Source organism: Agrobacterium sp. El2ro-1b (assembly GCF_048298475.1).
GTDB lineage: Bacteria > Pseudomonadota > Alphaproteobacteria > Rhizobiales > Rhizobiaceae > Agrobacterium > Agrobacterium fabrum.
Genome location: NZ_CP103458.1, coordinates 115344 through 564370 on the forward strand (window position 1 = coordinate 115344; position 449027 = coordinate 564370).

At 60.0% G+C, this 449027-nt stretch carries 436 protein-coding genes, 6 tRNA genes, 4 pseudogenes and 2 riboswitches (2 of these 448 cut by a window edge); of the genes and pseudogenes, 254 read left to right on the forward strand and 192 right to left on the reverse strand.

Annotated features, from left to right (window positions below; all coding sequences use genetic code 11):
• Both argF and NYR50_RS00545 read left to right on the forward strand, forming a co-directional pair.
• Positions 1-683, forward strand: partial view of an ornithine carbamoyltransferase gene (gene argF / locus NYR50_RS00540; protein WP_418136445.1) — the 3' portion only. Its footprint begins 235 nt before the window's first position; 683 of the gene's 918 nt are visible here — the last part of the coding sequence; its start codon lies off the left edge, out of view; its stop codon occupies positions 681-683.
• A gap of 236 nt (positions 684-919) precedes the next feature.
• Positions 920-1909 (forward strand): Hsp33 family molecular chaperone, encoded by a 990-nt coding sequence (locus tag NYR50_RS00545; protein WP_418136446.1) that lies wholly within the window; start codon positions 920-922, stop codon positions 1907-1909.
• A 72-nt stretch (positions 1910-1981) separates the two neighbouring features.
• On the opposite strand, the gene apaG is transcribed toward NYR50_RS00545, so the two are convergent.
• The gene (gene apaG / locus NYR50_RS00550; protein ID WP_174006999.1) at positions 1982-2374 is read right to left on the reverse strand and encodes a Co2+/Mg2+ efflux protein ApaG; all 393 of its coding nucleotides are present in this window, start codon (positions 2372-2374) and stop codon (positions 1982-1984) included.
• Positions 2375-2608: 234 nt separating this feature from the next.
• A complete protein-coding gene (locus tag NYR50_RS00555) occupies positions 2609-3793 on the reverse strand; it encodes an O-succinylhomoserine sulfhydrylase (protein WP_418136447.1) in 1185 nt (394 codons plus the stop codon).
• A gap of 42 nt (positions 3794-3835) precedes the next feature.
• Positions 3836-3914, reverse strand: a riboswitch (SAM riboswitch).
• A 73-nt stretch (positions 3915-3987) separates the two neighbouring features.
• On the opposite strand from NYR50_RS00555, the gene NYR50_RS00560 reads away from it, so the two are divergent.
• The 3 genes from NYR50_RS00560 (at position 3988) to NYR50_RS00570 (ending at position 6004) form a co-directional block, all read left to right on the forward strand.
• Entirely contained in the window at positions 3988-5100 is a 1113-nt protein-coding gene (locus NYR50_RS00560; protein ID WP_418136448.1) for a 2'-deoxycytidine 5'-triphosphate deaminase, read from the forward strand.
• Between the two features lie 55 nt (positions 5101-5155).
• Positions 5156-5229, forward strand: a tRNA-Gly gene (locus tag NYR50_RS00565).
• Between the two features lie 217 nt (positions 5230-5446).
• Positions 5447-6004, forward strand: a complete 558-nt coding sequence (locus tag NYR50_RS00570) for a fasciclin domain-containing protein (RefSeq protein ID WP_174007062.1) — start codon at positions 5447-5449, stop codon at positions 6002-6004.
• A gap of 88 nt (positions 6005-6092) precedes the next feature.
• Here the strand turns inward: NYR50_RS00570 and NYR50_RS00575 are convergent, their stop codons facing one another.
• Complete coding sequence (locus NYR50_RS00575) at positions 6093-6881, reverse strand: DUF4394 domain-containing protein (RefSeq protein ID WP_418136449.1); 789 nt, start codon at positions 6879-6881, stop codon at positions 6093-6095.
• Positions 6882-7083: 202 nt separating this feature from the next.
• On the opposite strand from NYR50_RS00575, the gene NYR50_RS00580 reads away from it, so the two are divergent.
• The 4 genes from NYR50_RS00580 to NYR50_RS00595 all read left to right on the forward strand — a co-directional run bounded on the left by NYR50_RS00580 (position 7084) and on the right by NYR50_RS00595 (position 9692).
• Complete coding sequence (locus tag NYR50_RS00580) at positions 7084-7629, forward strand: sigma-70 family RNA polymerase sigma factor (RefSeq protein ID WP_418137315.1); 546 nt, start codon at positions 7084-7086, stop codon at positions 7627-7629.
• A complete protein-coding gene (locus NYR50_RS00585; RefSeq protein WP_418136450.1) occupies positions 7626-8330 on the forward strand; it encodes an anti-sigma factor in 705 nt (234 codons plus the stop codon). The genes NYR50_RS00580 and NYR50_RS00585 overlap by 4 nt, the downstream gene beginning before the upstream one ends.
• Positions 8331-8620: 290 nt before the next feature.
• On the forward strand, positions 8621-9346 hold the full coding sequence (aqpZ, locus tag NYR50_RS00590; protein ID WP_418136451.1) for an aquaporin Z: 726 nt from the start codon (positions 8621-8623) through the stop codon (positions 9344-9346).
• A 52-nt stretch (positions 9347-9398) separates the two neighbouring features.
• Positions 9399-9692, forward strand: coding sequence for a hypothetical protein (locus NYR50_RS00595; protein ID WP_035215513.1), 294 nt, complete (start codon positions 9399-9401; stop codon positions 9690-9692).
• 211 nt (positions 9693-9903) lie between these two features.
• On the opposite strand, the gene NYR50_RS00600 is transcribed toward NYR50_RS00595, so the two are convergent.
• Positions 9904-11841: a glycosyltransferase family 2 protein gene (locus NYR50_RS00600; RefSeq protein WP_418136452.1), complete on the reverse strand. Its 1938-nt coding sequence runs from the start codon at positions 11839-11841 to the stop codon at positions 9904-9906.
• A 169-nt stretch (positions 11842-12010) separates the two neighbouring features.
• Between NYR50_RS00600 and NYR50_RS00605 the strand changes: the two genes are divergently transcribed.
• Positions 12011-12772, forward strand: coding sequence for a transporter substrate-binding domain-containing protein (locus NYR50_RS00605; protein ID WP_174007080.1), 762 nt, complete (start codon positions 12011-12013; stop codon positions 12770-12772).
• Positions 12773-12800: 28 nt separating this feature from the next.
• Here NYR50_RS00605 and uppX read toward each other — a convergent pair whose 3' ends face one another.
• Positions 12801-14093 (reverse strand): Wzx-type polysaccharide biosynthesis protein UppX, encoded by a 1293-nt coding sequence (gene uppX / locus NYR50_RS00610; protein ID WP_418136453.1) that lies wholly within the window; start codon positions 14091-14093, stop codon positions 12801-12803.
• 288 nt (positions 14094-14381) lie between these two features.
• Here uppX and uppY point away from each other — a divergent pair, with 288 nt between their 5' ends.
• Entirely contained in the window at positions 14382-15677 is a 1296-nt protein-coding gene (gene uppY, locus NYR50_RS00615) for a Wzy-type polysaccharide biosynthesis protein UppY (RefSeq protein ID WP_418136454.1), read from the forward strand.
• 26 nt (positions 15678-15703) lie between these two features.
• Positions 15704-16456 carry a polysaccharide deacetylase family protein gene (locus NYR50_RS00620; protein ID WP_418136455.1) on the forward strand — a complete coding sequence of 251 codons (753 nt, stop codon included), beginning with the start codon at positions 15704-15706 and terminating at the stop codon, positions 16454-16456.
• Positions 16457-16518: 62 nt separating this feature from the next.
• Here the strand turns inward: NYR50_RS00620 and NYR50_RS00625 are convergent, their stop codons facing one another.
• A complete protein-coding gene (locus NYR50_RS00625; protein WP_006313323.1) occupies positions 16519-17169 on the reverse strand; it encodes a S24 family peptidase in 651 nt (216 codons plus the stop codon).
• 112 nt (positions 17170-17281) lie between these two features.
• Positions 17282-17932: a response regulator gene (locus NYR50_RS00630; protein ID WP_418136456.1), complete on the reverse strand. Its 651-nt coding sequence runs from the start codon at positions 17930-17932 to the stop codon at positions 17282-17284.
• Positions 17933-18171: 239 nt separating this feature from the next.
• Here NYR50_RS00630 and NYR50_RS00635 point away from each other — a divergent pair, with 239 nt between their 5' ends.
• Positions 18172-18525, forward strand: coding sequence for a DUF952 domain-containing protein (locus NYR50_RS00635; protein ID WP_418136457.1), 354 nt, complete (start codon positions 18172-18174; stop codon positions 18523-18525).
• Positions 18525-19616 (forward strand): quinone-dependent dihydroorotate dehydrogenase, encoded by a 1092-nt coding sequence (locus NYR50_RS00640; RefSeq protein ID WP_418136458.1) that lies wholly within the window; start codon positions 18525-18527, stop codon positions 19614-19616. The genes NYR50_RS00635 and NYR50_RS00640 overlap by 1 nt, the downstream gene beginning before the upstream one ends.
• 36 nt (positions 19617-19652) lie before the next feature.
• Here NYR50_RS00640 and NYR50_RS00645 read toward each other — a convergent pair whose 3' ends face one another.
• Together NYR50_RS00645 and NYR50_RS00650 are read right to left on the reverse strand one after the other, a co-directional pair.
• Complete coding sequence (locus NYR50_RS00645) at positions 19653-20150, reverse strand: CAP domain-containing protein (RefSeq protein ID WP_174007101.1); 498 nt, start codon at positions 20148-20150, stop codon at positions 19653-19655.
• A gap of 1 nt (position 20151) precedes the next feature.
• Positions 20152-20418: a DUF6460 domain-containing protein gene (locus tag NYR50_RS00650; protein ID WP_046800527.1), complete on the reverse strand. Its 267-nt coding sequence runs from the start codon at positions 20416-20418 to the stop codon at positions 20152-20154.
• Between the two features lie 169 nt (positions 20419-20587).
• Here NYR50_RS00650 and NYR50_RS00655 point away from each other — a divergent pair, with 169 nt between their 5' ends.
• The 3 genes from NYR50_RS00655 (at position 20588) to NYR50_RS00665 (ending at position 23000) form a co-directional block, all read left to right on the forward strand.
• Positions 20588-21529 carry a methyltransferase domain-containing protein gene (locus NYR50_RS00655; RefSeq protein ID WP_418136459.1) on the forward strand — a complete coding sequence of 314 codons (942 nt, stop codon included), beginning with the start codon at positions 20588-20590 and terminating at the stop codon, positions 21527-21529.
• A 135-nt stretch (positions 21530-21664) separates the two neighbouring features.
• Entirely contained in the window at positions 21665-22276 is a 612-nt protein-coding gene (locus tag NYR50_RS00660; protein ID WP_418137316.1) for a YitT family protein, read from the forward strand.
• 82 nt (positions 22277-22358) lie between these two features.
• Positions 22359-23000: a YitT family protein gene (locus NYR50_RS00665; protein WP_010970934.1), complete on the forward strand. Its 642-nt coding sequence runs from the start codon at positions 22359-22361 to the stop codon at positions 22998-23000.
• A 26-nt stretch (positions 23001-23026) separates the two neighbouring features.
• On the opposite strand, the gene NYR50_RS00670 is transcribed toward NYR50_RS00665, so the two are convergent.
• A complete protein-coding gene (locus NYR50_RS00670; protein ID WP_418136460.1) occupies positions 23027-23488 on the reverse strand; it encodes a carboxymuconolactone decarboxylase family protein in 462 nt (153 codons plus the stop codon).
• 105 nt (positions 23489-23593) lie between these two features.
• Positions 23594-24097 carry an RrF2 family transcriptional regulator gene (locus tag NYR50_RS00675; RefSeq protein WP_418136461.1) on the reverse strand — a complete coding sequence of 168 codons (504 nt, stop codon included), beginning with the start codon at positions 24095-24097 and terminating at the stop codon, positions 23594-23596.
• A 49-nt stretch (positions 24098-24146) separates the two neighbouring features.
• On the opposite strand from NYR50_RS00675, the gene NYR50_RS00680 reads away from it, so the two are divergent.
• Together NYR50_RS00680 and pdeM are read left to right on the forward strand one after the other, a co-directional pair.
• The gene (locus tag NYR50_RS00680) at positions 24147-26738 is read left to right on the forward strand and encodes a ligase-associated DNA damage response DEXH box helicase (protein WP_418136462.1); all 2592 of its coding nucleotides are present in this window, start codon (positions 24147-24149) and stop codon (positions 26736-26738) included.
• Between the two features lie 34 nt (positions 26739-26772).
• Positions 26773-27501: a ligase-associated DNA damage response endonuclease PdeM gene (gene pdeM, locus NYR50_RS00685; protein WP_174019817.1), complete on the forward strand. Its 729-nt coding sequence runs from the start codon at positions 26773-26775 to the stop codon at positions 27499-27501.
• 21 nt (positions 27502-27522) lie between these two features.
• Here pdeM and NYR50_RS00690 read toward each other — a convergent pair whose 3' ends face one another.
• The 4 genes from NYR50_RS00690 to podJ all read right to left on the reverse strand — a co-directional run bounded on the left by NYR50_RS00690 (position 27523) and on the right by podJ (position 33879).
• On the reverse strand, positions 27523-27960 hold the full coding sequence (locus NYR50_RS00690) for a universal stress protein (protein ID WP_006313302.1): 438 nt from the start codon (positions 27958-27960) through the stop codon (positions 27523-27525).
• A 158-nt stretch (positions 27961-28118) separates the two neighbouring features.
• Positions 28119-28946, reverse strand: a complete 828-nt coding sequence (locus NYR50_RS00695; RefSeq protein ID WP_418136463.1) for a TIGR02186 family protein — start codon at positions 28944-28946, stop codon at positions 28119-28121.
• Positions 28943-29869, reverse strand: a complete 927-nt coding sequence (locus tag NYR50_RS00700; protein ID WP_006313297.1) for a sulfite exporter TauE/SafE family protein — start codon at positions 29867-29869, stop codon at positions 28943-28945. Before NYR50_RS00700 ends, NYR50_RS00695 begins: the two co-directional genes overlap by 4 nt.
• A gap of 263 nt (positions 29870-30132) precedes the next feature.
• Positions 30133-33879 carry a cell division protein PodJ gene (gene podJ, locus NYR50_RS00705; protein ID WP_418136464.1) on the reverse strand — a complete coding sequence of 1249 codons (3747 nt, stop codon included), beginning with the start codon at positions 33877-33879 and terminating at the stop codon, positions 30133-30135.
• A gap of 377 nt (positions 33880-34256) precedes the next feature.
• Here podJ and NYR50_RS00710 point away from each other — a divergent pair, with 377 nt between their 5' ends.
• The 6 genes from NYR50_RS00710 (at position 34257) to NYR50_RS00735 (ending at position 41465) form a co-directional block, all read left to right on the forward strand.
• Positions 34257-36053: an acyl-CoA dehydrogenase C-terminal domain-containing protein gene (locus NYR50_RS00710; protein WP_418136465.1), complete on the forward strand. Its 1797-nt coding sequence runs from the start codon at positions 34257-34259 to the stop codon at positions 36051-36053.
• 38 nt (positions 36054-36091) lie between these two features.
• Entirely contained in the window at positions 36092-37300 is a 1209-nt protein-coding gene (locus NYR50_RS00715; RefSeq protein ID WP_418136466.1) for an acetyl-CoA C-acetyltransferase, read from the forward strand.
• Positions 37301-37554: 254 nt separating this feature from the next.
• Positions 37555-39771 (forward strand): 3-hydroxyacyl-CoA dehydrogenase NAD-binding domain-containing protein, encoded by a 2217-nt coding sequence (locus NYR50_RS00720; protein ID WP_418136467.1) that lies wholly within the window; start codon positions 37555-37557, stop codon positions 39769-39771.
• A 156-nt stretch (positions 39772-39927) separates the two neighbouring features.
• Positions 39928-40359, forward strand: coding sequence for a hypothetical protein (locus NYR50_RS00725; protein WP_418136468.1), 432 nt, complete (start codon positions 39928-39930; stop codon positions 40357-40359).
• A 283-nt stretch (positions 40360-40642) separates the two neighbouring features.
• Positions 40643-40718: transfer RNA gene (locus NYR50_RS00730), tRNA-Phe, on the forward strand.
• Between the two features lie 114 nt (positions 40719-40832).
• Complete coding sequence (locus NYR50_RS00735; protein ID WP_418136469.1) at positions 40833-41465, forward strand: alpha-ketoglutarate-dependent dioxygenase AlkB; 633 nt, start codon at positions 40833-40835, stop codon at positions 41463-41465.
• A 9-nt stretch (positions 41466-41474) separates the two neighbouring features.
• Here NYR50_RS00735 and mnhG read toward each other — a convergent pair whose 3' ends face one another.
• The 7 genes from mnhG to NYR50_RS00770 form a co-directional block, all read right to left on the reverse strand.
• Positions 41475-41819: a monovalent cation/H(+) antiporter subunit G gene (gene mnhG, locus NYR50_RS00740; protein WP_006313275.1), complete on the reverse strand. Its 345-nt coding sequence runs from the start codon at positions 41817-41819 to the stop codon at positions 41475-41477.
• Positions 41816-42097 (reverse strand): K+/H+ antiporter subunit F, encoded by a 282-nt coding sequence (locus NYR50_RS00745; protein ID WP_006313274.1) that lies wholly within the window; start codon positions 42095-42097, stop codon positions 41816-41818. Before NYR50_RS00745 ends, mnhG begins: the two co-directional genes overlap by 4 nt.
• On the reverse strand, positions 42094-42582 hold the full coding sequence (locus NYR50_RS00750) for a Na+/H+ antiporter subunit E (RefSeq protein WP_174007247.1): 489 nt from the start codon (positions 42580-42582) through the stop codon (positions 42094-42096). The genes NYR50_RS00745 and NYR50_RS00750 overlap by 4 nt, the downstream gene beginning before the upstream one ends.
• Complete coding sequence (locus NYR50_RS00755; protein ID WP_162687984.1) at positions 42579-44225, reverse strand: monovalent cation/H+ antiporter subunit D; 1647 nt, start codon at positions 44223-44225, stop codon at positions 42579-42581. The genes NYR50_RS00750 and NYR50_RS00755 overlap by 4 nt, the downstream gene beginning before the upstream one ends.
• On the reverse strand, positions 44222-44557 hold the full coding sequence (locus NYR50_RS00760) for a Na+/H+ antiporter subunit C (RefSeq protein ID WP_003493763.1): 336 nt from the start codon (positions 44555-44557) through the stop codon (positions 44222-44224). Before NYR50_RS00760 ends, NYR50_RS00755 begins: the two co-directional genes overlap by 4 nt.
• Complete coding sequence (locus NYR50_RS00765; protein WP_418136470.1) at positions 44557-47475, reverse strand: monovalent cation/H+ antiporter subunit A; 2919 nt, start codon at positions 47473-47475, stop codon at positions 44557-44559. Before NYR50_RS00765 ends, NYR50_RS00760 begins: the two co-directional genes overlap by 1 nt.
• Positions 47476-47580: 105 nt before the next feature.
• Positions 47581-47958 (reverse strand): hypothetical protein, encoded by a 378-nt coding sequence (locus NYR50_RS00770; RefSeq protein WP_418137317.1) that lies wholly within the window; start codon positions 47956-47958, stop codon positions 47581-47583.
• Between the two features lie 567 nt (positions 47959-48525).
• Between NYR50_RS00770 and NYR50_RS00775 the strand changes: the two genes are divergently transcribed.
• The 13 genes from NYR50_RS00775 to NYR50_RS00835 all read left to right on the forward strand — a co-directional run bounded on the left by NYR50_RS00775 (position 48526) and on the right by NYR50_RS00835 (position 61986).
• The gene (locus NYR50_RS00775) at positions 48526-50070 is read left to right on the forward strand and encodes a globin-coupled sensor protein (protein WP_418136471.1); all 1545 of its coding nucleotides are present in this window, start codon (positions 48526-48528) and stop codon (positions 50068-50070) included.
• Positions 50070-50369, forward strand: a complete 300-nt coding sequence (locus tag NYR50_RS00780) for an STAS domain-containing protein (protein WP_111805733.1) — start codon at positions 50070-50072, stop codon at positions 50367-50369. The genes NYR50_RS00775 and NYR50_RS00780 overlap by 1 nt, the downstream gene beginning before the upstream one ends.
• Positions 50366-50731 (forward strand): chemotaxis response regulator CheY1, encoded by a 366-nt coding sequence (gene cheY1, locus NYR50_RS00785; RefSeq protein ID WP_003493773.1) that lies wholly within the window; start codon positions 50366-50368, stop codon positions 50729-50731. Before NYR50_RS00780 ends, cheY1 begins: the two co-directional genes overlap by 4 nt.
• A gap of 16 nt (positions 50732-50747) precedes the next feature.
• Entirely contained in the window at positions 50748-53021 is a 2274-nt protein-coding gene (locus tag NYR50_RS00790) for a chemotaxis protein CheA (RefSeq protein ID WP_418136472.1), read from the forward strand.
• A gap of 13 nt (positions 53022-53034) precedes the next feature.
• Positions 53035-53943 carry a protein-glutamate O-methyltransferase CheR gene (gene cheR / locus NYR50_RS00795; RefSeq protein ID WP_418136473.1) on the forward strand — a complete coding sequence of 303 codons (909 nt, stop codon included), beginning with the start codon at positions 53035-53037 and terminating at the stop codon, positions 53941-53943.
• Positions 53940-54995, forward strand: coding sequence for a protein-glutamate O-methylesterase CheB (gene cheB / locus NYR50_RS00800; protein ID WP_010970952.1), 1056 nt, complete (start codon positions 53940-53942; stop codon positions 54993-54995). The genes cheR and cheB overlap by 4 nt, the downstream gene beginning before the upstream one ends.
• Positions 54995-55384 (forward strand): chemotaxis response regulator CheY2, encoded by a 390-nt coding sequence (cheY2, locus tag NYR50_RS00805; RefSeq protein ID WP_006312924.1) that lies wholly within the window; start codon positions 54995-54997, stop codon positions 55382-55384. The genes cheB and cheY2 overlap by 1 nt, the downstream gene beginning before the upstream one ends.
• Positions 55381-55926, forward strand: a complete 546-nt coding sequence (gene cheD, locus NYR50_RS00810; protein ID WP_006312925.1) for a chemoreceptor glutamine deamidase CheD — start codon at positions 55381-55383, stop codon at positions 55924-55926. The genes cheY2 and cheD overlap by 4 nt, the downstream gene beginning before the upstream one ends.
• A 14-nt stretch (positions 55927-55940) precedes the next feature.
• The gene (gene cheT / locus NYR50_RS00815) at positions 55941-56324 is read left to right on the forward strand and encodes a chemotaxis protein CheT (protein WP_418136474.1); all 384 of its coding nucleotides are present in this window, start codon (positions 55941-55943) and stop codon (positions 56322-56324) included.
• Between the two features lie 126 nt (positions 56325-56450).
• A complete protein-coding gene (gene fliF, locus NYR50_RS00820) occupies positions 56451-58133 on the forward strand; it encodes a flagellar basal-body MS-ring/collar protein FliF (protein ID WP_006312927.1) in 1683 nt (560 codons plus the stop codon).
• A 370-nt stretch (positions 58134-58503) separates the two neighbouring features.
• Positions 58504-59235 carry a transcriptional regulator VisN gene (visN, locus tag NYR50_RS00825; RefSeq protein WP_006312928.1) on the forward strand — a complete coding sequence of 244 codons (732 nt, stop codon included), beginning with the start codon at positions 58504-58506 and terminating at the stop codon, positions 59233-59235.
• A 53-nt stretch (positions 59236-59288) separates the two neighbouring features.
• Positions 59289-59990 carry a transcriptional regulator VisR gene (gene visR / locus NYR50_RS00830; protein ID WP_046033492.1) on the forward strand — a complete coding sequence of 234 codons (702 nt, stop codon included), beginning with the start codon at positions 59289-59291 and terminating at the stop codon, positions 59988-59990.
• Positions 59991-60138: 148 nt separating this feature from the next.
• The gene (locus NYR50_RS00835) at positions 60139-61986 is read left to right on the forward strand and encodes a methyl-accepting chemotaxis protein (RefSeq protein WP_418136475.1); all 1848 of its coding nucleotides are present in this window, start codon (positions 60139-60141) and stop codon (positions 61984-61986) included.
• A 54-nt stretch (positions 61987-62040) separates the two neighbouring features.
• On the opposite strand, the pseudogene NYR50_RS00840 reads toward NYR50_RS00835, so the two are convergent.
• A pseudogene (locus NYR50_RS00840) lies at positions 62041-62424 on the reverse strand (response regulator); the annotation flags it as partial.
• A gap of 74 nt (positions 62425-62498) precedes the next feature.
• A pseudogene (locus tag NYR50_RS00845) lies at positions 62499-65550 on the reverse strand (PAS-domain containing protein); the annotation flags it as partial.
• 593 nt (positions 65551-66143) lie between these two features.
• Between NYR50_RS00845 and mscL the strand changes: the two are divergent.
• The 3 genes from mscL to galE all read left to right on the forward strand — a co-directional run bounded on the left by mscL (position 66144) and on the right by galE (position 69251).
• Positions 66144-66572 carry a large conductance mechanosensitive channel protein MscL gene (gene mscL, locus NYR50_RS00850; protein WP_418136476.1) on the forward strand — a complete coding sequence of 143 codons (429 nt, stop codon included), beginning with the start codon at positions 66144-66146 and terminating at the stop codon, positions 66570-66572.
• A gap of 149 nt (positions 66573-66721) precedes the next feature.
• Positions 66722-67888 carry a pyridoxal phosphate-dependent aminotransferase gene (locus NYR50_RS00855; protein WP_418136477.1) on the forward strand — a complete coding sequence of 389 codons (1167 nt, stop codon included), beginning with the start codon at positions 66722-66724 and terminating at the stop codon, positions 67886-67888.
• Positions 67889-68219: 331 nt separating this feature from the next.
• Positions 68220-69251 (forward strand): UDP-glucose 4-epimerase GalE, encoded by a 1032-nt coding sequence (galE, locus tag NYR50_RS00860; RefSeq protein WP_418136478.1) that lies wholly within the window; start codon positions 68220-68222, stop codon positions 69249-69251.
• Positions 69252-69263: 12 nt separating this feature from the next.
• On the opposite strand, the gene NYR50_RS00865 is transcribed toward galE, so the two are convergent.
• From NYR50_RS00865 to NYR50_RS00910, 10 genes are all read right to left on the reverse strand, one after another.
• The gene (locus tag NYR50_RS00865) at positions 69264-70100 is read right to left on the reverse strand and encodes a DUF6030 family protein (RefSeq protein ID WP_418136479.1); all 837 of its coding nucleotides are present in this window, start codon (positions 70098-70100) and stop codon (positions 69264-69266) included.
• Between the two features lie 150 nt (positions 70101-70250).
• Complete coding sequence (gene yacG, locus NYR50_RS00870) at positions 70251-70478, reverse strand: DNA gyrase inhibitor YacG (protein ID WP_230058463.1); 228 nt, start codon at positions 70476-70478, stop codon at positions 70251-70253.
• 4 nt (positions 70479-70482) lie between these two features.
• Positions 70483-71106 (reverse strand): Maf-like protein, encoded by a 624-nt coding sequence (locus NYR50_RS00875; RefSeq protein ID WP_418136480.1) that lies wholly within the window; start codon positions 71104-71106, stop codon positions 70483-70485.
• A 33-nt stretch (positions 71107-71139) separates the two neighbouring features.
• Positions 71140-71358, reverse strand: a complete 219-nt coding sequence (gene infA, locus NYR50_RS00880) for a translation initiation factor IF-1 (RefSeq protein WP_004432473.1) — start codon at positions 71356-71358, stop codon at positions 71140-71142.
• Between the two features lie 144 nt (positions 71359-71502).
• Positions 71503-71991 (reverse strand): low molecular weight phosphatase family protein, encoded by a 489-nt coding sequence (locus NYR50_RS00885; RefSeq protein ID WP_418136481.1) that lies wholly within the window; start codon positions 71989-71991, stop codon positions 71503-71505.
• A gap of 2 nt (positions 71992-71993) precedes the next feature.
• Positions 71994-72467, reverse strand: a complete 474-nt coding sequence (locus NYR50_RS00890) for a UPF0262 family protein (RefSeq protein WP_149744032.1) — start codon at positions 72465-72467, stop codon at positions 71994-71996.
• Between the two features lie 3 nt (positions 72468-72470).
• Positions 72471-73769 (reverse strand): histidinol dehydrogenase, encoded by a 1299-nt coding sequence (gene hisD / locus NYR50_RS00895; RefSeq protein ID WP_418136482.1) that lies wholly within the window; start codon positions 73767-73769, stop codon positions 72471-72473.
• Positions 73770-73902: 133 nt separating this feature from the next.
• A complete protein-coding gene (locus NYR50_RS00900) occupies positions 73903-74343 on the reverse strand; it encodes a DUF2948 family protein (protein WP_418137318.1) in 441 nt (146 codons plus the stop codon).
• Between the two features lie 113 nt (positions 74344-74456).
• Positions 74457-75749 carry a UDP-N-acetylglucosamine 1-carboxyvinyltransferase gene (gene murA / locus NYR50_RS00905; protein ID WP_006312942.1) on the reverse strand — a complete coding sequence of 431 codons (1293 nt, stop codon included), beginning with the start codon at positions 75747-75749 and terminating at the stop codon, positions 74457-74459.
• Between the two features lie 102 nt (positions 75750-75851).
• Positions 75852-76118, reverse strand: coding sequence for a hypothetical protein (locus NYR50_RS00910; RefSeq protein ID WP_418136483.1), 267 nt, complete (start codon positions 76116-76118; stop codon positions 75852-75854).
• A 155-nt stretch (positions 76119-76273) separates the two neighbouring features.
• Here NYR50_RS00910 and NYR50_RS00915 point away from each other — a divergent pair.
• Positions 76274-76348, forward strand: a tRNA-Thr gene (locus NYR50_RS00915).
• Here the strand turns inward: NYR50_RS00915 and NYR50_RS00920 are convergent.
• The 14 genes from NYR50_RS00920 to flgB form a co-directional block, all read right to left on the reverse strand.
• Positions 76327-76476, reverse strand: coding sequence for a hypothetical protein (locus NYR50_RS00920; RefSeq protein WP_418136484.1), 150 nt, complete (start codon positions 76474-76476; stop codon positions 76327-76329). The two genes, NYR50_RS00915 and NYR50_RS00920, sit on opposite strands and share 22 nt — an antisense overlap.
• 60 nt (positions 76477-76536) lie before the next feature.
• Positions 76537-77478: a flagellin gene (locus NYR50_RS00925; RefSeq protein ID WP_418136485.1), complete on the reverse strand. Its 942-nt coding sequence runs from the start codon at positions 77476-77478 to the stop codon at positions 76537-76539.
• 241 nt (positions 77479-77719) lie between these two features.
• Positions 77720-78682 carry a flagellin gene (locus tag NYR50_RS00930; RefSeq protein ID WP_418136486.1) on the reverse strand — a complete coding sequence of 321 codons (963 nt, stop codon included), beginning with the start codon at positions 78680-78682 and terminating at the stop codon, positions 77720-77722.
• A 406-nt stretch (positions 78683-79088) separates the two neighbouring features.
• Entirely contained in the window at positions 79089-80009 is a 921-nt protein-coding gene (locus NYR50_RS00935; protein ID WP_174007295.1) for a flagellin, read from the reverse strand.
• A gap of 372 nt (positions 80010-80381) precedes the next feature.
• Entirely contained in the window at positions 80382-81119 is a 738-nt protein-coding gene (gene fliP, locus NYR50_RS00940) for a flagellar type III secretion system pore protein FliP (RefSeq protein ID WP_174007300.1), read from the reverse strand.
• Complete coding sequence (locus NYR50_RS00945) at positions 81116-81616, reverse strand: flagellar basal body-associated FliL family protein (RefSeq protein ID WP_418136487.1); 501 nt, start codon at positions 81614-81616, stop codon at positions 81116-81118. Before NYR50_RS00945 ends, fliP begins: the two co-directional genes overlap by 4 nt.
• A gap of 23 nt (positions 81617-81639) precedes the next feature.
• On the reverse strand, positions 81640-82359 hold the full coding sequence (gene flgH / locus NYR50_RS00950) for a flagellar basal body L-ring protein FlgH (RefSeq protein WP_006313011.1): 720 nt from the start codon (positions 82357-82359) through the stop codon (positions 81640-81642).
• The gene (locus NYR50_RS00955; RefSeq protein ID WP_418136488.1) at positions 82356-82892 is read right to left on the reverse strand and encodes a MotE family protein; all 537 of its coding nucleotides are present in this window, start codon (positions 82890-82892) and stop codon (positions 82356-82358) included. Before NYR50_RS00955 ends, flgH begins: the two co-directional genes overlap by 4 nt.
• Positions 82889-84010 carry a flagellar basal body P-ring protein FlgI gene (locus tag NYR50_RS00960; RefSeq protein WP_006313014.1) on the reverse strand — a complete coding sequence of 374 codons (1122 nt, stop codon included), beginning with the start codon at positions 84008-84010 and terminating at the stop codon, positions 82889-82891. The genes NYR50_RS00955 and NYR50_RS00960 overlap by 4 nt, the downstream gene beginning before the upstream one ends.
• A complete protein-coding gene (gene flgA / locus NYR50_RS00965) occupies positions 84007-84495 on the reverse strand; it encodes a flagellar basal body P-ring formation chaperone FlgA (RefSeq protein WP_010970973.1) in 489 nt (162 codons plus the stop codon). Before flgA ends, NYR50_RS00960 begins: the two co-directional genes overlap by 4 nt.
• A gap of 20 nt (positions 84496-84515) precedes the next feature.
• Positions 84516-85304: a flagellar basal-body rod protein FlgG gene (gene flgG / locus NYR50_RS00970; RefSeq protein WP_111805707.1), complete on the reverse strand. Its 789-nt coding sequence runs from the start codon at positions 85302-85304 to the stop codon at positions 84516-84518.
• Positions 85305-85322: 18 nt separating this feature from the next.
• Complete coding sequence (locus NYR50_RS00975) at positions 85323-85661, reverse strand: flagellar hook-basal body complex protein FliE (protein WP_080810601.1); 339 nt, start codon at positions 85659-85661, stop codon at positions 85323-85325.
• Positions 85658-86077, reverse strand: a complete 420-nt coding sequence (gene flgC, locus NYR50_RS00980) for a flagellar basal body rod protein FlgC (protein WP_006313019.1) — start codon at positions 86075-86077, stop codon at positions 85658-85660. The genes NYR50_RS00975 and flgC overlap by 4 nt, the downstream gene beginning before the upstream one ends.
• Before the next feature lie 3 nt (positions 86078-86080).
• Entirely contained in the window at positions 86081-86473 is a 393-nt protein-coding gene (gene flgB, locus NYR50_RS00985) for a flagellar basal body rod protein FlgB (RefSeq protein WP_006313020.1), read from the reverse strand.
• Between the two features lie 304 nt (positions 86474-86777).
• Here flgB and NYR50_RS00990 point away from each other — a divergent pair, with 304 nt between their 5' ends.
• Positions 86778-87428 (forward strand): LysE family translocator, encoded by a 651-nt coding sequence (locus NYR50_RS00990; RefSeq protein ID WP_080810599.1) that lies wholly within the window; start codon positions 86778-86780, stop codon positions 87426-87428.
• A 176-nt stretch (positions 87429-87604) separates the two neighbouring features.
• On the opposite strand, the gene NYR50_RS00995 is transcribed toward NYR50_RS00990, so the two are convergent.
• Genes NYR50_RS00995 through NYR50_RS01010 form a run of 4 tightly spaced genes read right to left on the reverse strand, consistent with a single transcriptional unit; the run spans position 87605 to position 91121 of the window.
• Positions 87605-88168: a hypothetical protein gene (locus NYR50_RS00995; protein WP_418136489.1), complete on the reverse strand. Its 564-nt coding sequence runs from the start codon at positions 88166-88168 to the stop codon at positions 87605-87607.
• A 4-nt stretch (positions 88169-88172) separates the two neighbouring features.
• Complete coding sequence (fliI, locus tag NYR50_RS01000; RefSeq protein WP_418136490.1) at positions 88173-89594, reverse strand: flagellar protein export ATPase FliI; 1422 nt, start codon at positions 89592-89594, stop codon at positions 88173-88175.
• An 11-nt stretch (positions 89595-89605) separates the two neighbouring features.
• Positions 89606-90340 carry a flagellar basal-body rod protein FlgF gene (gene flgF, locus NYR50_RS01005; protein WP_418136491.1) on the reverse strand — a complete coding sequence of 245 codons (735 nt, stop codon included), beginning with the start codon at positions 90338-90340 and terminating at the stop codon, positions 89606-89608.
• A gap of 1 nt (position 90341) precedes the next feature.
• On the reverse strand, positions 90342-91121 hold the full coding sequence (locus tag NYR50_RS01010; RefSeq protein ID WP_035215323.1) for a DUF1217 domain-containing protein: 780 nt from the start codon (positions 91119-91121) through the stop codon (positions 90342-90344).
• A 186-nt stretch (positions 91122-91307) separates the two neighbouring features.
• On the opposite strand from NYR50_RS01010, the gene motA reads away from it, so the two are divergent.
• From motA to NYR50_RS01155, 29 genes are all read left to right on the forward strand, one after another.
• Positions 91308-92180, forward strand: coding sequence for a flagellar motor stator protein MotA (motA, locus tag NYR50_RS01015; RefSeq protein ID WP_006313025.1), 873 nt, complete (start codon positions 91308-91310; stop codon positions 92178-92180).
• Positions 92177-93142 (forward strand): FliM/FliN family flagellar motor switch protein, encoded by a 966-nt coding sequence (locus NYR50_RS01020; RefSeq protein WP_174007325.1) that lies wholly within the window; start codon positions 92177-92179, stop codon positions 93140-93142. The genes motA and NYR50_RS01020 overlap by 4 nt, the downstream gene beginning before the upstream one ends.
• A 63-nt stretch (positions 93143-93205) precedes the next feature.
• Positions 93206-93745, forward strand: coding sequence for a flagellar motor switch protein FliN (gene fliN / locus NYR50_RS01025; protein WP_418136492.1), 540 nt, complete (start codon positions 93206-93208; stop codon positions 93743-93745).
• Between the two features lie 27 nt (positions 93746-93772).
• Positions 93773-94816: a flagellar motor switch protein FliG gene (gene fliG, locus NYR50_RS01030; RefSeq protein ID WP_174007331.1), complete on the forward strand. Its 1044-nt coding sequence runs from the start codon at positions 93773-93775 to the stop codon at positions 94814-94816.
• A 125-nt stretch (positions 94817-94941) separates the two neighbouring features.
• On the forward strand, positions 94942-96024 hold the full coding sequence (flhB, locus tag NYR50_RS01035; protein WP_418136493.1) for a flagellar biosynthesis protein FlhB: 1083 nt from the start codon (positions 94942-94944) through the stop codon (positions 96022-96024).
• Positions 96025-96029: 5 nt separating this feature from the next.
• Positions 96030-96467: a hypothetical protein gene (locus NYR50_RS01040; RefSeq protein WP_174007337.1), complete on the forward strand. Its 438-nt coding sequence runs from the start codon at positions 96030-96032 to the stop codon at positions 96465-96467.
• Between the two features lie 305 nt (positions 96468-96772).
• Positions 96773-98065 (forward strand): flagellin, encoded by a 1293-nt coding sequence (locus NYR50_RS01045; protein ID WP_418136494.1) that lies wholly within the window; start codon positions 96773-96775, stop codon positions 98063-98065.
• Positions 98066-98344: 279 nt separating this feature from the next.
• Positions 98345-99001 carry a hypothetical protein gene (locus NYR50_RS01050; protein ID WP_418136495.1) on the forward strand — a complete coding sequence of 219 codons (657 nt, stop codon included), beginning with the start codon at positions 98345-98347 and terminating at the stop codon, positions 98999-99001.
• The gene (locus NYR50_RS01055) at positions 98998-100299 is read left to right on the forward strand and encodes a MotB family protein (protein ID WP_418136496.1); all 1302 of its coding nucleotides are present in this window, start codon (positions 98998-99000) and stop codon (positions 100297-100299) included. The genes NYR50_RS01050 and NYR50_RS01055 overlap by 4 nt, the downstream gene beginning before the upstream one ends.
• Positions 100296-101576: a chemotaxis protein MotC gene (gene motC, locus NYR50_RS01060; RefSeq protein ID WP_418136497.1), complete on the forward strand. Its 1281-nt coding sequence runs from the start codon at positions 100296-100298 to the stop codon at positions 101574-101576. The genes NYR50_RS01055 and motC overlap by 4 nt, the downstream gene beginning before the upstream one ends.
• A complete protein-coding gene (locus NYR50_RS01065; protein WP_418136498.1) occupies positions 101573-102922 on the forward strand; it encodes a flagellar hook-length control protein FliK in 1350 nt (449 codons plus the stop codon). Before motC ends, NYR50_RS01065 begins: the two co-directional genes overlap by 4 nt.
• Positions 102870-103436 (forward strand): lytic transglycosylase domain-containing protein, encoded by a 567-nt coding sequence (locus NYR50_RS01070; protein WP_418137319.1) that lies wholly within the window; start codon positions 102870-102872, stop codon positions 103434-103436. The genes NYR50_RS01065 and NYR50_RS01070 overlap by 53 nt, the downstream gene beginning before the upstream one ends.
• Before the next feature lie 282 nt (positions 103437-103718).
• A complete protein-coding gene (gene rem / locus NYR50_RS01075; protein ID WP_006313038.1) occupies positions 103719-104390 on the forward strand; it encodes a transcriptional activator Rem in 672 nt (223 codons plus the stop codon).
• 105 nt (positions 104391-104495) lie between these two features.
• A complete protein-coding gene (locus NYR50_RS01080; protein ID WP_080810574.1) occupies positions 104496-105776 on the forward strand; it encodes a flagellar hook protein FlgE in 1281 nt (426 codons plus the stop codon).
• A 22-nt stretch (positions 105777-105798) separates the two neighbouring features.
• On the forward strand, positions 105799-107277 hold the full coding sequence (gene flgK, locus NYR50_RS01085) for a flagellar hook-associated protein FlgK (protein WP_418136499.1): 1479 nt from the start codon (positions 105799-105801) through the stop codon (positions 107275-107277).
• 3 nt (positions 107278-107280) lie between these two features.
• A complete protein-coding gene (locus tag NYR50_RS01090) occupies positions 107281-108384 on the forward strand; it encodes a flagellar hook-associated family protein (RefSeq protein WP_174007361.1) in 1104 nt (367 codons plus the stop codon).
• A gap of 34 nt (positions 108385-108418) precedes the next feature.
• Entirely contained in the window at positions 108419-108763 is a 345-nt protein-coding gene (gene flaF, locus NYR50_RS01095) for a flagellar biosynthesis regulator FlaF (RefSeq protein WP_006313042.1), read from the forward strand.
• Positions 108760-109209 carry a flagellar biosynthesis repressor FlbT gene (gene flbT, locus NYR50_RS01100; RefSeq protein ID WP_121689933.1) on the forward strand — a complete coding sequence of 150 codons (450 nt, stop codon included), beginning with the start codon at positions 108760-108762 and terminating at the stop codon, positions 109207-109209. Before flaF ends, flbT begins: the two co-directional genes overlap by 4 nt.
• Positions 109200-109673, forward strand: coding sequence for a flagellar hook assembly protein FlgD (gene flgD, locus NYR50_RS01105; RefSeq protein WP_080810568.1), 474 nt, complete (start codon positions 109200-109202; stop codon positions 109671-109673). Before flbT ends, flgD begins: the two co-directional genes overlap by 10 nt.
• A gap of 45 nt (positions 109674-109718) precedes the next feature.
• Positions 109719-109985, forward strand: a complete 267-nt coding sequence (locus tag NYR50_RS01110) for a flagellar biosynthetic protein FliQ (RefSeq protein ID WP_006313045.1) — start codon at positions 109719-109721, stop codon at positions 109983-109985.
• 157 nt (positions 109986-110142) lie between these two features.
• Positions 110143-112230, forward strand: a complete 2088-nt coding sequence (gene flhA / locus NYR50_RS01115; RefSeq protein ID WP_080812160.1) for a flagellar biosynthesis protein FlhA — start codon at positions 110143-110145, stop codon at positions 112228-112230.
• Positions 112227-112982 (forward strand): flagellar biosynthetic protein FliR, encoded by a 756-nt coding sequence (gene fliR / locus NYR50_RS01120; RefSeq protein WP_035256244.1) that lies wholly within the window; start codon positions 112227-112229, stop codon positions 112980-112982. The genes flhA and fliR overlap by 4 nt, the downstream gene beginning before the upstream one ends.
• 15 nt (positions 112983-112997) lie before the next feature.
• Complete coding sequence (locus NYR50_RS01125) at positions 112998-113417, forward strand: hypothetical protein (RefSeq protein ID WP_418136500.1); 420 nt, start codon at positions 112998-113000, stop codon at positions 113415-113417.
• A gap of 112 nt (positions 113418-113529) precedes the next feature.
• Positions 113530-114087 carry a rod-binding protein gene (locus NYR50_RS01130; RefSeq protein ID WP_035256247.1) on the forward strand — a complete coding sequence of 186 codons (558 nt, stop codon included), beginning with the start codon at positions 113530-113532 and terminating at the stop codon, positions 114085-114087.
• Positions 114088-114116: 29 nt separating this feature from the next.
• Positions 114117-114485, forward strand: a complete 369-nt coding sequence (locus NYR50_RS01135) for a hypothetical protein (protein WP_010970991.1) — start codon at positions 114117-114119, stop codon at positions 114483-114485.
• A complete protein-coding gene (locus NYR50_RS01140) occupies positions 114485-115018 on the forward strand; it encodes a flagellar basal body-associated FliL family protein (protein WP_418136501.1) in 534 nt (177 codons plus the stop codon). The genes NYR50_RS01135 and NYR50_RS01140 overlap by 1 nt, the downstream gene beginning before the upstream one ends.
• Before the next feature lie 183 nt (positions 115019-115201).
• A complete protein-coding gene (locus NYR50_RS01145) occupies positions 115202-115876 on the forward strand; it encodes a WecB/TagA/CpsF family glycosyltransferase (RefSeq protein WP_418136502.1) in 675 nt (224 codons plus the stop codon).
• Between the two features lie 114 nt (positions 115877-115990).
• The gene (locus tag NYR50_RS01150) at positions 115991-117754 is read left to right on the forward strand and encodes a hypothetical protein (RefSeq protein WP_418136503.1); all 1764 of its coding nucleotides are present in this window, start codon (positions 115991-115993) and stop codon (positions 117752-117754) included.
• 77 nt (positions 117755-117831) lie between these two features.
• Positions 117832-118731, forward strand: coding sequence for a bifunctional methylenetetrahydrofolate dehydrogenase/methenyltetrahydrofolate cyclohydrolase (locus NYR50_RS01155; protein WP_418136504.1), 900 nt, complete (start codon positions 117832-117834; stop codon positions 118729-118731).
• A 17-nt stretch (positions 118732-118748) separates the two neighbouring features.
• Here the strand turns inward: NYR50_RS01155 and NYR50_RS01160 are convergent, their stop codons facing one another.
• Positions 118749-119774: a LacI family DNA-binding transcriptional regulator gene (locus tag NYR50_RS01160; RefSeq protein ID WP_111805952.1), complete on the reverse strand. Its 1026-nt coding sequence runs from the start codon at positions 119772-119774 to the stop codon at positions 118749-118751.
• A 277-nt stretch (positions 119775-120051) separates the two neighbouring features.
• Between NYR50_RS01160 and NYR50_RS01165 the strand changes: the two genes are divergently transcribed.
• The 8 genes from NYR50_RS01165 (at position 120052) to NYR50_RS01200 (ending at position 127826) form a co-directional block, all read left to right on the forward strand.
• Complete coding sequence (locus NYR50_RS01165) at positions 120052-121413, forward strand: ABC transporter substrate-binding protein (protein ID WP_418136505.1); 1362 nt, start codon at positions 120052-120054, stop codon at positions 121411-121413.
• A gap of 155 nt (positions 121414-121568) precedes the next feature.
• Positions 121569-122582 (forward strand): carbohydrate ABC transporter permease, encoded by a 1014-nt coding sequence (locus tag NYR50_RS01170; RefSeq protein ID WP_006313059.1) that lies wholly within the window; start codon positions 121569-121571, stop codon positions 122580-122582.
• 1 nt (position 122583) lies between these two features.
• Positions 122584-123744 (forward strand): carbohydrate ABC transporter permease, encoded by a 1161-nt coding sequence (locus tag NYR50_RS01175; RefSeq protein WP_418136506.1) that lies wholly within the window; start codon positions 122584-122586, stop codon positions 123742-123744.
• A gap of 37 nt (positions 123745-123781) precedes the next feature.
• The gene (locus NYR50_RS01180) at positions 123782-125437 is read left to right on the forward strand and encodes an alpha-glucosidase family protein (RefSeq protein ID WP_418137320.1); all 1656 of its coding nucleotides are present in this window, start codon (positions 123782-123784) and stop codon (positions 125435-125437) included.
• 21 nt (positions 125438-125458) lie between these two features.
• A complete protein-coding gene (locus NYR50_RS01185) occupies positions 125459-126547 on the forward strand; it encodes an ABC transporter ATP-binding protein (RefSeq protein ID WP_418136507.1) in 1089 nt (362 codons plus the stop codon).
• A 235-nt stretch (positions 126548-126782) separates the two neighbouring features.
• Positions 126783-127139: a hypothetical protein gene (locus tag NYR50_RS01190; protein ID WP_035215402.1), complete on the forward strand. Its 357-nt coding sequence runs from the start codon at positions 126783-126785 to the stop codon at positions 127137-127139.
• Positions 127140-127266: 127 nt separating this feature from the next.
• Entirely contained in the window at positions 127267-127530 is a 264-nt protein-coding gene (locus NYR50_RS01195; RefSeq protein WP_174007390.1) for a type II toxin-antitoxin system ParD family antitoxin, read from the forward strand.
• The gene (locus NYR50_RS01200) at positions 127527-127826 is read left to right on the forward strand and encodes a type II toxin-antitoxin system RelE/ParE family toxin (RefSeq protein ID WP_174007391.1); all 300 of its coding nucleotides are present in this window, start codon (positions 127527-127529) and stop codon (positions 127824-127826) included. Before NYR50_RS01195 ends, NYR50_RS01200 begins: the two co-directional genes overlap by 4 nt.
• 84 nt (positions 127827-127910) lie before the next feature.
• Here NYR50_RS01200 and NYR50_RS01205 read toward each other — a convergent pair whose 3' ends face one another.
• The 6 genes from NYR50_RS01205 to NYR50_RS01230 form a co-directional block, all read right to left on the reverse strand.
• Entirely contained in the window at positions 127911-129272 is a 1362-nt protein-coding gene (locus NYR50_RS01205) for a metallophosphoesterase (protein WP_418136508.1), read from the reverse strand.
• A 219-nt stretch (positions 129273-129491) separates the two neighbouring features.
• Complete coding sequence (edd, locus tag NYR50_RS01210; RefSeq protein WP_418136509.1) at positions 129492-131312, reverse strand: phosphogluconate dehydratase; 1821 nt, start codon at positions 131310-131312, stop codon at positions 129492-129494.
• Positions 131313-131436: 124 nt separating this feature from the next.
• Positions 131437-132135 carry a 6-phosphogluconolactonase gene (pgl, locus tag NYR50_RS01215; RefSeq protein ID WP_418136510.1) on the reverse strand — a complete coding sequence of 233 codons (699 nt, stop codon included), beginning with the start codon at positions 132133-132135 and terminating at the stop codon, positions 131437-131439.
• 10 nt (positions 132136-132145) lie between these two features.
• On the reverse strand, positions 132146-133621 hold the full coding sequence (zwf, locus tag NYR50_RS01220; protein WP_035215331.1) for a glucose-6-phosphate dehydrogenase: 1476 nt from the start codon (positions 133619-133621) through the stop codon (positions 132146-132148).
• 136 nt (positions 133622-133757) lie between these two features.
• Positions 133758-135044, reverse strand: coding sequence for an NAD(P)/FAD-dependent oxidoreductase (locus NYR50_RS01225; RefSeq protein ID WP_418136511.1), 1287 nt, complete (start codon positions 135042-135044; stop codon positions 133758-133760).
• Positions 135045-135056: 12 nt separating this feature from the next.
• Positions 135057-136496 (reverse strand): glutamine synthetase family protein, encoded by a 1440-nt coding sequence (locus tag NYR50_RS01230; RefSeq protein WP_174007400.1) that lies wholly within the window; start codon positions 136494-136496, stop codon positions 135057-135059.
• Between the two features lie 123 nt (positions 136497-136619).
• On the opposite strand from NYR50_RS01230, the gene NYR50_RS01235 reads away from it, so the two are divergent.
• The gene (locus NYR50_RS01235; protein ID WP_418136512.1) at positions 136620-137804 is read left to right on the forward strand and encodes an NAD(P)/FAD-dependent oxidoreductase; all 1185 of its coding nucleotides are present in this window, start codon (positions 136620-136622) and stop codon (positions 137802-137804) included.
• Positions 137805-137914: 110 nt separating this feature from the next.
• On the opposite strand, the gene NYR50_RS01240 is transcribed toward NYR50_RS01235, so the two are convergent.
• Entirely contained in the window at positions 137915-138262 is a 348-nt protein-coding gene (locus tag NYR50_RS01240) for a hypothetical protein (RefSeq protein ID WP_418136513.1), read from the reverse strand.
• Between the two features lie 87 nt (positions 138263-138349).
• Between NYR50_RS01240 and NYR50_RS01245 the strand changes: the two genes are divergently transcribed.
• Positions 138350-139222, forward strand: coding sequence for a LysR family transcriptional regulator (locus NYR50_RS01245; protein WP_418136514.1), 873 nt, complete (start codon positions 138350-138352; stop codon positions 139220-139222).
• A gap of 15 nt (positions 139223-139237) precedes the next feature.
• On the opposite strand, the gene NYR50_RS01250 is transcribed toward NYR50_RS01245, so the two are convergent.
• Both NYR50_RS01250 and aceA read right to left on the reverse strand, forming a co-directional pair.
• Complete coding sequence (locus tag NYR50_RS01250) at positions 139238-139495, reverse strand: hypothetical protein (protein ID WP_003493954.1); 258 nt, start codon at positions 139493-139495, stop codon at positions 139238-139240.
• An 84-nt stretch (positions 139496-139579) separates the two neighbouring features.
• Entirely contained in the window at positions 139580-140869 is a 1290-nt protein-coding gene (aceA, locus tag NYR50_RS01255; RefSeq protein ID WP_418136515.1) for an isocitrate lyase, read from the reverse strand.
• A gap of 255 nt (positions 140870-141124) precedes the next feature.
• Between aceA and NYR50_RS01260 the strand changes: the two genes are divergently transcribed.
• The 5 genes from NYR50_RS01260 to NYR50_RS01280 all read left to right on the forward strand — a co-directional run bounded on the left by NYR50_RS01260 (position 141125) and on the right by NYR50_RS01280 (position 146765).
• Complete coding sequence (locus NYR50_RS01260; protein WP_418136516.1) at positions 141125-142540, forward strand: helix-turn-helix domain-containing protein; 1416 nt, start codon at positions 141125-141127, stop codon at positions 142538-142540.
• Positions 142541-142691: 151 nt separating this feature from the next.
• Positions 142692-143789 carry a polyamine ABC transporter substrate-binding protein gene (locus NYR50_RS01265; RefSeq protein WP_418136517.1) on the forward strand — a complete coding sequence of 366 codons (1098 nt, stop codon included), beginning with the start codon at positions 142692-142694 and terminating at the stop codon, positions 143787-143789.
• Between the two features lie 81 nt (positions 143790-143870).
• Positions 143871-145028: an ABC transporter ATP-binding protein gene (locus tag NYR50_RS01270; protein ID WP_418136518.1), complete on the forward strand. Its 1158-nt coding sequence runs from the start codon at positions 143871-143873 to the stop codon at positions 145026-145028.
• Positions 145029-145039: 11 nt separating this feature from the next.
• Complete coding sequence (locus NYR50_RS01275) at positions 145040-145948, forward strand: ABC transporter permease subunit (RefSeq protein ID WP_418136519.1); 909 nt, start codon at positions 145040-145042, stop codon at positions 145946-145948.
• A gap of 4 nt (positions 145949-145952) precedes the next feature.
• Entirely contained in the window at positions 145953-146765 is an 813-nt protein-coding gene (locus tag NYR50_RS01280) for an ABC transporter permease (protein ID WP_010971013.1), read from the forward strand.
• 308 nt (positions 146766-147073) lie between these two features.
• Here NYR50_RS01280 and NYR50_RS01285 read toward each other — a convergent pair whose 3' ends face one another.
• Positions 147074-148738 (reverse strand): ABC transporter permease, encoded by a 1665-nt coding sequence (locus NYR50_RS01285; RefSeq protein WP_418136520.1) that lies wholly within the window; start codon positions 148736-148738, stop codon positions 147074-147076.
• Positions 148739-148817: 79 nt separating this feature from the next.
• Complete coding sequence (pdhS1, locus tag NYR50_RS01290; RefSeq protein WP_418136521.1) at positions 148818-152645, reverse strand: two-component system sensor histidine kinase PdhS1; 3828 nt, start codon at positions 152643-152645, stop codon at positions 148818-148820.
• A 317-nt stretch (positions 152646-152962) separates the two neighbouring features.
• Here pdhS1 and NYR50_RS01295 point away from each other — a divergent pair.
• From NYR50_RS01295 to NYR50_RS01305, 3 genes are all read left to right on the forward strand, one after another.
• Positions 152963-153039 (forward strand) — tRNA-His (locus tag NYR50_RS01295).
• A gap of 278 nt (positions 153040-153317) precedes the next feature.
• Positions 153318-154949, forward strand: a complete 1632-nt coding sequence (locus NYR50_RS01300) for a Ppx/GppA phosphatase family protein (protein WP_418136522.1) — start codon at positions 153318-153320, stop codon at positions 154947-154949.
• Entirely contained in the window at positions 154946-155686 is a 741-nt protein-coding gene (locus NYR50_RS01305; RefSeq protein ID WP_010971017.1) for an RlmE family RNA methyltransferase, read from the forward strand. Before NYR50_RS01300 ends, NYR50_RS01305 begins: the two co-directional genes overlap by 4 nt.
• On the opposite strand, the gene NYR50_RS01310 is transcribed toward NYR50_RS01305, so the two are convergent.
• Positions 155687-157084, reverse strand: a complete 1398-nt coding sequence (locus NYR50_RS01310; RefSeq protein WP_418136523.1) for an MDR family MFS transporter — start codon at positions 157082-157084, stop codon at positions 155687-155689.
• 209 nt (positions 157085-157293) lie between these two features.
• Here NYR50_RS01310 and NYR50_RS01315 point away from each other — a divergent pair, with 209 nt between their 5' ends.
• From NYR50_RS01315 to NYR50_RS01335, 5 genes are all read left to right on the forward strand, one after another.
• Positions 157294-158295 (forward strand): MBL fold metallo-hydrolase, encoded by a 1002-nt coding sequence (locus NYR50_RS01315; RefSeq protein ID WP_418136524.1) that lies wholly within the window; start codon positions 157294-157296, stop codon positions 158293-158295.
• Between the two features lie 180 nt (positions 158296-158475).
• Entirely contained in the window at positions 158476-159981 is a 1506-nt protein-coding gene (gene guaB, locus NYR50_RS01320; RefSeq protein ID WP_174007416.1) for an IMP dehydrogenase, read from the forward strand.
• A gap of 113 nt (positions 159982-160094) precedes the next feature.
• Positions 160095-160496 (forward strand): MAPEG family protein, encoded by a 402-nt coding sequence (locus NYR50_RS01325; protein WP_418137321.1) that lies wholly within the window; start codon positions 160095-160097, stop codon positions 160494-160496.
• 149 nt (positions 160497-160645) lie between these two features.
• Positions 160646-161674 (forward strand): alcohol dehydrogenase AdhP, encoded by a 1029-nt coding sequence (adhP, locus tag NYR50_RS01330; RefSeq protein ID WP_174007418.1) that lies wholly within the window; start codon positions 160646-160648, stop codon positions 161672-161674.
• A 118-nt stretch (positions 161675-161792) separates the two neighbouring features.
• Positions 161793-162668: a dienelactone hydrolase family protein gene (locus NYR50_RS01335; RefSeq protein ID WP_418136525.1), complete on the forward strand. Its 876-nt coding sequence runs from the start codon at positions 161793-161795 to the stop codon at positions 162666-162668.
• 118 nt (positions 162669-162786) lie between these two features.
• Here NYR50_RS01335 and NYR50_RS01340 read toward each other — a convergent pair whose 3' ends face one another.
• Together NYR50_RS01340 and NYR50_RS01345 are read right to left on the reverse strand one after the other, a co-directional pair.
• Positions 162787-164142, reverse strand: a complete 1356-nt coding sequence (locus NYR50_RS01340; protein ID WP_418136526.1) for an ATP-binding protein — start codon at positions 164140-164142, stop codon at positions 162787-162789.
• Positions 164129-164806 (reverse strand): winged helix-turn-helix domain-containing protein, encoded by a 678-nt coding sequence (locus NYR50_RS01345; protein WP_418136527.1) that lies wholly within the window; start codon positions 164804-164806, stop codon positions 164129-164131. Before NYR50_RS01345 ends, NYR50_RS01340 begins: the two co-directional genes overlap by 14 nt.
• Before the next feature lie 199 nt (positions 164807-165005).
• Between NYR50_RS01345 and NYR50_RS01350 the strand changes: the two genes are divergently transcribed.
• Complete coding sequence (locus NYR50_RS01350; protein WP_418136528.1) at positions 165006-165275, forward strand: hypothetical protein; 270 nt, start codon at positions 165006-165008, stop codon at positions 165273-165275.
• A gap of 91 nt (positions 165276-165366) precedes the next feature.
• Here the strand turns inward: NYR50_RS01350 and moaB are convergent, their stop codons facing one another.
• The 4 genes from moaB to NYR50_RS01370 form a co-directional block, all read right to left on the reverse strand.
• Positions 165367-165906 carry a molybdenum cofactor biosynthesis protein B gene (gene moaB, locus NYR50_RS01355; protein ID WP_035256719.1) on the reverse strand — a complete coding sequence of 180 codons (540 nt, stop codon included), beginning with the start codon at positions 165904-165906 and terminating at the stop codon, positions 165367-165369.
• 26 nt (positions 165907-165932) lie between these two features.
• A complete protein-coding gene (locus NYR50_RS01360) occupies positions 165933-166832 on the reverse strand; it encodes a 4-(cytidine 5'-diphospho)-2-C-methyl-D-erythritol kinase (RefSeq protein WP_418136529.1) in 900 nt (299 codons plus the stop codon).
• A 6-nt stretch (positions 166833-166838) separates the two neighbouring features.
• On the reverse strand, positions 166839-168683 hold the full coding sequence (locus NYR50_RS01365) for a tetratricopeptide repeat protein (RefSeq protein ID WP_418136530.1): 1845 nt from the start codon (positions 168681-168683) through the stop codon (positions 166839-166841).
• Positions 168684-168873: 190 nt separating this feature from the next.
• Positions 168874-169890 carry a polyprenyl synthetase family protein gene (locus NYR50_RS01370; RefSeq protein WP_010971026.1) on the reverse strand — a complete coding sequence of 339 codons (1017 nt, stop codon included), beginning with the start codon at positions 169888-169890 and terminating at the stop codon, positions 168874-168876.
• Between the two features lie 111 nt (positions 169891-170001).
• Here NYR50_RS01370 and NYR50_RS01375 point away from each other — a divergent pair, with 111 nt between their 5' ends.
• The 12 genes from NYR50_RS01375 to NYR50_RS01430 all read left to right on the forward strand — a co-directional run bounded on the left by NYR50_RS01375 (position 170002) and on the right by NYR50_RS01430 (position 180873).
• The gene (locus NYR50_RS01375) at positions 170002-170232 is read left to right on the forward strand and encodes a DUF2007 domain-containing protein (RefSeq protein WP_418136531.1); all 231 of its coding nucleotides are present in this window, start codon (positions 170002-170004) and stop codon (positions 170230-170232) included.
• 6 nt (positions 170233-170238) lie between these two features.
• On the forward strand, positions 170239-171039 hold the full coding sequence (locus NYR50_RS01380) for a tRNA1(Val) (adenine(37)-N6)-methyltransferase (protein ID WP_418136532.1): 801 nt from the start codon (positions 170239-170241) through the stop codon (positions 171037-171039).
• 88 nt (positions 171040-171127) lie between these two features.
• Positions 171128-171997: a S49 family peptidase gene (locus NYR50_RS01385; protein WP_174007441.1), complete on the forward strand. Its 870-nt coding sequence runs from the start codon at positions 171128-171130 to the stop codon at positions 171995-171997.
• A 20-nt stretch (positions 171998-172017) separates the two neighbouring features.
• Positions 172018-172212 carry an NfeD family protein gene (locus tag NYR50_RS01390; protein WP_080825993.1) on the forward strand — a complete coding sequence of 65 codons (195 nt, stop codon included), beginning with the start codon at positions 172018-172020 and terminating at the stop codon, positions 172210-172212.
• Between the two features lie 52 nt (positions 172213-172264).
• Positions 172265-172495, forward strand: coding sequence for an AbrB/MazE/SpoVT family DNA-binding domain-containing protein (locus NYR50_RS01395; protein WP_418136533.1), 231 nt, complete (start codon positions 172265-172267; stop codon positions 172493-172495).
• On the forward strand, positions 172492-172908 hold the full coding sequence (locus tag NYR50_RS01400; RefSeq protein ID WP_418136534.1) for a PIN domain-containing protein: 417 nt from the start codon (positions 172492-172494) through the stop codon (positions 172906-172908). The genes NYR50_RS01395 and NYR50_RS01400 overlap by 4 nt, the downstream gene beginning before the upstream one ends.
• A gap of 80 nt (positions 172909-172988) precedes the next feature.
• Positions 172989-173951: a glycine--tRNA ligase subunit alpha gene (locus NYR50_RS01405; RefSeq protein WP_173992601.1), complete on the forward strand. Its 963-nt coding sequence runs from the start codon at positions 172989-172991 to the stop codon at positions 173949-173951.
• 76 nt (positions 173952-174027) lie between these two features.
• The gene (locus NYR50_RS01410) at positions 174028-174579 is read left to right on the forward strand and encodes a LemA family protein (RefSeq protein ID WP_269698614.1); all 552 of its coding nucleotides are present in this window, start codon (positions 174028-174030) and stop codon (positions 174577-174579) included.
• Positions 174580-174653: 74 nt separating this feature from the next.
• Entirely contained in the window at positions 174654-175931 is a 1278-nt protein-coding gene (gene aroA / locus NYR50_RS01415) for a 3-phosphoshikimate 1-carboxyvinyltransferase (protein ID WP_418136535.1), read from the forward strand.
• Positions 175932-175953: 22 nt separating this feature from the next.
• Entirely contained in the window at positions 175954-177891 is a 1938-nt protein-coding gene (locus NYR50_RS01420; RefSeq protein ID WP_418136536.1) for a DUF2207 domain-containing protein, read from the forward strand.
• Between the two features lie 100 nt (positions 177892-177991).
• On the forward strand, positions 177992-180145 hold the full coding sequence (gene glyS / locus NYR50_RS01425; RefSeq protein WP_418136537.1) for a glycine--tRNA ligase subunit beta: 2154 nt from the start codon (positions 177992-177994) through the stop codon (positions 180143-180145).
• Between the two features lie 233 nt (positions 180146-180378).
• Complete coding sequence (locus NYR50_RS01430; RefSeq protein ID WP_418136538.1) at positions 180379-180873, forward strand: DUF523 domain-containing protein; 495 nt, start codon at positions 180379-180381, stop codon at positions 180871-180873.
• A gap of 51 nt (positions 180874-180924) precedes the next feature.
• Here NYR50_RS01430 and NYR50_RS01435 read toward each other — a convergent pair whose 3' ends face one another.
• From NYR50_RS01435 to purD, 3 genes are all read right to left on the reverse strand, one after another.
• Entirely contained in the window at positions 180925-182748 is a 1824-nt protein-coding gene (locus tag NYR50_RS01435) for a methyl-accepting chemotaxis protein (RefSeq protein ID WP_418136539.1), read from the reverse strand.
• Between the two features lie 324 nt (positions 182749-183072).
• Entirely contained in the window at positions 183073-183582 is a 510-nt protein-coding gene (locus NYR50_RS01440) for a plant virulence effector HPE1-like domain-containing protein (protein WP_418136540.1), read from the reverse strand.
• A 155-nt stretch (positions 183583-183737) separates the two neighbouring features.
• Positions 183738-185009 carry a phosphoribosylamine--glycine ligase gene (purD, locus tag NYR50_RS01445; RefSeq protein ID WP_418136541.1) on the reverse strand — a complete coding sequence of 424 codons (1272 nt, stop codon included), beginning with the start codon at positions 185007-185009 and terminating at the stop codon, positions 183738-183740.
• Positions 185010-185210: 201 nt separating this feature from the next.
• Between purD and NYR50_RS01450 the strand changes: the two genes are divergently transcribed.
• From NYR50_RS01450 to ubiA, 4 genes are all read left to right on the forward strand, one after another.
• Positions 185211-187535 (forward strand): Tex family protein, encoded by a 2325-nt coding sequence (locus NYR50_RS01450; protein WP_418136542.1) that lies wholly within the window; start codon positions 185211-185213, stop codon positions 187533-187535.
• Positions 187536-187703: 168 nt separating this feature from the next.
• On the forward strand, positions 187704-188960 hold the full coding sequence (locus tag NYR50_RS01455) for a class I SAM-dependent methyltransferase (protein WP_418136543.1): 1257 nt from the start codon (positions 187704-187706) through the stop codon (positions 188958-188960).
• 251 nt (positions 188961-189211) lie between these two features.
• Positions 189212-190012 carry a MipA/OmpV family protein gene (locus tag NYR50_RS01460; RefSeq protein WP_418136544.1) on the forward strand — a complete coding sequence of 267 codons (801 nt, stop codon included), beginning with the start codon at positions 189212-189214 and terminating at the stop codon, positions 190010-190012.
• A 119-nt stretch (positions 190013-190131) separates the two neighbouring features.
• Complete coding sequence (gene ubiA / locus NYR50_RS01465; protein ID WP_418136545.1) at positions 190132-191085, forward strand: 4-hydroxybenzoate octaprenyltransferase; 954 nt, start codon at positions 190132-190134, stop codon at positions 191083-191085.
• A 76-nt stretch (positions 191086-191161) separates the two neighbouring features.
• Here ubiA and NYR50_RS01470 read toward each other — a convergent pair whose 3' ends face one another.
• Positions 191162-191728, reverse strand: a complete 567-nt coding sequence (locus NYR50_RS01470; RefSeq protein ID WP_174007473.1) for a DUF6101 family protein — start codon at positions 191726-191728, stop codon at positions 191162-191164.
• 368 nt (positions 191729-192096) lie between these two features.
• Here NYR50_RS01470 and NYR50_RS01475 point away from each other — a divergent pair, with 368 nt between their 5' ends.
• Complete coding sequence (locus tag NYR50_RS01475) at positions 192097-194535, forward strand: DUF1217 domain-containing protein (RefSeq protein ID WP_418136546.1); 2439 nt, start codon at positions 192097-192099, stop codon at positions 194533-194535.
• Between the two features lie 41 nt (positions 194536-194576).
• Here the strand turns inward: NYR50_RS01475 and NYR50_RS01480 are convergent, their stop codons facing one another.
• Positions 194577-195527 carry a LysR substrate-binding domain-containing protein gene (locus NYR50_RS01480; protein ID WP_006313123.1) on the reverse strand — a complete coding sequence of 317 codons (951 nt, stop codon included), beginning with the start codon at positions 195525-195527 and terminating at the stop codon, positions 194577-194579.
• Between the two features lie 202 nt (positions 195528-195729).
• On the opposite strand from NYR50_RS01480, the gene NYR50_RS01485 reads away from it, so the two are divergent.
• The gene (locus NYR50_RS01485; RefSeq protein ID WP_258114114.1) at positions 195730-196023 is read left to right on the forward strand and encodes a DUF1127 domain-containing protein; all 294 of its coding nucleotides are present in this window, start codon (positions 195730-195732) and stop codon (positions 196021-196023) included.
• A gap of 163 nt (positions 196024-196186) precedes the next feature.
• Here the strand turns inward: NYR50_RS01485 and NYR50_RS01490 are convergent, their stop codons facing one another.
• The 7 genes from NYR50_RS01490 to NYR50_RS01520 all read right to left on the reverse strand — a co-directional run bounded on the left by NYR50_RS01490 (position 196187) and on the right by NYR50_RS01520 (position 203805).
• Positions 196187-197560 carry a glutamate--cysteine ligase gene (locus NYR50_RS01490; protein ID WP_418136547.1) on the reverse strand — a complete coding sequence of 458 codons (1374 nt, stop codon included), beginning with the start codon at positions 197558-197560 and terminating at the stop codon, positions 196187-196189.
• A gap of 118 nt (positions 197561-197678) precedes the next feature.
• Positions 197679-198416 carry a 16S rRNA (uracil(1498)-N(3))-methyltransferase gene (locus NYR50_RS01495; RefSeq protein ID WP_418136548.1) on the reverse strand — a complete coding sequence of 246 codons (738 nt, stop codon included), beginning with the start codon at positions 198414-198416 and terminating at the stop codon, positions 197679-197681.
• An 18-nt stretch (positions 198417-198434) separates the two neighbouring features.
• Positions 198435-199940, reverse strand: coding sequence for an inorganic phosphate transporter (locus NYR50_RS01500; RefSeq protein WP_418136549.1), 1506 nt, complete (start codon positions 199938-199940; stop codon positions 198435-198437).
• A 162-nt stretch (positions 199941-200102) separates the two neighbouring features.
• Entirely contained in the window at positions 200103-200543 is a 441-nt protein-coding gene (locus NYR50_RS01505) for an NUDIX hydrolase (protein ID WP_418136550.1), read from the reverse strand.
• 295 nt (positions 200544-200838) lie between these two features.
• Positions 200839-201585, reverse strand: a complete 747-nt coding sequence (locus tag NYR50_RS01510) for an HAD-IIB family hydrolase (protein ID WP_418136551.1) — start codon at positions 201583-201585, stop codon at positions 200839-200841.
• The gene (locus NYR50_RS01515; protein ID WP_006313130.1) at positions 201582-202928 is read right to left on the reverse strand and encodes a glycosyltransferase family 4 protein; all 1347 of its coding nucleotides are present in this window, start codon (positions 202926-202928) and stop codon (positions 201582-201584) included. The genes NYR50_RS01510 and NYR50_RS01515 overlap by 4 nt, the downstream gene beginning before the upstream one ends.
• Positions 202929-203031: 103 nt before the next feature.
• Entirely contained in the window at positions 203032-203805 is a 774-nt protein-coding gene (locus tag NYR50_RS01520) for a FadR/GntR family transcriptional regulator (RefSeq protein WP_418136552.1), read from the reverse strand.
• Positions 203806-204098: 293 nt separating this feature from the next.
• Between NYR50_RS01520 and NYR50_RS01525 the strand changes: the two genes are divergently transcribed.
• A complete protein-coding gene (locus NYR50_RS01525; protein WP_418136553.1) occupies positions 204099-205373 on the forward strand; it encodes a DUF3422 family protein in 1275 nt (424 codons plus the stop codon).
• A gap of 10 nt (positions 205374-205383) precedes the next feature.
• On the opposite strand, the gene NYR50_RS01530 is transcribed toward NYR50_RS01525, so the two are convergent.
• A complete protein-coding gene (locus NYR50_RS01530; RefSeq protein WP_418136554.1) occupies positions 205384-206283 on the reverse strand; it encodes a LysR family transcriptional regulator in 900 nt (299 codons plus the stop codon).
• A gap of 111 nt (positions 206284-206394) precedes the next feature.
• Here NYR50_RS01530 and NYR50_RS01535 point away from each other — a divergent pair, with 111 nt between their 5' ends.
• From NYR50_RS01535 to glcF, 3 genes are all read left to right on the forward strand, one after another.
• Entirely contained in the window at positions 206395-207828 is a 1434-nt protein-coding gene (locus NYR50_RS01535; protein ID WP_418136555.1) for an FAD-linked oxidase C-terminal domain-containing protein, read from the forward strand.
• Between the two features lie 235 nt (positions 207829-208063).
• Positions 208064-209266, forward strand: a complete 1203-nt coding sequence (gene glcE, locus NYR50_RS01540; RefSeq protein ID WP_418136556.1) for a glycolate oxidase subunit GlcE — start codon at positions 208064-208066, stop codon at positions 209264-209266.
• A gap of 14 nt (positions 209267-209280) precedes the next feature.
• Complete coding sequence (gene glcF, locus NYR50_RS01545; RefSeq protein ID WP_418136557.1) at positions 209281-210582, forward strand: glycolate oxidase subunit GlcF; 1302 nt, start codon at positions 209281-209283, stop codon at positions 210580-210582.
• Here glcF and NYR50_RS01550 read toward each other — a convergent pair.
• Together NYR50_RS01550 and NYR50_RS01555 are read right to left on the reverse strand one after the other, a co-directional pair.
• Positions 210579-211238, reverse strand: coding sequence for an outer membrane beta-barrel protein (locus NYR50_RS01550; RefSeq protein WP_418136558.1), 660 nt, complete (start codon positions 211236-211238; stop codon positions 210579-210581). The two genes, glcF and NYR50_RS01550, sit on opposite strands and share 4 nt — an antisense overlap.
• Positions 211239-211497: 259 nt before the next feature.
• Positions 211498-212274, reverse strand: a complete 777-nt coding sequence (locus tag NYR50_RS01555) for a L,D-transpeptidase (protein ID WP_418136559.1) — start codon at positions 212272-212274, stop codon at positions 211498-211500.
• A 238-nt stretch (positions 212275-212512) separates the two neighbouring features.
• Between NYR50_RS01555 and NYR50_RS01560 the strand changes: the two genes are divergently transcribed.
• A complete protein-coding gene (locus NYR50_RS01560) occupies positions 212513-213142 on the forward strand; it encodes a DNA-3-methyladenine glycosylase I (RefSeq protein ID WP_174007503.1) in 630 nt (209 codons plus the stop codon).
• The gene (locus NYR50_RS01565) at positions 213139-213582 is read left to right on the forward strand and encodes a hypothetical protein (RefSeq protein WP_174019887.1); all 444 of its coding nucleotides are present in this window, start codon (positions 213139-213141) and stop codon (positions 213580-213582) included. The genes NYR50_RS01560 and NYR50_RS01565 overlap by 4 nt, the downstream gene beginning before the upstream one ends.
• Positions 213583-213607: 25 nt before the next feature.
• On the opposite strand, the gene NYR50_RS01570 is transcribed toward NYR50_RS01565, so the two are convergent.
• Complete coding sequence (locus NYR50_RS01570; protein ID WP_418136560.1) at positions 213608-214651, reverse strand: YeiH family protein; 1044 nt, start codon at positions 214649-214651, stop codon at positions 213608-213610.
• An 81-nt stretch (positions 214652-214732) separates the two neighbouring features.
• On the opposite strand from NYR50_RS01570, the gene NYR50_RS01575 reads away from it, so the two are divergent.
• Positions 214733-215650: a LysR substrate-binding domain-containing protein gene (locus NYR50_RS01575; RefSeq protein ID WP_418136561.1), complete on the forward strand. Its 918-nt coding sequence runs from the start codon at positions 214733-214735 to the stop codon at positions 215648-215650.
• A gap of 25 nt (positions 215651-215675) precedes the next feature.
• Here NYR50_RS01575 and NYR50_RS01580 read toward each other — a convergent pair whose 3' ends face one another.
• Genes NYR50_RS01580 through NYR50_RS01590 form a run of 3 tightly spaced genes read right to left on the reverse strand, consistent with a single transcriptional unit; the run spans position 215676 to position 216933 of the window.
• Positions 215676-216440, reverse strand: a complete 765-nt coding sequence (locus NYR50_RS01580) for a hypothetical protein (RefSeq protein WP_418136562.1) — start codon at positions 216438-216440, stop codon at positions 215676-215678.
• Positions 216441-216446: 6 nt separating this feature from the next.
• Positions 216447-216716, reverse strand: a complete 270-nt coding sequence (locus NYR50_RS01585; protein WP_418137322.1) for a type II toxin-antitoxin system RelE family toxin — start codon at positions 216714-216716, stop codon at positions 216447-216449.
• The gene (locus tag NYR50_RS01590) at positions 216700-216933 is read right to left on the reverse strand and encodes a DUF6290 family protein (RefSeq protein ID WP_418136563.1); all 234 of its coding nucleotides are present in this window, start codon (positions 216931-216933) and stop codon (positions 216700-216702) included. Before NYR50_RS01590 ends, NYR50_RS01585 begins: the two co-directional genes overlap by 17 nt.
• Positions 216934-217168: 235 nt before the next feature.
• On the opposite strand from NYR50_RS01590, the gene hisS reads away from it, so the two are divergent.
• The 4 genes from hisS to hisG are packed head-to-tail and all read left to right on the forward strand — an operon-like array spanning position 217169 to position 220898.
• Positions 217169-218692 (forward strand): histidine--tRNA ligase, encoded by a 1524-nt coding sequence (gene hisS, locus NYR50_RS01595; RefSeq protein WP_418136564.1) that lies wholly within the window; start codon positions 217169-217171, stop codon positions 218690-218692.
• A gap of 4 nt (positions 218693-218696) precedes the next feature.
• Positions 218697-219065: a VOC family protein gene (locus NYR50_RS01600; RefSeq protein ID WP_418136565.1), complete on the forward strand. Its 369-nt coding sequence runs from the start codon at positions 218697-218699 to the stop codon at positions 219063-219065.
• A gap of 16 nt (positions 219066-219081) precedes the next feature.
• Positions 219082-220209, forward strand: a complete 1128-nt coding sequence (locus NYR50_RS01605) for an ATP phosphoribosyltransferase regulatory subunit (RefSeq protein WP_006313159.1) — start codon at positions 219082-219084, stop codon at positions 220207-220209.
• Positions 220206-220898 carry an ATP phosphoribosyltransferase gene (hisG, locus tag NYR50_RS01610; RefSeq protein WP_418136566.1) on the forward strand — a complete coding sequence of 231 codons (693 nt, stop codon included), beginning with the start codon at positions 220206-220208 and terminating at the stop codon, positions 220896-220898. The genes NYR50_RS01605 and hisG overlap by 4 nt, the downstream gene beginning before the upstream one ends.
• Before the next feature lie 57 nt (positions 220899-220955).
• On the opposite strand, the gene NYR50_RS01615 is transcribed toward hisG, so the two are convergent.
• The 4 genes from NYR50_RS01615 to groES form a co-directional block, all read right to left on the reverse strand.
• Complete coding sequence (locus NYR50_RS01615; RefSeq protein ID WP_418136567.1) at positions 220956-221402, reverse strand: DoxX family protein; 447 nt, start codon at positions 221400-221402, stop codon at positions 220956-220958.
• A gap of 154 nt (positions 221403-221556) precedes the next feature.
• Positions 221557-221991, reverse strand: coding sequence for a hypothetical protein (locus NYR50_RS01620; RefSeq protein ID WP_418136568.1), 435 nt, complete (start codon positions 221989-221991; stop codon positions 221557-221559).
• 634 nt (positions 221992-222625) lie between these two features.
• Positions 222626-224260 carry a chaperonin GroEL gene (groL, locus tag NYR50_RS01625; RefSeq protein WP_418136569.1) on the reverse strand — a complete coding sequence of 545 codons (1635 nt, stop codon included), beginning with the start codon at positions 224258-224260 and terminating at the stop codon, positions 222626-222628.
• Positions 224261-224334: 74 nt separating this feature from the next.
• On the reverse strand, positions 224335-224631 hold the full coding sequence (gene groES, locus NYR50_RS01630) for a co-chaperone GroES (protein ID WP_003494080.1): 297 nt from the start codon (positions 224629-224631) through the stop codon (positions 224335-224337).
• Between the two features lie 368 nt (positions 224632-224999).
• Between groES and NYR50_RS01635 the strand changes: the two genes are divergently transcribed.
• The 4 genes from NYR50_RS01635 to NYR50_RS01650 all read left to right on the forward strand — a co-directional run bounded on the left by NYR50_RS01635 (position 225000) and on the right by NYR50_RS01650 (position 230819).
• The gene (locus NYR50_RS01635) at positions 225000-225848 is read left to right on the forward strand and encodes a TIGR01459 family HAD-type hydrolase (RefSeq protein ID WP_418136570.1); all 849 of its coding nucleotides are present in this window, start codon (positions 225000-225002) and stop codon (positions 225846-225848) included.
• A 33-nt stretch (positions 225849-225881) separates the two neighbouring features.
• Entirely contained in the window at positions 225882-226862 is a 981-nt protein-coding gene (locus NYR50_RS01640) for a bifunctional riboflavin kinase/FAD synthetase (protein WP_418136571.1), read from the forward strand.
• Positions 226863-227134: 272 nt separating this feature from the next.
• A complete protein-coding gene (gene ileS, locus NYR50_RS01645; protein ID WP_418136572.1) occupies positions 227135-230038 on the forward strand; it encodes an isoleucine--tRNA ligase in 2904 nt (967 codons plus the stop codon).
• Positions 230039-230180: 142 nt separating this feature from the next.
• Positions 230181-230819, forward strand: coding sequence for a hypothetical protein (locus tag NYR50_RS01650; protein ID WP_174007527.1), 639 nt, complete (start codon positions 230181-230183; stop codon positions 230817-230819).
• A gap of 70 nt (positions 230820-230889) precedes the next feature.
• Here the strand turns inward: NYR50_RS01650 and NYR50_RS01655 are convergent, their stop codons facing one another.
• Positions 230890-231348 carry a nucleoside deaminase gene (locus tag NYR50_RS01655; protein ID WP_006313168.1) on the reverse strand — a complete coding sequence of 153 codons (459 nt, stop codon included), beginning with the start codon at positions 231346-231348 and terminating at the stop codon, positions 230890-230892.
• Between the two features lie 71 nt (positions 231349-231419).
• On the opposite strand from NYR50_RS01655, the gene NYR50_RS01660 reads away from it, so the two are divergent.
• The 3 genes from NYR50_RS01660 (at position 231420) to NYR50_RS01670 (ending at position 234980) form a co-directional block, all read left to right on the forward strand.
• The gene (locus tag NYR50_RS01660; protein ID WP_418136573.1) at positions 231420-233429 is read left to right on the forward strand and encodes a pseudouridine synthase; all 2010 of its coding nucleotides are present in this window, start codon (positions 231420-231422) and stop codon (positions 233427-233429) included.
• Positions 233410-233967, forward strand: a complete 558-nt coding sequence (rsmD, locus tag NYR50_RS01665) for a 16S rRNA (guanine(966)-N(2))-methyltransferase RsmD (RefSeq protein ID WP_010971072.1) — start codon at positions 233410-233412, stop codon at positions 233965-233967. The genes NYR50_RS01660 and rsmD overlap by 20 nt, the downstream gene beginning before the upstream one ends.
• An 86-nt stretch (positions 233968-234053) precedes the next feature.
• Positions 234054-234980, forward strand: coding sequence for a patatin-like phospholipase family protein (locus NYR50_RS01670; RefSeq protein WP_418136574.1), 927 nt, complete (start codon positions 234054-234056; stop codon positions 234978-234980).
• 105 nt (positions 234981-235085) lie between these two features.
• Here the strand turns inward: NYR50_RS01670 and NYR50_RS01675 are convergent, their stop codons facing one another.
• A complete protein-coding gene (locus tag NYR50_RS01675) occupies positions 235086-236918 on the reverse strand; it encodes a monovalent cation:proton antiporter-2 (CPA2) family protein (protein ID WP_418136575.1) in 1833 nt (610 codons plus the stop codon).
• A gap of 116 nt (positions 236919-237034) precedes the next feature.
• On the opposite strand from NYR50_RS01675, the gene NYR50_RS01680 reads away from it, so the two are divergent.
• The 6 genes from NYR50_RS01680 to lpxK all read left to right on the forward strand — a co-directional run bounded on the left by NYR50_RS01680 (position 237035) and on the right by lpxK (position 243101).
• Positions 237035-238381: a TldD/PmbA family protein gene (locus tag NYR50_RS01680; protein WP_418136576.1), complete on the forward strand. Its 1347-nt coding sequence runs from the start codon at positions 237035-237037 to the stop codon at positions 238379-238381.
• 93 nt (positions 238382-238474) lie between these two features.
• Positions 238475-239281 (forward strand): 3'(2'),5'-bisphosphate nucleotidase CysQ, encoded by an 807-nt coding sequence (locus tag NYR50_RS01685; protein WP_174007540.1) that lies wholly within the window; start codon positions 238475-238477, stop codon positions 239279-239281.
• 61 nt (positions 239282-239342) lie between these two features.
• On the forward strand, positions 239343-239582 hold the full coding sequence (locus NYR50_RS01690) for a DUF4170 domain-containing protein (RefSeq protein ID WP_006313175.1): 240 nt from the start codon (positions 239343-239345) through the stop codon (positions 239580-239582).
• Positions 239583-239796: 214 nt separating this feature from the next.
• Positions 239797-241119, forward strand: a complete 1323-nt coding sequence (gene waaA, locus NYR50_RS01695) for a lipid IV(A) 3-deoxy-D-manno-octulosonic acid transferase (RefSeq protein WP_306018327.1) — start codon at positions 239797-239799, stop codon at positions 241117-241119.
• Complete coding sequence (locus tag NYR50_RS01700; protein WP_418136577.1) at positions 241113-241850, forward strand: HAD family hydrolase; 738 nt, start codon at positions 241113-241115, stop codon at positions 241848-241850. Before waaA ends, NYR50_RS01700 begins: the two co-directional genes overlap by 7 nt.
• Before the next feature lie 204 nt (positions 241851-242054).
• Positions 242055-243101 carry a tetraacyldisaccharide 4'-kinase gene (gene lpxK / locus NYR50_RS01705; protein WP_418136578.1) on the forward strand — a complete coding sequence of 349 codons (1047 nt, stop codon included), beginning with the start codon at positions 242055-242057 and terminating at the stop codon, positions 243099-243101.
• 8 nt (positions 243102-243109) lie between these two features.
• Here the strand turns inward: lpxK and NYR50_RS01710 are convergent, their stop codons facing one another.
• Both NYR50_RS01710 and mutL read right to left on the reverse strand, forming a co-directional pair.
• On the reverse strand, positions 243110-243331 hold the full coding sequence (locus NYR50_RS01710) for a DUF2093 domain-containing protein (RefSeq protein ID WP_173986362.1): 222 nt from the start codon (positions 243329-243331) through the stop codon (positions 243110-243112).
• 152 nt (positions 243332-243483) lie between these two features.
• Positions 243484-245274, reverse strand: coding sequence for a DNA mismatch repair endonuclease MutL (mutL, locus tag NYR50_RS01715; protein WP_418137323.1), 1791 nt, complete (start codon positions 245272-245274; stop codon positions 243484-243486).
• 408 nt (positions 245275-245682) lie between these two features.
• Between mutL and NYR50_RS01720 the strand changes: the two genes are divergently transcribed.
• Entirely contained in the window at positions 245683-247302 is a 1620-nt protein-coding gene (locus tag NYR50_RS01720) for a response regulator (protein WP_418137324.1), read from the forward strand.
• Positions 247303-247388: 86 nt separating this feature from the next.
• A complete protein-coding gene (locus NYR50_RS01725) occupies positions 247389-248741 on the forward strand; it encodes a putative bifunctional diguanylate cyclase/phosphodiesterase (RefSeq protein WP_174007551.1) in 1353 nt (450 codons plus the stop codon).
• Between the two features lie 63 nt (positions 248742-248804).
• Here NYR50_RS01725 and NYR50_RS01730 read toward each other — a convergent pair whose 3' ends face one another.
• Genes NYR50_RS01730 through NYR50_RS01745 form a run of 4 tightly spaced genes read right to left on the reverse strand, consistent with a single transcriptional unit; the run spans position 248805 to position 252038 of the window.
• Entirely contained in the window at positions 248805-249692 is an 888-nt protein-coding gene (locus NYR50_RS01730; protein ID WP_418136579.1) for an SMP-30/gluconolactonase/LRE family protein, read from the reverse strand.
• Positions 249693-249696: 4 nt separating this feature from the next.
• The gene (locus NYR50_RS01735) at positions 249697-250326 is read right to left on the reverse strand and encodes a 2-dehydro-3-deoxy-6-phosphogalactonate aldolase (protein ID WP_418136580.1); all 630 of its coding nucleotides are present in this window, start codon (positions 250324-250326) and stop codon (positions 249697-249699) included.
• Positions 250327-250341: 15 nt separating this feature from the next.
• A complete protein-coding gene (locus NYR50_RS01740) occupies positions 250342-251256 on the reverse strand; it encodes a 2-dehydro-3-deoxygalactonokinase (RefSeq protein ID WP_418136581.1) in 915 nt (304 codons plus the stop codon).
• Entirely contained in the window at positions 251256-252038 is a 783-nt protein-coding gene (locus tag NYR50_RS01745) for an SDR family NAD(P)-dependent oxidoreductase (RefSeq protein WP_418136582.1), read from the reverse strand. The genes NYR50_RS01740 and NYR50_RS01745 overlap by 1 nt, the downstream gene beginning before the upstream one ends.
• Positions 252039-252138: 100 nt before the next feature.
• On the opposite strand from NYR50_RS01745, the gene NYR50_RS01750 reads away from it, so the two are divergent.
• The 15 genes from NYR50_RS01750 to NYR50_RS01820 all read left to right on the forward strand — a co-directional run bounded on the left by NYR50_RS01750 (position 252139) and on the right by NYR50_RS01820 (position 266155).
• A complete protein-coding gene (locus NYR50_RS01750) occupies positions 252139-252978 on the forward strand; it encodes an IclR family transcriptional regulator (protein ID WP_418136583.1) in 840 nt (279 codons plus the stop codon).
• 211 nt (positions 252979-253189) lie between these two features.
• The gene (locus NYR50_RS01755) at positions 253190-253930 is read left to right on the forward strand and encodes a helix-turn-helix transcriptional regulator (protein ID WP_174019901.1); all 741 of its coding nucleotides are present in this window, start codon (positions 253190-253192) and stop codon (positions 253928-253930) included.
• Positions 253931-254008: 78 nt separating this feature from the next.
• Positions 254009-255232 carry a CmpA/NrtA family ABC transporter substrate-binding protein gene (locus NYR50_RS01760; protein WP_418136584.1) on the forward strand — a complete coding sequence of 408 codons (1224 nt, stop codon included), beginning with the start codon at positions 254009-254011 and terminating at the stop codon, positions 255230-255232.
• 116 nt (positions 255233-255348) lie between these two features.
• On the forward strand, positions 255349-256494 hold the full coding sequence (locus tag NYR50_RS01765; protein WP_418136585.1) for an Mrp/NBP35 family ATP-binding protein: 1146 nt from the start codon (positions 255349-255351) through the stop codon (positions 256492-256494).
• Between the two features lie 338 nt (positions 256495-256832).
• Positions 256833-257810 (forward strand): magnesium transporter CorA family protein, encoded by a 978-nt coding sequence (locus NYR50_RS01770; RefSeq protein ID WP_418136586.1) that lies wholly within the window; start codon positions 256833-256835, stop codon positions 257808-257810.
• Positions 257811-257825: 15 nt separating this feature from the next.
• Positions 257826-259745 carry a potassium transporter Kup gene (locus NYR50_RS01775; protein WP_006309764.1) on the forward strand — a complete coding sequence of 640 codons (1920 nt, stop codon included), beginning with the start codon at positions 257826-257828 and terminating at the stop codon, positions 259743-259745.
• Between the two features lie 359 nt (positions 259746-260104).
• The gene (locus NYR50_RS01780; RefSeq protein WP_174007569.1) at positions 260105-261268 is read left to right on the forward strand and encodes a cell wall hydrolase; all 1164 of its coding nucleotides are present in this window, start codon (positions 260105-260107) and stop codon (positions 261266-261268) included.
• Positions 261269-261538: 270 nt separating this feature from the next.
• The gene (locus NYR50_RS01785; RefSeq protein WP_006309766.1) at positions 261539-261904 is read left to right on the forward strand and encodes an AtpZ/AtpI family protein; all 366 of its coding nucleotides are present in this window, start codon (positions 261539-261541) and stop codon (positions 261902-261904) included.
• Positions 261905-261964: 60 nt separating this feature from the next.
• Complete coding sequence (locus NYR50_RS01790; RefSeq protein WP_418136587.1) at positions 261965-262714, forward strand: F0F1 ATP synthase subunit A; 750 nt, start codon at positions 261965-261967, stop codon at positions 262712-262714.
• Between the two features lie 73 nt (positions 262715-262787).
• A complete protein-coding gene (locus NYR50_RS01795) occupies positions 262788-263015 on the forward strand; it encodes a F0F1 ATP synthase subunit C (protein WP_003494147.1) in 228 nt (75 codons plus the stop codon).
• Between the two features lie 79 nt (positions 263016-263094).
• Positions 263095-263736: a F0F1 ATP synthase subunit B gene (locus NYR50_RS01800; RefSeq protein ID WP_080810389.1), complete on the forward strand. Its 642-nt coding sequence runs from the start codon at positions 263095-263097 to the stop codon at positions 263734-263736.
• Between the two features lies 1 nt (position 263737).
• Positions 263738-264223, forward strand: coding sequence for a F0F1 ATP synthase subunit B (locus NYR50_RS01805; RefSeq protein ID WP_418136588.1), 486 nt, complete (start codon positions 263738-263740; stop codon positions 264221-264223).
• A gap of 223 nt (positions 264224-264446) precedes the next feature.
• Entirely contained in the window at positions 264447-264902 is a 456-nt protein-coding gene (locus NYR50_RS01810; protein WP_418136589.1) for a hypothetical protein, read from the forward strand.
• Positions 264899-265360, forward strand: a complete 462-nt coding sequence (locus tag NYR50_RS01815; RefSeq protein WP_418136590.1) for a pyridoxamine 5'-phosphate oxidase family protein — start codon at positions 264899-264901, stop codon at positions 265358-265360. The genes NYR50_RS01810 and NYR50_RS01815 overlap by 4 nt, the downstream gene beginning before the upstream one ends.
• A gap of 159 nt (positions 265361-265519) precedes the next feature.
• Entirely contained in the window at positions 265520-266155 is a 636-nt protein-coding gene (locus tag NYR50_RS01820; RefSeq protein WP_418136591.1) for a CatB-related O-acetyltransferase, read from the forward strand.
• Positions 266156-266220: 65 nt separating this feature from the next.
• Here the strand turns inward: NYR50_RS01820 and NYR50_RS01825 are convergent, their stop codons facing one another.
• Positions 266221-266874 carry a ribonuclease HII gene (locus NYR50_RS01825; protein WP_418136592.1) on the reverse strand — a complete coding sequence of 218 codons (654 nt, stop codon included), beginning with the start codon at positions 266872-266874 and terminating at the stop codon, positions 266221-266223.
• Between the two features lie 334 nt (positions 266875-267208).
• Positions 267209-268366 carry a PA0069 family radical SAM protein gene (locus tag NYR50_RS01830; RefSeq protein WP_306018339.1) on the reverse strand — a complete coding sequence of 386 codons (1158 nt, stop codon included), beginning with the start codon at positions 268364-268366 and terminating at the stop codon, positions 267209-267211.
• A gap of 288 nt (positions 268367-268654) precedes the next feature.
• Here NYR50_RS01830 and NYR50_RS01835 point away from each other — a divergent pair, with 288 nt between their 5' ends.
• Positions 268655-269173 (forward strand): glycosyl transferase, encoded by a 519-nt coding sequence (locus NYR50_RS01835; protein ID WP_418136593.1) that lies wholly within the window; start codon positions 268655-268657, stop codon positions 269171-269173.
• Between the two features lie 15 nt (positions 269174-269188).
• On the opposite strand, the gene NYR50_RS01840 is transcribed toward NYR50_RS01835, so the two are convergent.
• The 3 genes from NYR50_RS01840 to NYR50_RS01850 form a co-directional block, all read right to left on the reverse strand.
• Complete coding sequence (locus NYR50_RS01840; RefSeq protein ID WP_418136594.1) at positions 269189-270625, reverse strand: FAD-binding oxidoreductase; 1437 nt, start codon at positions 270623-270625, stop codon at positions 269189-269191.
• Between the two features lie 50 nt (positions 270626-270675).
• Positions 270676-271653, reverse strand: coding sequence for an L-threonylcarbamoyladenylate synthase (locus tag NYR50_RS01845; protein ID WP_418137325.1), 978 nt, complete (start codon positions 271651-271653; stop codon positions 270676-270678).
• Positions 271654-271716: 63 nt separating this feature from the next.
• Positions 271717-272325 (reverse strand): DUF6656 family protein, encoded by a 609-nt coding sequence (locus NYR50_RS01850; protein WP_418136595.1) that lies wholly within the window; start codon positions 272323-272325, stop codon positions 271717-271719.
• 333 nt (positions 272326-272658) lie between these two features.
• Between NYR50_RS01850 and NYR50_RS01855 the strand changes: the two genes are divergently transcribed.
• The 4 genes from NYR50_RS01855 to NYR50_RS01870 all read left to right on the forward strand — a co-directional run bounded on the left by NYR50_RS01855 (position 272659) and on the right by NYR50_RS01870 (position 276363).
• A complete protein-coding gene (locus NYR50_RS01855; protein ID WP_418136596.1) occupies positions 272659-273903 on the forward strand; it encodes an aromatic ring-hydroxylating oxygenase subunit alpha in 1245 nt (414 codons plus the stop codon).
• 7 nt (positions 273904-273910) lie between these two features.
• Positions 273911-274993 (forward strand): 2Fe-2S iron-sulfur cluster-binding protein, encoded by a 1083-nt coding sequence (locus NYR50_RS01860; protein WP_418136597.1) that lies wholly within the window; start codon positions 273911-273913, stop codon positions 274991-274993.
• Positions 274994-275167: 174 nt separating this feature from the next.
• Positions 275168-275629, forward strand: coding sequence for a BA14K family protein (locus tag NYR50_RS01865; protein ID WP_418136598.1), 462 nt, complete (start codon positions 275168-275170; stop codon positions 275627-275629).
• A 218-nt stretch (positions 275630-275847) separates the two neighbouring features.
• Positions 275848-276363, forward strand: coding sequence for a BA14K family protein (locus NYR50_RS01870; RefSeq protein ID WP_418136599.1), 516 nt, complete (start codon positions 275848-275850; stop codon positions 276361-276363).
• Between the two features lie 60 nt (positions 276364-276423).
• Here NYR50_RS01870 and NYR50_RS01875 read toward each other — a convergent pair whose 3' ends face one another.
• Complete coding sequence (locus tag NYR50_RS01875) at positions 276424-277419, reverse strand: transporter (protein WP_080810377.1); 996 nt, start codon at positions 277417-277419, stop codon at positions 276424-276426.
• A gap of 221 nt (positions 277420-277640) precedes the next feature.
• On the opposite strand from NYR50_RS01875, the gene NYR50_RS01880 reads away from it, so the two are divergent.
• From NYR50_RS01880 to NYR50_RS01890, 3 genes are all read left to right on the forward strand, one after another.
• On the forward strand, positions 277641-279425 hold the full coding sequence (locus NYR50_RS01880; RefSeq protein WP_418136600.1) for an acyl-CoA dehydrogenase: 1785 nt from the start codon (positions 277641-277643) through the stop codon (positions 279423-279425).
• Between the two features lie 10 nt (positions 279426-279435).
• Positions 279436-280194: a crotonase/enoyl-CoA hydratase family protein gene (locus NYR50_RS01885; protein WP_418136601.1), complete on the forward strand. Its 759-nt coding sequence runs from the start codon at positions 279436-279438 to the stop codon at positions 280192-280194.
• Between the two features lie 280 nt (positions 280195-280474).
• The gene (locus tag NYR50_RS01890) at positions 280475-280792 is read left to right on the forward strand and encodes a hypothetical protein (RefSeq protein WP_418136602.1); all 318 of its coding nucleotides are present in this window, start codon (positions 280475-280477) and stop codon (positions 280790-280792) included.
• On the opposite strand, the gene NYR50_RS01895 is transcribed toward NYR50_RS01890, so the two are convergent.
• Together NYR50_RS01895 and NYR50_RS01900 are read right to left on the reverse strand one after the other, a co-directional pair.
• A complete protein-coding gene (locus NYR50_RS01895) occupies positions 280793-282043 on the reverse strand; it encodes a class I SAM-dependent RNA methyltransferase (protein ID WP_418136603.1) in 1251 nt (416 codons plus the stop codon). It lies immediately after the preceding gene.
• Positions 282040-282792, reverse strand: coding sequence for a TlyA family RNA methyltransferase (locus NYR50_RS01900; protein ID WP_418136604.1), 753 nt, complete (start codon positions 282790-282792; stop codon positions 282040-282042). Before NYR50_RS01900 ends, NYR50_RS01895 begins: the two co-directional genes overlap by 4 nt.
• A 278-nt stretch (positions 282793-283070) precedes the next feature.
• On the opposite strand from NYR50_RS01900, the gene NYR50_RS01905 reads away from it, so the two are divergent.
• Positions 283071-285092, forward strand: a complete 2022-nt coding sequence (locus NYR50_RS01905) for a methyl-accepting chemotaxis protein (RefSeq protein WP_010971110.1) — start codon at positions 283071-283073, stop codon at positions 285090-285092.
• Positions 285093-285161: 69 nt separating this feature from the next.
• Here NYR50_RS01905 and NYR50_RS01910 read toward each other — a convergent pair whose 3' ends face one another.
• On the reverse strand, positions 285162-286124 hold the full coding sequence (locus NYR50_RS01910; RefSeq protein WP_418136605.1) for a nucleoside recognition domain-containing protein: 963 nt from the start codon (positions 286122-286124) through the stop codon (positions 285162-285164).
• A gap of 119 nt (positions 286125-286243) precedes the next feature.
• Here NYR50_RS01910 and NYR50_RS01915 point away from each other — a divergent pair, with 119 nt between their 5' ends.
• Genes NYR50_RS01915 through NYR50_RS01925 form a run of 3 tightly spaced genes read left to right on the forward strand, consistent with a single transcriptional unit; the run spans position 286244 to position 287531 of the window.
• A complete protein-coding gene (locus tag NYR50_RS01915) occupies positions 286244-286696 on the forward strand; it encodes an Lrp/AsnC family transcriptional regulator (protein ID WP_035214491.1) in 453 nt (150 codons plus the stop codon).
• Positions 286697-286734: 38 nt separating this feature from the next.
• On the forward strand, positions 286735-287118 hold the full coding sequence (locus tag NYR50_RS01920; RefSeq protein WP_418136606.1) for an ACT domain-containing protein: 384 nt from the start codon (positions 286735-286737) through the stop codon (positions 287116-287118).
• A gap of 41 nt (positions 287119-287159) precedes the next feature.
• Entirely contained in the window at positions 287160-287531 is a 372-nt protein-coding gene (locus NYR50_RS01925) for a nuclear transport factor 2 family protein (RefSeq protein WP_418136607.1), read from the forward strand.
• A 35-nt stretch (positions 287532-287566) separates the two neighbouring features.
• On the opposite strand, the gene NYR50_RS01930 is transcribed toward NYR50_RS01925, so the two are convergent.
• Together NYR50_RS01930 and NYR50_RS01935 are read right to left on the reverse strand one after the other, a co-directional pair.
• The gene (locus NYR50_RS01930; protein WP_418136608.1) at positions 287567-287875 is read right to left on the reverse strand and encodes a putative quinol monooxygenase; all 309 of its coding nucleotides are present in this window, start codon (positions 287873-287875) and stop codon (positions 287567-287569) included.
• Between the two features lie 5 nt (positions 287876-287880).
• Complete coding sequence (locus NYR50_RS01935; RefSeq protein WP_418136609.1) at positions 287881-288675, reverse strand: helix-turn-helix domain-containing protein; 795 nt, start codon at positions 288673-288675, stop codon at positions 287881-287883.
• 106 nt (positions 288676-288781) lie between these two features.
• Here NYR50_RS01935 and NYR50_RS01940 point away from each other — a divergent pair, with 106 nt between their 5' ends.
• Positions 288782-289144 (forward strand): nuclear transport factor 2 family protein, encoded by a 363-nt coding sequence (locus NYR50_RS01940; protein WP_418136610.1) that lies wholly within the window; start codon positions 288782-288784, stop codon positions 289142-289144.
• Positions 289145-289200: 56 nt separating this feature from the next.
• On the opposite strand, the gene dxs is transcribed toward NYR50_RS01940, so the two are convergent.
• The 7 genes from dxs to NYR50_RS01975 all read right to left on the reverse strand — a co-directional run bounded on the left by dxs (position 289201) and on the right by NYR50_RS01975 (position 295542).
• Positions 289201-291120 carry a 1-deoxy-D-xylulose-5-phosphate synthase gene (gene dxs, locus NYR50_RS01945; protein WP_418136611.1) on the reverse strand — a complete coding sequence of 640 codons (1920 nt, stop codon included), beginning with the start codon at positions 291118-291120 and terminating at the stop codon, positions 289201-289203.
• 89 nt (positions 291121-291209) lie between these two features.
• Positions 291210-292133, reverse strand: coding sequence for a pirin family protein (locus NYR50_RS01950; protein WP_418136612.1), 924 nt, complete (start codon positions 292131-292133; stop codon positions 291210-291212).
• Between the two features lie 312 nt (positions 292134-292445).
• On the reverse strand, positions 292446-292700 hold the full coding sequence (locus NYR50_RS01955) for an exodeoxyribonuclease VII small subunit (RefSeq protein ID WP_374638540.1): 255 nt from the start codon (positions 292698-292700) through the stop codon (positions 292446-292448).
• Positions 292701-292702: 2 nt separating this feature from the next.
• Positions 292703-293638: a histone deacetylase family protein gene (locus tag NYR50_RS01960; protein ID WP_418136613.1), complete on the reverse strand. Its 936-nt coding sequence runs from the start codon at positions 293636-293638 to the stop codon at positions 292703-292705.
• Between the two features lie 25 nt (positions 293639-293663).
• Positions 293664-294227 (reverse strand): biotin transporter BioY, encoded by a 564-nt coding sequence (locus tag NYR50_RS01965; protein WP_418136614.1) that lies wholly within the window; start codon positions 294225-294227, stop codon positions 293664-293666.
• A gap of 5 nt (positions 294228-294232) precedes the next feature.
• On the reverse strand, positions 294233-294865 hold the full coding sequence (locus NYR50_RS01970) for a CbiQ family ECF transporter T component (RefSeq protein ID WP_418136615.1): 633 nt from the start codon (positions 294863-294865) through the stop codon (positions 294233-294235).
• Positions 294862-295542: an energy-coupling factor ABC transporter ATP-binding protein gene (locus tag NYR50_RS01975; protein WP_418136616.1), complete on the reverse strand. Its 681-nt coding sequence runs from the start codon at positions 295540-295542 to the stop codon at positions 294862-294864. Before NYR50_RS01975 ends, NYR50_RS01970 begins: the two co-directional genes overlap by 4 nt.
• A gap of 112 nt (positions 295543-295654) precedes the next feature.
• Between NYR50_RS01975 and NYR50_RS01980 the strand changes: the two genes are divergently transcribed.
• Positions 295655-296851, forward strand: coding sequence for a winged helix-turn-helix domain-containing protein (locus NYR50_RS01980; protein WP_418136617.1), 1197 nt, complete (start codon positions 295655-295657; stop codon positions 296849-296851).
• Positions 296852-297125: 274 nt separating this feature from the next.
• Here the strand turns inward: NYR50_RS01980 and ribB are convergent, their stop codons facing one another.
• Together ribB and aroC are read right to left on the reverse strand one after the other, a co-directional pair.
• The gene (gene ribB, locus NYR50_RS01985) at positions 297126-298226 is read right to left on the reverse strand and encodes a 3,4-dihydroxy-2-butanone-4-phosphate synthase (protein ID WP_174007683.1); all 1101 of its coding nucleotides are present in this window, start codon (positions 298224-298226) and stop codon (positions 297126-297128) included.
• Positions 298227-298316: 90 nt separating this feature from the next.
• The gene (gene aroC, locus NYR50_RS01990) at positions 298317-299411 is read right to left on the reverse strand and encodes a chorismate synthase (RefSeq protein WP_174007684.1); all 1095 of its coding nucleotides are present in this window, start codon (positions 299409-299411) and stop codon (positions 298317-298319) included.
• Between the two features lie 437 nt (positions 299412-299848).
• Between aroC and NYR50_RS01995 the strand changes: the two genes are divergently transcribed.
• Positions 299849-300109, forward strand: a complete 261-nt coding sequence (locus NYR50_RS01995; RefSeq protein WP_006309807.1) for a DUF1344 domain-containing protein — start codon at positions 299849-299851, stop codon at positions 300107-300109.
• A 258-nt stretch (positions 300110-300367) separates the two neighbouring features.
• Here the strand turns inward: NYR50_RS01995 and NYR50_RS02000 are convergent, their stop codons facing one another.
• The 4 genes from NYR50_RS02000 to NYR50_RS02015 form a co-directional block, all read right to left on the reverse strand.
• Entirely contained in the window at positions 300368-300961 is a 594-nt protein-coding gene (locus tag NYR50_RS02000; RefSeq protein ID WP_418136618.1) for a histidine phosphatase family protein, read from the reverse strand.
• A gap of 22 nt (positions 300962-300983) precedes the next feature.
• Complete coding sequence (gene fabI / locus NYR50_RS02005) at positions 300984-301802, reverse strand: enoyl-ACP reductase FabI (protein ID WP_006309809.1); 819 nt, start codon at positions 301800-301802, stop codon at positions 300984-300986.
• 131 nt (positions 301803-301933) lie between these two features.
• Entirely contained in the window at positions 301934-303049 is a 1116-nt protein-coding gene (locus NYR50_RS02010) for a DnaJ C-terminal domain-containing protein (protein ID WP_418136619.1), read from the reverse strand.
• Between the two features lie 207 nt (positions 303050-303256).
• Positions 303257-303706: an RT0821/Lpp0805 family surface protein gene (locus NYR50_RS02015; RefSeq protein WP_111805604.1), complete on the reverse strand. Its 450-nt coding sequence runs from the start codon at positions 303704-303706 to the stop codon at positions 303257-303259.
• A 56-nt stretch (positions 303707-303762) separates the two neighbouring features.
• Here NYR50_RS02015 and pdxH point away from each other — a divergent pair, with 56 nt between their 5' ends.
• A complete protein-coding gene (pdxH, locus tag NYR50_RS02020) occupies positions 303763-304383 on the forward strand; it encodes a pyridoxamine 5'-phosphate oxidase (protein WP_418136620.1) in 621 nt (206 codons plus the stop codon).
• 30 nt (positions 304384-304413) lie between these two features.
• Here the strand turns inward: pdxH and NYR50_RS02025 are convergent, their stop codons facing one another.
• On the reverse strand, positions 304414-305193 hold the full coding sequence (locus NYR50_RS02025) for a sulfite exporter TauE/SafE family protein (protein ID WP_174007687.1): 780 nt from the start codon (positions 305191-305193) through the stop codon (positions 304414-304416).
• Between the two features lie 152 nt (positions 305194-305345).
• Here NYR50_RS02025 and NYR50_RS02030 point away from each other — a divergent pair, with 152 nt between their 5' ends.
• Positions 305346-305654: a MazG nucleotide pyrophosphohydrolase domain-containing protein gene (locus NYR50_RS02030; RefSeq protein WP_418136621.1), complete on the forward strand. Its 309-nt coding sequence runs from the start codon at positions 305346-305348 to the stop codon at positions 305652-305654.
• On the opposite strand, the gene NYR50_RS02035 is transcribed toward NYR50_RS02030, so the two are convergent.
• The 4 genes from NYR50_RS02035 to NYR50_RS02050 all read right to left on the reverse strand — a co-directional run bounded on the left by NYR50_RS02035 (position 305643) and on the right by NYR50_RS02050 (position 308973).
• Complete coding sequence (locus NYR50_RS02035; protein ID WP_418136622.1) at positions 305643-306317, reverse strand: HAD family hydrolase; 675 nt, start codon at positions 306315-306317, stop codon at positions 305643-305645. The two genes, NYR50_RS02030 and NYR50_RS02035, sit on opposite strands and share 12 nt — an antisense overlap.
• Before the next feature lie 6 nt (positions 306318-306323).
• Positions 306324-306761 carry a bleomycin resistance protein gene (locus NYR50_RS02040; RefSeq protein WP_174009059.1) on the reverse strand — a complete coding sequence of 146 codons (438 nt, stop codon included), beginning with the start codon at positions 306759-306761 and terminating at the stop codon, positions 306324-306326.
• 190 nt (positions 306762-306951) lie between these two features.
• A complete protein-coding gene (gene tldD, locus NYR50_RS02045) occupies positions 306952-308367 on the reverse strand; it encodes a metalloprotease TldD (RefSeq protein ID WP_418136623.1) in 1416 nt (471 codons plus the stop codon).
• Positions 308368-308448: 81 nt separating this feature from the next.
• Positions 308449-308973 carry an invasion associated locus B family protein gene (locus NYR50_RS02050; RefSeq protein ID WP_010971134.1) on the reverse strand — a complete coding sequence of 175 codons (525 nt, stop codon included), beginning with the start codon at positions 308971-308973 and terminating at the stop codon, positions 308449-308451.
• Between the two features lie 432 nt (positions 308974-309405).
• On the opposite strand from NYR50_RS02050, the gene coxB reads away from it, so the two are divergent.
• The 12 genes from coxB (at position 309406) to NYR50_RS02110 (ending at position 319519) form a co-directional block, all read left to right on the forward strand.
• Positions 309406-310269: a cytochrome c oxidase subunit II gene (gene coxB / locus NYR50_RS02055; RefSeq protein WP_418137326.1), complete on the forward strand. Its 864-nt coding sequence runs from the start codon at positions 309406-309408 to the stop codon at positions 310267-310269.
• A gap of 14 nt (positions 310270-310283) precedes the next feature.
• A complete protein-coding gene (gene ctaD / locus NYR50_RS02060) occupies positions 310284-311981 on the forward strand; it encodes a cytochrome c oxidase subunit I (RefSeq protein ID WP_418136624.1) in 1698 nt (565 codons plus the stop codon).
• Between the two features lie 389 nt (positions 311982-312370).
• A complete protein-coding gene (locus NYR50_RS02065) occupies positions 312371-313324 on the forward strand; it encodes a heme o synthase (protein WP_418136625.1) in 954 nt (317 codons plus the stop codon).
• Positions 313324-313455, forward strand: coding sequence for a hypothetical protein (locus NYR50_RS02070; RefSeq protein ID WP_003509137.1), 132 nt, complete (start codon positions 313324-313326; stop codon positions 313453-313455). Before NYR50_RS02065 ends, NYR50_RS02070 begins: the two co-directional genes overlap by 1 nt.
• A 28-nt stretch (positions 313456-313483) precedes the next feature.
• A complete protein-coding gene (locus tag NYR50_RS02075; protein ID WP_006309822.1) occupies positions 313484-314101 on the forward strand; it encodes a cytochrome c oxidase assembly protein in 618 nt (205 codons plus the stop codon).
• Between the two features lie 61 nt (positions 314102-314162).
• A complete protein-coding gene (locus tag NYR50_RS02080; protein ID WP_418136626.1) occupies positions 314163-315038 on the forward strand; it encodes a cytochrome c oxidase subunit 3 in 876 nt (291 codons plus the stop codon).
• 260 nt (positions 315039-315298) lie between these two features.
• Positions 315299-315685, forward strand: coding sequence for a DUF983 domain-containing protein (locus NYR50_RS02085; RefSeq protein WP_080825725.1), 387 nt, complete (start codon positions 315299-315301; stop codon positions 315683-315685).
• A 10-nt stretch (positions 315686-315695) separates the two neighbouring features.
• A complete protein-coding gene (locus tag NYR50_RS02090; RefSeq protein ID WP_418137327.1) occupies positions 315696-316430 on the forward strand; it encodes an SURF1 family protein in 735 nt (244 codons plus the stop codon).
• Positions 316431-316488: 58 nt separating this feature from the next.
• Positions 316489-317535, forward strand: a complete 1047-nt coding sequence (ispH, locus tag NYR50_RS02095; protein ID WP_010971140.1) for a 4-hydroxy-3-methylbut-2-enyl diphosphate reductase — start codon at positions 316489-316491, stop codon at positions 317533-317535.
• A gap of 91 nt (positions 317536-317626) precedes the next feature.
• Positions 317627-318595, forward strand: a complete 969-nt coding sequence (locus NYR50_RS02100; RefSeq protein ID WP_418136627.1) for a homoserine kinase — start codon at positions 317627-317629, stop codon at positions 318593-318595.
• The gene (gene rnhA / locus NYR50_RS02105; RefSeq protein ID WP_003511799.1) at positions 318592-319032 is read left to right on the forward strand and encodes a ribonuclease HI; all 441 of its coding nucleotides are present in this window, start codon (positions 318592-318594) and stop codon (positions 319030-319032) included. The genes NYR50_RS02100 and rnhA overlap by 4 nt, the downstream gene beginning before the upstream one ends.
• Before the next feature lie 178 nt (positions 319033-319210).
• Entirely contained in the window at positions 319211-319519 is a 309-nt protein-coding gene (locus NYR50_RS02110) for a Dabb family protein (RefSeq protein WP_418136628.1), read from the forward strand.
• A gap of 14 nt (positions 319520-319533) precedes the next feature.
• Here NYR50_RS02110 and NYR50_RS02115 read toward each other — a convergent pair whose 3' ends face one another.
• The 3 genes from NYR50_RS02115 to NYR50_RS02125 form a co-directional block, all read right to left on the reverse strand.
• Positions 319534-322074 carry an autotransporter domain-containing protein gene (locus NYR50_RS02115; RefSeq protein ID WP_418136629.1) on the reverse strand — a complete coding sequence of 847 codons (2541 nt, stop codon included), beginning with the start codon at positions 322072-322074 and terminating at the stop codon, positions 319534-319536.
• Positions 322075-322415: 341 nt separating this feature from the next.
• On the reverse strand, positions 322416-322901 hold the full coding sequence (locus NYR50_RS02120) for a peroxiredoxin (protein WP_418136630.1): 486 nt from the start codon (positions 322899-322901) through the stop codon (positions 322416-322418).
• Positions 322902-323002: 101 nt separating this feature from the next.
• Positions 323003-323851 (reverse strand): protein-disulfide reductase DsbD domain-containing protein, encoded by an 849-nt coding sequence (locus tag NYR50_RS02125; protein ID WP_418136631.1) that lies wholly within the window; start codon positions 323849-323851, stop codon positions 323003-323005.
• A 161-nt stretch (positions 323852-324012) separates the two neighbouring features.
• Between NYR50_RS02125 and NYR50_RS02130 the strand changes: the two genes are divergently transcribed.
• The 3 genes from NYR50_RS02130 to NYR50_RS02140 all read left to right on the forward strand — a co-directional run bounded on the left by NYR50_RS02130 (position 324013) and on the right by NYR50_RS02140 (position 326170).
• A complete protein-coding gene (locus tag NYR50_RS02130; protein WP_010971144.1) occupies positions 324013-324618 on the forward strand; it encodes a YqgE/AlgH family protein in 606 nt (201 codons plus the stop codon).
• 106 nt (positions 324619-324724) lie between these two features.
• Positions 324725-324916, forward strand: coding sequence for a CsbD family protein (locus NYR50_RS02135; protein ID WP_077982800.1), 192 nt, complete (start codon positions 324725-324727; stop codon positions 324914-324916).
• Positions 324917-325075: 159 nt separating this feature from the next.
• Positions 325076-326170: a zinc-binding metallopeptidase family protein gene (locus NYR50_RS02140; RefSeq protein WP_230059880.1), complete on the forward strand. Its 1095-nt coding sequence runs from the start codon at positions 325076-325078 to the stop codon at positions 326168-326170.
• 179 nt (positions 326171-326349) lie between these two features.
• On the opposite strand, the gene NYR50_RS02145 is transcribed toward NYR50_RS02140, so the two are convergent.
• From NYR50_RS02145 to thrC, 4 genes are all read right to left on the reverse strand, one after another.
• Positions 326350-329265, reverse strand: coding sequence for an EAL domain-containing protein (locus NYR50_RS02145; protein ID WP_006309835.1), 2916 nt, complete (start codon positions 329263-329265; stop codon positions 326350-326352).
• A complete protein-coding gene (locus NYR50_RS02150; RefSeq protein WP_006309836.1) occupies positions 329262-329861 on the reverse strand; it encodes a GNAT family N-acetyltransferase in 600 nt (199 codons plus the stop codon). Before NYR50_RS02150 ends, NYR50_RS02145 begins: the two co-directional genes overlap by 4 nt.
• 93 nt (positions 329862-329954) lie before the next feature.
• On the reverse strand, positions 329955-331253 hold the full coding sequence (locus NYR50_RS02155; RefSeq protein ID WP_010971146.1) for a M16 family metallopeptidase: 1299 nt from the start codon (positions 331251-331253) through the stop codon (positions 329955-329957).
• Positions 331254-331274: 21 nt separating this feature from the next.
• Entirely contained in the window at positions 331275-332672 is a 1398-nt protein-coding gene (gene thrC, locus NYR50_RS02160; RefSeq protein WP_162687969.1) for a threonine synthase, read from the reverse strand.
• 275 nt (positions 332673-332947) lie between these two features.
• On the opposite strand from thrC, the gene NYR50_RS02165 reads away from it, so the two are divergent.
• The gene (locus NYR50_RS02165; protein WP_167304469.1) at positions 332948-333487 is read left to right on the forward strand and encodes a PilZ domain-containing protein; all 540 of its coding nucleotides are present in this window, start codon (positions 332948-332950) and stop codon (positions 333485-333487) included.
• A gap of 192 nt (positions 333488-333679) precedes the next feature.
• Here the strand turns inward: NYR50_RS02165 and NYR50_RS02170 are convergent, their stop codons facing one another.
• The gene (locus tag NYR50_RS02170) at positions 333680-334369 is read right to left on the reverse strand and encodes an HAD family hydrolase (protein WP_004440401.1); all 690 of its coding nucleotides are present in this window, start codon (positions 334367-334369) and stop codon (positions 333680-333682) included.
• A gap of 214 nt (positions 334370-334583) precedes the next feature.
• Here NYR50_RS02170 and NYR50_RS02175 point away from each other — a divergent pair, with 214 nt between their 5' ends.
• Positions 334584-335264 carry a GntR family transcriptional regulator gene (locus NYR50_RS02175; protein WP_010971151.1) on the forward strand — a complete coding sequence of 227 codons (681 nt, stop codon included), beginning with the start codon at positions 334584-334586 and terminating at the stop codon, positions 335262-335264.
• A 45-nt stretch (positions 335265-335309) separates the two neighbouring features.
• The gene (locus tag NYR50_RS02180; protein ID WP_418137328.1) at positions 335310-335774 is read left to right on the forward strand and encodes a DUF1284 domain-containing protein; all 465 of its coding nucleotides are present in this window, start codon (positions 335310-335312) and stop codon (positions 335772-335774) included.
• 183 nt (positions 335775-335957) lie between these two features.
• On the opposite strand, the gene NYR50_RS02185 is transcribed toward NYR50_RS02180, so the two are convergent.
• The gene (locus NYR50_RS02185) at positions 335958-337058 is read right to left on the reverse strand and encodes a hypothetical protein (protein ID WP_418136632.1); all 1101 of its coding nucleotides are present in this window, start codon (positions 337056-337058) and stop codon (positions 335958-335960) included.
• A 235-nt stretch (positions 337059-337293) separates the two neighbouring features.
• Here NYR50_RS02185 and NYR50_RS02190 point away from each other — a divergent pair, with 235 nt between their 5' ends.
• A complete protein-coding gene (locus NYR50_RS02190; protein WP_080810312.1) occupies positions 337294-338439 on the forward strand; it encodes a site-specific DNA-methyltransferase in 1146 nt (381 codons plus the stop codon).
• Between the two features lie 319 nt (positions 338440-338758).
• Here the strand turns inward: NYR50_RS02190 and NYR50_RS02195 are convergent, their stop codons facing one another.
• Positions 338759-339370, reverse strand: coding sequence for an HAD family hydrolase (locus NYR50_RS02195; protein WP_418136633.1), 612 nt, complete (start codon positions 339368-339370; stop codon positions 338759-338761).
• Positions 339367-340470 carry an A/G-specific adenine glycosylase gene (gene mutY / locus NYR50_RS02200; RefSeq protein WP_418136634.1) on the reverse strand — a complete coding sequence of 368 codons (1104 nt, stop codon included), beginning with the start codon at positions 340468-340470 and terminating at the stop codon, positions 339367-339369. The genes NYR50_RS02195 and mutY overlap by 4 nt, the downstream gene beginning before the upstream one ends.
• A 98-nt stretch (positions 340471-340568) precedes the next feature.
• Here mutY and NYR50_RS02205 point away from each other — a divergent pair, with 98 nt between their 5' ends.
• The 3 genes from NYR50_RS02205 (at position 340569) to NYR50_RS02215 (ending at position 345457) form a co-directional block, all read left to right on the forward strand.
• The gene (locus NYR50_RS02205; RefSeq protein ID WP_418136635.1) at positions 340569-341096 is read left to right on the forward strand and encodes a DUF721 domain-containing protein; all 528 of its coding nucleotides are present in this window, start codon (positions 340569-340571) and stop codon (positions 341094-341096) included.
• A 128-nt stretch (positions 341097-341224) separates the two neighbouring features.
• Entirely contained in the window at positions 341225-341905 is a 681-nt protein-coding gene (locus NYR50_RS02210) for a DsbA family protein (protein WP_080817471.1), read from the forward strand.
• An 84-nt stretch (positions 341906-341989) separates the two neighbouring features.
• Positions 341990-345457: an AAA family ATPase gene (locus tag NYR50_RS02215; protein ID WP_418136636.1), complete on the forward strand. Its 3468-nt coding sequence runs from the start codon at positions 341990-341992 to the stop codon at positions 345455-345457.
• A 346-nt stretch (positions 345458-345803) separates the two neighbouring features.
• Here NYR50_RS02215 and NYR50_RS02220 read toward each other — a convergent pair whose 3' ends face one another.
• Complete coding sequence (locus NYR50_RS02220; RefSeq protein ID WP_418136637.1) at positions 345804-346775, reverse strand: VOC family protein; 972 nt, start codon at positions 346773-346775, stop codon at positions 345804-345806.
• A 226-nt stretch (positions 346776-347001) separates the two neighbouring features.
• Between NYR50_RS02220 and ppdK the strand changes: the two genes are divergently transcribed.
• A complete protein-coding gene (gene ppdK, locus NYR50_RS02225) occupies positions 347002-349728 on the forward strand; it encodes a pyruvate, phosphate dikinase (protein ID WP_418136638.1) in 2727 nt (908 codons plus the stop codon).
• Here ppdK and NYR50_RS02230 read toward each other — a convergent pair.
• From NYR50_RS02230 to NYR50_RS02240, 3 genes are all read right to left on the reverse strand, one after another.
• Complete coding sequence (locus NYR50_RS02230; RefSeq protein ID WP_418136639.1) at positions 349706-349978, reverse strand: hypothetical protein; 273 nt, start codon at positions 349976-349978, stop codon at positions 349706-349708. The genes ppdK and NYR50_RS02230 overlap by 23 nt on opposite strands.
• Before the next feature lie 194 nt (positions 349979-350172).
• On the reverse strand, positions 350173-350571 hold the full coding sequence (locus NYR50_RS02235) for a hypothetical protein (protein WP_418136640.1): 399 nt from the start codon (positions 350569-350571) through the stop codon (positions 350173-350175).
• A 172-nt stretch (positions 350572-350743) separates the two neighbouring features.
• The gene (locus tag NYR50_RS02240; protein ID WP_418136641.1) at positions 350744-352108 is read right to left on the reverse strand and encodes a dicarboxylate/amino acid:cation symporter; all 1365 of its coding nucleotides are present in this window, start codon (positions 352106-352108) and stop codon (positions 350744-350746) included.
• Positions 352109-352814: 706 nt separating this feature from the next.
• Here NYR50_RS02240 and NYR50_RS02245 point away from each other — a divergent pair.
• A complete protein-coding gene (locus NYR50_RS02245) occupies positions 352815-353735 on the forward strand; it encodes a DUF1499 domain-containing protein (RefSeq protein WP_418136642.1) in 921 nt (306 codons plus the stop codon).
• 274 nt (positions 353736-354009) lie between these two features.
• On the opposite strand, the gene NYR50_RS02250 is transcribed toward NYR50_RS02245, so the two are convergent.
• The gene (locus NYR50_RS02250; protein WP_418136643.1) at positions 354010-354918 is read right to left on the reverse strand and encodes an MBL fold metallo-hydrolase; all 909 of its coding nucleotides are present in this window, start codon (positions 354916-354918) and stop codon (positions 354010-354012) included.
• Between the two features lie 203 nt (positions 354919-355121).
• Between NYR50_RS02250 and NYR50_RS02255 the strand changes: the two genes are divergently transcribed.
• Positions 355122-355196: transfer RNA gene (locus NYR50_RS02255), tRNA-Gln, on the forward strand.
• 10 nt (positions 355197-355206) lie between these two features.
• Here NYR50_RS02255 and NYR50_RS02260 read toward each other — a convergent pair.
• The 4 genes and pseudogenes from NYR50_RS02260 to mqo form a co-directional block, all read right to left on the reverse strand.
• Positions 355207-355332: a hypothetical protein gene (locus NYR50_RS02260; protein ID WP_418137331.1), complete on the reverse strand. Its 126-nt coding sequence runs from the start codon at positions 355330-355332 to the stop codon at positions 355207-355209.
• A gap of 11 nt (positions 355333-355343) precedes the next feature.
• Positions 355344-355469: pseudogene (locus NYR50_RS02265) on the reverse strand (type II toxin-antitoxin system RelE/ParE family toxin); the annotation flags it as partial.
• A complete protein-coding gene (locus tag NYR50_RS02270; protein ID WP_418136644.1) occupies positions 355459-355740 on the reverse strand; it encodes a ribbon-helix-helix domain-containing protein in 282 nt (93 codons plus the stop codon). The pseudogene NYR50_RS02265 and the gene NYR50_RS02270, both read right to left, overlap by 11 nt.
• Positions 355741-355931: 191 nt before the next feature.
• Positions 355932-357647: a malate dehydrogenase (quinone) gene (mqo, locus tag NYR50_RS02275; protein ID WP_418136645.1), complete on the reverse strand. Its 1716-nt coding sequence runs from the start codon at positions 357645-357647 to the stop codon at positions 355932-355934.
• Between the two features lie 126 nt (positions 357648-357773).
• On the opposite strand from mqo, the gene NYR50_RS02280 reads away from it, so the two are divergent.
• Entirely contained in the window at positions 357774-357962 is a 189-nt protein-coding gene (locus NYR50_RS02280; protein WP_418136646.1) for a hypothetical protein, read from the forward strand.
• A 72-nt stretch (positions 357963-358034) separates the two neighbouring features.
• Here the strand turns inward: NYR50_RS02280 and NYR50_RS02285 are convergent, their stop codons facing one another.
• Positions 358035-358457 (reverse strand): hypothetical protein, encoded by a 423-nt coding sequence (locus tag NYR50_RS02285; RefSeq protein WP_006310261.1) that lies wholly within the window; start codon positions 358455-358457, stop codon positions 358035-358037.
• A gap of 264 nt (positions 358458-358721) precedes the next feature.
• Between NYR50_RS02285 and NYR50_RS02290 the strand changes: the two genes are divergently transcribed.
• Positions 358722-358798 (forward strand) — tRNA-Pro (locus NYR50_RS02290).
• Positions 358799-359606: 808 nt separating this feature from the next.
• Here the strand turns inward: NYR50_RS02290 and cysN are convergent.
• Genes cysN through NYR50_RS02305 form a run of 3 tightly spaced genes read right to left on the reverse strand, consistent with a single transcriptional unit; the run spans position 359607 to position 362855 of the window.
• The gene (gene cysN / locus NYR50_RS02295; protein ID WP_418136647.1) at positions 359607-361091 is read right to left on the reverse strand and encodes a sulfate adenylyltransferase subunit CysN; all 1485 of its coding nucleotides are present in this window, start codon (positions 361089-361091) and stop codon (positions 359607-359609) included.
• The gene (gene cysD / locus NYR50_RS02300; RefSeq protein WP_418136648.1) at positions 361091-362044 is read right to left on the reverse strand and encodes a sulfate adenylyltransferase subunit CysD; all 954 of its coding nucleotides are present in this window, start codon (positions 362042-362044) and stop codon (positions 361091-361093) included. The genes cysN and cysD overlap by 1 nt, the downstream gene beginning before the upstream one ends.
• 28 nt (positions 362045-362072) lie before the next feature.
• Positions 362073-362855: a phosphoadenylyl-sulfate reductase gene (locus NYR50_RS02305; protein WP_418136649.1), complete on the reverse strand. Its 783-nt coding sequence runs from the start codon at positions 362853-362855 to the stop codon at positions 362073-362075.
• A gap of 204 nt (positions 362856-363059) precedes the next feature.
• On the opposite strand from NYR50_RS02305, the gene NYR50_RS02310 reads away from it, so the two are divergent.
• The 5 genes from NYR50_RS02310 (at position 363060) to NYR50_RS02330 (ending at position 367962) form a co-directional block, all read left to right on the forward strand.
• Entirely contained in the window at positions 363060-363500 is a 441-nt protein-coding gene (locus tag NYR50_RS02310; RefSeq protein ID WP_153513330.1) for an RrF2 family transcriptional regulator, read from the forward strand.
• Between the two features lie 465 nt (positions 363501-363965).
• Positions 363966-364991, forward strand: coding sequence for a sulfate ABC transporter substrate-binding protein (locus NYR50_RS02315; protein ID WP_080810279.1), 1026 nt, complete (start codon positions 363966-363968; stop codon positions 364989-364991).
• Between the two features lie 196 nt (positions 364992-365187).
• Positions 365188-366045, forward strand: coding sequence for a sulfate ABC transporter permease subunit CysT (gene cysT, locus NYR50_RS02320; protein ID WP_010971172.1), 858 nt, complete (start codon positions 365188-365190; stop codon positions 366043-366045).
• Positions 366038-366910 carry a sulfate ABC transporter permease subunit CysW gene (gene cysW / locus NYR50_RS02325; protein ID WP_080810277.1) on the forward strand — a complete coding sequence of 291 codons (873 nt, stop codon included), beginning with the start codon at positions 366038-366040 and terminating at the stop codon, positions 366908-366910. Before cysT ends, cysW begins: the two co-directional genes overlap by 8 nt.
• An 11-nt stretch (positions 366911-366921) precedes the next feature.
• Positions 366922-367962, forward strand: coding sequence for a sulfate/molybdate ABC transporter ATP-binding protein (locus NYR50_RS02330; protein ID WP_006310270.1), 1041 nt, complete (start codon positions 366922-366924; stop codon positions 367960-367962).
• 499 nt (positions 367963-368461) lie between these two features.
• Here the strand turns inward: NYR50_RS02330 and NYR50_RS02335 are convergent, their stop codons facing one another.
• From NYR50_RS02335 to NYR50_RS02345, 3 genes are all read right to left on the reverse strand, one after another.
• A complete protein-coding gene (locus tag NYR50_RS02335; RefSeq protein ID WP_418136650.1) occupies positions 368462-369475 on the reverse strand; it encodes an NAD(P)H-quinone oxidoreductase in 1014 nt (337 codons plus the stop codon).
• An 88-nt stretch (positions 369476-369563) separates the two neighbouring features.
• The gene (locus NYR50_RS02340) at positions 369564-371366 is read right to left on the reverse strand and encodes a GGDEF domain-containing protein (protein ID WP_121690033.1); all 1803 of its coding nucleotides are present in this window, start codon (positions 371364-371366) and stop codon (positions 369564-369566) included.
• Between the two features lie 172 nt (positions 371367-371538).
• Positions 371539-371775, reverse strand: coding sequence for a ribbon-helix-helix domain-containing protein (locus tag NYR50_RS02345; protein ID WP_010971177.1), 237 nt, complete (start codon positions 371773-371775; stop codon positions 371539-371541).
• Positions 371776-372140: 365 nt separating this feature from the next.
• Here NYR50_RS02345 and betI point away from each other — a divergent pair, with 365 nt between their 5' ends.
• From betI to betA, 3 genes are all read left to right on the forward strand, one after another.
• The gene (gene betI / locus NYR50_RS02350; RefSeq protein WP_035216816.1) at positions 372141-372761 is read left to right on the forward strand and encodes a transcriptional regulator BetI; all 621 of its coding nucleotides are present in this window, start codon (positions 372141-372143) and stop codon (positions 372759-372761) included.
• Positions 372762-372772: 11 nt separating this feature from the next.
• Positions 372773-374254: a betaine-aldehyde dehydrogenase gene (gene betB / locus NYR50_RS02355; protein ID WP_418136651.1), complete on the forward strand. Its 1482-nt coding sequence runs from the start codon at positions 372773-372775 to the stop codon at positions 374252-374254.
• A 227-nt stretch (positions 374255-374481) separates the two neighbouring features.
• A complete protein-coding gene (gene betA, locus NYR50_RS02360) occupies positions 374482-376131 on the forward strand; it encodes a choline dehydrogenase (protein WP_418136652.1) in 1650 nt (549 codons plus the stop codon).
• 3 nt (positions 376132-376134) lie between these two features.
• On the opposite strand, the gene NYR50_RS02365 is transcribed toward betA, so the two are convergent.
• Together NYR50_RS02365 and NYR50_RS02370 are read right to left on the reverse strand one after the other, a co-directional pair.
• On the reverse strand, positions 376135-376392 hold the full coding sequence (locus tag NYR50_RS02365; RefSeq protein ID WP_418137329.1) for a type II toxin-antitoxin system RelE/ParE family toxin: 258 nt from the start codon (positions 376390-376392) through the stop codon (positions 376135-376137).
• Between the two features lie 38 nt (positions 376393-376430).
• Complete coding sequence (locus NYR50_RS02370) at positions 376431-376706, reverse strand: YlcI/YnfO family protein (RefSeq protein ID WP_174007772.1); 276 nt, start codon at positions 376704-376706, stop codon at positions 376431-376433.
• A gap of 145 nt (positions 376707-376851) precedes the next feature.
• Between NYR50_RS02370 and NYR50_RS02375 the strand changes: the two genes are divergently transcribed.
• Complete coding sequence (locus tag NYR50_RS02375; protein ID WP_418137330.1) at positions 376852-378195, forward strand: chloride channel protein; 1344 nt, start codon at positions 376852-376854, stop codon at positions 378193-378195.
• 4 nt (positions 378196-378199) lie between these two features.
• Here the strand turns inward: NYR50_RS02375 and NYR50_RS02380 are convergent, their stop codons facing one another.
• A complete protein-coding gene (locus tag NYR50_RS02380) occupies positions 378200-378952 on the reverse strand; it encodes a DUF3750 domain-containing protein (protein WP_418136653.1) in 753 nt (250 codons plus the stop codon).
• Positions 378953-379025: 73 nt separating this feature from the next.
• Here NYR50_RS02380 and NYR50_RS02385 point away from each other — a divergent pair, with 73 nt between their 5' ends.
• Both NYR50_RS02385 and NYR50_RS02390 read left to right on the forward strand, forming a co-directional pair.
• Complete coding sequence (locus NYR50_RS02385) at positions 379026-380024, forward strand: asparaginase (protein ID WP_174007778.1); 999 nt, start codon at positions 379026-379028, stop codon at positions 380022-380024.
• 137 nt (positions 380025-380161) lie between these two features.
• A complete protein-coding gene (locus tag NYR50_RS02390) occupies positions 380162-380782 on the forward strand; it encodes a glutathione S-transferase family protein (RefSeq protein ID WP_418136654.1) in 621 nt (206 codons plus the stop codon).
• Between the two features lie 140 nt (positions 380783-380922).
• On the opposite strand, the gene NYR50_RS02395 is transcribed toward NYR50_RS02390, so the two are convergent.
• Both NYR50_RS02395 and NYR50_RS02400 read right to left on the reverse strand, forming a co-directional pair.
• Positions 380923-381582: a glutathione S-transferase family protein gene (locus NYR50_RS02395; protein ID WP_418136655.1), complete on the reverse strand. Its 660-nt coding sequence runs from the start codon at positions 381580-381582 to the stop codon at positions 380923-380925.
• A gap of 84 nt (positions 381583-381666) precedes the next feature.
• Complete coding sequence (locus tag NYR50_RS02400) at positions 381667-382182, reverse strand: MarR family winged helix-turn-helix transcriptional regulator (protein ID WP_418136656.1); 516 nt, start codon at positions 382180-382182, stop codon at positions 381667-381669.
• A gap of 141 nt (positions 382183-382323) precedes the next feature.
• Here NYR50_RS02400 and NYR50_RS02405 point away from each other — a divergent pair, with 141 nt between their 5' ends.
• Positions 382324-383853: an MDR family MFS transporter gene (locus tag NYR50_RS02405; RefSeq protein ID WP_418136657.1), complete on the forward strand. Its 1530-nt coding sequence runs from the start codon at positions 382324-382326 to the stop codon at positions 383851-383853.
• A 36-nt stretch (positions 383854-383889) separates the two neighbouring features.
• Here the strand turns inward: NYR50_RS02405 and NYR50_RS02410 are convergent, their stop codons facing one another.
• Positions 383890-384189, reverse strand: a complete 300-nt coding sequence (locus NYR50_RS02410) for an addiction module antidote protein (protein ID WP_174007791.1) — start codon at positions 384187-384189, stop codon at positions 383890-383892.
• A complete protein-coding gene (locus NYR50_RS02415) occupies positions 384170-384487 on the reverse strand; it encodes a type II toxin-antitoxin system RelE/ParE family toxin (RefSeq protein WP_418136658.1) in 318 nt (105 codons plus the stop codon). Before NYR50_RS02415 ends, NYR50_RS02410 begins: the two co-directional genes overlap by 20 nt.
• A gap of 235 nt (positions 384488-384722) precedes the next feature.
• On the opposite strand from NYR50_RS02415, the gene NYR50_RS02420 reads away from it, so the two are divergent.
• The 3 genes from NYR50_RS02420 to NYR50_RS02430 all read left to right on the forward strand — a co-directional run bounded on the left by NYR50_RS02420 (position 384723) and on the right by NYR50_RS02430 (position 388487).
• Positions 384723-385739 carry a ligase-associated DNA damage response exonuclease gene (locus tag NYR50_RS02420; RefSeq protein WP_418136659.1) on the forward strand — a complete coding sequence of 339 codons (1017 nt, stop codon included), beginning with the start codon at positions 384723-384725 and terminating at the stop codon, positions 385737-385739.
• Between the two features lies 1 nt (position 385740).
• Positions 385741-387366, forward strand: a complete 1626-nt coding sequence (locus NYR50_RS02425; RefSeq protein WP_418136660.1) for a cisplatin damage response ATP-dependent DNA ligase — start codon at positions 385741-385743, stop codon at positions 387364-387366.
• Between the two features lie 155 nt (positions 387367-387521).
• A complete protein-coding gene (locus tag NYR50_RS02430; protein WP_418136661.1) occupies positions 387522-388487 on the forward strand; it encodes an alpha/beta hydrolase family protein in 966 nt (321 codons plus the stop codon).
• Between the two features lie 21 nt (positions 388488-388508).
• On the opposite strand, the gene NYR50_RS02435 is transcribed toward NYR50_RS02430, so the two are convergent.
• Both NYR50_RS02435 and NYR50_RS02440 read right to left on the reverse strand, forming a co-directional pair.
• A complete protein-coding gene (locus NYR50_RS02435) occupies positions 388509-389309 on the reverse strand; it encodes a glycosyltransferase family 32 protein (RefSeq protein ID WP_418136662.1) in 801 nt (266 codons plus the stop codon).
• Positions 389310-389479: 170 nt separating this feature from the next.
• Positions 389480-392230 (reverse strand): heavy metal translocating P-type ATPase, encoded by a 2751-nt coding sequence (locus tag NYR50_RS02440; protein ID WP_418136663.1) that lies wholly within the window; start codon positions 392228-392230, stop codon positions 389480-389482.
• Between the two features lie 168 nt (positions 392231-392398).
• Here NYR50_RS02440 and NYR50_RS02445 point away from each other — a divergent pair, with 168 nt between their 5' ends.
• Positions 392399-393307: a L,D-transpeptidase gene (locus NYR50_RS02445; protein WP_121690936.1), complete on the forward strand. Its 909-nt coding sequence runs from the start codon at positions 392399-392401 to the stop codon at positions 393305-393307.
• 158 nt (positions 393308-393465) lie between these two features.
• On the forward strand, positions 393466-394191 hold the full coding sequence (locus NYR50_RS02450; RefSeq protein ID WP_230059831.1) for a L,D-transpeptidase: 726 nt from the start codon (positions 393466-393468) through the stop codon (positions 394189-394191).
• A 54-nt stretch (positions 394192-394245) separates the two neighbouring features.
• Here the strand turns inward: NYR50_RS02450 and NYR50_RS02455 are convergent, their stop codons facing one another.
• Positions 394246-394704, reverse strand: a complete 459-nt coding sequence (locus NYR50_RS02455) for a MarR family winged helix-turn-helix transcriptional regulator (RefSeq protein WP_230059829.1) — start codon at positions 394702-394704, stop codon at positions 394246-394248.
• A 192-nt stretch (positions 394705-394896) separates the two neighbouring features.
• Between NYR50_RS02455 and NYR50_RS02460 the strand changes: the two genes are divergently transcribed.
• From NYR50_RS02460 to NYR50_RS02470, 3 genes are all read left to right on the forward strand, one after another.
• The gene (locus NYR50_RS02460; RefSeq protein ID WP_230059827.1) at positions 394897-395319 is read left to right on the forward strand and encodes an organic hydroperoxide resistance protein; all 423 of its coding nucleotides are present in this window, start codon (positions 394897-394899) and stop codon (positions 395317-395319) included.
• A gap of 109 nt (positions 395320-395428) precedes the next feature.
• Positions 395429-395812: an MbcA/ParS/Xre antitoxin family protein gene (locus NYR50_RS02465; RefSeq protein ID WP_010971193.1), complete on the forward strand. Its 384-nt coding sequence runs from the start codon at positions 395429-395431 to the stop codon at positions 395810-395812.
• Positions 395772-396533, forward strand: coding sequence for an RES family NAD+ phosphorylase (locus NYR50_RS02470; protein ID WP_230059825.1), 762 nt, complete (start codon positions 395772-395774; stop codon positions 396531-396533). Before NYR50_RS02465 ends, NYR50_RS02470 begins: the two co-directional genes overlap by 41 nt.
• A 22-nt stretch (positions 396534-396555) precedes the next feature.
• Here the strand turns inward: NYR50_RS02470 and NYR50_RS02475 are convergent, their stop codons facing one another.
• The 3 genes from NYR50_RS02475 to NYR50_RS02485 form a co-directional block, all read right to left on the reverse strand.
• Entirely contained in the window at positions 396556-398070 is a 1515-nt protein-coding gene (locus NYR50_RS02475) for an ABC-F family ATP-binding cassette domain-containing protein (RefSeq protein WP_418136664.1), read from the reverse strand.
• Positions 398071-398495: 425 nt separating this feature from the next.
• Complete coding sequence (locus NYR50_RS02480) at positions 398496-398918, reverse strand: YciI family protein (protein ID WP_418136665.1); 423 nt, start codon at positions 398916-398918, stop codon at positions 398496-398498.
• A gap of 93 nt (positions 398919-399011) precedes the next feature.
• The gene (locus NYR50_RS02485; RefSeq protein WP_418136666.1) at positions 399012-399458 is read right to left on the reverse strand and encodes a MarR family winged helix-turn-helix transcriptional regulator; all 447 of its coding nucleotides are present in this window, start codon (positions 399456-399458) and stop codon (positions 399012-399014) included.
• 150 nt (positions 399459-399608) lie between these two features.
• Between NYR50_RS02485 and NYR50_RS02490 the strand changes: the two genes are divergently transcribed.
• The 3 genes from NYR50_RS02490 (at position 399609) to NYR50_RS02500 (ending at position 401733) form a co-directional block, all read left to right on the forward strand.
• Complete coding sequence (locus tag NYR50_RS02490; protein WP_418136667.1) at positions 399609-400337, forward strand: DUF899 domain-containing protein; 729 nt, start codon at positions 399609-399611, stop codon at positions 400335-400337.
• A gap of 24 nt (positions 400338-400361) precedes the next feature.
• Positions 400362-400856 (forward strand): DUF1579 domain-containing protein, encoded by a 495-nt coding sequence (locus NYR50_RS02495; RefSeq protein ID WP_418136668.1) that lies wholly within the window; start codon positions 400362-400364, stop codon positions 400854-400856.
• Between the two features lie 97 nt (positions 400857-400953).
• Complete coding sequence (locus NYR50_RS02500) at positions 400954-401733, forward strand: VOC family protein (protein WP_418136669.1); 780 nt, start codon at positions 400954-400956, stop codon at positions 401731-401733.
• A 44-nt stretch (positions 401734-401777) separates the two neighbouring features.
• On the opposite strand, the gene NYR50_RS02505 is transcribed toward NYR50_RS02500, so the two are convergent.
• Complete coding sequence (locus NYR50_RS02505) at positions 401778-402674, reverse strand: LysR family transcriptional regulator (RefSeq protein ID WP_418136670.1); 897 nt, start codon at positions 402672-402674, stop codon at positions 401778-401780.
• A 121-nt stretch (positions 402675-402795) separates the two neighbouring features.
• Between NYR50_RS02505 and NYR50_RS02510 the strand changes: the two genes are divergently transcribed.
• Together NYR50_RS02510 and NYR50_RS02515 are read left to right on the forward strand one after the other, a co-directional pair.
• Complete coding sequence (locus NYR50_RS02510) at positions 402796-403518, forward strand: SDR family oxidoreductase (protein WP_418136671.1); 723 nt, start codon at positions 402796-402798, stop codon at positions 403516-403518.
• A 13-nt stretch (positions 403519-403531) separates the two neighbouring features.
• A complete protein-coding gene (locus NYR50_RS02515; RefSeq protein WP_418136672.1) occupies positions 403532-403882 on the forward strand; it encodes an Atu4866 domain-containing protein in 351 nt (116 codons plus the stop codon).
• A 56-nt stretch (positions 403883-403938) separates the two neighbouring features.
• On the opposite strand, the gene NYR50_RS02520 is transcribed toward NYR50_RS02515, so the two are convergent.
• A complete protein-coding gene (locus tag NYR50_RS02520; RefSeq protein ID WP_174007817.1) occupies positions 403939-405501 on the reverse strand; it encodes a helicase HerA-like C-terminal domain-containing protein in 1563 nt (520 codons plus the stop codon).
• 314 nt (positions 405502-405815) lie between these two features.
• On the opposite strand from NYR50_RS02520, the gene NYR50_RS02525 reads away from it, so the two are divergent.
• The gene (locus NYR50_RS02525; protein WP_174007819.1) at positions 405816-406211 is read left to right on the forward strand and encodes a hypothetical protein; all 396 of its coding nucleotides are present in this window, start codon (positions 405816-405818) and stop codon (positions 406209-406211) included.
• A gap of 7 nt (positions 406212-406218) precedes the next feature.
• Here NYR50_RS02525 and NYR50_RS02530 read toward each other — a convergent pair whose 3' ends face one another.
• A complete protein-coding gene (locus NYR50_RS02530) occupies positions 406219-406650 on the reverse strand; it encodes a winged helix-turn-helix transcriptional regulator (protein WP_418136673.1) in 432 nt (143 codons plus the stop codon).
• Positions 406651-406753: 103 nt separating this feature from the next.
• On the opposite strand from NYR50_RS02530, the gene NYR50_RS02535 reads away from it, so the two are divergent.
• From NYR50_RS02535 to NYR50_RS02545, 3 genes are all read left to right on the forward strand, one after another.
• Positions 406754-407512, forward strand: coding sequence for an SDR family oxidoreductase (locus tag NYR50_RS02535; RefSeq protein ID WP_418136674.1), 759 nt, complete (start codon positions 406754-406756; stop codon positions 407510-407512).
• A gap of 70 nt (positions 407513-407582) precedes the next feature.
• Positions 407583-408389, forward strand: coding sequence for an AraC family ligand binding domain-containing protein (locus NYR50_RS02540; protein ID WP_418136675.1), 807 nt, complete (start codon positions 407583-407585; stop codon positions 408387-408389).
• A 159-nt stretch (positions 408390-408548) separates the two neighbouring features.
• Positions 408549-409160, forward strand: coding sequence for a LysE family translocator (locus tag NYR50_RS02545; RefSeq protein ID WP_418136676.1), 612 nt, complete (start codon positions 408549-408551; stop codon positions 409158-409160).
• A 24-nt stretch (positions 409161-409184) separates the two neighbouring features.
• Here NYR50_RS02545 and NYR50_RS02550 read toward each other — a convergent pair whose 3' ends face one another.
• On the reverse strand, positions 409185-410012 hold the full coding sequence (locus tag NYR50_RS02550; RefSeq protein ID WP_418136677.1) for an aldo/keto reductase: 828 nt from the start codon (positions 410010-410012) through the stop codon (positions 409185-409187).
• Between the two features lie 257 nt (positions 410013-410269).
• On the opposite strand from NYR50_RS02550, the gene NYR50_RS02555 reads away from it, so the two are divergent.
• The gene (locus NYR50_RS02555; RefSeq protein WP_418136678.1) at positions 410270-410977 is read left to right on the forward strand and encodes a helix-turn-helix transcriptional regulator; all 708 of its coding nucleotides are present in this window, start codon (positions 410270-410272) and stop codon (positions 410975-410977) included.
• Between the two features lie 48 nt (positions 410978-411025).
• Complete coding sequence (locus NYR50_RS02560; protein ID WP_418136679.1) at positions 411026-411394, forward strand: VOC family protein; 369 nt, start codon at positions 411026-411028, stop codon at positions 411392-411394.
• A gap of 5 nt (positions 411395-411399) precedes the next feature.
• Here the strand turns inward: NYR50_RS02560 and tam are convergent, their stop codons facing one another.
• Entirely contained in the window at positions 411400-412170 is a 771-nt protein-coding gene (tam, locus tag NYR50_RS02565) for a trans-aconitate 2-methyltransferase (protein ID WP_418136680.1), read from the reverse strand.
• Between the two features lie 336 nt (positions 412171-412506).
• On the opposite strand from tam, the gene NYR50_RS02570 reads away from it, so the two are divergent.
• Both NYR50_RS02570 and NYR50_RS02575 read left to right on the forward strand, forming a co-directional pair.
• On the forward strand, positions 412507-413388 hold the full coding sequence (locus NYR50_RS02570) for a branched-chain amino acid aminotransferase (protein ID WP_418136681.1): 882 nt from the start codon (positions 412507-412509) through the stop codon (positions 413386-413388).
• A 169-nt stretch (positions 413389-413557) separates the two neighbouring features.
• Positions 413558-415917, forward strand: a pseudogene (locus NYR50_RS02575) (methyl-accepting chemotaxis protein).
• 226 nt (positions 415918-416143) lie between these two features.
• Here NYR50_RS02575 and NYR50_RS02580 read toward each other — a convergent pair.
• Positions 416144-417031 (reverse strand): LysR family transcriptional regulator, encoded by an 888-nt coding sequence (locus NYR50_RS02580; protein WP_418136682.1) that lies wholly within the window; start codon positions 417029-417031, stop codon positions 416144-416146.
• A gap of 96 nt (positions 417032-417127) precedes the next feature.
• Here NYR50_RS02580 and NYR50_RS02585 point away from each other — a divergent pair, with 96 nt between their 5' ends.
• Entirely contained in the window at positions 417128-417670 is a 543-nt protein-coding gene (locus NYR50_RS02585; protein ID WP_418136683.1) for an N-acetyltransferase family protein, read from the forward strand.
• A gap of 5 nt (positions 417671-417675) precedes the next feature.
• Here the strand turns inward: NYR50_RS02585 and NYR50_RS02590 are convergent, their stop codons facing one another.
• Positions 417676-418020 (reverse strand): hypothetical protein, encoded by a 345-nt coding sequence (locus tag NYR50_RS02590; RefSeq protein ID WP_418136684.1) that lies wholly within the window; start codon positions 418018-418020, stop codon positions 417676-417678.
• 220 nt (positions 418021-418240) lie between these two features.
• Here NYR50_RS02590 and NYR50_RS02595 point away from each other — a divergent pair, with 220 nt between their 5' ends.
• The 7 genes from NYR50_RS02595 (at position 418241) to NYR50_RS02625 (ending at position 423181) form a co-directional block, all read left to right on the forward strand.
• Entirely contained in the window at positions 418241-418843 is a 603-nt protein-coding gene (locus NYR50_RS02595; RefSeq protein WP_010971217.1) for a superoxide dismutase, read from the forward strand.
• A gap of 112 nt (positions 418844-418955) precedes the next feature.
• Positions 418956-419801: a metallophosphoesterase gene (locus NYR50_RS02600; RefSeq protein WP_418136685.1), complete on the forward strand. Its 846-nt coding sequence runs from the start codon at positions 418956-418958 to the stop codon at positions 419799-419801.
• A 259-nt stretch (positions 419802-420060) separates the two neighbouring features.
• The gene (locus NYR50_RS02605; protein ID WP_174007847.1) at positions 420061-420495 is read left to right on the forward strand and encodes a c-type cytochrome; all 435 of its coding nucleotides are present in this window, start codon (positions 420061-420063) and stop codon (positions 420493-420495) included.
• A gap of 87 nt (positions 420496-420582) precedes the next feature.
• Positions 420583-421503, forward strand: a complete 921-nt coding sequence (locus tag NYR50_RS02610) for a c-type cytochrome (RefSeq protein ID WP_418136686.1) — start codon at positions 420583-420585, stop codon at positions 421501-421503.
• A 66-nt stretch (positions 421504-421569) separates the two neighbouring features.
• A riboswitch (cobalamin riboswitch) is annotated at positions 421570-421798 on the forward strand.
• 160 nt (positions 421799-421958) lie between these two features.
• Complete coding sequence (locus NYR50_RS02615; protein WP_010971223.1) at positions 421959-422141, forward strand: CbtB domain-containing protein; 183 nt, start codon at positions 421959-421961, stop codon at positions 422139-422141.
• 10 nt (positions 422142-422151) lie between these two features.
• The gene (locus NYR50_RS02620; RefSeq protein WP_174007851.1) at positions 422152-422862 is read left to right on the forward strand and encodes a CbtA family protein; all 711 of its coding nucleotides are present in this window, start codon (positions 422152-422154) and stop codon (positions 422860-422862) included.
• A gap of 4 nt (positions 422863-422866) precedes the next feature.
• Positions 422867-423181, forward strand: coding sequence for a hypothetical protein (locus NYR50_RS02625; RefSeq protein WP_418136687.1), 315 nt, complete (start codon positions 422867-422869; stop codon positions 423179-423181).
• A gap of 171 nt (positions 423182-423352) precedes the next feature.
• Here the strand turns inward: NYR50_RS02625 and NYR50_RS02630 are convergent, their stop codons facing one another.
• The 5 genes from NYR50_RS02630 to NYR50_RS02650 all read right to left on the reverse strand — a co-directional run bounded on the left by NYR50_RS02630 (position 423353) and on the right by NYR50_RS02650 (position 426476).
• Entirely contained in the window at positions 423353-423919 is a 567-nt protein-coding gene (locus NYR50_RS02630) for a type 1 glutamine amidotransferase family protein (RefSeq protein ID WP_418136688.1), read from the reverse strand.
• A gap of 21 nt (positions 423920-423940) precedes the next feature.
• Positions 423941-424429: a GNAT family N-acetyltransferase gene (locus tag NYR50_RS02635; protein WP_006312187.1), complete on the reverse strand. Its 489-nt coding sequence runs from the start codon at positions 424427-424429 to the stop codon at positions 423941-423943.
• Between the two features lie 194 nt (positions 424430-424623).
• Positions 424624-425571, reverse strand: a complete 948-nt coding sequence (gene pip, locus NYR50_RS02640) for a prolyl aminopeptidase (protein ID WP_418136689.1) — start codon at positions 425569-425571, stop codon at positions 424624-424626.
• Between the two features lie 83 nt (positions 425572-425654).
• The gene (locus NYR50_RS02645) at positions 425655-426068 is read right to left on the reverse strand and encodes a MerR family transcriptional regulator (RefSeq protein ID WP_418136690.1); all 414 of its coding nucleotides are present in this window, start codon (positions 426066-426068) and stop codon (positions 425655-425657) included.
• 60 nt (positions 426069-426128) lie between these two features.
• Positions 426129-426476: a hypothetical protein gene (locus NYR50_RS02650; RefSeq protein WP_174007860.1), complete on the reverse strand. Its 348-nt coding sequence runs from the start codon at positions 426474-426476 to the stop codon at positions 426129-426131.
• Positions 426477-426605: 129 nt separating this feature from the next.
• Here NYR50_RS02650 and dmeR point away from each other — a divergent pair, with 129 nt between their 5' ends.
• Both dmeR and dmeF read left to right on the forward strand, forming a co-directional pair.
• Complete coding sequence (gene dmeR / locus NYR50_RS02655) at positions 426606-426878, forward strand: Ni(II)/Co(II)-sensing transcriptional repressor DmeR (protein ID WP_077982723.1); 273 nt, start codon at positions 426606-426608, stop codon at positions 426876-426878.
• A gap of 78 nt (positions 426879-426956) precedes the next feature.
• On the forward strand, positions 426957-427952 hold the full coding sequence (dmeF, locus tag NYR50_RS02660; protein WP_418136691.1) for a CDF family Co(II)/Ni(II) efflux transporter DmeF: 996 nt from the start codon (positions 426957-426959) through the stop codon (positions 427950-427952).
• 10 nt (positions 427953-427962) lie between these two features.
• On the opposite strand, the gene NYR50_RS02665 is transcribed toward dmeF, so the two are convergent.
• The 5 genes from NYR50_RS02665 to NYR50_RS02685 all read right to left on the reverse strand — a co-directional run bounded on the left by NYR50_RS02665 (position 427963) and on the right by NYR50_RS02685 (position 434384).
• Positions 427963-428250 carry a hypothetical protein gene (locus NYR50_RS02665; protein WP_174007865.1) on the reverse strand — a complete coding sequence of 96 codons (288 nt, stop codon included), beginning with the start codon at positions 428248-428250 and terminating at the stop codon, positions 427963-427965.
• A gap of 278 nt (positions 428251-428528) precedes the next feature.
• On the reverse strand, positions 428529-429629 hold the full coding sequence (locus tag NYR50_RS02670) for a quaternary amine ABC transporter ATP-binding protein (RefSeq protein WP_174007866.1): 1101 nt from the start codon (positions 429627-429629) through the stop codon (positions 428529-428531).
• Positions 429622-430530: an ABC transporter permease gene (locus NYR50_RS02675; protein WP_174007868.1), complete on the reverse strand. Its 909-nt coding sequence runs from the start codon at positions 430528-430530 to the stop codon at positions 429622-429624. Before NYR50_RS02675 ends, NYR50_RS02670 begins: the two co-directional genes overlap by 8 nt.
• A 246-nt stretch (positions 430531-430776) precedes the next feature.
• On the reverse strand, positions 430777-431787 hold the full coding sequence (locus NYR50_RS02680; RefSeq protein WP_418136692.1) for an ABC transporter substrate-binding protein: 1011 nt from the start codon (positions 431785-431787) through the stop codon (positions 430777-430779).
• Positions 431788-432284: 497 nt separating this feature from the next.
• On the reverse strand, positions 432285-434384 hold the full coding sequence (locus NYR50_RS02685; protein WP_418136693.1) for a S9 family peptidase: 2100 nt from the start codon (positions 434382-434384) through the stop codon (positions 432285-432287).
• A 222-nt stretch (positions 434385-434606) separates the two neighbouring features.
• Here NYR50_RS02685 and NYR50_RS02690 point away from each other — a divergent pair, with 222 nt between their 5' ends.
• The 4 genes from NYR50_RS02690 (at position 434607) to NYR50_RS02705 (ending at position 438066) form a co-directional block, all read left to right on the forward strand.
• Positions 434607-435008 (forward strand): DUF930 domain-containing protein, encoded by a 402-nt coding sequence (locus NYR50_RS02690; RefSeq protein WP_003511997.1) that lies wholly within the window; start codon positions 434607-434609, stop codon positions 435006-435008.
• A 104-nt stretch (positions 435009-435112) separates the two neighbouring features.
• Positions 435113-436021, forward strand: coding sequence for a dihydrodipicolinate synthase family protein (locus tag NYR50_RS02695; protein ID WP_418136694.1), 909 nt, complete (start codon positions 435113-435115; stop codon positions 436019-436021).
• 61 nt (positions 436022-436082) lie between these two features.
• The gene (locus NYR50_RS02700) at positions 436083-436808 is read left to right on the forward strand and encodes a polysaccharide deacetylase family protein (protein WP_167305605.1); all 726 of its coding nucleotides are present in this window, start codon (positions 436083-436085) and stop codon (positions 436806-436808) included.
• Positions 436809-436974: 166 nt separating this feature from the next.
• Positions 436975-438066, forward strand: a complete 1092-nt coding sequence (locus tag NYR50_RS02705) for a bifunctional transcriptional activator/DNA repair enzyme AdaA (protein WP_418136695.1) — start codon at positions 436975-436977, stop codon at positions 438064-438066.
• Between the two features lie 297 nt (positions 438067-438363).
• On the opposite strand, the gene NYR50_RS02710 is transcribed toward NYR50_RS02705, so the two are convergent.
• Together NYR50_RS02710 and NYR50_RS02715 are read right to left on the reverse strand one after the other, a co-directional pair.
• Positions 438364-439524: an AI-2E family transporter gene (locus NYR50_RS02710; protein WP_174007882.1), complete on the reverse strand. Its 1161-nt coding sequence runs from the start codon at positions 439522-439524 to the stop codon at positions 438364-438366.
• A gap of 83 nt (positions 439525-439607) precedes the next feature.
• Positions 439608-440468: a VOC family protein gene (locus NYR50_RS02715; protein ID WP_418136696.1), complete on the reverse strand. Its 861-nt coding sequence runs from the start codon at positions 440466-440468 to the stop codon at positions 439608-439610.
• A 277-nt stretch (positions 440469-440745) separates the two neighbouring features.
• On the opposite strand from NYR50_RS02715, the gene NYR50_RS02720 reads away from it, so the two are divergent.
• The 4 genes from NYR50_RS02720 to NYR50_RS02735 all read left to right on the forward strand — a co-directional run bounded on the left by NYR50_RS02720 (position 440746) and on the right by NYR50_RS02735 (position 443191).
• Positions 440746-441156 (forward strand): universal stress protein, encoded by a 411-nt coding sequence (locus tag NYR50_RS02720; RefSeq protein ID WP_418136697.1) that lies wholly within the window; start codon positions 440746-440748, stop codon positions 441154-441156.
• Positions 441157-441277: 121 nt separating this feature from the next.
• Positions 441278-441598 carry a TraR/DksA family transcriptional regulator gene (locus tag NYR50_RS02725; protein ID WP_174007890.1) on the forward strand — a complete coding sequence of 107 codons (321 nt, stop codon included), beginning with the start codon at positions 441278-441280 and terminating at the stop codon, positions 441596-441598.
• Positions 441599-441922: 324 nt separating this feature from the next.
• Entirely contained in the window at positions 441923-442591 is a 669-nt protein-coding gene (trhA, locus tag NYR50_RS02730; protein ID WP_080810090.1) for a PAQR family membrane homeostasis protein TrhA, read from the forward strand.
• A gap of 102 nt (positions 442592-442693) precedes the next feature.
• Positions 442694-443191, forward strand: a complete 498-nt coding sequence (locus tag NYR50_RS02735) for an N-acetyltransferase family protein (RefSeq protein WP_418136698.1) — start codon at positions 442694-442696, stop codon at positions 443189-443191.
• A 16-nt stretch (positions 443192-443207) separates the two neighbouring features.
• Here the strand turns inward: NYR50_RS02735 and NYR50_RS02740 are convergent, their stop codons facing one another.
• Positions 443208-443525, reverse strand: a complete 318-nt coding sequence (locus NYR50_RS02740; RefSeq protein ID WP_418136699.1) for a barstar family protein — start codon at positions 443523-443525, stop codon at positions 443208-443210.
• A 139-nt stretch (positions 443526-443664) separates the two neighbouring features.
• Positions 443665-444072, reverse strand: coding sequence for a peptide-methionine (R)-S-oxide reductase MsrB (gene msrB / locus NYR50_RS02745; RefSeq protein ID WP_174007895.1), 408 nt, complete (start codon positions 444070-444072; stop codon positions 443665-443667).
• Between the two features lie 202 nt (positions 444073-444274).
• Here msrB and NYR50_RS02750 point away from each other — a divergent pair, with 202 nt between their 5' ends.
• The 4 genes in view from NYR50_RS02750 to NYR50_RS02765 are tightly spaced (at most 19 nt apart) and all read left to right on the forward strand, a layout consistent with a single transcriptional unit that may run on beyond the window.
• Positions 444275-446644 (forward strand): putative monovalent cation/H+ antiporter subunit A, encoded by a 2370-nt coding sequence (locus tag NYR50_RS02750; RefSeq protein WP_418136700.1) that lies wholly within the window; start codon positions 444275-444277, stop codon positions 446642-446644.
• On the forward strand, positions 446641-447060 hold the full coding sequence (locus NYR50_RS02755; protein ID WP_080810069.1) for a Na+/H+ antiporter subunit B: 420 nt from the start codon (positions 446641-446643) through the stop codon (positions 447058-447060). Before NYR50_RS02750 ends, NYR50_RS02755 begins: the two co-directional genes overlap by 4 nt.
• The gene (locus NYR50_RS02760; protein WP_006316622.1) at positions 447060-447437 is read left to right on the forward strand and encodes a Na+/H+ antiporter subunit C; all 378 of its coding nucleotides are present in this window, start codon (positions 447060-447062) and stop codon (positions 447435-447437) included. Before NYR50_RS02755 ends, NYR50_RS02760 begins: the two co-directional genes overlap by 1 nt.
• Before the next feature lie 19 nt (positions 447438-447456).
• A protein-coding gene (locus tag NYR50_RS02765; RefSeq protein ID WP_418136701.1) for a Na+/H+ antiporter subunit D crosses the window boundary here: on the forward strand, positions 447457-449027 show its 5' portion. 7 nt of this gene lie beyond the right edge of the window; the window shows 1571 of its 1578 coding nt (coding positions 1-1571); the start codon lies at positions 447457-447459; the stop codon falls past the right edge of the window.

Consider the following 449027-nt stretch of genomic DNA (forward strand, 5'->3'; position numbering starts at 1 on the left):
AAATGCAGCTCGGTCGTGCGGAAACGATCGGCGATACCGCCAAGGTGCTGTCGCGTTATGTGGATGCCATCATGATCCGCACCACGGATCATTCGCGCCTGCTCGAGCTTGCCGAACACGCGACGGTGCCTGTTATCAACGGCCTGACGGATGATACCCATCCCTGCCAGATCATGGCTGACATCATGACGTTCGAGGAACATCGTGGACCGGTCAAAGGCAAGACCATTGCCTGGACGGGTGACGGCAACAACGTGCTGCACTCCTTCGTCGAGGGCTCGGCCCGCTTCGGTTACCGCATGACGATGGCGGTGCCGATGGGATCCGAACCGCATGACAAGTTCATGAACTGGGCCCGCAACAATGGCGGCGAGATCGCGCTGTACCATGATGCGGAAAAGGCGGTCGCGGGCGCGGACTGTGTTGTCACCGATACCTGGGTCTCCATGAACCAGGAGCACAAGGCGCGCGGGCATAACATCTTCCAGCCCTATCAGGTCAATGAGGCTCTGATGGCCAAGGCGGAAAAGGACGCGCTGTTCATGCACTGCCTGCCGGCGCATCGCGGTGAAGAAGTGACGGACGCCGTGATCGACGGCCCGCAATCGGTGGTCTTCGATGAGGCGGAAAACCGTCTCCACGCGCAGAAGTCCGTCATTGCATGGTGCATGGGCGTGATCTGAGGAATTCACCCGTCCTGATAGCCATCGGGCCGGGTGCTTGAACTGACACGCATCGATTACCATCTGTGGGACTTCGAAGAGGCTCGTCGGTTTGCTGGCGGCCATCATCACAATTGCACGTTTTTCTCCGGAGGCGGTTTCGCTTCCCGGGTCTCTGTGCGACAAGCAAAAAACCACATTTGAAAGCCGGACTTTTGGACGGTAGCGGCGCCACGGCTGCGCCAAGGAGCATCAACATGGCAGATGTAACGGTTGAACTGGACGATCTCAATTTTGCTGGCGACGACAAGGTTGTGCCTTTTCAGGTCGAAGGTCTGGACGTGCGCGGCCGCGGCGTGCAGGTCGGGCCGCTGCTGAACGCCATCCTCGAACGGCACGATTATCCCGCCGTGGTTGCTCGCTTGCTGGCGGAAGCGACGGTTCTCACGGCGCTGATCGGCACCTCGCTCAAGTTTTCCGGCAAGCTGACCGTCCAGACCAGGGGCGACGGCCCGGTTGACCTGCTGGTCGCGGATTTCTCCGCGCCGGACAGCATGCGTGCTTACGCCCGTTTTGATGAGGAGCGGCTGGCGGAAGCGGTTGCGGCCGGTGAAACCTCGCCGGAGCAATTGCTGGGCAATGGTATTCTCGCCTTCACCATCGATCAGGGCATGGGTATGCAGCCCTATCAGGGCATCGTGCCGCTCGATGGCTCCTCGCTGGAAGACATTGCCGGGGTCTATTTCCGCCAGTCGGAACAGCTTCCCACCCGCGTGCGCCTTGGCGTCGCCGAGTTCTTCGACCGCGACGGTGAAGGCAAGCCGCGCCACGGCTGGCGTGCAGGTGGCTTGATCGCGCAGTTCCTGCCGCAGGCCCCCGAGCGGCTGCGCATGCGCGATCTGCATGGTGGCGACGGTGACGAGGGTGGCCACGAGGTGCAGGAGGACGATGCCTGGACCGAAGCCGTGACGCTGCTGAACACGATCGATACCGATGAGCTGACCGATCCGCAGGTGCCGGTGGAACGCCTGCTCTACAGGCTTTTCCATGAAAGCGGCGTGCGCATCTATGATCCGCAGGCCATTTTCGACCGTTGCAGCTGCTCGCGAGACAAGATCAAGGGTGTACTGTCAGGCTTCACCGCCGAGGAGATCAAGGCAAGCGAGGAAGACGGCGCCATTGCCGTAACCTGCGAGTTCTGCTCCACCACCTATCGCTACGACGTCAGCGAATTTGAGAATGCCTGAATCTTTTGAGAATGCCTGAATCGAAAGCCGCGCTCTAACAGGCGCGGCTTTTCCTTTGCCGGGTGGATGTCGTCAGTTCAGGACGCGCATCAGGCCGGGTGAATCCAGCGAAAAGGCGGGTATGGTGACATTGAACACCTCGCCATTTTCCGTTTCCATTTCATAATGGCCAAACATCAGGCCTGACGGCGTATCCAGCGGGCAGCCCGAGGAATATTCATAGCTGTCGCCTGGTTTGAGCTGCGGCTGTTCGCCAACGACGCCCGGCCCGTAGACCTCGTCCACCTGTCCGTTCTGATCGGTGATATGCCAATAACGGTTGACGAGTTTCACGGGGATATCTGAATTGTTCGCGATCACGACCTTGTAGCCCCAGACGTAACGATCGTCATCCGGGTCGGATTGTTCCTCGAGATAATACGGATCGACCGTTACCTCGATATCCCTTGTCAGAGCACGATACATACGCGCCACACCTCGATATTATGCCTGCCGCCACATCCTACACTATAGGCTCTGGCTATCGTCAAGAAAATGAATGACTTGACGGGCAGGAGGTATCTCCTGTTGCGCTGTTTTCCAGCGTTAGGGATAACAATAAAGGTAAATATGGGTTGCCCGTTGCGGACTTTTGCGGCCGCTCAGGCAAACCATGGCCCGACACATGGGGCAGGCCATGGCGATTTGCAGATTGAATTTTCAAGCCGAAACGGCCGCAAGACCCTTTGCCAGATCTTCCAGCAGATCGTCGGTATCCTCGATGCCGCAGGAAAGGCGCAGGGTGCCGCCGGAAATGCCGAGTTCGGCACGCGCCTCATCGGAGAGGTTCTTGTGCGTCGTCGTGCCGGGATGGGTGATGAGGCTCTTGGCATCGCCGAGATTGTTGGAAATCTTCACGATCTCAAGCGCGTTCTGCAGCTTGAAGGCTGCTTCCTTGCCGCCCTTCAGTTCGAAGGCCACCAAAGTGGAGCCGCCTGACATCTGCCGTGCGATGATGTCAGCCTGCGGGTGATCGGCGCGTCCGGGATAGATGACCTTGGCGACCTTGCCGCTATCGGCAAGGAAATCGGCGATCTTCGCGGCATTCTCCGTCTGTTGTTTCACACGCAGCGGCAGGGTCTCGATGCCCTTCAGAAGCGTCCAGGCGTTGAACGGCGACATCGCCGGGCCCGTATGGCGGAAATAGTCCTGCAGCTCTTCTTCGATCCACTTCTTGTCGGAGAGGATCACGCCACCCAGGCAGCGGCCCTGGCCGTCAATATGTTTGGTGGCCGAATAAACCACGATATGGGCGCCGAGTTCGAGCGGCTTCTGGAAGAGCGGCGTCGCAAAGACGTTATCGACCACCACCTTGGCACCGATCTGGTTGGCGAGCTTTGCCACACCGGCAATATCCACCACTTCGAGCGTCGGGTTGGTCGGGCTTTCGAGGAAGAACAGCTTGGTATTCGGCTGGATCGCCTTTTCCCAATTGTCGAGATCACGTCCGTCGATCAGCGTGCATTCGATGCCGTATTTCGGTGCGAGCGTTTCCACCACCCAGCGGCAGGAGCCGAAAAGGGCACGGGCGGCAACGATGTGATCGCCGGCGCGCAGCTGGCACATGATGGCGGCGGTGACGGCAGCCATGCCGGAGGCAAGCGCGCGTGCGTCTTCCGCGCCTTCCAGCAGGCACATGCGCTTTTCGAACATGTCATTGGTCGGGCTGGCGTAGCGGGCGTAGATGAAGCCACCCGTTTCGCCCTTGAAGCGCGCTTCGGCGGCTTCGGAGTTCTCGTAGACGAAACCCTGGGTCAGATAGATCGCTTCCGACGTTTCACCATAGGGTGAGCGTAGCGTACCGCCGTGAACGAGCTGGGTTGCCGGGCGCCATTTATTGCTCATGTGATCACCTCAAAACAAAAAAACCGGTCGCAAAAGCAGACCGGTTCCTAGCACCCGGTCTTTTTAGCCACTTGTTTAACGTGGCTGCAAGCCGACCGGCCAAATCACCACGGGATAAGCTTGCCATACTGCCGTTACCGGCTTGCGTCAATGCTTTCCTTTTGGTTTTGTCGCCGTAAAAAGGAATGATGACCATGACGAGAACCACGGGGACGAGAACCACGGGCATTTTGGCGGATGGCGCAATCCGGGCGCTGTTTGCAGGCGGCAAGCTGAAAAGCGAGGCCGATCTCGATGTCGACCAGGTGCAGCCCGCCAGCCTCGATCTGCGGCTCGGCTCGAAAGCTTACCGTGTCCGCGCCAGCTTCATGCCCGGCCCCGGAACCCGCGTCATCGACAAGCTCAACCGCTTCAGCCTGCACGAGGTGGATCTCAGCCAGGGTGCGGTGCTGGAAACCGGTTGTGTCTATATCGTTCCTTTGATGGAAAGCCTTGATCTGCCGACAGAGATGTCTGCCTCGGCGAACCCAAAAAGCTCGACTGGCCGGCTTGATATCTTCACCCGCGTGATGACCGACAATGCGCAGGAATTTGACAAGATTCCGGCTGGCTATGCTGGCCCGCTTTATCTGGAAATCAGCCCGCGCACTTTCCCCATCGTGGTGCGCCGCGGCTCGCGCCTGTCGCAGATCCGCTTCCGCATCGGCCACGCGCTTCTCAATGAAAGTGAAGTGCTGAAGCTGCACGAGACGGAAACGCTGGTAGCGAGCGAAAACCCGAACGTGACGGGCGGCGGCATCGCGCTGTCGATCGACCTCAAGGGTTTCGGCGAAAACGGGCTGATCGGTTATCGCGGCAAACATCACACGGCGGTGGTGGATGTCGACAAGAAGGCCCAGCACGACGTCCTCGATTTCTGGGAACCGCTCTTCGCCCGCGGGCGTGCGGAACTGATCCTCGATCCGGATGAATTCTATATTCTCGTTTCACGCGAAGCCGTGCATGTGCCGCCGCTTTATGCGGCCGAAATGACGCCCTTCGACCCGTTGGTGGGCGAATTCCGCGTGCATTACGCCGGTTTCTTCGATCCCGGCTTCGGCCATGCGCAGGCGGGCGGCACCGGCAGCCGCGCCGTGCTTGAAGTCCGCAGCCACGAGGTGCCCTTCATCCTGGAACACGGCCAGATCGTTGGACGGCTTGTTTACGAGCACATGCTGGAAAAACCGGAAGGCCTCTACGGCACCGGCCTCGGCTCCAATTATCAGGCGCAGGGGCTGAAGCTCTCCAAACATTTCCGCGCTGAATAATGAACCACGGCGGGCGCTTGACACCCGCCGTGAACTGTCCGATGTCTTAGCCTGCGCGGGTGTAGCTCAATGGTAGAGCAGCAGCTTCCCAAGCTGAATACGAGGGTTCGATTCCCTTCACCCGCTCCAGCGACCTTTCCAACAAGATCAATGACGTCCAACAAGCGCTGATTTTGCTGCGTCGTTGGTAGTCTCGAATCTTATTTGCCCTGCACCGCTTTAGCGGTTCACATTTGCTGAAACTCTTTTCGTGACCGTCTCGTATCTTCTTCTGCTCCGATCGTGGAGCGCCAGCCCGAGGAGGCGCGTATCGAGCGTCGGGGCAATCGAGGAAAAGGAATTTACGATGATCAAGTCCGCTATACGCACGCTTGCGCTCGCAACAATCGTGTCCGCCATTTCTGCCAGCGCATTTGCCGCCAATCCAAAAGTGGGCGGTGCTGCCATGTATGAAAACAAGAACATCGTCGAAAATGCGATGAACTCAAAAGACCACACGACACTGGTGGCCGCCGTCAAGGCCGCTGGTCTGGTTGAAACGCTGCAGGGGAAGGGCCCTTTCACTGTCTTTGCTCCCACCAATGAAGCCTTCGCGGCGCTGCCCAAGGGCACTGTCGAAACCCTGCTGAAGCCGGAAAACAAGGCCCAGCTCACCAAGGTTCTCACCTGCCATGTCGTCGCAGCCGATGCCATGTCCAAGACTATCGAAAAGATGATCAAGGACGACAAGGGCACCCATGATGTTAAAACTGTCGGCGGCTGCATTCTCAAGGCCAAAGAAAGCATGGGCAAGATCACGCTGACGGACGAAATGGGCGGCGTGGCGCATGTCACCATCGCCGACGTCAAGCAGTCGAACGGTGTTATTCACGTCATCGACAAGGTTTTGCTGCCGAAAATGTAATCGGCCATAGGATTGGTTCACTAAAAAGGCTGGCCCGTGAACGGGACCAGCCTTATTTTCTGACACCGGGATTTAACCCGAGATCGCGTCACATTTTGGGAAGCACTGTGATATCGCGAAGGCCGTTATCGGCGCCGGTGATCGGACCGACCTCGGTTGCCGCGCCGGTTTCGAGATTGACGGTGTAGAGCGTAGCGCCCGCTGCCAGATAGGCGGTGTTCTTGCCGCCATCCTCGCCGTGGATATCGAATGCATAGCTTGCCGGCTTGTCCTTCAGGCCGAGCTTGCCGATGGCTTTCAACGTGCCGTCATTCGGCTTGGTCTGCTGGACCAGTGCGCCGATGGTGGCATCAATATTGTACATGGCGGTTTTTTCGGGCTTGCCGATTGAGTTGGTATAGGCGGCAGCAACAATGTCAGGCGTTTCTCCCTTATGCATGTCGCCGTCTTCGTAAGCGAGTGCACCATCAACCGTCACGGCGCCGGTATCGGGGTGGACGCGGTGATTGGTCGTGCCGGTCATGAAGCGCAGACGGTCCGCCATCGGGTTGAAATCGACCACGACAGGAGCTTCCGTCAAGGTCAGCATCTTGTCCATTTTGGCCACATCGGTGGCCGCGCCCGTCTCCATGTTGATGGTGACGATGCGATGATCGGGCGTTACACCGATGACTGTCTTGTTACCCGGGCGAAAATCGATGCCGACAAGCTTGTCGACACCGGTCACATCCATGCTCTTGGTAACGGCCGGCTTCTCGGTGTCGAACATCACCAGCGTCTTGTCTCCGGTCAGTCCGAGGACCGGGGCTGAAACGGCGGCGCTTGCGGTCGCCACGAAGGCGGCGGAGGCGATCAGAGTGAGTCGGATAGTCGTCATGTCTTTCTCCCGTGTGTTGATCCGTTTGGAAGTCGTCCAACCCTTGTTTTTTGACGCTTCCATCAATGAAGACACGCGGGGAGGTGGGTTTGGATGCAGGCAGCAAAAAAATATCTGCTGATGCATCCATTTCGTTCCGCTATGGGTATTATATCAAAGCCGACCGTGCCTGCGGTCCAAACGTGAAAGGTTTCGCATGCGTATGGGCTCCGCGCCTGATGATCTCGACAGGGCGCTCGCCGCCTGCGCCAGAGGCGACCGAAACGCATTGCGGGTGATTTTCGAGCGCGAGGCAGGGCGACTGATCGCGGTGGCAGAGCGGATCGTCAAACGCAGGGAGCTGGCAGAAGAGGTTGTGCAGGAGAGTTTCGTGCGCATCTGGACGCATGCGCCCCAATATAGGGCCGACCACGGTTCGGCGCGTGGCTGGATTTACGCCATTGTCAGGAACCGGGCGCTTAATCTTCTGCGGGACGGGAGCCGCGAACTTACCGCGCAGGATGTCGAAACGCTTCGTGACAGCGAACAGGCCGATGAAGTGGTCGCCGCCTGGCAAAAGCTCGACAGGAATTCGCGTCTTTATGAATGTCTGGGCGCGCTCGACGAGACCAAACGGCAGGGTATTCTGATGGCTTATGTCGCCGGATATTCCCATGGCGAAATCGCGGGCCGGTTGCGCGTTCCGCTTGGCACGACGAAATCCTGGATAAGGCGCGGGCTTTCCGCTCTTCGGGAGTGCATGGCATGACATATGATCGAAAAGACATTCCCGCCATCGCCGATGACTATGTATTGGGGCTGCTCGAGGTGTCCGAGGCTGCTGCTGTCGAAACGGCGACGGAGCGGGACGGCGAATTACGGGCGGCAATCGCGGCAAGCCGCGAGCGTTTTCTGCCGCTCGATACCAGCGTTGCGCCGGCAGCCGTCAACAGTGAATTATGGAGCAATATCGAAAGCCGGTTGCCGCCGCAGGCAAAATCCACGGCCAATAAATCGATCCGCACCGCAAACGACAATAGAAAAAACGGATGGCGGTCGATTGCCGTTTCCGCAATTGCCGCAACCCTCGTTCTTGCCGCGGGGCTGACCTTCAGCCTGACACGCACAACGGAGCCGCTGGTGATCGCAGTTCTCGTCAATGAGGCTGGAGAGGTGCAGGCGGTTGTCGAGGATTTCGGAAACGAAAAGGCAACAGTGCGGATGCTGGCTGATTTTGCCGTACCGCAGGATAAGACCATACAGGTGTGGACGTTGCCCTCCAGAGAGGTCGGGCCTGTTTCGCTCGGTCTGATTGAAGGCGTTCGTTCGGCCAGTCTCGAAGGACCGGCGCTGCCAAGGCCGCGAAATGACCAGCTTTATGAGATCACACTCGAGCAGGCAGGTGGATCGCCGACGGGCAGACCGACCGGGCCAATTCTGGCGAAGGGGCTGGCGCGAATGCCCCGCTGAAAACTGGTGTGACGCCGCTATGGAGAATTGAGGCCTGGCTTAATAGCCAATGGCAACACATAAGCCGGAAGTGATGCTCTTCATCGATGTCGCGCAGTCGCATCACATCGGCAGATTCGCTGGAAGGCTGAAGCCATTATTTGTCAGCATATTGAATGGCATAAGAGGAGTGCGCTGCCTGTGGCCAGGTTCGTGATCAAGCCGCTCTCCGAGTGTATATGCAATTTAGCTTGACTACGATTAAATTGCACGTAATAGTTGATGCGGTCGTAACATGAGGGGTAAGTGTTATGAGTCGCAAGTTTCTTTCGGAATTTTTGGGTACTTTTTGGCTCGTCTTCGGAGGTTGCGGCAGTGCGCTTTTTGCCGCCGCTTTCCCTGAACTCGGCATCGGCTTCCTTGGTGTGGCTTTCGCTTTTGGCTTGACGGTTCTGACCATGGCCTATGCGGTTGGCGGCATTTCCGGCGGTCACTTCAATCCGGCGGTTTCCGTCGGCCTCACCGTTGCCGGCAAATTCCCGGTGGCGAACCTCGTGCCTTATATCGTGGCGCAGGTTCTGGGGGCGGTCGTTGCGGCTGCGGCGCTTTATGTCATTCTCACCGGCAAGGCGGGCGCCGAAATCGGTGGCTTTGCCGCCAATGGTTATGGTGAGCATTCGCCGGGCGGATATTCTCTCCTGTCGGCGCTGCTGATCGAGATCATCCTGACAGCGTTTTTCCTGATTGTCATATTGGGGTCGACGCATGGCAGGGTGCCTGTCGGTTTCGCACCTGTCGCCATCGGTCTTGCACTCACCCTTATTCATCTGATTTCCATTCCGGTCACCAACACATCCGTCAATCCGGCCCGCTCCACCGGGCAGGCCCTGTTCGTTGGCGGGTGGGCGCTGCAGCAGCTCTGGTTGTTCTGGCTTGCTCCAATTCTCGGCGGTGCCATTGGCGCCGTGGTCTGGAAAATTTTTGGCGAGGAAGAAAAGGCCGACCATCCCGGCTCGGTTCAGCCCGCGACGACGTGAATAAGAGGCTTTGTTTCCCCGAATAGTCGGGGAAACGACTGAGGAGGATGGCATGGATCTTACTTCGATATTGGCCCAAATCGTCGGCGGTGCGGTGGGCGGCACGGCTGGTGGAAAGATACTGAAGGATTCCGATCTTGGCTCGCTCGGGAATCTGATCGCCGGCGCCATTGGCGGGATCGGCGGCGGAACCGTGCTGGGCTCGCTGCTCGGCACTGCGGGGACTGCGGCCGCCGGCGGCGTGGATATCGGCGCTCTTGCCGGCCAGCTCGTTGGCGGCGGTGTCGGCGGTCTGATCGTCCAGATCATCGTCGGCCTGATCAAGAACAAACTCGTGGCCAAATAGGCGATTGAGCCGCCTTCAGATAAAATGACGGACCTTGCCGGAGGAAGAGCTTCGTTCGGCAAGGAGGGTTGATGTTACACGCATTGATGGCAGTGGCAACGCGAAGTTCGAACGGGCTTCGTGTTCGGTTATCATCGGCTGAAACGGCGGGATGCCTTGTGTGCTGCCCGAAGGATGCGTTATGCCGTTTGGCTGCTGTCGCGAATGCGCTTCAGGTCTTGCCTTTGGCGACCGGTTCGTGCGGCGTCTTGTTCCAGACGAAAGGTCTGGTTTTAAGCTCCACCACAGCCCGCCAGGCCGCGACGGATAGCATCAGCCAATATAAGGGCATCGACAGCCATCGCCTTCCGACCTGCCGCCTTTCATAAGCTATCATTCTGCTGCGGCCCATCAATACGAAGATCGTGTAACTTCCGACGATATTCAGCGCATCGATAAAAAACAGCGCCCCCTGCCATGTGAAGAGCAGATCGATACCGTTTTCCCGGATGGCCATGGCCATGAATACCAGGGAAACGAAGAGCAAGGGATGCGTCAGCGACGATAGAAGCATGCCGCCGATCAGCAGCTGAAAGGCCATATAGGCAAACCATCCCATGGTACGCGCGGTTGCAAAGGGTGTACGGGTCATCACCAGCCAGCTTTGCAGCCAGCCCTTGAACCAGCGCGTTCGCTGGTTCAGCCACACGGCCAGCGATGTCGGTGCATCTTCCAGTGTCTGTCGCCGGATGACGCCGCAGCGATAGCCGAGCCGATGCAACCTAAGGCCAAGATCGGCATCCTCAGTGACATTGTAGGGATCCCAGGCGCCGGCTCGCCGCAACGCGGCAGTCCGGAAATGATTGGAGGTGCCGCCAAGCGGCAGCGGCAGCCCATGGCTGGCGAGGGCCGGCAGCATGCAGCGGAACAGGCCTGCGTATTCCAGTGCGAAACAGGTGCTCAGCCAGGAAGAAGAGGCGTTGCTGATGACGAGCGGCGCTTGCAGGCAGGCCATATTTTCCGGCTGGCTGCGAAAGGCGGCATAGGCTTCGCGCAATTGCTGCGGATGGGGCCGGTCCTCGGCATCATAAACGACAACAAATGTACCGCGCGCACCGGAAAGTGCGTAGGTGAGGGCTTTGGGTTTGGTGCGCGGCTCGGAAGGCGGCACCTGGACGATCTCCATGTGCGGACCGGGATTTATCCGCCTGATCGCTTCGATTGTCGCCCGGTCGTCGGCCTCGCAGACAAGCTTGATATCGAGCCGCGAGCGGGGCCAGTCCAGACGCTCCAAAGCACTGACGAGCTGCTCGATGACAGCCTCTTCGCGGTAAAGCGCCACCAGAATTGTATAAACCGGCAGTTCGTTTTCGTGCCGAAGAGACAAGGCCGTTTCCACGTCGGTTTCCCGGGGTGTATGGATGAGGGCAAAGAGCCGGAACAGCAGGGTGTTGAGGTAGAGCATCGACAGGGTGGCGTGAAGCCAGGCCAGGGCTATTTCAGAATAAGTCAGCAGCGAAAGGACGAGCAGGGTGGCGAGGACGCCGCCATAAAAGCCCTGCTGGCCATGCAGCGTGATTCTGGCGGAATGCTGGGGCGCGGCGTTGAAAAGCCGCTGCCGGGTCTCCGCCAGGCGACGGACCTCGCCGGCTTTCCAGATCGCGTCGCGCATGGCCCACGGGGTGGTCACGGCAAGTTCGTCAAAAAGACGCGGACGCTCATCCAATATGTTTTTCAGGAGATCCATCCGCGCCAGCTCCGGCACGATCAGCAATCCCATTTTGCCGTCCTGTGGGATCAGCCGCAGAAACCTCGGCTCTGTGAGTTGAAGATCGAGATTATCTAAATTAGCTACCCGTTCCGACGCGATTTCCAGGAGAAACGGCAATCGCAGATATTCGGCGAAGGCGCTGAAATACACCTCCGACGTGACGAGGCCGCTTATCAATAATTCCTCGTCAATCGTCGAGCCGTTCTCCAGCGCCCGCTGTTCGAATGCCGCGATATGCGACGTGTCCAATCCCAGTGAACGGAGAAATCGGTCCTGTCCGGTCCGGCCCTGTTCGGGAGAGGCCCGGTTCGGATTTTCATCGATATGGGAAAATGCAATTTTTCCTTCTGCCGGCGTCGTGCAAAACGAATCTCGTGTATATTGCCTGAAACAATCCATGCATCGCCGCCGCCGTCATGGTAACGCCTATTTCCTGTCACGGATAGTATAGATGAGAATAAAGAATGTAACGCGGAATGTAGGTCTCTATTTTACTTTAGCGTTCGCTTTACAATTTGTTGGTTACTTTAGTGAAGCTCAGGCCGAGGGTCTGTCGGATGGAAACCGCATGCCGGTGCTATTCGACGCGCAGGAGCGGTTTCCGGGTGGCGATCTTTCCTCCGTGCCCCGCATCAGGTTTCTGATGTCGGTGGATTTCCCACCATTCAATTTCACCGATCAGGAGGGCAGGCTTGCGGGCTTCCATGTCGATCTGGTGCGGGAAATCTGCGCCCAGCTGAAGGTGGAAAGCAAATGCCAGGTGCAGGCGCTGCCCTTCGACGAGCTGGAAGCGGCGCTCGAAATGGGCGAGGGCGAAGCGGTGATTTCCGGTCTCGCCACCACGGCTGATCTGCGCAAGAGCTTCACCTTCTCGCGGCCCTATCTGCTAATGCCCGCCCGGCTTGCGGTGAACAAGGCGGCAAAATTCACCGGCTCCGGCGCGGATGCGCTTTCGGGAAAGAAGGTGGGTGTGGTTGGCAATTCGCGGCACGAACAGATGCTGAAAGCGTTTTTTCCAAAAGCCAGGGTCGAAGGGTTCGATGGCTATGAGCCCATGTATGAGGCGTTGAAGACAGGCAAGGTGGACGCCATCTTCGCCGACGGTCTGCGCCTGCCTTTCTGGGTTTCTGGAGGTGCTTCCGAAAGCTGCTGCGCGCTCTTCGGCGGTCCTTATATGTCCGACCGGTTTCTCGGCGAAGGCCTGTCCATCATGGCGGTCGATCCGGATAATGTACTGGTGCCGGCTTTCGATCAGGCGCTGGCCGCCCTTTCGCGAAATGGTCGGCTGGAAGAGATTTACCGGCGTTATTTCCCTTACGGGCTTTATTAGAAATCCTGATCGACCGTCGCGACAGTCCTTATTTGGCTGGCACGAAAACCTGTTCATCGCGCCGCAAACGTAGGAGCGCGATCCATACGGCGGCGGCGATGGCGGTTTCCACCAGGAAATAGCTGCCGATCGTTCCCGAAATGCTGAAGGACCAGGTGAAGAAGGCGACGATGACGGACCCGATGAGATTACCGCTGTTCCATATCTTCGCGCGAATATCCTGCCTCCCGGAGGCGCCGAGTGCCTCGAGTGCGGTGGCGGCAACGGCCATCGGCAGAACCACCCAGCAAAGCACGCGGGTGATGATGGGCAGAGAGACATATTCGTCGCCGAACAGCAGCGGCAGGAAAGGGGCGATGATGAAGATCACCAGGGCGCTGCCGGTTGCGATGAAAAGCGCTGCCTTTAGCACATTATAAGCGCGCCCTATGGTCTTGGTGATGCCCTGCAGGGCGGCGGAGGCGGAGCCCGGATAGATCAGCCGGTTGAGCGCCTCGACGGAAAGATAGGAACTGTCGAGAATGCGCCGGGCGATCGAATAGCTGCCCAGCACCTCGGCGCTGGCAATGGCGCCGAGAACGAGAATATCGGCATTACCGCGCACGGCCTTGAACAGGAACTGGGTGGAAAACAGGATGCCGATGCGGATTTCCTCGCGCACGATCCGGAAAACCGGACGGCCGAGCCTGCCGATCGCCTTGACGGAAATCACGGCCGCAACGGTGTGGGCGGCGAGGTTCCACAGCGCCCAGGCCTCAACCGTTTCCACCTTGAAGATAAGGCAGGCGACCACCGCGGCAATGGTGCGGGCGACGGCGAACATCACTTCCAGCTTGTTGGCCGAAGCGAAGTTGGAATGGGCGATGAAACTCTGCGTGGAAAGCGAGATGACCTTCAGGAGAACGAGGTTGGTGAACAGGATCAGGAAGGTGGTGATCAGCGTGTGCAGCAATGTTTCCGAGGTCGGGAAAAACACCGGGATCGTCACCATGCCGATGATTGTCAGCACCACGCCGGTCGCAGCACTCAAGAGATAGCTGTGGCCGAGCATGACGGGGAACATGCTGCGATCCTGCGCGACGCGGCGGATCAGCGATTCCTGCGAGCCGATGCCGCAGATCTGCACGCCGAGATTGGTGACGGCCGTGATCGAGGCGTAAAGCGCGAATTGTTCGACGCCGAGATGGCGGGCAAGCAGCGCGAAGGTCAGGAGCTGGGCGGCGCTGGACATCAGAAGCGCCCCGCCGGACGCCATATAGGTCAATCCCAGTCTGACTAGATGGCCGAATCGCGGCGTGTTGAACGACACCTCATTCTCCATGTTTCCGGCATTGCCGGATAAATCCAACAATGACTGCGCTTGTTTTCTAAAAAATCCGCGAACTGAAAAAGCCGCAACCAGCCAATATTATGAAAGCCCGCAACCCGAATGGATTGCAGTTTATCCTGTCTTATCCTCCTTGAGGTAAGAGAGGGTTAAAGCAATTACATAATAATGACGATAATGACTGTTTATGGTTATTTGGACATGGCCCTCTTTCAGAAGGGTTTCGTTGTTCGTCACAAGGCAGGCCCATGATCCGATCGTCCAGTTCCGGTGCACGCGACCATGCCGCGTTTGGCTGATACACAGCCCATCGCTGCGCAAGACAGCGCCATATCCCTTGCCGGCGGCCGGCGCGACGCGTTTTTTTTCGTCGCCACCATGCTTTATATCTGGATTTCCGTGGCGCCCTTCGAAAATCTCGCGGCGCCGCCTGTGCCGCGCGCCGCCGCAAACCAGCTGACCGGCCTCGTGATTGCGCTGATCCTGGCTGTTTTCGCACTGCGCCATCGGCTAACGGGGCTTTTGCTGAGGCCGCGCCTGCCCATTCTGCTATTGTTTTTCTGGCTGGCGATCTGCTCCGTGATAGGCACCCAACCCGGTACCTCGCTGCAGCGCCTGGTCTTCACCGCACTTTTATGTTTCATCACCAGCGTTCTCGTCGTCATGCCACGGGACCGGCGGCAGTTCGACCGGATGATGGCCATCTTCGCCCTCATTCTCTTGGCGCTCTGTTATCTGGGAGTGATCTTCCTGCGGTCGCGCTCGGTCCATCAGCCCTTTGACCTTGACGAAAAGGCGCTTGCGGGTGACTGGCGCGGCATTTTCAATCACAAGAACGCCGCCGCCCCGGCCATGATCATTCTTTTCATGATTGGGCTTTACCTGCGCAATTCCTGGTCGATGCTGGGCGGCATCGTGATCACCTTGCTGGCCGGGTTCTTTCTCTGGAAGACCAACGGAAAAACAGCGGCCATGCTTTTGCCCGTCACCCTGGCGCTGGTCTGGGTCATGGAAAGGCATGCTCACCGGACCTTGCTGATGATCGGCGGTCTTCTGGCCTTTCTCAACATCGTCGCCGTCGGCTCCACCTATTTCCCGAGTATACAGAATTTTGTCGAAAGTCTGGGGATCGATTCCACATTCACCGGCCGGACGGACATATGGCGCCTGTCCTTCGACACCTTCGCGCAATCGCCGATTTTCGGGCAGGGGTTCCAGGCATTCTGGACGAGCGACCGCCTTCTATCGCAGGCTGATATTGCCGGAACCTGGGCGGTCACGGCCTTTCATGCCCATAATGGTTATGTCGAAAGCCTGCTGAATGGCGGCCTGCCGGCCTTCATTCTCACCGTCATATGGCTGGTCATCATACCCGCAAATGATTTCCACACGGCGGTGGGCAAGGGTACGGACCCGGGACTAACCCGACTTTTTGCACGAATTTGGGTGTATGCGCTGCTTTCTTCGTGTCTTGAGAGTAATTTCTTTACCGGAACCGGGCCTATTTGGTCTTCTCTGCTGATCGCGGTCTATTGTTTGAGGCATCAGGCCCACGACATACTTGAACAGGGGCAGTAATTTGCAGACAGGCCGGGGGGCTTTGTATGACGCAAAAAATCGGGACTTTTGCAGACCGGATCAATAACCGGCTGGTGCGGTATTTTCCGGGGCCGGCGGTGCGGATCGAAACATCCGAACCGATCGTGTCCTTCACATTCGACGATGTGCCGGCAACCGCCTGGACGAATGGCGCGCGCATCCTGCAAAGTGAGGGCGTTTGCGGAACGTTTTACATTGCCGGTGTGTTCATCGACAAATACGATGGCAAGCAGCAGATGATTACAGCGAAAGGCTGCGCTGCGTTGGCCGCCGCCGGCCATGAGCTTGGTTGCCACACTTTTTCTCATCGTAAGCTTTCGGGCTTTTCAAGACAGAGTCTTGAGCTGGATCTCGACCGCAATGACAGCGTGCTTGGATCGTTCGATGAACACGGCAATGGGCGGAATTTCTCCGTTCCTTTCGGTATGGCGTCGCCTCTCATGCAGCCCGTTCTCCGGCGTCGGTTCAGGACCACACGCGGGATTATGCCTGGCATCAACCGAGGCCGCGTCGACCCGCATAATCTTGCCGCAGTCGAGTTGCGTGCGGATCAGAATTACCTCGATGCTGCCGATCACTGGCTTGAGGATGTTTTGCAAAAAGGCGGCTGGCTCATCATCTTCACCCATGATGTTTCACAGACACCAAGCTTTTACGGTTGCCCGGAAGACAGATTTCAGGGCCTCGTCCGCAGGGCGGCGTCCGGCGGTGCGAAGATCATGACGGTCGATGCCGCGGCAAGGACACTCGGCCTGTAAAGAAATATTCTCAGCGCGTACTCGGGGCGATATTGCGGAAACCTCTGTCCGCAATTGCGCCCCTATTGGCTGGCCCAGATGATGCGCGCGATCCACTCCACATCCGCCATGTCGAAGCTGCGATTGGGGTGTTCGGGGTTGAGCGAAAGAAGCTCGATGTTTTTAGGGCTTTGCCGCGCCAGCACCTTGGCCATCACTTCGCCATCGCGGCTTTTCAGCACCACGCGGTCGCCGCGCCGCACCTGCGCGCCCGGCTCCACGATGAGAATGTCGCCATCGCGGTAAAGCGGCATCATGCTCTCGCCCTGCACTTCCAGGGCGTAGACGCCCTGTTTGCGCTCGGGAGACGAGGGAAACTCCACCACATCCCAGCCCTGACCCGCCGGAAAACCGCCATCATCGAAAAAACCGCCGGAACCGGCCTGCGCAAAACCGAGCAGGGGAATGGCGTTGTCGGCACCGGAAGGCTGCATTGTCTGCGCCCTGCCGAAAGCATAACCGAAAAACTGGTCGACACTTGCGCCCGTCGCTTCCAGCACCTTGGAGACGGATTCGGTCGAGGGCCAGCGTTTGCGGCCATCCGGCCCGAAGCGTTTCGATTTATTGAACGATGTGGGATCGAGGCCGGCACGCTTCGCCAATGCCGAAGGCGTCAGCTGATGGCGTTCGGCAAGCGTGTCGATGGCGCTCCAGATCGTCTCGTGTGACAGCATGATAGAAAGCCCGCAAGTGGAGCCGATAGCGGAAAGCTCCTGTCGTTTAATGACCAGAATCTAGACCAAATCCGGTCAGGAGTAAAGAAAGGAAAGGAATAAAATCCTTGTCCTAGGCCACCATCGCCGATGTATTTATCTTGGCGAGCTGGATGACCGCCTGCGTGCGGCTGTCGACCTTGAGCTTCAGCAGAATAGCCGAGACATGCGCCTTGATGGTGGCTTCGGAAACATTGAGCTCATAGGCGATCTGCTTGTTCAGCAGCCCTTCGGCCAGCATGCCCAGAACCCGGCTTTGCTGTGGCGTCAGCGTTCTGAGCCGGCCGATCAGATCGGTCACGTCAGGATCCTGTTCCTTCTCGCCCTGATGGCCCGACGGTATCCAGACATCGCCTTCCAGAACGGCACGGATGCCGTCCCTGATATCGTCAATACCAGAGGATTTGGAAATGAAACCGGAAGCGCCGAGTTCGATCGACCGGCGAACGGTGGTCGCATCATCCGTTGCCGAAACGATGACGATCGGCAGGCTGGAAAATTCCGCTCTCAGCGCCATCAGGCCTGAAAATCCGCTGACCCCCGGCATGGCAAGATCGAGAAGCAAGAGATCGGCGTCGTTGCGCCCTGCGGCTGCACGTCGGGCAGCCTCGAAATCCCCGGCCTCGATGATGGTCTGTTGCCCGTCGAGACCGGCTACGGCCTGCTTCAGAGCACCGCGAAAAAGCGGGTGGTCATCTGCAATGATAATGACAAGTTCCGACATTCTGGCCCCCTCCCAAGGACGTTATGCGGTTCTTTCGCAGGTCTGGTGTACTCTTTTGCCGTGGTCGAAATGCGTCCGGCTCCTCCGCTCAAGGTTGCGCCAATCGCTTGCGTATTACAAGAAAAAGCTTGTGGACAGCCGGCCTTTGAAGGTCTCCGCAATAAAAATGCCGTGGAAACTGTGGACAATCTTCGAGCTTTGCGGCAAATCCCGCTGAGTGGAAAGCCTTGGAGAGCCCTATGCAGGAAACGCCCGCGATCATCTATAAAATCGTGCCGGAGACGTTGTGGAGTGTAGCCAGGGCAAAAGGCATGTTCGAAGGTGCGGCGATCGACCTGACCGACGGCTTCATTCATTTTTCGACGGCAGAGCAGGTGGCAGAGACCGCTGCGCGGCATTTTTCCGGCCAGGTGGATTTGCTTCTGATCGCGGTCGACGGTGCAGCGCTTGGCGACAAGCTGGTTTATGAACCGTCCAGGGGCGGTGATCTTTTCCCGCATCTTTACGCCCCGCTTCCCTTCAGCGCGGTCCTTTGGGAAACGCCGCTCTCGCTTGATCATGATGGCCAGCACCAGTTCCCGGAGATTTTGTGATGAGCGGATTATTTTCCTCTGTCGGCCGCAAGGGCCTGTTTCTCATCGATCCGGAAAAGGCGCACGGGCTCTCCGTTGCGGCGCTGAAGAGCGGCTTCCTGCCCACCTGCATGGTGCCGCATGATCCGCGCCTGCAGCAGACGGTGGCGGGCCTTGTCTTCCCCAATCCGCTCGGCATGGCGGCGGGCTACGACAAGAATGCGGAAGTACCGGGGCCGCTTCTGAGGCTCGGTTTCGGCTTCACCGAAATCGGCACCGTCACGCCGCGGGCGCAATCCGGCAATCCCAAGCCACGCATTTTCCGCCTGGTCGAGGATGAGGGCGTCATCAACCGTCTCGGCTTCAACAATGAAGGCCATGCCGCAGCGCTGGAGCGTCTGAAACAGGCGCGTCTGCGCGGCATCGTCGGTGTTAATATCGGCGCCAACAAGGATAGCGAAGACCGCATCGCCGATTATGTGCAGGGCATCGAGGCGTTTTATGCGGTCGCATCCTATTTCACCGTCAATATTTCTTCGCCCAACACGCCGGGTCTGCGTGACCTGCAGGCGCGTGAAAGCCTTGCCGCTCTTCTTACGGCCGTGCTGGAACGCCGCAAGGCGGAGACTGAGCGCCTCGGCAAACGCATCCCGATCTTTCTCAAGATCGCGCCCGATCTGACTGAGGAAGGACTGGACGATGTTGCCGAAGAGGCGCTCGCCCACGATCTCGACGGCCTGATCGTCTCCAACACCACGCTCTCTCGCGAAGGCCTGCGACCGGGTCCGCACAAGGGCGAGGCAGGTGGGCTGTCGGGCAAGCCGCTCTTTGAGCTTTCCACCACGGTTCTCGCCAAGATGCGCCGTCGCGTCGGCGCCAATCTGCCGCTCATCGGCGTTGGTGGTGTTTCATCTGCGGAAACGGCTTTGGAAAAGGTGCGGGCAGGGGCCGATCTCGTGCAGCTCTATTCCTGCATGGTCTATGAAGGTCCGGGCCTGCCTTCGGCCATCGTCAAGGGCCTGTCGAAGCTGGTCGCCCGCGAGGGCGTGGAGACCATCCGTGACCTGCGCGACAGCGCGGTGGACCGCTGGGCTGACCGTAAGCTCGGCTGAAGAGCGAAGGAGCGGGGTGATCCCCCGCCCCTGAATTCAGGCGCAGAGCACCATCGCCCAATAGGGCCGGTTGCGGCTGGCGGCATCATAGGCAACCGCGACGCCGAGGCCATTATAAGGCCCGAGCATGTTTTCGAGATGGTGCTGTGAGCCGATCCAGGCCTTGACCACGCGTTCCACGCTGTCCTGTCCCGCCGCGACGTTTTCCGCCGCCGGAAGCGGCACCTTGCCGTCTTTCATGCGGATGAGGAAACTGTCGGTCAGGCCGATCAGATGCGCCATCTTCTGCGCCTTGACCATGCGGCCGGCCTGATAGGCGGCTGCACCGCTTGCCGCACCATTGATGGCGAGTGGCGAAAGCCCCTTCGAACGGCGCAGATCGTTGACCATGGGAAGCGCCGCTGCCGTCTCGTCGCGGGTGCCTGACGGCAGACCCTTGTTCGTGGGCATGGAAACGCAGGCGGAAAGGACGGAGCCGGCGGAAATCAGCACGAAGCCGCGCCGGGTGAGCGTCTGAAGTGATGTATCGGTCATGTCAGCGGCGGTAGCTCAAAAGGCGCAGGATGATGAAAACGGGAATGACGATCGTGGCCCCGAGGATCAGATAGTCGCCGATCGCGCCCAGCGCATGGAAACCGCTGCGCCACAGATCGACCACGAAATCGCGTGCGCTGTAGATAATGTTCCATGGCGTCAATCCGAAGATCGCCATCAGAAAGCCGACGAGCAATGAAACCACGAGCAGCTTCACCACGGTGCGGGCCACCGTATCACCCAGCATTTTGTTGACCTCACCGGCCATCAGCAAGTCTCCTGTTTTGTCCTGACATATGGGGCGCACCGCTTCGATGCAAGTTTTCACGCACTATATCGCGCCATATCAGCCAATTCCACGCAGGGGCCATGAAATAGGACTTGAGTTTTTTTATGGCTTGATAAATGACAGCCGGCATCTTCTCAGGAAATAATTGATGGCCCCAAACCAGTTTTCTTCCGGTGACGTCATTGCCGACCGCCGGGCGGACTATGCCCGCATGTTGGCGGAGAGCGGTGATTATCCCGCCGCCGCCGAACTTATGGAACAGGCGCTTGAACTTGCACCACGGTGGACGGCGGGATGGTTTCGTTTCGGGGAGTATCACGAAAAGGCGGGGGAGACTGCAAGGGCGGTGGCGGCTTACGAGAAAGTCGCCGAACTGGATAGGGAAGGGCTGTTTGCAGCCGAACTGAAGCTAGCGGTTCTCGGCGCCGCGGAAACACCCGAACAACCGCCGAGCCGCTACGTGGAAGGGTTGTTCGACGATTACGCCGATCGTTTTGAAACCTCGCTTGTCGAGAAGCTGGATTACAGCGTGCCGCAGAAACTGGCGGAGCTGATCGCCAAGGCGGCGAAAGGCGGCGCCTTCGACACCATTATCGATATCGGTTGCGGCACCGGTCTCCTCGGCATCGAAATCCGCTCTCTGGCAAAACGGCTCGAGGGTTTTGATATCTCCCAGAACATGCTTGCCAAGGCCGATGAAAAGGGTCTTTACGACCATCTCGGCCAGGCGGATCTTTCGCTCGAAGCGGAGGCTTCGGGGCTCTTTACCCCGGTACTCACGCAGCACCGCGCCGATCTCGTCGCCGCTGCCGATGTGATGATGTATCTCGGCAGTCTTGAAACCGTCATGCCGCTCGTTTCCGCCCTGCTCAAACCATCAGGCTTTTTCGCCTTCTCGGTGGAGGATGGGGGCGATGAGCAAGGTTTCGTCCTGCGGGAATCCCTTCGTTACGCGCACTCCAAGAGCTATGTGATCGATCTCCTTGAACGGTCGGGCTTTTCCCCCATGGAAATCCGCAAAACCACCATTCGCAAGGATGCCGGAAAACCCCTTTCCGGCATTCTCTTTCTTGCCCGCGCCAAAGCCTGAACATTCCGTTTCTTGCCTTTTTTACGATAGGTCAGGCTTGCTTACGTATCCATCTTGATCAGGTGTTTTTTGCAGTGCAAAATGTGCCGGAAACCTGAGGGAAAAAGCGTGAGCACAACGAGAAGCGTTTACGGCATGTGGAGTTCCGATCCGGCCAGACATGCGCCGGTGGAAGACGTGCAGGGCATCGTCACCGGTGCCATCGTCTCGGCGCTCGGCTTTTATCTCTTGGCCAAGGTCGGTCTTTTGACCGGCGGCACGGCTGGCGTCGCCTTTCTCCTTCATTATGCCTTCGGCATCAGCTTTGGCCTGATGTTCTTCCTCGTCAACCTGCCCTTCTATTATCTGTCGTTCCGCCGCCTCGGTCTCGCCTTTTCATTCAAGACCTTCATCGCCATCGGCCTAGTTTCGGTGCTGACGGAAGTGGAAGCGCGCTGGATGGTCATCGACAGCATCCACCCGCTCTGGGCGGCGCTGCTCGGTGGTCTGCTTCTGGGTTACGGATTGCTGGCGCTTTATCGCCACCGCGCCAGCCTCGGCGGCATCGGCATTCTGGCCATCTATATTCAGGATCGTTTCGGCATCCGCGCCGGTCTCATCCAGTTGGCCTTTGATGCCTGCGTCATGCTGTGCGCCTTCCTCGTCATCGATCCCGCAACCGTTGCCTATTCGATTGTCGGCGCTTTCGTCCTCAACATATTCCTCGCCATCAACCACCGCTTGGACAGATACATCGTCGTGCGTTAAGCCTGACCGCTTGAAATTTGTCGGGCTTGGGCGCAATAGCTGGACAAGGTCGAGCCAGATCGGGCAAGTCAGGGGAAGATGCATGGACGATACCAGTGCGCGCAGGCGATTGAATCTTTGGACATCAGCGCCCGATCGTCACTCGCTGCTGGAAGATGCACAGGCTATTCTGGCGGGCAGCATGCTGATTTCACTCGGTGTCACGCTGTTTTCCGCCGCAGGCCTTCTCACCGGCGGTGTGGTGGGTCTTGCGTTTCTGGCGCATTACGCCAGTGGGTTCAGCTTCGGTGCGGTGTTTTTTCTTGCCAACCTGCCGTTTTATTATCTGGCCTTCCGCCGTCTCGGCCTCGCCTTCACGGTGAAGACCTTCTGCGCCATCGCCACGACGGCGCTGCTGTCGGAATATATGCCGGGCTTTTTCGCCTTTGAGAGCATCAACCCGATTGCCGCTGCACTCTTCGGCGGACTGACGGTCGCCGCCGGCATGCTGGCGCTGTTTCGCCACCGCACCAGCCTCGGCGGTTTCGGCATATTGGCGCTCTATCTTCAGGATCGTTTCGGCTGGCGCGCCGGCCTCGTCCAGCTCGCTTTTGATGGCATGGTGCTCGGCTGCTCCTTCTTCGTCGCCACACCTTTTGTCATCCTCTGCTCCATTCTCGGCGCGCTGGTCATGAACCTCACGCTTGCCGTCAATCACAGAAACGACCGCTACATCGCCATGTAGCGGTCGGCCGTTGCGGTCAGGGTGGTTCAGGCTGCCTTCGCGGCGGCTTCGACCGGATGCTGTGAGCGGAAGCCGACGGCGATGCGGTTCCAGGTGTTGATCGCGCCGATGGCAACCGTGATCTTCACGATCTCCTCATCGGAAAAATGCGCCCTCAGCGTCTCGAAGGCGTCATCCGGCGCGCCGGTTTCGGCAATCTTCGTCACCGCATCCACCCACCCGAGCAGCGCCCGTTCCTGCTCGGTATAAACAGGGGATTCCCGCCACACGCTCATCAGGTTGATCCATTGCTCTGAAAGCCCGTCATGGCGGCTTTCCTTCACATGCATGTCCACACAGAAAGCGCAGCCGTTGATGATCGATGCGCGCAGCTTGATGAGGTGAACGAAACGGCGCTCAAGGCCGCTGCTCTGGACGTAGTTTTCCAGGGCCATGACGGCCTTGAAGGCTTCGGGGGATGCCTTGGCATAGTTGACACGGGTTTTCATGCGTCTCTCCATTGGTTGGGATAGGTTGAAGTCATGCGTCATCGGTCCGGAAAGCGGTAAGGCTGTCCGGGAACGTGATTGGTGGTTCGGGGTCCTATTTAGAGTTCAGCGCGTCGTCGTCTTGCGCTCGTTCATGTCAAGAAAGGCGCAGCCGCGGGCGGCAATTCCACCATCGTCATTGGCGGCAAGATCACCCAGAATGTCGGCGATTGTGGTTTTGGCAAGTTCGGCGCGGTACACCTTCTCTGCCTTCAGCATCGCGGCATTGATGCCGCAGGGCTTGGTGAAATAACGCCCCGGCAAGGGGTTCGGCCCGCGCTGGCGAATTTCCGCGCAGCGGAAGGCAGGCTGCGGCCCCTCGACCGCCAGCACGATATCAAGCAGGGTGATCTTGTCGGTTGCCCGGGCCAGACGGTAACCGCCCTTCGGCCCCGGCACGGTGGCGGCTATGCCGGCGTTTGACAGCGATTGCAGGTGTTTCAGCAGATAGCTCGTGGAAACGCCGTGGAATTCCGCGAGCGCCGCTGCCGACAGCACGCCGCCTTCGGAAAGTCCCGCCAGCATGCCCACACTGTGAATGGCCTGTTCAACGCCGTCTCCGAGTTTCATCGGTCTTTCCCATGTTCCGTTGCTTCAGTATCGTGGATATTATTTATCCATGATTTTGTTTTCCTGTCAAGCGGAAGCATTGCGCTCTTCTTTTTCGCTGGTTTTTCACTACCTTGAAGCGGTGAACCATATCGAGCCCCCCACGTCCGGCACGCATGTCGGCACCTTGCCCCTTCCATTCCAGAAATGGTTTGCAGAAAAGGGATGGTCTCCGCGCGCCCATCAGCTGGAACTGATGGCGCGGGCGCGGGGCGGGGAAAACATGCTGCTGATCGCGCCAACGGGGGCCGGCAAGACGCTCGGCGGCTTCATGGCGTCGCTCACCGATCTGGCGGAGCGCGGCAAGGTGCCGCCCGGCTCCGGTTTTGTCGGCGTGCACACGCTCTATATCTCGCCTCTGAAGGCGCTTGCGGTAGATATTGAGCGCAATCTCACCAGACCCGTTTCCGAAATGGGCCTGCCGATTGTGATCGAAACCCGCACGGGCGATACGCCGCAGGCCAAACGCCAGCGCCAGAAGGTTAAGCCACCCGATATTCTGCTGACGACACCGGAGCAGGTGTCGCTGCTCTTGGCCAACAAGGAAGCCGAGCGGTTTTTCCGCGATCTGAAATATGTGGTTCTTGACGAACTGCATTCCCTCGTCACCTCCAAGCGTGGTCATCTGCTGTCGCTGGCGCTTGCCCGTGTGCGTCGGCACGCTCCTGACGTGCGCTTCATCGGCCTTTCGGCCACGGTGGCGGAGCCGATGGATTTGCGCCGTTATCTTGCGCCACAGGGGCAAGGCGAGCCACCTGCCGGTCTCATCACGGTCGAAGGCGGTGCAAAGCCTGATATTTCCATTTTGCAGACGGAGGAACGCATCCCGTGGTCCGGCCATTCCGCGCGTTATGCCGGCAAGGACTTATACGAGGCGTTGAAGCAGCATCAGACGACACTGGTCTTCGTCAACACGCGCTCACAGGCCGAACGGGTCTTCCAGGAACTGTGGACCGTCAATGACGACAATCTGCCGATTGCGCTGCATCACGGCTCGCTGGATGCCGGCCAGCGCCGCAGGGTGGAGGCGGCCATGGCGGAGAACAAGTTGCGCGCCGTCGTCGCCACCTCGACGCTTGATCTCGGCATAGACTGGGGCGATGTCGACCTTGTCGTGCATGTCGGTGCGCCTAAAGGGGCGAGCCGCCTTGCCCAGCGCATCGGCCGTTCCAATCACCGCATGGACGAGCCGTCAAAGGCGATCCTCGTTCCCGCCAACCGTTTCGAGGTGATGGAGTGCCGGGCAGCGCTGGATGCCAATTACATCGGCGCGCAGGATACGCCGCCGATTGCCGAAGGCGCGCTCGATGTTCTGGCCCAGCATGTGCTCGGCATGGCCTGCGCCGAACCCTTCGATGCGGATGAACTTTATTGCGAAGTCACCAGCGCCTCGCCCTATGCCGACCTGCCGCGCGCCACCTTCGATCGGGTGGTGGATTTCACCGCGACAGGCGGTTATGCGCTGCGCACCTATGAACGTTATGCCCGCATCCGCCAGATGAAAGATGGCCGCTGGCGCGTTTCCAATCCGGCTGTCGCCCAGCAATATCGCCTGAACCTCGGCACCATCGTTGAGGCCGCGGAATTGAACGTCCGCATGGTCAAGCGCAATGCCAAGGGCACGGTCGGGCGCGGCGGCATGTCGCTCGGCAAGGTGGAAGAACATTTCCTCGAGCAGCTGGTACAGGGCGATACGTTCCTGTTCGCAGGCAAGGTGCTGCGCTTCGAGGGCATCCGCGAGAACGAATGCCTGGTGTCGCAGGCCTTTTCCATGGACCCGAAAATCCCCTCCTATGCTGGCGGCAAGTTTCCGCTTTCCACCTATTTGGCGGATCAGGTGCGCTCCATGCTTGCCGATCCTGCTCGCTGGCAGGCGCTGCCGGATCAGGTCCGCGACTGGCTGGAAATCCAGAAGGAAAAGTCGATCATTCCCAAGCGCGACGAGTTGCTGGTGGAGACCTTCCCGTTCCGCAAGCGCTTCTTCATGGTCATGTATCCCTTCGAGGGACGGCTGGCGCACCAGACGCTCGGCATGCTGCTGACGCGGCGGCTGGAGCGCGCGGGCGCCAAACCCATGGGTTTCGTCGCCACCGATTATTCGCTCGCCATCTGGGCCATGGCGGATATCGGCATGCGGTTGAATTCCAACCGGCTGTCGCTGGCGGACCTACTGGATGAGGACATGCTGGGCGACGATCTGGAGGCGTGGCTGGACGAGTCCTTCATGCTGAAGCGCACGTTTCGCAATTGCGCAGTCATCTCTGGCCTCATCGAGCGCCGTCATCCGGGCAAGGAAAAGACCGGCCGGCAGGTCACGGTCTCCGCCGATCTTATTTATGACGTTCTTCGCAGCCATGAGCCGGATCATATCCTGCTGGAAGCGACGCGGCGGGATGCGGCGGCGGGACTTTTGGACATTGGCCGTCTTGGCGATATGCTGAAGCGAATCAAGGGCCACACCACCCATCGCGCGCTGGAGCATGTCTCGCCGCTCGCCGTTCCGGTGATGCTGGAAATCGGCCGCGAGACGGTGGCAGGTGAGGCGATGGACGATGTGCTGGCCGAAGCTGCCGACGAGCTGATCGCCGAAGCCATGTCCTGAACGATGAAAATGGAATGAAGGAACGACCACAAAAGTGCTGAGCCGGCTGACATTGAGCGACAGGTTTTCAAATGGCTTCGAATGCCTCGGCAGCGAAACCGCCATCCATGGTGTCGCCGCCTGGTGCGATCCTTTGGGCGGGCTCTACCTGCCGGACCTGTCACTGCTCGTCGTCTCCGATCTGCATCTGGAGAAGGGGGCTGCTTTCGCCCGGCGCGGCCGCATGCTGCCGCCCTACGACACCATTGCCACGCTTAAAATCCTGTCCTCGCTCGTCAGCCGCTACGATCCGAAGATCGTCGTCAGCCTCGGCGATAATTTCCACGATCGCGTTGGCTCGCAGCATCTGCCGCTGCCGCTGCGTGAACTCATTCGCGAGATGGCCCGCAGCCGCGAATGGATATGGATCAACGGCAATCACGATCCCGATGGTACGGTCGACTTGCCGGGCTCGTCGGTGGATGAGATGTTTTACGGTAATCTCGTCTTCCGCCACGAGCCGAAAGTGGGAGAGGCAGCCGGCGAAATTGCAGGTCACCTGCATCCTTCCGCCACCGTGCGTCGCCGCGAAAAGACGGTGCGGCGGCCCTGTTTCGCCACCGATGGTTCACGGCTGTTGATGCCGGCATTCGGGGTCATGAGCGGCGGGCTGGATTTGCGCCACAAGGCCATGCGTGGTCTCTTCGATCACACGGCACTCGTCGCGCATCTGATGGGTAGGGACCGCATCTATTCGGTGCGGTTTTCAAATCTGCTCGGCTGAGCGCATCTCGTCCAGCCCCGCCTATTGGCGGTAGACCAGCACCGGTATCTTCGAGTTCTTCAGCACCTTTGCCGTGACGCTGCCAAGCAGCATCTCGATGAAACTCCTGCGCCGATGCGAGGCCATGGCGATGAGGTCGCAGCCGGTCCTGTCGGCGATTTCGATGATCGCCTCATCCGGCCGTCCCGCCCTTGCCAGCAGGGCTTCGCAATCCAGCCCCATGGCGGCGGCATGTGCCTGCGTATCGCGCAGCAGATGCTCCGCCTCTTCGCAGCGGTGGAATTCCTCTTCGGCAATGGCGGCAATGTCTTCGACGTCGCTCGCAATTACATGAAAGGGTTCCGATACCGTCACGACGGTCACCTTTGCGCCTGCCTCTCTGGCGAGAGCGAACCCTTGGTCGATTGCGATCTGCGCCAGCGGCGAGCCATCGGTGGGAATGAGAATGTGCTTGAACATGACATTTCTCCTTTTCATCCCGGTCGCAACCGCGCTCATTGCCATGATCGGCGCGCGTGGTTGTAACGTCTCGAATTTTACCGCAAACCGATGACGGAAGCGAATGCTATCTTTGGCGGAAAGGGCAGCGTGCGCCCGATTTTTGCGAGAGGAACTGATCAGTCCTTGCGGAAGATGATGCTGGCGCCCCAGCCCGTCACGACCGCCAGGAGAACGCAGAGCGCGCCATAGGCAAGCGGCGTCTGATGCGCCGCATCGGTGATCGCCTGTTCCATGCCGGTCTTGACGACACGCAGCTTCAATTCGCGCTGGGCGATGAATTTGCCGCTCTTGAAAAGATAGGCGCGCGCGGTGTGCACACCGTTCGGCACGTTGGCGGGCAGGCGCAGCGTCGCCCAGAACAGGCCGGTGCGTTCCAGCCGCACCCCGGTTGTATCGTTGCGATAGATGCCGCTCGAAAGCTTGAGCCGACGATAGGCCTCCTGGAAATCGAAGACATTGTCGGGCACGCCGGAGAAAACGGCACTTTTGAGTGACAGATGATCGACGCCGAGCCCCATGGCGCGCAGCGTTCCGGGCGAGGCGACGTCGTTGATATTGCGCGTGCTGGCCATGGAATAGGATTCCGGCAGCGGCGTGAAGGTAATGGCGCTGGTATTGATCCAGATGCCAGCCACACGCTGCTTCTTGCGCACGGTCATATAGTCGCTCGGCCCTTCCAGCGTCACGACGATATCATATTGCCCGATGGCCAAAAGCAGCTGGTCGGTATTGTTGAGCGCGCCGAAGAGGGTGAAATCCGCCCCGCGAAAATCGGACGCAATGGGAATTTCGGTCGTTGATGCGCCGATTTCGATATTTTCCTGCAAGGGCCGCTGTTGCGGGCCGGGCGGCAGGGCAAGCGGCGGCGTCTGCGCCGAGGCCGTTTCGCCAAAGGCAAGGAAGGGCAACAAAAGAAGAGTGGCAAGCAGCGGGCGGAAGGTCAATAGCCGAGCCCCCCCACGGCCACTGAAAACAGGTCTTCCGGCCGCACCACCAGCGAGACGGCAAGGCGCAGCGCGACGGCAAGGACGAGAAGGGCGAGCAGCGCGCGGAGCTGTTCGCCGCGCAGTTTCTGGCCCACGCGTACGCCATATTGCGCGCCGATGACGCCAGCCACCATCAGGATGAAGGCCAGCACCACATCGACGGAATAGTTGGTTGCGGCCTGAACGACGGTCGTATAGGCGGTCACGAAGATGATCTGGAACAGCGAGGTGCCGACAACCACGCTGGTGGGGATGCGTAGCAGATAGATCATCGCCGGCACCATGATGAAGCCGCCGCCCACACCCATGATCGAGGTGAGGATGCCGATGCCGAAGCCAAGCGCAACGATGGGAATGATGCTGAGATAGATCTTGGATTTCTTGAACCGCATTTTCAGCGGCAGGCGATGAACCCAGTTGTGATGGCCCGGCCGGCGCAGCGTCACAGTTTCATTGCGGGCGGCGCGGCGAAGCGCCGAAATGCTTTCCTTCAGCATCAGCGTGCCGACGGTGCCGAGCAGGATGACGTAAAGCAGTGAAACGATGAGATCGAGCTGGCCGATGCTGCGCAGGAAGGAGAATATCCACACGCCGACCGTGGCGCCCACCAGACCACCCACAAGAAGCACGGTGCCGAGCTTGATATCAAGCGTTCCACGCCGGAAATGCGTGATCGACCCGGAGACGGAGGAAGCAACCACCTGGTTTGCGCCGGTCGCGACGGCGACCACGGGCGGAATATTGTAGAAGATCAGCAGCGGGGTGATCAGAAAGCCACCGCCCACGCCGAACATGCCGGACAGAAAACCGACGGCCGCGCCCATGCCGAGAATGATGAAAATATTCACCGACAGTTCTGCGATCGGCAGATAGACAGTCACGGCTCGGACCTCGGGCAAATGGTTCCGGGCGACAGGGCCTGTCCGGGTGAGGGGGCCGCGCCGCGATTTACACTTTCTGTCTGAAAAGACCGGGCATGCCCGGCCTTCATCCGTCATGCCCGCGAGGGCCTGACCTGTCAACATTCAACGGTAAATACGTTGATAATTAGGAAAGATAGCGGCCGTGTGTCGGCAACCGGCCACATTCCTGCATCGGCTTGGGCGAAAGCGGCCAGGGGGCCGCCTCACCGGTTTTTCAAGGCTTATTTGTTGCGGGCGAGCAGCGCGGTCACCAGCTCGTTGGTAATGCGCCCGTCCGGCGTCTGGCCCACGGATTTCTGGAAGTCCCTGATGGCCGTGACGGTATTCTTGCCAAGCTTGCCATCCGGCTGGCCGGCATCGAAACCGTTCTTGTTGAGGATCGCCTGGATGTTGCGGATCGCCTTTTCCATGTCCACGGAGGCCGTCTTCACACCCTCCTTGCCGGCCCATTCCTCAGGGGGGTTGACGCTGTTGGCGTCGTCTGAAAGCGGCTTCACCTTCCAGGCGTCCACCTTGGCCTTGGCGCTCTGCAGCTGCTGCGGGCTCATCGCGCCTGCAACCTCGTCGCGCTTCTGGGCGGCATCAGCGTCGCCATCCTTGGCGGCAATGGCGAACCACTTGTAGGATTCCTCGATATCCTGCTTCACGCCGCTGCCGCGGGCATAGAGAATGGCAAGGTTGAACTGGCTGTCACGCACGCCGAGTTCGGACGCCTTGATGAACCATTGTGCGGAGGCGGCGAAATCGGGCTGGCCGGCCGCGTCTGAGGCGAGCAGGACTGCGAGATTGTGCATGGCGCCGGCATTACCCTGTTCGGCAGCCAGCGTGTAGTAGCGCTTGGCCTCGACAAGGTTGCGCTCGACGCCATTCGCCTTCTCGTAAAGATTGGCGAGACGATATTGCGCGGGGGCAAGGCCACGATCGGCCGCCATCTTGTACCACTTTGCAGCTTCCGCACGGTCGGCGGTTACGCCGCGGCCATCGGTGTAGCGTGCCGCAATCTCGAACAGCGCCTGCGTGTCGCCCTTGGCGGCCGCTTCGGCAAGCGATGCAGGCTCTATGCCGGCCGGAACCGCAATGGTGTCCTGCGCAGGAATAGTCGTGGTGGCGACCTCAGTCGGTTTCGGCCCTTCGTTCTGCGCGACGGTGTCGGACTTTGCGGGGTCTACGGCGGGAACATCGGCAACCGGCGGCTCATCCGGCAGCGGCGCGCCGCCGATGGTGCGGTTATCGATGATGTTCTGCGCCGGTGCGGCGTTTTCGATACTGTCGTCCGAGGCAGCCTGTTCCGGATCGATGGCAAGACCGGAGGGAATGGTCACGGCCTTGTCGCCGGTTTCGGGAAGCGCGGAGACCGGGCCCTGGTCCGTCTTCTGCTCTATGACCGGTGCCGGAGCTTCCGCGCCGCCGATCAGCGTCTTGACGAGCGGCATGGCCATCATCGCCAGAAGAATGGCGCCGATGCCGAGCAGCAGCGGCCGACGATAACGCGAAAGTGCCGACGTGTCGGCCTTGCGGCTTTTCTTGCCGGTGTCCAGCTTCTCCGGCGATGTTTCCATGGCGGCGGCCTGGGCGGCGCGGCGGGCGGCGGCGATGAAATCCGTCCGTCCTTCCGCATCCGCGGCCTTGCCGGCGCCTGCGACCTGGCTGGCACGCACACGTTCGAGGATTTTCTTGATATCGGGCGCACCCGAGCCCGGCTCCAGAAGTTCGTTCTCCTGGCCAGCCGGCAGAACGTCGATCGGATCGAGCGACGGGGCGGGCTCAACCTGCGTGCGGGCGGAGGAGGCCGATACGGGTTCTTCCTTGGCCTTTGCGGGCTTCGCCGTGCTTGTCTTGAAACGCTTCGTCAGGCCGGCGAGCAGGCTCTTCCGTTCCGCTTTTGCGGGCTTGGCGGCAGCAGGCGGTACGATCGCGGTCGCGTCGTTTTCGCTGACATCATCGAGGATGGCCTGCTCTTCGGCGATATAGCCTTCTTCCGGGAAAACGGCGGCCGGCATGGCCACGTCTTCACGGCTGGCTGCAACCATGTGCTGCGCGACGTTCCGGGGAGCGTCTTGGCGATAGGCGGGCGCGCTGTCGAGATTGTCCAGACGACCCGCAATCTGCACCAGCGTCTCGTGCAGCGCCTCGAAGGTGCGGTGCGTGCGCTCTTCGGTGTTGCGGCTCAAGGCTTCGAGGCTGCGCAGATCGGTGGCGAGATCGGTCAGCATCGTCATGTCGGCGAGGTTTGCGCCGGCCGAGAGATTGTTGCGGGTATAGGCGTCCAGAACGGCCTCGGCTGCCTGCCGCGCCGCTTCGATGATATATTCGTCGTTCGACGCCATGTAGTCTTCGATCGCCGCCATGCGGACGTCGAGTTCAGGGGATATGCCGGTCGCCTGCACCTGCACCGGCTGGCTGATCAGCGTCGACAGATGGGCGATCTGGTTTTCGAGGCTTGCCAGAGCGCGGCTATCGGCAGGAGCGGCATGGGCGGTCTCGTCCAGGCGGGCGGCGATCGTACCGAGCCGTTCTTCCAGACGGGAAAAAGTGGTTTCGCTGAGACCCGAAGCCGGTTGCGGCTGGCTGTAGCGATAATCGAGATCTTCTATCCGCCGGGCGAGCAGGTCGAGCCGCTCGGCGAGGCCGTCATTGACTGCGCCGTGATCCAGCGCATCGATTTTGCGGGAGATATCGCTGAGGAAAGATGTCAGTTCCGCCTGCTGCGTGGGGCGCTGCGACCGTTCCAGCAGCAAGGAAAGCTGGTCCAGCCGGTCGTGCAACTGGGCGGCGTCGCGCGCGGTGCTCAGCTCATCGATCTTGCCGGAGAGCGCTTCGAGGCGGGCGGTAAGGTCGGGCGCCGGTTCCGGCTTGACGGCGGCGAGGCGGTTGATGTCGCCGAGCTGTTCGGCAAGGCCGTTCAGCCGGGTTTCCAACCGCTGTGCCAGCGCATTGTCCGTGGCCTGCGCATTGGCGCGTGTGCCGGTTGCGGCAATGGCGCGGCTGATTTCGTCCAGCCGCTGGTCGAGACCGGAAAACTGTTCGGTAAAGGCGGCCTCGTTTGGCTGCATGTGCTTGCCGAGCTGCTCCACGGCGCTGGCAATGGTGATGAGCTTTTCCTCGAGCACGCGCACGGCGGGATTGTTGCTCATGCCGCCAAGTTGCGTCTTGATGTCATCGAGACGATAGGCGAGCGAAACGATCTCATCCTGCAGCGAGGCTGCATCGAAACCGCGCAATGTGTCTTCCACATTGTTCCAGCGGCTTTCGATCCGGTGCACGCTGTCTTCGCGCGCAAGCTGGTCGATCGTCAGGCGCAGGTCCTCGAATTCGTTGCGCAGCCCATAGGCGTCAGGAGATGCCAGATTACCGAGCTGGTCGATGCTGCCGGCAAGACGTGCGATGTCGTCGCGCAGATCGCCGATGAATTGCTGGTCTTCCGCCACCGCGCGGATATTGCGGATTTCGGCACGCAGCCCCTGCGCTTCGCGGGCAACGCCCTCGGCAATATCGTGCTTCAGCTCATGGCGAAGGTTGACCAGCGCCTGCGCGATCTCCTGCAGGGCTGCATCATTGCGCTGCTGTTCCTGATAGGGCGGAATGGCGCGGGCACGCGGCGCGGGAGCGGCCGTCTGCTGCGTGTCCCTTGAGCCATATTCCGGCGCGAGCGGCCGGGTAATCGTTCGTTCCGGGCGGGCAACGGGTTCGTGCGGGCGCTGGAAGCTCGCTTCGAGAAGACGCTGGCGCTGGCGAATTTCGTTGACGGGATCGAGCTGCGGCGGCGTGACGGCGGCGCGGGGCTCGCGCGGCGCGGCATAGGCGTCGCTCTTCTGCTCCGGCGGGGTGCTCGCAGCGCGCGGCTCACGCGGAAACTTTTGGCTCATCAGCCCTTCAATACGGGCTTCAAGGCCTTCAATGGTGCGATTGAGCGCATCAAGAGACGATCTGTCGCTTGGCTGTTGGGTTTTCGATCGCAATCCGTTCATCTTTTCGCTCGCTTCGCTTCCGCCCGCCGTGCCCGGTTATCTGTCGCCACATTGCCTGTCTCGACAGGCCGCCGCCGCAACATGTCGCAATTCCAGAGCCGGTATTTGCCCCCTTGGAGGAAAATGCGCCGCTGAACGAAGCAGTTACCTCTTGTCGGAGAATTCACGAAACGTGGTAAAGAAGTGGTTAACTATGGTTGGAATTTTTTAACTTTTACGGCGGAGGGCGCGCTTACGTTGAGCCAGGTATCGGTGGGCCCAAAAAGAGAGGGCGATATTCAGCGGAAATTTGTTTGACGTTTACGCGCACGTCAAATATTGTCATGGCATATCGGCCGGACTGGCTCCGGCGCCCACGATGCGGAGGAACATCGGTAATGCCTGTTTACAAGGCCCCAGTCAAAGACACGCTTTTTATCCTGAACGACGTTCTTGGCCTCGAGCGGTATAACAACCTGCCCGGCTTCGAGGATGCAACCCCCGACATGATCGAAGCGATCACCGGCGAGGCGGCGAAGCTTGCAGAGGAACGACTTTTCCCGCTCAACCTTTCCGGTGACCAGCAGGGTTGCAAGCGCGCCGATGATGGTTCGGTTTCCGTGCCTGATGGTTTCAAGGCTGCTTATGACGCCTATTGCGAAGGCGGCTGGATCGGCCTTGCCGTTCCCCAGGAATTTGGCGGGCAGGGCCTGCCCTATACGCTGCATGCGGCGATCGGCGAATATATGTCGTCCGCCAACCTGTCGCTGATGATGTATCCCGGCCTGACACAGGGCGCGATTGCTGCGGTTCTCGTGCATGGCACGCAGGAACAGAAGGAAACCTATCTGCCGAAGATGGTGGACGGCACATGGTCGGGCACCATGAACCTCACCGAACCCCATTGCGGCACCGATCTCGGCCTGCTGCGCACCAAGGCCGTACCGCAGGGCGACGGCAGCTATAAAATATCCGGCCAAAAGATCTTCATCTCTGCCGGCGAACATTCCATGACTGATAATATCGTCCATCTGGTGATTGCCCGCATCGAAGGCGCGCCGGAAGGCACCAAGGGCATTTCGTTGTTCATCGTGCCGAAGTTCCTGGTGAAGGAAGACGGTACGCTTGGTGAGCGCAACGGTGTTACCTGTGGTGCTATCGAACACAAGATGGGCATCCACGGCAACGCCACCTGCGTTATGAACTATGACGATGCGACGGGCTATCTCCTGGGCGCGGAGAACAAGGGCCTTTCGGCCATGTTCGTGATGATGAACGAGGCCCGCCTCGGCGTTGGCCTGCAAGGCCTTTCGGTCGGTGAGATCGCCTATCAGAACGCCGTCGAATATGCCCGTGAGCGCTTTCAGGGCCGCTCGCTTTCCGGTGCCAAATTCCCCGACAAGAAGGCCGATCCGATCATCGTGCACCCTGACATCCGCCGCACGCTGATGACCATCAAGGCCTATAACGAGGCCGGCCGTGCTTTCCTTCTGTGGACGGCGCTGCAATCCGATATCGCCCACCGTGCCGCTGACGAGAAAGATCGCCAAGTGGCGGATGACCTGCTCGGCCTCGTCACGCCGATCCTGAAAGGCGTGTTGACCGACAAGGGTTTCGACCACGCTGTGATGGCGCAGCAGGTCTTCGGCGGCCATGGCTACATCGAGGAACATGGCATGAGCCAATATGTCCGCGATGCGCGCATCACCATGATCTACGAGGGTGCGAACGGCATTCAGGCGCTCGATCTCGTCGGCCGCAAGCTCGGCATGAATGGCGGCCGCGCCGTCATGGCGCTGTTCAAGGAAATCGGTGATTTCTGTGAGGAAAACCGTGCTGATGAAAAGCTCAGCCTTTACACCAAGGGCCTGAAAAAGGGCTTGAATGACCTTCAGGCCGCAACCATGTGGTTCATGCAGAACGCCATGGCCAAGCCCGACAATGCCGGTGCCGGTTCGACCGACTACATGCATCTCTTCGGTATCGTGGTGCTGGGTTACATGCAGGCGCGCATGGCGAAAGCCGCTAGCGAAGCGCTTGCGGCAGGCAGCACTTCGGACGAGGATTTCCTCAAGACCAAGCTTGTCACGGCGAAGTTTTACATGGAGCGCATCATGCCGGAAACGGCGCTGCGCAAGGCCCGCATCGAAACCGGCGCGGACACCATGATGGAACTGGCTGCAGAAGCGTTCTGAGACATCTGGCGTTTACGAGCGCCACAGGGAGAGAGTTTATGACCGACGTTTATATCTACGACCATGTCCGCACCCCGCGCGGACGCGGCAAGAAGGATGGCAACCTGCATGAGGTGCCTTCCGTTCGCCTGGCCGCCAAAACGCTGGAAGCCATCCGCGACCGCAACGGCCTCGACACCTCTGCTGTCGATGACATCATCATGGGCTGCGTCGATCCTGTCATGGATGCCGGTGCGGTGATCCCGAAGGCTGCCGCTTTCGAGGCCGGTTATTCCAACAGGGCGCCGGGCATGCAGATCTCGCGCTTCTGCGCCTCGGGTCTCGACGCCATCAACTTCGCGGCCGGCAAGGTTAAGGCGGGCTCGGACGATATCGTCATTGCCGGCGGCGTGGAAAGCATGTCGCGTGTCGGCATGGGTATGTCCGGCGGCGCCTGGTACATGGATCCCTCGGTGAACTTCCCCGCCTTCTTCATGCCGCAGGGCGTGTCGGCTGATCTCATCGCCACCAAATACGGCTTCTCCCGTGATGATGTCGACGCCTATGCCGTCGAGAGCCAGAAGCGCGCGGCGCATGCCTGGGAAAAGGGCTATTTCAACAAGTCAGTCATTCCGGTGAAGGACCAGAACGGTCTGACGATCCTCGACCGTGACGAGCATATGCGCCCCGGCACGGACATGCAGGCGCTGGCCTCGCTCAACCCGTCCTTCCAGATGCCGGGTGAAATGGGCGGTTTCGAAGCCGTCGGCATCATGGCGCATCCGGAAGTGGAGCGTATCAACTACGTGCACCATGCGGGCAACTCGTCCGGCATCGTCGATGGCGCTGCCGCCGTGCTGGTCGGCTCGAAGGCGGGCGGCGAGGCGATGGGCGTGAAACCGCGCGCCCGCATCAGGGCGTTCGCCAATATCGGGTCCGATCCGGCGCTGATGCTGACCGGCCCGGTGGATGTGACCGAGAAGCTTCTGAAAAAGACCGGCATGTCACTTGCCGATATCGATCTTTTCGAACTCAACGAGGCCTTCGCCGCCGTGGTCCTGCGTTACATGCAGGCCTTCGACATCAGCCACGACCGGATGAACGTCAATGGCGGCGCCATCGCCATGGGCCATCCGCTGGGCGCAACCGGCGCGATGATCCTCGGCACGGTGCTGGATGAGCTGGAGCGGCGCGACCTCAACACCGCGCTCGTTACGCTCTGCATCGGCGCGGGCATGGGCACGGCGACGGTTATCGAGCGCGTTTGAGGCAGGCCATGAGGCGTGAGGTTTACGAACAACCCAAGAACGAGGTCGAACAGCAGCTGGCTCGGCACAATCTGGAAAAGGATATGGCACAGGATCATAGGGCGTCCATCCGCCCTGTTTCCCCTGTCCGCATCCGACGGCTCCGGGCAGAGCGTCGGGGCTTAATCGTGTTTCTCGTTCTTGTGGTCGGTTGTATCGGCCTCGCGATTGGACTGTCGTAACCGCAGGGAAATTTGAGGGAAGAGGAATCCCAAATGAGCACTTACACCAATTTCACCATCGAGACGGACGCAGACGGCATTGCCCTTGTCACCTGGGACATGCCGGAAAAATCCATGAACGTCTTCACGGCAGAGGTTCTTGAAGAACTGAACGCCATTGTCGATGCCACCGTTGCCGATGGCGCGGTCAAGGGAGTCGTCTTCACTTCGGGCAAAAGCAGCTTTTCCGGCGGAGCCGATCTGTCGATGCTGAAGTCCATGTTCGCGCTTTATAATGACGAAAAGGCGAAAAGCCCCGACGGTGCCGCGGCGAAGCTGTTCGAACTCGTCGGTCGCATGACGGGCCTGTTCCGCAAGATCGAGACCAATGGCAAGCCGTGGGTCTCGGCCATCAACGGCACCTGCATGGGTGGCGCGTTTGAACTTTCGCTCGCCTGCCATGGCCGCGTGGCCTCCAGTGCCAAGAGCCTCAAGATCGCCCTGCCGGAAGTCAAGGTCGGCATCTTCCCCGGCGCCGGCGGCACCCAGCGCGTCTCGCGCCTGACCGATGCACAATCGGCCTTGCAGATGATGACGACCGGCCAGTCGCTGACCGGCGCGCGCGCCAAGGCCATGGGGCTGGTGCATCAGGTGGTGGAGCCGGATCAGCTGGTCGCAACCGCAAAGCAGATGATCAAGGACGGCCTGAAGCCGGTGGCGCCCTGGGATGAAAAGGGCTTCAAGGCGCCCGGCGGCGGCATCTGGACGCCTGCCGCAGCCCAGCTGTGGCCTGCCGCTCCCGCCATCCTGCGCCGCGAAAGCGCCGGCAACTACCCGGCCGCACTCGCCATCCTCAAATGCGTTTATGAAGGCCTGCAATTGCCCTTCGACACGGCGCTGAAGGTGGAGCAGCGTTATTTCACCGAAATCCTTCGCTCGAAGGAAGCCTTTGGCATGATCCGCTCGCTGTTCATTTCCATGCAGGAACTGAACAAGGGTGCGCGTCGCCCCGCTGGCCAGCCGAAGACGGAGTTCAAAAAGGTCGGCGTCGTCGGCGCGGGCTTCATGGGGGCCGCCGTGGCTTATGTCACCGCCGCAGCCGGCATTCCCGTCACGCTGGTTGATCGCGATCAGGAAGCGGCCGACAAGGGCAAGGGCCATTGCGAGGAGAGTGTGAAGGCCGCGATCGGCAAGGGCAGGCTGACGCAGGATGAAGGCAAGGCATTGCTCGACCTCGTTACCCCGACATCCGACTACGCCGCGCTCGCCGATGCCGATCTCGTCATCGAAGCCGTCTTCGAAGACCGCGACGTGAAGAAGGCCGTCATCGAGGCCGTGGAAGCCGTGTTGCCCGAAGGTGCGATCTTCGCCTCCAACACCTCCACTTTGCCGATCACGGGCCTTGCGAAGAACTCGAAGCGCCCGACGGATTTCATCGGCATCCATTTCTTCTCGCCTGTCGAGAAGATGATGCTGACGGAAGTGATCCTCGGCAAGGAAACCGGCGACAAGGCGCTGGCCGTCGCGCTGGATTATGTCGCGAAGATCAGGAAGACGCCGATCGTCGTCAACGATACGCGTGGCTTCTTCGTCAATCGCTGCGTGTTGCGCTATATGGCGGAAAGCTACGACATGCTGATCGAAGGCGTGCCCGCTGCGATGATCGAAAACGCCGCGAAATTCGCCGGCATGCCGGTCGGCCCGCTGGCGCTGAATGACGAGGTAGCGATCGATCTTTCCTACAAGATCCTGAAAGCCACCGTCGCTGATCTCGGCGAAAAGGCCGTCGATCCGCGCCATATGGAACTGGTGAAGAAGCTGGTGGAAGGCGAAGGCCGGTTCGGCCGCAAGAACGCCAAGGGCTTTTACGACTACCCGCCAAAGCCCGCCAAGAAATCCCTCTGGCCCGGCCTGAAGGACCTCTATCCGCAGCAGAAGCCTGAAGACGTGGATATGGAGGTGCTGAAACAGCGCTTCCTCGTCACCGTGGCGCTCGAAGCCGCCCGCACGGTGGAAGAAGGCATCGTCACCGATCCGCGTGAGGCGGATGTCGGCTCCATCCTCGGTTTCGGCTTCGCGCCCTATACCGGCGGTGCGCTGTCCTACATTGACGGCATGGGCGTGAAGAATTTCGTCGCTCTGGCCGAGAAGCTCAGCGAAACCTATGGCCCGCGCTTCCAGCCGACGCCGCTCCTGAAGGACATGGCGGCCAAGGGCGAGACCTTCTACGGTCGCTTCGACCCCTATGCCAGCGCCGCCAAGGCGGCATAAGGCACCAAGACAGATCATAGAACAGGCCCTTCGGGGCCTGTTTTATTATGCGGATGCCATCGCTTTTCGTGCATCCTTTGCCGGGCTGAGGCGTTGAAAAGCGTGACCGGGCAAAACGCCCGCCGCCACACAATCAGCACGCCTCAGGAGACAGCGATGAAAGCACCACTGCGATCCCACGGTTTCGACAAGCCCTCGGACCTCGATGACCATCTGGCCGAACTGGACGAAGAGGCCGAGGCGATAGCTGCGGAAGCAAAGACGGAGAAAACCGCGACCAAGAGGACGCGCGCTTCCCATGCCATCGATCCGTCGCTGCGCGCCGAACTGGAGGAGCTTCGCAAACAGCTCGACAAGATTCGCCGCGACGTCAAACGGCTGGAGGCCGCGCAACATCCCCGCCACAGGCCCGCACAGCCGCACCATGAGCGTGACCGCGAGAATTCCCGCCTGATGACGGTGGTGCGCTCCGTTGCCGTCACCTCGCTCGCCAGCCGCATCTTCGCGTCTTCGCCCGTCATGGCGGCGTTGGTGGCCGTGGTGCCGTTCGCACTAGGCCTTGCCGCGCGGCGCAGCGAAGGGGCATAGCCGCCGCCGGCGACGACAGCCTCCGTTCAATCTGAGCGGCCTTGCGGGATCCCTGCGGTGAACGGATGTGTCAGCTCCGGCGGATGCCCGAGGGTAGATTCCCTTGCAATCCGGCTTTCGCTGGGCGCGCATTTCAGCCATCCACAGGCCCCGTGAAAAAACTGTCAAAAAACTTCGCTATGGCGCTTGCCATGTCCGAACAAGATGTTATAACCCCGCTCACTTTCGGGGCACCAAAACAGCCCTGACCGCCAAAAGCGGAGGTTCTTCAAGGACCTGAAGTGCCCGGATAGCTCAGTTGGTAGAGCAGCGGATTGAAAATCCGCGTGTCGGTGGTTCAAATCCGCCTCCGGGCACCATTTCTTTCAAGTTATCTTCTTGATGAATTCGTAGCTTGGTTTCTGTGCCGCTATTAGCGGTGCGCAAATTCTGATCAGCCGCCGTCTCTTCCATATGCTTTTGACGGTGACGATATGCTAAGCCTGTTTGCCTTACCTGGGGAGAACAAGCCGGAAGTGGATCGCGTCGCTAATCCAACTCGTCTACCGCCCGACATCATGTATTTTGATGGCTTTCTCTCTTCAGAGGAAGAAATCTCCGTTACGAACAGATTGGATGCCGGCGAGTGGAGCACGGAGCTGAAGCGTCGTGTGCAGCATTTCGGTTATCGTTATGACTATAAAGTGCGCGCTGTTACGCCAGATGCCTATCTCGGGCCTTTGCCGCCCTGGCTGGGCGTGTTCGCCGAACGATTAGTGGCGGATGGCTACTGCCGGACAGTGCCGGATCAAGTTATTGCGAACGAGTATCTTCCGGGGCAGGGCATCAGCGCGCATGTGGATTGTGTCCCCTGTTTTGACGATACGATCGTATCGATAAGCCTTTTATCCGCATGCGAGATGGTTTTCCGCGATTTGCGCGGACGGGGGATACGCAGCGTTCTGCTTCATCCTCGTTCAGGCATACTGCTCAGGGGCTCCAGCCGCTACGATTGGACTCATGAAATCCCGGCTCGCAAATCAGATATTGTTAACGGGGTAAAGACCGCCCGAAGCAGAAGGATTTCCCTCACTTTCCGCAAGGTCCTGGCTTTGAAACGGCCCTGATCAGGGCAATCACAAATGCTCCCGATTATCCGAATTCTGCTCCGCCCGGTCCCGATAAAGTGCTGCCCGTCCCAGCAGCATCAGGGAGACCGGCGTCGTCACTGTCATGAAGATGCCGATGAAGATTTCGTGGAAGGCGAAGCGGTCGCCGGAGACGGAGAAATAGATGATCGAGGCCATGACAATGCCGCCGGTGCCCCAGCTGGTGCCAAGTGTGGGCGCATGCAGGCGCTCATAGAAGCTGTTGAGCTTCGCAAAGCCGATGGTGCCGATCAGCGTCAGCGAAGCGCCCAGCAGGACGAAGAAAGCCACAAGAATGGCGGCCCAGAGCGGAAATTCTGCAGCATTGTTCATTCAATCACCTCGCCGCGCATCATGAATTTGGAAAGGGCAACGGTGGAGACGAAGCCGAGGATGGCGATCAGCAGCGATGCCTCGAAATAGATGTCGTTGCCGGTGCGCAGACCGAAGGTCAAGAGAAGTAGCATGGCGTTGACATAAAGCGTGTCCATACCAAGCACGCGGTCCTGAGCACGCGGGCCGATGGCGATGCGATAGACTGATATCGTCATGGCGATGGCCAGCATCAGCTGCGCCAGCGAAAAGGACCAGAAAAGGATAATCGAACTCATTCGAATATCTCCATCAGCAGTTTTTCATATCGGTTCTTGATGAGGCTTATCCACGCTGCCTCATCCACATCATCGAGAACGTGGAGGAGAAGCGTGCCCTGGCTGGAATTATATTCGAGCCAGGCGCTGCCCGGTGTCGAGGTGAGGATCGTTGCCAGAACGGCGAGCGCCATGGGGTCGCGGATCTCGAGCGGCACGGCTAGGAAGCCGGATTTGCGGTCCCTTTCGCGTTGGAACAGGATGATCTTCGCGACCGAGAGATTGGACCTGACGATATCGTAAAGCACGATCAGGATCAGTTGCACGAGCCTGTGCCAGTTGCGGATGCGTGGCTTGGCGGGCCTGAGCGACGCCATCGCCCAGGAGGCGATGAGGGCGACGCCGGTGCCGAGCAGCAGGTGCCCCACCGAAAAGCTGTTGATCGTCAGCCAGAAGAAGATCAGCGAGACGGTCAGCAGCGGGTAGGGGAGGAGACGGCTCATCATGGCTCTGCCTCCGGATTGCTGCCCGCTCGCGGTGCGGAAATGACGCCCTGAATATAGCTCGCCGGCAGGTCGAGAATACGCGCCGTCTCCTGCATATAACGCATCACCGGTCCCGCCTGTATGGTCATGACGAGCGTCAGCCCGAGCAGCAGCATGATGGGCGCAATTTCGATGACGAGAACGCGCGGCACCGTTCCTTCGATCGAGGCCCAGAAAGTGCGGATGCCGGCGCGGGTCATCGAGACCAGCGAGGCGAAACCGGCAAAGACGATCAGGAAAACCAGCCACCAGGAAAGCGTTGAAACGCTGTCATTGGCGCCAAGACCGGAAGGGTTGAGAATGGCGGTCAGCATCGAGAATTTGGCGATGAAGCCGGAAAGCGGCGGCAGGCCGGCCAGAAGAATGCCGCAGGCGGCAAAACAGGCGCCGAGCACCGCGATCGTGGCGGGCATGGTCACGCCGACCTCCTCCTCCTCGTCTTCTTCCTCGCCCTCGCCATAGGCCTCCATGGTGACGGCCAGAACGTTTGCGCCCGCATCTTGGCCGCGCTCGACGAGCTCGATCAGCATGAAGAAGGCGCTGATGGTGAGGGTAGAGCTGACCATGTAATAGAGCGCACCGGCCGCAACCGTCGGATTGCCGGTGCCCATGGCGGCGAGAAGCGTTCCCGACGATACCAGAACCGAAAAACCGGCGAGCCGCCCGAGCGCCTGCGACGCCAGAACCCCGATGGCCCCAAAGATGATGGTGGCGATGCCGCCGACCAGGAGGGCATCATGGCCGAAGCCCGCGGATTCACCGGCCGTCTGCCCGAAGAGCAGGAAAGACAGGCGGGCAATGACATAAATGCCGACCTTGCTCATGATCGCGAACAGGCCGCCCACCGGGGCAGAAGCCGCGCCATAGGCCGAAGGCAGCCAGAAATTCAGCGGCCACATGCCCGCCTTCACCAGAAACGCGATGCCGAGGATTGCCGCACCGGTTTCCAGCAGCATGCGCTGGTCGGGGTTGAGACCCTCGATGCGGTGGGCAAGATCGCCCATGTTCAACGTGCCTGTCACGCCATAGATGAGGCTGACACCGATCAGGAAGAACAGCGCGGCGACCAGATTGATCGCGATGTAATGCAGTCCCGCCTTCACGCGCTGCTGGCCGGAGCCATGCAGCAGCAGTCCATAGGAGGCGGCCAGCATCACTTCGAAGAAAACGAAGAGATTGAAGAGGTCGCCGGTCAGGAAGGCGCCATTGACGCCCATCAGCATCATCTGGAACAGCGAATGGAAATGCGCGCCGGACTTGTGCCATTTCGCCATGGAGTAGATCAGCGAGGGAATGGCGAGCAGCGCGGTTAAAAGCACCATTAGCCCGGACAGGCGGTCTGCTACGAGCACGATGCCGAAAGGAGCCGGCCAGTTGCCGAGCAGATAAACACCGCTCGAGACAACCGCCGCGATCTCGGTATTAACTGTCGAATTCACCTCGCGGAACAGCAGGATCGCGACGATCAGCAATAGCACGGTGGAGGTGAAGCTGATGGCGGCCTTTGCGACGCGCTGGCGTTCGTCGAAGAACAGCAGCAGGGCTGCGGTGATCAGCGGCAGCAGAATGGGGGCAACGACGATGTGGAAGGGGAATGACATCATTTCGATTCCCTCCCGTCGACATGGTCAGTACCGGTGAGCCCGCGGGCGGCCAGCAGCACGACGAGGAAAAGCGCTGTCGTCGCAAAACCGATGACGATTGCCGTGAGAACCAGCGCCTGCGGCACGGGGTCGGCGAGCGTTGAGCTATCGACGCCGTTCACCAGCACCGGCGGCGCATTGGTTTTGATGCCGCCGACGCCGAAGATGAAGAGATTGACGGCATAGGACAGCAAAGAGAGCCCGACGATGACCTGATAGGTGCGCGGGCGCAGGATGAGCCAGACGCCGGAGCCGGTCATGATGCCGATGCCGATGGCGAGAATGAGTTCCATTACACGTCCTCCGCTTTTGCGGCTTCAGGCGTGCGAACGCGGTAGTTACGCAACGATTGGTGTGCCAGTGCTATCAGAATAAGAACGGTGGAGCCAACGACCGTCGCGAAGACGCCGAGATCGAACAGCAGGGCCGAAGCCGTCGGCATTTTGCCGATATAGGGTATCTCGGTATACTGGAAATAGGTGGTCAGGAACGGATAGCCGAAGTACCAGGAACCGATACCCGTCGCCGCTGCCATCAGCAGGCCGAAGCCCATCCAGCGCAACGGCAGGATACGGATACGATCTTCTGCCCAGCGCGCTCCGCCGGCGAGATATTGCAGCAGGAAGGCAATCGCCATGGTGATGCCGGCCGCAAAGCCGCCGCCAGGCATGTCATGGCCGCGTATGAACAGGAAGATCGAGAAGGTGACGATGACGGGGAACATCCACTGCATCACGATGGATGGCACGTAGAGATAGTCGCGCACCGTATCGCCCTTGCTGCGGTCGGGCCGTTCGGCATCGAAGGCGTTCTGCATCTGCTGCTGTTCCGGCACCCCGATGCTTTCGTGGGCTGGGCGGAAACGGCGGAGAAGAGCGAAGACTGTGAGCGCGACGATAGCCAGCACCGCGATTTCACCGAATGTGTCGAAGCCGCGGAAATCGACCAGGATGACATTGACGACATTGGTGCCGCCACCTTCGGTATAGGCACGCTCCAGGAAATAGGTGGCAATCGCATTCGGCACCGGCAGCGTCATCACGGCATAGGCGATGACGGACATGCCGATACCGCTGGCGGCGGCCAGCAGGAAGTCCCGGGCGCGGCGAAGCTGCGCCGGCAGCTCGTCGCTGCTATCGACCTTTTCGAAGCGTTTCGGCAGCCAGCGGAGACCAAGCAGGATGAGAACCGTGGTGACGATTTCCACCAGAAGCTGGGTGATGGCAAGATCCGGCGCGGACAGCCAGACGAAGGTGAGGCAAGTGACAAGCCCGGACACGCCGAGCATGATGAGGGCGGCAAGCCGGTGATATTTCGCCTGCCAGGCGGCCCCCATGGCCGCAATCATGCCGATCAGCCACAGGATGGCGAAGATCGGATCGAAGGTCGTCACGCGCGGTAGCGATAGCGAAAATTCTGACAGGAAAAGCGGCGAGAAACCGGCGAGAAGCGCCACGAGGATGAGAAGCCTCAGCTGCGGCTGCAGACGCCGCGTGCCGAGCCTGCTCTCCAGCCACCGCGCCCATTTCCAGGACACGGTGACGAGAATGCGCTCGAAGATGCGCTGGCCCCGCAAATGCCGGAAGATAGGCGGGCCGTCATCGCAACGCGAGAAATAGCCGCCAAGCAGGACGTAGATCGTCACGCCGCCGATCAGCGCCGCGATACTCATGATCAGCGGCAGGTTGAAACCGTGCCAGATCGACAGGCTGTAGACGGGGGTCTGCGCACCGAGAACAGACAGTACGGCGGAATGCAGGAACGGACCGATCGACAGGCTCGGAACGATGCCAACGATCAGGCAGGCGAAAACCAGAAATTCGATCGGGAAGCGCATCCACCGCGGCGGCTCATGCGGATTGGGGTTCGGCAGATCGACTGGCTTGGGCCCGAAGAACACCGTGTGGATGAAGCGCAGCGAATAGGCGACGGCAAAGGCCCCCGACAGCGTCGCGACATAGGGCAAAGCCCTGTCCAGGAGCGAATCCGCGTGGGTCTCGACCGCTTCGGCAAAGAACATTTCCTTGGAGAGGAAGCCGTTGAACAGTGGTACGCCGGCCATGGCCGCACTCGCCGCCATGGCAAGCGTCGCGGTCGCGGGCATATAGGTATAAAGCCCGCTCAAACGCCGCATGTCGCGCGTGCCGGTTTCATGGTCGATGATGCCGGCCGCCATGAACAGCGATGCCTTGAAGGTGGCGTGGTTGACCATATGGAAGATGGCCGCGACCGCTGCCAGCGGGCTGCCGAGGCTGAGCAGCGTGGTGATGAGGCCAAGATGGCTGATTGTCGAATAGGCCAGAAGCCCCTTCAGATCCTGCTGGAACATGGCGAAATAGGCGCCGAGCAGCAGGGTGATGACACCGGCCACTCCCACCAGCCAGAACCATTCCGGCGTGCCTGCCAGCACCGGCCAGAACCGTGCGAGCAGGAAAACCCCGGCTTTCACCATGGTTGCGGAATGCAGATAGGCGGAAACAGGCGTCGGTGCCGCCATGGCATTGGGCAGCCAGAAATGGAACGGGAACTGCGCGCTCTTCGTCAGCGCGCCGCCGAGAATGAGGATAAGCGCGGGCAGATAGAGGGAATGGGCGCGGATGGCGGCGCCGGCCTCGATGATCTTGTCGAGATCGTAGCTTCCCGCCATGTGGCCGAGGATGAGAAGTCCGGCCAAAAGGCTGAAACCGCCGATGCCGGTCACGGTCAGCGCCATGCGGGCGCCGTCGCGCGCACCGGCATTCTGGTGCCAGTAGCCGATCAGCAGGAAGGAGAAGATGCTGGTCATCTCCCAGAAGATCGACAGCAGAATGACGTTGCCGGACAGGACAACGCCGAGCATCGAGCCCATGAAGGCGAGAAAGAAGGCAAAAAACCGCGGGATCGGATCCTTGGAGGACATGTAGTAGCGGGCATAAAGCACGACAAGCAGGCCTATGCCGGTAATGAGGATCGCGAAAATCCAGGCAAATCCGTCCAGCCGCAGGGTAAAATTGAGCCCGAGTTGCGGCAGCCATTCCACATCATATTTCAGCACGCCGCCGCCGCTGATGGTGGAATATAAAAACATGTTGCTGACAAGGCCGAAGAGGGCGACGGCGCCTGCGACGGAGGCGGGACCGGCGGCCGCACCATCGCGCGGCATGAAGGCCGTGAGGAAAGCGCCGACAAACGGCAATGCGACAATAAATGGGAGAAGGGTTGCAAGTGTCATATGCGGCGGCGGTTTTCTTTCTGGAATGGGAGCCTGCGGCGGGTTTCCGACGACTCCGATCCCTCAAGGTTCACAATGAACCTAATGATGACGACCGCCGGACGACTAATACATAATATGCGGAGGCGCGCGGGGAACCACGCTGGCAAAGTCTCGGAAAGCTTGTGGCACGATGGCAACAGCAACGAGGGAGGTCTTGGTATTTTCGGTAATGATGAGCGCGGGTGAGGGGAACTCCTCGTGTCGGAACCCTCGGCCGGCGTCGCCGCTCCGGCAATCATAATCATTGCCGCTATCGCAATCCTTATCGCGAAGAGAAAGCGAACGGCTGAGATCGACGGTCTGCAACCGCTCGAGGCGGCTGGCCTTGGAGAGCGCCTTGACGCCGGAGGGCGCTTGAAAGCCGATCATGACAAGCAGGCTCGCGACCACCAGACCGATGAGCACTTGCGGATGGCGCCTTGAACTGCGGCCTTTCTCCATCCGTGGCAAGTTGGCATCTCCTTGGTCGAAAAGGTCTCTTTAAAGCATCACCGCTGAGCGAATATCCCGTTGATTTGTTTTAGGGGAAGCCGCACGCGCTTGTCCAGCGTACAGGCCGGAAAAACCGGACGGAGCGTCCGATTCCTTTTCGTTTTTGCCCGTTTGCGGCAAAGTAAGGGCGACAATGGCTAAAAGCTTTTACAAATTTTACCGTTTGACGCCGGTACTTATGTTTCTTAACTTTCAAGCAAGGAATTAACCATAAAGATTGGTGGTATTTCCACGGCGGAATGGGGTTCCTCCCCTTCCAGGCATGACGCCGCACTGCCGTACCGGGCCCGATCCGGTATTTTCGTTTCTTGGTTCAAGAAGGTCAGGCAGGCGTCGATGCCGCATCGTCCGCGATGGGTATGTTCGTTCAAAAATCCCTAGAGGGTGCTGGCGTTTTGAACCTTGGCCAATTGGGCCGGGTTTTACCGGCCGTCATGTTGTTGGGGACGTCGGTTGGGGCACGATTTGCCATCAGATCAAGCGCGTAGATCGGCAGGCGGAAGCCTGGCGGGACGGTTGCGCTTTGTCGGCCTCGATGAGACGCAATCCGATTTCCTGCGCAATTATCGCGGCATGCTGGAGCCTTACGTCAAAGCCGGCCTGCGCGACGTGATGACCCGTTTCCAGTCCATGCCGGACTGTTCGCCGTCCTTCGAAAGCGAAAACCAGCTCGATCGCCTGCATGATCTGCAATCCTCGCACTGGAGCGTGCTGACGGACGCGCGTTTCGATGCGCTTTATGCCGAGCGGGTGAAGGTTCTTTCCGATAATGCCGGTCGCATGGGTCTGGATCCGCGCTGGCAGATCGCCAGCCACGCCGTCGTTCTGGAGCATCTGCTCGGCGGGCTTGTGGCTGAACACACGCCCCGCTCCATCCTGCCCGGCAACCGTAAAAAGAGCCGCGAACTGGCGGACGCGGTGAAGAACGTCGTCCGGCTGGTGATGGTCGATACCGAGATTGCCGTGTCGCTGCGCTTCAACGAACTGCGCCTGCGCCATGGCCGCGAACTCCAGGAACAGCGCGACAATGACCGCTCGGAAGCGGCGAATTTGCTGGGCACGGCCCTGACGTCCTTTGCGGCGGGCAATTTGCAGGCCCGCATCGGGGACGATGTGCCCGACGCTTACAGGGACGTCGCAGCCACCTTCAACACGGCGCTCGAGACGATCGGCGCGTCGCTGATAGCCGCCCAGAACGGTGTAGGTGAGGCCGAGGTGCTGAGCGCACGCTTTGCCGATATCGGCCGCTCGATTGCGGAGCGTTCACGCCAGCAGGCCGAAGCGCTTGCCGAGACGTCCCGTGCACTCCAGGCGATGATTGCACATGTGGGTGAAAACGGCGCCCGTATATCGGCGACGGAAAAGGCGGTTTCCAGCGCCCGCGACGCGGCCGTCGAAAGCGGCAGGGCGATCGGCGAGGCGATCGACGCCATGTCGGACATTGAACAATCCGCCGAACAGATCGGCCGGATCATCGGCACCATCGACGAGATCGCCTTTCAGACCAACCTTCTCGCTCTCAATGCCGGCATCGAGGCGGCGCGTGCCGGCGACAGCGGACGCGGTTTCGCCGTCGTTGCGCAGGAAGTCCGGGCATTGGCCCAGCGCTCCGCCGATGCCGCAAGAGAGATCAAGAGCCTCGTCGGCTCCACCAAGACGCAGGTCGAGGGCGGCGTGCGCATGGTGAACCGCACGCAGGAGGCCATTGGCGGGGTCGTCCGGCAGGTATCCGGCATCAACGATATGATCGCCGAGGTTTCGCGGCACACCGCCGACCACGCCGGAGAATTGCAATCGGTCGCCGGCGATATCGATGAACAGCAACGGCAGGCCGGGCGGAATGCCGCCGACATGGGCGCCAGCGCCTCCGAGGCCGATGCGCTGCACACCGTCATTCTGGAACTCGGCCGCACCGTGCGCGCGTTCCGTATTGCCCGCCAGGAACATTTCGCTGCCGCCGCCGGTGCGGAAAGGCAGCACTCGTCATTTATGGCCCGTGGGGATAACCACACGGATAACAGCCAGAATTACCAACAATTCAGACGTCAGGGAGTCATGTAATGGCAGCCAGAAAAGCAGCTGAGGCGACGCTGAAACTGTCACCGGTGCTGGATCTCAACGAAGCATCGGCTCTGCACGGCAAGCTGATGACGCTGAGAGGAGCATCTTTGTCGGTGGATGCATCCGAGGTGGAGCGCATTGGCGCGCTTTGCGCCCAGGTCCTCATGGCCGGCGCGAAATCCTGGGAAGAGGATGGCAAGCCCTTCGGTTTCGCAAGGGTTTCCGATGCATTCGACAAGACCATGAAACTGATAGGCGTCGATATCGACCATTTGCTCCCTAAGGAGATGCAAAAGTGAAGAAAAAAGTTCTTACCGTGGATGATTCCAGAACGATCAGGAACATGCTCCTGGTCACGCTCAACAATGCCGGTTTCGAAACCATTCAGGCCGAAGACGGCATCGAGGGTCTCGAAGTGCTGGAACAGAGCAACCCGGATGTCATCGTGACTGACATCAACATGCCGCGTCTCGACGGTTTCGGCTTCATCGAGGGCGTGCGGCGCAACGAAAAATACCGCGCCATACCGATCCTCGTTCTGACGACCGAAAGCGATGCGGAAAAGAAGAACCGCGCCCGCCAGGCCGGTGCGACCGGCTGGATCGTCAAGCCGTTCGACCCTGCAAAACTCATCGATGCCATTGAGCGCGTAACCGCCTGATACGGGACATTTCACGATGGATATGAACGAAATCAAGGAAATCTTTTTCCAGGAGTGCGAGGAACAGCTCGCTGAACTGGAATCGGGGCTTCTTAAATTGAATGACGGCGACCGTGATCCGGAAACCGTCAACGCCGTTTTCCGTGCCGTTCATTCCATCAAGGGCGGGGCCGGTGCCTTCGGTCTGGATGATCTCGTGGCCTTCGCCCACGTTTTTGAAACGACCCTCGACTGCGTTCGCTCCAACAAGCTGGAACCGACGCAGGATGTTCTGAAAGTCATGCTGCGCTCCGCCGATGTGCTGGCGGATCTGACCAACGCCGCAAGAGACGGTGGCAGCGTCGATGAAAGCCGCACTCGTGGCCTCGTCAAGGAACTGGAAGCGCTGGCCAATGGCGAAGCCGTTCCGGCATCCGCGCCGGTTCCTGTCGCTGTAAAGGCGCCGGAACCCGTCAAGGCGCCCGCAGCACCAAAGCCGACGGATGAAAGCGGCTTCGAACCGATCCCGTTCTCTTTCTCCGATTTTGCCGACGAGACGACGCCGCTGATGGAGGCGCCGACCTTCCAGATCACGTTCAAGCCGCACGCCTCGCTCTATTCCAAGGGCAATGAGGCGGCACTCCTGCTGCGTGATCTCTCGCGGATCGGTGACATGAGTGTCAATTGCGACATGTCCGAACTGCCGGCGCTCGACAAGCTCGATCCCGAAGCCTCCTATCTTTCCTGGACGGTTTCCATCACCACCGAAAAGGGTGAGGAAGGAATCCGCAGCGTCTTCGAATTCGCCGAATGGGATTGCGATCTCGAAATCACCGCAGTTGTTTCGGACGCGTCCGCGGACGAGGAAGAACTGCCGATGATCCCGGTTCCGTTCGATCTGTCTGCTCTCGATGGTGATGCGCAGGACGAACCCGCCGTCGCGACCCCCGCGGTGGAAGAGACTTACGTTGCCGCAACCGTCGAAGCTGCCGTCGCGACGACGCAGATCGCCCAGAGCGTCAATGCCGCCATCGAAAAGCGCGAAGCGGCGGCAGCGCCGGCCGCAGCGCAGGCGAATGCCAATGCCGCCGCCAATGCGAGCGCCGGCCAGACCATCCGCGTTGATCTCGATCGCGTCGACCGCCTGATCAACCTTGTTGGCGAGCTCGTCATCAATCAGGCGATGCTGTCGCAGAGCGTCATCGAAAACGATGCGAGCGGTACGTCCGCCGTTAATATGGGCCTCGACGAGCTGCAGCAGCTGACGCGCGAAATCCAGGACAGCGTCATGGCGATCCGCGCGCAGCCGGTGAAGCCGGTCTTCCAGCGTATGTCGCGTATCGTCCGCGAAGTCGCCGACATGATCGGCAAGCAGATCCGCCTCGTGACCGAAGGTGAGAACACCGAAGTCGACAAGACGGTCATCGACAAGCTGGCCGAACCCCTGACCCACATGATCCGCAATGCCGTCGACCACGGCATCGAGACGCCGGAAAAGCGCGAAGCCGCGGGCAAGAACCCCGAAGGCACCATCAAGCTTTCCGCCAAGCACCGCTCGGGCCGTATCCTGATCGAGCTTCAGGACGATGGCGCCGGCATCAACCGCGAGCGCGTTCGCCAGAAGGCCATCGACAATGATCTCATTGCCGCAGATGCGAACCTGACCGACGAGGAGATCGACAATCTGATCTTTGCGCCGGGCTTCTCGACGGCAGACAAGATTTCCGACATTTCCGGCCGCGGTGTTGGCATGGATGTGGTCAAGCGTTCCATTCAGGCGCTTGGCGGCCGCATCAGCATCTCGTCGCGTCCCGGTCTCGGTTCGACCTTCACCATGAGCCTGCCGCTGACGCTTGCCGTTCTCGACGGCATGGTGGTGACCGTTGCTGGCCAGACGCTCGTCGTTCCTTTGACGGCAATCGTCGAAACCCTGCAGCCCGAGGCGAAGAACATCCACTCCTTCGGTTCCAATCAGCGGCTGATCTCCATCCGCAACTCCTTCTGCCCGCTGGTGGATGTCGGTCGTGTCCTGAACTTCCGTCCGACCCAGGCCGATCCTGTCGAAGGTGTGGCGCTTCTGGTGGAATCGGAAGGCGGCGGCCAGCGTGCTCTGATGGTTGATGCGATCCAGGGCCAGCGCCAGGTCGTCATCAAATCTTTGGAAGCCAACTATACCCATGTTCCGGGCATCGCCGCCGCCACCATTCTCGGTGACGGACGCGTTGCGCTCATTCTGGATGTCGATGCCATCGTCAGCGCCTCGCGCGGACAGCCACTGAAACAGGAAATGTCACTCGCGGCGACGGGTTGAAGGCGGATATCCAATGGCAGCACTTAATCTCAGCGATCAGCGACAGTCTCCCGATGACGTTCTTGCCAGCGGCGAATATCCGCTGACAAGGCGCGATTTGTCGGAGATCGCTGCGATGATCTATGCCGATGCGGGCATCTATCTCAACGACACCAAGGCGTCGCTGGTCTATTCCCGCCTCTCGAAACATATCCGCAATCTCGGTCTTTCCGGCTTTCGCGAATATTGCGCACTGGTGTCTTCGTCCGAGGGCGCACAGCCGCGCCGGGAAATGCTGTCGCACCTGACGACGAATTTCACCCGCTTCTTCCGCGAGAACCATCATTTCGAACATCTGCGTGACGAGGTCCTGCCGAGCCTCATCGCTCGTGCCAAGAGCGGCGGACGTGTCCGCATCTGGTCGGCGGCCTGCTCCGACGGGCAGGAACCCTATTCGATAGCGCTCACCGTGCTCGCCATGTTCCCGAATGCGGCCGAATACGATTTCAAGATTCTGGCGACTGACATTGATCCGAAGATTCTGGCGCAGGCCCGTGCCGGCGTTTATGATGACAACGCGCTTGAAACCGTGTCTCCTGCCATGCGCAAGCAATGGTTCACCGAGGTCGATGCCGGCGGTCGCCGCAAGTTCCGCATCGACGACAAGGTCAAGCGCCTCATCACCTTCAACGAGCTGAACCTGATGACGCAATGGCCCTTCAAGGGCAATTTTGACGTCATCTTCTGCCGAAACGTCGTCATTTATTTCGACGAGCCGACGCAGGTGCGCATCTGGTCGCGTTTCGCAGGCCTGCTGCCGGAAGGCGGCCACCTCTATATCGGCCATTCCGAACGTGTGTCCGGTGACGCCAAGAACGTGTTCGACAATACCGGCATCACCACCTATCGCTTCATCGGTCACGCATCCGGGAGGAAGGCATGAGCGCACTCGCACGGGTCCTCGTTGTTGACGACTCCCCCACCATGCGTGGGCTGATTTCGGCCGTCCTCAAGGCCGATCCGGAAGTCGAGGTGGTTGGCCAGGCCGGCAACGCCATGGAAGCACGCGCCGCCATCAAGCAGCTCAATCCCGATGTCGTGACGCTTGACATCGAGATGCCCGAGATGAATGGCCTCGAATTTCTCGAGAAGATCATGCGCCTGCGCCCCATGCCGGTCATCATGGTCTCGTCACTGACCCATCGCGGCGCGGATGCGTCGCTTGCCGCGCTTGAAATCGGTGCTTTCGACTGTGTCGGCAAGCCGGCTCCCGGTGACGCGCGCCCCTTCGGCGATCTGGCCGACAAGGTGAAGGCCGCCGCCCGCTCGCAACACGCCGCCTACCGCGCCACCCGGCCGGAAACCGCTGCCGCGCCGCAGCCGGTTCCGATGAGCGAATATCGGGCGGGTCGTAAGGTCGTGGCCATAGGCTCCTCCACCGGCGGCGTCGAAGCGCTGATCGCGGTGCTGCAGAAATTCCCGGCCAATTGCCCGCCGACAGTCATTACCCAGCACATGCCGCCGACCTTCACAAAGAGTTTCGCGGAGAGGCTGAACCGCATCTGCGCCCCCGTGGTGGAAGAGGCGACGGACGGCGCGCGCCTGCAGACCGGCAAGATTTACCTCGCGCCGGGCGGTGAGCGTCACTTACAGATCGCCAACCGGTCCGCACCCTGCTGCCGGCTTCTGGACCGCGACCCCGTCAACGGCCATCGCCCCTCCGTCGACGTGCTGTTCGATTCGGTGGCCGAGCTTGCCGGACGCAATGCCGTCGGTGTCATCCTGACCGGCATGGGCCGCGACGGCGCGGCCGGGCTTCTGAAAATGCGCCACGCCGGTGCGCGCACCGTCGGCCAGAACGAAAAAACATGTGTCGTCTATGGCATGCCCCGCGTGGCCTATGAGCTTGGCGCGGTGGAACAGCAATTGCCGTTGGCCTCCATCGGCGAAGAAATCCTGAAACTAACCACTGCCCGCAAAGAAGGTGCTGACTAATGTCTCTCGCAGAAAAGATCAAAGTTCTGATCGTTGACGATCAGGTGACCAGCCGGCTGCTCCTCAGCGATGCGCTGACACAGCTGGGCTTCAAGCAGATCACCTCCGCTGGCGACGGCGAGCAGGGATTGAAGATCATGGAGCAGCAGCCCCATCATCTCGTCATCTCCGACTTCAACATGCCGAAGATGGACGGCCTCGGTTTCCTGCACGCGGTGCGGGCCAACCCGACCACCAAGAAGGCCGCCTTCATCATTCTCACCGCGCAGGGTGACCGCGCGCTGGTGCAGAAGGCAGCCCAGCTCGGCGCTAACAACGTGCTGGCCAAGCCCTTCACCATCGACAAGATGCGCGCGGCCATCGAAGCGGTTTTCGGATCGCTGAAATGATGGAAGCTGCGGCCAAGCGCGTACATATCATTCAGGGCGAGTATAAGGTTGTCAGCGATCCCGATGTGGTGATGACGACGATACTCGGTTCGTGCGTGGCCGCCTGTCTGAGAGACCCCGTTGCCGGCCTCGGAGGAATGAACCACTTCCTGCTGCCGGGAACGGGCAATGTGACCGGCGGAGATGCGACGCGTTATGGCGTGCATCTCATGGAGTTGCTGATCAACGGCCTCTTGAAGCAGGGCGCCCGCCGCGACCGGCTGGAGGCCAAGGTTTTCGGCGGCGCCAAGACGATCGCCAGCTTCTCGAATGTCGGCGAGCAGAACGCCATCTTTGCCATGCAGTTCCTGAAGGACGAAGGCATTCCGGTCATCAGCTCCTCCACGGGCGGGGATCATGGCCGCAAGATCGAGTTCTGGCCGGTCTCCGGGCGTGCGCGTCAGCATCCGCTCAGCGGTGCGGAAACCCAGAAGACGGTTGCCATGGAAACGCGTCCGGTGCCGGCACCCAAACCCGTCGCCAACGACATCGAATTTTTCTAGTCACGGAGTTTCCAATGCAGCTTGCAGAGCACACCGCCACCACTCCGTTCGAAGAAGCCCTGCCGGATGTTCTGATGCGGGTGGTATCGGAACTGCACGACGTGGCCTATCTCATCGAGCGCATCGAGCCGCAATTGCTTGATGTGACCAGCGGTCAATTGTCCGCCGAAGGCGTCAAGCTGTTGCAGGGCATCGACCTTGCCGTCCAGAAAACCCGCGGCCTTGCCGAATTCATCGATACCATCACCGGCTCCATCCCCGCAGACTGGTTCGTGGATGTCTCCACCGCACTCAGCCTCGTCAAGCTTGCCGAAATGCAAAAGGCGCTCGGCGCGGCCTTCCGCCACGGCCATTCCCAGCCGCTCCACAAGGCTTCCGGCGACTTCGACCTCTTCTAGAACATATTCCGGCCGTTCCTTCCTTCGCTGAATGCGGAGAAAGGCAACGCTCGCGCAAGCTTCGCACCCTATTGTCACGACGGGGCCAAAAGGTCTCGGACTCTATGAATGACGGTGCGGAACAGAATGAATCTGTTAAATCAAATCCCTCAGGTCTTGAAGAATGTCGCGGCGCTGGGCCAGACGCGGCTGCTGATGCTGGGCGGCGTGGGCGTATTGTCCATGGCTATCATCCTGGCTGCAGCGCTTTATGTGAACCGTCCTGCTTACGAGACCCTCTATGTGGGTCTTGAAAAAAGTGACCTCAACAAGATCAGCATTGCACTCGCCGAATCGGGTCTGGACTTTCAGGTCGGGACCGATGGCTCCAGCCTTCAGGTTCCGGTCGGGCTCACCAGCAAGGCACGGCTACTTCTGGCTGAACGCGGCCTGCCCGACAGTGCCAATGCCGGTTATGAGCTTTTTGACAATGTCGGCTCCCTCGGCCTGACGTCTTTCATGCAGGAAGTGACGCGCGTTCGTGCCCTTGAGGGCGAGATCGGCCGCTCCATCCAGCAGATCGATGGCGTTTCCGCTGCCCGCGTTCATATCGTCCTGCCTGACGTCGGCAATTTCCGCCGTGGCGAACAGAAACCCACGGCATCGGTGATGATCCGCGCGAGCGCATCCGCTGGCCGCAAGGCCTCCGCCTCCATTCGCCACCTCGTTGCCTCGGCCGTTCCCGGCCTCGAAGTCGATGACGTGACGCTGCTCGATTCGACCGGCCAGCTTCTCGCCTCCGGTGACGACGTCACCAACGCTGCCATGAACCGCTCGCTAACGCTGGCCCAGAATGTTCAGCAGGAAATTACGACCAATATCGACAAGGCGCTGGCGCCTTTCCTCGGCATAGACAATTTCCGCTCCAGTGTGACGGCGCAGATCAATACCGACAGCCGCCAGGTCCAGGAGACGGTTTACGACCCGGAATCGCGTGTTGAGCGCTCCGTTCGCACGGTGAAGGAAGACCAGAAATCCCAGGAAACGCAGCCGGATACGGCCGCGACCGTGGAGCAGAACGTGCCGCAGGCTGCGCCCCAGGGCGGCGGCGGCGGCCCGCAGTCTTCCGATCAGTCGGCCAAGAAGGAAGAGCAGACCAACTACGAGATCAATTCCAAGACGGTTGCCACGGTCAAGAACGGCTATACCCTCGAAAAGATTTCGGTTGCCGTGGTCGTTAACAAGGGCCGCATTGCCAAGATGGTCGGCGAACCGGCCGATCAGGCCAAGATCGACGCCTACCTTGCGGAAATGCAGAAGATCGTCACCTCGGCCGCAGGCATTTCTTCCGATCGTGGCGACATTGTCACCCTGACGGCGATGGATTTCCTCGAAACGCAGCTGCTTGACGAGGCTGCCAGCGGCCCGGGTGTCATGGAAGTGCTGAGCCGCAATTCCGCCGGCATCATCAACTCGCTCGCCTTTGTCGCCGTCGCCTTCCTCGTCGTCTGGCTCGGTGTACGCCCTCTGGTCCGCACGGTCACTGCCAACGGTTCGGCTGCGGCTCAGCTGAGCCAGGAGTCCGCCGGTCTCGAATTGCCGGACTTCTCTCCCGGCATGGAGGCGGGCGCAGGTGGTCTCATGGAAGGTTTCGGCGCGGATTTCGGCTTCGACAGCACCGACGATCTTCTGGCTGGCGGCGATGGCGAAGGCACATTCAACCGCCGGGTTCGCGAAGGGCCCGAACGCAGGCTCTCCCGCATGGTGGAAATCAGCGAGGAGAGAGCCGCCAAGATCCTGCGCAAATGGGCGGTGGAAAAAGCAGCATAATGACAAAAGGGCCGGTTTTACCCGGCCTTTTTTCTGTTTCCGGGGTTTTCGCTATGCTTGGCGGGCACATCGTGGCACTCTCGTTTCGGGACAGTGTTTACAAAAAATTCAGCAACGATACAGTTTGCTGGGAATTGGCTGAGAATGCCGTTTATGGATTGAACAGCTTTTCAGTATGTTTTTTTAGCAATAGACGAACTGGGAAATACGTGGAAAGGCTGTTGCCAGGTAATGGCAAACTCCGGTCGGTTCCATAAAATGAAGTGATTCGGTCTCCGGGGGCGCGCCATTCCTTTTTGGTAAGCTTCTTGAATGGAATGATTCCATCCCGAGGTATAATCTCCCGCTGGGAGCAAGAGGGCGTAGGCGATTGAAAGTCGATGTTGATATCCGTAGGCTGTCTGCCAAGCCTCTGGAGGGCATGGGTAAGCCCTTGCCGCGCGATCAGCTTGCTAAAAACGTCGCAGCCACGGCTGCTGCCGGTAACGTTGCAGGCGCACTGGATCTGCTCGTAACCTACGCTGGCGCCTCGCATTATCTGCTGGCGCGAGATGATCTTCTCGAAGAAACCGGGCTGAAATTCATCGTCACATCCGACTGGCCTTTCGATCTGGTCCGCAGGCTCGGCATTGAACTCACCAACAGCCAGAACCGGTCGAGCGAAATGGAGAAGTGCCTTTCGCTTCTGCAGCCGCGATTGCTTCTCCTTCCAGACGATGTTTCCGTGCCCTATGGCATAGACAGGCAATATTCGGCACTCTCCTTCTGCGTGGGCCGCATCCGCCTTTCGCTTCTGCTGCTGTTTCCGGAAGAAGCGGTTCCGTCACCGGAGCGTCTGCGGGAAATCGCCCTGCTGACGGGGTATTGCGTCAGCTTCGGCATCGCCAGCGAAGCAAAGACCGTGCGCGATATCGATCTCACCGAGCGCGAGCTCGAGTGCCTGTTCTGGATCGCGGAAGGCAAGACAAGCGATGAAATTGCGATGATCCTTGGCATTTCACGCAATACGATCAATAATTACATCACAAGCGTGATGCGTAAAACCGCGACAAAAACCCGCTCGGAGGCAATTGCCTACGCCGTGCGCAACAACCTCGTATAATGGTCGGACGGATGGTACAGACGAAAGACAATGAGGGTACAGGTCGAATGGGCATGTTTTACCGCAGCCCTGTCGTGACGAGCCGGTCGGATCTGTTTCCGAAGCTTGTCGCCATGCAGAAGCTGGTCGGCGCGCGCAACTTCGTGGTCACGAAGGCTGCGGCTTCCGGCTTCCCCAACAAGAAGAAGATGACCTGCGAGCTGGAAAACTGGGGCATGAATGCCGCAGAACAGAGCGCGCAGTTCATCCGCGCTGTCGGCGACATTCTGCTCGACCATATCGAGACGTCGCTTTTGCCGGTCATCTGGCGCAACAAGAATGCTGGCGGTTTTGCTGATCTTCCCGATGTACCGGCGCTTCTGCGCCGTATCGAGAACGATACATTGCCCTATGCGGGGCTGGCTCTGCCGGTGCGGCTCGGCACCATCGGCAACGGCTACATCGTGTTCTGCGGCACCAATCTCATTCTCGACAATGAGGTCGTGATCGAGCAGCATATCAAGTGCTGCGAAATCATGGTGGACATGCTGGCGCTCGACGAGCGCAAGGTCGCCCCCTCGGAAGCCCTGAGCGAGAGGGAAATTGCCTGCCTGCAACTGGCGGGGGATGGTCGTATCAGCGAAGAGATTGCGGTCAAGCTCGGCCTTTCCGTGCACACCGTCAATGCCTATCTCGGTTCGGCAACGATCAAGCTCGATTCCGTCAACCGTATCCAGGCGATCGCCAAAGCCATCAGGCTCGGTTACATCCATTGATGGTGGACGGGGTTCTCCCGTCCCCTTAAGCCGGTCAAACGCCCGGCTGGGCTTTTGCACTCCGCTAAAAGGCGCCATCGGCACTTCGCGTTTTTTTAACAGTTGCCAATTAGAACTTTTTATAAGTTTGGCTTTGGGGAACTGTTTCATGCACAACCGGCTCTTTAAGTCCGTTGCTGGCAAGGTCGTCGCGCTGACGATCGGCCTGATCACGCTCAGCGTGGCGGCAGTTGGTTTTTCGACCTACATTCGCTTGAAGGACAACATCATCACCACCGCGCTGCGTGATACGCACGGCGCGATGCGGGGCATGGCCATCCTTTACGAGATGAAGGTTGGCGGCGTTGCCCTCGAAATGGTGGATGGCGAGCTGAAAAGTGTGGGCCGCGCCAGCATCGGCACGATGCGCGACAACGATCTCGTAGACCGCACGGCTGCGGGCAACGGCGGTATCGCGACGGTTTTCGAAGCCAAGGCCGGCGAATTCATTCGACTGACCACCAATCTGAAGAATGAAAAGGGTGAGAGAGCGGCAGGCACCAAGCTTGCCACCGATCATCCGGCTTTCGAAAAAGTCTCCAAGGGCGAGGCCTATTTCGGCACTGCCACGCTGTTCGGCACCAGCTACATGACCGGTTATATGCCGGTCACGAACAAGACCGGCGCAACCGTCGGCATCCTGTTCGTGGGCGTGCCCATGGATTTCTACAATGCGCAGATATACAGCCTGCGTGATATGATGCTGGTTTGCGGCGCGCTTGCCATGCTTGGCGTTGGATTACTCGCCTATTTCGTCATCAAGCGCACGCTTCAACCGCTTAGCAAGCTGACAGATGCCGTGAAATCGCTTTCAGACGGCAATCTCGAAACGCCGATCCCCTACGCCACCAACACCAATGAATTCGGCAATATCGCCCGCGCTCTGGTGATTTTCCGCGAGAATGCGATTGAGAAGCTGGCGATCGAGGGCAAAAGTGCGCAGGAACGCTCCGCGGCCGAGTCCGAGCGTCACCGCAACGATGCCGAGAAGCAGGAACTGGACGGCCAGATCGAGTTTGCAGTGGGCGAGATCGCCTCCGGCCTCGGCAGGCTTTCGCGTGGCGATCTCAGCCGCACGATCGAGACGCCCTTCGCAGGCCGCCTCGACCGGCTGCGCACGGATTTCAACGAATCCCTGCTCAACCTTCGCGATGCGCTGGGGCAGATCCGCGAGCGCACGCTCATCATTCAGAATAGCGGCTTCGAAATCGAACAGTCGTCGGTCGATCTGTCAAAGCGCACGGAAAATCAGGCCGCCTCGCTGGAGGAGACCGCCGCTGCCGTGGAGGAAATCACCGCTACCGTGAGATCGTCGGCCGAGCGGGCGCGGGAAGCCAATGAGGCCGTGCGCGTCACCAAGCAGAGCGCCGACAGTTCCGGTTCGGTTGTCAGCAACGCCGTCGACGCCATGAGCCGTATCGAAGGCGCCTCGCGCAAGATCGAGCAGATCATCGAGGTAATCGACGATATCGCCTTCCAGACCAATCTTCTGGCGCTTAATGCCGGCATCGAGGCGGCGCGCGCGGGTGAAGCAGGCAAGGGATTTGCCGTCGTGGCGCAGGAAGTGCGCGAGCTTGCCCAGCGCTCCGCCGATGCGGCCCGTGAAATCAAGCAGCTCATCAACCAGTCGACCCACGAGGTCAGCTCCGGTTCGAAGCTGGTGCAGGAGGCGGGCACCGTTCTCTCCGCCATCAGCCGGCAGATCGTGACCGTCAGCCAGCATGTCGAAACCATCGCGACGGCGACGCAGGACCAGTCCTCCGCGCTTCACAACGTCAACGGCTCCGTCAACCAGATGGACCAGATGACACAGCAAAATGCAGCGCTTGCCGAACAGTCGAGCGCGGCCAGCCGGGTACTTTCCGGCGAGGTGGAAGCGCTGCTCGATCTGGTACAGCGGTTCCAGATGGAGCAGGGGTCTGCTGCCGGCTCGGCACGATTGAACCAGGCGGCCTGATATCTCCATTTTTGAAAGTCAATGCAGCTCCCGGATCGCAAGGTCCGGGAGTTTTTATTCGGCCGCTGCCCGCGCCGTGCCGGATATCTGGTTAATATAGGCACGCAGCGCCGCCGGCTTGACCGGTTTGTGCTGCACGGAAATCCCGTATTTTTCGGCATCGCTGCGCACTTCCGGGCTGCGATCCGCCGTTACCAGCAGGGCAGGGATTGTCTTGCCGTAAAATGTCCTGATGAGGCGGATGGCGCTGATGCCATCGCCATCATCAAGATGATAGTCGGCGATGATGACATCCGGGGCCGCGGCCAGAGTGAGGAAGGGTTCTTCCAGCGCCGCCACGGAACCTGCGGGCAAGACATCGCAACCCCATCCCGTCAAAAGCAGCGTCATGCCCTCGAGGATTTTCGGCTCGTTGTCGATGCACAGCACCCGAATGCCATGAAGACGGTCGCTTGCTGCGGGACTGGTTGTCCCGCCCTCCGTCTTGGCAGGAGCAAGACGGTCCGCTTCACGCGGCAGATGGATGCGGAAGGTCGTGCCTTTGCCGGGGGTGGAAATAAGCTGCACCGGATGGTGCAGCATGCGTGATAGCCGGTCGACTATGGAAAGGCCGAGCCCGAGGCCAGACGCCGTTTTTGCCCCTTCGTCCAGCCGGGCGAATTCCTTGAAGACCGTGCGGAATTTGGAGGCGGGTATGCCGATGCCCGAATCCGTCACCTGAATGACGACTTCGCCGCCCCGACGGCGCGCGCCGACGACCACCTTGCCCTCAAGCGTATATTTGATGGCATTGGAGACGAGGTTCTGTATCAGCCGCCGCAGCAGATTGGGGTCGGAGCGCACCGTGAGCGACGTTGGCATGACGACGAGATCGAGGTTCTTCTCCTGCGCCATCGGCGCGAAATCGGTCTCGATGCGTTTCAATAGCTCGTTGAGTGGCACGGATGTCATGCGCGCCTTCATCGAGCCCGTATCGAGGCGGGAAATATCGAGAACCGCACCGAGAATGGTTTCCACCGATTCCAGCGCCGAATCGATATTGTGAACGAGATCGCTTTCGCCAGAAGCGCCAAGCCGCTCGACCAGCGAGGACGAATAGAGGCGGGCGGCATTCAGCGGCTGGAGAATATCGTGACCTGCGGCAGCGAAAAACCGCGTCTTGCCGATATTGGCCTCATCGGCCGACGCTCTCGCCTCCGCCAGCGCGCGGTTGACGCGGGTCAGCTCGACGGTGCGTTCCTCCACGCGCTGCTCCAGCGTTTCATTCGCCTGTTTCAGCGCCTGGTCGCTCGCCACACGCTGGGTGATATCGGTGAAGGTGGCGACGATGCCCTTGTCCGGCATGGTGTTGGAGCGGACCTCGATGATGCGCTCGCCGCCCGCCAGCACCAGCGAGAAGGGCAGGTCCATGGTCAGGAAGCTGGTGATCAGCTCATCCGTATCGCCGGGCGGCATGTCGCCACGCTCCTGCAGCATGGTCACGATTTCGGTCAGCGGCACGCCCACCTGGCCGAATTGTTCCGGCAGGTCCAGCAGGGTGCGGAACCGCCGGTTCCAGATGGTCAGTTGCTGCGAACTGTCGAAAACGGCAATGCCCTGATCCATCTGCGCCAGCGCCGTCTGCAGCATGTCCTGATTATACTGCAGCGCCTCGCTCGCCTGATCGAGCAGCCAGGCCGTATCCGCGCTGGTATCTTCTGCCTTCTGGAGAATGATCGACAGCACGAGGCGGGCGGAGGAGGAGCCGATGGCGCTGCCCAGCAATTGTTCGGAGAAATGGATCAGCGCCATATCCGCCGGCTGGTCGTCATTGAGTTTCCTGCCCGCCGTTTTCTCATAGGTCGCAAGCGAGCGCAGCATGCGCTCTTCTCCAAGATAACGGGCAATCGCGCTTTTGAGGTCGCCGACACTGACACGGGTTTTCCAGCCGCGCGTGGCGAATTGCGATTTCGAATGGCGCTTGACGAAGATACCGGACTGGATGCGCTCCACCGGCCGCGGATTGCGCGAGAGCGAACCCAGCACAAAGGCGAGGCTGTTGACGAGCAGGCTGAGGATGACCGCATTCACGAAAGGATCGGCCTCGGGACCGTTAAACACGGTGCTGCCGGAAAACAGGAAGCCGAGAATATTGGCCGCGACTTCGGAATTGTCCGGCCCGCCGAAGCTCGGCAGGAACAGCAGATAGGCCCAGACGAAGAAGCCCGAACTGAGACCCGCGATTGCGCCACGGGCATTGGCACGGCGCCAGAACAGCCCGCCGAACAGGGCAGGGGCCATCTGGGCGATGGCTGCGAAAGCCAGAAGGCCGATGGAGGCAAGGCCCGTGGCGCTGTCGGCTGCGCGATAATAACCGTAGCCCAGCAGCATTACCGCAAAGATCGCCGTCCTGCGGATGTTGAGCAGCGTCTTGGCGAAGTCGTCCCGGTGCGGCGAGCGGTTGAGTAGCTTCTGCCGCAGGAAGATCGGCATGACGATATCGTTGGAAATCATGATCGACAGCGCCACCGAAGCGACGATCACCATTGCAGTCGCCGCCGAAAAGCCGCCGATGAAGGTGATCAGCGAGACAACAGGCATCTGATGATTGAGCGGCAGTTGCAGCACATAGAGATCGGCATCGCCATTGGCGCCCAGCGTCAGGATACCCGCGAGCGCGATCGGCAGCACGAAGATGTTGATGGCAATGAGATAGAGCGGCAGCAGGAACCCCGCCATGCGCAGCTCTTCCGGCGTGCGGTTTTCCACCACGGTAACGTGGAACTGGCGCGGCAGCAGGATGATGGCAAAGCCGGAGAGCAGCGTCATCACGATCCAGCGGCTGATGGGCGTGTGATAGGAGATGGCCCGCATGGCCTGCTCATTATCAGTCGCCAGCTGCCACAGATGTGCGGGGCCATCGAAAAGCACGAAGAGCACGTAAAAGCCGACCGTGCACATGGCGACCAGCTTCACCAGCGATTCCATCGAAATCGCCAGAATGAGCCCGTCCTGATGTTCGGTGGCGTCCGTGTGGCGGGTGCCGAACATGACGGCGAAGCCGGCCATGACGAGGGTGACGACAAGCGGCAGATCGAGGAAATAAAGATTGCCGCTGCCGATACCGTAGTCGCCGGGATCGACCATCGTCGCCACGGAGCTGGACACCGCTTTGAGCTGCAGCGCGATATAGGGGATGGCGCCGACCAGCGCGATGATTGCGACGATCATCGCCACGGTGGAGTTCTTGCCGTAACGGGCGGCGATGAAATCCGCAACCGAGGTCAGCTTTTCCGTCTTGGCGAGATCGACGATGCGGCGGATGATCGGCATGCCAAGGGTAAAGGCAAGGATAGGGCCGGTATAGATGCCGAGGAATTCGAGACCTTTATCGGCTGCAAGCCCCACACCGCCGAAATAGGTCCAGGACGTGCAATATATCGCCAGGCTGAGCGCATAAACGAACGGACGCCCCTTTTTCGGCGCGTTTCTTTCACGGCTTTTGCTGTCCCCGTAGCTCGCGACCGCAAACAGCAAGAGGATATAAGCGAAGGCCGAGCCGAATATGATCCACCCAGGAAGCACGCATCCTCCCCATGCAGGAATTCCCTTGAATGAGCATAGGCGAATTCCGCACCGTTGAGAATGAGTGCGGTCTGATCATAAAGTTGAAGATGGCAGCATTTTCGTCAAAAGCAGGTAGCGGTTTTACGCCTGGAGAATGTGGAGAAAGGGAGTGTCGGAGCACGTCCGCGGATTCCGCTTTCAACGGAGGTGCTCTAGGTGTGGGCTTTAAGGAAGTCGTCCATATGCAACGGGTCGAGGGTGCGTGGAGTTTACCCCCCTCTGCCCTGCCGGGCATCTCCCCCTCAAGGGGGGAGATCGAACTGCAGTAAGGTCTCGCCCATCTCAACGTCGGCGAATGAAGTGGTGGAAGCGCCGCTTGCCGATCTCCCCCCTTGAGGGGGAGATGCCCGGCAGGGCAGAGGGGGGTAAGCTCCACGCACCCTCGATCCGTTGCCTATGAACAGCCTCCTGAAAGCTAACATCCAGCGTGCAAAAAAGCTAATAAATGCAATCTTGACGAATTCCAAATGTGTAAGGGAATCTGTATGGTTGAAGGCGTAGGGACAGTCACATAGCTTCAGCTCGCGAAGCAGGAGAGAGGGACAATCTGAATGCTTAACGAATTTAAAACCTTCATTGCCCGCGGCAATGTCATGGATCTGGCCGTGGGTGTTATTATCGGTGCGGCTTTCAGCAAGATCGTCGATTCCGTCGTCAACGATCTCATCATGCCGATCGTCGGCGCGATCTTCGGCGGGTTCGACTTCTCGAACTACTTCCTGCCGCTGAGTTCCAACGTCAACGCCACCTCGCTCGCTGCCGCCCGCGAACAGGGCGCCGTCTTCGCCTATGGTAACTTCCTGACGGTTCTCATCAACTTCCTCATCCTGGCCTGGATCATTTTCCTGATGGTCAAGGGTGTCAACAAGCTCCGCGATTCGGTTGACCGCAAGAAGATTGAAGAGAAGCCGGACGCAGCTCCGCCGCCGGAAGACGTCAGGCTGCTTACTGAAATTCGCGATCTGCTGAAGACGCGCTGATCCAGATATATCTGGTTTAACCGCCGGCCCGTGCGGCCGGTGGTTTTCTGTGAGCGACGACCCATAAAGAAAATCCATGATCGCCTCACGGAATATCATGCACATGGCTGGTTCGATGCGATAAGAAGGCACCAAACGGAGTGTCTTTAATGTCCATTTTGAACAGTCTGAGTGCGCGCTCTCTGGCCGCGTCCGAGAGCGGTATTGTCGAAGTCGTGAATTATGCCCGGGGGCGGGACAATCTCCTGCCGCTCTGGGTTGGCGAAGGCGATCTGCCAAGCCCCGACTTCATCAATCAGGCCGCCATCGATGGGCTGAACAATGGCGAAACCTTCTATACCTGGCAGCGTGGCATTCCGGAGCTGCGACAGGCGCTGAGCCACTATTACGAGCGGCATTTCGCGGCGTCGCTGCCGCCGGAGCATTTTTACGCAACCGGTTCCGGCATGCAGGCAATCGTGCTTGCCGTGCAGGCGCTGACCTCGCCGGGTGACGAGATGGTGTATCTCTCCCCCACCTGGCCCAATATCGTCGCCGCCATCGGCGTTGCCGGCGCAAAGGCTGTTCCGGTCGGCATCGATTTCCGCGATGGCCGCTGGGATCTGGATATAGGTAAGCTGGAAAGCGCGATTACCGGCAAGACGAAGGCGCTCTTCATCAACACGCCCTCCAACCCCACCGGATGGACGGCGACACGCGACAATCTCCGTGACGTTCTGGCTCTTGCCCGCAAACACAATCTGTGGATCGTCGCGGATGAGATTTACGCGCTTTATCACTATGCCGGCAGCCGCGCGCCATCCTTCCTCGACGTGATGGAGCCGGAAGACAAGATCGTCTTCGCCAACTCCTTCTCTAAAAACTGGTCGATGACCGGCTGGCGCGTCGGCTGGCTTGTTGCACCGCCGGCGATCGGTCAGGTGATCGAAAACCTCATTCAATATTCAACGTCAGGCGTGGCGCAGTTCATGCAGCGCGGTGCCGTCGCCGCCCTTGATCACGGTGATGGTTTCATCCGCGAGAACTACGAACGCGCTTTGACCTCCCGCGACATTCTCTGTGACGCGCTGATCGCCACCAACCGTGTGGAAACCCTGAAACCGGATGGCGCCCTTTATGCCTTCCTCAAGATCGACGGCGTCACGGACAGCCGCGCCACCGCGCTCGATATCGTCGACAAGACCGGCGTTGGCCTTGCGCCCGGCACGGCCTTCGGTCCGGGCGGAGAACTGTTTCTACGCGCCTGCTTCCTGCGCAACCCCAGGCAGATAGAAGATGCGGCCGATCGGCTGGCATCTTACATTCTCGGCAGGTAAGCTTCGATCTTCCCTGCAATGGGTTTCCCCTGCCGGGCAGGGTATCGCGGTGCGGTAGGGAAATCGGCAACAAAATCACAGTCGAGATCTGAAATTGCAACCCCACGGCGTAACCATCGACGTGGGGAATTTTCTGTGATATGCGCTTCTTGTTCCATATATGAGAACATTTTCATCTAATCACTAAAAAGAAACTCATTGCGCTAACCAATCGTAAGCCACCTTTTTAAATGGGGTGGGGGCTCGGTTGTGTATTCGCTGTGCAAGTAATCAATGATGAAGAATTATTGGCTTTGATAGGCTCAAGAAAAGCAAACAGGGAAGTAATGTCATGGCTGTTCTGGTCACGGGTGGGGCCGGTTATATAGGAAGCCACATGGTGTGGGCTTTGCTCGATGCCGGGGAAGAGGTCGTTGTCGTCGACCGGCTTTCCACGGGGTCGCGCTGGGCAGTCGCGCCAGCGGCGCGTTTTTATCTGGGCGATGCGGCCGACCGCGCCTTGCTCGATCAGGTTTTTGAAGAAAACCACATCGAGACCATCTTCCACTTCGCCGGGTCCGTCAGCGTTCCCGAGTCGATCAGCCAGCCCTTGGAATATTACGAAAACAATACCGGCACGACCCGCGCGCTTGTTGCCGCGGCGGTTCGCAACGGCATCCGCAATTTCATCTTCTCCTCGACAGCCGCCGTCTATGGAAACCAGCCCTTTGATGGTCCCGTTCCTGAAACGGCGATCCTGAGCCCGGAAAACCCCTACGGCCTGTCGAAACTCGCGTCCGAGATCATGCTGCGCGATGTCGTGCAGGCGCATGATTTCAATTATGTGGCGCTGCGTTACTTCAACGTTGCCGGAGCTGACCCGCAGGGCCGCGCCGGGCCTTCGCCGACCGGCGTTGCAAACCTTATCAAGGTCGCATGCGAAGCCGCGACCGGCCGCCGCGACCGGGTGGAGGTTTACGGGACGGACTACCCGACCGCCGACGGAACCGGCGTCCGTGACTATATTCACGTCAGCGATCTGATCGATGCGCATATGCTGGCCATGGCGCATCTGCGCGCCGGCGGCGGTACACGAACCCTGAACTGCGGTTATGGTGTCGGTTATTCGGTTCTGGACGTCCTGCAGGCCGTACAGCGGGAATCCGCATATGAATTCCCGATCATCCATTGTCCGCGCCGTCCGGGCGACATTGCGGCCATGGTGGCGGATTCGTCGCGTATCCAGTCGGAATTTGGCTGGCGCCCTCGCTTCAACGATCTGGCTACCATTGTTCGCACCGCGCTTCAGTGGGAAGCCAAGCGTCAGGCCCAGCAAAGCGGCAGAATACCGCCGATGCGGCGCAAGCTGGCAGCGATAGGCTGAGCCGCCTTTACGTCACGGGGCGTGGCTTTTCGTGATGGAAGGATGGGGTATCGGTGGATCCGAAGGAACGACCGGGCGAAGCCAGCGGTCCCCGTCAAAAAACGCGCGTGTCAGCTTCACCCCAGGCGGTTCCTCGCTCGCCAGCAAAATCACGTTCAGACGGTGCGGTGCGGTCGGTTCCGGTTTGATGGAAACTGAAATACCGAAGTGCTGCGCCTGATAGGCCTGCATCCTGCGGGCTGGTTCAAGCATGCCGGCGAGGTCGGCCCAGTGGGTTTGTCCGATGATCAAAGCGAGCATTTCCTCAAGCTTCGCCAAAATAGCGGCGCCATCAGGTGTCTCTGGCGCAGCAGCCTTCATCCTGATGGAGCGAATGTCGCCGGAAGCCTCGCCCCTGATTTCAAGGAAAAGCGATGCCCGCTGCGCCGGGTCTTCCGCCTTTCCTGCCGCAAGGTCGGCCATGCACTCGAAATTGCGGATGTTGACCGGGCTGACGTGCCAGCCCTGCGGGTTGGAAAAACCGGCGGCGGTGAAGCGGTCGCAAAGGTCTTTGCCGGAAAGAACGAAGTCCCGGGCGAAGGATGGCCTATCACCCGACTGTTCGAATTTCAGCAGGTGCGGTGGCAGGTAAACCGTTCTGGCGGCAAGCTTTTGCCGCTTGACGGGCTTCATCTTCGGCTGCGGTTCGGCAAAGCGTGTGGCGGGCGCCAGATTGAGATAGGTCAGCAGGCTCTTGAGATGCTTCTTGTCATTGGCAAGCAGCACCGTCGCCCCTATGGCAAAACAGACGGCCAGCACCGCAAACAGCAGCGCGCCAGAACTCACTCTCTTCTGCGAGCCTGCGTCCATCGCAAGACCTTAAGGGGGCTGGGAGAAAGACCTCAGCCGATTCTGATATGGCTTTTCGGGCTGTGGGCAGCCCGGTGAATATAAGGTGTGAGCGGAGGCTCTGAAAAATCTTTTGCAATTCACCGCCGGGATTTCCGGCAGTGCAGGTCTTTATTCGGAGTTGTTTTTGCCGCCGTCCTGTCCACCGGCGCTGCTTTCGTCGTCCGCAACGGGAATGGCGTAGGAGCCGTTCAGCCAGCGAGCGAGATCGAGCGAGCGGCAGCGATCCGAACAAAAGGGATAGTTTTCCCGCGTCGACGGCCGGCGACATTCCGGGCACGGCTGGGTTTTGCGAAGTGGGGTGACCTTTCCGGCGCCTTCTGTGGAGGATTTTGCCATGGGACTATCCTTCGAGCCAGCCCGACGTCACCTCGAACCCTTCACCGGATAGAAGCGACATCGTCTCATAAAGCGGCAATCCCACGACATTGGTGTAGGAACCGGTCAGTTTCTGCACGAATGCGCCGGCAATACCCTGAATGCCATAGGCTCCTGCCTTGCCGCGCCATTGGCCGGACGCGATGTAAGCGTCGATCTCGCGCGTGGAGAGGCGCTTGAAACGCACCTTGGTCTCCGCCACTTTCTGACGGATTTTTCCGTCAGGCGTCACGAGGCAGATGCCGGTATAGACCCAATGGCTACGCCCCGAGAGAAGGTGCAGCGCCGCCGAGGCTTCTTCCGTGTATTCCGCCTTGCCGACAATGCGGCGACCAACGGCGACCACCGTATCGGAGCCTAGAACATAGGCGTCTTTCCATGCCTGCTCGCCCTTCAGCGCCGCCTGCGCGGCTTCAGCCTTCTGCTGCGACAGACGACGGCAGAGCGTGCGCGGATGCTCGAGCTTTGCGGGTGTCTCGTCAATATCCATCGGCATCAGGCGTGCCGGTTCGATACCGATCTGATGCAGCAACTCCAGACGCCGCGGCGAACCGGATGCCAGAACGAGCTTTTGTTTTGAATTGGTCATTGCGCGGCCCGGGCGTCCGATGCGAAAGGTGGATTACTTGAAGCGGTAGGTGATGCGGCCCTTGGTCAGGTCGTAAGGCGTCATTTCGACCAGCACCTTGTCGCCCGCCAGAACGCGGATACGGTTCTTGCGCATACGGCCCGCCGTGTGGGCGATGATCTCGTGTTCGTTCTCAAGCTTCACGCGGAACGTTGCGTTCGGTAGCAATTCGGTTACGATGCCCGGGAATTCAAGGACTTCTTCTTTTGTCATGTAAGGGTTTTCTTCCTGTTGATAGTGCCGGACGTATCGTGTCCGGGAAAATTGCGCGGAAACTACACAATCCCGGCACATTTGTGAACCTCTAAAGCATCGGCTTGAAAATCAGTAACGATTTTCGCGAGGCGGGGGCTATTTTCAGTCTTTTGAAAGCGTATCCGCCACCGGCTGCTGCCGCTTTGGCAGGCGTTCGGCAATCAGTTTTGCAAGATGATCCCGCACCTCGCGATAGGCGTCGAGTATCTGCTCCCGCGTACCTGTAACGACCGTCGGATCCATCGTTGGCCAATAGACCACATCGAGAGAATTCGAGCGCGTCAGCTCCAGTGCGGCGTGATGGGCTTCGGGTGTCAATGTAATGATCAGATCGAAAAAATCATCCTCAATCTCATCGAGGGTGCGCGGTTTGTGTTTGCCGAGCGAAAAACCCTGCTCTTCCAGCACCGCATCCACAAAGGGATCGCGTTCCCCCGCCCGCACGCCGGCCGACTGTATGTAGATGCCTGGCGCCACCAGCCGTTTGGCAATGACCTCCGCCATGGGGGAGCGGATGGAATTCATGCCGCACATGAAGAGGACCGATTTGGGTGCTCGTCCCTCGTTTGGCGCCGCGGCAGGATCGTTCATCTCTAACCCCGCCAATAAAGCACACAGACAAGGGTGAAGAGACGGCGCGCCGTATCGAAATCGACTTTTATCTTGCCGGACAGCCGATCCATCAGGGTCTGCGAACCGTCATTGTGGATACCCCGCCGGCCCATGTCGATCGCCTCGATCTGGCTTGGCGTCGAGGAGCGGATCGCTTCGTAATAGCTTTCGCAGATCAGGAAATAATCCTTGATGATGCGGCGGAACGGCGTCAGCGAGAGGATGTGGGTGGAGACATCCTTGTCGTCCTCGGTCTTGATCGCGAAGACCAGCTTGGCATCGACGAGCGATATATGCAGCCGGTACGGCCCGCCCTCATGCCCGGCAGGCTCGAAGGTGTTTTCTTCGATCAGGTCGAAAATGGCAACGGCGCGTTCATGCTCCACATCAGGCGTGGACCGGCCGATGCTGTCGTCCAGTACCACGTCGCAGAGCCGGAAATCGCCTGAAGCCATCACTTAACTTTCCGGGTTGAGGCGAATGGAGACCGAGCGCGCATGCGCGTCCAGCCCCTCCGAGTGGGCAAGGGTGATCGCCGCCGGCGCAAGCTGGCGCAGCTGCTCTGGCCCGAGCCGCAGGATCGAGGTGCGCTTGACGAAATCCAGCACCGAAAGGCCGGAGGAGAAACGTGCCGAGCGCGCCGTCGGCAGGACGTGGTTGGAACCGCCGACATAATCGCCGATCACCTCAGGGGTATGACGCCCGACGAAGATTGCTCCCGCATTGCGGATGTGGGCCATCAGCGCATCCGGGTCGTCGACGGCAAGCTCCAGATGCTCGGCCGCGATGCGGTTGGCGAGCGGAATGGCATCATCGAGCTTTTCGACCAGAATGATCGCGCCGAAATCGGCCCAGCTGGCCGCCGCCGTCTCGGAACGCGACAGGCGCTTCAGCTGCCGCTCGACGGCGGCTTCCACCGCCTTGCCGAGGTCGGCATTGTCGGTGATGAGAATGGATTGGGCGCCGCGATCATGCTCCGCCTGCGCCAGAAGATCGGCGGCCAGCCAGTCGGGATCATTGTCCCTGTCGGCAATAACAAGCACTTCGGAAGGTCCAGCGATCATGTCGATACCGACAGTGCCGAATACCTGCCGCTTGGCGGCCGCCACATAGGCATTGCCGGGGCCGACGATCTTGGCGACCGGCGCGATGGTCTCCGTGCCATACGCAAGTGCGGCCACGGCCTGTGCGCCACCGATACGGTAGATTTCCTCGACGCCTGCAATACGAGCGGCGGCGAGCACCGCCGGATTGACTGCTCCGCCATTGGCCGGCACGACCATGACGATACGCTCCACGCCGGCGACCTTTGCCGGTACGGCATTCATCAGCACCGAACTCGGATAGCTCGCCGTGCCGCCGGGCACATAAAGTCCCACCGCCTCGATGGCGGTCCAGCGCGAGCCGAGGCCGACGCCGATATCATCCTCGTAGATGTCATCCTTCGGCATCTGCCGCGCATGGTGTTTTTCGATACGCCGGGCTGCGAGTTCAAGCGCCTCGATGACGTTCCTGTCGACCGCCGAGAACGCGGCGTCGATTTCATCCGCCGTCACCCGCATCGAAACCCTGGTAAAATCAATGCCGTCAAATTTCTGGGAATAATGGGCAAGGGCCGCATCGCCGCGATGACGGACATCGTTGATGATGTCGCGAACCGTCGCGTTGACGTCTTCGGAAACTTCTCTCTTGGTTGTCAGGAAGGCAGCGAATTTCTGTTCGAAATCAGCCGATGCCCGCTCCAGCCAGATTGCCACGCCATTACCCTTTCATTGTCCCCGCGGGTGATCCCGCGAGGTGCACGAACTTGCCGCGCAATAATCACGGCTCTGGTATGTGGCATAAATCGAAACGGCAAGGAAAGGCAACCGTTGCGAGGGCTCGCAGCGTTTATTCGCTGTCGGGATGATGCGGTTTGGTGGCGGTTTCCCAGGCGCCGCTCACATCGGTCAGCTGCGCTTCGATGCATTCGACGTCAAGCGCGATGGTACCACCGCCCGAAAGCGCCAGTTCAACGACACCATCCGGCCCTTCACCAACAGGGGTAAAGCGTATCGCCAGAAGCGAAAGCACCTGCTCCCTGTCGGCCAAGTTGATGGACTGCGAACGGACGGCAGACACACGCTTCAGGAAAATCACGCTGCGGCAGCGCTCGGGCGGCAAATTCTTTTTGCTGGCGCTTTCCCAAACGAAACGGTTGGCGGAAAGGGTAAACTGCCCCTGCCTCGGTTCGAAGGCAACATCCTTGAGCTTGAAGACGCTGTCCTGCATGTGTGTCGAGATGATCGAGAGATCTTCGGTATCCAGCGCCAGCAATTTCAGGCCGCTCATCATTTCTTCCTTTTCCGCGGACACGGGCCGCAATGTCTATTTCTTGTACTGGAAATAAGCAGTCGCGGCCCGCTGTGCAACGGGTGGAAAATCGAAGAGCGGCAATGAAGGTATCAATCGCTGACGCGTTCGACCAGCGCGCCGCAACGGGTAAGCTTTTCTTCGAGACGTTCGAAACCGCGGTCGAGGTGATAGACGCGCGAAACCATGGTCTCGCCTTCTGCCACGAGGCCGGCGATGACCAGCGACACCGAGGCGCGCAGATCGGTCGCCATGACCGGTGCACCCTTCAGGCGGGAAACGCCTTCGATGCGAGCCATCTGACCGGAGAGCGAAATCTTGGCGCCGAGACGGGCCAGTTCCTGCACATGCATGAAGCGGTTTTCGAAGATGGTCTCGGTAATGTGCGAGACGCCCTGCGAACGGGTCATCAGCGCCATGAACTGCGCCTGCAGATCGGTCGGGAAGCCGGGGAAGGGCTCGGTGACGATATCGACCGGTTGAATACCGTTGCCGTTGCGCACGACGCGCAGGCCTGTATCGGTGTCACTGATCGTGACGCCTGCCAGCCGCAGCGTGTCGAGCGCATTGTCGAGCAGCGATGCGCGCGTGCCTTCCAGCACCACGTCACCTCCGGCCATGGCGACCGCCATGGCATAGGTGCCGGTTTCGATACGATCGGGCAGAACCCGGTGGCGCGCGCCGGAGAGCGAAGTGACGCCCTCAATGGTGATGGTGGAGGTGCCGGCGCCTTCGATTTTGGCGCCCATGGCGATCAGGCAGTGCGCGAGATCGACCACTTCCGGCTCGCGGGCAGCGTTGTGGATGACGGTGGTGCCGCGGGCAAGGCTTGCTGCCATCAGCATCACATGCGTCGCGCCCACCGACACTTTCGGGAAGGTGTAGACAGCGCCGATGAGGCCACCCTTGGGGGCGCTGGCATTGATGTAGCCGCCATCGATCTCCATCGTCGCACCAAGCGCCTGCAGGCCCTCGATGAACAGGTCGACCGGGCGCGTGCCGATGGCGCAGCCGCCGGGCAGGGAAACGCGGGCGCGGCCCTCACGCGCCAGAAGCGGACCGATGACCCAGAAGCTCGCGCGCATCTTCGAAACCAGCTCATACGGGGCTGTCGTGTCGACAATGGTACGGCAAGTGAAATGCACGGTACGGGAATAGGCCTCGCCCTGGCTTTCGCGACGACCATTGACGGAAATATCGACGCCATGATTGCCGAGAATGCGGATGAGCTGCTCCACGTCCGCCAGATGCGGCACGTTTTCGAGCGTCAGCGTGTCGCTGGTCAGAAGCGAAGCGATCATCAACGGCAAGGCGGCGTTTTTGGCGCCGGAGATGGGGATGACGCCGTTGAGCTTGTTGCCACCCGTAATTCTGATGCGATCCATGCGTCCCTACGGGCCTGTGCCCGCCTTTCTTATCATGCCTTGCGTAAAAGCGCGTCCTTAGACGAATTTCCGCGGCGTTTCAATTTTATGCTGGTGAATTGTCTATGAGGATGATTCGTCCGTTTTTGCGGCAGGCAGGCCAATCGTCTGGTCTTCTTCACCTGCGCGGCGCGCCCGAACCTGCTGTTTGCGCTTCAGAAGATTTTCACGAAGCTTCTTCGCCGCCCGTGCCTTGCGCTCCGCCTCACGCTGGCGCGCCTTTTCACCGGGGCCGGCCTGCGTGTTGCCGTTTGCCGCCACGGCTGACGGTTCCTTCGAAACGTCTACGGAAACCGCCGCCTTCGCCTGTTTGTCATGTTGTTCGTTCATAAATTCAGCAATATCTGAAAAATGCGTTTTTCAACAGGGGGCACGCTTTTTTGCCCCGCTGGATGAAGAATATCGTTTTGCGACTTGCGCTCGTCAAAAACCTATGGCAATAGGCCGCCACGCTTGATGCTGAAGCAGACGCTTCGGCACCGGATGCTGCTATAGCTCAGGGGTAGAGCACTCCCTTGGTAAGGGAGAGGCCGAGAGTTCAAATCTCTCTAGCAGCACCATTTTCTCCCATAAAACAGATAGTTAGATAATCGCGCACGCCGAAGGCGTCGTCGCGCTTCAGTCCGCGCGCGTTGCGCCAGCCTCTTTCAAATGGAAAACCGCGCCTCTTGCGAAGCGCGGTCTCCATATCCGAATATTCTGTTGCTGCCAGAGCGGGACGAAACCGCCCGTAGCCAACGGGCGCCGCTTACTGGCGGAATAGCGACAGGATATTTTCGGAACTGGTATTGGCGATGGAGAGCGACTGGATGCCCAGCTGCTGCTGTGTCTGAAGAGCCTTGAGCTTGGTGGATTCTTCGTTCATATCCGCATCCACGAGACGGCCAATGCCCTTGTCGATGGAGTCGGTGAGTTTCGAGACGAAGTCTTCCTGCAGGCCGATGCGCATCTTGATCGAACCGAGTGCGGCGGATGCGCTGCTGATCGACTGAAATGCCGTTTCGACATCGGTGAGAAGGTTCCCGATAGTGTAGGTCGGCGGCGTTGCAGAATTGAACAGCTTGAGATCGATATCCCATACGGAAATGCCGGACGCCGTGCCGGGCTGGCCGATGATGCCCTTTGTTGTGTCAAGCGTTGCGGGCGAGCCTGTCAGGCCGAAAAGCACGTTGGCGGTTGTTGTGCCGGCGGTGGTGTCGACAAGCGTATAGTCCGTTTTCGTAACGCTGACGGTGCCGGCGCCATCGCGCACAAAACCGGAAACGACGGTCTTGGCGCCGGTGCCCAGCAGCCAGTTTTCGCCACTGAAAGATGCACCCTGGGCAATCGATTCGAGCTGTTTTTTCAGTTGGTCGATTTCTTCCTGGATTTTCGTCTTGTCGACACCTTCTTCGGTTGCCGCGACGATTTTCGACTTGATTTCCTTGACGACTTCGACGGTGCTTTCCATCGCGGAATAAGCGACGTCGACCTTGGCCGCGCCGAGACCCAATGCATCCTGAACGGCGGAGAGAGCCATGTTGTCGGAACGCATGGTCGTCGCGATCGACCAATAGGCGGCGTTATCGGAGGCCGATTTTACGCGTAATCCAGACGAAACTCTGGATTGGGTGTCTTCGAGCTGGCCGCTGATTGCGCGCAAGGTCTGGAGCGCCGACATGGCGGCGGTGTTCGTCAGAATACTTGTCATAATTGCCCCTTTGAGCTGGCTAAATGGGAAGGGACATTCCGGGATCGCCGGAAACGACTGAGCGGCTTGATGCCTGTTAACCTCTTTTTCGTCTTGGTTAACGAGTCGTTTCGATGCGCTGATTTAGCCGTGATTTGGTTAATGAACTCTTAATCAAAAAATCTCGTGAATTTCGCAGGCAAGTGCACAAACAAAAACCGCGCCTTTCGGCGCGGTTGATGATTTCGACTGAAGCTTTCGATTAACGGAAGAGCGACAGGATGCTTTCGGAGTTGCTGTTGGCGATCGAGAGAGCCTGAACGCCGAGCTGCTGCTGGGTCTGCAGAGCCTTGAGGCGGGTGGACTCTTCGTTCATGTCAGCGTCCACGAGGCGGCCGATGCCCTTTTCGACGGAGTCGGACAGCTTGGAAGCGAAGTCTTCCTGCAGGCCGATACGCATGGAGAGCGAGCCGAGCTTTGCAGCCGCGCTGGTCATCGCCTTGAGCGAGTTTTCAACCAGCGTCAGGGCTTCGGCCATGTTGGTGGCGCGGTCTGCGGCTGCATACTGGGTGATGTCAAGCGTGTAGACGGACTGGGCGGTAACGGTTGTGAACGTTCCGACCGTGCCAAGAATGCCGGTCGTGTCCGGAACGCCTGCGGTGTCAACCGAGCCGAACAACGTGTTGCCGGTTGCGGTGTTGTCGAGAGCGTATTTCGTGGTCGTGACGTTAACGGCGCCACCGGTGGAGCGAACGAAGCCGGCAACGACAGACTTGTCAGGGTCCGTGCCAGGCGTTGTCGCGCCGAGGGTGGAAGCGCCAACAAGCCAGTTTTCGCCGTAGAAGGAAGCGCCCTGGGCGATCGATGCGAGCTGCTTCTGCAGCTGGCCGATTTCTTCCTGAACCTTGGTGCGGTCAACGCCTTCTTCAGTTGCGGTGACCAGCTTTGCCTTGATTTCCTTGACGACGTCAATTGCGGAATTCATGCCGGCGGAAGCGGTGTCCACCTTGGCGGCGCCGAGGCCGAGAGCATCGGAAACGGAAGAGAGAGCCATGTTGTCAGAGCGCATGGTGGTTGCGATCGACCAGTAGGCAGCGTTGTCGGAAGCATCGCCGACGCGAAGGCCGGAGGAAACGCGTGCCTGGGTGGATTCCATGTTCTGGCCGATAGAGCGCAGGGTCTGGAGCGCAGACATTGCTGCGACATTCGTGATAATACTCGTCATAGTAGTGTGCCCCTTGAATGGCTGATTAAAGAAGGGACATTCCGGTTTCACCGGTAACGGCGCACAGCATCATGCCTGCTAACTGGCTGATTTTTAACGTTAGCTCGCCGTTTCGATGAGCATTAGGTAACGCGGGTTTGGTTAATGAATTGATAAGCGCAGAAAGAAATTCAGCGTCGCCAAAATTAAATATGCAACCTTCGCGCGCACGCGCGCGTATCTCCAAAAGTTTAAAAAAAAGATAAGGCCGCACCCGTTTCCAGATGCGGCCTCATTAATGCATTCAGTCCGATTCAGCCTTTCGGACCTTTATGCCTTCTATCCCGGTCTGCGTTCGGTCAGCCACCGATTGCTTGTGGGAAGAAATGGATCCCCCAGCCCCGGAGGGCTATGAGAAGCTCAGCTCTTAGCGGAAGAGCGACAGGATGCTCTGCGAGTCGCTGTTTGCGATCGAAAGAGCCTGGATTGCCAGCTGCTGCTGCGTCTGCAGAGCCTTCAGCTTGGTGGACTCTTCGTTCATGTCAGCGTCAACGAGACGGCCAACGCCCTTTTCGATGGTGTCGGACAGCTTGTCGGCGAAGTTGCTCTGCAGGTCGATACGTGCAGACAGCGAACCGAGCTTGGCGCCGGCGCTGGTCATCTTCGTCAGAGCGGTTTCAACAGAGTAAAGAGCGTTGTCGAGGTCATCGGTGCTGACATTCATGTCGAGCACGGAGATCTGTGTGTAGGTCTTGGCGCCGACGGTGGTCGTTGCACCGGTCGCGTTCAGGATACCGGAGTTTGCGTCGATCGTGCCCGGGGTGCCTTCCGTGTAGAGCATGGAGTTGGCATCGAGTGCGTAGTCCGTGGTCTTGACGCTGACAGTGCCGCCGGCGTCACGAACAAAGCCGGAAACAACCGTCTTGGTAGCGTTGGCGCTGGAAACGAGCCAGTTTTCGCCGTTGAAGGACGCGCTCGTGCCGATGGACTTCAGCTGGTCGAGAAGCTGAGAAACTTCTTCCTGAACCTTGGCCTTGTCGACGCCCTGTTCCTTGGCGGCTACGACCTTTGCCTTGATGTCGGTAACGACCTTGATGGCGGCGTCCATACCGGCAGATGCGGTATCAACCTTGGCAGCGCCCATGCCCAGCGCGTCGGATACTGCGCCGAGAGCCTTGTTGTCGGAGCGCATGGTGGTCGCGATCGACCAGTAAGCAGCGTTGTCCGAAGCCGAACCAACCTTCAGGCCGGAAGAAATACGGTCCTGCGTGGTCGACAGGTCGGAAGCGATGGTACGCAGGGTCGAGAGAGCGGCCATTGCGTTGTTGTTGGTCAGAATGCTTGCCATAATAAATGTGTCCCTTGTTTTTACGAGATACTGGAGTGGGGACATACCGGGTTGGATATTACCGGTCGCAACGTTTCGGCTTCATGCCACTCGGTTCAGAAACGCTTAGTTCCAGAAACCAAACCCGCTGCGTGTGAGAAGAATTTCTCAGTGAATAATTGCGCAATCATTAATTTGAGCGCCAAGAAATACTTGAAAATACTTATGGTTACTTTTTGATTTAGTTAAATGGTGACTTTTTGGTTGATGAATATAGTTACCCAGTCGCTAGTGAAAATGGTAACTAAAGCACTAAAATGCGAAAACCCCGCGGCCTTGGGGGCGCGGGGTTAAAAAACAGGGTTAATGTGTATCAGCGGGGTATGAGGGCCGTTAGTTGAACGATCTGACGAGGCTTCCCACAAGCAGGTTCCAGCCGTCGATCAGCACGAAAAACAGAATCTTGAACGGCAGCGAAATCGAGGTGGGTGGCAGCATCATCATGCCCATGGCCATGGTGATGGTGGCGACGATGAGATCGATGACGAGGAACGGCAGGATGATGAGGAAGCCGATCTCGAAACCGCGCCGGATTTCCGAGAGCATGAAGGCAGGAACCAGTACGCGATAGTCGACGACATTGTCGGTCATCACCACCTGTCCGCGCTCGCGGGCGATGTCGACGAACAGCTTCAGGTCCTTGTCACGCGTATTGGCGTTCATGAAGGTGCGGAAGGGCTCGGCAATGCGCTGCACGGCCTGCTGTTCGTTGATCTGGTTCTGCAGCAACGGCTGCACGCCATCCGTCCAGGCTTTGTCGAAGGTGGGGGACATGACGTAAAAGGTCATGAACATCGCCATCGACAGCAGGATCATGTTTGATGGCGTCGAGGCCAGTCCCATGCCTGACCGCAGGATCGAGAAGGCAATCACGAAGCGCGGAAAGCTCGTGACCATGATCAGGATACCCGGCGCGACGGAAAGAACCGTCAACAGGCCGAAAGTGCGGATGATCCATGCGGCGACGGAGCCGTCGATCTGCGTGTTGAACAGATCGGACGGAAATTGCTGGGCACTGGCAAGGCCCGGCAAAGCGAGGAGGACGGCGATGGTTACAAGAAATCGAATCATTCGATGACAAAGGTCCGGAACATGACCTTGGATACGCGCCCTTGAGAGCGCAGGTCAACTCGTTCCTGAATGTCATCCTTAAGATATTGAAAGCCGCGCGGCCCTTCCAGCTGCTGAAGGGAAACGGTCCGGACATAGGCCATGATATCCTGATGGATATCCTCCGCCAGCCCGACTTCCACCGGCCCCTTGAACATCAGCGCCACTTCCAGCCGCACCCAGTTGGTCGAAGGGTAGGCGAGATTGGTGGTGATGGGATCGAGCTGGACGATGCCGTTCGCTTCGGCCGAGATTTTATCGAGGCCTTCGCCCTTCTTCTCGCCATGGCCGCCGGCCGCAGCGGTGGCATGGGCCTCCGTTGCGGCAACTTTCGGGGCGATCATGCCGCCCACGAGCCAGCCGCCGCCCGCACCGAGCAGGGTGAGGATCACAACGCCTGCGATGGTCATGACCAGAGGGGAGGATTTCTTCTTGCCCTCTGCCTGTTCGTTTTCCATGGGTCAGTCCGTTCCCGTGTGCGTCAGAGCGGCGAGAACAGGTCGACGACCTGCTGCCCGACCGGGGGCTGCTGCACTTCCGTCAGACGGCCACGGCCGCCATAGGAGATGCGTGCCTCGGCGATGCGCTCGTAGGAGATGATGTTCTGCGCATCGACATCCTGCGGCCGGACGATACCGCCGACGTTGAGGATGCGGATTTCGTGGTTCACACGCACTTCCTGCGAGCCGCTGATGATGAGGTTGCCGTTTTCCAGAATGCCGGTCACGACGGCGGCCACTAGCAGCGTCAGCTTTTCGGAGCGCTTGGTCTTGCCCTTGGCCTGTGTGTCGGTGTCGGAGCCGTATTTGATGCTGGAATCCGCATCCGGCGTCCAGCCCAGGATCTGGGCTTTTGCCTTCCAGTTCAGGCCACTGGCATTGGTGCGGTTGCGCTCGGTCTCGTTGTCGAAATCGGCCTTGTCGTTGATCTGGATGTTGACGGTCAGGATGTCGCCGATATTGAGTGCGCGCAGATCCTTGAACAGCGCACCCTGGCTGTCGCTCCACAGCGAATAGCCGCTTGCCATGTGTTTCGGCTGCTTGGGATACATGCCCATCTGCGGTGTCTGGCTGAATTGCAGGCCGCTGCCGATCGGGCTCATCGCGGGTGCGTTGCCGATTTCCTTCAGGGTCTGGTTGTTCTGGCAGCCGGCCAGGAGAGCGAGCGGCAGGAGGAGGGCCGGAAGACGACGCGTGCTCATGAAGGATCCTTCGAAGTGTTTTTGTCGATTGCCTGCGACATGATGCCGGCGACGGTTGCGGCTTTCTGCGCATCCATTTCGCTGAGGATGAGGCCGGATTGGCGCGGTGGCAGCTGCATGATGATGGCGGCCGCGATCTCCACATGCATCTTTTCGAGCTGGGGAGCTGCGGCGTCCGCCTTCATCGTCTTGTAGATGTCGACGAGGTTGCTTTTGGCCTGATTGAGGAAATGTTCGCGGCGCGCCAGCCAGTCCTCATATTCCGCCTTGCGGTTTTCCAGCACAGAAATACGTTCATTGACGTCGGCCTGAAGCTTTTCAAGCTCCTGCTTCTGCATGAGGTAACGCTGGTCGCGGGCAGCATCGGCAATATTGGTGCAGAATTTCTGGATTTCGTCATGCGTGCTGAGTTCAGACACCACGTTCTGCTGGCTTTCGGCGCCGGCAACCGGCAGCAGGAACAGCAGCGACGCGACGGCCGCAAAGCGGACGAGGCCATTCGAGAGCGGATTTTTGGTCTGACGTTCCATCATTGCAGCACGAGCTCCGCCTGAAGGGCGCCGGCGGATTTGATGCCTTGCAGGATGGCGATGATGCCGTCCGCCTTGAGCCCGATGCTGTTGAGACCGGCAACCAGCGTGCGAAGGTCCGGGCCTTCGACGATGGCGACCTTGCTGCCTTCCTGCATGGCCATGATATCCGTCTGCGGCTGCACCGCCGTCTGGCCGCGCGAAAAGGGTGCGGGCTGGATGACCTGCGGCGATTCCGTCACCTGCACGGTGAGCGTTCCATAGCTGACGGCGACGCGGGAAATGCGGACATCCGCACCGATGACGATCGTGCCGGTGCGCTCGTTGATCACGACCTTGGCAGGCGTATCCGTCTCGACCGTCAGATTTTCGATTTCCGCCATCAGCCGGGTGAGGTCTGCGACGCGGGGTTTCTGCACCGCGATTTCCTGCGAATCGCGCGGTTCGGCGATCGGGTCGCCATAACGGGCGCGGGCAAAGGCGTTGACGACATCAGCCACACGCACGGCCGTCGAAAAATCGGGATTGCGCAGCTGAAGGACCAGATTGACCGAATCCTTGAACTTCGACGGCAGTTCCCGCTCGATGATCGCGCCGTTCGGCACGCGCGCCGACGTGGTGACGCCCTGCGTCAGCGTCGCGGCATCGCCCTGCGCCGAAAAACCGTTGACGATCAGCGCGCCTTGCGCGACGGCGTAAATCTGCCCGTCCGCGCCGGAAAGCGACGTCATGATGAGGTTGCCGCCACGAAGCGAGGTCGCGTCGCCAAGCGAGCTGACCGTCACGTCCACACGGCTGCCGGGGCTGGCGAATGGCGGCAGATTGGCCGTCACCATCACGGCGGCGATGTTCTTGGCGTTGGACTGGCCACCCTGCGTGGTGATGCCGAGGTTCTGCAGCATGGCGCGCATGGACTGTTCGGTGAAAGGCGAGGAGCGCAGGCTGTCGCCCGTGCCCTGCAGACCCACGACGAGACCGTAACCGATCAGCTGGTTGTCACGTCCGGCCTGCAGGGATGCGATATCCTTGATGCGGGATGTGTCGGCCTGCGCGGGCGGTGTGGAGAGGAAGGGCAGGGCCGAAAAGACCAGAGCCGCGGCTATGATACGAAGCACTCTCATTTCGCCATCACCTGAATGGTTCCGTCCTTCATGACCGTGCCGCTGACCATCACGCCGGAATCGATGTTGCGTACCCTGACGACCTCGCCGAGCGAGCCGTCGCTCATTGGCGTTCCGGAAGCCATCAGCGTCATGTTGCCAATGTGGAAAACGAGTTTGACGCTTGTACCGCGCACTACCAGGGACGGTTCGCGAAGCGCCGCAATGGGGATCGTGCGGCCGGGAAGCAGGGTCTGCTTGGAGATCATGCCTTCCACTTCGCTGATATCGCTCGCATAACCAGCGGAAATATTCGGGTTGGTCACTTCCACCGACTTCACCTGTTCGGGCGAGATCGCCTCGCCCGGATAGATGGTGCGCACGGGAACCAGTGCCATTGGCGCCTGCGCAAGAGCGGGCGCCAGGGCGCCCAGTGAAAAGGCAGACGCGAGACACATACGGACGAGTGCCGTTCTGCAACTGCTATTGTTCCGGCCAAACCTCATGTTCGCCTGCCTTTCCGTTCTTACTTCAGGTTCTTGCTGACAATCGAAGCCATTTCGTCAGCGGTGGTGATGACCTTGGAATTCATCTCATAGGCGCGCTGCGCCGTGATGAGGTCGGTGATTTCCTTGACGGCGTCGACGTTCGAGCCTTCGAGGTAGGATTGTTTGACGTAGCCATAGCTCGGATCGTCAGGCACGCCGACAACCGGGGCGCCGGAGGCCGGCGTCTGGGAAAAGAGGTTGTCGCCGAGCGGCTTCAGACCCGCTTCGTTGGCGAAGTTGGCGATGGTCAGCTGGCCGAGTTCGGTGAATTCAGCGGCATTGCCGATGCGCGCAGTCACCTGACCCGTGCGGGTAATGGTGATGTCCTGCGCGTCGGTCGGGATATTGATGTTCGGAATGACATTGTAGCCATCGACCGTCACCAGGTTGCCGTCGGCATTCTTGTTGAAGGCGCCGGCGCGGCTGTAGAGCGTCGAACCGTCGGCTGCCTCGATCTGGAACCAGCCCTGACCGATGATCGCCACATCGAGCTTGTTGCCGGTTTCGATCAGATTGCCCTGGGTGTGGATGTTGCGCACGGCGGATGTCTGCACGCCGAGACCGATATTGGCGCCCTCAGGCACGATGGCCTGGTTGGCGCGGTTCGGCACGCCCTGCATGCGCTCGGTCTGGTAAAGAAGATCGGTGAACTCCGCGCGCGCACGCTTGTAGCCGGTGGTGTTGATGTTGGCGATGTTGTTGGCGATGACTTCCAGATTGGTCTGCTGGGCGTCCATACCGGTGGCAGCGATGGCAAGAGCTCTCATGTCAATATTCCTGCTGGGCTAGATCTGCATCTTGGTAATGTCGAGATAGGCCGACACGATCTTGTCGCGCAGCGCGATGGCGGTTTGCAGCGACTGTTCGGCCGAAAGCACGGCATCGACCACTTCGCGGGTATTCGCCTTGCCCTGAATGCCTTCGAAGGAGGCAACTTCCGCCTTCTTCAGATTGTTCATCGCATCCATTGATACGTTGCCGAGAACGCTGGCGAAGCTTGCGCCCGTCTGCTGGGCGGGCGTCGTCTGCTGCTCGCCGCCGAAAAGGCTTTCCGTCAGCGAGGAGACGCCGCTTGCGCCGCGGGTGAGCGAAAGGGAACCGAGTTGCTTGATACCGTCGATCATTGCGATGCCTTCAGAAGGTCGATTGTGGAGGCGACGAGGTCGCGTGTCTGGCGGATGACCTGAAGATTGGCGTCATAGCTGCGGTTTGCTTCGCGCATGTCGGCCATTTCGATCAGGACGTTGACGTTCGGCATCTTGACCATACCGTTGGTATCGGCGGCCGGATTGCCGGGGTCGTATTCATGGACGAAATCGCCACGGTCGACACCGAGCTTCTTCACCTTCACGCGCTCGACGCCGCTGACGTGGTCCAGCTCGGAGCCGAAGGTGACGGTCTTGCGACGATAGGGATCGGCACCGGGCGTATCGCCGGTCGATCGGGCGTTGGCGATGTTTTCGGAGACGATGCGCAATCGTGTGGACTGCACCTCCAGGCCGCTGCCGGCTATCTTGCTTGCCGCACTCAAGGGATCCATGGTTTACCTCTTAACCGTCATCAGCATCATGCGATGGAAGGATTTGACGAGACTGGCGTTCAGGTCGTACTGCCGCTTGATCTCGCCGGTCTTGGTCATTTCTTCCGCAAGCCCGACCGAATTGCCCGATTCCTGCATGCCGATCTCGTTGTTGACCGGGTTGTCCCGCACCGCGATATTCTCGCTGAGTGTGCTTTCACCAAGGTGGGCAGGGTTTGTCCTGGCCATGCCGACCTGCTGGCTGGTGGCCTGCATGACCGCTTCGAAGGGACTGACATCTTTGGCGTGGAACTTGGGTGTGTTGGCGTTGGCGATGTTGGTCGCCACGACTTCCTGCCGCACGCTCAGCCATTCCGCTTGGCGGGATGCCAGTTCGAACAGTTGAATCGGTTGCATAGACTTCTCCATCTCGTATGGCCCGAACCTACGGGGTTAATCTTGCGTCAGACTTGCGGAGAGGAGAGAAGGCGTTGGCCAGAGTCGAGAAGCGTCGTGGAAGAGTACCTTCGGGAGAATAAAATGGCACGCCGTCACTCCGGCGCGCCTTCGCCCTGAATGATCGCATGCGAAAATTTGGCGTCAGGCCGGACCGGATGGGATTCTACAAGTGCCGGGCAGGGGGCTTTCGGAAGCTGGTTCCACTCGCTTGAAGGTAACCCAATCTTATCGCTATAGTGGTTGGAAACGGAGGAAGACAATCATGGATCTGGTAATTCCCAGTGCAGCCAATCTCGGCCTGTTCGTCAGCGCCACGCTGGTGCTCCTTCTTGTGCCCGGCCCTGCGGTTCTTTACATCTTCGCGCGCTCGGTCGAGCAGGGCCGTTCCGCCGGTCTCGTGTCGATCCTTGGCATCCATTCGGCGACGCTTGTTCACGTTGTCGCTGCCGCCGTTGGATTGTCGGCGCTTCTCGCCTCGTCTGCGCTGGCCTTCAGCGTTGTGAAATATGCCGGCGCGGCCTATCTGATCTGGCTTGGACTCAAGAAGCTCTTCGGCTCTTCGGACATTCCCGACATCGAGGGCGGCCACCCGACGCGCAGCCGCATGCGCATCTTTCGCGAGGGTTTCATCGTCAACCTCCTCAATCCGAAGACAGCCTTGTTCTTTCTGGCTTTTCTTCCGCAGTTCGTTGAGGTTGGCCGGGGCCATGTGGCGATGCAGATCGCTTTCCTCGGCATTCTCTACACAATCATCGGCGTCTTGACGGACGGCACCTATGCGCTTGTGGCCGGTACGGCCGGCAGCTGGCTGAAGCGCAGCCCCGTTTATCTGAAAGCCGAACGCTGGGTCAGCGGTTTCGTTTATATCGGCCTTGGTGTGACAGCCGCTCTTGCCGGCAACCAGAGAAAATAAACCGAACGTCGCACACAAACAGCCGTCTCTGACGGCTGTTATGGGGACGGCCCGGAATGGCATTGCCGATAAAACGCCGTCGCAAAGAGGTCTTTGCGACGGTCATCAGGAGGTTTTGCTGCGAGGACTGTTGTCACCGGGACGTACAGCGCGGCCTTCCGCTCAAGGCAGTCGGACTATTTGTCCGGATGATAGGTTTTTCCGGAGGATGTCTCGATCAGCCATTCGCCATTGCGCTGCTCGATCTTCGTCAGCAACGCATTGTCAGGCAATGTGGAGCCGACCCGCACCATATACATGCCTGAACTGTCTTCGATCAGGGCGCGGCCATTGGAGACATGTAGCAGACGGAACGATGTCTGGCCGGGGAAGGGTTGGTCTTCGATCCCGGCTGCCACATTGTTCTGTCTCTCCTTGCCGCCAGCGTTGACGGTCGCCGTCGTCAGCATGTCGGGCAGCTCCGCCGGTGGCGGGGTGTCTTCCTTGTTGCGGTTGGTCATGGCCATGGGCGAGACGCTGAAGACTTCCCGCGGTCCGGTATGGGGCAGATCGCGGGTGCGATCGCCGCCCGCCACCTTCATGCCGAATTTCTCCTCGTTGAAGAAGACGTACCAGGGGAAAAAGGCTGCTGCAGCGGCAAGCCCGATGCCCGTCCATGCGAGAATGCGGTCGGGCGTAAAGAAGATCGGCTTGGAGGGCACGTCTTCATCGTGGCTATTGTCGTTCCGCTTGTTGTTCACGGGGTCAGCCTCTCATTCTCGGATTGACCTGGGGCTGGCCATTCTGTGCTCCACCGCGCAATGCGGTCGCCAGATCGGCATAGGCATCCTGTGCCGCCGGTTCGTCCGGCAGCTGTTTCAGCGTTTCATAGATGATCGGAACCTGCTTCACCGCCATGTCGAGATCGGGGTCGGTTCCGGGCCGGTAACCGCCGATGAGACGAAGATCCCGCGTTTCCTCGAAACGATGCACCAGCGCCTTGAGGCGCGAGACCAGCTTTTCCTGATCCGGCGTCCACGCCTTCTTGGCAAGACGCGAGATCGAGGCGAGCGGATTGATCGGCGGATAACGGCCCTCTTCGGCAAGGCTGCGATCCAGCACGATATGGCCGTCGAGAATACCACGGGTCGAATCGGCAATCGGATCGTTGTGATTGTCGCCATCCACGAGAATGGAGACGATGGCGGTGATAGTGCCGGTGCCTTCCGCGCCCGGTCCTGCCCGTTCCAGCAGCCGCGGCAGTTCGGTGAAGACCGAGGCGGGATAACCGCGTGCGACCGGCGGTTCGCCAGAAGCCACCGCCACCTCGCGGATCGCATGGGCAAATCGCGTCACGCTGTCGATGATGAGAAGGACATTATCGCCCTGATCGCGAAAATGCTCGGCGATGGTAACGGCGGAAAGCGGTGCCATCTTGCGCAGCATCGGGCTTTCGTCGCTCGTCGCGACGACGGCGACGGACTTGCTCATATTCTCGCCCATCGTATCTTCGATGAACTCGCGCACTTCGCGTCCGCGTTCACCGACAAGCGCAATCACCACCTTGTCGAAGGCGTCGGCCTTGGCGAGCATCGATAGCAACGTGGATTTGCCAACGCCTGAACCGGCGAAAATACCGAGACGCTGCCCGAGACAAAGCGGGGAGAAGATATCGATGGCCCGGACACCCGTCTTGAAGGGTGTCTCCACCCTTTTACGGGTCATCGAGGGCGGCGCATTGTTGGAAATCGAACGGCGCACGATGCCGGAAGCAAGCGGCCCCTGGCCGTCGATCGGCTCGCCAAGCGCATTGATGGTGCGACCGCACCAGCTCTCGTCGGGCGAGACGCGGAAGGCGCCCTTGCGGATGACGGTGTCGTGGATGCCGATCGGCTCGCCGGGCTCGATAGGGCAGACATAGCAAATATCCGGCTCCACGCGCACGACTTCGCCGAGATGAATGCCGGTCGCGCTGCGATGAGCAACGAATTCGCCGAGCCTGACGTGCCGCGACAGGCCGGATACCGTGTAGTGCCCGGCGGCGATGGTGCGGACATGGCCGCCATGCGCCACCGAGAACTCCGGATCGGCATAGTGTCCGGCAAGGCTGGCGAGCTGGGCGAGCTTCGGCGAAATGGCCCAGCCCGAGAGCATGGATTCCGAGAGCATGGATTCCGGCATTGTCATCCGTCAGTTCCTCAACGCGCGCCGCCGAGCGTTTTGATGCCCTCGCCGAAGGTCGATTCGGTATCGCGCATCATCGACGAAATGCTCTCAAAGGCGCGGTTGACCTGGATGAGTTGCGTCATCTGGGAAATGCCGTTGACGTTCGACTGTTCGAGGTAACCCTGAACGACGCCGACCTCATGATTATTGACGACCGGAACGGGCTGGGCCACGGGCTTCACGCCGCTATTGGGATGACGCAGGAAGCCCTTTGAAAAATCCGCCTGGAAGATGCCGAGCGAGGAGGCGATGGTGTCGTTCTGCCTGATGGCGCCGTCGAGACCGACGGTGATCGGGCCGCCATTCGGATTGAGCCTGATCGGGCCGCCGCCGGCGTCGAGGACAGGATAACCGCTGGACGAGATCAATGCGCCGTCCGGGCGCATGGTGAAACGGCCGTCGCGCGTCAGGATTTGACCATCAGGCGTATCCAGCGCGAACCAGGCGTCGCCCTTGATGGCGAAATCGAAGGAATTGCCGGTCTGCTCGAAAGCGCCCTGGCGTGTGGAGAGATAGTCGTTGCCCTGCGACACGAAAGCCACCTTGGCATTCATGTCATTGTGGTTCTTGGCGACCATTTGGTCGAATTTTACCTCGGAGCCGCGGAAGCCGACCGTGTTCACATTCGCCATATTGTCGGAAATGGTGGTGAGACGGCGCTCCAGCGCGATCTGCGAGGACAGGGCGACATATAGTCCGGATTGCATATCATTTGCCTCCGAGTTTCAGGGAGTTGATGGAAATCAGCAGGTCGGGGGAAATGCCGTAGCCGCTGGAGGAGCCGAAAACGGCCAGGGGATCGTAGGTCGTCGAGGGGTTTTGCATTTCCCACATGATGGTGAAACGCTCGAGCAACTTGCCGACCTTTTCAGGATCCTGCAGATCCTTGATATTGATGCTCTTTTCGATGAGGGCGGCCTGCTTGTCGACATCAGCCGCAGCAAATGCGTCAGGCAGGTTGAACGTTGTGCGGAACACCTGCGCAAGCGCGTCGTCGGCCAGAAAATCGAGGCCGGATTTGATTGTCGGTGCCTTGCGCTCAAAATAAAGGGCGAGCCGGACGCCGTTATTGTCGTCGCCCGCTTCCTGTTCCAGCGTCTGGCGGGCGTAGTTGCCGATGACACCTGATTTGGCCGCCTCGGTGGCGGTTGCAGCCGCACCCAGGCCCGCGAAATCCAGCGACTTTGCAAGCTCGGCATAACGATTGTCGGAGAGCTTGTTGGCGAAGGCGTTCTTGTCGCTCGCCCCTTCCGTCAGCACCTTGCGGATGAAGGCTTTTGCATAGGCCATGTCTTCCAGGCCGTGGGCTTTCAGCGCGTAATTGTAAAGACGTGTATCGGCCATGAAATCGTCGATGGATTTCACGTTGCCGATCTTTTCACGGTAATATTCGGTCTCGCGTGCCACGTCTGGCTGCTTCGAGACCCGCTCGAGCGATTTGCCGATATCCTGACTGATCAGTCTGTAGCTGGTATAGGTGGAAGTCACTGAACCGCCGCTCTCGTTTGATCCCGATTTCAAGGCGCACGTCCGCCCTTGTCGGCATAATGTCGCGGCTTGCTTGTGCGAAACTGGCTGAGGTGAGGGCGGGGCAGGAGGCATTGCGGACAGGTTCACGCAAGCCACATTTTCTAGACATGGCGCCATGGAACACTGTTCGGGCGTGGTCGATCAATGAATATTGTAATTGGACTTATAATCACCTTCGGCTGCATCATCGGCGGCTATATGGCGATGGGCGGTCATTTGAACGTGCTGGTTCAGCCGTTCGAATTGATGATCATCGGAGGCGCCGGTCTCGGCGGCTTCATCATGGCGAACCCGATGAAGGTCGTGAAGGATTCGGGCAAGGCGCTCGGCGAGGCCTTCAAGCATTCGGTTCCGAAGGAGCGCAACTATCTCGACGTGCTCGGCGTGCTGTATTCGCTGATGCGCGACCTGCGTACGAAGTCGCGCAACGAGATCGAAGCGCACATCGATAATCCGGAAGAATCCTCGATCTTCCAGTCGGCGCCCTCGGTCCTGAAGAACAAGGAACTCACCTCATTCATCTGTGATTATGTCCGTCTCATCATCATCGGCAATGCCCGCAGCCACGAAATCGAGGCGTTGATGGATGAGGAAATCGAGACCATCCTGCATGACAAGCTGAAGCCTTACCACGCGATCACCACCATGGGGGATTCCTTCCCCGCCATCGGTATCGTCGCGGCGGTTCTCGGCGTCATCAAGGCCATGGGCAAGATCAACGAATCGCCTGAGGTGCTCGGCGGCCTGATCGGCGCCGCACTCGTCGGCACCATGCTCGGCATCATCCTGTCCTATTCGATCTGCAACCCGCTCGCTTCGCAGGTCAAGATCGTCCGCACCAAGCAGCACCGCCTCTACATCATCGTCAAGCAGACGCTGATCGCCTATATGAACGGCTCGGTGCCGCAGGTCGCGCTCGAATATGGCCGCAAGACCATCTCCAACTATGAACGGCCGTCCATCGATGCCGTCGAGCAGGAGATGATGAATCCCGGCGGCGAAAACAAGGCGGCATGATCATGGCAAAAGCTGCAGCGCAAAAAGCCTCCGCCCCGACCATCGACACCGCCCTGCTCGCGAAACTCACGGGAGGGCTCACCGACCGCAAGACGATCGCGAAGATCGGTGCCGACATCGGCCATCTCTACAGCGAATTCCTGCCGGATACCTTTCACAGCGAGACCGGCATTGCGATCGACGTCGAATATATCGGTTCCGAATCGGGGCTGATGACCGATCTCATCGCCAATGTCGGGCAGAATGTTGCAGTTGCCGATTGTTCGCTGCGCAACTGGTGCCCCAATTTCATGATGACGGTCGGCAACGGCTTCGTCATTGCGCTGATGGAACGCATGCTGGGTGCGTCGCCCGATAGTATCGGCGACCCGGACGAGCGCAATCTGTCCCATATCGAGCTCGATCTCGCGGCGATGGTTCTCGGCCGTATCGCCGGTGTCCTGCGCTCCGGTGTCAATGCGCCGGGTGGCTTCGAAGCGACGATCGATCCGCCGTTCAATGCCAATGGAAAAAGCGCCTTCGACGAGATGATCGCCGGCCTCTACGGCGTGACCATCCGCATGAAGATCGATATCGGCAAGGTATCCTCGGAATTTTCTCTCATCGTGCCGCAGCGGCCGCTGCTCAAGACCTCCATCGTCGCCCCCAAGGCTTCAGCCCAGGCGCTGAAGAAGCAGGAGGAATGGATGGATATGATCTCGCAGCAAGTGAAGAGATCGCAGGTCACGCTTGAGGCGCGCATCAAGCTCGAAACGCTGACGCTGCGGACGATTTCCAGGCTGGTCGCTGGCGATGTCATTCCGTTTCAGGATCTGAAGCAGGATGATATCGGCGTCGAGGTCAGCGCCAATGGTTCCAAGCTCTATAATTGCGAATTCGGCAAGTCAGGCGACCGCTACATGGTTCGGGTGAAGAACAATGTCAGCACGGACGACGAGATCTTACGACATTTGATGGGTTAAATCCTGCCCGGCCTTTGGGGTTTTGGGCAGGCTGACGCAAGTTTCAAAGGGAATAATCAGCGCATGGCTACGAAGAAAACACCTGTGACCGATGATGCGGCGTTGCCGTCGTTTGAAGACGGCACCGACCTCGACCAGGCTATCGGCGATCTGCGTGGCGTCCTCAAGACGGATGCGGAAGGTTCGCTGTCCGATTTTGGCGACTTCGGCGATTTCGGAAGCACGGACGAGGTTTCGACAGACAACGACCTTTCCGCCTTCGGTGGCGGAGCGGCCGATTTTGCGATGGACGATTTCACTGCGACCCCGCAGGTCGCAGGCGTGAGGGCACCGCTCGGCAGCGGTTTGTCCGAAAACATGGAAATGATCATGGACATCCCGATCGATGTCCAGATCGTTCTCGGCACCAGCAGAATGCTCGTTTCGGGGCTGATGAGCCTCGAAGAGGGTGCGACGATCGCGCTTGATCGCAAGATTGGCGAGCCCGTCGAGATCATGGTGAATGGCCGCCGTATTGCGCGCGGTGAAATAACGGTTCTGGAAGACGACGATACGCGCTTCGGCGTAAAATTGATTGAAGTACTGAGTACGCGAAAAGCCTGATCCCTGTGGGGACGGAGAGGAAAGACCATGATGGACTTCGAGGATTTCGGTAATCCCCTTGCGGGCAAGCCGTTGTCTCAGGCCGACAAGGCGGCCGCGGTGCTTCTTGCCATGGGCAAGGGCGTCGCCGGCAAGCTGCTGAAGTTTTTCACGCAGCACGAATTGCAGATGATCATTTCCTCGGCTCAGACGCTGCGCGTCATTCCTCCGGATGAACTCGCGCAGATCGTGGCGGAATTCGAAGACCTGTTCACCGAAGGAACGGGTCTGATGGACAATGCCAAGGCAATCGAAAGCATTCTCGAAGAGGGGCTGACGCCTGAAGAGGTCGACAGCCTTCTCGGTCGCCGCGCGGCCTTCCAGGCTTATGAAGCGTCGATCTGGGACCGTCTGCAGGAAGCCGAGCCGGAATTCGTCGGCAAGTTCCTGCTGCGCGAGCATCCGCAGACCATCGCTTATATTCTCTCCATGCTGCCTTCTTCCTTCGGCGCCAAGGTTCTTCTGACCATTCCGGAAGAACAGCGCGCCGATATCATGAACCGTACGGTGAACATGAAGGAAGTCAGCCCGACTGCCGCGCAGATCATTGAGAAGCGCGTGGTCAACCTCATCAACGAGATCGAGGCCGAGCGCAATGCCGGCGGTTCCACAAAGGTTGCCGATCTGATGAACGAACTGGACAAGCCGCAGGTCGACACGTTGCTGAGTTCGCTCGAAACGCTCAGCAAGGAAGCCGCCAACAAGGTCAAACCGAAGATTTTCCTCTTCGACGACCTTATGTTCATGCCGCAGCGCAGCCGCGTCCTGCTGCTCAACGATGTTTCGGCGGATGTTCTGACCATGGCGCTGCGTGGCGCCACGGTGGAAATCAAGGAATGTGTGCTCTCCAGCATCAGCCCGCGCCAGCGTCGCATGATCGAATCGGACCTTGCGGTGCCGCAGGCCTCGCTCAACACCCGCGAAGTGGCAATTGCCCGCCGCGCGGTGGCGCAGGAAGCGATCCGGCTCGCCAATTCCGGCCAGATCCAGCTGAAGGACGTCGCCGCAGACGAACAGTCGGCCGCCGCTTAAGCGGAAGCCGGTTGATAACCCGCCCCCAAGGCGGAGCGGGCCATTGCGATGGCCGGCCACGGACGCTAGTTTCGAAATGACGGCCTGCCGGGATCGGCGGGCCTTTTTTATTTCGGGAACGTGCCTTGGCAGACGATCAGGACAAGGACAGTAAAACAGAAGACCCAACGGAGAAAAAACTCCGTGATGCGGCGGAAAAGGGCAATCTGCCATTTTCTCGCGAAGTGCCGATCTTTGCGTCGTCGCTCGCTTTCTACTGCTATCTGGTTTTCTTCCTGCCCGAGGGTGCCGGCCGTCTCGGTGTCACCTTGAAGGACCTGTTCGGCCAGCCCGAGCAGTGGAACCTCAGCACCCGGCCGGATGCCCTGGCGCTGCTCTATTTTCTCGGCACATCCGTCGCTTACCTGCTCATGCCGGCCATGATCATGTTCATCGTCTTCGGCCTTGCCTCGTCATTTCTACAGAACCTGCCGTCGCCGGTGCTTGAACGGGTGCGTCCGCAATGGTCACGCATTTCGCCGGCAAAGGGTTTCACGCGCATCTACAGCAAGCAGGGTTTCGTGGAGTTCGCCAAATCGGTGTTCAAGATCATGATCGTTTCGATCATCATGTTCTTTGCGCTTCGCGGTGATTTCTACAGCCTCATCGATCTGATGTTTTCCGATCCGCAGGTGATTTTCGTGCGCGTGGTCGAGATCGTCAAAAAAATGATGGTCGTCATCCTGCTCTCGACCGCGCTGCTCGCCGCCGTGGACGTCTTGTGGACACGACATCACTGGTTCAGCCAGCTGAAAATGACGAAGCATGAGGTGAAGGAAGAATACAAGCAGTCGCAGGGTGACCCGGTGGTCAAATCCCGCCAGCGCTCGATCGCCCGCGACCGTGCCCGCCGCCGCATGATCAACAACGTGCCGCGTGCGACGCTCGTCATCGCCAACCCGACACACTTTGCGGTAGCGCTGCGTTACGTGCGTGAAGAGGGTGACGCCCCTGTCGTCGTCGCCAAGGGCCAGGATCTTATCGCATTGAAAATCCGCCAGATTGCGGAAGAAAACAATATCCCCGTTTTTGAAGACCCTCCGCTTGCACGCTCCATGTTTGCGCAAGTCTCGGTAGATAGTGTGATTCCACCAGTCTTTTACAAGGCTGTGGCGGAGCTCGTTCATCGGGTTTACGCCAAGACGTCATCGAAAATACGGGTTCAATAAAACCAATGAAAAAATCCGCCTATTCCGAACAGCGGGAAATGATCGTCGCAGAGGCGATCAACCCGGTCGCCACTGAATTACGCCTGCTAGACCCGGCCGACCTGATTTCACTGCTCCGATTCGAGTGCTATGGCAGTATCGCCGATCTCGTTTCGTCGGCGGCGGAGCTTTATTATCATCCAGGCACGATCAATTTCGGCGCCGGTGGCGAATATAAGCTCGAATGGGAAGGCGTGCCGGAGGTCGTTCTCGATCTCGAGCTCAAGCCGAAGGGCGCCACGGTCTATGCACGATTGATTCTCGCCGACAGGCATGCGGCGATCGAGATCAATCATGTCTCGTTTCAGAACCCTTCCGAAAACCCGGACGAAAATACCGAGTTTCTCCAACGCAGCTTGGCGGCTGCCCGATTCGTAGCCACCCGTCAGGGCGAAGCGGCTTAACCGGATCAGCTACATATTTCCATCACGGCCGTTGCGCTCGTTGAAATCACGGGCGCAACGGCCGTTTTCCGGTGTGTTTTGATCCGGGCTTGCCCGAAGCCTGCCGGTTTATGCGAAACCCGGCTGCGAGAGACAGGAACGCCTTGCAAATCAGTCTCGTTGTTTGTTACCTATCGCATTAACGATTTGTTAACGAACGGCAGGTCGCGGTGGCTGTTTCAGGCCATTGCCGATACGCATGATGCTCCTGCTCGTTGTCGGCACCGCGCCGGATTTTTTCTGAAATTTTGAGTTGGGTGGACCCCATGACAAGCATTTTGACCAATGCGGCGGCGATGGCCGCACTGCAAACCCTGCGTATGATCGACAAGAACCTCGAGACGACGCAAGCGCGCGTGTCATCGGGCTTTCGTGTCGAGACTGCGGCGGACAATGCGGCCTACTGGTCCATTGCGACGACGATGCGCTCCGACAATAGCGCACTTTCGGCCGTGCAGGATGCGTTGGGCCTGGGCGCTGCCAAAGTGGACACCGCCTATGACGCGCTTGAAAGCACGATCGAGGTCGTCAAGCAGATCAAGGCCAAGCTCGTCGCCGCCTATGGCGTGGGTGCCGACCGCGGCAAGATCCAGGATGAAATCAAGCAGCTTCAGGAGCAGCTGAAGAGCATTTCCGACTCGGCTTCCTTCTCGGGTGAAAACTGGCTGCAGGCCAGCATCAGCAACGGGGGTACGCCGCCGGTTGCGGAATCGATCACGAAAAAGGTCGTCGCGTCCTTCACCCGCACAGGCTCCGGCAATGTGGGCGTCACCACCGTCGACTATACGCTCGACAACAGCACCGTGCTTTTCGACTTGAGCGGCGGGAAGCTAGGGATTCTCGACAAAAACGCTGTTTTCGTCAGCAAGACGGAACATGAGGTCCTTCAAACCTCAACGACTGCAGGTAAGACGGCGCAAGCGGGTTATGTGGTTGAGAAGCTGAGCGACGCGCAGATTGGCGCGCTCAATGCCACGACGACAGATACGAACACGGATCCCAATCTCTATAGCAATGGCACGGACAATTATCTCCGCCTTTCGGAAAACGTCTGGGTCAAGGTCACGGCGACGAACCCGTCGAGCGGCGGCACGACCGTTTCCCCTGCCTATCGCGACACCGGCAGCACTGACTGGTTTTATGACGTCAGCGCCGGTACGGCTTCTGCCAATCGTTCCCTCGGTTTTTCCGTATCCACCCTTGATCTCGGCAATCTCGATGTCGTCGCTGCAGCCATGGGTGGCTTTGCTGGCGGCGGCACGACCTATACCGGCGCAGACGCCATCGACATGATGATGTCTTTCGTCGACAAGCAGCTCGAGGCAATGACCAGCACGGCTTCCAGCCTCGGTTCGCTGCAGAGCCGTATCAGCATGCAGGAAAACTTCGTTTCGAGCTTGATGGATGTGATCGACAAGGGTGTCGGCCGTCTCGTCGATGCTGACATGAACGAGGAATCGACCAGGCTGAAAGCCTTGCAGACGCAGCAGCAGCTCGGCATCCAGGCGCTCTCCATCGCCAATGCCAATGCGGAAAATATCCTCCAGCTCTTCAAGTAACGGGTTTCGGCCGGCGCGGGCGAGCGGATGAACGGGCGCGGGCTGCCTGATGAGGCCCGCCTTCATCCTCGCACAAGTTTGAACACCTAACGTCGGGGCAAGATCGGGTGGATCGCATGGCGCGATCCGGCCGGGAATCATGGAAGAGACGGGCAGGGTAGCAAGGATGACGGTGGTGCCGCCAAACGGCTTAGAGCATTTCCAAAAAGAGTGGACGCCGGTTTTCCGTCTGGAAATGCGGCTTTCCCGCCTTGTTGGCCAGTTTTGCCGGGGGCAGGCATGAGCGCGTCGATTGCACGATTTCTCAAGGATTTCGGTGAGGCTCAACCGGCTTCACCGGCCTTCGGCGACGGGTTGGCGGATGCCGATACCGATTTCGCCTCTGGTTTTGCCGATATCACCTCCGGTTTCGACGATTTGACACCCGTTGATGCGGAAGGCGAAAAACAGGCGGCCTATGCCCGCGGTTACGAGGATGCGACCCGCGAGATCACCGAAAAGATGCAGGCCGAGCGGGAAGAGCTGCTCGCCGCCCACACCGCTGAGCTCGAAGAGCTTCGTTCCGTCTATCTTGAAGAAACGGCCGTTTTTCTGTCGCGTCGTCTGCGCGAAGGTATCGATGCAATCGCCGCTAATCTCAGCGAACAGACCGCCAATATTCTTGCGCCGGTTCTGACGGAAAAGCTTTCGCTCAAGGCGGTTTCGGCGCTGGCGGATGTCGTGCGCGCCTCCATGCCCGATGGCGAGGCGGTCACGCTTGTCGTGAAAGGCCCGAAAAACCTGTTCGAGCAGTTGAAGACCCAGCCGGGTTTTGAAGAAGAGACAATGAAATTTACCGAGACCACCGATATCGATCTTTCCATCGAGTTGGGTGAAAGCGTGTTCGTGACGCGCATGTCCGCCTGGGCATCCAGTCTTCGCAAGGTGATGAAATGAGTGAAGGCGAAAATCACCACCACGGCAAGAACGAGATCATCATCGTCAAGCGCCACAAGGGCGGGCACGATGGCGCCCATGGCGGCGCCTGGAAGATCGCCTATGCCGACTTCATGACGGCGATGATGGCGTTCTTCCTCGTCATGTGGCTGGTCAATGCCGCTAATGAAGAGACCAAGGCTTCGGTCGCCAGCTATTTCAACCCGATAAAACTGTCCGACGAGAAACCCTCGTCCAAAGGACTGGAAAAGCCTGCCGATAAGGAAGAGGGCGTCCAGAAAAAGGACCAGTCCAACATCCAGGCGGAGAAGGTGACCAAGGGCTCCGCCGCGGCGACGGGTGAGGATCTGACATCGCAGACCGGTGAACAGTCGAATTTCTCCGAGGCCGACTTTTTCGAAAACCCCTATTCCGTGTTGGCGGAAATCGCCCAACAGGTCGGGCAGCAGGCCAATGTCAGCGCCAAGGGCGAGGGCGGTGCGGCCGATTCCGGCCCGGCGACCGGTGCAAGTGGCGGCGAAGCCTATCGCGATCCCTTCGATCCGGATTTCTGGACGCAGCAGGTGAAAATCACCCGCGCCGACCAGAAGCAGGTTCCCGCGGAGGCCGCGCAGGCTGCCGATGGCAAACAGCAGGATGTGGCGGCCAAGGAGGCCGACAAAAGCGCCGAGGCAGTTACCCTCGTGCAGGCCGGTAAGCCCGCCGACATGGCGGAAGATGGCAAGCCGGTGGAAATTGCAGCGGTGGTGCCGCAGCAGCGCCCGGATGCCGCCGAGCAGGCCGCGCTTGCCAAGCCCAATCCGGACCAGGCAGGCAAAGCCAGCGATGCCGAATGGGAAAAGGCCGATACACTGCGCGAAGAAATCGAGAAGCAGATATCCGGCATTACCGGCAAGCTTTCCGAGGGACTGGTGGTGACGCCAGCCGAAGGCGGATTGCTGCTGACCATTTCCGACCAGGCGGAGACGCCGATGTTCAATATCGGATCGGCCGTTCCCCGGGGTGAGCTGGTTCTGGCTATGGAAAAGATCGGCAAGTTGCTGCAGGAGCGCGGCGGTAGCGTGGTGATCCGCGGCCATACCGACGGCCGGCAGTTCAAGGGTGAGGCCAATGACAACTGGCGTCTCTCCATGGATCGCGCCCATAGCGCCTATTACATGCTGGTGCGCGGCGGCCTCTCGGAAGAACGGGTGAAACAGGTTTCGGGTTTTGCGGACCGCAGATTGCAGGTGCCGTCGAACCCTCTCGCGGATGCCAACCGCCGTATCGAAATCCTGCTTGAGGCTGATCGGGGGTGAGTGTGACGAAAACCTCGAAACGCTGGCTTCTTCTTGCGGCGACGCTTTGCGGTCTCGGCTCCGAGCCGAGCAAGGCGTTTTCGCAGTCGCAAGACAATCTCATGCCCTATGCCATGCTGCGGTCGCTGCAATTCGTGCAGGATTCGGTCGCCATGGGAGATCATTCCGCCTCCGAAATGCAGCGCTTTCTGCTGCAGACAATCGATGAACGGCTGAAGAGCGCGCCTTCGGCCATCTTCAAGGATCCGCGCAACGTCGATGCGGCGCTGATCTATGCGATGAGCGGCGGTAACCCGGCCACGCTGGAACTGCTGGTGGCGCGTGATGTGGACGGCAATTTCGACAGCCGTGTCGCCGATATCCTGCGTAAATACCTGTCCGGCAAAGGGACGCTGGTGGCGCAGAGCATCGCTGCCATGGTGCCGGAATATCGTGGCACGCGGATAGGCGCCTATCTGGCGCTGATCGGCGGCAATGTGACGATCCCGCGCGATCCGCTGGCGGCACTCACCTTTTACGACATCGCCCGGCTTGAAGCGCCCGGTACCATCGTGGAGGAGGCGGCGCTGCGGCGCTCGCTCGCCATTGCGGTGGAAGACGGCGATGCGACGCGCGGTGTCGACTATGCGCAGCGTTATGCGCGGCGGTTCCTGCATTCGCCCTATGCCAGCCAGTTCGCGGATCTTCTGGTCTCGCTGGTGGTCAAGCGCGCCGATTCGATCGGCGAGGAGGCGATACAGGAAACCTTCGCCATGATGGATGCGGAGAGGCAGAAGGAAGCTTATCTGCGCCTTTCCCGCCTCGCGGCGATCAGCGGCAAGGATTCGCTGGCGCGCATGGCGGCGCTGAAGGCGAAAACGCTTTCTCCAGCTTTGCCGGGCACACCGGAAGTTCAGGCCAATCTCTATGAAAGTCTCTCCAACATCGGCACGCCCGATGTGGTGAGCGCGATAGAGGCGATCGGACAAATTCCCGAAGCGCAGCTGTCGGATCGCGACAGGGCCCTGCGCGATGCGGCAAGGGCGATTGCCGACCAGGTGGTGCGTCCTCCTTCCGCAGAGACCGGCGTCGAGGCCAAGGCTGCGGCAACGAACGAGCCCGGCGGCACAGCACCTGCAAAAGAGGCGGCGGTTGCTGCCGACACAAAAAGCATATGGCGGGTTGAAACCCAGAAGGCGGACGATGCGGGCGAAAATGTCCGGCAACTCGTGACGAGTGGCCGCAGCAAGCTCGATGAAATCGACAGCCTGTTGAAGAAAGGCGAGGGGGCACCATGATCGACGCAACCGTCAACGCGTTAGTGAACGCGCCACCACCCGATGCCCGCGCCGGCGGCGCAAATGCAAGGGACGACGCCAAGGGCGGCAGCTTCGGCGATGCACTTTCCACCGTCCGGGACGAACGCACGCCGCAATCGCGGCATCAGGATGCGGGTTCGGCCAAGGAGCAGCACGCAAAGCCCGATGACGAGCCTGAAAAGATGGATGCTCCGGTCAAACGCCCCCCCACTTTTCTGAATGCGATCGCTCGCGAGCATGCCGTCGAACCCCGTAACCACGAGACGGTGGCCGAGTTTCAGAACGCTCTGAAAACGGTGCGCACTTCAGCTGACAACGGCAAGACCGGCAAGAAGCTCAAGGACGAGACGGACAGGGATGCCGAGACGGCGGCGGACACGATTGATCCGAAGCTCGCGGAGCTCAAGACCGTCATGATCGGTGCCGGCGATATTGCGACAGCCAAGTCGCCGCTTGAGGAAATTGCGCAGGCGATTGCCGGCAAGGTGGATTCGGTGAAATCCGACAGAGCCGAACCCGTACGCGGCAAGGCGGAGCCTTCGCTGAAGGACATGCCCACGAAGATGGAACTCGCCAAAAACGAGACGGACACCGGCGCGGAAGGCGGCAACGATGCTTCGGCCTTCCGTTTCTCCTCCTCCCGCTCGAGCACGGCCCGCGCGCTTGATATGGGCACGGTTCAGCGTGAAGGCCGCGTCGAGTTTGAGGTCCGGGAAAGCAGCGGCAAGGTGGCCGATAACGTCACTGTTGTCGATTCGCGGCGGTTCATCGGCCTGGCGCCTTCGACCAATGCTTCGGCTCTGACCGGCCTCATCGTCAATGATCCGGAATGGGTCAGTGCCATGCAGCCCGGCTCGTCGCTGTCCAATGCGGCGGCCCAGAGCAGCACGGGCAAGGTCGTGCATACGCTGAAGCTGCACATGACGCCGATTGAGCTCGGATCGGTGACGATGTCGCTGCGCCTTGCGGGTGATGAGCTCGCCGTTCACATGACGGTGGAGAGCATGGCGGCCTATAAAAAGCTCCAGGACGACAGCAAGAGCATCCTTGAAGGTCTCAAGGCGCAGGGTCTGACGGTCGACAACATCACCATCAGCATCGCTTCTTCCGACAAGAGTGACCAAACGGGCACACAAGGCAACAATCAGCAAAATCAGCAGGCGCAGCAGCAGGGCCAGCAGGCCGCCGCCGGGCGCAACCGTGACGAGTCCGGCGCACGCGACGGCCGGCAGGGCAATGGCAATAATTTGGGGGTGCATAATGAAGGCATGGATGGCGCTCTCGGCTCTGGCCGCTCTTCTGCTGACAATGGCGTCTACCTCTGAAAACGCGTCGGCTTCGGCAACATCAGGTGTCTGTGAAAGAGAGATCCAGTCGGCCGCCCGCAAATATGGCGTGCCGGAAGGAATTCTCTATTCCGTCGGCCTGACCGAGACGGGCCGCAAGGGGCGGCTCGACCCCAATGCCATGAATATTGAAGGAAAACCGGTATTTGCGGCCTCTACGGAGGAGGCGATGGTGACTTTTGAGGCGGCGAAACGCAACGGCGCCAAGCTGATCGACCTCGGATGCATGCAGATAAACCATTATTTCCACGGCGAAAACTTCACCTCCGCGCGGGAAATGTTCGATCCGCGCCGCAATGTCGAATATGCCGCCATGTTCCTGCGCAATCTCCACAACAGGCATGAAACCTGGACGATGGCAGTCGCGCGCTATCACGCCGGCCCGAATAATGACCCCGCGCAGAAAAAATATGTCTGCCGCGTCATCGCCAATCTCGTGGCGACGGGTTACGGAAAATGGACGCCCAACGCGAAAAACTTCTGCGACGGATAGCAACCTGAAATTGTCTTTCAAGGTCGCAGGACTCGTAATTTGAAATGTGGCGATAGATTGATCGAAAAAAGGCGCTGCAAGCTGTTTTTTTGGGATTTTAAAATTTTTACACAAAAATTTTGTACCGAATATGGTTAACACCCACTATATGTAGATCAAATCGGCACAAAATAGTTAATCAATTATTAATAACTATCGATGATTTCCTACAGTTGTTCGTGAATCCCCCGATTCGTACCAATGCCTCATTGGAAAACACCACACTGATTCGGAGGCGGACGAATGATCGTAGTGGTTGATGAGCGCGAGCTCGTTAAAGACGGCTATACATCTCTATTTGGGCGTGAGGGCATCCCCTCGACCGGGTTCGATCCGGTTGAGTTCGGGGAATGGGTCTCGACGGCGGCAGACAGCGATCTGGCGGCCGTGGAGGCCTTCCTAATCGGCCAGGGCGACCGGAGCTTTTCGTTGCCGAAGGCGATCAGGGATCGCACGACGGCACCTGTCATCGCGGTCAGCGACCAGCCCTCGCTGGAAGCAACGCTCGCGCTGTTCGACAGCGGCGTCGACGATGTCGTGCGCAAGCCGGTTCACCCCCGTGAAATCCTTGCGCGTGCGGCGGCCATCCGCCGCCGGCTGCAGGTCATCTCGAACTTCACCGATGCAGGACCGATCCGGGTTTTCTCCGACGGTCGCGATCCTGAAGTGTGCGGCGAAGTATTTGCCTTGCCGCGCCGAGAGCGTCGCATCCTTGAATATCTGATTGCCAATCGCGGACGTCGCGTTTCCAAGTCGCAGATTTTCAATGCCATCTACGGCATCTTCGATGATGACGTCGAAGAAAACGTCGTTGAAAGCCACATCAGCAAGCTGCGCAAGAAGCTGCGCAAGAAGCTTGGCTACGATCCGGTCGATTCCAAGCGGTTCCTCGGCTACAGCATTGATTGGCAATGATTTTCATTGACCCGCGTGGTCTTTTTCAAACGCGGTATTTCAGACAGCTTCACGCAAGCCAAACGCTTTACCTTCTCCCTGAAAGATGACCACGAGGGTTTTTGAATGAGTATTTTCGGCACTATGCGAACCGGTGTGTCCGGCATGAATGCGCAGGCGAACAAGCTGGGCACCGTGGGCGACAACATCGCCAACGCAAGCACCACCGGCTACAAGCGCGCATCGACGTCGTTCTCTTCGCTCGTTCTGCCCTCCTCGTCGGGCAGCTATGCTTCCGGCGGCGTGCAGTCCAACGTTCGCTACAGCATTTCGGAGCAGGGCAACCTTTCCTACACCACCTCGAGCACGGACCTTGCCATTCAGGGCAACGGCTTCTTCGTGGTTCAGGATGGTGCAGGCACGCCTTATCTTACCCGCGCCGGCGCCTTCCAGAAAAACTCCGAGGGTTATCTGGAAAATGCCGCGGGCTTCAAGCTGATGGGATACCCTTACGGCGCCAACCCGCCGGCTGCGGTTGTCAACGGCTTTACCGGCCTCGAAGCTATCAACATCAATGATTTCGGTCTGACGGCATCGCCTTCGACCCAGGGTAGCTTCCCGGCCAACCTCAATCGCGATGACGCCATTGTTGCTGCCGGATCGCTTCCTGGCGATAACGTGGCTACGTCGAAAATTGGCGCCAAGACGTCGCTGACGGCTTTTGACAGCGGCGGCGCCAAAGTTCTTTACGATTTCTATTACACGAAGACTGCCGACAATACCTGGGAAGTTGCGGTTTACCGTCAGGATCAGTCCACAAATGGTGGTTTTCCCTATGCAGCTACAGCGCCTGCAACGCTCGTTCAGGAAAAAGTCGAGCTGACTTTCGATCCGGCGACGAACAAGCTCACGACGGCGTCGCCCAAATCCATCACCATCAATGACGCTAATAGCGGCGTTGCTCAGGCTATCGATATCGACCTGTCGCAGATGACGCAGTTCTCGTCGAAGTTCACGCCCGGCACCGCGGTGCTGAACGGTAACGGTCCGAGCCAGATCAAGGATGTCGAGATCGGCAAGGACGGTCTGGTAACGGCGGTCTATCAGGATGGCGGTCGCCGCAACATCTATCAGCTGGCGCTGGCCACGGTGCCGAGCGTCGACAATCTGAGCCCGCAGAACGGCAACGTCTATCTGCCGAGCAACGACTCGGGTGTCGTCACCATCGGCTTCCCGCAAGCGGGCAGCTTTGGTTACATCCAGAAGGGTGCGCTGGAAGGTTCGAACGTCGATATCGCCAGCGAACTCACCGATATGATTGAATCCCAGCGTATCTACACAGCGAATTCGAAAGTCTTCCAGACTGGATCGGATTTGATGGACGTCCTGATCAATCTGAAGAGATAATACTTCTCACGAGGACAGATGAATGTCGCTCACGTCAGCAATGAATACTGCGCAATCGATTTTCAATAACACAGGTAAGCAGACCGACGTTACTTCGAAAAACATTGCCAATGTCGGTAATGCGAACTACGTCAAGCGAACCGCCATTCTCGGCACGACCATGGCCGGAGCGAGTATCGTCTCCAATGGCCGTGCCCAGAATGATAGTCTTCTTCGACAGACTATTTCCAGCTCTTCTCTTGCTTCCGGCCAGAGCTCCGTTCTGAGCGGCCTCGAGGAAATAAAGAGCATTTTTGGCGGCAACAATTATGAGAGTTCGCCAGCCAACTATATGAAAGAACTGCTCAAGAGCCTTGACGGCTACGCGGCAAAGCCGAGCGATGCGGCGCTGGCAGCGACGGCCGTTACTTCGGCGTCGGATGTCGCCAGTTCGCTCAACAACGCTTCGTCCGAACTGCAGGGGATGCGCCTGCGCGCCGACAAGGAGATGTCCCTCCAGGTCGACAAGCTGAACGGACTGCTTGCCAAGTTCGAAGAAGCCAATAACGAGGTCAAGGCGCAGACAGCGATCGGCGGTGATGCGAGCGACGCGCTCGATCAGCGCGAGACGCTTCTGAAGGACATTTCCTCCATCGTCGGCATCAATGTCGTCAATCGCCCCAACAACGATGTCGCGCTTTACACGACTGACGGCGCGACGCTGTTCGAGATCGTGCCGCGCAGCGTGACCTTCAAGACCCAGCCGGGTTATGACGCAACGACCACGGGCAACGCCATTTACATCGATGGCGTGGCGCTGAAGGCCGGCACCGGCACCAATACGACGGCCGCGGGTTCGCTGCAGGGCCTGATGCAGGTCCGTGACGATCTGGCGCCGACGATGCAGAGCCAGCTTGACGAAATCGCGCGTGGTCTCATCACCATGTTTGCGGAAAAGCCGGCAGACCCGACCAGCGGCCTGCCGGACATGCCCGGCTTGTTCACCTACGGCTCGCCGGCCGCGACGACCATTCCGCCAGACGGAGTTGTCTCTCCCGGGCTCGCAGCCAGCATTACCGTCAACCCGGCGTTAATTATTTCCAAAGGTGGCAATCCGGAATTGTTGCGTGATGGCGGTATCAACGGTACCGATTACGTCATAAACACCGCAACTTCGGGGGGAACCGGTTTTTCCGCCCTGATCCGCAGCTATGTCACTGCTTTTGACGCGCCCATGAATTTTGCCGCGTCGACACGTATCGATACGAATACCAGCATCCTGAAATACGGCACCAACTCGATGGGGTGGCTTGAACAGGAACGTTCCGGTGCGACTTCGGCAAACGAAGCAAAAGGCGCGCTTTATGAGCGCTCCGCCAAGTCTTACTCGAATAATACGGCGGTCAGCCTGGATGAGGAGCTGTCGCTGCTCATGGATATCGAACAATCCTACAAGGCCGCCACGAAACTAGTGACCACCGTCGACGAGATGCTCAAGTCGCTGATGGACATGGTGAGGTAAACGATGAAAACGTCCTTCATTTCATCGCTGGCAATGCAGAACAGCATGCGCAGCACCATCCTGAAGGCTCAGCTTGAGATGACCAATCTCAATACCGAGCTGACGACGGGCAAGCATGCCGATCTCGGCCTGACGCTGGGCGCCAATACCGCCCGCAGCCTCGATCTCAATCGCGACATCGATCGCATCTCCTCGCTGGTCAGCGTCAATTCGATTGCGACGCAACGCCTCAAGTCCTCGCAGACGGCACTGGACGGCATGGCGAAAGCCGCGCAGGAAATCCAGAAGGTGCTGGTCCCCAACACCAGCAGTGAAGCGCCGACGCTGACGACGGTCTCCCAGACCATCTCGAATGCCTTCAACAACTTCACCAGCTTCGCCAATACGGCGGTTAATGGCGAGTTTCTGTTTTCCGGCATCAATACGGATGTGAAGCCTGTAGATGACTATTTCGCGGATGGTTCTCCGCTGAAAGCGGCTTATGAGACGGAACTGAACGCGTTCATGGCGGCGCAGACGCCGCCGGTCGGCGATTTCGCAAGCCTGTCGAAAACGCAGGTCGAAGGCTTCATGACGCATATCGAAGGCGTCTTTAAAGGCACGACCACCGTCACGAACCCGCCGCACACCAGCCTGACGGCCGGCCAGAACTACGATTTCTGGACGACCTTCGGTTCGAAAGCGAGCGACACCAACATGACGAGCCGCATCAGCCAGAACGAGATCGTGGAAACGTCCAGCAACAGCAACTCGCAGGGGATGCGCTATTTCGCACTGACCGCGATGACGTCGATGACGTTCCTTGATCCGAAGGTGGACAGCGGCATCCGCGAAATGGTCGCCATGAAGTCGGTGACGAATATCGGCACCGCCATCAATGGTCTGAACCAGCAGCAAAGCCAGCTCGGTCTTTCCGAAAGCCGTGTCTCAAAAGCCAATGATTCGCTGGAGGCCCAGAAGAAGATCATCGAAACACATCTGCTGGATATTGAGGGGATCGATACCTACGAGGCGAAAACCCGTCTCGACCTGCTGCAGCAGCAGATTGAGATCGCATACAGCCTGACGTCGCGTCTGCAAAAAATGAGTCTGGTAAACTACCTCTGATGAACAGGGGTGGCGGCAGATAAAGGATACATGAATGTACCAGTTTTCCTACGCCGAAATCATGGAGGATGGTGTCGCCAACGCGAAAGATCGCGAGCGGCAGGCGTTGACAAAATCGATCGACCTTCTGGTGGAGGCAAGGGACTCCTCTTCGCAGCGCCACTCGATCGAAGCACTTTTTTACACTCGACGGGTCTGGATCCGCTTCATTGAGGATCTCAAGCAACCCGACAACCAGCTGGCCATGGAACTGAGAGCGAATCTGATTTCCATCGCGATCTGGATTTTGAAAGAGTGCGAACTGATCCGGAAACGTCAGTCGACGAATTTCCAGGGCATAATTGACGTGACAACCATCATCAGGGATGGACTGAAATGAAAAGTACACTTCGAATCTCGCTGAAATCGGGCGAAAAGATTTTCATCAACGGCGCGGTTCTGCGTGTGGATCGCAAGGTAGCGCTGGAATTCCTGAACGATGTCACGTTCCTTCTTGAAAACCACGTTCTGCAGCCCGACCAGGCGACGACCCCGCTCCGGCAGCTTTATTTCATCGCGCAGATGATCCTCATCAACCCGGAAGGGCGCGAGCAATCCACCAACATGTTCCGCAAGTCCGTGAGCATGCTGCTCAATTGCTTCCAGCATGACGAGATTCTGGCGGAACTGAAGCGGATCGACGGGCTGGTTGCCTCCGGCAAGGCTTTTGAAGCGCTGAAGGCCATTCGCGGTCTCTACGCGATCGAGGAAAAAATCCTCAGCAATCAGGAAATGACCCCGGCAACGATCGAACAGATTCGCAAGGAGATCGCACCATGGCGGTAGATGCAGTCAACTCGGCAGCCGCTAACCCCTGGGCCAATGCCGGGGCGAGCAGCAGTGACAAGAATGCAGCCTCGCTGAACTACGACAGCTTCCTGAAGCTCCTCATCGCCCAGATGAAGAACCAGGACCCGACCAGCCCGATGGATGCGGGCCAGCAGATGTCGCAGCTGGCAAGCTTCTCGCAGGTCGAGCAGACGATCAAGACCAACACCCACCTGAAGAGCATGCTGCAGGCGGAAGCCCTGACGCGCGCTTCCGATCTTGTCGGCAAGACCGTCATGAGCGCCGATGACAAGGTCACCGGTGTGGTGAAGGAAGTGCAGGTCTTCTCCGACGGCATCGTCGCCGTGACGGAAGCCGGTGATAAAGTGCTGCTGCAGGCCGGCGTGGTCTTCTCCAACGGCCCAATCACGACTAAATCTGACGAAACGACGGCTGATTCGAGCAACTCGGCCGGTTCCTGATAGTGAGGCGGCATGATGCCGCCTCTATAAAACAAGGATGCGACGATGAACGAGGCCGATGCGCTTGATATCATGCAGGCGGCAGTCTGGACTGTTCTCGTCGCGGCCGGTCCCGCGGTTCTGGCCGCCATGATCGTCGGTGTCGCCATCGCCTTCATTCAGGCCCTGACCCAGGTTCAGGAAATGACGCTGACCTTCGTTCCGAAGATCGTGACGATCATGATCGTCCTCGGTGTCGCCGCCCCCTTCGTGGGCGCGCAGATCGTGCTTTTTTCCAACCTCGTCTTTTCCCGTATCCAGTCGGGCTTCTGACCCCCGTTTTCTTCGGATGCCATCCTCGCGCAAGCTTCAGCGGCTAGGGATAGGCTGAAAGCATCGGCCCGAATTGCGTTCGCTTTTCGAAAACCGATGCCCGGAACCGTGCGACGGCTTTTCCGTCGCCCTTCTCATGAAGAGACAGGACGAATTCATGGCGCAGCCACCAGTCATCTCCTTGCCCAAGGTCAGTCCGAGCATGCGGGATATCGGTTTCGCATTGGGCATCATTTCGATCCTTTGCGTTCTGTTCCTGCCTATTCCGGTCATGCTGGTGGACGTCGGTCTGGCGTTCTCGATTGCGCTTTCGGTCCTCATTCTCATGGTGGCGCTCTGGATCCAGCGCCCGCTGGACTTCTCGTCATTCCCGACAGTGCTGCTGATTGCCACAATGATCCGTCTGTCGCTGAACATTGCGACGACGCGTGTCATCCTTTCGCATGGTAATGAGGGGCCGACGGCGGCAGGTGGCGTGATCGCGGGTTTCTCCAGCCTCGTCATGTCCGGTGACTTCGTCATCGGTCTGATCGTCTTCCTGATCCTGATCACGGTCAACTTCATCGTCATCACCAAGGGTGCGACGCGTATCGCCGAAGTCGGCGCGCGCTTCACCCTCGACGCCATCCCCGGCAAGCAGATGTCGATCGATGCGGATCTGTCCGCGGGCATCATCGATGAAAAGGAAGCGCAGCGTCGCCGCCGGGAACTGGAAGAAGAAAGCTCCTTCTTCGGCTCGATGGACGGTGCCTCGAAATTCGTCCGCGGCGACGCGATCGCCGGCCTCATCATCACCGCGATCAACGTTTTCGGCGGCATCATCATCGGTTATTTCCGCCACGGCATGCCGATCGGCGAAGCGGCTGATGTTTTCGTCAAGCTTTCGGTCGGTGACGGCATCGTCTCGCAGATCCCGGCCCTGATCGTATCGCTGGCGGCCGGCCTTCTGGTGTCGCGCGGCGGCACGGCCGGATCGACGGATCAGGCCGTCATCAATCAGTTGAGCGGTTATCCCCGCGCTTTGATGGTCTCGGCCATGCTGATGGGTCTGCTCGCGGTCATTCCGGGCCTTCCCTTCGTGCCCTTCATCTTCCTCGGCGGCATCATGGCCTTCGGCAGCTGGTATATTCCGCGCCAGGCCGAAGCCGAAAGCGCGCTTCGCCGCCAGGAAGAGGAAAACAAAGTTCTCCAGACCACCGAGGCGGAAAAGGATTCCGTCAAGCAGGTGCTGAAGACCGCTGAGATCGAACTCGCGCTCGGCAAGCAGGTTTCCACCCGCCTTCTCGGCGCGCATCAGGAACTGGCCTTCCGCGTCGGTAAGATGCGCAAGAAATTTGCTACGCAATATGGCTTTGTGGTGCCGGAGATCAAAGTCTCCGACGACATCATGATCCCGGAAAAGGCCTATCAGATCCGCGTCCACGGCACGACCATCGCGTCCAGCAATCTGCGTGTCGGCGATGTGCTGGTCGTGACAGGGGCAGGGCGCAAGCCGAGCATCCCAGGTGATGAAATCCGCGAACCCGCTTTCGGCATGCCCGCCGTCTCGATCCTCGAAACCTTCACCGAGGATCTGAAGCGCGAAGGCTTCCACCCGATCGATAACGTCTCTGTCGTGCTGACGCATCTGAGCGAAGTTATCCGCAACAACCTGCCGCAGCTTCTCTCCTACAAGGACGTCAAGATCCTCATCGACAGGCTCGACCCCGAATACAAGAAGCTGGCTGACGAGATTTGTTCGTCGCACATGTCCTATTCCGGCCTGCAGGCGGTGCTGAAGCTGCTGCTGGCCGAGCGTGTATCGATCCGCAACCTGCATCTCATTCTCGAAGCGGTCGCCGAACTCGCCCCGCATGTGCGCAAGACCGAGCAGATCGTCGAACATGTCCGCGTTCGCATGTCGCAGCAGCTCTGCGGCGACCTTGCCGACAATGGCGTGCTGCGCGTCCTGCGACTCGGCAACAAGTGGGACATGGTCTTCCATCAGGCGCTGAAGCGCGACCAGAAGGGCGAAATCGTCGAATTCGATATCGATCCGCGCCATCTCGAGGAGTTTTCCGAGCAGGCATCGAAAGTTATCCGTGAATTCATGGATCGCGGCCTGCCCTTTGTCCTTGTAACCTCGCCGGAAACGCGGTCCTATGTGCGCATGATTATCGAGCGACTCTTTGCGACCCTGCCGGTTCTTTCACATGTGGAACTGGCCAAGGGTCTCGAGATCAAGATTCTGGGCGCCATTTCATGATAACCGACCCGCAGGGGACAATCATTGCATTGTTCCTTGCCATCTGCCGCATAGGCGCCTGCTTCATGACCATGCCGGGCTTTTCAAGCTCGCGCATCTCGCCGCAGATTCGCATGCTTCTCTGTGTCGCGGTATCCATGGCTCTTCTGCCGGTGCTTTGGGACACCATCTATCCGAAGGTTTCCGGCGCCAGCCAGGGCGCGGTCGTGGGCCTCATCTTCTCCGAGGTTCTCATCGGCGCCATGTATGGGCTGATCGCCCGTTTCTACACGCTCGGTTTCCAGTTCACCGGCGCGCTCATCGGCGCTTCCATCGGCCTCAGTGCGCCCGGCGGTGCCGATCCCATCGAAGACGTGCAGGAAAACCAGATTGCCAACTTCATCACCTTCGGTGGCCTGCTGGTGCTGTTCATGATGGATTTCCACCACATCGTCCTCAAGGCGCTGGTGGATTCCTATAGCGCCACACCGGTCGGCGCGCTCATCAGCGGGCAGAAGATGCTGATCACGTTGACGGATACGCTCAGGGCATCCTTTTCGATCATGCTGCGGCTGGCGAGCCCCTTTGTTATTTACGGCCTGATGTTCAACGTCGCGGTCGGTCTCATCAACAAGCTGGCGCCGCAAATTCCGGTCTTCTTCATATCGACGCCCTTCGTTCTGGCCGGTGGTCTTTTCATGCTTTATTTGTCGGTCGCGGCCCTCATCCGGCAATTCGTGGATGGGTTCGGTCCGGTCTTTATCGGCTTTTGATCGGGAGGAAACGCCATGGCTTCGGACAAGCGCTCGGAAAAGCTCAAACGTCTGGTAACGGTCCAGCGGCACATGGAAAAAATGGCCGAGGTGGAGCTGGCCGATACCACCCGCGTGCGCAGCGAAGTGGCGCAATCCATGGAGACCACCTTTGAGGCCATGAGTTCCATGGACCCGGTGCACCAGACATTTTCAAAACACTATTCCGACCGCTACGGCCGTCTGGTCGTCCAGGACCGCCAGCTCGAAGGCGTTCAGCACTTTCAGGAAAACAAGGTTCTGAAGGAAAAGACCAAGGCCGACAGGCTGGAGGACAGGATGCATATTGCCCGCGATCTCGAGGATCGCGAAGCGGATGATAATGCAATCTACGATTTGTTAGAAATTACGAATGTTTCACACACACCAGCCTCCAGCAAGGTTGGCGATCCATAGTCTTCCCGTTGTTGCATCGCGGGCGTTTGAAATACTCCGTTCGCGATGCTTCTTGATTGAGTGAACGCGTCGGCTTTCCTCCGGCACGTTCGTCAGCTCGGGAGTTCGGGACGTGGCGATATCGGTTATAAGCGATCTGGTGATGGATGTGGTTCGTGCGGCGGACCCTCAGGAAGTACAGGTTGCCCAGGAAAAACTGAAGGCAAACAAGGCGGCTTTTGCCGCAACCAGTCTGGCCGATGCCGGCAAGGGCTTTGGTGCTGCCGTCGATATGCTTGACGGTGCGTCCTCGAAGGCCGGCCTTGGCGATACCAATATTCGCTCGGCACGCACCGAGATTCCCGAAACATACCGCAAATATGAAGCCTCGGTTCTCCAGACCTTCGTTGCCAACATGCTGCCGAAAGACAGCGAGGAAGTTTACGGCAAGGGTAATGCCGGCGAAATCTGGAAGAGCATGATGGCGGAACAGTTTGCCGACACGATTTCCAGAAATGGCGGCGTCGGCATTGCGGAGCAGGCTTACAAGGATGCGCTGCGGAAAGCCGAAAGCAAAGGCATTACCGACGTATCGATGAATGACAAAGACCACAATGCTGCAATTCGGATGGTGGCGGAGTTCGAGCGGCAGGTCCTCGGCGTTTCCAATGATAAAACGGACGAGGCTTGAGAATGAAAAACCTTAACGAGGAGACAAGCATGGACCTTATGTCGAACGACCACCGTATCCAATCCGTTCTCGGCCGCCTCGAGATGATCATCGACAATGAGAACGACAATATCGGTAAGGACCCGCAGTTCGACTTCAAGGTCTCCAATGCCCATAAGAGCCGTTGCCTTTATGAACTGACGATGCTGGTCCGCGATACACCGCACGAAGATATCGCCGCCGGTTACATGGAGCAGGTGAAGGGCATCAAGTCCAAGCTCGCCACCAATGCCACCCGCGTCGAGGCGCATCTGAACGCGGTTCGCGCTGTCGCGGATCTGCTCAAGAACGCTATCCAGGAAGCCGATACGGACGGCACCTATTCCCAGGAACAATTCCTTTACGGCGCAGCATCCTGATGTTGAAGCTTCTTCTCACCGGCGTCTGGGTTTGCGCCGTCACGCTCGGCGCGGTGTATTTCTCCGTCCAGATGGCGACGGCGCCGGCGCCGGATGAGGCGGGGGCAAAAAAGGCTGATCTGCAACTGGTCAAGGGCGAAAGCATCACGATCCCCGTCATCAATGATGGTGGAGTGAACGGCTATTTCCTCAGCCGGATTTCGCTGCGCGTCGACAAGGCCAAGATGGCGAAGATCGAACTGCCGGCAACACAGCTGATGACCGATGAACTGTTCACGCTGCTGGCGGGTTCTTCCATGGTCAACATTGCCAATATCTCCACCTTCGATCCCGACGCCTTCAAGCAGCGCATCCGCGAAGGGTTGAACAAGAGGCTCGATGACGAGGTGGTCGAGGACGTGCTGATCGAGCAGCTCGATTACCTGTCGAAAGCCGACATCCGCGAGCAGAAGGGAAATGGTTCGCCCCACTCTGTCAAACTCGTCGAGGGCGAGAAAGCCGAAGCAGGAGAGGCTGCGGCACCCAGCCACTGACGGAGAGGGAGCGGCGGCGAAACGGCGCGCTCTGGTTAATCATCTCTTGCTCCGTTCACGAGCATTCGAGAGATTGCTTTCAAGCTAAATTCAACCTGCACCTGTATAACAAACCCATGAACCACCACCCCGCATGCCATGCGCCGGGCCGGTGGCGATCGGTTTGGCATTTGGGGGTCGGCAATGAATTTTGCGTCAGGTTTTACGCGCCGGGGATTGCAACGGAATATCCACGGGCTGCGCGTCTGTGATCTCGACTGGAATGGCGCGCTGGAACTGGTCAGCGGCAAGGCTTCGGCCTGTGAAGGGCACACGATGCTCTCCTTCCTGACCATCGAGAAGACAAAGTTGTCACTCAAGGATAATGCCTATCGGCAAATTCTGGAAAGCTGCCTGCTTCTGCCGCAGGGCAAGGGCATGAAAGCCGCCGCGCGGGCGGAACATGGCGAGCCTCTGCCCGCCACCATCGATGGCGTTGCCTTCACCATGGCGCTTCTGACCTATATGGCTGTGCCGAAACGCATCGGCGTGGCGGGTGACGATGCGGCGCAGATCGGCGAAGTGCTTGCCCGGCTGCGTGCCCATGCGCCATGGCACGACTTCGTCATGCTGAACCGGGATGCGGCCGGTGTTAAGGTGGATGTGCTTCTGGCGGGAATGCTCAAGGAAAATCAGGAGACATGGCTGCACCGCACCGTTAGCCGTGAGGATGCGCGTGTCACCATTGCAGTCGGCCCCCTGTTCAAGATCCTGTCCTCGGAAGTGGCCGGCATGCCGGATATTTTCCGCAAGCTGCATATGAGCTGGCTCTACAGCCTTTGTGCCGAACCCTGGCACATCGCGCTCGGCAAGAGCTGATATCATGCCTTGAAGCGGCGTGTTAACCATTTGTTTGCCACGATCCTTTAACCTCTCGTAAGGTTTTGACAGTCGCCCGTTGCGGGCGGCACCGATGGCGGCAGACGGCTTCAGATGGTTGATGAAAATCCGGATATGATCGCGATCCGCCCCGAGGGGGATGATGTCTCTGTGCCCGTATCGCAGTGGCGCAGACATTGTCTGCGGTTGCTGACGGCAGGCTGCGTCGCGGCGGCAACGTTCGCCGGCGCTGCCATTCCGCTGCTGCTCATCGATTCCGGTTTTCGCGGTTATGTGTCGCAGGCCCGAATAGAGGTTACCCAGACTGGATACGACGCCCCGGATGCGTCCCGTTTTCTGGCAATGGCGCGGCGGACCCTGCTGTCGCCCTCCGGGCTTGAGCGGGTAACCGCCGATCTGAAGTTGAAACCCGCCGATATGGTCGGTGTTCGTAATCAGGGCGAGCTTGGCCTGCTTGTCGATCTCCTGACGGGTGCGCATGCGCGCGTGGTCTCCCCGCGTGAGGCGCTGAATGGCGCCGTGGGCGAAGCGATCCGGCTGGAACTGACCCCCGATGAAAATATGCTTGTTGTGACCGCCAAGGCTGCGACGCCTGACATGGCCATGCGGCTGACGGACTATCTTTCGATGCGCGTGATGGCGGATGGCAAGGCCGGCACCATGACACCGGCGATGCGGGAGATGGAAAGAGCACGGAAAAAGCTGGACGAGGCGGAAGCGGCTCTAAACGGTTTCCAGATGCGCCATGGCGATGCCGTCATGACCGAAGCGCAGCAGCTCGAACAGCAATTGCATGACGTCAACGACAGCCTGACGCGGGCCACCCGGCAGCAGCAATCTCTCCAGGCCGATCTGGCGTCAGCTTTGGCCCTGAAGCCGAATGACGTGTATTCCAAACCGCTGCCAGCTGGCGCGGCGTTTTCGGCGCTTGAGGATGTCAGGCAGAAACAGGCGAGTGCCAGCATGGCGCTTGCCGGTGTTTCCGTAGATTACGGCCCGAAACACCCCCGCCGCATCGCCGCCCAGAACGCCGTCGATGCCGCGCAGGCACTCGCCGCCCCGGCACTGCGCCAGTTGCTCGACGGGCTGCGGGCGGATGAAAAGCGTCTTAGTCAGGAGATCGCCACCGCCACGGGCGAGCAGAAGGCATATCTCGACCGCCTGAATGCCCTTGGCGTCGCGCCCGGTGAATTCTCGAGATTGCAGAGTGAGCTGGAAACGGCGCGAAATACCTATCTGGAGGCAAGCGAACGCCGCGACCTGACCGCCTCGGCAACGCCTGCCCTCGAAACCCGTCTGGCAAAAAAGGCCGCACCGGGTGAATTGTCCCGGGACCTGACGCAGGCCGCCATGCTGGCCGGCGGGGGCGCGCTGCTCGGCCTGCTGGGCAGCCTTTATCTCCTCAGCTATCGCCGCCATGACGAGGATGAGGAGGCTGTTTCGGCCGCCGAAACCAGCGAGGAACCGGCACCCACCGTCGCCGCGCCACAATTTTCGGAATTCGAACAGATCGAACCGGCCGTATTCGACGACCTGCAGCCTGTCGCTGTGGAAACGACTGTCGAGCCGGAGGAGGACAGCTTCGCCGACTATTACGGCGGAGCCGCCAATGATGCCGACGATATGCCGCTGGACGAACGCGTGCGGCAGGTGCTGATGGGCAACCGCACCGTCAGAACGGCCGATCCCGCATCGTCAGGGCTGCCGCCGCTGCTGGCCGAAGCCCTGGCCGGACGCTTCGATCATGCGCAGGCCGAAGCCGAGGAGCTGATGGAATTGCGACGGGAATTGGCGTTCCTGAGAGAGCGTCTCGCCGATTACGCCGATCACCGGGAAGACTACCGCAAAACAGCCTGAAAACGCCGCATTTTAGCTTGCATTCCTGCCAAGAGGGCACCATACGGAGCCTACGTAACCCAGCAGGAGCAGGACGCATGGCAGTTGTGATTGACGGGAAGGCGAAGGCGGTTTCGGTAACGGAGGCGGTCCGCAAATCGGCAGAGGCGCTCGTGGCGGAAAAGGGCGTGAAGCCCGGCCTCGCGGTTGTCATCGTCGGAAATGATCCGGCCAGCCACGCTTACGTGAACTCCAAGAGCAAGATGGCCAAGCAATGCGGTTTCAACTCCATCCAGCACACGCTGCCGGAAGAAACGACGCAAGGTGAGCTTCTGAAGCTGGTCGGCGAACTGAACGCCGATGCATCCATCCACGGCATTCTGGTGCAGCTGCCGCTGCCGAAACATTTCAATTCGGATGAGATCATCCAGTCGATCCTGCCCGAGAAGGATGTCGATGGTTTGAGCGTGCTGAACGCCGGCAAGCTCGCGACCGGCGATCTTGCCACCGGCCTCATCTCCTGCACGCCCGCCGGCGCCATGCTGCTTGTGCGCGGCATTCACGGCGACGACCTTTCCGGCCTGAACGCCGTTGTCATCGGCCGCTCGAACCTATTCGGCAAGCCGATGGGCCAGCTCCTGCTGAATGCCAACGCGACGGTAACGATGGCGCATTCGCGTACGAAAGACCTCGCCACCGTCTGCAAGACGGCCGATATTCTCGTGGCTGCGGTCGGTCGCGCGGCGATGGTGAAGGGCGATTGGGTAAAGCCCGGCGCAACCGTCATCGATGTCGGCATCAACCGCATTGCCGCACCGGAAAAGGGCGAAGGCAAATCGAAGCTGGTGGGCGATGTCGCCTTTGACGAGGTAAGTGCCGTTGCCGCCGCCATCACGCCGGTTCCGGGCGGTGTCGGCCCGATGACGATCGCCATGCTGATGGCCAACACCGTCATCGCCGCCTATCTTGCGCTCGGCAAGACCGCGCCGAAGTTCTGATTGAATTGACCGGCCGGCTACGCTTTCGGAGCCGGCCCCGTCGAAGCGCGCACCACGAGTTCCGCCTTCCAGAGTTCCTGATGCGGTTCCATCTGGTTGAGCTTGATGCGATTGATCAGGCGCTGACCCACGCGTACCCCGGCTGCCCTCAGCGACGAGCGCGTGGTGGTCAGCGGCACCGAAAAATTATCGGGCTTTAAAAGCGGCAAAACGTCGTCATGGGCGATCAGCGAAATATCCCTGCCGGGCTTTAACCCCCGCTGATTGAGCGAACGGATTGCCCCGAGCGCAAGCGCGGTACTGGCGCAGAGAATGGCGGTCGGTTTTTCCGGGCGTGACAGCAGCGCCTCCATGCCGAGATAACCTTCCTCGTCCGTCATGCTGCTGTGCCGTTTATTATCCGGATGCAGTGAAAGCCCATTGGCCGCCAGCGCCTTTTCCACCCCGAGACAGCGCCGGTAGGTGAAATCATAACCTTCCGGGCCATTCAGCAGGCCGATGCGCGTATGGCCAAGCTGCAGGAGAAGCTGGGTCGCATCGCGAAAGGCGCCTTCATTGTCCACGTCGAGGTAGGGATAATCCTCCTCCACGCCGACGGAGCGGCCATGTACGAGGAAGGGCAGGGAAAGCGACTGCATCATGGCGATGCGTGGGTCGTTATTTTTCATGTAGGCGAGATAAATGCCATCGACGCTGCCGCTCGCCGCCAGTCCGCGAAGCGCATCGCGCTCATTTTCGGGTTCGGTCGGCATGATGACGAGATGAAAGCCGCTACGCGAAGCTTCCTCGCCAAGACCGCTCAGAAACTCACCGAAATGCACGTCAGAGCGATGGTGTTCGCCGATGGGCATGACAAGACCAATGGAACCAACCTTGCCCGTTGCCAGCCGCTGCGCCGCCGCGTTCGGGCGATATCCGGTCTTTTCGGCAGCTTCCATGACACGGCGGCGGGTTTCTGCGCTCACCTCGGGATAACCATTGAGCGCCCGGCTGATGGTCGTCTGCGAAATCCCCAGCAGTTGCGACAACTGTTTCAGGTTCATGTCTGTCATTTCCTCCATGCGCGCGCTCAGGAAAAGGCTAAAAGCCACTCCTCACATTCCCAAAGCGCTTTAGATTTTTACCAGTCCCATCCGCTTTTCTCAATCGAAAATGATAGCCGCCTTTCGAAATAAATACGACTTTTACCGCAGCACCACAGCGTTTCTGCCGAAAGAGCCTCTTGACTCCATCTCGAAGACAATGAGATGAATAGGCAGCCAAAGCGCTTTGATTGGAAGAGGACGCTTTGAGCCTTTTATGTGATGGGAGGTAAATCACATGCGGAAGACTCTTTTGGCGACGGCGGCCTCTATGGTGCTGCTGTCGGGTTCGGCCTTTGCTGCCGATCTGAAATTCGCACCCGGCGCAGATGCCAAGTTCAACTGGAAAAGCTACGAGGACTTCAAGGCGGCCCATGCCGACCTGAAAGGTCAGACGCTGACGATTTTCGGCCCCTGGCGTGGTGAGGACGAGGCCCTGTTCCAGTCGGTGCTGGCCTATTTCTCCGATGCGACCGGCGTGAATGTCCGTTATTCCTCGTCGGAAAATTACGAACAGCAGATCGTTATCGATACGCAGGCGGGTTCGCCGCCCAATATCGCCATCCTGCCGCAGCCCGGCCTTCTGGCCGATCTCGCCGCCAAGGGTTTCCTTGTGCCGCTCGGCGATGACACTGCCAAATGGGTTGAGGAAAATTACGGCGCGGGCAAATCCTGGGTCGATCTCGGCAGCTACAAGGGCAAGGACGGCAACAAGGCCTATTTCGCTTTCCCCTTCAAGGCCGACGTGAAGTCGCTCGTCTGGTATGTGCCTGAGAACTTTGAAGAAGCGGGCTACAAGGTCCCCGAGAGCATGGAAGACCTGCTCAAGCTGACGGACCAGATCGTCGCTGATGGCGGCACGCCCTGGTGCATCGGCCTCGGTTCCGGCGGCGCCACCGGCTGGCCGGCAACGGACTGGGTGGAAGACCTGATGCTGCGCACGCAGCCGCTTGATGTCTACCAGAAGTGGACGACAAACGAGGTCAAGTTCACCGATCCGGCCGTAGTGGCGGCGATCAACGAGTTCGGCAAATTCGCCAAGAACGAAAAATATGTCAGCGGCGGCGTTGCAGCCGTGGCCTCTACCGACTTCCGCGACAGCCCGAAGGGCCTCTTCGACATTCCGCCGAAGTGCTACCTGCATCATCAGGCATCGTTCATCCCGTCCTTCTTCCCTGAGGGCACCAAGGTCGGAACGGATGCGGATTTCTTCTACATGCCGACTTACGCATCCAAGCCTGAACTCGGCAAGCCGGTTCTCGGTGCCGGCACTCTGGTCACCGTCACCAAGGAAGCGCCTGCGGCCAAGGCATTCGTTGAATTCCTGCAAACCCCGATTGCCCATGAAGTCTGGATGGCGCAGTCCAGCTTCCTGACGCCGTACAAGGGTGTGAACGTCGAGACCTATGCCAATGAGCAGATGAAGCGTCAGGGTGAAATCCTGACCACGGCGACGACCTTCGGTTTTGATGGTTCCGACCTGATGCCGGGCAAGATCGGTGCTGGCGCATTCTGGACCGGCATGATCGATTTCGTCGGCGGCAAATCTGCCGATCAGGTCGCCGCCGATATCCAGAAGGCTTGGGACGGCCTGAAGTAACAATAGGCCAGGCAGATTTGGGAAAACCGTTCTGCGGTTTTTCGATCAGAATCTGCGGTAAAAAGGCCCGGCGGATTGCTGCCGGGCCTCACCGAAAGAACTGCCCCGACGACCGCATAAATCAGCGCGGCGCGGAGAGGATCAAGGGAGGGAACATGGCTCAACAACTCGTGTCCGCCATCGGCGTCATGGTAGCCGGCGTTTTTGCCTGCGCTGCCTATTACTGGCTATCCGATAAGGCGCTGCAGGTGATCTTTCCCGTCCGCTCGGGCGACGTCATTCACGCATCCCGTAACCTCAACCGCCGCGCCGCCGTTCGGCCCTGGCTGTTCATCGGCCCGGCGCTGATCCTGCTGCTCGTTTATCTGGTCTATCCCGTCATCGCCACGCTGATCTTGTCTTTTTATGACCGGACCGGCGCTGAATTCGTCGGCCTTGCCAATTATCGCTGGGCCTTCTTCGATGCCGGTTTCCGCCAGTCGATCTTCAACAATATCCTGTGGCTGGCCGTGGTGCCGGCCGCCTGCACCTTCTTCGGCCTCGTCATCGCCGTCATGACCGACCGCATCTGGTGGGGCAACATCGCCAAATCCATCGTCTTCATGCCGATGGCGATCTCTTTCGTCGGCGCGTCGGTCATCTGGAAGTTCATCTACGAATACCGCGCCGAGGGCCAGGTGCAGATCGGCCTGCTCAACGCCGTCGTCGAATTTTTCGGCGGCAGCCCGGAGGTGTGGATTTCCATGCCTTTCTGGAACAATTTCTTCCTGATGGTGATCCTCATCTGGATCCAGACCGGTTTCGCCATGGTCATCCTGTCCGCCGCCCTGCGCGGTATTCCGGAAGAAACCATCGAGGCGGCCGTCATCGACGGCGCCAATGGTTGGCAGATTTTCTGGAAGATCATGGTTCCACAAATCTGGGGCACCATCGCCGTCGTCTGGACCACAATTACCATTCTCGTGCTCAAGGTCTTCGACATCGTGCTGACCATGACCAACGGCCAGTGGAACACCATGGTTCTCGCCAATCTCATGTTCGACTGGATGTTCCGCGGCGGCGGCGATAGCGGCCGAAGTGCTGTGATCGCGCTCATCATCATGGCGGCCGTCACCCCGATCATGGTCTGGAACATCCGCCAGGCAAACCGCGAGATGGAGGGCCGCTGAGATGAACATAATCAAACGTCTTCGCCGCGTCGGCCTGCCGCGCCTCATCGTCCACGCCAGTGTTCTGGTCGTTGTACTTCTCTGGCTTCTGCCCACGCTCGGCATTCTCGTCAGCTCACTGCGCGACAAGGACCAGATCACCGTATCAGGCTGGTGGACGGCCTTCTCCAGCTCGGAACAGACGGCGGCAGTTCGCCTTGCCGATGCTTCCGTGCAGAAGCAGGACGGCAGCCGCTATGTCATATCGGGCAATGTTTTCGAAAACGGTGCGGGTGGCAAGGTTGCGGCCTTCGGCGTGCGGGTGCAGGAGCCGACAGCCTTCAAGGCAGGCGAAGCCGCTGACATTGGCGATGGCGAAACCCTGCTCGTCAATGAAGACGGCACCTACGAATACAGCAAGGCCGCAAGCTTCGAGGGTTCCCGCGGCAAGCGGGTCTATATTTCCGTAGCCACGCCGCCTGTCTTCACGCTCGATAATTATCGCACGGTCCTGACCTCGGAAGGCATCGGCCAGTCTTTCGTCAACTCGCTCACGGTAGCGGTGCCGGCAACCGTCATCCCGATCCTCATTGCCGCCTTCGCCGCCTATGCCCTGTCATGGATGAACTTTTCCGGCCGTAATCTGCTGATTGCCATGGTGGTAGGCCTCATCGTCGTACCATTGCAGATGTCGCTCATCCCGCTTCTGCGGCTTTATAACGAAATCGGCACCATCTTCGGTGTGCCGTCCAAGACCTATGCCGGCATCTGGCTGGCGCATACCGCGTTCGGTCTGCCGCTCGCCATCTATCTGCTGCGCAATTATATCTCCGGCCTGCCGAAAGAGATCATCGAAAGTGCCCGTGTCGATGGCGCGAGTGATTTCGAAATCTTCGTCAAGATCATCCTGCCGCTGTCCTTCCCGGCGCTTGCCTCCTTCGCCATCTTCCAGTTCCTGTGGACCTGGAACGACCTGCTCGTCGCCATGGTCTTCCTCGGCACGCAGAAGGACGAGCTGGTGCTGACGGGTGCGCTCAACGCGCTGCTCGGCTCGCGCGGCGGCAATTGGGAAATCCTCACCGCCTCGGCCTTCGTCACCATCATCGTGCCGCTTGGCGTCTTCTTCGCGCTTCAACGTTATCTCGTGCGTGGCCTGCTCGCGGGCTCCGTCAAGGGAGGCTGATCATTCCATGAACGCCCATACCAAACAGGACACTTCCATGACCGCTTCGGTGACTTCCGCTTTGACGCCCAACAAAGATTGGTGGCGTGGTGCGGTGATCTATCAGATCTACCCGCGCTCCTATCAGGACTCCAATGGCGACGGCATCGGCGATCTCAAGGGCATCACAGACCGTCTGCATCACATCGCCGGTCTCGGTGCCGATGCGATCTGGATTTCGCCTTTCTTCACCTCGCCGATGAAGGATTTCGGCTACGACGTCTCGAACTATGTCGATGTCGATCCGATGTTCGGCACGCTTGCCGATTTTGACGGGCTGATTGCCGAGGCCCATCGTCTTGGCATCCGCGTCATGATCGACCTCGTCCTATCGCACACGTCCGACCAGCATCCGTGGTTCGTGGAAAGCCGCGCCAGCCGCAACAATCCGAAATCGGACTGGTATGTCTGGTCGGAAGCGAAGCCCGATGGCACGCCGCCCAACAACTGGCTGTCGATCTTCGGCGGTTCCGGCTGGCAGTGGGACCCCACCCGCATGCAATATTACATGCACAACTTCCTGACCTCGCAGCCGGACCTCAACCTGCATAATCCGGAAGTACAGGAAGAACTGCTCAATATCACCCGCTTCTGGCTGAAGCGCGGCGTCGATGGTTTCCGCCTCGACACCATCAATTTCTATTTCCATGATCTGGAATTGCGCGACAACCCGGCGCTGGCGCCGGAGCGACGCAATGCCTCGACCGCGCCTGCGGTCAATCCGTATAACTTCCAGGAACATCTCTACGACAAGAACCGCCCGGAAAACATCGCCTTTCTGAAGCGCTTTCGCGCGGTGCTGGACGAATTCCCCGATATCGCCGCCGTCGGTGAAGTGGGCGACAGCCAGCGCGGTCTCGAAATTGTCGGCGAATATACTTCCGGCGATGACAAGATGCAGATGTGCTATGCCTTCGAATTCCTCGCACCCGATGCGCTCACCCCGCAGCGTGTCGCCGATGTGCAGGCGGATTTTGCGCGCGCAGCACCAGAGGGCTGGGCCTGCTGGGCCTTCTCCAACCACGATGTCGTGCGCCATGTCAGCCGCTGGGGCGAGCATGTCGAGGACAAGGATGCGTTCGCCAAGGTGCTGTCGGCACTGCTGATGACGCAGCGCGGTTCCGTCTGCATCTATGAGGGCGAAGAACTCGGCCTCACCGAAGCCGATATCGCGTTCGAGGATTTGCAGGACCCCTACGGCATCCAGTTCTGGCCGGAATTCAAGGGCCGCGATGGTTGCCGTACGCCGATGGTGTGGGATGCGGGCCATGCACAGGCCGGCTTCTCGACTTCGGACAAGACCTGGCTGCCCATTCCGGCCGAGCACAAGCAGCGCGCCGTCAGCGCCCAGCAGGGCAACGAGGCGTCCGTGCTGGAGCATTATCGCCGCTTCCTCGCCTTCCGCAAACAGCACCCGGCTTTCGCCAAGGGCGGCATCGAATTCCAGCCGGTTGAGGGCGAGGTGCTGAGCTACACCCGCAAGCTCGGCAACGAAACCGTTCTGTGCCTTTTCAATCTGTCCGCCACGTCAGCAAAAGCCACGCTGCCGGAAGGGAACTGGGAGGTTCTCGAAGGCCACGGCTTTGCAAGCGGCCTTGAGGGCAGAAGTGTAGAACTTCCGGCATGGGGCGCTTTCTTCGCCCGTTACGCCTGATAGAGCAGGGAGGAACAACCCATGACAAGTCTCGTTCTCAAGGATATCCGCAAATCCTACGGGCAGGTGAAGGTCCTGCACGGCATCGATCTGGAAATCGAACAGGGCGAATTCATCGTTTTCGTCGGGCCTTCCGGCTGCGGAAAGTCGACGCTTCTGCGCATGATCGCCGGTCTGGAAGAAATCACCGGCGGTGAGATGTTCATCGACGGCCAGCTCGTCAATGAAATCCCGCCCTCGCGCCGGGGCATTGCCATGGTGTTCCAGTCATATGCGCTTTATCCGCATATGACTGTCTACGACAACATGGCCTTCGGCATGAAGATCGCCAAGGAAAACAAGCAGGAGATTGACCGCCGTGTCCGCGCCGCGGCCGAAATCCTGCAGCTGACGCAATATCTGGAACGTCTGCCCAAGGCGCTTTCCGGTGGCCAGCGCCAGCGTGTCGCCATCGGCCGCGCCATCTGCCGCAATCCCAAGGTCTTCCTGTTCGATGAGCCTCTGTCGAACCTCGACGCGGCGCTGCGTGTCGCCACCCGCATCGAGATCGCCAAGCTCAACGAGCAGATGGCCGATACGACGATGATCTACGTCACCCACGACCAGGTGGAGGCGATGACGCTGGCGGACCGCATCGTCGTGTTGAATGCCGGCCGTGTGGAACAGGTCGGCCCGCCGCTCGAACTTTACGAAAGGCCGGCCAATCTTTTCGTGGCAAAGTTCATCGGCTCACCCGCCATGAACATCATCGCGGCAAAGATTGTCGGAACCGGCGAACGTACATCTATCGAGCTGGCCGGCGGCAAGACGCTCGCCGTCAATGTTCCCACACCCGCAACCGAGCAGGGCAAGCCTGCAAGCTTTGGGGTTCGGCCGGAAGATTTGAGCATCGTCACCGGCGATGACTATCTTTTCGAAGGCAAGGTCTCGATCGTTGAGGCTCTGGGCGAAGTGACGCTGCTCTATCTTGAGGCTCCGAAGGGGCAGGAGCCAATCATCGTCAAGATACCGGGCATCCTTACTGTGTCAAAGGGCGAAACATTGCGGTTTGCCGCGCCCCAGGAAAAGCTCCACCTCTTTGATGCCGCGGGCAAGACTTACCGCCCATAAGGGACCGAGATAAAAACACCCCGGAACATCCCTGTTCCGGGGTTTTTATGGCTTTCTTGCCTCCTGTGGAAAACCATCGGAAATGTCCCGCTTCCGGCCTGTTTAAGAGCGCCCTGATATGAATTGTTAAAGACTATGGCCTAGTCTTGACCCATCGATTGAGCATGGGAGTATGGGCGTGCAGAGCGGGGCGGGTGTGATCAGGAACCATTACCTGAGCAAGGAAGAATCCTTCATGTATGACCGCGAAAGCCGGTTTCGCATGGAAGATACCATGAATGCGGCGCGCATCGAATATACTGAAAAGGCCGTCATGCACATGGCGGCGCGCCGTTGCGACGTCATCCGCATTTCCCAGACCGAAGCGGTGCTGGCGCTGCTGACGAAATATAACCTGCCCAACCAGTTCTATCTCGATATTCCCGATGCCCGCATCAGCAAGATCGGCTGCGTGATATTGCGCGTCAACGCCAACAACACCATCCACGTCCGCTTCCTGCGCATGCTGACGCAGAAGGAACTCGACCGCATCTTCGTGTTCAGCACGCACCCGGCGCACAAGGACCGGAAGCTGGATATCCGGTCGTTCTGAGACCTATCGGCGTATCGGCGAAAATGGCTTAACCGGTTGCTTCAACCGTCCGCATCGTTTCGCGTCATATCCTGCCGTTGCTAACTATTATCACTGGATGGTATAGGTGAGCAAAGAGGATATCGGTATGGCAAGCAGTGCAAATCTCGGTCGTCATCTGGAAACTTACGTTTCCGACCTTGTGAAGTCGGGGCGTTATAATTCTCGCAGCGAGGTGCTGCGGGAAGGCGTTCGGCTGGTGGAAGAGCGTGAGAAGAAACTAGCCGCTCTTGATTTAGCAATTGCACGCGGCGTCGCGGATGCAGATGCGGGACGCGTGACGCCAATCGACGATGTCGCATCACAACTTAGTGCCAAGTACCGAAAAATTGCGGAAGAACGCGACCTGTGATCGTCGTTCTTACCGACGCGGCCAAGGCAGACCTGGAGCGCATCGGTGATTTTATTGCGGCCGATAATCCGCCACGCGCAGAGACATTCGTTGCCGAATTGCTGGACCGATGTTCAAGACTGGCGGAGATGCCTCGAGCTTATCCGCTAGTACCCCGCTACGAGCAAACCGGGGTTCGCCGCCGTACCTATGAAAACTATCTTATTTTTTATCGTGTTACTGAAACACGCGTGGAAGTCCTGCATATTCTGAACGGTGCCCAGGATCACGAAACCATCCTATTTCCGCAAGACTGATTCAAACCTCGATCCCGAAACCGCGGCATGAACCAATAATTTGCAGGCCCGTACCTGTCGTCTCTGCTTTCGATGCCTGCAAGCTTAAGAAAGCCCGCCCAGAACCGTCTGCTTCAGCTTCACATCCGCCACCTCGGTAAAGGTCAGGTCGCTACGGCCGAAATAGGATTTCTGGTTGGTGGCCGACCAGTCGTTGCAGACGAGCTTGTAGCGCCCTTTCCGTTCCGGCTTCTCCGGCATGGCATAGAGATAGTCGCCGGTGCGCTCGGCAAGCGGAATGTCGCCGTCCTGGTTGCAGCGTTTGAGGATTTGCGCAAGCGCCTCGCCATCCACTTCCGTCACCATCAGCTTGCCATCGAAACGCAGCGAGGCGTTGAAATCATAACGGCGAATGTCGCCTTCCGGCAGGCCCGCACCGAAGGAGGTGTGGCCGACGAAGCCGACATCGGCGCCGGTTTTTGCGGCGATGAGCTGCGCCACATGGTGGCCGGCCTCATCGACGGTCATCGCCTTGGCAGACTTGCCGACGACTTCCCGTTCTTCCACGGTCAGGTGCTTTTCGAGGGTCTGTTCGATCAGGACCTTGAGGGCAGGGGATGCGGGAGCGTCGCGATCGATGTTGACAGTCTCGATGGCGGCGGCCTTGCCGGGACCGGCGATCGTCGCGACCGTCATCGAGGTGCACCAGGAGCCGGTATGGACATAACGTGTCGCGCCCTGTTCATGCACGAAGTTCAGGTGATCATGGCCGCCCACTAGCAGCGTACCGTCAGGCAGCAGCGGCAGGATATCACGGTCGGCGACGACACCGGCATGGCTCAGAACGATATTGATCGCATCCATTTTGACGATTTCAGGCAGATTGACTTTGGCCCATTCCACCGGCTGCGGAATGTCGAGCATCTCGCGTGTGGGCTTGGGATAGGTGTTGATGGCGTTGGTGGCGAGGCCCGCGAGGATGACCTTCCGGTCCCCAACCTTCACCTCGGCCCTGTCACGCGCATAGGGTTTGCCGCTGCGCTTGTCGATGATGTTGGAAAGCACGGTGATGCCGAGCGCCTGGGCACGGGTAACGAAATTGGCGAGGTCGTTATCGATATCAGGTTCGTGATTGCCGATATTGATGACTGTGGGCGCGAGCCTGACGAGCGCCGTAAGGAATGTCCACTCGATTTCGCCGGCCGAACGGGCGGCTACTGCATTGCCGATCTCGAACAGGTCACCGTTCAGGAGAATCATATGGGGTACCTTCTCCGCGGCGATGCGCGCTTCTATTGCCGCCAGAAGCTGGCCGATGCGTTCATAGGCCGAATGCAGGTCGGAGATGATGATCGCACGCAGCGCCACGTCCTGCGCCATGACAGGCGTTGCCGTCACCAATAGCGGCAGCATCGCGGTGCCTGCCATAAGCTTCAGCATATCGCGGCGTTTGCTCGAGAAAATCATGTCCTTGCCCCATTATCCAAAACTGCGCCGCGGTGCCCCTGCTGGCTGAGAAGGCCCTAACGGGCAATCATCACAGCCGCATGACAAGTTTGGCGTTTCAGAAATGGGAAATAAAGCAGTTTCTGCACCGGATCGTCAGGGGCGAGAAAGTGCAGTCGGACGATGCTGCAAAGCAGGGTTGAAGGGCGAAAACCGCATCGGCTTTCGCCTTTCAGAATATCAATGGAACAGAACGCTGGCGCCCTGATCGGCCGGGCCGGCATTGCGGCGGAAGGGGGCGAAAAGTTCGCGGCCCATGCCCCATTCATTGCCGGAAAGATCGGCGCGCGCCGGTTCGCGTTTCGCCAGCTCGGCGGTGGACACCAGCACCTCCAGCGTTCCGGAAATGGCGTCGAGACGGATGATGTCGCCATCGCGGATGAGCGAGATCGGGCCGCAATCGGAGGCTTCCGGCGTGACATGGATCGCGGCCGGCACCTTGCCGGATGCGCCGGACATACGCCCGTCCGTCACCAGCGCCACCTTGAAACCGCGATCCTGCAACACGCCAAGCGGCGGCGTCAGGCGGTGCAGCTCCGGCATGCCATTGGCCTTCGGTCCCTGGAAGCGCACGACCGCAATGAAGTCGCGGTTGAGCTTGCCGTCCTTGAATGCGTCCTGAAGCTCCTGCTGGTCATGGAAAATGATCGCCGGTGCCTCGATGATGTGGCGTTCCGGCTTGACGGCGGAAATCTTGATGACCGATTTGCCGAGATTGCCGGTCAGCATCTTCAGGCCGCCGGACGACTGGAACGGCGTTTCGATGCTGGAAAGAACCTTCGGGTCGTGGCTCTGTTCGGGGGAGGGCTGGCGGGTGACGGCGCCCTTCTCGTCCAGCATGGCATCGACGGTATAGGCCGCAAGCCCCTGTCCGAAGACGGTGCGCACATCATCATGCACGAAGCCTTGCTTCAGGAGCTGCTTGATGAGGAAACCCATGCCGCCGGCGGCATGGAAATGGTTCACATCGGCAAGCCCATTGGGATAAACGCGGGCGAGCAGCGGCACGATGTCGGAAAGATCGGAAATATCCTGCCAGGTGAGGATGATGCCGGCGGCGCGCGCCATGGCGATCAGATGCATGGTGTGGTTGGTGGAGCCACCCGTCGCATGCAGGCCGACGACGCCGTTGACGACGGATCTTTCGTCGATCATCTCGCCCGCCGGCGTGAATTCATTGCCCTGCGCGGTGATCGCCAGCGCGCGCTTGGTTGCTTCACGGGTGAGTGCATCGCGCAGCGGCGTGCCGGGATTGATGAAGGACGAACCGGGCATATGGAAGCCCATGATTTCCATCAGCATCTGGTTCGAATTGGCGGTGCCGTAGAAGGTGCAGGTGCCGGGGCCATGATAGGACTTGGATTCCGCCTCCAGCAGCTCGGCGCGGCCGACCTTGCCTTCGGCATAAAGCTGACGAATGCGGGATTTCTCGTCATTCGGCAGGCCTGACGTCATCGGGCCGGCGGGAACGAAGACCGCGGGCAGGTGACCGAAGGCGAGGGCCGCAATGACGAGGCCGGGCACGATCTTGTCACAGACGCCGAGATAGACGGCTGCGTCGAACATGTTGTGCGACAGGCCAATGCCGGCCGCCATGGCGATGGCATCGCGCGAAAACAGCGAAAGCTCCATGCCGGGCTGGCCCTGGGTCACGCCGTCGCACATGGCGGGAACCGCGCCGGCAACCTGCGCGATGCCGCCCGCTTCCTTCGCCGCATCACGGATGATCGCCGGGAAGGTCTCATAGGGCTGGTGCGCCGACAGCATGTCGTTATAGGCGGTGATGATGCCGAGATTGGGAACCCGGTCGCCGGCAAGGATGTCCTTGTCGGCGGGGGAACAGACCGCAAATCCATGCGCAAGATTGCCGCAGGAAAGTACGGAGCGGTGAACGCCTTTGGAAACCTGCAGCCGCAGCCGCTCGAGATAGGTCTCGCGGTAGGGCTTGGAACGTTCGACGATGCGGGCGGTAATGGCCTGAATGCGGGAATCGGCGGACATGGGCGTTCATCCTGTTCGTTGGTCGGCAACCGGCGTTCCGGGAGGTGAGCGGCCGGTTGTCGTGTTTCAGTCTTCATGTCTTCGGGCGCTTGTCGCGGGCCGCAGAGGCGGCAACCGCGTTGGCTTATGGCGCCCAGTATATATCCACGGGCGTTTCGGCCCGGTTCAGCACGGCACGGACGGGCATTTCATCCTCATCCTCACCGGATTGCGCTTTCTCCAGCGTCGCCTTTTTGGCTGCACCTTCGATATGCAGAACCAGGAAACCGGCATCGTGCAGGCTGGAGAAGTTGAAGGTCAACCGCTCTTCCCCCGCATTCTCCGCTGCCATGGTCAAAACGCCACGCGGCTCGTCGAGATCGAGCGCTTCGTAGAGATTGTCTCCACCTGGGAAGAACGATGCCGTGTGGCCATCCGTTCCCATGCCGAGAATGACGACGTCGAAAGGATCGCAGATCGCTTCGGTCTTGACGGTCGCCAGTGTGGCCGCATCCTCCGGCGAGGCCGCCGGCTGGAACAGCGGCACGAAATAGGCCGCCTTCGCTTTGTCCTGCAAAAGATTGTCGGCGACGAGGCGATGGTTCGAGCGGTCGCTTTCCGGCGGCACGAAACGCTCGTCCACCAGCGTCACGCTGATATTGGGCCAGTCGAGATCGTGTCTGGAAAGCGCCTGAAAAAACAGCTTCGGTGTCGAGCCGCCGGAGACCGCAATGCTAGCGGTCCCCCGTTCCTTGGTCGCCGCATCAAGGCGTTTGGCAACCTCCGCCGCAAGCGCTGTGGCCAGCGCGGCGGCGGTGTCGAAGACGTGGATCGTTTCGCTCATCGCCCGCCCCTCAGTCGGCATCGTGCCAGGTGCGGCCGTCGCGCTCGATCAATGCGATCGAACCGCTCGGGCCCCAGGTACCGGCAGTGTAACCCTGTACGCCCTGTCCCAGATCTTCCCAGCTCTTCAAGATGGGGTCGATCCAGTCCCAGGCGGCCTCGACTTCGTCGCGGCGCATGAACAATGTCTGGTTGGAACGGATGGTGTCCATCAACAGCCGCTCATAGGCGTCGGGGCTGCGCACGTTGAAGGCTTCGGCAAAGCTCATGTCCAGCGAGACCTGACGCAGGCGCATGCCGCCCGGACCGGGATCCTTGATGAGAAGCGACTGCTTGACGCCTTCATCCGGCTGCAGGCGAATGACCAGCTTGTTGGCTTCGATCTTGCCGGCCGCATCGTCGAAGATCGAATGCGGGATCTGCTTGAAGGTGACGACGATTTCCGAAACACGGGTCGCGAGACGTTTGCCGGTGCGGATGTAGAAAGGAACGCCGGCCCAGCGCCAGTTGGCGATTTCAGCCTTGATGGCGACGAAGGTTTCGGTGTTGGAAACGCCGCCTTCCAGCTCTTCCAGATACCCCTTGACGGGGCCGCCTGCGGAAGCGCCGGCGCGGTACTGGCCGCGTACCGTCAGCTTTTCGACATTGCTGGTATCGATCGGCTTCAGCGAGCGCAGTACCTTGAGCTTTTCGTCGCGCACCGCCTCCGATTTCATGGAAGCCGGCGGTTCCATGGCAACGAGGCAAAGCAGCTGGAGAATGTGGTTCTGCACCATGTCGCGCAGGGCACCTGCCTTGTCGTAATAACCGGCGCGGCCCTCAAGGCCGACCGCTTCGGCAACGGTGATCTGCACATGGTCGATATGGGCGGAATTCCACAGCGGCTCATAGAGAGCGTTGGCGAAACGCAGCGCCATCAGGTTCTGCACCGTCTCCTTGCCGAGATAGTGGTCGATGCGGAAGATCTGCTCTTCCTTGAAGACGTGGCCGATGGTGTCGTTGAGTTCCTGGGCGGAAGCGAGATCCCGGCCGATCGGCTTTTCGACGACGATGCGGGTCGAGCGGGTGATCAGCTTGTGCTCACGGATCTTGTCAGCGATGTCGCCGAAAATGCCCGGCGCGACCGCCAGATAAAACGCGCGAATACGTTCCTTGCCCTCATCGAGTAGCTTCTTCAGTACGTCCCAGCCATTGCCGGACTTGGCATCGACAGGCACATAGAAAAGCCGGTTGAGGAACAGGGTCACCTGCGCATCGTCATATTCGCCGGCCTTCAGATGTTCCTTCAGGGCGTCCTGCGCGAATTTGCGATATTCCTCGTGGGTCATGACCGAACGCGACGCGCCGATGATGCGGGTCGGCTCCGTGAACTGGCCTTCGACCTGCCGGTGATAAAGGGCCGGCAGAAGCTTGCGCTCGGCAAGATCGCCAGTGCCGCCGAAAACGACACAATCAAAAGGTTCAACAGGAATGATCTGACTGCTCATATCGATTCTCTCGATCTTCAAAGGTTGGGGCATCAATAATCTAATCGATTTAAAAATGCCAGACTCAGTTATGTGAAATTATGAATTTTGCTTCCGCCAACTTGTCTGCCGCCGGCGAGGGTCTGTAAACATTGGTCTAAAACCTGTCTCGCAACGCGAACCATGAGAGCGCCACGAAAAGCAGCGGCGCGCGCAATGATGCCCCGCCGGGGAAGGCGGGCACCTTCAGCCGTGCGAAGGGCGCCAGCATGTCCTTTTTGCCGAGAACGAGATCGGCATAAAGCTTGCCGCAATAATTCGACAGCATCACGCCGTGGCCGGAGTAACCGCCGATGGAGGTGACGCCGGGCATGACCTCGCGCACGAAGACCTTGCGTGGCAAGGTAATGCCGACGGAGCCACCCCAGGAATGGGTGATTTCGACGGCCTTCAGCTCGGGATAGATTTCCGCGATCTGCCGGCGGATATGGCTGGAAATATCGCGCGGCGCATCGGCCGTATAGGCCTCTCGACCGCCAAACAGCAGCCGGTTGTCGGTGGTCTTGCGGAAATAACGCACCACGAAACGAGAGTCGGCCACTGCGTCCTTGCCGGGAATGATGTCTGGATAGGCGTCGAGCGGTGCGGTGGCGCCGATGAAGGAACGGATCGGCATGATATGGGCCGCCGTCACCGGTTCCAGATTGCCGATATAGGCATTGGTGGCGATCAGCACCCGTGGCGCGCTGATGGTGCCGAAGGGGGTTTCGATGATGGTCTTGCCGCCCGCCTGCCGGATGGATTTCGCCGGCGTCATTTCATAAATGTCGGCGCCTGCGGCCTTTGCCGCTTTCGCAAGCCCGACCAGCAGTTTCAGCGGGTGGATATGGCCGGTGCCGGTATCGCGCGTGCCACCGAAATAATGGGTGGAGCCGACCCGTTTGCGCGCCTCGCCACGCTCCATGTAGGAAATATGCGGATAGCCATAGCGGTTGTTCATCGCATCGACGCCTCTGCGATAATCATCCTCGTAAGCCGCCTTGTGCGCCACATAAAGCTGCCCCGGCAGATAGTCCATCTCAATGCCGCGGCTGCTGGCAAAATCACGCACGTAGTTCTTGGCGTCCTCGGCAATGTCGAACAGCAGCTTGGATTGCTCGAAGCCGATCTCGCCTTCCATCTCGTCGGGAAAGGAGCGCTGGCCGGTGCCGAACTGGCCGCCATTGCGGCCGGAAGCACCGTCGCCAAAACGATGCGCCTCGATGAGGGCAACCGAGGCGCCGTTTTCGGCGAGGTTGCAGGCGGCCTGAAGGCCGGTATAACCGCCGCCGATGATCGCGACATCAACCTGCTTGGACCCGTCGAGAGCGGGATAGTCCGGCCGCTCGCCGACGGTTGCCTGATACCAGGATAGTCCCGGCGCAATCGGGCTTTGCCATGTCATGCTCGTGGTTCCTCACACGTTGAGAAGCAGGAACTCGCGCTCCCAGGGGCTGATGACCTGCATGAAGGTCTCGAATTCCCCGCGTTTCAGGCCGGCATAAAGGCCCACGAATTCATGGCCGAACACCCGGTCGAACTGTTCCTCGCCTTCCAGCAGCGCCACGGCCTCAAGGAGACCACGCGGCAGTTCGATGGAGCCTTCATTGGCCGTATCGGCGGTGGGTTCGGTCGGCTCGATATTGTTGACGATGCCAAGCCAGCCGCAGCCGAGCGAAGCGGCAAGCGCCAGATAGGGGTTGGCGTCCGAACTCGGCAGCCGGTTTTCGACGCGACGCGCCTGCGGGCTGGAAATCGGCACCCGGAAAGCCGTGGTGCGGTTGTCGTAACCCCAGGCATTGTTGACCGGGCAGGCCATGTCGGGCGTCAGGCGGCGATAGGAATTCACATAGGGCGCCAGCATGACGAGCGCGTTTGGAACATAACGCTGCATCCCGCCGACGAAGGAGAAGAATTCCTTCGAAGGACTGCCATCGGCATTGGAGAAGATATTGCGGCCGCCATCGATTTCCACCACCGACTGGTGGATATGCATGGCCGAACCGGGCTGGCCCTGCATCGGCTTCGCCATGAAGGTGGCGTAGATGCCGTGTTTCAGCGCCGCCTCGCGAATGGTGCGCTTGAACAGGAACACCTGGTCGGCAAGTTCGATCGGATCGCCATGCCGCAGGTTGATTTCCAGCTGCGCCGGGCCTTCTTCGTGGATCAGCGTATCGATCTCGAGACCCTGTTTTTCCGAGAAATGGTAGATGTCGTCGATCAGCTCGTCGAATTCGTTGATGCCGGCGATGGAATAACTCTGACCGCCAACGATGGAGCGGCCGGAGCGGCCCTTCGGCGGATGCAGCGGATAATCCGGGTCGTCATTCATGGCGACGAGATAAAATTCGATTTCGGGTGCTACGACCGGCTTCCAGCCCTTTTCGGTATAGAGCGAAAGCACGTTCTTCAGCACGTTGCGCGGCGTGTAGGGCACGAAATTACCCTCGGCATCCACAACGTCGCAGATCACCTGCGCGGTCGGGTCGCTTTCCCACGGCACGACGGACAGCGTCGAAAGATCGGGCACCAGCTTCAGGTCGCTGTCGCGCGGCTCGTAGCGGAAGTTCGCCGTCTCATCAGGATATTCGCCTGATATCGTGTGGCGGTAGAGCGCGGACGGCAGGGCGAGCGAGGTATCGCCCGTGAATTTCGCCGTCGGCATCATCTTGCCGCGCGCAACCCCGGCAAGGTCGGGCGTGATGCATTCTATGTCTTCGATCCCGCGCGCGCGCAGCCATTGCGCGGCTTCGCGCCAGGAGGAAACGCCACGGGTGGAGGAAAGATCGAGGGGAGGAGACTTCTTTGCCATGGTTGCCTGTTTCTTGGGGCGGAGCATGGTTTTTTTGGCGGGCATGTATCACCGGGTCTGTGTTTCTGGTGGAGCCATCATAACCGTAGTTTGACAATTGGCGAGGGGGAAAGCGCCATTGACAAGCGGCGGCACTTGGAAAAGAGGAAAGGAAACGGATCGGATGGAATGATGACAGAGAAATGTGACGTGCTGATTTTGGGGGCGGGCGCCGCCGGCATGATGTGCGCCATCCGCGCCGGAAACCGCGGCCGCTCCGTTATCATTCTCGACCATGCCAGGGCGCCGGGCGAAAAGATCCGTATTTCCGGCGGCGGCCGCTGCAACTTCACCAATATCCATGCCGGCCCGAAGAATTATCTCTCCGCCAACCCGCATTTCGCCAAATCCGCGCTCGCCCGTTATACGCCGCGCGATTTCATTGCGCTCGTCGAAAAACATCGCATCGCCTGGCATGAAAAGACGCTCGGCCAGCTCTTCTGCGATGACAGCGCCAAGGACATCATCCGCATGCTGCTGGCTGAAATGCAGGCGGTGAATGCGAAACTGCGGCTCGAAACATCAGTCTCGGCCGTCACTCATGATGGTGGCCGTTTTCGCGTCACGACCTCAGGCGGCGTCATCGAGGCGGAAAGCCTTGTCGTGGCGACGGGCGGCAAGTCCATCCCGAAAATGGGCGCGACCGGTTTTGCCTATCAGATCGCCGAGCAATTCGGTCTCAAGCTCATCGAACCGCGCCCCGGCCTCGTGCCGCTGACACTCGATCCCGCCTCGCTTGAAAAGCTGAGCCCGCTTGCCGGCGTCGCGGTTCCGGCCGAGGTTTCCCATGGCAAGACCTCGTTTGAGGAAGCGCTGCTGTTCACTCATCGCGGTTTGAGCGGTCCCTCCATTCTGCAAATCTCGTCCTATTGGAGGGAGGGCGATGCGATCCGGCTGAAACTGGAGCCGGCGCGCGATATCGTCGCGCTGCTGAGGCAAGCAAAACAGAAGAACGGCCGCCAGTCGGCCCAGACGGCTCTTTCCGAAATCCTGCCGAAGCGGCTTGCCCAACATGTGGTCGAACAAACCGGCATCACCGGCAATCTCGCCGATATGTCCGACAAGGCTCTCGCAAAGCTGGCGGCGCAGGTGCAGGACTGGCAGATCAAGCCCGCCGGTTCAGAGGGTTACCGCACGGCGGAAGTCACGCTCGGCGGTGTAGACACCATGGCCCTCGATTCCCGCAGCATGGCGGCGAAATCCGTGCCAGGCCTCTATTTCATCGGCGAATGTGTTGACGTGACCGGCTGGCTCGGCGGTTATAATTTCCAGTGGGCCTGGGCCTCCGGGCAGGCGGCAGGCGAATTCGCCTGAAAGCGCCTGCCTTAACACCTTGTTAAGGTGCATGGAGTCATCCTGATCAAATGCCAGCAAAGCCGGATCGCTTAATAATCCCGCTGCACATGATGTCCTGCTGGAGGCTCTTAACAGGGCATGGGTCGGTTGAGTTTTTCGTCAGGAGCCCGCGCATGAACAGATCTGCACATCGCCGCCCTCGCGCCATCGCCATCGCCCGCGCCGAAAGCGGGAGCCGGCAGCTGGCCTTCCACCTCAGCATCATCGCAGCCGGTGCCGTCGCAGCCTTGATCACTCTCTTTCACTGATCGTCGGCTCGTCACATTTATCAAACCGGCAAGCGCGCTGAAAAGCCGCCATGCCCGGGACGCTTCGGCCATGTCAGCATAGAACTTCTCTTCCTGCCGAATGGCTTCGCGTCGCGTGCGCGGCTGCTGGTTTTCAATGATGACCCGTGCTGCAAAAATCGCATGCATGTTCGCTCTCCTTCTCACTGCGGAGGGCCATGATGCGCGCCGTTTTTTGATTTATCTGCGCAAGAAAATGCGCTACGTTTTTCACCGATGAAAAACGTCACCTGGGATTCCTATCAGCTTTTCCTCGATGTGTCACGCAGCGGCGGCCTGACGGGTGCTGCCGCGCTGACCGGTTTGAGCCCCGCGACCGTCGGGCGGCGCATGGTCGAGCTGGAGGAGCGCATCGGCAAGGGCCTCTTCCTGCGCAGCCAGACCGGATACGCCCTGACGGCGGATGGCCGCGCGCTGTTAGACCGGCTTCAGTCGATGGAAAATGCGGCCAGGGATATCGAGGGATGGCAGAAGGCGTCCTCGGCCTCTTCTACCGTGCGCATTGCCGTCGGCACCTGGAATGCCTGGCTGCTGACCGGCAACTTCTCCGCCATCTGCACCAACCGCGATGATTTCCGCATCGATCTTTTCATCGCCGAACAGAGGGCGTCTCTAGCCCATCGTGAAAACGACATCGGCATCCGTGCTTTCGAGCCGCAGGAAAAGAACCTTGCCGCCATCAAGACGGGGGAGGTGGCCTATGCGCCTTACAGGCTGCGCAATGCTGCCGCCGCCGTTGCCGACCGCTGGCTGGCGGTGGCAGAAGATGGCGCCATTTCCACCTATCTGCGCTGGCCGCATGAGAACCGCCGCAGCGATATCGCCGTGACGGTTAACCGGCCGGTAGCGCTGCTTGATCTGGTGCTGGCCGGGGCCGGGATCGCTGTGCTTCCCTGTTTCGTGGGCGATGCCGATGCACGGCTTCTTCGCGAGGGCGGCGAAATCGAACCACTTCGCCACAATCAATGGATCGTCATGAACAATGACGATCGCCACCGCCGCGATATCAGGACGGTGGCGGATCGGATGACCCGTCTCATCAAGGGGCATTCCGATCTTTATGCCGGACGCAAGAGCCGCCCGGCATGAAAGAGTGGCTGCCAGTCAGGCGGCGGCACTTCCCTGCGCGACGATGACCGGGATCAGCAGATCACCCCAGTTGCCGCCGCCGCCATGGTGGCGGGCCGAGCGGACAAGCTCGACGGAAACACCGGCCTCGACGGCTTTCATGACGGCCTGATTGAGGCGGTGAAGATCATTGGCCAGCATGCGGATGGCAGCCTGCTGATCCTGCGTCATGGCGGAGGATTGCTCCTCGGCGCGTTCCTTGACGTGGGTCTTGATGGGGTTGTGGGCATTCATGGCATTTCTCCTCTCATTATTGTCAGGGGTTTTTGATCCGGTTTGCAAGCCCTTCCCTGTAGCGGGAAGGGCGGTTTTCTCGATTTATTCCGCCGCCGGGCGGAACTGGTCGTGCTCTGTGGATTCCTTCATGGCAGTCGTGGACGACGTGCCGCCCGAGATTGCCAGCGACACGGCGTCGAAGTAACCGGTGCCGACTTCGCGCTGGTGCTTGGTGGCGGTGTAACCGTTGACCTCGGCTGCGAATTCCGCCTCCTGAAGCTCGGAATAGGCCGCCATCTGCCGGTCCTTGTAACCGCGTGCCAGTTCGAACATGCCGAAATTCAGCTGGTGGAAACCGGCGAGCGTGATGAACTGGAACTTGTAGCCCATCGCGCCCAGTTCACGCTGGAACTTCGCAATCGTCGCGTCGTCGAGGTTCTTTTTCCAGTTGAACGACGGCGAGCAATTGTAAGCCAGCTTCTTGCCGGGATGCACCTTGTGCACGCCTTCCGCAAACCTGCGCGCCTGTTCGAGATCCGGCTTTGACGTTTCGCACCAGATCAGGTCGCAATAGGGTGCATAGGCCACCGCGCGGGCGATGCAGGGTTCAAGACCGTTCTTGACCTGATAGAAGCCCTCGACGGTGCGGCCGGCATCGTAATCCACAAAGGGCTGGTCGCGCTCGTCGATATCGGATGTCAGCAGCTTGGCGGCCTCCGCATCGGTGCGGGCGATAACCAGCGTTGGAACACCCATGACATCAGCCGCAAGCCGCGCTGCCGTCAGGTTGCGGATATGCGCCGCCGTCGGGATCAGAACCTTGCCGCCGAGATGGCCGCACTTCTTTTCCGATGCCAGCTGGTCTTCATAGTGCACACCTGCCGCACCCGCTTCGATAAAGGCCTTCATGATCTCGAAGGCGTTGAGCGGGCCGCCGAACCCGGCCTCCGCATCGGCAACTATGGGCGCGAACCACGTGTCAACCGAAAGACCATTGCCCTCCGCCGTCTCGATCTGGTCAGCACGCTGCAAGGTGCGGTTGATGCGCTTGGCCAGCTCCGGTGCCGCATTGGCCGGATAAAGCGACTGGTCCGGATACATTGCCGATGCCGTGTTGGCGTCCGCCGCAACCTGCCAGCCGGAAAGATAGATCGCCTTCAGCCCGGCGCGAACCATCTGCATGGCCTGGTTGCCGGAAAGCGCGCCGAGCGCATTGACGAAATTCTCCTCGTTGATCAGCGTCCACAGCCGGTTCGCGCCCATCTCGGCCAGCGAATGGCGGATTTCGACGGAGCCGCGCAGCCGCGCTACGTCGGCGGCGGTGTAAGTGCGCTCGATGCCGTCAAAACGTCCCTGTGATGCGCCCGGAACGAGTTTGTAAAAATCCGTCATACTTCTCTCTCCCATGATAAATGCGGTTTCGGAAACGGCTCGCTTTCAATTTCATGAAGCACCGTTTGATGTGACTACATTTACATTTTTGGAGATTTAAGCGCCAGAACAAACATAAAAACAGTGACTTGAAAGAGGTTATCCTGTAGGATGCGTGACAGGCTGGGGCTGTAAATTTGTAAATTTTGTAAAAAAAACTGTAGCCGACGAGTTTGTAACAGACTTGTATGAGTGACGGGTCGGGGAGGAGAGGCTGTGTCGGAAAACAAGATTTTTGCCGGGCCGCGCGTGCGCCGTATTCGCAACGGTCTCGCATTGACGCAGACGGCCATGGCCGAGGCGCTGGCGATCTCGCCGTCTTACCTCAATCTCATCGAGCGCAATCAGCGGCCGCTAACCGTGCAGCTGCTTTTGAAGCTCGCCTCGGTCTACAAGGTCGATCTGGACGACTTGCAGGGCGAAAGTGCCGGTTCCGCCGGGCAGTTGCGTGAGGTCTTTGCCGATCCGCTGCTTGTGGGTGAGGTGCCATCGCCGCAGGAACTGATCGAGGTTGCCGATGCCGCGCCCAACGCGGCGAGCGGTGTCCTCAAGCTTTACCGGGCCTATCGGGAACAGGCGCAGCGCCTTTCCGACCTTTCCGATCTTTTGGCGCGAGAGGGGCATGAGACGGCGCTGTCCTCCACCCGTCTGCCGATCGACGAGGTGCGGCACGTCTTTGAAAACCGGCCGGCTTATTTACATGCCATCGATGCGGCAGCAGAAGAACTGCATAAACAATTGTCGACGGGCGATGATCTCGCCTCGGGTTTACGCGCCTGGCTGCAGAAAAACCACGGCATCGTCGTCAGAACCCTGCCGGTGCACGCCATGCCGAATCTGAGGAGGCGTTACGACCGCCATTCCATGCGGCTGTTTTTGTCCGAGCGCCTCTCCCAGCCGGATCAACTCCGGGAAATGGCGATGGAGACCTGTCTCCTGGCGCTTCGCGAAGAGATAGGGACGGAACTGGAGGCGCTGGGCCTGAAAGGTGAGGAGGCGCGACGCATCGCCCGTTTCGAACTGGCACGTTATGCCGCCCATGCGCTGATGATGCCCTATGGTGCGTTCCTCGCCGCCGCCCAGCGCGCGAAATATGATCTCGATGTTCTGCGGTCACGCTTCAACGTCTCGTTCGAACAGGCTGCCAACCGGCTCGTCAGCCTGCAACGGCCAACGGCCGCGGCGATCCCGTTTTTCCTGATGGAGATCGACAATGCCGGCAACCGCTTCCGCCTCGCAGGCGCTGGCGGTTTCCCGAGGGCGCGATTCGGCGGCCTCTGTCCGCGGCTCAATATCCATGCCGCCTTCGCCCAGCCGGGGCAGGTGCTGGTGGAATCGGTGGAAATGCCTGACGGTGATGCTTTCCTCACCGTTTCGCGCACGCTGGAAGGTCCGCAGGCGGGTTTCGGCGAAAGGGTGAGGCGCACCGCCGTGCTTCTGGGTTCCGATTTCGGCCAGGCCGGGGAAACGGTCTATGGCCCGACCGCATCGGGTGCTGCACCCGTCGCCATCGGCCCCTCATGCCGGTTGTGCGAAAGGCAGGGCTGCCTGTCACGGGCCGAAGCGCCCCTCACGCGCCCGCTCGGGTTGGATGAAATGGTCACCGGCCTCAGTGTTTTCGACTTCCAGTAGGCGTTTCGATGCAATTTTTTCTGGCCGGAACACATTTGGTTGAAAATGCTGTGCTGCACATTTCCCGCTTGCTCCCTTTTGTTTTCCTTTCTAGTCTCGCTAAAAAAGGGGATCACGCTTCCGTCGTGAGGATGCGTTAACAGGAGACATCATGAAAAACCGTTCTCTCCGCCTGACCTTGGCTCTCACCACCGTGCTCGTTGCAGCAGGCTCGGCAATGGCCCAGGAGAAGGTCGTCCACGTCTATAACTGGTCGGATTATATCGATCCCGTCATCCTTGAAGATTTTACCAAGGAAACCGGGATAAAGGTGGTCTACGACGTGTATGACGGCAACGAAGTGCTGGAGACCAAGCTTTTGGCCGGCAGCTCGGGTTATGACGTCGTGGCGCCGACATCGCCTTTCCTGGCAAGGCAGATCAAGGCTGGTGTCTACCAGAAGCTGGACAAGTCCAAGCTGCCGAACCTCAAGAATGCGTGGCCGGAAATTACCGAACGCCTGGCGAAATATGATCCCGGCAACGAATATGCCGTCAACTACATGTGGGGCACCACCGGCATCGGCTACAATGTCGCCAAGGTGAAGGCCGCGCTCGGCGATGTGCCTGTTGATAGCTGGGACGTGCTGTTCAAGCCGGAAAATGCCGAGAAGCTGAAATCCTGTGGTATCAACATTCTCGACGCGTCGGACGAGACTTTCGCGATTGCGATGAACTATCTCGGCAAGAATCCCGACAGCAAGGAAACGGCCGACCTGGAAGCGGGCGGCGAGGTCTATTCGAAGATTCGCCCCTATGTGAAGACCTTCAATTCATCGCCCTATATCAATGATCTCGCCAATGGCGACACTTGCATCTCCATCGGCTGGTCCGGCGATATTCTTCAGGCGAAAACACGCGCCGAGGAAGCCAAGAACGGCGTCGAAGTGAACTATGTCATCCCCAAGGAAGGCACTTATATCTGGATGGATAGCTTTGCCATTCCGGCTGATGCCAAGAATGTCGACGAGGCCCACGCCTTCATCAACTACATGATGAAGCCTGAAGTCGCCGCCAAGGCTTCCGACTACGTGCAATACGCCAACGGCAATCTTCCCTCGCAGGCGCTGATGGATCCGTCGGTCGCGAAGAACCCGGGGGTTTATCCCGATCCGGAAACGATGAAGAAGCTCTTCACCATTTCGCCCTACGGACCGAAGGAACAGCGCGTGTTGAACCGCGTCTGGACACAGATAAAGACCGGCACCTGAACGGACTTGGGAGAGGGTGGCGCTGTCCACCCTCTTTCTCCTTGATGTCGACGATGGATTCATGGGTGAAATGGGGCGGGCATGGCAAAGACACTCGGACCGGTCAAACGCAAATTCAGCCCTTGGGACAATCCCGATGCGGTGCCTTTCATCCGATTTGAAAACGTCACCAAGCGTTTCGGCGATTTTGTCGCCGTCAACAATCTGACGCTCGATATTTACGAGCGCGAATTCTTCTCGCTGCTCGGTCCTTCCGGCTGCGGCAAGACCACGCTGATGCGCATGCTGGCCGGTTTCGAGGAACCGACCGAGGGCCGTATCCTGCTGCAGGGCAAGGATATTTCCGGCGTGCCGCCCTATAAGCGTCCCACCAATATGATGTTCCAGTCCTACGCGCTTTTCCCGCATATGTCGGTGGAAAAGAACGTTGCTTTCGGCTTGGAGCAGGACGGCCTGCCCAAGGCGGATATCGCCGCCCGCGTCGAGGAAATGCTGCGGCTCGTCAAGCTCACGGAATTTGCCAAGCGCAAGCCGAGCCAGCTTTCCGGCGGTCAGCGCCAGCGTGTGGCGCTCGCCCGGTCGCTCGCCAAGCGGCCGAAGGTGTTGCTGCTGGATGAACCGCTCGGCGCGCTCGACAAGAAGCTGCGCGAGGAAACACAGTTCGAACTGATGGATATCCAGACCAATCTCGGTCTCACCTTCCTCATCGTCACCCATGACCAGGAAGAGGCGATGACGGTGTCGGACCGCATTGCTGTCATGGACAAGGGCATCGTCGTGCAGGTGGCGACGCCGGCCGAGATCTATGAAGCACCGAACAGCCGCTACGTGGCCGACTTCATCGGCGACATCAATATTTTCGACGCCAACGTCGTCGCCAATGCCTCCGATATCGGCAAACCCGGTCTGGTGACGCTGGATTGCGACGGGCTGAAAGTTTCGGTGGAGCAGGAATGCGCGGCGGCCACCGGCAGCCAGGTGGCTTACGCCATTCGCCCGGAAAAGGTCCGCATCTCGCTCGACCAGCCCGCCGACAGCAGCATCAATTCCGCCTATGGCGAAGTCTGGGACATCGGTTATCTCGGCGATTTTTCGGTATTCATCGTCAAGCTCGCCGATGGCCGCGTCCTTCGCGCCGCGCAGGCGAACGTCTCTCGCCTCGTCGATCGCCCCATCACTTTCGGCGATATGGTGTGGCTGAACTGGAAACCGGATTCAGGTCTTGTCCTGACACGCTGAGGGAGGCTTTCATGGCGATCACCACTCCCGAAAACCGGCAAAGCCCCTGGCGCTGGCTGGTCGTTGCGGTTCCCTATTTCTGGCTGCTGCTGTTTTTCGCCGCACCCTTTCTCATCATCGTCAAGATTTCGCTGTCGGATACGGCGATCTCCATGCCGCCCTATACGCCTGTCTTCGAAGGGTTTTCGAAGATCGGTGAATTTTTCTCGCAGCTGGATTTCGAGAACTATCTCTTCCTGACGGAAGACCCGCTTTATATCGAAGCCTATCTGTCGTCGTTGCGCATCGCCTTCATCTCCACCTTCCTGCTGCTGCTGATCGGTTATCCCATGGCGCTGGCCATGGCGCGCGCGCCGTCTTCCGTGCGCCCGACGCTGGTGATGCTGGTGATCCTGCCGTTCTGGACCTCGTTCCTGATCCGCGTTTACGCCTGGATCGGCATTCTGAAGCCGGAAGGCCTGCTGACGGTGCTGTTCCAGTGGCTCGGGTTTCTCGGTCCCGACCAGCAGGTCAATATCTTCCGCACCGAGACGGCGATCTTCATCGGCATCGTTTATTCCTATCTGCCCTTCATGGTGCTGCCGCTTTATTCGGCGCTGGAAAAACTCGACAATACGCTGCTCGAAGCAGCCGCCGATCTCGGTTGCCCGCCATGGAAGGCCTTCTGGAAAATCACTTTCCCGCTCTCCCTGCCGGGTGTGGTCGCCGGGGCGATGATCTGCTTCATCCCGATAACTGGGGAATTCGTCATTCCCGATCTGCTGGGCGGCGCCCAGACGCTGATGATCGGCAAGACGCTGTGGACGGAATTCTTCGGCAATCGCGACTGGCCCTTGGCATCCGCCGTCGCCGTGCTGTTGCTGATCCTGCTGGTGGTGCCCATCGCCATCTTCCAGAACCAGCAGAAAAAGGTGGGGTGAGGCCATGAAGCGCGGAAAATTCGACATCACGGTCCTGACGCTCGGTTTTGCCTTCCTTTATATTCCGATCATCATCCTGATCATTTATTCCTTCAATGCCTCCAAGCTGGTCACCGTCTGGGGCGGCTTTTCGCTGCAATGGTATAAGTCCATGTGGTCGAACCAGGGGCTGATGGATGCCGCCTGGGTGACGTTGCGTGTCGGTATCCTCAGCGCCACCATCGGCACCATCCTCGGAACGCTGGCGGCCCTGTCTCTCACCCGTTTCGCCCGTTTCCCGGGCCGGGTGCTGTTTTCCGGCATGATCTACGCACCGCTCGTCATGCCCGAGGTCATCACCGGCCTGTCGCTGCTGCTTTTGTTCGTGGCTGTCGGGGTGGATCGTGGTTTCTGGACCGTCGTCATCGCCCACACCACCTTCACCATGTGTTATGTTGCGATCGTCGTGCAGTCGCGCCTCCTGACCTTTGACCGCAGTCTGGAAGAGGCGGCGCTCGATCTCGGCTGCCCGCCGGTCAAGACCTTCTTCCGCATTACTTTGCCGCTGATTTTCCCGGCCGTCATTGCCGGCTGGATGCTGGCTTTCACCCTGTCGCTCGACGATCTCGTGATCGCCAGCTTTGCCACAGGTCCGGGTGCGACGACGCTGCCGATCAAGATTTATTCGCAGGTTCGCTTGGGCGTGACGCCGGAAATCAACGCCATCTGCACCATCCTGATCGGTCTCGTGACCATTGGCGTCATCGCCGCTTCCGTCGCCTCCAAGCGCACGGAATTGCAGCGGATGCGCGACGAACATGCGGCTGCGCGAAACTGAATAAACGCCGTCCCGATTTCTTCGCGTTACTATTGAAATCGCGATAAAATCAGGAAGCTGTAATTTAGTTTTGGCTCTTTACGGTCTCAGAATAGGAATTTTCGCGGGTAATTGATCGATTTTGGTTTTAACTCCTTGTTAATGGGAGTTGGCGGAAAGTAAATCCAACGCAGGGCCGTCATATGTCTGATGGCCGGGATTGATAATTTCCAAGTGGCGAGATTGTCCCCCCCTTTCTCTCGTTGAAAAGCACAACTCATACAGGCGGCCGCAAGGCCGCCTTTCTTTTTGCTGATGCCACTGATGCCTCAGCGGTCTTCCGGATGATCCATCGATTTCGAGACGAGCAGCACGGGAATAAGCCCGGCCATGATGATGATGATCGCCGGCACGGCGGCATCCTGCACCCTGGAGCGGGATGCATCCTCATAAACCAGCGTGGCGAGCGTGTTGAAACCAAAGGGCCGCAGCAGGATGGTGGCCGGCAGTTCCTTCATGGATTCGATCAGGACCAGAAGAAAGGCGGTGAGCGCCGCCGGCCGCATATTCGGCAAAAGCACCTTGAACAGTGTCTGCGCCCGGTTGCGCCCAAGGGTGCGCGAGGCCATGTCGATATGCGGCGAGAGCTTATGGAAACCGGCATCAAGCGTGCCTTCCGCCATGGTCATGAAACGCACGGCATGGGCATAGATGATGGCAAAGGCGGTGCCGGACAGCAGCAGCCCGCTGGAAAAGCCGAAATGGGAACGGATGAACCCGTCAACGCCATTGTCGAGACTTGCCAGCGGAATGAGGACGCCGATGGCAAGCACAGTTCCCGGCACGCCATAACCCATGGAGCCGAGACGCGCCGCCACTTTTGAGAGGCGCGAACGCTCGGTGCGGATGGCATAGGAGAACACGAAAGCCGCAATCAGTGTCAGGAAGGCAGCGGAAAGCGAGACTTCGAGGCTGTGCCCGAGCGCTTTCAAAAGCTTTGGCGCCACAAGCGCGTCCAGCCTTTTCGCGGCATAACCGCCAAGCACGATGACCGGGATGAAAAAGCCGCACGCCACGGGCAGGAAGCAGAACAGGCTAGCTGACCAGCGCCGCCAGCCGGCCAGCGCCTTCAACCGGTGGCGTTGGGCCATGCTCGTCGCTTTCGGCGCGCCAAAGCGCTGTTTTTCCCGGGCATTGCGCTCAATGACGATCAGCGCACCAACGATGATCAGGATGACGGCGGCGATCTGGGTCGCATTGGCGAGATTGCCGCGATTGAGCCAGGTCTCGTAGATGGTGAAGGTAAGCGTCTGGACGCCGAGATATTCGACGGCGCCGATATCGTTCAGCGTCTCCATCAATACCAGCGACAGCCCGATGGCGATGGCCGGCCGCGCCATCGGCAATTGCACGGAGAAGAACACATTCAACGGCTTTGCACCGAGCGTGCGGGCCGCTTCAGCCGCAAACCGCCCCTGCATGGAAAAAGCGGCGCGAGCGGAGAGATAGACATAAGGATAGAGCACCGAACTGAGGACGATCACCGCCCCGCCGAGCGAGCGGATATCGGGAAACCAGTAGTCACGAATGCTGTGGTAACCGAAGGCGGCGCGAACGGCACTCTGCACGGGCCCGGTGAAATCGAGAAACTCGCCGAACGCATAGGCCGCCAGATAGGACGGAATGGCGAGTGGCAACACAAGAGCCGCGGACAATATCCGCCGCAACGGAAATTCGAAGGTGGTGACGAGCCAGGCGCAGACGATCCCGAAGAAGGCCGTTGTCGCGGCCGTCAGCCCCAGCAACATGAAGGTGCGGAACCCGGCGCGTGGCAGAACATTGGCAAGAAGATGCTGCCACCCCTCCGTGCTGCCGGTCAACGCCAGCCAGAAGATCGCCAGAATGGGCATGGCGGCAATGGCCGCGATAATGACTGCCGTCATCGGCAGCACTGAAACGCGCCTTGTCGCTGGAGGGGAAATGGTCATGGGCATGCGGGCCTGCTGTCTTGCGAAAGCCTTGACCGGCTGATCTTTCAGTCGGCGGCTTCCGCATTGCTACGCCCGCATGGCCTTAGTTGGCAAGAACCCGCTGCGATGGAAAGGTGATTTCCACCAGCGTGCCTTCATTCGGCGTGGAGGTGATGGAGAAATTCGCGCGGTTGGCATCGACCATGGCTTTCGTCAGCGGCAGGCCAAGCCCGGTACCGTCACCGCGCACGCGTTTGCCTGACGATGCCACCTGCCGGAACGGCTTCATCGCCTGTTCCAGTTCTGCCCGCGTCATGCCGATGCCGGTGTCGCGGATGCGCAGCGACACGCTGCCATTTGCTTCATAGGCGGTGGAGACGACAATCTGGCCGCCGGATGGGGTGAAACGGATGGCGTTCGACAGGATGTTCAGCACGATCTGCTTGATCGAGCGCAGGTCGGCGACGATCTGCGGCACGGATTGTGCCAGCGCGGTGCGAATGATGACGCGCTGGTTGTTGGCCTGCGGCTGCACCAGCGAAACCGCCTCGGCCACCGTCTCGTTCAGCGGCACGGCGATGAAATCGACATCCATCTGCCCGGCCTCGATCTTGGAAATATCGAGAAGATCATTGACGATATCAAGCACATGCCGGCCGGAACGGCCGATATCATTGGCATATTCCACATAACGCGGATTGCCGATCGGTCCGAAACGTTCGGTCGCCATCATGTCGGAGAAACCGATGATGGCGTTGAGCGGCGTGCGGATTTCGTGGCTGACGCGCGCCAGGAAATCGGTCTTGTGCGCATTGGCGGTTTCCGCTGCGCGCTTGGCGTTGCGCAACTCTTCTTCGGTGCGCTTCCACTGGGTGATGTCGCGGATCACGGCGCAATAGCCGTGCGAGGATTTCAGCCGCCCGATGGTCATGAATAACGGCAGGAAACCGCCGGAGGCCTCGCGGCCGATCACTTCGCGGCCGTCATTCAGCACGCTGGCGACACCATTATTGGCAAGGCCGGAGAGATAATCCAGCACGGCGCGCTGGCTCTCATGGGCAAAGAGCGTCACGAAGGGCTTGCCGGCGATTTCGCCATTATCATAATTGAACAGCGCGCTGGCGGAACGGTTGAGCGAGCGGATTTCGCCGTCGTCGCCCAGAAGCACCACGCCATCGGTGGCTGTTTCCAGGATGGAATGCAGCTCTTCCATTTCGCCCTGCAACAGGGAGAGGTTGCTGCCCGCCTCGGCATTTTCCGAGGTGTTTTCATTGGCCGCAATAACCGCCGCCGGCTTTTCTTCCAGCGGAACCAGCGACAACATCAGCGCCTTCGTTTCTTCCCAGCGGATGGATTGCAACCGCGCCTTGACCGGAATGATGTCATTTTCAGAACTGACGACGACCATGCCGCCCTCATTGTCAGGCATGTTCTCCAGCTCCTGCCGCTGCAGCAGTGCTTCCAGCCCGCCGACCTCTTCCAGCTCGGTCAGAGAGGTATAGCCCGTCAGTCGCAGGAAATCGGGATTGGCGTGGATCAGCCTGTCCCCGGCATGCACCAGAAGCGCTACCGGCATCTGATCCAGCGTTTCGGCCGTCAGCGCACTGGGGGTGCGAACGGGCGGGCTGACCATGGAGGCGGCAATATCGGCAACCGGCTTCTCGTCGGTGGCGGCCACCTGTTTTTCTGCAGAAGCGGGTTCATCGGTGGGTGCACGAACGGGCGCGGGCTGTTCACCGCGAACATAGTCGGCAAAAAGGTCGTCTTCTTCCACCGGTTCAGTTGTTTCTGCGTCGTTGCCAGTCTCGGAGGACGCGCCTTCTGCGGTCTCCGCAGCGATGTCTTGCTGGACATCCTCAACGACCGGCTCGGCCGAAATCCCTTCCGCCTCCGCCTCGTGTTTTTCCTCTGACGCCGTATCCGATGGCGCGAGCGTCCGCCCGATCTCGCGGAAGGCGGCCTGCTCGCCTGCGGTCAGTCCCTCGCGGGAGCGCGAACGGCGGTCCTCCAGATGCACGATTTTGTCGGAATAGGATGGTTCGGGCGCAGGCGCCTCTATTGGCGATTCGACTTCCGGTGAGGTCTCATCATCAAGCTGTTCTTCCGTCAAAACCTCGTCTGCTGCATCGCCTGCAACATCGATGTCTACCGCCGGTTCATCGGGCAGCGCTGGGTGAGGATTGTCGTCCGTTTCCCTGTCATCATCGATAAAAGCCAGCAATTCATGGCTCTCATCTTCGACGGCCGGCTGCGGCAAAACCTCTGCGGGATGCTTCTCTTCACTATTCAGGAAGGTCAGCCCGGTGGCATGCGGGTCTTCGGTGGCATCGGCGAGGCGCACGATGCCGAAACCGCGGAAACCGTCAAATTCGCGGGCACGCGTATAGGTCGGCAGGGCGGCGAGATCGATCGGCACCATCAGCGAAGTGCCTTCCACCGGCCAGTAGATCGTCTTGCCCGACCAGGTGTCGCGCCGGCCGAGAAGCTCGCGGATCTTGCCGTCGGGATCGAGATTGAACAGGGCCGCGACATCGGCAAAGCCCATGCCTTCCACGGCGGCCGCCTTGGCGCCCACGGCTTCTGCAAATTCGTGCGAAATCGAGCTGAAACGCCCTTCGGCGTCGATTTTCCAGACGAAGCGGGACGCGCGCGCACCGGCATTAAAGACGAAAGGTCGTGCTTCTTCGCCAGTGCCGATGTCTGCCGTTTCCGTCTCCGTCGTTAGGTCTTCGTCCGCCGCAGTAGCAGCTTCTTCCGCCTCGGGCTCGGCGATTTCATCGTCCGCGACTGTGTTTTCCTCGGCCTGTGCCTCACCGGTATGATCGTCTGCGACCGTTCGCTCGATCGAGGGATCCACGGTTTCATCAGCGTCGAGTTCGAAGAGGTCCTCAATGTCGTCGGTCATCGCCATATCGGCGGCAGCATCTGCATCCAACACGGGAAGCTCTGCCGGCACTTCGACGTTGTCGTCAGGCATTGACAGAAGGCCGTCTTCATCCTGTTCGGCTGCCACGTCCTCTTCGAAATCGGACGGCAGTTCCTGAACATCCTCCACATCCTCAATGCCGGCAACGGCGTCGAGCACGGAATCGAAAGAGGTGGTTGCTGCGATAACAGGTGCCGCCTCCGCTACCGGCAGCGCGGTCTCGGCGGCGGCCGGGATTTCCTGCGGCCTGCTTTCGGCAACATTTCTGTCTTCGGCAACATCCCTGTCTTCGGAAAAACCCCTGTCTTCGGCAAAACCATTGACGGGATCGAGCGTCCCGAGCGCGGTTTCCACCACGAACAGCAAGTTCAGTTCGGGCGATGTCGTGATCTGGCCGGTGGCGGCGGGCAGATACCCCTTGCCTGTCGGCACCGGGCGTTTGACGAGGTGACCGGACTGGCCGGCGGCCATTTTGATGAGCGTGCGGGCGGTATGCGGCGTGATGCCGAGCGACGAAAAGCCTGAAGAGGCGGCAATAATCTCATTGGCACCGTTCAGAACCGCCATATGAATATCCGGATCGTCAAACCCTTCGATCATGCGCCGGGCGCATTCGGCCACGTCGGGCGCGGCCTGATCGGTGAGGGCGGAAAACAGGATGGCCGGATGGCCGGGTTCCGCCTCGATGATCTCCGCGCGGGCGGTGACGGCAAGGCTGCGGAAACCCGAAGTGATGCGAATGGTAAACGGCAGGCTGTCGCCGGCTTTCGAAAGCCGGGCCGCCGTGGCCGCCAATTGCCGGAAGGTCACATCCTGGCGTTTGGGACCTTGCTCGAGAAAATCGTAAACGATCGGCGTGCCGAACAGCGCCGCGCCGCGCCCATTGGCCCAGAGCACATTCTGAAGGTCGAGCGAAAACAGCGCCATGGCCTCGCCGCGCCCAAAACCTTCGCGCACCCGTTCATGCACTGCTATATCGATAAAGGGATATTGGACGGCGGGCATGTCGAAACCTATTCTGGCACTACCGGACCTTGCGGGCTCCTCGGCTTCCTCATGAAGCCGCCAAACGTAAACCCGCCAGGCATCACGTTAACAGAATTTTAAATAACTTCACAGCGCGGCCGGGTCCACCGCCCGGTGGATGAATCGCCAAATAGAGTTAACATCAACAGGCCCATTGCCGCTTCGCCTTCTTAAGTCACCCTATCGAAAAGCGCTTGCCTTTCGCAGCCTTTTTTCGCAAAATTCGAAGAGGCACTTGCAAATGGGGGAAACACCTTTTATGTCACCCCCCGTGACGCCGCTTTGGCGTTTCATGTGCGGTTGTAGCTCAGTTGGTTAGAGCGCAGGTTTGTGGCACCTGAGGTCGGTGGTTCGACCCCACTCAACCGTACCATTCCCCTCTCCCAGTAAGTTTATATGTCACAATGACTTACCGGGAGAGGGGAATATTCTCTCCCTGTTAGCGCCTGTTAGTGACTTGCGGATGTTCGCGCAGGTATTGGCGACGAGCAGACCCGTCTGCCGATTTCGAAAATCCCCGGAAATCATTGCCGCGATCATGACGATCCGTGTCCAGCCTTGGCGAGGCGTCAGGCATATCCCATGTGCAGCCTGCCAAAAACCATTTGGCTAAAATCTCCTGCGCTGGTATTGTCCACCCAACGAAACCTTATGAAAGCCAGCAGCATAGCGTCTACGCTTGTGCGCGGCGAAATGGACAAGACAGTGATCGACCCCGGAAACGGCCCAAAGCCGTCGGAACAAGGGGCGTCGGTGGCGAACAAAGGGAAAGCGAAGCGATCCCGTCGTGGCAAGAAACACAAGCGTGACGGTAAGCCCCGTGACGCTGTTGTGCTGCCGCATGATGTTGCCGCGGATGTTCCGGCCGGTTCCTCATACGTATCGGCTCTCGAGCCGGATGCGGAGCCGCGCAAGAGAAAACGTCGCAGGCGCTCTCGCGGCAAAGGCACGTCTCAGCAGGCTGCGGCCGCTGTCAACGGAGAGGTGCAGGCTCCAGCCGCATCCGATGGCGCAAATTCACCGTCCGTGCCGCCTGTTGGCGTGCGAAAATCGCGTAACCGCAAACGCGGCCACCGTGATCCGCGCGGTCGTGACCCGCAGGGCCGTCCACTGGTTCCCAGCCACGCACCCAAACATGGCGGCAAGCAGAACGGCCGTGCCAATGGCTCTGCGCAGGAAGCGCACCGGTCGCAATCCGAAATCTCCGCCCGCCAGGCAGGCCGCCAGCATGAGCATGGCCAGGAGCCGCCGGCGGATATGTATGCGGCGCTCGATCTCGGCACCAATAATTGCCGCCTGCTGATCGCGCAGCCGACACGGCCGGGCCAGTTCCGGGTGGTCGATGCCTTTTCGCGCATCGTGCGGCTGGGCGAGGGGCTGATATCGAGCGGTCGGCTTTCCGATGATGCGATGGATCGCGCCGTGGAAGCGCTCAAGGTCTGCTCCTCGAAACTTGCCGGACGCCCGATCAGGCGCATGCGGCTGATCGCCACCGAGGCCTGCCGTGCAGCCTCCAATGGCGAGGAATTTCTGGAGCGCGTCACGCGGGAAACGGGGCTGAAGCTCGAAATCATCAGCCGCGAGACGGAAGCCCGACTTGCGGTCTCCGGCTGCGCGTCGCTTGTCGGGCGCGAGGCGCGCTCCGTCGTGCTGTTCGATATTGGCGGCGGATCGTCGGAAATCGCAGTCATCAAGGTCGGTGAAAACCGCTCGAACCGGCTCGCCAACCATATCACCCACTGGACTTCGCTGCCGGTCGGTGTCGTCACGCTGTCGGAACGCCATGGCGGCCGCGATGTGACGCCGGATGTCTTTGCGGCGATGGTGCGGGAGGTCGAAGGCCTGCTCGATGCCTTCCATTGCCCGCCGCTCGCGCCGCAATTACACCATGAGGATTTTCATCTGATCGGCACCTCGGGCACGGTCACGACCCTTGCGGGCGTGCATCTTGATCTGCCGCGCTATGATCGCCGCAAGGTAGATGGCCTCTGGCTTTCCGATGTCGAGGTGACGGCCATGCAGGACAAGCTTCTGGCCTGGGATTTCGCCGGGCGAGCCGCCAATGCCTGCATCGGGCCTGACCGGGCCGATCTGGTTCTGGCCGGTTGCGCCATTCTCGAGGCCATTCGCCGCCGCTGGCCGGCACGCCGCATGCGGGTGGCCGATCGTGGCCTGCGCGAAGGCCTCTTGACGGATATGATGGCGGATGACGGCGCATGGCGGCGCAACCGCATAAGGCGCATGCAGATGGTACGGCAGGACAGAACGGAAGGTTTGACATGAGCAAGGCGCCGACAAGCACTAATCGCACCGGCCGCAAGATCGGCCAGAAGGTCAAGAAGACCAAGCTCAAGGCCTCGTCGCGCCGCTGGCTGGAGCGTCATATCAATGACCCCTATGTGCAGCGCGCCAAGCTGGAAGGTTATCGCGCCCGCGCCGCCTTCAAGCTACTGGAAATCAACGACAAGCACCAGATTTTGAAGGGCGCGACCCGCATCATCGACCTTGGTGCCGCACCTGGAAGCTGGTCGCAGATCGCCTCCAAGGTGACGGATTCCACCGAGGATGATATCCGCGTCGCGGCCATCGATTTCCTCGAAATCGATCCGATCCCCGGCGTGAAGATCCTGCAACTCGACTTCCTCGACCCGACCGCACCTGACCAGCTGATGGAAGCCGTCGGCGGCACGCCCGATCTTGTCTTGTCGGATATGGCCGCGCCCACCACGGGCCACCAGAAGACCGACCACATCCGCACCATGCATCTGTGCGAAGTCGCAGCCGATTTTGCGGTTCAGGTGCTGGCGGAAGGCGGCCATTTCCTGGCCAAGACCTTCCAGGGCGGCACGGAAAAGGCATTGCTTGATATGCTGAAGAAGAACTTCAAGCAGGTTCTGCACATCAAGCCGGCGTCGTCACGCTCGGAATCGGTCGAAATGTTCCTGCTTGCCAAGCACTTCAAGGGCCGCAGACACGAACCGGCCATCGATGCCGACGCCGAAGAGTCGACTGAGGACTGATCACTCCGCCGGTTGCGAAACCTTGCCGCGGTGGCCGGAAACGGCCTCCCCGGCCTGCGCGTCCATGCGGATGATCGGCACGATCGCGAACAACGATACCAGCGCGACGATGGTGAAGGCGATGTGGAAATCGGCAAGTTGTAAATGTGTGCCTGACATCATGCTGCTGACTTCCAGAATGGAGGCGGCGAAAGCCACGCCCAGTGCCAGGCTGATCTGTTGCAGCACCGAGGCCATCGAGGTCGCCTGACTGGCCTGGCTGTCCTCGATATCGGAGTAGCTGAGCGCGTTCGATCCGGTGAAGAAGAACGACCGGGCAAATCCCGCCGTGACCAGAAAGATCATGATCAGCGGGTAGGGTGTTTCAGGCGTGAAAAAGCTGTTGGCAAGCGTCGTGAACGCGCCGACGATACCGGCCCCGATCAGCGTCGAGCGGAACCCCGTTGCCGCAAACACCCGCTTGGCCATGAATTTCGTGGTGATCGCTCCGATCGCACCGGCAAAGGTGATCATGCCTGACTGGAACGGGTTAAGGCCGAAACCGATCTGCAACATCAGCGGCATCAGGAAGGGGATTGCGCCTGTGGAAATGCGGAAAACGGTGCCGCCGACGGAAGCCGCCCGAAAGGTCGCATTTTGGAAAATGCGGAAATCCAGAATGGGGGCAGGGTGGTGCGCGGCGTGGCGCATGTAAAGAAAACCGCAGATAAACCCGATGACCGTCGAGGCGATGCCGATGGCGGGCGGCAGGGCCGGAAGGCTGACCACCGACACGCCGAACACCACACCGGAGGCGGCGATGCCTGATAGAACGAACCCCTTGCCGTCCATCGGCGGTGGGTTGGTGGTTTCGATTTCCGGCAGGAAGATGGTCGAGAGCCAGATGCCGATAATGCCGATGGGCACGTTGATCAGGAAAATCCAGTGCCATGAAAAATAGGTGGTGATGAAGCCGCCGATCGGCGGGCCGGTGAGCGGCCCGACAAGCCCCGGTATCGTCAGCAGCGCCATGGCGGAGACGAGTTCGCTGCGCTTGGTCGTGCGCAGCAGCACGAGACGGCCAACGGGTGTCATCATAGCACCACCCATGCCTTGCAGGAAACGCGACAGCACGAATTCGAACACCGACGACGAAACTGCGCAGCAGATCGACCCCACAACGAAAACGCCGATGGCGATACGGAAGATTTTCTTCGCGCCGTATTTGTCGGCCATCCAGCCGCTGATGGGGATGAAGATCGCCAGCGCCACCATATAGGCCGTTAGCGCCAGTTTGAGCGTGATCGGGCCGACATGGAGGTCTTTTGCAATCGCCGGGAGCGAGGTGGCGATGACGGTGGAGTCCATCTGCTCCATGAAAAGAGCGACTGCGAGGATCAGGGGAATGATGCGATTCATGGGACTGCCTGCGGCTTTCCGCTGCGACAAAGGATATCGCCGTTCCTCCTACGCCTGATAGGCGGGCTTGCCAACACGTTAATTATCAATTTCTCAACTTGCGATCAAACCTGCGTGAGGCCGGTTTTCTTGCAACTTTCTCGCTCTATTGTCCGTTGGGTGAGTTCAGTTGGCGATCATGGCCAGTTGGCGATATCGGGAGAAAGATAATGACCCAATCCTTGAGCATGAGCAGACGCGGCCTCATCGGTGCGGCTGGCGCCAGTGTCCTCGGCGCGCCGCTGTTGATGGCGCGCGGCGCGAACGCCCAGACCAACCAGCCGCAGACCTCCATGGAGATAAAACACGCCATGCCGCCGGAAACCAATCGCTTCAAGCTCGGCAATTTCGAGGTGCTGGTCGTAAAGGACGGCGCGCGCGCCGCGCCCAATCCGGGTGAAACCTTCGGCACGGACCAGTCGGCGGAGACCGTGGGCAAATTGCTGGAAGACAATTTTCTGCCGAAGGATCAGTTCGTCAATTCCTTCTCGCCGGTTCTCATCAATACCGGCTCCGATCTCGTGCTGTTTGATACCGGTTTCGGCGAGGCTGGCCGCGGTGCCGGCAATGGCCGCCTGACCGAAGGCATGGCTGCGGCCGGTTATACGCCCGAGGACGTGACCATGGTGGTGCTGACCCATATGCACGGTGACCATATTGGCGGCCTCATGGAAAAGGGTGCACCGGCTTTTTCGAAAGCGCGTTACGTGTTCGGCCAAGCGGAATATGATTTCTGGACGGATGAGAAGCGCGCAGGCACCCCTGCCGAAGGTGGGCAGAAGGGCGTTCTCGCCAATGTCAAACCGCTGGCGGAAAAGGCGACCTTCATTGGTGACGGCGCCAATGTCGTCTCCGGCATCACCGGCATCGCAGCCTTTGGCCACTCGCCCGGACATATGATCTTCCGTGTCGAATCGGAAGGCAAACAGCTGATCCTGACGGCAGATACCGCCAACCATTTCGTCCTGTCGCTGCAGAAGCCGGACTGGGAGGTGAAATTCGACATGGACAAGGCGGCGGCCGCTGCGACCCGCAAGAAGGTCTATGACATGATCGCCACCGACCGGTTGCCATTCCTCGGCTATCACATGCCTTTCCCTTCTGTCGGTTACGCGGAGAAGCTGGATACGGGTTACCGTTTCGTGCCGAAGTCCTACCAGTTCGACATCTGATCTCTGCTGCAATGCAGCAACAGCGAAAGCCCGGAAGGTCATTCCGGGTTTTTTCTATTCCCTTCCTGTCATGAACGTGTTACCAGCCCTCGCCAACTTCCAAGCAATCCTTGCAGGGCCGCCGGGGTGAACTTTTTGTTCCGGAACGGCCACGCATTTTCATTATGAAGGAATTTGGTCATGGCACGCATCATTCAAACACCCACTGGTTTGGACGCTCTCACATTTGACGATGTGTTGCTGCAACCCGGACATTCCGAAGTCATGCCGGGACAGACGAATATCGCCACCCGTATTGCCCGCGATATCGATCTGAACCTTCCGATCCTCTCTTCCGCCATGGATACGGTAACCGAAGGCCGCCTCGCCATCGCCATGGCCCAGGCCGGCGGCATCGGCGTCATCCACCGCAACCTGACCCCCATCGAGCAGGCTGAAGAAGTCCGGCAGGTGAAGAAGTTCGAAAGCGGCATGGTCGTTAATCCGGTCACCATCGGCCCGGACGCGACGCTTGCCGAAGCGCAGGCGCTGATGAAGGCGCACGGCATTTCCGGCATTCCGGTGGTCGAAAACGGCGGTGCCGGCGGCCACAAGAATGGCCGCCTCGTCGGCATTCTGACCAACCGCGACGTGCGCTTCGCTTCTGATCCGCAGCAGAAAATCTACGAACTGATGACCCGCGAAAATCTGGTCACGGTCAAGGAAAGCAGCGTCGATCAGCAGGAAGCTCGCCGGCTCTTGCACAAGCACCGCATTGAAAAGCTGCTGGTTGTAGACCCCAAGGGCAATTGCGTCGGCCTCATCACCGTCAAGGATATTGAGAAGTCGCAGCTTAACCCCAACGCCACCAAGGATGCGCAGGGCCGTCTTCGCGCCGCCGCCGCCATCAGCGTGGGTGCCGATGCCATCGAGCGCGCCGAGCGCCTCATCGATGCCGGCGTCGACCTTCTGGTCGTTGATACCGCCCATGGCCATTCGCAGCGCGTGCTCGATGCCGTCTCTCTGGTGAAGAAGATGTCGAACTCGGTTCGCATCATCGCCGGCAATGTCGCCACCGCTGACGGCACCAAGGCGCTGATCGATGCCGGCGCGGACGGCGTCAAGGTCGGTATCGGCCCCGGCTCCATCTGCACCACCCGCATCGTCGCCGGCGTCGGCGTTCCGCAGCTTGCCGCAGTCATGGCCGCAGTCGAAGCGGCCAGCCTCGCCGATATTCCTGTCATCGCCGATGGCGGCATCAAGTTCTCGGGCGATCTGGCCAAGGCCATCGCCGCCGGCGCTTCCGCCGTCATGATCGGCTCGCTTTTGGCCGGCACGGATGAAAGCCCGGGCGAAGTGTTCCTCTATCAGGGCCGTTCCTTCAAGGCCTATCGCGGCATGGGTTCCGTTGGCGCCATGGCCCGCGGTTCGGCTGACCGTTATTTCCAGGCGGAAGTGCGCGATACGCTGAAGCTCGTGCCCGAGGGTATCGAAGGTCAGGTTCCCTATAAAGGCCCGGTCTCAGGCGTCCTGCACCAGCTGGCCGGTGGCCTGAAGGCTGCCATGGGTTATGTCGGTGGCAGCAACATCAAGGAATTCCAGGAACGTGCCACCTTCGTGCGCATTTCCAGCGCGGGCCTGCGTGAAAGCCACGCCCATGACGTGACAATCACCCGCGAAAGCCCGAACTATCCCGGCGCGGTTTGATCTTTCGAGCCGAACGCTTAAAAACATAGTCCGCGTATCTGACGCTCTCCGATTCCTTGGGATCGGAGAGCGTTTTCATGATTGGAGAAAAAAGCATGTCACCGACGACCGCAATGTTCTGGCCGATGATCGCCCATGCCTTTCTCGTCTTCATTCTTTATGCGCTGCTTTTATACCGGCGCAAAAACCACACGCTCACCAGCAGAGAGGCGGTGACCCAGTACCGCGAAAGAGGCGAGGAGGGGCAGGCGAGCTACCTCGTCAACAGGAACATCGCCAATCAGTTCGAACTTCCGGTTCTCTTTCACGCCATCTGCCTGCTGCTTTACATCACCGATGCGGACAATGTGGTGACCGTCGTTCTGGCCTGGCTTTTTGTGATCTCCCGTTATGCGCATTCCTATGTGCATGTGACCAGTAACCGGCTGCGCTATCGTGCGCCGCTGTTCGGCATCGGCTTTGCGCTGCTGGTCTGCCTGTGGGGTTGGCTCGCCATATGGTTGGCGCTCGAGTAAAGCGGCACCGTCAGGTTGCTTCATAAGTGAGACAATCCAGCGTCGCAAAATGCTTCGATTTGCGATGGGTCAATTCCATGGCGCTCCATCCCCGTTAATCTCTGCCTGCCGTCGAGGATTTCAGGCGAGCAGAGATTAGGGAGTATGTCATGGCTAAAACAATGAAGGCGGCGGTCGTCCGCGCATTTGGAAAACCGCTGACCATTGAGGAAGTGGCGATACCGGATCCCGGCCCCGGTGAGATTCTCATCAACTACAAGGCGACGGGCGTTTGCCACACCGACCTGCATGCCGCAACGGGTGACTGGCCGGTCAAGCCCAACCCGCCCTTCATTCCCGGACATGAAGGTGCAGGCTACGTCGCCAAGATCGGCGCTGGCGTCACCGGCATCAAGGAAGGCGACCGCGCCGGCACGCCCTGGCTCTACACCGCCTGCGGATGCTGCATTCCCTGCCGCACCGGCTGGGAAACCCTGTGCCCGAGCCAGAAGAACTCAGGTTATTCCGTCAACGGCAGCTTTGCCGAATATGGCCTTGCCGATCCGAAATTCGTCGGCCGCCTGCCTGACAATCTCGATTTCGGCCCGGCCGCACCCGTGCTCTGCGCCGGTGTCACTGTCTATAAGGGCCTGAAGGAAACCGAAGTCAGGCCCGGTGAATGGGTGGTCATTTCCGGCATTGGTGGGCTTGGCCACATGGCCGTGCAATATGCGAAAGCCATGGGCATGCATGTCGTTGCCGCCGATATTTTCGACGACAAGCTGGCGCTTGCCAAAAAACTCGGAGCCGACGTCGTCGTTAACGGCCGCGCGCCAGACGCGGTGGAGCAGGTGCAGAAGGCGACCGGGGGCGTCCATGGCGCACTGGTGACGGCGGTTTCGCCGAAGGCCATGGAGCAGGCCTATGGCTTCCTGCGCTCCAAGGGTACGATGGCGCTTGTCGGCCTGCCGCCGGGCTTCATCTCCATTCCGGTGTTCGACACGGTGCTGAAGCGCATCACGGTGCGTGGCTCCATCGTCGGCACGCGGCAGGATCTGGAGGAGGCGTTGACCTTCGCCGGTGAAGGTAAGGTGGCCGCCCATTTCTCGTGGGACAAGCTCGAAAACATCAACGATATCTTCCGTCGTATGGAAGAGGGCAAGATCGACGGCCGTATTGTCGTGGATCTTGCCGCCTGACGTCAAAACCGGTTGCGGCGCTCACGCAAATGTGTGGCGCCGCTTCCTCCCGCCTTGTTCCCAGCGGGGCGATCTGCGTTATCCTGCCCGTCGCATCCGCGTTCAAGGAGGACAGGCGATGGACAAGCCGAAGATTACGCAGGCCATGATCGACGCTTACGATGAATATACCCATCTCAGCCTCGACCGCCGCAAGTTCATGGAAAAGCTCAGCCTGCTTGCCGGCTCCGGTGCGGCCGCGGCGGCAATCGCACCGCTGCTTTCAGCCAACAGCGCCCGCGCGGCCATCGTCGCACCTGACGATGCGGGCATTGTTGCGGAAGACGTGACCTATCCAGCGCCAGGCGGCGAGATGAAGGGCTATCTCGTGACGCCGAAATCGGTGTCCGGCCCCATTGGTTCCGTCATCGTCATCCATGAAAACCGAGGTCTGAACGACCATATCCGCGATGTGGCAAGACGCGTGGCCCTTGCCGGTTTCCGGGCGCTGGCGGTCGATTTCCTCTCGCCGCAGGGCGGCACGCCTGCGGATGAGGACAAGGCACGGGAAATGTTCAGCGGTCTCGACATGGAGGCAACCGTCGCCAATGCCGAAGCGGGCCGGGTGTGGCTCGCGGCAAGGCAGGGGGCGAATGGCAAGGTCGGTGCCGTCGGTTTCTGCTGGGGCGGCGGGCTGGTCAATCGTTTCGCCACCAAATCGGCTGGCCTCAATGCCGGCGTCGCCTATTACGGCCAGCAACCGCCGGCGGCTGACATTCCGGCCATCAAGGCGCCATTGCTTTTGCACTACGCAGGTCTCGACGAGCGCATCAATGCCGGTATCGACGCCTATAAGAAGGCGCTGGAGGAAAACGGCAAGACCTTCGAAATCTTCGTTTATGACGGCGTCAACCATGCTTTCAATAACGATACGTCCTCGGCGCGCTACGACAAGGCCGCGTCCGATCTTGCCTGGGGCCGGACGACGGATTTCTTCAAAAAATATCTGGCGTAAATCTTCAGGTTCAGCCTCCCATGGTACAGCTTTTCCTGAGATGTAAAGGCTTCACCATGGGCCCAAGATGGCATTGAGGTTTGCGCCAGCCTTCGGGCGAAGCAAACCAAAGCCTGCCTCAGACGCGCAATTCCTGAAACTGAACGACCACATGCAAACCGGGATTGTTGTCCGCAAGCGTCACGGTGGCACCGTGTAATTCCGCTATGGCTTTGACAAGGCTCAGGCCGAGCCCGGATCCCGCCGTGGTTCTACTTTTCTCAACGCGATAGAACCGGTCGAATACCTGCGCCCGGTCTTCATCTGATATGCCCGGCCCATTATCGGCGACCTCCAGCAGGACCCGTCCGTCTTCGCGCGACACGCCGAGCGAAATGCTTGACCCGGCGGGGGTGTGCCGCATGGCGTTGGACAACAGGTTCGCCAGCAATTGGCGAATGAGATCAGGATCGCCGTTGATCCGGCAGCCGCTCGCGGCACCGCGCATCGACAACTCATAGCCTTCCTCTGCCGCAATAACCTCATAGGTGTCGTAGATGTCGCCGACGACGTCGCAAAGATCGAAGGTGGTGAAGCGGGCGGTCCTGCTCCGCGCTTCGATCTGGGCGATCCGCAGAAGCGCATCGAACGTATTTGCGATGGATTGCAGTTCTTCAAGAGCGGTTTCGACTCCGATCCTCATTTCGTCAACCGTGTGAGCATTGAGCGCGTCTTCCAGTACGAGGAATGTGCGGCCGATTGGGGTCTTGAGGTCATGCGCGACGTCGATCGTCACCTGCTTCAATGCCGCGACGCTGGATTGCAATCTTGCCAGTGCCACATTGATCTCGGCTGACAATATGTCGATTTCATCCATACGCGATGACACCGGAAGCCGTCGTGAAAGCTCGCCATGTCCGATAGCGTGGGCGATTTGCGCCAGCGACGAGATGCGGTTGCGCGTTCTATATGCCAATATGGCGGCTCCTGCCATGCCTATGAAAAGAACGATCGCGGTCGCACATCCGAAACTGATGAGAACGATGCGGGCCAGTTCATCCGTGTCCCCGGAATTGATGCCCACCACGAGAGTGTTCGGCCCCAGAGGACCGCTGAAAAGCTTGTAGTGGGAAGCACTGCCGTGATGGTCGTCAGGTTCAAGGATCGAATAACCGGATGGGACGTTTGAAAATCGATTGCTGCCCGCAAGCAGTTGTCCGGTGGGGTGGCGTAAGGCGTAGATGGTCTCCTGCCCCCTGATGGCGAGGCCGTGATTGTCGATCATGTCCACGGCGCCCTGAAGGCCGCGTGCGTCGAAGGCCGATGAGATCTCGCGGTAACGCTCCTGGACATTGGCGTTCAGGCGTTCATCAAGGAAGCGCACGACCATCTGATAGGCCGTGATGTTCGCGCCAAGCGATGCCGTGACAAACAGGGCGATGTAGATGATCGCCAGTCTGACGGCAGTGCTCTTCAGAAAGCTAGCGTCGGGCATGAAGGGTATAGCCCGTGTTTTTGACGGTATGCAGAAGTGGCTGATCAAACGGTTTGTCGATTTTCGCCCTCAGCCGGCTGATGTGCGTTTCCACGACGGAGCTCTGCGGATCGAAATTGAAGTTCCAGATTTTCTCGAGAAACATCGTTTTCGTCAGGATTCGACCTTCGTTACGCATAAGCAGTTCCAGAAGCGAGAACTCGCGTGGCAGCAGGTCAATCCGCTGTCCTCCGCGCGATGTTGTTCTGGTGACAAGGTTCATTTCGAGGTCGCCGACACGCAGGCGCGTCTTCTCCGTGCTGATGGGCGGTCGACGGACGAGAGCATTGATTCTCGCCGTCAGCTCCGAAAAAGCGAAGGGCTTTACCAGATAGTCGTCACCGCCGGCTTCCAGCCCTTCGACACGGTCATCCACCCCGCTCATCGCTGTCAGAAAAAGGATGGGTATGCGTATCGAGGCCGCGCGCAGGCTCTTGACCAGATTAAGGCCGTCGAGGCCCGGGATCATGCGGTCCACGACGGCAACGTCGTATCCTCCGTCGAGGCCGGCAGCCAGCGCCTCACGCCCGTCCTTTACCCAGTCAACTATGTGGCCGGCGGAGGCCAGTCCCTTTGTAATATAGTTCCCGGTTGTATTGTCGTCTTCTACAAGAAGTATCTTCATGGTCAATAACGTTGCTTAAATACGGTAATTAAAGAAACCGCACCGCTTCTGCTCACGCCGCAAATCGGGCTTTCTTGCGGCAGTTAAGGCATTGGCGGGTTTACAAATTTGTATAGTCGGCGACAGGCGGCTGAAAAACCGGCGTTTTACTTTCACCGTGCTGCAAGTCGCAGTGTTACCTGTTACGAGGATCAAGACAATGATCAAAAATATCGCCATCGCCGCCTTCGCCCTGGTCGCCGCAACCTCGGTCGCTTCTGCAAACGGCCTTCTCAGCGACTCTGCTCCGCCCATCGCCAAAATCACCGAAAACCACGGCAAGCCGGGCGATACCGCGGTCTCCGTCTCCAACCCGGAGGTGACCTACCGTGTGCTGAAAAATGGTATGGTCGAACGCACGAACAGCCGTTTCGACACGACAACCTACATCGACCCGACCGCCGTGCTTCGCGATAGAAATCGCCGTTAACCGCCGTGACGATGTCAAGCTCGGCGGTCAGCGACCGCCGAGCTTATGAGTGCGCAGAAGAGTGGGTCATCCCATGCGGCAAGGCGACTATTCAGCTTTTGCCGCGCTTCAGATGCTCATCGAGCCGCGGCATGATTTCCACGAAGTTGCAGGGCAGGTGGCGATAGTCGAGCTGGGCCTTGAGGATACCATCCCAGGCATCCTTGCAGGCGCCGGGAGAGCCGGGCAGCACGAAGATGAAGGTGGCATTGGCCACTCCGCCGGTCGCGCGTGACTGGATGGTGGCGGTGCCGATCTTGTCATAGGAAATGCGATGGAAAAGCGCGGAAAACCCGTCCATGCGCTTTTCGAACAGCGGCTCCAGCGCCTCGGGTGTCACGTCGCGGCCGGTAAAGCCGGTGCCGCCTGTGGTGATGACAACATCCACGCCTTCAGACAGCGTCCATTCGCGCACCGTCTCTGCGATCGCCGCCTTGTCGTCCGGCACGATGGCGCGGGCGGCGAGCCTGTGGCCTGCTTCTTCCAGCCTTGCGACGAGCGTGTCGCCGGACTTGTCGTTCTCCAGCGTGCGGCTGTCCGAAACGGTCAGAACCGCAATGCCGAGGGGAATGAAGGGTCTATCGCCTGCCATGGCCTTATCCTCGAAATATCCGGCCCTCAAATGGTCCGCGTTGCGTGAAAATACCAGCCGGGACGTTTTTTCCGAAGCGATGTTTCCGCGTTTTTGGCGGCATCGAAGGAATGAAAAATCCCGAAACAGGTGGCCCCGGAACCGGACATGCGGACAAGTGTGGCCCCTTCCTCAGACAGCAACCCGGTTATCTCCCCGATTTCAGGCAGCAGCGCCTGAGCCGGCGGCTGCAGATCATTGCGGCTTTGGGCGAGAAAATCCATCCAGCCAGTTGTCGCCCAGCCAATCATCGCAGGTGTGGGCAGGTGCGGATTGGCCTTGTTCTGCAATCGCCGGAAAATCTCCGGTGTCGAGACGGCCTTCATGGGATTGGCCAGAACCATGGAGAGTTCCGGCAGGTCGGTGAGGGCTTCGATGTCCTCGCCGATACCGCGCGCAATCAGCGGCCGGCTTGCAAGGCACATCGGGACATCCGCACCGAGTTTTAATGCGAGAGAGGCGAGCTTTTCCGGTGCGATCTCGGCATCCCAGTGCCGCAAAAGCCCCCGCAGCGTTGCCGCGGCATCCGCCGAACCGCCACCAATACCCGAAGCAACCGGCAGGTTTTTTTCAAGGTGAACATCGACCGGACGGGTGGGCTGGCCTGTGGATGCAAGAGCGTCGCGCAACATGTCCCGGGCGCGGGTGACGAGGTTATCACCGCCATCGCCGGCGCTTAGAAGATCGCCGAAGAGGCCGGAAATGGAGAAACTGTCGGTGGCGGCGTCGCGAATGCGGATCACGTCGCCGGCTGCGGTGAATGTCACCAGCGTTTCAAGCAGATGGTAGCCATCCGCCCGCTGACCGGTTACATGCAGCGCCAGATTGATCTTGGCCGGGGCCGCCTCGATTGTTTCGGTGGCCCCGGAAACCTCATGCAGGCGCATGTGGCGTCAGGATTTCTTGTCCGGCGTTGGGGTCGCCGGTGCCGGAGGGGCCGGCGGTTGCGGCGCCACGTCCTTCTTGGCGGTGTTTTCAGCGTCCTTTTCGACAGGCGGCAGGCCGTTGGCGATTTTTTCCTTCACCTTGGCTTTGTCCACATCGTCATTGTCGCCGATGAGCGCGCGGTTCCACTGATAAACCGCCTCGATCTTGCGGCCGACGCGCCAATAGGCATCGCCCAGATGGTCGTTGATGGTGGGATCACCGGCCTTGAGCTCGATGGCGCGTTCCAGTTCCGTCACGGCCTGATCGAAGTCACCCAGCCGGAAATGGGCCCAGCCGAGCGAATCGACGATGTAACCGTCGTTCGGCCGAAGCTCGACCGCGCGGCCGATCATCTTCATGGCGTCATCGAGATTGATGCCCTTATCCACCCAGGAATAACCCAGATAGTTCAGAACCTGCGGCTGATCGGGGTTAAGCTCCAGCGCCCGCTTGAAATTCGGTTCGGCCTTGTCCCATTGCTTCAGCCGCTCATAGGCGATGCCGCGTTGGAAGAACACCGACCAGTCAGATTTCTGCGGCACGGCACCGATCACCTCGACTGCCTTGTCGTAGTTCTCAGCCATCGCCTTATAGTCCTTGGCGTCGGAAAGAACGCTGCCATAAGCGAGGTAGGAACGGATGTCCTTCGGGTCGGACTCGAGCAGCGACAGAAGATGCTTGCGCGACTCCTCCACCTTGCCGGTCTGCGCGAGCGTCAGTCCGAGCTGCAGCTCGGAGATGCGGTGCATCGGCGAATCCTTCGGCACTTCGCGATAGAAGGTGATGGCGCGCTCAGGCTGCTTCATCGCTTCGGCAAGGCCGCCAAGAAGAATGAGCGTGTCCGGGCTCTTCGGGTCAAGGGCACGCGAGGTTTGCAGATAAAGCGTCACGATCTCTTCGGCGCCCTCACGGTTCAACGCGCCGGCAATCGAGAACATGACGCTGGCCGCACCCTCCACGGCATTGGTGATCTGCTGCTCCGGCTTTTCACCCTTTTCGATCGCTTCACGAAGCGCTTTCAGCGGCGCGTAATTCGGTGCGAAAGTATCACCGACGGCGATCGCATCGAGTGCCTTCTGCTTGTTGCCGGCGGAAGCTTCCAGCCGCGCAAGCGCCATGACCGCGCGCATATAGGTATCGGAGGCGGTGGCTCCGCCTTCACGGTCGGTCACGGCTTCGTTCAGGCTCTTGCGGGCGGCTTCGGTATTGCCGGAAACCAGTGCAATGGCCGCGGCATTGTATTTCTGGAAGATCGAAATCCAGCCGGGACCCTTCATATTATTGACGAGCGCCAGCGCTTCCTTCGGCTTGCCGGAACCGGCACGCGCCCAGGCGGTCAAAAGCGTGTTGACCATGCGGTCGAGATCGTTCGGACCGGAATATTTCAGGATCTTCTCGGCCTTGGTGAATTCCTTGTCCTTGATGGCGTCGAGACCGCGAACGATGGTCGTGACGCGCTCCACCGAGGTATCGTCCTTCACGGAATCGGCAATTTTCGCGCCGGCCTCGAAGTTGCCGCTCAGAAGTTCGGCGATCATCAGCCGCTGGCGGATTTCCGAATTGGCCGGATCATATTCCAGCGCCTTCTTGTAGAGCGAAATCGCGGTGGGATAATCCTGGTCGACATCGGCGTTGCGCCCGGCGAGGAAAGCGCCGGAGAAGGTGTTGACCTTGCCGGGATCGAAGGTAACGGCTTTATCGTCCGGTTTCGCCTTTGTCTCCGCAAAGCCGGGGCTGGCACCCGCGCCGATTGCGAGAGCGGCGGCAAGAGCCGCGCTGCAGAGAAGACGAAGTGCTGGTTTACGCCGCATGAGGGAACCTTTGCCTTTGTGCGAATGCACGGAAAAATCAGTTTCCATTGTTTGGTCACGATAGAATGGCTTTTTTGAAGCAACCCCGCAAGAAATTATGGCCGTGCCACAATCACGCCTTGCGGGGAAACCGGCCCGGAACGTCGGGCGGATGGGCTTGTCCATCCGCCTTTTGCTGAGGGCTTGAACGTCAGTTGAGACGCTCGATGCAGAAGTCGATGACCTCGAGAAGCGCATTTTTCCATGGGCTCTGCGGCAACGGCGCAAGCGCGTCACGGGCAATCGTGCCGTAATGCGTGGCGCGACCGATCGTGTCGCCCAAGCCGTTATATTTGGTAATCAGACCAAGGGCCTTTTCCAGGTTCTCGTCGCTGCTTTCGCCCTTTTCGATGGCGTTGCGCCAGAAGGCGCGCTCATCCTGCGTGCCGCGGCGATAGGACAGGATGACCGGCAGCGTGATCTTGCCTTCGCGGAAGTCGTCACCGGTGTTCTTGCCGAGATCGGCGGACTTGCCGCCATAATCCAGCACGTCGTCGACCAGCTGGAAAGCGAGGCCGAGATTCATGCCATAGGATTTCAGCGCGCTGCGGCTGGCCTTGTCCGTCTTGGCGACGATGGGGCCGACTTCGGCCGCCGCGGCAAAGAGGGCGGCCGTCTTGGCGCGAATCACCTGCAGGTAATCGTCCTCGGTCGTTTCCATGTTCTTGGCGACCGAAAGCTGTAGTACCTCGCCCTCGGCGATGACGGAAGCGGCGGTGGAGAGCACATCCAGCGCATCCAGCGAACCGACATCCACCATCATGCGGAAAGCCTGGCCGAGCAGGAAGTCGCCGACGAGAACGCTCGCCTGGTTGCCCCAGATGGTGCGGGCGGTGGATTTGCCGCGACGCAGATCGCTTTCATCCACCACATCGTCGTGCAGAAGCGTCGCCGTGTGCATGAACTCCACGCTGGTGGCGAGCTTGATGTGGTTATCGCCCTCGTAACCGAACATCGAGGCCGAGGCGAGCGTCAGCATCGGCCGCAGGCGTTTGCCGCCGGAGGAGATAAGATGGTTGGCCACCTCGGGTATCATCTGGACATCGGAACCGGCCCTGGAAAGGATAAGCTGGTTCACCCGTTCCATGTCGGGACGGGTCAGGTCGACAAGCGGCTTGACGGATGCGAGTTTGTTTTTGCTTTCTTCAAGCGGTATGACGACGCCCAAGGGACAGGACTCCAATTCGAATTTGAACTCGACAATAAAAACTGATGCCTTGTGCGGCAAGGGGCGAATTGCCGCTAGCCATTCAAAAAGATGGGAATTTAAGGTCTATCCATGCGTGAACTGATCCGTACCAACGATGCCGTGCTTCTTTCCTTCGCTGAAAGCCTGATGAAGGACGCCGGCATCCATTGCCTTGTCGCCGATCAGGCGATGAGCATTCTGGAGGGATCGCTCGGCCTTTTGCCGCGACGGTTCCTGGTGGAAGAAGACCGCGCCGGTGAGGCCCGCCGCATTCTCATGGATGCCGGGCTGCGGGATGAGTTGCGTAACGAAGAGGTTTGAGCGGCGGTGGGCGACGGCATTTCCGAAACGATCGACGCCTTTCACCGGGGTCGGTTTCACATCATCCAGCCGAAGGGCAGGGGGCACCGGGCGGGCATGGATGCTATGCTTCTGGCCTCGCTGGTGGCGGATGACCGCGCCTGCCGGATCGCCGATCTCGGCGCCGGTGCCGGTGCCGCTGGCATGGCGGTGGCGGCGCGGCTCGAAAAGGCCGAGGTGACACTCTATGAGCGCTCCCCGGAAATGGCGGAATTTGCCCGCCGCAGTCTCGAATTGCCTGACAATGCCGCTTTTTCGGCCCGCGTCGAGGTTCTCGAAGCCGATGTGACGCTGCGGGCGAAAGCCCGTGTCGAAGCCGGATTGCCTGATGAGCATTTCCATCACGTCATCATGAACCCGCCCTATAATGACGCGGGCGACCGCCGCACGCCGGATGCCCTGAAGGCCGAGGCGCATGCCATGACGGAGGGCCTGTTCGAGGACTGGATCAGGACCGCGAGCGCGATCATGGTTTCGGGTGGGCAGCTTTCCCTGATTTCACGGCCGCAATCGGTGGCGGAGATCATCGCCGCCTGCGGCAGCCGCTTCGGCGGCATCGAGATCACTCTCATCCATCCCCGCCCCGGCGAGGATGCGGTGCGCATGCTCGTCACCGCGATCAAGGGATCACGCGCAAAGCTCACTTTCCGCGCGCCGCTCATCATGCACGAGACCGGCAGCCATGCCTTCACGCCCTTTGTGGATGACCTCAATAATGGCCGCGCCGCCTATTCTCGCAATGTAAGGGCAATCCGGACGGCGTCATAAATATCGTTGCGGCGCCATTCGCAAACCATTGCGTTTTGCCCGGCGATACATACATCCGTGACAACAAGATAATTGACGCGAGGATTGATTGGTGGGTTTTCTGAAGCATCTGGTGCCGAAACGCTTTCGCAAAAAAGAGCTCGTCATCCCCGTCGTGCGCATGCAGGGCGCGATCATGGCCGGCGGCAACCAGTTCCGCCCCGCCCTCAATCTCGCCTCCTATGCGCCGTTGCTTGAAAAGGCCTTTGCCGTCAAGGACGCCCCGGCCGTCGCCATCTCCCTGAATTCTCCCGGCGGCTCGCCGGTGCAGGCGCGGATGATCTATAATCGTATCCGCCAGCTTGCCGAGGAAAAGGACAAGAAGGTCCTGATCTTCGTGGAAGACGTGGCTGCCTCCGGCGGCTACATGATTGCGCTTGCCGGCGATGAGATCATCGCCGACCCCACCTCCATCGTCGGTTCGATCGGCGTCGTATCCGGCGGCTTCGGTTTTCCGGAAATGCTGCGGAAGATCGGCGTGGAGCGCCGCGTCTATACCGCCGGCGAAAACAAGGTCATCCTCGATCCTTTCCAGCCGGAAAAGGAAGGCGATATCGATTACCTGAAGTCGTTGCAGGTCGAAATTCACAATGTCTTCATTGATATGGTCAAGATGCGCCGCGGCTCGAAGCTGAAGGGCGATGAGACGATCTTCTCCGGCCTGTTCTGGACCGGCATGCGCGGCCTTGACCTCGGCCTGATCGACGGGCTTGGCGACATGCGGGAAGTTCTTCGCCGTCGTTACGGCACAAAGGTCAAGCTTCAACTCGTCAGCGGCGGGCGTTCGCTGTTCGGCAAAAAAGTGCCTGGCGTGAATACGGCGCTCGGCCTCAATGCTGAAAGGCTCGCGGCAGGCGCCGTCTCGGGTCTTGCGGAGGTTGCCGAAGAAAAGGCATTGTGGTCGCGTTTCGGTCTATGATGTCGCAGGAATAAGGCCTTATGGCGCAGCTCATTACAATTCTTCTTCTGGTGGTGGGGTCCATTATCCTCTATCGCCGCTTTGTTCGCGACGCGGAAAAGCTGTCGGCGAAATCGAAACAGCGCGAGAAGGAACGCGAAACCGGCGCCATCGGCACGCTGATCAAGGACCCGGAAACCGGCGAATATCGCGTCAAGCGCGAGGACGAGGCGTAATTTTCCTGTAACGCAGAATTTGTTATAGTGGCTCTGGAAACAGGAGGCCAACATGCGTGTCACGAAATGGGGCGACAGTCTTGCAGTCCGCATTCCGGCGGATGTTGCCGAAGCGCTGCATATCAAGGAAGGCGACGAGGTGGATGTTGTGACCCCGACTGAACCCGCTGCCCAAACGTCGACTGAAGGCGAACGGCGTCAGGCGCTGGAGAAAATTCGAGCGCGGCGCTGGACCTTGCCGCCGGACTACAAGTTTGATCGCGACGAGGCGAATGAGCGGTGAACGGAACGCCCTTCGTTGACACCAATATTCTGGTCTACGCTTCCACCTCCGACCGGCGGTCGGAGGTAGCCAACACGATAATATCGCAACCTTTCATTACCGGAGTGCAAGCGCTTAACGAGTTTTCGGTCGTCGCGCGAAGAAAATTGCGAATGGAATGGAGCAGTATACGTTCCGCTTTGGAAGATTTCAGAACGGCAGCCGCACGGATTGTGCCGCTGGATGTTAATTTGCACATAGCGGCGCTTGATCTCGCGGAGAGATACAACGTCGCCTTCTACGATGCTCTGATGTTGGCGGCAGCGCTGGAGGCCAAAAGCACTGTCTTTATCTCCGAAGACATGCATGACGGCCTTACTGTCGAAGGGCTGCTGAAGATCGTCAACCCTTTCGCATCCAGCCGCCACGCATAAAACCTTGACCCCCACGCCATGCCGTGGCACCAGTCCGCATCCGAAGTAAGTCACTGCTTACTTGTCCTCCTAACGCCGCGATGACTGAAATGACCGATATTCCCGACCATATGAACCCGAAGCGTTCCTTTCAGGCACTGATCCTGACGCTGCACAATTACTGGGCCGACAAGGGCTGCGCGGTGTTGCAGCCCTACGATATGGAAGTGGGCGCGGGCACGTTTCATCCGGCGACGACCCTGCGCGCGCTGGGCCCCAAGCCGTGGAAGGCCGCTTATGTGCAGCCGTCGCGTCGTCCGTCTGACGGGCGTTACGGGGAAAACCCCAACCGGTTGCAGCACTATTACCAGTATCAGGTCATTCTGAAGCCCAACCCGTCCAACCTGCAGGAGCTGTATCTCGGCTCGCTGAAGGCCATCGGCCTCGATCCGCTGCTGCATGATGTGCGCTTTGTTGAGGACGATTGGGAAAGCCCGACGCTCGGCGCATGGGGTCTCGGCTGGGAATGCTGGTGCGACGGCATGGAAGTGTCGCAATTCACTTACTTCCAGCAGGTCTGCGGCATCGAATGCTCGCCGGTTGCGGGAGAGCTCACCTATGGTCTGGAGCGTCTGGCCATGTATGTTCAGGGCGTCGACAATGTCTACGACCTGAACTTCAACGGCCGTGAGGGCGAAGAGAAGATTTCCTATGGCGACGTCTTCCTGCAGGCCGAGCAGGAATATTCCCGCCATAACTTCGAATTTGCCGATACATCAATGCTGCACCGCCATTTCATCGATGCGGAAAAGGAATGTCTGGCGCTTCTCGCCGCCGGTGCGCCTGGCGACAACGACAATCAGCGCCTGCACAAATGTGTATTCCCGGCCTATGATCAGTGCATCAAGGCAAGCCACGTCTTCAACCTTCTGGATGCGCGTGGCGTGATCTCGGTGACGGAACGCCAGAGCTATATCCTGCGCGTGCGCACGCTGGCGAAAGCCTGCGGCGAAGCCTTCCTGCTGACGGATGCAGGCGGGTTGAACTGGAACAGGGCCGCCTGAACATTTATGTAAGGCGGGCAACAGTCTAACGTGCGGATGCCATGCGGTGTCCGTGCCTCTTGAGGAGGGGTCGGGAATGTTCATCACGCTGGCAATCATCGCGGCAATCGCGCTTTATGTCGTCTTCATCTATAACGGCCTCGTCAAGGCGCGGCAGATGAAGGAAGAGGCGTGGTCGGGCATCGACGTGCAGCTGAAACGCCGCGCCGATCTCATTCCCAACCTCATCGAGACCGTCAAAGGTTATGCCGCGCATGAAAAAACCACCTTCGAGGAGGTGATCGCCATGCGCAACCGGGCGCAGGCCGTGCCGGCGGGTGATGTTGAAGGCCGAGCCCAGGCGGAAGGCCTGCTGTCGCAGGCGCTCGGCAAGCTCTTTGCGCTTGCTGAAGCCTATCCCGATCTGAAAGCCAACACGAACTTTCTGGAATTGCAGCGGTCGCTGGAAACCATCGAAGGCGAACTCCAGATGTCGCGCCGCTATTACAATGGTGCCGCCCGCGATCTCAACGTCAAGGTGGAGAGCTTCCCGTCCAATCTGGTCGCTGGCCAGTTCGGGTTTTCCAAGGCGCCCTATTTCGAGATCGACAATCCGGCCGACCGCGCCGTGCCAACAGTGAAATTCTAAGCACCGGTTCCCAATCTCCCGCGGATATTCCGATAGCCCGGCTTTCTGCCGCATTCTTTGACAAGACGACGATCATGATCGAACTGACCATCACCCCGCCCGGCCACCCGCTTTCCGGCAAGGTGGAGCCGCCCGGCTCCAAATCTATCACCAACCGCGCGCTTCTGCTCGCCGGCCTCGCCAAGGGCAAAAGCCACTTGTCAGGCGCGCTGAAAAGCGACGATACGCTTTATATGGCCGAAGCGCTGCGCGAGATGGGCGTGAAGGTCACCGAGCCTGACGCCACCACCTTCGTGGTCGAAAGTTCAGGCGTGCTGCAGCAGCCGGAAAAGCCGCTTTTCCTCGGCAATGCCGGCACCGCCACGCGCTTCCTTACCGCCGCCGCCGCACTTGTCGACGGTGCCGTCATCATCGATGGTGACGAGCACATGCGCAAACGCCCGATCATGCCGCTGGTGGAAGCCCTGCGTTCGCTCGGCGTCGAGGCGGAAGCGCCGACCGGCTGCCCGCCCGTCACCGTCTGCGGCAAGGGCACAGGGTTCCCCAAGGGCAGCGTCACCATCGACGCCAACCTTTCCAGTCAATACGTGTCAGCGCTTCTGATGGCCGCCGCCTGCGGTGACAAGCCTGTCGATATCATCCTCAAGGGCGAGGAAATTGGTGCGAAGGGTTACATCGACCTCACCACATCCGCCATGGAAGCCTTCGGAGCGAAGGTGGAGCGGGTCAGCAACGCCATCTGGCGCGTGCACCCAACCGGTTACACGGCAACCGATTTCCACATCGAGCCGGATGCCTCTGCTGCCACCTATCTCTGGGGCGCGGAGCTTCTGACCGGCGGTGCTATCGACATCGGCACGCCTGCGGACAAATTCACCCAGCCGGATGCAAAGGCCCATGAGGTCATGGCGCAGTTTCCGCATCTGCCCGCCGAAATCGATGGTTCGCAAATGCAGGATGCCATTCCGACCATCGCGGTTCTCGCCGCCTTCAACGAGACGCCGGTGCGTTTCGTCGGTATTGCCAATCTGCGCGTCAAGGAATGCGACCGCATTCGCGCCATCTCGCTCGGCCTCAACGAAATCCGCGAGGGTCTGGCGCATGAAGAGGGTGACGACCTGATCGTACATGCCGATCCGTCGCTCGCCGGGCAGACGGTCGATGCCTCCATCGATACCTTTGCCGATCACCGCATCGCCATGAGCTTTGCACTGGCGGCGCTCAAGATCGGCGGCATCGCCATCCAGAACCCGGCCTGCGTGGCCAAGACCTATCCGGGCTACTGGAAGGCGCTCGCTTCGCTCGGCGTCGACTATACCGAAAAGGAAAGCGCTGCCGAGCCGCAGCACTGAAGCCATTAGGGAGGGATCACCCGTGAAGACCATCGCCGCAAGACTTCTCGCGCTGTTCGTCTTCCTGGGCGTCGCCTTCCCGGCCTTTGCCGAGGAATTCATCCGCTCCTACCACTCGGTCGTCGAGGTGGCGGCGGATGGCAAGCTGACGGTGACGGAAACCATTACCGCTCGTGCCGAAGGCCAGAACATCAAGCGCGGCATCTTCCGCGATTTTCCGCTTTATGCGCTGGATGCGAATAACCGCCGCACCAGGGTGGATTTCAACGTCGTATCCGTGGAGCGCGATGGTGCGCCGGAGAGCTGGCGCACCGAAAATATCGATGGTGGCATCCGCATCTATACGGGCAGCGCCGAGCGTTTTCTGCCAACCGGCGAACACATCTTCCAGATCACCTATACCACCGCTCGGCAGATCCGCTTTTTCAGCGATTATGACGAGTTGACCTGGAACGTCACCGGCAATGGCTGGCAATTTCCGATGGGCGAGATTTCCGCGACCATCACGCTGCCGCGGGGCGTCAAGGCCACCGATACCGCCGTCTTTACCGGTCCGCTGGGCGCGAAAGGCAGGGATGCCCGGATCCTTAGCGAAGGCAATGAAGTCTTTTTCGCCACCACCCGCCCGTCTTCGGTGGGTGAGGGCATGACGGTTGCGGTCAAGCTGCCCAAAGGAGCCATCGCTGCCCCTGATACCTCGCAGGAGGCGGGCTGGTGGCTGCGGGATAATCTCGCCATCCTGCTTTCGGGCGGCGGGCTTTTTGTCGTGCTGCTTTATTACCTCAGGGCCTGGTTCGCGGTGGGCCGCGATCCGGCCAAAGGCGTGGTCGTGCCACGCTGGGATGCGCCGGAAGGGCTTTCCCCGGCTCTGGTCAATTATGTCGATAACCGCGGTTTTTCCGGCGCGGGCTGGACGGCGCTCTCCGCCTCCGCACTTGATCTGGCGGTAAAGGGTTTTGTCGTTCTGGAAGACCTGAAGAATTCCATCGTCATCCGCCGCACGGAAAAGGGAACCGCCGCCGATCTGCCAACCGGGCAGAAGACGCTGCTCTCCGCCATCGGCGGTCCGGGCGAAACACTGACCATCGACAAGGCCCATGGCACGCAGGTTGAAAAGGTTGGTTCACAATTCCGCGCAGCGATAGAAAAAGAGCATCGCGGCAAATATTACCGCAGCAATGCCGGCTATATCGTTTTCGGTATCCTCTTCAGCATCGCCATCATCATCGCGACGCTGGTGTTCGGCGATCTGGATGAAGGCGCCATCGCCGCCGTGCTGGTCTTCGGCTTTTTCTCCTTCTTCTTCAGCATCCTGTCGATCGGCATCGGCCGGCAGTTCTCGCGCGGCGCGTCGTTGAGCAAGCGCATCGGCGGCATCGTCATGCTGGCCTTTGCCGGTTTTGTGGCTTTTTCAGTCATTGGCGGCATAGCCACGCAGATCCTGCTGGATGTGACGCATGACACCAAGTCGCTGGCGCTGGCCGCCATTGGCGGCATCGTGCTCACCAATGCGCTGTTCCTGTTCCTGATGGGCGCGCCGACGCCGCTCGGCCGCAAGCTGATGGATGGCATTGAAGGCCTCAGAACCTATCTGACGCTGGCGGAAAAGGACCGGATGAATATGGCGGGTGCGCCCGCCATGTCGCCGCAGCATTTTGAAACATTGCTGCCCTATGCCGTGGCGCTCGGCGTCGAAAAACCGTGGAGCCGCACCTTCGAGACATGGCTCGCGACAGCCGCTGCCGGTGCCGCCGTGGCAAGTTATGCGCCCGGCTGGTATTTGGGCAGCAATTACGGCAGCTTCGGCGACAGGATCGGCGGCTTTTCCACCTCCATGGCGAGCACCATCGCCTCCACCATCCCACAACCGGTCAGTTCCTCCGGCTCCAGCTTTTCGGGCGGTGGCGGCGGCGGTTCTTCCGGCTCGGGTGGCGGTGGTGGCGGTGGCGGCGGCTGGTGATGCGCGCCGGCGGTAATTTAACCGAATGCATTGGTGACTTTTGCCGCGTTGCTTGCTAAGCCGACCGCAATCGTCCGACAACAGATAAAGTCCTGATCCCATGCCCGATCTTCTGCTTGAACTCCGCTCCGAGGAAATCCCTGCCCGCATGCAGCGTAAGGCGGCGGGCGATCTGAAGAAACTCGTCACCGACGCTCTGGTGGAGAGAGGGTTGACCTATGAGGGGGCGCGCGAATATTGGACGCCGCGCCGCCTGACGCTGGATATTCGCGGCCTCAACGCCCGCTCTGCCGATGTGCGCGAGGAAAAGAAGGGCCCGCGCACCGATGCCAATGAAAAGGCCATCGAGGGCTTTCTGCGCGGTGCCGGCCTGAACGATATCTCGGAAGCGCAGGTCGTTTCCGATCCGAAGAAGGGCGATTTCTACATCGCCATCATCAACAAGCCCGGCCGCCCGGCGGAAGAGATCATCGCCGAGGTGATGCCCGGCATCATCCGCTCCTTCCCCTGGCCGAAATCCATGCGCTCCGGCCCGGCCTCCATGCCGAAGGGCTCGAGCTATGCTGGCATTGAAGGCAAGGGCTCGGAGAGCCTGCGCTGGGTGCGCCCGCTGCAATCCATCGTCTGCCTGTTCGGTCCGGAACATGACGAAACCCAGGTCATTCCTTTCGCCATCGACGGCATCGTCGCGGGCAACGTCACCTACGGTCACCGGTTCCACGCGCCCGGCCCGATCACCGTGCGCCGTTTCGAGGACTATGTCTCGAGCCTCGAAAAGGCGAAGGTCATTCTCGATGCCGATCGCCGCAAGGACATCATCCTGCACGATGCCAAGGATCTGGCCTTCGCCAACGGTCTTGAGCTGGTGGAAGACGAAGGCCTGCTGGAAGAAGTCTCCGGCCTCGTCGAATGGCCGCAGGTGCTGATGGGTACTTTCGAGGAGGATTATCTGCAAATCCCGGCGGAAATCATCCGGCTGACCATCAAGACCAACCAGAAGTGTTTCGTTACCCGCAATCAGGGTGCGGAAGAGGGTCTTTCCAACCGCTTCATCCTGATCTCGAACATCGAGGCAAGTGACGGGGGCAAGGAAATCATCCACGGCAACGGCAAGGTCGTGCGCGCCCGTCTTTCGGATGCCCGCCATTTCTGGAACCGCGATCAGGGCGATCTGCCCGATCTGGAAACACTCAAAGATTCGGCCGCAAAATTCGACCTCGATCTGAAAAAGCCGCTCGACCAGCGCATGGCAAAGCTGGATGCGCTGAACGTTACCTTCCATGCCAAGCTCGGCACGCAGGGTGAACGTGTGGCCCGCATCCGCGAACTGGCAAAGGCACTAGCCCCTGTCGTCGGTGCCGATGGAGCGCTGGTAGACCGTGCGGTGGTGCTGGCGAAAGCCGACCTGCGCACGGAGGCAGTCGGAGAATTCCCCGAGCTTCAGGGCCTGATGGGCCGCAAATATGCGGTGCTGCAGGGCGAAAACGAAAGCGTCGCTGCGGCGATTGAAGACCACTACAAGCCGCAGGGTCCCTCCGACCGCCTGCCAGCCGACAAGGTGGCGATCACGGTTGCTCTCGCCGACAAGCTCGATACGCTCGTCGGTTTTTGGGCCATCGATGAGAAGCCGACCGGTTCGAAGGACCCCTTCGCTCTGCGGCGCGCGGCGTTGGGTGTGGTACGTATTCTGCTCGAGAAGAACGTCCGCCTGCCGTTACTGAGCGTTGCGCGGGATTCAGACCTTCTCTCCTTCTTCCACGACCGCCTGAAAGTCTATCTCCGCGATCTCGGTGCCCGTTACGATCTGATCGACGCCGTCCTTACACCGGAATCCGATGATCTCCTGATGATCGCCCGCCGTGTCGAGGCACTCACCGCCTTTATTACCGGTGAAGATGGCAGGAACCTTCTGGCAGGCGCCAAGCGCGCCACGCAGCTTCTGGCCGCTGAGGAAAAGAAGGGCACCGTGGTGGCCGATGGCGTCTCGGAAGAGCTCTTGAAGCTCGACGCCGAAAAGGCGCTTTACGCCGCGATCAAGACCGCCTCTGCCGATGCCGCAAAGGCCGTCGAGGGTGAGGATTTCCGCTTCGCCATGCAGGCGCTTTCGACGCTGCGCGCGCCCGTCGACAAGTTCTTTGAGGATGTGCTCGTGAATGACGAAGATGCGGCCATCCGCGCCAATCGTCTTGCGCTGTTGAAGGCCATTCGCGAGGCGACCGGCACGGTTGCGGATTTCTCGAAGATCACGGGGTGATGGGTTTGGGGGTAAACGGGCATTGCAGAATGCTGGGTTTCACCCCCCTCTGTCCTGCCGGACATCTCCCCCACAAGGGGGGAGATCGGATCGTTGCTACCGTTCGATCATCTTCAACGTTAAGGATTTGGCGGGGAGTGTCCCGCTTGCCGATCTCCCCCCTTGTGGGGGAGATGCCCGGCAGGGCAGAGGGGGGTAAGCCACGGTCTCGACTCCCGCAGGATGAGTTCCCATTGACCCACACGCCTCCCAAAATCCTCATCAGCGCCTGCCTCCTCGGCCAGCCCGTCCGCTATGACGGCAAGGGAAAACCTCTATCCCACCCGGCAGTCGAACGCTGGCGGAAGGAGGGCAGGCTGGTGACGATCTGTCCGGAAATGGCCGGCGGCATGCCCGTGCCGCGCCCGCCGGCGGAAATCGAGAAGGGGGCCTCCGGTCTCGATGTGCTGGAAGGCCGCGCCCGGGTGCTGGAAGTAACCGGCGGCGATGTTACGGCGGAATTTATTGCCGGTGCGGAAAAGGCACTGGCCTTCGCCAAGGCCAATGGCTGCACCCACGCGCTGCTGATCGACGGCAGTCCGTCCTGCGGATCGGTTGCGATTTACGATGGCTCGTTCTCCGGCATCAAACACGCAGGCAATGGCGTGACGGCGGCGCTGCTCGAAAAAGCCGGTATTGCGGTCTTTTCTCCGGCCGATATCGATAGGCTCGATGCGCTGACCCGTTGAAAAAAGCGCCGGAGTTTCCCCCGGCGTCGTTGTTCATAGCCTCGGAGCGGATCACCCCGCCATGCGCATCTCGCGCGCCATGCCATGAAGCTGGTGGCCGGAGGAGACCCGGAAGCCGCGGATGAGGTTCAGCAGCTCTTCGGTATCCACCGCCAGCGCTTCCGCCGAAGCCGTGGTCTCTTCCGCCATTGCCGCATTGTGCTGGGTGGCGACATCGAGTTGGTTCAGCGACGTGGAGATCGAACGCAGCGTCGTATCCTGTTCGGCGGCCGAATGGGCGATCTTGCTGACGATCTCGTTGGCGGATTTGATCTGGTCTGAGATGCGTTTCAGCGCGTCGCCAGCCTCGCCGACCAGGCGCACGCCGTTTTCCACCTGGGCGGAAGAGCGGGCGATCTGGTCCTTGATCTCCTTGGCGGCGGCGGCGGATTTCTGCGCCAGTTCGCGCACTTCCTGCGCCACCACGGCAAATCCCTTGCCCGCTTCGCCCGCACGGGCTGCTTCCACACCGGCATTCAGCGCCAGAAGGTTGGTCTGGAAGGCGATGACGTCGATCACGCCGATGATGTTGGAAATCTGGTCGGAGGATTGTTCGATACCGCTCATCGCCGTGATCGCTTCTTCCACCACCCGGTCGCTGCGTGTCGCTTCCGAGCTGACGGTGGTGACACGCTTGGCGGCGTCAGCCGCACCTTCCGCCGTCTGGCGCACCGCAACCGTCAGTTCATCGAGAGCTGCGGAGGTTTCTTCCAGATTTGCAGCCTGCCGTTCGGTACGCTGCGAAAGCTCATTCGAAGCCTTGCGGATTTCGTCCTTCGAGCCGCCAATGTCGATGCTCTTGGTGTTCACCTTGGCCATGGCGGCATCGAGATGCGTCAGAGCCTCGTTGAAATTGTCGCGTAGCGCCGCATAACGGTTGCCGAGATCTTCGCAGCGCACGGTCAGATCACCACCTGCCAGCTTCTCCAGCGCGTCGCCGATGGTGGCGACGACCCGCGCCTGCAAGGCGGCCTCGTCGCGCTGCATGTCGAGATTGTTCTGGCGCTCGGCATCCAGCTGCTGCTGCTGCTCTTCCTCACGGCGCTGCATGGCATGGCGCTCGCGGACCTTGTCCTGCAGCGAAGCGGTGGCCTTGGCCATCATGCCCACTTCGTTGGTCAGGCCGGTGTGGGGAATGGCGAGCGAAACGTTCTCATTGGCCACTTCGCCGAGTGCACGGTGAATGTCGCCAAGCGGTTTCGAAATGCCGCGGATGACGTAGAAAGCAGCGGCAAGTGCTAGCACGAAGATGGCGGCACCGATGGACAGCGCCTTCATCACCTCGCCACGAACCTGCGCATTCAAATCGTCGATGTAAACGCCGGTCACGACCACCACCTGCCAGGGCTCGAAGGCCAGCGCGTAGGAGCTCTTGGCGTAATCATTGCCTTCCATGCCAGGCTTCGGACCGTAGAAATCCGTCTGCCCGCCGCCATTGCGGCCAAGCCGCACCAGCTCGTCACGATAGGCAAAGCCCTTGCTGTCGGGCTTACCCTTGTAGTTTTCCCCGACACGTTTCGTATCGGGATGGAATTTCATCGTCACGTCGTAGTCGTAACCGAAGAGATAGCCATCGGGGGTGAAGCGCATGGCGCTGACGGTCGCGTAAGCCTGTTTCATGGCTTCGTCGCGCGAAAGCGTCCCGGCCTTTTCCTTGTCATGGAAGGATTGCAGGATGGAGATCGCCGATTGCACCTGCGTCCGCAGCATGCCGTAGCGTTCCTCATAGATCGCATCGGTGGCGGATTTCAGCTGGTAGAAGGTCGCCGCGCCGAAGGCGGCCATCAGGGCCACCACGAGAACGATCAGTTGACGGGAAATGGAAAGGTTCTTCATGGGCGCTCGCAAGGTTTGGGATCGCGCGTCGTAAAAACGCCGCGCGGTACCGATGTTTCGGAAAGGGGAGAGGCGCATGATGCGCGATGAAAGGGCCGGAGCGACTGCCCGCGCTATGGCCTTTTTCTGTGCTGCATTGCACTATAGACCCACTTAGCGGCCAAAAATTTGAATAAATATTTAATTAGCGAAGGCTTTATCAGGTTGGGCTGACAGAATAAGCGGCGGAGAAAGTAATATTCCCCGCATGGTTGCGGCATTGCTTGGATAATGCAGCGAAAGCGCGATTATTTGACGTTTGTCATCAAAAGCGCCGCTGGCGGATCAGTTGCCCCGCAACTGGAAATCCGGAAACTGGGGCGTGCCGATCACCGAGGCGTTGGCCGGCTTGGATGCATTGTCGCTGGAAATTGCCTTGACGGCCGCCGTGGTCGTCGTCACGTCGATGCCGGCCGGCGTTGACGCCGTCTCAGCGGGAGGTGCTTCGGGTGCCGCGTCGTCATAGGTGGCGATGGCGGTGCTGGAGGGGTCCGTCATCCATGCGGGATTGGTGCTGACGAAGGTGACCGGCGCACCGCCAAGCCAGGCTTCGGTGCGCACCAGCGTGCGTTTGCCGTCGACCTCGTGCATTTCAGTGTGTTGCGTGCCCGGCTCGATGGACGGAACGGCATAACCCTGCGCCGCGGGTTTGTTTTTCAGCGGCTGGCAGCCGGCGCAATTCAGGCGAACGAAGCTGCCATTGGTGACTTGCACGTCATTGATATATTCGATGGAGGACGCCATCGCCGACCCGCTGGTCAGCACGACAATCGCTGTCAGAAAAAGACGCTGCATCGAAACCCCCGAAAAGACGGCGCGGCCTCGCAATCGAGACATCATGCGCCATGCAATAATGGGGCAAGTATTACCGGTCTTTCGTTTCCATCGGGTCAGCAAACTTGGTAAAAATTGAACGAAATAGTCGCTGCCGAGCCGATCTGCTTTAAGGATCAGGCCTTTTCGCGGGCAATGGCCTGCCAGCCGATATCGCGGCGGCAAAAGCCGTTTTCCCATTCAACCTTGTCGGCCAGCGCATAGGCGCGCGCCTGCGCTTCCGTCACGTTTCTGCCAAAGGCGGTGACATTGAGCACACGGCCGCCGGTCGCAACGAGTTTGCCGTCCTTCAGCGCAGTCCCGGCATGAAATACCTTGGCTTCTTCGCTGGCCTCGGGAATATGGGCGATCGGCGTGTACTTGTCATAAGCGCCGGGATAACCCTTGGAAGCAAGAACCACGGTCAGCGCTGCATCGTCGCGCCATTCCGCCTGCACCTTGTCCAGCGTGCCGGTGGCCGTGGCGTAGAGGATCGGCAAAAGGTCACTCTTGAGGCGCATCATCAGCACCTGGCATTCGGGATCGCCGAAGCGAACATTGTATTCGATCAGTTCCGGACCCTTGGCGGTGATCATCAGGCCGGCGAAAAATACGCCGGAGAAAGGGTTCCCATCCTTGGCCATGCCTGAGATCGTCGGCTCGATGATCTCCTTCATGGTGCGCTCCACCATATCAGGTGTCATGACAGGGGCGGGGGAGTAAGCGCCCATGCCGCCGGTATTCGGGCCGGTATCGCCATCGCCGACACGCTTGTGATCCTGCGCGGTGGCGAGCGCCAGCGCCGTCTTGCCATCGGAAAGGCAGAAGAAACTCGCTTCTTCGCCGTCGAGGAAGGCTTCCACCACCACCTCAGTGCCGGCTGCACCAAACGCGCCGTCGAAACAGTCATCGATGGCGGCAAGCGCTTCGGCTTCCGTCATGGCCACGGTCACGCCCTTGCCGGCGGCAAGCCCATCCGCCTTGATGACGATCGGCGCGCCCTGTGCACGGACATAGTCCTTGGCAGGTTCAGCGGATTTGAAACGCTGGTAAGCGCCGGTAGGGATATCGTAACGGGCGCAGAGGTCCTTGGTGAAACCCTTGGAGCCCTCGAGCTGGGCGGCGGCTTTCGAAGGTCCGAAAGTGGCGATGCCGGCGGCGCGCAGATCGTCCGCCAGACCCGCGACCAGCGGTGCTTCCGGGCCGATGACGACGAAGTCGATTGCCTTTTCCTTGGCAAAAGCGATGACGGCAGCGTGATCTTCCACGTCGAGCGAAACGAGTGTGGCGTGGTCGGCGATGCCGGGATTACCGGGTGCGGCATAAAGCGCGTCGATGAGGGGAGACTGGGCGATTTTCCACGCCAGCGCATGTTCGCGTCCGCCGGAACCGATCAACAGAACTTTCATGGTCAATACCCCTGCAAATTCGCCAGTAACCTTGTGGCACGGGCGTTAAGGGCAGGGGGGCGAAAGGTCAAGGAGAAAGCGCCGCAAATGCCTGTCTTTCCCTTGAAGTCAGCCTTTCCTGTGGAATCGTGGATACCTCTTGTTGTCACGCCACAATCAGACATTATGTTCGCCGCTCCAGACGCCACAGCAGAGAACCCCATGACCGCAGACAATGCCCGCCTCGCCTCGCTCATCGCCTCCGAAATCAACGCCCGACCCGATCAGGTAAAGGCGGCGGTGGCCTTGCTGGACGAGGGCGCGACCGTGCCCTTCATCGCCCGCTATCGCAAGGAAGTGACCGGCGGTCTCGATGACACCCAGCTTCGAACGCTGGCGGAACGCCTTGTTTATCTGCGCGAACTGAATGCGCGCCGCGCCTCCATCGTCGATTCCATCACCGGCCAGGGCAAGATGTCCGATGAGCTGATGGTCAAGATCATGCAGGCGGGCACCAAGGCGGAGCTGGAAGACCTCTATCTGCCCTATAAACCGAAGCGCCGCACCCGCGCGGAAATCGCCCGTGAACGTGGTCTCGGCCCGCTCGCCGAAGCTATCTGGGAAAACCGCGCTGCCGATCCGGCGAAACTCGCGGAGGCCTATGTCAAGGGTGAGGTGGCCGATGTGAAGGCGGCGCTCGAGGGCGCGCGCGACATCGTCGCCGAGACCATGACGGAAAACGCCGATCTTCTCGGCCGCCTGCGTGATTACATGCGCCGGAACGCCACCTTCCGCGCCAAGGTCGTGGATGGCAAACAGGCGGCGGGCGAGAAGTTTTCGGATTATTTCGACCATTTCGAGCGCTGGGCAACGGTGCCGGGCCACAGGGCACTCGCCATGCTGCGCGGCTGGAACGAAGAAATTCTTACACTGACGATCGATGTCGATGCGGATGATCCCGCGCCGGTGAAGCCGTCGCAGCGCACCATCGCCGCCGCTTTCGATATCCGCAATACCGGACCTGCCGATCAATGGCTGATGGAGGTGGCGGGCTGGACCTGGCGCGTGAAGCTTTCCATGTCGCTGTCGCTCGACCTGATGCGCGAGTTGCGCGAGCGGGCGGAAGAAGAGGCGATCAATGTCTTTGCCCGCAATCTGAAGGATCTGCTGCTGGCCGCCCCCGCCGGATCCCGCGCCACCATGGGTCTCGATCCGGGCATCCGCACCGGCGTCAAGGTCGCGATCGTGGATGGCACCGGCAAGCTGCTGGACACCAGCACGGTTTATCCCTTCCCGCCCAAGAACGATGTTCGCGGCACGCAGGCCGAACTCGCCTCGCTGATCCGCAAACACAATGTCGAACTCATCGCCATCGGCAACGGCACGGGCAGCCGTGAAACCGAAAAGCTGGTGGCCGATCTTCTGGCACAGCTGCCGGCTTCCGCTTCCGGCGCCAAGCCCACGAAGGTCATCGTCTCGGAAGCCGGCGCGTCGGTCTATTCCGCTTCGGAACGGGCGGCAGCCGAATTCCCCAATCTCGACGTGTCGCTGCGCGGTGCCGTTTCCATCGCCCGGCGTCTTCAGGATCCGCTGGCGGAACTGGTGAAGATCGAGCCGAAATCCATCGGCGTCGGACAATATCAGCACGATGTCGACCAGGGCCGCCTCAGCCGCTCGCTTGATGCCGTGGTGGAAGATGCGGTGAATGCCGTCGGCGTCGATCTCAACACGGCCTCGTCGCCGCTTCTGGCTCGGGTCTCCGGTCTTGGCAGCTCGATTGCCGATGCCATCGTTGCCCATCGTGACCAGACCGGCCCTTTCGCCAGCCGCAAGGAATTGCTGAAAGTGCCGCGGCTTGGCCAGCGCACCTTCGAACAATGCGCCGGCTTCCTGCGCATCCCGAACGGCAAGGAACCGCTGGATTCCTCTTCGGTGCACCCGGAAGCCTATGGCGTGGCGAAAAAGATCGTCGCCGCCTGCGGCCGTGATCTGCGCTCGCTGATGGGGGACAGCGCGGCGCTGAAAGCGCTTGATCCGAAGCGCTTCATCGACGAGCAGTTCGGCCTGCCGACCGTGAAAGACATCATAGCCGAACTGGAAAAACCCGGTCGCGACCCGCGCCCGAGCTTCAAGACCGCGACCTTTGCCGATGGTGTGGATGAGATCACCGATCTGAAACCTGGCATGCTTCTGGAAGGCACCGTCACCAATGTCGCGGCCTTCGGCGCTTTCGTGGATATCGGCGTGCATCAGGATGGCCTGGTGCATGTCTCGCAGCTCGCCGACCGTTTCGTGAAGGACCCACATGAGGTCGTCAAGGCGGGCGATGTGGTCAAGGTGCGAGTCGTGGAAGTGGATGTAAAGCGCAAGCGCATCGGGCTAACCATGCGCAAGGATGGCGGTGAGGCGGCGCCGCAGCCGATGCGTGAAAAGAACAATGCGGGCGCTATGCGCCATGCCACAGCCAAGCCGAAAGAGCGCAACGAGGGGTCGCAATCCGGTGGTGCTCTCGCCGCCGCTTTGGCCGAAGCCATGAAGCGACGCTGACCTCTGGTTGAATTGTTTTTTGACAAAAAGGCCCTGCCGGACACGCCGGCGGGGCTTTTTGCTTGATGAAATCGTTCAATTTTTTTGAAATAAGACTATCTTGAAACTTGTGCTGAAAGGAATACGGTCAGCAAAATTGATAAGTGAGACTTAGCAATTGGGGGTGCCATGGCGTCGTCTCTGCATGTTCTTCTCGAAAAGATAATCAAGATCGGTGATCTCACCGTCAACAGCCCGGGCGGCAGCCGCACATTTGGCGACGGCACGGGAAAAAAAGTGGTTCTGAATTTCACTGACGAAGCCGCCATGCAGGAGATTGCCGCCGATCCGGCGCTCAAGCTCGCTGAAATGTACATGGAAGGCCGGGCGAAGGTCGCGGAAGGCGACATTTACGATTTCCTGGCGCTGGTGAAGGGTAACACGCTGAGCGAGGCGTTGTCCTTCGGCATGGTCTGGCGTGGCATGGCCCGCATCATCGCCGCCCGCATCAAGATGCGTCTGCCGGTCAATCACAACAAGAGCAATGTCGCCCATCACTACGATCTGAGCGCCAAGCTGTTCGATCTCTTCCTCGATGAAGATTGGCAATATTCCTGCGCCTATTTCAATCCGCCTGATATCAGCCTCTATGAGGCGCAGGTTGCGAAAAAGCGGCACATTGCCGCCAAGCTGATGGCCGAGCCGGGCCAGAGCGTTCTGGAAATCGGCTCCGGCTGGGGCGGCATGGCAATGTATATCGCCGAAAGCGCCGGTGCTGACGTGACCGGCATCACGCTCAGCGAAGAACAGCTGCGCGTTTCGCGCGATCGCGCGGCAAAACGCGGGCTTGCAGGCAATGTCCGCTTTGAATTGCAGGATTACCGTTATCTGCCGGCCTCGAAGAAATATGACCGCATCGTCTCCGTCGGTATGTTCGAACATGTCGGGCCGACGCATTATCGCGATTATTTCGACAAGGTGGCGGAGGTGCTGGACGACAGGGGTGTGATGGTGCTGCATTCCATCGGCCAGCCCAGCCCGGCGCTGGCGACCAATCCCTTCATCGAAAAATATATTTTCCCCGGTGGTTACATTCCCTCGCTCGCCGAGGTGCTGCCGGCGATCCAGAAGTCCGGGCTGCTGGTGAAGGATATCGAAATCCTGCCGATGCATTATGCGCATACGCTCCGGCACTGGCGTGAACGTTTCGTGGCGCGCAAGGCGGAGGCGGTCGCGCTTTACGACGAACGGTTCTTCCGCATGTGGGAGTTTTATCTGGCGGGCTCGGAAATGGCCTTCACCCACGAAAACTTCCATATTTTCCAGATTCAGCTCGCCAAGGACCGCGATGCCGTGCCGCATAATCGCGATTATATCGCGCAGAACGAGGCAAAGCTGCTGGAGTTCGAAAAGACGCGCCCGCCACTGGAGAAGGTGACGTTCTGAAGACGGCGGACGAACGTTTTGGCACATGCGACGTCATCCTCGGGCCTGTCCCGAGGATCTATCCACGTTGCAGAAGATAGGGCCCTCGCAGATGCTCGGGACAAGCCCGAGCATGACGGAGGATAGGTTTGGCGCCCTGTCGCGAGCCTCGCAGTGGTGTTCTGCTTCTCCCCACGCTGGTTAATGGAATGGAAAGACAATCCCTCTAATTCTACGGGCACCTGTCTGTATTGCGTTTCTGGGGTTGTTTCATGTTCAAGCCATCAGCGGCCGTCGCCGCCTGTGTCGTGTCGCTTTTTGCCGTGGGTAATGCCCATGCTGAAGGCTGGTTTTCCGGCGACTGGTATCTGAAGCTCGGCGGCGCGGGTTTCACTGCGCCGAAATATCAGGGCGACAACAAGAATGAATTCGGCTTCTCGCCGATCATTTCGCTCGGCCGTCAGGGGCAGGGTGCGCGTTTCACCTCGCGCAACGACAGCGCCTCGATCTCGCTTCTGGACAACGGCCCGATCAGCATGGGTCTCGCCGGCAAGCTGGTTTCCCCGCGCGACCAGAAAGATTCCGACGATCTGAAGGGCATGACCCGCATCAAGCGCGGCGGCGAGCTGGGCGGTTTCGCCGAAGTCTATCCGACCGACTGGCTGCGCATTCGTGGTGAAGCCCGTCAGGGCATCCGCAGCCACAGCGGTGTGGTGGCGGATCTCAACGCCGATGTCTTCACCGATATCGCCCCCGGCATTCAGGTGTCCGTCGGCCCGCGCGCGACCTGGGTCAGCAGCAAATATAACGAGCGCTATTATGGTGTCAGCGCCGCCCAGACGGCGGCCGGCGCACCATCGCCCTACAGCCCGGGTGGCGGCCTGCATTCCGCCGGCGTCGGCGCGGCCATCACCTGGAAAGTCACCGAAAACGCGGAAGTGGGTTCGTTTGCGGAATATCGCCGCCTGATGGGCGATGCCGCCGACAGTTCGCTGGTGCGCGAACGCGGTTCGAAGAACCAGTTCATCGTCGGTGTTCAGGCGAGCTACAAGTTCAATTTTTCGCTGCCCTGAGGGGACGGGCGACAAGGCCATGCGAAGCCCCGTTGCGAAGCCGCAGCGGGGCTTTTTTGCATGCGGGCGGGGTGCTGAAATCCATTCCGATTTTTTTGCCAATGCTGTAGAACCATCGCATGGTTCACCACAGCGATTTGTCAGACCGCGTTTCCGACGCGCCATCCAACAACTGGGTCTATCGGATTTTGCCGAGGCCCCTCTGGCCCTATGCGCAGCTGGCGCGGTGGGATCGTCCCATTGGCTGGCAATTGTTGATGTGGCCGTGTTTCTGGGCCGCAGCCCTCGCGGCCAATGCGGCGGTGGCGACGGGCGGCTTTTCCTGGGCCACGCTGATCTGGCATCTCGTGTTGTTCTTCATCGGATCGGTGGCGATGCGCGGCGCGGGCTGTACCTATAATGATCTCGCCGACCACAAGATCGACATGGCCGTGGCGCGCACCCGCTCCCGGCCGTTGCCATCGGGCCGGGTGAGCCGCGGACAGGCCAAGCTCTTCATCGTGCTGCAGGCGCTTGCCGGGCTGGTCGTGCTTTTGCAGTTCAACGGTTTCGCTGTTGTCACCGGCATAGCCTCGCTGGTCTTTGTGGCGATCTATCCCTTTGCCAAGCGTTTTACCAACTGGCCGCAGTTTTTCCTCGGGCTCGCATTTTCCTGGGGTGCGCTGATGGGCTGGGTCGGGCAGTTCGGTTCTCTCGCCTGGCCGGCTGTCCTGCTTTATGTCGGCTCCATCGCCTGGACGATCGGTTATGATACAATCTACGCCCATCAGGACAAGGAAGACGACACAGCCGTGGGCATCGGTTCCACCGCTTTGTTGTTTGGAGAAAACACACATCGCTGGCTGGTTTTCCTTTATGGCACAGCCCTTGTCATGATTCTCCTGTCGTTCTGGACGGCGGGCGTTAACATCATTGCCTATAGCGGCCTTGCTGCTGCCGCCATCATGCTGTTCCGGCAGGTCTGGGTGCTGGATATCGATGACGTTGATCAATGCCTCGTGCTGTTCAAATCCAACAACCGTGTCGGCGTGCTGATTTTTGCCGGTCTCATCCTGCCGCTGCTGCTGGCGTAAGCTGCGGGAATAGGGAATACGAAAAAGCCCGGTCGCGTCATCCGCACCGGGCTTTTGTGTTCTGGACTGAAGAAGATCAGCTGCGGGCGATGATTTCCTTGCCCTCGATCTTCATGCTCATGCCGAGCGAGCCGGTGGAGCGGCGAACGAGGAAACGCGGGCGGCGATCCGCGAAATAGGAATGGCGACGGCGCGGGCGGGTATTCTGGGTGCGCACCTTGCCGAGATGTTCTTCCAGCGGACGGGCAACGCCATCGGCTTCCACCATCAGCATGGGAATGCGGTAGGCTTCGGACCAGCTGCGCCAGTCGGCGGCGATATCGCAGAGATCGTGGGCGACGAGCAGCGGAACGCAGAGATCCGGGTCGTCATGGTGAAGTTCCAGCGTTACGGTGACCTGACCGTCGCCATGGTCGATGGCGCGGGCGGCGACACCCTTGAAGGCGCGGGCTGGCAAAGCGAAGGATAAAGGCAGGCCGGAAGAGGTGAGAACCTTTCTCAGAACGGCGCCCCGTTCATCGAGAGTGACGGCGACATCAGTCGCGCCATCGCCTTTTCCATAGGTGACCTGTTGCGGAAAACGTGCCGGGTCTAACCTGAGTGTGGCGACGGCCCAGTCGGGCTTCAGAACGGTCTTGGTCATGTTTATTCTACCCTTGTTTTACCTGAGAGCCGGTTTCCGGTCTTCTCATTGGGACTTTTCGTCCTCTGATGTCAGGAGAATATCCGCCGCCTGTTCGAGACTGCTTAAAAATCGCGGTTAAGAAAACTTTGCATTCCCAAATGGTTAGCAAAACCCACTGTGGCATGGTTTCGCTGAGGTAAAGCAGATCGAGACAATGCGATTTTTATCCCGGTCAAAACTGTGCTCTTTCAAGCTACGGGCAAGGCGCGTCATGCATAGTCCTGCCAAGGCTTGCCGTGTGTCCGGATGGGCGCGCGCGGGGTGGATTTAAAAACCGGAGCTTCTGGTGTCCCGAGGGGATGCGCGGCGCTCCAGGGGGCATTCGGATGGTATCGACTTTTCTCAGCTACGACCTCATCAACCGCGATATGAAATCAAGCATTTCGCGCGTGTCGCAGCAGGGGCTCGTGGAGCGGCAGACGAAATATTACAAGGAAAACATCGGCAATGTGAAAAGCGTCGATGAGTTCCTCGGTAACTACCAGCTCTATTCCTATGCCATGGATGCCTTCGGTCTCGGCGAGATGACCTATGCCAAGGCCTTCATGAAAAAGGTTCTGGAAAGCGATCTGAACGACCAGAACAGCTTCGCCAACAAGCTGACCGACGAACGGTATCGGGAATTCGCCGCCTCCTTCAACTTCACGGCGTCGACGAAGACCGTCCAGACGGATGCGCAGCTCGACAAGATGATCGGTCTTTATGATACGTCGATCACCAATTTGAACGGCAGCCTTGCGGAAGAGACGCGTTATTACAAGGCGATCATTGGCACGGTGACGAATGCCGATCAGCTGCTGCGCAACGATCGGACGCGCGCCTATATCTTCCAGGTCTTCAACATCGATGAGAAGACCTATTCCTACGCCCATATCAAGGGATTGATGACGAGTGACGTCAACGATCCCAATAGCTACATCAACCAGAACTACGGCGCGGCCTATAATGACGCGGTCGAAAAGCTGACGATGAAGGGCAATATCGAACTGCACGCGCAGGTCACGGCCCGCATTACGGCGATTGATACCGACCTTGCCGGCACCAGTCTGACGGCCGAGGAGCGCACGAAGCTCGAGGCGGAAAAGGTGACCCGCCAGGACCAGCTGACCCAGCTCGAAGCCGTTCTGCCGCCAAAGGATCAATGGGACGCGAAGCTCGCGGCGATCAAGGCGGAGCAGACAACGCTGTCGAATGCCGTTACGCAATATAACAAGATGGCGCAGATCGCCAACGCCTTCGAGTTCCAGAATGACGGCACGGTGACCGCTGGCGGGGCGCAGACGGCGGACAAACTGAAAGCCATCACGGACTCCTATATTGGCAGCGCACCGCGTGTGACACCGACCGTCGCGACGCTGAACCGCGATTACTTCGAATCGAAGATTGGTTCCGTCACGACGGTAGAAGAACTGATGTCGGATGCGCGGCTTCTCAATTATGTCAGAACGGCCTTCGACCTGAACGACCTGACCATCGTGCCGGCAACGATCAAGAACATCCTCACCAGCGATCTCAGCGATCCGAACAATTACATCGCGACCATGGGCAAGAACGACAAGCGTTACCTCGCCCTGAAAAACGCATTCAATTTTCTCCCAGATGGAACGCTTGCGGCCGGCACGACGCCCCAGACGACGACCCAGACCGCGACGACCACCAGCGGTTACATGACCCACTATAACGATGCGGACGATGCTGCCGACGCAAAGGCGCTTTCGCTGTTCAAGAGCAGCATTGGTAAGGTCACGAGCGTCAATGATTTCCTCGGAACCAACGCCGTCTATACCTATGCGCTGAGAGCCGTCGGTCTCGATCCCGCCAAGGTCAACATCTCCGATATCCAGAGAGTGCTGACCAGCGACCTGCAGGATAAAAAGAGCTATGTTTATACGCTGAAGGACGACCGATACGTGAAGCTCGCCGAACTCTTCAACTTCACGAAGGACGGTTCGGTGGGTTCACCCATTCTGGCGCAGTCGGAAATCGAGCTGCAGACCATGTCGGCCGACTACATCAAGAAGAAATCGGCTTTCGGTACCGAAAAGGACAAGGAAGCCGCCCAGACTGAGGCGAAGTATTTCTCAGGCGAGATGCAGAAGATCAAGACGCTGAGTGAATTTCTGGCCAATGACCGCCTGACCAAATTTGCGATGGAATCGCTTGGTATCGACCCCAAGAGCGTCACCAAAGAACAGCTGCAGAAAATCTTCACCTCGAACCTTGATGACAAGAACAGCTACGTCAACAAGGAGATGGACCCGGTCTTCCGCCGTCTCGTCACCGCCTTCAATTTCGACACGGAAGGCAAGCTGCTTCATGAAGACCGCAGTGCGATCCAGACCCGGCGCGGCCTCTATGAAACGCTCGACAATTATCTGACCCAGACCCTGGAATCGCAGGCGGGCGAAGAAAACGCCGGTGTGCGACTGGCGCTTTATTTCAAGCGCATGGCGGCCGGGACGACGTCCTATTATTCGATCCTTGCCGATACCGCGATCCAGAACTTCATCAAGACCACCTTCGGCATTCCGGACGAACTCGGCAATGCCAATGTCGATACGCAGGTGGCGATGATGAAGAAGTACTTCGATATCAAGGATTTTCAGGACCCGGACAAGGTCAAGAAGCTGATTGCCCGTTTCACCATCATGTATGACAACAAGCAGAACGTCGCCGATCCGATCATGACACTGTTCAACGGCAGCGGCTCGGCGGGTATCAGCGGCGACACGCTGCTGGCGGTCGCAACACTCAGGGCACGATAAGCCGACAACGGAAAGGCCGGGTTATCCGGCCTTAGGCATATTCACCATCCCGGCAGCATATGCCCGGCGCGCAGGCGCGGCATCTTGGGGTAGGTCTTCACATCACTGTCCATCTCGTCGACAACGCTCATCGGCGAGATATTATCGAGGCAGGCGGTGATGTGGTCGGTAATGGCGTTCACCAGCGAAGGCGAGAGGCCGGGGCGCTTCATCAGGCCGATCTGCACCGGTGGCAGCGGCGGGAAACCATCGGCAGCGGTCAAAACCTTCATGCCGGTGCGCAGTGCCGATTCCGGCAGGACCGAGACGGCCATGCCCGCCAGCACCGCGGCGGCGACCACGGTGGAAGACCAGCTCGTGAACAGGACCTGATAATCCCGCCCGTCGGCATCGAGCGCCGAACAGGCAAGCTGGCGCCAGTGGCAGTCGCGCCGCCCGACGGCGAGCGGCACCGGCGCGTCGTCCTTCAGCGGATGGTTGGCGGAGGCGACCCAGCAGAGCGGTTCGGTTCGCACCACATCGGAGGAGCGTGCACGGGGATTATGTGTGACGAGCGCGATATCCAGTTCGCCGCGCGCCATTTTTTCGGCAAGGCTGACCGAAGGTTCGCAGACGATATAAAGCTCGACATTCGGATGGGTCTTGGCGAAACGCCCGATGATTTCAGGCATATAACGGTCGGCGTAGTCATCAGGGGTGCCGATGCGCAGCGTGCCTTCCAGCCGGTTGTCGTCAAAGGCGGCGATCGCCTCATTGTTGAGGCGGATGATGCGGCGGGCATAATTCATCAGCTTTTCACCCTCCGCCGTCAGGCGGTTGCCACGCCCGTCCTTGGCGAAAAGCTGTTTGCCGATGCGCTCTTCCAGCCGCCGCATCTGCATGGAGACGGCGGATTGCGTCTTGAAAACGCGGTCGGCGGCCTTGGTAAAGCTGCCCGTATCGATGATGGCGATGAAGGTATGCAGCTGGTCGATGTCGAGAGGTGCGGACATGGAGTGTCATCCATCAGAATGATTGATGTCTCACATTAGAAACATTCGTTGGACTGATCAATAGTCTTGCGACATTTTGACACCAAGCAAATCAGTATCAACCTGGGCCGACGAGACGTCGGGCCCCCAACCCAAGGCAGCTTCTCGCGCGTGGTGCGTCGGGGGCGGTGCCGCATCGTGCCGTTACGAGAGGATAAGTATCATGCGCACGGCAGAACGGAGAATGGAACTGGAACTCGCAACCGCACGGCCGGGGGACGCCTGGCGTCGCGCCGCTGTGCTGGGTATTTCCGGCGTTAAAACCTTCGTGCAGCGCATCTACAATCGCATCGTGGCCAATGGTCTCACGGAACTTGATGACCGCCTTCTTGCCGATATCGGTCTGGTGCGGTCGGATGTCAGCGATGCTCTCAATACTGGCCTGTTGGAAGATCCCACGGCCCATCTCACCCGCGCTGCGCGCAAACGCGCGGTCACGCGTTTCAAGACACTTTGAAATTCCGCCTCCGGCAGACCTCCAGCTGCCGGACGTGGCTTCCAGCCGCAAGGTTTTCCCCGCAGGGTGATTTGCCAATAACCCTGCCTTTGCCCGGTGTCAGGCCCCTCGGCCGCGCCGGGCTTTTTTATGGCCCGGCCTCACCCGACTTACCGGCAATGCCTCAATATTGATATTCCTCGAACACTGGCAGCACCGAGCCGCCCCAGCGGCCGTTATAAAGTGCAAGCAGGTCTTCGGCGAGCGTGGTCTTCTTGGCCAGAACCTCGTCCAGCGACGACAGGAACACGGTCTCGTCCTGGCCTTCGCCATTCAGCCGCTTGCGGTTTTTCAGGCCGGTGCGGGAAATGTCGAGCACCTCGCGGGCGATGCCGAGAAGTGGCTTGCCAGCAATCTCGGCCGAAAGCCCCTTGGCCGGCACGGCGTTGCGCAGTGCGATCACCTCATCGAAGCTCCAATTGGCGGTCAGCGCATCGGCAGCGTCGAGGGCCTCCTGATTATAGAGAAGGCCGACCCAGAAGGCGGGCAGGGCGCAGATGCGCCGCCACGGGCCGCCATCGGCGCCGCGCATTTCGAGGAAACGCTTCAGGCGCACATCGGGGAACAGCGTGGAGAGGTGGTTTGTCCAGTCGCCCATGGTCGGTTCCCATGCGGCGATTTCGCCCTTCAGCGCCCCGTTCATGAACTGGCGGAAGGTGACATGGGTGCAATCGTGATATTTGCCGTCACGCACGATGAAATACATCGGCACGTCGAGCGCCCATTCGACATAGTCCTTGAAACCGAAATCGTCGTTGAAGGTGAAGGGCAGCACGCCGGAGCGGCGATTGTCGGTATCGCGCCAGATATCGCCGCGCCATGACAAAAGACCGTTCGGCTTGCCCTCGGTAAAGGGCGAAGAGGCGAAGAGCGCCGTCGCCAGCGATTGCAGCTTCATGGAAACGCGCATCTTCTGGCGCATGTCCGCTTCGGACGAGAAGTCGAGGTTAACCTGGATGGTGCAGGTGCGGTACATCATGTCGAGACCCTTGGTCCCGACTTTCGGCATGTAGCGCGTCATGATCGCGTAGCGCGATTTCGGCATGCGCGGCGTCTCGTCGGAACTCCATAGCGGGCTGCCGCCGATGCCGAGGAAACGGATGCCCATCGGCTCGGCCACTTCCCGCAGCGTCGCCAGATGCTGGTTGGATTCCTTGCAGGTCTGGTGCAGGTTTTCGAGCGGCGCGCCCGACAGTTCGAACTGGCCGCCCGGCTCGATGGAGATGGCGCCCATGCCGTGCTGTTCGCCAAGGCCGATGATGTTTTCACCGTCCATGATCGGCTCCCAGCCGAGCTTTTCCTGCATGCCCTTCAAAAGGGCCGAAATGCTGGCCTCGCCGAAATAGGGAACAGGGCTGTTATCCTTGCGGAAAAAGGCGAATTTCTCATGTTCGGTGCCGATGCGGAAATCCGCTTCAGCCCTGCAGCCGGCCGCCAGATAGTCGGTAAGCTCCGTGACGGAGGAGAGGGGTGTCTGGTCGGTCGTGTCGCGTGCCATGGCTTACCTTGTTATGACGTCAATGTTGCGGCGAGGCATATGATTGGCAGATAGGGCCGGATCGTATCCGGTGGCAAATGAATTTCTTTTAAAGATGCATGAAGCGCAATGGTGCCCCTCAGTTCCAGTCGCCAATAACAGCCTGAATGACGGCGAGTGCGGCGACGGCGGCCGTGTCGGCCCGCAATATGCGCGGCCCGAGCGGGATGGGGGTGACGAAGGCAAGGCTGCGCAGCAACGCCCGTTCCTCCTCGGAAAAACCGCCTTCCGGGCCGACCAGCAGCGCGATTTTGCGTTCCTTGACGGCCTGCAGGATCGGCAGCGGATTTTGGCCTTCATCGCCTTCGTCGCAATAGATGATGCGACGGTCTTCCGGCCAGGTCTCCAGCATCTCTTTCAGCTTCACCGGTTCCGCCACTTCCGGCAGAGACAGAATGCCGCATTGTTCGGCGGCCTCGATGGCATTGGCACGCAGTTTTTCGGTGTTGTGGATCTTGCCCTGAACATGCTGCGTCATCACCGGTTGCAGCAGGCCGGCACCCATCTCCACCGCCTTCTGCACCAGATAATCCATGCGCCCGACTTTCAGCGGCGCGAAGAGATAATGCAGGTTCGCCGCATCCGGTTGCGGCCGCGTCTGTTGAAGCGGAACGAGGATGATCTTCTTGCGGCTCGGAAAGGAAAGCTTCGCTTTCCATTCGCCGTCGCGGCCGTTGAACAGCAGGATTTCCGCGCCGTCGGTCATGCGCAGCACATTGGCCAGATAGTTGAACTGTTCGCCCGTCGCCTCCTGCGCCACGCCCTCGGAAAGGGAGGCTTCGATGAACAGGCGTTGCATCCGGAAATTTGCGCGCATGGGATTTCGGTTTCAGCGTCAGAGGAAAAGGAAGGACAGGAGCCAGTAGAGCAGCGCCGCAAGTGTTGCGCTTGCGGGAACGGTGACCACCCAGGCGGCAATGATCGTCATGAAATGCGAGCGCCGGACAAGATAACGGCGGCGCACCTCGGAGGGATTGTCCAGATATCTAGGGGTGCGGCGGGGTTCGCCCGTGCCTGACTGGACGAGTTCCTGCCGCCGCCTTGACGCCTGTGTGTACCACTCACGGAAGAAGCCGACGCCGAACACCGCGCCGATTGCCGTATGGGTGGTGCTAACAGGCAGACCGAAGCGTGAAGCGATGAGAACGGTCAGCGCCGTGGCCACGGAAACGCAGAAGGCGCGCATCGGGTTGAGCTTGGTGATCTGTTCACCGACGAGGCGGATGAGGCGTGGGCCATAGAGAAGAATACCGCAGGACAGCCCGAAAGCGCCGACCAGCATTACCCAGAGCGGCGCGCGCGCGGATGTCTGCACCGCTTCATCGTGCAGGGCCCGCACGATGGCGACGACAGGACCGATGGCGTTCGACACGTCATTTGCCCCATGGGCAAAGGACATCAGGCCGGCGGCGAGAACGAGCGGCCACTGGAACAGTATCCGAAGCGACTGGTTGCGGTTTTCCAGTCCTTCCGACTGTTTGCGGATGATCGGCACGCAGAGCCGCCAGACGACAAGGCCGGTCACCAGCCCTATGATACTGGCATGGCCAAGCGAGATATGCATCAGTTGGCGCAATCCGACCCAGATGAGATAGGCCATGAAAACGCCGGCCATCAGGCCGATGAGAACCGGAACCCATCGTCGCGCGGCGTCGATCTTGTCGTCGCGGTAAACGATGAATTCCTTGATGAAAGCAAGGATGGCAATGGCGATGGCGGCACTGATGAAGGGCGCGAGCACCCAGGCAAATGCGATGCTGCCCAGCGACAGCCAGTCGACCGCTTTTGCCCCATAGGCAGCCATGCCCGCGCCGGCAACCCCGCCAACCACCGTATGGGTGGTGGAAATCGGCGCTCTGGTCCAGGTCGATATGTTGACGAGAAGGCCGGCGGCGAGAAGCGCCGAGAGCATCGCCCAGGAAAATGCCGTCCTGTCGGGAATGGTCTCAACGTTGATGATGCCGCTCGAAATCGTCTCGACGACATTGCCGCCGGTGATCAGCGCGCCGGCGATCTCGCAGATGGCGGCGACGATGAGCGCGACCGCTAGCGGCATCGCCTTGGCGCCGACCGCAGGGCCGACATTGTTCGTCACGTCATTTGCGCCGATATTGATGGCCATATAGGCGCCAAGGGCAACGGCCGCGATGATGATCACCGAACCCGCGGTGCCGGTGACGAAAGCACCGGCGAAGACGGCGGCGAGCACAACGAACATGAACCCCGCGCCAAGGCCGGCAAGCTGCTGCGTGACGTGCAGCGTCGCTTCTTCGACACGGGTAATCTTGTCGAGATCCTTGTCGAGCGTCGGCTTCATGTTCGATGGCGGCTTCGTTGCCATTCACACCTCGTTTGCCAGCATTCCCTTTCGTCCGGCAGCGTCGCAGGTTGAAGGCAATTTACAGAAAGACTTTTACATCGCGCACATCTTTCCAAAAGAAAAGACGGGAAGAGCAGATGTCGGAGAACCAAACTCCACATTGCCACTCTTCGGGCAATGGCGCTATTGCGAATGCGCCATCCGCTTGTCGAAAGCGAGCATAAGCGCTTTCAGTTCCGGCTCGTTGACGCGTTTTCCGGCTTCCCTGGGAGTGACCCATTCCAGCCGTCGCGAGTCCTTTTCCGGAAAGCTGTCGCGCATTTCCGAAACTTCGAGCAGATGCACCTGAACCTTGCATGGCACGTTGATGCCGCTGTTCAGCTTCTTCTCATATTCATAATAACCGAAAGGCGCCTTTTCCACCGTGCCTTTGACACCGGCTTCTTCATAGGCTTCCTGTTCGGCCACCGCATGGGCCTTTTTGTTGGCCATCGGCCAGCCCTTGGGAATGACCCATCGTCCGGTGTCGCGGCTGGTCAGCAGCAGCACTTCCGGCTCCGGATTGCTTTTGGACAATCGATAGCACAGCGCCGCATATTGCTGTCGCGGCGGTCTGCGCAACATCAAGCCAACATCTGTCGCCAATCGATTCAAAATCTTCAATCCGAATAAACCCTCTTCGCTGGGTAGTGATAATTGCTAATATAGAGACGCTGCAAGTTACGCCAATCCCCCTTTACCCATAACCCACTACTGTCTTCATGCTGATGAAGCATTTGGGCAAAGGATGTGGTCGATTTGCGGACAAAGTTGCGACCGGGTGGTTCCCCGGCCGGACAGCCGATGCGGTAACGCGCTCTCTGCCTGCCTTCAAGCCATTCGGAATGCAAACCCGCTATGAATTATGGCCGGTACTGCCTTAGCGGGGGTTCAGTCCCCAGTGCCGCAGGCCTTCGATCACGCCATCCGCTTCTTTCGCGGTCGAGTGAAAAAAGCGATTGTCCTGATGCGCCAGCGAGACAAGCTCAGGCAGGGCATTGCCTACGATCACGCCGCGGATAGTCTTCAACTCAAACATCGCACGGTCATTGCCAGTATCACCCGAGACCACTGATTCGTCGAGGCCGATGCGCAATTGTCCACATAACCATGCAAGTGCCGCGCCCTTGTCGGCGGCCTTCGGTAATATGTCGAGGTCGCGATCGCTGGAATAAACGATACGAGCGTCAATATCGGCGGCCAGAAGCGCGGCCTCAATCTCGCCGAGCGCGGCGGCATCGGCGTCATGCAGGAACCAGCTCGATTTTAGGCCGTGCTGGTAACGCTCCTCCTGCATCGTCACGCCGGCAATGCCGGTCATGACGTCGGCAATCTTCCGCGGGTCAAAACCGGTGCCGAGCGAGTGTGTATAGGCGGTTTCCAGTTCGCTGCGTTTTTTGGCATGCAGCATGGTGCCGACACCGCCGATGATATAATCCGGCTGCGGCAGCGGTACCTCCTCCAGAAGAGCAAGCTGATCGTCGATCAACCGGCCGCTGTTAAAGACCAGAACCGGACGAAGATCATCCGGCAGGGCGTGCCAGAAATCGCGGAACCGCCGCGTGGCGTCATTATCGCCAACGACGGTTCCGTCGAGATCGGTGGAAAGAAGACGAAGCTGTTTCAATCGCCGTCATTCCATGGTTCGGCCCAGTCGGCTTCTTCCAGAACCGGCATCATGGTCCTGCCTTCCACGAGCGCGAGAAGTTGCTGGGCAATACCGGTCCATGTGAACAGGCTGCGTGCCTTGTGCGCTCCCATGCGCGACAGTCGCCCGTAGAGCCGTTCATGCTTGAACGGCTTCATCATGGTAATACCGAGATCTTCCTTGTCGAAAGGATCGGCAAACAGCGCATGTCGGCCATAGCTGATGGCGCGGAACAGCCCGCCATGGATGGTGACGACGGTCGGTGTGCCACTGGCCATTGCCTCGATGGCGGTCATGCCGAAGGGCTCGTAGCGGCTGGAAAGCACGAAAAGATCGGCAGCCCGATAGATATCCGGCAAATCCTCGTCCGCGACATAACCGGAGAAAGCCACCTTGTCTTCCAGCCCGAGCGATTTCACCCGCTCCTTCAACTGGTTGAGGATCGTGGTTTCCTGCTCGTCCATATTCTCGCCACCGACGGCCAGATGCAGGCGGGCTTCCGGCTCGCGTTCGGCAAGCACGGAAAAGCCATCGATCAGCAGGTCGTAACCCTTGTTGGTGGCGAGCCGACCGAGTGCCAGCACCACTTTGCCTTCAAAGCCGAAACGCTGCCGGATCATTTGGCGCGTCGCATCCGAAACCGGGAAGAAGCGGTTGTCGTCATAACCCGGCGGGATCATGTGGATATGTTTGCGCTTCAGGCCATAATCTTCGATCAGCACGTCGAGCTGCACCGGCGTGGTGGCGATCACCATGTCGCAGCTGCGATAGATGATAAGCTCGTGCTGGATACGCTCCTTGAAGTTGAACTCAAGCTCGAACGTATCGGTCTTTTCCGGATAATCGGTCTCCATCTGGCGCTTCTTCCAGATGCCGAGCGAATGGGGCGTGTGCAGATGCGGGATTTTCAGCGCTTCGGAGAGCCGCTGCCCGGCCACGCCGGCATCCCAGTAGTGGCTGTTGATGAAGGAGTAATTGAGGTCGTTTTTCTTGATGAAACGCAGTGCGTTTTCGCACCATTCCATCAGGTGCCGGTGCAGATATTCCTTGGGAATGAAATCGCGCCCGCCGCAGGGAATGCGCACCACACGGACGCGCTCGTCAACCTCGTCGAATTCCGGCTGGTCTTCGAAGCGGCGGGTGTAAAGATCGACGGTATAACCGAGTTGGCCGAGTTTGCGTGCAAGCTCAAGCACATAAACCACCTGCCCCCCGGTATCGGCAGCGCCCAGGGGCGGGTGTGCGGCGACATAGCCATGCGTCGATATGAGAGCTATCCGCGGATAGCGTTCAGTTTCGCTCGTGGTTGTCATGGGTCCCATCTTGGTAAATTTTTCCAATTAACCCGATAAAAAGACCGAAGAGCACAAAAGGTTCCATCAAAAGCGGAATAAAATGGATGGCAGATTTCGCAGGAGGGCGTTTTCAGCTGCTGCGCTGCTGCTGTCGCAGGCGGGAAATCCGGTCCCATTCGCGCGCCTGATGCGCTCTCGATGTCGTCTCCATGATGAAGTCGATATGGGCTTCCGCCGCCGCCCTTGCCGCTGCCGGATCGCTGGCGGCTATGGCGTCGTGAATGGCGATGTGCTGCCGTAACACCTCGTCATGGGCGCCGGCGATGGTGAAGATGAGGTGACGATTATAGAAGATGTCGTCACTCAGGAGCCGGTAGCAGGATCGTAGCGTATGCATCAGCACGATATTATGCGCTGCCTCGCCAATGGCATTGTGGAATTCCACATCGCCCGAGAGCTCCTCTTCGAAACGGCCCGCCTCATGCGCTTCGCGCATTCTCTCGACGATAGCGGCAAGGTTGCGCCTGTCCGGTTCCGTTGCCCGCTGAGCGGCAAGTTCGGCGGTCATGCCTTCAATGTAGCGGCGGTATTCGAGAAAATCCCGCGTCGCCCGGCTGTGGCGGGTGATCAGTGCACTTAACGGGTCGGAAAACACCGGGCCGACAATATCGGCCACATAGGTGCCGCCGCCATGCCGGCTGGTGAGAAGACCGCGGTTTTCCAATTCCTTCAGCGCTTCCCGAAGGATCGGGCGTGATACATCCAGCTTCTCCGCCAGTTCCCGCTCGCCGGGCAGCCGGTCGCCATCGCGCAATATGCCCTCGAGGATCAGTTCCTCGAAACGTAAGATCACCTCCTGCGATGTGCGGCTGTGTTCGATGCGCGCAAAAAGCGTTTCGTCCATCGCAGAACTCTCCGGCGAAATGCCGCCCCGTATGTGATGACCGGTAAATTATCAGCGAAGCATCGTACTGGTCAATTATTCTATCCAGTTCCCTGTTCAGCTGTATCAATGCCTGCGGCAACGCGGCATCTGCCTTTTCGAATTGGCTTTTGTTAAAGCAGCACTCGGACAGGGTGATGATGGTGGATTTTTCCGCCAGGTGGATCAAAACAATGACAGCGGCTTCGATTGCGGTGTTTTCATTGCAATCGATGTTTTAGAAATCCGGCGACAACAGCGGGGACGGTATCGCAATGGCCAAGGGTAGATTTGCATTCGCGAGCGCGCCGGAGAGATCGCTGGCTCTGGGCGAGGTTCATGCGCGGCCGACCGTGCTGCTTGCCCCGTCGCGCATCATCGTCCAGCTTGCCTTCATGATGGATGGCGGCTCGGCCGTGCACCACTCGGTCATTGCGGAGATGTCGCGCAGCCGCGGTGTCGCGCCGCCGGAACGTGATGCTCGCCACCATGCCATGCCCTGGGGGCAGGGGACGCTGCGCTGGGAGCGGCACACGGAATTCTCCACCTGGTTCTGGGACGGCCCCGCGCCGGAAAAGTTCGGCGGCGAGATTGACGGCGACCCTTTCGGCGACAGCTTTTCGCCGCCGGGCTCGCTGATCTCGGGGGTACGACTGGAAATCCGCCCGGAAAACGGTGTCACCTCGCAGGCGCAGGCGATGTTTGAACCCACCAGCCTCTGTCATAGCGATGTGCGCGATGGGCAGGCGGCGATCCTCACCGACTTCCGTCAGGATCGTGACGGGCTGACGCAGATATTGGTGATCGACCGGGGCTTGAGTGATTACAGCCGCGGCGCTCTGGTGCAGCGGCTGCTTGATATCGAGACCTATCGCACGCTCGCCATGCTCGGCCTGCCGATGGCACAGACCCTGTCGCCGGAAATTCGCCGCATCGAAGATGGCCTCACCGGCATCACCCAGCGCATGAAAAGCGACGCCCGTGACGAGGCCGATACGCTGCTCGCCGAAATGACCCGGCTCGCCGCCGAGCTGGAGGCCAATGCCGCGCTCAGCCTTTATCGTTTCGGCGCCAGCCGCGCCTATGACGGCATCGTGCGCGAACGCATCCGGGCGCTCGCGGAAACGCCCGTTCAGGGCCATGAGACCATGGGCAGCTTTCTGGAACGGCGCATGGCGCCGGCCATGCGCACCTGCCAGTCGGTGGAGGAACGGCAGGCCAACCTGTCGCGCAAGCTCTATCGCGCCACTGCGCTCGTCAGAAGCTGGATCGACGTGGAACTGGAGCGGCAGAATACGGTGCTGCTCAACACCATGAACAAGCGCGCCGCCATGCAGCTTCGCCTGCAACAGACAGTGGAAGGCCTGTCGGTCGCGGCGATCTCCTATTATGTCGTCGGGCTCATCGGTTATCTCACCAAGGCGATCAGCCATGACGTGCTGCCGGTCGATCCGGCCGTCGTCACCGGCATTACCGTTCCCTTCGCGGTACTTGGCGTCTGGTGGGTCGTGCGCCGCATCCGTCGCTCCCATGCAGAGGGCGGGCATTAAAATCAAGGCGTCAGCCCTGCTCCCAGTAGGGCGAAGGCCCATAAAGCCCGGCGAGATAATCGATGAACAACCGTACCTTGGACGGTAGAAACTGCCGGCTCGGATAAACCGCAGACAGCGTCACATTGCGCGACCCCTCATAACCAGGCAGCACCTGCACCAGCTTCCCGCTGCGCAATTCATGGCCTATATCCCATGTTGAACGCAGCGCGATACCAAGCCCTGATATCACCGCCTCGCGGATCACCTCGCTCGAATTGGTGACCAGCATGCCTTCAGGGCGAATGCTGAGCGCGCCGCCCGGTCCCTCCAGCCGCCAGATGTCATTATTGTGCGCCGGCAGACAGCGATGTTTTCTCAGATCCTCGATTGTCGCGGGCATGCCGTGCGCGGCAACATAATCAGCCGAGGCACAGAGCACACGCCGCACCGGCGCCAGCCTGCGGGCGACGAGGCTTGAGGAATTGAGATCGGCAATGCGGATCGCCAGATCGTAACCGCCTTCGATAATATCGATGAACTCGTCGCTGAGCACCAGATTGACCGAGAGGTCAGGATGCCGCTCCATGAAACCCTTCAGATGTGGCGCGATATGCATACGCCCGAAGGAGGTGGGGGCGGAAACTTTCAGCGTGCCGTTGACGGTGTTGGCCCGGCCGGACACAAAATCCTCGGCTTCTTCAAGTCCCGCCAGCACGGCTAGCACCCGCTCGTAAAATCCCTGCCCGGCTTCCGTCAAAGAGATTTGCCGCGTCGTGCGCTGGAAAAGCCTGGCACCGAGCTTTTCTTCCAGCCGCTTGATGCGTTTGGAAATCACGGCGGGCGAATAGCCAAGCTCTTTGGCGGCCAGCGACATGCTGCCGGAAGCGGCAACGCTTGCGAAGACTTCCAGATCACCCAGATTTGTCATAGTTGCCCCCGATTGTTTCCAGAATGGAAAAAATCCATACCATTTGATTGCGCCGTTTCAAAGTGGTAAAGAAAGAATACCAGTTGGAGGAACGTGCATGGAGGAAGGGCGGTGACTCAGCCGATCAAGTTTCTGGAGCCGCGCGCCAAGGTCGTCGCGAGCCGCGACCGTATCATCGCTGATCTCGGGGATATTCTGCCGGAGGACTGTCTTGTGCACGAGCCGCGCGAGCTTGTGCCTTTCGAAACCGATGCCTTCGTGTCCTATCGCCGCCTGCCGCTGGCCGTGGCGCTGCCGAAAACGACGGAAGAAGTGGCGGCGGTGATGAGATATTGCCACCGTTACGGCATTCCGGTCGTGCCGCGCGGCGCCGGCACCTCGCTGTCCGGCGGCGCTATTCCGCAAGAGGATGCTGTGGTGATCGGCCTTTCGAAGATGAGCGCGATCCTCGATCTCGACTTTTATAATCGCACGGCGCGGGTGCAGGCGGGCGTTACCAATCTCTCCATTTCCGATGCGGCCGGGCCTGAGGGTTTCTTTTATGCGCCCGATCCCAGCTCTCAGCTTGCCTGCACCATTGGCGGTAATATCGGCATGAATTCCGGTGGCGCGCATTGCCTTAAATATGGTGTCACCACCAATAATCTGCTCGGCGTGAAAATGGTGCTGGTGGATGGCACGGTGCTGGAACTGGGCGGCAATCACCTAGATGCCGCCGGTTACGATCTTCTCGCACTCGTCTGCGGTTCGGAAGGCCAGCTCGGCATCGTCACGGAAGCGACGGTGCGGTTGATCGCCAGGCCGGAAGGGGCGCGGCCCGTGCTGTTCGGTTTCGAGACCTCTGAAGAAGCGGGCTCCTGCGTGGCCGATATCATCGGCGCGGGCATCATTCCGGTGGCCATCGAATTCATGGACAAACCGGCCATCGAGATTTGCGAGGCCTTCGCCAAGGCAGGCTATCCGCTTGACGTCGGCGCGCTTCTGATCGTCGAGGTCGAAGGCTCCGAGGCGGAAATGGACGCCATGCTGGCCGATATCGTCACCATTGCCAGAAAACACGGTGTGAAGACGGTGAAAGAATGTCAGTCGGCTATGGAGGCTGCGGCCATCTGGAAGGGTCGCAAATCCGCCTTCGGCGCAACCGGCCGTATCGCGGATTACATCTGCATGGATGGCACGGTGCCGCTCTCCCAGCTTTCTTATGTGCTGAAAAAGACCAGCGAAATTACCGACCGTCTCGGCCTGCGCGTTGCCAATGTCTTCCATGCCGGCGATGGCAACATGCACCCGCTCATCCTGTTCAACGCCAATGACCCTGACGATGCGGCCCGTGCGGAAGAGGCGGGCAATGAAATATTGAAACTCTGCGTCGATGCCGGGGGCTGTCTCACCGGTGAACACGGTGTCGGCATCGAAAAACGGGATTTGATGCGTCACCAATATGGCGAGGCCGATCTTGCCCAGCAGATGGCGGTGCGGGCGGCTTTCGACGAGGGCTGGCTGATGAACCCTTCCAAGGTGTTTCCGCTGGAGGGGAGGAATTGAGATACTCAAGCTTTCTTGCCTTGGAGGATGTGGCTTACCCCCCTCTGCCCTGCCGGGCATCTCCCCCACAGGTGGGGAGATCGACTTGCGGCAAGGTCTCGCCTTTCTTATCGGTCGAGATAGAGCGACGCAGATGCGCCTTGCCGATCTCCCCACCTGTGGGGGAGATGCCCGGCAGGGCAGAGGGGGGTATCGCTTGCGCAAACCTCGCTATCTCTTGCTCGGAGCGCACCCCATGCTGACCCCCTACGCAGAAACCCAGGTCGCCGACATCATCCGCGACCACGCGACCCGAAAAACCCCGCTGAAAATCATCGGCGGCAACACCCGCTCCGGTTTCGGCAATGCGGTGGCCGCAGGTGAAACGCTCTCCTCCCGCGCAATGGCCGGTATCGTCGCCTACAACCCCGCCGAAATGGTCATGACCGTCAGGGCCGGCACACCGCTCGCCGCTGTCGAGGCGGCGCTTGCGGAAAACCGGCAGATGATGGCGTTCGAGCCGATGGATCACCGTCCGATCATGGCAACCGAAGGCGAGCCGACCATCGGCGGTGTCTTTGCCGCCAATGTTTCCGGTCCGCGGCGCTATGTCGCCGGTGCAGCGCGCGACAGCCTGCTCGGTATCCGTTTCGTCAATGGCAGCGGCGAGATCATCAAGGCCGGCGGCCGGGTGATGAAGAATGTTACCGGCCTCGACCTGTCTAAATTTCTGGCCGGCTCCTTCGGCACGCTCGGTTTCCTCACCGAAGTGACCTTCCGCGTATTGCCGAAACCGCCGGCGGAAAAAACCGTCGTCGTATCCGGGCTGGATGACGAGGCGGCGACGCGCATCATGGCGGCGGCGATGGCGATGAGCGTCGAGGTCTCTGGCGCGGCGCATCTGCCGGAAAGCGTGCGTTCCCACTTCATCGATGGCGCCCTGCCGGAAGGCCCGGCAACCATTCTGCGGCTGGAAGGGCTCGCCGCCTCGGTGGAAGCGCGTGCGGCCAAACTTCTGTCGGTCATGGATCGGGTCGGTCCATGGACTTTGCTGGAGGGCGAGGAAAGCAGGCTTTTGTGGCGGCAGGTGCGTGATGTCGCGCCCTATGCCGGGCAGGGTGCCAAACCGCTCTGGAAAGTCTCGGTCGCACCCGCCGCCGGCCACCGGCTGGTCGCGGCGCTGCGCATGGAAGCGGGCATCGACGCCTTTTACGACTGGCAGGGCGGCCTCGTCTGGATGCAGATGGAAGCGGACCCCGAGGCGGATTTGCTGCGCGGTGCTATCCGGGCGCTGGGCGGTGGCCATGCCACCTTGTTGAGGGCGAGCGACGCCGTGCGCGCCTCGGTCGCCGCTTTCGAGCCGCGGCCTGCGGCAGAAGCGCTGCTTTCGGCGCGTATCAGGGAGAAGCTCGATCCGGCGGGCATCTTCAACCCCGGCAAGATGGCTGTAACGGTATAGGGGCGGTCTGAACCATGCAAACATCCTTCACATCAGAACAGCTTGCCGATCCGCATGTGGCGGAATCCGAAAAAATCCTGCGCAAATGTGTGCATTGCGGTTTCTGCACCGCCACCTGTCCCACCTATGTCACGCTTGGCAATGAGCTGGACAGCCCGCGCGGCCGCATCTACCTCATCAAGGACATGCTGGAAAACAGCCGTCCTGCCGACCGTGAGGTCGTGACCCATATCGACCGCTGTCTTTCCTGCCTTGCCTGCACCACCACCTGTCCATCGGGCGTGGATTACATGCATCTGGTCGATCACGCCCGCGCCCACATTGAACAGACCTACAAGCGCCCCTTCATGGACCGGCTGATCCGCAATCTTCTGGTTGCCGTCCTGCCGCATCCCGGCCGCTTCCGGCTGGCTCTGCATCTGGCAAGGCTGGCGCGGCCCTTCTCGGGTCTGCTTGCCAAGTCTCCGGCGCTGAAGCCGCTGCAATCCATGCTCGCTCTTGCCCCCGCTGCGGTGCCGCCGGCCTCCGCCTCCGTCCGTCCGGGCGCACGGCCAGCGGAAGGCGAAAAGCGAGGGCGCGTTGCCCTCCTCACCGGCTGCGCCCAGCCGGTGCTCGACCCTGGAATCAACGAGGCGACGCTGCGCCTGCTCGCCCGGCTCGGCATCGAGGTCTTGGTGCCAAGAGGCGAGGGCTGCTGCGGTTCGCTGGTGCATCACATGGGCCGTGAGGAAGAGGCACTCGCCTCCGCCCGGCGGAATGTCGATGTCTGGATGCGGGAGATGGAAGAGGGCGGTCTCGACGCCATCATCATCACCGCGTCCGGCTGCGGCACCACCATCAAGGACTATGGCCATATGCTGCGGCTCGATCTAGCCTATGCCGAAAAGGCTGCGCTGGTCTCGGCACTGGCGAAGGACGTTACCGAATATCTCGCCACCCTCGATCTGCCGCAAAGGCAGAGCCAGGGGCTGACGGTCGCCTATCATTCCGCCTGCTCCATGCAGCATGGCCAGAAAATCACGCTGGCGCCGAAACAGCTCTTGAAAGCGGCGGGTTTTACCGTGCGTGATCCGGCAGAAGGGCATCTGTGCTGCGGCTCGGCCGGAACCTACAACATCCTCCAGCCGGAAATTTCCAGCAAGCTCAAGGCGCGCAAGGTGAAAAATATCGAAGCCACAAGGGCGGATGTCATCGCCACGGGCAATATCGGCTGCATCACGCAGATCGGAACCGGCACGGATATGCCGATCCTGCACACGGTGGAACTGCTGGACTGGGCCTATGGCGGGCCGAAGCCGGCGAGGCTTTCGGTTTAAAACTTATACGCCACGCCGAAATTCACTGCATTGGTGATGACGTCGGTCTTCAACGAGCCGCCATTGTCGATATCCACGTCGATAAAGGAATAGGTACCCTTATATTCCACGAAGGTCGACCAGCTGTCGGTGATGCGGTAGCTGAGCCCGGCCTGTGCCTGCAGGGTGGCACCGCCGAACTGGTATTCGAAGGTCTTGCCTGACGGGCGGTACACTTCCACATGCGGCACGTTTATGCCGACGCCTGCGCCCACATAAGGGGTGATCGGCAGGGATTCCAGCGGAAAGCGATAGAGTGCATTCAGCGTCAAAAGGTTCAGGCCGTCGGTAAATTCGAAATGCGACCAGCCGGAACGGGCAAGCGTCTCGTCGTCGGCATAGACCTTGTCATGGGTGAAATCGAGCGAGATACCGAAATTCCGCAGCTGGCCCTCATCGAACCAGTAGGTGCCACGCACGCCCCAATAGGGCGGGTTGGAGAGGGACTTGCCTTCCCATCCGGCGCGGAAATCCGGCCCGTCAGACACCGTCACATCGCTGTGTGGCGCGCTTTGCCAGCCGCCATAACCGGAAATTTCAAATTCGCCTGCGGTTGCGGCGGAAAAAGAGACGCCGCTAAAGAGCAGGGCGCAAACAAGTAAAGTATGGCGCGACATTTAAGAGAATCCGAATTGATATCAGAAATGCACCAAACCGTTTTTTGATAACAGCTGAATGACAGAAACAAAAAACGGGCGGTCAGTTGACCACCCGTCTTAAGGCCGTTCCATCATCCCCCCGGAGAGGTCCGGCGCCTGGCGTCCCCCGCCAAGTTCGTTCAATTCAAGTGAGGATTGTACCGCTGCGAAACAGCAATTCAAGCGGATAAGCCCTTATGCCGGCCTTACGACGTCCGGAATGGCCGAACCGTTGCTGTCATATCACTATGACCCGGGTTCCGACGTTGACGCGCTCGTAAAGATCGGTGACATCCTCGTTGCGCATGCGGATGCAGCCGGAGGAATTGTTGCTGCCGATCGTCCAGGGCTGGTTGGTGCCGTGGATGCGGTAAAGCGTCGAGCCAAGATACATGGCGCGCGCGCCCATGGGGTTGGCCGGGCCGCCTTCCATGAAGGCCGGCAGGTAATGTCCCTTGGTCGCCTCGCGGCTGATCATTTCCTTCGGCGGGGTCCAGCTCGGCCATTCCGCCTTGCGGGTCACCTTGTGGGTTCCGGCCCATTCAAAGCCGGGCTTGCCGACGCCGACGCCGTAACGCCGGGCCTTGCCATCGGCGAGGACGAGATAGAGGAAGCGGTTCGGCGTATCGATGACGATGGTGCCGGGTTTTTCGGCGGTCTGATAGCTCACGATCTGCGGCAGGAATTGCGGCGCGATCTGCGTGCGCACCGGTGCGTTGGGGCGCACGGCGGCATTCTGCACCCGCGCCGGACGCTGCGATGTGATGCCGGAACTGGGGCGCTGCGGCATGGCGACCTGACGCTGCTGGAACAGCGGCTGGCGGGCGGCAGGTGCGCGCGGATAAACCACCGGGCGCACATTGCCGCGGCCGCCGAGCTGGGTAACCCAGGGGGCGGAAAGGTCCGGGCTGACGACGACGGGCGGGCGCTCGCGATACCGCTCATTGGCCATCGCGGCCGGGACGGCGAGGGTGGAAACGAGGCTCAGCGCCAGAAAAACGGACTTCATCGGCATCGGGTGGACTCTCTCTGCGGGATGTCGCAACAATGGAAATCGCGGGAGCATTCACCCGCTTTGCCGGATACGTTCGCACCTCCACGCCAGCGAATCGTAAATGGCTGTTCATTAAAAAGCGCTTCATTAAGCAAAGCTGGATTTAAGGTTAGCGCCCGGTTTTGAAACGTGGTGAATGAGTGGTAAGCGCGCAGGTTCACAGCACCTGCGGGTGGGAGCAAAAAGGGATTGTCAGCGGATGAGCGAAGCGGGACTTGAGACGGGTGCGGATGGCCGCGTGCGATGTTTCTGGCAGCAGGGGCTGGAGGACTACAGCCGCTATCACGACGAGGAGTGGGGTTATCCCGTGACCGATGATCGCCGCCTGTTCGAGAAAATCTGCCTCGAAGGTTTCCAGTCCGGGCTTTCCTGGCTCACTGTCCTGCGCAAGCGCGAGGCGTTCCGGCTTGCTTTTGCCAATTTCGAATTTGAAAAAGTGGCGGAGTTCGGTGACGCCGATATCGAGCGCTGCCTTGCCGATAAAGGCATCATCCGCCATCGCGGCAAGATCGTTTCCACCATCAACAATGCCCGCCGTGCCATGGCGCTGCGCGATGAATTCGGTTCGCTTGCGCGTTATTTCTGGGGTTTCGAACCTGCCGCCGCAGAAAGGCCGCAAAGGCTGGACTATGCGACGTTAAGGGCCAACCCGACCAGCGCCGCCTCCATCCGCCTTTCCAAGGATTTAAAAAAGCGGGGCTGGACCTTCGTCGGCCCGACGACCGTCTATGCATTCATGCAGGCCATGGGTATGGTCAACGACCATATTGAAGGCTGTCATTGCCGCCAGCCGATAGAGGTCATGCGGCGGGAGTTTGTACGTCCATGAAGGTAACCTCCCTTCTTCTGGCGCTCACCATGGCCGCCGCCGCCGTGCCGCATCCGTCCTTGGCGGAGAGCCGCAATGTTGATGGCATCTGGCTCGATGACGGTGAAAGGCTGAAGGAAGTGGCCCTGCCGCCGGTGGGACCGCTGACGCTGGATGGCTGGACGCGGCGCGGGCGTGGCGATGTCTATCGCCTGAAGGTGAAGGCGGGGCAGACGGTGAAGATCGAACTTGCCGCGTCAAGCGAATTTGTGCTGATGGCTGTCTTCGATTTTTCGACGCCGGATGAGGACGCGATCTTCTTCAGCGATTCCCAGGGCAAGGTTGCAACCCTGACGCCGAAGGCGGATACGGAGTGGCTGATCCGCCCGACGCTGATCCTGGGTTCGCCGCGCCGTGGGCTCGGCGCACACTACATACTGACGGTCAGCACCGGCAAATAAAGCTCCCCGGCAAGACCTAGGCTGCTCAGGCCGCCTGCGTCAGCAGGATCAGGCCGAAGCTCAGAACACCCAGCAGCACAAGCGACAGGCTGGCGGCAATAATGACCTTGCCACCGGCATGGCGAAGGCTGCGAATATCGACCGATAGTCCGAGAGCCGCCATCGACATGATGGTGAGGATGTTGGAGAGCGAAGCGACGGGGGAAAGCAGCACCTCGGGGATGAGGCCGAAGGAGCGCGCCATGATCATCAGCACGAAGCCGATGATGAACCACGGAACCATCTGCTGCAGCTTCAGGCGTCCCTTGCCGGACTGGCCGTGGATGACGGAGAGAGTGGCGATGACAGGGCCGAGCATCAGCACGCGGATGAGCTTGACGATGGTGCCCGTCTGCACGGCCACGGCTCCAAGCGGTGCGGTGGCGGCCAGAACCTGCGGCACGGCATAGACCGTCAGGCCGGCGAAGATGCCGTATTGGGTGGCATCGAGACCGAGGAGTTGCAGCAGAAACGGCATCAGCAACACGGCAACGACGCCGAGCACGGCGGTGAAGGCGATCGAGGCGGCGACATCTTCCGGCTTGGCGCCGATGGCGGGCGCGGCGGCTGCGATGGCGGAATTGCCACAGATGGAATTGCCGCAGGCGATCAGCGTCGCAAGCTTGGGCGGCAGGCCGAGCATCCGCCCAGCGGCATAGCTGAAGACCAGCGACAGCGCCACGATCAGCGCGATGCCGCCAATCAGTAACCCGCCAGCGCCCTTGAGAATGGAAAGACTCAAGGATGCGCCGAGAAGCGCCACCGCGATTTCAAGCAGGGTCTTGGCACTGAACTTTATACCCGCCGACGCGACTACAGGCAGCGACACCAACGAACGCAGCAGCGTCCCGATCAGGATGGCAAGCACGAGATCGCCAAGCCAGGCGTGACCCGCAATCCGCACCTGAAAACGCTCTGCCAGAATGGCGGCACAGCTGACCGCCGCGCAGATGAGAATGCCCGGCAGAAGCGGGCTGAGCCATCGGAGCGAAAACTGAAACGGATGAACGAGGGTGCGATGGTGTGCCATGGGCCGACAATGCCGTAGCCGCCTGTTTTATTCTATCAAATAATATGGCATATATCGTTCGATAAAATCGAATGAAACGCCATGACCTTCGAACAGCTCCGTATTTTCATCGCCGTCGCCGAACGCGAACATCTGACCCGCGCCGCCGAAGCCATCGGCCTCACGGCTTCCGCCGTCAGTTCTGCGATCAAGAATCTCGAGGCCTTTTATAATGTCGAGCTGTTCCACCGGGTTGGCCGTAATATCGAGCTGACCGAAAGCGGCCGGGCCTTTCTGGGCGAGGCCAAGGCGACGCTCGCGCGTGTGCGCAATGCCGAATTGATTCTCTCTGAGATGGGCGGGCTGACGCGCGGCGAAATTACCGTCTGCGCCAGCCAGACCATTGCAAGCTACTGGCTGCCGCCGATCCTCATGCAGTTCAAGAAACTCTATCCCGGCGTGACGGTCCGGCTGGATATCGGCAATACCAAGACGGTGACACAGGCGGTGCTGGAGGGTCTGGCGGAGGTTGGTTTTATCGAAGGCAAGATTGACGAGGCGGCATTGATGGTGCAGCCCGTCGTGTCCGACAAGCTTCTGGTCGTCACCGGTTCGGCCCATCCTTTCGCTGACGGCCGTTATCTCACCGCGCTCGATATGCTTTACGGCACCTCCTGGGTTCTGCGCGAACAGGGCTCCGGCACGCGTTCCGCCTTCGAGGCGGCGGTACGGCAGATGGGGGTGGATCCGGCTGACCTGTCCGTCATGCTCGAATTGCCATCCAATGAGGCGGTGGTGATGGCGGCTCGCTCCGGCGGCGCTGCTACCGCCGTCTCCGCTTCCGTTGCGTCGCTTTTCCTGCGGCAGGGCCTGCTGGTCCGCGCCGGCATCGATCTGCCTGCACGCAATTTCGCTCTGTTGCGCCACAAGGAGCGCCATACCAGCCGCGCTGCGATGGAGCTGGAGCGTCTCAGCCGGGCGGCGTCGGAGGATTATAAGGCGGGTCTTGCGGGGTTGTAGGCCGCAGACGCAAGGCGCGTGGCGATCATGTCATTTCCCGCGCAATGACATGATGCACGATGCGATAATCCCTGCTTTCCTCCCCAAAGGGGGCGAGCGGCCAGTCCCATGCGGCAGCAGGCGCGGCAATCTCGATGCCATGCAGCAGGTCTTCATGCTGCTGCACGCTGCCATCCTTGCCGATGACGTCGAAGGCGGTGTCCGTCACCAGACAGACCTTACAGGGCAGGCCGGCCAGCGCATCGAGATGCGTCTGAATGAGCGTAGGCAAAAGATCACCAGGCACATTCGCAATTTTCTCCCGTTCCAGCCGATGCTGTGCCCCGGTGCCGATCTGCGACAGGAGGTTGGCCGAGACGACGAAATCGAGATACGGCACGCGCCGCAGGAAATCGAGCGGTTCCGCGGGCCGGCCGGCCAAAAGGTCATCGAAGCCGGAAAGGTCGCGATTGGCGATGCGGACGTTCTTTTTGGCATTGACCCGAAGCTTCGCCTGCACGCTGGCAAGGTGCACCAGATCGACCATAACGACGGTATCGAACATCGCCACCAGCGCATTATGGGGCACGTCCCGCAACAGGCCGGACCCCAGTACAACGGCCGTCCGTCGCTGCTTCAGCTTTTTCGTCGATTGCAGCACGAATTGCCGGCTGTTGTTCTCATGCTCCGCCCAGGCTTTCGCGCACCGATTGGCGCGCGCCCAGAGGTTGACGGAATAACGGACATGCGGCCGGAATTCTTTCGGCGTGACCGCACGGGTGGCGGCATATTGCAGGGCTTCGAGGATCATGAATGCCTAACGGTAAATTTCACGGCGATGGCCGATTTCGACCACCAGAACGACCAGCTTGTGGTCCTGTATATCGCAGATGATGCGGTAATCGCCCACCCGGTAACGCCAGAAATTTCCAAGCTCGGAACCTTGCAGCGCTGCGCCGGCTCTGCGCGGATTGTCGTCCTGGGCAACGCGGTCCGTCAGAAATGAAACGATGCGATTGGCATCGCTCTTCGTCATCTTGCCCAGTTGCTTGACGGCATTTCGCTGGAATTCAATTCTCCAGATCAAGATCACGCGTCACTTCTTCCAGAGTATAGGTGCGCTCCTTATTGGCGATGTGCTTCCGCATCGCCTCTTCCGCGAGATAGAGATCCTCCATATCCTCGATATGTTTCTCGATCGCCTCGCGGATATAATAGGCGGATGTGCGTCCGGTGCGCGCAGACAGCGCCTTCAGCCGCTCATAGGTCTCATCCGGCAGGCGGATGGCCGTCTGTTTGCTCATTGCTCGCGTCCTTTCCGACTAAAATGGGATACATGCATCCCATGTAGCATGGCTTGCCCTGCGCTGCCAGTAAAACCAAAGCCTTTGCGGCTTGCCGCACCGGGCTTCATCCTCTAAAGCATGTCTCCCAAAAGTGCGCAGCGGTTTTGGGATAAAGACATGCGTAAAAAACAGAAATTAAAGCGCGGCGCGCTTTAATACCGGCATAATTTCAGGAAAATATCGGATCAGCATCATGAGCGAAAAAGCAAAAAAGCCTCAGAAACTGAAAGCCCGCCTGCCGCGCGGCTTTGTGGATCGTTCGGCTGCCGATATCCATGCCACCAATGAGATGGTCGACAAGATCCGTAGGGTCTACGAGCTTTACGGTTTCGATCCGATCGAGACCCCTCTGTTCGAATATACCGATGCGCTCGGCAAGTTCCTGCCCGATAGCGACCGCCCGAACGAGGGCGTGTTTTCGCTGCAGGACGACGACGACCAATGGATGAGCCTGCGGTACGATCTGACCGCGCCGCTCGCCCGTCATGTTGCGGAAAATTTCAACGAAATACAGCTGCCCTACCGCACCTATCGCGCCGGTTACGTCTTCCGCAATGAAAAGCCCGGCCCCGGCCGCTTCCGCCAATTCATGCAGTTCGACGCCGATACGGTCGGTGCTGCCGGCGTGCAGGCGGATGCCGAAATGTGCATGATGATGGCCGATACCATGGAAGCGCTCGGTATCGCGCGCGGCGACTATGTCATTCGCGTCAACAACCGCAAGGTGCTGGACGGCGTCATGGAAGCCATCGGCCTCGGCGGAGAGGACAATGCCGGCCGCCGCCTGAATGTGCTGCGCGCTATCGACAAGCTCGACAAGTTCGGCCCCGAAGGCGTGAAGCTGCTGCTCGGGCCTGGCCGCAAGGATGAATCCGGTGATTTCACCAAGGGTGCGGGTCTTGGCGATGAACAGATCGAAAAAGTGCTGTTCTTCGTTGGTATCAAGGATTATGCGGCAAGCGCTGATGATCTCGCAAAACTGGTTGCGGGCACATCCAAAGGCGCGGAAGGCGTTGATGAACTGAACACCATCGGCGCTTTGGTCTCCGGTGCCGGCTATGACGCAACGCGCATCAAGATCGATCCATCCGTCGTTCGTGGTCTCGAATATTACACCGGCCCGGTCTATGAGGCCGAACTGACCTTCGACGTCACCAATGAAAAGGGCGAAAAGGTCGTGTTCGGCTCGGTCGGCGGTGGCGGTCGTTACGATGGTCTCGTTTCTCGCTTCATGGGCCAGCCGGTTCCAGCCACAGGCTTCTCCATCGGCGTCTCGCGCCTGATGACGGCGCTGAAGAACCTCGGCAAGCTCGGGCAGGTCAAGCCGCTCGCACCCGTCCTCATCACCGTCATGGACGGCGATGTGGAGAGCATGGGCCGTTACCAGCGCTTCACCCAGGCGCTGCGCGCCGAGGGCATCCGCGCCGAAATGTACCAGGGCAACTGGAAGAAATTCGGCAACCAGCTGAAATATGCCGATCGCCTCGGCTCCCCCATCGCCATCATCCAGGGCGGTGACGAGCGCGCCGAAGGCATCGTGCAGATCAAGGATCTGATCGAAGGCAAGCGTCTCTCCGGTGAAATCGAGGACAATGCCAGCTGGCGCGAGGCGCGTGTGGCGCAGGTCAGCGTGCCGGAAGCCGAGCTGGTCGCGAAGGTCCGCGAGATTTTGGAGCATCAGGCAGAGGATGTGCGGCGCGCCGCCGAAGGACGCTGAGGCCATGGCGATCCTTGCGCTCGATCATGTTCAGTTGGCGATGCCGGCGGGCCGCGAAGAAGAAGCGCGGCGGTTTTACAGCAATCTGCTCGGTTTTACCGAGCAGGCAAAACCCGCCAATCTGGCCGCCCGCGGCGGGTGCTGGTTTACCCGCGGCTCGATAAAATTGCACCTCGGCGTCGAGCAGGATTTCCGGCCGGCGCGGAAAGCCCATCCGGCCTTTGTGGTCGATGATCTGGCAACCTTGCGAAAAACACTTGAAACAGCGGGCTGCCGTGTGGTTGAGGATGAGCCGCTGGAGGGGTATCACCGGTTTTATGTCCATGATCCCTTCGGAAACCGCATCGAAATGATGCAGCCGCTCGAACCGTGACGAAAAGTAACGTTCCATGCCCCTGATCGACATGCCGGAATTTGCCGGAGAGCTACTGGAAGAATTCGCCGCGCGCCGCACGAGCCGCGTGAACACGCCTGTGATCCAGCCCGCCGAACCGTTTCTGGATATGGCAGGCGAGGATTTGCGCCGTCGTATCTTCATGACGGAGAGCGAAACGGGTGAGAGCCTCTGCCTGCGCCCCGAATTCACCATCCCCGTCTGCCTGCGCCATATCGAGACCGCGACCGGCACGCCGAAGCGTTATTCCTATCTCGGTGAAGTCTTCCGCCAGCGCCGTGAGGGCGCGAGCGAGTTTTATCAGGCCGGCATCGAGGACCTTGGCGATACCGATATTGCCGCCGCCGATGCCCGTGTCGTCATCGACGCGACCGCCATTCTGCAGCGCCTGCTGCCCGGCCGCTCGCTTGCCGTCACGCTGGGCGACCAGCAGGTGTTTGAAGCCGTTGTCGCAGCGCTTGGCCTGCCGCTCGGCTGGCAAAAACGGCTTGTGCAGGCTTTCGGCGACATGGCGCAGCTGGACGCGCTGCTGGAAAGCCTCGTGCATCCCAAGCCGATGACGGGGCTGGACGCCCGGGTCGCCGGCCTCTTGGCGACGGGCGACGAGGCAGTGCTGGTCGATTATCTCGATACGGTGATGCAGGAAACCGGCTATTCCACCAATGCCAGCCGCTCACCGCTCGAAATCGCCCGCCGTCTGCGAGAGAAGCTCGCGCTCGCGGCGACGCGCCTGCCGGATGAGAGTTTCGAACTGCTGAAGCAGTTTCTGGCCTTGCAGGCGCCCCTGCCACAGGCCTCGCAGGTTCTTGGCGATTTCGCCGCAAGGGCGAAGCTGAAGCTGGACGGCGCGCTTTCCGCTTTCGATAAACGCGTTGCGGCCCTTGCCAATGCCGGTGTCGATCTTGAAACCGTCACCTATGGCGCCGCTTTCGGCCGTCCGCTCGATTATTATACCGGCCTTGTTTTCGAGGTGGTGGAGGCGGGCAGCGACAGCGTGCTGGCCGGCGGCGGCCGTTACGACCGGCTGCTCACGCTTCTCGGGGCGCAGGAAAAAATACCGGCCGTGGGCTTCTCGCTCTGGCTGGATCGCATCGAAGCGGTGCGTGGGAGCGACAAACCATGATCACCATCGCATTGCCCTCAAAGGGCCGGATGAAGGAAGACGCCTCCGCCGTTCTGGAACGCGCCGGGCTGAAGGTCGCGTCGGTCGGTAACGACCGCTCGTATCGCGGCCGCATCGAAGGACGTGACGATATCGAGATCGCCTATCTGTCGGCCTCCGAGATCGCCCGCGAGATCGGCGCCGGCACGGTGGATTTCGGCGTGACCGGTGAAGACCTTGTCCGCGAAGGGCTTACCAATGCCGATGCGCAGGTGGAATTCTGCGCCCGCCTCGGTTTCGGCCATGCCGATGTCGTGGTCGCGGTGCCGGAAATCTGGCTCGATGTGGACAGCATGGCCGATCTTGGCGATGTGGCCTCGGAATTCCGCGCCCGCCATGGTCGGAGACTGGCGATCGCCACCAAGTATTGGCGGCTGACGCAACAGTTCTTTTCACGCCAGCACGGCATTCAGCTCTATCGCATCGTCGAAAGCCTTGGCGCGACCGAAGGTGCGCCGGCGGCAGGGCAGGCGGATATCATCGTCGATATCACCTCCACCGGTTCGACGCTGAGGGCCAATCACCTCAAGATTCTCTCGGACGGCATCATCGTCCGTTCGGAAGCCTGCTTTGTTCGCGCCCGCAAGCCGGAGCATGAAGGCGACGCAGCGGTTCAGGAAATCGCGTCGCGTATCAGAGCGTCCGTCTGATCAAACAAAAAGCCGCCGGAGCGATCCGGCGGCTTTTTTGTTGGTCTGTTTGTTGGCTTACGCGTGGGCCAAAGCCGCACCGCGCTTGGCGTCGACGGAGTAGGCACCTGCGCCGAAAGTTGCAAGCAGGATATAGGCACCGGCAAGGGTGATGTTCTTCATCATCATGATGCCGTTCAGCGTGTTGATCCAGCCGAGAGCAGGCTCAGGCCAGCCGGGAACGGCAACGGTACCGCTGTGGAAAACGAGGCCGGTAAAGACGCAGAAGATCGCAAGCGCCCAGGCGGCAATTTTGGTCTGGAAACCGGCGAGGATGGCAAGACCGGCCACCAGTTCGAAGAGACCTGCGAGATAGGCAAGCGCGGTTGCGGCCGGCATGCCTGCGCCTGCGATCATGCCGGCGGTGCCGGCCGGATCGGTGAGCTTGCCGAAGCCGGAATAGATGAAGATGAAGGAAAGCAGAATGCGGGCGATGAGAACGAGAGCGTTCTGGCTGCTGGACATGGAGTATCTCCGGTAAGTGATCGGCATGTCGCCGATGAGCTGCATGGCAATGTCTGGAGATATCAATGGCTGAAAATCACTCATCCAGAAAGATGAACGGCAGACGACAAATTGTCTTCATTTTGTGAACGATGAATGGCGTCAGCCTATAATCCTACGCGGCGAAGCGAATATCTTCGAAACGCGGGAACAGGAAAAGCCCGGATATGCGCCCCTGCTGCCCATCTTCAAAACCGGACGATTCACCCATGCAGATGACCGGTTGCCGCATCGCCGGCAAGATCGAGACGCTTGTCGAGAAACAGAACCGCGAGGGTTCGGTGGAAACCTGCTCGAAAAGCTCCAGCACGCGGGCGTGGTCAACGCGGTCGTAACAGCGGACAAGGCTGAGCAGCCCGCATTCGCCCGGTGGCAGGCCGTGCATGAAGGAGGTGTGTTCGCCGAGGCGGATGACACCGCTTGAAAGTTCGCTGCTCCACTCCTCCGAAATGAAGAAATGAGACAGGGTGCGGGGATCGGGCGTGGTCGTCACCGCCGCCGGCCGAGCATCGTTGCGTCTTGATATTTCAAACAAATCGCGCCCCCGCATGACCACATACCAGTGCCACCATTTCGAGCGACCCTGCCAAGTTTAACCTTTACCGCCACCCGCAGTCGAACGTGTTTGCCCAGCATCGAACCCCTTCAATGCTCGCCGTCCCGTCGCGGAACCCTTACGGGGGCTGACTTATAGTTTATTTTTCTCTACCGACAACAACCAGTCGGGGAGAAAATCAAAAATATTATGTATTCCTTCTTCAAAATCGCGAAATATATGAAAAATCACAACTAAATAGCGCACTTACAAGTAGGGAAGAACGGAAACTGGCCCCTTGCAGCGCCGTGATTCGCCCTTTGTGGCGTCATTATTGCACAGTTCGCCCGGCTCAAGCCGGATTGAATTAGCGATGTCCCAAAAAGAAACAATATTTGGGTCGTTGGATTCGATGCAGGGCCGCCGCCCGTCTGGTGCGCTTGCGACGCCAGACCACTCAAAAGGCATAGGCGGCACGAAGAAAGGGCGATCCGAAGACCGCCCTTTCATATTTCGGTGACATGACTGATTGGAAGTCCATGCCGCCCGTCTGGTGCGCTTGCGACGCCAGACAACTCAAAAGGCGTGGGCGGCAACGAAAAAAGGGCGATCCGAAGACCGCCCTTTCATATTCCGGTGACAGGACTGATTAGAAGTCCATGCCGCCCATGCCGCCGCCCGGCATTGCCGGCATCGCAGATTCCTTCTTCGGAAGCTCGGCGATCATGGCTTCGGTGGTGATCAGCAGCGAAGCAACCGAAGCTGCGTTCTGCAGAGCCGTACGTACAACCTTGACCGGGTCGACGATGCCGAGCTGGATCAGGTCGCCATATTCGCCGGTCTGGGCGTTGTAGCCGTAGTTGTCTTCGTTCTTGTCGAGGATCTTGCCAACAACGATGGAAGCTTCGTCACCAGCGTTTTCTGCGATCTGGCGAACCAGAGCCTGCAGAGCCTTGCGCACAATGTTGATGCCGGCTTCCTGGTCGTCGTTCACACCCTTGACGGTGATCTTCGTGGAAGAACGCAGCAGGGCAACGCCGCCGCCCGGTACGATGCCTTCCTGAACAGCAGCGCGCGTCGCGTTGAGAGCGTCGTCGATGCGGTCCTTCTTTTCCTTCACTTCGACTTCCGTCGAACCGCCAACGCGGATAACGGCAACGCCGCCAGCGAGCTTGGCAAGACGTTCCTGCAGCTTTTCGCGGTCGTAGTCGGATGTGGTTTCCTCGATCTGCGCCTTGATCTGGGCAACGCGGCCTTCGATGTCGGACTTCTGGCCGGCACCGTCAACGATCGTGGTGTTTTCCTTGGAGATCGAAACCTTCTTCGACTTGCCGAGCATGTCGAGGGTGACGCTTTCGAGCTTGATGCCGAGGTCTTCGGAAATGACGGTACCACCGGTCAGGATGGCGATGTCTTCCAGCATGGCCTTGCGGCGGTCGCCGAAGCCAGGAGCCTTGACGGCAGCGATCTTGAGGCCGCCACGCAGCTTGTTGACGACGAGCGTTGCAAGAGCTTCGCCTTCGACGTCTTCAGCGATGATGACGAGCGGCTTGCCGGTCTGAACGACAGCCTCGAGAACAGGCAGCATGGCCTGGAGGTTCGAGAGCTTCTTTTCGTGCAGAAGGATGTATGCGTCTTCGAGGTCCGCAACCATCTTTTCCGGGTTGGTCACGAAGTAAGGCGACAGGTAGCCGCGGTCGAACTGCATGCCTTCGACGACTTCGAGTTCGGTTTCGGCGGTCTTGGCTTCTTCAACGGTGATGACGCCTTCGTTGCCGACGCGCTGCATTGCTTCAGCAATGTCGAGACCGATCTGACGCTCGCCGTTTGCAGAGATCGTGCCGACCTGTGCAACTTCTTCAGACGTGTTGATCTTCTTGGCCTTGGCCTGAAGGTCCTTGACGACTTCAGCAACGGCGAGATCGATGCCGCGCTTCAGGTCCATCGGGTTCATGCCGGCAGCAACTGCCTTTGCACCTTCGCGAACGATGGCCTGGGCCAGAACCGTTGCGGTGGTGGTGCCGTCACCGGCGATGTCGTTGGTCTTGGAGGCAACTTCGCGAACGAGTTGTGCGCCCATGTTCTCGAACTTGTCTTCCAGTTCGATTTCCTTGGCGACGGAAACGCCGTCCTTGGTGATGCGCGGAGCGCCGAAGGACTTGTCGATAACGACGTTACGACCCTTCGGGCCGAGGGTGACCTTCACTGCATCAGCAAGAATGTCGACGCCCTTGAGCATCTTTTCGCGCGCTGAGCGGCCGAATTTGACTTCTTTAGCTGCCATTTTCAAAACTCCTGGTTTCGAACGGCCGGAACGGATCCGGCTTGAAATTTAAGGAAACGATGGGTTCGGCAAAATCAGCCGATGATACCCATGATGTCGGCTTCCTTCATGATCAGAAGGTCTTCGCCGTCGAGCTTGACTTCAGTGCCCGACCACTTGCCGAACAGGACGCGATCGCCAACCTTGACGTCGAGAGCGACGACCTTGCCGGCCTCATCGCGCGCGCCGGAACCGACGGCGACGATTTCGCCTTCCTGCGGCTTTTCCTTGGCGGTATCGGGAATGATGATGCCGCCCTTGGTCTTTGCTTCGGACTCAACGCGACGAACGACGACGCGATCATGAAGCGGACGGAAATTGGTGCTTGTCATTGCCTAATCCCTCGATCAAATGACTTCAGGAACCTTTTGGAGGTCCCGTGATGGGTGTTAGCACTCCCCTTGTTGGAGTGCCAGCAGAGCCGAGATAAGGAGGCGCTCTCCCGGAGTCAAGAACGCGCTGCCGGAAAAATTTCACGGCCTATGGTTACCAGCGTTCCATGACAGAAAATTTCCACGCGCTGGCGAGGTGCGGGCAAACCGCTCTTTGCGGGCAGTCTTCGTTTTCGGCATAGCGGGGTTTCATGGTCGGATGGTGGCCGGTAGGCCGCAGGCAGGCCCGGCACCGCTTTTTTCCTTGCCATCGGCGTCCTGCTTTGCGATGTCACGCACACCCTTTTCTCGCAGCCGGAAAGCATCTCATGGCCCATCGCATTCTCACCCTCGGCGAAATCACTGATGGGTTCGACGTTATTCTTTCGGATGTCTGGGGCGTGCTGCACAATGGCGTCAGCGCCTTTCCGGATGCGGCTGTTGCGCTGCATGATGCGCGCAAGGCCGGCAAGACGGTGGTCCTCATCACCAATTCGCCGCGACCCGCCCCCGGGGTCATCGCCCAGCTTCGCGTTCTCGGCGTGCCTGACGAGGCCTATGACCGTATCATCACCTCCGGCGACGTTACCCGCGGGTTGATCGCGGAAGGCCCGAAAAAAGTCTTCCTGCTCGGCCCCGAGCGGGACATGCCGCTGCTGGAAGGTCTCGATGTCGAGCGGGTCGGCGAGGCAGAAGCGCAATCCGTGGTCTGCACCGGCTTCTTCGACGACGAGACGGAAACGCCCGAGGATTACACCGAAATGCTGAAGGGCTTCATTGCCCGTAAAGCCCCGATGATCTGCGCCAATCCCGATCTGGTGGTGGAGCGCGGCGAGCGCATCATCCCCTGCGCCGGCGCCATGGCGGCCTATTACGAACAGCTGGGCGGCGAAGTCCGCATTGCCGGCAAGCCGCATGCGCCGATCTATGAAGCCTGCCTTGCCGCGGCCAAAGACGTGCGCGGCGCCTTCGCCAAGGATCGTGTGCTGGCCATCGGCGACGGCATGCCGACGGATGTGAAGGGCGCGATCGCGAGTGGCCTCAACCTACTTTATATCAGCGGCGGCATTCACGCCGCCGAATACACGCTGAATGGCCAGACGGACGAGGCGCTTCTGAATGCCTATCTGAAGGGGCAGGGTGCTGCTCCCGGCTGGTGGATGCCCCGCCTTGCCTAGGAAACGTCTGGCGAAAATAATGGATCGACTGCCATGACCGTCTTTCATCGCAATGAAAAAAAAGAGCCGTTGCCGGAAGCTCTTCGCGGTGGCGTCATCGCGATCGGCAATTTCGATGGCGTCCATCGTGGCCACCGCGCCGTGCTGGACCGTGCTCTGGAACTGGCGGAAGCCCGCGGTGTTCCCGCCCTGGTCCTGACCTTCGAGCCGCATCCCCGGTCCGTCTTCCGTCCTGATACGCCGGTATTTCGGCTCACGCCCGCGCCGTTGAAAGCCCGCATTCTCGAGGCGATCGGTTTCCGCTCCGTCATCGAATATCCCTTCGACCGGGAGTTTTCGCAGCGTTCGGCGGAAGAATTCGTCCAGTCCATATTGGTGGACTGGCTGGGTGCCAGCGCTGTCGTTACCGGTTTTGATTTCCATTTCGGCAAGGGCCGCGAGGGTGGCCCGGCATTCCTGATGGCAGCCGGCAAGCGCCATGGTTTCGACGTGACGCTGGTGGACGCCTTCCGCGACGAGGGGTCGGATGTCGTTTCCTCCAGCCGTATCCGTTCGCTTCTGTGCGAGGGCGATGTGGCGGGTGCCGCCGGTCTGCTCGGTTATCGCTTTACCGTGGAGAGCGAGGTCATCGGTGGCCAGAAGCTCGGCCGCACATTGGGGTACCCCACCGCCAATATGGCGCTGGCGCCGGAAACCGAGCTGAAGGCGGGCATCTATGCCGTGCGGTTCCGTCGCCCCGATGGTTCGATCCACGATGGCGTCGCGAGCTTCGGCTACCGCCCGACGGTGACGGAGAACGGCGCGGCGCTGCTCGAAACCTTCCTGTTCGATTTTTCAGGCGACCTTTATGGGGAAGTGTGTTCGGTGTCCTTCTTCGGCCACCTGCGCGACGAGCTGAAGTTCGACGGGCTCGATCCGCTTGTCGCCCAGATCAGGCGTGATGAAGAAGAGGCAAGGGCGATGCTATCAGGCGTGCGTCCGCTCAGCCAGCTGGACGCGAAGATCGCGTTCTGATCGTGTTTGTGCGGCTGTGCCTTGCCGTCGCTTTTCTCTTCCTTTTTGCTGGGAAACCGCATAAACAACCGTTCATGTCCCAATACCGGTTGAAATTTGCAATTCAGATTGGCCGAATTATTGGCCCGGCCTTCCGCCCGCTCTGAGAGAGCCGGAAGGTCCGGGATTTTGGCGCTTACATGACATGTGACATATGGCATGGCGCTTTCCGAATTTGCCCTCTTTGCAATTGAGATGGCGCGACTGATACGGCGCGCAACAACGGTACGATTATGAGCGACACCGCAGAAAAACTGGACTATTCCACCACTCTCTATTTGCCGCAGACGGATTTTCCGATGCGTGCCGGCCTGCCGCAGAAAGAACCGGAAACGGTGAAGCGCTGGCAGGATATGGGCCTGTACAAAAAGCTCCGCGCTTCCGCCGCCGGCCGCGAGAAATTCGTGCTGCATGACGGCCCGCCCTATGCCAACGGCAACATCCACATCGGCCATGCGCTGAACAAGATCCTGAAGGACGTCATCACCCGCTCGTTCCAGATGCGCGGTTTCGACGCCAATTACGTGCCCGGCTGGGACTGCCACGGCCTGCCGATCGAATGGAAGATTGAGGAAGCCTACCGTGCCCGGGGCAAGAACAAGGACGAGGTTCCGGTCAACGAATTCCGTAAGGAATGCCGTGACTTCGCGGCCGGCTGGATCAAGGTCCAGTCGGAAGATTTCAAGCGTCTTGGCATCGAGGGTGACTTCGAAAACCCCTATACGACGATGAACTTCCACGCCGAAGCCCGCATCGCCGGCGAACTCCTGAAGATCGCCCGGAGCGGCCAGCTTTATCGCGGCTCCAAGCCGATCATGTGGTCGGTCGTCGAGCGCACGGCACTGGCGGAGGCCGAAGTCGAATATCACGACGTTGAGAGCGATATGATCTGGGTGAAATTCCCGGTCGTTGATGGCTCTGCTGAGCTTGATGGCGCTTCCATCGTCATCTGGACGACCACGCCGTGGACGATCCCCGGCAACCGCGCCGTCTCGTTTTCGTCACGCATCGCTTACGGCCTTTACGAGGTCACGGCGGCGGCAAATGATTTTGGCCCGCAGCCGGGCGAAAAACTCGTCTTCGCTGACAAGTTGGCCGCCGAATGCTTTGCCAAGGCAAAGCTCGAATTCACACGCCTGCGCGACGTCAAGGCGGATGAGCTCGTGGCTGTCACCTGCGCCCATCCGCTGGCATCGCTGGGTTACACCTTCCCGGTTCCGGTTCTCGATGGCGATCACGTCACCGACGATGCCGGTACCGGCTTCGTGCACACCGCTCCCGGCCATGGCCGCGAGGACTTTGACGCCTGGATGGCGCAGGCGCGCGATCTGGAAGCGCGCGGCATCTCCTCCAAAATCCCGTTCACGGTCGGCGATGATGGTTTCTACACCGAGGACGCCCCCGGTTTCGGCCCGTCGGCCGAAGGCGGTGCGGCCCGTGTCATGGACGATAACGGCAAGAAGGGCGATGCCAACGACCGCGTCATCAAGGCGCTGATCGCGGCCAACAACCTGTTTGCGCGCGGCCGTCTGAAGCACAGCTATCCGCATAGCTGGCGCTCCAAGAAGCCGGTGATCTTCCGCAACACGCCGCAATGGTTCGTCTACATGGACAAGGAACTGGGTGACGGTACGACGCTGCGTTCGCGCTCTTTGAACGCCATCGACCAGACCCGCTTCGTGCCGGCTTCCGGTCAGAACCGCCTGCGCGCCATGATCGAAGGCCGCCCCGACTGGGTTCTGTCGCGCCAGCGCAGCTGGGGCGTGCCGATTGCGGTCTTCGCCGACGAGCAGGGCGAGGTTCTGGTGGACGAAGCCGTCAACGCCCGCATCCTCGAGGCTTTCGAGGCTGAAGGCGCCGATGCCTGGTTTGCGGAAGGTGCCAAGGAACGTTTCCTCGGCAACGACCACGACCATGCCAAATGGCAGCAGGTCATGGATATCCTCGACGTGTGGTTCGACAGCGGCTGCACCCACACCTTCACGCTGGAAGACCGCCCGGACATGAAGTGGCCGGCGGATGTCTATCTGGAAGGCTCCGACCAGCATCGCGGCTGGTTCCATTCGTCGCTGCTGGAAAGCTGCGCGACGCGTGGCCGCGCGCCCTATAACGCCGTCGTCACCCATGGCTTCACCATGGACGAGCAGGGCCGCAAGCAGTCCAAGTCTCTCGGCAACGTTGTTGCACCACAGGACGTGATGAAGGAATCGGGCGCCGATATCCTGCGTCTGTGGGTCATGACGACCGACTACTGGGAGGACCAGCGTCTGGGCAAGGCCATCATCCAGACCAACATCGATGCCTATCGCAAGCTGCGCAACACGGTGCGCTGGATGCTCGGCACGCTCGCCCACGACAAGGGCGAGGAGATCGCCTATGCCGATCTGCCGGAACTGGAAAAGCTGGTGCTGCACCGCCTGTCCGAGCTGGATAAGGTCGTGCGCGACGGCTACGACGCCTTCGACTTCAAGAAGATCACCCGCGCCCTGATCGATTTCGCCAATGTCGAGCTGTCGGCGTTCTATTTCGATATCCGAAAGGACACGCTTTATTGCGACGCGCCGTCGTCGCTGAAGCGCCGCGCATCGCTGTCGGTCATCGCCAAGCTGTTCGATTGCCTCGTCACATGGCTCGCACCCATGCTGCCCTTCACCGCTGAAGAAGCATGGCTGTCGCGCTATCCGGATGCGGAATCGGTGCATCTCGCCCAGTTCCCGGCAATCCCGGCGGAATGGAAGAACGACGCGCTGGAAGCCAAGTGGGAAAAGATCCGCAAGGTCCGCACCGTCGTGACAGGTGCGCTGGAAGTCGAGCGCCGCGAAAAGCGCATCGGCTCCTCGCTGGAGGCGGCTCCGGTCGTCCACATTGCCGATGCCGATCTTCTGGCGGCGCTGTCAGGACAGGACTTTGCCGAAATCTGCATCACATCGGCCATATCTGTGATGGGCGATGAAGGCCCGGCCGACGGCTTCCGCCTGCCGGAAGTGGCGAAGGTCGTGGTCGAGCAGAAGCTGGCGGAAGGCGTGAAATGCGCGCGCTCCTGGCGCATCACCACCGATGTCGGCTCCGATCCGCAATATCCCGACGTATCGGCCCGCGATGCGGCGGCACTGCGGGAGCTTGCCGCACTCAAGTAATGAAAATGGCCGGATGAATTGCGCTTTGCCTCTTCATCCGGTACACCTGCCTGAAAATGGCCGGATTTGCACGGCAATGCGGGCTGCCGCCTGCCGAAAGACGATGTCTGGCGAAGTGGGACGGACGGCTGGAAGGGTTTCAATGAAGACGATGCAGGGTAATGCGCAGGGTTTGGGCATGTTTCGCACGGTTGTTGGCGTCACGACGATGGGCGTGCTGCTGGGCGCCTGCACCAGCCCGACCTACGGTACGGGCAAGACGGCGGCCGAACAGCTCGTCGACGATCTCGGCAACGCGACCTCGATCACCGGCGACCAGAGCAAGCGCAACCTGAAATACGGCCCCCGTCCGGGTCTCGTCGTTCCTGCCCAGGCCCGTGCTGAACAGCTGGCCACGCCGCAGCAGAACATGGCCAGCCGCGAAAACAACCCGCAATGGGTCGAATCGCCGGAAGAGACCCGCGAACGTCTGCGCGATGAGGCGGATGCCAACAAGAACAACCCGCATTATCGCTCGCCGCTGCTCGCCGGCAACGGCACCGCTGGCCAGATGACCGAAAGCCAGAAGTGGGAAGCCTTCCGCAAGGCCAAGGCCGATGCCCAGGGCGGCTCCGTCGTTAATGCCCAGCGCAAGTTCCTGACCGATCCGCCGGCTGAATATCGCAGCGTTCCGCAGGATCAGCTGACCGATCTCGGTGAGCCCGAGCAGAAAAAGGAAAAGCGCCGCAAGAAAGAAGCGGCTGTCGCCAACACCGGCAAGAGCTGGTGGAACCCCTTCTGATCAAGTCATGGGCTGATAAAATGACGGGCTGATGGGCCTGCGGGAAAGCTTGGTCCCTCCCGCCGGCGGCTTAGTCGTCGAGACGTTTCTCGCGAAAGAATTGCCGCAGGATTTCAGCACTTTCGCTTTCCGCCAGTCCTGAATAGACATCCGGTGCATGGTGGCAGGTCGGCTGGCTGAAGAAGCGCACGCCATTCTCCACAGCGCCGCCCTTCGGGTCTTGCGCGCCGTAATAAAGGCGGCGGATACGGGCAAATGAAATCGCCGCCGCGCACATGGTGCAGGGCTCCAGCGTAACGTAAAGATCGGCACCGGGCAGGCGTTCCTGTCCCAGCGCCTCGCAGGCCATGCGGATCACGGCGATTTCGGCATGCGCGGTCACGTCGTTCAATTCACGGGTGCGGTTGCCGGAACGGGCAATGACGCGGCCATCCAGAACAAGCACGGCGCCAATCGGAACCTCATCCCGCTCGCCGGCGGAACGGGCTTCGACAAGCGCCAGTTCCATGAAATGCGTCCTTTCGGCCATTGCGGTTCAATTTCCTCTTAACCCTTGTGCTTGGACCTGATAGGACAGCCCAAACAACAGGCAAATAGCAAATGACTTTTAAAGACAAGCCGAAGCGTGACGGCGGCAAAACTTTTGGCGGCGACAGAAAGCCGAAAGGCCCCGGCAAACCCGCTGCAGAGCGTGAAAAGAAACCGGCGCAAGCCAAGGCTGTGCCCGCTTCTGCCGCCACGGCCGAGGTGGTTGGTGGCGGCAAGCCCGAGCGTATCTCGAAAATCATGGCGCGCGCCGGCGTTGCCTCGCGGCGCGATGTCGAGCGTATGATCATGGAAGGCCGCGTTTCGCTGAACGGCGTCTTGCTGGATACGCCGGTGGTCAACGCCACACTGTCAGACAAGATCGAAGTGGACGGCATGCCGATTCGCGGTGCCGAGCGCACCCGCCTCTGGCTCTACCACAAGCCTGCCGGCCTGGTGACGACCAATTCCGACCCGGAAGGCCGCCCGACGGTTTTCGATAATCTGCCGGGTGAACTGCCGCGCGTGCTCTCCATCGGCCGTCTCGATATCAACACAGAAGGCCTGCTGCTGCTCACCAATGATGGTGGCCTTTCCCGCGTGCTGGAACTGCCGACCACCGGCTGGCTGCGCCGTTACCGCGTGCGCGCCCATGGCGAGGTCGATCAGGCAGCCCTCGACAAGCTGAAGGACGGCATTGCCGTCGACGGCGTGCTTTATGGCGCGATCGACGCGACGCTCGACCGTACCCAGGGCCACAATGTCTGGATCACCATGGGTCTGCGCGAAGGCAAGAACCGCGAAATCAAGAACGTGCTCGGCGCGCTTGGTCTTGAGGTCAACCGCCTGATCCGCATTTCCTATGGCCCGTTCCAGCTGGGCGATCTGCCCGAGGGCAAGGTGCTGGAAGTGCGCGGCCGCATGCTGCGTGACCAGCTTGGCCCGCGCCTGATCGAAGAGGCCGGCGCCAATTTCGACGCGCCGATCTACAATACATCTGTCGACGACGAGGAAGAGGCGCCAGCTAAGCGCGCCAAGTCCGAATGGGCAAAGAGCGACGCGCCGGAAGGCAGGCCGCGTTTTGAAAAGGCAGCCGGCAAGCCGGAAGACCGCCGCGAAAAAGCGCTCGGACGCCTGGATACCAAACGGGGCGACAAGCCCGCTGGCAAGTTTGGCGCCAAGCCTGCCGGAAAATTCGGTGGCAAGGGCCGCAATGACGAAGAGGGCGATGATCGTCGCCCCCGCCCGCCCGCCGGCACCAGCCGCACCGCCAATGTCTGGATGGCGCCCGGTGCAAAGCCCACCCGCGATGGCAAGGAACGCAAGTCGTCTGCCCGCGCCGAAGCCGAAAGCCTGTTCAAGAAGCCGTCCGCCCAGGATGAAGCCCGCCGTAACGTCGTGCGGCATGCTGACGCCGACGGCGAGTGGATTCGTTCGGACTCCCCCCGTGAAGAAGAAGGTGGCCGCGGACGCGGTGACCGTCCTGGCCGCGGCGAAAAGAGCTTTGGCGATCGCGGTGGACGCGGCGGCAAACCTTTTGGCGACAGACCCTCCGGCGACCGGCCATTCCGGGATCGCCCCCGCGAAGATGGCGATCGCCCCCGTGGGGATCGACCTGCACGCGCAACAAAGAGCTTTGGTGATCGCCCCGCACGCGGTGACAAACCCTTCGGTGACCGTCCGTTCCGTGACCGGCCTCGCGAAGACGGCGATCGCCCGCGTAGCGACCGTCCGCGTGGCGAGAAGAGTTTTGGCGATCGTACCGCGCGTGGCGAAAAGCCATTCAGCGAACGCCCGTTCCGTGACAAGCCCCGCGAAGACGGGGATCGTCCCGGCAGTGATCGTCCACGCGGCGATCGGCCTTTCGGGGACAAGCCCAGAGGCGGTAAACCCGGCGGCAGGCCCGCATCGGGCAAGCCGTCCTTTGGCAAGTCAGGCGAGCGTGGCGAACGCTCCGGTTTTTCGGGCAAGGGTAAAGGCCCCGGTGGCAATGGCCCCGGCGGCGGCAAGCCGGGCGGCAAAGGCCCGGGTGGCAAACCTTCTGGTGGCAGGGGAATGACACGTAATGCGGATCGTAGGCGGTGAGTTCCGCGGCCGGACACTGGCCGCGCCGAAATCGAATTCCATTCGTCCAACCATCGACAGGACGCGGGAAAGCCTCTTCAACATCCTGAGCCATGCCTATCCGGAAAGTCTTGACGGTACGCGCGTGCTGGACGTTTTTGCCGGAACCGGCGCGGTGGGGCTGGAAGCCCTGTCGCGCGGCTGTCGGGTGGCACTCTTCGTCGAAAACGGCGTCGAGGGTAGGGGGCTGCTCTGGGAAAACATCGATGCTCTCGGCCTGCATGGCCGCGCCCGCATCTTGCGGCGTGATGCCACCAAGCTCGGTGGCGTCAACAATATCGAGCCCTTCGATCTTCTCTTCGCCGATCCGCCCTATGGCCATGGCCATGGCGAGAAGGCTTTCGCTGCAGCCCATGCCGGCGGCTGGCTGACATCAGGCGCGCTCGCCATCCTGGAAGAGCGCGGCGATGTGACGGTCACGGTCGAGCCGGTATTCAAGCTGCTCGAAAGCCGGATTTTCGGCGACACGAAGATGCATTTCTACCGCTACGAGCCCTGACGGGAGACTTCCCGTCACGCCACGGTCTTGTCTTGTTTGCGCAATAGGCAGAGCCTTTGCCGTGGTAATCTTTTAGGGTGTTTCGCATGGAGCAGGCTGGCAACGACAGCGTCACGATCGTCCGCGCCGGGGAGGAAATCCTCAAGGGCACTGGCAGCAGCGGCCACGAGCCGACATTCGGACTGGCGCTCGGCGGTGGCGGTGCCCGCGGCATCTGCCACATCAACATCGTTGAGGCGCTGGATGAACTTGGCATCCGGCCGGTGATTCTCTCCGGTTCCTCTATCGGCTCCATCATCGGTGCGGGCATGGCAGCCGGCATGTCGGGCCGCGAAATCCGCGAATATACGCTTGAACTCATGGGCCGGAAGGGCTCGGTGGCACACCGGCTCTGGAGCCTCGGCCCGGCATCGATGCGCCATGCGGCCCACGGTTTTCGTCTCGGCCAGTTCAATCTCGAACTCATCCTTCACGCCCTGATGCCGCAGGCCCTGCCGAAAGATTTTTCGCAGCTTGCCATCCCGCTGAAGGTGATAACGACAGATTATTACGCCCAGACCGAAGTCGTGGTGGAAAGCGGCGAGATCATCCAGGCACTCGCCGCATCCGCCGCCATACCGGCGCTGTTCATGCCTGTTCGTATCGATGGCCGTATCATGATCGATGGCGGCATCTTCAATCCGGTCCCTTATGAGCATTTGCTTGAACACGCCGATATCGTCATCGGCGTCGATGTGGTCGGCGGCCCGGAAGGCGATGGCAGCACCATGCCGAACCGGCTGGACAGCCTGTTCGGCGCCAGCCAGCTGATGATGCAGGCAGCGATTGCCCTGAAACTAAGGCTGCGCCCGCCGCACATTTTCCTGCGCCCGCCAGTGCACCGTTTCGGCGTTCTGGATTTTTTGAAGTCAGAGGAGGTGCTCAATGCGTCGGCCGGCATCAAGGATGATCTGAAACGCCAGATCGAAATGCAGGTGGAGCTGTTTCACCGCGGGCAGGGCGTGGAGGCTTGAGCGGCAATCCCTGAGAGTTCGCTATGGGGCGAGCGGGTGCCACTGATTTCTTCTCCCCGAGGGGGAGAAGAAATACGCGGCTTGATCCCAGCCATTTCTTTGAAATCATAACGAAACTTCCGTCTCGCTGTCCTCCATATCCTCTTCTTCCTCCTCCCGCTTCTCCACCTTGTTCTTCGGCTTCATCAGCGGTTCCGGTTTCACCTCGCGCACCGGCTTGTTGTGCAACATCTGCCGTCCGGCCGCTATGCCTTCGACGGCCTGAAGCTCCAGTCGCTGTTCGTCGCGTTCGCGAATGTCGTCGGAGATGGCCAGCGCCCTTTCGGCGTCCATATCCAGCCCTTCGAGAATGCGCCTGCCGAACAGCAGGCCGGATTCCAGCGTCTCGCGGATTTCATATTCCACGCCCTTTTTCCTGAGGTCGAGGGAATGAATGCGGTCATAGGAGCGGGCATAGATGCGCACGCTGGGAAATTCCAACTGGATCATGTCGATGATACGGTCGGTGACCTCCTTCTTGTGGGTGCAGACCGCCACCAGATCGGCGCGTTCGATACCGGCGGCGATCAGCACATCCTTGCGGGTACCATCGCCAAAAAAGATGCGGAACCCGAAACGGGCGGCCTGACGCACACGGTCGGCGGAACTGTCGATGACAGTCACGTCGCGGCCGCCGGCAAGCAGGATCTGCGAGGCGATCTGGCCGAAGCGGGAAAAGCCGATCATCAGCACATCCGCACCCGCCCCGTCGAAATCCTCCTCCAGCTTGTCCTCTTCCGCATCCTCCGCGGTCAGCCGCCGCGAAATCACCGCCAGAACCGGCGTCAGCGCCATGGAGAGCGTGACGACGGCGACGAGGATCGAGGCCGTGGCCTGCGGAAACAGGCCGGACGCGGCGGCCGTGGTGAAAAGCACGAAACCGAACTCGCCGCCCTGCGCGAGAAGCAGCGCGATGCGGCTCGACGCATAACGCGACGAGCCGGCAATGCGGCAAAGGCCATAGATCAGGGCCGCCTTCACCGCCATCATGACAGGTACCGCGATCAGGATGAGGACGATGTGCTCGTAGACGATATTGATATGTAGCGACATGCCGACGGCCATGAAGAACAGCGCCAGGAACAACCCGCGAAACGGCTCTATATCGGCCTCCAGCTCGTGCCGGTAAGAGGATTCCGACAGCATCAGCCCCGCCAGCAGCGCACCCATGCCCATCGACAGGCCCACCATCTCCATGATGGCGGCCGCGCCGATGACGACAAAAAGGGCGGCCGCGATCATCACTTCGCGCGCACCCGTGCGGGCAATGATCTGGAACATCGGCGTCAGCAGGAAGCGTCCGGCCAGCACCATGCCTGCCACCGCAACGACCGAGGCAACGAGATCGTAGGCCATCGAATCCGTCGGCACATCCGGCCGGTTGGAGAGAATGGTCACGAGTGCCAGAAGCGGCACGATGGCAAGATCCTGAAACAGCAGGATCGAGAAGGAACGGTTACCGTGCCGCGTATTCATGTCGCCGTCGTCTTCCAGAATCTGCAGCGCAAAAGCGGTGGAGGAAAGCGCAAGGCCGAAACCCGCAACCACGCTTCCCCGCGCGTCGATCAGCCCCGCCCACCAGGCAATCGCCGCCAGCGCGCTACCCGTCACCAGCACCTGTGCCAGCCCGAGGCCTAAAATATCGCGCCGCATCTGCCAGATGCGCGAGGGTTTCAGTTCCAGCCCGATGATGAAGAGCAGGAAAACCACGCCGAGTTCCGAGACATTGAAGATATCCTTCGCATCCGTGACGAGATGCAGGAACGGCCCGATGATGATGCCGGCCACCAGATAACCCAGCACGGTGCCAAGACCCAGCTTGCGGAAAATGGAGGCCGCGATGACCGCGCCGGCCAGAAGCAGCAATGGTTCGGAAAAGAGAGCGTCGTGCTCGGTCATGCGGGCGGACTTTCAAATAGGGTGGCGATGGAGCCGTCTGAATGGAGAAAGCGGCGTTTCGCCCTTGATGCGGGGTTCTCGGCACAATAAATGGAACAGGAATGAAAGGCCAACTCATGTCCTCAGAAATAGATTCTTCCAAACTTCTCGATCGCGCCAGCCAGCTTGTCGATCTCGCCCGTGCCGCCGGTGCGGATGAGGCGGATGCCGTTGTCGTCCGCTCCCGTTCGCAATCGGTCGGCGTGCGGCTCGGCAAGGTGGAAAGCACCGAATCGTCCGAAAGCGACGATTTTTCCCTGCGTGTCTTCGTTGGCCGCCGGGTGGCAAGCGTTTCGGCCAATCCGGGTTTTGATCTGAAGACCCTTGCCGAGCGGGCCGTCGCCATGGCGAAGGTTTCGCCGGAAGACCCCTTTGCCTGCCTTGCGGACAAGGAGCGGCTGGCGACATCCTATGACGACCTTGAGCTTTTCGACGCGACGAAAGTTTCGGCGGATCAGCTGCGGGAAGCGGCACTTGCCTCGGAAGAGGCGGCACTTGCCGTCAAGGGCGTCAGCAATTCCTCGGGTGCCGGCGCATCAAGCGGCATGGGCGGGCTCGTGCTCGTCACCTCACACGGTTTTTCCGGCAGCTACATGGGCAGCCGCTTCGGCCGCTCCGTCAGCGTCATCGCCGGCGAAGGCACGAAGATGGAGCGCGACTACGATTACGACAGCCGCCTTTATTATGCCGATCTCGATGCGGCCGAAGAGATCGGCCGCCGCGCGGGTGAAAGAGTCGTGCGGCGGGTCGGCCCGCGTCAGGTCGATACCGGCAGCAATATCACTGTCGTGTTCGATCCCCGCATTGCCCGCGGTTTCGTCGGCGCCATTGCCGGTGCGATCAATGGTGCCTCGGTTGCCCGCAAGACCAGCTTCCTGCGCGACAAGATGGGCCAGCAGATTCTGAAAAAAGGCCTTTATCTCACCGACGATCCGCAGATCGTGCGTGGTCCGTCTTCCCGTCCCTTTGACGGCGAAGGTATCAGGGGTGAGAAGATGACGATGATCGAGGATGGTGTTTTGAAACACTGGTTCCTCTCCACCTCGGCGGCGCGGGAACTCGGCCTTGAAACCAACGGTCGCGGCGTGCGCGGCGGCACGTCGGTCTCGCCGGCCTCCACCAACCTGGCGCTGGAGCCGGGCGATCTGTCACCGGAGGAATTGCTGGCGCAGGTTGGGTCAGGTTTTTACGTCACCGAACTGATTGGCCACGGCGCCAACATGCTGACAGGCGAGTATAGCTGCGGTGCCAGCGGTTTTTGGATCGAGAACGGTGAAAAATCCTTCCCCGTGTCCGAAGTCACCATCGCGTCCAACCTGAAGGACATGTTCATGCGGGTGACGCCTGCCAATGATATCGACCGCAAATATGGTGTCGCTGCACCGACGCTCGCCATCGAAGGCATGACGATCGCCGGTAAGTGATGCGGCCTGCGGGTTGTTTTCGCGGGCACTTTATGTGCAAGTGCGAAGAGAAAAACGGGCGCGCCGTTTGAGGCGCGCGGAAAAGACGGCAAAATGAACGATATGGCTGAGGCCCGCTGGGCCTCCGATTTGAGGCTGGTTCTCGGGGCCGCCCGCAAGGCGGGCGAGACGGCGCTGGGTTTCTTCCGCAAGGACCCCGAGGTCTGGTGGAAGAATGGCGGGCTTTCGCCGGTCAGCGCGGCGGATTATGCCGCCAACGACATTCTCGCAACCATTCTCCGCTCCGCCCGGCCGGATTATGGCTGGCTTTCCGAGGAGACGGATGACGATACGGAGAGGCTGTCGCGTTCCACCGTCTTCGTCGTCGATCCCATTGACGGAACCCGCGCCTTCATCGGCGGTCGAGATACCTGGTGCGTCAGCGTTGCGGTGGTCCATGAGGGTCGGCCGGTCGTCGGCGTGCTCGTCGCGCCGGCGCTGGCGGAGGAGTTCACCGCGGTGGAAGGCGGCGTGGCGTTGAAGAACGGAGCCGCCATCTCGGCAACCCGTGACGACAGCGGAACCTTCCATCTTGCCGCAGCGGCGGAAGCGATCGCGCATCTGCCGGAAGCCTTGCGCAACACCGTGGAGCGCATTCCGCACGTCCCCTCGCTTGCCTACCGGCTGGCGATGGTCGCGGATGGCCGCATCGACGGAACGCTGGTCAAGGCCAACTCGCATGAGTGGGATCTCGCCGCCGCCGACCTCATCCTTGAGCGGTCTGGCGGCCAGCTTGTCGGCCTTGATGGCAAACCTCTGATGTATAATCGCCGCGAGGTGAACCACCCCGCATTGTGCGCCGCAGCAAATTATGCACTGCCGGCACTTTTGAAAGCGTTTTCACATCTGTCCGACGGTTGACGTTTGCCGGGAAATCCCGCAGATGAAGGCCTCTCTCAGCGTTTAAGAAAGAGATAAAGACATGACGGAAACTGGCAAACCGAAACAGCTGCTGCACCTCGTCTTCGGCGGCGAACTTGAAAACCTTCAGGATGTTCAGTTCCGGGATTTGAACGCACTCGATATCGTCGGCATCTATCCGGATTACGCTTCCGCGCTGACCGCATGGAAGTCCAAGGCGCAGATGACGGTTGATAACGCCCATATGCGTTATTTTATCGTGCATATGCACCGTCTTCTCAATCCTGACGACAAAATTTGAGTCCTTTTCCCCTTGCGTTGTAATACTATTGGGTGAAGGCGGTTTTTCCCGTGATTCCTGCGCAAGAGGTGCAGGCCGGGAATAACGGAGCGAGAAAATGTGATCGCGCTTTCATTTGCCATGACAAAAAATGACGCAATTTAAGAAGAAGTAGGCGGCGACAACAACAAGAACAGGGGCAGGCATTGCGCGGAATGATCAAGGACAGAATGTCATGAGCAGCCGTCTCGCACGCTTCGCTCTTTCCGGTTACCGGATCGCCGGTATCGCCGCCTATCCCTTTGCCAGACCCTATCTTTCCTATCGGGCAGCGAAGGGCAAGGAAGACAAGCGCCGCCGGCTTGAACGTTTCGGTTACGCCAGCGCAGAGCGCCCGCGCGGGCCGCTCGTCTGGTTCCATGCCGCAAGTGTCGGCGAAACTCTTGCTCTCATCCCGCTGATCCGCGAAATCCGCAAGCGCGATATCTTCGTGCTTCTGACCACCGGCACCGTCACGTCAGCTGAACTGACCCGCACCCGGCTTGGCGACGACGTGATCCACCAATATGTGCCGCTCGACATCAAGATCGCGGTCAACCGTTTCCTGACCTATTGGGCGCCGGATGCCGCCATAACGGCGGAATCGGAAATCTGGCCGGTGACGATGATGGAACTGGAGCGTCGGCACATCCCGCAGATAAGGGTCAATGCGCGCCTTTCCGATCGTTCCTTCGACCGCTGGAAAGCCCGCCACGATATTGCGGAATCGCTGTTTTCCAAGCTGGCGCTGGTGGTTGCGCAGTCCGATCTCGATGCCGAACGTTTCCGCGATCTCGGCTCCTGGCCGGTGGTGATATCAGGTAACCTCAAGGGCGATACCGACCCGCCGCCCTGCGACGAGGCGCTGCTGGAGACCTATCGCAAGCAGGTCGGCAATCGCAAGACATGGGCGGCGATCTCCACCTTCGACGGCGAGGAAAAGGCCGCAGCAACCGTGCATGCCGCAATCAAGTCCCGCAACGGCCAGCTGACCATCATCGTGCCGCGCCATCCCGAGCGTGGCGATGATGTGGAGGCCATGCTGAAGGGCATGAACCTTTCCGTCGCCCGCCGCAGCCGCAATGATGTGATCACCCCGGAAACCGATATTTTCCTCGGCGATTCCATCGGCGAAATGGGGCTTTACCTGAGGCTGACCGAGCTTGCCTTTGTCGGCCGTTCGCTGACGGCCGAGGGCGGGCAGAACCCGCTGGAGCCGGCGATGCTCGGCTGCGCCGTATTGTCGGGCGCCCATGTGCAGAATTTCCGTGAAGCCTATCAGAAACTGATCCGCGCCGGCGGTGGTCGCATCATCCGTGATGTCGAGATGCTGGCCAAGGCGGTGCATTATCTTTTGGTCAACGACAATGAGCGTTACAAGATGATCGACGCCGGCAACCGGGTCATTCAGGATATGCGCGGCGCGCTCTCCTCAACCGTCAAGGCGCTGGAGCCCTATATCAACCCGCTCACCGTTTCGGCCAAGCTGCAACCGCGGAGCGCCATCGGTTCATGGTAGCGGATATCGAACTTGATGCGGCGCAGTCGATCGCCGCTGTGCTCTTCGACAAGGACGGCACGCTTTTGGGCTATGATGCCAGCTGGGGTCCGGTGAACCGCGAACTCGCGTCGATTGCCGCCAAGGGTGACGCAGCACTCGCCGACCGGCTTCTCGCAGCCTGCGGCATGGACCCCGTCACCGGCCATGTGGTGCCCGACAGCCTGCTCGCCGCCGGCAACACGGCGGAAATCGCCGCCGGTCTGGTCGCCGCCGGTTCACCCTGCGATGTCGTCGAACTGACGCAACGCCTCGACCGGCTGTTCACCGAGGCCGCGGATAAATCCGTGCCGGTCACCGATCTCAAGGCTTTTTTCGCAAGGCTCAAGGCGCGCGGCTACAAGCTCGGCATTGCCTCCAGCGACAATGAAAATTCCATCCGCCAGACGGCCATCCGTTTCGGTTTCGAAGCAGATATCGATTTCGTCGCAGGTTATGATAGCGGTTACGGCACCAAACCGCAGCCCGGCATGGTTCTCGGTTTCTGCCAGGCGGTCGGTTTCCCGCCGGAACGCGTGGCTGTTGTCGGTGATAATAATCACGATCTGCATATGGCGAAAAATGCGGGAGCGGGCCTGCGCATCGCCGTCCTGACGGGAACCGGCTCGCGCGAAAGTCTCGGTGCGGATGCGCATTATTGTTTCGACGATATCACCGGGCTTGAGGCCCTTTTGCCGGAACGGGCGGTCTAAGAAGAGCCCAGCTTCCGTCACTCCGGGCTTGTGCCGGAATCCAGCAAGCCCAAGTCCTTGACTGAAAAAAGAGTCTTTCCCGCCGCAACACGTGGAAAGCCGTTTATTCCATTTTTGCAATTTACGGTTTTTTCTGGCAAACAACCTCCCAGATGTGAATAGCGAACGGAATGCCGTGGGCGACGCGGCCGGGAGCGGGAATAGATGGTTTCTGAAGCGCCGCCCTTCTGGTGGCAGAAAGCAGGCTGGCAGGCATGGCTCCTGTCACCTTTTTCGCTTCTTTATGGCAAGGTCGCCGGCCGGCGCATGCGCACGGCAAAACGGGCAAGCGTTCCCGTTCCGGTCATCTGCATCGGCAATTTCACGGTCGGCGGGGCAGGCAAGACGCCGACGGCGATAGCAATTGCCAGAGCCGCCGTCGCACGGGGAATGAAGCCCGGCTTCCTCAGCCGCGGTTATGGCGGCACGCTTGACGTCACCACTCTCGTGGATGCGCAGCACCACCGCGCCGCCGCTGTCGGAGATGAACCTCTTCTTCTGGCGCGCGAGGCGGTAACGGTCATTTCGCGCAGACGCGTGGAGGGTGCACATCGGCTGGTAAAGGAAGGCGTCGATCTCATCATCATGGATGACGGTTTCCAGAGCGCCCGCCTGACGCTGGATTACGCACTCGTTGTCATCGATACGGTGCGCGGCATCGGCAATGGCCATCTCGTGCCCGGCGGCCCGGTAAGGGCACCGCTGGCAGAACAGATGCGGCAGATGACCGGACTGCTGAAGGTCGGCAAGGGCCACGCGGCCGATCCGCTGGTGAGACAGGCGGCAAAGGCTGCCAAACCCGTCTTCGTCGCCGCGATCACGCCGCAGGAACCGGAGGATTTCAGGGGAAAGCGCGTGCTGGCTTTCGCTGGCATCGCCGATCCGTCGAAATTCTATCGCACCGTCGAGGCGCTTGGCGGCGACATCGTGCTGAGCCGCTCCTTCCCGGACCATCATCATTTCAGCGATGATGAAATCGACGATCTCCTCAAGGATGCCCGCAAGGAGAATTTGCAGCTGGTGACGACCGCGAAGGATGCGGTGCGGCTCAACGGACATCACGGCCGGGCGGAAGAGCTGCTGTGGAACAGTCAGGTGATCGAAATCGACATGGTGTTCGATGATCCCAATGCGGCCGGGACTATTATCGAGACGGCGGTGGTGAACTGCCGCGCACGCCTGCTGCGGGACAATGCGCGGTCGTCAACTTAGAGCCCGACTCAGGCCGGCAAACCGCCAGCCTTCCGCTCCGCCTCCAGCGAAGCCGCCGCGTCCACATAGGCCTCCTGCCGCGCCACGCTCCAGTAGCGCAACTCATCGAGCGGAATGGTCTTTCCCGTGACGGCGCAGAGGACATGCGAGCCGGTCTGGACGATGCGGAAGTCCCCGTCGAGATATTCGATGACGGCGAGGCGGTTGCCGCCTCCTTCAAATCTGTTCATCCGTTTTCGTCTCCTGCTCTGTCCTGCAAGGGCACCCAGTCCGAAACGGCGTAGCGTTTTCCTGAACAATCCGGATGCTCCAATGTCCCAAATTTATATAGTTCGGCGCGGCGCAAGGCCACCCCCGCCTGCCTTGCCATTCAATGTAGGCGTCAGCTGCGGCCGAAGAGCCGTTCTATATCGGAAAGTTTCAGTTCGATATAGGTCGGTCGGCCGTGATTGCATTGGCCCGAACCCGGCGTGTTTTCCATCTGCCGCAGAAGCGCGTTCATCTCCTCCGGCCGCATGCGCCGGCCGGAGCGCACCGAGCCGTGGCAGGCCATGGTCGCAGCCACATATTCCAGCTTGTTGGCAAGCGTGGAAGCGGCGTCCCATTCGGCGATCTCATCGGCTAGCTGGCGCACCAGCCCCTGCACGTTGACTTCGCCGAGCATGGCCGGCGTTTCCCGCACCGCGATTGCGCCCGGCCCGAAACGTTCGATGACGAGGCCCAGCGCGTCGAAACCGGCCGCATGATCCATCAACCGGTCGCAATCTTCCTCGGGAAGGTCGATGATTTCAGGGATGAGCAGCACCTGCGACGGTGGCCGCCTCGAATGCAGGGCATTGCGCATTTCCTCGAACACCAGCCGCTCATGCGCGGCGTGCTGGTCGACGATGACGAGGCCGTTTTCCGTCTGCGCGATGATGTAGTTCTCATGCAGTTGCGCCCGTGCCGCTCCAAGCGGATAAAGCACCGGCTCCGGCGAAGGGCTTGCGGAAGCCTCGTAAGCATCGCGTGGTTCCGCCCGTGCGGTTGGCATGGTGATGTCGGAAAAACGTGATTGCACCGCTTCGGCAAATTGCATGTTCCCGGAAATGGCGAGCGGCCGCGACGGCGAGGGCCGGAGTCCAGACGGGCTGTAGCCGGGGCGGAAGGCGTTCATCATCTGGCTGGCGCCCGTCGTCGCCGCCCTGTCGCCGTCGCGCGTCAGCGCCTGGCGGATCGCGCCGACGATCAGCCCGCGAATGAGGCCGGGATCGCGAAACCGCACGTCGGATTTCGCCGGATGCACGTTCACATCCACAAAGGCCGGGTCGAGCGTGATGGACAGCACCGCGACCGGATAGCGCCCATGCGGCACGGTTTCGGCATAGGCACCGCGAATGGCCGATAAAAGTAGCTTGTCCTGCACCGGGCGGCCATTAACGAAGACATATTGATGCGCCGAGTTGCCACGGTTGAAGGTCGGCACGCCGGCAAAGCCTGTCAGCGTCACATCCTCGCGCCCGGCATCGATTTCGATCGCGTTATCCTTGAACTCCGCGCCAAGGATCTGCGCCATGCGGGCGAGATGATCGTCGCCGGTCGAGGGAATTTCGAGCGTCGAACGGTCGGTGCCCGAGAGCACGAAGCGGATATGCGGAAAGGCAATCGCCATCCGCTTGACGACTTCGGTGATGGCGGCCGCCTCCGCCCGTTCCGTCTTCAGGAATTTCAGCCGCGCCGGGGTGGCGAAAAACAGGTCGCGCACCTCGACGATGGTGCCGGCATTCGAAGCTGCCGGTCGTACGTCAGACACCTTGCCGCCGGTGACCGAAATCACCGAACCCTGTTCTGCCCCCTGTTGACGGCTCGTGATCGTCAGCTTGGCGACCGAGCCGATGGAGGGCAGGGCCTCGCCGCGAAATCCGAGCGTGCGGATGTCATCCAGCGTCGTGGAAATTTTCGAGGTGCAATGACGCCGCACCGCAAGCTCCAGATCGGCGGGTGACATGCCGGAGCCATTATCGGTAATGCGCACCAGCCCTTTGCCGCCGCCCGCCGTGGCGATCTCGATGCGGGTCGCGCCCGCGTCGATGGCGTTTTCGACAAGTTCCTTCGTGGCGCTGGACGGTCTTTCGATGACCTCGCCGGCGGCGATCTGGTTGATGAGGGTTTCTGAAAGCTGCTTGATGGCCATGATCGTCATTTTCGCGGATTCGCGGCGGCTTCGAAAGCAAAAAACCGGGGCGGCGGACATTTGCACATGTTTTGCGGCTTTCCGGGCATTTGATCATTTCGGTCAAGAGGGGGTTAAGCGTTAATCCGCCTTTAATCGGCCACGAATATGGTGGGGCGGCTTGAAATGACCGCAGAAACGAGGCCCCCTTTGCCGGGTGGTGTGTGACGTCGACTATGGGTGAGCGTCATCTTCTCCTCACGACTGCTTCAAGTGGCGAACCCTGATGTCTCTTTTTCGGAATTTGTCGTTTCATCCCGGCATCTGCCCTGGACGATTCCAATAGAAACATAAGCCTGACCCAGAAAAACAGGTGGGAGTTTGCAGTTGAGTGATTTGGCGTCCTCTGGCGCGGGCGTTCATACGGTGATGCTTGATGCCCTTTGCGACGCGCTTGGCGCGGCGATCGTCGTTTACGACCGAAACGATCACATTATTTTCGCAAGCCGGAAACTCCTGAGCTTTTTCCCGCTGGAAGAGGCCGTCGCCAGTCCGGGCGCGCGCCTGCGCGACTATCTGAGCGCGCTTTACGATTGTTATCTGCTGGAGACGGAAAGTCTCTCCACCAATGCCCGCCAGCTCGGGCGGGAAGAATGGATCGGCGAGCGGCTGGCGCTGCACTGGAAGGAACGGTCGGAAAAGACCGAGCGGCTGAAGGGAGAGCGCTTCCTGCGCTTCGTCATGAACCGGCTGCCGTCCGGTCTCGGCATCAGCGTGGTTGCCGATATTTCCGAACAGAAGAAACGCGAAGAGCAATGGCGCCTCGACCTTGAGCGTGTGCAGCTCATTGAGGACATTCTCGACAATCTGCCGTTTCCGGTCCTCGTCAAGGATCGCAACTTCGCTTATGCGGCCGTCAACAAAGCCGCCTGCACCATGGTTGAAACCAGCGCCGAGAGCATTCTCGGCCGCACCGTTTTTGATCTGCATTCGCGCAAGGTCGCCCGCCGTATTGATGCCGCGGACCGCGCTGTGCTGGATAGCGGCATGCCGAGCATCATTCCTGAAAGAGTGAGACGCCTGAACGGCGAAGAGGTGCTGACGATCACCCGCAAGCAGCGCGTGGGCAGGCCCGGCCGATATTTTCTGGTAACGACGATGGAGGACGTGACCGCTCTCGCCACCATCGATGCGAACGGCATGCCTGTCATCCCCTCGCTCGAACATGTTCCCTTCGTGGCCTCCACCTATGGCAAGGATGAGGAAACGGAAAACCGCAGCGGGCTTTTGAAGAGCAAGGCGGTGCTGATCGTCTCCGAGAACACACGTTTTGCGGAGGCCGCCGGCCAGCGGCTGGCTGCCGGCGGCATGGATCATGCGGCGGTGACGAGCGAGGACGAACAGCGCGCCTTCATCGATGTCGCTGCCTCCGCCGGTGTGGGTATCGACGTGGTCGTCGTCGACGCCCAGATGAGCGTCACATGCCTCGATATTGCCGCCGCACATGGCCTGCCCGTCGTCACCATCGAGGAAGAGGAGATCGATGCATCGCTCATGCATTATCTCGCCGTCGGGCTGAAATCCTCACCGAAGGAGAAAGCCGAGGACGAGGACTGGGAGATCATGACCGACGACCTGCCGGAAATGCTGAGAACCGGCAGCGTCTGCGATATCCTTCTCGTTGAGGACAACAGGGTCAACCAGATCGTCTTTTCGCAAATCCTCGAGGGGCTGGGACTTTCCTGGCGGCTCGCCACCTCCGGCGAGGAGGCCCTGCGCCTTTTTGTCGAACAGTCGCCATCCGTCGTTCTTCTCGATACGACGCTCGGTGATATCGACGGTTTCGAGGTTGCCCAACGCATGCGCGATCTCGCCGGCGACAAACATATTCCCATCGTCGGTGTCATCACCCATGCCTTCGAGGGCGATCTCGACAAATGCCTGGCGCACGGCATGGACGATATGCTGCTGAAACCCGTAAGCCCTGACATGGTCGAGGCGGTTTTCCTGCGGCTTATCGGCAAGGATGTCCTGCGGCTGCAGGCCTGAAATTTCCATTGTCGGGAGGCTATGGCTTTTTTAATACTTGCCCTGCATTGTGAGCGCGGTCGACACAGGATTCACGAGATGCAGGAATGAAACGGGCAGAGCCGCAATCGTTGCAGGTCAGCCAGAACGAGCTGCAGGCGATGGCCTACAGTGATCCACTGACGGGGCTCGGCAACCGCTACCGTCTGCGGGACAAGATTCGCATGCTCGCCAGTGAACGATCCAGCGATCCGGCACCTTTTACGGTCGGCATTGCCAATATCGACGGTTTCAAACCCATCAACGATCTCTTCGGCGTCCAGGCGGGCGACGAAATCCTGTGCCAGGTGGCGCACCGGCTGAAGGCCTGCATTCCCGATGGCGCCATCGTGACGCGCCATGACGGCGACGAATTCGCCTTCGTGCTGCCGCTGGTTTTCGAGCGCATTGGCGCGGAGCGCATCGGTAACATGATCAAGGACGTGCTGTCGGCCCCTTACGATCTCGGCGATCGCAACGTCCGACTGTCTTCCTCATTCGGTTTTGCGATTTATCCCTTCGCCGGTGATGAATACGAGGATCTGCTGAAAAGCGCCGAGACCGCGCTTTACCGCTCGAAGCGTCGCGGCCGCGGCCAGATCACCGTCTATTCGCGAGAAATCGCGCAAGAAATGAAGCGCGCCACGCAGTTGGAACAGGCGCTTAGAAACGCCATCATTACCGATGCGATCGACGTGCATTTCCAGCCGATCGTCCGGCTGGAGGAGGCGAAGGTCATCGGTTTCGAGGCGCTCGCCCGCTGGAACGATCCCGATCTCGGTTTCGTATCGCCCGCGGTTTTCGTGCCGCTCGCCGAAGAGCGCGGTTTCATCGATGCGCTGTCGGAAGCCCTGCTGCGCAAAGCGGCGGAAGCGGCCCTGTTCTGGCCGCGTGAGCTTTTCCTGTCCTTCAACCTGTCTTCCGCGCAATTGATGGACCCGAGCACATCGGACAATATTCTCTCCATCCTCTCGCGTGTCGGCCTCGATCCGCACCGGCTGGAGCTGGAAATCACCGAAACGGCGGTCATGACGTCAGCCGATACCGCCCAGCGCATCATCAGCGAATTGCAGAGTGCGGGCGTCCGCATCTCGCTCGACGATTTCGGCACCGGCCAGTCGAGCCTCGGCCGCCTGCGTGACTTCACCTTCGACAAGGTGAAGATCGACCGCGCCTTCGTCTCGCGTATCAGCAGCGACCGCCCCTCCGAACACATCATCAAGGCCATCGTCGCCATGTGCGAGGGGCTTGATCTCGAGGTTGTGGCCGAGGGGATCGAGGAGCGGGTGGAAGAAGAAAAACTGCGTGCGCTTGGCTGCGCCATGGGGCAGGGCTATTTCTACGGCCGCCCCGTCGACGCTGCCGCGACCCAGCGTTACCTGCACGAGAATTATCGCGAGATATTGTCGGATATTTCCTGAGACATTCCGGGTTCAGTGACATTCGCGGACTGGCCGCGAATGTCCAGGGGAGCCTTCCGCGCCTCAGAGCCTGTAAAGCGGCTCGAACCGGCCCTTGACCTCGATGCCGAGTTCAAACGTCAATCCATGCTGCGGATTGGCAGCAATGGCGTCGTCGTCGAGATTTTCGCGGGCGGAGGTGACGAGCAGACGTGAAGCATCGGGGCCGATGAAGGCAGGACAGGTCGTCAGACCCGCCGGTACCTCGTAACGGGCGATGTGATTGCCATCCGTATCGTAACGATCGACGGCACCTTCACCCCAACGGGCATTCCAGATATGCCCTTCGGCATCGCAGACCGATCCGTCCACACCGCCCTTGATACCGGTTGAATCGATGAAAACCTCGGCCTTGCCGGTTGGCAGACCGGTCTCGGCATCAAGTGGCACCCGCATCAACCTGTTCACCTTGGTATCGACATAATATCCCGTCGCGCCATCGGGGGAGAAACAGATCGAATTCGGAATGCTGATATCGGCAAAAAGCGTCGTCACCATGCCCTTGGCGACATGATAGATGCTGCCTGCACCGGTCTCGGCCTTGCGGCCCATGGTGCCGATCCACAGCGCGCCGGATGGGTGCATGCGCCCGTCATTGGAGCGGTTGCCGGGCAGGTCGCTTTCCAGCTCCGCATGCAATGTCAGCACGCCGGTCGCGGTGTCGCGCAGGAAAAGCCCGTCATCGGAGGCGATCAACTGCTTGCTGTCGCTGATCTTGGCGAGCGCACTGCCCATGAAGGGCAGGGCGTGCACGGTCTTGCGGCCGGAGGCGAGATGCAGCTCATGCAGTTCGCGCTCGAGAATATTGAACCACCAGGCGGTGCCGCTGACCGGGTCAAAGGTCGGGCCTTCGCCAAGCAGCATCGCGGTTTCGTCCAGAACATGTCCGGCAAAGGGAAAAACGGTTGCCAAGCTCTTATCCTCCGATGGCTGCATCATAGGCTTGAAGTGTGACGATGGCACGTTCACGTACCTCCGCCGCCGTCATGCCGGGCTTGTAAAGGCTGGTCCCGAGACCGAAAGCCAGAATGCCGGCCGAGGTATAGTCGGAAAAATTCTTGTCCGAGACACCGCCAACGGCGGCGATGATGAGCTCCTTCGGCAGGATCGTCCTGATGGCATTGATGCCGGCCGGGCCGATGATGCTGGCGGGGAAAAATTTCAGCCCCGTCGCTCCGGCCTTTGCTGCCACCAGCGCTTCGGTGGGGGTGAGAACACCCGGCATCGTTACCATGCCTTTTTCACGCGCGGCGGTAATGACCTCGGCATCGGCATTGGGGCTCACCATCAGCTTGCCGCCGGCCGCATCCAGCGATGCCACGTCTTCCACGCTGAGCACGGTGCCGGCGCCAATCAGGCAATCGGCCGGGGCCATCCCGGCGGCGATCTCGATCGAGCGGAACGGATCGGGCGAGTTGAGCGGAATTTCGATGGCGCGGAAGCCGGTCTCGATCAGCGCGCCGACGACGCCTTCGGTTTCCTCTGGTTTCAGACCGCGCAGAATGGCGATCAGCGGATATTTGATGGAAGGGAAGGGAATACGCATGGTCGATCTTTCTTCTTATGGCCAGATGGCATTTGCAGCGGCCAGCAATCCGCGCCGCACGGCGTCGTCGGCGTCGATGACCGTATAGTGGATATCAAGGGCGGTGAAGGCGCCTTCATAGAGCGCGCCGAGTGCGCCGGAGCCGATCAGCACCACCGGCGTCTCGCGCTTTGCCTGTGAATGAGCGCCGGCGATTTCCAGCCCGATCATGATGCCGGAAAGCCTCGCCTTGGCGTCGGTCGCGGCAAGCCCGTGCAGCAATTGGCCGGATCGCAGGGTGAAAAGGCGATTGGTGGCAAGTTCGGGATGGGCGTAGATATCGCGCACGGCCGCCGTGAAAGCCTCGTGCTCGCCGGTGAAGGCTTCGGCCTCCGCCACCGCATGTGACAGAATCGTCTGTTTGGAGATTGCCTCGAAGAGTTCGCCGGTCATGAAGGTGGCGAAGCGTGTCACGCCGCCATCCTTGACGGTCACCCATTTGGAATGGGTGCCGGGCATGCAGACGAGTTTTTCTCCGTTGTCTCCTGAAGAAAGAGCGCCGAGCAATTGCGTTTCTTCGCCACGCATCACGTCGGGCGCGCCTTTGTCCCGCTGTGCGAGACCCGGCAGGATACGCACATCCCGTGCCTGACCCGGTACACGAACAGCACCTTCCAGAACCGCTGAAAGCGAGGCCGGCACGTCGATATAACCCGCCTCGACCCAGCCCTGCCGCGCACCTGCCATACCGCAGACGAGAACCGGCAAATCTGCCGGCGCGCCGATCGCCTTAAGATGCGCTTCCAGAACTTCGGCAAAACCGGTTCGCATGGCGGTGGTCATGCCTTCCGCGCTGCGCCGTTCGGCAAGCACCGCGCCCGATCGGCTGAGAAGCCAGAGCCGGAAACTGGTCGTGCCCCAGTCAACGGCGATGAAAGCGGGTTCGGACATTATAACAGGCCTCCGTCTACGATAATGGATTGCGCCGTGATGGCGCTCGATGCCGATGATGCGAGAAACAGGCACGGCCCGGAAATATCGGCAGCGACGAGCGTGCGCTTCAGGCACTGCCGCGCCGTGGTGGCCGTGATGCCCTCATCCGTCAGCCACAGTTCCTTCTGCCGCTCCGTCACGATCATGCCCGGCAGGAGCGTGTTGACGCGGATATTTTCCGGCCCCAGCCTGCCGGCAAGGCTCTTGGTGAGGCCGATAATGCCGGCTTTCGCCGCTGCATAGGAAGGCAACTCGCCCATGTTCAGCAGAAACGAGATAGACGAAAAATTGACGATCGAGGCGTCCTTCGCTTGTCGCAGATGGGGAAGGGCGGCCTGAACCGTGAAGAACATCTGCTTGAGATTGACCGCCTGGTTGGCGTCCCAATAGGCCTCGGTGACGCTGTCTATGTCGTGACGGTCGTCCCAGGCGGCGTTGTTGACCAGCACCTTGATGCCGCCGGTGGCGGAGGCGGCCATATCCACCGTGCGCTTGATCGCTTGGATATCACTGAGGTCGGCCCTGAAATAATGGACCGGGTGAGGCACCGTTGCCGCAAGCCGCGCGACAAGCGCTATGCTCGGCTGTTCGGCGATGTCGATGAAAGACACCTTCGCCCCGTGCATCGCAAAGGCTTCGACCAACGATGCGCCGATGCCCGAACCGCCGCCGGTGACGAGCACGCCCGCATCCTTGAGGTCTGGAAATTGGGCTTGCATCATTGGCGTCATCTCGTTCATGGAAGGCTTGATTGTTCCATTATTTGGAACTAGATTTTACTAAGTGGAATTATTCTCTTGGCGTCCCGTTGATGTCAAGACCGATGACGGTGGATGGCGCATGCCTGACGATAAAAAAGCCAATGGTGAAAAGCCCGATGCGGTTCCGGCCTCGCATCAGAAAAACGAAAACGCCACTGGCACGCTCGGCAAGGTCGTCTCGCTGCTGGAACTGATCGCCTTTGCGGAAAAGCCGATGCGTTTTACCGATGTCGTCGAGGCCAGCGGTCAGCCGCGCGGAACGGTCCACCGCCAGCTCGCGCATCTGGTTGCCGAAGGCCTGGTGGATCATGCCGCCGATCAGACCTATACGGTGGGGCTGAGGCTCCTGCAACTGGCGGCGAAGGCCTGGAGCAGCAATGATCTGCGCAATGTCGCAGCACCTCATCTTTCGGCCTTACAGGAGGCAACGCAGGAATCCGTGCATCTCGCCGTTCTGAACGGCGGCCAAGTCACTTATCTGGACAAGATGGAGGGCCGCCATACATTGCGCATGCATTCACAGGTCGGCAAAACCTCGCCGGCCTATTGCACGGGGGTCGGCAAGGCGGCGCTGTCGCTGCTGCCCGTCGATGAGCTGGCGGAACTGGCCGCAGGAATGGAGTTTCACCGTTTCACGGAGGCGACGCTGATAACGCCGGAAGCCCTGATGGCCGATGTCGCCGCCATCTTCGACAATGGTTACGGTTTCGACCTTCAGGAACATGAAATCGGAATTCATTGCGTTGCCGCACCGGTTCGGGCGCCGGGCCGCAATTTTCTGGCGGCGATCTCGGTCACCGGTCCCGCCTACCGGGTGGATGCGGAACAGCTGCGCAACTGGGCGCCTCTGGTGCGCGAAACGGCCGATAAAATCTCTGCGGAACTCGCCTGCAGATTATCCCCGGTTGCGGATGATTGAGAGGAAACGGCGAGTGCCCGTCGGATTTCCACCGCCAGAATTGGCCGGGAAGACACTCATACATGTGCGTTAGTAATTATTTTCGACTATTCGGAATTAAACTTTCAACTTTTGTTTGCAGGAATCGATTTGCTGAGTAACATCCCCCACAATTCCGGGCAGGGGCGGGTCTTTTGCGGCGGCATTTTCTCATTTTCGAAGAACAGCTTTGATGCAGAAAACAGAAACGGCCGCCGTTCAGTCGATTGGTGTGGATTGCGTTCGCGAGATCGCCGGCCTCAACACGCAATTCGACATATTCCGCTTCATGAAGCGGTTGACGGAGGCCTGGGAATTTCGCGCCTTCATGGTGCTTGATCTGTCTCCGGAAGTGGCGAGCGAATTATCGCAATATACTGTTATCACCAGCTGGCCGGCCGAGCTTTTGCAGCGTTATGATGAAGAGGGCATGCTGCAGAACAGCCAGGTAATGGCGCAGCTGAAGAAATCGACCATCCCCTTTTCCGTCTCCATGGATTTTCTGCTCAACGGCGAGGAGCATGGCACCAAAAAAACGGTGATCGGTCTGTTCGAGCGCTTCGAGATGGTGAATTCGGTCTGGTTTCCCGTTCACGACGTCACCATGCGGCGGGGCGCCGTATCCTTTTCAGGCAATAAGGCGGTTCTGCCAACCACCCGGCTTGCCGAACTTTTGTATATTTCCTGCCATGTCTTTGCCCGGCTATCTGAAATCCGCCGTCTCGACCTCAGGGTTCCCGAAACATTGAGCGAGCGGGAGATCGACTGTCTGAACTGGACCGCCGCCGGCAAGACGAGTGCTGAAATCGCTGAGATCATGATGTTGTCGGAACATACCATCAATCACTACCTGAACCGCGCGACCAAAAAACTCGACACGGTCAACCGCACCCAGGCTGTCGCGAAAGCGCTTCGGGTCGGCCTGATAAAATAGCGAAATCATAATTTTATCATTGTGATAAACTGCTACCTGGGCGATCCTCTTTTCGAATCACCGGAAAGGAGAAATCGTTTGCCGGAACGGCATAAGGTTAAAGCGGGATTTTCTCCGACTATCGATTGCGCCGTGTTGATAGCCGCTGCCGAAAAAGGTTTTGCTGCCGATGAAGGCATAGAACTGGAACTTTTCAGAGAGCAGTCAGCGCGCGCCGTTCTCGCCGCACTTGGCGGCGATGAGATTCACATAGGGCATCTGCCCGCACCGGTTCCGGTCGGCTCCGCTGTCGGCCTCGATGATCTGCCGGCCGATATTGTCGGCGTTTTCACGCTTTCCCTCGGCGGATCGGCAACGACGGTTTCCCATGGATTTTACGACGAGCTTTACCGCGAAGGGATGAAGTTGCCCGATCCGGCGGCCTTCGGGCGGGCCATGGCCCGCGTCTGCGCCGCGCGGCGGGCGGCGGGCAAAAATCCGCCGGTCTTTGCGGTGGAGGATATTGTCTCCACGCCCTTTTATACCCTGCGTTATCTGCTCGGCAGCTGCGGCGTGCTGCTCGGCCGGGATATGGAAATCGTCGAAGCCCTGCCGAAGGCAATGCCCGCACTTCTGGAAAGCGGCAAGGTCGATGCACTCTGTGCCGCGGAACCGGCCGGCAGCGCCGTGGTGCTTGGCGGTGCCGGGCGGATCGTCACCACCGGGGCGCTGATCTGGCATAATGCGCCGGAAAAAATACTGGCCGTAAAGAAAGGCTGGGCGGCGGAAAATACCAGCCTGCTGGAACGGCTGCTGCGCGCATTGTACCGTGCCGGCGAATGGTGTGCGAACGACGCCAATATCGAGGAACTGGCCGGCATTCTCGCCGCCCCTCAATATATCGATGAAAACGGCGAATTCCTGCTGCCGGCGCTGACCGGCTATATTTCCACCTCGCAACGGGACATGCAGCGTTTTCAGGAATTCTTCGTGACGAGCGCCAAGGCGGCCAATTTTCCATGGCAGAGCCAGGCGCTATGGTTCTTCAGCCAGATGCTGCGCTGGGGCGAAGTTCCCGCCGAGCGACGCCTGGAACCGGCCATGGTGGAGGCGGCGCGCAATGCCTACCGGCCGGATATTTTCCGCAAGGCCATGAAGCCGCTTTTCGCACCCGTGCCGGGCGCCAATCTGAAGCTTGAAGGTACGCTGAAGGAACCTGTCCATGTCGGCGCCTCGCGCACGGGCCTCGTCCTTGGCCCCGACTGTTTTTTCGACGGCCGTGTCTTCGACCCGGAAACGCTCGAGATGGACGACGAAATCTGAAACCCAGCGTTAAATCGTCGCGAATACCTGCCGCCTGCGCTTTGGCATTGGCGAAGCGCTCCGGCTTGGCTATGGATGGCACGCAATACCCTGGAATGATGTAGCGGAGGAAGAACATGGCAGAGGTCAGCAGGAACCAGGTCGAAAAGGCGCTGGAAACGGTGATCTATCCCGGCAGCGGCAAGAACATCGTCGCGCTCGGCATGGTCTCGGAAATCTTCATCGCCGACGCGAAGGCCTATTTCTCCATCACCGTTCCGGCCGACAAGGCCTCTGAAATGGAACCTCTGCGGCTTGCAGCCGAACGGGCGGCCAAAAGCGTTGAAGGCATTGCCGGCGCGGTCGTGGCGCTGACGGCCGATCGCAAGCCCGGCCAGCAGCAGCCAGCACCCGCACGTCCCGCCCCCCCGCGTCCCGCCGCCGCGCCCGGTCGGCCGACACCGCAGCCGGGCTCGTCCAAGGTGGGCGTACCGGGTGTCCGCGCCATCATCGCCGTGGCCTCCGGCAAGGGTGGCGTCGGCAAATCGACGACCGCTGTTAATCTGGCGCTTGGTTTGCAGGCGCTCGGCCTCAAGGTCGGCATGCTCGATGCCGATATTTACGGCCCGTCGTTGCCGCGACTCCTAAAAATCTCCGGCCGTCCAAAGCAGCAGGAAGATCGCATCATCCTTCCCATGGAGAATTACGGGCTGAAAGTCATGTCCATGGGCTTTCTGGTGGATGAGGAAGCTGCGATGATCTGGCGCGGGCCGATGGTGCAGTCCGCCCTGATGCAGATGTTGCGCGAGGTGGCCTGGGGTGAACTCGACGTGCTGGTGCTCGACATGCCGCCCGGCACGGGCGATGCGCAGCTCACCATCGCCCAGCAAGTGCCGCTTGCCGGCGCGGTCATCGTCTCCACGCCGCAGGACCTGGCGCTGCTCGATGCGCGCAAGGGCATCACCATGTTCCGCAAGGTGGAGGTGCCGCTGCTCGGCGTCATCGAGAATATGAGCTATTTCATCGCGCCGGATACGGGCGCCCGCTACGATATTTTCGGCCATGGCGGCGCCAAGGCGGAAGCGGAGAGGATCGGCGTGCCGTTCCTAGGCGAAGTGCCGCTCACCATCTCCATCCGTGAAATGTCGGATGCCGGAACTCCGGTCGTGGTTGCCGAGCCGGATGGCCCACAGGCCGCGATCTACCGCGATATCGCGGAAAAAGTCTGGGCGCGGATGGGTGCGGACGAGAGAAAAGCCGCGCCGAAAATCGTTTTCGAATAGAACGGTGTGCTCCCGGCGCAATTGGATGTGCGCCGGCGGGCTCCGAATAGTCCTTTTAAAACAGAAGATTAATCGCCAGTATCGGGCATGTTTTCGGGATTTGAACTCCAGAGATGCTTCGCCTGCAAGGCTGTCGCGAAAAAATATGGCTTGATTGCATCTCGCTTTGGGCGCATAGGCCTGCGCCGTTTGGCTGTTGGTCCACCGTGCCGGTAGGATAGTCTGTCCTGCGCGTTCCGGAGTACTCTCGAAGTGTCGTCCAGAGGTTTGCCGACCGCAAACAGGATATGTTAAGCAGCATTGCGGCTGATGCCTGCAATGTGGAGCGGAGAAACGGATTGATAAAAGCCTATCGCGCCAATTGCGAGGCGATCAGCCTGTCGACAGACGACGGCTCCGAACAGATTCCCGACGACATCGTCTGGATCGATCTCGTCAATCCCGACAGGGCGGAAGAACAGCGTGTGGAAAAGCTGCTGGGCGTGGAGCTGCCGACGCGCGAAGACCTCAAGGATATCGAGCCTTCCAGCCGCCTCTATATGGAAGACGGCAATGTCTTCATGGCCGCTTCTCTGGTGTGGAAGGCGGATTCGGACGATCCGCGCCTCACCGATGTCGCCTTCATTCTGATTGGCAAGCGTCTGGTGACGATCCGTTACGCCGAGCCGAAATCATTCCATCTTTTCATCGCCGCCATCACCCGCGCGCCGCACGAGATGCGCAGCGGCACGGCGCTGCTGTTGAAACTGCTGGAAACCATCGTTGACCGCACCGCGGAAATTCTCGAAAATTCGGTCACGGGCATCGACAATCTCGCCGCCGACATTCTCGGCAGCCAGGCGCGCAGCAAGCGCAAGGCACCCCGTTATCTCGAAGATCGCCTGACCAACATCGCCGCCTATCACCGGCTGATCTCGAAGCTTCGCGTCAGCCTCGCATCGCTGGCGCGGCTGCAGACCTTCCTGTCCACCAGCGACCAGGCGCGCGAGGACAAGGGGGCAAAGGAACAGGGCAAGTCTATCGGGCGCGATATCCAGTCGCTAAACGAACATGCCTCCTTCGTTTCCGGCAATCTGACATTCCTGCTCGACGCCTCTCTCGGCATCATCAATATCGAGCAGAACGGCATCATCAAGATTTTCTCGATCGCTTCAGTGGTCTTTTTGCCGCCAACGCTGGTGGCTTCGGTTTATGGAATGAACTTTCAGCTCATGCCGGAGTTGAACTGGACATTTGGTTATCCCCTTGCGCTGGTCGTCATGCTGATGTCCGCCATCATCCCGTTTCTCTTTTTCCGCTGGAAGGGCTGGCTCTGAAGAGCCAGGATCATCATGTCTCAAATCGCAGACAAGGACGTTGCCGAGAAACCGGATGCCGATGACTCGCACAAGAACAAGGGGCTTTATGCTGCCATCCTTGGTTCCATCGGCGTCGTTTACGGTGATATCGGCACCAGTCCGCTTTATGCCTTCCGCGAAGCCCTGAAGCCGATCGCCTATGATGGCGTGACGCGGGAGGAGGTCATTGGTCTCACATCCCTGATGATCTGGTCGCTGACGATCATCGTGACCTTCAAATACATCACGCTTCTGCTGCGTGCCGACAATGACGGCGAAGGCGGCACGCTGTCACTTCTGGCGCTGCTGATGAAGACGGCGGGCACGCACCGCAGCGTTCTCATCGTGCTCGGTCTCATCGGCGCCGCCCTGTTCCTGGGTGACGCGATGATCACGCCGGCACTCTCAGTGCTTTCGGCGGTGGAAGGTCTGAAACTCGTCACGCCTGCCATGGACGACTTCATCATTCCGATATCCGTCTGCATCCTCATCGGCCTCTTCGCGATCCAGTCGCATGGCACGGGCACGGTTGCGAAGTTCTTCGGCCCGATCACGGCCGTCTGGTTTCTCGTGATGGGCGGTGCCGGTCTTATTCATATAGCCGATGATTTCGGCATTCTCTTTGCCTTCAATCCCTGGCATGCGGTGGAGTTTCTGGCCAATGAAGGCTTTTACGGCGTCGTCGTGCTCGGTGCGGTCTTCCTGACGATCACGGGTGCTGAAGCGCTTTATGCCGATCTTGGCCATTTCGGCCGCCGTCCCATCCAGTGGGCATGGTTCTGTCTGGTTTTCCCGGCGTTGACGCTGAACTATCTCGGGCAGGGCGCGCTGGTGCTGAAGGACCCGGCGGCGATGTCCAATCCGTTCTATCTGATGTTCCCGCAATGGGCGATCCTGCCGGCCGTCATTCTGGCCACCGCCGCGACCATCATCGCCAGCCAGGCGGTGATAACAGGCGCGTTTTCGCTGGTTCGTCAGGCGATCCACCTCGGTTACCTGCCGCGTATGGAAATCCTCTTCACCTCGGAAACCAATACCGGGCAGATCTATCTCCCGGCGGTCAATACCATTCTCCTGTTCGGCGTCGTGGCACTGGTGCTTACCTTCAAGAGTTCGGATGCGCTGGCCACCGCCTACGGTATTTCGGTTACCGGCGCGATGGTTGTCACCAGCCTGATGTTCTTCGAATTCGTGCGCAAACGCTGGCAATGGTCGATCTGGCTGGCGCTTGCTGTGCTGACCCCGCTTCTGCTGCTGGAGCTGATCTTCCTCGGCGCGAACCTGCTCAAGATCCATGACGGCGGCTACGTGCCGGTGCTGCTGGCGATCGCCTTCACCGTCATCATGACCACCTGGCAGCGTGGCTCGAGAATCCTTTTCGCCAAGACCCGCCGCGGCGATGTGCCGCTGAAGGCCTTCGTCGCTTCGGTGGAAAAAGAAAGCGCCCATGCACCGGTCCGTGTGCCCGGCACCGCGATCTTCCTCACCGGCGACCCGGAGGCAGCGCCGGCGGCATTGCTGCACAATCTCAAGCATAACCATGTCCTGCATGACAAGAACGTCATCCTGACGATCCGCACCGAGGACCAGCCGCGCGTTCGCCCGGAGGACAGATACACGCTGACGAAACTCAGCGATCGTTTTGCCGTGGTCGAGCTGCATTTCGGCTTCATGGAAACCCAGAACGTCACCCAGGCGCTGGGCTATCTGCGACGCACCGGCTACAAGTTCGACATCATGTCGACCTCTTTCTATCTCGGCCGCCGCAAACTGGTGCCGGATCCGAAATCCGGCATGCCGGGCTGGCAGAACCGTCTGTTCATCGCGCTTGCCGAAACCGCTGCCGACCCCTCCGACTATTTCCGCCTTCCGGCCAACCGTGTGGTGGAACTCGGCTCTCACGTCGTCGTCTGATAAAGCCATCCGGCGGCGCGTCGGTTCCTGTTCTCTCCGCCATGCCGGCCTTGAGCCGGTATCCAGCCGGCGCAAGTCCTTGGGCTGAAGGGAGTCTTCTCGCCGCGCGGACGCGCGTCGGCTCCATTCCGGCTCGAGGCCGAAATGATGGATGTGGAGATGCCGTGTGGGACAGTTATAGCCGGCATATGCAAACCCGATGCCCCGCCATGCCAATTAGAATATGTTCACACACTAACGTGAAGGCACCTTACTGCGCGGCGTTAACCAAGCATCAAGGTTAATAAGAGATTCTTGAACACCTGTAGAAAATTCGGTTGTCGGTGTTCGGAGTGCTGGTTTTGCGTTCGAAAAGTGTAATGCGTCGTCGGTCCGCCATGTCCCGAGAGGGGTGGGCGTCAAAATGGACCTCGCCCGTCGTCTTCGGCCTTGCCGCCTGGCTCGTCTTTCCTTCTCTTGCCGCCCGTGCGGATCTGGCCTCGCTTCTGGCGGGGCTGGACAATGGCGGTGAGCAATGGCGCATGGTGCTGACCGCATCTCCGGCGGGCTCGGTGCACAATGCCTCGCTCACTTTCAACGATGCGGCAGGTGATGCGGCGCTGCATGGCAGCGGCATGACCCTGCCCAATGGCAGCAAGGTCGCTTTCGTCACCAACAAGAAAGGTGAGGCAACGACGCCGGATAGCGAGCGTGTGAACCGCGCCGCCAAGAAAGGCCGCATCGTCGCAACCGAAATCATGCAGCCGCCCAAGGCCTTCACTGCCGGTTCCGTCCTCCAACGCACGAGCATGCTGGATATCGAGCCGCTGAAGCGCAAGGACCGCACGGCTTTCGTCAAGCCGAAACGCGGCAAGGACGTCGAACTCGCCTCCTTCTATTTCCGCCGCGACGAAAAGAAGGCGGATAAGAGCGTCTCGCCGATGCTGGCGGAACTCGTCACCAACCGTACTCCGGACATTCTCGCCACGGCCTATGCGCCGGCCGCACCGGACTTCGCCCGGGAATCGCCTTTCGACGCCATTCTCAAAAAACCGGAGGCCGGCCGTTTCGTGCCGCAGATCAGTGCGGACGATCACGCCTGGGCGGCGACCCCGCTGCCGGCCGAAGTCTTCTCCGCCGCAGAACAGCAGTGCCTCGCATCCGGCATCTATTTCGAGGCGCGCGGAGAATCGGTCAAAGGCCAGGCGGCGGTCGCCCAGGTCATCCTCAACCGCGTGCGCAACCCCACCTATCCGAAAACCATCTGCGGTGTGGTCTATCAGAACAAGGACTGGCGTAACCGCTGCCAGTTTTCCTTCGCCTGCGACAATATCAAGGACCGCGTGAATTCCGAGCGCCATTGGAAAATGGCGCGCGAAGTGGCCATGGCCACGACAGCCGGCAAGATCTGGCTGACGGAAGTCGGCTCAGCGACTCATTATCATGCCGTCTATGTTCGCCCCGCCTGGGGAAAATCCATGAAGAAGGTCGGCAGGATCGGCCTGCACGTCTTTTATCGTACCTATGGTGGCGGCTGGAGCTGATACCACCGCCAATTTGTCGCATTTTGCGTGTCAAAAATGCCGATTCCCTGGCGAAACATCGCCGCCAAACCGCGATTTGGCATTAAGTCGTTGTTATAAAACGATAAATTTGTGTCGAAACAAGCTGCGCCAGTGCCTTGACTAGCGAAGCCCCTAAAACTATGTTGCGCGCGACTTCAGAGCGGGCTGGAACAGGCTTAATCCGTCACCGTTTACAACTCCAAAGGGTTCTGGCATGGCTGGAACGGAGAAAATGGGTGGGATTCTAAGATGACTGGCAACCGTGACGATAGTCTGGACGAGCGTCGCAAGCGCCTTGCTGATGAGTTGGCAAAGGTGAAGGCGGAGGATGAGGCGGACGTGAGGGCGGAGACCAACGCTGCGGAAAACCGGAAAGGTTTTGCGATGGCGGTCAAGCTCTCATCGGAGTTCATTTCGGCCATCGTGGTCGGCGCTATGCTGGGTTATCTTCTGGACTATTTTGTCGGCACGACGCCGTGGGGGATGATCGTTCTTCTTCTTCTCGGTTTCTGCGCAGGCGTATTGAATGTGTTGCGCTCGACGGGCGCGGTGGCCAAGCCGCCGCTGCTGGAGAAGGCGGACAGACAGGACGAGGGTGGAAAAGGCGGCGCTTAAGCTGTTTTTTCTTGCAGTTGAGATGCCGCGATGCGCGGCGACAGGTAAAGAGGGCAGCCGGTGGCAAACGATCCGACCCATCAGTTCTTGGTGCAGCCGATCATTCCGATCGAAATTGGCGGCGTCGATTTTTCCTTCACCAATGCGTCGCTTTTCATGGTTGCGACCGTGGCTGCTGCGTCCGGTTTCCTTTATTTCGCAACGTCGAACCGCGGTCTGATCCCGACCCGCATGCAGTCCGTTGCTGAAATGTCCTATGAATTCATCGCCTCCATGCTGCGCGAAGGCGCCGGTAAAAAGGGCATGGTGTTCTTCCCATTCGTTTTCTCGCTGTTCATGTTCGTGCTGACGGCAAACCTTATCGGCATGTTCCCGTATTTCTTCACGGTCACCAGCCAGATCATCGTCACTTTCGCGCTTGCCTGCCTCGTCATCGGCACGGTGATCGTTTACGGCTTTTACAAGCACGGCCTGCATTTCTTCGGCATCTTCGCCCCCTCGGGCGTGCCCAAGGCGCTATTGCCGCTTGTGGCGTCGATTGAAATGATCTCGTTCCTGTCGCGCCCGATCAGCCTTTCCGTTCGTCTTTTCGCGAACATGCTGGCCGGCCACATCACGCTCAAGGTTTTCGCAGGCTTCGTCGCCTCCATGGGTGCGCTCGGCGCACTCGGCGTCGGCGGCGCTGTCCTGCCTCTCATCATGACGGTCGCCATGACCGCTCTCGAATTTCTCGTTGCCTTCCTGCAGGCTTATGTGTTCGCGGTACTGACTTGCATGTACCTGAACGACGCCGTGCATGGTGGTCACTGAGAAGTAAAGTCGCTGGCCCCGGCAACGGGCGCCAAAAGATAGCCGCAACAACCTATATCTCAAGGAGTCTCACATGGAAGCGGAAGCAGCAAAGTACATCGGCGCAGGTCTCGCATGCCTCGGCATGGCTGGTACGTCCCTCGCACTCGGCCGTATCTTCGGTGATTACCTCTCCGGCGCACTGCGCAACCCCTCTGCTGCCGACAGCCAGTTCGGCCGTCTGGTATTCGGCTTCGCCGTTACGGAAGCTCTGGGCATCTTCTCGCTGCTCGTAGCTCTCCTTCTCCTGTTCGCTGTCTGATAACGGCATCAGGTCTGGATCACGGCTCGCGAATGGCGTGCCGTGATCCTTCGCATTTGCAGTCCCCCTGGAGGTGAGCATGTTCGTGACCGAGGCTTATGCCCAGTCAGCACCGACCGTAGGTGAAACGCATACGGAAACTCCGGCTGTAGGCCAGCCGCAACCGGCAGCCACGCACACGGAAACCGGTGTAGCGCACGGCGCCGAACACGGTGCTTCCGGCGTTTTCCCGCCGTTCGACCAGTCTACTTATGCATCGCAGGTCCTGTGGCTCGCGATTACGTTCGGCCTTTTCTATCTGCTGATGCAGAAGGTCATCGTTCCGCGCGTCGGCGGCATTCTCGAAAACCGTCACGGACGCATCGCACAGGATCTCGACGAAGCGGCCCGGCTGAAAGCCGAAGCCGACGCAGCCGTCGAAACCTATGAAAAAGAACTCGCGGCAGCCCGCGCCAAGGCAAGCTCGATCGGCGCCTCGGCACGTGACGCCGCCAAAGCGAAGGCCGATGCCGACCGCGCCGCGATCGAAGCCGGTCTTGCTGAAAAGCTCGCCGCCGCCGAAAAGCGCATTGCGGGTATCAGGGATCAGGCATTCGCCGATGTCGGCGCCATTGCCGAGGAAACCGCGACCGCGATCGTCGACCAGCTGGTTGGCGCCAAGGTCAAGGATACCGACGTCAAGGCCGCCATCGCCGCCGCTTCTGCCGTGAAGGGAGCCTGACATGGCATTTGATGCATCATTTTTCGCCCTCGTCGGTCTTGTCCTTTTCTTTGTCCTGATCGCCTATCTCAAGGTTCCGGGCATGCTCTCCAAGTCTCTGGACGAGCGCGCCCAGAACATTCAGGACGAGCTGGCCGAAGCCAAGCGTCTGCGCGAAGAGGCCCAGCACCTGCTGGCCGAATATCAGCGCAAGCGCAAGGAAGCTGAAGCGGAAGCCGCCGGCATCGTCGCCGCCGCTGAACGCGAAGCAGCCGCACTCACCGAAGAAGCCAGGCAGAAGACGGAAGAATTCGTCGCCCGCCGCACGGCCCTTTCGGAACAGAAGATCAAGCAGGCCGAAGAAGACGCCATCGGCGCCGTCCGCGCCGCCGCCGTCGACATCGCCATCGCCGCTTCCGAGAAGCTGCTGGCGGAAAAGACGACGGCTGCCGCAAAGGCCAAGCTTTTCACAGCCGCAATTGGCGAAGTGAAGTCTAAGCTGAACTGAGATTTATCTCGGGCTGATTAGAAACCCCTCCGGCGAGAGCTGCGAGGGGTTTTTTGTTATGCTGTTGCCTCAAGCTTAATGTATCGTCTTGGCAGTAGGGCTGCGTCCCTTACGCCTCAACTCGCACGGTGGAATGTCGAGCTTCTCTCGGCGTGTGCCGGTTGAGGCCAGCCTGCTTGTTTCACCGTGGGATTATATACTTACGAAATCGCGGAGGCTAACTATGACAGTTCGTATAGCTATCTGTGGCTCAATGGCTTTCGTGGAGGAAATGGAGGCAATCGCAAGTGCATTTGAAGCGCTGGGATACCAGCCAATGACCCCGGCCCGGGAAGAGCGAAATTTTGATTGGACGGATTTGAAGAGTGCTGAAGTCATTGCACAGAAGAAATATTACATCGACCGGCATCTTGAGATAATCCGGCACTGCGATGTCGTCCTGATCGCTAACTTTCCGAAGGGAGGCATTGAGGGGTACGTCGGACCAAATACATTGATGGAAGCAGCCTTCGCTCATGCTCTCAACGTGCCTGTAATTTTCTTGAACGACCCTTCGGCACAGGAAAACGGCTTGGAGTGCATGGCTGTCGCGTTTGGGCGCTTAAGTGGCGACGCAACCGGTATCAGTGAACTACTGCCAACAGCTCTCGTTACTAAGACTGAGGGAGGAACATCATGAAGATCAACGACGCGATCAGAGCCGATATGGAGAACTCGGTACTCTGCTGGCTTGCGACCGTCGATGATGATGGCACTCCCAGTGTGACACCGAAGGAGATATTCACCAGCCACGGCGAAGAACATATTGTCATCGCTGACATTGCTTCGTCACACAGCGTCCACAACGCCATCGCCCGCCCGAAAGTCTGCGTCAGCTTCGTTGATGTATTTCGACAGAAGGGGTTCAAACTTACCGGCAATGCCAGAATATTGGCACCCGGCGACGCGGATTTTCAGGCGTTCGGTGCCGACCTACTGCATATGGCGGGCGCGGATTTTCCGATACGGAATATTATTGCTGTCAAAATCGAACGCGTTTCCCGCATATGGGCACCGAGCTACAAGCTGTTTCCCGAACGCGGCGAGAATGAGAGAATGCAGAGCGCTTATGCGACCTATGGGGTCCAGCCTGTCTAGACGCTTTGATATCAAAAATCTTCATTGGAACGATACGTGGGCCGCAATGGATTTCCATGCTGTGTGACATTAGTCTCGTCGCAACACAGTCGCCCGCAGGTTTTTGCAGAATGCTGCATCTCATCAGCCTAGCTAGCGATGCACTTAAAAAGGTTCATCATGGCTCTTCTCGACAGGAATGCGGTTTATCCGATTACTTTACCCGACGGTTGCTTGTATCGGGATACGGTATATCTGAAGAACGTTGTGGATCATCCACGCATGGAGATAGGTGATTTTAGTTATTACACGCATTCTGGAAGACTAGAAGATACAGCGGTGATCCTTGCGCCTTATCTGGGGCATGGCGTTCGCGAGCGATTGGTGATCGGCAAATTTGTCCAAATCGCGAGAGGCAGTTACTTCATAACGAGTTCCGCAAACCATCCGATGACTGGCTTCACGACCTATCCGTTTCGCATCTTCAAACCAGAGACCTTTGGTTACAAAGACCTGCCTGTTAAGGACACGATTGTTGATCACGATGTATGGATTGGCCAGAACGCGGCAATCATGCCAGGGGTTCGCATAGGTCACGGTGCGATTGTCGCCGCTGCATCGGTTGTTGCTCGCGATGTTCCACCCTACGCAGTCGTCGGAGGAAATCCGGCATCCATCATCCGAATGCGTTACTCCAGCGAAGTCGTCAACGAACTGCTTCATCTCGCCTGGTGGGACTGGCCGATCGATAAAATCGAGGCAAATCTAGGGGCGCTTGATAGCGGCGATATTGCCGCGCTCAGATTGGTTCAATAGAAACGCAACATTTTTAACTACCCGCTTTGAAAGCGGAGAAGATTAAAAGGCGCGTATTCGCCGCATCAATCCCGCTTCAGCGGCCGAAAGCTCATCCGGTGCAGCGGGCACGGCCCATGGCTTTCGATGGCGCGCAGATGGGCCGGTGTGCCGTAACCGGCATGGCCTTCGAAGCCGTAGGAGGTGTGCACCACGCCGGCGCGTTCCATCATCCGGTCGCGGGTCACCTTGGCGATGATCGAGGCGGCGGCGATGGAGAGGGAGCGGGAATCGCCCTTGATGACGGCCTTGGATTCGCAGGCGATGCCCGGTGGCCTGTCGCGGCCGTCGGCCAGCACGAGGGCGGGGGAAATTTCGAGGCCAAGCACGGCGCGGCGCATGGCGTCGAGGCTGGCGCGCAGGATATTCATGGTGTCGATCAGGCCGGGGCCGGAGGAGGCAACGGATACGATCGAGGTTTCCATGATCTGCACAAAAAGGCTTTCGCGCTTCTGCCTGCTCAGTTTCTTGGAATCGTCCATGCCCTTGGGAATATTATCCGGATCGAGAATGACAGCCGCCGCAACCACCGGGCCGGCAAGGGGGCCCCGGCCTGCCTCATCCGTGCCAGCCACGGGCCAGAAGCCCTTCTTTTTGGCTTCCAGTTCGAACGAGAAGTCCGGGCCGGTATCGGCAAGGTCGAAAAGAGCAGGAGAATCGGGTGTGGCGGTACGTTTCATGCGGCGAAACTCGCATACACACCCGATCTCCTGCAAGCCCCCGGAAGCGGGCGATGACAGGCGCGGTGAGCCGGGGTCGAGGGGCGTGGCTCACCGTGCCCCTTAGGTCGTCATGACCTTTGATCCTCCAGCGGGGCGGCGGAGGAAAAACGATCGCACGCGAGGCGGCGGGTTCCGGGGGCGATGTCCGGCAGGCCAGGGGAAACCCGCCGGGCATTTCGTCAGGAGCATAGCCGGCCAGAACGAAGGACCGGCGCTCCTCATAATCTTCTTCCTGATATCGGCACGTCGGCAAGACGGCTTGGATTAACAGTCAGCGTCGTCAGCGCCGGTTTCAAAGCAGTGACAATTGCAACCCGGCACCGCCCGGCGGCACGAAGAGATCGTCGCGCAGATGGATGGCACGGCGGATAAGGCCAAGCCTCTTCGTCGCCATCTCGAAACGCCGGCCGATCTGCCAGGCATAGGGACCGGCGCCCTTCATGCGCTTGCCAAATTCAGCATCGTAATCCTTGCCGTCACGCATGGAGCGCACCAGCGACATGACATGGCGATAACGGTCCGGATAATTGCGCAAGAGCCAGTCGCGAAACAGCGGGCTCACCTCCAGTGGCAGACGCAGCAGCACATAAGAAGCCTCGGTCGCCCCCGCTGCCTTGCCTGCCTCGAGAATACGTTCGATCTCATGATCGTTGAGTGCCGGAATGACGGGCGCCATCATCACCGCCACGGGAATTCCAGCCTCCGTCAAAGCCTTTACCGCCTCCAGCCGTTTCTCCGGCGTGGCAGCGCGCGGTTCCATGTTGCGCGCGAGCTTGCGGTCCAGCGTGGTTACGGAAATGCCGACCTTGGCGAGGCCCTTTTTGGCCATTGGCGCCAGAATGTCGATATCTCGTTTGATCAGCGCTGATTTGGTGACGATGGCGACGGGGTGATCAGCCTCTGCCAGCACTTCCAGTATCTGCCGCATGATGCGCCATTCGCGCTCGATCGGCTGGTAAGGGTCGGTATTGGTGCCGATGGCGATTACCCGCGGCTTGTAGCCCGGTTTCGCCAATTCCCGTTCCAGCAGCTTCGCCGCATCCGGCTTGGCAAAAAGCTTCGATTCGAAATCGAGCCCGGCCGAAAGCCCCATATAGCTGTGGCTGGGCCTTGCGAAACAATAGATGCAGCCATGTTCGCAGCCGCGATAGGGATTGATGGAACGGTCGAACGGGATATCGGGAGATTCGTTGCGGGTGATAATGCTGCGCGGCTTTTCGACCTGCACCTCGGTGCGGAATTCCGGCATATCCTCAAGCGTCTGCCAGCCATCGTCGAAAACCTCGCGCTGCAAGGCCTCGAAGCGACCGTCCGGGTTCAATCCGGCGCCCCGGCCTCGACGACGGTCGATCTCGATGCGCAGGCCGGATGCATCGGCAAGCGCATTGGCAATATCAGGCATATGGCTCGGCTGAAAGGCAGCCTGCCCGTCAAGCGTATGGTTTCTCATCTGGATGCTCCCAGAGCGCTGCACGCCATCAAGGCACGCTCAACGCCCTAAACCGTTTCCATCCGGAGAGGCGTTTGCTCGCCGTCCGAATGATTAAATTCCTACATCAGGAATGAGAACAATACAAGAACAAAATTGTGAAAATACGACCGGCCACACGGACCGAAGCGCAAATGGCGGAAGCCGGATGGTTCTCGACGCCGGTGCAATGCGCGGCATGGATCGGGCTATTCTCCATCGCAAAGAGGCCAGTGGCAATTTATTGTGCGATGCGTTAGAGCTATGCCTATGTTGACAGTCTTAATGGAATGCCGGGATCAGGAACCGGAACTGGCGCACACGCTGTCCGCGCTTGTGACCGGTGCAGTGGAAGGGCTTGTGAGCGATGTGGTGATCCTCGATCACGGTTCGCGCGATGGATCGTCGCGCGTGGCCGATGCCGCCGGTTGCCGCTTTTATGGGCAATGGGACATTCAGGAAATCCTGCAATCCGCGCGTGGCGGCTGGCTGTTGTTGATCGAGCCCGGTGCGCGCCCGCAGGCGGGCTGGATCGACGAAATCCTCGAATATGTCGCGATCTGCCCTGATCCCGCACGGTTTTCGCCTTCGCGGTATCACCGGCGGAATATCTTCAGCCGCATGCTGCACCGCGCACCGCCGCTTGAACACGGATACCTCCTGCCAAAGACACAGGCCCTTTCAATCGCAAAATCGGGCATGAGCCTGACGGAACTGGTTGGCGGGCAAAAGCCGCGCCGCTTGAATGCGGAAATGGTGCCGGCCTGGGCTTTGCGAACGCCGGCCTGAGGTCGGCTGGCGGTCTTACCCCACCAGAACCTTGCCGGGGTTCATGATACCAGCAGGGTCGAAGGCGTGCTTGATGCGATGCATCAGCTCCATTTCGATGCTGGGCCGGATGGCGGCCAGTTCGTCGCGCTTCAATTGGCCGATGCCATGTTCGGCCGAAATCGAGCCGCCGAGCGACAGCACGATGCCGTGCACGATCTCGTTCATGTCCCGCCAGCGGCCGAGGAATTCCGCCTTGTCAGCACCGACTGGCTGGGAGATGTTGTAGTGGATATTGCCATCGCCGAGATGGCCGAAGGCGCAGATGCGGGCGCCGGGAATGGCGGCGAGCACGGCCTTTTCCGCAGTAGTCATGAATTCCGGTATTTTCGACACCGGAACGGAAACGTCGTGTTTGATCGATCCGCCCTCCGGCTTCTGCGCGTCCGACATGCTTTCACGCATGTGCCAGAGCGCCTGACGCTGCGCTTCGGATGCGGCTATCGCCGCATCCTCGACCAGCCCGGCCTCAAAACCACGCTCCAGCAGCGATTGCATCATCTTATCCGCCGTCTCGGCCGAATCGGAGGTGGAGATATCGATGAGGGCGTACCAGTCATGCGGCTGCCCCAGAGGGTCGCGCACGCCGGGAATATGCCTGGCGGTGAACTCGACGCCAATTCGTGGCATGAGTTCAAAGCCGGTCAGCGCTGTGCCGCAGAGGTTTGAGGCCATTTCGAACAGTTTCAGCGCATCTTCGGTGGAGGCAAGACCGGCAAAGGCCACCTGATGGCCGAGCGGCTTGGGGAAAAGCTTCAGCACCGCGCCGGTGATGACACCCAGCGTACCTTCGGAGCCGATGAAGAGATCGCGCAGATCGTAACCCGTATTGTCCTTTTTCAGCCGGCGCAGCCCGTTCCAGATTTCGCCGGTTGGCAACACCACTTCGAGCCCGAGGCAGAGCTGACGCATATTGCCATAGGCAAGCACCGCCGTGCCGCCGGCATTGGTGGCGAGATTGCCGCCGATGCGGCAGGAGCCTTGAGAACCGAGCGATAGCGGGAACATGCGCTCCACGGAGCTGGCCGCCTTATGAATGTCGTCAAGAATGCAGCCGGCATCGGCGACGATGATATTGGCAACGGGATCGATGTCGCGGATGCGGTTCATGCGCTCCAGCGACAGGATGATATCGGTGCCGTCAGCGCGCGGCGTCTGGCCGCCCACAAGGCCGGTATTGCCGGTTTGCGGCACGATGGGCGTGCCGGTCTCGCTGGCGAGCTTCAGGATGGCGGCAACCTCCTCGACGGAACCGGGCTTGAGGAGAAGGGGGGAAGCGCCGCGATAAAGTCCGCGATTCTCCACCAGGCGCGGTGCCATTTCCGCCGGGTCGCGCACCGCATTTTTTTCGCCAACGATGGCGGTGAAGCGGTCAAGGATATCGGAGGAGGGGATGGCGGTCATGGGCGTCATGGGCGGCGTCTCGCTGTCTTTTGAAACATGGGCGAAAGGGTTGAGTACCGTCAGCCTCGCGGCGCGGCGGCGCGGGAAAGGCGGTCGTTGATCGCCTCTCCAAGACCATGGGTGGGAATTGCGGTGATGGCGATGGTGTCCGCACCGCTCGCATCGGCGGCTTTCAGATAATCGAAGAGGTTGGCAGCGGCCTCGGCAAGATCGCCGGCCGGGCTGAGGTCAAGAACGGCGCGTGCCGTCTCTTCACCGGAAACCGCAATGCCGCCGAAGCGGATCAGCGCTTCATCAGGCAGAACCGATGTGGCGTTAAGGCGGACAGTGGCGCCCGGCGCATAATGCGAGGCGAGCATTCCCGGCGCCTCGATGGCGGCGGCGGCTTTTTTCGACCGTTCGAGCCTGACGCCAGCAACGCGCTCGATCTCCTCGGTGACGATGCCGCCAGGGCGAAGTAGCCGCACCCGGCCATCCTCCTCTACCTTGACGATGGTGGATTCGACACCCACGGCGGCGGCACCGCCATCGAGAATGAGATTGATCTTTTGCCCGAGATCGGCTTCCACATGGGCCGCACTTGTCGGGCTGATCTTGCCGGAACTATTGGCGCTGGGGGCGGCGAGCGGTCTGCCGAACCGGCGGATAAGATCGCCGGCAAAACCCTGCGGCACTCGAATGCCGACCGTATCGAGCCCGGCCGTCGCCAGCGAATGAATGTCGCTTTCCGGTTTCAGCGGCAGAATGAGCGTTAGCGGGCCGGGCCAGAAGGCCTCAGCGAGTTTCCGCGATGTAGGGTCGAAAACCGCGTAACGCTCGGCCATGGCGATATCGGCCATGTGGCAGATCAGCGGGTTGAATTGCGGCCGGCCCTTGGTCTCGTAAATACGGGTGATGGCGGCGGGATTGGTGGCGTCGGCGGCGAGGCCATAGACGGTTTCCGTCGGCAGCGCGATCGCCCTGCCGTCCGCAAGCTCGGCCACGGATGCCTGCAGTGCTGTTTCCCGCTCGGTTTCGATGTTGATATGACCCGCCATGATGCTGCCTTTCAGGGCGGTCAATAGCGTATTTCAGGCCGGGATGGAAAGTGCTGTCGCGTTTTATATCGCCTTGATGATCTTGCGCATCTCCGCGGAACGCGCGCCAAGCAAAAGCACGTTTTTCAGCGCCACACGCGGATCGTGCGTCTGGAACAACAGGCCGCTGCGATGGAAGGAGGTGTCGATGGCGATCTCCCGATCCGGAAGCGCGTTGATGGCGACGGCGAAATACATGCGGGAATAACGCGCATCGATATTTTCGAAGAAGTTCTCGGCCCCGCTCAGCTCGGCGAAGAAATTTGCGAAATAAAATGACCACATCACATGGCGCTCGGCATCGAAGCTCGTTTTCGCCGCCGTGACATGGCAATAGCCGAGATGCGGCCGGTCATTGAGCAGATGGTGGAAAACCATCTTTGGGAAACGGATGGACTGGTGAAAGGTGTTGAGACGGCTATGGGTTGCTTCGGCGGCAGCCTCCAGCTTCCGCCCGGTCAGTGCAGCCACCTCGTCATGGCTGTAATAGACGCGCTCCCTGGGCAGCCAGCGCTCTTCGTAACGGCTGATACGGCCCGTGCGCAGGAAGTCGGAATGCGCGGTCTTCGACCGTATCGGCGTAACCGAATGCTGTGCCGCATCGAAATAGCGTATGCGTGTCGCCTTCTCCACCAGAAGCGCTCCCGTTGCTGTCGTTCCTTCAATATAGTTTAGGGCGCGTTAAAACTCCGTTGCGCGGCACCTCCCGTTTTTTAATGGGTGGAGAAGAGGGCAAGCGCTATCATGCGTCATATTGCGACGTCATGTCAGGCGCTGAAGAGCCTTTGGATTTCCCGGCGGAATGGGCAGATAGTGCGAATTGCGCATGTCGCAATTTGTCGCCAATGCGGAAGCCGATGTCGCTGTTTGTGCTCCCGCAAATGACCGCCGGTGTTTAGATGATTACATGCTTCCGCAACCCCCGCAAATGGTGCCGGGCAGGGCGGTTTGATCGAGGATTTGGCCATGGAATTGCGTGACACCGTATTGCGCCAGCTGAAGAACCGCCGCGAAGGCTTTAGCCTGGAGCAGCCTTTCTACACGGACCCGGATTATTTCAAGCTGGATATGGAGACGATCTGGTATCGCGACTGGCTGTTCGTTGGCCATGATTGCGAGGTGCCCAAGTCCGGCAACTACATGACCGTTCAGGTCGGTGCATATTCGGTGGTCATCGTTCGCGGCCGCGACGGTCAGATCCGCGCCCTGCAAAATTCCTGTCGCCATCGTGGCTCGCGCGTCTGCAGCGCGCAGAAGGGCCAGGCCGCCCGTCTCGTCTGTCCCTATCACCAGTGGACCTATGATCTGGATGGCAAGCTGCTGTTTGCCCGCCATATGGGCGAAGATTTCGACAAGGCGGAATTCGGCCTGAAGCCGGTCGCCTGCGAGACCGTTGCCGGTTACGTCTTCATCTGCCTTGCCGACCAGCCCGCCGATTTCGCGCCGATGCGCGCCGAGGTCGAAAGCTACATGGCCCCGCACCGCATCTGGGAAGCCAAGGTCGCGCATGAAAGCACCATCATCGAAAAGGGCAACTGGAAGCTCGTCTGGGAAAACAACCGCGAGTGCTACCATTGCGCCGCCAACCACCCCGAACTCTGCCGCACCTATCCCGAAAACCCGAGCGTGACGGGAACGGATGGCGGCGCGAGCGATCCCGAAATCGGCGGCCACTGGGCGCGCTGCGAGGCGGCCGGCCTGCCGAGCCGCTTCAAGATCGATCCGAAGGGTCAGTTCCGTGTTGCCCGTATGCCGCTGATCGGCGAGGCGGAAAGCTACACCATGTCGGGCAAACGCGCCGTGCGCCGGCCGCTGTCGGAGGATGTCAGCATCAGCCATATCGGCGCGCTGCTTCTGTTCCACTATCCGACGACCTGGAACCATTTCCTTGGCGACCACACCATTTCCTTCCGGGTGCTGCCGCTCAGCGCCACAGAGACCATGGTCACTACCAAATGGCTGGTGCACAAGGATGCCGTTGAAGGCGTGGATTACGATCTCGAAGACCTCACCCATGTCTGGAACGAAACCAACGATCAGGACCGCCGCATCGTCGAGGAAAATGCCTTCGGCATTCGCTCGCCCGCCTACCAGCCCGGTCCCTATTCCATGGAAGACGAGGGCGGCGTAATGCAGTTCGTCAACTGGTATTCCGATTTCATGGTCGATCGCCTCTCCGGCGACAAGGCCCGGCTCTCGGCTGTAGCGTGATGCGAAGATGAATATGGTTGTGACCTACAAGCACATAGACGAGATGAAGCCGTGGAGCGACAAGCTCCAACTGCTGGAATGCATTTCAGTGACGCCTGAGACATCGGACGTGATGACGTTCTTGTTCCGCTCCGAGGACCAGAACTGGTTCCGTTATCTGCCGGGCCAGTTCGTCACGCTGGAATTGCCCGTGGGTACGGAGCCCGTTTACCGCACCTACACATTGTCCTCCAGCCCGTCGCGGCCCTATGCGCTGTCGGTCACGGTGAAGGCGCAGGCCAACAGCATCGGCACGCGCTGGATGTTCGATAATCTGAAGCCCGGCATGAAAATCCGGGCGCTCGGACCGCTCGGCGATTTTTCCTACGTCAAGCATCCCGGCGACAAATATCTGTTCATCTCGGCAGGCTCCGGCGTCACACCGATGATGTCGATGGTGCGCGACATGAGCGACCGCGCGCCGCAGAGCGACATCACCTTCATCAACTGTTCACGCACCCCCGGCGATATCGTCTTCCGCCACGAGCTGGAATATCTCGCCCGTTTCATGCCCAACCTGTCGCTCGGCTTCATTGTCGAGAAATGCGGTCGTACCGATCTCTGGTCCGGACTGAGGGGCATGGTCGACAAGGCCAAGATCGCGTTGCTGGCACATGATTTCATGGATCGCACCGTCTTCTGCTGCGGACCGGAGCCGTTCATGGCCGCCGTCCGCTCCATGCTCGACGCATCCGGCTTCGATATGAGCCGTTATCATCAGGAAAGCTTTGCGCCGGCCGCCCCGGTCAGCGTGGGTGAAACAGTTCTCACCGGTGCCGACGGCGAAGCGCTGTCCATGGTGGGCTTCACCCTTTCTGGAAAAGAGCTGCCCTGCCAGCCAGGCCAGACGGTTCTCATGACCGCGCGTGCCGCCGGTGTCCGCATCGGCGCCGCCTGCGAATCCGGTATCTGCGGCACCTGCCGGGTGCTGAAGCTTTCCGGCGAGGTGGAGATGAATCACAATGGCGGCATTCTCGATGACGAAATCGAGGAAGGCTATATTCTCGCCTGCTGCTCACGGCCATTGACCGACATCAAGGTGGAGGCGTGACGCCCAACGGCGTCACGTTCTAATTTTCCTTCGCCGGATAGTTGTCTGGAACTAAATTTTAGCAAACTCGTTTGCACGTCATCGAATTCTTTTCGGGCGAGGGCTGGCCCTGACCTCCGACAAGAGCACGGTGAAAGGCGCTATTAAAGGCGTCAGAGCAAATGGAGGAAGATCATGCTGAATTTCCGGACAACGAGCGTCGCTACAGCGATTATCGTGTTCTTCACCAGCTTCACGCCATCCCAGGCGTTTCAAGCGCCGGTGCCGATCACCAAGCCGGCTGTAGCGACCGAAAACGTCGTGAATGTACAGTACCGCGAGTGGGATCGCCGCCGCCATTGGGACGGTCGTCACATGCGTCGTCCGCCCCCGCATCGCGACGGCTTTTACAATGGTCACCGCGGCTACCGTGACCGTCGCGCGGGTTACCGTTATCACAACGGTTACTGGTTCCCGCTTGCCGCTTTCGCCACCGGCGCCATCATCGGCGGTGCCATGCAGCAGCCGCGTCCGGCCTATGGCGGCAGCCATGTTTCCTGGTGTCAGAATCGCTGGCGTTCGTATCGCGCCTATGACAACACCTATCAGCCGAACAGCGGTCCGCGTCGCATCTGCGTCTCGCCCTACAGCCGCTAATTGCACGAGCAAAAGCCCGGTCCTGACCGGGCTTTTGTCTGAGCTCGGAAGCGCCATGTTTTTTGATAAACGAAGCGTGATCGGGCCGTTAATCGTAGGTTCAGCCACACGTCCCTAGGCTGTAGAACCATACGACACTGCCTGTAGAAAGGCAGAAGTCAGAACAACAGAAATTCACGTCCTACGGCCTGTCGACCGTCGTGAATGGAGGAAGTCAGATGAAAAGCTATGTGAAGAATATCTTGGCTGTCGGTCTTTCTGCAATCGTGGTTGCAGGAGCAATCATTCCGGCGGAAGCGGCAATGCCAGTGCCCGTCGCGCCGAAGGGGGTTGAGACCGCCGGCAACGACGCCAGCAAGAATATCGTGAACGTCCAGTACTGGCGTGATCGTGACGGCTGGGGTGATCGCCGCGGCTTTTATCGCGGTCATCGCGGTTATCGCGATTACCGCCCGGGCTACCGTCGCCACGACGGTTACTGGTTCCCGCTCGCAGCCTTTGCGACGGGTGCGATCATCGGCGGCGCTCTCTCGCAGCCGCGTGAAGTCTATCGCCCGGTTCCGGAATATCGTCCGCGTCCGGTCTATCGCGAATACCGTCCGGTTCGCCGGGGTAACATGAACCAGGCGCATGTGAACTGGTGCTTTGGCCGCTATCGTTCCTACGATGCCTATAGCAACACGTTCCAACCTTATAACGGCCCGCGCCAGCAGTGCTATTCGCCGTACGGCTGATAGAAATAACGGGCTAAGATCGACTGAGCCGTCCGGTCACCACCGGGCGGCTTTTTGCTGTCATAAGATCCGCGCGCGCTTCAGGACGAACCAGGCAAGCGCCACCGAAATCACGATGAAGATGCTGGCTGCCATGGTGCCGCCAGTGCCGACGGTAAACGGCAGCTCATCCGTATTCATGCCGAAGAAACCGGTCACCAGCGATGGCGGCAGCAGGAAAGCAGTCATCAGCGACAGGATATAAAGGTGCCGGTTGGTTTCGGACGAGAGTTTGGAATCGATTTCTTCATGCAGCAGCCTTGCGCGCTCCTGCAGCGCATAGACGTCGTGATCGACCGCTTCGAGCCGTCCCATCAGGCGGGAAGCGACATCCTCGAAACCGTCAGGCATCTCGTCGTCATCGGCGGCGGAAGCGCGCCGCATCAGGGTAAGCACCGTGCGCAAATGCCGGTGCAGGCGCACGACCGTGCGGCGCAGCGGGGCTAGGCGGCGCCGCTCGTCGCGGTTTTCGCTGTCATAAACCATATCCTCGATGGCATTGAGTTCTTCCGTCGTCTCCATCACCAGATTGATGAGCGAGCGCTGGAATTCGGCCACGAGACCTTCGAAGACATGCGATGGCGTGAGGTAGCGGTTGGAATTCTTGTCGACCGCCGCCTTCAGCCGGTCCACCGAATGCAGCGGCTGCAGGCGGGTGGTGATGATGAAGCGGTCGCTCACCGCAAAATGCAGCCAGCCGAAATCGCGCGTTTCCTTGTCGAATTCCCGCTGGAAATCGACTAGCGTGCCGTAGAGCGATTTTTCATCGACCACGATGGAAGGGTGCGTCTCATGGGTGGTGAGGCTTGCCCTTGCCGCCGGATCGAGGCCGACAATCGTTTCGAGGAAGCCGGCAACCCGCTGGTCGGCGAGATTGAGATGCAGCCAGTAGAACCCCTCATATCCTGCCATGTCCTCAAAACCGGCATCGGGCGCCAGCCGGCGGCACGGGGCTGTGCCCGGATGAAAATGATAGGCCCAGACAAGGCCGGGAATGGTAGGCGTTATGAGATCCATCGTGGCAGTCCTGACCGGCGGGATGGGAGGAGGGGAGGCGTCCGTCGTTCCGGTGTGGGAGCGGCAGCGGCGAGGCGCATGTCTGCGCATGCTGAGCAAATTCACATGACAGTTTTATAACAAACCTGTCGAAATCGTGGGAATTTTCAAATTGACGTTTACGTAAAAATCATTTAGCCCGAGGGCAGTAGCAAGATGCAAGAGCTTCGGGAGGAGGCAGCATGTATAGCGCGCCGGTGGATGATATCGCCTTTACACTCAAGCATGTGGCGGGTCTTGAAGACGCGCTCTCAAAGGGTGTGCTGGGAGACCTGAGCGAAGATCTCGTTGATGCCATTCTGGAGGAAGCCGGCCGTTTCGCCACAGGAGAGGTCGCCCCGCTCGCCGATATTGGCGACCGTCAGGGCGCGAAGCTCACCGACGGCAAGGTCACGACGCCCGACGGCTGGGCCGATCTTTACCGCAGCTGGGCGGAAGCGGGCTGGAACAGCCTGACGGCGCCCGAAGAATTCGGCGGCCAGAACCTGCCGCACATGCTGAATGTCGCAGCACTCGAAATGTGGAATTCCGGCTCCATGGCCTTTGCGCTGGCGCCGACGCTCACCATGGGCGCGGTGGAAGCCATCGTTACCCATGGCAGTAATGATCTGAAGCGAACCTATCTGCCGAAACTCGTATCCGGTGAATGGACCGGCACCATGAACCTCACCGAACCCCATGCGGGATCGGACCTCGGTGTCTTAAAGACCCGGGCGGAGCGCAATGGTGACGGCACCTACCGCATCTTCGGCCAGAAGATTTTCATCACCTGGGGCGAACACGATGCGGCGGATAATATCATCCACCTCGTTCTCGCCCGTCTGCCGGATGCGCCGGCCGGAACGCGCGGCATCTCGCTGTTCCTCGTGCCGAAATTCCTGCCCGATGAAAACGGTGCACCGGGCAGCCGCAACGACCTGTTCTGCCATTCGCTGGAGCACAAGCTCGGCATTCACGGCTCACCCACTTGCACGATGATCTTCGGCGACGGCAAATTCGGTGACGAAAAGGGCGCTCTCGGCTGGCTGATCGGCGAGGAGAACAAGGGCCTTGCCTGCATGTTCACCATGATGAACAGCGCCCGCCTTGCGGTCGGCATGCAGGGCGTGGCGATCTGCGAAGCGGCGACCCAGAAGGCGATCGAATACGCGAAAGAGCGCACGCAGGGCAAGGCGCCCGGCTGGCAGGGTTCCGGCATGAGCCCGATTATCGAACATCCCGACATCGCCAGAACGCTTCTGACCATGAAGGCGCTGACGCAAGGATCGCGGGCGATTTCCTTCAGCTGCGCCCATGCCATCGACATGGCGCATGCGAGCGAAGACGCCTCCCAGCGCGCTCACTGGCAGGAGCGCGCTGCCCTTTTGACGCCCATTGCCAAATCCTTTTCCACCGATGCCGGTGTGGATGTCGCCTCCATGGGCATTCAGGTGCATGGCGGCATGGGTTTCATCGAGGAGACAGGTGCTGCGCGTTATCTACGCGATGCCCGTATCGCCCCGATTTACGAGGGTACCAACGGCATTCAGGCCATCGATCTGGTGCTGCGCAAGCTGCCGCTCTCCGAGGGTGCTCAGGTGCGCGGTTTCATTGGCGAATTGCGTGAGATTGCCGCCCGGACGGCCGCCTCGAACCGCGATGACCTTGGCGAGACCGCCCGTTATCTTGAAGCGAGCCTCAACGATCTGGAAACGACGACCGACTGGCTGCTCTCCCGCATCAAGGCTGGGGAAAACGAAACCGCGCTTGCCGGTGCCACGGCCTATCAGCGGCTCTTCGGTCTGGCGCTCACCGGTGCCTATCTCGCCAAGGGCGCATTGGTCTCCGTCGATGATGGCAGGGGCGGGCATCGCGCAGCACTTTGCCGGTTCACGGCGGAAAACCTGCTGGCGGAAACGGCGGCGCTGAAGGATCGCGTTATATCAGGCGCGGCAAGCCTTGCCGCCGCCCGCACCCTGTTGGCTTGAGGAGTTTCAGATGTCGGACGATCATATTCTTGTCGAGCCGGTTGGTCATGCGCCTGAGGTTCTGACCATCCGCTTCAACCGGCCGGAGAAGAAAAACGCCATCACCGATGCCATGTATCTGCGCATGGCCGAAGCCTTGCATGCTGCCAATGCGAACACGGAAATTCGGGTGGTCGCATTTCTCGGCACGGAAGGCTGCTTTTCCGCCGGCAATGACATGGCCGATTTCCTGGCCTTCGCCATGTCGGGCGGCAAGGGCAAGCTTGCGGCACTCGAATTTCTGAAAGCGCTGGTCGCCTTCGAAAAGCCGCTGGTTTCCGGCGTGGACGGGCTCGCCATCGGTATCGGCACGACGCTGAACCTGCATTGTGACCTGACGGTCGCCTCCAGCCGCAGCCTGTTCAAGACGCCCTTCGTGGATCTGGCACTGGTGCCGGAAGCGGCCTCCAGCCTGCTTGTGCCAAAACTCATCGGCCACCAGCGCGCCTTTGCGCTGCTTGCCATGGGCGAGGGTTTTTCCGCCGAACAGGCGATGCAGGCCGGGCTGATCTGGAAGGTTGTAGCTCCGGAACACGTAGAAACCGAAACGCTGGCGCTCGCCACCCGCCTTGCCGCCAAACCGCAGCAGGCGCTGAAGATCGCCCGTGATCTGGTTCGCGGTAACCCGCAAGACATACTTGCCCGCATCGAAGAGGAAGGCCGCCACTTCGTCGCGCAGTTGCAGAGTGCGGAAGCCCGCGCTGCCTTCGAGGCCTTCATGCGCCGTTAAGCGCTCAAGAAAACGGGGTCGTTGCTTGCCGTCAGAGAGTGTGCCGCTTGTTTCTTCTCCCCGCCGGGGAGAAGGTCGCAGCAGCGGGATGAGGGGGCAAGGCCTGCGTTATTCGGTGAGGGTTCCCCCTCATCCGACCCTTCGGGCCACCTTCCGGCGGGGAGAAGAAACAAGTGGCGATGCCGAGCAAGGCCGCTGTGCTTGTGAATGCGGATTATGTATGGTCGTTCCAACCGGTCCCGCAACGTTGGATCGCAATTCTCCGTCCGAAGGCCTCCGCATGCGTCACGTCGTTTTCGCCCTGTCCGTCTTCCTCTCCGCATCAACCCTTGGCGAAGCGGCGGTAATCACGCCGGTGCCCATGGCGTCCGGCAACGATATCATTCTGGCGCAGTCCTATAATGATGGTAGCCAGGACTATTACTCCGGCAGCAATCGTGACCGCCAGCGACGCGCGCGTTTCGTCTGCGTTGTCACCCCGCCGGAGAGCGCCAATCGCCGCCGCCCCTATATCTGCCCGATAGAGCAGGGCCGTGTTGGCGGCGCCTGCCGCTGCTCGGGCGTGGTCGGCAGCGGTACGGTCGATACCGCCTGGTGATTATTTCTCCAGCACCGCCACTGCTTCCACATGCGGCGACCACAGGAACTGGTCGACCGGCGTGACGCGGGTGACGCGGTAGCCGCCTTCCGTGAGGATGGCGAGATCGCGTGCGAGTGTCAGCGGATTGCAGCTCACCGCAACGATCTTCTTCACCGTGCTGCGGGCCAGTTCCTTGCACTGGACTTCCGCACCGGCGCGCGGCGGATCGAACACGACCGCGTCGTAATTCTTGAGTTCGCTTGTCATCAGCGGCCGGCGGAAGAGATCACGCTTTTCGACGCTCACCGGTTTCAGGCCCTGCGTGTTACGGGCGGCGAAATCGAGTGCCTTCAGCGCTTTGTCTTCGGCTTCTACCGCATGCACCCTGCCGATGCGCGCGAGCCTGAGCGCAAAGGTGCCGGAACCGCAGAACAGATCGGCAATGCGTTTGGATTTGCCCACATGGGCAAGCACCAGCTCCGCCATGGCGTCTTCGGCCTGCTTCGTCGCCTGCGTGAAACCGCCGGCCGGCGGCGAAACCGGGACGCCGCCGAATTCGATGATCGGCTTTTGTGGTTCGATCAGGATTTCCCCCGACAGCGAAACGCGGGCAATGCCGCGCATGGCCAGCACCGTTTCCGTGAGCGTGCGCCGCTGCTTGTCATTGACCGACTTGATGCCCTCGACGGAAATATCGAGACCGGAGAGCGTTTCGAGAACGGTGATGCGGAAAGGCTCGGCATTTGCCACCATGGAAAGCCCGATGGCGCGGATGGCATCGAACCGTGAGACGATGCCCGGCGAGGTGACGGGACATTCCTCGATGGCGACGATGTGATGGCTGTTCGCCTGGCTGAAGCCCAGCAGCAGACCCTTTTCCGTCTTGCGGGCGGCAAACACCGCACGGCGGCGCTCGCCGGGGCGACAGATGACGAGATCGTCGACATCAGGCGTCAGGCCTTTCGATTTCAGGGCCGATATCACCAGTTCCCGCTTGTAGGCGCGGTAAGGCGCATCGGCGAAGTGCTGCAACGAACAGCCGCCGCAGGTGCCGTTGACGCCTTCGGGGCCGAAGTGACGACAGACGGGGTCACGGCGGTCTGCCGAGGCCTGCGCTATCGATATGACCGTGCCCTGATCCTTGACCTTGGCGATGGCGACCGTTTCGCCGGGTAGCGCGAAGGGCACGTAGACCGGGCCGTCGGGACAGTGTGCGATGCCATCGCCCTGTGCGCCGAGGCTCTTGATGGTGACGGTCTGTGTGCTCATGGCTTTTCGCCTCCGAGAAGAAATTCGACATTACCGTCGCCGCCGGAAATCGGCGAGGGAATGAGGCCGAGGCTTTTCCAGCCCATGTCCTCGGTCAGCCAGCGTTCCAGCTCGGCCGCCACGGCGGGCGCCGTTTCCGGCTCCTTCAAAAGGCCTGCCTTGCTGATGGCATCACGCCCCGCCTCGAATTGCGGCTTGACGAGCAGAACCGCCAGAGCACCCGGTTCCGCAAGCTCGAGCGCAGGCGCAAGCGCAAGCTTCAGCGAAATGAAGGACACATCGGAAACGATGAAGCCGATGGGTCGTTCATCGATATCATCAGTGGTGAGGAAGCGCGCATTCAGCCCTTCCAGGCTGGTGACGCGCGCATCGTTCTCGATCCTTGGATGGATCTGCCCGTGGCCGACATCTATGGCGACGACGTGTTTCGCGCCGCGATGCAGCAGCACCTCGGTGAAGCCGCCGGTCGATGCACCGACGTCGAGGCAGTCGAGGCCCCTCGGATCGAGCTTGAAATGATCGAGCGCGGCTGTGAGCTTCAGGGCGGCGCGCGAGACGTAAGCCTGCGCCGGATCGGTGATGGCGATCTTGACATTCGCAGCAACGGTCTGGCTCGGTTTGGTGACGATTTTGCCGTTCACGCTCACGGTGCCGCGCGAAACCGCGTCGCGCGCACGCGAGCGGCTGGCAAAGTGGCCAAGCGACACAAGAAGCTGGTCTAGCCGTTCATTTTCAGATGTTTTGGACATGATCCCGTGTCAATGACCGCCAAACCCCGCAGATGCAAGCGATTTATCGCTGGAACCGCCCCACAAGCCCTCCGGGCGGCATAAGAAATATGCCGCGGGTATCATGAAAACGACATATGAGATTAATCCAATATAAAGTCTTGTAATGCACTTTGTCCGCAAGGCCCGTGTGGCCGGTCGGAACCTGCCATGACGGCGTCTCCCCCATTTTCCAGAAATTGCGGCCGTTGCAGCGCAGACGTTTGCTCCGTGGCATCGGGTCGCCGAGAGAGTTTGCGATGTCGCTGAAAAATCTCCCCATTAACCTGAAGCTCATAGCCACCTTCTGTGCCTTGATGGGCGTGTGTCTGCTCGCGTCTGCGGTTGTGTTCTGGCAGACCCGGGGGAGCGAGCGTGTCACGATTGAAAACAACCGCACCAAGGACATCATCCAGGCTGTGGATGGTGCGACGGCCGCCATGCTGGAACAGGCCGTCAACCAGCGCGGTTTCCTGCTGTTCCGCAGCGACAGCACCTATAATGATGTCTTCGCACAGCGCGAACTGATGCTGAAGAAGCTCAGCGACGCCCGCGCCCTGGCCGCCGGCCAGCCTGATATCCTGAAGTCCATCGACGATATGGAAAAATCCGCCACCGTGTTCTTCAAGGAACTGGCAGAGCCGCAGATCGCCGCCCGCAAGACGACGGAAGCGCCGATTTCTGAAATCATCGAGATCGGCCGCAACCAGGCGAAAGGTCAGCTTGATGGCTTCCGCGCTGCCGCCGCCAAGATCAAGGAACAGCTGAACGGCCTGTCCACCGTCTACGCTGCTGAACAGCAGGCTGCCGCCCGCAATCTGGAATACGCGCTTCTGGGCGGCGGTGCCGTCGCCGGCCTTCTCGCCGTTCTCCTGATCTGGGCGCTGTCGCGCTCAATCGTCACGCCGATCGTCGGCATGACGGCGGCCATGAGCCGGCTTGCTGATGGCGACCTGACGACGGAAGTTCCCGCCACGGATCGTGGCGACGAAGTCGGCAAGATGGCGAAGGCCGTTCTGGTCTTCAAGGAAGCCGGTCTCGAAAAATCCCGCCTTGCCGGGGAGACTGACCGCATGCGCTCCGCAACGGACGCCGAACGCCGCCGCAACGAGGAAGAAAAGGCGCGCGACGAAGCCGCCAGCGCCTTCGCCAGCGCCGAGCTTGGCAAGGGCCTTGCCGCTCTCGCCGATGGCGATCTTTCCTATCGCATCGAAACGCCTTTTGTGCCTGCCATCGATCCGGTTCGCGTGAATTTCAACAGCGCGGTCGAAAAGCTGCAGCAGGCGCTGCGCACGGTGGGTGAAAACGCCGCCGCCATCAATGCCGGCGCTTCGGAAATGCTCTCTGCCGCCGACGACCTGTCGCGCCGCACCGAACAGCAGGCGGCCTCCATCGAAGAAACCGCTGCGGCTCTGGAAGAAGTCACCACCACGGTGCGTGATAGCGCCCGCGGTGCGGAGGATGCCGGCAATCTGGTTCAGCGCGCCCGCGCCGGTGCGGAGAAGTCGGGCGTCGTGGTCCGCAAGGCGGTTGCCGCCATGCGCGAGATCGAGAAATCCTCGGGCGAAATCGGCAATATCATCGGCGTCATCGACGATATCGCCTTCCAGACCAACCTCTTGGCGCTGAATGCCGGTGTGGAAGCGGCCCGCGCCGGTGATGCCGGCAAGGGTTTTGCTGTTGTCGCACAGGAAGTGCGCGAACTCGCCCAGCGCTCCGCCAATGCCGCCAAGGAAATCAAAACGCTGATCGGCGCATCCAGCCAGCAGGTGGAAAACGGTGTCAATCTGGTCGATGAGACCGGCAAGGCTCTGGAACTCATCGTGTCGGAAGTCGAAGAGATCAACGCCCATGTCAGCGCCATCGTCGTTGCCGCCCGCGAACAGGCAACCGGCCTGCAGGAAATCAACACGGCCGTGAACACGATGGATCAGGGCACGCAACAGAATGCCGCCATGGTGGAACAGCAGACCGCCGCCAGCCATTCGCTGGCCCGCGAAGCGGAAGCGCTGAACAGCCTGCTTGGCCAGTTCCGGATGGGCGGTACGCGCGCCGCCGTCGCCGGTGCCGGTGGATATTCCGCGCCGCGCCAGTCTTCCGCCAAGCCCGCCTTCCAGCCCGCGCCCGCCGCACCGGTTCGCAAGGCCCCGGTCAAGTCGGCTTCCGCAGCCGCACGGCCGGTCGCTTCTCCCGCCCGCGCGCTTGGCCAGAGCCTCGCCCGCGCCTTCGGCGGCGCTGCCGAAGCACCGGCTGCCAAGGATCAGGACTGGACGGAATTCTGAGACCGTTTTCAGATTGAATAACGGAAAACGGGGCCGCAGGGCCCCGTTTTTGCATCATCACTTGAGATATCATGTTCCCTGCACTCGGAACATCCGGGCAAAAAACTGCTCATCGGACAGTCGGTGCAGCAGGGCGGCAATGACGGCGGTCGCCGCAACGGCGAAAACAAGCCGCCCGATGAGAACGCCATAGACGTCGGCGCCGAGCGACATCACCACCAGCGTGTCTTCAATCACGCTATGGGCAAAACCCATGAACACGCAGGATAGAAACACCTGGCGTGGTGAGATCGTCCCCGACTGCGCTTCGCGGATCAGGAAACCCGCACCATAGGAAATCCCCAGGAACAGACCGATGGCGGTGAGATGTTCCGCCTCGCCGCGAATGCCGGCAAGACGCAGGAGCGGTGAAAGCGCCTTCATCATCAGCGCCAGCAGACCGGTGACGCGAAGGATTTCAAGTCCGAACGACAGGGCAAGGAGGATGACAAACATCCAGACCATGGTTTCCCCGAGACCGAGGAAATAGCCGGTCCATTCAGGTGTGGCGCTCATCGCAATCCAGGCAGGGTTCACCGGTGCAGACAACCATCCAGTCGCCTCCAGAAGCTGGTGCAGCAGAAACGCATAAAGCAGCCCGCCGCCGATGCGCAGCACCGTGGAAACGAGCATGCCCGGCCCTGCCTTTTCAATGATCTTCTGCTCGATAGGCAGACCGTGGGCAAAGAGGATCAGCGCCGAAAAAACGGTAATATCCGCGGCGCTCAATGACGATGCTGGAACAAGTGTGAAGATGAGCGGCACCGCGCCCCATATGCCGACCAGCATCGCCGTCAGCCAGGCAAGACCGAGTTCCGGGGGAAGTCCGATGAGGTTCATGACGGGCGCAAAGGCCGGTGCAACCGTCTCGATTGCCCCCATTCTCGATAGAACTTCGGTCAATATGGCGATCGGAACGGTAATCCGCACGAGTACCCAGTAAATTCCGAGCGTTTCCCGCGTTTTCTGCCGGACGGTTGTTGAAAATGGCATTTGAGGCTCCCTGAAGATCGCCCCTCTTCTCTAGGCCGAAGCCTTTCGCATTTGTGGTCAAAGATTGCATTCTCTTGCAATTTTATTGCAAATGAACTCAAGAGAGCTAAGCTGCCAACATGGATCGGATCGACCGGAAACTACTGAATATTCTACAGGGCGATGCCTCGCGCACCAATGTGGATATGGCCGATGAGGTGGGACTGTCTCCTTCCAGCTGCCTGCGCCGCCTGCAGCGCCTGCGCGCATCCGGCGTGATCGACCGCATTGTCGCGATCCTCAACCCCGCCAAGGCGGGACGGGTCCTCAAGGCGCTGGTGACGGTGGAGCTGAAACTGCACGGCGAGCAACATATGCGCCGCTTTCTGGACATTGCGAGCGCCGAAGAGGCCGTATCCCACGCCTATGCGGTCACCGGCGCAACCGATGTCGTCCTGATGCTGCGGCTGCGCGACATGGAGGAATTCGACGCCCTGTGCGACCGGCTTTTCCGCGACCAGCACAATGTCGCGCGCTTCTTCACCATGGTCGTCATCAAGACGGCGAAAGAAGAAACGGCGATCCGGCTTTAACCGGAACCGTCGCGGTTTTTCAGAAAGGTAATTTCCAGATGGCGCCTCGCATTAAACTGAAAATCCTGGATGGTTCCTATGGGATAGCCCGGCTTCCCGCGTCCGAGGCCATTCCGGCATGGGCCGATGGCGGCGGCTTTGTCAGCATCAACAGGACCGATGACGAACTTTCCATCGTCTGCCTGATAGATCGTATACCGCAGGATGTGCGGGTTGATCCGGGTTGGTCGTGTTTCAAGTTTCAGGGTCCGTTTGCTTTTGATGAGACCGGCATCGTGCTGTCAGTCATCGCGCCGTTGTCGACCAATGGAATAGGAATATTCGTGGTTTCGACTTTTGATGGCGACCACCTGCTGGTGAAATCCAATGATCTGGAGAAAGTGGCCGACCTGCTGGCAAATGCAGGGCATTCACTCCTTTAAAATCCATTTTGCCACGACGGCTTTTCTAAAAGAGGTACGTTTTGAACAATGAAATCGAACTCCCGGTGCAAAAGCAGCTGGAGGCCTATAATGCCCGCGACATCGACGCATTCATGGCCTGGTGGGCGGATGATTGTCAGTATTACGCGTTCCCGGCGACGCTTCTGGCAGGAAACGCGGCCGAGATACGAGTGCGCCACATCGAGCGCTTCAAGGAGCCGGATTTATACGGGGAACTGCTGACGCGCGTTATTGTTGGAAATGTCGTCATCGACCATGAGACCGTCACGCGGAACTTTCCGGAAGGAAAGGGAGAGGTCGACGTTGCCTGCATCTATGAAGTTGAAAACGGCAGGATCGTGAAGGCGTGGTTCAAGATCGGCGAGCCGCGGATAATGTCGCAAAAACCCTAGCGCGTGTAGAGGACCCGCGTCTCGTGCGCGGGCTTTTATGCAGCGTGGTCGGCCCGCATGGGATGCCAGACGGAAATATCCCGCGGCGCATCCAGAAGATCCGGCAGGGCATCGTGCCACGTCTGCCGATAGGGGCGGTTGATCTGAACGTCGATGACATCCTGATGGTCGCTCCAGGTCTCATGCAGCAGGAAGCGGTTCTCGTTTTCACCATCCCGGTGCAGGGTTGCGTTCACGAAGGTCTTTTCGTGTCGCATGGCGTCGAGCAGCGCGTTCAGCAATTCGAGAAAACGCTCGCGCTGGCCGGGGCGCACCTGAAAGCCGATGAGATAGGTGGTGTGCACGGGTCTTACTCCTGGGTGCCTTGCATCAGGACCGCGCGGGTTGCCGCATCGGCGGGGTAGAAACATTCCAGCACCAGTTCGGACAGTGTGACATCCGTGGCGGTGCCGAAAACCGTGGTGGTGGAGATGAAGCTGAGGATAGCACCCGAAGACGGATCACGAAGCCGGAGCGGTATCGCCAGCGGATCGGCCCCGTCGGCATGGGCAGAAAGCTTCGGTGCGGGATAGGACGCAAGCTCCGCATACAGGCGGGAAAGCACGTCGTCTCCCGTTTCCTCAACCTGGCGTTTCAGCCGTTCCAGCAGGTGGTGCCGCCATTCGGCAAGGTTGACGATGCGGGAACTCAAGCCACCGGGATGAAGGCTCAGCCGCAACGCATTGAGCGGCGGCTGAAGCAGTTCGGCGAAAACGCCGGCAAGCAGCGATGTGATCGCATCATTGGCGAGAACCACGTTCCAGTGCCGGTCGACGGCAAGGGCGGGGAAGGGCATATGCCCATGCACCACGGTTTCGACGGCTTGCCGGACTGCCGTCATGTCAGGTGCATCCAGTGACCGTTCAGAATGAACAGGTGCATAACCCGCCGCCAGCATCAGCCGGTTGGCGGCGCGGGCGGGCATTGAAAGCTGCTCCGCCAGCCGCACCAGCATGTCGCGGCTGGGGGAAGAGCGACCGCTTTCGACAAAACTCAGATGGCGCGTGGATATGTCCGCCTCCAGCGCCAGATCGAGCTGGCTCAATCTGCGGCGGGCTCGCCATTCTTTCAGCACTTGGCCGACATGTTCGCGATGATGTGTCATGCCCGCAGCCTAGCAGAAGACATCGCCAATGCGATTACCTCAGAAGTAATTGTTCCGCTTCCCGACCCTCGGCATGCTCAGGCCGTCAACCCAAAGGAGCGCAATCATGACACAGCATCTCGCAATCGCCGAAACCTATCTCGCGGTCTGGAACGAGGCAGACGGCGAACGTCGCAAACAGATGGTAAACAAGGCATGGGCCGAAACCGCCCGTTATATCGACCCCCTGATGCAGGGCGAGGGCCAGAAGGGGATAGCCACCATGATCGAGGCGGCGCGGCAGAAATTTCCCGGATATCGCTTCGTGCTGACGGGCACCCCTGACGGACACGGCGATTTCACCCGTTTCTCATGGCGTCTGATTTCGCCTGACGGAGACGATGTCGCCGGCGGCACCGATGTCGTCAGCCGCGATGCCGAAGGCCGGATCGACAATGTCGTCGGTTTTCTTGATGGCGCGGCGGCATAAAACAGTGACGAGGGGCGGGATCATCTGCCCGCCTCCTTCACCTTGGCAAGCGTGCTTCAGCCCGCAAACCCCACGCCAGCCTGACGCTGCCCAAGCGCATTGAACACGGTGGAAACAATGCCGGCGCGGTCGAGGCCGGCATTGGCATACATGGTCTCGGGCTTTGCCTGTTCCACCCACTGGTCGGGCAGGGTCAGCGTGCGGACCTTAGGTCCATGGTCGAGCAACCCGGCGCTGGCCATGAAATGCAGCACATGGGCGCCAAAACCGCCGACGGAACCTTCCTCGATGGTCACCAGAACCTCGTGATGGCTGGCCAGCTGGCGAATGAGATCGAGATCGAGCGGCTTGGCGAAGCGCGCATCGGCAACCGTGGTGGAAAGGCCGGCGGCATCGAGATCTTCGGCGGCCGCGAGGCATTCCGCCAGCCGCGTTCCGAAGGAGAGGAGGGCAACCTTGGTGCCTTCCTTGATGATGCGGCCTTTGCCGATCTGGAGAATCTCACCGCGTGCCGGCATTTCAACGCCGACACCTTCGCCGCGCGGATACCGGAAGGAGATCGGGCCTTCATCATAGGCCGCTGCCGTGCGCACCATATGTTTCAGCTCCGCCTCATCCGAGGCTGCCATCACCACCATGCCCGGCAGGGTGGCGAGGAAGGTCGTGTCGAAGGAGCCAGCATGGGTCGGTCCATCCGCACCGACAAAACCGGCGCGGTCGATCGGGAAACGCACGGGTAGGCTCTGGATCGCCACATCATGCACCAACTGGTCGTAACCGCGTTGCAGGAAGGTGGAATAAAGCGCGCAGAACGGCTTGTAACCATCGGCCGCAAGCCCGGCCGCAAAGGTGACGGCGTGCTGCTCGGCAATGCCGACATCGAAGGTGCGGGCCGGGAAAAGCTCCGCCATCTTGTCGAGGCCGGTGCCATTAGGCATGGCCGCCGTTACACCGATGATCTTCTCGTCAAGCGTCGCTTCCTGGATCAGCGCTTCGGCAAAGACGCTGGTATAGCTCGGCGCATTCGGCTTGGCTTTCGCCTGCGCGCCGGTGATGACGTCGAACTTGTTGACGCCGTGATATTTGTCCGCCGCCGCTTCTGCCGGCGCGTAACCCTTGCCCTTCTGCGTCACCACATGGATGAGAACAGGACCTTTCTGGTTGTCGCGCACATTGCGCAGCACCGGCAAAAGGTGATCGAAGGAATGACCGTCGATCGGGCCGATGTGGTAGAAACCAAGCTCCTCGAACAGCGTGCCGCCGGTCACGTAACCGCGCGCATGGGTCACGGCGCGGGTAATGGCGCGGTCGATAGTCTTGCCGAGATAGGCCGTCAGTTTCTTGCCGAAATCGCGAAAGCCCATATAGGTGCGGCCGGAGGCCAGCCGCGCCAGATAGGCGCTCATCGCGCCCGTCGGCGGCGCAATCGACATGTCGTTGTCGTTGAGGATGACGATCAGCCGCGCATCGAGCGCACCTGCATTGTTGAGCGCCTCGAATGCCATGCCTGCTGACATCGAACCGTCGCCGATCACGGCGATCACCTTGCGGTCGCTGCCACCGAGCCCTGCCGCCACCGCCATGCCCAGACCGGCGGAAATGGAAGTGGAGGAATGGCCGGCGCCAAAATCGTCATATTCGCTTTCGGCCCGCCGGGTGAAGCCGGAAAGCCCGTCTTCCTGCCGCAAGGTGCGGATGCGGTCACGCCGGCCGGTCAGGATTTTGTGCGGATAACATTGATGGCCGACATCGAAGATCAGCCGGTCTTCCGGCGTGTTGAACACCTTGTGAATGGCAATCGTCAGTTCCACCACGCCAAGGCCGGCACCCAGATGGCCACCGGTCTTCGACACGGCGTCAATCATCTCGTCGCGCAGTTCCCGTGCCAGTTCCGGCAGGTCGCGATCATCGATCTCCTTGAGATCGGAGGGGAAATTCACCCGGTCGAGCAATGGTGTCTGTGGCATTCCGGTCAATCGTTCGGCCTTTTCTGGTGGTCCGCAGGGCGCCCTCTATCGCGAAAGCCGGCGGGTGAGCCCTGCATGTCGTATACTTCTATAGAATTTCAACCTTCCGGCAAAGGGACAAACTCTTCTTCGTCACCGGGAACGATGTCGAAGCGACCTGTTCTCCACTCCTGTTTGGCCTGTTCTATGCGTTCTTTTGATGACGAAACGAAGTTCCACCAGATGTAACGGCGCTGATTGAGCGCCGCCCCGCCGAAGATCATGACGTGGCAGCCATTGCTGCCGGCCTGAAGCGTGATGTCGTCGCCGGGCCGGAAGACGAGCAATTGATCGGCTGCGAAAATATCGCCGGCCACATCGAGCGAACCGGACAGAATATAGATCGCCCGCTCCTCATGATCGGCGGAGAAGGGGAATTTTACCCCCGGCTCGAGCGAAAGATCGACATAAAGCGTATCGGTAAAAGCCGAAACGGGGGAGGTGAGGCCTTCGAATTCGCCGATCACCACCCGGCCCGACGCACCTTTGATATCGATCAGCGGCATGTCTTCTTTCGCCGTGTGGGCAAAGGCGGGGGCGATTTCTTCCATGTTGTCGGGCAGTGCCAGCCAGGTCTGCAGGCCGGACATGGAAAGCGGATGGCCACGCAGATTTTCCGGCGTGCGTTCCGAATGCACGATGCCGCGCCCGGCCGTCATCAGGTTGATATCGCCGGGGCGGATGACGAGTTCGGTGCCGAGACTGTCGCGGTGCTTGATTTCGCCGTCGAACAGATAGGTGACGGTGGACAGCCCGATATGCGGATGCGGCTTCACATCCAGCGCCTCACCGGCCTTCAGGATCGCTGGCCCCATGCGGTCGAAAAAGATGAACGGCCCGACAAGCCGCCGCTGCCGCGTCGGCAGCGCGCGGCGCACGGCAAAGCCGCCAATATCGCTGGTGCGGGGAATGATGAGATTCTCGATGGCATCGCAGGCAAAGGCATCACCCGCGACGGGATCGTTACCGGGAAAGAAGGACATCGCTTGCTCCTCGTATCGTCTGGCCGGAGTTTAGCATAACCGAAGGTTTGGGGAGCATAGCGATATCGAACGCAGTGTTAACTTGCCTGAGGGAACACGAGATTGTGAGAGGCTTAATTCACGCGATCATCGCTGACTAAGGTTTGCAAACCTCTCCTCCATCATCCTCGGCCCTGTGCCGAGGATCTAATCACGTCGAATAAAATCAATCGGTTGCAGATAACAGGGACAAGCCCGAGGATGACGTCGAGTGTGCAGATCAGGGACGTGGCCGCCTGTAGGACCACATCAAAACGCTCCCGCTAAACGCAGTCATTCCCCGTCGAGCGGCTCCACACCCTGCGGCTTGCCCGCGCGATCGAGACGGATTTTCTCGATCCGCTTCTCGGCGGCGTTCAACAGCGTCTCGCAATGTTTCTTCAGGGCTTCGCCGCGGTCATAGATGTCGATAGATTCATTGAGCGCAACATCTCCGCGTTCCAGGCGGGCGACAATGCTTTCCAGCTCGGCGACGGCCTTCTCGAAGGAGTATCCGCTTATATCGGCTGTGTTGGCATTTTCCGTCATGTTCAACCCTTCATCATTCTCAAAATATGCATGGCTGCCGATTCCGCCAGCCCTTCCAGATCATAACCACCTTCCAGCAGGCTGACGACCCGGTTGGAGGCGTATTTATCGGCCATTTCCAGAAGCCGGCCGGTTGCCCAGTCAAAATCCTCGCCCACCAGATTGATCTGCGCCAGCGGATCGCGGTGATGCGCGTCAAAACCGGCGGAGATAAGGATGAGATCAGGCGAAAAATCGGCGATTGCCGGCAGAACCCGCGATTTGAACGCTTCGCGAAAATGGTCGCTGCCGGTATTGGGTGAAAGCGGCGCGTTGACGATGTTGTTCTTTGCGCCGGTTTCGTTTTTATCGCCGCTCCACGGGTAAAGCGGCATCTGATGTGTGGAACAAAAGAGCACGGATGTGTCGTTCCAGAAGATATCCTGCGTGCCGTTGCCGTGATGCACGTCCCAGTCGATGATGGCAATGCGCTCTGCACCATGCGCCTTTTGCGCATGACGGGCGGCAATCGCCACATTGTTGAAAAGACAGAAACCCATGGCCTTCGCGGTTTCCGCATGGTGGCCGGGCGGGCGCGCGGCGACGAAGACATTGTCGGCCGCACCGGTAAACACGTCGTCCACCGCAGCCATAGCCGCACCGATGCCGGTCAGCGCCGCCTGCAGGCTTTTCGGGGAGAGATAGGTGTCGGACTCGATCCGGTTGATCTCCCCGTCCTCTTCCGGCACCTGCCGCATGACGGCAAGGAGATGCTCTTCCGGATGCGCCACAAGCACCGCATCCTCATTGGCCTGCGGCGCTTCCTTCCGGTCCAGCCGCTCGAAATTGGGATGTTCAAGCGCGATGTTCAGCGACCGCAGACGGTCCGGCCGCTCCGGGTGGCCTTCGGGCGTGATATGCTCAAGGAAGATAGGATGTTCGTAAAGGCGGGTCGCCATTCTTGTCCTCTCGGAGAAAGCTCGATCAGGCGCGCTGCGGCAGAAGCGGATAACCGGCCATGACGGCGCGGCCAGCCAGTGCGGCAAGAATGGCCTTCAGCGCATCGCCCGGAATGAAGGCGAGCGAGCCCATGAAGGCCTTCTCGAAACCAAGCCCGACGACCAGCGCCAGATAAGTGATGCCGAAAGCATAAAGCACCACCACGCCGCCGATCAGGCTGGCGACGAAGAAACCGACGCCCTGCGCCAAAGCCGACTGGCCGCGATGGACGAATTTTTCCGAGAGGAAGCCGGTTACGAAAACGGCTGCGATCCAGCCGATCAGGAAGCCGGTGGTCGGCGTGGTGAAAATCGAAAGACCACCGCGTCCCCCCGAAAGCACCGGCAGGCCGATGGCGGCAATCAGGATCGTCAGCAGAACCGCGAGCGTGCCGCGTTTTGCCCCCAGCACGACGCCGGCCAGCATGACGCCAAGCGACTGCGCGGTGATGGGAACCGGAATGAAACCGAGCGTGATCGGCGGCAGCAGCCCAAGTGCGATGATGATGGCGGAAAACAGCGAAATCAGCACAAGGTCGCGGGTCGTCATGGCGCTCAAAACTCCGGATGGTTGTCTGGAGCCAAGCTTTGGCCTCTGAAACCGCGCGCGTCAATGGCGTCGGCAATGGCATCGGCATCCTTCAACGTCATAATGACGAGTGGCACGATGATGGTGGCCATCCGCACGGGCAGGCCGCGCGCCCGGTGCGCATCACGCACCGCATGGTAACGGTTGACGATCTCAGGCACAAACCGCACGACGAGCCCGACCGCAAGCCCGATATCGGCAGACTTCACCAGCCCCAGCCTTTCCAGCGGCGCGGCGGCGAGCGTGATTTCGTCCATGAATTGCGAGATGCTGACGGTGATGGTGACGGCGGTGGCAAGCAGCGCCAGCGCCGTCAGCCGCAGAAGATTGACGCTCGCATCCTGAGCCGGCAGCAGCAGATAGCTGAAGGCCGCGATGAGCAGGATGGTCAGCATCACCGGGCGTAGCCGCAGTCCGATCTCCCGGAACGGCAGCCGCGTTTCACGGAGGATGAAGGCGGCCAAAATCATGGCACATCCCAGCAAAAGCAGATCGCGGGTGAGAAACAGCGCAATGCTGAAGACCATCAGCGTAATGAGCTTGAGGCGCGGCGAGACGCGATAGAGCCAGCTTGTGCCTTCGACATGCAGCGATTTCATCGTGCCAAGGCCTCCAGATAACGTGCCAATGCTTCTTCAGGGCCGGCATCGGCAATCAGCGCGCCACCGTGGAAAACCAGAACGCGATCAAAGCCTTGCAGCAACGGCAGATCATGGGTAATGACGACGAGCGATTGCGACAGCGCTGCCATGGTCTTTTCCACGATAGCCCGGTTTTTGAGATCAAGCTGGTTGGTCGGCTCGTCGAGGATTAGGATTTGCGGTTCGGTAACCAGAAGCGCCGCCAGCGCCGCAAGCTGTAATTCCCCGCCGGAAAGCTCATGCGCGCGCCGTTCCTCGAGATGCGCGATACCGAGCCGGGCGAGAACGGCCTTCACCCTGCTTTCGGTGTCGGCCTTATTGAGACCAAGCCGTTTCAGACCAAAGGCGACATCATCACGCACGATCGGCAGGATGATCTGGTTCTGCGGATTCTGGAAAATGAAACCGACCGCCTGCAAGACCGCTTTGGCGTCCGCCACGGTGTCGAGGCTGTTCACCGAAACCTTGCCTTGGCTTGGCTTGTTCAGCCCGTTGATCAGCCGCGCAAAGGTGGTCTTGCCCGAACCATTGAGGCCGATCACGCCGATACGCCGTTCCGTCAATGTCAAGGACAGCGGCTGCAGGGTCTGCCGACCTTCGAAAGCGACACCGGCGGCGTCGAAACGGATTTCCAAGCTTTTATCCTCGCGCTCGTTTCCGGTTCTATACCCCGTCATCAACAGAAGTGAAACAAGGAACAAAAAAAGAACATTGCAATCCTGAAAAAGCCGTTCTACCTTCGCCACCATGGCGATCAAGGTTTCAAACGAAGCGGCAAGGCGGATTTTTCTGGCGCGGCAGGGGCTTTCCTCGCCGCCCGGCAAGGCGCTTTCCAAGAGCGACCTGCTGCAGCTCATCACCGATATCGGTTTTGTGCAGGTGGATAGCATCGGCACGGTGGAGCGCGCCCACCACCAGATTATTTTCTCCCGCAACCAGACCTATAGGCGTGACCATCTGACCACGCTGCTGGAAAAGGACCGCGCGCTTTTCGAGCACTGGACGCATGACGCTTCCATCGTGCCGACGGAATTTTATCCATATTGGAAACATCGCTTCCGCCGCCGCGAGCCGATCATTCAGGAGCGCTGGCGCAAATGGCACGGCGAGGGTTTCGACGCCGCTTTCGGCGAAACGTTGGAGCGCATTGCGGCTACAGGCCCGGTTCTGGCGCGGGAGCTGAAGGAAGAGGGGCACCAGTCCGGCGGCTGGTGGAACTGGCATCCCTCGAAGACCGCGCTCGAATATCTCTGGCACACCGGCAAGCTCGCAATTGCCGGCCGCGTGAATTTCCAGAAGGTCTATGATCTGGCCGAACGGGTCATTCCCGGCGAGCATCACGAAACCGAGGTAGAGCACGCCGAATTCGTCGACTGGGCCTGTCGCCAGGCGCTGAAGCGGTTGGGTTTCGCCACCCACGGCGAAATCGCTGCCTTTTTCGATCTCGTCACCCCGCAGGAAGCCAGGGACTGGGTCAAAAACCATCGTGACGAATTGTGCGAAGTTTCGCTTTTCTCCAGCGATGGCGAAACCGTCCGCCCGTCTTTTGCCTTCGCCGATTTCACCGCTGACCTGACGGACGTGCCGGAACCGTCTTCCCGCGTCCGGGTCTTGAGCCCCTTCGATCCGCTGCTGCGCGACCGCAATCGGACGGAGAGGCTGTTCGGTTTCTATTACCGCATTGAGATCTTCGTGCCGGAGCCGAAACGGCAATATGGCTACTACGTTTTCCCGCTTCTGGAGGGCGACCGTGTGATTGGACGCATCGACATGAAGGCGGATCGCAAGCGCAGCACGCTGGATGTTCGGCGCCTGTGGCTGGAACCCGGTGTACGTGCCTCGGCCGGACGGCTGGAGAAGCTCGACGCCGAACTGGCGCGGCTCGCGAAATTTACGGGTGTTGAGAGCGTGAATTATCTGGAGGGCTGGCGGGAGGAAAGCTGAGGTCGGTCGATTGAGGATATTGCCAGACCAGTGCGTTTCACACGCAACGTATTCTCGCGCTTTGGGCAATATTGTAGCAAGGCGTTGCGGCATATTTCTTCTCCCCGCCGGGGAGAAGGTGGCCCGAAGGGTCGGATGAGGCGGCAACGCTAGCGATATGCGGAGAGCTCGCCCCCTCATCCCGCTGCCGCGGACTTCTCCCCGGCGGGGAGAAGAAACAAATGGAACACGCTCGCTTCACAATTGCGCTGTGAAGCTAGACTGAATCTTAAAATCAGCAGATATCCGTCGCCGAAATCTGGATACCGAACCCTTCAAGCCCGACATAGTGCCGTTCGCGTGTCGTCAGCAGCTTGATGGAGCTGATGCCGAGGTCTTTGAGGATCTGTGCGCCAAGGCCGATTTCCAGCCATTCATTCTCGCGCGAACGAGCCTGCGCATGCGCTTCGTCGGGATCGCGCGCCTTGCGCCGTCCGGCCACCTGGCCGACGCCAACGGAGCCCTCGCGCAGATAAACGATGACGCCGCGGCCTTCCTCGGCGATCTTCTGCATATAGTGCCGCACCGGCTGGCGGTCACCGAACACGTCGTCGGCAACATTTTCCGGATGCAGGCGCACGGGAATGTCGACGCCATCTCTGATGTCGCCGAAAATCACGGCCATGTGCTGCATCGGATCCCAGGGCAGGGAATAGGTCTGCGCCTTGGCCGGCCCGAAGGGCGTTTCGATGGTGAAGGAGGATTCCATCTCCACCAGCGTTTCCTTGCGCTGGCGATAGGCGATGAGGTCAGCAACGGAGACGTGTTTCATGCCGTGCTTGTCGGCGAAGTCCAGCACCTGCGGGCCGCGCATCACGCTGCCATCATCATTCACCAACTCGCTGATGACGCCGATGGGAGGCAGGCCGGCGAGACGGCAGAGATCGACCGCCGCTTCGGTATGGCCGGAACGCATCAACACGCCGCCTTCGCGGGAAATCAGCGGGAAAATATGGCCCGGCCGGGTAAAATCGGAAGCGCCGACATTGGGATTGGCAAGATTGCGCACCGTCAGGGTGCGGTCATCGGCGGAAATGCCGGTCGTGGTGCCGTGCTTGAAATCGACGCTGACGGTGAAGGCCGTCGTGTGGGCGCTGTCGTTTTCCGCCACCATGGCGTTGAGGTTCAGCCGCTTGGCTTCTTCGCGTGGCATGGGCGCGCAGACGATGCCGGAGGTGTGGCGCACGATCAGCGCCATTTTTTCCGGCGTGCAGTGAACCGCCGAAATGATCAGATCGCCTTCGTTCTCGCGGTCATCGTCATCGGTCACGACAACGATTTCGCCGGCTTCGAATGCGCGGATGGCGTCGACAACGCGTTTCTGGTCATAGGCCATGGCGATATCCCCTTATTTCAGAGCAACGGTTCGTCGCTCTTTTTGTTTCTTAGCGGATTGTCCGAAAACCGCTTCACACTTTTCGGTCCGCTAAAGCCGGCCGGTCTGGCCGCGGTCCCTCAGATAATGGTCGGCAACGGTGCAGGCGATCATCGCTTCACCAATCGGCACGGCGCGAATGCCGACGCAGGGGTCGTGGCGGCCCTTGGTGCGCACATCGACATTGTTGCCGTCGGTATCGATCGACAGGCGCTCTGTCAGAATGGAGGAGGTGGGCTTGATGGCGAAGCGGGCGATGACAGGCTCGCCGGTCGCGATGCCGCCCAGAATGCCGCCGGCATGGTTGGAGAGGAAAATCGGCTTGCCGTCATTGCCCATGCGCATCTGGTCGGCATTTTCCTCGCCGGAAAGCTCGGCCGAGGCAAAACCTTCGCCGATCTCCACGCCCTTGACGGCGTTGATCGACATCAGGCTGGAGGCGATATCCTGATCGAGCTTGGCATAGATCGGCGCGCCGATGCCGGCCGGAACGCCTTCCGCCACCACTTCGACGACAGCGCCGATGGAGGAGCCGGACTTGCGGATGCCGTCGAGATACTCTTCCCAGACGGGCACCATTTCGGCATCAGGGCAGAAGAACGGGTTCTGGTCGACCTGACCCCAATCCCAATTGTTGCGGTTGATCTTGTGTTTGCCGATCTGCACCAGCGCGCCACGCACATTGAGGCTTGGTACCACCTTGCGGGCGATTGCGCCGGCGGCGACACGGGCCGCCGTCTCGCGCGCAGAGGAGCGTCCACCGCCGCGATAATCGCGAATGCCATATTTCAGGTCATAGGTGAAATCCGCATGGCCGGGGCGGAAACGCTTGGCAATCTCACCGTAATCCTTGGAGCGCTGGTCGGTATTTTCGATCAGCATGGAAATCGGCGTGCCTGTCGTCGTCATCGTCTCGCCGTCCTCGTCCAGCATCACGCCGGAAAGAACCTTCACAATGTCGTCCTCGCGGCGCTGGGTCACGAAGCGGCTCTGGCCGGGCTTGCGCTTGTCCATCCAGTGCTGCACCTCGGCAAGGGTAAAGCGGATGCCGGGCGGGCAACCATCCACCACACAGCCAAGTGACGGCCCGTGGCTTTCACCCCAGGTGGTAACGCGAAAAAGATGACCGAAACTGTTATGCGACATAGTTCTCAAGACCGGAAACAGGGCACCTGTGGACGGCGCCGTTTAAAACAAGCGGATTTGTCTTAGTGGAAAATCCGGGCAAGGCAAAAGCCTTTCTTTCATCGCAAACGGGATAAGAAGGTGACGTACTGTTCACGACTTGGGAAACGACGAAAAACGACAGTCTCGGACATGGGCGGTGAAAAGCGATTCGACGGTGTCGACGGATTTTCCGAGGTGACGAAATTGTAAAAGAGCCGAGGTTTTCCACCTTAAACCGGAGTTTTCCAATATTGCCGGAAAATGCGGTGTAAAAATCACTAACGGCTTGAACAGGATTTGAAATCCGTTCATCAATTGGGCCGAAAATGTCATGGTTGCGGGCAATTTCCGCCACATTCGAAAGGCAATTCTTCATGCATGTAAGGTTTTCACGCAAATTCACGAAAGCTAGATCGATGCGTATGATGATTGCCGCCCTTCTGGCCACCGCCAACCTCCTGATGCCCATCAACAGCTTCGCCCAGAGCGTCGACGTGGAAGGCACGATCAGCAAGATCGATGCGAACGGGCTGAGTATTACGCTCAATGACGGCAAGACCTATCGCGTGCCGGAAGAGTTTAATTTCGAAGGCCTGAAGGCGGGCGTGAAGGTCGTGGTTTTCTACACGGAAGTGGATGGGAAACGCGTGGTCGACGATCTCCAGGTCGTTGAGTAAGCTGCGCCCTCTTGCTCAGTCATGACGTTAGAACGCTCGTTGTGAAACGAGCGTTCGCATCCGTTTCTTCTCCCCGCCGGGGAGAAGTCCGCGGCAGCGGGATGAGGGGGAAAGCTCTCGGTCTATCGCTAGCCTCGCCCCCTCATCCGACCCTTCGGGCCACCTTCTCCCCGGCGGGGAGAAGAAAGAAGCGGCGGCGTTCAGCCAAATAAAAGCGTCTCAGGGATGATAACGCCGAGGGTTATACTCCTTCCGCCCTCACGAAATCCATTCTGCACTGTTTCGGTCCATCTCGACCTTCAAAATCCGATCCTGCGGGATTTGTGTCCTCGACGCCTCGTCCTTGTCCATGCCTGAAACAAGCCGGAAGATCGAGCGGATGACGCCGCCATGGCACACGCATATCGTCGGCACCTCCACGGAGGAAAGCCATGCGCCGATGCGCCAGGAGAGGATTTCGTAGCTTTCGGCATCCTGGCCGGGGGGAATAAAATCCCATTTATTGGCCTTGCGCGCCTTCACCCGGTCGGGGAATTCCTTCTTGAGGTCGGGCAGGGTCTGCCCCTCCCAGTCGCCGAAGGAGACTTCGATCAAGCGGTCGTCGGTGCGGTAGGCCTTGGGATCAAGACCCATCGCGCCGCGCATCAGTTCCATGGTCTCACGCGTGCGCCCGAGCGGGCTTGCCACGTAGTCGAAATCCGTGGCCTGCTCGCCGAGCAAATGGGCGAGAAGCCTGCCATTGCCGACCGCCTGCTGGCGGCCGAAATCATTGAGCGGAATGTCTTTCTGGCCCTGAAGCCGGCGTATCGCATTCCAGTCCGTTTGTCCGTGTCGGATCACATAGACGAGCAAGGCGATACCCCTGTTTCAGATGTCAGTCCTTAACGACCGAAATGTCAGGCGCATCCACAGCCTTCATGCCGATGGTGTGATAACCGGAATCGACATGGTGGATTTCACCGGTCACGGCCGTCGAAAGGTCGGACAGCAGGTAAAGCGCCGACTTGCCGACTTCCTCGATGGTAACGGTGCGCTTCAGCGGCGCATTATATTCGTTCCACTTCAGAATGTAACGGAAATCGCCGATGCCGGAAGCCGCGAGCGTCTTGATCGGGCCGGCGGAAACGGCGTTGACGCGGATGCCGCGATTGCCGAGGTCGACGGCGAGATAACGTACGCTGGCTTCAAGAGCGGCCTTGGCCACGCCCATCACGTTGTAGTTCGGCATGACCTTTTCGGCGCCGTAATAGGTGAGCGTGATAATCGAACCGCCGTCATTCATGATAGGCTCTGCGCGCTTTGCAACGGCGGCCAGCGAGAACACGGAAATATCCATGGTGCGGTTGAAGTTGTCGCGGCTGGTATCGAGATAACGACCGGTCAACTCATCCTTGTCGGAGAACGCAATGGCATGCACGACGAAGTCGATCTTGCCCCAATGCTGTTCCAGCGATGCAAAAACGGCGTCGATCGTTTCGAGATCGGTCACGTCGCAATGGCCGGCCATGAAGGCGCCCAGTTCCTGCGCCAAGGGTTCTACGCGCTTCTTTAATGCGTCACCCTGCCAGGTGAGTGCGAGTTCCGCCCCTGCATCCGCGCAGGCCTTTGCAATGCCCCAAGCGATTGAACGATTATTGGCGACGCCCATGATGAGGCCGCGTTTGCCAGCCATGAGGCCGGATGCCTGAGCCATTTTGTGCTCCCTAATACTTTTGATCGGTCCTGCCTATGGCATAGGCTGCAATCCTGTTCAAGATTGCCAAAGATCATCAACTGTTAGGGAACGTAACAAAGGGTGCTTTGTCCCGGCTATTCGCAAAACTTTCACAAATACAGGCCTTCGCGCATGTGCCGCATCAGGTCGGTCACCTTCTCATCCGGCTTTTCGAGCAGGACGATGCGCAATTCTATGACGAGATCGCCCGAGCCGCCCTTGCCATCGGCAAGGCCTTTGCCGGCGAGCCTCAGCACGCGGTCCGAGCCGGACCATGCCGGAATGGTGATATTTTCTTCGCCGAGCGGTGTCGCGACTTTCGCGTCGCAGCCGAGAACCGCGTCGCTGAGCGAGATCGGCAAGGTCGTATGGATGTCGAAGCCACGCAGCGAAAAGGCGTCATCCCGGGCGGCCAGCAATGTCACGGCAAGATCGCCACGCGCCAGGTTGGGAAGCTTCAGCCCCTGTCCCTTCAGCCGCACAACGTGCCCATCCGCCATGCCGGCCTCGAGTTGGAAGCGGATTTCGCGTTCGTCGGCGAGCTGCAGCGTGACCCACTTGTGTTCCAGAAGATCGGCGACCGTGACGGTGGCTTCCGCCGTGATGTCAGGCACCTTTTCTGCAGCCGGCTGCGCGGGGCGGAAACGGCGCACGAGGGCGTTGAAGAGGTTGATGGCCAGTGAGGCGGGCGCGGTCCTGTCATCGCCGGCGGTAGACTGGGCAGTATCACCGGCGGCGGGTATATCGCCTTTCGCGGCGCTTGCCGCAGCCTTCGCCGCTTCCGCAGCCTGTTGCACCTTGGGGTCGTTCTGGGCGTCCGCCCCAAAGATCCGCTCGACGATATCTTCGGCGGTTTCCGGCTTGGCGTCGGTTTTCTGGCCGGTCTGCGCCCGGTTGCGGGCATCCGCGCGGGCCAGTTCTTCCATCAGCTTTTCGGCGGCCTTGGCGCGCTCTGCCGCCTCACGCGCGGCTTCCCGCTGCTGCATGATGGTTTCGCCGCGCTTCTTCTTCTCAGCCGCCTGTCGGGCCTGATCGTAGAGATCACGCTTTTTCGGGTCTTTCAGAAGATCGTAGGCCTGTCCGATCTCGGCGAATCGCGCCGAAGCATCGGGATCGTCGCGATTGGCGTCCGGATGGACGGTTTTCGCCTTCGTGCGCCAGGCGGCCTTGATGTCCTCGTGACGGGCGTCACGTTTCACACCGAGGATAGAATAAGGATCGCGCATGCGAAACACCAGTTACGTTGGCTCAGTCTGCCGCCGCTCATGGCGCAATCCTGAAGCTAACCCTCCGAAAAGGGATGCCTGCGATCATTCGCCTGCACGCCCTCGGTTTAATCAACGCCGACTGTTGCAATAAGTTGCTAATCACTCCTTTACGGAGGAGCGTGCCGGGGCAGGGCCGGTTTTATTCCACATGGAAGGGTAAACAGATTATTTCTGCTCGAAGCGGGTCATCAACCATTCGCCGGTTTCCGATAGGCAGGCCTGTCCGGAATAAGCTGCCACGCCCTCGAAGGAGTGGCGTGTCGTCTTGAAATTGCGGCAGACGAAACCGCTGGATTTGTCTTCATGAATAGTGGTGACGACGCCCGCGCTGCCGGTGGCGGCATTGGCCCAGGGCAGCGGCTGGTCGGCAAGCTTGGCAAGATCGGCCGATGTGACCGCATTGCGGATGGTCACGTCGTCGGTCTGGACGCTGCCATTCTGCTGGTTGGGCACGGAGGCGGTGGAAAGCGAGCGGTCGACCTTGTCGCCGCCGAACAGGTCAAGGCTGACGCAACCGCTCAGCACCACGAGCATCGACACGACGGCGGAAACTTCCGCTACCGACGAAAGGAGACCCTTTGTTCCACTGTTCGACTTTGCTATGACGGTCACCATCTTTCGCCAGAAATCATCTCTGGGGTCCAAATCAGCTCGGGAGTATTTTAGTCAATATGTCGGAAACGGGGTTAACATCCAGTGACTTCACGGAAGAAAATGAACCTTTTGCGCTTTTTGCCGAATGGCTGAGGGATGCGACGGCTTCCGAAATCAACGATCCGAACGCGGTGGCGCTCGCGACCGTGGACGAAAATGGCCTGCCGAATGTGCGCATGGTGCTGCTGAAAGGCGTCGATGACCGCGGCTTTGTTTTCTACACGAATTTCGAAAGCCAGAAGGGCCAGGAAATTCTCGGCCAGAAAAAAGCAGCCATGTGTTTCCACTGGAAAAGCCTTCGCCGGCAGGTGCGTCTGCGCGGTGAGGTGGAGATCGTGAGCGACGAGGAGGCGGATGTCTATTACGCCTCGCGCCCGCGCGGCAGCCGCATCGGCGCCTGGGCTTCCAAACAGTCGCGGCCGCTGGAAGGCCGTTTCGCGCTGGAAAAGGCGGTGGCCGAATATACCGCCAGATATGCGATCGGCGAAATTCCGCGCCCGTCCCATTGGTCCGGTTTCCGCATCCGCCCCGTCAGCATCGAATTCTGGCACGACCGCAAGTTCCGCCTGCACGACCGCATCGAATTCCGTCGCGAGACGCCCGACGGTGACTGGTCCAAGGTACGCATGTATCCCTGAACGCCATCAGGGCAGGCCATCGCGGCCTGCCTATTTCAGCAGCGAATCAAACAGCGGCAGGCCGATCACGGCGGAAATGGCAATCAGACCGTAGCAGATGCGCCGGAACGCCGCTTCATCGGCAAGCCCGTGCAATCGCGCGCCGGCATAAAGGCCCACCGCATAAAAGGGCAGGGCCAGCAGGAAAAACACAAAGACATCGACGGTAAACAGGCCACTGACAAAATAGCTGGCGATGGAAAACACCGTCGAAACCGCGAAATAAAGAATGACATTGGCGCGCACGAAAGCGCCCTTCAGCGCCCCGCCCAGCCAGTAGGCGACAACCGGCGGCCCGCCCAGCTGCGCAGCCCCCGAAAACAATCCGGCCAGAAGCCCGGTAAAGAGGGTGAGCGGCGTCTTCGGCCGGCCGCTGTAACGCCAGCCGGACACCAGAAACACCAGCAGCACCACGACCACGCCGGAGATGAGCCAGCGCAGGGTCAGCGGATCACCCTTTGAAAGCAGCAGGGTTCCAATCGGCACGCCGACAAAAGCGCCGGCCGCCATGATGAAAACCTCACGCCGGTCCGCCATGCGAAAGGCGGGCGGAATCATGCCGAGCGTCAGGACGCCGTCCACGACAAGCAGCACCGCCGAGGCGATACGCGGGCCGACAATGGCGCTCGCAAGCGGAATGAAGATGAGCGCTGCACCAAAACCGGAAAAACCGCGGGCAAGGCCGGCAAGGCACGCGGCCCCCGCAAACATGGCAAGCAGCATGGGACTATGCGCGGTGATGAGCGACGAAAAGAAATCGAGATGTGACATGGGTGACGGCACGGTTTCGAACAGCTCTTTCTTAATCCAGCCCGCAGGCTCCTGTCGCCAAGATTTCCATCCACTCTCGCAAAAACCGTTTCGGATCGACCAGACCGGAGAATCATGATTAGAGTTGTAGCGCACGAACAAAGGATGAACAAATGTTTGCTGACATGATGCCTCGGTTTGAAGAGGCCTCGCAAAAATATGCCGCTGAGAACGGAATATTCCGTGATCCGGACTGGTACATGCTGAAGCTTCAGGAAGAGGTTGGCGAGGTCACACAGGCCTGGAACCGGCTGACGGGACGGGGGCGCATGAAGGGTAGGAGCAAAGAAGAGATGAAGCGGGATCTCGCCGACGAAACCGCTGATCTCCTCGGCCATGTGCTGTTGCTGGCCCATTATAACGGTCTCGATATTGAAGGAGCGATCGAGCGCAAGTGGCGCTTTACGCCGTCAAAACCCTGAAGGCTCCAGCTTTTCCAACATGGCCGCCACGTCGTGAAGGTCGCTTGCGACGGCGATGCATCTTTCCCGCATTTCCTCAGTCGGTGGCGCGACATCGGGCACCATGATCGTCATCATGCCCGCCGATGTCGCCGAGCGGACGCCGGAATAGGAATCCTCGAGCGCAAGGCAACGGCCCGGATCGAGAGAAAGCCGTCGTGCAGCGGTGAGATAGGGCATGGGTGCGGGCTTCGGCTCGGTATAATCGCCACGCGCGACGATGGTGTCGAAACGTCTGAGAAGATCGTGAGGACCGAGATGGCGTGTCACTGAATCGTGCCGCGACGAGGTGGCGATGGCGCGGCGGATATCGAACCGGTCGAGAAGATCGAGGATTTCGACGACGCCGGGTTTCAGCGCCACGCCGTCAGCCATCATCAGGCCGAGATGCCGGAGCCAGGCGTCACGGAAGGTCTCCATCGGAAAATCCGCGCCATAATCGGCAAGGATGGTGCCGGTGATGACATCCCACGGGCTGCCGCAGACCTTCTGATAGGTCTCGACCTGCATGCCATGGCCGCCTTCCTCAGAGGCCGCCAGAAACGAATCGCGATAGAGCGTCTCGCTTTCGATCAGCAATCCGTCCATGTCGAAGACCACGGCGTGCGGCAGAAAAGGCAGCATGGTTGCTCAACCGAATCGGAAGGGACGTTCGCCGAGGCTTTCGAACGGGCGGATCAGATACCCATCCGGATCGGCGACGATGAATTGCCGGTTGCCCACTTCGACCGTGCCGCGCCTGTACCATTTTTCCTCAGGCTCGAGTACGAGACCGATCAAGGCCCGTTCGAGCCGGAAAAGAATGGGCTGCAGGGAAGGAACGGCGAGCTGCAGGTTCATGCCGCGGCCAAACGGCGGCTCGAGCGAGGCATTGCCCGAAACGAAGGTCCGGGTGGCACCAATCTGGTCGATCATCAGCTGCGCATCGCCCAGCGCCAGATAGGCGAAGCCCTCTTCGGGGCGCTCATAAACCACATGAAAACCGATCAGATCGCAATAAAATGCGCGGCTCTTCTGCCAATCGCTGACGGCAAGCTCGGGAACGAGGGCATTTCGTATGATGGTCAGGGTCTCCTTTGTCGCGCAGGCCGGGCGATGGGAGGATGGCCTGCCATAAACGATGATCTTATCGTCTTCCGGGCTGCACGCCAGAGGAAACCTCGTCATGGCAGCCATGTGTGAGGTTGTGGGCTGGTGGGGCTGCGACGCTGCGAGTGAGAACTGTCGCTGCTCCCGTCACCGTGCGTGTGTCGCTGAACTACGCCTTCGTGCCACCCACGGTGATCTGGTCCATACGCAGATGCGGCTGGCCGACACCGACCGGCACCCATTGCCCGGCTTTGCCGCAATTGCCAATGCCGGTATCGAGCTTGGAATCATTGCCGATCATCGAGACGCGCTTCATCGCATCCGGCCCGTTGCCGATCAGCATCGCGCCCTTCACCGGCGCGCCGATCTTGCCGTTTTCGATAAGGTAGGCCTCGGTGCAACCGAACACGAATTTGCCTGAGGTGATGTCCACCTGTCCGCCGCCGAAGGAAACGGCATAGATGCCCTTTTTAACGGAGGCGATGATCTCCTCTGGCGTCTTGTCGCCTGAGAGCATGTAGGTATTGGTCATACGCGGCATCGGCACATAGGCATAACCCTGGCGGCGGCCGTTTCCGGTCGCTTTTGCGCCCATCAGCCGGGCGTTCTGGCGGTCCTGCATATAACCAACAAGCCTGCCATTCTCGATCAGCACATTATAGGCCGAGGGCGTGCCTTCGTCGTCGATGGTCAGCGAACCGCGGCGGCTGTCGACGGTGCCGTCATCCACGACCGTCACGCCGGGGGCGGCCACCATCTCGCCCATCAGGCCGGCAAAGGCCGAGGTCTTCTTGCGGTTGAAATCGCCTTCCAGACCGTGACCGACCGCCTCGTGCAGCATGACACCGGGCCAGCCGGAGCCGAGCACCACATCCATGGTGCCGGCCGGCGCATCGATGGCGGTGAGGTTGACGAGCGCCTGCCGCAGCGCTTCATCTGCGCCGCGCTGCCAGTTTTCCGTGGTGATGAAATCGCCGAAACCGACGCGGCCGCCAATGCCGTAGGAGCCGCTTTCCTGCCGGTCGCCTTCACCCGCCACAACGGAGATGTTGATGCGGGTCATGGGACGGATGTCGCTGACGCGATGGCCATCGGCACGCAGAATATCCACCACCTGCCAGCTGGCGGAAATCGTCGCCGTCACCTGCCGGACCTTGTCGTCCCTGTCGCGCAAGTAGGCGTCGATATCGGTGAGCAGCTTCACCTTTTCCTCGAAGCTCGGGCTGCCGATCGGGTTTTCGTCGCCGTAGAGCTTCTTGTTGGTGCGCTGGGGTGCGGCGGCATAGGAGCCGGAATAACCCCTGGTGACAGCGCCCACCGCATCCGAAGCGCGCTTCAGCGCCCCTTCGGAAAGCTCGCCGGCATGGGCGTAACCCACCGTCTCGCCGGCAACGGCGCGCAGGCCGAAACCCTGGTCGGTGTTGAAGGACCCGCCCTTCAGGCGGCCATTGTCGAAGGTCAACGATTCGGCCTGGGCATGTTCGATGAACAATTCGCCATCGTCAGCACCGGCAAGCGCCTCTCCGACGAGCTTGCGCAATTGCGTTTCATCGCAATCGAAGAGTTTTACAAGGTCGTCGGTCATTTCAGGCTCCAGTCATGATCGTTCATGACCGATTTAGGCACTGGAACGGGCAGACGCAAGGCTGCCCGTCACGACGATGCATCAGGGAAGCGCGTCGTAGCCCTCTGCAAAGCCGGAAAGTTCGATTGGAATGCCAACGCGATCCTGATCGACGGATTCGCGCAGCGCGAAGACGGCGTTCTTGCCGGCACGCAGCACCTTCAGCAACTCGTCATCAATATCGACTTCCACATAGCAGCCTTCGGAAAAGCAGCGGGTGAAATAGGCCCGGCCGATATTGTTGTTGTCGATGTAAAGCTCCATGCCGTCCTTCAGAAGCACGCCGAGCGGTGCGAGGATGCGCAGGATACGCGACTTGCGGTCCGCGGTTTTCAGGATGACCACCGAAAGGCCGACTTCCGGACGGTCGTCGGCAATCACGTTCTGCATCAGCGCGCATTGTTCTTCGGATGCGCCTGCCGGCTTGTCGCAGATGACCGACCATGCGCCATGCGTCGACTTCGGCGTGCCGGGCGGCTGCTGTTGCGCCAGCGCCGCGGCAGCGGGGGCGATGATGGCAAGACCGGCGGCGGCAAGAAAAGTGCGCGCGAGCGGGGAAAGACGCATGGATACCTCTGGGATTCGAATCAGTGCGGCTATTTTGACGCCATAATCCGGAAAAAAAAGCCTAGCGCCTTCAATTCCAGCGGAGTTGGGCGGAAATAGGACCTGTTGGGCCGGATAGCCGTCTGATTTGCCGGACGTGTCATTTGTTTTCCGGCGATCAAACCGGCTGGAAGACGGGGCTTTGTCGCATTTGGGCTGCTCGAAATCGCGTTCAGCGGGTCGGCTTGGACACAGGGTGCGGGAAAGTCGGTCGTGGATTGATCAATGGCAAAATTGGGGCGCATCCGTGTCCCGACGCATATTGCGGCAGAGGGCAAACTGTGGTTTTAAGTTAGTACCATAAGCATGGATTCTGCGTCTGTGATTGATCTAGATCAGACGCGTGAGGGAGAGGGTACCGTGACGAATAGGATTTACGCAGCACTGGCGGGGATGACCTGTCTGCTCACGGCTGTCGGCGCCCACGCCGATCAGCCGGTGCATTGGCAAATGGGCATGCAGGAGGCCGCCACGCCGATCATGCACGAAATACGCTGGTTCGAACAATATACGTTGTGGTTCATTGTTCCGGTCACGCTTTTCGTTCTTGCGCTGCTCATCATCGTTGCCCTGAAATTCCGCGCCGCGAAAAATCCCGTGGCTTCCAAGACCAGCCATAACACGGCAATCGAGGTGGTGTGGACGCTGGCGCCGGTGCTCATTCTCCTGTTCCTCGCTTTCCCCTCGTTCAATCTTCTGAACGCGCAGCTGACGCAGCCGGAAAACCCGGACCTGACGCTGAAGGCGACCGCCACGCAGTGGCTGTGGAGCTATGAGTACAACGCCGCCGAGGGCGCAGAGCCGCTCTCCTTCGACAGCTACCTGCTGAAGGATCAGGATCGCGCCGCTGCCGGCAAGGAAGACAAGGCCCGCTATCCGCGTCTTCTCGCGGTCGACAATGAAATGGTCGTTCCGGTCGGCAAGACAGTTCGCCTTTTGGTGACGGCAGCTCCGACGGATGTCATCCACGCCTTCGCCATGCCCGCTTTCGGCGTCAAGATCGATGCCGTTCCGGGTCGCCTCAACGAAACATGGTTCAAGCCGGAGAAGGAAGGCCTGTATTACGGCCAATGTTCCGAGCTTTGCGGCAAGGACCACGCCTTCATGCCGATCGCCATTCGGGTGGTTTCCGAACAGCAGTACAATGCCTGGCACACCGCCGCCGCTTCAGACCTGAATGCTGCGAACCGGGCGCTGATGGCCTCCGTCGATGGCGCTCCGCGCACGGTCGACGTTGCCGCCAACGAAACCAACTGACTGGAGTGACGACAATGGCTGGACCTTCCGCACACGACGATCATCACTCGCATGGTCATACCGCTCATGACGATCATTCGCATGATGCGCATTCTCATACACCGGGCTTCTTTGCCCGCTGGTTCCTGTCCACCAACCACAAGGACATCGGCACGCTCTACCTGATCTTCGCGATCATGGCGGGCATCATCGGTGGCGGTCTTTCGGTCGTCATGCGTATGGAACTGCAGGAGCCGGGCATCCAGATCTTCCACGGTCTGGCTTCCATGGTCTACGGCTTCGAGGGCGACGCTGCCATCGACGGCGGCAAGCACATGTTCAATGTGTTCACGACGGCGCACGCGCTGATCATGATCTTCTTCATGGTCATGCCGGCGATGATCGGCGGTTTTGCCAACTGGATGATCCCGATCATGATCGGCGCTCCTGACATGGCTTTCCCGCGCCTCAACAATATTTCCTTCTGGCTGATCGTTCCGGCCTTCATCCTGCTGCTCCTGTCGCTTTTCGTCGAAGGTCCGGCGGGTGCTTATGGTGTGGGCGGCGGCTGGACCATGTATCCGCCTCTGTCGACCAGTGGCATGCCCGGGCCGGCGGTGGATCTTGCGATCTTCTCGCTGCACGTCGCCGGTGCATCCTCGATCCTCGGTGCCATCAACTTCATCACCACCATCCTGAACATGCGCGCCCCGGGCATGACACTGCACAAGATGCCGCTGTTTGCCTGGTCGGTTCTGGTTACCGCATTCCTGCTCCTGCTTTCGCTTCCGGTTCTGGCGGGTGGTATCACCATGCTTCTGACCGACCGTAACTTCGGCACGGCGTTCTTCTCGCCGGAAGGCGGCGGTGATCCGATCCTCTACCAGCACCTGTTCTGGTTCTTCGGTCACCCGGAAGTGTACATTCTGATCCTGCCCGGTTTCGGCATCATCAGCCACATCGTGTCCACCTTCTCCAAGAAGCCGGTCTTCGGTTATCTCGGCATGGCTTACGCCATGGTCGCCATCGGCGCCGTCGGCTTCATCGTCTGGGCCCACCACATGTATACGGTCGGCCTGTCGCTCGAGGCACAGCGCTACTTCGTTTTCGCCACCATGGTCATCGCGGTGCCGACGGGGATCAAGATATTCTCGTGGATTGCGACGATGTGGGGCGGTTCGCTGACCTTCTCGACCCCGATGGTCTGGGCAATCGGCTTCATCTTCCTGTTCACGGTCGGTGGTGTCACCGGCGTGCAGCTCGCCAATGCCGGTCTCGACCGTTCGCTGCACGATACCTATTACGTCGTGGCTCACTTCCACTACGTGTTGTCGCTCGGCGCCGTCTTTGCGATCTTCGCCGGCTGGTATTACTGGTTCCCGAAGATCACCGGCTACATGTACAACGAGTTCATCGGCAAGCTGCATTTCTGGGTCATGTTCATCGGCGTGAACCTGATCTTCTTCCCGCAGCACTTCCTCGGTCTCGCCGGCATGCCGCGCCGCTACATCGATTATCCCGATGCCTATGCCGGCTGGAACCTGGTATCGTCTTACGGTTCCTATATCTCGGCTGTTGCCGTGGGCATCTTCCTCTTCGGCGTCTGGGAAGCCTTCGCCAAGAAGCGGATCGCCGGCAACAATCCCTGGGGTGAGGGTGCGACGACGCTCGAATGGCAGCTGTCTTCGCCGCCGCCTTACCACCAGTGGGAACAGCTTCCGCGCATTCGCTGATGCGCGGGCCGGAAGGCGCAGGCTCGGCTTGCGCATTCCGGCTGCTGAAAAAGAGGGGCGGCGCGGTTGGGTCCGTGCCGTTTCCCGAACGGGCAGCTTCTCCTGCCGCGTGACATTTTGTCCAAGCGATGCTTTCCGTCCGACGTGATACATGCCCGGACATGATAAATGCCAAATCTGGCCTTTATGAAAAGCGAGCGCAGACGAATGGCGGCAGGGCGCGGCGATTGGCCGGCACATGATGACATCGGTTTAGACCGGTGTCGCGCCTGCCAGGACGTTCGGGACCCATGAATTGACGCATCGCGCATGCCGGAAATCCCATTCGTTTTTCGGGCCGGTGCAAGGGGTGTCGCGGCAGGCGGCATCTGAAGGAAACAGGACAGGAAATGACCGTAATCGACGATCGCGACATGATGGGCGCAGAAAGCTCCGAACTTTCGGAAGCCGGCGCACGCGATTATTTCGAGTTGCTGAAGCCGCGCGTCATGTCGCTCGTCGTCTTCACGGCCTTTGCCGGCCTCGTGCTGGCGCCAGGTGAAATCAACCCTGTTCTCGGGCTTATTGCCATTCTCTGTATCGCCGTCGGCGCGGGTGCGTCGGGTGCGCTCAACATGTGGTACGATGCCGATATCGATGCCGTGATGACCCGCACCGCCAAGCGGCCGATCCCGTCGGGCCGCATCGCGCCGCGCGAAGCTCTTGCCTTCGGCCTGACGCTGTCAGCCTTCTCGGTGGTCATCCTCGGCCTTGCGGTCAACTGGTTCTCCGCCGGCCTGCTTGCCTTCACCATCTTCTTTTATGCCGTCGTTTATACGATGTGGCTGAAGCGCTCGACGCCGCAGAACATCGTCATCGGCGGTGCTGCCGGCGCTTTCCCGCCCATGCTCGGCTGGGCCTGCGTCACCGGCGGCGTTTCGCTTGATAGCGTCATCCTGTTCCTGATCATCTTCCTGTGGACGCCGGCGCATTTCTGGGCGCTGGCGCTGTTCAAGATGCGTGATTACGGCGCGGTCGGCATTCCGATGATGCCAAATGTAGCGGGCGAGCGTTCCACCAAGAACCAGATGATCGTTTATGCGGTGCTGACCGCGGCGGCCGCCGTTGCGCCCTATTTCACGGGTCTGGCGAGCGCCGGTTACGGCATTTTCGCCGCCGTGCTGAGCGCGATCTTCGTCTACTGTTCGTTCGATGTCCGGCGCATGCCTGAAGGCGACGAGAAGATGTTGCCCGCCAAGAAGATGTTCGCCTATTCGGTGCTTTATCTCTTCGCGATTTTCTCCGGCCTTCTGGCCGATCATTTCGCGCCGGCCCTGAAGGCCGTGATTTCGGGAGTCCTGTAATGGAAACGGTGGAACTGAGCGCGGCGCAGAAAAAATCGAGACGTGGGCGCAATATTGCACTCGGCGTCCTGCTCGCCGGTCTGGTGGTGCTGTTCTACGTCATCACCATCATCAAGATCGGCTCGCATTGACGGTCTGAGCATAGGAGGAGGGGAGGACATGGCGAATATGGAAGCAGAAACAGCGCGGGCCGGCTCGCAGCGGGTGAGCAACCGTTCCATCCTCGTGCTCTGTCTGGTGTTTTTCTGCGCCATGATCGGCATGGCCTATGCCGCCGTGCCGCTCTACAGCCTGTTCTGCCGCGTCACCGGTTACAACGGCACGACGCAGCGTGTGGAGCAATATTCCGACGTCATTCTCGACAAGACCATCAACGTCACCTTCGACGCCAATACGTCGAACGGCCTCAACTGGGATTTCCGCCCTGTTGACAAGATGGTCAAGCCGAAGATCGGCGAGACGATAAAGGTGACCTTCAAGGCGACCAATCGTTCACCGGTGGCGACCACGGGCACGGCGGTGTTCAACGTCACGCCGATGGAAGCCGGTGCCTATTTCAACAAGGTGGAGTGTTTCTGCTTCACCGAAACGACGCTGCAGCCGGGCGAAACGCTGGAAATGCCGGTGGTGTTTTTTGTCGATCCTGACATCGCCACGGCGCGCGAAACCAAGAGCGTCCATACTTTAACGCTGTCCTATACGTTTTATCCGGCCAAAACCGAAAAACCGGTTGCGTCCTTGCCGGTAAAGACAGAATCTGGCGACAGCAAATTGTAAGAGGAGATCCGGGTCTTTTGAGGGGGCCGGATCAGGGAAGAGATACCAGGGGATTGTCGCAATGGCAGACACGCATCAGAAGAACCACGATTACCACATCATAGACCCGAGCCCGTGGCCGCTTCTGGCCTCGATCGGCGCCTTCATCATGACTTTCGGCGGCGTCTGCTACATGCGTTACCTGTCGGGCGGCTCCTTCAAGCTGTTCGGTGCGGAACTGGCCAACCCCTGGCTGTTCTATATCGGTCTCGTCATCGTGCTTTACGTCATGTACGCCTGGTGGGCGGACACGATCAAGGAAGCCAATGAGGGCAGCCATACCCGCGTGGTTTCGTTGCATCTGCGTTACGGCATGATCATGTTCATCGCCTCCGAGGTGATGTTCTTTGTCGCCTGGTTCTGGGCCTATTTCGATGCCAGCCTCTTCCCGCATGAGGCCATCCAGGCGTCGCGCCTCGAATATACCGGCGGTCAATGGCCACCGAAGGGCATTGAGGTCATCGATCCCTGGCATCTGCCGCTCTACAACACCGTCATCCTGCTTCTCTCGGGCACCTGCGTCACCTGGGCGCATCATGCCCTGCTGCATAATGATCGCAAGGGCCTGATCTCGGGTCTGGCATTGACCGTCGCGCTCGGCGTCCTGTTCTCCACTGTGCAGATTTACGAATACATTCACGCACCGTTCGACTTCAAAAATTCGATCTACGGCGCGACCTTCTTCATGGCCACCGGTTTCCACGGTTTCCATGTCTTCGTCGGCACTGTCTTCCTGCTGGTCTGCCTGTTCCGCGCCATCGCCGGCGGTTTCACGCCCAAGCAGCATTTCGGCTTCGAAGCGGCCGCCTGGTACTGGCACTTCGTTGACGTCGTCTGGCTGTTCCTGTTCTTCGCCATCTATATCTGGGGTGGCTGGGGCGCGCCGCTGCACGGTTAACTTACGCCGTGTAGCCCACCACGTTGCTTCTCGGCCGAGCGAGCGCCACGTATTTCTTCTCCCCGCCGGGGAGAAGGTCGCGGCAGCGGGATGAGGGGGCAAGGGTAGAGATATCCGGAGAGCTTACCCCCTCATCCGACTCTTCGGGCCACCTTCTCCCCCTTGGGGAGAAGAAACCAGCCGCAATGCCGGGTCATATGCGACTACCCGAAGCGCCACGCACTCTTTGAGGTTTTTGCCAGCGGGAGCGGGAGGTCCTCATGTCTGAAACACCAAACGGAAATTTCGCGCCTGTCGATCCCATCAAGGTGGGCTTGAAAGGCTGCTGCCCCCGTTGTGGCAATGGCCGGCTATTCGATGGCTTTCTGACACCCAAACCCGCCTGTAGCGCCTGCGGACTGGATTACGGCTTTGCCGATGCGGGGGATGGTCCGGCCGTTTTCGTCATGCTGATCGTCGGTTTTCTGGTCGTTGGGCTGGCGCTCTGGGTCGATCAGCGTTTTGCCCCGCCCGTCTGGGTGCATGTCATGCTCTGGTTGCCGTTTACGGTGATTGTCTCTCTCGTGCTGCTGCGCAAGCTGAAAGGGATCATGATTGCGCTGCAATACCGCAACAATGCAAGCGAAGGCAGGCTTGATCGTGAATGACGTTTCCCACATGAAGGCGGCGCAACGGCGGGTCTGGTTCGCCGCGCCGCTGGTGTTGCTTGCGCTTGCCATTCTTCTCGGGCTCGGCACCTGGCAGGTGAAACGGCTCTACTGGAAAGAGGCGCTGATGGCCGATATCGAGGAAAGGCGCAACGCAAGTCCCGCCACGCTCTCCGATATCGAGGCCATCGTAAAAAGCGGCGGCGAGATAGAATACCGCAAGGTCAGGCTATCAGGCATTTTCGATCACGCGCGCGAGCGGCATTTCTTCGCCACCCATCAGGGCCAGACCGGTTATTATATCTATACGCCGCTGACACTCGCCGACGGCCGCATTCTTTTCGTCAATCGTGGCTTCGTGCCCTTCGAGATGAAGGAAGCGGCCAAACGGCCCGATGGCCAGGTGAGTGGCGAGGTGACGATAACGGGACTGGCGCGCGCGCCGCTGGTTGCAAAACCATCCTCGCTGTTGCCGGACAATGATATCGCCAAGAATATCTTCTACTGGAAGGATCTGGCGGCGATGGCGTCCAGCGCCGAGGTGCCGCCCGACCGGCTGGTCAAACTCTTCGTGGATGCCGACAATGCGCCTAATCCCGGCGGCTGGCCGCAGGGCGGTGTGACGCTGATAGATTTGCCCAATAATCACCTCCAATATGCGATAACGTGGTATGGTCTGGCGGCGGCCCTTGTCATCGTCGCCGGTTTTGCCTATTTCCGGAACGGTAAGGCGCAGGGTGAATGAAGAGCGCGCCGTCCGGTAGCTTGCCGGGCAAGGCCAAGGAGCGCGCCAAGGAGCACGAATGAACATCGCCGTTTCCAAACCCCCTTTGACGATAAGGCTGTGCGGACCGCGCGGCTTTTGCGCGGGCGTGGATAGGGCGATTCAGATCGTCGTGCTGGCGCTGAAAGCCTATGGCGCACCGGTCTATGTTCGCCACGAAATCGTGCATAATCGTTACGTTGTTGAAGGGTTGGAAGCCAAGGGCGCGATTTTCGTCGAGGAATTGCATGAAATCCCGGCCGAGCATCGTGAGCAGCCGGTGGTCTTTTCCGCCCATGGCGTGCCGAAATCCGTGCCTGAAGATGCGCAGGCACGTAACCTTTTTTATCTCGACGCGACTTGCCCGCTGGTCTCCAAGGTCCATAAGCAGGCCATGCGCCACCAGCGCCTCGGCCGTCATGTGGTGCTGATCGGTCATGCCGGTCACCCTGAGGTCATCGGTACCATGGGGCAGCTGCCCGAAGGCACGGTCTCACTGGTCGAGACGGTGGAAGATGCGGGTGTTTACGAGCCGGTCGACCGTGAAAACCTCGGTTTCGTCACGCAGACGACGCTTTCGGTCGATGATACCGCCGGTGTCATCGCCAGGCTGCAGGAACGGTTCCCGGCCATTCAGGCGCCTGCCGCCGACAGCATCTGTTACGCAACCACCAACCGTCAGGATGCGGTGAAGCAGGCAGCCCCCGGCTGCGATCTCTTCATCGTCGTTGGCGCCCCCAATTCCTCCAATTCAAAGCGGTTGGTGGAAGTGGCGCTGCGCGCCGGCGCCAAACACTCCGTGCTGGTGCAGCGGGCGTCGGAAATTGACTGGAATGAGATCGGCGACATCCGCACGGTGGGCTTGTCCGCTGGCGCGTCCGCCCCAGAAGTCATCGTTGATGAGATCATCGAGGCCTTCAAGGCGCGTTTCGATACCACGCTCGATCTCGCCGTGACGGTTGAGGAAACGGAACATTTCCTCGTCAACCGCGAGCTGCGCAGCATCGAGCTGACGACGGATGACATGGCCTTCGTTAATGGCAATGCCAGCAACGCGCTGCCGCCAAAAGCCACCGCCGGTATCTGAAGCGGGGTGGCGCTGAGCAAGGGCGGTTTTCGCCCTACCTTTGGCATGCTCCCCTGGATTTCCATTCCTTCCTTCATCAAGAGATATAAAATTGGCAGTTTATACTGATATTACCGAAGATGATCTGAGGAATTTCCTCACGCAATATGACGTCGGCAGCCTCACCTCCTATAAGGGCATTGCCGAGGGTGTCGAAAACTCCAATTTCCTGCTGCACACCACCAAAGATCCGCTGATCCTCACGCTTTATGAAAAGCGCGTGGAGAAAAACGATCTGCCGTTCTTCCTCGGTCTCATGCAGCATCTGGCCGCCAAGGGTCTGACCTGCCCCTTGCCGCTGCCGCGCAAGGATGGCGAATTGCTGGGCGAATTGTCGGGCCGTCCGGCAGCGCTCATTTCCTTCCTCGAAGGCATGTGGCTGAGAAAACCGGAAGCGAAACATTGCCGGGAAGTCGGCAAGGCGCTGGCCGCCATGCATCTGGCCGGCGAGGGGTTCGAGATCAAACGGTCCAACGCGCTCTCGGTCGATGGCTGGAAAGTGCTGTGGGACAAATCCGAAGAGCGTGCTGATGAGGTGGAGAAGGGGTTGAGGGAAGAGATTCGCCCGGAGATCGATTATCTCGCCGCCCATTGGCCGAAAGATTTGCCGGCAGGCGTCATCCATGCGGATCTTTTTCAGGACAATGTCTTCTTCCTCGGAGACGAGCTTTCCGGCCTGATCGACTTTTATTTCGCCTGTAATGACCTGCTCGCTTATGACGTGTCGATCTGCCTGAACGCCTGGTGCTTCGAAAAGGACGGCGCTTACAACGTCACCAAGGGCAAGGCGCTGCTGGAAGGTTACCAGTCGGTACGCCCGATGAGCGAGGCGGAACTGGAAGCACTGCCATTGCTGGCGCGCGGTTCGGCGCTGCGTTTCTTCCTGACCCGGCTTTACGACTGGCTGACGACGCCGGCCGGCGCGCTGGTGGTGAGGAAGGACCCGCTGGAATATCTGCGCAAGCTGCGCTTCCACCGCACGATCGCCAATGTCGCCGAATATGGGTTGGCGGGCGAATGAAACACGTCGATATTTTCACCGATGGCGCCTGCTCCGGCAATCCCGGGCCGGGCGGCTGGGGTGCGGTGCTACGTTATGGCGAGACCGAAAAGGAATTGTCCGGCGGCGAAGCCGACACCACCAACAACCGCATGGAACTGCTGGCGGCGATCTCGGCGCTCAACGCGCTGAAGAGCCCCTGCGAGGTCGATCTTTATACCGACAGCGCCTATGTGAAGGACGGCATCACCAAGTGGATTTTTGGCTGGAAAAAGAAGGGCTGGAAAACCGCCGATAACAAGCCGGTCAAGAATGTCGAGCTATGGCAGGCGCTGGAAGCGGCGCAGGAGCGCCACAAGGTCACTCTGCATTGGGTGAAGGGCCATGCCGGCCACCCGGAAAACGAGCGCGCCGATGAACTGGCGCGCAAGGGCATGGAGCCCTTCAAACGCCGGTAACGCAAGGCCTGCTGTCTTGACGGCGTAACTGCCTCTGGGCGGGCGCGACGCTCAATCCCGATTGGGGCGTCCGATTGAGAGACCGATTTGCGGCCCGATTGGGGGTTGTGAAAACTGAAACCCGACTTATCTTGTCGTCAAACAGCTTGGGCGGCGTTCCAGCGGAGGAGACATTCGGATGATCCTGCATTGTGTATTTCTAAGGTTCAAGGCTGCGACGGCATCCTCTGAAAAACACGCTGCTTTCGAGGCGATTGCGGCCCTGAAGGACGAGATACCGGGGATCGTCGATATTAAATACGGCCAGAACATCTCGCCCGAAGGCCTGAATGGCGGTTTCGTCGACGGCTTTATCGTTACGCTGGAAAGCCCCGAAGCCCGCGATGACTACCTCGCCCATCCCAAGCACCTGGAAGCGGGGGAACGCCTCGTCTCACTGACCGATGGCGGCCTTGCAGGGCTTCTGGTGTTCGACATGAATGTATAAAGGGGCGCGACCGGTCAGAAGGCGATCTTCCAGCCGGTCCGAACCCATAGGTTGGGATCGCCGCCCTCGGTGGTGACGTTTAGGTTCAGTGATGCCGTCCCGCCCGCCACATCGAATTCCGCACCAAGGCCGCCGCGCAGCCAGAAGCGGTCGATATCTTGCCCGGCGAAGGAAAACCCCATCAAGCCGTCAATGGTGCCCGTGGTCGCTGCCGTCTTCTTTTCCAGCCGGTAGGCCGCCTCGGCTCTTGCCAGGAGGCGGATCGAGTCGCTGAGATCGGTGACGCCATCAAGACCTGCGCGAATGATGGTGGATTGCTGGCCGCTCGCATCAAAACGGGCCGGAAACGCCCCGCCGGTTTCCGCATAAGCGCCCATCTCGGCTTTCGCATAGGTCACGCCGGCATAGGGCGTCAGGTTCCATTCGCCGATTGTCAGGGCATCCAGCCAGTCGATGCGCAGTTTCGCCGCCCATGCGTCGAGATCGGCCTCTCCGCGCGAATAATCCATCGCGCCGCCATTGAGGTAACCGCGCTCGATCGACATCCTGCCGGGTGCATAATAACCGCCAATGGTGGCATATAGGCCGTCAGTGAGCGGCAGGCTGATCTCGGGAGCGATGTAGAAGCCGCTGTGAATGAAGTCACCGCCGGTATTGATATCGCGTTGGTCGTAAAGGCCGCCAAAGGTGATGCGCGCCGTCGCGCCACCGTCGAGCCCGAAACCATAGCCGATATCGGCAATACCAAAAGCGCCAGCCGCATCGCGGCCGTCATTGTGACCAACATCGCTGACGATGGAAAAAGATTGACGGCCCGGCTCCAGCAGGCTGCGCATCGGCATGCCATGCGCGCCGTCGAGAACGGTATTGGCAATGTTGAGGCCGACACCCGCATTCGGCCTTGCTGCAATCGTCCCCGCATATTGATCCAGATCGATGATGCCCGAACGCGCAGGAAGGATGGAATGGCCAGTTTTGGCGGCGGAACCGGGTGAGGAAACAGAAGATGCAGTAGGTGTCGACGCTGCGCCAGATGTCGTGGTTGCGGGCGATGTGGAAGTATTGGAAGAGCCGGAGGGCGAGGCGGATGCAGATGAGGTAGATGATGGAGAGGAGGAGGTGGTGCCGGACGATGCCGAAGGCGTAGTTGAGGTTACCGCTCTATTGGTGGGATCGATTCCTCGCGGTTGTCTTCCGCTACTCCCTGGATCTGCAGGTGTCACCGTATCCACATTGTCAAGATTGGTGCGCGGGTCCGCTGTGGCGGAGACAGCAAGCACGATTCGGGCTATGTAAGATGTGTTATTTCTTGTTCGGCCCACAACGATGTTGCCATCGGCGCTTACGTCCGTAGCGGTACTTGTGAAGTCGCTGGCGATAGGGACACCATTGTTCCGCAACCAGTCCTCAACGGACAGCATTCCGCCAGGTTCGGTCCAGCGGAAGCCGCGCTGACCGCTGGCGGATTGCCAGTTCCCGACAATGACCGAACCGTCCGCGCTCATGGCATAGGGTATAGAGCCACTTCCGTTCGGAATTACCTCAAGCGGCTGCATTGATCCTGTGGCAGCGTTCCATCGGAAGGCATGCCATTCATCAATGAACATTTTGACGTCGGGGTTGACGGGACCGTCTTTGATGTCAGTTCCGTCGAACTTTCCCGCCCTGTCCTCCAACACTTCGATCGGCACTTGCACGACGAATCTGGAGACCCCCGCGACAATCGTGCCGTCCGTATTGGTCGCTAACGCACGCGCACCGTACGAACCGGGAAGTGTTCCGATATCGACAGCACCATCTGTTGCGGTCCAACGAAAGGCGTGCACGTTCGCCGCGGTAAAGTATTCCCCGACAACAACTCTTCCATCGAGGCTGACGTCAGTGGCAACGGAAGAGGTTACATCCGCGGGCATGTCAATCGCTGTCATGACACCGGTGGCCGCTGACCAGCGAAATGCTCGCTGCACATCAGCATTTTCGGATACACCAATGATGATCGACCCATCGCCACTCACGCCCGTGGCGGAGGATTTGCCGATCCCCTGTAGGGTGCCAAGTGTCCTCATTCCGGTTCTCGCGGTCCAGCGGAACGCCTGGTCGCTACTGGAGGTGCCCACGATCACGGAGCCGTCCACATTTGTCTTCTCGGGGCGGCCACCATTTGCTTCAATCCCACCATCAATATAGCGCAGCGTTCCCGTCGCCACCTCCCAGCGAAAAGGTCGCGGGCCATTGCTGGAAATCGAATATCCGACCGCGACAGACCCGTCTCCGCTGATGCCGTTGACGAAATTCGTTCCTGCTCCTTTGAGCCAGCGAACATAGGGGAAGCCCGGAATGTCACCTGCTGTGGCGACGCAGTTCAGTCCGAGCAACATTGGAACGGTGAAGAGAAATGTCAGAGGTTTTGCTGATAGCCAGCCCGTCCTCGGGCGCGGTGACAGAGCCGCAGGGCGGCGCGGCACTGGGGCGTTCAGCGCACAAGCTCCAATCAAGTTTTTGTGTGAAAAGAAAATCGAGTGAGGCTGGAAAATTGTTGACGTGTTGCAGCACATACCCACCTTTTCTCCGGTGTCGTACCCTGTGACGAACCTAGACAGGGTTCAACGGACTAAGGGCAGGAATATTTTGTGGATGGCGCATCATGCCCATTTGTGAATAAATGAATGAATTTAAGTATTGATATGTATTATCTGCTTTTCATAGTTTATTAGGCAGATAAATTTAATTATTTTTTATTTAACTAAATTAAATCTGTATATATATAAGTAAATATCGACTTATATCTTGAGTAATTTGTCTGAAGTGCTCGTGATTCGTCAAGGCCCGCGAACGATAAGTCCGCGGGCCTGATTAATATTTGATGTATGAAGTTGTGTACTTAAGAATGGGCTTGTTAAAGCTGCTCAATCATTGCCGCGGCGGCCGACACGGTCGCCTGGCCGGGGTTCTCTTCGACATTCAGAGACTTCACCACGCCGTCTTCTACCAGCATCGAATAACGCTTCGAGCGCACACCAAGACCGCCGCCGGAAAGATCGGCATCGAGGCCGAGCGCCTTGGTGAAGGAAGCGTCCCAATCGGCAAGGAAGTGGATTTTGCCCTGGCCGCCCGACGATTGCGCCCAGGCGCCCATCACATGCCAGTCATTGACGGAAATGACGGCGATATCATCCACGCCCTTGGCGAGAATGGCGTCGCGATTTTCGAGATAGCCCGGCAGATGGTTCAGCGAGCAGGTGGGGGTGAAAGCGCCGGGAACAGCAAAGAGAACCACCTTCTTGCCGCCGAAAAGCGCGTCCGTGGTGGTATCCACCGGGCCATCGGCCGTCTTTTCCTTGAAGGTTGCTGAAGGCAGTTTTTCGCCGATCTTGATGGTCATGTCCGTGCTCCTGTGGCCGTTCGGTTCGCGCGAACTATAGAGCAGGGACATGAAATCTGTCATGCGGTTTTCGTCTGAAATGCCGTATGCCGGACACCCGCTCAGGGCTTGGGAAAATTCAGCACCGTTTCCATCGCCCGGTCACCGGATTTGACCAGGATGGGCCAGCTGTTGCCCGGCAACTGGTAGGTCTTCGGCAGGCCTTTGATGTTCATGTAGAAGGAGAGCTTGCGCTTGTCGCGCACCAGGTTCTGCGGTTCGTAATAGGCAAAACCGGAAGGGCCGGCGATGAAGATTTCGGTCTCCTTGGGCGCATTTTCCGGGAGCTGCAGCTGCACGCCGAGCATGGTCTTGTCGGGCGTAATGTGGAAATCGATGACCTTGAAATCGTCGGAAGCCGCTTCGGGCAGGGTCTCGCGCGCCTCTTCGAGAAGGCGGCGTTCCTCACTGTCATCATCGGTAGCATTGCCGCGGCTGATGGAAAATTTCGCCTCGAAGGGAATGCAGATATTCTGGCACACGCCGATGAAGGCGGTGATGTCGATCGTCCCGCTTGCCGCCGGATCGGTGGCCTTCAGCTGAAAGGGAAGGCTGACGGCGTGGTCATAACCGATATCGGTGATATCGCCGTTCTCGATCAGTTTCGGGACGGGATAGGCCATGGTGGTCAGGCTGACGCCGCTTGCCGGATCGGCGGTGATCTGCGGCGGTATGCCGGCTTCGCCCGGTTCGCGCCAATAGGTTATCCAGCCGTCCTTCGGCTCGATCTGCAGCACGCCGCGCACCACGCCGTCAGCATCCATGGCAAGGCTTGCCACGCGCATCTGGCCGCCTTCGCTTCTTGCCCAGTCGGTAATTTCGGCCTGCGCGGCTTGCCCGCCACCGAGAAGGGCGGCGAATACGACGGCGAGGCGAAGATGTGAAAATCGAAAGAATAGACTGGAGCTCATGCTTCCCGTCTAACCCAACATCGCCCTGCGGACCAGTTACGAATTCGTGCGGTTCATCATTTTCGGTTGATTGATCGGATACTATGTCGCATCCTGTCCCTTGTCGAAGTGCGAATACCGTTTTTCGTTCAATGACGAAATGCGGTCTGCTGGAGGCGCCGGTGAGCTTTTCAACCCTGATGGACAAACGCGAACGTGGCTCTTTCGACAGCCAGTTCCTGATCGCCATGCCGGGGCTGGACGATGGCAATTTTGCCCGTTCGGTGATCTATATCTGCGCCCATTCGGACGCCGGCGCCATGGGCTTCATCATCAACCGCCCGCAGCAGATCACCTTCACGGACATCCTGCTGCATCTGAAGCTGGTGGATAGCAACGACGCGATCATGCTGCCCAACCGCACCCGCGAGTTTCCGATCCAGTGCGGCGGCCCGGTCGAATCAGGCCGCGGCTTCGTGCTGCATTCGGATGATTATTTGAGCGAATCCTCCATTCCGGTCAGCGATGATATTTCACTGACGGCGACGCTCGATATTGTCCGTGCCATTTCCAATGGCCGTGGCCCGCAAAAGGCGACCATGATGCTCGGTTATGCCGGCTGGGGTCCTGGCCAGCTGGAAAACGAGATCGCCAATAATGGCTGGCTGAATTGCCCGGCCGCGGAAGAGCTGATCTTCGACCGTGGCCTGGACAATAAATATGAGCGGGCGCTGGCCCTGATGGGCGTCGATGCCCGTATGCTCTCCACGGATGCCGGGCACGCCTGAGCCCATTTTGTTCTCGATTGTTTTTTGCTGGAACCAAATCCTGATCCCCGACGTTACTCACCCGGAAAGCCGAACAGAAAGTACGGCTTAACTAGGGAGAAGTAATATGGGTAGCACATCTGACAAGATCGCCGGTAAAGCCAATGAAGTTGCTGGCAAGGTGAAGAAAAACGTCGGCGAAGCGACGGGCAATGACGAATTGCGCGCCAAGGGTGCCGCCCAGGAAACCAAGGGCAAGGTTCAGTCCTCCGTTGGTAAGGCGAAAGACGCTGTCAAGGGCGCCGTCGACCGCATGTAATATTGCATGAATTGATGCGCCCCTCCCACAACCGGGCGCGTGGAGCGCATGTGTTCTCGCACATGCGCTCTTGTCATGCGTGGGCCCAGGCTGACACGTTCGTCATGCCGATATTTTATGTCTGCCTTTTCTCCTCCGACCATTGCAAGGGTGTCACCCGTGAAGCTTTTCTCCTGCGCGTCCTGCGGCCAGCCTGTTCATTTCGACAATCGCTTCTGTGTCGCCTGCGGCCATCGTCTGGCCTTCGTGCCGGAACGGCTGTCCATGGAAGCGCTCGCACCTGCGGGTGAACCGAACTGGCAGATCATCGCGGAGCCGGATAGGCAGGTGCGGTTCTGCGCCAATGAGGTGAACGATATCTGCAACTGGTCGGTGCCGGCGGAGAGCGCCAGCGCCTTTTGCCCGGCCTGTAGCCATAATCGCCTGGTGCCGGACATTGCGACGGAAGAGGGGATCGAGCAATGGCGCGGCATCAGCCAGGCCCAGCGGCATCTGTTTTATTCGATCCTGAAGCTTGGCTTGCCGCATCCCAACCGCGATGCCGATCCCGCCGGCGGTCTCGTTTTCGACTTTCTGGTGGACGAGGTCGCACCCGATGGCTCCATCATTCCCGCCATGACCGGTCACGACGAAGGCCTGATCGCCATTCGCGCCGCAGAAGCGGATGATGCGACGCGCGAACAGGTGCGCGCCAATATGAATGAGCCCTATCGCACCATGCTCGGCCATTTCCGCCACGAGGTCGGGCATTTCATCTGGAACAAGCTGGTGCGCGACGCGAACCGGCTGGAAGCCTGCCGCGCCGTTTTCGGGGACGAGCGCGAGGATTACGCCGCCGCCCTGCAACGCAATTACGAGGGCGGGCCGCGACCAGACTGGCAGGAGAATTTCATCAGCGCCTATGCCTCGGTCCACCCGTGGGAGGATTTCGCCGAATGCTTCGCCCACTATCTGCATATTGTCGATACGCTGGAGACGGCGCGCGCCTTCGGTGTGGCGATAGACCCCGACGGACACGAGGAAATGGCGGCGGAGGTAACCTTCGATCCCTATAGGGCCCGTAGTGCCGCACAGCTGGTCAAGGCCTGGATTCCGCTCAGCGTCGCCATCAATTCCATTCAGCGCAGCATGGGGGAGGCGGACCTTTATCCCTTCGTGCTGACGCCGCCGGTGGTGGCGAAGATGGAGTTCGTTCACGACCTCCTGCATGGAAACGTGGCGGTGGATGCGCCGCAGATGGCGATGGGTCAGTGATCGTTTGGCGAGAAATCCAAGACTTTTGAGGAGAAGGAATAATCTCTCTTCCGTCATCCTCGGGCTTGTCCCGAGGATCTGCCAATGGTCATTTTAGGATGCGTGATTAGATCCTCGGGACGAGCCCGAGGATGACGTCGCGTTTTGGGGAGAGGGGTGGCGTCACCGCACCCCTTCGCTCAAGACGCCCGCTTCGTCGGCTGGAACCGCTCGCGCAGGAGCTTCAGCGCCGCATCGCCGGAAACCGGGGTGCCGAACATGAAGCTCTGGCCGAAATGGCAGTTCATGCGCGCCAGTTCCGCCGCATCCTCGGGCGTTTCGATGCCTTCCGCCACCACCTGCATATCGAGCGCGCGCGCCATGGCGATGACCGAGCGCAGGAGCACGTTGCGCTTGTCGCTGGTATTGGCCACCAGCGCCTTGTCGAGCTTGATCGTGTCGAAGGGGAAGCGGGTGAGATAGGCGAGCGACGAATAGCCGGTGCCGAAATCGTCCATAGCGAGGCTGAGGCCCGTTTCCTTGAGTTTGGAAAGCACCAGCCGCGCCTGTTCCGGGTTTTCCATCACGACGGATTCCGTCAGTTCCAGCTTCAGCTGTTGCGGATTGCAGCGTGTGCGGGTCAGCATGCCGCGCACGTCGTTGTACAATTCGTTGTTCAGCAATTGCGCGCTGGAAATATTGACGGAAATGAAGATCGGCATCTTGTCGATGGCATGCTGCCAGTCCATCAGGTCGGTCGCCGCCCGTTCCAGTGCGAACATGCCGAGCGGCTCGATCAGGCCGGAAGCCTCCGCAATCGGAATGAACTCGCTCGGCGGAATATTACCGCGCTTGGGATGTTCCCAGCGCATCAGGGCCTCGAAACCGGCCAGCGCGCCATCGTCAAGCTTGACGATCGGCTGATAGGCGAGCGACAGCTCCTTGCGCTCGATGGCGCGGCGAAGGTCGCTTTCCATCTGCAAACGGTCGGTGCCGGATGTGCGGAAGGCGGGGCGGAACGGCTCGACGCGGTTGCCGCCGGCGCGCTTGGCGCGATACATGGCCAGTTCGGCGTCGCTCAGCAGTCCGGCCGCACTTTCCTGCTGGTCGATCCACGAGACGAGGCCGATGGAGGCGGTGAGGATGATTTCGCGGTTGGCGAAATTGATCGGCACCATGATCGCCTTGTTCACCGCATCGGCGAAATCGGCAACACGCTGCGGATCGCGCTCGGAGGTCAGGATCAGGCCGAACTCATCGCCGCCGAGACGCGCCAGCGTATCCTGCGGTTTCAGCAGGCGGCGCAGGCGCCGGGTCAGCGCAATCAAAATATTGTCGCCGGCGGCAATGCCGAGTGTGTCATTGACCAGCTTGTACCGGTCGATATCGATCGCCATCACGGTCGGCCGCACGCCCTCGCTATCGGGGGACAGGTTGAGGATTGATTGCAGCCGGTCGAGGAAGACCTGACGGTTCGGAAGCCCGGTCAGATTGTCGTTCATCGCATCCTGCAACAGCCGCTCCACCGAATTTTTCTGCTCGGTGATATCGGTAATGGTGCCGACGCAGCGGATGATTTCGCCGTTGGAGCCAAGAACCGGACGGGCGCGGATTTGCAGCCAGTGGAAATGGCCATCCTCGGCGCGAATGCGGAATTCGTGGTTGAGGCGGCCCTTGCGGTGGTCGAGCAGCACGTCGAGCGTCGCCTTGAACCGGTCGCGGTCGTCCGGGTGCAGACGTGGCAGCCAGTTGCGCGCAGCACCATGCATGGTGCCGGGTTCCAGCCCCAGCCGGTTGGAAATGTCAGGCGTGGTGACGATGCGGTCACGCGTCACATCCCAGTCCCACACGGTATCGCCGCTGCCCGTCAGCGCCAGCGATTGGCGCTCGAGATCGGAGAACAGGCCCTGCTGATAGGCGCTGCCGGCAAAGGCATGCTGAATGACGGTGAAGCCGATCAGCAGCACGATCAGCACCAGCCCGCCGCCAAGCGCCGGCTGCACGATGTCGTTGTCCAATTGTCCCGTTACCGTCAGCCAGCTGCCGAACAGCCAGACGAGAATGAGTGCCCAGGAGGGCACGAGCAAAATAGCCCGGTCGTAACGGTTGAAGCCGAGATAGATGATAAGCGCGATACCGGCCGTCGCCGTCAGCGCAAAGGAGACACGGGCAATACCTGACGCAACGGAGGGATCGTAGATCGCCACGCCGAACAGCAGCGCCAGACCCACCACCCAGGCAAAGGTCGCATAACCCAGATGCGCATGCCAGCGGTTGAGATTGAGATAGGTGAAGAGGAAGACCACGAAGCTGGAGGCGAGCGCGACTTCGGCGCCCGCCCTCCATATTCGTTGATCGCTCGAGGTGACGGTGATGAGTTTTTCGAGAAAACCGAAATCGACGCAGATATAGGCGAGCACAGCCCATGCCAGTGCGGCCGATGCCGGTAGAACAGAGGTTCCCTTGACCACGAAAAGGATGGTCAAAAGCACGGCCAGCAGGCCGGCAATGCCGAGCACGATGCCGCGATAGAGCGTAAACGCGTTGATCGTGTCCTTGTAGGCTTCCGGTTCCCAGAGATAGATCTGCGGCAGCTGTGGCGTGGAAAGCTCGGCTACGAAGGTGATGACGGAGCCGGGATTGAGCGTGATGCGGAACACGTCGGCATCCGGGCTTGGCTGCCGGTCGAGCGCGAAGCCTTCGCTCGGCGTGATGGCGATGATGCGCTGCGAGCCGAGATCGGGCCAGAACAGCTTGGAATTGACGAGACGGAAATGCGGCGCGACGATCACGCGCTCCAGCTGCTCTTCGGAGACGTTGGCGAGCGCAAAGACCGCCCAGTCACCCTGATGGTCTTCGGAACTGGCGCGCACTTCGATACGGCGGCGGATGCCGTCAGGGCCGGGTGCGGTCGAGACCTGAAAGGCTTCGCCCTGATTGGCATAGATATCGGTCGTTGCGGTGAGATCGAGCGCCGTGTCGTCACGGGAAATCTTCACCGGTTCGAAAGCGTAGGAATGAGAGGCAAAAAGCACGAAAAGCAGGAAAAACGGCACAGCCAGTGCGATTGCCGCCAGACGTTTCGACAGGCACGGCGCAGTGTGATTGTAGGTCATGTATCGTACTTCGTTCCGCCGGAGCTTTGCTTGTCGGCAAGAAGGGAAAACATCATATGATCCCGCCATTGGCCATTGATTTTCAGATATTCCCGCAAGAGGCCTTCCCGCTGGAACCCGGCATTTTCGAGAAGCCGGATGCTTTTGAAGTTTTCCGGAATACAGGCTGCCTCGATACGGTGCAACTGAAGTCCGTTAAAGATGTAGGGTATTACCAATTTTAATGCGGCAGACATATGGCCTCGTGCCGCGTGCCGTTCGCCTGTCCAGTAGCCGATCATGCAGCTTTGTGCGGCGCCCCGGCGGATGTAACCGATGGTGATGCCGCCGACGAGCAGGGTTTCTTTTTCGAACAGCAGAAACGAGACGGCGGTGCCGGAGGAAAATTCCTGGCCGTTGCGCACCACGCGCATGCGGAAGGCGCCTTCGGTCAGCTCATCCGGGCGCCAGGTCGGCTCCCAGGGCTGAAGAAACTGCCGGCTTTCCGAGCGTAGCACATGCCATTGCTTGAAATCGCTGTAACGCGGCAGTCTGAGGAGATGATCGGCGCTGCGCAGTTCCGGCGTGTCGTTATGTCGGGAAAGAAAACGCAGCATTCACGATCCCTGGGCGGCAGATATCGCCATCCGCAAGCGGGACGGCGAAAAAGATGAGCGGTCTTCGCCTTTAAGTCCCGCTCTCATAGTGGTTTATCCGTTCGCCTTTATCCTTGCAGGCTGCTGCGCGGACAGCGCGGCAGTGATGTCTGAAAGCGGCGGCAGCTGTTCCAGTGGGCCAATGGCAGACAATGTCGGAACTGTATCGAAAAACAGCCGGCCTGCAAGATCGGTCAGGCGCTCCCGGGTGATGTCTTCGAGGCGCGTCATCATTTCTTCATTGGGGATGGGGCGGCCGTAAAGCATCATCTGCCGGGCAATCTGGCCGGCGCGGGCAGCCGGGCTTTCCTGTCCCATCAGCAATTGCGCCCGGATCTGTGCGCGGGCGCGGTTGATTTCGTCCTGATGGATAGTCTCCGAAGACTTGCGCAATTCATCGACGATGACGGGTATCAGTTCCGGCAGGTCATTGCCGCCGGTCGCCGCATGCACGCCGAAAATGCCCGTATCGGAAAAACCCCAATGGAAGGCATAAACGGAATAACACAGGCCGCGCGCCTCGCGCACTTCCTGGAAGAGACGCGATGACATGCCGCCGCCGAGAATATTGGCGAGTATCTGCGAACAATAGAAGTCGCGGGCGTGATAGGCCTTGCCCTCGAAACCGAGCAGCACCTGCGCATCCATTAGGTCGCGCGTCTCGCGGATTTCCCCGCCGGTATAGATCGCCTTTTCCATGACGGGCGGTGCCGCCGGCACGAGCGGCAGCGAGGCAAAACGCTCCTCCACCTGCTTCACGAAGCTTTCGTGATCGACCGCGCCGGCGGCGACGACGAAAATCCGGTCCGTCGTATAATTGCGGGCGAGATAATGCCTGATCTCACCGCTCGTGAAGGATTGCACGGTGTCGGGCGTGCCGAGGATCGGCCGGCCGATGGTCTGGTCGCGATAGGCGACGCCGGAGAAATTGTCGAAGATCACGTCGTCAGGCGTATCGGTCGCAGCGCCGATTTCCTGGAGAATGACGTTTTTCTCGCGCTCCAGCTCGTCTTCGTCGAACAGCGATTCCGTCAGGATATCAGCAAGGATATCGACCGCGAGAGGAACATGGTCTTTCAGGACGCGGGCATAATAGGAGGTTGTTTCCGTCGATGTTGCGGCGTTGACTTCGCCACCGACGTTTTCGATCTCTTCGGCGATCTGCCGGGCGGTGCGGCGCGCCGTACCCTTGAAGGCCATATGTTCGAGAAGATGGGCGATGCCGTGCTCGGCAGTCGTCTCGTTGCGGGACCCGGATTTGATCCACACCCCAAGAGCAACGCTTTCGAGATGTGGCATTCTTTCCGTTACAACGGTCAACCCGGACGAAAGCCGGGTCACATTAACTCTCATACTCAACGTCTTTCCGCGTCTCTATTTGCCGGCGCGTGCATGTTGGCCGATGAAGGTTTCCACGGCTTTCAGCTCTGCGTCCAGAATGTCGAAACGCTCCTCCCGGTTCATAATGTCAGCTAGCCATACTGGAAGCGCCGGGTCGATTGCGCAAGCGGATTTTACAGCGGCCGGGAATTTAGCCGGGTGGGCGGTCGACAGAACCACCATCGGGCTTCCCGCTTTTTCGTGCTTCTCAGCCACGAAAACGCCGGTCGCCGTATGCGGATCGATCAGGTATCCGGTCTTTTCAAGTGTGTCGCGAATGGTCGCCGCAACCTGCTTTTCGGTGGCGCGGCCGGCGCGGAAATCCTTTTTGATGAATTTCAGTGCCTTCGGCGGAATTTCAAAGGCGCCGGACTGCTTCAGGCCATCCATGGACGCCTTCACCGCAGCGGAATCGCGGTCATAGGCTTCAAACAGCAGGCGTTCGAAGTTGGACGAAATCTGGATATCCATCGAAGGCGAGGTGGTGGGCTTGACGCCGCGCATCTCGTAACGGCCGGTCTTCAGCGTGCGTGCCAGAATGTCGTTGTCATTGGTGGCGATGACCAGCTTGTCGATCGGCAGCCCCATCTTCTTGGCGACGTAACCGGCGAAGATATCGCCGAAATTGCCTGTCGGAACGGTGAAGGAAATCTTCCGGTCCGGGCCGCCGAGCGACAGCGAGGCGGTGAAATAATACACCACCTGCGCCATGATGCGCGCCCAGTTGATGGAGTTGACGCCGGAAAGCTTCACGCCGTCGCGGAACTTCACGTCGTTGAACATCTCTTTGACCAGCGTCTGGCAATCGTCGAAATTGCCGTTGATCGCCAGCGCATGCACGTTGGAAGCGGTGGATGTCGTCATCTGGCGCTGCTGCACCGGCGAGACCTTGCCGTTCGGGAAAAGGATGAAGATATCGGTGCGTTCGCGCCCGGCAAAGGCATCGATCGCCGCACCGCCGGTGTCGCCGGACGTGGCGCCGACAATGGTGGCGCGCTCGCCGCGTTCCGTCAGCGTATAGTCCATCAGGCGGGCGAGAAGCTGCATCGCCACATCCTTGAAGGCGAGCGTGGTGCCATGGAAAAGCTCCAGCACGAAGGTGTTCGGGCCGGTCTGCGTCAGTGGCACGACGGCAGGGTGACGGAACGTCGAATAGGCGTCGTCGATCATCGCCTTGAACTTGTCGGCCGGAATTTCGCCGCCGGTGAAACGGTAGAGAACCTCGAAGGCGACGTCCTGATAGGATTTTCCGCGCAGGTTGCGGATTTCCTTCTTCGACATGGAAGGCCACTCGCGCGGCACGTAAAGCCCGCCGTCACGGCCAAGGCCTGCCAGCAGCGCGTCGCAGAAACCAAGCGAAGGGGCCGCACCCCTGGTCGATACATATTTCACGAGATAGTCCCTTGTCGTTTACCGGTCTGTCCGTGCCGTTACCGGCTCTTTATCAGCAGCATCCCGCCGGAATGAGGCGATTGGCGAGGTAATGAAGGGCTTTTTTGAAAATTCAAGCAAAACCGAACATGCCAATCGATTTTTTCCGGCGTCGCTGCTATAGACCATCGCCAACCTGCGTGAAAGGTCAATAAACAGCGTCTCCGGTTCGGTTCCGGGACAATGGAGAGGGAATTAGAAGAGTGTCAGGGAATTTCTTGCGTTTGTCCGCCGCGATGTCGCTTCTGGCCGTCGTTGCAGGATGTAATTCATCCAACCCGTCGGACTCGCTTGCCGTCAATCCTCCGGCCGCGCAGGCCAATGCCGTCACCCCGGTGGTGCAGGCCAACTGCCCGACGGTCACGGTTCTCGACGCCAGCGCCGTGCATCGCGTTTATGCCGGCGGCGCCAAGGACGATCCGCAGAAACTCGCCTATCAGGTGTCGCTGTCAGATACGACACGGTCCTGCTCCGCCAATGAATCGACGCTGACGGTGAACGTCCTGGCGCAGGGCCGTCTCGTTCCCGGCCCGATGGCCAAGCCCGGCCGCGTCACCGTACCGATCCGCGTGACGGTGAAGGACGGCGACGGCGAGATTTTCGGCGAAACGACCAATTTCGCCATCGACGTTTCGGCAGGCGGAGCGGGCACGCAGTTCATCTTCAACAACGACCACGTCGCCATTCCCAACGGACCGGGCGGCGCGCCGCGGTCTGTCAGCGTCTATATCGGATTTGCCGAGCAGGGTGCGAAGGCGAAAACGAAGCGCCGGTGATTTGACGGGAGAAATGAGGCCGGAGATTGCTTTTGCGGCCTCCGGTTGGACTACGGAGTAATATTCCTCATACGCGACGTCATCCTCGGGCTTGTCCCGAGGATCCAAACACCTCACGTAAATTCAAACCGTTGCAGATGCTCGGGACAAGCCCGAGCATGACGAAGTGGCGTTTGGGCGAAAGCCAGCAACTCAAAAAGCGCCTTCCCACTCCGCCATAGCCGCAATCACGGCCGGCAGATCCTGCATGCGCGAGATCACCGTTTCCGCACCGGCATCCGTCAGCCGGTCGGCGTGGCTCGGATAGGTGTGGGATGCGCCGGTGAAGCCGATGACCCGCATGCCGGCGGCCTTCGCGCCATGGATGCCGTGCACGGAATCTTCGACCACCACCACGCGATCAGGCGAGACGCCGAACTGTGCTGCGCCGTGCAGAAAGATATCCGGCTTCGGCTTCACGCGGTCGGCGCCGAGGTCCTTGGCGGAATAGATATGCGGCGCGAAATAGGGTTTCAGGCCCACCTTCGTCAGCATCATGTCGAGGCGGTGGCTCGAGGAGTTCGAGCAGATGCAGCGCGGCGTCGTCAGGCGCGACAGCGCGAACTTCACGCCCTCGATGATCTTCACGTCACGCTCCAGCCGCATGTCGAGCAGCTTTTCCGACTTGTCGAGCAGCGATGCGGAGAGCGGAATGCTGGCTTCGCTTTCCACCTGCAGAAGAATGTTCTTCCAGGTCATGCCAGCGAAGCGCTCGCCCATTTCCTCGACGGAGATCGGGTAACCGGCCTCGGTCAACAGGCGGGATTCCACCTGGGCGGCGATGATTTCGGAATCGACCAGAACGCCGTCGCAGTCGAAAATAATGAGGTCGAAGCCGCTCATGGGCGCTCCCTTTATCGGATTTGCTCGGAAGAAAATGATGCCGGGCTTTTAGACCATGTCCGCGCCAAGCTCAACCGGTTCGCCCGCAAGGGTCGGTCCCGCCGGGCTCATAGCTTGGCGAGGAATGGGTTAGCGGCTGCCAGGCTTCGAATATTCGGTTTGACGTCCCTAAAAACCGCTACACAGGGCTGCGGCATTTGCGTTAAGGGATAGTATGCCCAAGCCAGAAAAAACCACGCCCGAAGACACCATCGCCGCACGCATCAGCCGCACTCTGGCCGAGCGCATCGTTCGTGGTGAGCTGTCGCCGGGCGAACGTCTGCGGCAGGATCATATCGCCGCCGAATTCGGCGCTTCGCATGTGCCGGTGCGCGAGGCTTTCCGCCGGCTGGAAGCGCAGGGGCTGGCCGCCAGCATTCCGCGCCGGGGTGTGCGGGTCGCGGATTTCGGGCTCGACGATGTGCGCGAGGTTGCGGAAATGCGCGCAGCCCTTGAGGTGCTGGCGCTGCGCCACGCTATTCCCAACATGACCCCTGCCATTCTCGATCAGGCGGAAGCGGCCACCCTTGAAGGCGATAGCGCCGTCGATGTTCAGCATTGGGAGGAGGCCAATCGTCGTTTCCACCGCCTCATCACCGCGCCCTGCAACATGCCGCGCCTGATGGAGGCTATCGACGGGTTGCATGCGGCGAGCGCCCGTTTCCTGTTCTCCGCCTGGCGGGCCGGCTGGGAACGCCGCACCGATACCGATCACCGCGCAATCCTGGATGCGCTTCGTGGCGGCCGCGCCGAGGAGGCGGTGCGCATTCTCGATGGACATGTGCAATGGATCGGCCGTAAGGCGATCCGCACCTCGTCCGGCTCGGTGCGTGATGCCTTCGCCATCGTTGGATAGGGCGAACTCGTGACCGTCCGCCTGCGGCCCCACCACCTTCTCTGTATGCTGACCTATGTCGGCAAGGGCTACACATCGGGCTTCGTGGAAAATTACGACCGCGTTGCCGCCCGGCTGAATGCGGGCGAAGATATCGAGCTGGTGGAGGGGGCGGACGACGTCTGCGAAGGTCTGCTCTGCGAAAGCCATGCCCACTGTTTCAACGACGGTATTGTGCAACGGGACGAGACGGCCCGTCTGTCGGTTTCGACACTTCTTGGCGAAACATTGATTGCCGGTAAAAGGCTGCGGGTGACGCCGGATTTTCTCGCCAAGATGCGCTTGGCTTTCGCCGCCGGAGACATCCGGCAGGCCTGTCGCGGCTGCCAGTGGATCAGGCTATGCGACCGTATCGCGGCTTCGGGATTTGCCGGCGTGAAAATCGGCGTGCCGTCACAGGTGGTGCCGAAGGATGCAATGCGCCATCCGATGCTCAGGCCCAAATATGGGCCGTCCGGCCGGAAATTGTGATGTTCTAAATTCCGCCGGCCCTCATCCCTGTGCTTGTCACAGGGATCCAGCCGGCGCGCGTCCGCGCGACGGGGAGACTCCTTTCAGCCTAAGGACTTGGGCTGGCTGGATTCCTGTGACAAGCACAGGAATGAGGGAGGGGCAGGAGGAATGAGGATGCGGGGAACAACCGCCCCGTGGCAATTACTCCGCCACAGTCGTCTCGGTCCGCTCCGCCGCCTTGACGGTCGCCGTGATCTCCTTCGGGTCGCGGCCGGACTTCTTGTCGTAGCTTACCTTCACCGAATAATCGCCGGGATGCAGGGTTTCCTGATGTTTCGTGCCGTAACGGCCGGAAATCTCCTTCTGCGTGCCCTGAAGGTCCTTGGTCGTTTCAACGATATCGATCCGTTCCGCACCGGGGGCGGTGATGGCAAGAACGCCGGCATCGAGATTAAGGGTAATTTCCGAGCGTTGTCCGGCGGTTACCGTGAATGGCTGTTCCGCCGTCACCTTGCCTAGACGGGCGCGCATGACGAAATCGCCTGCGGGCATTTCCATCATCTTGCCGGTGCCGTAAACGCCGCTGATGGTCTGGCGCGTGCCATCCAGTGTTTCCTTGGCTGACATCGCCTCGAAACGGATGTCGTCCGTTTCGACAGCCCTGCCGCCCTGCGCATAAACCGCCTTGGCGATGACCACGCCGCTTGGAATGACCAGCTCATGGCTGATCTTTTCGCCGGCCTTGACGGCAAGCGTTTCCTGCGCCCGCGCTGGCCCAATGCTGCCGGTCAGCACAATCTCGCCAGCCGGCACGAAGACCGTATTCTGCCCATAGACGCTGTCCTTGAAATCGCCCTTGGTGATTTCGGTTTTCGTCTGTGTTTCCACATCGCCGCCGGCGCTACGTTTCGGCACGACAGTCAGTTCCGCCGCGTCGAAATTCACCTTCGGCCGCGCGATGCTTCCGTCCTTCACCTCGAAGGGCACGTCGCGGGTCACATTGCCGAGCGCCGCCACGCCGACATATCTGCCGGCAGGCAGTTTTGCTTCGAAGGTGGCGTCATAGGACCCGCCGGCATTGGTGTCGGTGCGCGCGCCGGTTCGGTCGGCCTTGTAAAAATCCCAACGCACCTTGTCGCTGTTGCCAAGTGAGGGGCCGCCGTCGAACAGCACCGCGTCGGTAACGACGTTATATTGCGGGGTCGGAGCCGGTTCCTGCGACAGCGCCGGCAGCGCCGTTGCGAAAAAAGCGGCACAAACGACATTCATGGAAAAAGAAGCCATTTTCATCACGGACCCCATTGCGGATTACCCCCTGCCATAATGGCTCTTCCTGCCGCGTCGATCCGCGGAACATAAGAACCCGTTGTGCACAACGTTTTTGCCGCACTTCGGGTTCCCCGCCTGCCGCCGTAAATCCGGCCGGAGCGCCGCAACAGCCATTTATTTCGCATTTTCCGTGACTTGTTCAGGCTTTGATAACCATCTTCGGTAACCATAAGCGTCAGTAGAGAGTAAGCGTATGGAGCGAGTACCAATGGCAGCAGTTTTTCCGCTGGCCGATTTTCGGCGTGCCGGTTTTGATCGTGCGGGCGAGAGTGACGCCTGGAAAGACAGCATCATCAAAGGTGATTGTGTCGCTGCCTTGGATGCCCTCCCGAGCCAGTCGGTGGATGCGATTTTCGCCGATCCGCCCTATAATCTCCAGCTTGGCGGCACGCTGCACCGGCCCGATCAGTCGCTGGTCGATGCCGTCGATGACGAATGGGACCAGTTCGCCTCCTTCGAGGCCTATGACGCCTTCACCCGCGCCTGGCTGCTCGCCTGCCGCCGCGTGCTGAAACCGAACGGCACCATCTGGGTCATCGGCTCCTATCACAATATCTTCCGCGTCGGCGCCATGCTCCAGAACCTCGATTTCTGGATCCTCAACGATATCGTCTGGCGCAAGACCAACCCCATGCCCAATTTCAAGGGCCGCCGTTTCCAGAACGCCCATGAGACGATGATCTGGGCAAGTCGCGATCCGAAAGCCAAGAGCTATACCTTCAACTACGACGCGCTGAAGGCCTCCAACGACGATGTCCAGATGCGCTCGGACTGGCTGTTCCCGATTTGCAGCGGCCATGAGCGGCTGAAAGGCGACGACGGCAAGAAGGTGCATCCCACCCAGAAGCCGGAAGCCTTGCTGGCGCGCATCATCATGGCGTCGACCAAGCCGGGCGATATCGTGCTCGATCCGTTCTTCGGCTCCGGCACCACGGGTGCCGTTGCAAAACGCCTTGGCCGCCATTTCGTCGGCATCGAGCGCGAACAGGATTATATCGATGCGGCATCCGCCCGCATCGCCGCCGTCGAGCCACTCGGCAAGGCGGAACTGACCGTCATGACCGGCAAGAAGGCTGAGCCGCGCGTCGCCTTCAACACGCTCGTGGAAAGCGGCCTTGTCCGCCCGGGCCAGGTGCTGACGGATGCACGACGTCGCTATAGCGCCATTATTCGTGCCGATGGTACGCTCGCATCCGGCGGGACCGCCGGCTCCATTCACCGCCTCGGCGCGAAGGTGCAGGGTCTCGATGCATGCAACGGATGGACGTTCTGGCATTTCGAGGACGGCGACGCGCTGAAGCCGATCGATGATCTCAGAACCATCATCCGCAGTGAAATGGCAAAGGCCGAATAGTCGAGAGCCGTAAAGGCTGGAGACGGACGATCCACCGCCCGCCCTTGTCAGAATACGTCTCTGTCCGGTTTAGTACCTTCAGTCCCGGATAGAGAAACGACCAACGCCCGGCACCCTGGTGTCGGGCGTTGGTATTTTCGAATATAAAACTTTAGCTAGACAAGTTTCGCGCAAGAGACGCGTAATACTGTCTCAAATCAGAGCAGTGGTTGTGAAAATCCGGTTCGGAAAGCTCACAAAAACACTGCGTCCGATGCCGCTTGCGGCAGGACTGGCGCAGGCCGGAGACCGCCATTTCCGCCTGCGCCAATTTCTTTTCCTACACCGCCACCCCATAGGCCCGCAAATCCTGCTTCAGCTTTTCCGCGCCGGTAAAATGCACGGCCTGCCAGCCGGCGGCCTTGGCGCCTTCGACATTGGCGAGCGTATCGTCGATGAAGAGGCTGGTGGCCGGATTGAGGTCGAATTCCTTTGCGTGCAGATCGTAGATCGCCACATCCGGCTTCAAAAGTTTCACGTCGCCGGAGACCGTCACGCCGCGCGGCAGGGTGAGGAAGGGGAACATCTTCTGCGCTTCGCGAAAAGTGTCGGAGGCGAAGTTGGTCAGCATCGTCACATCATGGCCGCTGTCGATCAGGGCAACCATGATCTCGACGCTGTCATCATAGGAGTGCGAGACCATCTCGTGCCAGAACTTGCGGAAGGCGCGGATGTGCTCTTCCCGTTCGGGAAACCGCTCAAGCAGCAGCGCCTCGGCATCTTCCCAGCGGCGGCCGCGATCCTGTTCGAGGTTCCAGTCATGGGTGCAGACATTCTCGAAAAACCATTGGCGCTCGTCGGCATCGGGAATGAGGCGGCTATAGGGAATATGCGGATCGTAATGGATCAGCACCTTGCCGATGTCGAATACGATATGGTCAATCTTGGTCATCGAAACTTCCTGGTTTTATCGAATGCGGATGGAATAGCCTCTGCAATGACTTTTTTCATCACCGTTGGCAGCGCCTGCGCGTCAAGATTTGTAACCGGCTCCCACCATCCGTCATCCGGTCCGGTTTGGAGGTCATCCGGCACCTGCGCGCGATAGATGGTCAGACGCAGTTCGAAATGGGTGAAGACATGCACGATCACGCCCGCCATCTGCCAGCCGGCAGCAAAGGGTGCGTGGCTCACCTCAGTGCCGCCATCCATCCGCGCGGTCCACGCCGTTGTCGGCACCTCGGTCATGCCGCCGAGAAGCCCGCTGTCGATGCGCCGCCGCAGCAAAATCTCCCCCGCTCTATTCACTGCGACGAAAGCAGCCCCGAGCCGCACCGGCTTTGCCCTTTTTGCGGCTTTCACCGGAAACCGCTCCGGCTCGTCACGGGCAAGCGCAAGGCAGGCGCCGTTGAAAGGACAGAGCGCGCAGGCCGGCCGTTTCGGCGTGCAGATCGTCGCGCCGAGATCCATCATCGCCTGCGCAAAATCCCCGGGTCTCTCGGCAGGGGTCAATTCCGCCACCTTCGCCTTCATGGCCGGCTTGGAGCCGGGCAAGGGCGCGTCGATGGCAAAGAGGCGCGAAATCACACGCTCGACATTGCCGTCCATGACAGCCGCCTGCCGGTTGAAGGCGATGGCCGCGACGGCGGCGGACGTATAATCGCCGATGCCGGGCAACTGCTTCAGACCTTCTTCCGTGTCCGGAAAGACGCCACCATGCTCGCGCGCCACGGCCTCCGCGCATTTTTTAAGATTGCGGGCGCGGGCGTAATAACCCAGCCCCGCCCAAGCGGCCATGACATCCTCGACCGGTGCCGCCGCCAGATCGTCAACACGCGGCCAGGCGGCAAGAAACTTCAGGAAATAGGGTTTAACCGCCTGCACCGTCGTCTGCTGCAGCATCACTTCCGAAAGCCAGACGTGGTAGGGATCGGCACGTTTTCCTCGTGCCGCCATGGCCGGGGAGGTGCGCCACGGCAGTTCGCGATGATGCCGGTCGTACCATGCTAGCAGCATCTGCGCATAAGACGACGGGGCGGTTTTTTGAAGCATGGTTTGCCGTTTCTGTTCGATTTGGCCTATAGTTGGGACATAAGAAGCAGGCGATCAAGAACATGCGGATTCGCCGGCTCCCAAAACGTGAGTGAAACATGCGTTATCCCCAGAAGGGCGTTCAACAAAGGAAAGGCGTCGTCCAGATCGCCGAAGTTGCCAACGGCATCATGGACCCGGTCCTGTCGAAACGCGCCGGCATCAACACCGCGCTGCTCGGCTCCTGGGATGAGATCGCCGGTGACGATTTTGCCGATTGCACGCGGCCGGAAAAGATCACCTGGCCGCGACGCGACGAGGGACCGGATCGCGGCGGTTATCGGCCCGGCGTGCTGACGATCGCCTGCGAAGGCGCGCGCGCCCTGTTTCTCACCCATGCCCAGGGCGAACTCATCGCCCGCATCAACGGCTTTTTCGGCTTTCCGGCCGTGCGCCAGATCAGGATCGTGCAGAAGCCCGTCTCGCAGGCCATCACCCGCCGGCGCAAACCGCAACCCCTGCGCGGCGATGCGGCAAAACGTCTCGATGACATGATGGAAGGCCTCGAGAGCGAGGCATTGCGCAAGGCGGTGGAACGGCTTGGCACGGCGGTCTTGCAGAAGAAGCCGCGTGGCCGAAGCATTTGATCGGTGCGGTTGTCCTTGACTGGTCACAATTCTTTGACAAGAAGAGTCCAGAACTCCGCTTGTGATGAACAGGCCGTCGCTATATCGGAATCAACGGACAATAGAGTCTATTACCAACAGGTGCTTTCATGCATTTTCCCGAACTGACCATTTCCCGTCGCAGCCTTCTCGGCGGTGTTGCCCTTGCCGCCCTTGCCACGGCCCTGCCGTTTGCCTTCACGCCCGGTATTGCCCAGGCGCAGGAACTGCCTGAATCCACCGGTGATGTGGATATGGCTGCGGTGATGAAGCCCGGCCCGCTGCCGGAAGCAGCGCTCGGCGATGCCAATGCACCCGTCAAGATCGTCGAATATATGTCGATGACCTGCCCGCACTGCGCCAACTTCCACAACAAGACCTTCGAAGAAATCAAGAAGAAGTACATCGATACCGGCAAGGTCTATTTCGTGCTGCGCGAATTCCCGTTCGATCCGCGCGCCGCTGCCGCCTTCATGCTGGCGCGCTGCGCACCGGAAGGACAGTATTTCCCCTTCGTTTCCATGCTGTTCAAGCAACAGCAGAGCTGGGCTGTCGCCCAGGATGCGCGTGCCGCTTTGCTGCAAATGTCGAAAATGGCCGGTTTCTCACAGGAGTCTTTCGAGGCCTGCTTGACGAACCAGAAACTTCTGGATGATGTGAACGCAACCATGCAACGCGGTGCGACGGAATTCGGCGTCAACTCCACGCCGACTTTCATCATCAACGGCAAGAAATACGCAGGAGACATGTCGGTTGAAACCATGTCGGCTGTCATCGACAAGCTGCTCTGATCACCGAAGCCTTCAGAAAGCGGGCGGCGGATATTTCCGCACGCCCGTTTTTTATTGCCCATCTTCTTGCCTGGGTGTGACGGCATGAAGTTCAACAAGCTCCGCGTCGTCGGTTTCAAGTCCTTCGTTGAACCCTCCGAATTCATCATCGAGCCCGGTCTGACCGGCGTTGTCGGCCCGAATGGCTGCGGCAAGTCCAATCTGGTCGAAGCGCTGCGCTGGGTAATGGGCGAGAATTCCTACAAGAACATGCGCGCATCCGGCATGGATGACGTCATTTTTTCCGGTTCCGGCAATCGCCCGGCCAGAAACACCGCCGAAGTCGGCCTTTATCTCGACAATTCCGACCGCACCGCGCCCGCTGCCTTCAACGATGCCGATGAAATTCAGGTGACACGTCGCATCGAGCGCGAGAACGGCTCCGTTTACCGCATCAATGGCAAGGAAGCCCGCGCCAAGGATGTGCAGCTGCTGTTTGCCGATGCCTCCACCGGCGCCCGCTCGCCCTCCATGGTCGGGCAGGGGCGTATCGGCGAGCTCATCAATGCCAAGCCGCAGGCCCGCCGCCAGCTGCTGGAAGAGGCGGCCGGCATTTCCGGGCTGCATTCCCGCCGCCACGAGGCCGAGCTTCGCCTGCGCGCCGCCGAGACTAATCTGGAGCGGCTGGAAGACGTGACCGCCCAGCTGGAAAGCCAGATCGAAAGCCTGAAACGCCAGGCGCGCCAGGCCAACCGCTTCAAGATGCTGTCCGCCGATATCCGCGCTCGCGAGGCGACCCTTCTGCACATCCGCTGGGTGGAGGCCAAGGAAGCGGAAGGCGAGGCGGAAAGCGCCCTCAACCAGGCGACCAACATCGTCGCCGAAAAGGCGCAAGGCCAGATGGAAGCGGCCAAGCAGCAGGGCATCGCGAGCCTGAAACTGCCGGAACTGCGCGAGGACGAGGCCCGCGTGGCCGCCGCCCTGCAACGCCTGCAGATAGCCCGCACCCAGCTGGATGACGAGGCAAACCGCCTGCTGCGCCGCCGTGACGAGCTGGCCCGCCGTCTTTCGCAGCTTGGCGAGGATATCGTCCGCGAGGAACGGCTGGTCGCCGATAATGCCCAGATACTCGCGCGGCTGGACGAAGAAGAGGCCGAACTCCTCGACATCCTCTCCGATTCCGGTCGTCATGCGGATGAGATGCGCGAAGCCTTCGAGGCTGCAGCCGTCAAGCTGGCGGAAAGCGAAGCCGTCTTCACATCAATCACCGCCGAGCGCGCCGAGGCGGCTGCGGGCCGTCAGCAACTGGAGCGGGCGATCCGCGATCTTTCTGACCGCAAGCTGCGGCTGGAGCGGCAATCGCAGGAAGCTTCTGCCGAGATTGACACTATCGACGAAAAGCTTTCCGGCCTTCCCGACCCTGCTGAGCGGCGCGAAGCGGTGGAAGCGGCGGAGATTGCCGTCGAGGACGCGTTGATCGTGGCAGAGGAAGTCGAGGCGGCCGTTGCCGAGGCGCGTTCCGCCGAAGCACTGGCGCGCGGGCCGCTGGAAACGGCGAAGAACCGGCTGAATGCGCTGGGTACCGAAGCACGCACCATCACCAAAATGCTCGCCACCAGCGCTGCCGCCAATGGCAGTTTCACGCCGGTGGCGGAAGAAATGACGGTGGAGCGCGGTTATGAGGCCGCACTTGGCGCCGCGCTTGGCGATGATCTCGAAAGCCCGCTCGATGCGAGCGCCCCTGCCTATTGGGGCGGCAATGGAAACGGTGCGGATGATCCCGTCTTGCCGCAGGGTGCGAAACCGCTGCTGGACTATGCGCAGGCACCGGATGCCCTCCGGCGCGCCCTTGCACAGATCGGTGTCGTTGCAGACGTATCGGAGGCCCGACGCCTTCTGCCGTCGCTGAAAGCTGGCCAGCGGTTGGTCACGCGCGACGGCGCGCTGTTCCGTTGGGATGGCCATATCGCCAGCGCCGATGCGCCGGGTGCCGCCGCACTTCGCCTGTCGCAGAAGAACCGCCTTGCCGAAATCGAAGCCGAGCTGGACGAGGCCCGCTCCATTCTGGAAGAGGCCGAAGACCAGCTTGCCGCGAAAACCGAGGACATCAGAAACAGTGAATTGCGGCTCTCGGAGGTGCGCGACCGGAGCCGGCTCGCGACCCGTCAGCTTGCCGAGGCACGCGAGGCGCTGACATCCGCCGAACGGGCTTCGGGCGATCTGCTGCGCCGGCGGGATATCGTCTCGGAAGCGCTGAACCAGATCGGCGCGCAGATCGACGAGATCGCCGTTCAGGAAGAAAATGCCCGCATCGAAATGGAAGATGCGCCGGATCTTTCCGTGCTTGATCTCCGGCTGCGTGAAAGCCAGCTGGAAGTCGCGACCGACCGTGGCCTGCTGGCGGAAGCCCGCGCCCGCCATGAAGGCATGAGCCGCGAGGCGGAAAGCCGCCAGCGCAGAATTCAGGCCATAGGGCAGGAGCGTTCCACTTGGCAATCGCGGGCGGCCAGTGCGGCCGATCATATCGCGACATTGCGCGAACGCGAGGAAGAGGCGCGCGAGGAAATCGCCGAGCTTGATATAGCGCCGGAGGAATTCGACGAGAAACGCCGAAACCTCCTCAACGAATTGCAAAAGACCGAAGACGCCCGCCGCTCCGCCGCCGACCGGCTGGCCGAGGCGGAGAACCTGCAGCGTGCCGCCGATCGGGTGGCGGCAACGGCGCTTTCCGAACTAGCCGAAGCCCGCGAAAAGCGCGGCCGTGCCGAAGAACGTCTGGTTTCCGCCCGCGAGAAACGGCAGGAAACCGAACACCGCATCCGCGAAACGCTGAATACCGAGCCGCATATGGCATTTCGCCTGACCGGCCTTGGCCCGGACCAGCCAAAGCCCGATATCCGCGACGTCGAGCGCGATCTCGACCGGCTGAAGATCGAGCGCGAAAGGCTTGGTGCCGTCAATCTGCGCGCCGAGGAGGAACAGGCGGAGCTTTCCGCCAAGCTCGAAGCGCTGATCAAGGAGCGGGATGACATCATCGATGCCGTGCGCAAGCTGCGCGCCGGCATCCAGAACCTCAACCGCGAGGGTCGTGAGCGGCTGATCGCCGCCTTCGACGTGGTAAATTCGCAGTTCCAGCGGCTGTTCACCCATCTTTTCGGTGGCGGCACGGCGGAATTGCAGCTGATCGAATCCGACGACCCGCTGGAAGCCGGCCTCGAAATCCTCGCCCGCCCGCCCGGCAAGAAGCCGCAGACCATGACGCTGCTTTCGGGCGGCGAGCAGGCGCTGACGGCGATGGCGCTGATCTTTGCGGTCTTCCTCACCAATCCCGCGCCCATCTGCGTGCTGGACGAGGTGGACGCGCCGCTCGACGACCACAATGTCGAGCGCTACTGCAACCTGATGGATGAGATGGTGGCCTCCACCGAAACCCGCTTCGTCATCATCACCCATAATCCCATCACCATGGCGCGCATGAACCGCCTGTTCGGTGTCACCATGGCCGAACAGGGCGTTTCGCAACTGGTGTCGGTGGATTTGCAGACCGCTGAGCAGCTGCGCGAAGCCGTCTGAGGCGCCTTTTCCGATTCTCTTCGCCAATTATGCTCATTTTGAATTTATCTTGCTATCTCACCCATTCGGGTGAGCGACATCACGCGGCATTTTGTTATGGTCTGCCTATAAGTCTAGGGCTCTCTCCAGACCCCACCATCCGGTTTCCTGTACCGGATGGAATGCCTTGCGAGGTCGCTGCCGCGGCCTCGCAAGGCTTTCTTTTTGGGGGCATGCGCCCCCTTTTCCCTCATTCCTGTGACGAGCACAGGAATGAGGGAATGCGGATGCTTTGCTTTGCGAAATTCGAACCATGTGGCGCAGGCGTTCTCGGCATCTACTCGTCGCAAAATTTAAGCCTCAAACCTCACCCCGGCACAAGCCGCAGTCGCGTCCCCCAGGGGTCGATCGCTTCCACGACATTATTCTCCATCTCCACCAGCACGTAACCGGCGGCCCGCAGCCGTGTTTTCTGCGCTTCGAGGTCGGCGGGATTGCGAACGGCGAGTGAAAACCAGTCGAGACCGGTCTCCATGGCGTTGCGTTCCTTCGCACCACGGCTGCTCCAGCTATTCACCGCCAGATGGTGATGATAGCCGCCGGAGGAGAGGAAAGAGGCGTCCGAGCGCGCATCCTGCGTCGGTTGCAGGCCGACTGCCGATTCGTAAAAGGCGCGGGCAGTGGCGATTTCGCCGACCCGCAGGTGAATGTGGCCAATGCGCATCCCGGCCGGGGCCGTCTCATAATCGCTTTTTCTGGTATCCGTTAGCGTCACGAGATCATCGACGTCGAGTGGTTCGGTGCCCATCTTCACCACCTTGCCGCTCCAGACCCATGTGTCTTTCGGCCGGTCGCCGTAAACCTCGATGCCGTTGCCTTCGGGATCGTTGAGATAGATCGCCTCGCTGACATTGTGATCGGCAAAACCTGACAGAGGCACCTGTTTCAGCGCCGCATGCACCAGCCAGCGGGCCAGATCCTTGCGGGTGGGCATCAGATAGGCGATGTGGAACAGGCCGGCGGAGGTCGGGCTTTCGAAATCTGCCGCAGGCTTGTGCACGAGATCAAGCAGCGGAGCGGTACCGACACCGAGCGTCACGCCCCTTGCTGTGCGTTCCACCTCGTTCATGCCGAGCACTGAGCGGTAATAATCGATCATCTGATCGAGATCGCGGACGCGCAGCGCCGCCTGACCGACATGTATCGGTGTTGTTAAGGCGAAGGGCAGGGCGGCATTTGCGGGGGTTGCACTCCCCTCTGCTTTGAGCGCACCGGCAAGAGCGGTGGCGGCACAGGAGATTCCGGCAAATTTCAACGTATGGCGGCGGGTAAATTGCATGAATAATCTCTTTGCAGCGATTTGAATGGCTTAGGCAACACTCCGTTTCAGCGCACTACACGAATGCGTCAATCATGCCGTATTTGGCCTTTGCGGCAATTCTTACGCGCAATTCGCCGCAATTATGCTGCACTGCGATGTAAACTGCACGTTGCGGCGTTCCCAACATGCTGGCAATGCTGTAGATGATAGAAAAATGATAACGCTTCTGGGTGGAGAGCGTGGAATGAAAAAATGGGTTTATACCTTCGGCAATGGTGCTGCCGAAGGCAGGGCAGGTGACGTTGCTATATTGGGCGGCAAGGGCGCGAACCTTGCCGAAATGGCAAGTCTCGGCCTACCCGTTCCCCCCGGCCTCACGATTATAGCCGATGCCTGCGCGCTTTATCACAAGAATGGCCGCGATCTTCCCGAAGACCTGAAGTTACAGGTTATGGCCGGGCTGCACGGCATGGAGATCGTCACCGGCAAGACCTTCGGCGGCAGCCATTCCCCGCTGCTGATCTCTGTGCGCTCCGGCGCGCGCGCCTCCATGCCCGGCATGATGGATACCGTCCTCAACCTCGGTCTCAACGACCGCACGGTCGAGGCGCTGGGCCATGATGCGGGTGATGCCCGTTTTGCCTGGGACAGCTACCGCCGTTTCATCCAGATGTATGGCGATGTCGTCATGGGCCTCGATCATGAAATGTTCGAGGAAATTCTCGAAGATGAGAAAGGCCGCCTCGGCCACGAATACGATACCGACATGTCGGCGGTCGAATGGCAGCACATCGTTTCTCTCTACAAGAAGCTGATAGAGGATGAGCTCGGCGAAGCCTTCCCGCAGGACTGTCATGTCCAGCTCTGGGGCGCCATCGGCGCGGTCTTCGCCAGCTGGACCAACCATCGCGCCGTGACCTATCGGCATCTGCACAATATTCCGGGTGACTGGGGTACTGCGGTCAATGTGCAGGCCATGGTCTTCGGCAATCTCGGCTCGTCCTCGGCAACCGGCGTCGCCTTCACCCGCAATCCCTCCACGGGCGAGGCGGAGCTTTACGGCGAATTTCTCGTCAATGCGCAAGGGGAAGACGTGGTGGCGGGCATCCGCACGCCGCAATCCATCACCGAAGCCGCGCGCCTGGTATCCGGGTCCGACAAGCCTTCCATGGAAAAGCTGATGCCGGAGGCGTTTTCCGAATTTCTGGCGATCTGCAAGCGGCTGGAAACGCATTACCGTGACATGCAGGATCTGGAATTCACCATCGAGCGCGGCAAGCTCTGGATGCTGCAGACCCGTTCCGGCAAGCGCACCACCCGCGCCGCCATGAAAATCGCCGTCGATATGGTGGAAGCGGGGCTGATTTCGCAGGAGGAGGCCGTCTGCCGCATCGAGCCGTCGTCGCTCGACCAGCTGCTGCACCCTACCATCGATCCCGGCATTTCCCGCCCCATCATCGGTTCCGGCCTGCCGGCTTCTCCGGGAGCAGCGACGGGTGAAATCGTCTTTACGTCGGAAGAGGCGGTCGCCGCCGAAGCCGAGGGGCGTCGCGTCATTCTGGTGCGCATCGAAACCAGCCCGGAAGATATTCACGGCATGCATGCTGCCGAAGGCATTCTGACGACGCGCGGCGGCATGACCAGCCACGCCGCCGTGGTGGCACGCGGCATGGGCATCCCTTGCGTCACCGGTGCCGGCTCCATGCGTGTCGATATGCGCAACAAGGTGCTGATCGGCGTCGGCTGTATGCTCAAACGCGGCGATGTCATCACCATCGATGGCTCTTCCGGCCGGGTGCTGAAGGGCGAAGTGCCGATGACGCAGCCGGAACTGTCAGGCGATTTCGGCAAGCTGATGCAATGGGCGGACAATCTGCGCCGAATGACCGTGCGCACCAATGCCGATACACCGGCCGATGCCCGCGCCGCCCGTGCTTTTGGCGCTGAGGGTATTGGCCTCTGCCGCACCGAACACATGTTCTTTGAAGGCGACCGTATCCATGTGATGCGCGAGATGATCCTTGCCGAAAGCGAAAAGGGCAGGCGGGCAGCACTCGATCAGCTTCTGCCAATGCAGCGTTCGGATTTCACCGAGCTGTTCCAGATCATGCACGGCCTGCCGGTGACGATCCGCCTGCTCGATCCGCCGCTGCACGAATTCCTGCCGAAGAGCGATGGTGAGATCGTCGAGGTCGCTGCCGCCATGGGCATGCCGCAGACGGTGTTCCGCCAAAGGCTGGATGCGCTGCACGAATTTAACCCCATGCTCGGCCACCGCGGCTGCCGGCTGGCGATTTCCTATCCGGAAATCGCCGAAATGCAGGCACGCGCCATATTTGAAGCGGCTGTGGCTGCGGCGCGCATCACCGGTGCGCCTGTTGTGCCTGAGATCATGGTGCCGCTGGTCGGCCTCCGCTCCGAACTGGATTACGTCAAGGCTGTCATCGACACGGTAGCCGCCGAGGTGGCGGAAGAGACCGGCATGAGCATCGAATATCTGACCGGCACCATGATTGAGCTGCCACGTGCGGCGCTGCGTGCCCATGTCATTGCGGAAGCGGCGGAGTTCTTCTCTTTCGGCACCAACGACTTGACGCAGACGACCTTCGGAATTTCGCGCGACGACGCGGCGCGTTTCATCAATACCTATCAGCGCAAGGGCATCATCGAACGTGATCCGTTTATCTCGCTCGATTTCGACGGCGTGGGAGAACTGATCCGCATCGCCGCCGAACGCGGCCGCCAGACGCGGCCGGAACTGAAGCTCGGCATTTGCGGTGAACATGGCGGCGATCCGGCCTCGATCCATTTCTGCGAGGATGCGGATCTTGACTACGTGTCCTGCTCACCCTTCCGCGTGCCGATCGCCCGCCTTGCGGCGGCGCAGGCGACGCTCGCTGCAAAGGCAAAGCAGGGGGAAACCCCAAGCAACGTCGCCTTCATTCCCGTCAGGGGTTCTGTCGGACGATGATCTGACTCTCGACAACGACCGGCCGGTAGAACATGTCGCGGTTCATCTGCGCCTGCCAGGCGCGGTTGTCTGCACGGCGGTCCATCTCCAGATCAAGAAGGCAACCGGCCATTGGGTCCGTGCCGGGGCGGAAACCATAACCCCGGCATGTCGCCTCATCCCGCGCCCGCCGCTCTTCCGGCGTCAGCGTCTGGCAAGCGGTAAGCGCCAGCATGGCGGCAAGCGAACCGAGGACGATGGAAACACGCATCTTGTTTCTCCCTGATATGACAGCCGTACGGCACTTTTATTGCCGCGATTGATACGCCTGTTTGCATTTGGGGAAAAGCCACATCGGGGTGGAAAATTGCATCCCGCCCGCGCTGGAGAAGGGGCGTGGCAGATGGCCGTGTCGGCCTCGTTCCAGCCGAGAGAATGACATTGGGGGAACCACCCTACGGTAGGTCAAGAATGTCGCAGGAAAGGAGGCGGGAAAAAACCTTGCACGACAAGCCAGTCGGCAAGCAGAAGCGTAGGGACGCCGACAAGGACGAGACCACCCATGAACCCGATGAAGCCAACCGTGGCGCGTTTCCACGGTCGGGTTTGATAAAGATAGATCGCAAGCCCAACTGGAGCGAGCAGAATGGTCGCCACTTTCGCGGCTGAACTGCGCTTGACGTCGCTTTTGGCGGCATCCTCTATTTGCCACCAGGAAAACAGGGTGAGGATGCCGACCATCTGTACCAGATCGTTTGCGGTAAAGGAGCTCGAAGGTCCGGCAGGCCAGATAGCCGCATCGATAAGAAGCCCAAGGGATATGAAAATCAGCAGACCGACATAGATCCAGTTACGTTTCGTCATGTGCACGGGTTCCGCTAAAAATATGCGCTGTCATTTGAATGACCTCGCCTGCAAGTATCATTTCACTGTTGGTGAAATCGTATCCCCAAGCCTAAAGCTGTTAGAAGTGGTAGAAAAGGTCTTCGGGGGTCGGTTCCGCTCTAAAGCGGAACCGACCCCCAGATTATCGCAATCAGGCCGCCACTGCTTCACGATCATCGAGCGCGTCGATGTCCTTGGCGTTGTTATAAACGGCTTCATTGAGAATGCCCTCGCGCTTGGCAACGATGGTGGGCACAAGCGCCTGGCCGGCGACGTTGACCGCCGTGCGGCCCATATCGAGGATCGGGTCGATGGCGAGCAACAGGCCCACACCTTCAAGCGGCAGGCCAAGCGTGGAGAGCGTCAGCGTCAGCATCACCACGGCACCTGTGAGACCCGCCGTTGCGGCGGAACCGAGCACCGAGACGAAGACGATCAGCACATATTCCTGAATGCCAAGTGGCACCTGGAAAAACTGCGCGATGAAGATCGCTGAAATCGCCGGATAGATCGCGGCGCAGCCGTCCATCTTGGTGGTTGCACCGAGTGGCACGGCGAAGGCGGCATATTCGCGCGGCACGCCGAGGCTCTTTTCCGTCACGGTTTCGGTGACGGGAAGTGTGCCGATGGACGAGCGCGACACGAAGGCGAGCTGGATGGCCGGCCATGCGCCCGCAAAGAACCGCGAAGGCTTCAGGCCATGGGCGAGAAGCAGCGCCGGATAGACCACGAACAGCACCAGGGCCAGACCGATATAAACCGCCGCCGCATACCAGCCGAGCTGCGACAGCGTCGTCCAGCCATATTGGTCAACCGCGCGGCCGAGCAGGCCGATGGTGCCGATGGGGGTGAGGCGGATGACCCACCACAGGATTTTCCGCACGATGGTGAGCAGCGACTGGTTGAAGGCAAGGAACGGTTCCGCCGCCTTGCCCGCTTTCAGCGCTGCGACACCAAAAGCAATGGAAACCACGAGCAGCTGTAGCACATTGAAGTTCAGCGAGGTGCTGCCGGCGCCGTTGTTGATTTTGGTAGAGGCTTCAAGGCCAAACACGTTGGCCGGGACGAGGCCCTTGAGGAAGTCCAGCCAAGAACCCGTCGAGGAGGGGGCCGCTGCTGCCGTATTGGCAATTGCCGTGTTGACGCCCGGCTGAATGACGAGGCCGAGCACGATGCCGATGACCACGGCGATCAGCGCGGTGATGGCGAACCACAAAAGCGTCTGCCATACCAGCTTTGCCGCATTGGAAAGGTTCTTGAGATTGGCGATGGAGGCCACGATGGCTGTAAAGATCAGCGGTGGTACGAGCGCGCGCAAAAGCTGCACGAAAATGCTGCCGATGGTCTGCAGCGTCACCGAAAGCAAGTTCGGGCTGCCGGCGGCATCGGGCCCAATGTTGCGCGCAAGGAGGCCGAGCAACAGGCCGATGACCATGGCGCTCAGAACCTGAAAGCCGAAATTGCGATAAAAGGGTTTCGGCCCGGAGGAGCCGGCGGACGTCGTTGCCTGTGACATGACATGTCTCTTTATTGTGCAAGAAAACGAGAATGTTGCACTTTTTACACGCATTCTCGAGGGAGGTCGCCGAGAATACGCCGATTTCCTCAGCAATTAAGGGATGGACTTGCGTATTTTGTGCATTGTCGGGGAATTATTCTCTTAAGTGGCGGTAATTCGGAAAATATTTCCGTTTCTTGTTGCCGTGGCCTTTTCGTCCTTCGGAGCGATACCGGTGGCCCGGAGAGCGTTTGTATTTGGCAAGGGCTTTGCGTACCCCGGACCATGTCCACTACTGTCCGGTTTAAGTTTCTGGACAAGGCGCAAGACTCTCATTCGAATAGGCTTTCCGGATTTTCGCCTTAACCGGACACCAAAGAAGAGCGGCGTCGTCCGATGGGAAGGAAGTCATGGCAATTGCGCCGACGTCATCCTCGGGCCTGTCCCGAGGATCTGCCAACGTATTGATTTTATTCGACGTGGTTAGATCCTCGGCACAAGGCCGAGGATGACGTTGAGTGAATGTTCACAGCAGTGGAACATGTCCGGCATGGCGGAAGAGAGGTCTTCGGAGGTTGTGAGCACGTTTTACCCGCAGATCAAATCCCCTCCTTTGTTTTCCTCGCCGCAAATCCGGTCTATGACATCATATGCAGGTGATTCCCTTGCCAGAATTCGGGTGCAACGCTTTTTAGCCAATGCGATCTAACGGATATCCGCTTCCATGACTGTGCGTTTCGTCCGGCCTTTTTCGGTGGCAGCCTATCTTTCCCGTTATCTGGGTTTTGCGGCGCTGGCGCTTTTTCTTGTCGCCGCCGGCATCCATCGTTTCGGGCCGCTGACGACGCCTGATCTTGTCGGGCTGCTCCTCATTGCCGCCGGCATTGCTCTTGTGGCCGTGCTTCTGGCGCTGATCGGCCTGGAGCGGCTGTGGACGACGGGCGCGCGCGGCGGGCTTTCGGCGCTGGCAGCGCTGCTTCTCTCCGCCCTGCCACTCGGCGTCGTTGGGTATGGTACCTTTCTTTATTGGCAGCAGCCGAAAATCTACGACATTTCCACCGATCTGACCGACGTGCCGGAATGGCTGGCGACACCCGCCGCCAACCAGCAATGGCTGGTGCGGCCGGTGGTTATTACGAAAGCTGACCGCGATGCGCAGATGGAGGCTTATGCGAGCCTAGCCGGCCGTCGTTATGAAGGCGCAATCGACCGTATCTATGCCGCCGCCAAAAAAATGGCCGCAGCCCAGTCCATCCGTATCATCCATACGAAGGGTGTGATCGGCGCGGAAGATGCCCCCTCCATCGGCGTGCCGCCGCAGGACAGGACGCAGCCGACGGAAGATGCGCCGGTGGAAGACCTGCCCTCCATCGTGCCCGTGCCCATGGCGCGCCCGGCTGAGGCACCGCAGCCCACCTTCTTCAACGGCAGCGGCGCGGTGCTAATGCAGGGCGAAACCCGCACCCGCATCTGGGGCCTGCGATTCGATATCCTCATCCGCCTGAAGGAAGAGGCGGAAACCACCATCGTCGACGTGCGTGTGGCCTCCCGCTACGGTCCGCATGATCTCGGCATGGGTGCGGCAATTGCCGAGGCTTATCTCGATGCGCTGGATGCGGAAATGCAGGGTCTGAACGACAATTGAGTTCGTGACGCCGAAAGCTTGGCTGCCGCTAAGCTTCGGCGAAATTGGGGCTCCGCATCGCCGCTGTTTCTTCTCCCCGCCGGGGAGAAGGTGGCCCGAAGGGTCGGATGAGGGGGCAACGTTGCCGTATCTCACGACCCTCGCCCCCTCATCCCGCTGCCGCGACCTTCTCCCCCTGGGGGAGAAGAAACAAGCGGCAAACGCTCGCTCTCTCAGCAGAAGAGCGGTGGACTAGGCGGCAGCAAGATTAGAAATACCGCGTCTCAAACCCCCGTCAGGCTGGAAAATACTCGCCCATCAGCGAAGGCGCGCCATCCGTCCGCACTTCGCCCTTTTCGATGAGGTCCTCGATATGCGCCAGCACGGAAAGGGCTGCCGCGCCGTGCAGGCGCTTGTCGGTGCTGGCATAGATCACCTTCACCATATCGGCGATCCGCCTGTCGCCGTCGCGGATACGCTTCAGGATCGCCTTTTCCCGCATGCGGCGGTGGGCGCGAAGCCCGCGCATGAAGGCGGCGGGGTCGGTGACCGGTCCGCCATGGCCGGGCAGAAACAGCCGGTCGTCGCGGGCGAGCAGCCGCTCAAGCGAGGCCATGTAATCGCTCATCGCCCCATCTGGCGGTGCAACGATGGTGGTGGCCCAGGCCATGACGTGATCGGCGGAAAAGACGATGCCGCTGCCCTCAAGAGCAAAGGCGGCGTGGTTGGCGGTGTGGCCCGGCGTATGCAGCGCGGTCAATGTCCAGCCATCGCCGGAAAGGCTCTGCCCGTCACCAAGCGTAATGTCTGGCGCGAAAGCCATATCTGAGCTTTCGGCAAAGGGGTTGGTTTCGCCCACATGCAGCGGCCGGGCGGCGCGGTGCGGACCTTCCGCCACCGTTATCGCCCCCGTTGTTTGCTTCAGCCGCCGGGCAAGCGGCGAGTGGTCGCGATGGGTGTGGCTGACGAAGATGTGGGTCACCTCGCGGCCGTCAAGCGCTGCCAGCAGCGCCTGAAAATGCGCCTCATCCTCCGGGCCGGGATCGATGACGGCAACGGAGCGGTCACCGACGATATACGAGTTGGTGCCATGGAAGGTGAAGGCGGAAGGGTTGTTGACGGTGAGGCGCTGGATGAGCGGGGCAACAGGAACCGCCTCGCCATAGGCCGGCTTGAAATCGAGATCGAATGCCGGGTCCGCCATCGAGACCTCCTGAATGAATGCCATGCCGCAAGTGCAGGCAGCGCCCGCCACACAATCGCCAAGCCCTACCATGCCGCCTGCGGCCCGGCACCCAAAAAGCTTGGGTTTTGTGAAAAAATTGGTCGCCGGGTCATTGCCGCGCCGGGCAGGCTTTGCTAATCAGGCGCGGTTCAGGCAGCGGCGTTTCGATCTCGCTGCCCTGTTGGGGCGTCGCCAAGCGGTAAGGCACCGGTTTTTGGTACCGGCATTCCCAGGTTCGAATCCTGGCGCCCCAGCCATCTTCCAAAGTCAGAACAGTGCCCGCAGGTCCCGGCGGCCGTCGATCACACGAACGATTTCCACGCAACGTATTTCGTCGTCATCCGTATCCGGTACGGTTTCGTAGAGAATGACGTAAGGTGCTTCGACGAGCATTCGATCAGGCTCTCCGCTTTGGCGCGGAATCGGGCAAAATACCGTTCCGCAGCCAAAGGCTGTGACTTGCCGATATCGACATAGATTTTCTTCACATCACTGCGTGCGCGGGGCGTCCAGACAAGCTTAGTGGTCACGATTCTTCAACGAAGCAAGTTCCGCCCGCGCTTCATTGAGCGTTTCGTCAAAATCCACTTCGGTTGAACTGCCACTGCCTTTGCCCTCACTCCATAATGCGCGCAGCTTGGTGATGTCGTTGCGTCGCTGAACCCATTTTGCCGACCAGTCGCGCATTGCTTCACGGATGACTTCGCTGCTGCTGGCGTAAGCGCCGCTTTCCACGGCCTCCCGCAATATTTCGGCGTGCTGCAGTGTCATGGAAACGCTGATCTTCTCCACGTTGGCCATCTATGATCTCCTTGGCATTTGGTGGCAATTATTACTACCAAATGGATTGCGATTCCATCATTTTCAACGCGCGCACGGACCGCGCGAATGTAGTGGAACCGGATGCGTCGGATGTTAAAAGTCGTCTCCCACAAAAAACGCCGCGCATCCGGAGACACGCGGCGTCCAATCCTAAAAGTCGCAGCTAAACCTTAAAGCGCGATATCCGGCACCTTCTTCACCGGCGCACCTGCAGGTGCCGCACCGGCACCCTTCAGCGCCTCGAGATCGATCTGCGGCGGGGTCGGCAGCTGCAGGTGTTCGGCCGTATAAGCCCACTCCTCACGCACCTTTTCCGGGTCGTCATTCAGCTTCGTGCCATAGCTCGGCACGATCTGGCGCAGCTTCGCCTGCCATTCCGGCGTCGCCACCTTGTCCTTGAAGACTTTTTCCAGAACGCTGAGCATGATCGGTGCAGCGGTCGAGGCGCCCGGCGAAGCGCCGAGCAGGCCGGCGATGCTGCCGTCCTTGGCGGCGACGACTTCGGTGCCGAGCCGCAGCACGCCGCCTTTTTCCTCGTCGCGCTTGATGATCTGCACGCGCTGGCCGGCCTGCCACAGGCGCCATTCGCCCTGCTTGGCATTGGGGAAATATTCCTTGAGCGCGGCAAAGCGGTCGTCATCCGACATCATGAGCTGTCCGGCGAGATATTCCACCAGCGGATATTCATCGATGCCCACCCGCACCATCGGCCAGGCATTGCTGGTCGTGACGGAGGAGACGAGATCGAAATAGGAGCCTTCCTTCAGGAACTTGGTGGAGAAGGTGGCGAAAGGCCCGAACAGGATGACACGCTTGCCGCCCAGCACGCGGGTATCCAGATGCGGAACCGACATGGGCGGCGAACCGACCGAGGCCTTGCCGTAGGCCTTGGCCAGATGCTGCATCGTCACATCAGGGTTCTCGTTGATGAGGAACGAGCCGCCCACGGGGAAACCGGCATAGTCATCGGCTTCGGGAACGCCGGACATCTGCAACAGATGCAGCGCACCGCCGCCGGCGCCGATGAACACGAATTTCGCGTCCACCACCTGTTCGGCATCCGTCTTGGTGTTGGTATAGGTCACGCGCCAGCTGCCATCGGCACTACGCTGGATGTCGGAGACCTCGCTATTGACCTGCAGGTCGAAATTCTGGTCGCTCTGCAGATGCGAGACGAACTGACGGGTGATTTCGCCAAATTCCATGTCAGTGCCGAGCGGCGACCAGGTGGCGCCGATCTTCTGGGAGGGATCACGGCCCTCCATCATCAGCGGCACCCACTTCTTGATCTGTTCGGGATCGCTGGAATATTCCATGCCGGCGAAAAGCGGGCTGGCCTTGAGCGCTCGATAGCGCTTTTCCAGATAGGCGACGTTTTCGTCACCCCAGACGAAGCTCATATGCGGCGTGTGGTTGATGAAGGAGCGCGGGTTCTTCAAAACGCCGTTGCGCACCTGCCATGCCCAGAACTGCCGGGAAATCTGGAAGGATTCGTTGATGTTGACGGCTTGGCTGATCTTGATGTTGCCGTTGTCGTCTTCCGGCGTGTAGTTCAGCTCGGCAAGCGCGGAATGGCCGGTGCCGGCATTGTTCCAGCCGTTCGAGCTTTCAAGCGCAACGCCATCCAGCCGCTCCAGCATCTGCATCGACCAGGTGGGCTCCAGTTCGCGCAGCCACACGCCGAGCGTCGCGCTCATGATGCCGCCGCCGATCAAAAGCACGTCGACCTTCTTGGCAGCCGTATTGGCGAGAAGCGGAGCAGAGGGCAGTGCCGCCACGGCAAGTCCGGCGAGCGCGCCGCCCAGAACCTGTCGGCGGTTCAGCGGAAATGCGTGGGAGAGATCAGTGAGCTGGGATTTGTCTTGATCGATGGGAGTCACGGCCATACCTGATTCTTGTTTTGTGTTAAAAACATTCCTCCCGAGCGCCCCGTTATAGCAAAGCGCAAAGCGGCACAACCCGCACCCATTCACGCTAGTTCAAGCGTTTTTGCAGGGACTTGGCCGGGACATATGGTCGCGCTGGTGAATTTTGCGCGTTTGCGGATTGTCATTTTCAGCACTGTAAAGATTAGCCGATGCTTTCAAACGGTTGAAAGGGTTCTATCGGCCGGATATGGCGAAAAGCGCGCCCGGCCGCATTCTGCCGGCCATGATGATCGGCGCGACGCTGCTGCGGGCGGATTTTTTTCAGAAAAATGACGATATTCCCGGAAAAGTGAAAGGCCCGCCGTGTCGGGCGGGCCTTGTTGTGTTCGCTCTGAGGCCGACAGCTCAGTTTGCGGCGAGGAATTCCGCGCAATAGCTCGGGCCGTTGACGCCGGGGCGGTCGGAGACCGTGCGCACGGCAGTGATCTTGTAGTCGCTGGAAACAACCAGCTGCACGGTGCAGGAGAGCGAAGCGCTGCGGGCCGGCGAGATCTGGCGACCCTTCTTGCCATCCTTGCCTTCTTCGAACTTCGCCGGAATGGTGGCCTTCTTGTAGCCGCCGCGCCAGTTATAGACGGTAGAGCTGCCGGTTTCCGTGTCGCTCAGCGGCGGGCCGAACTTTGCAAAGAAAATGCCGGCGGACTGGCCGACCCAGCGGGTCTCGACCGGGCTCTTCTGGGCAAATGTGGGGGCGGAGCCACCGGTGGAGGTGGTGCAGGCGGAGAGCGCAATGGCAAACGCTGCGAGCGTTACGCTGCGAAATAGCATGGTGAAATGTCCTTTGTGCCGTGTCCGGCTTCCCGCCGGTCATTCCGTTCCCCTAGCAGATTTGGCGGCGCGGGGCAGGGGAGGTGTGCGGCTTGACGAAAATTTCCTGCCACAATTGCTTTTTTGTAACGTTTTCCGTCCTTCGGTCGCACTCTGCGGGTGCTTGGCGGGGCTGTTGCACGGGACGGCGAAAACTTGTCATAAAAAATGCATTAAGCCGCTTGTCGAATGCCGGAGGCTGGTCTATAGACGCGCTGCTGGTCACGGAGTGTAGCGCAGCCTGGTAGCGCACGTCGTTCGGGACGACGGGGTCGGAGGTTCAAATCCTCTCACTCCGACCAGCTTGAAGCCTTGTGTGTCAGGCTTTCTGGCCATTTATCATCTCATTAAAATATAGCCGTTTTTGCCTATGCGCACAGATTGCGCACAGTTTCAGAACGCATTTGCTGCACTTTGCTGAAATTCTGGAGCGTTGTGCAGATATGTTCTTTCGAATTCATCGCTGGTAATGCCGTCCGATGCAGCGGCCTTAAGAACATCAACGCCAGCATGGGCACGCCAACAAGCCCGTTTCGGCCGGCTTTTAAACGCCGCAGCCGGTCACCCGAACGAAAGAGGCCCGTCGCTCCGCCAAGCGCCAGGCCTCAATGTCGCTACGGCCTTGTTTCAGGGGACGCGCGACATCTGACGTCTTAAAAGCGCCAATTCCGATCCACAATCCAAGAAGTTACCCGTCAGCGCCCTAAGCCCCGAATTTCCGGGACATCGTGATGATCAATTTATTGCGATCGAAAAAGAGGCCCGCTGTTCTCTCGAACAACGAGCCTCTGTTGGGTCGCTGGGCGGAGCGACCGCGTGCAAATTCGTCTTTTGCGCATGAACGTCAAATGAACAAACGGCTTTGCCCGAAGTCGAGAAACTACCCGTAAAAATAAGGAACTCATGGATCGGAAAGCGCGCTCAGCCGTTATCTATCCATAACAACGATGGAGGATAACATGCTGAAGGGTATTGCACTGTGGGCGATGGGCGTTCCGGTCGTCGTGATCATTCTGCTTTATATGTTCGTATTTTAAGTCGCATCTGACGACAGACCAAACAAAAAGGCGACCACATCGTGGTCGCCTTTTGTCGTTCATGTGGGCGTTTTCAGTCGAGATCGCCGATGAGCCGCGAGGCAGTCGCCGCATCCGTGCGGCGGATGTCGATCTCGTCGCGGTGCTTGGCGAGCAGTTCTCCGGCCAGCAGCTTTTCCGCAAGGGCGGCGGGCAGGGAGAGGATGACGCGGTCGCCCTGTTCCTCCGTCGCACCTGTGCTGCGCTTGGCCGATATCATGCCGCCCGCCACCGTATTGTTGGTGTCAGGGTCGATCAGGATGAAGGAGCCGGTCGCCCGGTTCTGTTCATAGGGATCGAAGATCGCCGTCTCGTCGAAGGAGAGGCGGACCTTGCCGATGGCGTTCATCGGCAGCGACGTCTCATGCGCCTGCCATTCGCTTTCCCGAAGGTTGAGCTGGCTGACGGGCTGGACGCTGACGCGCTGGCGGCGGCTGGCGCTTTTCAGCCAGTAGCGTTTGCCGGCCTCGATGCCGCCCGGCTGCAGGGCGACGATCTGCGCGTCAAAAGCAAGTCCCGTGAGCGGTTGTGCCTCGATGGAAACGATCATGTCGCCGCGCGAGACATCCACCTGACGGTCGAGCACCAGCGTGACGGCATCGCCTGCCACGGCGGCGTTTCGCACCAGATCGAAGGTGACGATCTGCTTGACATTGGCGACCATGCCGGATGGCAGGACGACAACGCTGTCGCCGGGCTTCACCGAACCGCCGGCAACCGTGCCCTGATAACCGCGGAAGCTTTCACCGGGCCGCGACACGCGCTGTACTGGCAGACGGAAGCCACCGGACTGCGTGGAGCGGACGGTGGCAAGCTCCAGCGTCTCCACCAGCGTCGGGCCTTCATACCAGGGCATGGAGGCCTTGCCTGACAGCACGACGTTTTCACCCTTCAGCGCCGACATCGGAATGGCGGTGATCTGCTTGATGCCGAGATCGGAGGCGAAATCGCGGAACTCGTGGGCGATCAGCTCGAAACCGGCCTTGTCGTAGTTGGTCAGGTCGATCTTGTTCACCGCCAGCACGAATTGCCGGATGCCCATCAGCGCCGCGATGGTGGCGTGGCGGCGCGTCTGTTCCAGAATGCCGGTGCGCGCATCGACCAGCAGCACGGCCAGATCGGCCGTGGAAGCGCCGGTCGCCATGTTGCGGGTATATTGCTCATGGCCGGGCGTATCGGCGACGATGAAGGCGCGCCGGTCGGTGGCGAAATAACGATAGGCGACATCGATGGTGATGCCCTGTTCGCGCTCGGCCTGCAAACCATCCAGCAGCAGCGCGAAATCGGGCAGGCCGAGATCGTTCTGCTTGCCGCTGTCGCGGTGCAGCGTGGCGGCCTGGTCTTCCTTGACGGCCTTGGTGTCCCAGAGGAGACGGCCGATCAGGGTCGATTTGCCGTCATCCACGCTGCCGCAGGTGATGAGGCGCAGAGGACGCGTGTCGCGTGCCACCTTGGAATGTTCTGCAAAGGGCAGGATGGTGGCGGAAGAGGAGGGGGTGTTCGCGGCGGCAGTGCTCATCAGAAATAGCCCTCGCGCTTCTTTTTCTCCATCGAGCCGGACTGGTCGCGGTCAATGGCGCGGCCCTGCCGTTCGGAGACAGTGGCGATTTCCAGTTCGGCGATGACTTCCTGAAGCGTGGTCGCTTCGGAACGGATCGCGCCGGTCAACGGGAAGCAGCCAAGCGTGCGGAAACGGATCGAGCCGTGCTTGATTTCTTCGCCCGGCAACAGTTCCAGCCGCTCGTCTTCGGCAAGGATCATCATGCCGTCGCGCTCCACATAAGGGCGCTCGGCGGCGTAATAGAGCGGCACAAGCGGAATGTTTTCCGCCTCGATGTAACGCCAGATGTCGACTTCGGTCCAGTTGGAGAGCGGGAAGGCGCGCACGCTTTCGCCCTTACGGACCATGCCGTTATAGATGTTCCACAGTTCCGGGCGCTGGTTACGCGGATCCCATTTATGGTCGGGCGTGCGGAAGGAATAGATGCGTTCCTTGGCGCGGCTCGCCTCTTCGTCGCGTCGTGCGCCGCCAAAGGCCGCGTCGAACTGGCCGGCATCCAGCGCCTGACGTAGCGCTTCCGTCTTCATGATGTCGGTGTAGAGCGCCGATCCATGGGAGAAGGGGGTTACGTTTTCCGACGCGCCGCGAGGGTTGGTGTAGGAAATCAGGTCGAGATCGTATTCCTTCACGATATTGTCGCGGAACTCGATCATTTCCTTGAACTTCCAGCCGGTATTGACGTGCAGCAGCGGGAAGGGAATGCGCCCGGGAAAGAATGCCTTGCGCGCCAGGTGCAGCAGCACGGATGAGTCCTTGCCGATGGAATAGAGCATCACAGGATTATCGAATTCGGCGGCGACTTCGCGGAAAATATGAATAGCTTCGTTTTCAAGCGCCTTCAGATGCGGATCGAGCGGCGGCTTTGATGCGACAGTATTCTTGCTGTCCGTCTCGTGGACTGCGTTGGACATTGTAAACTCCGGGAGATGAACTGAATGATTATCGTTGCGGGATGGCGGAAACGGCGGGTGTCTGCTCCGCACCGGCGACATGAAGACCGCATTCGCGCTTCTCGTCGTTTTCCCACCACCATCGTCCGGCGCGCTCAGGCTCGCCGGGCTTGATGGCACGCGTACACGGCTCACAGCCGATGGAGGGGTAACCGCGCTGATGCAACGGATTGACGGGGATGTTCTCCTCGGCGACATGCGTGCGGATGAGGTCGATATCCCAGTCAGCCAAAGGATTGATCTTGATGAGATTGCGCTCCGCATCGAATTCGGCGAAGGGCGTCGTGGCGCGATTGCCGGACTGGCCGCGACGAAGGCCGGTGATCCAGAAAGCAGCACCCTCAAGCGCCTTGCCAAGCGGGATCAGCTTTCTGACATGACAGCAGGCGTGGCGCGCTTCAACGCTTTCGTAAAAACCATTCAGGCCGTATTTTTCGGCATAAGCGTCGATATCGTCCTGTTCGGGACGGAAGCGGCGGATTTCGATGCCGAAACGTTCTTCGGTTTCATCGATGAGATCGACTGTCTCCTTGAACAGCCGCCCGGTTTCCAGCGTCACGACGTCAATCGGCAGACGATGCGTGCCGATGGCGGCGGTGATCACCTGATCCTCGATGCCGAGGCTGGTGGTGAAGACGGCACGCCCGCCGAGGCCGGCAACGAAAGAGAGACGTCCCGCAAGATCGAGCCCGGCAAGCGTGGCGTCGAGGGATGCGGTATCGGCAGAGGCATTTGCTGAATTGATGGTCATTGTCACGTCCGGGATTTCCATGGCCGATTATTGTTGAAATCCGGCTATGCGAACAGAAATGACAGTCTTTGTGCGCTGCACTTCAGAGCAAAAATGCCTCACGCGCACGATCTATGAGCAAAAGATGCCCGTTCACCTTCTTTGCAGCTTGGATTTGAATTGTGACAACTTCTGCGCTAAGCGGGAATTGCCGGGTATCCGGGCTTGTGGTCTACTGGTTTTACGATGATTTCGCAGAAGGCAAAATACGCGCTGAGGGCGCTTCTTTCGCTGGCAAAGGCCGACGGCGGCTGTCCCGTGCAGATTTCCGACATTGCCCGCGAACAGGCCATTCCGAAAAAATTCCTCGAACAGATCCTTCTCGAAATGAAGAAGGAACGCATCGTCGAAAGCCGGCGCGGCAAGCAGGGCGGTTATCTCCTGGCGCGCCCGGCTGCAGACATCACCTTTGGCGAAGTGCTACGCCTCATCGACGGGCCGCTCGCACCCTTGCCCTGCCTGTCGCAGACCGCCTATCGCCGCTGCGAGGATTGCGACGGCGAAAAGCAGTGCGAGATCCGCCACGTCTTCGCCCGCGTGGCCGATGCGACGCGCAACATCCTCTTCAACACCACCATTGCCGATGCAGTGGCGGGTGTCGAAGTGCCCGAGCTTTTGACGGCCTGACGCTGCCGTCTTTTCACCGTACGCGCAGTCGAACTTTGCTGTGACGGCCCTCAACCCATCCGTCATACCGGCCTTGAGCCGGTATCCAGCCGCTGCGCGTCTGCGCGGCGGAGAGAGTCTTCTCAGCCCAAGGACTTGGGCTGACTGGATACCGGCTCAAGGCCGGTATGACGGATGGGGAGCGCGTATTGGTTTCCCGACCCCCTCACGCCGCCCCGCACGAAAAAATTGTCTAAAACCCCATAATATTTTTCGCCATCGCGGCAAAAAATCGTCAAAAATGTGAAACGGTTTTGCATTCAGCAAAGTTTTACACGACGCTTGTTGCGCCTTTCGCTTATGCTGCGCTGTATTTGTTGCCCGGGAAAACGCTCTCGGGAAACACTTTTTCGATCGTATTCGGCCTCATTGACCAACTCTACCGGTCCAGTAGAGTTAAACCATCGCAATCAGGAGGGAATACCGATGTCCAAGCTTCTGTCCGGTTTGAGTGCTGTCGCTCTCGGCCTTTCACTGGCACTCGGCGGCGTTGGCTCGGCCGCCGCGCAGACCAAGCTGCTCAACGTGTCCTATGATCCGACCCGTGAACTCTACAAGGATTTCAACGAAGCCTTCGCCAAGAAGTGGAAGGCCGACACCGGTGAAGACCTCACCATCCAGCAGTCGCATGGCGGTTCCGGCAAGCAGGCGCGCTCGGTCATCGACGGTCTGGAAGCGGATGTGGTCACGCTCGCATTGCAGAGCGATATCGACGCCATCGTCCAGAATTCCGGCAAGATCAACAAGGACTGGCGCACCCGTCTGCCGCACAACTCCTCGCCCTATACCTCCACAATCGTCTTCCTGGTGCGCAAGGGCAACCCGAAGGGCATCCATAACTGGGGAGATCTGGTGAAGGGCGACGTGCAGATCGTCACGCCGAACCCGAAGACATCGGGCGGCGCGCGCTGGAATTATCTCGCCGCCTGGGCCTGGGCGAACGAAGAGTTCAAGGGCGATCAGGACAAGATCAAGGCCTATGTCGGTGATCTCTACAAACGCGCCCCGGTTCTCGATACCGGCGCCCGTGGCTCCACGGTAACCTTTGCGCAGCGCCAGATCGGTGACGTGCTGCTGGCCTGGGAAAACGAGGCCTATCTCGCCGGTCAGGAATTCGGCGCTGACGCTTTCGATATCGTCGTACCGCCGATCTCGATCCTCGCCGAACCGCCGGTCGCCGTGGTTGACGCCAATGTCGACGCCAAGGGCACCCGCAAGGCGGCGGAAGCCTATTTGCAATATCTCTATTCCGACGAAGGACAGAATATTGCGGCCAAGCACTTCTACCGTCCGTCCAATCCCGCCGTTGTCTCCAAGGACCTGCTCAAGCAGCTGCCTGATATCAAGCTCGTCACCATCGACGATCCGATCTTCGGTGGTTGGGCCAAGGCGCAGCCGGAACATTTTGGTGACGGCGGCATCTTCGACCAGATTTACAAGCCCGCAAAGTAAGCGGATGATGGGGTGAAACGCGATCACCCGTCCGCAGGGACAAGACAATAAGAGCCTGATCGACCGGACGCCGTGCCGGTCGATACTTTATAATAAACGCCGGGGAACGCCGGCTCCCAGAGGGCATTTCCAGGAAAAGTGGACCCCGGTTTCCTGTCCTGGAAATGTACAAAAACAAAGATTATCCGGAGCCTTGATGAGCAATAATACATCCGGAAACAGGTGGAAATGGCGGCAGTCGAGCGTCATACCCGGCTTCGGCCTGACGTTTGGTTACACTGTCACCTATCTGTTTCTCATCATTCTTATTCCGCTCGGCGGCCTTGTCTGGTCCACGGCGAAACTTGGTTTTGCAGATTTTATTGCGATTGCCACCGATAGCCGCACGCTAAATGCGCTGCGTGTCAGCTTCGGTACGGCCTTCATTGCCGCGCTGGTCAACGCCGTTTTCGGCGTCATCGTCGCCTGGGTGCTGACACGTTACCGGTTTCCCGGTCGCCGTTTCGTGGATGCCATCGTCGATTTGCCCTTCGCCCTGCCAACGGCGGTGGCAGGTATTGCGCTCACCACGCTTTACGCCAATCGCGGCTGGGTTGGTTCGCTGTTCGAACCTTTCGGCATCAAGATCGCCTTTACGCCAACCGGCATCGTCATCGCGCTGATCTTCATCGGCCTGCCCTTCGTCGTTCGCACGGTGCAGCCGGTCATGGAAGAGATCGACCGGCAGGTGGAGGAAGTGGCGGCAACGCTCGGCGCCAACCGTTTCCAGACCATCACCCGGGTCCTGCTGCCAAGCCTCACGCCCGCCATCCTCACGGGTTTTGCGCTCGCCTTCGCGCGTGGCGTTGGCGAATATGGTTCGGTCATCTTCATCGCCGGCAATATCCCTTACGTCTCGGAAATCGCACCGCTCCTCATCGTCATCCGCCTGGAGGAGTTCAATTATGCGGCCGCGACCGGCATCGCCACCATCATGCTGATCATCTCGTTTGCCATGCTGTTCCTCATCAATCTCATTCAGGCCTGGAGCCGCAAGAGGTACGGTTATGTCTGAGACCGCTTCCCGCACGTCGCCCCGGCCATTCCGCGATCCCGCCAGCGAAAGCCTTCCCGCGCGGCTGGCGCTGATCGCGATCGCCTTCCTGTTTCTCGCGGCCTTCCTGGTGCTGCCGCTTGTCTCGGTCTTCTTCGAAGCCTTCCGCAAGGGCGCGGATTCCTTCTGGGATGCCATCGTCGAACCAGATGCGCTGTCGGCCATCCGCCTGACGCTGCTCGTCGCCGCCATTTCGGTGCCGCTCAACGTCGTTTTCGGGGTTGCCGCCGCCTGGGCGATCGCCAAATTCGAATTCAAGGGCAAGGCGTTCCTGATCACCCTGATCGACCTGCCGTTCTCGATCTCGCCGGTCATATCGGGCCTCGTCTATGTCATCCTGTTTTCCGCTCACAGCGTGCTCGGTCCATGGCTGAAAAGCTACGGCATCGAAATCCTGTTCGCCGTGCCGGGCATCGTGCTCGCCACCATCTTCGTCACCTTTCCCTTCGTCGCGCGTGAACTGATCCCGCTGATGCAGGATCAGGGCAATGGCGACGAGGAGGCGGCGATTTCACTTGGCGCTTCCGGCTGGCAGACCTTCTGGTATGTCACGCTGCCGAATATCAAATGGGGCCTGCTTTACGGGGTGCTGCTCTGCAACGCCCGCGCCATGGGTGAATTCGGCGCCGTCTCCGTCGTATCAGGCCACATCCGCGGCGAGACCAACACCATGCCGCTGCATGTCGAGATACTCTATAATGAGTACAATATCGGCGCATCTTTCGCCGTAGCGACACTGCTTGCAGGCCTCGCGCTGGTGACGCTCGTTCTCAAAACCATTCTCGAAATACGCTTTGGCGCGGGCAACGCAGCCGGCAAGCATTGAAAGGCATCTTCATGGAAGTGAAAGTTTCCGGCATCACCAAGCAGTTCGATCGGTTTCCGGCGCTGAACGACGTGTCGCTCGATATACGCTCGGGCGAGCTGATCGCACTGCTCGGTCCTTCCGGTTCCGGCAAGACGACGCTGTTGCGCCTGATCGCCGGACTCGAACAGCCGACGCAGGGCCATATCTATTTCGGCGATGAGGATGCCTCGCATCGCACCGTGCAGGAGCGCAATGTCGGTTTCGTGTTTCAGCACTATGCACTGTTCCGCCACATGACGGTTGCCGACAATATCGCCTTCGGCCTGAAGGTGCGCCCTTCCGCCACCCGTCCGCCCAAGGCAGAAATCCGTAGGCGCGTATCCGAGCTTCTCGACATGGTGCATCTGACCGGCCTCGAAAAACGCTATCCGACCCAGCTTTCCGGCGGCCAGCGCCAGCGCGTGGCGCTTGCCCGCGCCGTCGCCATCGAGCCGAAGGTGCTGCTTCTCGACGAACCTTTCGGCGCACTCGACGCCAAGGTGCGCAAGGAGTTGCGCCGCTGGCTGCGTGAATTCCACGACCGCACCGGCCACACCACCGTCTTCGTCACCCATGATCAGGAAGAAGCACTCGAACTCGCCGACCGCGTCGTTGTCATGAGCCAGGGCAAGATCGAACAGGTCGGTACGGCGGATGATGTCTACGATACGCCCAACTCTCCTTTTGTTTTCTCCTTCATTGGCGAATCCTCCAGCCTGCCGGTGACGATCCGGGACGGCCATGTGCTCTTCCAGGGCGAAAGCATCGGCATAAACGAGGGCGGCACAGGCGAGGGCGAGCTGTTCTTCCGCCCGGAAGATGTGGTGCTGACGGACGAAAAGGATGCGCTTTACGGCAAGGTCACCACCTGTCGCCGCCTCGCGGGCACCCGCATCGCCGAAATCGACATCGCCAATAACGGCCATGAGCCCTATCACCTCGAAATCGAGGTACCGCTCAACGCCGCCGTAGCTGTTGGTGCGGAGCTGCGTTTTCGCCCGACGCGATGGAAGGTGTTTGGCAAGAAATAGGGGAGATGCGGCTGCAATTGGCAACCGGCGGTTTGCGCCTATCCTCAGTTCCCGCTCATACCGGCCTTGGGCCGGTATCCAGCCAGCCCAAGTCCTTGGGCTGAAAAGGACGCTCCCCGCCGCACAAAGGCACGTCCGCTAGATGCCGGGTCAAGCCCGGCACGACGGAAGAAACGTCTCACGAAATGGCATCAAATATCGCGTTTGCCGCACCGGCATCGAGGTGCAGATTTTCCCGATAGTCGCGATAATCCGAGAAACGGAAAAGGGCCGCCGAAGCGACCCTTCCATGAGTTTGGTCTTGTTTACAGACCCGGGACTGTTTCTCAACGTTCCGAAGGCAAAGAAGTTTACGCCGAGGGTTGCCCCGTCGCAAAACCACCCTTTCCATTGCCTGCACCAGAGACCGAAATCTCACTAGACATTGGATCACCTCCTTCCGATACGTTGAACATAATTAGAAGGTAGTACGATTCGTCATTAATGCAAGAGGCACTCGTCACGACACCTTCATCACGATCTTGCCGATATGATTGCTCGTCTCCATCAACCGGTGCGCGTCCACAACCTCGTCCAGCGTGAACACCCGGTTGATCACAGGTGCAACCTTTCCGTTTTCGATGAGCGGCCAGACCTGCTCGACAAGCTCATCGCGGATGGCACGCTTCTCATCGGCGGTGCGCGGGCGCATGGTGGAGCCGGTGACGGTGAGGCGTTTGACCATGATCGGCCGCAGGTCGACCTTCTCGGCTGTCGCACCACCCAGAAAGGCGATGATGGAGAGGCAACCATCCTTGGCGAGTGCGGCAAGGTTCTTTTCGAAATAGGCCGCACCGATCATGTCGAGAACGACATCGACGCCCTTGCCGCCGGTTTCGGATTTCACGATTTCGGCGAAATCCTCCTCGCGGTAGTTGATCGCGCGCTTGGTGCCGAGCTTCACGCAGGCCTCGCATTTTTCCGCTGAGCTCGCTGTGGCATAAACCTCCGCGCCAAAGGCTTTCGCAAGCTGGATCGCCGTTGTGCCGATGCCGCTGGTGCCGCCGTGGATGAGCACGGTCTCACCTTCCGTCAGGCCCGCCATCTGGAAGAGATTGGCCCAGACGGTGAAGAAGGTTTCCGGCAGTGCGGCGGCTTTGACGGCGTCGTAACCTTTCGGGAAGGGCAGGGCCTGCCCGGCGGGAACGGTGCAATATTCCGCGTAGCCGCCGCCATTGGCGAGCGCACAGACCTTGTCGCCGAGCTTGAACTCATCGACGCCCTCTCCGAGTGCAACGACCTCGCCGGCGATTTCCAGCCCGAGGATGGGGCTTGCACCTTTGGGTGGCGGATAGATGCCCTGTCTCTGCGCGACGTCTGGACGGTTAACCCCCGCCGCCTCGACCTTAACGAGAATCTCCCCTCGGGCGGGTTTCGGCAAAGGCGCCTGTGAAGGCCGCATCACTTCCGGGCCGCCATGGGACGGAAGATCGATGAAGCGCATTGTTTCGGGCAGGGTCTTGGTGTCGGACATGGGCAGGGGCAACTCCTCACTTGTCGGCGTTACCTGAAGATGTAGGTCAGATGTGCGCTCGAGGGAAGGAGGCCGTTTGTCGCTGGTGTCAATTTGCCTCGCCGAATACCCTGACGACGAGGCCGCCTTCGTTCTCCTTCGCGGCCGCCTTGACGCTGGCAATCTCGCTGCCGATCCGCTCGGGATTGGCGATGATCGATCCCTTCGGCAAGGTGAGGACGCCGATGGAGCAGCGCAGCAGCGCAAAATCCCGTTCATTGCCGTTGCGGTCCTGGCCCTTCATGCAGCCGGCGGCACGGTCTTCGTCGGAATAAAGCCCGGCGACGTCGTCGTGAAAATCGCTGAGCAGCCGCTCCAGGATTTCCATCAGTTCCTCCACCGACCAGTCTCGCACGCCGATGAAGAAATCGTCGCCGCCAATATGGCCAAGGAAGCAGTCACCGGCGAAGAAATAGCGGCGCATCAGCGCCGAAAACAGGGTGATGGCGTGGTCGCCGGCGTTGAAGCCGTATTTGTCGTTGAAGGGTTTGAAATTGTCGAAGTCGCAGTAGCAGAAGAAGCGCGTCTCGTCGCCGTCGCTGCAGCTGTCGGCGATGAAGCCGCCAATCGCCCGGTTGCCGGGCAGCGCCGTCAGCGGGTTCTGGTCCTGCGCCATCTTCAGCTGTTTTTCATTGATGACCTTGATGAGCGAGGCGGCCGAAACGATGCCGGCATAACGCATGTTTTCGGTCAGGATGATGCAGGCGCTGCCACCCATGCTGGCGAACATGTTCATCAGCTGGTCCGCATCCGCATCGAGGCCGACGATCGGCGCGGGATCGACGAAATGGGAAATGGTGCGCTCATAGATCTTGTTCTTGAGCAGATCGCGGCCGAAGGGCCGGTAGATATATTCCTTGAGGTGATATTCGTTGATGACGCCGCGCGGTTCGCCATTGGCGTTGAGAACCGGGAAGAAGGCCTGCTGCGGGTTTCTGCGGAACAGTTCGAAGACGCTGTCGACGCTGTCATGTTCGAACACGGTAGGGAGGCGCTCGATCTCTCGGCGGATCAGGATCTCGTCCAGCGTCTGGCTGTTGCGTCGCGCCACGCCCATGCGGTTGAGGTGCGGGAAACTTTCGGGCAATTCGCTGGTGAAGACCGTCGGCTTGGCGATCAGCCAGCCCTGCACCAGATCGACGCCGAATTCGCGGCAGGAGAGGAATTCCGCTTCCGTTTCGATACCTTCCGCAATCACCCTGACGCCGAGAACATGGGCGATATTGACGATGTTGCGCACCAGATGCTGTTTGCGGGGAAGATGGTCGATACCCGAAATGAAATGCCGGTCGATCTTGAGGTAATCCAGCGGGAAGTCGCAGAGCAGCTTCATCTCGCCGTGGCCGGCGCCGAAATCGTCGATCGCCAGCTTGAACCCTTCCTTGCGCATGCGGGCGATCAGCGATGTAAATTCCGGCACGCTGGTATTGTCGAACCGTTCGGAAAGCTCAAAGCAGATGGAGGAGGCGGGAATGCCCGCCCGGGCCAGATGGCCGACGAGCTTGTCGAGAATGACATCGCCATGCGGAATGAGCCGCACATCGAGATTGAGGAAAAGCGTGGCGGAGGAGAAGTCGGGCAGGGTGGAAAATTTCGCGAGCGCCCGGCTTGCCAGCATCTGCTCGAAGGCCTTCAACTCGCCATCCGCGGCGGCCTGGTCGAGAAGCGCCAGCGGACTGGAAAAACCAAGCCGGTCATGGCCTCGCATCAGCGATTCATAACCGAAAATCGTGCCCGTCGTCGCTTCCACAATCGGCTGGAACGCCGTTTCCAGCACCAGTTTCGCCATCGGAAACATCTGCCCGGAGGCAAAACGCCTGATGACATCGTTCTCTAGCGCGACGGCCTGCATTTCTGTTTCTCCGCTATTGTCCGTCCCCTCGATGGCTAACCTTGGGGGATCCCGTCTCTTTTGCGGTGAACAATTGCAGATTACAGGTCAACAAAAGCTTTCACGACTGTGAAGCTTTAATGAACGTTTTGTAACGGCCCCGTGCATTTATACTGGGCCGCAGCGCCGGGTCTCATGCCCGGCGGATATGCCCGCTGTGAGCGGCGTAAAGTTCCGCCACGTTCAGACGTTCCCGGTCCGCCTCGACGGGCTGTGTGGACTTTGCGCCTGTGCCATGTGCGGCCGATGCCGCCCATAATCTCAGCGCTTCCCTCACAACCTCGCTGCCGGAAGCATAAGCCCCGCAGTTCACGGCTTCGCGCATTCTTGCTGCCTGTTCCGGGGAAATCGATACTGTTACCATTGGCATGATATCACTCCCTTAACCGTCGTTGAGAAGTCCGGCAGACTTTTTGAGAAGGCTGCCATTACGGTCTATGTGCGGGCGTTCTTGTGTTTTCGTCTGGCGCCGCTTCCAGCGAAATTTGTATCACCAGACACCATACCACGAAACGCGTCTCATTCCCAATTCGCAGTATATCACGGTTTAGTTTTTCCCCCGTGAGCCCGCCGGGGCACGGAGATTTCAAGCCGCCTCGCGTGCTTCCTGACTATCATAGCGACGGCCCGCCGCGGAAAATATGATCCATCGCAAATCCGCGACATAAAATGGCGCATTTTTTATTGATTGATCAATCAATCAAGAATAATTTGCCATCCGTCAAGGAGACGCTTATGCCCAAGATCGGAATGGAGCCTTTGCGCCGTAAGGCGCTTGTGGATGCGGCGTTGCGCACCATAGGCCACCATGGTTCACTGAATGTGACAATGTCTGATATCGCCCGGGAAGCGGGCGTGTCGGCAGCGCTTGCGCATCATTATTTCGGCAGCAAGCAGCAACTGCTTCTGGAAACCATCCGCAGCCTGCTGCGTGATCTGAGGCGCGATGCCGTGGCGGCACTGATCCGTGCCTCCGGTCCGCGTGAAAAGCTGAGCGCCATCGTGCACGTCTCCTTCCAGAGCGACCAGTTCACGCCCGAAACGGTGGCGGCCTGGCTCGCATTTTACGTCGAGGCGCAGCGTTCGGAAGAAACGCGCCGCCTGCTGGTCATTTATTCCCGCCGTCTGCGCTCCAATCTCATGGCGAGCCTCAACCGGCTTTGCCCGCCCGACGATGCCGCGCGCATCGCCGAAGGGGCAGCTGCCCTGATCGACGGGCTTTATATCCGCCACAGCCTGCGTTCCGCCCCGCTTGGCCTCGCTTCCGCGCCGACGCTTGTCGAGGATTATTTCGACATGCAGCTCAAATCTTTTCCCGATGGACAGCGCGCCAAGCCGTCCATCCGCACTCTCTAGGAGACTTCGACATGACCATTGCGACGCCGCTCAAGGCGCAGCCGAAAGCCTCGCATTTCATCGACGGGGATTATGTCGAGGACAATACCGGCACGCCATTCGAAAGCATCTTTCCGGCCACCGGTGAGGTGATTGCAAAACTGCATGCGGCAACGCCCGCCATCGTCGAGCGCGCCATCGCTTCGGCCAAGCGCGCCCAGAAGGAATGGGCGGCGATGAGCCCCATGGCCCGCGGCCGCATTCTCAAGCGCGCCGCCGATATCATGCGCGAACGCAACGATGCGCTTTCCACGCTTGAGACGCTGGATACCGGCAAGCCCATTCAGGAAACCATCGTCGCCGATCCCACCTCCGGCGCTGATGCCTTCGAGTTTTTCGGCGGCATCGCACCTTCGGCGCTGAATGGCGATTACATCCCGCTCGGCGGCGATTTCGCCTATACCAAGCGCGTGCCGCTCGGTGTCTGCGTTGGTATCGGCGCCTGGAACTATCCGCAGCAGATCGCCTGCTGGAAGGCGGCGCCGGCCCTCGTCGCCGGCAATGCCATGGTCTTCAAGCCGTCTGAAAACACCCCGCTCGGCGCCCTGAAGATCGCCGAAATCCTGATCGAGGCCGGCCTGCCCAAGGGCCTCTTCAATGTCATTCAGGGTGATCGCGATACGGGGCCGCTGCTCGTCAACCACCCCGATGTCGCCAAGGTCTCGCTCACCGGCTCGGTGCCGACCGGCCGCAAGGTGGCAGCCGCCGCTGCTGGGCATCTGAAACATGTGACGATGGAACTCGGTGGCAAGTCACCGATGATCGTCTTCGATGATGCCGATATCGAAAGCGCTGTCGGTGGTGCCATGCTTGGCAACTTCTATTCCTCCGGCCAGGTCTGCTCCAACGGCACGCGCGTCTTCGTGCATAAAAAAGCCAAGGCCCGCTTCCTTGAAAACCTGAAACGCCGTACCGAGGCGATGATCCTTGGCGACCCCTTGGATTACGCCACCCATCTCGGCCCGCTGGTCTCCAAGGCCCAGCAGGAAAAGGTTCTGTCCTATATCGAAAAGGGCAAGGCGGAAGGGGCGACGCTCATCACCGGCGGCGGCATTCCCAACAATGTCGCGGGTGAGGGCGCCTATGTGCAGCCGACTGTGTTTGCCGATGTCACCGACGACATGACCATCGCCCGCGAGGAAATCTTCGGGCCCGTCATGTGCGTGCTGGATTTCGACGATGAGGACGAGGTTCTCGCCCGCGCCAACGCCACCGAATTCGGCCTTGCCGGCGGCGTCTTCACCGCCGACCTGGCCCGCGCCCACCGTGTGGTGGATCGGCTGGACGCGGGCACGCTGTGGATCAACACCTACAATCTCTGCCCGGTGGAAATTCCCTTTGGCGGCTCGAAACAATCCGGTTTCGGACGGGAGAATTCCGCGGCGGCGCTGGAGCATTATAGCGAGTTGAAGACCGTTTATGTGAGCACGGGGAAGGTGGACGCACCTTATTGAGGCGCGAAGGGTGGGGCTTACCCCCCTCTGCCCTGCCGGGCATCTCCCCCACAAGGGGGGAGATCGACGCGAGGCGAGGTGCCGCCCATCTCGACGTTTGAGATTGAAGTGACAAACGAGCGTCTTGCCGATCTCCCTCCTTGTGGGGGAGATGCCCGGCAGGGCAGAGGGGGGTAAGCCCCACCCGAATACATTCATCGGAACCGAAGCCCCCAGTGGAGCAAACAATGCAAGCAGATTACGTCATCGTCGGCTCCGGCTCTGCTGGCTCCGCCATCGCCTACCGCCTGTCGGAAGACGGCCGTTATTCTGTCATCGTCATCGAAGCTGGCGGGTCGGATTTCGGCCCCTTCATCCAGATGCCGGCGGCGCTCGCCTGGCCGATGAGCATGAAGCGCTACAACTGGGGTTATCTCTCCGAGCCCGAGCCCAATCTCGACAACCGCCGCATCACCGCGCCGCGCGGCAAGGTCATCGGCGGCTCGTCCTCCATCAACGGTCTCGTTTACGTGCGCGGCCATGCCGAGGATTTTAACCGCTGGGAGGAGCTTGGCGCGCAGGGCTGGGCCTATGCGGATGTGCTGCCTTACTTCAAGCGCATGGAACACAGCCATGGCGGCGAAGAGGGCTGGCGCGGCACGGATGGGCCGCTGCATGTTCAGCGCGGACCGGTCAATAATCCGCTGTTCCACGCCTTCATTCAGGCGGGCGCACAGGCCGGATTCGAGCTGACGGACGATTATAACGGCTCCAAGCAGGAAGGTTTCGGCCTGATGGAGCAGACTATCCACAATGGCCGCCGCTGGTCCGCGGCCAATGCCTATCTGAAACCGGCGCTGAAACGCGGAAACGTCACGCTGGTCAATGGTTTTGCCCGCAAGGTGGTCATCGAGAATGGCCGTGCGGTGGGTGTCGAGATCGAGCGCAGGGGTAGGGTTGAAACCGTAAAGGCCAATCGTGAGGTCATCGTTTCGGCCTCCTCCTTCAACTCGCCGAAACTGCTGATGCTGTCGGGCATCGGTCCCGCTGCGCATCTGAAAGACATGGGCATCGAGGTGAAGGCGGATCGTCCCGGTGTCGGCGCCAATCTTCAGGACCATATGGAGTTTTATTTCCAGCAGGTCTCCACCAAGCCGGTCTCGCTTTATCCATGGCTGCCATGGTTCTGGCAGGGCGTGGCCGGTGCGCAATGGCTGCTGTCGAAAGGCGGGCTCGGTGCCTCCAACCAGTTCGAGGCCTGCGCCTTCCTGCGCTCCGCACCCGGTCTGAAACAGCCTGACATCCAGTATCATTTCCTGCCCGTCGCTATCTCCTATGACGGCAAGGCGGCAGCGAAAAGCCATGGCTTTCAGGCGCATGTGGGCTACAACCTGTCGAAATCGCGCGGCAACGTCACCCTGCGCTCTGCCGATCCGCATGACGACCCGGTAATCCGCTTCAACTACATGAGCCACCCGGAAGACTGGGAAAAATTCCGCCATTGCGTGCGCCTGACGCGCGAGATTTTCGGCCAGAAAGCCTTCGACGATTTTCGCGGGCCGGAAATCCAGCCGGGTGAAAACATCGAGACGGACGAACAGATCGATGCCTTCCTGCGCGAGCATCTGGAAAGCGCCTATCACCCCTGCGGCACCTGCCGGATGGGAGACCGCAACGATCCGATGGCGGTCGTCGACCCCGAATGCCGGGTGATCGGCGTGGAGGGCTTGCGGGTCGCCGACAGCTCGATCTTCCCGCATGTGACGTACGGCAACCTCAATGGCCCCTCGATCATGACCGGCGAAAAAGCGGCTGATCACATCCTTGGCAAAACCCCGCTGCCCCGCTCCAATCAGGAGCCGTGGGCGAACCCGCGTGCGGCCGTCAGCGATCGGTGAGGATCAATGATAATCATCCTCGCGCTGGTGGCGAACGGCGGCTATTGTGACGGATTCCGGGCCGTCGATGCGAAACAGCACGATATAGCCTGATGAACCGAAAGGTATGAGGAGTTCACGTATCAGGCTGTTGTCAGGGGATGCCTTGCGGCAGCTGAAGGGAAAATCGTGGAGTATCTCGATGCCCGATGTTATCGCTTCCAATGCTCTATCTGCCGCTTCTTCGTCCTGCTCAAGCATATGGGTGTAGAGACGTTTTATATCATTCCGCCCTTTCGCGGTCAGCTTGACTTTGTAAGTCACGTTTTCCGCTTTTCCGCTTTTTTTGCTTCAAGCATACCGCGCAACTCTGCCAGAACTTCCTCGGAAGTGTAATAAACCCCCGTGCGCTCCGCCTCTTCGAGAGAGGCCAACCCACGTGCAATAAATTCCGCCTGCGATTTGCGGATCTCCACCTGCCTGCGCACGGAATCCTCAACGAAGGAGGAAAGCGTCTCGCCGTCCTTCAGCACGCTTTCGGCTGCCTCGCGAAAATCCGCTGTCACCCGCAGCGAAGGAATTGTTGCCGTTTTCATGGATTTTCTCCCTGCGTTGCAATTGCGATGCATAAGATCGATCATCGGCAGCGATAAGTCAAATGCAAAACCTTGCAATCGCGGGCCTTGAGGCAGATAAATGGGCTTAACCTCTGCCGAACACCAATCACTGATCCGGATCGCCATGCCCGCCGATTACAAGAAGCTGAAGATGCTCCGCCGTTCCCGCGTCGTCTGGGGGTCGTGGCGGGTGTGGAAGCCGAGGGCGGTTTTCTGGGTTGGCGCGATAGCGGTCGGCATTATCAGCGTCGCTTTTGCCTGGGCGGCGGATCGCGCCCAGCATCTTTTCTCGGCAGTGACATCCGCAGGCGAATGGGCGTTTCTGCTGCCGCTCATCATCACGCCGCTCGGCTTCACGCTCTGCGCCTGGCTTGCGATTTCGGTCTTTCCCAATGCCGGTGGCAGCGGCATTCCGCAGGCGATTGCCGCGCGGCACCTGCGCGACGATGCGGACCGTTCGCGGCTGCTGTCGCTGAAACTCGCTTTCGGCAAGGTGGTGCTGACGGTCGCCGGCCTTCTCTCCGGCGCTTCCATAGGGAGAGAGGGGCCGACCGTTCAGGTCGGTGCCTCCATCATGCTGCAGGCTGCCCGCTGGGGCGGTATGGCGCAGGCAAAGGGCCTCATTCTCGCCGGCTCGGCGGCCGGCATTGCGGCGGCCTTCAACACGCCGCTTGCAGGCATCGTCTTTGCCATCGAGGAAATGAGCAAGACCTATGAATCCCGCGCCAACGGCCTGGTGCTGACTGCGGTCATCCTCTCCGGTCTTGCGTCGCTGGCGCTGGTCGGCAGCTATACCTATTTCGGCACCAGTTCGGTCATGGCGAAAACGATGATGGACTGGCTGCTGGTGCTGATCTGCGGTGTTGGCGGCGGCGCATTTGGGGCGCTGTTCAGCGCCGGCGCCCTGCGTCTGTCCGCGCGTATCCGCCGTTTTGCCCAGACCATGCCGTTGAAGCGCATGCTCGCGGTCGCCGCCGCCTGCGGCCTTGCCTCCGCCGTGATCGGCATTGCGACAGGCGGAGCGACCTTCGGAACGGGCTATGAACAGGCACGCGCCGCAATCGAAGGTGAGGCCGCGCCGGCCTTCTTCTTCATCGAAAAGCTGGCGGCGACGTTTCTTGCCATGATGTCGGGCATTCCCGGCGGCATCTTCGCGCCGTCGCTGTCGGTCGGTGCCGGTTTCGGCAGCACCATGGCAAGCCTGCTCGGCACCAGCATCGGCCTTGGCGCCATCGTCGGCATGGCCGGATATTTCGCCGGCGTCGTGCAGGCGCCGATGACCGCCTTTGTCATCATTCTCGAAATGACCGGCAATCATGAAGGCGTCATTCCCATCATGGTTGCGGCAATGCTCGGATATCTGACCTCGCGTCTTTTCTCGCGGGAGCCGCTTTATCACGGCCTGTCGCGGGTCTTCATTGCCCAGAGCATCCGCGCCCGGCGCGCTGCTCAGGCCAGCGAGACGTAACAGCTTACGTGCGGATTCCCGCGACGCCGAAATAACCGAGCCCCGGTATCTTAATTCCCGGCCGGCCGAAATCGATGCCGGCGACGAGACCGAGGAAATTGACCTCGAAACCGCTGCGCGTACCGGCCGAAACGCCGAACAGCCCGCCAAGGGAGACGCTCGCATCCTTCCAGTCATCGGCAATGTGATAAAACGCGTCGTCCGGGAGATAATCGCGGCCGACCGCATCCGGCGGCAGCACGACGCCCAGTTCCGGCACGCTGCGCAGCACATGGGCGACGAAGGTGTTGGAGTTGGGGCCGGGATAGATGCGATAACCACCCGGCTTGCCATAGGGATAGTCGGCAATGGACTTTTCAATCTTGGGAATGAGCTTTTCCGCCGCCGCGCCGTGAATGGCCACCACCTGACGCGGCATGTTGGAATACCAATAGGCATCCGCCGCATACCCGTTATGGCGGATCGGCGTGCCCCAGCCCACCTTTTCATACCGGTCATAGGTGGTGGCACCAGGCTTCTTCAGTACGACCCAGGCATGGCTGGCGACGGACCCCTTGAAGCCGCCGGTCATGGCGGAAAAGACGTAGATGGCGGCTTGCCCGTCGCTCGACGCTGGCGGCAGCATGCCAGAGGACGACCATCTGGCGGCGTTCCAGCCGCGCGGATGGTCCTTCATGGCCCATAGACCGGCCGATGCCAGCGCGGGTAGCAGATAAATAACGGCAATCGCCAGCAGCAGACGTTTCGCAAATTTCACTGATAGCCCCGTGCATCGAAAAATCAATTGCGGTATCAACGACATAAAATCAGAATTTTTTGAGGCTGAGAGAATGAACAATTCCGTTACCGTCGAAGTGACCCGCGGCAATCTCGTCGAAAGCCGCCATCACGGCCTTGCTGTGGTGGTGGATGGCGATGGCGGTGTACTGTTTTCGGCCGGCGATATCGAGCGTGGCATCTTCCCGCGGTCCGCCTGCAAGGCCATGCAGGCGCTGCCGCTGGTGGAGAGCGGTGCGGCGGATGCCTACGGCTTCGGCAACCGCGAACTGGCGCTGGCCTGCTCTTCCCATTCCGGTGAAGACGCCCACGCGGAACTCGCCGCCGCCATGCTTGCGAAAGCGGGCCGGGATGTCGACACACTGGAATGCGGCGCGCATTGGTCGTCGGACCAGAAAACCATCATCCATCAGGCCCGCACGCTGGAAAAGCCGACGGCGCTTCACAATAATTGCTCCGGCAAACATTCCGGTTTCATCTGCGCCTGCTGCCATACCGGTACCGATCCGAAAGGCTATGTCGGTTATGATCATCCTCTCCAGCGGCAAATCCGCGCCACGATGGAGAGCCTGACGGGCGCGGCGCTCGGCCATGACAATTGCGGCGTGGATGGCTGCTCCATTCCCACCTATGCCGTGCCGCTCAAGGGGCTGGCGCATGGTTTCGCCAAAATGGCAACGGGCAGGGGGCTCGAGGCAGAACGTGCGAAAGCCTCGCGCCGGCTCATCGAGGCCTGCATGGCCGAGCCATTTTACGTGGCAGGCACGGGTCGCGCCTGCACGAAGCTGATGCAGATCGCGCCCGGCAAGATTTTCGCCAAGACCGGGGCGGAAGGCGTTTTCATCGCCGCCCTGCCGGATCAGGGGATTGCCATGGCGGTGAAATGCGAAGACGGCACGACACGCGCGGCCGAAGCCATGGTAACGGCGTTGCTTGCCCGCTATTTTGACGACGGCAGTGCCGAGCAGCAGGCTTTAAAAGGCATGGCGAACCGCCAGATGCGCAACTGGAACGGCATACATGTCGGCGATATCAGCGTCGTCGGGCTCTAAATAACCTTTGACGCGGCCGTTTACCGGCACGATGATGAGGTGTCCTGCGTGTGATGGCTATCCCATGGCCGCCGGCAGGCGCGGCGTCCGCATGGGAAACAGGTGGGCGCTCTCATTGCTTTGGAGGTCGCATATCCATGTTCACACTGTTTTTCTCCCCCGGTTCCTGCTCCCGCGCCAGCCACATCGTGCTTGAGGAATCCGGCCTGCCTTACAAGGCCCACCGCGTCAATTTCGCGGAGGGCGAGCAGCGCTCCGAGGCATTTCTGCAGATCAATCCCAAGGGCCGCGTGCCGGCACTGGCCACGGCGAGCGGCGTGCTGACGGAGACGCCCGCCATCCTCGCCTTCATCGCCCAGATGGCGCCCGAGAAGAAACTCGCGCCGCTCGACGATCCCTTTGAATTCGCGCTGATGCAGTCCTTCAATGCCTTCATTTCCTCCACCGTGCATGTTGCCCACGCCCATGGTCGGCGCGGCAGCCGCTGGGCGAATGAGGATAGCTCGCTTGCGGATATGAAGGCCAGGGTGCCGAAAAATATGGGCGAGTGCTTCGAGCTGATCGAGCACGGCATGCTGCACGGCCCATGGGTTCTGGGCACGGCCTATTCGGTGGCCGATCCCTATCTCTTCGTCATGTCCGGCTGGCTGGAAAGCGATGGTGTGGATATTGCCCGCTTCCCGAAAGTGCACGACCACTTCCGCCGCATGAACGACCGTCCGGCGGTGCAGCGGGCGCTGGAGGGGGAGAGGGGTTAATAGTCGCTATCGTCATCCTCGGGCTTGTCCCGAGGATCTGCAACCTATTGATTTTATTAGACGTGGTTGGATCCTCGGGACAGGCCCGAGGATGACGTTGAGTATGGAGAGATGTCTCCAGCTCGCGCACAGAGCTCGTTTCAAGCCGCCTCGGCCGTCCGGCTGTCCCACATGGACTTGAACGCCGTGCGCGCCTGGCAACGGTCCAGCCAGGCTTTCAGCGCCGGATGGGCATCGAACAGCGGCTGGTGGCCTTGCGCGTAACGAACGATTTCCGCCACATTGAGATCCGCTACGGTGAAGCGGTCGCCCACCAGATAATCATGGGTGGCAAGATGCTGTTCCAGCACCCGCAAGGGGCGTTTCAGCAGACGCGCGGCGACATCGATCACCGCCTTGCCGGCATCGCTTTCCGACAGGCCTTCGGCGATGGCGGAAGAAATCTTCAGCGAATTGGTCTCGATTTCAGTGGCGGCGAAGAAGGACCATTGCAGCATCGCCGCATCTTCCTTCAGATCGACCGGGGCGAGCGGCCCGCCATATTTGCGGGCGAGATAGAGATTGATGGCCATGGATTCGTAAAGCACCATGCCGTCATCCTCGATGGAGGGAATGGTGCCCATCGGGTTGACGGCGAGAAATGCCGGCGACAGCGTGTTGAGCGGCGCATCAGTGGCGAGCGGATCGGCAAGGCGGCGGGCCTGAATGACAGGCACATGCTTGAATTCTATGCCGAGTTCAGCAGCCAGCCACAATGTGCGCGTGGCGCGGGAACGGTACACACCGTAAATCGTCAACATCGAAATTACCCCTTGAAACCTGTTCGATCGCGGGCACGTTACGGTCTCGTCGTTGTAAAGTGAAGTTGTGGATGTCAGGGGTAGCTATGATTTTTTCTGATCGGTGAGCACGTCCGCATCCGGCGAAAGCCGGTTTTCAAAACGGTCGATGAAGCGCTCGAACAGACGGCCGAATGTTTCCACATCCTCCGTCGGCCAGCCTTCCATCACATCCTCGATGACGCTCATCTTGGTCCGGCGCATTTCCTGCAAAAGGCTGGTGCCGAGCGGCGTGATCTCGACGATGCTGCGACGGCCATCTTTCTGTGAGACGCCCCGTTTCAACAGGCCGCGCCCGACCATATCGGCGACGACACGGCTGCCGCGCGAAGGGTCGATGCGCATGCCCTCGGCAATCGCACCCACGGTGACATCGCCTTCCGCACGGCGCAGAATATCGAGCACATCGATATGGGAGAGTTCGAGACCCGGAGCGAGCTTGGCAAGCGCCATGCGGCCGATGATGCGGCGGCCGATCATGATGCGCATGCGCGTCATGGTATTGCCGATCCGCTTGATGTCCTCGGGCAAATCCTCGTTCCAGTCTTCCTCGCTCACCACTCTCAGCCTTTCCTTTCGATGCCGGTTTCCGATCACGTTTAGCGCTGATAGCACAGATGTCAAAAATTTGCTATTGACATATATATGCTAATAGCACACAAATTGTCGCAGCAAAATCGCCGGAACTCAACGAGATTTTTCATGGATATGTCCACCGCCCCCGTGGCGCCGCTTGTGACGGATCACCGCCGCAGGCTCATTGTTTTTCTGTTTCTGATGCTGGCCATGTTCATGGCCACACTCGACAACCAGATCGTCTCGACAGCGCTTCCCACCATTGTCGGTGAATTCGGCGCGCTGGAGCGTTTCGGCTGGATCGGCTCGGCCTATCTTCTGGCGACCAGCGCGGTCATGCCTGTTTATGGCAAGCTCGGTGATCTCTTCGGCCGCAAATATGTGATGATCGCGGCGGTCGTCATCTTCACGCTCGGGTCGCTCGCCTGCGGGCTGGCCTGGTCGATGGACTCGCTGATTGCGGCCCGCGTGCTGCAGGGCCTTGGCGGCGGCGGCATCATGGTGTCGATCTTCTCCGTTAATGCGGATCTGTTCGAACCGCGCGAGAGAGCCCGCTACCAGAGCTATTCCAGCCTCACCATCATGGCGTCGGGCAGTGTCGGCCCGATCCTCGGCGGCACGATGAGCGATCTGTTCGGCTGGCGGTCGATCTTCCTCATCAACTTGCCGCTCGGTATTATCGTCATCACCGGTCTCGCGCTGATGCTGCCCTATCGTCGCCCGGCGCGACAGCCAAAGATCGATTATCTCGGTGCGGTCCTTCTGGCCGCCACCATCGCCAGCGTTGTATTCTGGGCCGATAGCAGCGAATTGTTTGGCTCGCTGATCGCCGGCCCCAGTCTCGGCATCATCGCCTTTGCCGTCATCGCCGCTTTCCTGTGGGTGCAGGTGGAGCGTCGCGCGCCCGAACCCGTCGTGCCGCTGCGCCTCTTCAAGGACAGCACCTTTCCGCTGTTGATGATTGTCTCGCTGACCAGCGGCGGCATCGGTATCGGCATGGTCAATTATTACGCGCTGTTCCTGCAGACCACGACCGGGCTTTCGCCCTCCCATGCCGGCCTGTTCTTCATCGCCGTCACCGGCGGCATCGTCATGGGTTCGTTGTCAGCCGGGCGGCTCATCTCGATCACCGGCGTCTACAAGCCGTTCTCGGTGGCCGGCCTCACCATCAATGTCCTCGTCATGCTGCTCTTCACGCAGATGCATGCCGGAACGCCGCTTTGGCTCATCGCGGTGCTGATGCTGGCGCAGGGTTTCGCCGTCGGCCTCGGCCAGCAGGCGCCCATCATCGGCGTGCAGAATTCCGCTCCCAAGGCCGATATCGGCGCGGCGAGCGGCGCGGTCACCTTGACCCGCATGGGTGGTGCCGCCATCGCCATTTCAGTCTATGGCGCCATCGTCTCGTCAAGCCTGAAAGGTGTCGCGATCGACATTCCGGGTGTCGGCAGGATCGAGGAACTAACGCCGAAAATGCTCGCCGAACTGCCCGCAGCCTCCCAAGCCGCCGTCGCCTCGCTTTATTCGGATGCGTTTACGCCGCTATTCTTCGCGGCCGCCGCCACCGCGGCGATTGGTCTTGCCGCGGCGTTGATGCTGAAACCGGTGCGCCTGCCGGCAGCCGTTGACGCGAAGCCGACGGAAGCAGCGGGAGAGTAGGGACGTTTAGTCGACAGGCTGGCGCAAATGCCAGCCTCACGCGGCGTTCAGCGATTTTTCGACGGCCAGCCGGAAGCCGAGCGCCTGCAACACCCTCTGAACGGTTTCGTAGCGCAGCTTTGAACCCGGCCTGAGCGCTTTATAGAGGCTTTCGCGCCCCAAGCCCGAAACATCCGCGACGTGCGACATTCCACGCGCGCGGGCGACTGCGCCAAGGGCCGCGATGAAGACATCGGGGTTTTCATCTTCCATCGCGACAGCCAGATATTCGATCATGGTTTCATCGCTATCCAGATAGTCTGACACATCGAATTTGCTAAATTCCGTCACGGCCATCCCTTCCTATGGTTTGCGCCATCTCGATTGCGCGCTTGATGTCCCGTTTCTGCGAAGACTTGTCCCCGCCGACAAGAAGGAAATAGATTGTCTTGCCAATGCGGGTGAAATAGACCCGATAACCCGGACCGTGGTGGATACGCATTTCCGAAACGCCGCCACCCACAGGCTCACAATCACCGAAGTTCCCATGCTCTGCCGCCGTGAGACGATGTAGAATCCGCACTTTTCCTGTCCGGTCTTTCAAGGCTTTCAGCCATCCGTCGAACTCTTCCGATCTCTCGAAGCTGTTCGTCATAAAATGTATCCGAAAGGATACAGTCGAGCAAGCGCGAATCCCATGACTACCCTCCAAGCCGGTGGGTGCGCTGGCATTGTGTCCGCGAACTCCGGCCACAACGCGATACAGCCCTAGGCCGAAGCCGAAATGACAGGCAGGTGACGGCAAAACAAAAACACCCCTGCGGGAAATTTAACGCCCGTTCCGCGTTATGCTCGCAGCACTTTACATTCGCGCGGGCGGCCCTATCTCAATGAATATGAAGCCGGAACAGCTGTTGAATTCCACGCCGAAGGGGCTTTATTGCCCGGCGGGCGATTTTTACATCGATCCTGTGCGCCCCGTGGCGCGGGCGCTCATCACCCATGGCCATTCCGATCATGCCCGTGCCGGCCATGGCGCGGTGCTGGCCACGCGCCAGACGCTCGATATCATGCGTATTCGTTACGGCGAGGATTTCTGCGGCAGTGAACAGGCGGTGGGTTTCGGTGAAACGGTGGAGGTGAACGGCGTCACTGTCGGGTTCCATCCCGCCGGCCATGTGCTGGGTTCGGCGCAAATCTCCGTGGAGATGAATGGACTGCGCATCGTCGCATCCGGTGATTATAAGCGCGGCGTCGACCCCACCTGCGCGCCCTTCGAGACAGTGCCGTGTGATGTCTTCATCACCGAAGCCACTTTCGGCCTGCCGGTGTTTCACCACCCTCTGCCGCGTGTGGAAATCGGCAAGCTGCTGACGTCCATCAAACAGTTTCCCGACCGCACCCATCTCGTCGGCGCTTATTCGCTCGGCAAGGCGCAGCGTGTTATCAGGCTATTGCGCGACAATGGTTATGCCGATCCGATCTATATTCACGGCGCGCTGGCGCGGCTTTGCGATTATTACGTCTCGCAGGGCATCGATCTCGGTGATCTCAGGCCCGCGACGCTGGAAAAAAGCAACCCCGCCGCCTTCAAGGGTGCCATCGTTGTTGGTCCGCCCTCGGCCTTTCAGGAGCGCTGGGCGCGGCGTTTCAACGAGCCGCTGATCGCCTTCGCCTCCGGCTGGATGATGGTGCGGCAGCGCGCGAAGCAAGGCGGTGTGGAACTACCGCTGGTCATATCCGACCATTGCGACTGGCCGGAACTCCTGGAAACCATCACGGAAATCGGCCCGCAGGCCGTCTGGGTCACCCATGGCCGCGAGGAGGCGCTGGTACGCTGGTGCGAATTGCAGGGCATTGCCGCCAAGCCGCTACATCTCGTCGGTTACGAAGACGAGGGGGACTGAAATGAAAGCCTTCGCCACGCTTCTTGATCGCCTTGTCCTTACGCCGTCGCGCAACGGCAAGCTGAAGCTGCTCACCGATTATTTCCGCGATACGCCCGATCCCGACCGGGGTTACGGGCTGGCGGCGATTGCCGGCACGCTGGACCTCAAAAGCGTCAAACCGGCCATGCTGCGCGAGCTGGTTATGGAGCGCATGGACGAGGTGCTGTTCCGTTATTCCTATGATTATGTCGGCGATCTGGCCGAGACCATTTCTCTGGTCTGGGGCAATATCGGCGGCGTGGATGATGCGGAGGCGCAGGATCCGCGCCTCGGCGAAGTAGTGACGCTGATGAATTCGCTGGGGCGTACCGAGGTGCGCGGCGCGGTGCGCGATCTGCTCGACCGGCTCGATACCTCCTCGCGTTTCGCCTTCCTCAAACTCGCCACCGGCAGCCTGCGTATCGGCGTTTCGGCGCGGCTGGCGCGGCAGGCGCTGGCGGATTTTGCGGATAAGGACATCACTGAAATCGAAACCCTATGGCACGGTCTGACGCCGCCCTACACCACGCTTTTCGCCTGGCTGGAGGGTAAATCGGACCGACCGCTGCTGGCAACGCCCGCCATCTTCCATTCGGTGATGCTGGCGACACCAGTGGCCGAAGGCGATCTCGATGCGCTGGACCCGGCCGATTATGCGGCGGAGTGGAAATGGGACGGTATCCGTGTGCAATTGTCCCGGGCCGGCGAAACGCGAAAGCTCTATTCCCGCTCCGGCGACGATATTTCCGGCGCTTTCCCGGATGTGCTTGACGCCATCGAATTCGAAGGCGTGATGGATGGCGAATTGCTGATCGGCGGCACCACGCGCTCCAACAATCTCACCCGCACCTTCTCCGATTTGCAGCAGCGGCTGAACCGAAAGACGGTGACGGCGAAGATGCGGGATGACTATCCCGCTTTCATCCGCGCTTATGACCTGCTGTTCGAGGGCGAGAGCGACATTCGCGCGCAAACCTATCTGGAGCGTCGCGGCCGCCTGTCTGACATCATCGAGCGCGCGCCGCATGATCGCTTCGACCTGTCACCGCTGATCGGCTTTTCCAGCTGGTCGGAACTCGACACTTTGCGTGCCGCGCCGCCCGATCCTGTTATCGAGGGGGTAATGATCAAGCGCCGCGACAGCGCCTATCAGGCTGGCCGCGCCAAGGGGCCATGGTTCAAGTGGAAACGTGATCCCTATAATATCGACGCCGTCATGATGTATGCCCAGCGTGGCCACGGCAAAAGATCGAGCTATTATTCCGATTTCACCTTCGGCGTCTGGGTGGAAGGCGAGGATGGCGAACAGCTCGTGCCTGTTGGAAAGGCCTATTTCGGTTTCACCGATGCCGAACTGGAAGTGCTGGACAAGTTCGTGCGCGACAATACGGTCGAGCGTTTCGGCCCGGTGCGGGCGGTGCGCGCCACGCCGGATTTCGGCTTCGTGCTGGAGGTGGCCTTTGAAGGCATCAACCGCTCCACCCGCCACAAGTCAGGCGTCGCCATGCGGTTTCCGCGTATTGCAAGGTTGCGCGCCGACAAGCTGCCGGCCGAGGCCGACAGGCTCTCGACGCTCGTTTCGATGATAGATGGTGTGGACGGTTAGGAAAATGAGGCGGCTTTGCGTTTGGAAACCTTACCCCTGTCCAGAAATTGCCATGATGGCTGCGAATACGTTGTTGTCATTCGCGAATCCGTGATTGGACAGCTCCCCGCCGCAGTGCTGAACTGCTGTTACAACCATCCTCTTCAGGTGATCTTATGGCAGACAAGCGCTTTCTTTCCTCAGCCTTCGGACAGGAAGAGAGCGGCACGAGCATCCCGAGCCTGACCCGGCGAAGCCTGCTGGCCGGTGCCATGGGTCTGTCGGCGGCGGCATTTTTACCACCCCGCGCGAAAGCGGGCATTGTCACCCCCGAGGTGCTGCCGCTGGAACGGCAGGATTATGCCGAGGCACGCAAACGGTTCCACACCCATTTGTTGCGCCATATGGCCGCGCCGGAAAAATCCTCGGTCCTCGGCACGCCACCGGGTGCGGAACGCGTCACCTATCCCGGCGGGCCGGATGGTTCGATCGAGCTTGTTGCCTGGCTCTCCCATTACCAGCCCTCAAAAACGTTGAAACCCGCGGTCCTGTTTCTCCATGGCGGCAATGCCACCGGCGATGGCCATTGGGCGCTAATGAAGCCCTATTGGGAGGCAGGTTACGTCGTGCTTTTACCGTCCTTCCGCGGGGAGAACGGCCAGAGCGGCCATTATTCCGGTTTTTACAACGAAACGGCGGATGCGCTGGCGGCGGCGACCTATCTGGAAAATCTGCCCGGCATCGATAGAAACCGCTTCTTCATCGCTGGCCATTCCAATGGCGGCACTCTGACGATTCTGGCCGCCATGAGCAGAAAGTTCCGCGCTGCAGCCCCCATCTCCGCCGGTGTCAATTCCTGGCGTTATTTCAACCGCTATAGCGACGAGATCTGTTTCGACGAGACCGACGAGCGCGAATTCATCATGCGCTCTTCCGTCTGCTTCGGCCCCAGCCTCAAATGTCCGGCGCTGCTGCTGCGCGGCACGGAGGAGCGGCCTTTTGATGCCGATCACCAGCTTTTCGTGGATCGCGCCCTGACATCCGGCTTCAAGATCGACAAAAAACTGCTGCCCGGCACCCACAATGGCGTGGTGCCGCATGCGGTGGAGGAGAGCATCCGCCTTTTCAACGCTTTCGTCTGAAATGCGATATCGCGCCGTTGGTTAGGCGCGCGTGGCGTCCGGGTTTTTGACGATGGACGTCTTGGCCTGCTCCGCCCACCAGGCGCCATCTTTCTTGTCGGCATATTGGGCGCGCTTGTTGGTGAATTGCCCCTGGGTGCACATCTCGCGGTAATTGCGCTCCGGTAGCCCTAGCTCCTTGACGACGGCATGCACCACCGTCGGGCCGGTCATGTCATAAACGCTGACGAGCGTTCCCTCTTCGATATTCTGGGCAATGCGGTCGGCCATCAGCTTCAGCGCCGGGTGACCGGGTCTGGCGGCCATGAAATAATTCGTCACTTCGCCATCTTTCATGGCGATGAAGACGGCTTCCTCATCCGGGCCGATCGCATCTTCCGGGCGGGCCGCGAAGTTGGAATCGATATCGAGATAGATGCCGCCATCCTGCAAGAGCACCAGAATGCGCCAGAAATCCGCCTTGGCGGCACCCACCTGCAGCCGGCGGAAGGCATCGGCGTAGCGCCCGGGAAAATGCCGGTCGATATAGGCCTGGCACGCCTCGTCATCGTGATAACGATATTCGAATTCCGGCGTCAGCCAACGGTTGAACAGGAAATTCGCATAGATCGGCGTCGTTACCCGGTTGGAATAATTCGTCTGCCAGATGATGCGTGGAATGGCTTTTTCCGATTTCGGGCGGCGACGGGCGGGCTGGTGCGCTGGAAGCGTCTTTCTTCTCCCGGGCCGCAGGAACAGATCGATGGAGAAGACGACCTTGACGATGTTGCCGCCGATCTTGATCGCGCGGTACGCAATCGGGTTGTAGCCATGCTTAGTCAAGTTCAATGCTCCCGCATGTGGAATCGCCAGCACTTCCTGTCGCTATTGTCACGCGCGTGGAAACGGCGGTACGCGGTATTTATTGTACGCAATTCATTTGTCAATAAGGTGAAAACAGCACCGGCCGAGCCCGGATAAACGGGGCTCGGCCGGTTTCGGAAAAGCTGGGGTCAGGCTTTGCGGCCATTGAAGTAACCGAGCAGCCGCATGGCGTTGGCTGTCACCAGAACCGTGGCACCCGTATCGGCGAAGACGGCGAGCCACAGGCCGGAAACGCCGGTGACGGTCGTGACCAGGAACACAGCCTTCAGGCCGAGCGCGATCGTCACGTTCTGGCGGATGTTGCTCATGGTGGCGCGCGACAGGCCGATGAGGCGGGCGGCATCGCCGACATTGTTGCGCATCAGCGCCGCATCCGCCGCTTCCATCGCCACGTCGGTGCCGGAGCCGATGGCGACGCCGACGCTGGCTGCCGCAAGGGCCGGCGCGTCGTTGATGCCGTCGCCCACCATCACCACAGTCTTCTTTTCGGCGAGCTTGCGGATTTCCTCGACCTTGTTCTGCGGCAGCAATTCGCCGCGCGCCTCAAGGCCCAGTTTGTTGCCGATTGCCTTCGCTGTGCGGGCATTGTCACCCGACAGCATCAGCGAGGAAATACCCATATCCTTCAGCGCCTTGATGCCTTCGGCTGCATCCTTGCGTGGCTCGTCGCGCATGGCGAAGAGGCCGCTTGCTTCACCGCCAGCCATCACGACAGCCACGGTCTTGCCTTCGCTCTCCAGCTTGGCGATGCGGTCGGATAGATCCTTCGAAACGTTGCCGACGTCGGTGGCGAAGCGCGGCGCGCCGATGAACAGGCGTTTGCCGCCGACACTGCCCTGCATGCCGCGTCCGGAAATCGCCTTGATCTCGGAACCGGGTAGGGGCTTCACGCCCAGCTTTTCGGCGTGGTTGACGATGGCCCGTGCCAGCGGATGGCTCGATTCATGCTCGATGGTCGCGGCCTGCGCAATCAGTTCGGCTTCATTGCCGTCAAGCGCCACCACGTCAGTGACCACGGGTTCGCCGAGCGTCAGCGTGCCGGTCTTGTCGAAGGCGACGGTTTCGGTGCGCGCCAGCATTTCGATGACCGCGCCGCCCTTCACCAGCATGCCGTGGCGTGCCGCAGCCGAAAGGCTGGAGGCGATGGCCGCGGGAACGGAGATGACCAGCGCGCAGGGGCAACCAATCAGGAGCAGGGCAAGACCGCGATAGATCCAGGTATCCCAGTCGCCGAGGCCGACAAGCGGCGGCACGACGATGGTGAGTGCGGAAATCGCCACGATCAGCGGCATGTAATAACGCGAGAAGTTCTGGATGAAGCGTTCCGTCGGCGCGCGGGCATCCTGGGCTTCTTCGACGAGCGTGATGATGCGGGCAATGGTGTTGTCTTCCGGCGCGCGGTCGACACGGATGCGCAGCGAGCCATCATGGTTGATCGAACCGGCAAAAACGCGCGCGCCCTTTTCCTTGGCCACGGGAATGCTTTCGCCGGTCATCGGCGATTCGTCGACGCTGGATTGACCTTCCATGACAACGCCATCGGCGGCGATGCGGTCGCCGGGGCGTGCCACGACCACCTGGCCGATGCGCACCTGATCGGCGGCGATCTGCCGAAGCGAGCCGTTTTCTTCCACCAGCGCGGTTTTCGGCAGCAGCGAACCGAGCGCCTTGATGCCGGAGCGGGCGCGGGCGGCCGCAAAACCTTCCAGCAATTCGCCAACGGAGAACAGCAGCACGACAATGGCCGCCTCTTCCGCCTCGCCAATGATGATCGCGCCGATGGCGGCAATCGTCATCAGCATCTCGATGGTGAAGACCGCGCCGAAACGGGCGGCGTTGAAGGCATTTCTCGCGATCGGGAAAAGCGTGGCCAGCGTGGCGACGATGAAGGCATAGCTGCCCCAGGCCGGGAAGGTCAGTTCCGCCGCATAGGCGATGGCGACCAGCACGGTACCGGTGAAGGTGTTGCGTGCTTTCGCGGTGCGCCACCATGCACCTTTTTCATCCGCGCCATGGGCGTGCCCTATCTCGGCGCTCTGGCTCGCGGCGGCAGGTGCGGCAGCGTGCGAGTGGCCCGCATGATCGTGTCCGGAATGGTCGTGACCCGAATGATCATGGTCGGAATGGTCATGGTCATGCCCTTTGCAGGACTGGTGGTCGTGCCCCGAATGGTCGTGCCCCGAATGGTCATGCGCCGCGTGGTCATGTCCGGAATGATCGTGCCCGGAATGATCATGATCGTGGTGATGGCCGCCGCATGTCGCGTGGTCATGGTCGTGATTCTGCTCAGGCGCCTTTTCGCGCGCGGTCTTTTCCTGCGGCAGCAGAGCGGGTTTGAAGCCGAGCTTGCGCAGCGTGTCCTCGATCTTTTCGACCGGGGTTTTGTTCTCGGCAAGCGAGAGGTTCAGCCTTTCGCGGGCCACCGAGACCTTGACGTCGCCAACGCCGGGCAGGCGGGAAAGCGCGGTTTCGATCTTGGCCGCGCAGCTGCCGCAATCCATGCCGCCGACCGAAAAGATCAGCGCCTTGTTCTGTTCAGCGACGGTTTCAGCCTCGTCGTGATGATGGCCGCCGCAGGTGGAGTGGTCGTGATGATCGGCCTCGACCTTCGCCTGCGGAGCCTTGTCCCGCGGCAGCAAAGCGGGCTTAAAGCCGAGCTTGCGCAACGTATCCTCGATCTTTTCGACCGGGGTTTTATTCTCGGCAAGCGACAGGTTCAACCTTTCGCGGGCAACCGACACCTTGACGTCTGCAACGCCGGGCAGGCGCGAGAGCGCGGTTTCGATCTTCGCCGCACAGCTGCCGCAATCCATGCCGCCGACCTTGAAGGTCAGTTCCTCTGATTCCCCGTTCAAACTGCCGCGTGTCGAAATATTCATGGTTCTCGCTCCTGAATTCCAGTCGACAGCCAATCTGGCACCTCTAGCAACTAGAGCTTCAAGAGGAAAAATGCAGTTTTTCGATTTTTTTTGAAAATACCGACGCCAGCCTCGCGCCAGCCGCGCGGTTCATCATGCCGGCAGATTGGATTCCATGAAGCGGTTCAGATGATAGCACTCCTTTTGAAAAATGGTCGCCGGGCGGCCTCTCTGCTGGGGCTCGCCCTGCTGCCTCTGATGAGCGGTTGCCTTTTCGTGACGGATACGACCCGGATGGACCCGGATGTCTTCGTCAGGGAAACGGCGCCGGTCTTCAATTTTAATTCCGTCAGCTCCAATCGCCAGCCGGAACTGCCGCCGCAGCCGGGCCAGCTTTCGACGCGCCCGCCGGACCTGTTCAGAACCCGCTTCCATCAGGAATACGGCCCGCCGGTGCGCGGGCAGGGGCTGCAAGCCCCGCAGGTGCAGGGCTATAATGCGCCGCAGCCGCAGGGCCAGATGATGGCCTATGGCCTGCCTGTCTCCAACCCGCTGCACCGGGTCATGTACGGCCCGATCCGCGACGAGGACCGCTCGCTGCCGGCCATTCCCTATGGCCGCATCGATCCGCGTTATCTCAGGCAGGAAGTCAGTTACCAGACGGCGGAAGCGCCGGGCACCATCGTGGTCGATACCAGACAGCATTTTCTCTATCTCGTGCAGTCCGGTGGTAAGGCGATCCGTTATGGCGTCGGTCTCGGCCGTGATGGTTATGCCTGGTCGGGCCGCGGCAAGATCCAGTGGAAAGCGAAATGGCCGCGCTGGACACCGCCCGACGAAATGGTCAAGCGCCAGCCTGAACTCACCTCCATCTCGGCCGCCAATGGCGGCATGACGCCGGGTCTCAACAACCCGCTCGGCGCCCGTGCGCTTTATATCTTCAAGGATGGCAAGGACACGCTGTACCGCGTGCACGGAACGCCTGACTGGCAGTCCGTCGGCAAGGCGACGTCCTCCGGCTGCGTGCGCATGCTCAATCAGGATGTGATCGACCTCTACGAACGTGTGCCGCAGGGGGCGCAGATTGTGGTTATCTGACCACGTTCTAAAAGAAAGAGATGCGGGCGTCGTTCCGCCAGCGCCTTCCGACTGGCTTTTAGCGGTCGGTTAACTATTTTCGCAATACGCCTGTACACGTGGAACAAACGATGTACAGCGGCGATATAGCCGTTCGAAATGTGGGACAATCCGGCCTTATGACAAGCACCGACACAGATCTTTCCAGACGCACTTTCCTTTCCCTTCTGGGTATTTCCTCCGCTTCATTGCTGGCTGGCTGCGCGTCCTCCGGCACGGGTGACGCCATTCGCCAGCAGGCGAGCAGCATCGGCAGCGATTTCCGCCAGATGTTCTCGTCGGGCGTCAGCGATGCGGAACTGGCCGTCATGTACGGCTCGGTCGAGGATGGCGGTTACGTCATTCCCGCGGTTCCCTATCAGAAGATCGACCGCCGTTTTTATCGCCAGCGGGTCGTAGACCCGACCGGCGAACGCCCCGGCACCGTCGTCGTCGATACGCGCTCGCGCTTCCTTTATGTCGTGGAGCAGGGCGGCAGCGCCATGCGCTACGGCGTCGGCATCGGCCGCGATGGTTTCGCCTGGTCGGGCGAAGGTGTCATCCAGTGGCGCCAGAAATGGCCTAAATGGACCCCGCCGGACGAAATGGTCGCCCGCCAGCCGGAACTGGTCAAATATTCCTCCAAGAACGGCGGCATGCCGCCGGGCCTGAAAAACCCGCTCGGTGCCCGCGCGCTTTATATCTTCCAGAACGGCAAGGACACGCTTTACCGCCTGCACGGCTCGCCGGAATGGAACTCCATCGGCAAGGCCGTCTCCTCCGGTTGTGTGCGCCTGATGAACCAGGACGTCATCGACCTCTACGACCGCGTGCCGCAGAAGGCGCGTGTGGTGGTGTGGCAGTAAGCCGAAACTCCTCGTATAAAAAGGCGGCCTCGTGCCGCCTTTCTCTTTTCGGGACTACGGCCGAGCAAGACCTTCCTTCAGCGCATTCACCTGATCGCGCAGCTGCGCCAGTTCCTCCAGTCCGCAGCCGGTGGCGCCGCCGATGGCGGCCATGATCTTCACGCCCTCTTTCTTGAGGTCGGCGCCTTTAGGCGTCAGCGCCACCAGCACCTGCCGCTCGTCCACCGTGCCCCGTTTGCGGGTGATCAGACCGGCATGCTCCAGCCTCTTGAGAAGCGGCGACAGCGTGCCCGAATCGAGGCCCAGCATTTCGCCGAGCGCCTTGACGGTGGATGTTTCCTTTTCCCACAGCGCCATCATGACGAGATATTGCGGATAGGTGAGCCCGATCGGGTCGAGCAGCGGCTTATAGGCGCGGGTAAAAGCATGCGCTGCGCCGTAAAGGGCAAAACATATCTGCTGGTCCAGCCTCAACAGGCTTTCCATTGTCTTCTCGTTGCCCTCTGCGTCCATTTTCCTGCTCCAAAATCAACCGGGGAGGGAACAATCGGCCCCCGCTTTCGGTTCCTGCCACATGAATGCGCGGCGAAATTTCCTGAAAATTATCGCAAAAAACAAATCGTCATTCAATGTGCAAAACTATATTGCGCACAATTTAATTGTACGCTATAAGGCTTTCAACATCAACCCGAAGGAGTAAATGCCATGCCTATTCTCTACACGACCAAAGCATCCGCCACCGGTGGCCGCGCCGGCAACGCCAAGTCGGAAGACGGCGTGCTCGACGTTACGCTGACAGTTCCGAAGGAACTGGGTGGCGATGGCGCCCGTGGCACCAATCCGGAGCAGCTTTTCGCAGCCGGTTATTCCGCCTGCTTCCTCGGCGCCTTGAAGGCTGTCGCCGGCAAGCACAAGGTAAAGATTCCCGAAGACACGACTGTGACGGCAACCGTCGGCATCGGCCCGCGCGAAGACGGCACCGGCTTCGGCATCGAAGTGTCGCTGAAGGTCAACATTCCCGGTCTTGAGCGTGAAAAGGCAGAAGAAGTGGTCGCAGCAGCCCACATCGTCTGCCCTTACAGCCACGCCATGCGCACCTCCACGGAAGTGCCGGTCTCGGTGGCCTGATAAAGCGGGCTTACGCGCCTGACTATAAAGCTTGGGGCCGGGTTTATCCCGGCCTTCTTGTTTGCAGAAAGAAATGTGCTATATTCTTTCCAAGGAAAGGATATGCGCCATGAATATTCACGCCAAGACCGCCATGGATCCCGCATCGCAGGGCAGGGTCGTCACCAAGGCCGTCATCGCCGCCGCCGAGCGGCTGGGCCTGAACGCTGCGCGCACGGCCGATATTCTGGGTGTGTCCGCGCCAACGGTCTCGCGCATGAGGCGGCTTGATTTCCTGCTGGAGCCGGGCGCCAAGTCCTTCGAGCTTGCGGTGCTGCTGATCCGGGTTTTCCGCTCGCTGGATGCGATTACCGGCGGCGATGAGGCGGTGGCCAAAAACTGGCTGCGCAATCACAATACGGCGCTTGATGCCGTGCCTGCCGAAAGGCTCACCACCATTACCGGATTGATCGATGTCCTATCCTATCTGGACGCCCGACGCGCTCCTGTCTGAAAAACGGGCCGCATCGGGAAAATTCTGGCGGCTGGTGGAAGCGCAGCATCAGGTTTCCACCATGAAGCTGGTTGATACGGTGGAGGAGCAATCGCTGCTGGAAGATATTCTGGAGACGAGCAAAAGGCCGTTTCCGCCTGAATGCGCCGGTTTCGATTATCTTCTCGCCACGCCTTTCCGATATGGCGCCGCTTATCCGCATGGCTCGCGTTTCCGCCGCGCGGGCTATACCGAGGGCGTTTATTATGCCGCCGCGAAGGTGGAAACGGCGCTCGCCGAAATGGCCTTTTACCGGCTGCTGTTTTATGCCGAATCTCCCGGCACACCGCTGCCGGCCAATCCCGCCGACTATTCCGCCTTTGCCACCCGTATCGCCACCGATGCGGCGCTGGACCTGACGCAACCGGAATTGAACCGGGACGAGGCGCTGTGGACCGACCTGAAGAATTACGAGCCGTGCCAGGCGCTGGCCGAGCAGGCGCGAGTGGCCAAGGTGGAGGCGATCCTCTACCGTTCGGTGCGCGATCCCGCCGCTGGCCTCAATATCGCGATCCTTTCTCCCGAAGCCTTTGCCGAAAAAGCGCCGGTAGAACGCATGAGCTGGCGCATCCGCCTGTCGAAGACCGGCGTGCAGGCACTATGCGAATTTCCGATGCGCAGAACCGGTTTCGCGGTCTCGGATTTCGCCGGTGATCCGCGCCTCGCCAGCCTGCTGGGCTGACGGGGCGTTATTATCTGCAGTTTCATGCCGAGGCGAAAAACGCTTCGGGATCATCGACTTCCACCAGCTTGCGCTTTTCGATCAGCCAGAAGCGGGTTCCGACCGTCCGCACGAAACTCCTGTCGTGCGAGACAAGCACGCAGCTGGCCTCACGGCTGATGATTTCCGCCTCCAGCGTTTCCTGGCCATCTATATCAAGATGGTTGGTGGGTTCGTCCAGCAGGTAGAAATTCGGCTCCGCCAGCCGCAGCGCCAGCATGGCAAGCCGCGCCTTCTGCCCGCCGGAGAGCGTGGCGATGCGGCGTTTCTGCATTTCCATGTCGATGCCAGCGCCGGCGAGCAGGCCGTGAATGCGCTGGTCACCAATGTCGAAACGGCGCGACAACAGCGCCGCCGGCGTGCTGTCGTCGTCGATTGCGGCCAGCGACTGGTCGACATAACCGGCCACCAGTGACGGCGTGGCCTTTATGCCATCCTGTATTTGGCCAGCACCCGTCACCGCTGCCTGCAGCAGTGACATCAGCCGGGTCTTGCCGACGCCATTGCGGCCGAGAATGACGATGCGGTCGCCCTGACGGATAAATTGCCGGCCGGTGCGAAAAAGCAATGTTCCATCCGGCGTCGAGACCGGCACGTCCTCCAGCGTCACCAGAACCTTGGCATGCGTGCCGCGATTGGCGAGCTGGATCTTGCCGGCGGATCGCTCGCTATGGGCAGGGCGCGCTTTCTCCTCGATCTTTTCCGCACGCTGGCGCAATTGCTTGGTCTTGATAGTCAGGAGATCGCTGCCGGAATTGATGCCGATATTGTTGAGCTTGGCCGCCTGCCGGCGCAATTGCTGCGCGGTTTTCATATCGCGCTGGAAACGCCGCTCATCGGCGGCATCTTCCTCCTCCAGCGCCGCGCGCGCATGGCCATAGGGCAGGCGGAACAGCGCCGAGTTTTCTGGCCGCAGGAACAGCGTGGTCCGGGTGACATTGTCGAGAAAAGCGCGGTCATGGCTGACGATGATGACGGCCGTATCGCGCGGCAATTCACCGAGCCAGCTTTCCAGCACGTTGATCTTTTCGAGGTCGAGATGGTTGGTCGGCTCGTCGAGCAGCAGCACGTCAGGTTCGGTGATCCATGCTTTGGCCAGCATGGCAAGCCTCTGCCAGCCGCCGCTCAGTTCTTTCAGGCGACGCTCACGGAAGGGTTCGGGCACCAGCATGGCGTCGAAGATGATGTCGGCGCGCCAGCTGTCGCTGTCGATCGTGTCCGCCGGCAAAGCGGAAAGCACGGCGTCGCGCATCGTGTGGTCCATCAGCGCGGAGAGCAGATTCTGGTGGACGATCGACTGCGTCAACCCGCGCAGCCGGGTGATATCGCCGCTCGTGGGCTCCATGTCTCCTGCGAGGCAGTTGAGCAGGGTGGATTTGCCGCAGCCATTGGCCGCAACGATGCCGATGCGGTCTCCCGCATTCACGGTGAGGCTGACATTGGAAAAAAGCGGCTTACCCAGAATGATTCCGAGGTTTCGAAGTGTGATGATGGTCATGATGTCGTCTCTGGCAGGACGGACCCGTCAAGAACCGTGGTCTGCCACAGGCAGTACCGGGTTTCGGTTCGTAGTGATCCGTCGTGAAAACAGGCGCAATAGCAGACGAGCTGCATCCTGCGCGGCCTTTTGGGCAAACCAGAGTGTTGGTGTTCCGGTCAGCCCTGCAAACGTGTCCGCAGGGCAAAAAGGTGGCAGAGCTGACGATTGCGCCAGAAGCAGGAAATATCCATGCGAAGCCTCCTTTCTCGAAACGTGTTGAACCGCTCCGAGCATTACCAGCGGACGTCGTCCGTGGCAACCCGTCTGACGGGTAGGCAGAGCCGGAACAGGCGGGAGGGCAGTGCGGCGAATGTCGTCTCCTGTGGGGACTACGAAAGCCGCACCTTGTCGGTTAACTGGGGTTCTGCCCTCCGCCGGAGGGCCTATTGTTTGCCGACACGCGCGCGCAGTTCTTCGACATGCGCGGCGATCTCGGGCGTCACCGCATCGCCGAAATCTTCCATCTCGAACATCGGGCGGATTTCGATCTCGCTCTTCTCCAGCATCGGGTTCGGGCAACGCTTTACCCATTCCACGGCCTCGTCCATGTCCTTCACGTTCCAGATCCAGAAACCGGCGACCAGCTCATTGGTGTGCGGGAAAGGACCGTTGACGACGGTGCGGCTGTCGCCGTCGAAGACAACCCTTTTGCCCTTGGAGGAGGGGTGAAGGCCATCACCGGATTGCATGATGCCGGCATTGACCAGTTCCTCGTTGAATTTCCCCATGGCCTCCATGAGTTCGGTCGTGGGCATGACACCATCTTCACTGCTCTTGGTGGCTTTTACAAAAACGATTGCACGCATGATCTTTCCTCCTTGATGTGCGTTTCTGCTGAGTTTCGCTCCCCGTCGCGACGGCCGAATGACATTCTTGCCGATAAAAGTGGCGTTATGCCGTCAGCCGAGATCGATGAGATCGCGGCGCAGCCGGCCGGGGTCGCCGCTGCCGATCTTTGTCTCCACCTCGGCGTGGGTCTGCTCCCAGATGGGGAAGGCGACCGCAAGCACCGCAACGCCTTCGGGCGTCAGCCGCAGCCGCTTGCCGCGCTTGTCCTTTGGGTCAGGCTCGATACGCACCAGCCCGCGCCGCTCCAGAGGTTTGAGCGCCGCCGTCAGCGTCGTGCGGTCCATCGCCAGAAGATTGGCAACCGGCCCCATCGGCGGCGGCTCCGGCCGGTTGAGCGAGATAAGCAGGGAAAACTGGCCATTGGTGATTCCCGCTGGCTTCAGTGCATTGTCGAAAAGTCGCGCCAAAGCCCGCGCCGCACGCTGCGCATGCAGGCAAAGACAGGAGTCTCGCACGAGAAGGGTTGTCGAAAAAGGAATCACGCCGGCGTTTGACATGCAATAAATATGTTGATATCAACCTAATTAGTCAAGCGGAACTTGGTTGCTCCGCAGACTGTTTATTGCCTTTCAGCACAGAAATAGGCGGCGCCCTCCGGTGGAGCGGAGCGTGCCGCGGTGAAAGACGGATCCAAGGAGGAAAAGATCATGTCTCATCCCGTCGTTTCGAAGGAGGAGTGGCTTGCGGCCCGCCGCGATCTGCTGGCGAAGGAAAAGGAACTGACCCGCGCCCGTGACAGGCTGAATGAGGCCCGGCGCGCGCTGCCCTGGGAGGAGGTGACGAAGGACTATATCTTCGATGCGCCTTCCGGCCCCAGGTCCCTGAAAGAACTATTCGGCGATTGCAGCCAGCTTATCGTTTATCACTTCATGCTGGCGCCGGACTGGGAGGAGGGCTGCGTCGGTTGCTCCTTTTTCGCCGATCATGTCGATGGCGTGCTCGTTCATCTCAGGCATGGCGATGCGGGTTTCGTCGCGGTTTCGCGCGCGCCGCTTGAAAAGATCGAAGGCTATAAAAACCGCATGGGCTGGAAATTCCCCTGGGTTTCGGCCGAGGGCAGCGATTTCAACTATGATTACCAGGCCTCGTTTCGCGACGAGGATATGGAAAAAGGTGAAATCACCTATAATTACCGCGACATGGCGCCCTTTGGCGACCTGAAGGACCTGCACGGCATCAGCGTTTTCGTCAAGGGTGAGGACGGCAAGATTTATCACACCTATTCCACCTACGCCCGTGGCGCGGAGCAGACGCTCGGCACGTTGATGCTTCTCGATCTGGTGCCAAAAGGCCGTAATGAAGATGAGGTAATGGATTGGGTGCGCCGCCATGACCAGTATGAGGATGCGCCGAAAGCCGCATCCTGCTGCCATTGAACGGGGACATAGGAGGAGAAGACAATGGAAATTCCAACCGCCAAGCCGCAGAAGGAACACGAGTTCCTGAACAGGATCGTCGGAGACTGGATCATGACCGCCAGCTCCGGCCATGAGGCCTACGACCCCAATGATCCCGAACAGGTTTTCACCGAGAAGGTGCGCTCCATCGGTGGCCTCTGGATCATCGGCGAGGGCACCGGAAAAATGCCTGACGGTACCAGCATGACCGCTGTCATCACGGTTGGTTTCGACCCGGCCAAAGGCAATTTCGTCGGCACCTGGGTGGGCTCGATGATGACCAATCTCTGGGTTTACAAGGGTTGGCTGGAAGAGGATGGCAAGACCCTGACGCTGGAGGCGGAAGGCCCGGCCTTTGACGGCTCCAGAGACACCGCCACCTATCACGACGTGCTGGTGCTACATGACGACAATCACCGCAGCTTTTCCGGCAGCGTCAAGCAGCCGGATGGCACCTTCAAGACCTTCATGACATCGGAATTCCGGCGCAAGATGTAAACCGCGCCGGGTTCTGCCTGCACGACAAGCGCTGCCGCGTCCCGCGGCGGATACTCACCGAACAACACCACGCACCCAATCTCCAGAGGAGACGACAATGTCCGATACGCATGGAAAATTCATCTGGGTCGAATTGATGACGCCCGACATGGAGGCGGCAGCCCGCTTTTACGGTCATGTCGTCGGCTGGCAGACCAAGGACTTCGGTTCGCCGGAAATGCCCTATCTGGTGCTGGAAGCAGACGGCAAAGGCATGGGCGGCGTCATGGAGCTGACGGAAGAGCATAAGGGTCAGGGCATTCCCCCGAACTGGACGGCCTATGTCGATGTCGACGATGTCGACGCCACGGCAAAGCTCTTCGCCGACAGGGGCGGCGCGATCCGACGCCCGCCGCAGGATATCCCCGAAATCGGTCGTTTTGCCGTGGTCGCAGACCCCTATGGCGCTGTGCTCTGCATCATGACGCCGTTGCCGATGGAAACCGGCGGTTTCCCCGAGGATATGCAGGCCAAGCAGGGCCATGTCGGCTGGTACGAACTCTTCACCGACAATGTCGATGATGCCATGGCCTTTTACGGCGACGTGTTCGGCTGGACCAAGGACCATGATTTCGACATGGGCGAGATGGGTCCGTACCGCATCTTCGCCCATAAGGGCAAAGCCGTTGGCGGCATCATGAAACGCATGCCGCAGGTTCCCGTCTGCCATTGGGGTTATTACTTCAATGTCGACGGCATCGAGGACGCGATAACCCGTGTCAGCACCGGCGGCGGCAAGGTCGTCAACGGGCCCATGGAAGTTCCCGGCGAAAGCTGGATCGTCAATTGCGTCGATCCGCAGGGCGCCTATTTCTCGCTGGTCTCGCAGAAGAAATAATCTCTTCTTCTCGAAAACGATCTGCCGGGGCCCGTTCCGGCAGATTACCGCTCTCTCGACAGCCTGACGTGGTCAATGAAGGCGCGCAGCTTCGGCGCAATGTGGCGGCGGCTGGGATAATAGAGATAAAACCCAGCAAAAACAGGCGAATAGTCTTCCAACATCGCAATGAGCTTCCCGCTTTCCAGATGGGGACGGAACGTCTCTTCCATGCCGAAGGTAATGCCCGCGCCGGCGCATGCCAGCTTGATCATCAACTGCATGTCGTTGGTGGTGAAGTCCGGCTGCACCGCAACCGCAAATTCGCGGCCGCTCTCGGCAAATTCCCACCGATAAGGCGCAACACCCGGACGCGCCCGCCAGCCGATGCATCTGTGATCAATCAATTCGCGCGGCTGCGTCGGCAGGCCGAAACGGTCGCGATATTCAGCGGAACAGACGGCCAGCTGTCGCTGCGGTGCCGATACCGGAACGGCGATCATATCCTGTTCGATAAGCTCTCCAAGGCGCACGCCGGCATCGTACTGTTCGGCAACGATATCGAATTCTTCGTCCGTCACGACAATGTCGAGCTGCACTTCGGGATGGGCGTCGGCAAAACTCGCAAGCAGCGGTCCCGAGAGAAAGCGCTCCGCAATGGAGGAAACGGCGAGCCGAAGCTGCCCCCGCACCGTGCCGCTCAGGGACGACGCGGCCTGTGCCGCCAGCGAGATCGCGCCGATCGATGGTGAAACATCCGCGTAAAGCTGCTGTCCCGCTTCCGTCAGGCTGACGCTGCGCGTCGTTCGCCGCACCAGCGCTATGCCCATGGTCTCCTCGAGCTTGCGCATGGTCTGGCTGACGGCGGATCGGGTCACGCCGAGCCTGTCCGCCACCGCCCGGAAGTTTCGCTCTTCGGCCACCAGGCAGAAAGTCGACAACGCGTTGAGATCGATATTCATTGGTTAGAAATTCTACCCATCGAGGTTATGATTGAGGTAATTATCACGACAATGCCAAAGCTTTATCTTGCCCGCAACGGTCGCTTCCAGAAAAGCCGGCCGTGACAGCAAGGAGAAAGCCATGACATTGAACAAAGTCGTTCTCATCACGGGTGCATCGAGCGGGATCGGTCAGGGCATTGCAAGGGAGCTTGCCGGTGCCGGGGCGAGGCTGGTGCTCGGCGCACGCCGCATGGACCGTTTGCAGTCCCTCGCAGAAGAACTGCGCCGGGAGGGCGCCGAGGTCGCCATCCATACGCTTGATGTAACGGACAGGCAGAGCGTCGAGGCTTTTGCCGAGGCGGGACGCAAGGCCTTCGGACAGATCGACGTTATCGTCAACAATGCGGGCATCATGCCGCTGTCGCTGATGTCGTCGCTCAAGGTCGATGAATGGGACCGCATGATCGACGTCAACATCAAGGGCGTGCTTTACGGTGTCGCTGCCGTGCTGCCGGAAATGACGGCGCGTGCCTCCGGCCACATCATCAACATCGCCTCCATCGGTGCGCTGGCCGTCTCGCCGACGGCTGCCGTTTATTGCGCGACGAAATTTGCGGTCCGCGCCATTTCTGACGGGCTGCGTCAGGAAAACCGTGACCTGCGCGTCACCTGCATTCACCCCGGCGTGGTGGAAAGCGAACTCGCCCACACCATCACCGATCCGGCCGCCGCGGAACTGATGCAGAGCTACCGGGCCATCGCCCTGAAGCCCGACGCCATTGGCCGTGCGGTGCGCTACGCCATCGAGCAACCCGATGATGTCGATGTCAATGAAATCGTCATCCGCCCCACCGCTGCCTGAGGAGGAAGTGGCCATGAATATTGTTTCGACCTCAGTTGCGGTTTTGCTCGCGACGGCTTCCGCCGAGACGGAGACCCGCAAGGCAAACAACTCCATGGAGATGAAGATGACCGAAACCGCTCAAGTCCAGAATCACCCTTATCTCGGCATGTGGGTCACGGGCGACGGCCATATCCGCCAGGAGCTTTTGCCTGACGGCCGTTATGACGAGGCGCGCGGCAAACGCAAAAGCGCCTATCAGGGACGTTATGAGGTGAAGGGAAACCACATCGACTATTGGGACGATACCGGCTTCACGGCCGATGGCGAATTCGTCGATGATGTGCTCCATCACGGTTGCATGATCTTCTATCGTCAGAAGTAACCGCCGCGACGTTAAAGCGCCGCCCGCCCATCGAGGGGCAGGCGGCGCGTTTGTTTTTAGCGCTTAAGGCTTCCCAAAATCCCGCGCACGATTGCGCGGCCGACCGAAGTAGCAACCGAGCGGGCAGCGCTCTTCATTGCCGCCTCGATCACCGTTTCGCGCTGATAACCGCTCGTTTTGCGGGCGCCGGTGGTCGAGGCCTGTTTGGGTTCCTCATCACCGAAGCCGGGCAGGCGCCAGCGCCCAGAGGCGTTGTCGGACTGGTTGGCGGCATTTTCTTCTTCGGCGCGTTTGGCGGCTTCTGCTTCCGCCGCCTTCTGGGCGCGGGCGTTGAGGATTTCGAAGGCCGATTCCCGGTCGATATCCTTGTCATACTGGCCGGAGACGGGGCTGAGATCGATCAGCGACTTGCGCTCCGCATCCGTCAGCGGCCCGACACGGCCGGAGGGCGGGCGCACGAGCGTGCGCTCGACGATGGAAGGCGCACCCTTGTCATGCAGGGTGGAGATCAGCGCCTCACCCGTGCCGAGCGTGGTGATGGTATCGGCGGTGCTGAAAGCGGGGTTCTGGCGGAATGTGTCGGCGGCCGTACGCACCGCCTTTTGCTCGCGCGGCGTATAGGCGCGCAGCGCATGCTGCACGCGGTTGCCGAGCTGGGCAAGAACGGTTTCCGGCACGTCGAGCGGGTTCTGCGTCACGAAATAGACGCCGACGCCCTTGGAGCGGATGAGCCGCACAACCTGTTCCACACGTTCCACCAGCACCCGCGGCGCATCGTTGAACAGCAGATGCGCTTCGTCGAAGAAGAACACCAGGCGCGGTTTTTCCGGATCCCCCACTTCAGGCAGTTCCTCGAACAGTTCCGACAGCATCCAGAGCAGGAAGGTGGCGTAAAGGCGCGGGTTCATCATCAGCTTGTCGGCGGCGAGGACCGAAACCGTGCCGCGCCCATCCGCGCCGACGCGCATGATGTCGGCGATTTTCAGCGCCGGCTCGCCGAAGAAGTTGGCAGCACCCTGCTGTTCGAGAACCAGCAGCCCACGTTGCAGCGAACCGACCGAGGCCTTGGAAATCAGGCCGAACTGGCTGGAAAGCGCCGATGCGTTTTCACCCATATAGTTCAAGAGCGATTGCAGGTCTTTCAGATCGAGCAGCGGCAACCCGCCCTGATCGGCGATCTTGAAGGCGATGTTGAGCACGCCTTCCTGCGCTTCCGAGGCGTCCATCAGCCGGGCGAGCAGCAGCGGCCCCATTTCGGCGATGGTGGCGCGCACGCGATGGCCTTTTTCACCGTAGAGATCCCAGAAGATCACGGGCGACTTGCTATAGGAAAAATCGGTGAAACCGATCTGTTCGGCGCGTTTCTGCACCCAGTCTTTCGCTTCGCCTTCCAGTGCGATACCGGAAAGGTCACCCTTGATATCGGCGCAGAACACCGGCACGCCGGCCTTGGAAAAACCTTCGGCGAGCACCTGCAGCGTCACGGTCTTGCCTGTGCCCGTCGCGCCAGTGATGAGGCCGTGGCGGTTGCCGAATTTCAGGTCCAGATATTCGCCCTTGTTCAGGCTGTCGTCCGGATTGCGGCTGGTGCCGATATAGAGCTGTCCGTCCTGCAACATCGACCATTTTCTCCTGCGGCTGATGCACGACCCTTAAAAATCAACGCGGATTTTGTAAAAAGTCATGTCCGAATGAATGCGTAACTGGCATGCTTTGGCCGTTCCTCGCGAAAGCGGCCTTTTCATAGTCTGGTTGTGATGATCTTATAAGGGCAGTTTCAAGGCGCAACAACTGCTTGATGGCGATGAAGAAAAACCGCTTGATGAAAGTTGCCGCACCATTCATGGCCGCTTGAATGCGGCATGGGATTGTTTTACGTTGACGTTAACGTCAGTTATTCGATGTTGGCGTCGTTTTTCAACAGGAGGCAAGAATGAACGAAGTCGTGGATCAGATCGCCGCAAAGGCGGGGATCGACCCGGAACTGGCTGAAAAGGCCATTGGCATGATTCTCGGTTTTCTCCAGCGCGAGGCGGCAGACGGCCCGATCGCCCGGATGATCGAAGCCATTCCCGGCGCCAGCGATCTGGTTGCCCAGTATAATGGCGAAGGCACCGGTGGCGGCGGCGGTCTGCTCGGCGGCCTGATGAGCGCGCTCGGTGGCGGCGGCATCATGGGCCTCGGCCAGCAGCTGATGAGCCAGGGCCTCGGCATGAGCGAGATTTCCACGCTCGCCAAGGAAACCATCGCCGTTGCCCGCCAGCATGCGGGTGATGAGACCGTCGATCAGGTGATCGCCTCGGTGCCGGGCCTCAGCCAGTTCGCTTGAGGCGAGTTTACTCCATAGCAGGGCGCGGCGGCTGTTCGTTGAACCGCCGCCGCGCCTCTTCTATTTCGGCATGGTGCGTCTCCGCCCAGATCCACACACCGCAAAAGGCGCTGCCGAGTGTGCGGCCAAGGTTCGTCAGACCATAATCCACATGTGGCGGAATGACGGGGTGCACCGTGCGGCGCACCAGCCCGTCGCTTTCCATCTGCCGCAGCGTTTTCGTCAGCATCTTCTGGCTGATATTGCCCACATGTTTGCCGATCTGCGTGAAGCGTTGCGTCCCATGCTCTTCCAGCACCTCGAGAATGAGCATGGTCCATTTGTCGGCCACCTTCGCAATGATATCCTGAACCAGCGCCTCAATCGCCGGATTGGTATCCGTGGGCGGCGGAACCTTGCGCAGGCTCTCGATGGCCGGGTCGGCGGCGTGCCGTTTCATCTTACACTCTCTTTCGGGTAAGTATAAATCTTTTGGGTGCCTACTTTCGATTGGAGAGTATCATAGCTAACTTCCTTTCAGCCAACAAGCAAAGGATGTTCCAATGAAAATCACCGGCAACACCATTCTCATCACCGGCGGCGGTTCCGGCATCGGCAGGGCGCTCGCGGAAGCGTTTCATCAGGCGGGCAACAGGGTGATTATTTCCGGCCGCCGCCAGGCTGTGCTCGACGAGGTGACGGTCGCCAATCCCGGCATGGCCTCGATGGTGATGGATGCGGGAGACGCCGAAGGCATCCGCGCTTTTGCCGAGGCGCTGGTAAAAGCCCATCCCACCCTCAACGCCGTCATCAACAATGCCGGCATCATGCGCCCGGAAGAAATCGCCGCCGCGCCTGACTATCTCGACACGGCGGAAGAAACCATTGCGACCAACCTTCTCGCCCCGATCCGGCTGACGGCGGCGCTTTTGCCGCATTTCCTCAAGCAGCCGGCCGCCACGGTGCTGACGGTCTCCTCTGGCCTCGCTTTCGTGCCCATGGTGCTGACCCCCACCTACAGCGCCACCAAATCGGCCATCCATTCCTATTCGGTTGCGCTACGCGAGCAGCTGAAGGAGACGTCTGTGGAGGTCATCGAAATCGTGCCGCCCTATGTACAGACGACGCTGATGGGCGAGGGGCAGGCCAAGGATGAAAGGGCCATGCCGCTCGACGCGTTCATTTCCGAGGTGATGGATATTCTCACCAACCGTCCTGACGAAAAGGAAGTGGTGGTGGAACGCTGCAAGCCGCTGCGTTTTGCCGCGCAGAACGGCAATTTCGATCAGGTCTTCGCTATGATCAACCATATGCATCCTTAAGCGCGGGCGTCTGTCGCATAGGGATATCCTGTGATAGCGTCGCGCTCTTATCCGCGGAGCGTGCGCTTTCATGGGCCAAGCCCAGTTCCTGATGCCGAAAACCGTTCAGCCCGGTGTTACCGCCGTGGTGGCCGATAGCGATCGCTCCTTTCCGCGCCACATGCATGATCAGTTCGGCATCGGTCTCATCGCCCGCGGCGCGCAGAAATCCCTCTCCGGCCGCGGCATGGTGGAGGCCGGCCCCGGCCATGTTATCACAGTCAATCCCGGCGAGGTGCATGACGGCATTCCGCTCGGAGAGAGCGGTCGTGCCTGGCGCATGCTCTATCTCGACATCGAGATCGTCCGCGACGCCATCGCCGATATCAGCGAAAAGGATCGCGGCACCTTCGAATTCGCTTATCCCGTCGATACGAGACCTCTGGCGGAGCGGTTCAACGCTGTCTTTTCTGCCGTCACGGCGAAGGAACGACCGGGCGAAACCCTTGATAGTGACGAGACCCTGCTGATGCTTCTGGCGGATGCGATGGAGACGGCGGCAAAACCGCCTGTCATGGCTGCGCCCGACACCATTAAGCGCGCGAAAAGCAGCATCGATGATGACCCGGCCCGACCGTTCCGCCTTACCGATCTGGCAAGGGAGGCCGGCATGAGCCAGTTCCGCTTCCTGCGGGCTTTCGCGAAGGCCACAGGCCTGACCCCGCACAGCTATCTTGTCCAGCGGCGCGTGCATCTGGCCCGGCACGCGCTGGCGGGCGGCACACGGCCCGCCGAGGCCGCCTTCATCGCCGGTTTTGTCGACCAGAGCCATCTGAACCGGTTCTTCGTGCGCCAATTCGGCGTGACGCCCGCTGTTTACCGGGCGGCGCTTTCGTAAGGCAGGTTAGCGCAAAAGGGGAATGGCCTTGTGCAGCCGCCTTGTAGCCCGTTGCTTCGGCGAGGGACTCCGAGCACCAATGCCGCAATTTCATCCAAGACACCCACCCCACGCACCATCATGCTCCCGTCCTCCACCCCAAGAGGACAATCCCACACCATGACACCCGAATTCCTCATCACATCCTTCATCGTTGCCGCTTCTCCCGGAACCGGCGTGGTCTACACACTGGCCGCCGGCCTTTCGCAGGGGGCAAAGGCGAGCCTCATTGCGGCTTTCGGCTGCACGCTCGGCATCGTGCCGCATCTTCTCGCCGCCATCACCGGGCTTGCCGCCATTCTGCACACCAGTGCGCTGGCCTTCGGTATCGTCAAATATCTGGGGGTCGCCTATCTGCTTTACATGGCGTGGAACACGCTGCGGGAGAATGGCGCGCTGAAGATCGATGAGACGAGGCAACCGCAAAAACCCGCGCGCGTCATCGGTGAGGCGATCCTCATCAATCTGCTGAACCCGAAACTGTCGATCTTCTTTTTTGCCTTCCTGCCGCAGTTCATCGCGCCGGGCGAGCTTTCGCCGACATGGCGCATGATCGATCTCGGGCTGATCTTCATGGCCATGACGTTTCTGGTCTTTGCGCTTTACGGCTGTTTTGCCGCCTCGGTCCGGCGGCAGGTCGTGTCGCGTCCAGCGGTTCTCACCTGGTTGAGGCGCAGCTTCGCCGCCGCTTTCGTGGCGCTGGGGGCGAAGCTCGCCTTTACCGAGCGTTGAGACCGGACCGGATGGCCGGCCGCCTCAGTCGTCCCAATCGGGCGCGAGGTGGCCGGGGCTAACGATGCGGCCATTCGGCCTGGCAAGCGCGTGGATCGCCCGCATTTCCTCTTCCGAGAGCGCAAAATCGAAAATGTCGAAATTCTCCTTGAGGCGGCTTTCCGTCGCCGTCTTGGAAAGCGCCACGATGTCAGGCTGCTGCACCGCCCAGCGCAGGGTCACCTGCGCGGCGGTCTTGCCGTGTTTCGCGCCGATATCCTTCAGAACGGGATCGCTCGGCACCTTGCCATCGGCCATCAGATAATAGGCCGTCACAGACATGCCGTGTCTACGGGCCGCCGAAATCACCTTCGTCTGGTCGAGATAGGGGTGATACTCGATCTGGTTGGTGGCAAGCGGCGTGTCGGAGAGTTTCACCGCTTCTTCGGTCAGTGCCACGTTGAAGTTGGAAATGCCGATATTGCGGGCCTTGCCGGCCTTGCGCACCGCATTCAGCGCACCCATGCGCTCGGCAAGCGACACGTCGCTTTTCGGCCAGTGCAGAAGCAGCAGGTCGACATAGTCGGTCTTCAGTTTCGCAAGGCTTTCATCGACGGAGGCGAGAAAATCGTCGTGGCGATAGCGGTCCACCCAGACTTTGGTGGTGAGAAAGATATCGTGCCGGGAAATGCCCGATTGCGCGATGACCTCGCCGACGGCACCCTCGTTCTTGTAGATCTGGGCGGTATCGACATGGCGGAAACCGAGTTTCAGCGCTTCCGGCAGAATGCGCCTGACATCGTCTTCAGGAATGCGGAAGGTGCCGAAACCGAGGGCGGGAATATTCGCGCCATTCGCGCTGACGTCGTACATGGGTGTCTCTCCTGTTTGCTGAAAACATGGCCGGCGGAAGAGGCCGGATGGGAAGGCGTCTTTATTTAACTGGTGTCGGCGTGATCGGTTTCAACCGCAGGCAGATATCATATCGGTATATAATCCTCATCTGGACGACGGCATGGGCTGCCCGTTCCCTCTGGGCGGTTGCACGGGATAACGGACGGCGCTACGCCTCTGAATGCCCGCAAAGCCAACGCGCAGGTCGGGGCGACAGGGATGGAAGGAAATCTCGCGTGTCACGCTCACAACGGCTTCTCGATCTCCTGCAGATCCTGCGCTCCCACCGCATGCCGGTCAGCGGTGCGGCGCTTGCCGCCGAGATCGGCGTCAGCCTGCGCACGCTCTACCGCGATATAGCGACGCTGCAGGCGCAGGGCGCGGATATCGAGGGTGAGGCCGGCGTGGGTTATGTGCTGCGTCCCGGTTTCCTGTTGCCGCCGCTGATGTTTTCGCAACAGGAAATCGAGGCGCTGGTGCTGGGTTCACGCTGGGTGGCGGGCCGCGCCGATGCCGGGCTGGCCGAGGCCGCGCGCGCCGCACTCGTCAAGATCGCTGCCGTTCTGCCCGATGCGCTGCGTGAGGAACTCGATAATTCCACTTTGCTTGTCGGCCCGGGGCAGGGCCTCGCCGCCATCCATGTCGATCTCGCCGCAATTCGCGAGACCATCAGGAAAGAGAGCAAGGTGGTAGTGACCTATCGTGATGAAAAAGGAGACCTGACGGAGCGGGTCATCTGGCCCTTTGCGCTCGCTTTTTTCGATCTGGTGCGGGTGGTGCTGGCATGGTGCGAAACCCGGCAGGATTTCCGCAGTTTCCGGGCCGACCGCATCGAAAGCTTCCGTCCCCTCGACAGCCGTTACACGCGCCGCCGCCAGGCGCTGCTGAAAGAATGGCGCGAGCGGGAAAAACAGCGGCGACGCCACCATGCTGACAAAAACTGACAAGAGGCGGGTCTAGAAACCGTTCATCCGCAACACAGGAGAACGATCATGACCCACCCCGATTTCACCATCCTCTATGTCGACAACCCGCCGGCCAGCACGGAATTCTACAAGGCGCTGCTGGGTGTCGATCCCGTCGAATCCTCCCCGACATTTTCCCTCTTTGTCCTAGCCAACGGCATGAAGCTCGGCCTCTGGTCGCGGCACACGGTAGAACCGAAGGCGTCCGTGACGGGTGGCGGCGGAGAGCTTGCCTTCCGTGTCGAAAGCGATGCGCAGGTGGATGAGACCTTCGCCGGGTGGAAGGCAAGAGGTGTCGCCATGCTGCAGCAACCCGCGAAAATGGAATTCGGTTATACCTTCACGGCCGCCGACCCAGACAGCCACCGCCTCCGGGTCTATGCCTTCGCGGGTTGACGACCCTATTTCTTCACCGCCACCACGAAAAGCCGGGGAAAGCGCAGCAGCAACCGGCCGTCCGCCATGGGCGGATAGGCCGCCGCGATGCGTCGCGTATAATCGGCGAGGAAGGCTTCACGGTTTTCCTCGCCGGCGGCGGCGAGATAGGGGCGCAGCCCCGTGCCCTTCACCCATTCGACGATGCTGTCCGCATCCTTCATCGGGTGATTATAGACGGTGTGCCACACATCCACCCGCGAGGATTTCGGCGAAAGTGCATTAAAATAGTCCGAGGGTGGGGGAAGAGGTTTGCGACGCAGGCCGCCATCGGAAAAAGCGTCCTTCCACGGTCCCCCGTCGGCCGTTTCATGCATCGCGATATGCGTCGGCTCCTGCAGATTGTCGGGCATCTGCACGGCGAGAACGCCGCCGCTTTCCAGCTGGTCCATCAGTTGTGAGAGAACGGCAAGATGGTCCGGCACCCATTGGAAAACGGCATTGGCGTAAAGCAGGTCCGCCTTCTGCGCCGGTTTCCACGTCGCGAGGTCGGCCTTGCCGAAATTGGTATTCGGCAGCCGGTCCGCCGCCTTTTCCAGCATGTCGTCGTCGCTGTCGATGCCGGTGATGACGTTGACGCCGTAACGGTCGGTCAGAAGCTCGGTGGAATTGCCGGGGCCGCAGCCGAGGTCATAACCATTCAGCACGCGCTCCAGCGGCACCTGGGCCAGAAGATCCCGCGCGGGGCGCGTCCGTTCGTCTTCGAATTTCAGATATTGTTGCGCGGACCACGCCATGATTTCCTCCTGCGGACTGCCGTCAGATCGTCAGCATCGCATAGCCGAAACGGCCCCGCCATCATCGGATCAATGAATTATTGTGATGATTCTATTCATCAACCTTTTGTTTCGCCTCACAAAACGTCTTTGCCAGGGCCTGCATTTGTTATTTTCCATCAAAATCAAATATGGCGGCAATTAAAACTTGACCTGTCTGGGCGAGAGGCATTCACTCCGGCCGATTTCCAGCACATGCCCGGTTGTGAACGCGAAGCGTTTTGCGTCCGGTAATGCATCAAGACAAAAAGACGGAGCGTTTTCGCCAGGCGGAAATGCTTGACACAGGAGACCGTTATGAGCGTCGATACCGCACCTCGATCAACCACCTGGACCTATGTTGACGGTCAATGGCTGCCCGGCAATCCGCCGCTCATCGGCCCGACCTCGCATGCCATGTGGCTGGCCTCCACGGTATTTGACGGCGCACGCTGGTTTGATGGCGTGGCACCCGATCTCGATCTGCATTGCCAGCGTGTCAATCGCTCCGCGGTCAACATGGGCATGAAGCCGACCATGACGGCGGAAGAGATCGAGACGCTTGCGCTTGAAGGTGTGCGGAAGTTCGACGGCGGGATGGCGATCTATATCAAGCCGATGTATTGGGCCGAACACGGTATGCCCGGCAGCGTTGTCGCGCCGGATGCCAGCTCCACCCGTTTTGCGCTCTGCCTGTTCGAAGCGCCGATGGATGCCGGCAAGCCGCTGACGCTCACCGTTTCGCCGCTGCGTCGTCCGTCGCCGGAAACCGCGATGACCGACGCCAAGGCCGGCAGCCTTTATCCCAATAGCGGTCGCGCCATTCTGGAAGCCCGCGCGCGCGGTTTCGACAATGCCCTGATGCGCGACATGAACGGCAACGTCGCCGAATCCGCCTCGGCCAACATCTTCATGGTCAAGGACGGTGTCGTCTTCACGCCCGTGCCGAACCGTACCTTTCTTGCCGGTATCACCCGTTCGCGTGTGATAGGTCTTCTGCGTCAGGCCGGTTTCGATGTGCGGGAAGCCACGCTGTCGGTCGAGGATTTCAACGAGGCCGATGAAATCTTCTGCTCGGGCAATTATTCCAAGGTTTCGCCGGTCGTGAAACTGGATGACCGCGAATTGCAGGCGGGCCCGGTCGCGCGCAAGGCGCTTGATCTCTATATGGATTGGGCACGTCTCGGCGCAGACGTCTGAAATCCGCATCCATTGCGTTAAACGCGGCCATGGCAGGCATTCGTCCGGTCATGGCCGTTTTTGTTGCGGCGCAAAAAAATCCCCAAAAAGATGGGGGAATTTAATCCAATTTTAGACAAGCTTATTTTAGTTTGCGGCATCTTCATTTCCGGCTAGCGGGGGCCGCCAGATGTCTTTCAGCATTCGTAATATACTTGTTGGTTTTTTCCTCACCATCAGCCTTGCACTTGCCGGTTTCGTCGGCACGGAATCGTGGCGCTCGGTCAATCGCGCCAGCGCCTTTTCCGAGGTCGCGCAGCTCGTCTCGCTTGACAAGCTTCTTTTCAACGCACTTCTGAATTTCCGCAGTGAACGCGGCGACAGCGCCACGGCGCTGACGCTCGATCCGTCGAAGTCGGCGGGCAGCATCGCCAGTGTTGCGGCGGCACGTCAGAAGGTGGATGCCGCCATGAAGGCGTTCCTCACACAGTCTTCGTCGCTTGACGATACCAGGCTGCAAGGGCCGCTCAAGCGCGTGAAGGATGTCTACGCACAGTTCGTTGAACTGCGAAAGAAGGTTGACGCCAATGTTTCGCAGCCGCTCGACCGGCGCGAAAGCGGGCTCGACAAGACCGTCATGACGCTCGGCGGCGATTTCCTCGCCTCGCTGGAAGCGGGTTCGACGGCGCTGGAGGGGGCTGTCCGCTCTCTCGATCAGGGCCAGACCGGTCTCATCCAGCTGCGCTCCTACGGCTGGTCCGCCCGTGCGCTTGGCGGCAGCGCCACCGTTGTCCTCAACGCCGCCGTGGCGCAGAACCGGCCGCTCACCGCCCAGGAAATGCAGCAGCTCGGTGCCTTCGATGCCGGCGCGGCATTCGCGTGGAAGGCGACGGGTGATCTCGTCGCGCATGAATCTACGCCGCAATCGCTCAAGGACATCTACGCCACTGCGGACAAGACCTACTTCAAGGGCGATTTCAACACCCAGCGCACCAAGCTCATCGAAGACCTCAACAATGGCCGCACGCCGACCTTCACCTTGGATAGCTGGCGCACCACCGTCACCGAAAATCTGGGCACGATTGCCAAGATCGCCTCTGCCGCCATGGATATCCTCGATGCCAATGCCGAAAAGGCAAAACAGGACGCCTTCATCGATGCGGTGGTCTATCTGGCCGTCTTCCTCGTCACGCTGGCGCTTTGCATTGTCTCACTTGCCGTCATCGTCGGCCGCGTCACCCGGCCGATCAGCCGCCTGACCAATGCGATGATGGCGCTTTCGGGCGGCAATCTTGCAATCGATATCGCCGGCGCAAAACGCGGCGACGAGATCGGCGAGATGGCCCGTGCCGTGGAAATCTTCCGCGAGGCGGCCATCCGCAACCGGCAGCTGGAGGCGGACGCCGTCGCCAACCGGGAGCAGGCCGAACGCGACCGCATCGAGCTGCAGCAGCGCGCCGAGGCTGAGGCGGAAGAACGGCTCAACCAGGCTACGGGTTCGCTGGCGGGCGGTCTTCGCCGTCTCGCCTCCCCGGTGACATGGTCTGCGAGATCGCCACGCCTTTCGCGCCGCAATTCGAAGCGCTGCGGCACGATTTCAACAGCTCCGTGCATCAGCTGCGTGAGGCGCTGACGAGTGTCGGCCAGTCCGTGCAGACGGTGAATGGCGGCGCCCATGAGGTTTCCTCTGCCTCCGACGATCTTTCCCGCCGCACCGAGCAGCAGGCCGCTTCGCTCGAAGAGACTGCGGCGGCACTGGAAGAGATCACCGCCAATGTTTCCGCCACCTCCAAGCGGGCCGGTGAGGCCCGCGACACGGTGCGGGAAGCAAGGACCAAGGCCGATATTTCCGGCAAGGTGGTGCGCGATGCCGTCTCTGCCATGGAACGCATTGAGCATTCCTCGCGCCAGATCGGCCAGATCATCGGCGTCATCGACGAAATCGCCTTCCAGACCAACCTTCTGGCACTGAATGCGGGCGTCGAGGCGGCAAGGGCGGGCGATGCAGGCAAGGGCTTTGCCGTCGTTGCGCAGGAGGTGCGCGAACTGGCGCAGCGTTCCGCCAATGCGGCCAAGGAAATCAAGCAGCTCATCAACACCTCAGCCGTTGCGGTGGGTGAGGGCGTGAAGCTGGTTGCCGATACCGGCGTCGGGCTTTCCGAAATCGAGCAGCTGGTACTGTCCGTCAACAGCCATATGGACGCCATCGCCACGGCGGCGCAGGAACAGTCGGCCGGTCTCTCCGAGGTCAACACCGCCGTCAACCACATGGATCAGGCCACGCAGCAGAATGCCGCCATGGTCGAGGAAATGAATGCAGCCGGTGCCGGTCTCGCGCAGGAATGCGCCAATCTCCAGGCCCTGCTTGCGCAGTTCCAGCTCGGCCAGCAGGCCTCGGCATTGCGGGAGACGGCACGCCATATGCAGCGCGCCGCAAGCCCTGCGCGCGCTCCGTCCGCACCCGTCGCAGCACCCGCAAGGGCTCGCCCGGTTGCTACGCGCGGCAACGCGGCGCTGGCCGTGAAGGGTGATGACTGGACGGAGTTCTGAGGTTCGGAAGTCTGGCCCGCGTCATCAAACGGCGCGGGCTACGTTGTTGACGAGGCTTTCTCCACCCGCAACGTCATCCTCGGGCTTGTCCCGAGGATCTGCAAACGATTGATTTTGGTGGCGTGTTTAGATCCTTGGGACAAGCCCAAGGATGACGGCACGCAAATGCGCGCTATTCGCCATCAGTTTCGATGGCCTGGCCTTCATCTGAAATCCGCACTCCACTTCACCCTTTCCGAACATCCGGCAATGCACCGGCCAGCGCCCTGAGCGGCGCGGTCATGTGCTTGTCGCGCCTCATCGCCAGCGCAATCCGCCGTTCGAGCGGCGGTTCGAGCGAGCGCCATTCAAGCCCGGATGCGGCTCCTTCATGTTCGACGGCCATGCGCGGCACGACGGCAAGGCCAAGACCCGCGCCCGCCAGTTTCTTGATGGCCTCGACGCTGCCCAGTTCCATGGCGGGCTGCACGGTGCGGCCGCTTGCCGAAAACCATTGGTCCACCAGCTTGCGCGTATTGCCGCCTTCGTAAAGCAGCAGAGATCGCGTCGACAGCGTTTCGGCATTCAGCGCGATTTTGCCCGGCACGGAGCCGCGCGGGAAAACCGCGACGAGTTCGTCGAGATGGATGTCGCGGATATCGAGGCTGCGGCCGCTGGCGGGCAGCGCCACCACCGCCGCGTCGATCGTATTGGCCTCCAGAAGCCGCAATATATCGTGGGTATTGCCTGTTTGCACGACGATGTCGATGCCGGGCATCGCCTGCCGGATGCGGCCGAGCACCGGCGGCAGCAGATAGATGCAGGCGGTGGCGCCCGTGCCGATACGCAGACTTCCCGTCGCCCCGCTGCGGTGCGGTGCAACCGTCTCGATCGCATGCGCCACCTCTTCGGATATGCGCCTTGCATGGATGAGAAAATCCCGCCCCGCCGCCGTTGGTTGCGCGCGCCTGCCGACCCTCTCGATCAGCCGCACACCCAGCTGCTTTTCCAGAAGCCTTATATGCAGGCTGACGGCCGGCTGCGTCAGCCCGGCCTTGTCGGCGGCGGCGGAAAAACTGCCGAGATCGGCCACGTCCATGAAACTGCCCATCTGCCTGAGATCGAGGTCGACCATCAAAGAAAACCTTATCGTTTGTATAAGACAGATAATCTTTATTTTGGCTGCGCCGCAATGCACAATGAGGGCGTGAATGATCCGCAGGACAAGAGAATGACCCTTTCCACCGTTTCCAGCCTTTTAATCCGCCCCTGTGAGGAGGCGGATATTCCAGCCATTACCGAAATTTACCGGGATGCCGTTTTGTATGGCCGCGCCAGCTTCGAGATCGATCCGCCTGATGTGCAGACCATGGCCGAGCGCCGCCGCCTGCTGGTGGAGGGCAATTACCCCTATCTCGTTGCCGAACGCGATGGAAGGGTAGCCGGGTATGCCTATGCCGGCGCCTATCGCGCGCGCCCGGCCTATGGCGCGACGGTTGAAGATTCCGTTTATATCGATCCGGCCATGAAGGGCATGGGCATCGGCCGAAAACTGCTCGATGCGCTGATCGCGGAAGCCACCGCGCGTGGCTTCCGGCAGATGATCGCCGTCATCGGCGATAGCGCCAATGCGGCTTCGGTCGGCGTGCACCGGGCCACCGGTTTCGAACTCGTCGGCACCTTCAAATCCATCGGCTGGAAACATGGCCAATGGCTGGATACGGTGCTGATGCAGCGAGCGCTGGGCGAGGGCAATACCACGCCGCGTTTCTAAGTCTTTCAGGGCTTTGTGGAGCCGGGGATTTCCACCTTCAGCGTGTCTCCGGCAAGCTCGCTGCCCAGCTCCACGGCCTTGGTCTTCTTGTCGTAGACGCAGATATGGCTGACCGTCGCATCCGCACCCTTCGCTTTGCCGGTCAGGATGGCGAGACCGTAATTTTCGCTGCCGACGGGATCGACCACCGCCTTGGCATCCTCGAGCATATCCTTGGCGCCTGCAAGGCAGGCCGTCTGCACATCCGCCACGAACTCCTTCCAGGCATCATCAGACGATGCGGCGGCCGGCAGGGCGAGGGAGGAGAGGGCGGCGGCAAGGATAAGGGGACGGATCAAAGCGCGGGTCATGGAATTTCCTTCCTGCAATGTCATCAAAAGCGAACCGATAGGGTGGAAAACGGTACGCCAGGGTTGTGAAACAAATGTGGTGGCGGCTGGCTTGAGAGGAATTTTCTCTTTTGGCGGAACATTTTGATATTTCACAGGTTGCCCAAACAGAGGTTCGCTCCTATGGTCCGCTCACACGGTTTCTAGGAGCGGTAACCCGCTGCAAAAAGGAGTAAAAACCATGGCCTTCGAACTTCCTGAACTCCCCTACGACTACGACGCGCTTGCACCTTACATGTCGCGCGAGACGCTCGAGTTCCATCACGACAAGCACCACAAGGCTTATGTCGACAACGGCAACAAGCTGGCTGCGGAAGCCGGTCTTTCCGACCTGTCGCTCGAAGAAGTCGTGAAGAAGTCGTTTGGCACCAATGCCGGCCTCTTCAACAATGCTGCCCAGCACTACAACCACGTCCATTTCTGGAAGTGGATGAAGAAGGACGGCGGCGGCAACAAGCTGCCGGGCAAGCTGGAACAGGCATTCGCTTCCGATCTCGGCGGCTACGACAAGTTCAAGGCAGATTTCATCGCTGCCGGCACCACGCAGTTCGGCTCCGGCTGGGCATGGCTCTCCGTCAAGAACGGCAAGCTTGAAATCTCCAAGACCCCGAACGGCGAAAACCCGCTGGTTCACGGCGCAGATCCGATCCTCGGCGTCGACGTATGGGAACACTCCTATTACATCGACTACCGCAACCTGCGTCCGAAGTACCTCGAAGCCTTCGTTGATAACCTCATCAACTGGGACTACGTCCTGGAGCGTTACGAAGCCGCTGCCAAGTAAGGTTTGGCGAACGGAATTTTTCGAACACTCGGCCTTCGTGCCGGGTGTTCTGCTTTTGGCATGTCGCGCGTTGTCACAAGCCTGTCATCAGCCGGGTTTATCGCGGCGCATCATGACTGAAAAAAGCACGCCTCTCTTCTCCTTCGGCATCGTCGCCGATCCCCAATATGCCGACGCCGATCCCCGCCCCGATATGGGCCGTTTTTATGCCGAAAGCCCGAAAAAGCTGGCTGAGGCGATTGACGCCTTCAACCGCGAAGACCTCGCCTTCGTGGTGACGCTCGGTGATATCATCGATCGCGGCTTTGAAAATTTCGATGCGATCCTCAGCGTTTATGACGCGCTTCGCCACCCCTCGGTGCTGCTGCCGGGCAATCACGATTTCGCCGTCGCCCCCGAGCATCTTTCCGCCATCCATGCCCGCCTCGGCATGAAGGCTCCCTGGCATGATTTTGCCCTAAGCGGCATCCGCTTCGTCGTGCTTGACGGCAACGATGTCAGTCTCTTCGCCCCGCCGCCTGATGATCCGCGCCGCCTGGTCGCGCAGGAGCGGTTGAAGCGCCTGAGGGATGTCGATGCGATCAATGCGCAGGACTGGAACGCTTCGCTCAGTGACGGCCAATTCGAATGGCTACGCACCGTTCTGCAGCAGGCGGATGCGGCGGGCGAAAAAGTTATCGTGCTGTGCCACTATCCCATCTATCCGGAAAACGCCCACAACATGTGGGACGCGCCGCGCATCCTTGATCTTCTTGGCTCCCACCCGTCCGTTGCCGCATGGTTCAACGGCCATAATCACGAGGGCAATTACGGGACGCTCGGCACCACCCACTTCGTCAATTTCAAGGGCATGGTGGATACGCCTGACCAGAACACCTTCGCCATCGCCGATGTCTTCGCCGACCGGATCGAGATTCGCGGTTTTGGACGCGAGGAGGATCGGGTGTTGGCCCTCTAAAACCGGGCCTTGACTTCGCCAGTCGCCAGCTGCGTGGGGAATCCGCCGCGCCGTTTGCTTTCAGCCGATTATTCTTATTCGGCCTGCCGTCAGAGGCAGGCCCCAGAGCCGGGGGTGACTTGCATTGTCACCTTGTCCTAGACTTCTGTTTTCGCGATGGAATTCACCGCAATGTGACTTTTTTTCGCCATGCGGAAAGGGCATCCTCGCCCGGTTCGATAAAGCGCCGGTGTCCATGCCGGAATCAAGGAGAGTGTGCATGAAACTAAAAACCATCACGGCGGCCATGCTGTTCGGCTGTCTTTGCGCCGGAGCTGTTTATGCTGCCGGCGAAGTCGAAAAACGCGAAGGCATGATGAAGCAGATCGGCGGCTCCATGGGTGCGCTCGCCGCCATCTCCAAGGGAGAAAAGCCCTTTGACGCTGCCGCCGTCAAGGCTGCCGTGACGACCATCAGCACCAATGCCAAGGCTTTCCCCGACCAGTTCCCCGTCGGCTCAGAGACCGGCAGTGCGGCTGCTCCCGCCATCTGGGAAAACTTCGACGACTTCAAGGCCAAGGCCGCCAAGCTGGGCACGGATGCGGACATGGTTCTCGCCAATCTCCCCACCGATCAGGCCGGCGTCGCCACCGCCATGAAGACGCTCGGCGCCGATTGCGGCACCTGCCACCAGACCTATCGTCTGAAGAAATAATCGAAGCATCTGAAAACGCCGCCCATCGGCGGCGTTTTTCGGCACGAAAGGCATCTGACCGGGTCAGGTGAGAATGGGGAGAGGGGTATGTCCTCCATCTGGACGAAGCTTGTGGGCGGGGCAGTGGTTGCGGCCATTGCGGGCTACGGAATTTTTGCCTGGGTTACCGCACCGGAACGCCAGGCGCCGAGCCATTGGGTGAGCCTCGGTGAGCCTGATCTTGCCAATGGTGAAACCCTGTTCTGGGCCGGCGGCTGCGCAAGCTGTCACGCCGCACCCGATGCCAAGGGCGAGGGGCTGCTGACGCTTTCCGGCGGGCAGGCGCTGAAAAGCCCTTTCGGCACCTTTCACGTTCCCAATATCTCCTCTGATCCACAGCACGGCATCGGTGGCTGGACGCTGGCGGAATTCGGCGATGCGATGACGCGCGGCGTCGGCAAGAATGGCGAACATCTGTACCCGTCCTTTCCCTATGCTTCCTACGCCCGCATGACGCAGAAGGACATCAACGATCTCTTCGGTTATCTGAAGGTTCTGCCGGCCAGCCAGAATGACGCGCCGGATCACGACCTGCCTTTCCCGTTCAACCTGCGCATGGCCTTAGGCGGCTGGAAATTCCTTTATTTCGATCCCGCCGCACCGCCGCGCGTCGAACTCGCCAATGCCAACGCCGAATTGCTGCGCGGCCAATATCTGGTGGAAGGGCCGGGCCATTGCGGCGAATGCCATACGCCCCGCGACGCGCTCGGTGGTTTCCTTGCCGGTAAATGGCTGGCCGGTGGCCCCAACCCGGAAGGCGAGGGCCGTATTCCCGACATCACCCCCGGTTCGCAAAGCATCGGAAGCTGGGCCGAAGCCGATATTGCCGGCTATCTCGAAACCGGCTTCACCCCGGAATTCGACAGCGTCGGTGGCTCCATGGTCAAGGTGCAGCAGAACATGGCGCATCTGACCACCGAAGACCGCGATGCGATCGCCGCCTATCTCAAGGCCATTCCGGCGCGGTAACCCTCAGCCGAGGCAAGGCACGCGGGTCGAAAGCAGGCCTGCCATTGACTCCTGCATCTGCCCGACGGATAACATGTCCGTGATGGTTCCTTCCGGGCGTTCCGGAAGGTGAAAAGGGAACACGATAGGGAGAAATCCTCATTCGTGGCTGCCCCCGCAACTGTGAGCGGAGAGCCTGAAACGAAATGCCACTGGCAAGCCATCTCGCCTCCATCAATGGCGAGGGTAATGCCGGGAAGGTGTTTCAGGTTTTGACCCGTAAGCCAGGAGACCTGCCATCACGGAAATATCCATGCCGGCGGGGTGTCCGGAAGAGCGGAATTTCAGGGTGGTGGCATCAGGCCTCCCTGTGTCAGTCTCGTATCCCCGTGGTGAAGTATATCGCATGCGGTCCTGCGGTTTTTGCCGTTCGCCCGCATCTAAAGGCGCGGGGTCGCGCCGGGAGAGGGGTCACCATGTCCACCAACCTGAATACGGCCAATTCAGCCGTTTCCGTAAAAACAGCCAGCGTCGCGCAGTCGCTGACGGCGATCGTGCTTGGCCTTTTCGTCGTCGGTTTTGTCGGCTTTTCCCATGTGGAAGCCGTTCACAATGCCGCGCATGATACGCGCCATGCCAATGCCTTCCCCTGCCATTGAGGGAAACCGCATGTCATTTTTTCGCAATATCGTCTTCACCGCCATTCTCGTTGGTATCGTCGGCGGCTTCGCCGTGTCTGCCATGCAGGCGGTCAGTACCACGCCGCTCATCCTGCAGGCGGAAACCTTTGAAAGCGCCGGCGAAGCGCCCCACAGCCATGATGCACCGGCGCCCGGTGCTGCCGTTCCCGCCCATGAGCATAATGACGAGGCCTGGGCTCCGGCCGATGGTTTCGAGCGCACGGCCTATACCGTCGCCGCCAATGTGCTGACCGCCATCGGTTACGCGCTGGTGCTGACGGGCCTGATTTCGCTGCGTGGCACCAATACCGGCTGGCGTGAGGGGCTTTTGTGGGGCGTCGCCGGCTTTGCCGCCGTTATGCTCGCCCCGATGATCGGCCTGCCGCCGGAACTGCCGGGAAGCCCGGCCGCCGCACTTGAGGCGCGCCAGATCTGGTGGCTCGCGACCGTTGCCGCAACCGCGGGCGGCATTGCGTTGATCGCCTTCCGCCGCGAACCCTGGGCGGTTCTATTGGCGCTGGTGTTGATCGTCGCGCCGCATGTGATCGGCGCACCCCTGCCGCCGGAAGGCGAACACGCGCTGGCACCGTTGCCGCTGGAGCGTCAGTTCATCGTCGCCGCCACCATCACCAGCTTCGTCTTCTGGGCGCTAATCGGCACGTTGAGCGCGCTTTTCCTGAAACGCTTCCAGCAGGCATAAGCTTATGCAGGACGCGGCGGAATGGAGTGAGGAACTCGATGCGCTGCGTTTTGCCGTTCCCGGTCACGGCGCTTTCTGCGCCGCGCACCGCCTCGCATTCAAGGCAGTTCTCGGGGCAACCCCGGAGCGAGAGGCGGCTCTCGCCTGTTTTCATGAACACGAAGCTGCTTTTATCGCCGCGGCGCTCAGCAAGATAAAACGCGCAAATTTGCCCGCCGGCCGCAGCCTGCATCTGAACAGCCGCGACATTCGCCGTGCGATTGCAGGGGAGGGCGATGCGTCGGCGGCGCGGGTGTGCCGGGTGCTTGATCAGTATTGACTGGCTCGATATCCCCACCTCGTCATCCCGGCCTCGAGCCGGGATCCAGCCGACGCGCGTCTGCGCTGCGAAAAGAGCTCTTTAGCCCAGAGACTTGGGCTGGCTGGATTCCGGCTCAAGGCCGGAATGACGGGAAAGTACAGGGCCGTAGAGCATTGAGGCGGATACCCCTCAGCGATGCTCCGCCGTAAAAACCTGAAGTTCCGCCTCGGCTTCCGGACCAAAGAGGCCAAGGCTTTTCAGAATTTCCACCGCGAAACTGACCGGCGCGCTGCCGGCGGCCGTGATGATGCCACCATCGCTGACCGCCTTCGGCTGGTCGCGATAAAGCGCCTCACCGCGATAGGCCGGATAGGCCTTGTGCGATGCCAGCGCATTGCCGGTATGGACGACATCGTTCAGAACACCCGTGCCGCCGAGCGCGCTCGCCGCCGCGCAGATGCCGGCGACCACCCTTTCCCTGTCGCGAAACCGCTTGACCAGCCCGTCAAGATCGACAGCCGTTCCCTTTTCCCAGCTGAGACCGCCGGGAATGACGAGCGCATCGATGTCAACGGGATCGAGCGTGTCATAGGATGTGTCCGGCGTCACCTTCAGCCCGCCCATCGAAGTCACGGGCCTGCCATCAGGCGTGGCGTGCACGATCTCGACACCGAGATAGCTGCGCGCTGCCGCCGCAAGCAGCGCCGGCTCCCAGTCGGCAAAATCCTGTGCAAGCGCAATGGCGATCCGTGTCATGACCGTCTCCGTGGTTGTTAATCAGGCAATGGACTGCATATAGCGCATGCCGGTGACCGGCCGCGGCGCGAAATCCATGTTTTCGTAGAAACGATGCGCGGCCACATTGCCGGTCGTGGCGCTGACGGAAAGATAGTCACAACCAAGGCGCTTGGCGATATCGCGGGCACGGGACACCAGATGCTGGCCGGTGCCATGGCCGCGATGACCGTCACGCACGAAGAGATGATGCAGCTCCAGCCCGCGCCGGCCTTCCTGCGCCCTGTAGAGCGGCAAAAGCAGGGCGTAACCGATCAGCGCGTCGTCGGCTTCAGCCACCAGCCCATGCACCCAGGGAAGCGGTCCGAACAGGTCGCGTTCCAGCTTGGCAGGCGTGATCGCGGCCGCATCGCCGTGGTAGGAGGCAAGCAGGGTGATCATCTCGTTGAGCTCGGGCAGATCGGTCTTGCGCGCGCCGCGAATGATGACGACGGGCGGTCTTTCCAGTGTAAGGGAGCTATCTTCGGTCATTTTTTCGGTCCTTTGGTCTTATCGGTGCCGTCAGGACGTTTGAAAACAACAAAGCCGCCTGACGGCGGCTTGTTGACAATATGATCTGTCGAGCCGCCCTTAAAGGAAGGCCCAAAAATACGAGCAGGAGATGGGTGCGCGTTCATTGATCATGGGGAATGCAATGCGCCCGAATCCATATTCTGTCAAGCGGGTCAATTCGCAAATCGCGCGATTGCCGATACGATCGCCTCTTCCATTCCCGCATCGCCGGTAGAATGACCAGCGCCGTCGATGGCGATCAGCTGGCTTCCCGGCCATGCGGCTGCGAGTTCGTAAGCCGTGATGGGTGGTCCCTGCAAATCGCGCATGCCCTGAATGAGTATGCCGGGGATGCCGGACAAACTGCCGGCGTTGCGGAGAAGTACGCCGTCGTCAAGCCATGCTGCGTGGTGAAAATAATGGGCGCAAAGGCGCGCGCGCGTCAGAATATAATCGTCGTCGCGCCATCTTTCCGGGAAGGCCGAGGTGCTCTCTGCGGTAATCGACCCCGCCTCCCACAGATGCCATTCGAAGGCGGCCATCAATCTTATGGATAGGTCAGGGTCGTTCAGGAGCTGGTGATAAGCGCCGACCGGATCCTCCTTCGACATGTGACCCGGAATTGCCGCAACGAAACGCTGCCACTGTTGCGGCAGGAACATCGCCAGTCCCTTGTACAGCCAGTCGATTTCCTTCTGTCGTGTGGTGGTGACGCCTGCAAGCACCACCGCGCGCACGTATTCCGGATGCTGCTGGGCATAGGCAAGTGCGAGTGTGGCGCCCCAGGAACTGCCATAAACCAGCCAGTCGTCTACCCCGAGGGCTGAGCGAATGGCCTCCATGTCATCGATCAGATGGTGCGTGGTGTTATGCTCGAGGTTGTCGGCGGCGTTCGGTGTGCTTTTGCCGCAGCCGCGCTGGTCGAACTGGATGATGCGATAAAAGGCCGGATTGAAATAGCGCCGCGCCGTCGCCGAAAGCCCGGAGCCGGGGCCGCCATGCAGCAGGATCGCCGGCCGTCCCGCCGGATTGCCGGCAATCGTCACATGCAGCCTGTGGCCTTCGGAAACGGCGAGGAAAATAGTCTCGAACGGGGTGATTTCGGGAAATATCTCGGCCATCCGGCATCCCTTTTTCAAGCGGGTGGGAGGCGCATACAGAGCACGGATGACAGTTGAATGTCAGTCTCGTATTCGCCGCTTGTTCAATGCTCGCCCTCGCACATGCCGTGGTTGGACAGTGCGCGGATGACGTAACAATCCTCGATCGAATGGCCGTGGCAATGGGCGACGATGCGTTCCAGCTCGTGTTCCAGCTTCTTCAGGCTGACAATCTTTTCGCGCACATGGGCGAGATGCTCGGCGGCGATGCGGTCGGCACCTTCGCAGGGCATCTGCCGGTGCTGGCTGAGCGCGAGCAGCTCGCGGATGGCCTCGATATTCAGACCGAGATCGCGCGCATGGCGGATGAAGGCCAACCTTTCGAGGTCGGATTTTTCGTAACGGCGCTGGTTGCCATCCGAACGATCCGCCTCGCGGATGAGGCCCATCTGCTCGTAATAGCGGATCGTCGGCACCTTCACGCCGGTGCGTTTCGACAGTTCACCGATGGACAGCATGGCTTTCTCCATATCTCCAGTCTCTAGAGATATGGCTTTTTCACGCCCGGTTCAATGGCCTCAAGCGGCATCGTTGACGCCAAGCGCCTGGGCCAGTGCCTTCAGAACCTGCGATTCGAGGCTTGCCATATCCGGCTGGGCGGAAGCACCCACGTCAGCATTGGCGCCAGTTGCGGCGGAAGCGCCGCTGTTCATGTCCCAGAGAGCAGCGGCCAGGCTGGCGGAGGCACCGGCCAGCGGAGCGACGGCTGTGGCAACATTGCCTGCCACCGAAATGGCGCGATGGGCCGCCCGCGTCAGCTCCTGCAAAGCCTCGGTGGTGGACTGGCTCTCCCGGCTGTGCGCAGGCGCGATGCCGCGGACCGGAGAGGCGAAATTGATGCTGCTGGTTGCTGCGATAGTCGTCATGACTGTGAGTCCCCTAGTTCTGATGGAGTATTTTTAAGGTCCGAAACATTCGCGAGGATTGCGTCATGCACGCCTTGTGCAAAAAATAACTGCAATATAGTGTACCCCCCTATAGTATATGAGGTGCACATGTCCCACACGATCCGCAACAAGGACAAGCTGCTGGCCCGCATCCGCCGCCTGAAAGGGCAGATGGAGGCGGTGGAGCGCGCATTGGACGAGGCCAAGCCCTGCGGCGAGGTGCTGCAATTGCTCGCCTCGGTGCGCGGCGCGCTTTCAGGCCTGACGGGGGAGGTGATGCAGGAGCATCTGCACGAACATGTGGTCCATGCCGAAAATGAAGACGAACGGGCGCGGGCGGCGGAAGAGCTGGCCCAGGTGCTGAAGACCTACATCCGGTAGGTCAACGCAGGCCAGCAGAATGAAAAGAAGCCGGCAGAGTCGAGAAAGGCCGGTAAAGTCGAGAGAGGATTGAGCGACATGACGACGACTTCCGAACCTTTCGCCACGGCGGAGCATCACCATATTTATCTCGGCCAGAATCATGAGCGCAATGAAAGGCGCGTCTGGATGGTCATTGCGTTGACCACCGTCATGATGGTGGCGGAGATCGTCGCCGGCCACTGGTTCGGCTCCATGGCACTGACGGCGGATGGCTGGCACATGTCCACCCATGCGGGCGCGATGCTGATTTCGGCGCTCGCCTATCTCTATGCAAGGCGCGAGGCGCGCAATCCGCGCTTCAGCTTCGGCACCGGCAAGTTCGGTGATCTCGCCGGTTTTGCCAGTGCCGTCGTGCTCGCCGTGGTGGCACTGCTCATTGCGGTTGAAAGCGGCCTGCGTCTCGTCAGCCCCGTCCAGATCGATTTCAACCAGGCTATTCTCGTTGCCGTCATCGGCCTTGTCGTCAATCTCGTCAGCGCCGTGCTGTTGAAGGATGACCATCATCACGATCATGGCCATGGCCATGGCTCGCATGCCCATCACGGCCATGGCAGCCATGCCCACCACGATCACGGTTCGCATGCGCAGCACGGCGCAAAGGGCGGGCGGGACAATAATCTGCGCGCCGCCTATCTGCATGTGCTGGCGGATGCGCTGACCTCGGTTCTGGCCATCGTCGCGTTGCTGCTCGGCAAGTGGAATGGCTGGAATTTTCTCGACCCGTTGATGGGCATTGTCGGCGGTCTGGTCATCGCCCGCTGGTCATGGGGGCTCATTCGCTCCACGGCAACGACGCTGGTCGATGCGGTGCCGCTGACGGACGACCTGCCGCAGGAAATCCGTGATACGGTGGAAACGGAAGAAGATCGCATCACCGACCTGCATGTCTGGCAGGTTGGCCCCGGCCACCATGCGGCCATCGTCGCGATCCATTCGCAGGTGCCGAAAGCGCCGGCCTTTTATAAGCAGAAACTTGCCGCCATACATGAACTGTCGCATGTGACAGTGGAAGTCAGCCCGGCAAGGGCCTGATCGGAATCGCCTATTCGGTATATTCTGAATAGGCGCCGCGCACCCACTCGGCCTGGGCTTCCGCTTTGTCTTCGGCGGAGGCTGCCGGCGTATCCTGATAGGCGGGGGCGCTGCCATTGCCAACGGCCCACAGCACATTAGCCAATGACTGGGAAAGAATGGTGCTGGAAACGGTCGGGTTGCCGGGACCGCGTTTTACGGCCTGCTCCTCCGGCGTGTTTTGCGCACTGCCAGCTTTTTCGAGGTCGCGGATGCGACCCTGATAATTATATCCGCCAATATTGCTTTCGATCTGCATTTGGGTGATTCCGCGTTCAAAAGTTAACGAATAGTTAACGGCGGCGACTTGTCTGAAGCTTGCGTCTGCTGCGCTGCAATGACGGTCGAGGGTTGACAGTCGGCGAAGTAGTGCTTCGTTTTTGCATGAAAGCAGACGAAGGCGCACAGGATGTTTGTTCTTGAAGCTTCATGCCTGCCGGCACTGGAGGCACCCATTCCGTCATACCGGCTCAAGGCCGGTATGACGGAAACACTAGACGTCGTGAATACGAGAACCCGGTCGGTTCCGGTTCGTGCTCACGCCGTTTCCTTCTCAGCCGGAGCAACGGGCTCCCGCATCTCCTCCTCCTCCAGCTCAACCGTCGCCACCGCCTCCTGCGCCGCAGGCGTCACCATGGCAGCCACCAGCGTGTCGAGGCCGATGCTGCCGACCGGCTTGCCGTCCTCATCCACCACATGGGCCTGGGTTTCATTGGCCTCGGACATGTCGCGGGCGATGGTTTCGAGCGTGGCGTTCTCAGGCACGGACATGCCTTCCGGCTTGCTGTCCAGCGGTTCCATGACCGTTGTGGCCTGCAACACGCGGCTGCGGTTGACGTCGCGAACGAAGTCGGTGACGTAATCATCCGCAGGGGAAAGGATGATGCTCTGGCCGTCGCCCTGCTGCACCACTTCGCCGTCTTTGAGGATGGCAATATGGTCCCCGAGCCGCAAAGCCTCGTCCAGATCGTGGGTGATGAACACCACGGTCTTTTTCAGTTCCTGCTGAAGATCGAGCAGCATCGTCTGCATATCGACGCGGATCAGCGGATCGAGCGCCGAATACGCCTCGTCCATCAGCAGGATATCGGCGTCATTGGCAAGCGCCCGGGCAAGACCGACGCGCTGTTGCATGCCGCCGGAAAGCTGGTTCGGATAATAATCCTCGTAGCCGTCAAGGCCGACACGATTGAGCCAGTAACGGCCCTTTTCTTCGCTCTCCTTGCGTGGCACGCCCTGGATGTCGAGACCATAGACGCTGTTTTCGAGCACTGTGCGGTGCGGCAACAGGCCGAATTTCTGGAACACCATCGCCGTCTTGTGGCGGCGGAATTTACGGAGCGCCGAGGTGCTCATGCCGCAAATGTCCTCGCCGTCATAGAGAACTTCACCGGCTGTCGGGTCGATCAGCCGGTTGATGTGGCGGATCAGCGTCGACTTGCCGGAGCCGGACAACCCCATGACGACGGTGATTTTGCCGCCCGGCATGGTGATGTTGATGTTGTTGAGACCAAGCACATGGTTGTGTTTATCGTTCAGTTCCACCTTGTCCATGCCCGACCGCACCGCTTCGAGATATTTCTCGGGATGCTTGCCGAAGATCTTGTAAAGGTTGCGGATTTCGATGCTTTTAGCCATGGGAGACCTCGCGGTATTTCTGCAGGCGCTTGCCGAAAGCCTGGCTTGCCCTGTCGAACATGATGGCGATGGCGACCAGAGCGAAACCGTTCAGGAAGCCCACCGTGAAGAACTGGTTGTTGATGGCCTGCAGCACATTCTTGCCAAGCCCGCCGACACCGACCATGGAGGCAACGACGACCATGGCGAGCGCCATCATGATGGTCTGGTTGATGCCGGTCATGATGGTGGGCAGCGCCAGCGGCAGTTGCACGTTGAACAGCTTCTGGCCGTTGGAGGAACCGAAGGCATCGGCCGCTTCCAGCACTTCCCGGTCCACCAGGCGGATGCCGAGGCTCGTCAGCCGGATGACGGGCGGAATGGCATAGATCACCACTGCGATCAGGCCCGGAACCTTGCCGATGCCGAAAATCACCACCACGGGGATGAGATAAACGAAGCTTGGCAGGGTCTGCATCACGTCGAGCACGGGATTGATGAGGCGTTGCAGGCGTTCGGAACGACCCATCAGGATGCCGAGCGGCAGGCCGATGACGATGGCGATCAGCGTGGCAATGGCGACAATGGACAGCGTCGTCATGGCGTCGCGCCAGAGGCCGACTGCGCCGATCATGAAGAGGGAGAGGGCGGTGCCGCCGGTGATCTTGAAGCTGCGCCCCGCCAGATGCACGATCGCCAGAATGACCAGCATGGTGATGATCCACGGCGTCTGGATGAACAGTCGCTCCGAGGCATTGAGGAAGAGTTGCAGCGGATGCACGACCACATCGATCGCATCGCCGTAATTGCGCACGATGTCGCGAAAACCGTCATCGATGGTCTTGCGTGCCACACGCATCGTGGAGTTGTCGATGGCCGGGAACTTGCAGAGCAGGTCCGGCAGGTAATTGCAGAGGGCCATTATTGTTGTTTTCCCTTTGGGTTATTGGGATGGGGACGGGGAATGATGGCGCGCGGGGCACCCCCCTCTGTCCTGCCGGACATCTCCCCCTCAAGGGGGGAGATCGACAAGCGGCGAGATATCGCCCATCACCTGCATTGCGGATTGAGCGAGAGGATACCTCCTGCGGATCTCCCCCATTGAGGGGGAGATGCCCGGCAGGGCAGAGGGGGGTAGGCGGCTTGCGCCGACTCCCCCATCACCCCATCACATCGAAGCCTTGATCTTCTCCGCCACCTCGGGCGAAACCCACTTCGTCCAGATATCCTCATGGTTCTCGAGGAAATATTCGGCGCCATCCTCGTTGGTGCCCTGGTTCTCATCCATCCAGGCCAGAACCCCGGCAACCGTGGCGTTGTTCCACTGCCGCTTGCGGATATAGTCGATGGACGGACCGGCCTTTTCGGCAAAGTCCTTGGTGACAACAGTGAACACCTCGGCGACCGGATAGGCGTTTGGCTGGGGATCGGCGCAATCCGGCTTGGCGATGCAAGTGTCGTAGGCCTCGCGGTCGAGTGCCACGCCATCGTCCAGCTTCACCATGTCATATTTGCCGAGAATTGCTGTCGGAGACCAGTAATAGCCGAGCCAGCCCTGCTTCTTCTCGTAGGCATTGGAAATCGAGCCATCGAGGCCCGCCGCGGAGCCGGTGTCGATCAGGGCGAACCCTTTTTCGTCAGCCTTGCGTGCCTTGAACAGGTTGGCGGTCGTCGGCTGGCAACCCCAGCCCGGCGGGCAGCCGAAAACGGCACCCTTGCTGGCATCTTCAGGTGCCGGGAAAAGCTCGGGATGCTTGAGTGCATCCTCAACCGTCTTGATGTCAGGATGTTCGTCGGCGAGATATTTGGGAATCCACCAGCCTTCGACGCCGCCCTCGCTCAGGATTTTGACTTCCTGGATGAGGTTGCCCTTCTTGACGGCTTCCTCATAGGGGGTGCCAAGGGTGTTCACCCACATTTCGGGCGCCATATCCGGCTGGCCCTTTTCGTTCATCGAGGTGAATGTCGGAGTGGTGTCGCCGCTGATGACGTTGACCGTGCAATCATAGCCGTTTTCCATGATAAACTTGTCGACGTAGGCCGCGACACCGGCGGATGCCCAGTTCATTTCGGCGATGGTGATGCTGCCGCACTCTTCGGCGGCGTTAGCGGAGTTTGCTGCACCGGCAGCGATGATAAAGCCCGTTACGAGAATGGTCGAGGCGAGGAGTTTCTTCATGTGTAAGACCCCCAAGTCTGATGCAGTGTTTTCAATTGGCAAAGCGGGAGCACTGCAAAGCCCGGATTGCCAAGGGCGAACTGACATGGCGCATGAAAAAGCCGAAAAAATCCGGCGATAAGATTATCCGCAAGACGTGCTGCAGGATTGCCGCGAGAAAGGCGGCGAAAAGGCGCATGAATATGTCAACGGCCCGGATAATACGGCCAAAAAGTGATATTGCAACGCGAAACGGCGCAACGCAGCCATGCGTTCGATTTCCGGAACATTTTCTCCGGTTGAATAATACATGAGCTATATTTGTATTGACGAAAGATATATTAAGAGTTGCAGCAACTGAAAATAAAAATCCATTGGCCGCAAAGGTGGTATTTAAATAAAAGATACAGTTTATAATTTGTGGAAAAAATATTTAGAAACGAGATTTTTGCGGGTATTTTCGTCCAAAATAAGAGCGGGCGACGATTGGATCGCCGCCCGTTTGTACATTCAGCGTGTCACACGGCGGCCTTGCCCGCGACCTTCAGGGCGAAGGCGTATTCGAACGCGACTTCCTCCAGGCGCTGGAAACGGCCCGACTTGCCGCCATGGCCGGCCGCCATGTTGGTCTTTAGCAGGATAGGGGCTTCTCCCGTGGTCTTTTCGCGCAGCTTCGCTACCCATTTGGTCGGCTCCCAATAGGTCACGCGCGGATCGGTGAGGCCCGAAAGCGCAAGGATCGGCGGGTAGGCTTTCGCGCCGACATTGTCATAGGGGCTGTAGGCGGCGATCCAGCCATATTCCTCCGCCGATTCCAGCGGATTGCCCCATTCGGGCCATTCCGGCGGGGTCAGCGGCAGGGTGTCATCCAGCATGGTCGTCAGCACGTCCACGAAGGGAACGGCGGCGATGATGCCGGCGAATTTTTCAGGCGCCATATTGGCGACAGCCCCCATCAGCATGCCGCCGGCCGAGCCGCCTTCGGCGATGATGCCCTCATAGGAAGTGAAACCCTCCTGAACCAGATGATCGGCAGCCGCGATGAAGTCCTTGAACGTGTTCTGCTTGTTTTCCATCTTGCCGGTTTCGTACCATTCGAAACCCTTGTCCTTGCCGCCGCGAATATGGGCGATGGCATAGATGAAACCACGGTCGGCCAAAGACAGCGTGGTGGTGGAGAAGGAAGCGGGAATGGTGATGCCATAAGCGCCATAACCATAAAGCAGGCAGGGAGCGGAGCCGTCGAGCGCCACATCCTTGCGGTAGAGCAGGGACACCGGCACCAGCTCGCCATCATGGGCAGGGGCCATGATGCGGCGGGTGATGTAATCATCCGGATTGTGGCCCGAGGGCACTTCCTGCGTTTTCAGCAGCGTGCGGTCGCGCGTCACCATGTTGTAATCGAACAGCTGGCTCGGCGTCGTCATCGACGAATAGGAGAAGCGGATGACATCGGTGTCATATTCCGCCGCACCATGCAGGCCAAGCGAATAGGCCTCTTCGGCAAAGGCGATGGAATGTTCCTCGCCCGTTCGACGGTCGCGGATGACGATGCGCGGCAGGCCGTCGCGGCGCTCCAGCCAGATCAGATGGCGGGCATAGGCATCGACGGAAAGAATGAGGCGACCCGGCTCATGCGGCACCACCTCTTTCCAGTTTTCCTTGCCCGGCGCGGTAACCGGCGCTTCCACGATGCGGAAATCCTTGGCATCGCCGTCATTGGTGAGAATGTAGAAGACATCGCCGCCTTCGCACATCGAATATTCGATGCCCTCTTCGCGCTCCGCCACCACCTTTGGCTCGGCCATCAGATCTTTGGTGGAAAGAAGGCGGTATTCGCTGGTTTCATGGTCGTGAATATCGATGAAGATGAAATCGTCGAGCACAGACGCGCCGACGCCCATGAAGAAGCCGGGGTCCTTTTCCTCATAGACCAGCCGGTCGGCGGATTGCGGCTCGCCGATGATGTGGTGGAAGACTTTCGACGGACGGTGGTTCTCGTCCTGCAGCGTATAAAAGAAGCTCTTGCCGTCAGGCGCCCATGCGCCGCCGCCGCCGGTATTTTCCACGACATCGGCAAGGTCTTCACCGGTTTTAAGGTTACGGATGCGAAGCGTGAAATATTCCGAACCCTTGTCGTCATAACCCCAGATGCCGTGACTGTGATCGGACGACTGGTCGAGACCGGCAAGACGGAAATAATCCTTGCCTTCCGCTTCCTTGTCACCATCCAGCAGCACATGCTTGTCGCCGCCATCACGCGGGGTGCGGAAATAATGCGGCTGCTCGCCGCCGGTCACGAACAGCGTGCCATAGGCATAAGGCCCGTCATTGACCGGCACGGAGGAATCATCCTGCTTGATACGGCCCTTCATCTCCTCGAACAGCTTTTCCTGAAGCGCCTTCGTGTCGCCCATGGCCGCTTCCATATAGGCGTTTTCCGCCTCCAGATGGGCGCGGATGGCGGGGTCGAGGATCGAGGTGTCCTTGAACATGGCCTGCCAGTTATCGGCCCGGAACCATGCGTAGTCGTCGGTGCGGGTAATGCCGTGATGCGTGTCCTGAACGGGCCGTTTTTCGGCGGCTGGAGCGGCGGGCAGGTTCTTGAAAATAGGCAAGGGAAACTCGCTTTATTATGAAAAATCGATGGGCGGGACCAAGATGTAGAGTGCCCCTCACGCCCGATCAAGTTTCAAATCTCAACAGGGGAAATGAGGCTTGGGCACAATTTCGTCAGTTTTCGATCACAATTTGGCAATATCCGGCAAATCAGCGATGATGCGCGCCTGCCACCGGCCTGCCGTTCATCGATAAGAACAAACGAAAACTGACAGGATCCCATGCGAAAGTTTCTTCCCGCTGCTCTTTCTGCGTTTTTCCTTGCCTTGCAGGCCTCCACACCCGCTTTCGCAATAGACGCCAATGTCATGAGGCAGCTGAACGTGCTCGCCCCCGAGGAGCGTCTGGAACAGCGTTGCGACATAGAGGCGATGGAGCGGATCGCGACCGAGCAGAAGGGCATGAAGCCGGATAAGGTCATTGCCTATACCTTCGGTGATCCCGAGGTTGGCAAGAATTCCATCAAGGCGTCGGGTGCGGTCTTCAGAAGCGCCGGTGAATGGTACAAGCTCAAATACAAGTGCCAGCTGAAAAGCGACAGCCTCTCCATCCAGTCCTTCGATTACCGTGTCGGCGACAAGATTCCCGAAGAGCAGTGGAAGAAGTTGTATCTTTATGACTGACCGCCGAAATTTTCGGCGTCTTGAGGAAGTTTAGCCCCGCTTTTCTTGCCGCCCCGCCAGTGGCTCTGTAACCCTGCTTGCCGATCAAAGCGAGGGAGACGGACATGGCGACACGATTCAAGGGACTTTCGGCTTTTCCGATCACGCCGGCCGACGAGGCCGGGCGAGTCGATATTGAGGCCTTCTCCGCCCTGATCGCGCGGCTGGATGCGGCGGAGGTCGATTCCGTCGGCATCCTCGGCAGCACCGGCATCTATATGTATCTCACGCGTGAGGAGAGACGCCGCGCCATCGAGGCAGCCGCCACGATCCTCAGGGGCAGGCGCACATTGATGGCAGGTGTCGGCGCGTTGCGCACCGATGAAGCCGTGGCGCTGGCGAAGGATGCTGAAGCAGCCGGTGCGGACGCGCTGCTGCTCGCACCCGTATCCTATACGCCGCTGACGCAGGAAGAGGCCTATCACCATTTCGCCGCCGTTGCCGGTGCGACGGCCCTGCCGCTCGCTATCTACAACAACCCGACGACCACCCGCTTTACCTTCAGCGACGAGCTCCTCGTGCGGCTGGCCTATATCCCGAATATCCGCGCCATCAAGATGCCGCTGCCCGCCGATGCCGATTATGCCGGCGAGCTTGCACGTCTGCGCCCCAAGCTGTCGGACGATTTCGCCATCGGTTACAGCGGTGACTGGGGCTGCACCGACGCCACGCTTGCCGGCGGTGATGCCTGGTACAGCGTGGTTGCCGGTCTGCTGCCGGTTCCGGCCCTGCAACTGATGCGGGCGGCTCAGGCTGGTAATGCGGAGGAGGCAAAAAGGCTCGATGCGACCTTCCAGCCGCTCTGGGCGCTGTTTAGGGAATTCGGCAGCATCCGCGTGATCTATGCCGCCGCCAACATCCTGTTGCTCACGGTCAGCGAACCACCCCGGCCGATCCTGCCGCTCACCAGCGCGGAGCGCCAGCGGGTGGAAGAGGCGCTGGAGGCCCTATCCGCGCTGGAAACCGCGCCATAATTCGGGCGCTTTGCGGGCGGATTGCCACGGAATACACTGCATGACACTGCGGAAAATGAAAATGATGCGTCGCCTCCTGCTTGCTGCCCTGTTTGCCTCTGCCGCCTCCACCGCCTTTGCGGGGAACGGCCTGGTCGAGCCGTCGCTGAAAATGACGCCGCAGCATGACGGCAAGGTGCGGGTGGCGATGACGCTCGATGCTTGCATGGGCAAGACCGATCACCGCATCCTCGATACGCTGGTGCGCGAGCGCATCCCTGCCACGATCTTCGTCACCGCCCGCTGGCTGAAGCACAATGGCGAGGCGCTGGCGGTTCTGATGGCCCATCCTGACCTCTTCGAGATCGAAAACCACGGCGAAAACCATGTGCCGGCGGTGGATAAGCCCGTTGCCATCTACGGCATCGCGGCTGCTGGATCGGAAGCGGCAGTCGTGCAGGAAGTCGAAGGTGGCCGTCAGGCGATCGTCGCGGCCACCGGTCTCCAGCCGCAATGGTTTCGTGGGGCGACGGCCAAATACACAGCATCGTCCATGGCCACCATCAACCGCCTCGGCATGCGGGTGGCCGGTTATTCCGTCAACGGCGATGGCGGCTCGCTGCTCGGTGCAGCCATGACGGCAAAACACATCGCTGCCGCCAAGAATGGCGATGTCATCATCTCCCACATCAACCAGCCCACCCACGAGGCGGGCGAGGGTGTGGTAAAAGGCCTTCTGGCGCTGAAAGCCCGCGGCGTCATCTTCGCCCGGCTGGACGACCCGTCCTTCGCGCCACCGGTGAACTGACCCGCAAAGTTGCCGCCCATTTTTTCTCCCCGGCGGGGAGAAGAAATATGCCGCGCCTTATCGGTCCACTGGTGATTGTCGTTAGACGAAGGACGAGGAAACGCCATCCACATCCACGCCCGTTTTTCGGCGGCATGCCGCTCGAATTTGCGCTAGCATCCCTCCCATGATGCTGTTCAAACGCCCCGACACCGAAACACTCTATTCCGCCCTTGTGAACAAGGACCCCGCTTATGAAGGCGTGGCCTATGTCTGTGTGACATCAACGAAGATTTTCTGCCGCTTCACCTGCACGGCACGCAAGCCGAAGATCGAGAACTGCCGGTTCCGCGAGACCATCGCCGAATGTCTGGAGGCGGGTTTTCGCCCCTGCAAGCGCTGCAAGCCGATGCTCTCCTATGGCACGGCAGACGAGACCGTTACCGCGCTGCTGACGGCGCTGGAACACGAACCAGCACGGCGCTGGCGCGAGGAGGATGTGGTGGCGCTCGGCCATGATCTCTCCACCGTGCGGCGCAGCTTCAAGCGCCGTTTCGGCATGAGCTTTCTGGAAATCGCCCGGCTGCGGCGGGTGGGGGACGCGGCGGAAAGCCTTGCCTCCGGCGAGGCGGTGATCGGCGCGCAGATCGATGCCGGTTATGAATCCGGCAGCGGCTTTCGCTCGGCCATCAACCAGTTCTTCGGTACCTCGCCCGCCGCCATGAAGGGCAGGGGGTTCCTCAAGGGCGACTGGATCGATACGCCGATCGGCCCCATGCTGGCTGTCGCCGACGATCACGCCCTGCATCTCCTCGAATTCGCCGACCGGCCAGCCCTTCCAGCCGAGTTGAAAAGGCTGAAGGCGCGCACCGGCGCAGATATGGTGCTGGGCCGCACCGCGGTCACCGCCCAGATCGCCGCGGAACTTGCGGCCTATTTCGCCGGCAGTTCGGGCAGTTTCGAAACCCGGCTCGCCGGCCACGGCACGCCCTTCGAGCGCGATGTCTGGCGGAACCTGCGGGAAATCCCGGTGGGTGAGATCGTCAGCTATTCCTCGCTCGCAACCACCATGGAGAGGCCTTCCGCCGTGCGGGCGGTGGCCCGCGCCAATGGCGCCAACCAGATTGCCATCGTCGTTCCCTGCCACCGGGTGCTTGGTGCGGATGGCAGTCTGACGGGGTATGGTGGCGGGCTGTGGCGCAAGAAATGGCTGATTGAGCATGAGCGCCGGATGGCAAGCGCGCAGGGGGAGGTGCTGGGAATGCCGCTCGCTTCCTGAGCGGCCTGGCCGTTGGGTTTGAGTAGGTCGTTCATTGATAGCGGAGCGGCGTGGGTGTGGTTTACCCCCCTCTGCCCTGCCGGGCATCTCCCCCTCAAGGGGGGAGATCGGCAAGCGGCGCTACCGCCACTTCATTCGCGAAGGTTGAGATATGCGAGACCTCGCCGCATATCGATCTCCCCCCTTGAGGGGGAGATGCCCGGCAGGGCAGAGGGGGGTAAGCCACACACGCTCACCGGCAACCGGCAATACACTCCAATTCCTTGTTTCATCGCACTTCCCACCACAAACCCAACGTCAATCCGGCAGCTTGGGCACCACCCGCCGCGAGGGAAACAGTTCCCGCGTCACCGTCATGGCGATCAGCGACAGCGGAAGGGCCAGCATGGCGCCGGCCGCGCCCCACATCCATGTCCAGAAAATGATCATCACGAAGACGAGGAAGGGGTTGATTTCCATGTTGCGGCCGACGACCGCCGGGAAGGCGAGGTTTTCCATCAACAGGTGAATGGTGAAGAAAACACCCGCCGGCAGCAGCGCGAGGATCATGTTGTCATGGGCGATGATGCCGGCGATCGTGAGCGATATGGTCATGAGGGTGATGCCGAGAAAGGGCACGAAGCTCGAGAGGAAGGCAAAGAGCCCCCACAGAAGCGGCATGGAAAGACCGCCGAGATAAGCGATCACGATCATGGTGACACCCAGCGCGGCGTAGATGAGGCTTGCCGTGGCGAAATAGGTGCCGAGCACTTTTTCCACCGAGGCGATGATGCGGATGGTTCTCAGCCGCTGATGGCGCGCAGGGAAAACCATGATGAGGGCCTTGCGCAGCCGCAGGCGGCTGTAGAGAAACATCAGGAGAGCCGCAAGGAAGATCAGCCCCTGAACGATCGCAGGCGTGACGTTTGCGCCGAGCAGCGTGATGATTTCGCCGCTGCGCGAAATCAGCGATTCCATGGACATCGAACCCATGCTGAACGTCGCTGCGGAAATATTCAGCCATCGCAGGTTTTGGACATAGGGCAGGAAGCGATCGATACTGCGTTCGATCAGGGCAGGACCTTCCGTTGCGAGCTGCGACACGGGGTCGATCAGCGAGTTGACCACGAAAAAGATCACAGCGGCGACGAGTGTGGACAGGATGAGGGCGACACCTGCACCCGGAATGCCATAGGAGGCCAGTTTCTCAGCCGAAATCCCGAGGATCATGCCGACAACCACCGCCATGACGACGGGCATCAGGATCATCGACAGTTCATGGATGACTGCCATGGACATGATCAGGAAAATGCCGATGATCGACCAGGCGACGAAGACATCGAGCGCCTCTCGTCCGAGGGGCTGCTGGCTTCGAGCATCATCGCGCTGCGACACCGCGGCGGGTGTCAGAAGTGGATCGACCTTGTCTAGCGCCAAGGCCGCCGTGCCGGCCACATCCGGCTTTGCATTCTTATTCATCGGACTGTCCCCCAATTGGGGTTAAACGTCCGACATCCCAGGCAGTTCCGGGGCGGCATAAATTTCCGCCACCCCGTTTTAGCTCACGCCGAGAGCTTCAGGCCGATACCCCAGGGGTCTTTGAGGACGATGCCATCACTTTGTCTTTCGGTGGCGATTTCCAGCCGGTCGAGGGCCGCGACCGCGTTGTCGAGCGCGGCTTTCTCGTTGAACTTCAGCGAATAACCGGCAAGACCGGTCATGTTGTCCTTACGAGCTACGGCACCGCGGCTGTTCCAGATATTGGCGGCGACATGATGGTGATAGGCCCCCGAGCCGAAGAAACTCGCACCCGGATACCGGGCCATGATCTTCAGCCCCAGCACATCCTGATAAAACTCATCCGCCTGCGGAATATTGCCGACCTGCAGATGGATGTGGCCGATGGCAGTGCCATCCGCAGCACCGGTAAAGGCCGTCTTCGGTGCGCTGTCGTAAAGCGCCTGCAGGTTGAGACCGATCGTCGCCATCTCCACCGTGCCGTCAGGCTGGTAGCTCCATTCGTCGGGCGAACGGTCGCGATAGACCTCGATACCATTGCCTTCCGGGTCGGCGAGATAGATCGCCTCACTGACGAGATGGTCGGATGCGCCCTGCAGCTGGATATTGTGATGGGCGACATGCGCCAGCCAATGGGCGAGATCGTTGCGGTTCGGCATCAGGAAGGCGGTGTGGAACAGGCCGGCGGCATTGCGCGGCGCGCGTTCCGCCGTGTCGGAGGTGGAGAGCGTCAGTAACGGCTGGCCGTTTACGCCAAGCACCTCGCCGCTCGGGTTCTTTTCGAGAACGGAAAGACCGATGATCTTCTGGTAGAAATCCGAAACGCGCGGCAGATCGTGAACGACGAGATGCGCCTGACCGACATAGGCCGGTCGCGTGAGGGCGAATTGTTTGATTTCACTCATCATGATCTCCATATTGAATCCGAAGCGCCAAGGGGCTGATCGGTCGCCGATGCTATCGGCCGACGCCGCTTTGCGGCGTTTGTAGAGCCGAATATGGGCTGGTTTCGTCGTTCAGCAAAGATCGCAGCACGGCGATTGACTGTCCACCATTCGTTGACAATGCCCCCCACTGGCGCCGCTGCGGCTTTGACATCGATCAAGGCGAAGGCGGCGCTTCCGGGGAAATATGAGCCTAGCCCGACACGCGAAATGGCGGATCAAGCCAAAGGAGACAGCCATGTACAAGAAGATCATCGTACCGGTAGACCTCAGCGCCACCGACAAGGGGGAAAAGATTCTCGAAAAGGCCAAGGCGCTGCTGGACCCCGATGGCGAGATCGTTCTCATCAACGTGGTCGAGGAACTGCCGGGTTATATGGCGATCGACCTGCCGGTCGACCTCATCGAAAACGCCATCAAGGACGCCAAGGCCAGGCTTTCGGACCTCAAGACCAAAGCCGGTTTCAAGGGCAGCCAGGAAATCAGAAGCGGCGCGCCCGCACGCGAGATCATCGCCGCCGCCGAAGAGCACAAGGCGGATCTCATCATCATCGCGTCGCACACGCCTGACTTCAGCAATTATTTCATCGGCGCCACCGCCGACCGCGTGGTGCGCCACGCCAAATGCTCGGTGCTGGTGGATAGATAAGAGTTTGACGTTTTAGGGTTGCGGGCGGGTTTCCCGCACCCAAGCATTTCCAGGAAAAGTGGAATCCGGTTTTCCGTCCGGAAATGCGACAAAACAAGAAGATTGGCTGGAGGAGAAGTCCATGAATGTCGAAAGTTACGAAAAAATCCTGCGTGACCGCCAGCGCGAGCTTTATCGCCGCCTGCACAAAATCGAGGCCGATTTCGAGGAGCCGCGCAATCCCGACGACGAGGATCGCGCCAGCGAACGCAGCAATGACGAGGTGCTGGACGAACTGGGGCAGGTGGGGCAGGACGAGCTGCGCGCCATCGATGCCGCGCTTGCCCGGATCGCAAGCGGCACTTTCGGCACCTGCGTCAAATGCGGAAGCGAGATTTCGCAGGATCGGCTGAAAGCAGTGCCTTACACGCCTTTTTGCCAGGAATGCGCGGCGGCTTTGTGAGGGGTAATTTGGGAGTGCGATATCGCCTCCCGTTTCTTCTCCCCGCCGGGGAGAAGGTGGCCCATAAGGCCGGATGAGGGGCAAAGTTGCCGAATATCACTGCCCTCGCCCCCCTCATCCCGCTGCCGCGGACTTCTCCCCGGCGGGGAGAAGAAACCAGCAGCGACCATTCGTTATACCGGCGCTGGATGGCTCAAGCGAAATGAAACCTCTCCTTTCACTACAACCTCGAACGCAATTTGATCGCCGTTAACCGGCCGCTGTCTTGTTCCTGTCTAATATTGCCTTCATGCTTTGGTGAAAGCACGCAGACGGGATTGGACTATGAGTGATTTGTGGCGGTTCGGGCGCCAATATGATTTTTATGAGATCGTCGCCGATGGCATCGTCCACGGTGTCGGCATTGTATTTGCGCTCATCGGCGCGACGGCGCTGATTTTCTACGCGATGGCTTGGGGCAGCCTGAGTGCGATTGCGGCCGCATGGATTTACGGTCTGGGCCTCGTCGCCTGTCTCTCCGTGTCTTTCACCTACAATATCTGGCCGCATTCCAGGGTGAAATGGTTCCTGCGCCGGCTCGATCATTCGGCGATCTTCATTCTCATCGCCGCCACCTATACGCCGTTCCTGATGCGCGGCATTCACGATCCTCTGATCGCCGTGATGCTGGGGCTGATCTGGCTTGCGGCCATCTGCGGCATCCTCCTCAAGTGCCTGTTTCCCGGCCGCTACGATCGGGTTGCCATCGGCCTTTATCTCGCCATGGGCTGGAGCGGCGTGATGGTGGTGGAACCTCTGTCGTCTCATCTCGCCCCCGTCACGCTCTGGCTCATCGTCGCCGGCGGTGTCATCTATTCGCTCGGCGTCATCTTCCATGTCTGGGAAAAGCTGCGATTCCAGAATGCCATCTGGCACGGTTTCGTCGTCTCCGCCGCCGCCGTTCATTATTTCGCCGTGGTCACCGCCTTCAGCCTCGTTCCGATGGCATCCTGACGGTCGACTCACTGGACATCGCTCCGCGTCATCGCTTAAGGCTCGTCGCAGAGCCGCCGCCTTTCAGCAGCCGCTCATTTAGAAATATGAGGGCGAAGCAATATGAGCGTGGAACTGCGCGACGCGACCGTGGACGATCTCTCCGGCATCATGGAGATTTATAACGATGCGGTGGTGAATACGACGGCGATCTGGAACGAGGTCGTGGTCGATCTGGAGAACCGCAAGGATTGGTTCGCCGCCCGCACGTCGCGCGGTTTTCCTGTCATCGTCGCCATTCTCGACGGCAAGGTTGCCGGTTATGCATCCTATGGCGACTGGCGCGCCTTTGACGGCTATCGCCACACCCGCGAACATTCGGTCTATGTGCACAAGGATGCCCGCGGCCACGGCATCGGCAAGCGGCTGATGCAGGCGCTGATCGACCATGCCAGCGGCAACGACGTGCATGTGCTGATCGCCGCCATCGAGGCGGAAAACATGGCCTCCATCCGCCTGCATGAAAGCCTCGGTTTCAGGGTGGTCGGCCGGTTTTCGGAAGTGGGCACCAAGTTCGGCCGCTGGCTGGATTTGACGTGTATGGAGCTGAAATTTGGCTAATGCGTGCTTGGAGTTTTTAATACAAGAACTTAATGTTCCCGACAGATGTCTCGTCCGCAATGGTCTTGAGTGCATCAAGAAATGCCACACCATTTCTCGTCTTCAGGCCTGACAGGTGAGCAGAATTCATGAAGACGAGCGAGACTTCCCCTGGATAGCCCGGTCCTCCACCCTCAACGGCATCCCAGAAGGCGTCGAGATTTCTACCAAACAGACCAGAATCTCGCGGTTCCACAGTATCGACATAACGCTGCCAAAACTCTTCAGTCGAACTTACGTCGGAACAATCAATATGGATCTCTCTCATATTCTTAAGTGTAACCGTTGGTCTCATGGTCCGCAACTGAGACGTTTGATGCCCTTCGATATCGGACGTTTTCGAGTGCGGTGGTGGTGATTCGGCGCGGCTGTCGAGACGGCCTTTTCAGCGATGAAGGCCGGCAGGGGCAGCCGGCCTTTCACCGCATCGTTCATCAAACCGGCTCGAACACCATCGAATGGCCGTTGATGCAATAACGCAGGCCGGTGGGCGGCGGGCCGTCGGGGAAGACGTGGCCGAGATGGCCGCCGCAATTGGCGCAGCGGATTTCGGTGCGCACCATGCCGTGGCTCACATCGCGCAATTCCGTTACCGCATCCGGTTTGATCGGCTCGAAATAGCTCGGCCAGCCACAGCCGGCATCGAACTTGGTGTCGGAGAGAAACAGCGGCTCGTCACAGGCGGCGCAGCGGTAGAGGCCTTTCTCGGTCGAGTTCCAGTAGGGACCGGTGAAAGGGCGCTCGGTGCCGTGTTCGCGCAGGATGTGATATTGTTCCGGCGTCAGCTGTTCACGCCAGTCGGCATCGCTCTTGTTGACTTTGGGGGATGTCAGATCGCTCATGGAATGATCCTTTCTGTTCCCGCCTCAAATAATCATCGCCGCCGCCGATTGAAAGGGGCGAGGCGTCATAACGCGTTCGTTATGGGGCGAGAGTACCGATTTGGGTTGAGATGACCGTGTCTATGCCTTAACTGAAAAATCGATTTGAAAAAGAACGCCGTTCATTGGCGCGCAGGGATGGGGGACATCCCAGGAGATGTGAATGACATCAGATGTCACGGCGATGACATTCCTGTCGCTATTTCTGCCGTTTCTGGCAGCGCTTGCCGCGCCGGCTCTGGTAAAGAGATTCGGCCATAATGCCGCATGGATCATCGCGATCGCGCCGGCTTTCGCCTTCGTGCATTTCGCGCTGATGCTGCCGCAGATTGCGGCGGGCGGCGTGGTGACGGGCGGTTACGCCTGGGTGCCGAGCTTCAATCTCAGCTTCTCCTGGTTCATCGATGGCCTGTCGCTCACCTTCGCTTTGCTGATAACAGGCATTGGCGTGCTGATCGTGCTTTATGCCGGCGGTTACATGAAGGGGCATCCGCAGCAGGGCCGGTTCCTGTCCTTCCTGCTTCTGTTCATGGGCGCGATGCTGGGCGTCGTGGTCTCCGACAGCCTGCTGATGCTGTTCGTGTTCTGGGAACTCACCTCCATCACCTCCTTCCTCCTGATCGGCTTCGACCATGAGCGCGCCGCCTCTCGCCGGGCCGCGCTGCAGGCGCTGGTGGTGACGGGCGGTGGTGGGCTGCTGCTGCTTGCCGGGCTGATCTTCATCTGGGACATCAGCGGCTTGACGCAATTGTCGATGCTGGTGCGCGGCGGCGATATTCTGCGCGACAGCCCGTTTTATCTGGCGGCGCTGCTGCTGGTTCTCGGCGGTGCCTTCACCAAATCGGCGCAGTTTCCCTTCCATTTCTGGCTGCCAAACGCCATGGAAGCGCCCACGCCGGTCTCGGCCTATCTGCATTCGGCAACCATGGTGAAGGCCGGTGTCTATCTCCTGATGCGGCTCAACCCGGTTCTCGGCGACACGGCCGCCTGGCAAATCCTGCTGCCCTTCTTCGGCGGCCTGACCATGCTGACCGGCGCGCTGCTCGCCGTGCGCCAGACAGACCTGAAGCTGATGCTTGCCTATACCACCGTCTCCTCGCTCGGCCTGCTCGTCATGCTCACCGGCTTCGGCTCGGACCACGCCATCGAGGCGGCGGTGCTTTATCTGGTGGCGCATTCGCTGTTCAAGGGCGCCTTGTTCATGGTCGCTGGCATCATCGATCACGAGACCGGCACCCGCGACGTCACGAAGCTGGGTGGCTTGCGCAAGGCCATGCCCATCACCTTCGCCGCCGCACTTGCCGCGGCCATCTCCATGGCGGGTCTGCCGCCATTTTTCGGTTTCCTCGCCAAGGAAGAGATTTATTACGCGCTGGCGCATGGCAATCCGCGCGCGGTGCTGTTTACCGGCATCGCCGTTCTCGGCAACGGGCTGATGTTCGCCGTCGCCTTTGCCGTGGGCTTGAAACCCTTCCTCGGCAAGCCGGTGAAAACCCCCAAACACGCGCATGAGGGCCCGTTGCTGCTCTGGCTCGGTCCGGCGCTTTTGGCGCTGAAGGGGTTCACCATAGCGCTCTTTGCCGGCATCGCGCATTTTTACATCTCCACCCCCATGGCAAGCGCGATTGCGGGTGAGCCGCGCCCGGTGGAAATCTCGCTCATTCCTCATATAGGCGTGCCGCTTGGCCTGTCGCTGCTGACGATCGCGCTCGGCATCGTCCTTTACACACAGCTTTCCAGGGTGCGCAGCCTGATGGACCGCAGCTTCAAGGCGCTGGGGGCCGGGCCGGACAGGGGCTTTGATGTCTTCATCGAAACGCTGGTGAGGATTTCCTTCCACGTCACCCGGCTCATTCAGCCGGGCCGGCTGGAATTTTACGTCACCGCCACCTTCGCCGTCATCGCCGCCGTGCTTTTGGTGCCGCTGTTCCTCTATGACGAGTTGCCGTCGATCCCGGCCTGGCCGCATGATATGCCCATCCACGAGCTGACCTTCATCGTGATCGCGGTGGCCGGTCTCCTCGCGGTCTTGACGGCATCGAGCCGGCTGACGGCCATCATCGCGCTCGGCATTCAGGGTTTTGCGGTGGCGGTCATCTTCCTGCTGTTCGGCGCGCCTGATCTCTCCTTCACGCAATTCATGGTCGAGACGCTCTCGGTCGTCATCCTGACGCTTGTCATGACGCGGCTGCGCCTGTCGCCGTCGGACCATCGCGGGCTTGGCCAGAAACTGCTCGATAGCACCATTGCCATCGCCTGCGGAACCGGCTTTGCCCTGTTCCTGATGCGGGCGACGCAAGCGAGCTTCGACAACCGCCTGACCGACTTCTACAACACCTATTCCAAGGTCATCGCCCACGGCGCGAATGTGGTGAATGTCATCATCGTCGATTTCCGCGGCACGGATACGCTCGGCGAAATCGCCGTCGTGATGATAACGGGTCTTGCCATCCTCGCGCTCATCCGCATCCGCCCCGCCGCCGTCCTCAAGGGGCCGGCGAAGACGGCGAAAAAGAAGGGAGCGCGGACATGAACACGCTCATCCTGCGCACGGTCGCGCCTGTCGTGACCAGCCTCATGGTGCTGTTTTCCATCTTCGTTCTGCTGCGTGGCCATAACGAGCCGGGCGGTGGATTTATCGGCGGGTTGATTGCCGTCTCCGCACTCTCGATCTACGGCATCGCCTATGGCGTGACGGCGGTCCGGCGCGCCATCGTCTTTCATCCGCTCTCGATTGCCGGGGCAGGGCTGCTGATGGCCATGCTGTCCGGCCTTGTTTCCATGGCATCAGGCGTGCCGTTCATGACCGGCCTCTGGGTCTATCCGAGCTTGTTCGGCGTCGAGGTACCGCTCTCCACCGTCATGTCCTTCGATATCGGGGTTTATCTCGTCGTGGTCGGCGCCATCACCTCCATTGCACTGGCACTGGAAGAAAGGGAAAGCGACTGATGGAAGCGGTTTTCTCCATTCTCGTCGGCATCTTCTTTTCGGTGGCGATCTATCTCATGCTGTCACGCCACAGCATCCGCATGCTGCTCGGCATCGCCATTCTCGGCAATGCGGTCAACCTTTTGCTGTTCACCGCCGGCAGGCTGACGCGGGATGTGCCGCCGATCATTCCGGCGGGCATGGACACGCTGCCCGCAGGTGCCGCCAATCCGCTGCCGCAGGCGCTTATCCTGACGGCGATCGTGATTTCCTTTTCCTTCTTCTGTTTCCTTCTGGTCCTGACCTGGCGCGCCTTCCAGGAATTGCAGACCGACGATACGGACGAAATGCGCACCGCAGAACCCGCCGGCGAGCCCTTGCCGCCGCTCGGTTATTAAGCGGCGAGGCAGAGACGACATGGCTTCCTCCACCACATCAACCGTAACCGATCTTTCCGCAGCGCTCGTGATGGCGCCCGTGCCGCTTGCCGACTGGCTGATCATCCTGCCAATCGCGCTGTGCATCGGCGCAGGTGCCGTGCTGATGATGATGCGCCACGCCATCCGCCACCATGCCGCTGTCGCCATTGCCGCACTTTCTTTGCTGGTGATCCTCGATGCAGCACTGCTCTGGAAGGTTGCGACGCAAGGCCCATTCACCATGGTCATGGGTCACTGGCTGCCGCCCTTCGGCATTGCCTTCACCGCCGATCTCACCGGAGCGCTCCTGTCGCTCGCCGCCGCCATCGTCGCGCTGGCCGGCGCCATCCATGCCGGAGCGGATATCGATGCCAGCGGCAGGCGTTATGGTTTTTATCCGTTCCTGATGTTGCTGATGGCGGGCGTCACCGGCGCTTTCCTGACCGGTGATCTCTTCAACCTCTATGTCTGGTTCGAGGTGCTGCTGATCTCGTCCTTCGGCCTCATCGTGCTCGGTTCCACGCGCGAGCAGATCGACGGCGCGCTGAAATACGCCATCCTGAACCTCATCGGCACGACACTGTTCCTGATCACGGTCGGTTATCTCTACGCCATCTTCGGCACGCTCAACATGGCCGATATTGCGCTGAAGGCAACGGAGCTGCGTGGCACCGCGCCGCTGATGACGCTCGCCAGCCTCTTCGCGCTCGCCTTCGCCATGAAGGCGGCTGCCTTTCCGGTGAATTTCTGGCTGCCCGCCTCCTATCATACGCCGCGCATCGTCGTTTCCGCCCTGTTCGGCGGGTTGCTCACCAAGGTCGGCATCTATTCGCTGCTGCGTGTCATGGTCATGCTCTTTCCGGTCGAGCGGGAAGAACTGAGCATCGTCATCGCCATTTCCGCCGCACTCACCATGGTGCTGGGCGCCATGGGCGCACTCGCCCAGAACGATATCCGCCGCATGCTCGGTTACATCGTCATCTCGGGCATCGGCTACATGATGGCCGGCATCGCCATCGGCACGCCGTCAGGCGTATCGGGCGCCATCTTTTATGCCCTGCATTCCATGGTGCTGATGACGGCGCTTTATCTTGCTGCCGGCCATGCCGCCCGCCTCGGCGGCGGTTTCAGCCTCACGTCGCTTGGCGGCCTTTACCGGCAGGCCCCGTGGTTTTCGGCACTGGCGCTTGCGCTGTTTTTCGCCGGCTCCGGCCTGCCGCCTTTTTCCGGCTTCTGGCCGAAGGCGGTTCTGGTAAAGTCGGCCATCGACATCGGCGCCTGGTGGCTCGCTGCCGCCATCCTCCTCTCCGGTTTCATCGCCACCATCGCCTTCGGGCGGGTCTTCCTGCTGTGTTTCTGGCGTCCGGCCACGGCGTCCACCAGCCAGCCCGCCTTGCAGCCCGCCGCCCGTCCGCCGGCCCCGTCTGTCGCACCGCTGGTGGGGCTGACGTTGCTGGTGGTGTTTTTCGGCCTGTTCCCGGAGAGCCTGCTCAATCTCAGCCAGCAGGCGGCGGCTGGTCTTGTTAATCCGCAGGCCTATATTCAGTCGGTCTTTCCGCAAGGGGGCAA

Excerpts from the sequence above, each read along its gene's own strand:
- NYR50_RS00545 (WP_418136446.1), top strand. The coding sequence starts at position 920 with ATGGCAGATGTAACGGTTGAACTGGACGATCTCAATTTTGCTGGCGAC.
- apaG (WP_174006999.1), bottom strand. The coding sequence starts at position 2,374 with ATGTATCGTGCTCTGACAAGGGATATCGAGGTAACGGTCGATCCGTAT.
- NYR50_RS00555 (WP_418136447.1), bottom strand. The coding sequence starts at position 3,793 with ATGAGCAATAAATGGCGCCCGGCAACCCAGCTCGTTCACGGCGGTACG.
- NYR50_RS00560 (WP_418136448.1), top strand. The coding sequence starts at position 3,988 with ATGACGAGAACCACGGGGACGAGAACCACGGGCATTTTGGCGGATGGC.
- NYR50_RS00570 (WP_174007062.1), top strand. The coding sequence starts at position 5,447 with ATGATCAAGTCCGCTATACGCACGCTTGCGCTCGCAACAATCGTGTCC.
- NYR50_RS00575 (WP_418136449.1), bottom strand. The coding sequence starts at position 6,881 with ATGACGACTATCCGACTCACTCTGATCGCCTCCGCCGCCTTCGTGGCG.
- NYR50_RS00580 (WP_418137315.1), top strand. The coding sequence starts at position 7,084 with ATGGGCTCCGCGCCTGATGATCTCGACAGGGCGCTCGCCGCCTGCGCC.
- NYR50_RS00585 (WP_418136450.1), top strand. The coding sequence starts at position 7,626 with ATGACATATGATCGAAAAGACATTCCCGCCATCGCCGATGACTATGTA.
- aqpZ (WP_418136451.1), top strand. The coding sequence starts at position 8,621 with ATGAGTCGCAAGTTTCTTTCGGAATTTTTGGGTACTTTTTGGCTCGTC.
- NYR50_RS00595 (WP_035215513.1), top strand. The coding sequence starts at position 9,399 with ATGGATCTTACTTCGATATTGGCCCAAATCGTCGGCGGTGCGGTGGGC.
- NYR50_RS00600 (WP_418136452.1), bottom strand. The coding sequence starts at position 11,841 with ATGGATTGTTTCAGGCAATATACACGAGATTCGTTTTGCACGACGCCG.
- NYR50_RS00605 (WP_174007080.1), top strand. The coding sequence starts at position 12,011 with ATGCCGGTGCTATTCGACGCGCAGGAGCGGTTTCCGGGTGGCGATCTT.
- uppX (WP_418136453.1), bottom strand. The coding sequence starts at position 14,093 with ATGGAGAATGAGGTGTCGTTCAACACGCCGCGATTCGGCCATCTAGTC.
- uppY (WP_418136454.1), top strand. The coding sequence starts at position 14,382 with ATGCCGCGTTTGGCTGATACACAGCCCATCGCTGCGCAAGACAGCGCC.
- NYR50_RS00620 (WP_418136455.1), top strand. The coding sequence starts at position 15,704 with ATGACGCAAAAAATCGGGACTTTTGCAGACCGGATCAATAACCGGCTG.
- NYR50_RS00625 (WP_006313323.1), bottom strand. The coding sequence starts at position 17,169 with ATGCTGTCACACGAGACGATCTGGAGCGCCATCGACACGCTTGCCGAA.
- NYR50_RS00630 (WP_418136456.1), bottom strand. The coding sequence starts at position 17,932 with ATGTCGGAACTTGTCATTATCATTGCAGATGACCACCCGCTTTTTCGC.
- NYR50_RS00635 (WP_418136457.1), top strand. The coding sequence starts at position 18,172 with ATGCAGGAAACGCCCGCGATCATCTATAAAATCGTGCCGGAGACGTTG.
- NYR50_RS00640 (WP_418136458.1), top strand. The coding sequence starts at position 18,525 with ATGAGCGGATTATTTTCCTCTGTCGGCCGCAAGGGCCTGTTTCTCATC.
- NYR50_RS00645 (WP_174007101.1), bottom strand. The coding sequence starts at position 20,150 with ATGACCGATACATCACTTCAGACGCTCACCCGGCGCGGCTTCGTGCTG.
- NYR50_RS00650 (WP_046800527.1), bottom strand. The coding sequence starts at position 20,418 with ATGGCCGGTGAGGTCAACAAAATGCTGGGTGATACGGTGGCCCGCACC.
- NYR50_RS00655 (WP_418136459.1), top strand. The coding sequence starts at position 20,588 with ATGGCCCCAAACCAGTTTTCTTCCGGTGACGTCATTGCCGACCGCCGG.
- NYR50_RS00660 (WP_418137316.1), top strand. The coding sequence starts at position 21,665 with ATGTGGAGTTCCGATCCGGCCAGACATGCGCCGGTGGAAGACGTGCAG.
- NYR50_RS00665 (WP_010970934.1), top strand. The coding sequence starts at position 22,359 with ATGGACGATACCAGTGCGCGCAGGCGATTGAATCTTTGGACATCAGCG.
- NYR50_RS00670 (WP_418136460.1), bottom strand. The coding sequence starts at position 23,488 with ATGAAAACCCGTGTCAACTATGCCAAGGCATCCCCCGAAGCCTTCAAG.
- NYR50_RS00675 (WP_418136461.1), bottom strand. The coding sequence starts at position 24,097 with ATGAAACTCGGAGACGGCGTTGAACAGGCCATTCACAGTGTGGGCATG.
- NYR50_RS00680 (WP_418136462.1), top strand. The coding sequence starts at position 24,147 with ATGATTTTGTTTTCCTGTCAAGCGGAAGCATTGCGCTCTTCTTTTTCG.
- NYR50_RS00690 (WP_006313302.1), bottom strand. The coding sequence starts at position 27,960 with ATGTTCAAGCACATTCTCATTCCCACCGATGGCTCGCCGCTGGCGCAG.
- podJ (WP_418136464.1), bottom strand. The coding sequence starts at position 33,879 with ATGAACGGATTGCGATCGAAAACCCAACAGCCAAGCGACAGATCGTCT.
- NYR50_RS00710 (WP_418136465.1), top strand. The coding sequence starts at position 34,257 with ATGCCTGTTTACAAGGCCCCAGTCAAAGACACGCTTTTTATCCTGAAC.
- NYR50_RS00715 (WP_418136466.1), top strand. The coding sequence starts at position 36,092 with ATGACCGACGTTTATATCTACGACCATGTCCGCACCCCGCGCGGACGC.
- NYR50_RS00720 (WP_418136467.1), top strand. The coding sequence starts at position 37,555 with ATGAGCACTTACACCAATTTCACCATCGAGACGGACGCAGACGGCATT.
- NYR50_RS00725 (WP_418136468.1), top strand. The coding sequence starts at position 39,928 with ATGAAAGCACCACTGCGATCCCACGGTTTCGACAAGCCCTCGGACCTC.
- NYR50_RS00735 (WP_418136469.1), top strand. The coding sequence starts at position 40,833 with ATGCTAAGCCTGTTTGCCTTACCTGGGGAGAACAAGCCGGAAGTGGAT.
- mnhG (WP_006313275.1), bottom strand. The coding sequence starts at position 41,819 with ATGAACAATGCTGCAGAATTTCCGCTCTGGGCCGCCATTCTTGTGGCT.
- NYR50_RS00745 (WP_006313274.1), bottom strand. The coding sequence starts at position 42,097 with ATGAGTTCGATTATCCTTTTCTGGTCCTTTTCGCTGGCGCAGCTGATG.
- NYR50_RS00750 (WP_174007247.1), bottom strand. The coding sequence starts at position 42,582 with ATGATGAGCCGTCTCCTCCCCTACCCGCTGCTGACCGTCTCGCTGATC.
- NYR50_RS00755 (WP_162687984.1), bottom strand. The coding sequence starts at position 44,225 with ATGATGTCATTCCCCTTCCACATCGTCGTTGCCCCCATTCTGCTGCCG.
- NYR50_RS00760 (WP_003493763.1), bottom strand. The coding sequence starts at position 44,557 with ATGGAACTCATTCTCGCCATCGGCATCGGCATCATGACCGGCTCCGGC.
- NYR50_RS00765 (WP_418136470.1), bottom strand. The coding sequence starts at position 47,475 with ATGACACTTGCAACCCTTCTCCCATTTATTGTCGCATTGCCGTTTGTC.
- NYR50_RS00770 (WP_418137317.1), bottom strand. The coding sequence starts at position 47,958 with ATGGAGAAAGGCCGCAGTTCAAGGCGCCATCCGCAAGTGCTCATCGGT.
- NYR50_RS00780 (WP_111805733.1), top strand. The coding sequence starts at position 50,070 with ATGGCAGCCAGAAAAGCAGCTGAGGCGACGCTGAAACTGTCACCGGTG.
- NYR50_RS00790 (WP_418136472.1), top strand. The coding sequence starts at position 50,748 with ATGGATATGAACGAAATCAAGGAAATCTTTTTCCAGGAGTGCGAGGAA.
- cheR (WP_418136473.1), top strand. The coding sequence starts at position 53,035 with ATGGCAGCACTTAATCTCAGCGATCAGCGACAGTCTCCCGATGACGTT.
- cheB (WP_010970952.1), top strand. The coding sequence starts at position 53,940 with ATGAGCGCACTCGCACGGGTCCTCGTTGTTGACGACTCCCCCACCATG.
- cheY2 (WP_006312924.1), top strand. The coding sequence starts at position 54,995 with ATGTCTCTCGCAGAAAAGATCAAAGTTCTGATCGTTGACGATCAGGTG.
- cheD (WP_006312925.1), top strand. The coding sequence starts at position 55,381 with ATGATGGAAGCTGCGGCCAAGCGCGTACATATCATTCAGGGCGAGTAT.
- cheT (WP_418136474.1), top strand. The coding sequence starts at position 55,941 with ATGCAGCTTGCAGAGCACACCGCCACCACTCCGTTCGAAGAAGCCCTG.
- fliF (WP_006312927.1), top strand. The coding sequence starts at position 56,451 with ATGAATCTGTTAAATCAAATCCCTCAGGTCTTGAAGAATGTCGCGGCG.
- visR (WP_046033492.1), top strand. The coding sequence starts at position 59,289 with ATGTTTTACCGCAGCCCTGTCGTGACGAGCCGGTCGGATCTGTTTCCG.
- NYR50_RS00835 (WP_418136475.1), top strand. The coding sequence starts at position 60,139 with ATGCACAACCGGCTCTTTAAGTCCGTTGCTGGCAAGGTCGTCGCGCTG.
- mscL (WP_418136476.1), top strand. The coding sequence starts at position 66,144 with ATGCTTAACGAATTTAAAACCTTCATTGCCCGCGGCAATGTCATGGAT.
- NYR50_RS00855 (WP_418136477.1), top strand. The coding sequence starts at position 66,722 with ATGTCCATTTTGAACAGTCTGAGTGCGCGCTCTCTGGCCGCGTCCGAG.
- galE (WP_418136478.1), top strand. The coding sequence starts at position 68,220 with ATGGCTGTTCTGGTCACGGGTGGGGCCGGTTATATAGGAAGCCACATG.
- NYR50_RS00865 (WP_418136479.1), bottom strand. The coding sequence starts at position 70,100 with ATGGACGCAGGCTCGCAGAAGAGAGTGAGTTCTGGCGCGCTGCTGTTT.
- yacG (WP_230058463.1), bottom strand. The coding sequence starts at position 70,478 with ATGGCAAAATCCTCCACAGAAGGCGCCGGAAAGGTCACCCCACTTCGC.
- NYR50_RS00875 (WP_418136480.1), bottom strand. The coding sequence starts at position 71,106 with ATGACCAATTCAAAACAAAAGCTCGTTCTGGCATCCGGTTCGCCGCGG.
- infA (WP_004432473.1), bottom strand. The coding sequence starts at position 71,358 with ATGACAAAAGAAGAAGTCCTTGAATTCCCGGGCATCGTAACCGAATTG.
- NYR50_RS00885 (WP_418136481.1), bottom strand. The coding sequence starts at position 71,991 with ATGAACGATCCTGCCGCGGCGCCAAACGAGGGACGAGCACCCAAATCG.
- NYR50_RS00890 (WP_149744032.1), bottom strand. The coding sequence starts at position 72,467 with ATGGCTTCAGGCGATTTCCGGCTCTGCGACGTGGTACTGGACGACAGC.
- NYR50_RS00900 (WP_418137318.1), bottom strand. The coding sequence starts at position 74,343 with ATGAGCGGCCTGAAATTGCTGGCGCTGGATACCGAAGATCTCTCGATC.
- murA (WP_006312942.1), bottom strand. The coding sequence starts at position 75,749 with ATGGATCGCATCAGAATTACGGGTGGCAACAAGCTCAACGGCGTCATC.
- NYR50_RS00910 (WP_418136483.1), bottom strand. The coding sequence starts at position 76,118 with ATGAACGAACAACATGACAAACAGGCGAAGGCGGCGGTTTCCGTAGAC.
- NYR50_RS00920 (WP_418136484.1), bottom strand. The coding sequence starts at position 76,476 with ATGGAGACCGCGCTTCGCAAGAGGCGCGGTTTTCCATTTGAAAGAGGC.
- NYR50_RS00925 (WP_418136485.1), bottom strand. The coding sequence starts at position 77,478 with ATGACAAGTATTCTGACGAACACCGCCGCCATGTCGGCGCTCCAGACC.
- NYR50_RS00930 (WP_418136486.1), bottom strand. The coding sequence starts at position 78,682 with ATGACGAGTATTATCACGAATGTCGCAGCAATGTCTGCGCTCCAGACC.
- NYR50_RS00935 (WP_174007295.1), bottom strand. The coding sequence starts at position 80,009 with ATGGCAAGCATTCTGACCAACAACAACGCAATGGCCGCTCTCTCGACC.
- fliP (WP_174007300.1), bottom strand. The coding sequence starts at position 81,119 with ATGATTCGATTTCTTGTAACCATCGCCGTCCTCCTCGCTTTGCCGGGC.
- NYR50_RS00945 (WP_418136487.1), bottom strand. The coding sequence starts at position 81,616 with ATGGAAAACGAACAGGCAGAGGGCAAGAAGAAATCCTCCCCTCTGGTC.
- flgH (WP_006313011.1), bottom strand. The coding sequence starts at position 82,359 with ATGAGCACGCGTCGTCTTCCGGCCCTCCTCCTGCCGCTCGCTCTCCTG.
- NYR50_RS00955 (WP_418136488.1), bottom strand. The coding sequence starts at position 82,892 with ATGATGGAACGTCAGACCAAAAATCCGCTCTCGAATGGCCTCGTCCGC.
- NYR50_RS00960 (WP_006313014.1), bottom strand. The coding sequence starts at position 84,010 with ATGAGAGTGCTTCGTATCATAGCCGCGGCTCTGGTCTTTTCGGCCCTG.
- flgA (WP_010970973.1), bottom strand. The coding sequence starts at position 84,495 with ATGAGGTTTGGCCGGAACAATAGCAGTTGCAGAACGGCACTCGTCCGT.
- flgG (WP_111805707.1), bottom strand. The coding sequence starts at position 85,304 with ATGAGAGCTCTTGCCATCGCTGCCACCGGTATGGACGCCCAGCAGACC.
- NYR50_RS00975 (WP_080810601.1), bottom strand. The coding sequence starts at position 85,661 with ATGATCGACGGTATCAAGCAACTCGGTTCCCTTTCGCTCACCCGCGGC.
- flgC (WP_006313019.1), bottom strand. The coding sequence starts at position 86,077 with ATGGATCCCTTGAGTGCGGCAAGCAAGATAGCCGGCAGCGGCCTGGAG.
- flgB (WP_006313020.1), bottom strand. The coding sequence starts at position 86,473 with ATGCAACCGATTCAACTGTTCGAACTGGCATCCCGCCAAGCGGAATGG.
- NYR50_RS00990 (WP_080810599.1), top strand. The coding sequence starts at position 86,778 with ATGGATCTGGTAATTCCCAGTGCAGCCAATCTCGGCCTGTTCGTCAGC.
- fliI (WP_418136490.1), bottom strand. The coding sequence starts at position 89,594 with ATGACAATGCCGGAATCCATGCTCTCGGAATCCATGCTCTCGGGCTGG.
- flgF (WP_418136491.1), bottom strand. The coding sequence starts at position 90,340 with ATGCAATCCGGACTATATGTCGCCCTGTCCTCGCAGATCGCGCTGGAG.
- motA (WP_006313025.1), top strand. The coding sequence starts at position 91,308 with ATGAATATTGTAATTGGACTTATAATCACCTTCGGCTGCATCATCGGC.
- NYR50_RS01020 (WP_174007325.1), top strand. The coding sequence starts at position 92,177 with ATGATCATGGCAAAAGCTGCAGCGCAAAAAGCCTCCGCCCCGACCATC.
- fliN (WP_418136492.1), top strand. The coding sequence starts at position 93,206 with ATGGCTACGAAGAAAACACCTGTGACCGATGATGCGGCGTTGCCGTCG.
- fliG (WP_174007331.1), top strand. The coding sequence starts at position 93,773 with ATGATGGACTTCGAGGATTTCGGTAATCCCCTTGCGGGCAAGCCGTTG.
- NYR50_RS01040 (WP_174007337.1), top strand. The coding sequence starts at position 96,030 with ATGAAAAAATCCGCCTATTCCGAACAGCGGGAAATGATCGTCGCAGAG.
- NYR50_RS01045 (WP_418136494.1), top strand. The coding sequence starts at position 96,773 with ATGACAAGCATTTTGACCAATGCGGCGGCGATGGCCGCACTGCAAACC.
- NYR50_RS01050 (WP_418136495.1), top strand. The coding sequence starts at position 98,345 with ATGAGCGCGTCGATTGCACGATTTCTCAAGGATTTCGGTGAGGCTCAA.
- NYR50_RS01055 (WP_418136496.1), top strand. The coding sequence starts at position 98,998 with ATGAGTGAAGGCGAAAATCACCACCACGGCAAGAACGAGATCATCATC.
- NYR50_RS01065 (WP_418136498.1), top strand. The coding sequence starts at position 101,573 with ATGATCGACGCAACCGTCAACGCGTTAGTGAACGCGCCACCACCCGAT.
- NYR50_RS01070 (WP_418137319.1), top strand. The coding sequence starts at position 102,870 with ATGGCGCTCTCGGCTCTGGCCGCTCTTCTGCTGACAATGGCGTCTACC.
- rem (WP_006313038.1), top strand. The coding sequence starts at position 103,719 with ATGATCGTAGTGGTTGATGAGCGCGAGCTCGTTAAAGACGGCTATACA.
- NYR50_RS01080 (WP_080810574.1), top strand. The coding sequence starts at position 104,496 with ATGAGTATTTTCGGCACTATGCGAACCGGTGTGTCCGGCATGAATGCG.
- flgK (WP_418136499.1), top strand. The coding sequence starts at position 105,799 with ATGTCGCTCACGTCAGCAATGAATACTGCGCAATCGATTTTCAATAAC.
- NYR50_RS01090 (WP_174007361.1), top strand. The coding sequence starts at position 107,281 with ATGAAAACGTCCTTCATTTCATCGCTGGCAATGCAGAACAGCATGCGC.
- flaF (WP_006313042.1), top strand. The coding sequence starts at position 108,419 with ATGTACCAGTTTTCCTACGCCGAAATCATGGAGGATGGTGTCGCCAAC.
- flbT (WP_121689933.1), top strand. The coding sequence starts at position 108,760 with ATGAAAAGTACACTTCGAATCTCGCTGAAATCGGGCGAAAAGATTTTC.
- flgD (WP_080810568.1), top strand. The coding sequence starts at position 109,200 with ATGGCGGTAGATGCAGTCAACTCGGCAGCCGCTAACCCCTGGGCCAAT.
- NYR50_RS01110 (WP_006313045.1), top strand. The coding sequence starts at position 109,719 with ATGAACGAGGCCGATGCGCTTGATATCATGCAGGCGGCAGTCTGGACT.
- flhA (WP_080812160.1), top strand. The coding sequence starts at position 110,143 with ATGGCGCAGCCACCAGTCATCTCCTTGCCCAAGGTCAGTCCGAGCATG.
- fliR (WP_035256244.1), top strand. The coding sequence starts at position 112,227 with ATGATAACCGACCCGCAGGGGACAATCATTGCATTGTTCCTTGCCATC.
- NYR50_RS01125 (WP_418136500.1), top strand. The coding sequence starts at position 112,998 with ATGGCTTCGGACAAGCGCTCGGAAAAGCTCAAACGTCTGGTAACGGTC.
- NYR50_RS01135 (WP_010970991.1), top strand. The coding sequence starts at position 114,117 with ATGGACCTTATGTCGAACGACCACCGTATCCAATCCGTTCTCGGCCGC.
- NYR50_RS01140 (WP_418136501.1), top strand. The coding sequence starts at position 114,485 with ATGTTGAAGCTTCTTCTCACCGGCGTCTGGGTTTGCGCCGTCACGCTC.
- NYR50_RS01145 (WP_418136502.1), top strand. The coding sequence starts at position 115,202 with ATGAATTTTGCGTCAGGTTTTACGCGCCGGGGATTGCAACGGAATATC.
- NYR50_RS01150 (WP_418136503.1), top strand. The coding sequence starts at position 115,991 with ATGGTTGATGAAAATCCGGATATGATCGCGATCCGCCCCGAGGGGGAT.
- NYR50_RS01155 (WP_418136504.1), top strand. The coding sequence starts at position 117,832 with ATGGCAGTTGTGATTGACGGGAAGGCGAAGGCGGTTTCGGTAACGGAG.
- NYR50_RS01160 (WP_111805952.1), bottom strand. The coding sequence starts at position 119,774 with ATGAACCTGAAACAGTTGTCGCAACTGCTGGGGATTTCGCAGACGACC.
- NYR50_RS01165 (WP_418136505.1), top strand. The coding sequence starts at position 120,052 with ATGCGGAAGACTCTTTTGGCGACGGCGGCCTCTATGGTGCTGCTGTCG.
- NYR50_RS01170 (WP_006313059.1), top strand. The coding sequence starts at position 121,569 with ATGGCTCAACAACTCGTGTCCGCCATCGGCGTCATGGTAGCCGGCGTT.
- NYR50_RS01175 (WP_418136506.1), top strand. The coding sequence starts at position 122,584 with ATGAACATAATCAAACGTCTTCGCCGCGTCGGCCTGCCGCGCCTCATC.
- NYR50_RS01180 (WP_418137320.1), top strand. The coding sequence starts at position 123,782 with ATGACCGCTTCGGTGACTTCCGCTTTGACGCCCAACAAAGATTGGTGG.
- NYR50_RS01185 (WP_418136507.1), top strand. The coding sequence starts at position 125,459 with ATGACAAGTCTCGTTCTCAAGGATATCCGCAAATCCTACGGGCAGGTG.
- NYR50_RS01190 (WP_035215402.1), top strand. The coding sequence starts at position 126,783 with ATGTATGACCGCGAAAGCCGGTTTCGCATGGAAGATACCATGAATGCG.
- NYR50_RS01195 (WP_174007390.1), top strand. The coding sequence starts at position 127,267 with ATGGCAAGCAGTGCAAATCTCGGTCGTCATCTGGAAACTTACGTTTCC.
- NYR50_RS01205 (WP_418136508.1), bottom strand. The coding sequence starts at position 129,272 with ATGATTTTCTCGAGCAAACGCCGCGATATGCTGAAGCTTATGGCAGGC.
- edd (WP_418136509.1), bottom strand. The coding sequence starts at position 131,312 with ATGTCCGCCGATTCCCGCATTCAGGCCATTACCGCCCGCATCGTCGAA.
- pgl (WP_418136510.1), bottom strand. The coding sequence starts at position 132,135 with ATGAGCGAAACGATCCACGTCTTCGACACCGCCGCCGCGCTGGCCACA.
- zwf (WP_035215331.1), bottom strand. The coding sequence starts at position 133,621 with ATGAGCAGTCAGATCATTCCTGTTGAACCTTTTGATTGTGTCGTTTTC.
- NYR50_RS01225 (WP_418136511.1), bottom strand. The coding sequence starts at position 135,044 with ATGACATGGCAAAGCCCGATTGCGCCGGGACTATCCTGGTATCAGGCA.
- NYR50_RS01230 (WP_174007400.1), bottom strand. The coding sequence starts at position 136,496 with ATGCCCGCCAAAAAAACCATGCTCCGCCCCAAGAAACAGGCAACCATG.
- NYR50_RS01235 (WP_418136512.1), top strand. The coding sequence starts at position 136,620 with ATGATGACAGAGAAATGTGACGTGCTGATTTTGGGGGCGGGCGCCGCC.
- NYR50_RS01240 (WP_418136513.1), bottom strand. The coding sequence starts at position 138,262 with ATGCATGCGATTTTTGCAGCACGGGTCATCATTGAAAACCAGCAGCCG.
- NYR50_RS01245 (WP_418136514.1), top strand. The coding sequence starts at position 138,350 with ATGAAAAACGTCACCTGGGATTCCTATCAGCTTTTCCTCGATGTGTCA.
- NYR50_RS01250 (WP_003493954.1), bottom strand. The coding sequence starts at position 139,495 with ATGAATGCCCACAACCCCATCAAGACCCACGTCAAGGAACGCGCCGAG.
- aceA (WP_418136515.1), bottom strand. The coding sequence starts at position 140,869 with ATGACGGATTTTTACAAACTCGTTCCGGGCGCATCACAGGGACGTTTT.
- NYR50_RS01265 (WP_418136517.1), top strand. The coding sequence starts at position 142,692 with ATGAAAAACCGTTCTCTCCGCCTGACCTTGGCTCTCACCACCGTGCTC.
- NYR50_RS01270 (WP_418136518.1), top strand. The coding sequence starts at position 143,871 with ATGGCAAAGACACTCGGACCGGTCAAACGCAAATTCAGCCCTTGGGAC.
- NYR50_RS01275 (WP_418136519.1), top strand. The coding sequence starts at position 145,040 with ATGGCGATCACCACTCCCGAAAACCGGCAAAGCCCCTGGCGCTGGCTG.
- NYR50_RS01280 (WP_010971013.1), top strand. The coding sequence starts at position 145,953 with ATGAAGCGCGGAAAATTCGACATCACGGTCCTGACGCTCGGTTTTGCC.
- NYR50_RS01285 (WP_418136520.1), bottom strand. The coding sequence starts at position 148,738 with ATGCCCATGACCATTTCCCCTCCAGCGACAAGGCGCGTTTCAGTGCTG.
- pdhS1 (WP_418136521.1), bottom strand. The coding sequence starts at position 152,645 with ATGCCCGCCGTCCAATATCCCTTTATCGATATAGCAGTGCATGAACGG.
- NYR50_RS01300 (WP_418136522.1), top strand. The coding sequence starts at position 153,318 with ATGAAAGCCAGCAGCATAGCGTCTACGCTTGTGCGCGGCGAAATGGAC.
- NYR50_RS01305 (WP_010971017.1), top strand. The coding sequence starts at position 154,946 with ATGAGCAAGGCGCCGACAAGCACTAATCGCACCGGCCGCAAGATCGGC.
- NYR50_RS01310 (WP_418136523.1), bottom strand. The coding sequence starts at position 157,084 with ATGAATCGCATCATTCCCCTGATCCTCGCAGTCGCTCTTTTCATGGAG.
- NYR50_RS01315 (WP_418136524.1), top strand. The coding sequence starts at position 157,294 with ATGACCCAATCCTTGAGCATGAGCAGACGCGGCCTCATCGGTGCGGCT.
- guaB (WP_174007416.1), top strand. The coding sequence starts at position 158,476 with ATGGCACGCATCATTCAAACACCCACTGGTTTGGACGCTCTCACATTT.
- NYR50_RS01325 (WP_418137321.1), top strand. The coding sequence starts at position 160,095 with ATGTTCTGGCCGATGATCGCCCATGCCTTTCTCGTCTTCATTCTTTAT.
- adhP (WP_174007418.1), top strand. The coding sequence starts at position 160,646 with ATGGCTAAAACAATGAAGGCGGCGGTCGTCCGCGCATTTGGAAAACCG.
- NYR50_RS01335 (WP_418136525.1), top strand. The coding sequence starts at position 161,793 with ATGGACAAGCCGAAGATTACGCAGGCCATGATCGACGCTTACGATGAA.
- NYR50_RS01340 (WP_418136526.1), bottom strand. The coding sequence starts at position 164,142 with ATGCCCGACGCTAGCTTTCTGAAGAGCACTGCCGTCAGACTGGCGATC.
- NYR50_RS01345 (WP_418136527.1), bottom strand. The coding sequence starts at position 164,806 with ATGAAGATACTTCTTGTAGAAGACGACAATACAACCGGGAACTATATT.
- NYR50_RS01350 (WP_418136528.1), top strand. The coding sequence starts at position 165,006 with ATGATCAAAAATATCGCCATCGCCGCCTTCGCCCTGGTCGCCGCAACC.
- moaB (WP_035256719.1), bottom strand. The coding sequence starts at position 165,906 with ATGGCAGGCGATAGACCCTTCATTCCCCTCGGCATTGCGGTTCTGACC.
- NYR50_RS01360 (WP_418136529.1), bottom strand. The coding sequence starts at position 166,832 with ATGCGCCTGCATGAGGTTTCCGGGGCCACCGAAACAATCGAGGCGGCC.
- NYR50_RS01365 (WP_418136530.1), bottom strand. The coding sequence starts at position 168,683 with ATGCGGCGTAAACCAGCACTTCGTCTTCTCTGCAGCGCGGCTCTTGCC.
- NYR50_RS01375 (WP_418136531.1), top strand. The coding sequence starts at position 170,002 with ATGCGTGAACTGATCCGTACCAACGATGCCGTGCTTCTTTCCTTCGCT.
- NYR50_RS01390 (WP_080825993.1), top strand. The coding sequence starts at position 172,018 with ATGGCGCAGCTCATTACAATTCTTCTTCTGGTGGTGGGGTCCATTATC.
- NYR50_RS01395 (WP_418136533.1), top strand. The coding sequence starts at position 172,265 with ATGCGTGTCACGAAATGGGGCGACAGTCTTGCAGTCCGCATTCCGGCG.
- NYR50_RS01405 (WP_173992601.1), top strand. The coding sequence starts at position 172,989 with ATGACTGAAATGACCGATATTCCCGACCATATGAACCCGAAGCGTTCC.
- NYR50_RS01410 (WP_269698614.1), top strand. The coding sequence starts at position 174,028 with ATGTTCATCACGCTGGCAATCATCGCGGCAATCGCGCTTTATGTCGTC.
- aroA (WP_418136535.1), top strand. The coding sequence starts at position 174,654 with ATGATCGAACTGACCATCACCCCGCCCGGCCACCCGCTTTCCGGCAAG.
- glyS (WP_418136537.1), top strand. The coding sequence starts at position 177,992 with ATGCCCGATCTTCTGCTTGAACTCCGCTCCGAGGAAATCCCTGCCCGC.
- NYR50_RS01435 (WP_418136539.1), bottom strand. The coding sequence starts at position 182,748 with ATGAAGAACCTTTCCATTTCCCGTCAACTGATCGTTCTCGTGGTGGCC.
- NYR50_RS01440 (WP_418136540.1), bottom strand. The coding sequence starts at position 183,582 with ATGCAGCGTCTTTTTCTGACAGCGATTGTCGTGCTGACCAGCGGGTCG.
- purD (WP_418136541.1), bottom strand. The coding sequence starts at position 185,009 with ATGAAAGTTCTGTTGATCGGTTCCGGCGGACGCGAACATGCGCTGGCG.
- NYR50_RS01450 (WP_418136542.1), top strand. The coding sequence starts at position 185,211 with ATGACCGCAGACAATGCCCGCCTCGCCTCGCTCATCGCCTCCGAAATC.
- NYR50_RS01455 (WP_418136543.1), top strand. The coding sequence starts at position 187,704 with ATGGCGTCGTCTCTGCATGTTCTTCTCGAAAAGATAATCAAGATCGGT.
- NYR50_RS01460 (WP_418136544.1), top strand. The coding sequence starts at position 189,212 with ATGTTCAAGCCATCAGCGGCCGTCGCCGCCTGTGTCGTGTCGCTTTTT.
- ubiA (WP_418136545.1), top strand. The coding sequence starts at position 190,132 with ATGGTTCACCACAGCGATTTGTCAGACCGCGTTTCCGACGCGCCATCC.
- NYR50_RS01470 (WP_174007473.1), bottom strand. The coding sequence starts at position 191,728 with ATGACCAAGACCGTTCTGAAGCCCGACTGGGCCGTCGCCACACTCAGG.
- NYR50_RS01475 (WP_418136546.1), top strand. The coding sequence starts at position 192,097 with ATGGTATCGACTTTTCTCAGCTACGACCTCATCAACCGCGATATGAAA.
- NYR50_RS01480 (WP_006313123.1), bottom strand. The coding sequence starts at position 195,527 with ATGTCCGCACCTCTCGACATCGACCAGCTGCATACCTTCATCGCCATC.
- NYR50_RS01485 (WP_258114114.1), top strand. The coding sequence starts at position 195,730 with ATGCGCACGGCAGAACGGAGAATGGAACTGGAACTCGCAACCGCACGG.
- NYR50_RS01490 (WP_418136547.1), bottom strand. The coding sequence starts at position 197,560 with ATGGCACGCGACACGACCGACCAGACACCCCTCTCCTCCGTCACGGAG.
- NYR50_RS01495 (WP_418136548.1), bottom strand. The coding sequence starts at position 198,416 with ATGCGCGCAAATTTCCGGATGCAACGCCTGTTCATCGAAGCCTCCCTT.
- NYR50_RS01500 (WP_418136549.1), bottom strand. The coding sequence starts at position 199,940 with ATGGCAACGAAGCCGCCATCGAACATGAAGCCGACGCTCGACAAGGAT.
- NYR50_RS01505 (WP_418136550.1), bottom strand. The coding sequence starts at position 200,543 with ATGTTGCGCAGACCGCCGCGACAGCAATATGCGGCGCTGTGCTATCGA.
- NYR50_RS01515 (WP_006313130.1), bottom strand. The coding sequence starts at position 202,928 with ATGGGACCCATGACAACCACGAGCGAAACTGAACGCTATCCGCGGATA.
- NYR50_RS01520 (WP_418136552.1), bottom strand. The coding sequence starts at position 203,805 with ATGGACGAAACGCTTTTTGCGCGCATCGAACACAGCCGCACATCGCAG.
- NYR50_RS01525 (WP_418136553.1), top strand. The coding sequence starts at position 204,099 with ATGGCCAAGGGTAGATTTGCATTCGCGAGCGCGCCGGAGAGATCGCTG.
- NYR50_RS01530 (WP_418136554.1), bottom strand. The coding sequence starts at position 206,283 with ATGACAAATCTGGGTGATCTGGAAGTCTTCGCAAGCGTTGCCGCTTCC.
- glcE (WP_418136556.1), top strand. The coding sequence starts at position 208,064 with ATGCTGACCCCCTACGCAGAAACCCAGGTCGCCGACATCATCCGCGAC.
- glcF (WP_418136557.1), top strand. The coding sequence starts at position 209,281 with ATGCAAACATCCTTCACATCAGAACAGCTTGCCGATCCGCATGTGGCG.
- NYR50_RS01550 (WP_418136558.1), bottom strand. The coding sequence starts at position 211,238 with ATGTCGCGCCATACTTTACTTGTTTGCGCCCTGCTCTTTAGCGGCGTC.
- NYR50_RS01555 (WP_418136559.1), bottom strand. The coding sequence starts at position 212,274 with ATGCCGATGAAGTCCGTTTTTCTGGCGCTGAGCCTCGTTTCCACCCTC.
- NYR50_RS01560 (WP_174007503.1), top strand. The coding sequence starts at position 212,513 with ATGAGCGAAGCGGGACTTGAGACGGGTGCGGATGGCCGCGTGCGATGT.
- NYR50_RS01565 (WP_174019887.1), top strand. The coding sequence starts at position 213,139 with ATGAAGGTAACCTCCCTTCTTCTGGCGCTCACCATGGCCGCCGCCGCC.
- NYR50_RS01570 (WP_418136560.1), bottom strand. The coding sequence starts at position 214,651 with ATGGCACACCATCGCACCCTCGTTCATCCGTTTCAGTTTTCGCTCCGA.
- NYR50_RS01575 (WP_418136561.1), top strand. The coding sequence starts at position 214,733 with ATGACCTTCGAACAGCTCCGTATTTTCATCGCCGTCGCCGAACGCGAA.
- NYR50_RS01580 (WP_418136562.1), bottom strand. The coding sequence starts at position 216,440 with ATGATCCTCGAAGCCCTGCAATATGCCGCCACCCGTGCGGTCACGCCG.
- NYR50_RS01590 (WP_418136563.1), bottom strand. The coding sequence starts at position 216,933 with ATGAGCAAACAGACGGCCATCCGCCTGCCGGATGAGACCTATGAGCGG.
- hisS (WP_418136564.1), top strand. The coding sequence starts at position 217,169 with ATGAGCGAAAAAGCAAAAAAGCCTCAGAAACTGAAAGCCCGCCTGCCG.
- NYR50_RS01600 (WP_418136565.1), top strand. The coding sequence starts at position 218,697 with ATGGCGATCCTTGCGCTCGATCATGTTCAGTTGGCGATGCCGGCGGGC.
- NYR50_RS01605 (WP_006313159.1), top strand. The coding sequence starts at position 219,082 with ATGCCCCTGATCGACATGCCGGAATTTGCCGGAGAGCTACTGGAAGAA.
- hisG (WP_418136566.1), top strand. The coding sequence starts at position 220,206 with ATGATCACCATCGCATTGCCCTCAAAGGGCCGGATGAAGGAAGACGCC.
- NYR50_RS01615 (WP_418136567.1), bottom strand. The coding sequence starts at position 221,402 with ATGTCCAGCAGCCAGAACGCTCTCGTTCTCATCGCCCGCATTCTGCTT.
- NYR50_RS01620 (WP_418136568.1), bottom strand. The coding sequence starts at position 221,991 with ATGCGGGGGCGCGATTTGTTTGAAATATCAAGACGCAACGATGCTCGG.
- groL (WP_418136569.1), bottom strand. The coding sequence starts at position 224,260 with ATGGCAGCTAAAGAAGTCAAATTCGGCCGCTCAGCGCGCGAAAAGATG.
- groES (WP_003494080.1), bottom strand. The coding sequence starts at position 224,631 with ATGACAAGCACCAATTTCCGTCCGCTTCATGATCGCGTCGTCGTTCGT.
- NYR50_RS01635 (WP_418136570.1), top strand. The coding sequence starts at position 225,000 with ATGGCCCATCGCATTCTCACCCTCGGCGAAATCACTGATGGGTTCGAC.
- NYR50_RS01640 (WP_418136571.1), top strand. The coding sequence starts at position 225,882 with ATGACCGTCTTTCATCGCAATGAAAAAAAAGAGCCGTTGCCGGAAGCT.
- ileS (WP_418136572.1), top strand. The coding sequence starts at position 227,135 with ATGAGCGACACCGCAGAAAAACTGGACTATTCCACCACTCTCTATTTG.
- NYR50_RS01650 (WP_174007527.1), top strand. The coding sequence starts at position 230,181 with ATGAAGACGATGCAGGGTAATGCGCAGGGTTTGGGCATGTTTCGCACG.
- NYR50_RS01655 (WP_006313168.1), bottom strand. The coding sequence starts at position 231,348 with ATGGCCGAAAGGACGCATTTCATGGAACTGGCGCTTGTCGAAGCCCGT.
- NYR50_RS01660 (WP_418136573.1), top strand. The coding sequence starts at position 231,420 with ATGACTTTTAAAGACAAGCCGAAGCGTGACGGCGGCAAAACTTTTGGC.
- rsmD (WP_010971072.1), top strand. The coding sequence starts at position 233,410 with ATGCGGATCGTAGGCGGTGAGTTCCGCGGCCGGACACTGGCCGCGCCG.
- NYR50_RS01670 (WP_418136574.1), top strand. The coding sequence starts at position 234,054 with ATGGAGCAGGCTGGCAACGACAGCGTCACGATCGTCCGCGCCGGGGAG.
- NYR50_RS01675 (WP_418136575.1), bottom strand. The coding sequence starts at position 236,918 with ATGACCGAGCACGACGCTCTCTTTTCCGAACCATTGCTGCTTCTGGCC.
- NYR50_RS01680 (WP_418136576.1), top strand. The coding sequence starts at position 237,035 with ATGTCCTCAGAAATAGATTCTTCCAAACTTCTCGATCGCGCCAGCCAG.
- NYR50_RS01685 (WP_174007540.1), top strand. The coding sequence starts at position 238,475 with ATGAACGATATGGCTGAGGCCCGCTGGGCCTCCGATTTGAGGCTGGTT.
- NYR50_RS01690 (WP_006313175.1), top strand. The coding sequence starts at position 239,343 with ATGACGGAAACTGGCAAACCGAAACAGCTGCTGCACCTCGTCTTCGGC.
- waaA (WP_306018327.1), top strand. The coding sequence starts at position 239,797 with ATGAGCAGCCGTCTCGCACGCTTCGCTCTTTCCGGTTACCGGATCGCC.
- NYR50_RS01700 (WP_418136577.1), top strand. The coding sequence starts at position 241,113 with ATGGTAGCGGATATCGAACTTGATGCGGCGCAGTCGATCGCCGCTGTG.
- lpxK (WP_418136578.1), top strand. The coding sequence starts at position 242,055 with ATGGTTTCTGAAGCGCCGCCCTTCTGGTGGCAGAAAGCAGGCTGGCAG.
- NYR50_RS01710 (WP_173986362.1), bottom strand. The coding sequence starts at position 243,331 with ATGAACAGATTTGAAGGAGGCGGCAACCGCCTCGCCGTCATCGAATAT.
- mutL (WP_418137323.1), bottom strand. The coding sequence starts at position 245,274 with ATGGCCATCAAGCAGCTTTCAGAAACCCTCATCAACCAGATCGCCGCC.
- NYR50_RS01720 (WP_418137324.1), top strand. The coding sequence starts at position 245,683 with ATGCTTGATGCCCTTTGCGACGCGCTTGGCGCGGCGATCGTCGTTTAC.
- NYR50_RS01725 (WP_174007551.1), top strand. The coding sequence starts at position 247,389 with ATGAAACGGGCAGAGCCGCAATCGTTGCAGGTCAGCCAGAACGAGCTG.
- NYR50_RS01735 (WP_418136580.1), bottom strand. The coding sequence starts at position 250,326 with ATGCGTATTCCCTTCCCTTCCATCAAATATCCGCTGATCGCCATTCTG.
- NYR50_RS01740 (WP_418136581.1), bottom strand. The coding sequence starts at position 251,256 with ATGTCCGAACCCGCTTTCATCGCCGTTGACTGGGGCACGACCAGTTTC.
- NYR50_RS01745 (WP_418136582.1), bottom strand. The coding sequence starts at position 252,038 with ATGAACGAGATGACGCCAATGATGCAAGCCCAATTTCCAGACCTCAAG.
- NYR50_RS01750 (WP_418136583.1), top strand. The coding sequence starts at position 252,139 with ATGCCTGACGATAAAAAAGCCAATGGTGAAAAGCCCGATGCGGTTCCG.
- NYR50_RS01755 (WP_174019901.1), top strand. The coding sequence starts at position 253,190 with ATGCAGAAAACAGAAACGGCCGCCGTTCAGTCGATTGGTGTGGATTGC.
- NYR50_RS01765 (WP_418136585.1), top strand. The coding sequence starts at position 255,349 with ATGGCAGAGGTCAGCAGGAACCAGGTCGAAAAGGCGCTGGAAACGGTG.
- NYR50_RS01775 (WP_006309764.1), top strand. The coding sequence starts at position 257,826 with ATGTCTCAAATCGCAGACAAGGACGTTGCCGAGAAACCGGATGCCGAT.
- NYR50_RS01780 (WP_174007569.1), top strand. The coding sequence starts at position 260,105 with ATGCGTCGTCGGTCCGCCATGTCCCGAGAGGGGTGGGCGTCAAAATGG.
- NYR50_RS01785 (WP_006309766.1), top strand. The coding sequence starts at position 261,539 with ATGACTGGCAACCGTGACGATAGTCTGGACGAGCGTCGCAAGCGCCTT.
- NYR50_RS01795 (WP_003494147.1), top strand. The coding sequence starts at position 262,788 with ATGGAAGCGGAAGCAGCAAAGTACATCGGCGCAGGTCTCGCATGCCTC.
- NYR50_RS01800 (WP_080810389.1), top strand. The coding sequence starts at position 263,095 with ATGTTCGTGACCGAGGCTTATGCCCAGTCAGCACCGACCGTAGGTGAA.
- NYR50_RS01805 (WP_418136588.1), top strand. The coding sequence starts at position 263,738 with ATGGCATTTGATGCATCATTTTTCGCCCTCGTCGGTCTTGTCCTTTTC.
- NYR50_RS01810 (WP_418136589.1), top strand. The coding sequence starts at position 264,447 with ATGACAGTTCGTATAGCTATCTGTGGCTCAATGGCTTTCGTGGAGGAA.
- NYR50_RS01815 (WP_418136590.1), top strand. The coding sequence starts at position 264,899 with ATGAAGATCAACGACGCGATCAGAGCCGATATGGAGAACTCGGTACTC.
- NYR50_RS01820 (WP_418136591.1), top strand. The coding sequence starts at position 265,520 with ATGGCTCTTCTCGACAGGAATGCGGTTTATCCGATTACTTTACCCGAC.
- NYR50_RS01825 (WP_418136592.1), bottom strand. The coding sequence starts at position 266,874 with ATGAAACGTACCGCCACACCCGATTCTCCTGCTCTTTTCGACCTTGCC.
- NYR50_RS01830 (WP_306018339.1), bottom strand. The coding sequence starts at position 268,366 with ATGAGAAACCATACGCTTGACGGGCAGGCTGCCTTTCAGCCGAGCCAT.
- NYR50_RS01835 (WP_418136593.1), top strand. The coding sequence starts at position 268,655 with ATGTTGACAGTCTTAATGGAATGCCGGGATCAGGAACCGGAACTGGCG.
- NYR50_RS01840 (WP_418136594.1), bottom strand. The coding sequence starts at position 270,625 with ATGACGCCCATGACCGCCATCCCCTCCTCCGATATCCTTGACCGCTTC.
- NYR50_RS01845 (WP_418137325.1), bottom strand. The coding sequence starts at position 271,653 with ATGGCGGGTCATATCAACATCGAAACCGAGCGGGAAACAGCACTGCAG.
- NYR50_RS01855 (WP_418136596.1), top strand. The coding sequence starts at position 272,659 with ATGGAATTGCGTGACACCGTATTGCGCCAGCTGAAGAACCGCCGCGAA.
- NYR50_RS01860 (WP_418136597.1), top strand. The coding sequence starts at position 273,911 with ATGAATATGGTTGTGACCTACAAGCACATAGACGAGATGAAGCCGTGG.
- NYR50_RS01865 (WP_418136598.1), top strand. The coding sequence starts at position 275,168 with ATGCTGAATTTCCGGACAACGAGCGTCGCTACAGCGATTATCGTGTTC.
- NYR50_RS01870 (WP_418136599.1), top strand. The coding sequence starts at position 275,848 with ATGAAAAGCTATGTGAAGAATATCTTGGCTGTCGGTCTTTCTGCAATC.
- NYR50_RS01875 (WP_080810377.1), bottom strand. The coding sequence starts at position 277,419 with ATGGATCTCATAACGCCTACCATTCCCGGCCTTGTCTGGGCCTATCAT.
- NYR50_RS01880 (WP_418136600.1), top strand. The coding sequence starts at position 277,641 with ATGTATAGCGCGCCGGTGGATGATATCGCCTTTACACTCAAGCATGTG.
- NYR50_RS01885 (WP_418136601.1), top strand. The coding sequence starts at position 279,436 with ATGTCGGACGATCATATTCTTGTCGAGCCGGTTGGTCATGCGCCTGAG.
- NYR50_RS01890 (WP_418136602.1), top strand. The coding sequence starts at position 280,475 with ATGCGTCACGTCGTTTTCGCCCTGTCCGTCTTCCTCTCCGCATCAACC.
- NYR50_RS01895 (WP_418136603.1), bottom strand. The coding sequence starts at position 282,043 with ATGAGCACACAGACCGTCACCATCAAGAGCCTCGGCGCACAGGGCGAT.
- NYR50_RS01900 (WP_418136604.1), bottom strand. The coding sequence starts at position 282,792 with ATGTCCAAAACATCTGAAAATGAACGGCTAGACCAGCTTCTTGTGTCG.
- NYR50_RS01905 (WP_010971110.1), top strand. The coding sequence starts at position 283,071 with ATGTCGCTGAAAAATCTCCCCATTAACCTGAAGCTCATAGCCACCTTC.
- NYR50_RS01910 (WP_418136605.1), bottom strand. The coding sequence starts at position 286,124 with ATGCCATTTTCAACAACCGTCCGGCAGAAAACGCGGGAAACGCTCGGA.
- NYR50_RS01915 (WP_035214491.1), top strand. The coding sequence starts at position 286,244 with ATGGATCGGATCGACCGGAAACTACTGAATATTCTACAGGGCGATGCC.
- NYR50_RS01920 (WP_418136606.1), top strand. The coding sequence starts at position 286,735 with ATGGCGCCTCGCATTAAACTGAAAATCCTGGATGGTTCCTATGGGATA.
- NYR50_RS01935 (WP_418136609.1), bottom strand. The coding sequence starts at position 288,675 with ATGACACATCATCGCGAACATGTCGGCCAAGTGCTGAAAGAATGGCGA.
- NYR50_RS01940 (WP_418136610.1), top strand. The coding sequence starts at position 288,782 with ATGACACAGCATCTCGCAATCGCCGAAACCTATCTCGCGGTCTGGAAC.
- NYR50_RS01950 (WP_418136612.1), bottom strand. The coding sequence starts at position 292,133 with ATGTCCTTCTTTCCCGGTAACGATCCCGTCGCGGGTGATGCCTTTGCC.
- NYR50_RS01955 (WP_374638540.1), bottom strand. The coding sequence starts at position 292,700 with ATGACGGAAAATGCCAACACAGCCGATATAAGCGGATACTCCTTCGAG.
- NYR50_RS01960 (WP_418136613.1), bottom strand. The coding sequence starts at position 293,638 with ATGGCGACCCGCCTTTACGAACATCCTATCTTCCTTGAGCATATCACG.
- NYR50_RS01965 (WP_418136614.1), bottom strand. The coding sequence starts at position 294,227 with ATGACGACCCGCGACCTTGTGCTGATTTCGCTGTTTTCCGCCATCATC.
- NYR50_RS01970 (WP_418136615.1), bottom strand. The coding sequence starts at position 294,865 with ATGAAATCGCTGCATGTCGAAGGCACAAGCTGGCTCTATCGCGTCTCG.
- NYR50_RS01980 (WP_418136617.1), top strand. The coding sequence starts at position 295,655 with ATGGCGATCAAGGTTTCAAACGAAGCGGCAAGGCGGATTTTTCTGGCG.
- ribB (WP_174007683.1), bottom strand. The coding sequence starts at position 298,226 with ATGGCCTATGACCAGAAACGCGTTGTCGACGCCATCCGCGCATTCGAA.
- aroC (WP_174007684.1), bottom strand. The coding sequence starts at position 299,411 with ATGTCGCATAACAGTTTCGGTCATCTTTTTCGCGTTACCACCTGGGGT.
- NYR50_RS01995 (WP_006309807.1), top strand. The coding sequence starts at position 299,849 with ATGCGTATGATGATTGCCGCCCTTCTGGCCACCGCCAACCTCCTGATG.
- fabI (WP_006309809.1), bottom strand. The coding sequence starts at position 301,802 with ATGGCTCAGGCATCCGGCCTCATGGCTGGCAAACGCGGCCTCATCATG.
- NYR50_RS02010 (WP_418136619.1), bottom strand. The coding sequence starts at position 303,049 with ATGCGCGATCCTTATTCTATCCTCGGTGTGAAACGTGACGCCCGTCAC.
- NYR50_RS02015 (WP_111805604.1), bottom strand. The coding sequence starts at position 303,706 with ATGGTGACCGTCATAGCAAAGTCGAACAGTGGAACAAAGGGTCTCCTT.
- pdxH (WP_418136620.1), top strand. The coding sequence starts at position 303,763 with ATGTCGGAAACGGGGTTAACATCCAGTGACTTCACGGAAGAAAATGAA.
- NYR50_RS02025 (WP_174007687.1), bottom strand. The coding sequence starts at position 305,193 with ATGTCACATCTCGATTTCTTTTCGTCGCTCATCACCGCGCATAGTCCC.
- NYR50_RS02030 (WP_418136621.1), top strand. The coding sequence starts at position 305,346 with ATGTTTGCTGACATGATGCCTCGGTTTGAAGAGGCCTCGCAAAAATAT.
- NYR50_RS02035 (WP_418136622.1), bottom strand. The coding sequence starts at position 306,317 with ATGCTGCCTTTTCTGCCGCACGCCGTGGTCTTCGACATGGACGGATTG.
- tldD (WP_418136623.1), bottom strand. The coding sequence starts at position 308,367 with ATGACCGACGACCTTGTAAAACTCTTCGATTGCGATGAAACGCAATTG.
- NYR50_RS02050 (WP_010971134.1), bottom strand. The coding sequence starts at position 308,973 with ATGCGTCTTTCCCCGCTCGCGCGCACTTTTCTTGCCGCCGCCGGTCTT.
- coxB (WP_418137326.1), top strand. The coding sequence starts at position 309,406 with ATGACCTGTCTGCTCACGGCTGTCGGCGCCCACGCCGATCAGCCGGTG.
- ctaD (WP_418136624.1), top strand. The coding sequence starts at position 310,284 with ATGGCTGGACCTTCCGCACACGACGATCATCACTCGCATGGTCATACC.
- NYR50_RS02065 (WP_418136625.1), top strand. The coding sequence starts at position 312,371 with ATGACCGTAATCGACGATCGCGACATGATGGGCGCAGAAAGCTCCGAA.
- NYR50_RS02070 (WP_003509137.1), top strand. The coding sequence starts at position 313,324 with ATGGAAACGGTGGAACTGAGCGCGGCGCAGAAAAAATCGAGACGTGGG.
- NYR50_RS02075 (WP_006309822.1), top strand. The coding sequence starts at position 313,484 with ATGGCGAATATGGAAGCAGAAACAGCGCGGGCCGGCTCGCAGCGGGTG.
- NYR50_RS02080 (WP_418136626.1), top strand. The coding sequence starts at position 314,163 with ATGGCAGACACGCATCAGAAGAACCACGATTACCACATCATAGACCCG.
- NYR50_RS02085 (WP_080825725.1), top strand. The coding sequence starts at position 315,299 with ATGTCTGAAACACCAAACGGAAATTTCGCGCCTGTCGATCCCATCAAG.
- NYR50_RS02090 (WP_418137327.1), top strand. The coding sequence starts at position 315,696 with ATGAAGGCGGCGCAACGGCGGGTCTGGTTCGCCGCGCCGCTGGTGTTG.
- ispH (WP_010971140.1), top strand. The coding sequence starts at position 316,489 with ATGAACATCGCCGTTTCCAAACCCCCTTTGACGATAAGGCTGTGCGGA.
- rnhA (WP_003511799.1), top strand. The coding sequence starts at position 318,592 with ATGAAACACGTCGATATTTTCACCGATGGCGCCTGCTCCGGCAATCCC.
- NYR50_RS02110 (WP_418136628.1), top strand. The coding sequence starts at position 319,211 with ATGATCCTGCATTGTGTATTTCTAAGGTTCAAGGCTGCGACGGCATCC.
- NYR50_RS02115 (WP_418136629.1), bottom strand. The coding sequence starts at position 322,074 with ATGTGCTGCAACACGTCAACAATTTTCCAGCCTCACTCGATTTTCTTT.
- NYR50_RS02120 (WP_418136630.1), bottom strand. The coding sequence starts at position 322,901 with ATGACCATCAAGATCGGCGAAAAACTGCCTTCAGCAACCTTCAAGGAA.
- NYR50_RS02125 (WP_418136631.1), bottom strand. The coding sequence starts at position 323,851 with ATGAGCTCCAGTCTATTCTTTCGATTTTCACATCTTCGCCTCGCCGTC.
- NYR50_RS02135 (WP_077982800.1), top strand. The coding sequence starts at position 324,725 with ATGGGTAGCACATCTGACAAGATCGCCGGTAAAGCCAATGAAGTTGCT.
- NYR50_RS02145 (WP_006309835.1), bottom strand. The coding sequence starts at position 329,265 with ATGACCTACAATCACACTGCGCCGTGCCTGTCGAAACGTCTGGCGGCA.
- NYR50_RS02150 (WP_006309836.1), bottom strand. The coding sequence starts at position 329,861 with ATGCTGCGTTTTCTTTCCCGACATAACGACACGCCGGAACTGCGCAGC.
- NYR50_RS02155 (WP_010971146.1), bottom strand. The coding sequence starts at position 331,253 with ATGAGAGTTAATGTGACCCGGCTTTCGTCCGGGTTGACCGTTGTAACG.
- NYR50_RS02165 (WP_167304469.1), top strand. The coding sequence starts at position 332,948 with ATGTCGCTTCTGGCCGTCGTTGCAGGATGTAATTCATCCAACCCGTCG.
- NYR50_RS02170 (WP_004440401.1), bottom strand. The coding sequence starts at position 334,369 with ATGAGCGGCTTCGACCTCATTATTTTCGACTGCGACGGCGTTCTGGTC.
- NYR50_RS02175 (WP_010971151.1), top strand. The coding sequence starts at position 334,584 with ATGCCCAAGCCAGAAAAAACCACGCCCGAAGACACCATCGCCGCACGC.
- NYR50_RS02180 (WP_418137328.1), top strand. The coding sequence starts at position 335,310 with ATGCTGACCTATGTCGGCAAGGGCTACACATCGGGCTTCGTGGAAAAT.
- NYR50_RS02185 (WP_418136632.1), bottom strand. The coding sequence starts at position 337,058 with ATGGGGTCCGTGATGAAAATGGCTTCTTTTTCCATGAATGTCGTTTGT.
- NYR50_RS02190 (WP_080810312.1), top strand. The coding sequence starts at position 337,294 with ATGGCAGCAGTTTTTCCGCTGGCCGATTTTCGGCGTGCCGGTTTTGAT.
- NYR50_RS02195 (WP_418136633.1), bottom strand. The coding sequence starts at position 339,370 with ATGACCAAGATTGACCATATCGTATTCGACATCGGCAAGGTGCTGATC.
- mutY (WP_418136634.1), bottom strand. The coding sequence starts at position 340,470 with ATGCTTCAAAAAACCGCCCCGTCGTCTTATGCGCAGATGCTGCTAGCA.
- NYR50_RS02205 (WP_418136635.1), top strand. The coding sequence starts at position 340,569 with ATGCGTTATCCCCAGAAGGGCGTTCAACAAAGGAAAGGCGTCGTCCAG.
- NYR50_RS02210 (WP_080817471.1), top strand. The coding sequence starts at position 341,225 with ATGCATTTTCCCGAACTGACCATTTCCCGTCGCAGCCTTCTCGGCGGT.
- NYR50_RS02215 (WP_418136636.1), top strand. The coding sequence starts at position 341,990 with ATGAAGTTCAACAAGCTCCGCGTCGTCGGTTTCAAGTCCTTCGTTGAA.
- NYR50_RS02220 (WP_418136637.1), bottom strand. The coding sequence starts at position 346,775 with ATGCAATTTACCCGCCGCCATACGTTGAAATTTGCCGGAATCTCCTGT.
- ppdK (WP_418136638.1), top strand. The coding sequence starts at position 347,002 with ATGAAAAAATGGGTTTATACCTTCGGCAATGGTGCTGCCGAAGGCAGG.
- NYR50_RS02230 (WP_418136639.1), bottom strand. The coding sequence starts at position 349,978 with ATGCGTGTTTCCATCGTCCTCGGTTCGCTTGCCGCCATGCTGGCGCTT.
- NYR50_RS02235 (WP_418136640.1), bottom strand. The coding sequence starts at position 350,571 with ATGACGAAACGTAACTGGATCTATGTCGGTCTGCTGATTTTCATATCC.
- NYR50_RS02240 (WP_418136641.1), bottom strand. The coding sequence starts at position 352,108 with ATGTCACAGGCAACGACGTCCGCCGGCTCCTCCGGGCCGAAACCCTTT.
- NYR50_RS02245 (WP_418136642.1), top strand. The coding sequence starts at position 352,815 with ATGACTGTGCGTTTCGTCCGGCCTTTTTCGGTGGCAGCCTATCTTTCC.
- NYR50_RS02250 (WP_418136643.1), bottom strand. The coding sequence starts at position 354,918 with ATGGCGGACCCGGCATTCGATCTCGATTTCAAGCCGGCCTATGGCGAG.
- NYR50_RS02260 (WP_418137331.1), bottom strand. The coding sequence starts at position 355,332 with ATGCTCGTCGAAGCACCTTACGTCATTCTCTACGAAACCGTACCGGAT.
- NYR50_RS02270 (WP_418136644.1), bottom strand. The coding sequence starts at position 355,740 with ATGGCCAACGTGGAGAAGATCAGCGTTTCCATGACACTGCAGCACGCC.
- mqo (WP_418136645.1), bottom strand. The coding sequence starts at position 357,647 with ATGGCCGTGACTCCCATCGATCAAGACAAATCCCAGCTCACTGATCTC.
- NYR50_RS02280 (WP_418136646.1), top strand. The coding sequence starts at position 357,774 with ATGGTCGCGCTGGTGAATTTTGCGCGTTTGCGGATTGTCATTTTCAGC.
- NYR50_RS02285 (WP_006310261.1), bottom strand. The coding sequence starts at position 358,457 with ATGCTATTTCGCAGCGTAACGCTCGCAGCGTTTGCCATTGCGCTCTCC.
- cysN (WP_418136647.1), bottom strand. The coding sequence starts at position 361,091 with ATGAGCACTGCCGCCGCGAACACCCCCTCCTCTTCCGCCACCATCCTG.
- cysD (WP_418136648.1), bottom strand. The coding sequence starts at position 362,044 with ATGTCCAACGCAGTCCACGAGACGGACAGCAAGAATACTGTCGCATCA.
- NYR50_RS02305 (WP_418136649.1), bottom strand. The coding sequence starts at position 362,855 with ATGGAAATCCCGGACGTGACAATGACCATCAATTCAGCAAATGCCTCT.
- NYR50_RS02310 (WP_153513330.1), top strand. The coding sequence starts at position 363,060 with ATGATTTCGCAGAAGGCAAAATACGCGCTGAGGGCGCTTCTTTCGCTG.
- NYR50_RS02315 (WP_080810279.1), top strand. The coding sequence starts at position 363,966 with ATGTCCAAGCTTCTGTCCGGTTTGAGTGCTGTCGCTCTCGGCCTTTCA.
- cysT (WP_010971172.1), top strand. The coding sequence starts at position 365,188 with ATGAGCAATAATACATCCGGAAACAGGTGGAAATGGCGGCAGTCGAGC.
- cysW (WP_080810277.1), top strand. The coding sequence starts at position 366,038 with ATGTCTGAGACCGCTTCCCGCACGTCGCCCCGGCCATTCCGCGATCCC.
- NYR50_RS02330 (WP_006310270.1), top strand. The coding sequence starts at position 366,922 with ATGGAAGTGAAAGTTTCCGGCATCACCAAGCAGTTCGATCGGTTTCCG.
- NYR50_RS02335 (WP_418136650.1), bottom strand. The coding sequence starts at position 369,475 with ATGTCCGACACCAAGACCCTGCCCGAAACAATGCGCTTCATCGATCTT.
- NYR50_RS02340 (WP_121690033.1), bottom strand. The coding sequence starts at position 371,366 with ATGCAGGCCGTCGCGCTAGAGAACGATGTCATCAGGCGTTTTGCCTCC.
- NYR50_RS02345 (WP_010971177.1), bottom strand. The coding sequence starts at position 371,775 with ATGCCAATGGTAACAGTATCGATTTCCCCGGAACAGGCAGCAAGAATG.
- betI (WP_035216816.1), top strand. The coding sequence starts at position 372,141 with ATGCCCAAGATCGGAATGGAGCCTTTGCGCCGTAAGGCGCTTGTGGAT.
- betB (WP_418136651.1), top strand. The coding sequence starts at position 372,773 with ATGACCATTGCGACGCCGCTCAAGGCGCAGCCGAAAGCCTCGCATTTC.
- betA (WP_418136652.1), top strand. The coding sequence starts at position 374,482 with ATGCAAGCAGATTACGTCATCGTCGGCTCCGGCTCTGCTGGCTCCGCC.
- NYR50_RS02370 (WP_174007772.1), bottom strand. The coding sequence starts at position 376,706 with ATGAAAACGGCAACAATTCCTTCGCTGCGGGTGACAGCGGATTTTCGC.
- NYR50_RS02375 (WP_418137330.1), top strand. The coding sequence starts at position 376,852 with ATGCCCGCCGATTACAAGAAGCTGAAGATGCTCCGCCGTTCCCGCGTC.
- NYR50_RS02385 (WP_174007778.1), top strand. The coding sequence starts at position 379,026 with ATGAACAATTCCGTTACCGTCGAAGTGACCCGCGGCAATCTCGTCGAA.
- NYR50_RS02390 (WP_418136654.1), top strand. The coding sequence starts at position 380,162 with ATGTTCACACTGTTTTTCTCCCCCGGTTCCTGCTCCCGCGCCAGCCAC.
- NYR50_RS02395 (WP_418136655.1), bottom strand. The coding sequence starts at position 381,582 with ATGTTGACGATTTACGGTGTGTACCGTTCCCGCGCCACGCGCACATTG.
- NYR50_RS02405 (WP_418136657.1), top strand. The coding sequence starts at position 382,324 with ATGGATATGTCCACCGCCCCCGTGGCGCCGCTTGTGACGGATCACCGC.
- NYR50_RS02410 (WP_174007791.1), bottom strand. The coding sequence starts at position 384,189 with ATGGCCGTGACGGAATTTAGCAAATTCGATGTGTCAGACTATCTGGAT.
- NYR50_RS02415 (WP_418136658.1), bottom strand. The coding sequence starts at position 384,487 with ATGACGAACAGCTTCGAGAGATCGGAAGAGTTCGACGGATGGCTGAAA.
- NYR50_RS02420 (WP_418136659.1), top strand. The coding sequence starts at position 384,723 with ATGAATATGAAGCCGGAACAGCTGTTGAATTCCACGCCGAAGGGGCTT.
- NYR50_RS02425 (WP_418136660.1), top strand. The coding sequence starts at position 385,741 with ATGAAAGCCTTCGCCACGCTTCTTGATCGCCTTGTCCTTACGCCGTCG.
- NYR50_RS02430 (WP_418136661.1), top strand. The coding sequence starts at position 387,522 with ATGGCAGACAAGCGCTTTCTTTCCTCAGCCTTCGGACAGGAAGAGAGC.
- NYR50_RS02440 (WP_418136663.1), bottom strand. The coding sequence starts at position 392,230 with ATGAATATTTCGACACGCGGCAGTTTGAACGGGGAATCAGAGGAACTG.
- NYR50_RS02445 (WP_121690936.1), top strand. The coding sequence starts at position 392,399 with ATGATAGCACTCCTTTTGAAAAATGGTCGCCGGGCGGCCTCTCTGCTG.
- NYR50_RS02450 (WP_230059831.1), top strand. The coding sequence starts at position 393,466 with ATGACAAGCACCGACACAGATCTTTCCAGACGCACTTTCCTTTCCCTT.
- NYR50_RS02455 (WP_230059829.1), bottom strand. The coding sequence starts at position 394,704 with ATGGACGCAGAGGGCAACGAGAAGACAATGGAAAGCCTGTTGAGGCTG.
- NYR50_RS02460 (WP_230059827.1), top strand. The coding sequence starts at position 394,897 with ATGCCTATTCTCTACACGACCAAAGCATCCGCCACCGGTGGCCGCGCC.
- NYR50_RS02465 (WP_010971193.1), top strand. The coding sequence starts at position 395,429 with ATGAATATTCACGCCAAGACCGCCATGGATCCCGCATCGCAGGGCAGG.
- NYR50_RS02470 (WP_230059825.1), top strand. The coding sequence starts at position 395,772 with ATGTCCTATCCTATCTGGACGCCCGACGCGCTCCTGTCTGAAAAACGG.
- NYR50_RS02475 (WP_418136664.1), bottom strand. The coding sequence starts at position 398,070 with ATGACCATCATCACACTTCGAAACCTCGGAATCATTCTGGGTAAGCCG.
- NYR50_RS02480 (WP_418136665.1), bottom strand. The coding sequence starts at position 398,918 with ATGCGTGCAATCGTTTTTGTAAAAGCCACCAAGAGCAGTGAAGATGGT.
- NYR50_RS02485 (WP_418136666.1), bottom strand. The coding sequence starts at position 399,458 with ATGTCAAACGCCGGCGTGATTCCTTTTTCGACAACCCTTCTCGTGCGA.
- NYR50_RS02490 (WP_418136667.1), top strand. The coding sequence starts at position 399,609 with ATGTCTCATCCCGTCGTTTCGAAGGAGGAGTGGCTTGCGGCCCGCCGC.
- NYR50_RS02495 (WP_418136668.1), top strand. The coding sequence starts at position 400,362 with ATGGAAATTCCAACCGCCAAGCCGCAGAAGGAACACGAGTTCCTGAAC.
- NYR50_RS02500 (WP_418136669.1), top strand. The coding sequence starts at position 400,954 with ATGTCCGATACGCATGGAAAATTCATCTGGGTCGAATTGATGACGCCC.
- NYR50_RS02505 (WP_418136670.1), bottom strand. The coding sequence starts at position 402,674 with ATGAATATCGATCTCAACGCGTTGTCGACTTTCTGCCTGGTGGCCGAA.
- NYR50_RS02510 (WP_418136671.1), top strand. The coding sequence starts at position 402,796 with ATGACATTGAACAAAGTCGTTCTCATCACGGGTGCATCGAGCGGGATC.
- NYR50_RS02515 (WP_418136672.1), top strand. The coding sequence starts at position 403,532 with ATGAATATTGTTTCGACCTCAGTTGCGGTTTTGCTCGCGACGGCTTCC.
- NYR50_RS02520 (WP_174007817.1), bottom strand. The coding sequence starts at position 405,501 with ATGTTGCAGGACGGACAGCTCTATATCGGCACCAGCCGCAATCCGGAC.
- NYR50_RS02525 (WP_174007819.1), top strand. The coding sequence starts at position 405,816 with ATGAACGAAGTCGTGGATCAGATCGCCGCAAAGGCGGGGATCGACCCG.
- NYR50_RS02530 (WP_418136673.1), bottom strand. The coding sequence starts at position 406,650 with ATGAAACGGCACGCCGCCGACCCGGCCATCGAGAGCCTGCGCAAGGTT.
- NYR50_RS02535 (WP_418136674.1), top strand. The coding sequence starts at position 406,754 with ATGAAAATCACCGGCAACACCATTCTCATCACCGGCGGCGGTTCCGGC.
- NYR50_RS02540 (WP_418136675.1), top strand. The coding sequence starts at position 407,583 with ATGGGCCAAGCCCAGTTCCTGATGCCGAAAACCGTTCAGCCCGGTGTT.
- NYR50_RS02545 (WP_418136676.1), top strand. The coding sequence starts at position 408,549 with ATGACACCCGAATTCCTCATCACATCCTTCATCGTTGCCGCTTCTCCC.
- NYR50_RS02550 (WP_418136677.1), bottom strand. The coding sequence starts at position 410,012 with ATGTACGACGTCAGCGCGAATGGCGCGAATATTCCCGCCCTCGGTTTC.
- NYR50_RS02560 (WP_418136679.1), top strand. The coding sequence starts at position 411,026 with ATGACCCACCCCGATTTCACCATCCTCTATGTCGACAACCCGCCGGCC.
- tam (WP_418136680.1), bottom strand. The coding sequence starts at position 412,170 with ATGGCGTGGTCCGCGCAACAATATCTGAAATTCGAAGACGAACGGACG.
- NYR50_RS02570 (WP_418136681.1), top strand. The coding sequence starts at position 412,507 with ATGAGCGTCGATACCGCACCTCGATCAACCACCTGGACCTATGTTGAC.
- NYR50_RS02580 (WP_418136682.1), bottom strand. The coding sequence starts at position 417,031 with ATGGTCGACCTCGATCTCAGGCAGATGGGCAGTTTCATGGACGTGGCC.
- NYR50_RS02585 (WP_418136683.1), top strand. The coding sequence starts at position 417,128 with ATGACCCTTTCCACCGTTTCCAGCCTTTTAATCCGCCCCTGTGAGGAG.
- NYR50_RS02590 (WP_418136684.1), bottom strand. The coding sequence starts at position 418,020 with ATGACCCGCGCTTTGATCCGTCCCCTTATCCTTGCCGCCGCCCTCTCC.
- NYR50_RS02595 (WP_010971217.1), top strand. The coding sequence starts at position 418,241 with ATGGCCTTCGAACTTCCTGAACTCCCCTACGACTACGACGCGCTTGCA.
- NYR50_RS02600 (WP_418136685.1), top strand. The coding sequence starts at position 418,956 with ATGACTGAAAAAAGCACGCCTCTCTTCTCCTTCGGCATCGTCGCCGAT.
- NYR50_RS02605 (WP_174007847.1), top strand. The coding sequence starts at position 420,061 with ATGAAACTAAAAACCATCACGGCGGCCATGCTGTTCGGCTGTCTTTGC.
- NYR50_RS02610 (WP_418136686.1), top strand. The coding sequence starts at position 420,583 with ATGTCCTCCATCTGGACGAAGCTTGTGGGCGGGGCAGTGGTTGCGGCC.
- NYR50_RS02615 (WP_010971223.1), top strand. The coding sequence starts at position 421,959 with ATGTCCACCAACCTGAATACGGCCAATTCAGCCGTTTCCGTAAAAACA.
- NYR50_RS02620 (WP_174007851.1), top strand. The coding sequence starts at position 422,152 with ATGTCATTTTTTCGCAATATCGTCTTCACCGCCATTCTCGTTGGTATC.
- NYR50_RS02625 (WP_418136687.1), top strand. The coding sequence starts at position 422,867 with ATGCAGGACGCGGCGGAATGGAGTGAGGAACTCGATGCGCTGCGTTTT.
- NYR50_RS02630 (WP_418136688.1), bottom strand. The coding sequence starts at position 423,919 with ATGACACGGATCGCCATTGCGCTTGCACAGGATTTTGCCGACTGGGAG.
- NYR50_RS02635 (WP_006312187.1), bottom strand. The coding sequence starts at position 424,429 with ATGACCGAAGATAGCTCCCTTACACTGGAAAGACCGCCCGTCGTCATC.
- pip (WP_418136689.1), bottom strand. The coding sequence starts at position 425,571 with ATGGCCGAGATATTTCCCGAAATCACCCCGTTCGAGACTATTTTCCTC.
- NYR50_RS02645 (WP_418136690.1), bottom strand. The coding sequence starts at position 426,068 with ATGCTGTCCATCGGTGAACTGTCGAAACGCACCGGCGTGAAGGTGCCG.
- NYR50_RS02650 (WP_174007860.1), bottom strand. The coding sequence starts at position 426,476 with ATGACGACTATCGCAGCAACCAGCAGCATCAATTTCGCCTCTCCGGTC.
- dmeR (WP_077982723.1), top strand. The coding sequence starts at position 426,606 with ATGTCCCACACGATCCGCAACAAGGACAAGCTGCTGGCCCGCATCCGC.
- dmeF (WP_418136691.1), top strand. The coding sequence starts at position 426,957 with ATGACGACGACTTCCGAACCTTTCGCCACGGCGGAGCATCACCATATT.
- NYR50_RS02665 (WP_174007865.1), bottom strand. The coding sequence starts at position 428,250 with ATGCAGATCGAAAGCAATATTGGCGGATATAATTATCAGGGTCGCATC.
- NYR50_RS02670 (WP_174007866.1), bottom strand. The coding sequence starts at position 429,629 with ATGGCTAAAAGCATCGAAATCCGCAACCTTTACAAGATCTTCGGCAAG.
- NYR50_RS02675 (WP_174007868.1), bottom strand. The coding sequence starts at position 430,530 with ATGGCCCTCTGCAATTACCTGCCGGACCTGCTCTGCAAGTTCCCGGCC.
- NYR50_RS02680 (WP_418136692.1), bottom strand. The coding sequence starts at position 431,787 with ATGAAGAAACTCCTCGCCTCGACCATTCTCGTAACGGGCTTTATCATC.
- NYR50_RS02690 (WP_003511997.1), top strand. The coding sequence starts at position 434,607 with ATGCGAAAGTTTCTTCCCGCTGCTCTTTCTGCGTTTTTCCTTGCCTTG.
- NYR50_RS02695 (WP_418136694.1), top strand. The coding sequence starts at position 435,113 with ATGGCGACACGATTCAAGGGACTTTCGGCTTTTCCGATCACGCCGGCC.
- NYR50_RS02700 (WP_167305605.1), top strand. The coding sequence starts at position 436,083 with ATGATGCGTCGCCTCCTGCTTGCTGCCCTGTTTGCCTCTGCCGCCTCC.
- NYR50_RS02705 (WP_418136695.1), top strand. The coding sequence starts at position 436,975 with ATGATGCTGTTCAAACGCCCCGACACCGAAACACTCTATTCCGCCCTT.
- NYR50_RS02710 (WP_174007882.1), bottom strand. The coding sequence starts at position 439,524 with ATGAATAAGAATGCAAAGCCGGATGTGGCCGGCACGGCGGCCTTGGCG.
- NYR50_RS02715 (WP_418136696.1), bottom strand. The coding sequence starts at position 440,468 with ATGAGTGAAATCAAACAATTCGCCCTCACGCGACCGGCCTATGTCGGT.
- NYR50_RS02720 (WP_418136697.1), top strand. The coding sequence starts at position 440,746 with ATGTACAAGAAGATCATCGTACCGGTAGACCTCAGCGCCACCGACAAG.
- NYR50_RS02725 (WP_174007890.1), top strand. The coding sequence starts at position 441,278 with ATGAATGTCGAAAGTTACGAAAAAATCCTGCGTGACCGCCAGCGCGAG.
- trhA (WP_080810090.1), top strand. The coding sequence starts at position 441,923 with ATGAGTGATTTGTGGCGGTTCGGGCGCCAATATGATTTTTATGAGATC.
- NYR50_RS02735 (WP_418136698.1), top strand. The coding sequence starts at position 442,694 with ATGAGCGTGGAACTGCGCGACGCGACCGTGGACGATCTCTCCGGCATC.
- NYR50_RS02740 (WP_418136699.1), bottom strand. The coding sequence starts at position 443,525 with ATGAGACCAACGGTTACACTTAAGAATATGAGAGAGATCCATATTGAT.
- msrB (WP_174007895.1), bottom strand. The coding sequence starts at position 444,072 with ATGAGCGATCTGACATCCCCCAAAGTCAACAAGAGCGATGCCGACTGG.
- NYR50_RS02750 (WP_418136700.1), top strand. The coding sequence starts at position 444,275 with ATGACATCAGATGTCACGGCGATGACATTCCTGTCGCTATTTCTGCCG.
- NYR50_RS02755 (WP_080810069.1), top strand. The coding sequence starts at position 446,641 with ATGAACACGCTCATCCTGCGCACGGTCGCGCCTGTCGTGACCAGCCTC.
- NYR50_RS02760 (WP_006316622.1), top strand. The coding sequence starts at position 447,060 with ATGGAAGCGGTTTTCTCCATTCTCGTCGGCATCTTCTTTTCGGTGGCG.